Below are 456,292 nucleotides of genomic sequence, written 5' to 3'. Positions count from 1 at the left end.
TCTTCTCCTGGATCCTGGAACTGGCCAGAGGGTGCTCTAGCACCACCTTGACGAGCAAGCCTCGCGTCCTCAAGCCGGTTCTCTCGCTCCCGCGCGACATGGTAGCCGGTCGCCTGCGGTCGGCCCGTGGGGCCAAGTCCCCGCGGCTAGACTTGACGGATGCCGGAGCGCGCTGCGCGTGCCCCCGGCATCCGCGGGCTTCCGCACCCACTCGAACCGACCATTTGGAGCCACCTGTGGCCGAGCAGTCCCGTCTCGACAAAGTCATCGCCCTCGCCCGCCATCGCGGGTTCGTGTTCCAGGCCGGTGAGATCTACGGCGGTTCGCGTTCGGCCTGGGACTACGGCCCCCTCGGCACCGAGCTCAAGGAGAACATCCGGCGGCAGTGGTGGCAGACGTTCGTCCGCGGGCGCGGCGACATGGTCGGCCTCGACTCCTCCGTGATCCTCCCGAAGCGCGTCTGGGAGGCGTCGGGTCACGTCGCGACCTTCACCGATCCGCTCGTGGAGTGCCTGCACTGCCACAAGCGCTTCCGCGCGGACAACCTCATCGAGGACTTCGAAGCGCGCAAGGGCCGCACCGCCGAGAACGGCCTGGCCGACGTGCCCTGCCCGAACTGCGGCACCAAGGGCCAGTACACCGAGCCGAAGGCCTTCTCGGGTCTCGTGAAGACGTACCTCGGCGTCGTCGACGACGAGTCCGGCCTGTACTTCCTGCGCCCCGAGACCGCGCAGGGCATCTTCGTGAACTTCTCCAACGTGCTCACGGCATCCCGCAAGAAGCCGCCCTTCGGCATCGGCCAGGTCGGCAAGGCCTTCCGCAACGAGATCACGCCCGGCAACTTCATCTTCCGCACGCGCGAGTTCGAGCAGATGGAGATCGAGTTCTTCACACCGCCCGCCGAAGCGCAGCAGTGGTTCGAGCACTGGGTGCAGGCGTGCTGGGACTGGTTCATCGACCTCGGCCTCGACCCCGAGAACATGCGCCAGTTCGACGTGCCCGAGCACGAGCGCGCGCACTACTCCGCCGGCACGATCGACTTCGAGTACCGCTTCGGCTTCCCGGGCAAGGAGTGGGGCGAGCTCATGGGCGTCGCCAACCGCACCGATTTCGACCTGTCGAGCCACATCGAGGCATCCGGTCAGTCGCTGACGTACTTCGACCAGGCGTCCGGAGAGAAGTATGTGCCGTACGTCATCGAGCCGTCGTTCGGTCTCACCCGGTCGATGATGGCCTTCCTCGTCGACGCCTACGTCGAGGAGGAAGTGGCGAACGCGAAGGGCGGCACCGACACCCGCACCGTGCTGAAGCTCGACCCGCGCCTGGCCCCCGTGAAGGTCGCGGTTCTCCCGCTGAGCCGCAACGAGAAGCTGTCGCCGCTGGCGCGCGAGACGGCCGACGCCCTGCGCGCTCAGGGCTGGAACGTCGACTTCGACGACGCCGGCGCGATCGGGCGCCGCTACCGCCGGCAGGACGAGGTGGGCACGCCCTTCTGCGTCACCGTCGACTTCGACTCGCTCGACGATCACGCCGTCACCGTCCGCGACCGCGACACGATGGCGCAGGAGCGGGTGCCGCTCGACGCGCTGCACGGCTACCTCGCCGAGCGCCTCCGCGGCGCCTGACGCCGCGCGCACCGTCGCGGTGCCCGTCGTGTGCCGTCGGTAACTCCTTCGATCTTGCATCGTGCCGGGGGCCTGGCCGCGCTATCGCGCGCCGCCCGGCCACGTCGCTCACCGGATCGAAGGAGTTAGCGACGAACGGCCGCCGGGAGCGAGGCTCCACGACGGCCGTTCCTCCGCGAGAGAGCGGTCAGCGCTTGACGGTCGCCGTCTTCGCGCTCGTCTTCGCGGTGGTCGTGTACCCGCTCCTGCTCGCCGTGACGGTGACCGTGATCCGCTTCCCGGCCCGAGACGACGTGATCGTGTAGGTCTTGCCCGTCGCGCCCTTGATGACCTTGCCGTCCGCCTTCCACTGGTACGTCAGCTTCGAGGGCTTGGGCGACCAGGTGCCCGCGGATGCCGTGAGCTTCTTGCCGACCTTCGCGGTGCCGGTGATCTTCGGCGTCGGTGACGTCGTGAACGGTCGGATGACGACCGCCGTCTTCGCGCTCGTCTTCGTCGTCTTCGTGTAGCCGGCCGCCGTCGCGGTGACCGAGACCGTCAGCCGCTTGCCGACGTCCGTCGAGCTCACGACGTACGTGCTCTTGGTGGCTCCGCTGATGCTGCGATCGTTGGACTTCCACTGGTACGTGAGCGTGGTCGGCACCGGCGACCACGTACCGACGGCGGCGGTGAGCTTCTTGCCGACCTTGAGTGTGCCGGTGATCTTCGGTGCGGGAGCCGCGGCAAACGGCTTGGTGATCGTTCCGGTGTAGGCCGAGGCCACGGTGGTCGAGGTGAACGCGGGGCGTGCGCCGGTCGCGTCGACCCGGATCCGCTGGCCGTCGTCCTCGGCGGTGAGCGTGTACGTGGCGGCGGTCGCTCCGGCGATCGCGGTCTCGCCGCGGTACCACTGATAGGTCACCGTGCGAGGCTTCGGCGTCCAGGCGACGGATGCCGTCAGCGTCACGCCCACGGTCCGCGATCCGGAGATCGTGGGGGCGGGGGTGGAGCTGAACGCGGCGATCGGCAGCGACTTCATGATGAGCTCGCCGGTGCCGTAGGTGTTGTCGACACCGACTGCGCCGCGGTCGGTGGTCTGGGTGCGCAGATACTCGACCAGCTGTGCAGGGCTCTTGGTGTCGAAGCGCTCGAGTGCGACGGCGGCGGCGCCCGCGACGACGGGTGTCGCGGCGCTCGTGCCGTTGAAGCGTCCGCCGCTTTCGAGGGTGTAGGCGCGACTGGTGAAGTTCGACCCGGCGCTCAGCTTGGGGTTGATGCGCCCGTCGTTGGTCGGTCCGCGCGAGCTGTAGCCCGCGATCGTCGTCCCGGCGACGGGGTCGACGGCGCCGACAGCGGCCATACCCTTGTTCTTGCTGTCGATGAACGCCTGTCCGGCGCTGCCGGCGGAAACGGGGGCGTAGATGATGTCGGCGCTGTTGCCTGCGAGTTCGAGGATGTCGCTCGCGCTGCTGCTGCCATTGCGGGCCTTGTAGATGCCGACCTCGATGAGGGAGCCTTCGGTGCAACCCCAGTGGGCGACGCTTCCGTTGCGCATCTCCAGCGGCGCCACGCCCTTCTTCTGGGCGACGTTGTAGTAGCCCGCCGTCGAGCCGCTGGGCCGGATGCGGTAGATGTCGTAGTCGGTCGGGTCGCTCACGCCCCAGTCGCTCCAACGCAGGCGGAAGCTGTCGGAGCACACGACGGTGAGGCTTTCGTAGTACTCGTACACGGTGTTGCCGTCCGCGTCTTTGACGACGGTGCCGTCGTCGGTGCGCACGGGGTGGGCGAACTCCATCCACTTGTTCTTGTTCGTGTCGCGCCACTTGCCGCGCCAGTATCCGCCGACGGCGACCTTCGTGTCGTCGTCCGCGGTGATGAGGTAGGCGCCGGCATTGCCCGCCGCGTTGAACCAGGTCATCCCTTGGGACACGGCGTAGTCCACGAGCTTCGCCGACGTGCCGGTGCCGTCACCGGGACCGTCGTAGAAGCCGCCGAGGGAGCGGCTGATGATCTTGACCTTCTTGGCCGCCAGGTAGTCGATCGCCTTGCGGAGGTCTTCGTTGCTGGCCACCGTGACGAGGTAGAGCTTCGCACCGGGGGCCATGTCGTGGATGGCTTCGGCGACGGCGACGCCGTGCGCACCGCTATCGGCCGACGCGGGCGTGTCGAGGGCGTTGCACGATGCGCCGCCCCAGCGGCAGTAGGTGCCGGCCGCGGCGGGCACTTCGCCCTGAGCGCGGGCGTCGTTCCAAGTGCTGCTGCGGAAGTAGTCGATGATGCCCACCGAGACGCCTGCGCCGGTGAGTCCGAGTCCGTGCCACTGAGCGATCTGGGTCTTGTCGTAGACGTCGCCGCCGTTCGTGCCGACGGTCGCGGGGACCGCGATCTGCGCCGGCTGCGGAACCGCGAAGGTCGGGAGAGCGACGGCGCGAACCGCGTCGGATGCCTCGAGCCTCGCGACCCCCGACGCGGGCACCGAGACCGCGAGGAGGTCATCGGTGACGGGGGCGACGTTCTCGCCGCCGACGGCGGCGATCGCCGATCGGACGGCGGCCTCGTCGTCGAAGGAGACCTCGACGCGGATGAGGTCGCCGTCGACGGTCACCTTCGAGGCGAGACCGGAGGGAAGCCTGCGGTCGTTCTCGAGCGAGTCGACGACGGCGTCCAGCGCTCCGTCGGCGATCGTCGAGGTGTCGGGTGCGCCCGGCGCCGCGGTCGCGGTGCGAACCTTGGGCTGGTCGGTGAGCGGACCGGGAACCGGCATCCCGGTCGTGTGAAGGGTCACGCCCGGGGCGGCCGCAGCCGACACCTCGGATGCCGAGGGCTCGGCGACCAAGGGGACGGCGAGGGCGCCGCCTCCGGTCACGAGGGCGAGGGCGGTCACGACGGCCGCGGCGCGATGCTTCATGAGTGGGCTCCCAGATTCCCGAGCGCACGGAGAACCGCGCAGATGTCGACACCGCCCGCACGGCATCTTCACCACCCTCCCCTACCGCGCGCGGTGGGGCAAGTCCGAATCGACGAGAGGTCAGGAGGTCTTGGCGGCCGCCTTCATCGCGCGCTTGTGCTCGCGCACCTTGGTGAGCGACTCCGGCGAGACGATGTCGGCGACGGATCGGAACGAGCCCTCTTCGCCGTAGGGTGCGGACGCCTCTCGCCAGCCCGTGCCGGTGAAGCCGTACTGCTTCCCCAGCAGGGCGAGGAAGATCTTCGCCTTCTGCTCGCCGAATCCCGGCAGCGCCTTGAGGCGCTTCAGCACGGTGGGGCCGTCGGCATCGCGCCACAGCGCCGAGGCGTCGCCGTCCCAGTCGTCGACGAGCGCCTGGCAGAGGGCTTGCACCCGGGTGGCCATCGAGCCGGGGAAGCGGTGCACGGCGGGGGTCTCCTTGAACACCGCTGCGAGCGCGGCGGGGTCGAACCCGGCGAGCTGTGCGGCGTCGAGGCGGTCTCCGGAGCCGGTTCGCTCGACGATCTTGCGGGGGCCGGTGAAGGCGGTCTCCATCGCGATCTGCTGGTCGAGGAGCATGCCGACCAGCAGGGCGAGCGGGTCGTCGGTCAGGAGGCGGTCGGCGTCGACGTCGCCGGTGATGTGCAGGGCCATGCGTCCATGGTCGCAGGTCGCGGCCCGGTGGGGCAGGGCGGCGGGGTGGGGCAGGGCGGTGGGAGGATGGATGCCATGCCCGACGCCGCCGATCTGATCGCCCACGCGCGGGAGTCCCGTGTCGTCGTCATCGGGGCGGCGGGCGCGATAGCGGCGCTCGAGTGCGCGCGTGTGGGGCTTTCGGTCACGCTGGTCGACGACGAGAGCGGGCCGACGTGGGCCGACCTCGCGGGGGTGGTCGTCGGCGCCGATCTCGACGGCTTCCGCTCCGATGACCCGGCGCTCGCGGCGTTGCACGAGGAGATCGGTGTCACCGGCTCCCGAGAATCGGTCCTGCCGGTCGCGACCTGGATCGGCCGCGTCGACGGCGACGACCCCGCGGTCGCACCGCTGCCCGAGGGAGCGCTCTTCGGCATCCCGGGGAATCCGTGGGACCCTGCGGCCCGGCGCGTGATCGGCTGGGCGGGCACGTGGCGCGCCTATCTCGACCGGCTGCGCCCGCCGCTGACGATCGGGCGCGAGCGCAACCTGGGCGCACTCGTGCGCTCGCGCATGGGCGATCGCGTGTGCGACCGGCTCGTCGCTCCGGTCACCCGTGCCCGACTCGACCTGAGCCCGGACGAGATCGATGTCGACCTGCTCCTCCCCGGACTGAACACGGCGCTGACCCGCACCGGCTCGCTCGCGGGTGCCGTCTCTTCGGAGGGCGAGCCCGCCCCGGCGCGCTCGGTGCTCCGCGACGCGCGGGAGAGGGATGCCGCGCTGGCGGCTCGACTGGAGGAGTTCGCCGTCGTCCGGCGCGCCGACGTGCGCGTGACGGGACTCGCCCGTGCGGAGGGGCGCTGGAGCGTCGCGTTCGACGACGGCACGACCCTCCCCGCCGATGCGGTCATCGTCGCCACGGGGCACGCGCGCGCCCTCGCCCTGCTGGCGGACGTCGCGCCGCTGCCCGAGGTGCCCCTCACCGCGCCCACCGACATCGCGCTGCTCCGGCTCCGCGGTGTGGCGGCCGGTGGCGGGGGCGCGCCGGAGGTCGCGTGCGTGTCCGGCGACGTGCGTCGGATCGTCGACCTGACGGCCGCGCGGCCCGATCTGCGGGCGCGCCTCGCGCCGGATGAGCGCATCGTCGCGGTCGTTCAGCGGGCCACGGATGCCGCGGACGCCCCGGTCGTCGCGGACGCTCTGACGGCCTCGATCGCGGTGTGGGGGACCTCGGTGCGCGCCGCCGAGGTGGTCGCCGCTGCGCGTCTCACCGTCGACGGGACGCTACCTCCGGTCCGCCTCGGGGCCGCCGACGACCTCGACGCGATCCGGGCAGCAGTGCGCGATGTCGAAGGGTTGGGTCTCACGGGTGGGTGGTTGACGGGCGGTGACGAGGCGGCCGTCGCCGCCGATGCGGTCGCGGAGGGCGATCGCATCCGTCGACGCCTCCTGTGGGGCGCCGGGGAACAGCCGCTCTAGCACTCCCGCCACCCTGTGGAAAGGGGGCATGCCGGATTCGGCATACAGGGTTACGCTGGAGGGACGTACGCACCATCGCCACCAGTGTGAGGAGACCCCATGAGGGGCAAGATCGGAATCGTCGTCGGACTCGCGGCGGGCTATGTGCTCGGCTCGCGGGCCGGTCGAGAGCGCTACGAGCAGATCAAGTCGAACTTTCTGAAGGTGTGGAACACCGACCCGGTGCAGCGACAGGTGGGCAAGGTCACGGATCTCGGCAAGTCCGCCGCTCTCGCGCTCCCGAGCGCCCTCTGGGACGGGGCCGTCAAGATCACGAAGGCAGCGACGAAGAACGGCACGGCCGGCCAGCGTCTCGACGCGGCGATCCGCGCCGGGAAGGACTCCGCCGACGAGGTCACGCGTGCAGCCGAGACCACCGCCGCCAGTGTCGAGAAGGCCGCTGACTCCGCCGCGAAGAAGACGACGACGACGCGCAAGAGCACGACCTCTTCGGGCACGGCATCCACGCGTACGAAGAAGTCCTCGGGGAGCTGAGATGACGACGCCTCGCGGCTTCCGCGACCGTGCGGACGACAGTCTCCTCACCCTGTTGGGCGAGGTGCCCGAGCTGGTGCGCAACCTCATCGTCGCCGAGATCGACTCCGCCAAGAAGTGGGCGATGAGCGCGGGCAAGGAAGCCGGTATGGGGGGCGTGTGGTTCATCGTCGCTCTCTTCTTCCTGTTCTGGTCCCTCCCGGCCCTGGGCGCCTTCGCGATCATCGGATTGGCATCGTGGATGCCGGCGTGGCTCGCCAGCCTGATCGTGCTGGTGCTCGGGCTCGTCTTCGTGGCCGTGTTCGCACTGCTGGGCCTCCTCCGATTCCGTCGCCTCCGCCGTCTGCAGAGTCCTGCCAAGGCTGTCGCCACCGACACCCGCATCGTGAAGGACGTCGTCAATGAGTACTGAGATCCCCGCCCCCCGCACCGCCGTTCCGCTCGGCATCACCGATCCGGTCGAAAGGGCGCGCGCCGAGCTCAAGGCCGCTCTGTCGGCGATCGAGGAGAAGACCAACGTCCCCAAGCGGGTTGCGCGGGCGACCGATCGAGGCGTCACGGCGGCACGCCGCTTCCACCGGGAGAACCCGACGGGTGCCGTGGCCGCCGCCGCCGGCATCGCCGTTGCCGCGGGACTCGTGGTCTGGGGATTCGTCCGTCTGTACACGCGCTGAGGGTCGGCGGTCGCGGCGTCCGCGCTCCGGCCGGGGGTAGTATCCATCTACAGGCAGTGGCGATGAGGCGGATGCTGCCGGTGATGCACGCCCGAGTGCACGACCGCGTGTGGCGAGGGCACCGCATTGTCGGGCGCTCTTCGTGCGTCCGATCCGAGCACCACGAGAGTCGACGATGAACGCACACAGCACGGCGAACGCGCCGCAGAAGCCCCTGAAGGGCTGGCGTGTGCTCGTTCCCCGGGGCGGCCCGTGGGGAGACTCCGTCGCGGCGACCCTTCGCGCACAGGGAGCCACGCCCGTCATCGCCCCACTCATCAACTTCGCGCCCTCGACCGACCAGACGACGCTCGAGTCGGCACTTGCCGACCTGGCCGCGGGCGCGTTCGACTGGGTCACTCTGACCAGTGCGACCACCGTCGACGTGCTCTACGCCTACCGGGCGGCGATTCCGGCTTCCACGAAGGTCGCCGCCGTCGGCGAGACGACCGCGACGGCCCTCACGGCCGTCGGCTATCGCGTCGATCTCGTTCCCGACGAGGACAACTCAGCCGCAGGGATGGCCGCACAGCTCATCGCGCTGGAACCGGAGCCCCGCCGCATCCTCACGCTGCGCAGCGAGATCGCCAAGCCGGTCCTCACCCGCGAGCTGTCGGCCGCCGGCCACGACGTGCGCAGCGTCGTCGCGTATCGCACCGTCGGCGTCCCCGTGACCGACCGGATCGCCGCAGACGTGCGATCGGGCCGCATCAACGCGATCCTCGTGACGAGCGGATCGGTCGCCGAGCAGGTGCGGCTGCAGTTCCCCGACATCCCCGCCGACACGGTGATCGCCGCGATCGGACCGCGGACGGCGAAGGATGCCAAGCGCGCCGGTCTCGGCGTCAGCGTCGTGGCGCGCGAGCAGACCGTCAGTGGGCTGATCTCCGCCGTCTCCACCTTCCCGCTCCCGCACGCGACCGACGAGTTCGCCGTCTGAGCGCGGGCCGGTCGGCCCGCACCGGGGGATCGTTGCCGCTCTGTGAGGAAACGCGCAGACGAAACGCGGCAGACTGAACGCATGGTGACTCTGCTGCTCGACTCGGCGCAGCTCGAGGTCGTGCTGTCGCCGATCGAGCGAGCGCTCTCCTTCCGGTCGGCGGGTGTGCGCGTCGATCGCTCCGCCATCGTCAAGGTCCAGCTCACCGACGACGCGTGGACGTGGCTGCGCGGTGTGCCGAGCCCGGGAACGCATGTGCGCGGCATCCTCGCCATGGGCACGTGGAAGTCGTCGGGGGGCGCCGACTTCGTCGTCGTGCAGCGTCGCAAGCCCGCAGTCGTCATCGATCTTGACCCGTCGGTCGGCGGCGGCGCGGAGTTCGAGCGCCTCGTCCTCACGACGCGGCACGGCGTCGCACTCGTGCAGGCCCTCCAGTTGGAGGCCGAGACCGAAGCCGCCGACGTCGTCGACATCGTCGCACCGCATTCCGCTGCGCGGCCACGTCGGACCCGCGCCCCGAAGGTCGCTCCAGTCACGCCCTGAGGGGGCGGTCAGCTGACGTCGCGCCGCCAGCTCACCAGGTATCCGAGCACGAGCAGCACGACGGCGTAGGCCAGGAGCACGAGGCCGCCGATCCACCATTCGAGCGGCTCCGCCGTCGCCCCGCCGGTGGCTCCGCCGAGGCTCGTGTAGAGGCTCGCGCCCACGAGCGCGTCGGAGGTGGCGCCGGGGAGGAAGCGTGCTGCCTCCGAGACGCCGTCGACGAAGCCCGCGACCGTGCGGAGGATCGGCTCGAGGAACTGGGTGAACACGATGACGCCCACGACGGCGGCGACCTGATTGCGCACGAGCGTGCCGATGCCGATGCCGATCAGCACCCACAGCACGAATGCGAGCACGATCCGCCCGAGCATCGCCCAGATGTCGGGGTCACCCAGTCGGGTGTCGATGTCGAACAGCGCCAGGATGCCGGCTCCCGGCCCCACCGTGGAGACCACCGCGACGGCGGCGTAGAGGAGACCCATCAGGATGCCGGAGAGCGCCTTGCCGGTGAGGGCGACCCCCCGCCGCGGCGTTGCGAGGAATGTGGGGGTGAGGGTCTTGTGGCGGAACTCGCCCGTAACCACGAGCGTCCCGATCAGCAGGGGGAAGATGTAGCCGACGGCGGTCGCCAGGCTGTAGATGATCGGCGGCAGGATGTCGGCGGGGATGCTCGGCGTGTTCGCGCCGCTGTCGGGCATCGCGCCCGAAGAGACGGCGCCGAAGACGGCGGCGAGCCCGCCCGCAGTGCTGCCGACGTAGACGATCAGCACGAGCGCCAGCACCCACCACTGGGAGGTGGTGAACTGCTTCGTCAGTTCCGAGCGGGTTGCGCGCGCGAGGCTCATCGCTGCTCACCGCCTTCGTGGTGGTCGTCGGTATGGTCGGCGTCCGGGGTGGCGGCTTCGGCATCCGTTGCAGGTTCGGGTTCGGGCTCCGGTTCGGCGAGCGGCTCCGGTTCCACCTCCGGCTCCGCCTCGGGCTGCGGCTCCGGTTCGACCTGCGGTTCGGCCTCGGGCTGCGGCTCCGGTTCCACCTGCGGTTCGGCCTCGGGCTGCGGCTCCACGCCGACCGCAGGAGGCGCTGCACCTTCGGCGGAGGCGTGCACGCGGACGCCGTTCACGAGGTCGAGGAACACCTCCTCGAGCGCGGGGCCGCGGCGCTGCAGCGTCGACAGGGCGACACCGGCGGCCGCAGCGATCGCGCCGACCGCCGCCGTGTCCGCGCCGCGCACCGTGAAGCCGGTGCGCAGCACCTCGAAGTCCTGACCGGCATCCGTGAGGGCCGCCGCGAGCGCCGCACGATCGGGGGCGTCGACGACGGCGGCGTATTCGTCGCTGGCCGTGAGCTCGTCGATGCGCCCCTGGAAGACGAGCCGTCCGCGCGCGATGATCAGCAGCGCCTCGGCGGTCTGCTGGATCTCGGCGAGCAGGTGCGACGACACGAGCACCGTGCGTCCCTGGCGAGCGAGCTCGCGCAGGAAGCCGCGCATCCATCGGATGCCTTCGGGGTCGAGCCCGTTCGACGGCTCGTCGAGCACGAGCACGCCCGGGTCGCCCAGCAGCGTGTAGGCGAGCCCGAGGCGCTGGCGCATGCCGAGCGAGAAGCCGCCGACCTTGCGCCCCGCGACGTCGGCCAGACCCACCGTGCCGAGCGCCTCATCGACGCGGGATGTCGGAAGCCCGGCGGCGTGGGCGTACACGCGGAGGTGGTTCGCGGCGGAGCGGCCCGGGTGGAAGCTCGACGCCTCGAGCGCCGCGCCGACGGTCTGGAGCGGCTGGGCGAGCTGCGCGTAGCGCTTGCCGCCGATCGTGGCGGTGCCGCTCGACGGGGAGATGAGCCCCAGGAGGATGCGAAGGGACGTGGTCTTGCCCGCACCGTTGGGGCCGAGGAAGCCCGTGACGACTCCCGGCTCGACGCGCGCGCTGAAACCGTCCACGGCGGTCACGGTGCCGAAGCGCTTCGTGACGCCGGTGAACTCGAGGACCTGTCCGTCGGGCATGGAAAACGTCTCCTCTTCGCGGGCTTTCCTCCATCCTGGCGGAAAGCCGCCAGGGGCGAGGGATCTGCGCACACCGGGAGTGGCGCCTGTGGACAAACCGCATGCGCGGCGCCGCGAACGCGCGTCCTCACGGTCCGTGCCGCCGTCCGCGCCCGACGGGCTCGGGTAGCGTGAGCGGCGTGAGTGAACCCGCCACGCCGCCCGCCGCGATCCCCGGCACCGATCCCGCTCCCGACTCCGACGCCGCGTCCGACGCCGACACACCGCGCCGCGTGCGAGCGCACGCCGACAGCAGCGTCGGCCATCTGACGCTCGACCGGCCCGAGGCGATCAATGCGCTCGACCTCGGCATGATCGAAGACCTCGCCGCCGCGCTCGACCGCTGGGAGAGCGACACCGACATCCAGGTGATCCTTCTCGACGGTGCCGGCGAGCGGGGGCTGTGCGCGGGAGGCGACGTGCGCGGGCTGCACGCGCAGATCGTCGCGGGCAACGGCGACGAGGCGGCGGTCTTCTTCCGCGCCGAGTACGCCCTCAACGCCCGCATCGCCGAATACCCCAAGCCGATCGTCGCCCTCGCAGACGGCATCACGATGGGCGGCGGCGTCGGACTCGCGTGCCATGCCGCGGTGCGGGTGGTCACCGAGCGGTCGAAGCTCGCGATGCCCGAGACCCGCATCGGGTTCACGCCCGACGTCGGCGGCAGCTGGCTGCTCGGGCGCGCACCGGGGCGCGTGGGCGAGTACCTCGCGCTCACCGGTGCGACGATGGATGCCGCGGATGCCATCTACGCAGGATTCGCCGACCATCTGGTGCCCTCCGAACGGCTCGGCGACCTGCACGACGCACTCGTGACGCGCGCCGACCCGCACACCCCCACCGAACTCGTGCTGCTCTTCGACGAGACGGCCGGGCCGTCGCGACTCGAGGCCGCCCGCCCCTGGATCGACGACGCGTTCTCGGCCGATACGGTCGTCGAGATCATCGCGCGTCTCCGGGAACGCTCGGAGCCCGAGGCCGCCGCGACGGCGGACACGCTCGAGGAGCTGTCGCCGACGGGCCTGGTCGTCACCCTGGCAGCGGTCCGGGCTGCGCGCGAGCTCCCCGACCTGCGCGCCGCACTCGCACAGGAGTACGGACTCGTGATGTGGTTCGCGACGACGCAGCCCGACCTGCCCGAAGGCATCCGTGCGCAGCTCGTCGACAGGGACCGGACGCCCGCGTGGACACCCGCGACGCTCCACGAGGTCGATCCGCACATCGGAGCGCGCGCCCTGGCATCCGTCCCCGACCGCGGATTGTGGGACTGACCCGTGTTCGACAGCCCCCTCTCCGCGTCCGCATACGAGATCCTGGCGGTCGCACCCGACGTCGACGACGACGCACTGCGCCGTGCATACCGCCTGCGCCTCCGCCAGACCCACCCCGACACGGGAGGCGACGCCGCGGTCTTCGTCCAGGTGCAGCGGGCGTGGGAGCTCGTCGGCACCCCCGAGGCGCGTGCCGCCTACGACCGCGGCCACGGATTCGGCGACGACGCGCCCTCGTTCGCGCCCGACGCGCCCGGCTGGCGGCCGCCGTCCGCACCGGCCGACACGCGTCCCCGCGCGCGTTCGTTCGGCCACCCGGGTGGCTGGCGTCGCGAGCGCTACCTCACCCTCATGCGCGAGTGGGTCGGGCGAGGGGCGCCGCTGGAGAACCCGTACGACCCCGCCCTCGTGCGCACCGCGCCCCGGGAGGTGCGTCGCCTGCTGGCCGACGCGCTCGCCGAGGAGGCGACCGCGCGGATCGTGGGCGACCTCGGGATGGGGTACACCGTGTGGCACGACGTCGCCGCCGACGCCCGCGAACCCGATGCGAAGGTCGACCACATCGTCCTCGGGCCGAGCGGCCTGTACGCGGTGCTGTCGGAGGACTTCGGCGGCCCGGTGCGCGTGCGCCGCGGCGAACTCATCGGCGACAGCGTCGGACGCGGAGCGCCCGTGGCATCCCTCGTCGCGCGCACGCGCGCCGTCGCCCGCTCGGCACGCGTGAAGTTCAGTGGCGCACTCGTCGTGCTCCCCGACGACGACATCGAGGCCGCCATCGTCGAACTCGGCAAGGTGCGCGGGCTGGCGGTGGCCGTCGTGTCGCGTTCGGCGCTGTCGACCGTGCTGCGTCGCGGCGTCACCGGTGCCCGGGAGATCGGCGGCAATGAGCTGTTCGACGTGCGCACGCGCCTGCAGCAGACCGTGCGCTTCGTCTGAGGCACCCGCCGCGACGACCCGCCGCGACGACCCGGCTCGGACTAGCCGATCCCGAGCAGCTGCAGCGGGTGGGTGAACCGCCACCACGCGTCGGGTTCGCCCAGATCGCCCGTGAGCGTCACGTCGGTCGTTGCGTCGTCGAGCGGGCCGGCGAGGGCGACCGTGCCGACGGTGTCGCCGTCGTCACGCGCGTCGCCCAGCTCGAGCTGTGGCTCCGCGGTCGCCGAGGCACCGTTCCACAGCAGCACGGAGAGATCGGATGCCGTCACGAGCTCGCCCGACGCCCCCCACGCCGTCGTGACCTCGCCGACGACCGTGCCGGCGGCGACGGTCTGACGCACCGCCGCTTCTTCGGCGACCCGGTCGAGGAGTTCGGCGGTCTCGTCGGCGCGGAGGGTCTCGGTGGGCTGGCCGACCACCACCGCGTAGACGCGGACGGTCGTGTCGTCGACGGCCACGTCGCGCGCCGCGAGCAGGTTGTAGTGTCCGAACAGTCCGCCCGTCTTGATCCCCACGACGGTGTCGTCGGACAGGAGCGGGTTGGTGTTGTCGATCTCGCCGACACCGTCGATCTGCGCCGTCCTCGTCGCGACGATCTCGGCAACGACGGGGTCGGCCATCGCCAGCTTGCCGAGCGCGATGAGCGAGGCGGCGTCGGCGGAGTTCCCCTCGTCGATGCCGGTGGGCTCGACGACCGTGATGCCCTGCAGTCCGTTCGCGTCGAGCCAGCCCCGCGCGGCCGACGCGAACGCCTCGTCGGTGGGCCATAGGTCCTGGATGAGCATGTCGACGTAGTTGCCGGCCGAGGCGATGAGGGCGCCCTGCATCAGCTGGTACTGCGTGAGGGTGCCGCCCACCGGCACGTCGAGCGCCGATTCGCCGCGGCCGAGGAAGCTCCAGTAGTCCGCGCGGTCGGCGTAGACGATGTCGCGCACGGGCCCGTCTTCTCCGACGGCGATCGGCTTCTCGTCTTGCACCATGAGCACCGCGATGAGCTTGGTGATGCTCGCCATCGCGTCGGCATCCGTCGACGAGGCCGCGACGGTCTCGACCCCGTCGATCCCCACGGCGCCCTCGCCGTCGGCGGGCCAGGACACGGCGGATGCCGGGGCCGTCACCGTCGGCGCCTCGGCGGCGTCGACGACGGGGGTCACATTGTCGAGAGTCCAGAGCTGGGTCGCCGCGGTGTACCCGCCGACGAGTGCCAGCAGGACCACGACGGTGACGATGAAGCCGGCGGGGGAGCGGCGCCGACGGCGGGGAACCAGTTCGGGCAGCACGGGGACGTATGCGCTCGCCGCCGCGGAGAGGTCGTCGGGGGCCCGGCGGACGCCGACGGCATCCACGTCGATCCACGACAGCGCCACCGGTCGGCGCGGCGTCACGAGCGGGATGTCGCCAGACGCAGCAGCCACGGGCGCGGCGGCGACGGGGGCGGCGGCGGCGACGGGGGCGGCGGCAGCGACGGGCGCTGCGGAGTGGCCGGCTGTCGTGGGGATCTCGGCGGAGTCGGCGCGCGAGCGCTCTTCGGCTTGAGCGCGCAGCTCGCGCCGCGACGTGGGGGGTGCGTCGGGCGAAGTCACGCCCTCCAACGTACCCGCCCCGACCTCTGCGCCGGCTGACTATACTCGTCGCAGAACCACGGGAGTCCGGTGAGCCGGGCTGAGAGGAAGCGATCCACGCTTCGACCGTCGAACCTGATCCGGATCATGCCGGCGCAGGGAGGAGAACACATGCACGCGTCCGCGTCGCCGACCACCGTTCGCACCGCCCCGACGGGCCGCTTCCGCTGGCGCATCGTCGACATCGTCACCGCCAGCGTCATCGGCGTGGCGTCAGGGCTGATCTTCCTGGCCTGGAACATCGGCTACCTGGGTCCGAAGGCTCTTCTCGAGCCACTGCTGCCCGGGCTCCAGGGCCTCCTCGACGGCCCGTGGCTGTTCGCGGGCGTGCTGGGAGCGCTCATCATCCGCAAGCCGGGGGCCGCGCTCTACACCGAGACCCTCGCCGCCGTGGTGTCCGCACTCATCGGCAACCAGTGGGGCGGCTTCCTCACGATCGAGGCGGGCCTCGTGCAGGGCCTCGGCGCGGAGCTGATCTTCCTGCTCTTCCTCTACCGCGCGTGGTCGCTGCCGGTCGCGCTCCTCGCGGGAGCGGGGGCGGGACTGGCGGGTGCCGTCAACAACCTCATCCTCTGGTACGCGGGGGCGGATGCCACGTTCACCCTCGTCTACGTCGTGAGCGCCGTGGTCTCGGGAGCGCTGATCGCCGGCGGACTGTCGTGGTTCCTCGCTCGCGGCATCGCGGCCACGGGCGCCCTCGACGGCTTCGCATCGGGTCGCGACCGCCGCGAACGCGTCTGACCGGCGTGACCTCGCGGTCCGGAGGGGCGCCGACGCCCTCGGTGGTCGAGGCGCGCGGCTGGGGCTGGCGTCACGCCTCTCGCCGTGCGTGGGCCCTCGAGGGCGTCGACCTTCGGATCGAGCCGGGGGAGCGGGTGCTGCTCCTGGGGGCGTCGGGCGCGGGCAAGTCCACCCTTCTGCACGGCCTCGCGGGCGTGCTCGGGGGCGAGGAGGAGGGCGAGTCGCGTGGAGAGCTGCGCATCGACGGCGCGCCCGCGGCCGCCACGCGCGGGCGAGCGGGCCTCGTGCTGCAAGACCCCGACGCGCAGGTGATCCTCGCCCGGGTCGGCGACGACGTCGCCTTCGGGTGCGAGAACCTCGGCGTCCCGCGCGACGAGATCTGGCCGCGAGTACGGCACGCCCTGGATGCCGTCGGCCTCGACGTCGAGCTCGACCGCCCGACCAAAGCACTGTCCGGCGGACAGAAGCAGCGCCTCGCGCTCGCCGGTGCGCTCGCGATGCGGCCGGGCCTGCTCCTGCTCGACGAGCCCACGGCCAACCTCGACCCGGACGGCGTCGCGGAGGTCCGGGATGCCGTGGGCCGCGTCCTCGACGCGACGGGGGCGACGTTCGTCGTCGTCGAGCACCGTGTGGACGTGTGGCTGCCGCTCGTGCACCGGGTGGTGGTCCTGGGGGAGGGCGGCGTCGTCGCCGACGGGCCGCCCGACCGGGTGCTGCGCGACCGCGGACCCGAGCTCGCCGACGCGGGTGTCTGGGTTCCCGGCATCCCTCCCGCTGTGCCCCCTGCACCGGCGCGCACGCCCGGTGCTCCCGTGCTCACGGCGGAACGCCTCGCGGTGGCGCGGGTACGCGGTACGGCGGTGGCGATGGGCGTCGACCTGCAGGTCCGCGCCGGGGAGGCCCTCGCCGTCGTCGGCCCCAACGGCGCCGGAAAGTCCACCCTCGGGCTCACCCTCGCCGGCCTGCTTCCCCCGCATGCCGGGGAGGTCACGGCATCCCGCGACCTCGCCGAGGGTGTCGGGCCGTCGCCCATCGGCTGGCGGTCCCGCGAGCTGCTGACCCGCATCGGCATGGTGTTCCAAGACCCCGAACACCAGCTGCTGGCCCGCACGGTGAGGGACGAGCTCGAAATCGGTCCGCGCGCTCTGGGGCTCGCGCCGGATGCCATGACGGCACGAGTCGACGAGCTCCTCGACCGCCTGCGGCTCGCCGCCCTCGCCCGCGCGAACCCGTACACACTGTCGGGCGGAGAGAAGCGCCGGCTGACCGTCGCCGCGGCGCTCGCCACCGCACCGCGCGTGCTCGTGCTCGACGAGCCCACCTTCGGCCAGGACGCCCGCACGTGGGCGGAGCTCGTGAGCATGCTCGCCGGGCTGCGCGACGAGGGGCGCGCGATCGTCACCATCACGCACGACGAGGCCGTCGTCGCCGCCCTGCACGCCCGACGGTTCGCTCTGACGAGGCGGGAGCGCGCGTGACGCTGTTCGACTCCCGGGCCCGCACCGGCCCCGTCGCCTCGATCAACCCGGTCGCCAAGCTGGCGGCCAGTGCGCTCATCGCGGTGCCGCTCGTCCTCACGCTCGACGTCGTGTCGGCATCCGTCGCCCTCGCCCTGGAGTGCGTGCTGTTCCTGTTCGCGGGACTCGGGTGGCGGGAGTTCTGGCTGCGCACCTGGCCGGTCTGGCTCGCCGCGCCGTTGACGGCCCTCACGATCGCGCTCTACGGCGAGGCGTCCGGCCAGGTGTACGTCGAATGGTTCGTGGTGCGCGTGAGCGACGGATCACTCGCACTCGCGGCGGCCACGTTCGTCCGCGTGCTCGCGGTCGCGCTGCCGTCGGTCGTCCTCTTCGTCACCGTCGACCCCACCGACCTCGCCGACGGGCTCGCGCAGATCGTGCGACTGCCGGCGCGATTCGTCCTCGGCGCGCTCGCCGGGCTGCGCATGGTGGGGCTGTTCGTCGACGACTGGCGCGCGCTCGAACTCGCCCGTCGTGCGCGGGGCGTCGCCGATCGGGGTCGCATCCGACGGTTCGTCGGCATGGCGTTCGCGCTGCTCGTGCTGTCGATCCGCCGCGGCACGAAGCTCGCCACGGCCATGGAGGCTCGCGGGTTCGGTGCCCCCGGCATCCGCACGTGGGCGCGTCCGTCACGGTTCGGGTGGCGCGAGTGGGTGCTCGTCGCGATCGGCGCCGCCATCTCGGCGATCGCGGTCACGGCCGCCGTCGTCGCCGGCACGTGGAACTTCATCCTCGGCCCGCCCTGAGCCGGCATCGCCGAGCGGTTGCTCGGATGCCGCGCGTCAGTGGTCGGTGCGCTCGTCGAGGAGGCGCACCTGACGGCGCAGCGCGGTCACCCGGTACGACGCGTCGAGGAGCTCGGTGACCTCCGTCCAGTCGGTGTCCTCGTCCAGGTCGATCGCGATCCACCCGTAGGGGGCGAGGTAAGCGGGCTCCCAGAACCGCGGATCCTGGCGCAGCGCCGGCTCATCGGTGGGATCGGCCCGGATGAGGAGGGCGTGATCGTGGCGCACCCACTCGCCATCGATGCGCTGCGATCCTCCGTAGTGAGCGAAGACCCGCCTCGTGAAGAATGTGGGCCGGCCGTGGCTGACCTTCTCCTCCGCCTCGGGCAGCGCGAGCGCGAGCGCGCGCACACGGACCAGAAGAGCGTCGTCGTCGTCGAACATCTGCGGGTGGCTCATGAAGATCCTCCGTCGGGGCGCGCTCAGCTGGCGTTCCACAGGTTGCGGTAGTAGGCCAGGCGCAGCTCGTCGGGCTCGACACCGTACGAAGCGAGCAGGGCGCCGTCCCACCCGGGGCCGTAGTTCCACTCCGTGCTCATCGCCGCCACGGCGATGTCGGCCCAGCGGTCGGCGACGCCGAGAGCGCCGAGGTCGACGTGCGCGACGGGCGCGCCGAGATCGTCGAGCAGAGTGTTCGGGCAGCAGGCGTCGCCGTGACACACGACGAGCCGGTCAACCGGGGGCGGATCGTGCAACGCCGCGGGCACCACGATGCCGCGGCGCGCCGCGCGCTCCAGGCGGCTCGCCACCTGCCAGTCGAAGGGGCAGTCCGCCACAGGGAGGGCGTCGTGCAGCAGCCGCAAGCCGGCCCCGACTGCCGCGACGGCGACAGCGGGCTCGGCCACCCACCGCGCGTCGACGGCCGAACGCCCGGGGATCGCGCGGGTGACGAGCCACTCCTCACCGGCATCCTCGCCCGACTCGAGCACCTCCGGCACGCGGATGAACCGCGCCGCCCAGCGCAAGCGCTCGACCTCCTCCGCCATCGTGGTCTCGTCGGTGAGCGGGCCGTGCTTCACGAACCTGCCGTCGGAGGTGCGGAAGGTGACTCCGCCGTGCCCGTTGCGCCACACTGCCGTCAGCCCCGCCCCGGCGGCCAGCCGGCGCACTCGATCGGGGACGGTGACCTCGCCGACGGGGACGGACATGGCGTCCATCTTGCCGCTCCCGTCCGACGTCCGTCGCGGACCCCATCGCGATCTCGCCGAGACGGAACGCAGTCCCGGCTACACTGGGATGCGGTTTCACCCGTTCGAAGGAGAGCGCATGGACATCGCCGGCACATCGGCCCTCGTGACGGGCGGCGCGAGCGGGCTGGGCCTCGCAACCGCCCGACGCCTTGCCGCCGCGGGCGCGCACGTGGTCCTCATCGACCTCCCCACCTCGGCGGGAGCCGCCGTCGCGGACGATCTCGGCGGCACGTTCGCGCCGGCCGACGTGACGGATGCCGAACAGGTCGCCGCCGCCGTCGCCACGGCATCCGCCGCCGCGCCCCTGCGCGTGGTCGTGAACTGCGCCGGCATCGCACCCCCCGCGAAGGTCCTCGACCGCGAGGGTGCACCCACGCCGCTCGCCGATTTCGAACGCATCGTCCGCGTCAACCTCATCGGCACCTACAACGTCGTCGCCCAGGCATCGGCGGCGATGGCGGCGACCGAGCCGTCGGCCTCCGGCGATCGAGGCGTCATCGTCAACACGGCCTCGGTCGCCGCGTTCGACGGGCAGATCGGCCAGCCGGCCTATGCCGCGAGCAAGGGCGGGGTGCACGCGATGACGCTGCCGATCGCCCGCGAGCTCGCGCGCTACGGCATCCGGGTGTGCACGATCGCGCCGGGGATCATGGAGACGCCCATGCTCGCGGGGCTGCCGCAGGCGGCGCAGGACTCGCTCGGTCAGCAGGTGCCCTACCCCCAGCGTCTCGGGCGACCCGACGAGTACGCGGCGCTCGTGATGTCGATCGTCGACAACGGCTACCTCAACGGCGAGACCATCCGCCTCGACGGCGCGATCCGGATGGCCCCCAAATGACCCGCCACTCCTCGTCGCCCCGCGGGAAGGACCGCTCATGACCGACTCGATCCTGTACACGCGAGACGGCGCGCTGGCCCGTCTCACGTTCAACCGGCCCGCCTCCCTGAACGCGATGGGGTTCGAGATGGGCGCCCGCTGGCGCGACCTGGCGCACGAGATCACGGCGGACGAGACCGTGGGGGCCGTGCTGCTCGACGCGAACGGTCCCGCGTTCTGCGCGGGCGGCGATGTCGTCGAGATGGCCACGTCGGGGGCGACCGGCGCGCAGGTGACCGATGCCGCGCGAACGATCCACGACGGCATCCGCACGTTCGCGGAGTCCGCCCTGCCGATCGTCGCGGCCGTGCAGGGCGCGGTCGCCGGGGGCGGACTGGGGCTCATGCTCACCGCGGACTACATCGTCGCCTCGCCCACCGCGAAGTTCGTCAGCAAGTACGCGAACATCGGTCTCACGCCCGACCTCGGCGTCTCCACGCTCCTGACGGCCGCCGTCGGCCCGCGGCGCGCACTGCAGCTCCTTCTCCAGGACGTCACGATCGACGCCGCGACCGCCTGCGACTGGGGCCTCGTCACCGAGGTCGCCGACGACCCGGGCGCGCGAGCGGCCGACGTCGCCCGGTTCTGGCTCGACAATGCGACCGGGGCGTTCGGCCAGGCCAAGCGCCTGGTCCGGGCGGGTGCCGGACGCTCCTTCGCCGACAACCTCGACGACGAGGCCCGCACGATCGGCGCCGCCTTCGAGACCGACGCGTCGAAGCGGCGCGTGGCCGCGTTCGCCGCGGCATCCCGCACCCCCAAGGAGACCCGATGACCCCCACCGGCTCCGGCGCCCTCGCCGGCAAGACCATTCTGATGTCGGGCGGCAGCCGCGGCATCGGGCTCGCGATCGCCCTGCGCGCCGCGCGCGACGGCGCGAACATCGCCCTGATGGCGAAGACCGACACGCCGCACCCCAAACTGGAGGGCACGGTCCACACGGCCGCCGAACAGATCCGCGCCGCGGGCGGACAGGCGCTGCCGATCGTGGGTGACGTACGCAACGACGACGACATCACCGCCGCCGTGCTGACGACCCAGGGCGAGTTCGGCGGCATCGACATCGTCGTCAACAACGCGTCGGTGATCGACCTGTCGGGGTCGCTGGAGCTGTCGGCGAAGAAGTACGACCTCATGCAGGACGTCAATGTCCGCGGCACGTTCCTGCTGTCGCGTGCGGCGGTGCCGATCCTGAAGGATGCCGAGAACCCGCACATCCTGTCGCTGTCTCCGCCGCTGAACACGACGCCCCGCTGGCTCGGCGCCCACACCGGGTACTCGCTCGCGAAGTTCGGCATGACGATGGCCACCCTCGGGATGGCGGCCGAGTTCGCCCCGGACGGCATCGCCGCCAACACGCTGTGGCCGGAGACGACCATCGCGACGGCGGCCGTGCAGTTCGCGCTCGGGGGCGAACGCATGATGAAGGTCAGCCGCACGCCGGAGATCTACGCCGATGCCGCCTACGAGGTGCTCACGCGTCCGGCCCGCGAGTACACGGGTCAGACGCTCATCGTCGAGGACGTGCTACGCGAGGCCGGGGTGACCGACTTTTCCGGGTATGCGGCGACTCCCGGCACTCCCGACTCGGAGCTGTTCCCCGACATCTTCCTCTGAGCGGTCTGCGCTGAGCGGTCTGCCCGGTTCGGTCCTCCCTGCGTTCAGATGAGGTCGAGGGCGACGAGGGCGTTGTGCACGCCGTCGTCGAGGACGCCCGTCGTCACCCGATCGGCGAGCGCCTGGAGCTGCGGGTCGGCGCCGGCCATAGCCACAGACGTGCCGCAGACCTCGAACATCTCGACATCGTTCCAGCTGTCGCCGATGCCGACGGCCAGTGCGGGGTCGAGGCCCAGCATGTCGAGGATCTCGACGATCGCGGCGCCCTTCGTCGTGCCTCGCATCGAGATCTCGCCGTTCGAGCCGCCGGGAAGCGGGATGCTCCCGGGGATCACGTGGAATCGATCTCCCAGATCGGCCTGCATGCGGTCGACACCGTCGGAGCGGTCGCTGACGAACGTCGCCTTCGCGATCTCGTCGAGGGGCGCCTCCGAGACGTCGCCGTACCGCTCGGCGGCCTCCTGCAGCACCGATCCGAGCAGGTCGTCGCCGCTGCGCGCGTCACCGTGGGCGCCGTGGGCCGCGCCGAGGTGCGCGAGGTCCTCCGCGCGGCGCTCGGCGCGCTGGCGGAGGAAGTCGCCCATCAGGTCGACGATTCCGGCGCTGGCGTACACGCGCTCGTGCGACTGCAGGAAGTACTGGATGCCGCCGTCCTCGAAGTAGCGGATCAGACGCTCGACGTCGCCGCGCGGCATCGTGTGCCGGACGACCAGCTCGCCGTCCCGCGTCGCGAAGGCGCCACCGTTGGTGATCGCGCCGTCGAATCCGATGGCGCGCACGTCGGGGTGGATGTCGCCGTCGGCGCGGCCCGTGCACAGGTACACGAGATGCCCGCGGGCCCGCGCCGTGCGGATCGCGGTGACCGTCGACGGGGCGATGACCGAGCCGTGCTCGAGGATCGTCCCGTCGATGTCGATGAACACGATGCGTTGCGAGGATGCCGGGGAAGTCACGGCATCCATCCTCTCAGTGCCGGATGAACGGCTCCTGCACGTCAGTGCTTCTGGCCGGTGACCAGCAGCACTCCGCCGAGCCCGATCATCATCGTGCCGCCCGTCGCGGTGAGCGTCTCGATGCGTCGCGGTGAACGCGCGAACCAGGTCCGCGCGGCGGCGGCGGCGAACACCCACACGCTGTCGGAGACGAGGGCGATGACCGCGAAGACGAGCCCGAGCTCCATCATCTGCCAGGCGACGGCCCCGGCGTGCACGTCGACGAACTGCGGCAGCACGGCGACGAAGAAGGCGATGGTCTTCGGGTTGGTGACGCCGACGAGGAACCCCTGCCACAGCTGACGCGCGTGCGAGCGGGGGAGGCGGGCGACCTCGACCTCTCGGGCGGCGTCCTTGCGGTGACGGATCGCCTGCACGCCGAGGTACATGAGGTACAGCGCGCCGACGATCTTCAGCGCCGTGAACAGCTCGACCGACCGCGCGATGATGCCGCCGACGCCGAGGGCCACCAGCGCGACGATCGGCACGAGAGCGAGGGTGACGCCGGCGACGCTGAGCAGTCCGCCCGCCCGGCCGAGCGCCAGCGTGCGACCGACCGAGAAGAGCACGGCCGGTCCGGGGATGACGATCAGCACGAGCGCAGCCACCGTGAAGGCGAGGAGATTGTCGAGAGGCACCACAGCGAAGAGCGTAGACCGTCGTCAGGTTCTCGGTGTTCGCGCGTCGTCTATGGATGTGACAGAAGACACGAGAATGCGACGGCAGGCGGCGATGCAGGAAGCGGCCGCGCGGGCGATCCGCCGCACGCGCCAGCATCTGGGGATCAGTCAGGAGCTCCTGTCGGAGCGCGCGGGGGTCAGCGTCCGCACGCTCCGGTCCCTCGAGCGGGCGAACACCGTGCGGCCCCGACCGGAGACGCTCGCCCGCATCACGGCCGCGCTCGACCTCGACCCGGTGAGCAGCGGGCGCGTGCTGGCGGCGTGGGCGACACCTCCTCGGGAGACGGGCGGTGAGATCACCTTCGGCCCGGTGCCGTATGCCGACGAGATGCGTGAGTTCGCGGCATCCGCGACTCTCCTCCACGTCGATGAGACGGTGCAGGTGAGCACGGCGCGGCTGCGGGTGCGGGAGACGACGCGCGTCGCGCTCAAGTCCCGCAGCGGCACGCTCACCCACGTGTACGTCGTGAGCGTTCCGGATCCCGCGCTCCGAGATCCGGAGATCGTCGACCTGGAGGGATGCTCGGTGGCCGACGACGTGACGGCCGGCGACGGCGTGCGCGTCGTGCAACTCGCGCTCCACCGACCCGTGCGGGAACACGAGATCGGCACACTGCGCTTCTCGCGCCTGCGGCGCCCCGTGTTCGACACGGCGCCGCCCGTGGACTACGCGGGCACCGGGTTCCAGACGCCGACCGATCTGTACACGCTGCGGGTCAACTTCGACCCGCGCGTGCGGCCGGTGCGCGTGCTGCGGTGCGTGCAGGATCGACCGTTCGGCTCGCGTCGAGCGCTCCGATCGCTCGAGGTCGGCCCCGACGGGAGCGCCGCGCTCGCGATCCAGAAGCCGCGGCCCGCGGCCCATCTCATCCGATGGGACTGGTGAGGCGGCGCGCCCGCTAGCGTGTCGTCATGAGGGATCTGTCCAGCGCGCTGCGGCGTGGCCCGCTCGTGCTCGACGGCGGACTCGGCACGCTCCTGGAGGCGCGCGGCAACGACCTGAGCTCCGATCTGTGGTCTGCGCGACTGCTGCGCGACGATCCCGACGAGGTGCGGGGTGCGCACGCCGAGTTCGCCGCGGCGGGCGCCGACGTGCTCATCACCTGCTCCTATCAGCTCGCGTACGGCGGGCGCATCGACGACGACGAGGTCACCGCGCTGCTCGCGCGCAGCGTCGCCCTCGCCCGTGACGCCGGCGAGGGGTTTGTTGCGGCATCCGTCGGACCCTTCGGTGCCGCGCGCGCCGACGGCAGCGAGTACCGCGGCGACTACGGGGTGAGCGTCGATCATCTCGCGCAGTGGCACCGCCGTCGCCTCCACACCCTCGCCGACGCGGCGCCCGACGTGCTGGCGGTTGAGACGATCCCGTGCATCGAAGAGGTCGAGGCGCTCGTCTCCGAGATCGACGGCCTCGGCATCCCCGCCTGGATCAGTCTCTCCGCCGCCAGCGACGCGTTCACCGACGCTCTGCTGGAAGAGGCGCTGCGCATCGCCGCGTCGGCGCGAGGGGTCGTCGCGGTCGGGGTCAACTGCTGTCCGCCCGAGCGCGTGCCCGCGGCGCTGGCGCTGGCCCCCGCGGGGACCCCGCTCGTCGCCTACCCGAACAGCGGAGAGACGTGGGATGCCGAGGCGCGACGGTGGCGCGGTGCCCCCGGCATCCCGGCTCGCGACGCCCGCGCGTGGATCTCCGCGGGTGCGCGCTTCGTCGGCGGCTGCTGCCGCACGACCCCAGCGCACATCGCCGCCCTCGCCGACGCCGTCCACGGGTGAACCGACGCGAAGAAGGTGGCGCAATCTGTCGCTTCGCCGGGAGCGGAGGCGACCGATTGCGCCACCTTCAGGTGGCCTGCCCGAGGAGGGGAGAGGGGGATCAGGCGGAGAGGCTGGCGCCGTTGGTGCGGATGACCTCGGCGTACCAGTCGAAGGACTTCTTCTTGAAACGGTCCAGCGTGCCCGAGCCGTCGTCGTTGCGGTCGACGTAGATGAACCCGTAGCGCTTGCTGAGCTGCGCGGTGGAGGCCGACACGAGATCGATGCAGCCCCACGTCGTGTAGCCGAGCAGGTCGACGCCGTCTTCGATCGCCTCGCCGACGGCATCCAGGTGCGCCTGGAGGTAGGCGATGCGGTAGTCGTCCACGACCGTCTTCACGCCGTCGATCTCGACGAGCTCGTCCTTCGCGCCGAGACCGTTCTCCACGATGAACAGCGGCTTCTGCCAGCGGTCCCAGAACTGGTTCAGCACGAGGCGCAGCCCGACCGGGTCGATCTGCCAGCCCCACTCCGACTCCTTCAGCGTCGGGTTCTTCACGCCGCCGAAGAGGTTGCCCTCGCCCATGACGCGCTTGTCGTCGTCGGCGGTCTCGCAGATCGAGGAGTAGTAGCTGAACGACACGAAGTCGACGGTGTGCTCCTTCAGCAGCGCCCGGTCCTCGTCGCTGATGACGAGCTCGACGCCCTGCTCCCGCAGGCTCCGCAGGTAGTACCCCGGGTACTCGCCGCGCACGTGGATGTCGCCGAACGCGAGGTTCACGCGCTCGGTGGTGAGCGCGGCGAAGACGTCGTCGGGGTCGGGCGTGAGCGGGTAGACCGGCATCGACAGCACCATGCAGCCGATCTGCGCGTCGGGTGCGAGCTCGCGCGCGATCTTGGTCGCCAGGGCGGATGCCACGAGCTCATGGTGGACGGCCTGGTACAGGTCGGTCTTCGACAGCTGCTCCTTGGGCGTGTTGATGCCGCCCGACATGAACGGCGCGTGGACCACCGAGTTGATCTCGTTGAAGGTCAGCCAGTACTTGACGCGCGCGCCGTAGCGGCTGAACAGCACGCGGACGTAGCGCTCGTAGAAGCCGATCAGGTCGCGGTTGACCCAGCCGTCGTACTTCTCGGCGAGGTGGAGGGGGGTCTCGTAGTGCGAGATGGTCACGAGCGGCTCGATGCCGTGCTTCTCGAGCTCGTCGAGCACGCGGTCGTAGAACGCCAGACCGGCCTCGTTGGGCTCGGTCTCGTCGCCCTGGGGGAAGATGCGGCTCCACGCGATGGAGAACCGGAACGTCGTGAAGCCCATCTCGGCGAAGAGGGCGATGTCCTCCGCGTAGCGGTGGTAGAAGTCGATGCCGACCTGCTTCAGGTTGTCATCGGTGGGGCCGTCGGTGCGCGGCGTCATGATGCCCTTCGGCATGACGTCCTGGATCGAGAGGCCCTTGCCGTCCTCAAGGTACGCGCCCTCCACCTGGTTCGCGGCGGTCGCGCCGCCCCAGAGGAAGCCGTCGGGGAAGCGGGTGGTGCTCATGTGGGATGTCTCCTGTTCGAGGGGCGGGTGGGATGCCGGAGCAAGCGCTCTCGGCATCCCACCCGCTGATGCGGGGTACGCGGGTTACTTCGCGATGGCGAGGAAGTCGACCGATACGGCGGTGAACAGCGGCTCACCGTGGGCGATCGGACCGGCCGCCGACGCGGTGATCTCCGGGTACAGGTCGGGATTGGTGACGATGACCGGCGTCGTCAGGTCGTAGCCGGCCTTCTCGATCGCGTCGCCGTCGAACTCGACGAGGAGGTCGCCGGCCTTCACCTGCTGGCCCGCGGTCACCTTGGTGGAGAAGTGCTCCCCACCGAGCTTGACCGTGTCGATGCCGATGTGGATCAGCAGCTCGGCGCCGTCGGCGTGACGGAGGCCGAACGCGTGGCCCGTGGGGAACGCGGCGACGACGATGCCGTCGAACGGCGCGTACACGGCACCCGAGCGGGGCTGCACGGCCACGCCGCGACCCAGCGAGCCGTCGGCGAAGGCCGCGTCGGGCACCTCGCTGAGCGGCACGACGGTGCCGTCGACGGGGCTCAGGATCGCGACGTCGTTGGCGGCGACGGGCGCGGGAGCGGCTGCCTCCTCGGGCTCCTTGAAGCCCACGATCGCGGTGAGGAGGAACGGCACGGCGATCGCCACGAGCAGGCCGATGGTGAGCATGATCATGTTGCCGTTGCCGAACAGGGCAGGAAGCGCCAGGCCGGAGGGCACGACGAACGCGGTCGAGAAGACGCCGCCGATCGAGATGATCGCGCCGCCGATCGCACCGCCGACGATGCCGAAGGCGAACGGGCGCTTGAGCGGCAGGTTGATGCCGTAGATCGCGGGCTCGGTGATGCCGGCGAGGAAGCCGGACAGCGTCGCGGGCGCGGCGAGCGACTTGAGGCTCTTGTTGCGGGCGCGCACCCAGACGCCGGCGACGGCGGCGGCCTGCGCGAGCACGGCGGCGAACACGGGGCCGACGAGGAGGATCTGTCCGGTGGTCTGGAACTCGAGCGTGAACAGCGGCACGAGACCCCAGTGCAGACCGAAGATCACGAAGACCTGCCACAGGCCGCCCATGATCGCGCCACCCAGCCACGGCACGTACTCGAACACCCAGCCGATGCCGTTGCCGAGCCAGCCGCTGAGGACGGCGGAGATCGGACCGATGACGACGAAGACGATCGGCACGGCGAGCAGCACGACGATCATCGGGGTGACGAAGCGCCGCACCGCGCCGGGGAGCTTCGCGTAGAGGAAGCGCTCCGCGTGGGACTGCAGCCACACGATGACGATGATCGGGATGACGCTGGAGACGTAGGTGACCATCGTGAAGGGGATGCCGAAGAACGTCAGGTCGGGGGCGCCGACGAGCGGAGTGATCGTCGGGTAGAGGAGTGCGGCGGCGATCGCGAATGCCGTGAACTCGTTGGCCTTGAAGTAGCGCGCGGCCGTGAAGGCGAGTGCGAGCGGAAGGAAGTTGATGAACGCGTCGGAGAGGGCGTTCAGCACGACGTAGGTGCTCGTCGTGGCGTCGATCCAGCCGAACGTGACGGCGGCGGCGAGGAACGCCTTCAGGAGGCCGGTGCCGGCCAGCGCCCACAGCAGCGGCGTGAAGATCGCCGAGATCATCGCGATGAACCGGTTGAAGAGGTTGCCCTTCGGTCCGGCCGGGGTGTCGGAGCCGCCGGCCCCGCCGATCCCGGAGATCTTGCCGATCTCGGCGAACACCTCCGGCACGTCGTTGCCGATGACGACCTGGTACTGGCCACCGGCCTGCGCCGTCGTGATCACGCCGGGGGTCGCCCGCAGCGTGGTCGCGTTCGCCTTGGACTCGTCCTTGAGAACGAATCGCAGCCGTGTCGCGCAGTGTACGAGCGACTGCACGTTCTCCTCGCCGCCGACTCCGGCGAGGACGCCGGCCGCGGTCTTTGCGTAATCCGCCATTGGGATCCGCCTTCCTTTCGCCGCAGCTCTGCGGCACTCCTGTGGTTCTCGCGAGGCCGGACCGCCTGCTTTCGGGCAAAAAAATAACCTGGACTCGTTCACCTCGAGCCGATCGGAATCGGTCGTGATGTGAGTCCAGGTTTCGCCCGCTGTCGCGGTAACGATCCGGAGATCTCGGCAGGACGGGGTCCTGCGGAGGTCAAGTTACCACAGGACCCGCGCTGCCGCCAGTGGTGACCTGAGACCGCAGGCGCTCGACGTGGACGATGAGGTACAGCACCTCCTCGTCGGTGAGGGCGGCCTCCGTCGCGGCGAAGACGTACTTCTTGACCTCTTCGGCGATGGCGTGCGACTGCGGGTAGCTGTGCTTGGCGAACTCGAAGAACGAGCTGTCGTTGCCCACGAGCATCGTGCGGTTGACGAGCCGCTGCAGCAGGAACTGCACGTGCAGGATGAACCGCGCGTAGTCGGCGCTCCCGGCATCCAGGGTCACCCCCAGTCGCTGTTCGACGACGTCGACGACGTGTTGCAGGCGGCGCAGCAGCAGGGCGGCGGTGCCGTTGGGCTCGTCGCGCGTCGCGTTGAGGAGGTGCATCGTGAGGAACACCGCCTCCTCGGGGGGAAGCGGGCGACCGAGGGATGCCGCGAGGGAGGCGGCCATGCGATCCGCCGCCGCGAACTCGTGCGGGTAGAGCACGCGCAGCTCCGGCATCGAGGTGGTCGGGATGCGGAGCCCCTGGTCGAGACGTTCGAGCACGTAGTGGACGTGGTCGATCACGGCAATGGTCAGGTGGCGGTCGAGGTGTCGCCCGAGCATACGCTCCGCCTCGTCGACGGCGCGGGTGACGGCCTCGATCGTGGCGTACGGCACGTCGACGAGCAGCCGTCGCTCGCGCTCGCCCTGCGCGCCGGCGTCGAGGATGAACGTCTTCTCGACTTTCGACGGGTCGATCACGTCGTGCGGCTTCAGTTGGAATCCGAGGCCCCGGCCCATGAGCACCCGCTCGCGCCCCGATTCGTCGATCGCGATCACGACGTTGTTGTTGAGCACTCGGTGCACCGGAACGGGGTGCGCGACGGGCGGTCGCGAGGGCGCGGATGCCGGCCCCGAGGGGGCGGCATCGCCGGGGGTGCTCATGCCGAGCATTCTAGGAGGCGCCGCCGCGCAGACAGGCACTCCGCCGCATCCTGCGGCGCGTTTCCGAAATGTAAAGGTTTCATTTCGTATTGAAAGTTCGAAAAGCACAGCCCCTATGGTGAGCGTACGTACACACCCCGTACGCGCCGCCGCGGCCCGCGCAGCCCGGCCCGTGCTGACAACCCGGCACCGTGTCCCGCACCATCCCTGTCTCAGTGATTCCTTTGTGAGGAAAAATGAACAAGAGGCTCTTCGCGGTGGCAGCAGCCGCCGCCGTCACCGCCCTCGCGCTGTCCGCGTGCAGCGGCGGCACCACACCCACCGACGACGCACCCACGGAGATCCGCGTCGCCGCCACCGACCCGCAGCTCATCATCCCCGGCCGCCAGTCGGTCGCCTACGACGTCAACATGGCGGTCTGGGCACCCTTGGCGTTCCTCGAGTCGGACGGCACGCTCGAGTACGTCCAGGCCGAGTCCATCGAGTCCGACGACGCGATCACCTGGACTGTCACGCTCCGCGACGGCTGGACCTTCCAAGACGGCACGCCGGTGACGGCGCAGGCCTACGTGGACAGCTGGAACGCGGTCGCCTACGGACCGAACGCGTTCGAGAACTCCGGTCAGCTCGCCAACATCGCCGGCTACGCCGACCTCAACCCCGCCGAGGGCGAGCCGTCGACCACCGAGATGTCGGGCCTCGCCGTCGTCGACGAGCAGACCTTCACGGTCGAGCTCACCGGCGCCGACAGCCAGTTCCCGCTGCAGGTCACGCAGGCCCAGACGGCGATGTTCCCGATGCCCGCCTCGGCGCTCGAGGACTTCGACGCGTACAACACCCACCCGATCGGCAACGGTCCGTTCGCGTTCGCGGAGGACTACGTCGAGAACGAGCCGATCGTGCTCGAGGCGTACGACGACTACCAGGGTGAGAAGCCCACCGTCGACCGCATCACGTTCGTGCCCTACACCGACAGCGAGACGGCCTACACCGACGTGCTGGCAGGCAACCTCGACGTCGCCGGTGTTCCCGCGTCCAAGCTGACGCAGGCCGGCAGCGACTTCGGCGACCGCCTCTACTCGTTCGAAGCGCCCGGCATCTCCTTCCTCGGCCTCCCGCTGTGGAACGACGCGTACAGCGACATCCGCGTGCGTCAGGCGATCTCGATGGCCATCGACCGCGAGGCGATCATCGACGTCATCTACGGTGGCACCTACGACCCGGCCACCGCCTGGACCCCGGCGATCGAGCCCGGCACCCCGACCGGCATCTGCGGAGAGTACTGCGAGTACGACCCGGATGCCGCGAAGGCCCTGCTCGACGAGGCCGGCGGCTTCGACGGCCCGCTCGAGATCTACTACCCCGGCGGCAGCGGACTCGACCCGCTCTACGAGGCCATCGCCAACCAGCTGCGCCAGAACCTCGGCATCGAGGCGACCGCCAAGCCGAGCGCCGACTGGGCCGAGTTCCTGCAGAACCGGAACGACGAGAACATCGACGGTCCGTTCTTCTCGCGCTGGGGTGCGCTCTACCCGAGCCAGCAGGCGACGCTCCGGGTCTTCTTCATCGAAGGCGGCGGGTGCACGAACTGCATCCCCTGGTACAGCGACGACGTCGCGGCGGCGATCGCGACCGCCGACGCAGACCTGTCGACCGACGGCTCGGCGTACGCCAAGGTGCAGGAGCTGATCCAGGCCGAGTTCCCGGCCGTGCCGCTCTTCTTCGAGAAGTACTCCTACGTCACCTCGGAGCGGGTCGCCGACCTGGTGACATCGCCGGTGGGCAACCCCACCTACCGGTCGATCGTCCTCGGCGACTGACGCGGCGGTGCGGAGCGCCCACCCCCCGGGGCGCTCCGCACCCCCTTCCCCCTACCCCCTTCCCCCTTCCCCCTTCCCCCGCTACACCCCGTCACGAGAGCTCTCCATGACGCACGATCCGCTCCTCGCACTCGCCCGGCGACTGCCGCCGATCGACGGCTTCCCGACGATCGACGAACTGCGTGCCGACCTGCTGGCACGACGCGACGAGAACCCCGACCGCATCCGCCACGCCGTCATCGGCCAGTCGCGTCTCGGCTCGCCGATCGATCACTTCGCCCTCGGCGACGGGCCGCTGCAAGTCGTCATCGCCGGCGGCGTCCACCCGAACGAGCCCATCGGGTTCCGCACGGTGCAGCACCTCGTACGACTCCTCCTGGAAGCGCCCGAACTGGCCGCGCTCGATGCCACGTGGCACATCATGCCCTGCGCCGACCCCGACGGCGCGCGTCTGAACGAGTCGTGGTTCGGCTCGGCCGATCGTCTCTCGTACTTCACCGGGTTCTACCGCCCCGCCCCCGCCGAGCAGGTGGAGTGGTCGTTCCCCTTCGACTACAAGCAGGCGTGGTTCGACCACCCGATCCCCGAGACCCGCGCTCTCATGGCGCTGTTCGACCGCGTCCGCCCCGACGTCTTCGTCGGCCTGCACAACGCCGAGTTCGGCGGGGTGTACTTCTACCTGAACGAGCACGACACCACCCTCGCCCGCGAGCTCCGCGACCTCCCCGCGGCGTTCGACCTGCCGCTGGACGTCGGCGAGCCCGAGATGGACGGGCTGGCCCGGCTCGACGACGCGGTCTTCCGCGCCCCCCTCGCCCGCGAACGCTACGACCACCGCGAGGCGCTCGGACTTCCCCCGGAGACACGCTCGGGCGGGGCCGGCACCGCCGACTACCTGGAGCGCTACGGCACGACGACGATGATCGCCGAGCTTCCGTACTGGACGCATCCCGACGCCGCCGACACGACGCCCACGTCGCGCGTGTACCGCGACGTCATCGCCGAGAAGGCCGACGGGCTCGAGGAGCTGCACGTTCTCCTTCGGCGGATCCTGGATGCCGTGCGCCCGGCGCTGGTGATCGATTCGCCCTTCCGCCGCGCCAGCGAGGCGTTCGTGCCCGGCATGGGCGAAGCGGCGCGTGCCGAGCGTGCCCGCCTCGCGGACCCCGCCCTGAACCGCGCCGCGACCGTCGCGGAGGTCTTCGGCAACCGCGAAGTGGTGCGCACCTTCCGGCTCCGCTTCGGCGGCATCCTTCGTCGTGCGCTCGCCGTCGAGGTCGAGGCCGGCGTGGCCGGGGAGGCGGTGCGGTCGGCCTCGATCGAACTGGAGGGCATCTTCCGGGAGTGGCTCGCCGCAGAGACCGACACCGACCTGGTGCCGGCTCCCGTGTCGGCGCTCGTGGGTGTGCAGCTGGCTGCCGTGCTGGCGACGGTGAGACGGAGGCACGGATGATCCTCGCGCGCCGCATAGGCGCACGCATCGCGGAGTTCGCCCTCGTCTTCGTCGGCGTGACGTTCATCATCTACGCGACCGTGTGGGCACTCCCGGGTGACCCGATCGCCGCGCTGGGCGGCGACCGTCCGCTGCCCGACAACGTCGTGGCGCAGCTGCGGGAGCAGTTCCACCTCGACGATCCGCTCTGGCAGCAGTACCTGCGCTACCTCGGAGGTCTGTTCACCGGCGACCTCGGCACGACCTTCTCGGGCGTTCCCGTCGCCGACCGGATGGCCTCGCGCTGGCCCGTGACGATCACGCTCGCCCTGACGGCCTGGGTCATCGAGGTCGTCATCGGGGTGGCGCTCGGCCTGATCGCGGGGCTGCGCCGCGACAGCGCGATCGACCGCACCGTGCTGTTCGGCACGATCCTCGCCACCTCGATCCCCATCTTCGTCGTGGCCGTCTCCGCCCAGCTCGTGTTCGGACTCCACCTGGGCTGGTTGCCCATCGCGGGCACGGATGCCGGGTGGCCCGTCGCCTACATCCTCCCGGCCACGGTCATCGCTCTGTTCGGCCTCGCCTCGATCGCCCGCCTGATGCGCGGCAGCGTCATCGACTCGATGGAGTCCGACTTCGTCCGCACCCTGCGGGCCAAGGGGATGCCGGGGCGGCGCATCGTCGGGCTGCACGTCATGCGCAACTCGGTGGCCCCCGTGCTCACCTTCGTCGCGATCGACCTCGGTTTCCTGCTGGGGGGAGCGGTGGTGGTGGAGGGCATCTTCAACCTCCCCGGCATCGGTCAGCTGCTCTTCAGCGCCATCCGGACGCACGAAGGTCCGACCGTCGTGGGGGTGGGGACGACGCTGATCCTCATCTTCCTCATCCTCAACGTGGTGGTCGACCTCCTCAACTCATTGCTGGACCCTCGGAGCCGTCATGACTGAGACCGCCGCGGCCGCCCTCGAACACGTCACCGTCAGCCGGGGCGTGTGGACGAGCCTGCGCCGCCGACCGCTGTTCTGGATCAGCGCGGCCATCCTCGCCGTGCTTGCCGTGATCTCGCTCTTCCCGGATGCCGTGGGCGGTCTGTTCGGTCAGCCCGATCCGCGCGCGTGCGAACTGCGCGACAGCAAGCTGCCCCCGAACGCCGCGCACGTCTTCGGCACCGATCTGCAGGGCTGCGACATCTACGCGAACGTCATCCACGGGGCGCGCACGTCGCTGTTCATCGGTGTGACGGCCACGGTCATCGCCCTGGCGATCGCGATCGTCGTGGGTACCCTCGCCGCCTACTTCGGCGGCTTCGCCGACATCCTCATCTCGCGCCTGACCGACGTCTTCCTCGGGTTCCCGTTCATCCTCGGCGCGATCATCGTGCTCAACAGCGTGGGGGAGCGCACGCCGCTCGTCGTGGCGGTCGTGCTGGCGGCGTTCAGCTGGCCGACGCTGGCGCGGCTCGTGCGCACCTCGGTGCGGACCGTGCGGAACATGGACTACATCAGCGCCGCGCGGGCCATGGGCATTTCCCACACGCGCACCCTCGTCACGCACGTCGTGCCCAACGCGATCGGACCCGTGCTGGCGATCACCGCGACCATGGTCGGCAGCATCATCGTGGCCGAGTCGACTCTGACCTTCCTCGGCGTCGGCCTGCGATCGCCCTCGATCTCGTGGGGGCTGCAGATGGCGAACGCCCAGTCGTACTTCGGGAGCTCCCCGCACATGCTCGTCTTCCCCGCCCTCTTCCTCAGCGTGACGGTGTTCGCGCTCATCACCCTTGGCGACATCCTGCGGGATGCGCTCGACCCGAAAGGACGCCGACTGTGACCGTGACCCCTCCCGATGTGGATGCCCGTCGACGGGATGCCGTACGCAGCGCGGCCGAGTACGCGGCGCGGTGGTTCGCGTTCGCCGGCGAGCACCGCGAGGTGCCCGGCATCCAGGCCGCGATCCGCTACCGGGGCGAGCTCGTCCTGGAGTTCGCCTGGGGCTCGGCCGACCTCGAGACCGGCGAGCAGCTGACCACCGAGAGCCTCTTCCGCATCGCGTCGCACTCGAAGACGTTCACCGCGACCGCCGTCTTCCAGTTGGCCGAGCGCGGCGCGCTCCGACTCGACGACACGGTCTCCCAGTGGGTGCCCGAACTGGCCGATTCCGACCTGGCATCCATCACGGTGCGCGAGCTGCTCGCCCACCAGGGCGGCGTCGTGCGCGACGGCCGCGACGCCGATTACTGGCAGCGCGGGGCGGCCTTCCCCGACCGGGAGCGCATCGTCGACATCTGCCGGGCCGAGGGGCGCATCTTCGCCCGCAACGAGCACTTCAAGTACTCCAACGTCGCCTACTCGGTCCTGGGACTCATCATCGAGGCGGCCTCCGGCACCGACTACGACACTTTCACCCGCGAGAACATCTGCCGGCCGCTGGGCCTCGAGCGGTCTGGCTCGGAGTGGCAGTCGGCGCGGGCAGACGAGTACGCCGCCGGTCACACCGCGCGCTTCGCGCTCAAGGGCACCCGGCGCGTGATCCCGCACGTCGACACGCGGGCGATGGCTGCGGCGACCGGGTGGTTCTCGACGGCCACCGAGACGACCGCCTACCTGGCCGCCCACGCGCTGGGCGATGACCGCCTCCTCGGCGACGACAGCAAGCGTCAGGCGCAGTACCGCGTCTCCCGCATCGACATCGGCGGCGCCCACCGGCACTACGGTCTCGGCTTCGAGCTGTTCGAGCTCGACGGCGACCTGCTGGTCGGGCACAGCGGCGGCTACCCCGGTCACATCACCCGCACGTGGCTCGACCCGGAGAACGACCTCGTCGTGAGCGTCTTCACGAACGCGATCGACGGGCCCGCCGACACGCTGGCGACCGGCGCCGTCGCGCTGCTGCGGTTGGCGCTGTCGCACGCCGACGACGACGACCGCGTCGACGGGGTCGAGGGACGCTACGCGAGCCTGTGGTCGGTGCTGGACCTGGCCCACCTGGGCGGTGCGACCTTCGCGCTCCACCCGCAGCTCGACGATCCCGCCCGCTTCGCCGAGAAGGTGGAGACGGATGCCGACGGCACACTCCGCATGCCCGCGCGCGCCAGCTTCGGCGCTGCAGGCGAGCCGGTGGAGGTGGCGCGAAGCGGCTCGGGTGCGGTGGAATCGATCACGTGGAGCGGCATGACGATGTGGCCGTTCGACGTCTTCACCGACGCGATGGCTCAGCCCGAGCCCGGTCGGCTCCTGGAGGGGATGGCACTGTGATGGACCCAGGCACGGACGACGTGGCGACCCTCGATCTTCCCGAGGAGCTGCGCACCTTCGTCGAGGACTTCGCCTTCGCGTGGGGAGCTGCCGGCAACCCCCGCATGGACGGCCGCGTCCTGGGGCTGCTCCTCATCGTCGATCGCCCGTTCCTCTCGTCGGCCCAGATCGCCGACATGCTCGGCGCGAGCGCCGGTGCCGTCTCGATGTCCACGCGGGCGCTGGTGAGCCTCGGCTTCCTCAAGCCGCACTCCCTGCCGGGCGACCGCAGTCGCTACTTCCGCGTGGAGGAGGACGTCTGGGGCAGCTTCCTCGCCGGAGAGCGCGACTACGCCCGTCGCATCACCTCCACGATCGAGTACGGACTGGATGCCGTGGCGCCCGACGCCGTGGGCCCGCGCACGCGGCTCAACAACGCGCGGCGCTACATGGTGTGGCTCGTCGGCTATCACCGCAAGATGCTCAGCGACTGGGAGGCCTACCGGGACTCCGGCGCCGACGAGGACGACGCCTCGTGAGCGGCGCGCTGCTGGAGGTGGCCGGTCTGTCGGTCGACTTCGTCGTGGGAGCCGAGACGGTCCACGCGGTGCGCGACGTGTCGTTCACGCTGGATCGCGGCGAGGTGGTGGCGCTCGTGGGGGAGTCGGGCTCGGGCAAGAGCGTGACCGCCCTCTCGCTCGTCGGCCTCCTTCCGCGCGGGGCGCGTGTGCGCGGCACCGCACTGCTCGACGGCGACGACCTCCTGGCCATGAATCCCGCTCAGCGCGAGGCCGTGCGCGGCACCCGCATCGGCGTCGTCTTCCAGGACCCGGGGAGCGCCCTCGATCCCGTCTTCACGATCGGTTCGCAGATCGAGGAGATGCTGATCGTCCACCGACCCGGGATGACCCGGTCGGAGCGCCGCGCGCGAGTGATCGAGCTGCTGGAGCAGGTGGAGATCGCCGATCCTGCGTCTCGGCTCGGGAGCTACCCTCATCAGCTGTCCGGGGGCCAGGCCCAGCGCGTCATGATCGCGATCGCGCTCGCGTGCGACCCCGAGATCCTCATCGCAGACGAGCCGACGACCGCGCTCGACGTCACCGTGCAGCGTGAAGTGCTCGACGTGCTCCGGCGGCTGCGTGACCGCATCGGCACCTCGATCATCATGATCACCCACGACATGGGGGTCGTCGCCGACATCGCCGACCGGGTCGTGGTCATGCGCGACGGACGCGTGGAGGAGTCGGCGGGGGTTCGTGAGCTCTTCGCCGCGCCGCAGGCCGACTACACGCGGCGGCTGCTGGCCGCCGTCCCGCGGCTCGGTGCCCCCGAGCGCGCCGTACCCGCCGGCGAGACGGCCGTCCTCGAGGTCGACGCCCTCTCGGTCGTGTACGGGCGTGGAGCCCGCGCGGTCGCCGCCGTCGACGACGTGAGCCTTCGCGTCGGGGAGGGGGAGATCGTCGCCCTCGCCGGCGAGTCCGGCTCGGGGAAGTCGACCATCGGTCGGTGCGCGCTCGGGCTCGCGCCCATCTCGTCGGGCGCGGTCCGCATCGACGGCGTCGACCTCGCCCGCGTGCGCGGGCGCCGCGCCGTGGCCGTCAAGCGCCGCGTCGGTGTCGTGTTCCAGAACTCCACCGCCGCGCTCGACCCGCGCCACACGATCGGCGACTCCATCGAGGAGCCGCTCCGCGTGCACGGGGGGCTGCGTGGCGCGGTGCTCCGGTCGCGCACGGCCGAGCTGCTCGACGCGGTCGGACTCCCGTCGGCGTGGCACCGTCGGTACCCGCACGAACTCTCCGGGGGCCAGCGCCAGCGCGTCGCCATCGCGCGTGCCATCTCGCTGCGGCCGCGTCTGCTGATCGCCGACGAGCCGACCAGCGCGCTCGATGTCTCGGTGCAGGCGACCGTCCTCGACCTCCTGCGCGACCTGCAGCGCGAACTCCGCTTCGCCTGTCTGTTCATCAGTCACGATCTGGCTGTGGTCGACGAGCTCTGCGACCGGATCGTGGTGCTCCAGCGCGGACGGGTGGTCGAAGAGGGCTCGCGTGTCGACGTGCTGCGGCGGCCGCAGCATCCGTACACGCGAGCGCTCATTGCCTCGTCGCCCGTGCCCGATCCCGTGGAGCAGGCCCGCCGACGCGAAGCGGTCCCGACAGGCTGACGCCCAGGCGCCTCGTCTACCCTGGATCCCATGGAAGACTCCACCCCCGTGCGCGCGACCGGCCCCCGTCAGGTGCGCCCGCGCACCGAGGGCTGGACGCAGCGCACCGACGCCGAGGGCAAGCCGCTGCTGCAGTTCGCGGCACCCAAGCGCGGTATGCCTCCCGCACACCTGGCCGATCTGACGCCCGAGCAGCGTGTCGAGCGCGTGAAGGAGCTCGGGATGCCGGGCTTCCGCGCGAAGCAGCTCGAGAAGCACTACTTCCAGCACTACACGTCCGATCCGGCGGCCATGACCGACCTGCCGGCGGCGGGGCGTGAGGAGTTCGTCGCCGCGATGCTGCCCCCGCTGCTCACCGAGGTGCGGCGGCTGGAGACCGACAAGGGCGACACGATCAAGTTCCTGTGGAAGCTCCACGACGGCGCCCTCGTCGAGTCGGTGCTCATGCGCTACCCGGGCCGCATCACGCTGTGCGTGTCGAGTCAGGCCGGCTGCGGCATGAACTGCCCCTTCTGTGCCACGGGCCAGGCGGGTCTGACCCGCAACATGTCGGCGGCAGAGATCGTGGAGCAGATCGTCCGCGCCAATCGCCTCATCGCCGACGGCGGGTTCGGGCGCGCGCACCACGAGGGCGAGCGGGTCACGAACATCGTCTTCATGGGCATGGGAGAGCCGCTCGCGAACTACAACCGGGTGCTCACCGCGGTGCGGGCCATGGTCGATCCGGCGCACGGACTCGGTATGAGCGCGCGCGGCATCACCGTCTCCACGGTCGGCCTCGTTCCCGCGATCAACAAGCTCGCCGCCGAGGACATCCCCGTGACGTTCGCGCTGTCGCTCCACGCGCCCGACGACGGCCTGCGCGACGAGATGATCCCCATCAACTCGCGCTGGAAGGTCGACGAGGCGCTGGATGCCGCGCGCAACTACTTCGAGAAGACCGGTCGCCGCGTCTCGATCGAGTACGCACTCATCAAGGACATGAACGACCACGCGTGGCGCGCCGACCTGTTGGCCGACAAGCTGAACGCCCGCGGGCGGGGATGGGTGCACGTCAACCCCATTCCGCTGAACCCCACGCCGGGGTCGGTGTGGACGGCATCCGACGTCCCCGTGCAGAACGAGTTCGTCCGCCGCCTGAACGACGCCGGCATCCCGACGACGCTCCGCGACACCCGCGGCAAGGAGATCGACGGCGCGTGCGGTCAGCTCGTCGCCACCGAAGAGGACAAGGCCGCCGCGACCCGCGCCTAGGTCGGTCGGCGAGCGACTCGTCGGCGTCATCGTGCGGGTCGGCGAACGCGCGATCCGCAGAACGACGCCGATGAACGTCGCGCCCACCCCTCCGCTGCACGACTAGCGTGGACACATGGTCAACTATCGCTATCTCGGCAACAGCGGCTTCAAGGTCTCGGAGATCACCTACGGCAACTGGGTGACGCACGCGTCTCAGGTCGGCGACGACGCCGCCATCGCGACCGTCCACAAGGCGCTCGATCTCGGGATCACCTCCTTCGACACCGCCGACACCTACGCCAACACGGCGGCGGAGGTCGTGCTCGGCAAAGCGCTGAAGGGGCTCGAGCGTGCAGAGTACGAACTCTTCACGAAGGTCTACTGGCCGATCGGCAAGAAGGGCCCGAACGATCAGGGCCTCTCCCGGAAGCATATCTTCGACGGCATACACGGCTCGCTGCGCCGTCTGGGCGTCGACTACGTCGATCTGTACCAGGCGCACCGCTACGACTACGAGACCCCGCTCGAGGAGACGATGCAGGCGTTCGCCGACATCGTCCGTCAGGGCAAGGCCCTGTACATCGGCGTGAGCGAGTGGACCGCCGAACAGCTCCGCGACGGCCACGCCCTCGCAAAGGAGCTGGGCTTCCAACTGGTGTCGAACCAGCCGCAGTACTCCGCGCTGTGGCGCGTCATCGAGGGCAAGGTCGTCCCGACGTCGGAGGAGCTGGGCATCTCGCAGATCGTCTGGTCGCCGATGGCGCAGGGCGTGCTGTCCGGCAAGTACCTTCCCGGACAACCGGTGCCCGAGGGGTCACGCGCGACCGACGAGAAGAGCGGGGCGAACTTCATCCAGCGCTTCCTGCAGGACGACGTGCTCGAGGCGGTGCAGCGGCTGAAGCCCATCGCGGCTGAGGCGGGACTGACGATGCCGCAGCTCGCGATCGCCTGGGTCCTGCACAACCCGAACGTAGCCGCCGCCCTCGTCGGCGCCTCGCGCCCCGAGCAGCTCGAGGACTCCGTCAAGGCCTCCGGTGTCGTCCTCGACGACGACACGAAGGCCGCGATCGACGCGGCGCTCGCTCCGGCTGCAGTGACCGACGTGGAACTGACGTACACGGTGTCGCCGAAGAGCCGTCCGGCCTGATCGGACGGCTGCTGCATGCCCGCGACGAGCGCCGGCATCCTGCTGTATCGCCTCGACGAGGCGGGCGGGGTGACGGTGCTCGTCGCGCATATGGGCGGCCCGTACTGGGCGTCGAAGGACGAGGGGGCGTGGTCGATCCCGAAGGGCGAGGTGGAGGACGGCGAGGGGATGCTCGATGCGGCCCGCCGCGAGTTCCGTGAGGAGCTGGGCGTCGAGCCGCCGTCGGCATCCGAGGGCGCATATGCCGAACTCGGCACATTCGCCTACTCGTCGGGGAAGCGGGTGACGGTGTTCGTCGCCGATGGCGCGTCCTTCAGCACGACGGAGTTCGCATTCGGCACGTTCGAGATCGAGTGGCCGCCGCGCTCGGGTCAGCGTGCGACCTTTCCCGAGGTCGATCGAGCGGAGTGGATGCCGGTGGCCGCCGCGCGCGAACACCTCGTCGTGGGACAGCGGCCCGCGCTGGATCGGTTGACCGACCTGCTGCGCGAGCTTCCCTGAACCGCCCGCCGTCGGCCGATTCGAGGGCCGCGGCAGCGCACCCCTATTGATGGGGGTTGCCCGGTGCCCGTGTCGGCGCCGTGGCCCATTAGTAGTGCGGGCTTTCGCGCGTTCGGCTTGATCGCGGTGCCTCCGGCCGTGTTGGCTGTGGATGCTCACGCACGTCGACGCACGGACGCTCCCCAATCCGATCGGGCGTCGACTTCGCTGCGGGCACGCGAGCGCCGATCGGGGGATCGGCGGCCCTGCCGAGCGACTGGGCATGCCGGGGCGGGCTTCCCCAGCCCCGCCCCGGCTCCCCCCCCTGCGCGCGACGCGGGCGAAGACTAATGTGTGCGCTGAACGCACCCGCGACGAGGCGGTGGGAGGGCGGATGAACATTCGCATCGGCATCATCGACGACCATCCCGCGATGGTCCTCGGCACCACCGCGCTGTTCGCCGCCGAGCCGGGCGTCCAGGTCGCCGCCAGCGGCGCCACGGTGACCGAGCTGTTGACGTGGCGGCTGAAGCTCGACGTCGTCCTGCTCGACCTCGTCCTCGCTGACGGCAGCTCTCCGGCCGAGAACATCCGCCGACTCCACCCCGTCGGCGCGCGCGTGCTCGCGTACACCTCGGGAGACCGGGCTCACCTGGTGCGCGAGGCGGCGCGAGCGGGGGCGATCGGCATGATCCGGAAGACCGAGGACCCCGCGGCCATCGTCGCCGCCGTCCGCCGTGCCGCTGCCGGCGAACCCGTCGCCACGGTGGACTGGGCGGCGGCACTGGACTCCGACGTGCCCTTCGTGAGTTCCAAGCTCACACCGAGAGAGGCCGAGGTCCTCACCCTGTACGCCTCGGGGGAGACCGCCGATCAGGTCGCGGCGGCCCTGTTCGTCTCGACCGCGACCATCCACGACCACATTCGCCGCATCCGAGCGAAGTACGCGGCATCCGATCGCGCCGCCCCGACGAAGGTCGATCTGTTCCGTCGAGCGGTCGAGGACGGTCTCGTCCCCCCGCAGTAGGACGGCACCGCGACCGATACCCCCACCACTGTGGGTGCCGTCGCGTGAGCACTCCGGGAGTAGACCCTGAGCGCTGAGGGATTCCCTGACCTCCGCTGGGTCGTGCTCGTCGGTGCTCCCTATGGTCGTGCAGGCAACGCGAGCCGGTCGGCGACTCGCGCGCACCCCCTCATCTGATTCACCGGAGGGAAAGAGCGTGAGATTCGGGAACCTCGCTCGTCTTCATCAATAGGCACTCGTTCACGCGCGCTGCGCGGCATGGGTGCTCGACGTGTCGGCACCGCCGCGTCCTGGCCTCCGGAACCCGAACCCGAATGCGAACCGACCCGAACTCCGCGTCGCAGCGCCACCCCAGACCCCCACCAACCCGTCATCACATAGAAAGAGCAGTGTCTTCATGAACCACTCGATCCGAAACCGCCGCGCCGGCCGCTGGGCCGCCGCTGCGGGGGCAGCAGCCCTCGCGCTCGTCGGAGCGGTCGCCGCTGCGGCGCCCGCGATGGCCGCGACGCCGTACGACCTCCCGGACGGCCCGGGCTCGCTCACCATCCACAAGTTCGAGCAGCCGTCGCCCGCCGGCGCTGCCAACGACAGTGGCGAGCCGATCGACACGACCGGACTCGTGGCCCTCGGCAACGTCGAGTTCACCGTGTACCCGATCACCGACATCGACCTCACGACCGAGGCGGGCTGGGACCTGGCGAACGACTACGCGGCAGACCCGTCGCTGGCCACCGCGCTCGGCACGCCGATCGTCCTCACGACGGCGGCCGACGGCTCGACGCCGACGCAGAGCCTCCCCAACGGGGCCTACCTGGTCGTCGAGACCGACTCCTCGGGCGCGACGCTGCCCGACGGCTCGCCCGCCAACGTCATCCTCGAGGCAGCGCCGTTCGTCGTCACCGTTCCCGTCCCGCTCGGCAACGGCGAGTGGAACTCCGACGTCAACGTCTACCCGAAGAACTCGCTCACGCAGGTCGCCAAGACCGTCGACGACCCCGACGGTTCGGGTCTCGGCTCCACGGTCACCTGGTCGATCGAGGCCACCGTCCCGGCTCTCCCGGACGGCGAGTCCTTCACCGAGTTCCACTTCGTCGACACGCTCGACGGTCGCCTGGAGTACACCGCTCCCGCTCGCCTCACCCTCGACGGCACGCCGCTGACGTTCACCGAGACGCACGTCGGCGCGGATGCCGAGGGCCTCGGCGGCACGGTCACGGTCACCCTCGACGCCGCGAGCCTCGCCGCGCTGGAGGCCGCCCCGGGCGGCTCCCTCGTGCTCGAGCTCGACACGATCGTGCGCGGCACGGGCGACATTCCCAACACCGGCACCGTCTTCATCAACGAGCCGACCACCGGCAACGGCACCGACACCAACACCGTGAACACCTACTGGGGCGCGGTCGAGATCCTGAAGCACGCCGAGGGCGACGTGAACGCGGTCCTCACGGGCGCGGTCTTCAGCGTGTACCCGACGGAGGCCGACGCCAACGCCGGCACCAACGCCATCGTGGTCGACGGTGAGACCACCTTCACCACCGCTGCCGACGGAACCGTCGTGATCCCCGGCCTGTGGGCCGGAGCCGACGCTGCCGGTTCGGTGACGTACTACCTCAAGGAGCTCGAGGCACCGGACGGCTACATCACCTCGGGTACGCCGATCGCGGTCGTCGTCTCCGCGGCATCCCTCGCCACCCCGGTCGAGGTCGCCGTTCCCAACCCGCAGGAGCCGGCCATCAGCCTGCCCCTCACCGGTGGCAACGGCACCCTCGTGCTGATGTCGGCAGGTGTCGGCCTCGTGGCTCTGGCCGTCGGTCTGGCGGTCCTCGCCGCTCGTCGCCGCCGCCACGCGGACGCAACGCTGAGCTGATCGGCTCGAGCACAGTTCGATGAACACCGGCGGCGGGGACGAGTTCCCCGCCGCCGGGTTCCGACAGGACCACGTCATGACCTCCTCCGTCTCCACGGGACGTCGCGCTCGGCGCGAACGGCACAGGCCGAGCCGCCTGGTGCCGTTCCTCGTCGCGGCGATCTTCGTCGCCGGCGCGGTCACGCTCCTCTACCCCACGGCGGCCGCGTGGATCACGCAGTATCAGCAGTCGCAGATCATCGCCGCCCTGTCGGACGAGGTCGATCAACTGCCGGCGGATGGACTCGGTGCGGCACTCGAGGCCGCCCACGCATACAACGCACGGCTCACGGGCGAAGCGGTCGTGGGAGCGAACTCGCACGTTCCGACCGCCGAGGCCGAAGAAGACGCGGAGACGCCGTATGGCGAGCAGCTCCTGGCCAACAGCGGCGGACTGATGGGGCGGTTGAAGATCCCCTCCATCTCCGTGGACCTCCCGATCTACCACGGCACGAGCGACCTCACGCTGCTTCGCGGCGTCGGGCACCTCGAGGGCACCTCGCTCCCCGTCGGCGGCGCCTCGACGCACTCCGTCCTCACGGCGCATCGCGGTCTCGCCAGCGCCGAGCTCTTCACGAACCTCGACCGTGTCGAGGTCGGCGACACCCTGACGATCGAGATCTTCGGCGAGACGCTCACGTACCGGGTGCGCGAGACGCAGGTGGTCGAGCCGACGGAGACCGAGACGCTGCGTCCCGTCCGCGGCGACGACCTCGTCACCCTCGTCACCTGTACTCCGCTCGGGATCAACACCCAGCGCATCCTGGTCACCGGGGAGCGCATCACGCCCACGCCCATCGAAGACGTGAAGGCGGCGGGCCAGGTGCCCGACATCCCCGGCTTCCCGTGGTGGGCCGTGCTCCTCGGCGCGGTCGTCCTCGCCGCCGCACTGTATGTGTGGCTCGCCGGCCGCCCACGACGGCGAACGGCGGATGCCGCGAAGCCCGCCGATCCGAAGCCCACCGAGCCGAAGCCCACCGAGCCGACGTCCCCCGCGGAGACGCGCACCGACGCCCACACCGGCGGAGGTGGCGAAGCCGACAGCGACAACGACGGCGGTCCCACCACTGCTGCCGCCACCGACACGGAGGTGCTCGCCCTCCTCCGTCCTTGACTCTCCGCACCGGCGCCTCCCCAGCCGACGGTGCGGAGCCGGAGCGTCCTTTTCGGGAAGGCGCTCCCGAGGGGCCGGTCTCCCTGCGATACCGGCCCCTCACTTTCCCCACCCCCATCCGGCCCCGACCCCCACTCGACCCCTACCCGCCGGATCCCCACTCGACGAGCCGCGAGATACCTGGCGGATGTCGGCGGCGGGGAGCACACTGGCCGCACACACCCGCACATACCCGCACAGAGAAGGGCGACCGACATGGCGCACGGAGACATCACCCACATCGACATCCCGGTCTCAGACCTCGCGAAAGGCGCCGCGTTCTACTCGACGCTCTTCGGATGGCAGCTCGCGGAGATGCCCGGCTTCGAGGGCTACCCGATGTGGCAGGCGCCGAACGGCATCAGCGGCGGAGGACTCGCGCCGCGCTCGGAGGGCTTCACCCAGCCGCGCTCGTACGTCGAAGTCGACTCCATCGACGAGACGATCGCCCAGGCCGAGGCGGCCGGAGGCTCCGTCGCGCTCCCCAAGGGCAACATCACCGAGACCAGCTGGTGGGCTGTAATCGTCGATCCCGACGGCAACCACATCGGCCTCTTCGAGGGCACGACCGGCCTGTAACCCGCCTCGCACCGCTCCGCGGGCGGCCGCGCTACGTCTCGCTCCCCGGTGGCCGCACCCCGCGCCCGCCGTGCGGACTCAGCGCTTGCGCGACGGTGCCGCCGACACGTCGAGCACCTCGTGATGGCCGCTGAGCGAGGACCAGGCACTCGCCGTCCCGGATGCCGCGTGCTCCGCCGCGCGTACCGCCCGCTCGTCCGCCCACTCGTTGAGCACGTGCCCGCGGTGGCCGCGCACGTGCTCGAGAACGACGTCGGGGAGCCCTGCCGCCCGGCGTGCGTCGCGCGCGACGATCAGTTGCTCGAGCAGGTCGCGGTTCTTCGTGGGCGCGCCGGTAGAGGTCTTCCACCCGCGCCGACGGTGCGCATCCATCCACGACGAGTAGGTGTCGATCGCGTACTTCGAATCGGCCTGCACGACGAGCTCGCGTACGTCGGGATGGTCCTCGATGGCCTTCAGGAGACCGAGGAGTTCGCCGATGTTGTTCGTTCCCTCGGGGAGCGATCCGGCAGCCCAGTGGCCGTCCTCACCGACCCAGGCCCAGCCCGTCGGTCCGGGGTTGCCCTTGCAGGCGCCGTCGGTGGCCACGACGTATCGGGAGGTCTCGCTCACTCGGACAAGGCTACCGGCGGCGCGACTGCCGTTCGGCCTGCCACTCGTCGGCGAGGAGAGGCATCCGCTCGGCGAGGTAACGCAGGAAGTCGGCGACGTCGCGCGCACGGGCCACCGACAGGGGAGCGTCGACGTTCTCGTCGGCGATGTCGTCCATCGCCGCGGCGAGCGTCGCATACATCGGCGCGTTCGCCGTGATCATCCCCGCCCACGCGTCGTCGACGAGGTCGTAGCGGTCGCGGCGCTCACCCGGCTTCGACACACGCTGGATGAGCCTCATCGAGACGAGGTACCGCACGGCGCCCGAGACCGCGGCGGGGGACACGCCCAGTCGTTCGCCGAGTTCGGCGGCGGTGTACCCCGCGTCGGGGGAGCCGACGAGCGCCATCATCACGCGGGCCGGCATGCGCGACATCCCGGCGGCCGCCAGCAGAGCTGCCGCCTGCTCGGCCGGTGCGGTGCCGGGATGATCCCCCATGCTCCGACCCTAACCCGCCGGGGCGAGCTCACGCCGACGCATGAGGGCGAGGGATGCCGTGGCGCCGGCCGCCGTCGCGACGAGGAGCGACCACAGACCTCGGAGATCCACGTCCTCCCCGTCGACCAGCGGGGTGACCGCGATCGGGGAGACGTGGACGAGCCACTCGGGGAACTGGAACAGCGGCCCGAACAGGCCGAGGACCATCGCGACGAGCACGAGCGTCCACCCCGCCGGGATCGTGAGCCTGGGCGCGACGACGAACAGGAGTGCCGTGACGACGAGGAACACGGATGCCGCAGCGACCTGCCCCGCACCGGTGATCAGGACCGTCCGCATCAGCGACGCGTCGCCGTCTCTGCCGGCGATACCCGCGGCCGCACCGAGGACCCCCGCTCCGATGACGGCCGCGATGCCGAGCAGCGCGACCACCAGGTAGCCGGCGAGCCAGCGCACACGGTGGACGGGCGCGGACAGAAGCGGCTCCGCCGTGCCGTGCGCCTCCTCCTGTCGTGCTCGGCAGACGGTCTGCACCGCGACACACGCGGCGAACACTCCGAGCATCGTGAAGAACGTCGTGACCGTTCCCTGGGCGATGCTGCCTTGGCCCGCGATCTGTCGGAGGATGTCCTCGACGGCGGGGTTCGTCGCGCCGACGTCGGCGACGATCGAGGCGAGCGACGTCGACAGCATGCCGACGAGGAAGCCGCCGATGGCCCAGCCCAGCAGCGCGCCTCGGGTGAGTCGCCACACCAGCCCGATCGGGTGGGAGAGCAGCGCGGACGCTTCGGCGCGACCCCGGCGCTCCCCGAGGAGGCTGCTGCCGAGGTCGCGGACCGACGCGATAGCGACGGCGATCGCCGCGAGCGCGAGGCCCACGACGAGGCACAGGTACACCGGGCCCCATTGGTCGGCGTCGAACGCGCGGGTGTTCTCGCCCCACCCGAACGGTGACAGCCACGTCACCCATGAGCTCTCCATGCGCGTCAGGTCGTCGCTCGGCGTGCCGATGGCGTTCCCCGTCCCCGCGAGGACGAACGAGACCAGCACCGTCCAGACGGAGACGCTGTTGGCGGCCCGCGACGAGCGGACGAGCGGTGCGGCGAGCAGTCCGACACCGAGGAACACCACGCCGACGGCGCCGACCGCGAGGCCGGTGAGCACCGCTCCGGACGCATCGAGACCGACGGCGATCAAAGCCCCCGCGACCAGCGCGGCGGCCAGAGCGTTGGCGAGGATGCCGTGAACGACGGTGGCGACGATCGGAAGCGTTCGGCCGGCGGGCGTCGCGGCGACGAGCTCGGCGCGGCCGGCCTCCTCGTCACCGCGCGTGTGCCGTACCGCGAGGAACGTGCTCATGAAGGCGGCCAGCAGCGCAAGCCACGGGAAGATCAGGAACACGATGAACGCGCCCGGCGCCGTGCCCGACGGCAGCCCGCGGAACAGCAGGATGACAGGGTTCGCGAGGGCGGCCGCCAGGAGCGATGTCCGATCGTCCGCGCTGCCGTACGTCCCGTCCACCCCCGCATAGGCGGCGAACGCCAACAAGCCCGTCCCCCCGGCCCACAGCGCGATCTGCGCACCGTCCCGACGTGCGCGCTGCCCGAGAAGGACGCGAAGACGGTTCATCGCGCGTCGCCCTCGAGTACCGCGAGGTCATCGCCGTAGTGACGCAGAAAGAGCTCCTCCATCGAGGGTGGAGCGACTCGGAGCCCCGTCACACGACGCCTCGCGAGCTCAGGAAGCGTGTCGGCGACGGCGTCGCTGTCGACGGTGAAGTTCACCCGCCCGTCGGCTGCGACGACGTCGTGCGCGCCGGGGATGGCGGCGGCGGCCGTGGCATCCGGGGCCTCGAAGGAGATCTGGGTGCGCGTGAGGTGACGCAGTTCGGCGAGCGTGCCGGTCTCGACGACCTGACCCGACCGGATGATGGAGACCCGATCGCACAGCTGCTCGACCTCCGAGAGGATGTGGCTCGACAACAGCACCGTCGCGCCGGCCTGCCGCACGCGCTGGATCTCCTGCCGGAACATCACCTCCATGAGCGGGTCCAGACCGCTGGTCGGCTCATCGAGGATGTACAGATCGGCGGGCACGGCGAGGGCGGCGATGAGTGCGACCTTCTGCCGATTTCCTTTGGAATAGGTGCGGCCCTTCTTGCGCGGATCGAAGTCGAACACCTCCGAGAGGCGTTCCTTCTCGGCGCGGTACGCGGCATCGTGACGCCGAGCGCCGCGGAGGCGTGACAGGAGATCGATCGCCTCACCACCGGTGAGGTTCGGCCACACGCTCACGTCTCCGGGGACGGAGGCGATGCGCCGGTGCAGGTCGACGGCGTCGCGCCAGGGATCGCGACCGAAGACGGTGACCTCGCCGGCGGTCTTTCGCGCGAGCCCCAGGAGGATGCGGATCGTCGTCGACTTCCCGGCTCCGTTGGGTCCGAGGAATCCGTGGATCTGGCCCTCGTCGACACGGAGGTCGAGGCCGTCCAGAGCGCGGGTACGCGTGTAGATCTTGGTGAGCCCGCTCGTGCGGACGACAGTGGTCATGGTCCGGAGGCTACACCGATTTCACAAATTTGTGAATATACGGATGCCGAAGCGGCGGCGCTCCGAGCGCAGGATGCGGCGGAGTCTTGCCGGGGGTTTTTCTCTGCTTTGTATACTCCAGGCGGACAGTCCACCGCCCCAGTGCCACAATCGCCGCCTTTTGTATACAGTAGAGAGTCGACGGTGGAAGGAGCCAGCGATGCGAGCGAGCGACCGGGCGTACGCGACCCTCCTCGACGAGATCCAGTCGGGCGCTCTCCCCGCCGGCGCCGTGCTCGCCGAAGTGGAGCAGGCCACGCGACTCGGCGTCAGCCGCACCCCGCTGCGCGAAGCCCTCAGCAGGCTCGCCGCCGACGGACTGGTCGCCCAGGCCTCACCGCGCGTCACCGTCGTCACGGCGATCGACGCCGACGACATCCGCGAGCTGTTCGAACTCCGCCGGGCCCTCGAAGAGAGCTCCGCCCGGCTGGCGGCCCACCGGGGTGACCCCGCGGTGTTCGCGTCGCTCGCCGCGGAGTTCTCGGCGGTCGATCCGGGCGCCGCGCCCGACGACTACTACGCCCTCATCGCGCGCTTCGACGCGGCCGTGGACGCCGCCGTCGCCAACGACTACCTGACCGCCGCACTCCGCACCGTGCGCACCCATCTCGTGCGCGTGCGCCGCCTGGCACGTGACCGACCGACGCGGCTGACGGCATCCGTCGCCGAGCACCGAGTCATCGCCGACGCGATCGCCGCAGGAGACGGGGATCTCGCCGCGCACGCCACGCACGTCCATCTGCACAACGCCCTGACCGGCATCCTCGACTCCCTGGAGGCAACCCCATGACCGTCGCTCACACCGTCCGCGTCCACCGCAGCGACGAGAACCTCGCCCGGGAGGACCAGCTCGCCCACAAGATCGCGGAGGTCGCCGTCGACCCCGTCGCCGTCGATCCCGACGTCGTCAACATGATCATCAACCGGATCATCGACAACGCGGCCGTCGCGGCCGCCTCGCTCACGCGCGCCCCCGTGAGCGCCGCGCGTGCGCAGGCCCTCGACCACCCCGTCTCCCGAGGCGGGGCGGGCGCGAGCATCTTCGGAGTGCCGAGCGACACGGCCGAGACGCGCACGAGCCCGGAGTGGGCGGCGTGGGCCAACGGCGTCGCGGTGCGGGAGCTCGACTACCACGACACCTTCCTCGCCGCCGACTACTCCCACCCCGGCGACAACATTCCCCCGATCCTCGCTGTCGCCCAGCACGTCGGCGCCGACGGCGCAGCGCTCGTGCGCGGCATCGCGACGGGGTACGAGATCCAGATCGACCTCGTGCGCGCGATCTGCCTCCACCGCCACAAGATCGACCACGTCGCCCACCTGGGCCCTTCGGCGGCGGCCGGCATCGGCACCCTGCTCGGGCTCGACGTCGACACGATCGAACAGGCCGTCGCCCAGGCCCTCCACACGACCACCGCGACCCGGCAGTCCCGCAAGGGCGAGATCTCCACGTGGAAGGCCCACGCTCCGGCCTTCGCGGGCAAGATGGCCGTCGAGGCGGTCGATCGTGCGATGCGCGGCGAGACATCGCCCAACCCGATCTACGAAGGCGAGGACGGCGTGATCGCGTGGCTCCTCGACGGGCCCGACGCGTCGTACGAGGTTCCGCTCCCCGCGCCGGGCGAGCCCAAGCGCGGCATCCTCGACTCGTACACGAAGGAGCACTCGGCCGAGTATCAGGCCCAGGCGTGGATCGACCTCGCCCGGAAGCTCCACGGCGAACACCCGGACCTCCTCGACCCGGCGAACGTCGCCTCGATCGTGCTCCACACGAGCCATCACACGCACTACGTGATCGGTTCGGGCGCGGGCGACCCGCAGAAGTACGACCCGACGGCGTCGCGCGAGACGCTCGACCACTCGATCCCGTACATCTTCGCGGTGGCGCTGCAGGACGGCGGTTGGCATCACGTCGACTCGTACACGCCGGAGCGCGCCTCGCGGCCCGACACCGTCGCGCTGTGGCAGAAGATCACGACGGCCGAGGATGCCGAGTGGACGCGCCGCTACCACTCCGAAGATCCTGCCGAGAAGGCGTTCGGCGGGCGCGTGGAGATCACGCTCACCGACGGCTCGACCATCGTCGACGAGATCGCCGTCGCCGACGCCCACCCGCTCGGAGCGAGGCCGTTCGCGCGCGCCGACTACGTCCGCAAGTTCCGCCTCCTCGCCGAGCCCGTGCTGGAGCCGGCCGAGATCGACCGGTTCCTCGCGCTCGCCGAGCGCCTGCCCGACCTCACGGCTGCCGAGGTGCGGGAGCTCGGATTCGTCGCCCGCCCGGGTGTGCTCGACGCGGCTCCGCGGCCGACGGGACTCTTCTGATGCTGCGTTTCGTCTCGCTGCGCTCGCTCAACGACCGGAACTCGACCCCGATCGTTGAGCGAGGAGCGCAGCGACGAGACGAAACGCCCGGGGACCGGAACTCGACCCCGGTCGTTGAGCGAGGAGCGCAGCGACGAGACGAAACGCCCGGGGACCGGAACTCGACCCCGGTCGTTGAGCGAGGAGCGCAGCGACGAGACGAAACGCCCGGGGACCGGACCCCGACCCCGGTCGTTGAGCGAGGAGCGCAGCGACGAGACGAAACGCCCGAACCTGCGAGGAGCGTCTGATGCTGTACTCCACCGTCCCGGCTTCCGAGAAGCGCCGCCGACTCCGTGAGCGGCTCGCCGCGGGCGAGCTGCTGCAGTTCCCCGGCGCGTTCAACCCCCTCTCCGCGCGCCTCATCGAGCGGAAGGGCTTCGACGGGGTCTACATCTCGGGGGCGGTGCTGTCGGCCGACCTCGGCCTCCCGGACATCGGCCTCACGACGCTCACCGAGGTCGCCACCCGCGGCCAGCAGATCGCGCGGATGACCGACCTCCCCGCGATCATCGACGCCGACACCGGCTTCGGCGAGCCGATGAACGTCGCCCGCACGATCCAGACCCTCGAGGATGCCGGGGTCGCCGGCGCGCACATCGAAGACCAGGTGAATCCCAAACGGTGCGGCCATCTCGACGGCAAGGCGGTGGTCGACGCCGACACCGCGATCAAACGCATCCGCGCGGCCGTCGACGCCCGACGCGACCCGGACTTCCTCATCATGGCGCGCACCGACATCCGCGCCGTCGACGGACTGGATGCCGCGATCGATCGGGCGAAAGCGCTCGTGGATGCCGGAGCCGACGCGATCTTCCCCGAGGCGATGCGCGATCTGGGTGAGTTCGAGGCGATGGCGTCGGCGCTGGGGGTGCCGGTTCTCGCGAACATGACCGAGTTCGGCAAGTCCGAGCTCTTCTCCTCCGCGCAGCTGCGGGACGCCGGTGTCGCCATCGTCATCTGGCCGGTGTCCCTCCTGCGCATCGCGATGGGCGCGGCCGGCCGTGCACTGGATACGCTGACCGAAGACGGACACCTCACGTCGAAGCTGGGAGAGATGCAGCATCGCGCCGACCTGTACGACCTCATCGACTACGAGCAGTACAACCACTTCGACCAGGACATCTTCAACTTCCAGATCGACACTCCCGGTCGTTGAGCGGGCACACCGAGACGAAACGCGTTCCGTCTCGTCGCTTCGCTCAACGACAGGAACGACAGAAGGGCAACGCCATGACCGACATCAAGAAGGGGCTGGCGGGCGTCGTCGCCGACGTCACCGCCATCAGCAAGGTCAACCCCGACACGAACTCGCTGCTGTACCGCGGCTACCCCGTGCACGAGCTGGCGGCGACGCAGTCGGCCGAGGCGGTCGCGTACCTGCTCTGGCACGGCGAACTGCCTGACGACGTGCAGCTGGCCGAGCTCCGCCGCGTGGAGCGCTCGCACCGCGCGCTGGCCGACGATGTGCGTGCCGCGATCGAACTCACCCCGCTCGACGCGCACCCCATGGACGAGGTGCGCACGGCCGTCAGCGTGCTCGGCGCCCGTGACCTCGCCGGCACCGGGTCGGTACTCGACGCGAGCGGCACCCGCGAGGACAACCTCGCCCGCAGCATCCGCCTCTTCGCCGCCCTGCCGGCCATCGTCGCCTATGGGCAGCGCCGCCGACGCGGGCAGGAGCCGATCGCGCCGCGCGACGACCTCGACTACGCCGCCAACTTCCTCTGGATGACCTTCGGCGAGGAGAGCGACCCCGTCGTCGTCGACGCGTTCAACCGGTCGATGATCCTCTATGCAGAGCACTCCTTCAACGCGTCGACGTTCACGGCCCGCGTCATCAGCTCGACGCTCAGCGACCTCTACTCCGCCGTCGTCGGCGCGATCGGCGCACTCAAGGGGCCGCTCCACGGCGGTGCGAACGAGGCGGTGCTCCACGTGTTCGACGAGATCGGCGACGCGGATGCCGTCGTGCCCTGGCTCGAGAAGGCGCTCGCCGAGAAGCGCAAGATCATGGGCTTCGGGCACCGCGTGTACAAGCGCGGCGACTCGCGGGTGCCGACGATGAAGGCTGCCCTCGACACGCTGATCGCCCACTACGACCGCCCCGACGTGGAAGCGCTCTACGCGACGCTGGAGGCGGAGTTCGTCGCGCGCAAGGGCATCTACCCGAACCTCGACTACCCGTCGGGTCCGGCGTACAACCTCATGGGCTTCGACACCCTGACCTTCACCCCGCTGTTCGTCGCGGCGCGCGTCGTCGGCTGGACGGCCCACATCATGGAGCAGACCGCCGCCAACGCGCTCATCCGGCCGCTGTCGGAGTACGTCGGTCCCGATGAGCGTCACATCCCGGGCTTCGTCGACGACGTCGGCACCGCCGCCATCTCGCTGCGCGAGGCCGAAGCCGAGGGCTGACATGGGCCGCAACGCCGTCATCGTCGACGCCGTCCGCACCCCGTCGGGGAGGGGCAAGCCGGGAGGAGCGCTGTCCGGCATCCATCCCGTCGACCTCGCCGCGTTCGTGCTGCGGGCCGTCCTCGAACGCAACGGACTGGAGTCGGCTCAGGTCGACGACGTGCTCCTCGGGTGCGTCAGTCAGGTCGGCGAGCAGTCGTCGAACGTGGCGCGGCAGGCGGCGCTCGCCGCGGGCTTCGACGAGACGGTTCCGGCGGCGACGATCGACCGCCAGTGCGGGTCGAGCCAGCAGGCCGCGCATTTCGCGGCGCAGGGCGTCATGAGCGGACAGTACGACATCGTCATCGCGGGCGGGGCCGAGTCGATGAGCCGGGTGCCGCTGGGGACGTCGTCCGCGGTCGGTGGGTCTCCGGTGTCGCCGCTCCTGCGCGCGCGGTATCCCGAGGGCCTCGTCAATCAGGGGGTGTCGGCCGAGCTGATCGCGCAGCGATGGGGCTTCACGCGCGACGACCTCGACGCGTTCGCGGCGGAATCGCACGAGCGAGCGACCGAGGCGACGGATGCCGGGCTGTTCGCGAGTCAGCTGCTCGAGGTCGACGGGGTCGCCGCCGACGAGACGGTCCGGCGCGGCACGACGACCGCGGGGCTCGCGGGGCTTCCGCCGGCCTTCCGCACGTCGGAGACGTCGGCACGGTTCCCCGAGGTGGACTGGCGGATCACGGCGGGCAACTCCTCCCCCTTCACCGACGGGGCATCGGCGGTGCTCATCATGGCCGAGGACACGGCCCTCGCGCTGGGCCTCACGCCGCGCGCGCGGTTCCACGCGTTCGCGGTCACGGGCTCCGATCCGCTCCTCATGCTGACCGGTCCGATCCCCGCGACGCGGCGCATCCTGTCGCGGGCCGGGCTGTCGATCGACGACCTGGATGCCTACGAGGTCAACGAGGCGTTCGCGTCGGTGCCGCTCGCCTGGGCGGCGGAGCTGGGCGCTGATCCGGCGCGGATGAACCCGTGGGGCGGCGCGATCGCGCTGGGCCACGCGCTCGGGTCGAGCGGCACGCGACTCCTCGGCACGCTGCTGGCCCACCTCGAGCACACGGGCGGCCGTTGGGGATTGCAGACCATGTGCGAGGGCGGCGGCATGGCGAACGCGACGATCATCGAGCGCCTCTAGCCGCGCCGCTAGCGGCGGATGCCGTCGGCCCCGCGCGCATGAGGGCTTTCTCACGCGCGACTGTGACCGGTCTGAGTATCGTCGGTCGGACAGCACCAGGCACGACGACGTGTCTGCGAACGCTCGGGAGCATCACCGTGTCGACATCCTTCACCGCCAGCCGTCTGCGTCGTTTCACCGCCGTTCTGAGCGCGACCGCCCTCCTCGCAGGGGGTCTCTCGCTCGTCGCCCCGCCCCCCGCCGTCGCGGCCGACCCGCGCACGTTCGCCCTCGTCGGCGACCTGCAGAGCGAGCTCGGCTGCTCCGGCGACTGGCAGCCCGACTGCGCCGAGACCGAGCTGCAGCCCACCGACGATCCCGACGTGTACGCCGCGGAGTTCGAGGTGCCGGCGGGCTCGTGGAGCTACAAGGTCGCGGTGAACGACGCGTGGGACGAGTCGTACGGTCTGAACGGCGGCGGCGACGACATCCCGCTGACGGTGGCCGGTCCGTCGACGCTGCGCTTCCTCTTCGACGATTCGACGCACCGCGTCGGCCTCGAAGCCGCGTCGCTGCGCGCCGGGTACTCCGCCGACGACGACGCCCTCGTGGCCGAGCCGGTGCGGCAGGCCGGTGCCGGCGAGCAGTTCTACTTCGTCATGACCGACCGCTTCGCCAACGGCGACACCGCCAACGACGAGGGCGGACTCACGGGCGACCGGCTGAGCACGGGGTTCGACCCCACGTCGTCGGGCTTCTACAACGGCGGTGACATCGCCGGTCTCCGCGCGCAGCTCGACTACATCAAGGGCCTCGGGACGACCGCCATCTGGCTCACCCCGAGCTTCCGCAACAAGCCGGTGCAGGGCGAGGGTGACAACGCCAGCGCGGGCTACCACGGGTACTGGATCACCGACTTCACCCAGATCGACCCGCACCTGGGCACGAACGCCGAGCTTGAGGCGTTCATCGACGACGCCCACGCCGAGGGCATCGACGTCTACTTCGACATCATCACGAACCACACCGCCGATGTGATCTCGTACGAGGAGGGCCAGTACTCCTACATCGATCAGGAGACCTCGCCCTACCGCGACGCATCCGGCACGGCCTTCGATCCCGCCGACTATGCGGGCACGGGAGACTTCCCCGACCTGGATGCCGCGACGAGCTTCCCCTACACGCCCGTCGTCTCCGCGGCCGAAGCCGACGTGAAGGTCCCCGCGTGGCTGAACGACGTGACGCTGTACCACAACCGCGGCGACTCGACGTATTCGGGGGAGTCGACGACGTTCGGCGACTTCGCGGGCCTGGACGACCTGATGACCGAGCATCCCGACGTGGTCAGCGGCTTCGTCGACGTGTATCAGGACTGGATCGACCTCGGCATCGACGGCTTCCGCATCGACACCGCCAAGCACGTCGACTTCGCCTTCTGGAAGCAGTGGACGACCGAGGTGCTCGACTACGCGCACGCGCAGGGCAAGGACGACTTCTTCATGTTCGGCGAGGTGTACGACGCCGACCCGGCGGCGCTGTCACCCTACGTGCGCGGCACCGACATGAACTCGGTGCTCGACTTCGGCTTCCAGTCGGCGGCGACGAGCTTCGCCAAGGGAGGCAACGTCTCGACGCTCGCCAAGCTGTTCGCGGGCGACGATCGCTACACGACGACCGACTCCTCCGCCACGGCGCTGCCGACGTTCCTCGGCAATCACGACATGGGGCGCATCGGCTACTTCCTGAAGGACTCCGACGACGCCGTGCGTCGCGACCTCCTCGCGCACGACCTGCTGTTCCTCAGCCGCGGCCAGCCGGTCGTCTACTACGGCGACGAGCAGGGCTTCGCGGGCGCGGGCGCGGGCAACGACAAGAGCGCGCGCCAGTCGCTCTTCGCGAGCGAGGTGGCCGAGTACCGGGACCAGACGCTCCTTACAGGCGAGACGGTGGGTTCGGCCGACCGCTACGACACCGACGCGCCGCTGTACACGCACATCGCGGCCCTCGCCGACCTGCGCGAGGCCCACCCGGCGCTGGTCGACGGCGCGCAGATCGAGCGGTACGCCGCCGACGGTGTGTACGCGTTCTCCCGCGTCGATCCGACCGACCGCGTCGAGTACCTCGTCGCCCTCAACAACACGGACTCCGCCGCGACCGTCGACGTGCCGACCCTCACCGCGGATGCCGCCTTCACCGGCCTCTACGGCGAGACGGCCGACACCGCCTCCGACGCGGCGGCCGTGGCATCCGTCACGGTCCCGGCCCTGTCGGCCGTCGTGCTCCGCGCCGATGGCTCCGTCACGGCACCCGCCGAGGCGGCGCCCCTGACGGTGTCGGTGCCCGAACCCGGGGCGGCGCTCACCGGGTCGGCACCGGTCGCCGCGTCCACCGACCAATCGTGGCGGCAGACGAGCTTCGCCTGGCGGGTCGTCGGGTCCGACGAGTGGCATCCCCTCGGCACGGCCGAGTCCACGTCGCCGCGCGTCTTCCACGACGTCGGCGGCCTCGCCGACGGCACGCTCGTCGAGTACCGCGCGGTGTCGACGGATGCCGCGGGGCAGCGGTCGGCGGCATCCACCTACGCGTCGGCGGGCAACCGCATCGCGCTCGCGGCCGTGGAGGAGCCGGAGGAGCCGACCGAGCCGACCGCGTACGACTTCGTCAGCATCCCCGGCAACCTCAACTCCGAGATGGGGTGCGCGGGCGACTGGGCGCCCGACTGCGACGAAGCGCAGATGGAGCTCGTCGACGGGATCTGGCGACTGACCGTCGATCTTCCGGCGGGTGACTACGAGTACAAGGTCGCCACCGAGAAGAGCTGGGACGAGAACTACGGCGCCGATGGGGTGGCGGGGGGCGCGAACATCGCCATCTCCCACGACGGCGGGTCGATCACGTTCTACTTCGACCCGCTCACCAAGCGCGCACAGTCGACGGCGGAAGGCCCCGTCGTCACCCTGCCGGGATCGTTCCAGAGCGAGATCGGGTGCGCCGCCGATTGGTCGCCCGACTGCCTGCGCAGCCTCATGCTCGACGGCGATCGCGACGGGGTCTACGAGTTCGCGACCGACCGCATCCCGACCGGCTCCTACGAGCTCAAGGTGGCGCACGGGCTGAGCTGGGACGAGAACTACGGGGCGAACGGCGTCCGCGACGGCGGGAACATCTCGTTCTCGGCCACCGAGGGCAAGCGCGTCGTGTTCCGCTACGACGTATCGACGCACGTGCTCGAGATCGAGGTCGCCGACCCGCCCCTCGCGGGCACCGGCGAGTCGCGAGCCCACTGGATCGACGCGACGACCATCGCCTGGCCGCAGGCGCTCGGCGCAGCCGCAGCGGATGCCACGTGGGCGCTCTACGGATCGCGCGACGCGGGCCTCGCCGTCGAGGAAGGCGAGGTCGTGGGCGGCGACGCACCGCTCGCGCTCGAACCAGTCGAGGGCGGGCTCACCGACGACCAGAAGGAGCGCTTCCCCGCGCTCGCATCGTTCACGGCCCTCCGCGTTCCCGCCGACCGTGCCGCCGTGGCCGAACTGCTGCGCGGTCAGCTGCGGGTCGCGCAGCGGGATGCCGACGGCGCGCTCGCCGCGTTCACCGGCGTGCAGATCCCCGGCGTGCTCGACGACCTGTACGCCGACGCCGTCGACGACGACGTGCTCGGCGTCACGTTCCCGCGCAAGGGGGCTAAGGCGAGCCCGGCGTTCCGGCTGTGGGCGCCGACCGCGCAGGCGGCGACGCTCCTCACGTGGCCGGCGGGAAGCGACGGCGATCCCGTCCGGCATCCCGCGTCCTTCGACGCAGCGGCCGGAACATGGACGGTCGCCGCGGGGGCGCGCAAGGGCGACGAGTACCTGTGGGAGGTCGTGGTCTACGCGCCGACGACCGACGCCATCGAGACGAACACCGTGACCGATCCGTACTCGGTCGGGCTGACGCTGAACTCGACGAGGTCGGTCGCCGTCGACCTCCGCGACAAGAACTGGATGCCGAAGGTGTGGCAGAAGGCGAAGGCGCCGCGCATCGAGCGTGCCGTCGACCGGGCGATCTACGAACTGCACATCCGCGACTTCTCCATCACCGACGAGACGGTTCCGGAGCAGGAGCGGGGCACCTACCTCGCGTTCGCCCGCGACAGCGCGGGCACGACCCAGCTGCGTCAGCTCGCCGACGCGGGCATCAACACGGTGCACCTGCTCCCCTCCTTCGACATCGCGACGATCGAGGAGGACAGGGCGGCGCAGGAGACGCCCGACTGCGACCTGGCGTCGTTCGGACCGGCATCCACCGAGCAGCAGGCCTGTGTCGAAGCCGTCGCCGACACCGACGGCTTCAACTGGGGCTACGACCCCTTCCACTTCTCCACGCCGGAAGGCTCCTACGCGGTGGAGGCCGACGGCGGGTCGCGGGTGGCCGAGTTCCGCACGATGGTCGGCTCGCTCCACGGCATGGGGCTCCAGGTCGTGCTCGACGAGGTGTTCAACCACACCGCGGCATCCGGGCAGGCGGACCGCTCCGTGCTCGACCGCGTCGTGCCGGGCTACTACCACCGGCTGAACGCCGCCGGCGGGGTCGAGACCTCGACGTGCTGCCAGAACGTCGCGACCGAGCACGAGGTGGCGCAGAAGCTCATGGTCGACTCCGTCGTCACCTGGGCTCGTGACTACAAGGTCGACGGCTTCCGCTTCGACCTCATGGGCCACCACTCGAAGGAGAACATGCTCGCGATCCGCGACGCCCTCGACGGTCTCACCCTCAAGAAGGACGGGGTCGACGGCAAGGCGATCTACCTCTACGGCGAGGGCTGGAACTTCGGGGAGGTCGCCGACAACGCCCTCTTCGAGCAGGCGACGCAGGGGCAGTTGGGCGGCACGGGCATCGGCACGTTCTCCGACCGGCTGCGGGATGCCGTGCACGGCGGCAGTCCCGTCGACAGCGGCTCCACGTTCCGGCAGGGATACGGCACGGGCCTCGGCACCGACCCCAACGGCGACGGCATCAACGGCACGACGGAGCAGGCGCTCGCCGACCTCGCCCGGCAGACGGATCTCGTGAAGCTCGGCCTCGCGGGCAACCTCCGCGACTTCGTGCTGACGACCGCCGACGGCAGCGTCAAGACGGGCGCGGAGCTCGACTACAACGGCCAGTCGGCGGGGTACGCCGACCAGCCCGACGAGATCATCAGCTACGTCGACGCGCACGACAACGAGACGCTGTACGACCTGTCGGTGCTGAAGCTGCCGCGGGACACGTCGATGTCCGACCGGGTGCGGATGAACACGCTGTCGCTCGCGACCGCCACGCTGTCGCAGACGCCGTCCTTCTGGCACGCGGGCACGGAGCTGCTGCGGTCGAAGTCGCTCGATCGCAACAGCTACAACTCGGGCGACTGGTTCAACCGCATCGACTGGACGGGGCAGGAGTCCACCTTCGGGTCGGGCCTGCCGCGAGCGGCCGACAACGGCGAGAAGTGGTCGATCATGGCGCCGCTGCTGGCCGATCCCGCCCTCAAACCGGGCGCCGACGACATCGCGACGGCGGAGGCCGCGGCGCTCGACCTGCTGCGGGTGCGCTCGGAGGTGGGCCTGCTGCGGCTGGGCTCGGCCGAGCGGATCGAGCAGAAGGTGTCGTTCCCCGCGAGCGGCCCGGATGCCACGCCCGGCGTCATCGTCATGCAGATCGACGACCTCGTGGGCGCCGACGCCGATCCGGCGCTCGACGGCGCGCTCGTCGTCTTCAACGCCTCGCCGGAGGAGACGACGCAGGTGCTCCCGGAGCTGGCGGGTCGCGGGTTCGCGCTCACGCCGGCGCAGGCGAAGGGCGCCGACCCCGTCGTGAAGACGACGTCGTGGACGGCTGCGTCGGGCACGGTCACGGTCCCGGCACGCACGGTGGCCGTCCTCGTCGACGCGGCGCCCGCGAAGACGGTGACGAAGGCGGCTCCGACGCGGCTGATCGCGAAGAAGGGAACGCCGGTGCGCGTCGTCGGCACGGTCGTGGCCGCGGACCGCAGCGCGCCGGTGGGGGCGATTACCGTGACCGACGGTGCGAAGACGATCGCGTCGGTGGCGCTGCCGGCATCCGCGAAGGGGAAGATCGACATCGCGCTGCCGACACTGTCGCGCGGGGTGCACCTGCTGCGAGTGGCCTTCACGGGCGGGAGCGACCACCGCGACTCCCGCTCCTCGGTGCGGCCGCTGATCGTGTACTAGCTCGGCTGCGCCGTACCCCGCCGCCGCCCGCCATCGCATGTTGCGTGGAAGGTGAGGTGAGGACGACGGGCGAAAATACTAGGACGTCCATGTAAACTGATCACAGTGCCCTTACCGGGGCCGACCTTGCTGTCGTTTTGTCTCACAAGGATGTGAACACATGAGCATGACCGCCACCGCTTCGCTGTCTCGGGAAGAACGAGACGCGATACTGGATGCCGTCCGCGACTTCGCCCGAACCCGCCTCGCTCCGCATGCGCTGGAGTGGGACCAGCAGAAGCACTTCCCGCGCGACGTGCTCGCGGTGGCGGGAGAGCTGGGCCTCGGCGGCCTCTACGTCCGCGAAGACGTCGGCGGCACCGGACTCACGCGCAGCGACGCGGTCACGATCGTCGAGGAGCTCGCCCAGGGCGACCCGACCATCGCCGCCTACATCACGATCCACAACATGGTCGCGTGGATGATCGATCGCTACGGGAGCGAGGAGCAGCGGCAGGAGTGGCTGCCCGGGCTCACGGCCATGACCGAGCTGGGGGCGTACTGCCTCACCGAGCCGGGAGCCGGATCGGATGCCGCTGCGATCACGACGTCGGCCATCGCCGAGGGCGACACGTACGTGCTCACCGGGGTGAAGCAGTTCATCTCCGGCGCCGGCGAGGCGGGGGTGTACGTCGTGATGGCGCGCACCGACCCGGGCACCGGCTCCGGCGCGGGGGGAGCGCGCGGCATCACCGCCTTCCTCGTCCCGGGGGATGCCGAGGGGCTCTCCTTCGGGCCGAACGAGAAGAAGATGGGGTGGAACGCGCAGCCCACGCGCCAGGTGATCCTCGACCGGGTGCGGGTGCCGGCATCCGCGGTTCTCGGTTCGGTCGGCGGCGGCTTCGCGATCGCGATGAGCGGACTCAACGGCGGGCGCATCAACATCGCCGCCTGCTCGCTGGGCGGGGCGCAGTGGGCCCTCGACCGGGCCGTGCGCTACGTGCACGAGCGCTTCACGTTCGGGGAGCCACTCGCCGAGAAGCAGGCGATCGTCTTCCGCCTCGCCGACATGGCCACCGAGCTGCGCGCCGCGCGCGCTCTCGTGCGCGACGCCGCTCACGCGCTCGACGCGTTGACGACGGGCGACCCGGACGCGCCGTCGCGCGAGGAGGTCACCGTGCAGTGCGCGATGGCCAAGCGCTTCGCGACGGATGCCGGGTTCACCGTCGCCAACGAAGCCCTCCAACTGCACGGCGGATACGGGTATCTGCAGGACTACGGGATCGAGAAGGTCGTGCGCGATCTGCGCGTGCATCAGATCCTCGAGGGGACGAACGAGATCATGCGCGTCATCATCGGCCGTCACGTCCTGTCTGACACGTCGCGATGACGGCGCACGCGTCGGCGGGCGGTGACACGATGGGGGACATGACCGAGTACGCGACCATCCGGACCGAGACGCGCGGACGCGTCGGCTGGATCACCCTCGACCGCCCCGAGGCGCTCAACGCGCTGAATTCCACGCTCGTCACCGAGCTCGCGCACGCGGCCGCGGCGTTCGACGCCGACGAGGGCATCGGCTGCATCGTGCTCACGGGTTCCGACCGTGCCTTCGCCGCGGGAGCCGACATCAAGGAGATGGAGGCGAAGACGCCGCGCGACATGACCATGGACAACCCCTTCGTCGGGTTGGAGGTGTTCAGCCGCGTGCGCACGCCCGTCGTCGCCGCCGTCGCCGGATACGCCCTCGGCGGCGGATGCGAACTCGCCATGACGTGCGACATCATCCTCGCCGCCGACACCGCGAAGTTCGGGCAGCCCGAGATCACCCTCGGGGTCATCCCGGGTCTCGGTGGCACGCAGCGCCTGCCGCGCGCCATCGGCTACTACAAGGCCGCCGAACTCGTCCTCACGGGTCGGATGATGGATGCCGGCGAAGCCGAACGAGCGGGCCTCGTCTCGCGCGTCGTGCCCGCCGCCGATCTACTCGAGGAAGCCGGCAAGGTCGCCGACGCGATCGCCGGCAAGTCGCTCCCGGTCGTGTACGCCGCGAAGGAGGCGCTGCGGGCGTCGCTGGAGACCACGGCATCCGAAGGTCTTCGCTTCGAGAAGCAGGTGTTCTCCTCGCTGTTCGCCCTCGACGACCAGAAGGAGGGCATGGCCGCCTTCCGAGAGAAGCGCGCCCCCGACTTCCGGCACCGGTGAGTCAGGCCGTCGTGTCTCCCGAGGCCGCCCGCAGGCGCGAGATCGTGCCGATGAGCGCCTCGAGGTCGGCGTCGCCGAGGCCCGTACGGGAGAACACCTCTTCGTTGAGGGCCGCCGTCGCCCGTTCCGCCGTCGCGCGACCGGCATCCGTGAGCGCGACGAGTGTCGCCCGGCCGTCGGTCGGGTGCGCCTCGCGACGCACGAGCCCCGCGGCCTCCAGGCGGTCGACCGTGTTCGTCACGCTCGTCGGGTGCACCTGCAGCCGGCGAGCGGCCGAGGTCAACGGCATCCGTCCCTCTCGCGAGAAGCTCAGCAGGGTGAGGAGCTCGTACCGCGCGAAGCTGAGGTCGAACGGCTTCAGAGCGTCGCCGACTCGCGCGAGCAGCAACTGGTGGGCGCGCATGACCGACGTGACGGCGGTCATGCCGGCGGCGGCATCCGCCCAGCCGTGGGCGACCCACTGGCGCCGCGCCTCGTCGATGGGGTCGAGACCCGGGGGTGTCACGCGAGCCACAAATCGCCTCCTGCCGTCGGGCATCACGCTAGTCGGTTTCCCTGCACGCGCTGGTCGGCGTGCGGAGCCGGTCAATAGACTCGAAGGTCGGAGGACGTCATGAAAATCGTGGTGCTGGTCAAGGAAGTCCCGGACACATACGGCGACCGCAAACTCGATCTCGAGACCGGGCTCGCCGACCGCAGTGCGTCGGAGCGCGTGCTCGACGAGATCGGCGAGCGGGCGCTCGAAGTCGCGCTGTCCTACGCTGACGCGCACGACGACGTCGAGGTCGCCGTCGTGTCGATGGCCGCGGAGGCCTCTGCGGCGACGATCCGCAAGGGACTCGCGATGGGAGCCGCGACCGCGCTGCAGGTGACCGACGACGCCCTCGCCGGCGCAGACCTGGGCGTCACCGCGAAGGTGCTCGCGGCGGCGGTCCGCCGCGTCGGCTTCGACCTCGTCATCACGGGCAACCTCTCTACCGACGGCACGGCGGGCGTCCTCCCCGCGATGCTCGCCGAGCACCTCGGGGTGCCGCAGGCCACGGCCCTCTCGTCCGTCGAGATCACCGACACCGCCGTCTCGGGCACGCGCGCGACGGATGCCGGCACAGCCCGCGTCACGGCACCGCTCCCGGCCGTCATCTCGATCACCGAAGCGCTCCCCGACGCGCGCTTCCCCAACTTCAAGGGCATCATGGCCGCGAAGAAGAAGCCGTTCGAGACGGTGTCGCTGGTCGACCTCGGCGTGGACATCGACGTCTCGGCCGCGCCGCAGACGATCCTCACAACGGTGTCGGAGCGTCCGCCGCGCGGTGCGGGCGTCAAGGTCGTCGACGAGGGCGATGCGGGCGAGAAGCTCGCCGCCTACCTCATCGAGAACCGCCTGGTGTGAAGGGAACGACGATGACAGATTTCGCCTCCGACGCCGTCCTGACGGTGCTCGACGTCACTCCCGCCGGTGAGCTCGCCGCCTCCGCGGCCGGGCTCCTCGGCGCAGCCGCCGCCGTCGGCACGCCCGTCGTCCTCCTGCCTTCCGACGATGCCGCGCTGGTTGCGCGGGCAGGCGAGCTCGGGGCGCACGTGGTGCTGACGGCCGTCGTCGACGGCGCGGCCCTCACCGTGCCGGTCGTGGATGCCGTGGCATCCGCCTTCGCCCTCGTGCAGCCCGATGCGGTGCTCGTGTCGAACTCGATCGAGGGCCGCGACATCGCCGGCCGCTTCGCCGCCCGCCAGAGCCTCGCGCTCTCCGTCGACGCCGTCGGCGTGGAGCGCGACGACCAGGGCGTGCTCGCTCGGCACTCCGTCTACGGCGGCGCCTACGACACCACGAGCGCGCCGACCTTCGGCGCCCCCGTCATCACGGTGCGCCAGGGTGCGGTCGACGCACGCGCCGAGGCGCAGTCGCCGCAGGTCGTCGCCCTCGACGTCACGCCCTCGGGAGCCGCTGCCGCCACCGTCGAGTCGTTCGATCCCGCCGTCGCCACGTCGAGCCGGCCGGAACTGCGCGGCGCCGCGAAGGTCGTCGCGGGCGGTCGGGGCCTCGGATCGCCCGAGAAGTTCGCGCTCGTCGAGCAGCTCGCCGACACCCTCGGTGCGGCGGTGGGCGCCTCGCGTGCCGCGGTCGACGCCGGTTACATCCCGTACGCGCACCAGGTCGGCCAGACCGGCGTGTCGGTGTCGCCGCAGCTGTATGTCGCTCTCGGCATCTCGGGCGCGATCCAGCACAAGGCGGGCATGCAGACGGCGAAGACGATCGTCGCGATCAATAAAGACGGCGACGCCCCCATCTTCGACATCGCCGACTTCGGCATCGTGGGCGACGTGTTCACCGTCGTCCCGCAGCTGATCGCGGCCCTCGAAGCCAAGAAGTCCTGATGGCGACGTCCCGCCCGGATGCCACGGCGCTCCGCCGCGGTCTGCCGCGCCGGCCCGGCGGCGACCCGTGGCCGCCCGCGGATGCCGCGCCGACCGCGGTGGCGGCGGTCGAGGTGCCGGTGGGTGCGGACGCGGTCGAGGTTGCGGCGGGTGCCGCGACAGTGGCGGTGGAATCCGGTGGCTCTGCTGTCGACGCGAGCGGGGCTGTCGACACGAGTGCGTCGGCGGGCGCGGGTGCGGCGGGTGCGGCCGAGGCGACGACTGCCGCTGGCGTGACCGCGGCAGCGACGCCTCTGCGGCGAGGGCTTCCGCGTGTCGCCGGCGGCGACCCGTGGCCACCGGCATCCGCCTCGGCATCCGTCGCGGACCCGGGCGACCGCGCCGATGGCGTCACTTCTCCGGAAGGGCGCCAGAACGTTGCGGTGCCATCACGCGAAAGTGGCGCGGCGAGCGTCGGCGCGACGGCGGGGACCGCGACCGTGAGCGTCTCACCGACAGCGCCCACGAGGGAGGATGCCGCGGCGACGACGGCTGCTGGACCCGCACACGAAGGGGCTCACGGGGCCGAGGATGCCGGAGCCGCGGATGCCGGAGCCTCCGCCGTGCGCCGAGGACTGCCTCGCGTTGCCGGCGGCGAGGCGTGGCCCCCCGCCGGCACGACTCCGGCCGCCGTCACCACCCCCGCGCCCACCGAGGCCGCCACCACCCCCGCGCCCACCGAGCCTCCCGCCGCGCCCGCGCCCACCGATGGCGCCAGTTCGTCGTCGGGGCGCCAGGAAGCTCCGGCGCCATCGCCGCACACAAGCGCCATCGCACCAACACCCGCACCAGCCACGGCACCCGCACCCGCACCCGCGCCGGCGGACCGGGCGCCGCTCACGGTGCCGCGCACCGTGTGGCCGGGCCGCGCGGCGTACCACCGGCCCGCACCGCGGCCCGAGCCCGTCCGCATCGGACCGTTCACGCGCCGTCAGTGGATCGGCGCGCTCCTCGTCGGCGGTGCGGGCCTGCTCCTCGCGGCGGGAATGGCTGTCGCACTCGTGCGTGTCGTCCTGTCGCTTCCCGCCATGCAGGACTTCCTCGTCGCGTACCCCGGCGAGTATCACCTGCCGGATGCCGCACCCGTCGGCATCCCTGCGTGGATCGGCTGGCAGCACTTCTTCAACGCCTTCTTCATGCTGCTGATCATCCGCACCGGGCTGCAGATCCGCACCGAGAAGCGCCCCGCCGTGTTCTGGACCCCGCGTCGCGACAAGAAGGGCAAGACGAGCCTCACGATCTGGTTCCACCAAGCGCTCGACCTGCTGTGGCTCGTCAACGGCGTGATCTTCGTCGTTCTCCTGTTCGCCACGGGACAGTGGATGCGGATCGTGCCGACGAGCTGGGAGGTGTTCCCGAACGCGCTGTCGGCGGCGCTGCAGTACGTGTCGCTGGACTGGCCGACCGAGAACGGCTGGGTCAACTACAACTCGCTGCAGCAGCTCGCGTACTTCACGACGGTGTTCGTCGCCGCGCCGCTCGCCGCTGTCACCGGCTTCCGGATGGGCGGCCTCTGGCCCAAGAAGAACGCCCGCCTCAACGCTGCCTATCCCATCGAGTGGGCACGGAAGGTGCACTTCCCCGTGATGCTCTACTTCGTGGCATTCATCGTGGTGCACGTCGCGCTCGTGTTCGCCACCGGTGCGCTCCGCAACCTCAACCACATGTACGCGGCCCAGGGGTCGGTGGACGGCGTCGCCTACGCCGACAACTGGGCCGGGTTCTGGATCTTCGTCGCCTCGGTCGCGGTGATGGCCGGCGGGTGGATCGCCGCGCGACCGCTCGTCATCGCGCCGATCGCGAAGCTCTTCGGCACCGTCAGCGGCCGCTGATCATCGGACCGACTAGCGATCCGCGGCACACGGATGCCGTCAGCCGACACGGCCCGCCAGCACCGCCGGCCGCGCTCAGCGGACGAAGCGGACTTCGGTGAGCGTCTCGCCGAGGAACGGCTCGGTGTGCGTCGCACCGTCGAGCGCGAACCCGTTGCGCGTGTAGAAGCGGTGCGCGCGGGGGTTGTCCTCCGCGACCCACAGGTAGAGGTCTTCGTCGGCGCCGACCGCGTCGAACAGCTTCTGTCCGATGCCGGTGCCGTGGAAGCGGTCGAGCAGGTAGATGAAGTACAGCTCGCGGTTGCGGGGGGCGTCGCGGTCGCGCGCGGGACCCGAGCCGGCGAAGCCGACGATCTCGCCCTCGACGAGCGCGGCGACCATGCGGAAGTCCTCGCCCTGCTGGGCCCAGTGGGTCCACAGTTCGGCGAGCCGCTTGGGCGAGACGTTCTCGAGCGCGGCCTTGCTGATCAGGTGATCGTAGGTCTCGTGCCAGCAGGTCGCGTGCACGCGGCCGAGGGCCTCGGCATCCACGTCGCGAACGGGACGGACGACGGTGTCGGTCAGCGGTTCGGCTTCCATGGGGCGACTCTACGTCCGGCCCGGGCAATCGCGAAATCGGGCCGGGCCGTATCAATCGGTCCCGCGCGGACTGTCGGAATCCCACAACGGATTTCGCGCCCGGCTGGGGTGCATCGCTAGCATCACGCTTCGTGAATGTGTGGTGGCGGACCCTCCTGACGATCTGGCGCGCGAAGGTGCTGCTGCGTCGCCGCGGCCCGATCGCGCCGACCTCCGTCGGCCGGGTGCGACTGCGCACGCTCCCGACCGACATCGACCTGCTCGGGCACATGAACAACGGTCGCTACGCCTCGCTGTTCGACCTCGGTCGGTTCGATCTGCTCATCCGCACCGGCATCTGGGATGCCATGAACGCGCAGGGCTGGTACGCGGTCGTCGCCAGCGAGACCGTGACGTTCCGCAAGTCGCTGCAGCTCTGGCAGCGCTTCACCGTGGAGTCGCGGCTCTACGGGCACGACGACAAGGCGGTCTACCAGATCCACCGCGCTGTCGTGGGTGGCGAGGTGTACGCGGAGATGATCGTGCGGGCGCGGTTCCTGCGCAGGACGGGCGGCGTCGTGAACACCGAGGAGCTGTTCGAGGCCCTGCACCGTCCCGACGACCTGCCGCCCCTGCCGCAGTGGGTGACGGACTGGGCGGCCGGTGCGGCGCTGCCGTCGACGAAGGCTCCCGCCCCGAGCGTCTGGGAGTAGGCCGGAGTCGCGCCACACCCGCTAGCGTGTGAGCGTGATCGCGATCGTCGTGCGCAGTGCGCGCCTGCTGGCCGCGCACTGGCCCGCGCTCCTGGCGTGGATCCTCGCCGGCACCCTCGGTCACTACCTCGTGCTCGAGCTCGCGTCGCTCGTGGGCGCTCGGACGGCGCTCGGCGGCATCCTGCTCCTCCCGCTCGCAGCGCTCTGCCTGGTCGTCGCCTACGTCGGGATGTTCCTGGTGCTGCGGCGCGGGATGCCGACGCTTCGCGCGCTCGCACCGCTGCCCGACGGTCCACGCGAGCGGCGCCGCGCGTTCCTCGACGGTGTGCTCGGCGGCATCCTTCCGTTCGTCGCGTTCTACGCGGCGTGGGGGTTCATTCGCGACGATGTCGCCGACTATCTCAACGGGGTTCACACCTGGCTCGCCGCGTGGGGCCAGAACGCTGCCGTGAACGGTCTCGAGTTCGACACGACCGGTACTGGCGATCAGATCGGCTTCGACATCGTCACCGCCACGATCCTCGTCGCGGCGTTCGTGGGGCGTTGGGCTCACAAGCGCTGGAAGAGTCAGCTTCCCCTGTGGACGGGTGTCCCCGCGACCTACCTCGAGGTGCTGTGGGTGTACCTCGCGGCTTACATCCTCACCGATCTCGCCCGGGCGGTCACCGACTGGATCGCGTCGCGCCAGGCGATGGTGTGGCTCGCCGATGTGCGGGAATCGATGGTCGGCGTGCTCGCCCCCGTCGGATTCGTGTGGGATGCCGTGGAGTGGTTGCTCGGCGAGGCCGGAGGCCTCATCCTCTTGCCCGTCGCCTGGCTCACGATCGCCGGTGTGATCTATGGTCAGGCGGTGCGGGCGACCGCTCCCAGATTGCGCGGGCGTGTGGTGGAGCACGTGCGCACCCGCTACGACACCGTCCCGCAACGGGTGCGACGCCGGTTGCGGGACATCTGGTTGGAGGTCACGGGGCGCTTCCGGCCTATCGGTCAGGCGATAGCGCTGATGTGGCGGGCGGGGCCGGTCCTCATTGCGGGCTACGTGCTGCTCTACACGATCGTGACCCTCGGTGAGAACTGGCTGATCATCGGGCTGTCGCGCGCGATCGGACCGCATCCCACGAACACGGTCTGGCAGCCGCTCTCGGTCGCGCTGGTGATGATCGTTGCCGCTGTCGTCGCACCCCTGCGCGTGGTGGTCATCGCCGGCACATACGACCGCGCCATCAGGGCGATCGCGTCAGCGGGAGACGACGAATCTGAGGTCGAGGATCTGGTCGTCGCCGCTGACCGGGACGACGACATCGAGATGCTCGCCGAGCCCGCCGGACAGAAGGATCGCGTGGGCGATGTCGTACGGGACGACCGTGTCTGACGCGCAGTAGGTCAGCTGGTCATCGGCGGGCGCCCACGCGAGGTCCGTCCTCGATCGCCACGTGCGGCCGCTTGAAGCGTCGACGATAGTGGGGGACTGGCAGATGAAGTCATCGTGCCCAGGGTCGATACGGATCGTCACGACCACAGGGTCGGTACCGGGCGGAGCGTCCACGGCATCCGCGTCGAGTGATTCGATCGTCACCGGCCCGACTATCCAGTCGCCGACACGATATGACTCGCCCTCAGCGATCCGGACGGGCGTGTTGCGCACGTAGCCGAATTCGATGGTGTCGACGGCGTAGGCCCCCACCGGCAAGATGACTGCGATCGCGACGAGCGCCGGCGCGTTTCGCTTCCACCACCCCGTCATCGCGCTGCCCATTCCGTCGCGGGGAGTTCCATAACGTCGATCCGGGGAATCGTGTCGAGATTCACCGGCAGTTCGATGACCGCATCCGTCAGAAGGAGCGCGTGCGCGGATTGCTCGCTCACCGCCCCGTTGCCGAACGCGAGCTGGAGCATCGCGGTCTCGGCGGATCGTCCGGTGACGGCGTCGTCAGGCAACTCGAAGGCGATTGCGCCGGAGCGAGGAAGGTCGAGCGAAAGGCCCGTGCGAAACAGCGAAGCCGACTCCGAGTAGTTCCCGGGTCGCTCGCTGGCGCGGAAAGTGCGGCCACCGACGGTGAGAAACGCCTCGCGAATCTGCGCCTCCGTCTCGTTCTGCACCACCCACGCGTCGAGCGTCACGACGAGCCACGTGCCGTCGGCGCCCCAACCGCCACTCTGCACCCGGTCGGCCAGCGCCAGATCGCGAATGGTCACGCCGAGGTTCCGCGCGACAGCCGGCTCGCCGATGGTTGCGGGTACTGCGAACGGTTCGCGGTAGCCGCCGTCGCCATCCGGTGTGATCCAGGCCACCAGCCACGCGCCCGCGAGAAGCGCGACGGCGGACAGCCATGCGGTCCAGCGACTCATCCGTCCCCCTCCGCGCCTACGTCCTCGATCGCGATCCGCACGGTGGCAGCGAGGGCAGGTGCTCCCCACCGTTCGCCCGTGAAGAGCAACTCACCCACCTCAAGGGGGGAGTCGCTCAGTTCGACGATCAACTCCTCGCCATCTGTGTAGTCGGCGCCACCCACGGTCCACGAGAATGCCAGCAGTGTAGGGATGCCCGGCTGCAGCCACGGGTCTGGTGTCTGGTCGTCCTCGCGGACGATGCCGTCGGCGGCGCGGTCGTCGCCGGACAGTCGCACCACACGTCCCGTGCTGAATGAGCTGAACGGCGACAACTGCAGCGCCTCATCCCAGCGGTTCTCGACCTCCACGAGGAGCACCAGCAGGCGCTCGCCCTTCTCCTCGTCGGGAAAAGCGCCGGTACCGCTGAGCTCGTCGATCAAGACGGCCCTCTCGACACGGATCGACAACTGGGCGCTCGTGTGGACCTCACCCGCCGTGAGTTCGGGGAGGGCGGGAGTGGGCGCGGCGGCGACCTCGTTCAGCCCACCGAACGCCGCCGTCACGGCGAGGAACAGCACCGTGCCGATCGTGGCGAACCACTTCGTGGGCACCCGGTCGGTCGCCGCCTGCAGGCGCGCGAACCTGTTCGCGCGTGCGGGCTGAGCGGGTTCGGTCACGGCGCCAGCCTAAAGGAGCACGCGCCGGCCGGCCCGGCTACGCGCGCGCGGCGAACGCGTCGGCGAGGGCGTCGCGGACGAGTCGGATGCCGGAGCGTTCCCTGTCGGAACGCCGCACCGCTGTAAAAACCTCGCGGGCCGCGGCGCCCGGCAGGTCGGTGAGCTGCACGGGCGGGCGCTCTCCGGCCCACAGGAGGTCGGGGAGGAGCCCCACGGCGTGACCGGCGGCGATGAGGCGCACATGGGCGGTGAGGTCGGCCAGTTCGAACCGCACGTCGGGTTCGAACCCGGCGGCGCGGCACTGCTGCACCGCCCAGTCGCGGGCCGCGGTGCCGCGCGGTTCCAGCACCCACGGTCGGTCCCGGAGGGATGCCAGGTCGGGCGCGCCCGCGGCTGTGGCGATCCGGACGGGGTCGCTGCCGAGCACTTCCCGTTCGAGCCCGGAGCGGTGCTCGCGGGTGTGGCCGGGGTACTGCTCGGCGATGACCAGGTCGAAGCCGCGGGCGGCGAGCTCGAACAGGCCCTCCTCGGGCGGGCGCTCGGAGACCTCGACGCGCAGCTCCGGCGCACGCTCGGCCAGCAAGGTCAGCGCGGCGGGGACGAGGGCGCGCGCGGCGGTCTGCAACACGGCGATGCGCACGGGCGCGACGCCGGGGCGCAGGGTCTCCAGTTCGCCGCGGATCTGTTCGTCGAGGGCGAGCGCGCGCGCTGCGTGGGCGGCGAGGGCTGCTCCCTGCTCGGTGAGGCGCACGCGCCGACCGTCGGGGACCAACAGGGTGACGCCCGCGTCGCGCTCCAACTGGCTGAGCTGCTGCGAGACGGTGGACGGACTGTAGGCGAGCGCCTCGGCGACGGCGGCGAGGGTGCCGCGCAGCGCGAGTTCGTGGAGGAGCCGCAGGCGTCGAAGCTCGAAGATCGCTCGCCCCTTTCATCGGCCTCATCGATGGGTAATGATCATAGATCGTCGCTATTCCTGAACGAAAGGATGCCGCACAGTAGAGCAATGCGCCCGTGAGCGACGATTCGGGGGCACGCTGGACACATGGCGGAAGGAACGGGAATGCCGCACGACTCGACGCACGATGCGATGGCTGACACGACGGACGCGGTGGCTGGCGATCTCGTCGAGCGATCCATCGCCCTCGCCCAGCGGTGGGTGACCGAATCGGCCGCCGCCGATGTCGATCCCGCGGCCGAACGCCTTGCCGGTGTGCTGAAAGACCCGAACGGGCTGCCGTTCACGATCGGCTTCGTCGACGGCGTCATGCGACCCGAGAGCCTGACCGCCGCCGCCGCGAACCTCAGCCGCGTCGCCCCCCTCGTGCCGGGGTTCCTGCCGTGGTACCTGCGCGGTGCGGTGCGCACGGGCGGGGCTGTGGCCCCCGTGCTGCCGACTCCCACCGTCCCGCTCGCGCGGAAGGCGCTGCGCGAGATGGTCGGGCACCTCGTGGTCGACGCACGTCCGGAGAAGCTCGGCCCGGCGATCGCGCGCCTCCGCGCATCCGGTGCCCGCCTCAATCTGAACCTCCTGGGCGAAGCCGTGCTCGGCGAGGACGAGGCACGTCGGCGGCTCAACGGCATCCACGAGCTCATCCGCCGCGACGACGTGGACTACGTGTCGGTCAAGGTGTCCGCTATCGCGAGTCACATCTCGATGTGGGCGTTCGACGAGGTGGTCGACGCCGTCGTCGACCGTCTCCTCCCGCTCTACCTCACGGCAGCCGAGCAGCCCACCTTCATCAACCTCGACATGGAGGAGTACCGCGATCTCGACCTCACGATCGCCGTCTTCACCCGCATCCTCGACGACCCCCGGCTGACCGGGCTCGAGGCGGGCATCGTGCTGCAGGCGTACCTGCCCGACGCTCTCCCCGCACTCGACCGGCTCACCGAATGGGCCCAGCGACGGGTCGCAGCGGGCGGTGCGCGCATCAAGGTGCGCCTCGTCAAGGGCGCCAACCTGGCGATGGAGCGGGTGGATGCCGTCATGCACGGCTGGCCCCTCGCGACCCACGCGTCGAAGCTCGACTCCGACGCGAGCTACCTCCGCTGCCTCGATGCGGCGTTGCGTCCCGAACGCACGGATGCCGTCCGCCTCGGCGTCGCCGGCCACAACCTCTTCGACATCGCCTACGCGTGGCTGCTCGCGGGCGAGCGGGGTGTGCGCGACGACATCGAGATGGAGATGCTCCTCGGGATGGCGCAGGGCCAGGTGCAGGCCGTGTCGCGCGAGGTGGGCCACGTCCTCCTCTACGTGCCGGTCGTGCGGCCCGACGAGTTCGACGTCGCCATCAGCTATCTCGTGCGTCGCCTGGAGGAGAACGCGTCGAGCGACAACTTCCTCTCGGCGGCGTTCGACCTCGCCGACGACCCCGAGATGTTCGCCCGCGAGCGCGATCGCTTCGTCGCCTCGGTGGAGCGCGCCTCTGATCGGGCGCTGCCCGTCGGCCCGAATCGCACGCAGGACCGCGGCGCGGCGGATCGCGCGCACGGGTCGGGTCTCGACGCTCCGGATGCCGCGAGCGTCGACGCGGCGACCGTGCCTCTCTCCCGCCCCGCCGCCGATCCGGCCCTGACGCGCGCCGTGCTGTCGCTCGGCACCGACGACGACGCGTTCGTCGAGACCGCCGTGTTCTCGTCGCACGAGTCCGAGGCGCGCATCGCCGGAGCACCCGGGTTCCGGAACACCCCCGACAGCGACCCGGCGCTTCCCGCCAACCGCGAGTGGGCGCGGGCGATCGTGGGCCGCGTCGCGGCGTCGACCGCCGGTGAGGCGACCGTCGGCGCGGCCCGAATCGACGACGAGGGCGCCCTGGAGGCGGCTGTCGCGCGCGTGCGGGAGGTCGCCGCCGCGTGGGGTTCGACTCCTGCCGCCGAGCGCGGCGCCGTGCTGCAAGCGGCCGCCCGGGCGCTGGAGGCGCGACGGGGCGAGCTCATCGAGGTCGCCGCCGCCGAGACCGGCAAGGTCTTCGCCGAAGCCGACGTCGAGGTGAGCGAAGCGGTCGACTTCGCCGCGTACTACGCCGCGACGGCCCGCGAGCTCGACCGCGTCGCGGGAGCCGTCTTCGTGCCCGCCCGGCTGACCGTCGTCACTCCGCCGTGGAACTTCCCCGTGGCGATCCCCGCCGGGGGAGTGCTCGCCGCGCTCGCCGCCGGGTCGGGCGTCGTCTTCAAGCCGGCCCCGCAAGCGCGCCGGTGCGCGGCGGTCGTCGCGGAGGCCCTGTGGGAGGCGCTGGAGGAATCCGGGATGCCGCGTGAGCTCGTGACGCTCGTCGACATCGACGAGGGCGCGCTCGGTCAGCGTCTCGTGTCGCACCCGGACGTCGACCGCGTCATCCTCACGGGGTCGTGGGACACCGCGGCGCTCTTCCGTTCGTGGCGGCCGGACCTCCCGCTCCTGGCGGAGACGAGCGGCAAGAACGCGATGATCGTGATGCCCTCGGCCGATCTCGACCTCGCCGCCGCCGACCTCGTCAAGAGCGCCTTCGGGCACGCGGGGCAGAAGTGTTCGGCGGCCTCGCTCGCGATCCTCGTCGGACCCGTCGCGCGCTCGCGCCGGTTCGCGCGTCAGCTGGTGGACGCGACGCGATCGCTGCGGGTCGGGATGCCGACAGATCCGCTCAGCGAGGTGGGCCCCGTCGTGGAGAAGCCGCAGGGCAAGCTCGCCTGGGCGCTCACGGAACTGGAGGAGGGCGAGCGGTGGCTCGTCGCACCCGAGCAGGTCGATGAGCCGTCGGCCGACGGTCGGCTGTGGCGCCCCGGCATCCGCGTGGGCGTGCAGCCGGGATCGCGCACGCACCTCGAGGAGTTCTTCGGGCCGATGCTGGGGGTCATGCACGCGCGGTCGCTCACGGAGGCGATCGAACTGCAGAACGCCGTCGCCTACGGCCTCACCGCAGGCCTTTACACGCAGGACCCCGACGACCTCGCGCTGTGGCTCGACGAGGTCGAGGCCGGCAATCTCTACGTCAATCGCGGCATCACGGGAGCGATCGTGCAGCGGCAACCGTTCGGCGGCTGGAAGCGGTCGTCGGTGGGCGCAGGCGCCAAGGCCGGCGGGCCGAACTACCTCGTTGGCCTCGGCTCGTGGCGGGCATCGGCGGGGGCGGCACAGTCGTCGACCCTGCACCTGCGGGGGCTCGACAGCCGCATCACGGCCGTCATCGAGGCCGCGCAGCCGACGCTCGACTACGACGCGTTCGAGTGGCTGCGGCGCGGCGCGCTGTCCGATGCCGTCGCGTGGGATCGCGAGTTCGGCCGCGTGAAAGACGTGTCGGGGCTGAAGGTGGAGCGCAACCTCTTCCGGTACCGGCCGGTGCCGGTGTCGATCCGCGCGACCGGCGATGCCGCCTGGCAGGCGGTGCTGCGGGTCGTGGTCGCCGGTGTCCGCGCGGGCGCCGCCTTCACGCTGAGCGCCCCCGTCGGCATCCCGGCCTCCGTGCGCCGTGCGCTCGGCGAGGTCGACGTGCCGGTGTTCGTCGAGACGGATGCCGAATGGATCGCGCGGCTGCGTGCCGGCGACGCGCAGCGCGTGCGGATCGTCGGCGGCGAGGACGCGGTCGCCGCGGCGCGCGCAGCCCTGGCGGCGGCGACCGAGGGCGATCCCGACGTGGCCGTCTACGGCGACGAGGTGACCACCGCGGGCCGCATCGAACTGCTGCCGTTCCTGCACGAGCAGGCGATCGCGATCACGGCGCACCGCTTCGGCAACCCCGACCGGTGGAGCGAAGCGGTGATCTGACGCGGGGAATTCGGGTGCACCTCGACGGCACAACGTTGTAATGTGAGGGCCAGCGCTCCACGACGGAGCTCGGCACGCGAGGAAGAGGTGTGATGGCGGCGACCCTGCACGACGTCGCCCGCCTGGCGGGCGTGTCGATCAAGACCGTATCCAACGTCGTCAACGAGCTTCCCAACGTGCGGCCCCAAACGCGGCAGCGCGTGCAGGAGGCCATCGAGCAGCTCGACTATCAGCCCAACCTCTCGGCGCGGAACCTCCGCTCCGGTCGGAGCGGCGTCATCGGCCTCGTCGTTCCCGAGCTCAGTCTCAGCTACTTCGCCCAGCTCGCCGACGCCGTCATCGCGCGCGCCGAGCATCACGGCGTCATCGTCCAGATCGAGCAGACCGGCGGCGATCGCGACCGCGAGCTCGCCGTGCTCACGAGCCCTCGCACCCGCAACGCCGACGGGCTCATCTTCAGTCCCCTCGGCATGGGGCAGGACGATGCCGAGCGGCTGGCCGTCCCGTACCCGCTCGTCCTCCTCGGCGAGCGGATCTTCGGTGGGCCCGTCGATCACGTGACGATGCGCAACGTCGAGGCCGCGCACGCCGCCACCCGCACGCTCCTGGAGGCGGGCCGCCGGCGCATCGCGCTCGTCGGTGCGCACCCGGGTGAGGTCATGGGTTCCGCCGCGCTCCGCCTCGACGGATACCGCACGGCGCTCGAGGAGGCCGGCGTCGCCTACGATCCGTCGCTGGTCGAGACCGCGGGGCTCTGGCACCAGGCCGAAGGCGCGGAAGCCGTGCGGCGGCTCCTGGCATCGGGCGCCGACTTCGACGCGGTGTTCGCCATGAACGACGCCCTCGCCCTCGGCGTGCTGCGGGTGCTCCAGCAGGAGCGGGTCCGCATCCCCGAGGAGGTCGCCGTCGTCGGCTTCGACAACATCGACGAGGGGCAGTACGCGATGCCCAGCCTGACGACCGTCGACCCGGGGCGGAAGGAGATCGCCCGTCAGGCGGTCGACCTGCTCGTCGAGCGGATCGCGCGGCGCGGCGACGCGATCCCGCCCCGCGAGGTGCTGGTCGACTTCGAGGTGCTCCGCCGCGAGTCCGCCTAGCGCGCGTCGCCTAGCCCGCGTCCGGTGCGGCGAGCCGACGGAAGGCGTCGGCGACGGGGGTGTGCACACGGTGCAGGATGCCGTCGGCATCCTCTTCCAGTGCCCACAGCCCCATGCGGAGCAGGTGATCGCGGCGCGGGCCGTCCGAGTGGCGGTAGGTCCACTCGTACATGTCGGTGATGCACCACCACGTGTAGCCCACCACGTCGACGCCCTCGCGGCGGAGGTCCTCGACGGCGTCGACCGAGTCGTGGAGCCAGTCGATGCGCTCCTGCACGGTGCCGGTGTAGCCCGTCTCGGTGAGGAAGACCGGGCGGCCATAGCGCGCCGCGAAGGTGGACAGCACCTCCTTCAGCCCCTCGGTGCCGGCGTTGCGCCTCGGACGAAGCTCGCCCGGTCCGCCGCCGAGCACGACGCCGTCCTCGAACAGCTCCGTCGAGTGCTGCGGGTAGTAGTTGACGCCGACGACGTCGGGTTGGGCGGTATGCGTGCGCGCCCACTCCAGGTCGTCGTCGGAGAACCCGTGCGCCCGCAGGTAGGGGGTGAGCGGGTGCGCGTCGTCGACGCGTCCCATCACGAGGTCCTGCACGATGTACGCGCGGTGGCGGAGGTGCTCGACGGTCTCGGGGTGCGCGGACAGTGCGCCATCGAATCGGAAGGATGCCTCGACGTGCACGAAGTCGGCATCCGGGTCGGCCTCGGCGATGGCGTGCTGCGTGAGCACGATGCCGCGGCTGATCGCCTTCAGCACGGTCACGAACCCGTCGTCGCCCGACAGGTACGGGGGCCAGTGGGCGAACTCGCCGCAGTACATGACGTTCAGCAGCGGCTCATTGGCCGGCGTGTAGTGGCGGATGCGGCCGCGGTAGCGCTCCGCGACGGCGCGCGCGTACTCGGCCACCCGCTCCGGGTAATCGGCGGCGGCGAACTCGCCCTCCAGCCAGAGAGGCGTGCCGTAGTGGATGAGGTCGGCGACCAGATCGATGCGGTGCGCGTCGAACCAGTCGATGACCTGGTCCAGCCACTCCCAGTCCCACTCGCCGGGTGCGGGATTGACCCGGTACCACGGGATGCCCCAGCGCAGCAGGGTGGCACCCGACTCCTCGCACAGCTCGAGGTCGCGCTCCCAGAAGGTGTAGTGCTGCATGAGCTCGTACTCGTCGAGCGCTCGGCGTCCCGGCTCCTGCTGGGGCACGAACGTGTCCTCGACACCGAGGGCGAAGTGCAGGCGACCGTCGCGGTACCAGGGCTGTGCGGGCATGGTGGTCCTTCTTCTCATGCGACGTGGCGGCCCCCGTGCGGGCGCCGCCACGTCGTTTCGGATGATGCTATTCGGCGAGGGTGGCCGTCATCGCCGTCTGCGCGGCGGTGAGCAGCTCCGAGGGGTCGCCGCCCGCGAGCGCCTTCTGCGTCGCGGTGTCGAGCTCGGTGAGCACGTCGGTGGAGGGGATGACGCCCGGGAGGAGCGCGACGCCCAGCGACGACTGCTCGGTGAGCGCCGAGACGACGGCGTTCTCGGACACGTCGGATGCCGCGACGTCGGTGGTGAGCGGAGGCCACCCCGACCCGAGCGACCACGTGACCATGTTCTCCTTCTGGTAGAACCACGTGAGGAACGTGCCGATGGCCGCCTTCTCGGCATCCGATGCCTGCGACGTGACGGTGAGGTCGACCGCGAGGGCGGAGGCCTTCGCGCCGGCCGGTCCGGCGGGGATCGGAGCGATCCCGTACTCGATGCCGGCGCCCTCCGAGACGCTCGCCATCCAGGGACCGGCGAGGGTCATCGCCGCCTTGCCCGAGCTGAACAGGCCGTCGGTGTCGACGCCCGAGAGCCCGGCGGGGGAGATCTTGTCTTTGCGGACCGCGTCGGCCCAGTACGACAGGGTCGCGACGTTCTCGGGGGAGTCGACCACGACCTCGCCGTCGGCGGTGACGACATCGCCGCCGCCGCTCTTGAACAGCGACATCCAGACGCCGTTTCCGACGGTGGCGTGATCGGCGAGGGCGAGTCCGTACTGCTCGGGCGTGCCGTCGCCGTCGTCGTCGACCGTCAGCTCCTTGGCTGCGGCGACCCATTCGTCCCATGTCGTCGGCACCGCGACGCCGGCGGCGTCGAACAGCGCCTTGTTGTAGAACATCGCGAGGGGCGTGAAGCTCAGCGGGGCGCCGTAGCGCTCGCCGTCGACGATGCCGGTGGCGACGGCCTGCTCGTTGAGGCTGGAGGCGCCGCTGTCGGCGGCGTCGTACCAGTCGTCGAGGGGGAGCAGTGCACCCTGCGAGGCGTAGACCGGGATGTTCTCGGGGGGAAGGGCGAGCAGCTGCGGCCCCGTCTTCGACGTGAGCGCCGGGAGGACGGTGTCGAGGATCGTCGCCCACGGCTTGGTCGAGGGGGTGATGACGACGCCGTCCTGCGACGCGTTGAACTCGGCGACCAGGTCGTCGAGCACTTTGCCGTCGGCCTCGGTATACCCGTGCCAGAAGTCGATCTCGACGGGCTGTCCGTCGGCGGGGGCAGGGTCGGACGTGCCGCTGCACCCGGCGAGTGCGACGACGGACGCCACGCCCAGTGCGGTGATTGCGAGGAACTTTCTCATCAGCGGGAGCTTCCTTTCGACATCGATGTCGACTGTAGGTTCGGGTCTCGATACAACGATGTAGGTAAACGTTGCAATCACATGGTGCGCGAGGACCGCGCTGGTGTCAAGTACCGACTTGACAGCCGCGGGTCCGCCTTCCTACCTTGTGACTACAACGTTGTATTTTGGAGGATTGATGGCAACGAGCGCCACGCCGGCCGTCGCACGATACGTGCCCCCTTCGCCGCTCGGCGGTCGAGGCCCGCTGTCGGCTCGCCTGCGCCGACGGCTCACGATCCTGGTGTTCCTGATCCCGGCCGTGACGATCCTGTCCGCGTTCGTGTTCTGGCCCATGATCAGCGCGCTGCTGATGTCGTTCACCAACGCCAACGGGTTCCGGACGCCGGAGTTCATCGGGCTGGAGAACTACCTCGCCGTCTTCACCGACGAACAGGTGCTCCGCTCCATGGGGAACACCGTGCTCTACGCCGCGCTGTTCACGCCGACCGTCGTCATCACCGCGCTGCTCCTCGCGCTCGCCCTCAACCACCCGCGGCTGCCGCTGCGAGGGATGTTCCGCACGCTGCTGTTCGTCCCGTTCATCGTCTCGCTCGCCGTCGCCGCCTTCGCGTGGCAGTACCTGCTCGACCCGCAGATCGGCCTCGCCAACTACTGGCTGCGCGGTCTCGGGCTGCAGATCGGCAACGTGTTCCAGGACCCCGCGCTCGCGATGCCCGCCGTCGCCCTCATCGCGGTGTGGAAGACCTTCCCCTTCTACATGATCGTCTTCCTCGCCGGCCTCCAGGACATCCCGCCGTCGCTCTACGAGGCGGCACGCGTCGACGGGGCGACCGCCTGGGCGCGCTTCCGGCACATCACCGTGCCGCTCCTGGGCAACACGACGGGGTTCGTCGTCGTGATCGCGACGATCGCGGCCCTCCAGGCGTTCGACCAGATCTACGTGCTCACCGGCGGCGGGCCGTACCGCAGCACGCAGACGGTCGTGATGCAGATCTACCAGTCCGGCTTCAAGGACCTCGACCTCGGCTTCGCCGCCGCGCTGTCCTACGTGCTGCTGGTGGCGACACTCATTCTCGGCCTCGTGCAGTTCTGGCTGAGCAGCCGCCGCGCGGAGGCCGCCGTATGAGCGCCCTGTCGCCCGTGCTGAGCCGACGCGTCGGCCCCGCCGTCCTGTTCGTCATCGTCGTCGTCGCGACCCTCGTCACGCTCCTGCCGATCGCGATCGTGGTCTTCACCGCGTTCAAGCCCGTGGCCGAGGTGAACGCGTTCCCGCCGACGCTCCTGCCCGACGCGTGGACGTTCGACAACTTCACCCGGATCTTCCGCGACCTCCCGTTCGCTCAGCTGATCGTCAACAGTTTCGTGTTCGCCGGCGGGGTGACGCTGTTCTCCCTGACCTTCGATGCGCTCGCGGCGTACGTCCTGGCCCGCATGGACTTCCGCGGCAGTCGGGTGCTCCTGTTCGCGCTGATCGGGAGCCTGATGATCCCGTTCCAGGCGACGCTCATCCCCGTTTACCAGCTCGTCGCCGATCTCGGCTGGATCAACTCCTACGCCGGCCTCATCGCCCCGCGCGCGGCCGACGCGTTCGGCATCTTCTTCCTGCGCCAGTTCTTCCTTTCGCTGCCGCGGGATCTCGACAGCGCGGCACGCGTGGACGGGGCGTCGGAACTGCGGATCTTCCGCAGCATCGTCCTTCCCAACGCCGTGCCCGCGCTCGTGACCCTCGGCGTCTACAACTTCGTCAACAACTGGAACGACCTGCTGTGGCCGCTCGTGATGACCACCGACCCCGCGATGGGGACGATCACCTCGGGACTGACGGCTCTGACCGGACCCGGCGGCATCATCCCGTTCGGCGTCATGATGGCCGGCTCCCTCATCGCGCTGCTGCCGCTGGCGATCCTCTTCCTCTTCCTCCAGCGCCGGTTCGTCGCGAGCGTCGCGACCTCCGGACTGAAGTAGCACCGACCCCCTCGATCAGAAAGTCCGCCATGCCCTCCGCACGACTCCTCCTCGACCCGCGGTTCACCGTCGGGCCCGTCCGCCGCAAGCTGTTCGGCGGGTTCGTCGAGCACCTCGGACGCCACATCTACGACGGCATCTACGAACCGGGTCACCCGGCAGCGGATGCCGAGGGGTTCCGCACCGACGTCATCGCACTCGTGCGCGAACTCGGGGTCGACACCATCCGCTATCCGGGCGGCAACTTCGTGTCGGGCTTCCGATGGGAGGACTCGGTCGGGCCGCGGGAGGAGCGGCCGCGTCGCGTCGACCTGGCGTGGCACTCGACGGAGACGAACGAGATCGGGCTGCACGAGTTCGCGTCGTGGCTCGACAAGGTGGGGAGCGACCTCATGCTCGCCGTCAATCTCGGCACGCGCGGCACGCAGGAGGCGATCGATCTGCTCGAGTACGCGAACCTGCGCGCCGGGACGGCGCTCAGCGACCAGCGGGCCGCGCACGGTCGTGCGGAGCCGTTCGACGTGCGCATGTGGTGTCTGGGCAACGAGATGGACGGTCCGTGGCAGATCGGCCACCGGTCGGCCGACGACTACGGAAAGCTGGCGTCTCGCACGGCGAAGGCCATGCGTCAGCTCGATCCCGGCATCCAGCTCGTCGTGTGCGGCTCATCGAGCGCCCACATGCCGACCTTCGGGGAGTGGGAGCGGGTCGTGCTCACGCACACGTACGACGACGTCGACCTCATCTCCTGCCACGCGTACTACGAGGAGCGCGGCGGCGACCTGGCGAGCTTCCTCGCGTCGTCGGTCGACATGGATGCCTTCATCGACGCTGTCGTCGCGACCGCCGACCACGTGGGCGCCGTCCGCGGGTCGAAGAAGCGCATCGACCTCTCGTTCGACGAGTGGAACGTCTGGTACATCGACCGGTTCGAGGGCGTCGACAAGATCGAGGGCATCGACAACTGGCCGGTCGCGCCGCGGCTCCTCGAGGACGTCTACTCGGTCGCGGATGCCGTCGTCTTCGGCAGCCTGCTCATCTCGCTCCTCAAGCACGCCGATCGCGTCGCATCCGCGTCGCTCGCGCAGCTCGTCAACGTGATCGCCCCGATCATGACGGAGCCGGGCGGTCCTGCGTGGCGCCAGACGACCTTCTTCCCGTTCTCCCTCACGTCCCGTCTCGCCCGCGGCAACGCGCTGCGGGTCGGCGTGGAGGCTCCGACGTACGAGACGACGGCGTACGGCGAGGTGCCCCTCGTCGATGCCGTCGCCACCCACGACGCCGACAGCGGCCGTAGCGCCGTGTTCCTCGTGAATCGGAGCCAGACGGAGGAGGTCACCGTGACGGTCGACGTGTCGGCGCTCGGCGACGTGAGCGTGCTCGAATCGCACACGCTCCACGACGACGACACCGGTGCGGCGAACACGCTGAACGATCCCGAGCGGGTGCGACCGCGGGAGAACGCGTCGGCATCCGTCGCGGCCGGCACGCTCACGGTGACCCTTCCTCCCGTATCGTGGACGGCGCTCGCCCTGGGATGATCCGGGGGCCGGGCCCGAGGAGGACACGGTGAGCGATCCGGGAACGAACTGGGCGGGCAACGTCGCCTATCGCGCACAGCGCCTCGTGCGGCCGACGACCGTCGAGGAGATCGCCGCGATCGTCACGGCCAGCACGAGCGTGCGGGTCGTCGGGAGTCGTCACTCCTTCTCGGACATCGCCGACACGACGGGCACGATGATCTCGCTCGCCGACCTCGGCGGCGAACCGGAGCTCGACGCGGCGCGCGGCGTCGTGCGCGTGCCGGGAGGCTGGCGCTACGGCGACCTCGCGCCCTGGCTGCAGGAGCGGGGGCGGGCGCTGTCCAACCTCGCGTCGCTGCCGCACATCTCCATCGCGGGCGCCGTCGCGACAGGCACGCACGGCAGCGGCGAGCGGCTCGGATCGCTGGCCACCCAGGTGCGGGCGGTCGAGTCGATCGACGGCACCGGAGCCCCCGTGCGTGTCGAGCGCGGCGACCCCGACTTCGCCGGGTCGGTCGTCTCCCTCGGCGCCCACGGCGTCGTGACCGCCGTCGAGCTCGACACGGAGCCGGCGTACGAGCTGTCGCAGACGGTCTACGAGGGGGCGCGCTGGGACGACGTGCTGCACAGGTTCGACGAGGTGCAGCGCAGCGGCGACAGCGTCAGCCTGTTCACGACGTGGCGCGACCCCGACCTCGTCGATCAGATCTGGGTGAAGAGCCGCCACGATGCTCCCGACCTCTCGGCCATCGGCGCGCGCCCGGCCGACGGCCCGCGGCATCCGCTGCCGGGTATCGACCCCGCCCCGTGCACCCCGCAGCAGGGGAGCCGCGGCCCGTGGTTCGAGCGCCTGCCGCACTTCCGCATGGCGTTCACGCCGTCGGCCGGCGAGGAGCTGCAGACGGAGTACCTCGTTCCCCGTTCGGACGCGGTCGAGGCGATCGACGCGGTGCGCGCGCTGACGCCTGTGATCGCCCCGCTCCTGCAGGTGTGCGAGATGCGGACGATGGCCGCCGACGACCAGTGGCTGAGCCCCGCCTCGGAGACGGATGCCGTCGGCATCCACTTCACGTGGCGGCTCGACGTCGCGGGGGTCTCCGCGCTCCTCCCGACGATCGAGGCGGCGCTGCCCGCCACGATGCGACCGCACTGGGGCAAGCTCTTCGCGCTGTCGGGGGCCGACCTCGCGGCCCGCTACCCGCGCCGGCAGGATGCCGTCGCGCTCCGCGAGCGCCGCGACCCCGACCGCCGCTTCCACAACGCGGCGATGGCGCGGTTCGGGCTCTGAGGGAGGAGAAACAACTTTTCTTTCTGGTGTGTCTCGGACGTGCCGCGTCACGATGAAAAGGACGCTTCTGGGGAGCGTCCAGCGGAGGCCTGTTCCAGCTCGGCGGAGCCGAAGGCCGACGTGACACCCACGGGGGGAGTGTCGCTCTGGGGTCGAGCCCGTCGACCCCAGAGCTCTCACATCACGGGATCGCGCGGTCGCGGCCGTCCGGCTCGACAGGCACCATGAACTCGTTCACGAGCGCCCGCACCGACAGGGCGAACAGCGTCCAGCGGCCGTCACCGACCTGCGGCATCTCGTCGTCCACGGTCGGCGCATAGGTCCGATGAGGGATGCCTTCCAGCGATCGCACCGCGAAGCCCTCGCCGAGTGCGGCCACCGCCTCGGTGAAGTCCTCGATCGTGAGCGGCGACTTCATCCGGAGGCCATAGGCGGCCATGACCGACGAGTAGAACTCCCCGAAGGCGGCGATCGACTCCCGGTGCCGCTCGCGACTGGCATCCGTCAGTTCCGGCCAGCTCTGCGCCGTCGTGCGCAAGGCGAGCGCGATGAGGAACGACTGGGCGTCACGGGCGTCGTCGGGGTCGTTCGCGTCGCGGGAGATGCTCTGCAGGTGCGCCTCGGCGGCGGCGCGGATGACGTCGTCGCCCGGAGCGCCCGAGGCCACGAGTGCCTCGACGGCTCCGCTCGCGTAGTCGGCGGGCGAGCTCAGCCGCAGCCGCACCATCGCCACCGCCAGATCGCGCTGATAGTCGGTCTGGTCGGCCCACAGCCGGTAAGCGGCGCCGGTCGTCAGGCCCGCGCGACGCAGCACGTCCTGAACGCGGATGTGCTGCACGCCCGCGGTGACGCCGCGCTCGAGCAGCATCTGCATCCCCACACGCAGCAATAGCGCACGGGTCTCCTCACCGGTACGACGCCCCATGGGCCCAGCATCCCAGATCGCGTGCGAACTGCGGAGGAAGTAAAGAATTCTTGACATCACTTCGCCGCCGTGCCTACACTCCGTGTAAAGAATCTTTGACAAGCCGGAGGGCATCATGGGCTACGGAGAACGCAACGTCTGGAGCGGGCTGGTGCTCAGCGTCGTCGTCGTCTCGATCTATCTCGCGCTCGTCCTCCCGCAGCTGGCGGAGCGGCCCGTCGACGACGTCGCCTGGCAGTGGCCGATGGTGTGGTGCATCGTCGGCGGGATCGTGGCGACGATCGCCGCCAGCATCCTGTGGGGCATCGTCGCAGGCATCCGCGATCCGGGCGAGGAGCACCGCTCCGACGTGCGCGACCGCGACATCGAGCGCATGGGCGACCGCGTCGGTCAGGCGTTCGGCGCGATCGGCGGCATCGCCGGGATCGTGCTCGCGATGGTCGACGCGGAACCCTTCTGGATCGGCAACGCGATCTTCGTCGGCTTCTTCCTCTCCGCCACGCTCGGCAGCGTCGCCCGACTCGTCGCCTACCGTCGGGGGCTCGTCTGATGGTCCGCCCCACGCGCGTCACCAACGTCATCCGACCGCTGCGCGAGGGTGCCGGGCTCACGCAGGCCGACCTCGCCGGGCGCATCGGCGTCACCCGGCAGACCCTCATCGCGATCGAACAGGGCCGCTACTCGCCCACCCTCGAACTCGCCTTCCAGATCGCGCGCGTGCTCGGCGTGCGCCTCGACGACGTCTTCCATTACCCCGACTCCACGGAGGAATCATGAACACGGATGCCGTGCGCTCCGCACCCACCCCGCCCACCCCGTCGCCGACGATGACGGTCTGGCGTCAGTCCCGCTACGGCGGTCCCGATGTGCTCGCGGAGACGCTCGTCGACCGGCCCGTGCCCTCGCCCGACGAGGTGGTGGTCGAGGTGGTGGCGAGCTCGCTCAACTCCGCCGACATCCGCATCCTCCGCGGCGACCCCCTCCTCGTGCGGCTCGCGTTCGGCCTGCGTCGCCCGCGCACACCGGTTCCCGGTCGCGATGTCGCCGGCACGATCGTCGCGATCGGTGACGCCGTCACCTCCCGGCGCGTCGGCGACCGCGTCGTCGGGGAGATCTCCGGCGGCGGACTGGGGGAGTGCGTCGCGGCATCCGCCGACCGGTTCGCGCCCGTGCCCGACGGGCTCGACCTCGAGACCGCGGCGACACTGCCGCTCGCCGGCGGCACCGCCTGGCAGGCGCTCGACCTCGGCGGCGTCGGCGAGGGGTCGCGGGTGCTCGTGGTCGGCGCCGGCGGCGGTGTCGGCACCTTCGCCGTCCGGCTCGCGGTGCTCCGCGGCGCCGACGTCGACGCCCTGTGCAGCGCCGCCGCTCTCGACGTCGTCGCCGAGCTCGGTGCCACGCGCGTGCGTGACCGTCGGGCCACCGACCTCGCCGGCGAGGCGCCCGATTCCTACGACGCCGTCATCGACATCGCCGGCTCCGCGCCGCTGCGGGTGCTCCGGCGGCTCGTGCGTCCGGGCGGCGCCGTCGTGCTCGTCTCCGGGGGCGCGAACCGGGTGTTCGGTCCGCTCGGCCGCATCCTCCGCGCCGCCGTGCTCTCGATCGGTGCGCGACGGCGGCTCCGACCGCTCGCGGCGGTGGCCAAGCCCGAGATCACGGCGCAGCTCGTCGCACTCGCCGCGAGCGGCGACCTGCAGCCTCCCGTCGAGCGCACCTTCCGCCGCGCCGACGCGCGGGCCGCGCTGGCGCACGTCGACACGGGCCGGACCGTCGGGAAGATCGTCGTCACCGCCTGACGCGGAGGGCCGTCTGGCAGAATGGGCCACGGCGTGCCCGCCACGACCTTTCCCCGCGCTCCGGGTGCTCGATCCGGAGGTGCGGGTCGAAGGGCCGCCGGGCCTCTGGACAGCGTCCGCCGCGATCGTCCCGAGGAGAGAGATGTCCCCGACGCCCCCGCTGCCTGAGACGGCCACGGAAGCCCCCGCGCGCATCGCCCAGCACCGCCGCTACCTCATGTGCCGGCCCGAGTACTTCACCGTCAGCTACCGGATCAATCCGTGGATGGAGCCGGCGAACCCCACCGACACGGCGAAGGCCGTCGAGCAGTGGCAGGCGCTGTACGACACGTACGTCTCGCTCGGGCACGAGGTCGAACTCATCGACCCCGTGCCGGGCCTGCCCGACATGGTCTACACCGCCAACGGCGGCTTCCTCATCGACGGCCGCGCGCTCGGCGTGAAGTTCCGCGTCGACGAGCGCCGTGGCGAGGAACGCCCCTTCATGGACTGGTTCGCCGCGCACGGCTTCGAGGTGATCGAGCCCGTCGAGGTGCAGGAGGGCGAGGGGGACTTCCTCCTCGTCGGCGACACGATCCTCGCCGGCACCGGCTTCCGCTCCGTCGGCGACAGCCACCGCGAGCTCGGAGAGGTCTTCGGGCGCGAGGTCGTCTCGCTCCGCCTCACCGACCCGCGCTTCTACCACCTCGACACGGCGATCACGGTGCTCGACCCCGTCGAAGGCCCCGGGGGCGTCGAGCGCGCCAACATCGCCTACCTGCCGTCGGCGTTCGACGAGGCATCCCGTGCCGTGCTGGAAGAGCGCTACCCGGATGCCATCCGCGTCTCGGAAGCGGACGGCGCGGTCTTCGGGCTCAACGCGGCGTCCGACGGGCTTCACGTGTTCGTGTCGCCGCGCGCCACGGGCTTCGCCGAACAGCTGCGCGAACGCGGCTACGTCCCGGTCGCCGTCGACCTGTCCGAGCTGCTGCTCGGCGGCGGCGGTATCAAGTGCTGCACGCTCGAACTGCGAGGAAACCGATGACCAGCCCCCTGCTCGACGCGACCACCGCTCACCTCATCGAGTCGGAGGAGCAGCACGTCGCCCACAACTACCACCCGCTCCCCGTCGTCGTCGCCCGCGGGGAAGGCGCGTGGGTCACCGACGTCGAGGGCAAGCGCTACCTCGACCTCCTCTCGGCGTACTCGGCCTTGAACTTCGGCCACCGGCATCCGGCGCTCGTCGCTGCGGCGACCGAGCAGCTCGGCCGGATCACCCTCACCAGTCGCGCGTTCCACAACGACCAGCTCGCCGGGTTCGCCGACGCCCTGGCGTCATTGTGCGGCAAAGACCTCGTGCTCCCGATGAACACCGGCGCCGAGGCCGTCGAGACCGGAATCAAGGTGGCGCGGGCGTGGGCGTACCGAGTGAAGGGCGTGCCCGCGGATGCCGCGACCGTCGTCGTCGCCGACGGCAACTTCCACGGACGCACGACCACGATCGTCGGCTTCAGCGACGACCCGCAGGCCCGGACCGACTTCGGCCCGTTCGCTCCCGGATTCGTCTCGGTGGCCTACGGCGACGCCGCCGCGATCGAAGCCGCCATCACGCCGCACACCGCGGCCGTGCTCATCGAGCCCATCCAGGGCGAGGGCGGCGTCATCATCCCGCCCGACGGGTACCTCCGGGCGGTGCGCGAGATCTGCGACCGGCACAACGTGCTGTTCGTCGCCGACGAGATCCAGTCCGGCCTCGCCCGCGTCGGTACGACGTTCGCGTGCGACCGGGAGGGTGTCGTCCCCGACATGTACCTTCTCGGCAAAGCGCTCGGCGGCGGCATCGTGCCGCTGTCGGCGGTGGTCGCCGACGCCGACGTGCTCGGCGTCATCCGGCCGGGCGAGCACGGTTCCACGTTCGGCGGCAACCCGCTCGCGTGCGCCGTGGGCCGTCAGGTCGTCGACATGCTGGCATCCGGCGAGTTCCAGACCCGCGCGCAGGCGCTCGGTGAGCACCTCGAGCAGAAGCTCGCGGGCCTCGTCGGACACGGTGTGACCGCCGTCCGCGTCGCGGGGCTGTGGGCCGGCGTCGACATCGACCCGGCGGTGGGCACGGGGCGCGAAATCGCCGAACGGCTTCTCGCGCGCGGCGTGCTCGTGAAGGACACCCACGGTCAGACGGTGCGCATCGCGCCGCCGCTGGTCATCCGTGCCACCGAGATCGACTGGGCCGTCGAGCAGCTGAGGTTCGTCCTCGCCGCCTGACGGCATCCTGTCGTTTTGGGGCGGGCTCCGGTGAGCATGTCCCACTTTCGGTCGGTTCATGTGCCGGGACAGCCGAGTTTGGGACATGCGCCGCCCAAAATGGGACATGGCCGACCCAAACTGGGACAGAGTCGCCACATCCGCCGGTTTGGGTGAGCATGTCCCACTTTCGGTCGGTTCAAGGATGCCGGGACAGCCGAGTTTGGGACATGCGCCGCCCGGACTGGGACATGGCGCGACCGAAACTGGGACATGGCCCGGACACACACTGGGACATGGCCCGGACACAAACTGGGACATGGCTCACGCCCTCACTCGCCGTGACATACCTCCGAAACACGGGCCGGGCTAGGCTCGTGACATGGGTGACCTGTTCGACGGATACGGCTCCACGCTGGCGCCGCGAAAGACCGCGTCGGGGGTGCCCGCGTTCGACGAGATGTTCGGGCAGCCGACGCATCCCGGCGCCGCCGCGGAATCACGCACGGCCTATCGGGAGCTCTATCAGGCGCTCGCGCAGATGACCCAGGAGGAGTTGCGCGGGCGCACCGATTCGCTCGCCAGCTCCTATCTCGCACAGGGCGTTACGTTCGACTTCGCCGGTGAAGAGCGTCCCTTCCCGTTGGATGCCGTGCCCCGCGTCATCGAGTTCGACGAGTGGTCGCGCATCGAGAAGGGCGTCCAGCAGCGGGTGCGGGCGCTCGAAGCGTTCCTCGACGACGCCTACGGCCACCAGCACTGTGTGCGCGACGGGGTGCTCCCCGCTGCCCTCATCGCGTCGTCGCAGTACTTCTACCGCCAGGCCGCCGGCATCCATTCCGCCAACGGCGTGCGCATCCAGGTGTCGGGCATCGACCTCATCCGCGACGAGCACGGCGAGATGCGCGTGCTCGAGGACAACGTGCGGGTGCCCTCCGGCGTCAGCTACGTCATCTCCAACCGTCGCGTCATGGCGCAGACGCTCCCGGAGCTGTTCGTGTCGATGCGCGTGCGCCCCGTCGGGGAGTACCCCAACAAGCTGCTCCAGGCGCTGCAGGCATCGGCGCCTCCCGGCATCGACGACCCCAACGTCGTCGTGCTGACACCGGGCGTCTACAACTCCGCCTACTTCGAGCACACGCTCCTCGCACGGCTCATGGGTGTCGAACTGGTCGAGGGCCGAGACCTCCAGTGCATGGGCGGCAAAGTGTTCATGCGTACGACGCGCGGACCCAAGCGCGTCGACGTCATCTACCGCCGCGTCGACGACGACTTCCTCGACCCGCTGCAGTTCCGTGCCGACTCCATGCTCGGCGCTCCGGGGCTCATGCTCGCCGCACGGCTCGGGAACGTTACGATCGCCAACGCCGTCGGCAACGGCGTCGCCGACGACAAGCTGCTCTACACCTACGTCCCCGACCTCATCCGGTACTACCTCGCCGAGGAGCCCATCCTCAAGAACGTCGACACGTGGCGACTGGAGGACAAGGGTGCGCTCGAGGAGGTGCTCGACCGGCTCGACGAACTCGTCGTGAAGCCCGTCGACGGCTCCGGCGGCAAGGGGCTCGTCGTCGGACCCGACGCGAGCCCGGCGGAGCTCGAGAAGCTGCGCAAGAAGCTCCTGAAAGACCCGCGCGGCTGGATCGCGCAGCCGGTCGTCATGCTCTCGACCATCCCGACGCTCGTCGAAGACGGGATGCGCCCCCGGCACGCCGACCTCCGCCCCTTCGCGGTCAACAACGGCGACGAGGTGTGGGTGCTGCCGGGTGGCCTCACCCGCGTCGCGCTCCCCGAGGGTCAGCTGGTGGTCAACTCGAGCCAGGGCGGCGGCTCCAAGGACACGTGGATCGTCGGCGGCGACGCCCCGCGCAGCTCGGAGTACGGCGCCGGCCAGAACCTCGCCGGTCTCGTCGCCGAGCAGGCATCCGTGACCGAGGCGATCTCGATCATCTACGACCCGCAGGTCGAGCCCGACCACTCGCCGCAGGACCGCCCCGCCACCACCGGCGAGCAGCAGGAACAACAGCAGCAGCAACAGCAAGGCCGGGACGCCGGCGTTTCGTCTCCTCGCTCCGCTCGTCGCTCAACGACCGAGGCGACCGAACGAGCGGATCCCCCGGTCGTTGAGCGAGCGCAGCGAGACGAAACGGAGGTGACCCCGTGCTGAGCCGCATCGCCGAGTCACTGTTCTGGATCGGCCGCTACATCGAACGCTCCGACGGCACCGCCCGCATTCTGGACGTGCACCTGCAGCTGCTCCTCGAGGACCCGTGGATCGACGAGGACATCGCCTGCCGTTCCCTCATGGGCGTCATGGGCTCCGTCCCGCCCGTCGATCTCGACCGGGTCACCCGCAGCGACGTGCTCACCCGCCTCGCCGTCGACCGGCAGAACCCGTCGAGCATCGCCTACGCGCTCCAGGCCGCCCGCGAGAACGCACGGCGGGCGCGCGAGATCGTCTCGACCGAACTGTGGGAGACCCTCAACACCACCTACTCGCGGATGCCGCGACGCCTCAACGACGAGAAGGTGCACGAGTTCTTCCAGTGGGTGCGTGAACGCGCGGCGCTCGCCGTCGGCATCTCCGATTCCTCGACGAGCCGTGACGAGGCGTGGCAGTTCTTCACGCTGGGCCGTTCCATCGAGCGCACGGACATGACCGCACGGCTGCTCGCCACGCGGTCGCTCACCGAGGCATCCGGTCCGTCGTGGACGACGATCCTGCGCTCCTGCGGGGCGTACGAGGCGTACCTGCGCACGTACCGGGGGATGCCGAGCGCCCGCAACGCCGCCGAGTTCCTCCTCCTCGACCGCCTGTTCCCGCGCTCGATCATCCACTCGATCCAGCGTGCGGAGGACTGCATGCGCGCGATCGACCCGGTCGCCGATCGGGTCGGCCACTCCAACACGGTGCTCCGCGCGCTCGGGCGCATCCGCAACGACCTGGAGTACCGGCCGATCGGCGAGATCATCGACGAGCTGCCGGCGCACATGGAGCAGGTGCAGAAGGTGACGCGCGAGGCATCCGAAGCCATCCGCGGCCGGTTCTTCCCGACGCACGCCGAGCCGAGCTGGATCGGAGAGACCTCATGAAGCGCCTGCGGATCGAGCACGCCACCGGATTCACCTATCAAGGTGACGTCGGCGCGTCGTACAACGAGGCCCGGATGCTGCCGAGCTCCACCGACAGCCAGTTCGTGCTGAGTTCGCAGCTCGACATCGAGCCGTCGACGAGCATCAACCAGTACGTCGACTACTTCGGAACGCGCGTGGCGGCGTTCGATGTGCTCGCCGGTCACGCCGCGCTCGGCATCACGGCGCGCTCGCTCGTCGAGGTGCGTCCACGGCCCCTGGAGCCCAGCGACATGACCTGGGACCAGCTGGGTCGAGAGGCCGAGCGCCAGATCGCGACGGTCGAGATGCTGGGCCAGACGGCACGCACGACGCCGCATCCCGAAGTGGCCGACATCGCCCGTTCGATCGCCGACCAGCACGAGCGCCCCGCGGAGGCGGCGCTCGCGATCGCGCACGCCATCGGCGACGCCGTGGAATACATGCAGGGGATCACGGGCGTCCACTCGACGGCCGCCGACGCCTGGGTGGAACGCAAGGGCGTCTGTCAGGACATCACCCACATCACCCTCGGCGCGCTGCGGCACGTCGGCATCCCGGCTCGGTATGTGTCGGGCTACCTGCACCCGCAGGCCAACCCCGAGATCGGTGTGCCGGTCGCGGGCGAGTCGCACGCGTGGGTGGAGTGGTTCGCCGGCGAATGGCAGGGCTTCGACCCGACGAACAGCGTCGAGATCGGCGACCGGCATGTGCTGGTCGGCCGAGGCCGCGACTACAACGACGTTCCGCCGTTGCGGGGCGTGTACGCGGGGCCGTTCAAGAGCGACCTCCATGTGAAGGTCACGATCACCCGCGAGGCCTGACGCGTCGGCGTTTCGTCTCGCTGCGCTCGCTCAACGACCGGTGGGTGCGGTTTCCCCGGTCGTTGAGCGAGGGAGCGGAGCGACCGAGACGAAACGGCGTTCTCTTCCGGTCCGGGTCGGCGTTTCGTCTCGCTGCGCTCGCTCAACGACCGGTGGGTGCGGTTTCCCCGGTCGTTGAGCGAGGGAGCGGAGCGACCGAGACGAAACGGCGTTCTCTTCCGGTTCGCGTCGGCGTTTCGTCTCGCTGCGCTCGCTCAACGACCGGTGGGTGCGGTTTCCCCGGTCGTTGAGCGAGGGAGCGGAGCGACCGAGACGAAACGGCGTTCTCTTCCGGTTCGGGTCGGCGTTTCGTCTCGCTGCGCTCGCTCAACGACCGGCGGGCGTTTCGTCTCGCTGCGCTCGCTCAACGACCGGTAGGGGCGGTCAGGCGGGCGCGTCGTTGGGGTCGAGGGCTTTGAGGGTGTCCTGCTCGACGGGGTTGTCGGCCTCCAGCTCGTCCTCGGTCGTCTCGTCGCCGCCCACAGGGGCGTCCGGCTCGAGCGGCTCGTTGTCGGTGGGGGTGTCGTGCGTGTCGTTGCTCATCCCGCCACGGTAGGCGCGGCGCGGCGGGGCGGCACGGCCCTTGACAGGGATGCCGGGGGCGGCTCAGGCGGTGGGTGACATTCGCATGAGTGTCGACCGGGTCGCTTCGGCGACGATCTCGCCGCGCTGGTTGCGGGCCGTGTGGGCGAACTCCACGATCCCCTGTCCGGGACGCGACGACGACGCCCGGCGCGACAGCACCCGCGTCTCCGCGTAGAGCGTGTCGCCCACGCGGACGGGCGCGGGGAAGCGGACGTCGCGGACCCCGAGGTTCGCGACGATCGTCCCCTGCGTGAGCTGTGCGACCGACAGGCCGACGAGCGTCGAGAGCGTGAACATGCTGTTGACGAGCCGCTCTCCGAACTCCGTGCCCTCCGACCAGGCGGCGTCGAGGTGCAGCGCCTGGGTGTTCATCGTCAGCGTCGTGAACAGCACGTTGTCGGCCTCGGTGACGGTGCGGCCGGGCCGGTGCGCATAGACGACGCCCTCCTCGAGCTCGTCGAAGTACAGCCCGCGCTGCTCGACTCGCCGTTCCTCGTGGTGTTCTTCGTGCGTCTCGCCGGTGTCGGTCATGCGTCGCCTCCTGTGGACTCGTCCGCGTCGACCGTCGCCACGATCGCCCCGCGGGTCACCTGGTCGCCGACGGCGACCGCGATCCTCACGACGCCGGCGACGGTGGAACGGAGCACGTGCTCCATCTTCATCGCCTCGATCGAGACGACGGGGTCGCCGGGTTCCACCCGGTCGCCGTCGGCGGCGCTCACGAGCACGACCGTGCCCGGCATGGGCGACACGAGCTGGGGGGAGCGGCTCTCGTCGGAGCCCCCGCGCGCCACGGTCGCCTCCGCGACGCGGAAGGTCGCACCGTCGACGTGCAGCCATCCCGGGGCCGATCGCACGCGCCGCCCCGCGTCGTCGATCACGACGGATGCCGTCCCGTCGGCATGTGCGGACACCGACGCCGACCGCACGTCGCCGCCGTCGACCTGCACCCGGGCTGCGGACAGCTCGCCCCACACGGCGATGTCGGCCGTGCGCGGTCCGACGGTGAGCCGGTAGCGGCGGGGAGCGGGTGCACCCAGACGCCAGCCGTCGCGTCGCTGCCACGGGGTGCCGTCGGCGTCGCCGGCCTCTGCCACCGCCTCCACGAGCGCCGCCTCGGCGCACACCCGGTCGTCGGCCGCGGCGAACGGCATCCCCTCGAACGTCCGGGCGATGAGGTCGGTGTCGAGGTCGCCCGCGACCACCCGCGGCTCCTCCAACAGCAGACGCAGATACTCCAGGTTCGTCTCGAAACCGAGCACGGCGGTGTCGGCGAGGGCGCGCACGAGCCGCCGCCGCGCGGTCTCGCGGTCGGGTGCCCACGCGATGACCTTCGCGATCATGGGGTCGTAGTCGACGGCGACGTCCAGGCCGTCGGCGAGTCCGGAGTCCACACGGATGCCGTCGCCCTCGGGGTGGATGACCCGCTCCACCCGACCGCCCGTGGGGAGGAAGCCCTCGCGCGGGTCTTCCGCGTAGACGCGGGCCTCGATGCTGTGCCCCGTCAGGGCGATGTCGTCCTGGTGGAGCGGCAGCGGCATCCCCGCCGCGATGCGCACCTGCAGTTCGACCAGATCGAGTCCTGTGACCTCTTCCGTGACGGGGTGCTCCACCTGGAGTCGCGTGTTCATCTCCATGAAGAAGAACTCGTCGGGGGCGTCGGCCGAGACGATGAACTCGACGGTGCCCGCCCCGACGTAATCCACGCTGCGGGCCGTCTCGCATGCCGCTTCGCCGAGCCGCCGTCGCAGCTCCTCCCCGTCGGGAAGTCCCGACAGGAGTGGGGAGGGCGCCTCCTCGATCACCTTCTGGTGGCGCCGCTGCAGCGAGCACTCGCGTTCGCCGAGGTGCACCACCGAGCCGAAGGTATCGGCGAGCACCTGCACCTCGATGTGGCGAGGGGAGGACACGTACCGCTCCAGGAAGAGCGTGTCGTCGCCGAAACCCGCCGCCGCCTCCCGCCGCGCCGCCGCCAGCGCGGGCCGGAGGCCGTCGGCATCCGTCAAGACGTGCATGCCCTTCCCGCCGCCGCCGGCCGAGGGCTTCACGAGCACGGGGAATCCGATGTCGGCCGCCGCCGCGACGAGGTCGTCGTCGCTGAGGCCCGGGCGTGCGATCCCCGGGACGACGGGCACCCCTCGCGCCGCGACCGTCTGTTTCGCGGAGATCTTGTCCCCCATGACCGCGATCGCGTCGGCGCCCGGGCCGATGAAGACGATGCCGGCCGCGGCGCACGCCCGCGCGAAAGCGGCGTTCTCGGCGAGGAAGCCGAAGCCCGGATGGATCGCCTGTGCGCCGGTACGCCGGGCCGCTTCCAGCACGCGGTCGATGCTGAGGTAGCTCTCCGCCGCAGCAGCCGGTCCGAGACGCACGGCCCCGTCGGCGAGCCGCACGTGGAGGGCACCGGCATCCGCGTCGCTGTAGACCGCGACCGAGCGCAGGCCGAGCCGGCGGAGCGTGCGAATGACGCGCACGGCGATCTCGCCGCGATTGGCGACGAGGACGGTGTCGAAGGGGAAGGTCATGCGATCACATCCGGAAGACGCCGTAGCCGGGTTCGGGGAGCGGGGTGCGGGTGACGACGTCGAGGGCGAGCCCGAGCACGTCGCGGGTCTGCGCGGGCTCGATGACCCCGTCGTCCCACAGGCGCGAGGTGGAGTAGTAGGGGTTGCCCTGATGCTCGTACTGCTCGCGGAGCGGCGCTTCGAAGGCGGCCTGCTCTTCGGCCGACCAGGTGCCGCCGGAGGCTTCGATCTGGTCGCGACGCACGGTCGACAGTACGGACGCGGCCTGTGGTCCGCCCATCACCGACACGCGCGCGCCGGGCCACAGCCACAGGAACCGCGGCGAGTACGCGCGCCCGCACATCGAGTATGTGCCCGCGCCGAACGAGCCGCCGACGACGACCGTCAACTTCGGCACCCGGGCGCACGCGACCGCGTTCACCATCTTCGCGCCATGCTTCGCGATGCCGCCGGCCTCGTACTCCCGGCCGACCATGAACCCGGTGATGTTCTGGAGGAACAGCAACGGGATGCCGCGCTGGTCGCACAGCTGGATGAAGTGCGCACCCTTCATCGCCGACTCCGAGAAGAGCACGCCGTTGTTGGCGAGGATGCCGACGAGGTGGCCGTGGAGGCGGGCGAACCCGGTCACGAGCGTCTCGCCGTACTCGCGCTTGAACTCGTCGAAACGCCCGCCGTCGACCAGCCGGACGATGATCTCGCGCGCGTCGTAGGGCGTCGTGAGGTCGACGGGGACGACGTCGTAGAGCGATTCGGAGGGCAGAGCGGGCGGTTCGGTGGGGACGGGCGCGGAGACGGGGGGCGCAGGTGCGGGCAGGGTCGCGACGATGCCGCGGACGATCTCGAGCGCGTGCGCGTCGTCGTCGGCGAGATGGTCGGTGACGCCGGAGATCCGCGAGTGGGTGTCGCCGCCACCGAGGTCCTCCGCCGAGACGATCTCGCCCGTGGCGGCCTTCACGAGGGGCGGGCCGCCGAGGAAGATCGTGCCCTGGGAGCGCACGATGACCGTCTGGTCGCTCATGGCGGGGACGTAGGCGCCGCCGGCGGTGGACGAGCCGAGCACGGCCGCGATCTGCGCGATGCCGTCACGCGACATCCGCGCCTGGTTGTAGAAGATGCGCCCGAAGTGGTCGCGGTCGGGGAACACCTCGTCCTGGAGGGGCAGGAAGGCGCCGCCCGAGTCGACCAGCATGATGCAGGGCAGCCGGTTCTCCGCGGCGATCTCCTGCGCACGCAGGTGCTTCTTGACCGTCAGCGGGTGGTAGGTGCCGCCTTTGACGGTGGCGTCGTTGGCGATGACCATGACGTGGCGGCCGTGCACGAGGCCGATCCCCGCCACGACGCCGGCGGCGGGCCACCCGTCGATGTCGGAGGCGGCGAGCGGCGCGACCTCCAGGAAGGGGCTGCCGCGGTCGAGCAGGGCGTCGATGCGGTCGCGGACGAGGAGCTTGCCCCGCTCGACGTGCCGGGTGCGGGAGCTCTCGGGCCCGCCCCGTGCGGCGCGATCCAGACGGCCACGCAGGTCGTCGACCAGCGCACGGTACCCGGAGGGGGTCGTCGTCGACACGGCATCCTCGCTTCGGTTATCGACGGATAACTCAAATCAGGTTAGCGGCCATTAACCGATGTTGTCGAGGGTGCCGGTCGTGCGCTGGCCGGGCGGACCGCCCACAGGCAAAGCGCACCGGCAGATCGATCACGTGCGCACAAGTGATTCGTGACGACCGCGACGCTGCGGTCGGTGGAGTCCGAGGCCAGGAAACTCGCCGCCGCGGCGGCCCCTCGCGGGTGCGCCCACGTCTCGAGACCCGGTCCGCGTCAACCCGTCCCAGCGAGATCGCGGCGAACATCGCCGCGGTTCACCGGGCTCGTCCCGATAGCGTGCGACGATCTGCCTCCTCGTGAGGGGCATGGCATGGACGGAGGGGAACGTGAAACGACGGCTACGCATAGTTGCGATCGGGTCATCACTGGCGATGATCCCGGTCACGGGAGGAGTGGCCCTCGCCGGACCGGCTTCAGCGCTGGGATCCGACAACAATCAGTGCATCGTGCTGGAGTCGGTGTACGGCACCAGCGCCACTGACAGAGCGAAGACGACCACGCCCGGGGTGCGTTACTGCGGGAACGCTCGAGTTCGTGCTTCGTACGCCGCCTACTCGAGTGGGCCGATCTACTGGACGTCGTGGGTCTCGTCGTCTACCACTGCCATCGCCAACCCGACGCAGAGCGTGCGCAACGCGGAGCATGATGACGTCGATCCCGCACCGTTCTTTGCGGGCTTGTTCCCCTTCCGCACGTGACGTCGACGCGGAGAAGAAGGTCGCGTCTTCTGTCCGTGCTGCTGCTCGCGACCTTGGGGATCGCGGGATGTGCGGGAGATCCTGCGCCGAAGCCGTCCGAGACGCCTCGGTTCGAGCTGTCCGTCGAGCAGGCGGCCGCCGTGGAGGACGGGACGGTGACACGCGACGAATACGATGCCGCTTTTCGTCGGTATGAGAGCTGCCTCACGGAAGCGGGATTCGCCCTCGTGGAGGTTCTCGAGGAATATCAGGTGATTCGGTACTCAGTGCCGAACGAGGCGGTAGTGAGCGGCGTGGATGACGACTGCTACAACGGCGAGTTCGTCCTGGTCGACAGTCAATGGCAGGTCAGTGTCGAGGATGTCGGCGAGGTCGCGTCGCTTCTCTCAGGGTGCCTAACAGAGGCCGGCCTGGATTCGAGCGGCACCAAGGCGGAGAAGGAACAGCGCTTAGAGTCTGCGGGGATCTCCATCGACGCCTGCCTCGACTCGCAGCGATGAAGACGGATAGCACTCCATCGGACGGCGGACGAGTTCGGTCCCTGTTGCCTCTGCTGATTTGGCTCGTCCCCTTCGTAGCGCTCGCAGCCTGGGCATATGTGCCGGGCTGGGTCGAGCAGCAGTCACTCGAATCCCTCACACCCCGCACCGTGGTCGCCGGAGAGCGCTCGAGCGACTACCGCACGAGTGTCGTGGCGACAGTGAGGTCCTCCCCGGAGATGGACGTCCGCTCGAGCACCGCAGGGGTAGTGACACGAGTCTTCGTCGCGGTAGGTGATACGCCCTCGTCGGGTGACCGGCTGATCGCGGTGAACGGCCACGTCGTCCTCGCCCAGGTGGGCGGTGAGCCCTTCTTCCGTGAGCTGCGACTGGGCGACACGGGGCGAGACGTCGCGCAGCTCAACGCCTTCTTGGCGCGCACGGACTTCGACACGAACGCACGTTCGGAGACCTTCTCTTCCGAGACCGAGGCGGCCGTTCGATCCCTTCAGGGGAAGATCGGTGTGCCCAGAGACGGGATCTTTCGCATCGATTACGTCGCCTACGTCCCGGCGGACATGGTGGGCGTTAGTCGAGTTCTGATGAGTGTCGGAGCCACGGTGTCTTCCGGCGAGTCGATCGTTCGAGGCTCGTCGCCGCTCGTCTCGGTGAGCATCGCACCTAGCGAGTCGTCGCAGTCGCTTGCTCCGCTCGATGACCTGCCGCGGGAGCTGTTGGTCGGTGCCGCCACCGTGCCGGTGGCGGGGACGGAACTGGATGCCTCGGAAGTGCGCGCGTTTCAGTCAGCCCTGCGCGACAGTGGTCTTCCCCTGGAGCCATCTGACGACCCGCAGGTGAGTGTGGCGCGAGGTCTCTATCTGCGCGCGGCGTCTCCCGTGACCTCCGCAACGGTCCCGGGGTCCGCGCTGCTGGTCGGCGGCGATCTCGCATGTCTTGTGCTCGTCGATGGCGATGCACTCGATGTGGTGCCGCTCGAAGAGGCACCGCGCGCGTCGACGGAGATCGGTCAGGTGCTCGTGGAGTCGGAGTTCGTCGGGGCGGATGTCGTGAGCGACGCTTCGGCGCTCGCCGACGACGTGAAGGCGCAATGCGAGTAACTGCTCACGGGATCACCAAGTCCTTCTCCCGCACCCTCGTGCTGGACGACGTCTCTATCGAGTTCGAGAGCGGATGCATAAACGTGCTCGTCGCGCCGTCCGGTTCCGGCAAGACAACGCTCCTGTCGATTCTGGCGGGTCTCGAACGCCCCGACGGCGGCTCTGTCGCCCACGAAGTCGGTGGCCACCCGATGCTCGTCGATCCGGGCAATGTCGCCTGGGTGACCCAGGGGAACAACGTCCTCGCGGGACGCTCCGTGCTCGACAACGTCCTTCTCGGACCTCTCGCGAGCGGCGTTCCCTTCGACGTGGCGGCGAAGCGCGCGCTCGATGTGCTCGATCACGTCGGACTGCGCCGTCGCGCCACCGAGCGAGCGCGGGCGCTTTCGGGCGGTGAGCTGCAGCGCTTGTGCTTGGCCAGAGCTCTCGCGTCTCCGCGCCGAGCGATCTTTGCGGACGAACCGACCGCTCATTTGGACGAAGGGAATACGTCGGCGTTCGCTGCGGCGCTTCGCGGGGTGGACTCCTCGACGACGATCCTCATCGCGACTCATGATCCCGTGCTGGTCGACGTCGCCGATAGGGTTTTCGACCTCCGAGCGAAGAGGTGGGTCCGGCAGTGACGGGTTGGCGCCCGAGGTATCTGGTGCGAGAAGCCGTCTCGAACGTGCTTCTCCCCGGGCGTGGGGTGTGGTTCATCGCCGCGACTCTCCTTGCCGGTACCCTCGTCGCCGGGCACGGTGCCGGTACGTGGCTGGATCTGCAAGGCGACCTGGAGACGCAGATCTCGGAGGGAAGAAGCACCGTCGACATGGTGCTGCCCGACGGTGGCCAGATCCACCGCCCATCTTGTGATGCGCTTGCGTCGATGAAAGGGGTCGCTCGCGCTGGCGCGATCGTCGAGCTCGGGCGGCGGCCGTACCCCCAACTCGGCGAGAGCATTCGCACCGTCGCGGTGAGCCGCAGTCTCCTGCCCGAGTTGACGACAGCGCGCGCTGCGGTCGGGAGTGCGCTATGGACCGGAGTCGGCTCCCTTCACCTGCTGGTGCCGCAGGGCGAGCCCCTGCACGCCGCATCGGGACCAACCTATGAGAGCGCTCTCGGGCTCTCGTCGGCGGTGGCCATTCCTTTGGAGCCTCCCGTTTCGACGGTCACCTCATGCACCGTGCAACTGGAGCGCTACGCGGATGTGAAGCTGATGATTCCCCGGTTGATCGCTGCCGTCTCCGTCACCGGCGGAGACGTTGCGGCCAGCGCGCGGCTCACCGCGCCCTTTGATCTGATCGGTCAGTATCTGGGCCGACTGGACAGATACTTGTTCGTCGTGGGCGGCATCCTGGGCGGTCTCGTGGCGGCCGGTCGTTACGCCCTCAGGGGGAGTGAGCTCGCCGCGTACCGTTTCGCGGGTGCGACTCGCGCGGATCTCGCCGTGATCCTGTCCCTCGAGCAGGCCCTCATGGCGGGATTCTTCGTGATCGGAGGGCTTGGCGTCTGCGCCATCCTTCCCATCGGTGACGCACGACTCGTCATAGGCGCCTGGGCGGTCCTGGGTGGGCTGGCGTGGTGGAGCTCCGCGAACGTGGGAGCCCTCCGGGTGGTCTTCGCCAATCCGATGATTCTGGCCAAGGACCGTTGACCGATGTTGTCGAGGTGCCGGTCACCGCGAGGGAATGCCGGCGGCCAGCTCCCTGAAGAGCACCGCCGCCTCGTCGCTCCCCGCGAGCGCGGCGGACTGACCCGACCACAACGACTGCAGGTCTCCGAGGCCGCGACGGTTCGCCTCCGCGCGCAACGGACCCACGACCCAGCTCTGCGCGGGGAACGGGGCGATCACCCCGCTCTCGACCGTGTCGATCAGGCGATTGCGCACCCCGCGGGCCCACCGCCCGGTCGCCGCGCGCGTGAGAACGGTCCCGTCGGCGCCGACGTTCGCCAGTGACCCCCGGTGTGCAGGGCTGGCCGCCGACTCGCGCGTGCGCAGGAACGCCGTCCCCACCTGCACGCCCGCCGCACCCAACGCCCACGCCGCCGCAACGCCACGCCGGTCGGCGATGCCGCCCGCGGCGATCACGGGGATGCCCACGGCATCCGCGACCTGGGGAACGAGCGCCATCGTCCCGACGAGAGAATCCTCCGCAGGCCGGAGGAAGCTCACGCGATGCCCACCCGCCTCGAATCCGCTCGCCACGACCGCGTCGGCGCCGGCCTGCTCGACGGCCACCGCTTCGGCCACGGTCGTCGCCGCACCGATGACACGGACGCCACGCTCGCGGAACGCCACGATCCACGCCGACGACGGCACCCCGAACACGAAGCTGACGGCTGCCGGACGCGCGGCGAGCACCGCCTCGAGCTGCTCGTCGACGTCGACGAGGAAGCGCTCGGGCTCCTCCGTCGGCAGCGGGATGCCGAGCTCCGCGTACAACGGCGCCACCGTGGCGATGGCCGCGGTCGTGTCGATCTCGCCGGGCCGCACCTCGGTGCCCACCGGCATCCACAGGTTCAGGGCGAACGGTCGGTCGGTCGCGGCCCGCAGCTGCGTCGCCGTGTCGGCGATCCGCTCGGCGCTGCAACCGTAGAGGCCGTACGACCCGAGGCCGCCGGCCTCGCTGACCGCCGCCGTCAGAGCGACCGACGACATGCCGCCGAAAGGGCCGAGGACGATCGGAGTGTCGATGCCCAGCAGAGCGGGGAGGGAAGTCATACCTCCAGCCTGGCCCACGGCAGCCGCCCGCGGGGCGCACCGGAGCACCGGACACCGGGGCACCGGGGCGCGGGGTTCCGCGTACAGGCAGAAGACGCCTACTGGGGCGTCTGAGGCGGCCGCGGTGCGGATTTTGCCTGTAAGCGGGACGAGACGACGCCGGGTCGGTACTCCCGGCCCCGTCGGGTCAGGCGCCGCGCGCGCCTCGTCCGCCCTCGCCCGGCAGGGCGATCGGCGTCGTGGCGGCCACCTCGTCGCTGAACTCCTCGGGAGTGACGATCCGGATGGGGCGCGTCTCGTCGAGCGTGAGGGCGAACCGGCGGGAGCCGTGGCGGTGGAGGCGTCCCGACAGCAGCAACCAGCCGAAGCCGATGCCGAACGCCACGAACGCGGCGACGGCACCGAGCAGGATGGCCGCCCGCGGACCGAACTGCGCCGCCACCCAGCCGACGATGGGTGCCCCGACCGGCGTGCCACCCATCAAGATCGCCATGTAGAGCGCGAGCACCCGGCCGCGCAGCGTGGGGTCGGTCGTCGTCTGCACGTAGCCGTTGGCGGTGGTGAGCGTGGTCACCACCGCGAAGCCCGTGAACATCAGCGTGGCCGCGTAGAGCCAGTAGGTCGGCATGAAGGCGGACACGAGCGCGGCGACGGCGAACAGACCGGTGCCGACGATCACGTAGCGGATCTGCGCGCGATCCCGACGGGCGGCCAGCAGGGCGCCGGCGAGCGAACCGATCGCGAGGATCGAGCTGAGGAGGCCGTAGCCGTCGGCCTCCTGGCCGAACTCCAGTGCCATCGTGGAGGCGAAGATGGGGAAGTTCATCCCGAACGCGCCCAGCAGGAACACCATCGAGAACGCGACCATGAGGTCGGGCCGGCGTGCGACGTACCGGAAGCCGTCGGCCAGGCGCGCAGCCCTCGACGCCTTCGCACGCGGGATGAGTTCGTCGACCCGGATCATCCCGAGGGCGACGATCATCGCGAGGAAGGTCACCGCGTTGACGAGGAACACCCAGCCGGTGCCGACCGCGACGATGACGATCCCGGCGACCGCGGGTCCGATCATGCGCGCGCCGTTGAAGGATGCCGCGTTGAGCGCGACGGCGTTCGACGCGTTCTCGCGGGCGACGAGGTCGGAGACGAACGCCTGGCGTGCGGGGTTGTCGAAGGCGGCGACGACGCCGAGGGCCAGCGCGAACGCGTACATGAGGGGGAGCGTCATCACTCCGAGGAGGATGAGCACACCGATCGCCGCGCCGAGGAGGAGCAGGACGCTCTGTGTGACCACCAGCAGGCGGCGGCGGTCGAAGCGGTCGGCGACGAGGCCGGTCACGCCGACGAGCAGCAGGGGCGGCGCGAACTGCAACGCCATGGTGACGCCCATCGCGCCGGCGTCGTTGTCGGTGAGCTCGGTGAGCACCACCCAGCTGAGCGCGGTGGCCTGCATCCACGCGCCCACGTTGGAGACGAGCGCGCCGATGAACCAGACGCGGTAGTTGAAGACCGAGAAGGAGCGGAACATCGCAGAGCTCATCGCGACGCCACCTCCCGCATGATCGCCGCTGCACGGGCGAGGACGTCGCGCTCGGCGGGGTCGAGGGCCTCGAGGGCGTGCTCCAGCCAGGAGTCGCGGCGGCGCACCGTCTCCTCGACGACGGCGAGTCCGGCATCCGTCAGGCTGATGTTCACCTTGCGGCGGTCGTCCTCATCGGCCGTGCGGGTGAGGTAGCCCGACTCCTCGAGGAAGTTGACGGTGCGGTTCATCGACGGTGCGGAGACGCGCTCGCGGTCGGCGAGCTCGCTGAGCGTGTGCGGCCCGTGGACCTTGAGGGCGGCGAGGACGGCGAACTGGCCGTCGCTCATCGTGTCGACGGCGCGCTCCGAGCGCAGACGCCGGGCCAACCGGAAGGTGGCCATACGGAAATCGGAGGCGAGAGGGGTATCGGGGGTGGGGTCTGTGGTGCTCATTCAATTACTTAGCATAGCTCATTAGTCTTGCTAAGTAAATCGACCGCGACCGGTCCCGCGACCAGGCGGCGGTCCCCGCCGACGCAGGTCAGGCGTCGGCGGTCTCGCGCTCCCGACGCCGACCGAGACCCGCCGTCGCGACCAGGCCGACCGCCACGAAGCCCGCCGCCGTGAAGGCGGCCCACCGGGTGCCCTCCGAGAACGCCTCCCGGGCCGCGTCCGCCGCGGGAGCCGTCGACGGGTCGGCATCCAGTCCGGCGATCGCCCCGCCCGCGCTGTCGACGACCGCCGCCACGACGCGATCCCGCTCCGCCGCGGGAAGGCCTTGGTCGTCCAGCGCCGACCCGAGCACACCCGCCGTCGTCGTGAACAGCACGGTGCCGAGGATCGCGATGCCCAGCGCCGAACCCACCTGTCGCGCCGTCGACTGCGTTCCCGACCCCTGGCCGGACTGCGTCACCGGCACGTCCTGCAGGATCACGCCCGTCAGCTGCGCCGTGGCGAGACCCACCCCGATGCCGTAGACGAACAGCCCCGGAAGCAGCAGGCCCCATGGGGTGTCGGGCCCGATGACGGCCGCGACGGCGGCGATGCCGACGATCTCGGCGAGGAGCCCGGCCCGCACGACGAGCACGGGCGAGACCCGACCGCTGAGACCGCCCGCGATGCCGCTCGCGACGAACGATCCGCCGGCGAGTGCGAGGAGGACGAGGCCCGTCTGGAGCGCATCGAAGCCGAGCACGAACTGCAGCCACAGGGGCAGGGCGAGGATGAGGCCGAACTCGCCGAGGGCCACCACGAGGGCGGCGAGGTTGCCGGTGCGGAAGGTGCCGATGCGGAACAGCGAGAGGTCCAGCAGCGCCGACCGGCCGCGCCGTCGTCGCGACACCGTCCACGCGAGGAAGCCCGCGAGGGCGAGCGCCGAGACGGCGAAGGCGATCGGCACGGGGGACAGCGCCCACGGCCAGGTCCACTCGCCCACGGTCGGGGCGGTGTCGGTGAGCCACCACCCGTAGGTGCGGCCCTCGATGAGCCCGAAGACCAGGGTGCCGAACAGCACGACGGACAGCGCCGAACCGACGAGGTCGACGCGGCCGTACCCCGGCTCGCGCGACTCCGCGACCGCCCACAGCACGCCCGCGATGATCAGGATGCCGAGGGGCACGTTGATGCCGAACGCCCAGCGCCACGAGAACGCCGTCGTGAGCCAGCCGCCCAGCAGCGGCCCCACCGCGGCCATGCCGCCGATCGTCGAGCCCCACACCGCGAACGCGATGCCGCGCTCGCGGCCCCGGAAGGTCGCGTTGAGGAGCGAGAGCGTCGTGGGCAGCATCATGGCGCCGCCGACGCCCTGTACGAGACGTGCGGCGATGAGGAGCCCGCCGGTCGGTGCGAGCGCGGCGAACACCGAGGATGCCGCGAAGATCACGACGCCGATGAGCAGCATGCGGCGCCGGCCGAACCGGTCGCCCAGGCTTCCGAAGAGGAGGAGGAGCGACGCGAAGACGAGGGTGTACGCCTCCTGCACCCACTGGACTTCGGTGGACGAGATCCCGAGGTCGTCGACCACGGCCGGGATAGCGACGTTGACGATGGTCGAGTCGACGATGATGAGCGCCACGGCGAGGCTGATGAAGACGAGTCCGAACCAGCGCCGAGAGGAGATGTCCGCCATGGGTCGCTAGCTTATCTAGCGAAATTCCGAAACGGAAGCGGTGCGCGCAGGGTCGTAGACTCGGCCGCATGCCCGAACTCGCCGAAGAGCGGACCTACACCGACGCCCACGGCATCCGGATCGTCTACGACGTCCGACCCGCCGACGGCACGCCGCGCGGGGTCGTGCAGCTGCTGCACGGCGTGGGGGAGCACGCCGGGCGTTACGCCGCGCTGATCGCCGCGCTCGCCGGCGCCGGATTCACCGTCTACGCAGACGACCATCGCGGCCACGGTCGCACGGGACTCGCGCAGCACGGCGGCGACCACACCAGACTCGGACGTCTCGGCAAGGGTGGGATGCCGGCGACCCTCGCGGCCTGCCGACAGCTCACCGACATCATCCGCGACGAGAACCCCGGGCTGCCGCTCATCCTGCTCGGCCATTCGTGGGGATCGTTCCTCGCCCAGATGCTCGTGAACGACCGGCCCGAGGCCTACGACGCGCTCGTGCTGTCGGGGTCGGCGCTGCGCTGGCCGGGCACCCTCAACTCGGGCGACCTCAACGCGCCGTGGAAGGACCGCGAAGCCACCGGCACCGAGTGGCTCTCCAGCGACCTCACCGTCGGCGCAGCCTTCCTGGCAGACCCGCTCACCACCTCCGAACCGCTCCTGAAACTCTTCGGCGTGGTCGACGCCGCGCGCCTGTTCGGCCGGCCCCGCCGCGACCTCGGCCACGACCTGCCCGTGCTGCTCATGGTCGGGCAGGACGACACGGTCGGCGGTCCGCGCAGCGTCCACAAACTCGCCGACGCCTACCGCACCCGCTCGGGCCTCACCGATGTGACGACCCTCGTCTACCCGGGCGCCCGGCACGAGATCTTCAACGAGACGATGCAGGCCGACGTGCGCGCCGACCTGCTCGCCTGGCTCGACGCCCGCTTCGCGCGGCGCTGACTCGTAGGCTGGGACCATGCACGGTGAGTACAAGGTTCCGGGCGGCAAGCTCGTCGTCGTCGACCTCGAGGTCGAGAACGGTCGCATCGCCGACTTCCACCTCGCCGGGGACTTCTTCCTGGAGCCCGACGACGCGCTCCTCGACATCGACGCCGCCGTCACCGGACTCCCCGTCGAAGCCGACGTCGCGACGATCGCGGCCGCTGTGCGCGCCGCGCTCCCCGACGGTGCGCAGCTCCTCGGCTTCACGCCCGAGTCGGTCGGCACGGCCGTGCGCCGCGCGCTCGTCACGGCGGCGGGATGGCGCGACTTCGAGTGGGAGGTCGTGCACGAGAAGGCCGTCTCGCCCCGCATGAACCTCGCCCTCGACGAGGTGCTCACGACCCGCGTCGGCGACGGCCGCCGCCGGCCCACGCTCCGCATCTGGGAGTGGGACGAATCCGCCGTCGTCATCGGCTCGTTCCAGTCGCTGCGCAACGAGGTCGACCCCGAGGGGGCCGCCCGTCACGGCTTCGACGTCGTCCGACGCATCTCCGGCGGAGGCGCGATGCTCATGGCCGCCGGGTCGATCGTCACCTATTCGCTGTACGTACCGGCATCCCTCGTGTCGGGGATGACCTTCGCCGACTCGTACGCGTTCCTCGACGACTGGGTGTTGCAGGCGCTGCGTTCGCTGGGCATCGACGCCGTCTACCAGCCGCTCAACGACATCGCCTCGCCGCAGGGCAAGATCGGCGGCGCCGCGCAGAAGCGTCTCGCCAACGGCGGCGTGCTGCACCACGCGACGCTCTCGTACGACATGGACGGCCAGGTGCTCACCGAGGTGCTGCGCATCGGCCGCGAGAAGCTCAGCGACAAGGGCACCGTGTCGGCGGCCAAGCGCGTCGACCCGCTCCGCAGCCAGACGGGCCTGCCGCGAGAGGCGATCATCGAGCGGTTCATCGAGACCTTCACGAAGCTGTACGCCGCCGAGCCCGGCACGATCTCGGCCGAGGAGTACGCCGAGGCCGAAGCGCTCGTGGCATCCAAGTTCGCCACCGACGCGTGGCTGCGTCGCGTTCCGTGAGCGCCGCGGAGCCGCTTCCCGTCTCTCCGGTCGCTGCCGGGACGGTGGAGATCCACCACGGCGACAACCTGGCCGTCGCGCGGGGCCTGCCGGACGGCTCCTTCACCCTCGTGTACCTCGATCCGCCGTTCAATACGGGCCGCACGCAGGGCAAGGCGGTCGAAAGTGCCGTCCGTGGCGCGCGCGAGGCGTCGGCAACTCCTTCAGATCGGGAGGCCGAGTCGGCGGCGCCCGCGGAAATCGGGGCCGCTGCGGCGGACGACCCCGCGGATCGAAGGAGTTCGCCACCGTCCGCCGCGACGCGAGCCCCGGTGAAGGCCGGATTCCGCGGTGCGAGCTACGCGCGGCTGCGCGGCGACCTGCGGGCCTACGACGACCGGTTCGACGACTACTGGGACTTCCTCGAGCCGCGGCTGCGCGAAGCGTGGCGGCTCCTCGCCGACGACGGAACCCTGTACCTCCACCTCGACTACCGCGAGGCGCACTACGCGAAGGTGCTGCTGGACGCGCTCTTCGGCCGGGAGTGCTTCCTCAACGAGCTCATCTGGGCGTACGACTACGGCGCGAAGAGCCGCCGCCGCTGGCCCACCAAGCACGACACGATCCTCGTCTACGTGAAAGACCCGGCGCGGTACTGGTTCGACTCGGATGCCGTCGACCGCGAGCCCTACATGGCCCCCGGTCTCGTGACCCCCGAGAAGGCCGCGCGCGGCAAGCTCCCCACCGACGTGTGGTGGCACACGATCGTTCCCACGGGCGGACGCGAGAAGACGGGCTATCCCACGCAGAAGCCCGAAGGCATCCTGCGCCGGATCGTGCAGGCGTCGAGCCGTCCGGGCGATCGCGTGCTGGACCTCTTCGCCGGGAGCGGCACCACCGGTGCCGTCGCCGCCGCGCTCGGACGCGACGCGGTGCTCGTCGACAGCAACCCCGAGGCGATCGCCGTCATGCGTCGCCGCCTCCCCGCGGCCACCGTCCGCTGACGGGAGTCGGTGACCGCACCGTCGCCGCCTCAGTCGTCGAGGAACTCCAGGAGCGCCGCGTTGACCTCGGCGCCGTGCGTCCACAGCAGCCCGTGCGGGGCGCCCTCGATCTCGACGTAGGTCGCCTCGGGGAGGAGCTCGCGGAACTTCCGCGCCGTCTTGTCGATCGGCAGGATGTTGTCGGCCGTGCCGTGGAGGATGAGGGTCGGCACGGTGACGGCGGGGATGTCGGTGCGGAAGTCCGTCGGCCACGTGAGGGGCGCCGCGGCGATCGCCGTGTTGCCCGCGCGGCGCGCGGTGGCGACCGACGCGTCGAGAGCTTCCTGCGAGATGCGGTCGCCGAGGGTGTCGTCGAGGTTGTAGAAGTCGCGGAAGAAGCCCGTGAGGAACGCGTGGCGGTCGTCGCGCACCGACTGCGCGATGCCGTCGAAGAACTCCTGAGGGCCGGCGCCGTCGGGGTTGTCGTCCGTGATGAGCAGGAACGGCTCGAGCGACCCGAGGAACGCGGCCTTCGCGATGCGTCCTGCCCCGTAGCGCGACAGGTAGCGCGCGATCTCACCGGTGCCCATCGAGAAGCCGACGAGGATGGCGTCGGTCAGGTCGAGGTCTTCGATCAGCGCGTGGAGGTCGGCGGCGAACGTGTCGTAGTCGTATCCGGAACCGGCCTTCGACGACGCACCGAATCCGCGCCGGTCGTACGCGATGACGCGGTATCCGGCATCCAGGAGTGCCGCCTGCTGCTTGCCCCACGACTCCCCGTCCAGCGGGAAGCCGTGGATCAGGACGACCGGCTGCCCCTCGCCCTGGTCGGTGTAGAAGATCTCGACGTCGGTCGAGTTCTCGGTGCCCACGGTGATGTACGCCACGATGGCTCCTTCCGGCCGCGGACGGATGCCGCCGCCTGCGGTCGACGTTACGGCGCGGTCGCCGTGGCATCCACCCCTTGACGCACGCGACACCGGATGTTCAGGCGCACGTCCCGCGAAGGTGGCGCAAGCGGCGGCCTCGCGCCCGCGAAGGTGGCGCAAGAGGCGGCCTTCGGCCCGCGGAAGCAGCCGATTGCGCCACCTTCACGCGGCCGGCACCCCGCCGACGCCCGCCCAGCGGTGGTCAGGCGTCGCGGCGGGCGCCCTCGGACGGACGCACCGTGAAGATGTGCGGGGCGGTGAAGCCGGCCGCGGCGAAAGCCCGCTCCACGGCGACACCGACCTCGGCGACGCGCGCCTGGTCGACGAGCGCGATCGCCGCGCCCCCGAAGCCTCCGCCGGTCATGCGCGCCCCGACGGCGCCGGCAGCCCGGGCGGTGTCGACGGCGAGGTCGAGCTCGGGCACCGAGATCTCGAAGTCGTCGCGCATCGAGGCGTGCGACGCGTCGAGCAGGTGGCCGATCGCCCGCGGTCCTTCACGGCGGAGCGTCTCGACCGTGTCGAGCACGCGCTGGTCCTCGGTGACGACGTGGCGCACCCGTCGGAACGTCACGTCGTCCATGAGCTCCTCCGCACGGGCCAGGTCGGCCGGCGACAGGTCGCGCAGCGCCGCGACGCCCATGATCTCGGCCCCGCGCTCGCACGCGGCGCGGCGCTCGCCGTAGCCGCCGGTCGAGTGCGCGTGCTTCACGCCGGTGTCGATCACGACGAGCTCCAGCTCGGCCGCGGCGAAGCCCAGGTCGACGACGTCGGCCTCGAGGGAGCGGCAGTCGAGGAAGATCGCCGCATCGGCGCGACCCAGCATGGATGCCATCTGGTCCATGATCCCGGTGGGCGCCCCGACCGCCTCGTTCTCGGCGAGGCGACCGGCCTGCGCGAGCGCGACCCGGTCGCGCCCCAGCTGCCACACGTCGTTGAGCGCGGATGCCGTGGCGCCTTCGATCGCGGCGGACGACGACAGTCCTGCGCCGACGGGGACGTCGGAGGCGAAGACGAGGTCGACCCCGGAGACCGCGTCGACATCGGCATCCCGCAGCAGCGCCCAGGCGACCCCCAGGGGGTACCGTGCCCACTCGACGATCTCGTCACGCCGGGCGGGGAAGAGGGTGTCGAGGTCGGCGAGGGCCACTTCGACGGGCACCGGGTCGAACGTCGACACGACACGGATGCGGGCGTCGTCGCGCAGCCCGAGGGCGACCGAGGTACGGTGGTCGATCGCGAAGGGGAAGACGAAGCCGTCGTTGTAGTCGGTGTGCTCGCCGATGAGGTTGACCCGACCGGGCGAGGACCAGACGCCGTGCGGGGCGGCGCCGGTGAGGTCGTGGAACAGGGCGGTGGCGGTGGTCACAGGACGACTCCTTCGATGGCGGCGCGGAGGCGCTCGGCGGCGGTCTCGGGCGGGACGTCGCCGATCCAGGCGCCCATGGCCGACTCCGAGCCGGCGAGGAACTTGAGCTTGTCGGCGGCGCGACGCGGGCTCGTCAACTGCAGGTGGAGGCGCACGGTGTCGCGTCCGACGTGCACAGGTGCCTGGTGCCACGCCGCGATGTACGGCGTGGGGGAGTCGTAGAGCGCATCGACACCGCGGAGGAGACGCAGGTAGAGCGGGGCGAGCTCGTCGCGTTCGTCGTCGTCGAGGGCGGCGAAGTCGGGCACCTGACGGTGGGGGAGCAGGTGCACCTCGATCGGCCAGCGTGCGGCGAACGGGACGAACGCGGTCCAGTGCTCGCCCTGCAGCACCACCCGCGGACCCTCCTGCTCGAACTCGAGGATGCGCTGGAACAGGTCGGGAGCGGTGCGGTCGATCGAGTCGAGCAGTCGCGTCGTGCGGGGCGTGATGTACGGGTAGGAGTAGATCTGTCCGTGCGGGTGGTGGAGCGTGACCCCGATCGCCTCGCCGCGGTTCTCGAACGGGAACACCTGCTGCACGCCGGGAAGGGCGGACAGGGCGGCGGTGCGGTCGGCCCACGCCTCGATGACGGTGCGCGCGCGGGTGACGGTCTGCGTGCCGAACGAGCCGGCGTGGTCGGGCGAGAAGCACACGACCTCGCACCGGCCGACGCTCGTGCGGGTGCGGCCGAGGCCGAGGTGGCTGAGGTCGTCGAGGTCGCGGGGGGCGTCGGCGGCGACGGGGAGATCGCCGACGGCATCCGCGAGGGCGGGCCCGAACGACGGCGACTTGTTCTCGAACACGGCGACGTCGTAGCGCGAGGGGATCTCGGACGGGTTCGTCGGCGTCTGCGGCGCGAGCGGGTCGAGCTCGGCCGGGGGAAGGAAGGCGCGGTTCTGGCGCGCGGCCGCGACCGAGACCCAGTCGCCGGTGAGCACGTCCTGCCGCATGGTGGCGGTCTCGGGGCGGGGGCCGAGGTCGCGGGTGTCGACGCCGCGCTCGTCGCCGAGCGTCGTGTCGGGGTCGTCGAAGTAGATCAGCTCGCGACCGTCGGCGAGGCGCGTGGACCGCTTCACGACGCCCGCGCCGAGGGGTTCGGGGCGGACGGGCACGGTCGGGAACTCAGGCATGTTCACGATAACACGGTAGCGCGGGGGCGTGTTATCGTCAACACGGCGCGGATCGAAGGAGTTACCCACGGTCCACGACGGACACCGCGGAGGCGCGACTGACGCGAACCGCGTGCGCGGCGAGCCGGCACGGCGAGTAACAGGGGCGAAGAACGGGGGCGACATGGAGCGACGAGTGTCGATGGGCGACGTCGCGGCGGCGGCCGGCGTCTCCGCCCAGACCGTGTCCCGCGTCGTCAACGCCAGTCCACGCGTCGACCCCGCCACGCGAGCCCGGGTGGAGGATGCCATGGCGCTTCTCGGCTACCAGGTCAACCGCGCCGCGCGGGCTCTGCGCACGGGGCGCTCTCACACGATCGGCGTGGTCGTGGCGACCCTCGCTTCCGTCGGCAACTCCCGCATGCTCGAGGCGGTCGCGGCATCCGCTGCCCGCCGAGGCTTCGCGCTCACCGTCGTCACCCTCGCCGGGTCCGACGGTGTGGCCGACGCGTTCGCGCAGCTCCACGAGCAGGGCGTCGACGGGGCGATCGTGCTCAACGAGGCGACGGCCATCGCGGGCGACGCGCCCGTGCCTGCGGGGCTGCGGATCGTCGCCGTCGACGCGCCGCGCCCGCGCGAGTCCGACGACGCCGCCACGCCGTTCCCGACGGTGCAGTCCGACCACGCCGGCGGCGCTGCTGCCGCCACGGCGCACCTCCTCGGCCGAGGGCACGCGACCGTGTTCCACCTCGCGGGGCCGACGACGTCGTTCGCTGCCGGCGAGCGCGAGCGCGGCTGGCGGGAGACGCTCGCCGCCGCCGGAGCACCGGCTCCCGATCCGCTCCGGGGCGACTGGACGGCGGCCTCCGGCTTCGCCGCCGGCGCGCGGCTGGCGGCTCTCCCCGGTGTGACGGCGGTCTTCGCCGCCAACGATCAGATGGCGCTGGGACTCGTGCGGGCGCTGTCCGAGGCGGGTCGCACGGTGGGTGACGACGTGCTCGTGGTCGGGTTCGACGACGTCGCGGATGCCGCGGACTTCCGCCCGCCGCTGACCACCGTCCGTCAGGACTTCGACGCGCTGGGCGAAGCGGCCGTCACGTCGCTCGTCGCGGCGATCGGCGGCGCCGCGCCCGCGCACGTGACGCTCCCGGCCACGCTCGTGCGGCGCGCGTCGGCCTGACCGGGAGCGCGCGACGGTCCGAACCGATCGGAACCGCGTGCGACGTGCAGCGGGCTCAGCCGGCGGCGCGGCGAGCTTCCCAGCCCGAACGCACCATCTCGTCGACCGTGTACCGGTTCTTCCAGTCCAGGTCGCGTGCGGCGAGCTCGCCGGTCGCGACGATGCGGTCGGGGTCGCCGGCCCGGCGCGGTCCGATCTCTGGCGTGAAGTCGATGCCGGTCACGCGGGCCATGGCATCCATGATCTCTCGCACGGACAGGCCGTTCTTGGAGCCGAGGTTGTAGGCGGGCTCGACCGGCTGCCCCGCGGCGAGGCGCTGTGCGGCGACGACGTGGGCGGCGGCGATGTCGCCGATGTGCACGTAGTCGCGGACGTTGGTGCCGTCGGGGGTGTCGTAGTCGTCGCCGAAGATCTTCGGCGTGCGCCCCTCGATGAGCGCCTCGTAGACGAGCGGGAACAGGTTGTGGGGGCTGACGTCGTAGACCGAGGGGTCGCTCGATCCGACGACGTTGAAGTACCGCAGCGACGTGTGGCGCAGCGGCGCGTCGGAGGATGCCGTGGCGACCGCCTGGTCGCGGATGAGCCACTCGCCGATGAGCTTGGACTCGCCGTACGGGGATGCCGGACGCTTCGGCAGGTCTTCCGTCACGAGCGGCACATCGGGGGTGCCGTAGACGGCGGCGCTGGAGGAGAAGACGAGGCGGCTCACGCCGGCCTCCTCCATCGCGGCGAGCACGACGCGGGTGCCCTCGACGTTCTGCTCGTAGGTGTGGAGCGGGCGCTGCACCGAGACGCCCGCGTACTTGTAGGCCGCGACGTGGATGACACCGACCACCTCGTGGGCGCGCATCGTGTCGACCAGGAGCTGCTTGTCGAGGATCGAGCCGCGCACGTACGGCACGCCCTCCGGGACGAAGGTCGCCCGCCCGCTCGACTCGTTGTCGAGGACGACGGGCGACATGTCCGCCGCCGTCAGCGCGCGGACGATGTGGGCGCCGATGTATCCGGCACCTCCGGTGACGAGCCAGCTCATGGGTTCTCCTGGGGAATCGGGGGCGGTACGGGACGCGGACCGGTGTAGGGACCGGTGGACTGGCGGACGACGAGTTCGGTGGCGACGGTGCGCACGCCGGGGGCCAGGTCGCGGCCCTGGATCTCGTCGATGATGAGAGAGACGGCCAGCGACCCGGCGTCTTCGAAGAACTGGTGGACGGTCGTCAGCGGCGGCCAGAAGTGCGCGGCTTCGTCCATGTCGTCGAAGCCGACGACGCTGACGTCGTCGGGAACGCGCACGCCGCGCTCATGGAGGGCGCGCAGCACGCCGAGCGCCATCTGGTCGTTGGAGGCGAACACGGCGGTCGCTTCGGCGAGATCGGCGAGCGCGAGCCCTGCGCGGTAGCCGGAGGCGGCCGACCAGTCGCCGAGGAACGGCTCGGGGACGGCGCGCTGCTCGTCCTCGAGGATCTCGCGCCACGTCTCGGTGCGCTCTCGTGCGGAGTTCGACTCCGACGGCCCGGCGACGTGCCACACCGTCGGGTGGCCGAGGTCGAGGAGATGGCGGACGGCGAGGCGCGCGCCGTTGATCTGGTCGGCGTTGATCGAGGGGCGGTCGGGGCGCGCGCCGGCTTCGACGATGATGCTCGGGATGCCGTCGGGGAACACGAGCGCGGACTTCGAGATGAGGTGCGATTCGATGATCACGATGATGCCGTCGACGGCATCCTGTCCGAGGCGCGACAGCGCCGACGAGACCTGGCCCTCTCGCTCGCCCTCCTCGGTGCCGGGCTGCACCTGGATGAGCTCGACCGCGTAGTCGCGTCGCGCGGCTTCGGCGACGATGCCCGCGATCGTGCGGATGTTGCCGAGGGTGCCGAGGGTGAACACGACGACGCCGATCGAGCCGAACGATCCGCGGCGGAGGGCGCGGGCGGCGACGTTCGGGCGGTAGCCGAGGTCTGCCATGGCCGCGAGCACCTTCTGTCGCGTGGGCTCGGCGACGTTGGTCGCGTTGTTGGCGACCCGCGACACGGTCTGTCCCGAAACGCCCGCCGCCTGCGCGACTTCGCGCAGGGAGACGGATCTCGGGTGATCGTTCGCGAGGGTCATCAAGGTCACTCTATGCCTTAGGTCGGACTCGGGGTTGACAGATGTTGACGTAAACATGCTACTCTCGCCCCGTCCGATGTTGACGTAAACATTTCGTCGCCGCACGGATGCCACGACCACCCCGATGAAGAGGACGGAGACGCCGATGTCGACCATCGCTCCCGCCGCGCCCCCGCCGGCGCCCGCACGGAGTCGCGCCGCGCGCCCCTCGCGACGGCCCTCGACGACCCGGCAGTGGGCGGGCCTCGGCTTCGTCGCCCCGTTCCTCGTCGTCTTCGCGCTCACCTTCCTCGCGCCGGTCGTCTACTCGATCTTCCTGAGCCTGTTCCGCGACAAGCTCGTCGGCGGCAACGTGTTCGTCGGCTTCGACAACTACGTGCAGGCCTTCACCGACCCGAAGTTCCTCGAGGGTGCGCTGCGGGTCTCGCTGTTCCTGGCCGTGCAGGTGCCGATCATGCTCGTGCTGGCGCTCGTCGCCGCCCTCGCGATCGACTCCCGGCGGCTCGCCGGTTCGTCGCTGTTCCGCATCGGCCTCTTCCTCCCCTACGCGGTGCCCGGCGTCGTCGCGGTGCTCATGTGGGGGTTCATGTACTCGGAGCGGATGGGCCTGGCCGGCAACATCAACGACCTCCTCGGGTTCGACCTCGTCACGCCCTTCACGCAGCAGTGGATCCTCGTGGCGATCGGCAACATCGTCACCTGGGAGTTCGTCGGCTACAACATGCTGATCTTCTACTCGGCCCTGCGCGCGGTGCCCACCGACATCTACGAGGCGGCCGCGCTCGACGGCGCCGGCCAGTTCCGCATCGTCTGGAGCATCAAGCTCCCGGCCCTGCGCGGCGCGATCGTCATCGCGACGATCTTCTCCATCATCGGCAGCTTCCAGCTCTTCAACGAGCCGAACATCCTGCGTCCGCTCGCCCAGAGCATCATCACGACCTACTTCACCCCGAACATGTACGCGTACAACCTGAGCTTCTTCGGCCAGCAGGTCAACTACGCGGCGACGGTGGCCATCGTCATGGGCGTCGTCACCGCCGTGATCGCCTACGTCGTGCAGCTGCGCGGCAACCGTCAGGAGCTGCGATGAGCGCCACGACCCCCACCGCCGACCTCGCGGCATCCCGGGATGCCGACAGCACCGGTCGTCCGCCGCGCCCTCCCCGCCGCGCGTCGCGCCGGGCGTTCGACCGCTCCGCGAACACGATCGAGCGCCCGCGTCGGTCGCTCCTGCTGACGATCCTGATGAGCGTCTTCCTGCTCTACTCGTTCCTGCCGCTCGCGTGGCTCATCATCAGCTCGACGAAGACGCAGGAATCGCTCATCGGCTCCTTCGGCCTCTGGTTCTCCGGACCGTTCGCGTTCTTCGACAACATCGTCCAGACCGTCACGTACGACGACGGCATCTTCGTGCGGTGGTTCGGCAACACGTTGCTCTACGTGATCGCCGGCGCGGGCGGCGCGACCATCCTCGCGACCCTCGCCGGCTACGGCCTGGCGAAGTTCACGTTCCCGGGCAAGAAGGCCATCTTCGCCGTCGTCCTGGGGGCCATCGCCGTCCCCGGTACCGCTCTGGCCGTTCCCACGTTCCTCATGTTCAGCCAGATGGGACTCACGAACACGATCTGGGCGATCATCATCCCCTCGCTCATCTCGCCGTTCGGGCTCTACCTCATCTGGGTGTACGCGGTCGACTCCGTGCCCACCGAGCTGCTGGAGGCCGCCCGTGTCGACGGTGCCGGTGAAATCCGCACCTTCTTCACGATCTCGATCAAGCTCCTCGCCCCCGGGATCGTCACCGTCGCGATGTTCGCCATCGTCGCGACGTGGAACAACTACTTCCTCCCGCTGATCATGCTCAACGACCCTGACCTGTTCCCGCTGACCATCGGTCTGCAGCTGTGGAACCAGCAGGCGACGGGCGTCGGATCCGATCCGATCTTCAACCTGGTGATCACCGGTGCTCTTCTCACGATCGTCCCGATCGTGATCGCGTTCCTCCTGCTGCAGCGGTTCTGGCAGTCGGGGCTGAGCGCGGGAAGCGTCAAGCAGTAGGGGACTGCCGACCTTCGAAATCCATCCTCCCCACGATCCGACTCCGAAGAAGCGGAAGGACACAGCAATGAGAAAGCGCACCCTGGTCCGCGGCATCGCCACCGGCGCCGCCGCCCTCCTGATCGGTGCGGGCCTCGCGGCCTGCGCCGGTGACACCGACACCGGCGACAACGCCGCCGATCCCGGCAGCGCCGACGCCATCGAAAAGGCCCTCGAAGAGGGCGGCGAGCTCACCTACTGGACGTGGACGCCCTCGGCCGAAGCCCAGGTCGCCGCGTTCGAGGACGCGTACCCGAACGTCAAGGTGACCGTCGTCAACACCGGCGGCGCGAACGACAACAACCTCAAGCTGCAGAACGCGATCGCCGCCGGCTCCGGCGCGCCCGACGTCGTGCAGGTCGAGTACCAGTCGCTCCCGCAGTTCATCCTCTCCGACTCGCTGCTGGACCTCTCCGCGTACGGCTTCGGCGACCTCGAAGACCTCTACACGCCGGGCCCGTGGGGCGCCGTCGCGCAGCAGGGCGGCATCTGGGGTCTCCCGCAGGACTCCGGTCCGATGGCGCTGTTCTACAACAAGCGCGTGTTCGACGAGTTCGGCCTCGAGGTTCCGACCACGTGGGACGAGTACATCGAGGCGGGCCGCAAGCTGCACGCCGCCGACTCCGACTACTACATCACCAACGACGCCGGCGCCGACGCGGGCTTCGGCACGTCGATGATCTGGCAGGCCGGCGGTCGCCCCTTCCAGGCCGACGGCGAGAAGGTCACCGTCAACCTCGCCGACGAGGGCACGCAGAAGTGGGCCACCAAGTGGGACACCCTCGTGCAGGAGGGTCTCATGAGCCAGATCCCCGGCTGGACCGACGAGTGGTTCGCCGGTCTCGCCAACGGCACGATCGCGACGCTCCCCATCGGCGCCTGGATGCCGGGTGTGCTCGAGTCCGGTGCCGCCGACGGCGCCGGTGACTGGCGGGTCGCCCCCATGCCCACCTACGACGGCGGCGCCGCTGTCACGGCGGAGAACGGCGGCAGCTCGGAGGCGGTCACGAAGCAGTCGAAGAACCCGGCGCTGGCAGCCGGCTTCCTCAAGTGGCTGAACTCCTCGGAGGACTCCATCGACGTCTTCCTCGAGAGCGGCGGCTTCCCCGCGACGGTCGCCGACCTCACGTCGGACGAGTTCCTGAACTACGAGTCCGACTACTTCGGCGGTCAGAAGATCAACGAGGTGCTCGTGGACGCCGCCAACTCGGTGAGCACCGGATGGCAGTACCTCCCGTGGCAGTCGTACGCGAACAGCATCTACGCCGACACCGTGGGCAAGGCCTACCTGGACAAGACGTCGATCGCCGACGGCCTCGCGGCCTGGCAGCAGCAGAACGTCGCCTACGGCAACGAGCAGGGCTTCACCGTTTCGGAGTGATCCACCGGTGATCTCGGGGCGGTCGGGTTCGACCCGGCCGCCCCTCCTTTGTCCGTGCCCTCCCATCCCACCTGGAGACCACACCCATGACCGGCCGAACCTTCGAGATCGGCGAGCGCGACTTCCTGCTCGACGGCGCCCCGCACCGCGTGCTCTCGGGGGCCCTGCACTACTTCCGCGTGCACCCCGACCAGTGGCGTGACCGCATCCGCCTCGGACGCATGATGGGCCTCAACACGATCGAGACCTACGTCGCGTGGAACGAGCACTCGCCGGAGCCCGGCGTGTTCGATACCGACGGGCGACTCGATCTCGCCCGGTTCCTGCGCGAGGTGCACGAGGAGGGGATGCACGCGGTCGTGCGCCCCGGTCCGTACATCTGCGCCGAGTTCGACGGCGGCGGACTGCCCGCGTGGCTGTTCGCCGGCGATGGCGTCGGCATCCGGAGCCTCGAACCGCAGTACCTGGCGGCGGTGTCCGAGTACCTGCGGCGCGTCATGGAGATCGTCGCCCCGCTGCAGATCGACCGCGGCGGCCCGGTCGTGATGCTCCAGGTCGAGAACGAGTACGGCGCCTACGGCTCCGACCACGCGTATCTCCAGGCCCTCACCGATCTCTTCCGCGCGTGCGGTGCGACCGTGCCGCTGACGACGGTCGACCAGCCCGTCGCCGAGATGCTCGCCGCCGGCACGCTCCCCGAACTCCACGCCACCGGTTCGTTCGGTTCCCGCGTGCCCGAGCGGCTGGCGGCGCTGCGGGCGCAGCAGCCCACCGGACCGCTCATGTGCAGCGAGTTCTGGTGCGGCTGGTTCGACCACTGGGGCTCCCACCACCACGTCACCGACCCCTCGGCATCCGCAGGCGCGCTCGACGAACTGCTGTCGGCGGGTGCCTCGGTGAACATCTACATGCTCCACGGGGGGACCAACGCGGGCCTCACCAACGGCGCGAACGACAAGGGCGTCTACCAGCCCACCGTCACGAGTTACGACTACGACGCCCCCGTCGACGAGGCGGGACGGCCGACCGAGAAGTTCTGGGCCTTCCGCGACGTGATCGCCCGCCACTTCCCGGTGCCCGAGTTCCCCCGGACCGAGCGCCGCGCGCTTCACGTTCCCGCTCCGGCCCCCCTGCGTCGTGTCGGGACGCTCGCCGAGGTCGCCCCCGGGGCCTGGTCGTCGCACGACGAGGTCCCCACGATGGATGCCGTCGGCATCTGGCGCGGCTTCGCCCGCTACCGGATCGACCTCGACGGCACCGACGCGCCCGCCGTCCTCTCGTTCGCAGAGGTGCGCGATCGTGCGTGGCTCTCGCTCGACGGGGAGCCGGTCGGCATCCTCGCGCGGGAGGCGCACGAGCGGTCGGTGACGCTCCCCTCGGGGCGCGGCCTGCTCGAGATCCTCGTCGAGGACGAGGGACGCGTGAACTACGGCCCTCGGATCGGCGAGCCGAAGGGACTGATCGGCCCCGCGACGCTCGACGGGGTGCCGCTGCACGGCTGGGAGATCTCCGCCGTCCCGCTCGACGCGATCCCCGCCGCTCGCGGCAGCGTCGGCGACGGCGCCCCGGCTGCAGCCTCGGTCGGGGCGACGGTCTGGCAGGCGACCCTCTCCCTCGACGCGCCCGCCGACCTCTCCCTCTCGACCGACGGTCTCGGGAAGGGGCTCGTGTGGATCGGTGACACGTGCCTCGGCCGTTACTGGCGCAAGGGCCCGCAGGCATCCCTCTACATCCCGGAGCCCCTCACCCGGGCCGGGGACAATACGCTGACGGTGCTGGAACTGGAGACGCTCGACGTCGACGCCCTCCGCTTCCTCGACGACCTCGCCCTCGGACACACGGAGCACTGACGTGACCACCCCCGCGACCGCCACCGGCGCCGTCGACCCCGCGCCGCTCGCCCTCGACCGCCGCGTCTTCGGCGGCTTCGTGGAGCACCTCGGACGGCACGTGTACGACGGCATCCACGAACCCGGGCATCCGTCGGCCGACGAGGAGGGCTTCCGCGGCGACGTCATCGACCTCGTGCGTGAGCTGGGGGTGTCCACAATCCGCTACCCCGGGGGCAACTTCGTCTCCGGCTACCGGTGGGAGGACGGCGTCGGCCCGCGCGAGGAGCGGCCCCGTCGCCTCGACCTCGCCTGGCACGTCACCGAGACCAATCAGGTGGGCCTCCACGAGTTCGCCTCCTGGCTCGACAAGGTCGGGTCGGAGCTCATGCTGGCCGTCAACCTCGGCACGCGGGGCACGGCGGAGGCCCTCGACCTGCTCGAGTACGCCAACGCCGAGGTCGATACGGCGTGGACCCGCGCCCGCGCCCGCAACGGCCGGTCCGAGCCGTTCGGCGTGCGGATGTGGTGCCTCGGCAACGAGATGGACGGCTGGTGGCAACTGGGCGCCCGCAGCGCCGACCAGTACGGTGCGCTCGCGGTGCAGACGGCGCGCGCGATGCGCCGCTTCGATCCGACGCTCGAGCTCGTCGTCTGCGGCTCCTCCGGGCGCACGATGCCGACCTTCGGTGCGTGGGAGCGGGAAGTGCTCGCCCACACGTTCGACGAGGTCGAGTTCATCTCCTGCCACGCGTACTACGAAGAGCGGGACGGCGACGCGCAGGAGTTCCTGGCATCCGCCGTCGACATGCACCTCTTCATCGAGGAGGTCGTGCGCATCGCCGACGACATCGCCTCCGAACGGGGCAGCGACAAGCGGATCATGATCTCGTTCGACGAGTGGAACGTCTGGTACCAGTCGCGCTGGAACGCCGTCGAGGGCACGCAGCCGAGGGACGAGTGGCCGGTCGCACCCCGCCTGCTCGAAGACGTGTACACGGTTCAGGATGCCGTCGTCGTCGGAGACCTCCTCATCACCCTGTTGCAGCACGCCGACCGCGTGAAGTCGGCGTCGCTCGCGCAGCTCGTGAACGTGATCGCGCCGATCATGACCGAGCCGGGCGGTCCCGCCTGGCGGCAGACGACGTTCTTCCCCTTCGCGCTCACGTCGCGCCTCGCGGGGGACCGGGTGCACCGCCTCGATGTGTCGGCGCCGACGTTCGCGAGCTCTCGCTTCGGCGACGTCTCGACGGTCAACGCGGTCGCCACCGTCGGCGACGACGGCGTCACCGTGTTCGCCGTCAACCGGTCGCTGGACGGCGCCGTCGAGGTGCAGCTCGATCTCCGCGGGCTCGGGCCGGTCGGAGCGGGTTCTGCAGGAGCGGGTTCCGCAGGCGCGGCCGGGTGGACGGTGCGCGAGGCACACCTCCTCCACGACGACGACCGCTACGCCGCCAACACGCTCGGCGATCCGGAGCGGATCGCGCCGCGCGACCTCGACGGCGCACGGCTCGACGACGGCGTGCTCACGCTCACCCTGCCCGCGGTGTCGTGGGCGGCGGTCCGGCTCGGCTGAACCGGGCTCAGCCGCCGAGGGCGGCCGCCACGACGGCGCGCGCCTCCTCCTGCACCTGCGCGAGATGCTCCGGACCCCGCAGCGACTCCGCGTAGAGCTTGTAGACGTCTTCCGTGCCCGACGGGCGTGCGGCGAACCAGGCGTGCTCGGTCTGCACCTTCAGCCCGCCGATCGCCGCCCCGTTGCCGGGCGCGTGCGACAGCTTCGCCACGATCTCCTCGCCCGCCAGCGTCGTCGCCGACACCGACTCCGGCGCGAGCTTGCCGAGGGCCGCCTTCTGCGCCGGCGTCGCCGGTGCGTCGACCCGCTGATACGCCGACGCGCCGTACTCCGCCTCCAGCTCGGCGTACCGCTGCGACGGGGTCTTGCCGGTCACCGCGAGGATCTCGGATGCCAGCAGGCACAGCAGGATGCCGTCCTTGTCGGTGGTCCAGACCGACCCGTCGGTGCGCAGGAACGACGCACCGGCCGACTCCTCTCCGCCGAACGCCACCGAGCCGTCGATGAGCCCCGGGACGAACCACTTGAAGCCGACGGGCACCTCCACGAGCTTTCGCCCCAGAGCGGCGACGACCTTGTCGATGATCATCGACGACACGAGCGTCTTGCCGACCGCGGCGTCGGCGCGCCACCCCGGGCGGTGCGCATACAGGTAGTCGATCGCGACCGCGAGGTAGTGGTTCGGGTTCATGAGCCCCGCGTCGGGGGTCACGATGCCGTGGCGATCGGCATCCGCGTCGTTTCCCGTGAGGATGTCGTACTCGTGGCGGCGGGCCACGAGCGAGGCCATCGCCGACGGCGACGACGGGTCCATGCGGATCTTCTCGTCCCAGTCGAGCGTCATGAACCGCCACGTCGGGTCGACCTCGGGGTTCACGACCGTGAGGTCGAGACCGTACCGCTCCCCGATGAGCGCCCAGTACTCGACCGACGCGCCGCCGAGGGGGTCGGCGCCGATGCGCACACCCGCGCGCCGGATCGCCTCGACGTCGATGATGTTCGCGAGATCGGCGACGTAGCCCTCGCGGAAGTCGTACGAGCCGACGTGCTCGGCGGCGATGTCGGCGAACCGCACACGCTGCACGCCCTCGAGCCCCGCGGCGATCAGCTCGTTCGCCCGGTCGGCGATCCACCCGGTCGCGTCGGTGTCGGCCGGGCCGCCGTGGGGCGGGTTGTACTTGAAGCCGCCGTCGCGGGGCGGGTTGTGCGACGGGGTGACGACGATGCCGTCGGCGCGGGAGGAGTCACCGGCATCCCGGCCCCGGTTGAACGCGAGGATCGCGTGGCTGAGGGCGGGCGTAGGCACCCAGGAGTCCCGGGAGTCGACGCGGACGTCGACGCCGTTCGCCACGAGCACCTCGATCGCGGTGCGCTCGGCGGGGCGTGAGAGGCCGTGCGTGTCGCGGCCGAGGAACAGCGGACCCGCGATGCCCTGGCTCGCGCGATACTCGACGATCGCCTGCGTGGTGGCGAGGATGTGGTCCTCGTTGAAACTCGTCGACAGCGACGACCCGCGATGGCCGCTCGTGCCGAACGCGACCCGCTGCTCGGGCACCGCGGCATCCGGCTTTCGGTCGTAGTAGGCGGCGATCAGTTCGTCGATGTCGATGAGGTCGGATGCTTCGGCGGGATGTCCTGCGCGGCTCATGGTCCCAGTCTGCCCCTCCGGAGCCGCCGATGCGACGGCGAAGGGGCAGGTTGATGGCGGGGCGACCGTGAGCCCGGGCCGGGGGTGGCCGGCGTTCGCCGTTGCTAACTCCTCCAATCCGGGCGCCGAAGGGCGGATTTCGCCCCATTCCGGGCCCGAGGTACCGATTCGCCGGAGTTAGCGACGGGAGAGGTCGGCGCCGCGCCGTGCGACCTCGTCGAGCACGGCACGCAGCGCGGGCGAATCGGCCTGTGTGCGGCGATGCACGGCGAGCACGTCGCGTGTCGACGCCGGGCCGGCCGTCGGGATCGCGACGACGTCGTCTCCCAGGTCGCCGCGTCCGAGCCGCGGCACGAGCGCGACCGCGAGCCCCGCCCGGGCCAGCGCGAGGTGGTTCTCGAACTCCATCGACTCGTGCACGATGCGGGGGGCCCCGCTCACGCCGTCGAACAGGCGCCGCAGCCATTGCCGGCAGATGGTCGAATCGAACGTCGCGACCCAGGGCTCCTCCGCGAGATCTTCCGGTCGGAGCACTTCGCGGTCGGCCAGTCGGTGTCCCCGGGGGAGGATCACATCGGCGACATCGGTGAACAGCGGCGTCTCGACCAGGTGGTCGGGCATCGCGAGCGCGACCCCGCCCCATCGGTGCACGATGCCGAGGTCGCGCTGGCCCGACGCGACGAGCGCGATCGTCTCCCAGGGTTCGCTCTCGCGCAGCGGCAGGCGGAGCTCGGGATGCCGCTGCCGCAGCTCCGACAGCACCGGGATCATCAGCCCGCGCACGACCGTGGAGAACGCGGCCAGCCGGATCTCGCCGACAAGCGCGTCGGGCCCGTCGGACAACGACTGGATGTCGGCGCGAATGCGCTCGAGGTCGGCGAGGACAGGGGTCGAGGCGACGACGAGCCGCGTGGCGGCGGCGGTGAGCACCACGCCCCGTCCGGCGCGTTCGAGCAGGTCGACGCCCGTCTCGCGTTCGAGACGCTTGACCTGTTGCGACACCGCCGAGGGGGTGTAGCCGAGGAGGGCGGCCGCGCGAGCGACGCTCCCCTCGGTCGCGATCGCCCGAAGGGAGACGACGGCATCCAGATCCATCATGAAGCGATGCTACCGAATCCGGGCGACGAACGTTCGCTTGTCCTTCACGGATCAACCGGGTCGAATGGATGCCGTGCCCCGCCGTGACATGCTCCTCGCCGCCCTCGTCGCCTCGCTGTGGGGCTTCAACTTCGTCGTCATCGCCTGGGGCATGACCGGCATCCCGCCGCTGCTGTTCGTCGCGATCAGGTTCACCGTCGTCGCGGCGGTGGCACTCGTGATCCCCCGCCCGCAGACCGGCTGGAAGGTCGTCGTCGGTGTCGGCCTGTTCATGTGCCTCGGACAGTTCGGACTGCTCTACACCTCCATGGCCCTCGGGCTCCAGCCCGGGCTTGCGGCCCTGCTGCTGCAGGCGCAGGTCGTCTTCACGATCGTCATCGCCGCCGTCGCGCTGCGCGAGCGCCCCACCCCGATGCAGGTGATCGGGGTCGTGCTGGGCTGCCTCGGACTGGCGATCGTCGCGCTCGGCCGCGGGGGAGAAGCGCCGGCCGTGGCGGTGCTCCTCGCGCTGGCGGCGGCCCTGTCGTGGGGGATCGGCAACGTCATCTCCCGGCGGGCCGGTGACGTCCGGGGTATCGGCCGGGGCGGCGCGCTGTCACTGACGGTGTGGTCGGCGCTCGTGGTGCCGGTCCCCGCACTCGCGCTGTCGCTCCTGGTCGAGGGACCGGCGGCGGTCGGAGCGGGGCTGGCATCCTTCGGCTGGACCGCGACCCTCTCCACCCTCTACACGGCGGTGCTCTGCACGGTCGTCGGCTACGCGATCTTCAACGGCCTGCTCGCGCGCAATCCGTCGGCGGCGGTCGTGCCGTGGGTGCTCCTCGCGCCGGTGGTCGCGATGGCGTCGGCGGCGGTGCTGCTGGGCCAGGTGCCGACGCCCGGCGAGGCGGTCGGCGGGGCGATCCTCGTCGTCGGCGTGCTCGTGACCGGCATCCGGAGGCGGCGCGTGCGGGCGCCGAGGCCTGCTCGGCGGCCTCGCCGGCGCGAGGTCTCCGCCGCGGTCGGTGGCTAACTCCTCCAGAATCGAGCGTCGCAGGCGTAAGCCGCGCTCTCGCGCCGCGGATGCGACGGATCGAAGGAGTTGGCCACACGACGGCGCGCACCCCCGCCCCCACTAGGCTTGCCCCCGTGACCGTCGACTCCGCCCCGCGCCGCACCTACAGCTACCTGGGCCCCGCGGGAACCTTCACGGAGGCGGCGCTGGCGCAGGTCGCCGAGGCGCGCGACCAGATCTGGCGGCCCGTCCGCAACGTCGGCGAGGCGCTCGCCGATGTCGTCGAAGGCCGATCGGATGCCGCGATGATCGCGATCGAGAACTCCATCGACGGCGGGGTCTCGACCGCGCAGGACGCGCTGGCCACGACGCCCGGGCTCCGCATCGTCGGGGAGTACCTCGTGCGGGTCAACTTCGTGCTCGTCGCGCGTCCGGGCACGCGGCTCGAGGACGTCTCGCTTGTCGCCGCCCACCCCGTCGCGTACGCGCAGTGCCTCCGGTGGCTCACGGCGCATCTGCCCGAGCACGCGCACCTCCCCGCGGCGAGCAACGTCGCCTCGGCCGTCGGGATCATCGACGGTGTGAGCGAGGCGCAGGCCGCGATCGCTCCCCCCGGCATCCTGGGGCACTACGACCTCGAGCTGCTCGCAGAGGAGATCGGCGACAACACCAACGCGGTCACGCGCTTCGTGCTCGTGAGCCGCACGGTGGCGCCGCCGGCACCCACGGGGGCCGACAAGACGTCGCTCATCGCCGAGCTCCCCGACGACCACCCCGGCGCGCTCCTGGAGCTCCTCGAACAGTTCTCCACCCGCGGCATCAACCTGTCGCTCATCGAGTCGCGGCCGATCGGCGACGAGCTCGGACGCTACCGCTTCGTCATCGACGCCGACGGCCACATCGAGGACGAGCGGATGGCCGACGCCCTTCTCGGGCTGCGCCGCTTCAGCCCGAAGGTGACCTACCTGGGGTCGTACCCGCGGGCGGATCGCGCGATCGTCCGCTACCCCGACCGCTACTCCGACGATGTGTTCGTCGAGGCGCGCGACTGGCTGCGCGCCCTCATCTCGGGCGAGCCCGAGGCCTGACGCCGCCGAGCGAGCTCCGGCGTGCGGATCAGCCGACGAGGAGTTCGAGCGTCTGCACCCGGCCAGGCGCGGCGTCGAGGGGCTCCGCGTCGTACGGAGCCGCCACGGGCGAGACCATGACCTCGTCGACGCCGTGCTGCCCGGCGAAGGATGCCAGTCGGCCCCGCACGTCGTCGCCGGCACCGACGAACCACCGCGCGCGCAGGCCGTCGAGCATCGCCGTCGCGAGCCGGTCGTGGGCCTCGGCCTCCGCCGCCTGCTCGACCGTCTCGAGGGCGACGAGCGGGCGGCCGCCGCGCAGCCGCGCCATCATGCGCGCCTGCGGCAGCATCCGGGCTTCGGCCTCTGCCTCGCTCGGCGCCGCCACGACGTTCGCGGTGACGAAGGTGCGGGGAGCGTCCAGGTGCTCGCCGGGGGTGAACTGGGTGCGGTAGAGGTCGAGGGCGCGTTCGAGACCCTCGCCGGAGAAGTGGTTCGCGAACACGTAGGGGAGCCCGAAGGCCGCGGCGAGGGCGGCGGAGTAGTCGCTCGATCCCAGCAGCCACACGTCGGGGGTGGAGGTCGCCGCGGGCGTCGCGTGCACCGCGTACGGTTCGCCGGTCGCCGCGCCCGGACGGCTCACGAGACGCACCTGGGAGCCCTCGGGCGACACGAGCCCGAGGATGTCGCGGATGTGGTCGGGGAAACGGTCGACGTCGCTCGTGGTTCCCGTCATCCGCAGCAGCTGGGTGATGACGGGGTCGCTGCCGGGGGCGCGGCCGATGCCGAGGTCGATGCGTCCGGGAGCGATGGCTTCGAGGGCGGCGAACTGTTCGGCGACGACGAGCGGCGCGTGGTTGGGAAGCATGACGCCGCCGCTGCCGACGCGGATGCGCGACGTGCGGGCCGCGGCTGCCGCCGCCAGTACGGGCGGGGTCGTCGAGGCGACGGCGGGCATGTTGTGGTGCTCCGCGAACCAGTACCGCCGGAAACCGAGGTCGTCGGCGCGGGCAGCGAGGTCGAGGGATGCCGCGACGGCCTGTGCGCTGCTCTGACCGGCTCGCACGGGCACGAGGTCGAGGACGGACAGGGCGGGGGAGGCGGTCGTGTTCATCAGGAACCGCAACGATCTCGTCGGCATCCGCATTCCCCGCTACCAGGCCGGGGCACCACCCCGGGTCAGCGGGCGCGCTTGACGTGCTCGTATGCGTCGAGGGCCCGGCGTCGCGTCTCCGCGAGGTCGACGAGCGGCTCGCGCTCCGCACTGTCGGGGGCCCACTGTCCGATGTAGAGGCCTTGCGGGTCGAACTTCTCCGCCTGTCGCTCCGGATTGAAGATGCGGAAGTACGGCGACGCGTCGGCGCCGGAACCGGCCACCCACTGCCAGTTGAAGGGGTTGCTGGCACCGTCGGCGTCGACGAGGGTGTCCCAGAACCACTCCTCGCCGCGCCGCCAGTCGATCGCGAGGTTCTTCGTGAGGTACGACGCGACGACCATTCGAACCCGGTTGTGCATGTAGCCGGTCGTCCACAGCTCGCGCATGCCCGCGTCGACGAGCGGGACTCCCGTCTCGCCTTTCTGCCACGCCCGCAGGTGCCCCCGGCGAAGCGGCGGCCAGGGGAACGCGTCGAACGCCGCCCGCCAGTTGCGGGTGGCGAGGTCGGGGAAGTGGAACAGCGTGTGCCAGGCGAATTCGCGCCACCCCAGCTCGGAGAGGAAGCGGTGAGCGGATGCCGCGTGCGCGCCGGTGCCCGCGGCATCCACGGTCTCGTGCCATACGGTGTAGGGGCTCAGCTCACCCCAGCGCAGGCGCGGCGAGAGCAGGGAGGTGGCGCCGGCGGCGGGTTCGTCGCGGGCGCGGTCGTAGTCGCCGAGGTCGTCGCTGAGGAACGCGCGCAGTCGCGTCCGTGCGGCTGGCTCGCCGGGCTCCCACGCCTCCCGCAGCCCGCCCGCCCAGTCGGGCGCCGTAGGGAGGAGCTTCCAGTCGTCGAGGTCGTCGCTGCGGGCGCCCCGGCCGTCGACCGTGCGCGGCTCGGGCAGCGGGTCGCGGGGCGACGGCTGCGCCTGGCAGGCTTTCCAGAACGGGGTGAAGACGGCGTAGGGAGTGTCCGATCCGGTGCGGACGGTCCACGGTTCGAACAGGAGGTTCGCCGCGTACGAGGTGACCTCGCGCCCCTCGTCGCGCAGCCGCGCTTTGAGGGCCGTGTCGATGTCGCGCTCGGCTCCGCCGTAGCGGCGGTTCCACGAGACGGCCTCCGCGGAGACCTCGTCGGCCACCGCGGGCACGACGTCGGCGGCCGCCCCGCGTCGCAGCACGAGGGAGCCGTCTCGATCGGCGAGCCGCTGCCCCAGGTCGGCGAGGCTGTGGTGCAACCACCACTTCGCGGCTCCGCCGAGGGGACGGACGCCGGGCGACTCCTCGTCGAGCACGTACAGCACGGTGACCGGTTCGTCGCGGTCGACCGCGGCGCGCAGGGCGGGGTTGTCGGCGAGGCGGAGGTCGTCGCGCAGCCAGACGAGGGAGGTCATGACGACACGCCCGTCAGATTCCGGTGACGCTGTGTCCGCGGGGGACGGCGACGGTGAGTCCGCCGGGTTCGACGCGCGCGGTGACGTGGGTCGCCTCGCCGAACTCGTCGCCGTCGAGCTGCACCGGCTGGGCGGCGACGGTGGCGAGGTCGATGCCGGCGCCGCGGCTGAATCGCACGGCGTTGTCCTTGGTGCGCAGCGACAGGATCTGGCGTCCCGCCCGGAAGCGGCGGAGGAAGCTGTTGTCCCAGGCCACGCGGCGCCAGATGAGCAGCCAGCCGAAGGCGCTCTTGGGTTGGAAGATCGCGATGTCGAGGTCGCCGTCGGTGACGGATGCCTCGGGGATCAGCTCGAGTCCGGCCGGGAGCGAACCGCAGTTGGCGAAGACGACGCTCTGCACGTTGGCGCGGTGCACCTTGTGCCCGGGCACCTGGTACATGACGGGGAACGGCTTCGCGCCGATGAGGGAGCGCGCCGCGCCGTCGACGTAGGCGACCCAGCCCACCTTCTTCTTGAGATCGCCGCTCGTGTTCGCGATCATCGCGGCATCCAGACCCATTCCGCCCATGACGACGAAGGCGCGCTTCTCGCTCTCGCCGCCGGGGCGGGCGAGGGTGGCGATGCCGACGTCGATGGGGACGACGTCGCCGTCGAAGGCGGCGGCGATCATGGCGTCGGCGTCGTCGAGGGGGAGACGCAAGTTGCGGGCGAGGAGGTTGCCGGTGCCGCTGGGGACGATCGCGAGCGGGACGGCAGAACCGGTCATAGCTTCGCTGACGGCACGGACCGTACCGTCGCCGCCCGCGACGAGCACCACGTCGACCCCTTCGGCGAGTGCCTGCCGGGTGACGTCGTTGCCGAGGTCATCGACGGTGGTCTCGTAGAAGAGGGGTTCCGACCAGCCCGCCTCCTTCGCGTGGGTGGCGACCTGCGCGCGCAGCGCGTCGCCGTCGACCTTGATCGGGTTGTAGACGAGCGCGGCTTTCGGGCTCGGGCGGTCGCCGTCGGAGAAAGGCTCGGTGCGTCCGCTCTCGTCGACGCGCCGGGCCTCGCCCGTCTCACCGTCGGACGTGTCGGGGGAGACGTCGTCGGGCTGGCGGATGACGTCGTCGGGTGCGGCCGCCTCCTCCGGATCGGTCGCGTCGGAGCCCACGTTCGTGCCGGAGTCGGTCGCCATGCGTACAGAGTATTGCGCGGGGCCCGTGACCGGCCTCCGGACGCGGGGGGCTTGCGCTCACCGTCAATCGGCGGGTATCTCCGTGACGGCGATCGCCCACAGGTTGTCGACGTCTGCCGTACCCGTCACGCGGACCTCCTCTCCGACGATGTCGAGCGTGTTCCGCGTTCCGGGGTCGCCGGCGTCGAGGAGGCACCTCTGGGTGATCGTTGCGGAGTTCTCGATCTCGACCGTGATGATGTCGTCGCCGAAGCACCGGATGTAAACGGCGACGCGACCCGTCCTCGTTGGCGCGGGTTCCGTGGAGGCGGCGCCGCGAATCGACGACAGGGTCGCGATGCGAGGTTCACCCGGCGCGGGAGTGACCGTCAGTTCGCTGGGGGCGGGCGATGGCGAGACGGATGCCGAAGGACTCGGAGGGGAGGCCTGCTGCGTGGCAGGATCGAGGGCCCCCGCCACGCAGCCGGTGGTCAGCGAGGTCGCGGCCAGCACGCCGACCATCGCCCACATCGTCCGCCTCACTTGACGGTCACATCCCAGCCCACCCGGAAGGGGGCGAGCGTGCTCGTTGCGCGCGACTGGATGGTGCAATCGGGACCGAGAGTGCGGTACTCCTTGCCCCTCACCGGGAGGCTCCAGACCCCGTAGTCGCCGTATCCCGTCTTTCCGGCCGGAACGGTGAACGTGACCGAGTTCCCGACGGATGCCGTGACGCTGAGGCCCGCCGAGACGCCGAACTCCGCGGAGATCTCGGCGACCTTCACGGACCCCTTGACGTTGGTCGCCCCGGAGAACTGGGCGTTGACGGTGCCCCCGACGTCTGAGGTGAGCGTGACTCTCATGCTCTTGGCGGTGCGATTGCGATTCGCCTGGGTGGGCCCGATCTGGGTGAGCTTGCGCGCACCGCGCGAGGTGGAGTCGTACCTCCATTTGGATGTGCTGCAGCCCTTGATCGGTACGGAGAGGGCCGTGAGCGATGAGGTATCGGCGTTCGTTGCCACGAAACGCTCGGCCGGCGCGCCCGACGCCCACGAGGGGGCCGCGCTCAGGATCAGGGCGCAGGCGGCCATGGTGCCGAGGATCGCGTTCTTTCGGTTCGTCATGTGTTCGGTTCCCTTCGATGCGAAGAGGGGGAGGACTTCACGCTAGTACTCATTTATGCGTGTTCGAGAAAGCGATCTGAATCTGTGCATAACTCGTCCGTCCACCGGACCGTCCGTGCACCCGTCCACACCGCCCGCGGCCCGCGAACCGGCCGCGACTAGACTCGAACGGTGATCGATCTCGCCCTTCTCCGCGACAACCCCGACCTCGTGAAGCGCTCGCAGGAGGCACGAGGAGAGTCGGCGGAATCCGTGGATGCCGCGATCGACGCCGACCGTGCGCGTCGCGTCGCGCTGACCGCCTTCGAAGAGCTGCGTGCCGCGCAGAACGTGCACGGCAAGAAGGTCGCGCAGGCGCCCAAGGAGGAGAAGGCCGCGCTCGTCGCCGAGGCCAAGGACCTCAGTGCCCGCGTGAAGGAGGCTCAGCAGGCCGTGACGGCCGCGGAGGCCGCGGCATCCGCTGCCCTCGCGAAGATCGAGAACATCGTGATCGACGGCGTCCCGGCCGGCGGGGAGGACGACTTCGTCACCCTCCGCACGCACGGCGCACCCGTGACGTTCGACTTCGAGCCGCGCGACCACCTCGCCCTCGGCGAACTGCTGGGCGCGATCGACATGGAGCGCGGCGCGAAGGTCTCCGGCGCCCGCTTCACCTTCCTCACCGGCATCGGCGCACGCCTCGAGCTCGCCCTCATGAACCTCGGCATGGAGCGCGCGCTCGCCGCCGGGTTCGTCCCCGTCATCCCGCCGACGCTCGTGCGGTCGGAGGTCATGCGCGGCACGGGCTTCCTCGGCCAGCACGCCGACGAGGTGTACCGCCTCGATGACGACGACCTCTACCTCGTCGGCACGAGCGAGGTGCCCCTCGCGGGGTTCCACATGGACGAGATCCTCGACCTGACTGCGGGCGCGAAGCGCTACGCCGGCTGGTCCACGTGCTACCGCCGTGAGGCCGGCTCGCACGGCAAGGACACCCGCGGCATCATCCGCATGCACCAGTTCAACAAGCTGGAGATGTTCGTCTACACGACCCCCGAGGATGCCGAGGCCGAGCACCTGCGGCTCGTCGCGATGCAGGAGGCGATGCTGCAGGACCTCGGGCTGAGCTACCGGGTCATCGACGTCGCGGCGGGCGATCTCGGCTCCTCCGCGGCGCGCAAGTACGACGTCGAGGCGTGGGTGCCGACGCAGGGTGCCTACCGCGAGCTGACCTCCACCTCGAACTGCACCACGTATCAGGCGCGACGCCTCGACATCCGCCACCGCCCCGTCGTCGACGGCGCCCCGGCGGGCAAGACCGCGCACGTCGCGACGCTCAACGGCACGCTCGCGACGACGCGGTGGATCGTGGCTCTCCTGGAGACGCACCAGCGCGCCGACGGCTCGGTCGTGATCCCGGAGGTGCTGCGGCCCTACCTCGGCGGGCTCGAGGTCGCGGAGCCCATCGCGTGACGGCGAAGGGCGGCACGCCCCACCTGCCGCCGACCGGCTCGGTGAAGGTGGTGAAGCCGACGAAGGCCGCCCGTCTCGTCGAGCGGATCGCCGACGAGACCGAAGACCCGACGGTCGCCACCGAACGGCTGCTCATCGCCCTCGACGTCGACGGCACGCTCCTGCTGGAGGACGAGACGCTGAGCCCCGGGGTCGTCGACGCGATCGCGCACGCCCACCGCGCCGGTCACGAGGTCATGCTCGCGACGGGACGGTCGTGGGAGAGCACCCGTGGCATCCTGCGCGTTCTCGGGCTCGCCCCCGAGTACGCGGTGTGCTCCAACGGCGCGGTCATCATGAAGCGGGCGGGCGGCGATCTGGCCGACGAGCTCGTCTACGAGCGGTTCCACATCGAGACGTTCGACCCCACCGAAGTGCTGCACCTGTTGCGTGAGCACCTGCCCGACGCGCACTACATGGTCGAGCTCGCCGACGGGCGTCGCCTCTACACGGAGGAGATGGACGACTGGAACCTGGTCGCCGCGCACCGGGTGCCGTTCTCGGAGCTGTCCGCCCAGCCGGTGTGCCGCGTCGTGGTGGTCTCGCCCGACGAGACGGATGCCGACTTCGTCGACCTCGTGGGTCGCATCGGACTCAACAAGGTGTCGTACGCCGTCGGCTGGTCGGCGTGGCTCGACATCGCCCCCCAGGGCGTCGACAAGTCGACCGCCTTGGAGAGGGTGCGGGTGTGGCTGGGCGTCGATCCCGCACACGTGCTCGTCATGGGCGACGGACGCAACGACGTCGGCATGTTCCGCTGGGCGCGGGAGCACGGCGGCCGCGCGATCGCGATGGCGCAGGGCCCCGACGAGGTGCGCCGCGAGGCGTCCGAGACGACGACATCGGTGCGCGCGGGAGGCGTGGCGGAGATCCTGCGTCGCCTCTGAGGCAGTGCCTCAGAGAAGCATCGCGGGGCGTGCCGTCCCGGTCAGAAGCGGTTAACAGCCCGCCCACAGGCGCGCTCGGCCAGAATGGAACCGGCCCGGTCCACTACAATCGACGCCTGTCGGGCGGATTTCTTCGGAGTCTGCTCGGGAGGGTTGTCCGAGCGGCCGAAGGACCCGGTCTTGAAAACCGGTGGGCAGCAATGTCCCGTGGGTTCGAATCCCACACCCTCCGCCCCTCGGGGACCCCCGCCCCGCCTCAGAAAGGGATGCTCGTGAGCGAGACGCCTGACGCCCCGCCGACCAGCCGGCGACAGCCGCTGGCGCGCCACGGCATCCAGACCTCCCCGAAGCCCTTCCGCCAGATCATGACGGTGCTCGGCGCGGTGGTCGCGGTCGTCGTCCTGAGCGTCGGCGCCGTGGGGGCGTTCTACGTGTGGGATGCCGCGCGCACCCTCACCGACAACAGTGTCGACATCGGTGACGACGTCGACGAGCTGCCCGCCATCGGCGAGATCGACGGCGGCGTCAACATGCTCGTCGTGGGCACCGACTCCTGCGAGGGTCAAGACCTCAAGCTCTTCCCGCGCTGCGCCCACGACGCGGGGGGCGAGCGCAACGACGTGACGATGCTGGTGCACATCAGCGACAACCCGCGCCGCGTGACGGTGGTCTCCTTCCCGCGCGACATGATCGTGCCGATCCCGTCGTGCCCGACCGGCGACGGCGGCAACTACTCCGCGATGAGCGCTCAGATGATCAACTCGTCGTACATGTACGGCGGACTTCCCTGCACCGTGCTGACCGTCGAGGCGCTGACCGGCGTCGACATCCAGTACGCCGCGGCGATCCGCTGGACGGGTGTCATCAACATGTCGGATGCCATCGGCGGCGTCGACGTGTGCGTCTCCGACGACATCAGCGACAAGCACACGGGCCTGAACCTCACCAAGGGCACGCACACCCTCGTCGGTGCGGAGGCGCTGCAGTTCCTGCGCATTCGCCACGGCATCGGCGACGGCTCCGACCTCGGCCGCATCTCGAATCAGCAGCAGTTCATGAGCTCGATGGTGCGCAAGCTGCAGTCGGGCGGTGTGCTGGCGAATCCGTCGGTGCTGTTCAACCTCGCGACGACCGCGGTGGCGCAGGTGCAGTCGAAGCAGCTCGTGCTGAGCGATTCGCTGACCAACCCCCAGCGGATGGTGTCGATCGCGATGGCGGTCAAGAGCGTGCCGTACAAGGACATCGTCTTCGTGCAGTATCCGACGGTCTACGCCCCCGGCGGCGGCCGTGTGCTCCCGGTCACCTCGGCGGCCGACGTGCTGTTCCAGGCGCTTGAGGACAACCAGCCGCTGAAGCTCACGGGCGACGCGAGCCAGGGCTACGGTGTGGAGATCGTCGGCGAGGCCGAGGCCACCCCGACCCCCACTCCCACCCCCACGGGTTCGCCGAGCGGTTCGCCCGACGCCTCAGAGACCCCCGACGCGAACCAGACGCCGGAGCCCACCGAGACGGCCGTGGAGCTCCCCTCCGACATCGCCGGCTCCACCGCCGCCGACGTCACCTGCACGCAAGCCCAGCGCTGAGCCCGCGGCGGCGGCCCCGGAGAAAGTGGCGCAGTCGGCGGCTTCCCGGCATCCGAGACGGCCGTTCGCGACACCTTCTCGCGCCGATTGCGCCACATTCGCGCGTCGGAGGGCGCGCGAAGTGCGGTGCCGACCGGCATCCGACGACAGTTCGCGCACTCTCGACGGCTGTCACCTGTCCGGGAAGCGACGTTTCGTGCGCACCTCGAGGTGATCGAGGCGCCGGATCTCGATCGGTTCCGGCGGGAGCGTCATCGCGGGGTCGTAGTAGGCGACCCACGAGGTCATCTCGAGGAAGTCGCCCGAGCTCGTCTGGTCGTGGGAGCTCGCCGTGACGGCGGTGAGGTAGTAGCGGCCGTTGCGATCGATGGTGGGGTCGGGGTCGAGTGCGTCGACCGCGATGATGAAGTCGCTCCCCGCGTCGTTCTCGGGGTTGCGCTGCCCGCCCGACGAGATCGTGACGATGCTCGCGACGCTCGAATGCCGCACCTGTTCGGAGACGGGGCGCTCGGGGTCGAAACCGGGGATCGTGAGGTGGGTGGGGATGAGCCGGCGCACTCCGCGGTCGAGCTTGCCGTCGGAGATCGGGCCGTGGGAGATGAACGACCGACCGCGCACGATCGCGAGCGTGTTGAACGGGTCGGGGCCGGCGATGGGAATGCGGATGACCGGCGGGGCGGGGCCGTCGATGTCGGAGATCGGCGGCGGAGTGTGATCGAGGTACGGGTTCCAGGGATCGGGCATGACGAACGGCCCGAGCATCCACGTCTCGGTCATCGCAGCACCCGGAATCCCACCGCGAAGTCGACGCCGCGGCGATTCGTGTCGGGCGGCTGAAGGGTGAAGGTCTCGGTTCCGGGCGCGACGGGACCGTAGGTGAGGTCCGCCTCCGCAGGCACCGTGAACCCGGTGGGGAAGATCGTCACTTTGAGCGAGCGCCCGCGGGGCGGGTTGAGGATGCGGTAGCGCACCGCCCAGCGGTCGCTGTCGAGGGTGGCGTCGACGATCTCACCGGCGACGAGCGGAGTGAGGTGCTCGTTCTCGCCGCCGAACGGACCGTCGGCCGGCGTGGTCCGCCGCTCGTGGAGAGTGACGCGCACGTGGTCGGCGGCCGCGAGTGGGTCAGGGGATGCCAGGTCGAGCATCGTCCGCGGCCAACGGATCGTCCCGGTGACCTCGGCGACATCGCGCACCACCGTCGCGACGACCTGGTAGGAGAACCGGTTGAGGCTGCTGCTCTCGCCCATGACGGCGAGGTCGACGGCGAGGTCGAGCTCGCCGGTCTGACCGTTCACCGTGACCGAGGCCCGGTCGACGCCGAAGGCGTACCCGGTGTCTTCGTTGGCGATGCTGGCGAGGGCGACGTGCGTGCTCGCCTTCTCGATGCGGTCGGCGGGGATGCGGAGGTGGACGATGTCGGTGCGGCGCGTCACGTCGTCGGTGTCGACGCGCCAGTCGGGGCAGCAGATGCCCGAGGCGACGATCAGACGCCGCCCGGCGATGCCGAGGTCGACGTCGAGATGTGTGGGGCTCGACACCTGGGACGGATTTCGCACGTCGAACTCGGCCATGGTGACCCCCTTCGCCCTTCTCCGCGGTCTACGCGCCTGCGGCGTGTCCGTGCAGTGTGTCTGCAATAATGCAGTGATACTGCATGTATGGTGAGCGGTCAAGAGCCCGGAGCGACGGGACATGAGCGCAGGCGGCGTCAGACCGAGGAGCACCTCCTGGCGGCGGCCGGCCGGCTGTTCCTCCGCGACGGCTATGCGCGCACGTCGCTGGCCGCCGTGGCGCGCGAAGCGGGGGTGGCGGAACGCACCGTCTACGTACGCTTCGCCACGAAGGCCGCGCTCTTTCAACGGGTCATCGAGACCGCGATCGTGGGAGATGTCGACCCCGTTCCGCTTCCCGAGCGGGGGTGGAGCGTCGCGGCGATGTCCGCGCCCACGCTGGCGGAGCGGGTGCACGCGTTCGCCGACGGGGTGGCGACGATGAACGAGCGTCTCGGACCGCTCATGGCGGTCAACGGAGAGGTCGAGCCGGCGGAGCCGAGTGTGCAGGAGTCCGCCGCCCGGTGGCGCGAGGCCACCCGCGTCTTCCTGGAGGTCTTCTGGGGTGCTGCGGTGCGCGACGGGCTTCTGGCGAAGGATGCCGACGTCGCCTGGCTGGCGTCGGTGGGGGCGATGCTGTCGGCCGCCGAGTCGCGCCTGCTCGCCGCAAGAACGTTCGGGTGGGATCGGGACGAGTATGCCGTGTGGCTGGAGCGCACCTGGATGCGGCTGGCCGCGGCATCCGCTCTCGTCCCCGGAACCGACTGACGGCCCGGTTCGTTGCCACGGGCGGGGAGCGGTTATGATTGCCGGGTGTGTTCGCGCCGTCTCGCGTTGAACACCCTGGAGACGTCGCATAGTCAGGCCTAGTGCACCACCCTGCTAAGGTGGAGTCCTCGCAAGGGGACCGAGGGTTCAAATCCCTCCGTCTCCGCCAAAAAGCCCCGGTCTCCCGGGGCTTTCGGCGTTCTGGCGAACGATGTTCAGGCGGCCGTCACCGCCCTGGTCGAACCGTGGCCGTCACACCGCCGGCCACTGCGCGACGGTGCGGGTGGAACCCGCCCGTTCCTCGGTGATCGTGAAGCTCTTCGCCCGGAAGTCGGCGACGAGGCGGGCCGACGCGTCGCCGTCGCGCCAGGTCAGGTCGAGCACGTGCGACCCGGCGGTGTCGTCGGAGGTGAACTCGCCGTCGAAGGCCGAGTATGCCGTGCGGAAACGCAGGATGTCCAGGAGGGCTGCGGTGTGTGGACGGGCGACCGCGGCGGCGACTTCCTCGCCGGTGTAGTCGTGGCGGTTGACCGCGCGTGCCTCGCCGGTGTCGCGGAGCGCGTCGACGTCGTTCGCGCCGAAGAGTGCACCGACGTAGTACACCTGGGGGATGCCGGGAACCCACAGCTGAACGGTGCGCGCGAGGAGCATGGCATCCTCGTCCTCCTCGAGAGCCGAGAAGAACGACGTCATCAGCTGGTACTGCCGGGTCTGCTCCTTGCCGCGCGTGATCATGCCGGGCGGGAGCGCGTGGTACTGACGCAGCGGCTCGATGACGCGGTTGACGCGGTCGCTCACGGCATCGATCTCGTCGTCCGAGAGCAACCCGACAACGTCGACGACGCCGATCCCGTCGTGCGTGTCGAGCGTCGTGAACTGCTTTCGCGGGCAGATGGTCAGCCAGTGCCGCAGGCGGGTTGTGTCGTGGCTGAACACCGTGTGCAGCATGAGCATCGGGAGCGCGAAGTCGTAGACCCAGTGCCCGCGCTCGGCCATGGCCAGCTGGATGCGATAGTTCTCGTGGATCTCGGGAAGCATCTGCGTGCCGCGCGCCCGCAGCGGCTCCATGCCGATGTCGAGCACCTGCCATACCTCGGGCTCGACGAAGAAGCAGCTCGTCCCGGGACGCTTGGAGGCGTACGCGAACGCATCGAAGCGGATGAGCGGCACGATGTCGGCGAGCCGCCCCAGGTTGCGGCGGAAGTACTCCTGCGTGACGGGCTGCCACGGGTCGATGTCGACCTGCTCGGCGAAGAACGTGTTCCACAGTCGCACGACCGTGCCGTCGTCGCGGGTGAAGTCCTTCACGGGGCCGACGGCCTTGCGCCGGTACAGCGCCGCCATCTCCTCCTCGGTCGGTTCGGCGTTCGGCCAGAACTCGTCCCAGTGGATGAACATGTCCCGGTAGGGCGAGGCATCGCCGCGCTGCATGTAATCGCGGAACTCGGCCGATCGGATGGAGACGTGATTGATCATGAAGTCGGCCATCACGTAGTACGACGACGCGATCCGCTCGATGTCCGTCCACGTGCCGAAAGCGGGGTCGACCGTGTCGTAGTCGATGACGGCGAAGCCGCGGTCACCGCTCGACGGGAAGAACGGGAGGATGTGCACGCCCCCGAAGGCCCCCGCGAACGGCCCGTCGAGCACCCCCTGCAGGGCCGGAAGGTCACCTCCCAGGCTGTCGGCGTAGGTGATCAGCATCGGGGTGTTGGAGATCGGTTTCATGCGGCATCCTTTCGGCGGGTCGTGAGCCAGTCGAGAATCCCCTCGGCGTTGCGGTAGGTCAGCTCCCATGCCGCGTGGTTCTCGATGAGCAGTTCGTCGGTGGTGAGGCCCGGCGCCGAGGGGATGCCCACGGTCGCGAGCTGTTCGGGCGTGAAGATCGAGAGGTGGACGTCGGCTGCTCCCGCGCGGAGCAGTGCCAGCACGCCGTCGACGATGTACGCGTGCCGGTCGGGGGTGTGGTCGACGTACGCGGTGGAGACCCAGATCGGCGTACGGATGCCGTGGAGGATGCCGAGCGTCTCCGGTGTCATGGTCGGGCACACGGGAGCGGCCCCGGCGAAGAGGTCCGGTGCGACGTCGAGCATGCGGAGGGTGCCCGCCCCGCCCATGGAGACCCCCGTGAGGCGGATGCAGGCGGCATCGGCCGCGCCCTCGTCGATCAGCGACGAGACGTAGCCGGCGACGCTCTGCAGCGTCTCTCGGTTCCAGCCGGAGTCCGGGTCGAGCATTCGTTCAGCGAACGGCGCGCGGGCGGGCATGAGGGGGATCGTAGACGGCGCGGCCTGCGGGGCGATGACGATGTGATCGGGATATCGACGTGCCAGTTCGACCGCCCCGAGGGTGCCGGTCAGCTGCACGCGGTTGTCGGTGCCGGCCTCGGCTCCGCCGTGGAGGAAGACGAGGACGGGCAGGCCCGAGCCCTCGGGGCGGCGAACCCGCAGCGGGACGGTCCCGGCACGCGTCGACGCGAAGCCCAGGTAATGATCGTCGGTGCGCGTCATCATCCCTCCGTGGGGTTCAGGGCGCCGGGGCTGAGATCGTCGCGGGTGCGGGGGGTCGGGCGGGCGAACAGCACGTAGACCGCCAACCCGATGGCGACGGGGATGATCATGAAACGGAACATGAGGGAGTACGCGTCGGCGTCGGCCCAGCCCGCCTCGTGGCCGGCGGACACGAGCGCGCCGGCGGCCACCGGGAGGACCAGATAGGAGAGGTCGAGGCCCATGTAGTTCGTGTTGCTGGCGATGCCGCGACGCTCTCTGCTGACCGCAAGGAGGGCGAGGGTCTGCACGGCGGGCTGGCAGATGCCGTAGCCGAAGGCGGAGACGGCCCCGGCGACGAGGAACTCGGGCAGCGACCGTGCCGTGCTGATCAGGAAGAAGGCCACCCCGTAGATAAGTGTGCCCGGGACGATCACGGCGGTGAGTCCGAAGCGGTCGGCGATCGGACCCGCGATCGGTCGCGAGACGAGCAGGGCGAGGGCGTACGCCGTGAAGAAGAGCCCGATGCTCTCGATCCCCATCGACTCCCCGTAGAGGATGACGAAGGAGTTGACGACCGAGTAGGCGCCGCCGAGGAAGAAGATCACGATGGCCGGCGCGATCGCCTCGGGCGCGATGAAGGACCGCCACAGGCGTTCGCGTGGCCGCGACTCGCGCCGCGGCGATTCGGATCGCACGAGCGGCGCGAGCACCGCCACGACGGCCATGGCCCCCGCGCTGATGGCGAAGGTGGGGCCGTAGCCCAGAAGGCGCTCGAGCCAGAGCCCGATGGCGGGGCCGATCGCCATGCCGATGGCCTGCCCCAAAGAGAACAGGCCGATGCCGGAGGCCATGCGGCGTTCCGGCAGTGCGTTGCTGGCCATCGCGAGCGTCACGGGGGCGAGGAACCCCATGCCGAAGCCCTGCAGAAGGCGTCCGATCACGACGGCCGTCACATCTCCCGCGAACGCGAAGCACGCGAAGGCGAGCAGGAGCACCACGGCAGTGGCGGCGAGGAGGTGACTGTGGCGGATGCGGGTCGTGGCGACGCCGACGAAGGGTCGCACCAGCAGCGCGGTGGCCGCGAACAACCCTGTGACGAGTCCGACGGTGGTCGCACTCGCGCCGAACCCGTCGGTGAGTTTCGGGACGAGCGCGTTGACCATGAACTGCGAGACGTTGAGGACGAAGTTCAGACCGAAGATCACCAGGAACGCGGGCGACCAGATCTCCCGCCAACCGCTCGGTGCGGTTCGGCCTGCTGACATGGTGAAGGGTCCTTCGACGAAAATGGGCGCGCTCGACCACGGGGGTGTCGAACGGGCGGGAACGGGTGGGCCGGAATCAGGCGTCGGGTGCGGGAGAACTGTCGCGGTAGGCCAAGGTCACATCGAACAGGCTCGTGGGCGTGCCGGGGAGGCCGTCGGGCTCGGTCGCCACGCTGAGTGCGCGGGCGGCGTCGCGACTCATCTCGGTGAGCGGCGTCACGACGCTGGTCACCGAGGGACGCAGCAGGGCGTTGACCGAGCCGTTTCCGTACGAGACCACCTCGACGTCGCCCGGGACCGACCAGCCCGCGTCGAGGAGTCCGTTCATCACGCCGCCGACCATTCCGTCGTTGAGGACGAAGATGCCCGTGGAGCGCTCCAGGGTGGGGAGCAGCTTCGCGATGGCGGCATGGCCGCCCGTGATGTCGTTGGTCCCGAAGGCCTGGGGGATCTCGCCCTGCTCGGCGCGGGTGAAGCGGCGGGCGTGGTCTTCGAAACCGACGATCCGCAGGCTCTGCGACCGCGCGGAGACCGTCGGAATGATCATGGCGACGTGCTTCAGGCCGCGCCGGGCGAAGTGGTCGGCGACGAGATCGCCGACGGTGTAGTCGTCGGTCATGACGGACGGCCAGTTCTTGGCGACCCGATTCACGAGCACGAGCGGGATCTCGATCCTCTCCCGCTCCAGGAAGGCCACGTCGTCCTCGCCGAGGCCGAGCATGATCGCCCCCGCCGCGAACGACGGCGACAGCCAGGACACCTTGTCGCGCAGGGCACCGCGCTCGAAGGGGAAGACGACGACCTCGATGCCGAGGTCCTGCTCGCGCAGCCAGCCGTGCACGCCCCGGTAGAACTCGCTCGTGGGACCGAGGTCGAAGTCGCTGGGGGCGAAGATCGCCCACAGTTGCGAGGAACGCGGGCGTGGCGACCGCTTGGTCGTGTAGCCGAGCTCCTGCGCGGCGGCGAGGACGGTGTCGCGCGTGGCGGGAGCGATGCGGAACTCTCGCCACCGGTTGCTCAGCACCATCGAGGCGGTCGTGGTGGAGACGCCGGAGTGCAGCGCGACCTGGGCCAGGCTCACCTTGCTCTTCCCGCTCATGTCGACCTCCTCGTCCGGCAGCGTGTCTCTTCGTCGATCACACGCCACTTTAGCGTGAGCTGGCGTTTCGTCAAGTCCGATTTAGCTAAAGTTTAGCCACGCACGTGGCGGATGGCTCTTGCTCCACCGTGCAGTCGCCCCTCAGTGAAATGTCGCGATATTCCGGGCGCAATCGCCCCTTGATCGGTTCATGCACTGTCAGCGATCGAGAAGTTTGACAAGAGCGTCGCCGCATGGCTAGCATCCCGACTCAGGGACTTTTAGCAGTTCCACTCAAACTTTTAGCGAATGACGAGGAGGTCATGGTGTCTGTCATCACCTGGACGATCGAGAGTCGGCACCTCGCCGGCAACACGACCGTCACCGTCCTCCTCCCGGATCGCCCGCGGGACGAGACGCCGCGCGAGTACTACGGCGAGGAGCGTCGTTTCAAGGTGCTGTGGCTGCTGCACGGCACCTTCGGCGACAACCTGGACTGGCTGCGTCGGACCAACATCGATCTCTACGCCGCGGAGAAGGGGCTGGCGGTCGTCATGCCGTCCGCCCTCAACAGCAACTACTCGAACTGGTCCGACTTCTCGCTCGGCTACGACATGTACGACTTCCTCACCGAAGAGCTCATGCCGCTCGTCCAGGGCTGGCTGCCCGTGTCGGACCGCCGGGAGGACAACTTCATCGCCGGGCTCTCGATGGGCGGACGCGGAACCGTGAAGTTCGCCGCCAACCACCCGGAGCTGTTCGCGGCGGCAGCGGTGCTGTCGGCATCCCCCGTCGAATACGACCGAGTGCTCACCGACGAACTGCTCGCCGAGGGCACCGGCATGTTCGCCGACCGGCTGCGCGGGATGGTCGCCAACGCCGGCGGGAGAGAGGCCTTCCTCGCGTCCGAGGAGAACGTCTGGCGCATCCTCGACGCGAAGGCCGGCAGCGGAGAGCTCCCGCGGATGCTGTTCGCCTGCGGCTCCGACGACGAGCTCATCGTCGGCGACCTCCGGACCTTCGCGGAGCACGCCGCCGACATCGGACTGGATGCCGAGTTCTGGATCGCCGACGGCTACCGCCACGAATGGCGGTTCTGGGACCTCGCCATCCAACGCGCCCTCGACTTCTTCGGGCTCGAGCACAACCCCTCGAACCCGTTCTGACCCTTACCCGATTCCTACCCGCACCCACTCGTTCAACGAAGAAGGAATGACATGAAGACCACCCGCACCGCCGCCGTCGCGCTGACCGCAGCCGCGGCGCTCGCGCTGAGTGCCTGCTCGGGCACCCCGGCCGACGACACCCAGCCCTACGAGGTCAACTTCGCCTACCTCAGCATCGCCGGCGCACCGACCGACGAGCTGAAGGAGGCGATCAACGAGCTCACGCTGGACGAGCTCAACATGACCGTCAACCTGATCCCGATCTCGTTCGCGGACTACTTCTCCAAGCTGCCGCTCATGATGAGCTCGGGTGACCCGCTGGACATCACGTTCGTGTTCCAGCAGGACTTCGGCACGTTCATCAACGCGCAGTACATCGTCAACGCGGCCGACTACGCCGAGCAGACGGGCGACATCCAGGAAGTCCTCGGCGAAGACGCGAACGTCGGAAAGCTCGGAGACTTCCAGATCGGGTTCCCGACCCGCAAGGAGCTCTCCAGCCCGTCCGCCCTCATCGTGCGCAAGGACATCTTCGACGAGCTCGGTTACAGCGTCGACGACTTCGACATCACGGCGGAGGACTCGTCCGGCTACGCCAAGGTGACCGAGATGTTCGGCAAGGTCAAGGAGGCGTACCCCGAGATGACCGCGTACGACGGCACCTTCTCGATGGGCATGCAGATCTTCTCCTACATCGACCCGCTGGGCGACTCGGGCTACGGCGTGCTCGAGGACAAGGGCCAGACCACGACGGTCACGAACTGGTTCGAGTCCGACCAGTACCGCGAGTTCGCCGAGATCAACCGCGAGTGGTTCCAGAAGGGATACACGTCGCAGGACGTCGCGACGAACACCGACGAGGGCCACATCAAGATGAAGGCGGGGAACCTCTTCTCCTACATCACGTTCTCGAACCCCACCGGCGCGGCATCCGTGAAGTCGCTGACGGGGTACGACGTCGAGCTCATCCCGATCTCCGGCTACGGCCCGAAGAGCACGAGCACCGCGACGGCCGCTCTCCTCAGCGTCGCCAACGCGGCCAAGGACAAGACCAAGGCCTTCGAGTTCCTGAACTGGGCGTACACCAGCGGCGAGTTCAACGACCTCCTCAACTGGGGCGTCGAGGGCACCGACTGGGTCGAGACCGAGCCCGGCGTCGCCGGCTACCCGGAGGGCAAGGGACCGGGAGACGTCAGCTACCACAACGGCGCCGTCTTCATCTCGCCCAACCAGTTCGCCGGCCACGTGTGGGAGGGCAACCCCGCCAACCTCGGTGAGATCTACGCGGAGGCCAACGCGGAGGCCACCCCCTCGCAGGCGTACGGCTTCCTCTTCGACCCCACCTCGGTCGCTGCGGAGATCGCGCAGATCAATGCGGTGTACGAGCAGTACAAGAAGCAGATCAGCTTCGGCGTCCTCGACCCCGAGTCGGGCATCAAGGAGTTCAACGACGCCCTGTACGCCGCCGGTCTGCAGCGCGTGATCGACGAGAAGCAGCGTCAGCTGGACGAGTGGCTCGATGGCCAGTGAGCTGGTGACCCGTGAACCGGTGAGGGCCGTGCAAGCCGCGGCCCTCACCGGGCACCACGTGGAGAAGAAGCGTCGTCCGGTCCGCTGGCGCTCTTTCCTCCCGGTCTACCTTCTGATGCTGCCGGGCTTGATCTACCTGCTGGTCAACAACTACATCCCGATGGCCGGCATCATCTCCGCCTTCAAGCGGATCAACATCAACGACGGCATCTTCTTCAGCCCGTGGGCGGGGTGGGACAACTTCCGCTTCCTCTTCGCCAGCGGCGCAGCCGGGGAGATCTTCCGGAACACGCTGCTGTACAACCTGGCGTTCATCGTGGTCACCACGACGGTGGCGATCGGGCTCGCCATCCTGATCAACGACGTCGCCAGCACGCGGCTCCGCAAGCTCTATCAGAGCTCGATCCTGCTGCCGTTCACGCTGTCGATGGTGATCCTCAGCTATGTCGTGTTCGGCTTCCTCAGCCACGAGAACGGTCTGCTCAACAACACGATCTACGCGGACGACCCGATCCAGTGGTACAGCGAGGGCCAGTACTGGCCGACGATCCTGATCGTCGTCAACCTGTGGAAGACGGTCGGCTACTCCACCCTCCTGTTCATGGCCGGACTGATCGGCATCGACCGGGCGCTGTACGAGGCCGCCTCCCTCGACGGCGCCAACCGGTGGAAGCAGGTCATCCACATCGATCTGCCGAGCCTCGTTCCCACCATCGTGACCCTGACGCTGCTGGCGATCGGTCGCATCTTCTACTCCGACTTCGGGCTGTTCTATCAGGTGCCACGGAACTCGGGCGCGATCTACGACGTGACGACCACGATCGACACCTACGTCTACCGAACGCTGATCTCGGCGGGCGGTATCGGCCAGTCCGCGGCCGCGGGCTTCTTCCAGGCCGTCATCGGATTCGTGCTGGTCGTCACCGTCAACGCCGCCGTCCGCAAGTATCAGCGCGCCAGCGCTCTGTTCTAGATCGGAATCACTGTGATCAAGCATTCGCGCGCGTACGCCATCGCGGGCCATGTCGCGCTCATCCTCGTCACGCTGTCGATGATCGCCCCGCTGCTGCTGGTGTTCATGTCGTCGATCTCGTCGGAGTCGGCGCTCGTGCAGGACGGCTACACGTTCTGGCCCGCGCAGTTCAGCCTCGACGCGTACTCCTTCATCGCGCAGAACAGCGCCACCGTCTTCCGCGCCTACGGTGTGACGATCATCGTCACCGTCGTGGGCACGGCGGTCGGCCTCTTCCTGACGTCGACCCTCGCCTACGCCCTCTCGCTCCCGGAGCTGCCGGGGCGTCGCACGCTGAGCTTCCTCGTGTTCTTCACGCTGCTGTTCAACGGCGGTCTCGTGCCGGCGTACATCATGTGGTCCTCGCTCGGTGTCCGCAACACCCTGCTCGCGTACATCCTCCCGGCACTGCTGGTGAACGCCTTCAACGTGATCCTCATGCGCAGCTACTACCAGGTGAACATCCCGCCGGAGGTCTACGAGGCGGCCAAGCTCGACGGGGCCGGCTACGCGCGCATCTACTTCCAGCTCGTGCTCCCGCTCGGAAAGCCCATCCTCGTCACCATCGGTCTGTTCATCGCGCTCGGCTACTGGAACGACTGGACCAACGGCCTCTACTACGTGAGCGATCCGAACCTCTTCAGCATCCAGACGTTCCTGAACCGCATGATCCAGGACATCCAGGCGATCTCGAACAACTCCACCGGCACGGTGGTGACCTCCAACGTCCCGACCGTGTCGGTGCGGATGGCGATCTCGTTCGTCGCGCTGCTGCCCCTGCTCATCATCTACCCCCTCCTGCAGCGCTACTTCGCTCGCGGAATCATGGTCGGCGCCGTCAAGGGCTGACCGGAAGGACATACAGGTCATGCCTCAGATCTCGCTGCGCGCGGGCACGCCCGACGACGACAACCGCGACTACCTTCCGGAGCACCTCAAAGACTCCGACATCGTCGTCAACGAGAACGGCAACAACTCCCAGCCGTACCCGCGGCGGCTGGAGGAGCACACCGGCGTCGTCATCGACGGCGAGGAGGACACGTGGTACCTCTACGTGCCCGAGAGCTACCGCGCCGACACCCCGACGCCGCTGGTCGTCTCGATGCACGGCGGCTATATGACCGGGTGGGGTCAGGCGGTCTACACGTCGTGGACGATGGTCGCCGAGCGCGAGGGCTTCCTCGTCCTCTTCCCCAATGCGCACCTGCGCCGGTTCTGGCTGATCGACGTCCCCGAGGAGCAGATCGAGCAGGCGACCGCCGTCCGCGAGGACGGAATCTACCTCAACCGACCGCCCGCCGACCCGGACGAGAACCACGACATGCGGCTGGTGCTCGCGCTGATCGATCGCCTCGTCGCGAGCCACAACGTCGATCGCGGTCGTGTCTACATGCAAGGCATGTCGATGGGGAACGCGATGACGGGACAGTTCACACGGTACTTCGGCGACCATCTGGCCGGCGCCGCGGGCTCCGGCGGTCCGACCGCCCCGAAGCTCCTGTTCGACGAGAGCGGAGCCGTGATCAACAGGGCCGGTGCCGTGCCCGTCTGGCAGACGCGCCTCGAACTCGACGACGTCCCCCCGCACTACGGGATGCCGGTCGGCGACGTAGTCGCGCTGAACCGCGACTATTGGCGCACGGTCAACGGAGCCTCGGGCACGCCTCGGATCTCGATCCGCGGCCTCGACAACCTCGCCTTCTACGAGGGTGGAGACGCACCCGTCGTCTTCCGCGACGTGAAGAACCGCGACCACGGCCAGACCCTGGACGACGCCGAGTTCGTCTGGAGCCATCTCTTCTCCGGCACCCGCCGCCGCAGCGACGGGACGGTCGAGCTCACCGAACCTCGCCGGCCGCGCCACGGCGACGACGTATCGATCGCCATCGCCGACGGGGCGACCTCCGCATGGCTGCACCAAGAGGTCGTCGACCTGGGCGCCGCGGCCTTCGTCTGGCACAAGCTGAAGTACCACGGTCTGCAGGGCGACGCGATCTCGCGCGGCGCGTACCTCTATGCGCCGCTCGACTTCGTCGCGCGCGCGCTCGACGCCCGCTCGTCGGAGAGCGACGGCCGCGGGCGGCTCGAGTGGAGCGACGGCACCGTGGTGGAGGTGGCGCGCGGCAGCGTCGTCGCCCTCGTGGACGGCGACGTCGTCGGGATGCTCGCCGAGGCCGTCGAGCGCGGCGGGCAGCTCTTCCTTCCGCTGGAGTGGGTCGCCCGCGACGTGCGAGGACTCCACACCTCCACGTGCGACGGCGTGCTCTACGTCACCGACCACCATGCGGACCTCTCCCGCAACATGGCTCGTCTCCTCGCCGACCTGCTGGCATGACGGGCGGGGAGACGTCGAGTGCGGGTGGCCTCCACCCGTACTTCGCCGACCGTCTGCCGTCGATCGCCGGCCTGTCGATGGACATGCTCTGGAACGACCCGCGGGCCCGCGAGCGTTTCGAGGCCTATCTCTCCGACGAGGAAGCGTGGACGCCTCCGCCAGGAGTGAGGATCGAGGACCACGCGGCATCCGCGGACTGTCCGGTCGCCGTGCGGGTCTACATTCCGGAGGAGCCGGCAGGCACCCCGCTCGTGTGGCTGCACGGCGGCGGCTTCGCCTTCGGTGATCTCGACATGCTCGAAGCGCATGCCGTCGCGGCGGAACTGTCCGCGCGGGCGCGGAGCGTGGTCGTATCGGTCGACTACCGACTGGCATCCGAGTCGGTGAGATATCCGCTCCCGGTCGACGACGTGGTCGCGGCCTGGCGGTGGGCGCAGGACGCGCTCGGTCTGGAGGCGCCCGCGCTCGGCGGGGCCAGCGCCGGCGCCGCCCTCGCCGTCTCGGCCGCGCTCCGCTGCGCCCGGGGAGGAGAGTCCGGCGCCGCGGAGGGAGCACCCGTGCCCGCTCTCCTCCTCGCCTACCCGTTCCTCCACTTCCCGAACCCCGCGCCCGACGCGGCGCTCGCGACCCACCTCGCCCCGTTGCCGCCCGTGCTGCGGCTGACCTCCGACACGGTGACGCAGCTCGTCCTGGGGTACGTGGGTCGCATCTCCGACGTGCCGGCCGAGGCGATGCCGGGCGCGGCCCGGCTGGACGGTCTTCCTCCCACCTGTCTCGCCATCGCCGGGGTGGACGATCTCCGTCCCTCCGCCGAGCTCTTCGCGGCGCAACTCGACGAGGTCGGCGTTCCCGTCACGGTCCATCTCGGAGAGGGGATGCCGCACGGGTTCCTCAACCGCGTCCCCGCCGTTCCCGGCGTCTCGGCTGCTCTCGATGCGCTCGCCGACGCCCTGGCGCCCCGTCCCGTCCTGACCGATTCCGACCCGACCGAGGAAGCCCCATGACCTCTCGCCCCGTCACCACCCGTCCCCCCTTCGACCCCGAGCTGGTGCCGCAACTCGAGGCGATGGCGGCCTTCGGACCCAAGGTCGGGCCGGACACTCTCGCCGCGATCCGTCAGGTGTTCATCGACGGCGTGCCGGAGTTCCCGCAGCCCGACTACACCGCCGGCGGCACCGTCGTGGTCGAGGAGCCCCACGCGCCCGGGCTGAACGGTGCGCCCGACGTACCGCTTCTCGTGCTGCGTCCCGCGGGAGCGTCGGCGCCGGTGCCGGGGATCCTCTACATCCACGGCGGCGGCATGGTGGTGGGCACCGCCCGGCAGGGTCCCGACATGCATCTGCTTCCCCGCGTCTCGGCGGGCGAGGCCGTCGCGGTCTCCGTCGACTACCGGCTCGCGCCCGAGCATCCCGACCCCGCGCCCGTGGAGGACTGCTACGCGGCACTCCTCTGGCTCGCCGCGCACGCCGAGGAGCTCGGCGTGGACCCGGAGCGGCTCATGGTCTTCGGGATGAGCGCCGGTGGCGGCCTCGCCGCCGGTACCGCGCTCATGGCCCGCGACCGAGGCGCCCCGGCGCTGTCGCACCAGATCCTGCTGTGCCCCATGCTCGACGACCGGATGACCACCCACAGTTCGCAGATGCTGCTGGACGAGGGCGGGTGGGACCGCGAGTCGAACGAGTTCGGATGGACCGCGCTCCTCGGCGATCGCCGCGGCGGTGACGAGGTCTCGGCCTACGCCGCACCGGCGCGCGCCCAGGACCTCGGGGGCCTCCCGCGCACCTACATCGACTGCGGCTCGGTCGAGACCTTCCGGGACGAGATCCTCGACTACGCGCAGCGACTGTCGGCGGCGGGGGTGAGCGTCGACCTCCACATGTGGGGCGGCGGCTTCCACGGCTTCGACGGCATGTACTCCGATGCGGCCATCAGCCGGGCCTCGCGCGCCGTGCGCGACGAGTTCCTGACCCGCGCGCTGGCTGCGCCCGCCCCCTAGCGATCCGGCACCGGCCGCGGAGACGAGCCGAGGGCCGGCGGCGGCTGTAACGGGAGGTCGACACGCACCGCCGTGCCGTGCCCGAGCTCCGACGAGATCGTGACGTCCCCGCCGTGGCCGCGGGCGATCTCGCGCGCGATGGCGAGCCCGAGGCCGCTGCCCTGCACCGCGTGCTCCTGCGCGTGGGAGCCGCGGAAGAAGCGGTCGAACACGCGCGGGAGATCGTCCGGAGAGATCCCCATCCCGGTGTCGGTGACGGTGACCGTCGCGTGCGGTGTGCCGTCCGAACCGGCGGTCGTGCGCACGTCGACGTCGACGCTGCCGTGCGCGGGGGTGAACTTCACGGCGTTGTCCACGACGTGTGCCAGCGCGAGTTCGAGCTCGCCCTCATCGCCCGACACCGTGTGCGCGCCGTCGGCGCTGACCCGAAGTTCCACCTGCCGCGACTGCGCGAGGTGGCGCGCCGACGCCTCGACACGGCGCAGCATCCGCTCGACCTTCACCGGGGTGGAGACGGCATGATCGTCGCCCGCGTCGAGGCGGGTAAGCATGAGCATGTTGGCAGCGAGATCCTGCAACCGGCGAGCGTGGCGCTCGACGACATGGAGGCGGGCCTGCGTCTCGGCGGAGAGGTCGTCGTCCAGCACGAGGTCGAGGTAGCCGAGGATCGACGTCAACGGTGTACGCATCTCGTGGCTCATCGTGTGGATCATGTCGCTCTTGGCCTTGTCCAGCGCCTGCAGCTCGGTGACCAGCCGCTCCCGGCTGCGGAGCAGGCGGGAGGTGGCCGCGTGGCGCGACATGACCGAAACGGCCGCGAGCACCACGGTGGCGGCGGCGAGAATCAGGGCGACGGGGGAGACGGGCGTCTGGGTGGCGATGAGGAGCACGGCCAGGCCCGCCAGCACGGCGAGCGCCGGCACCGGCATCACCCGCGCCTCGGGCGCCGGCGTCCGCGTGTCGGCGGGGAGCCGCATGACCCCCTCGACCCAGATCGCCAGGCACGCGACCCCCATCGTCCACAGCGCGTCGAGAGGCGTACCCGCCGCGTAGGCGCCGGCACGCGTGAGGAGCGCATAGGCGATGTCGGCCCCCGTGAAGAGGAGGAACCCGGCGACGAGGAACGGCCATCGCGTCCCGGTCCTCAGCGCGGGGGAGGCGGAGATCGCGACGACGGCGGTGATGAGGATGAGGTCGAAGAGCGGATAGAGGCCGGCGATCGCGTTGCCGAGCACGCTCGTGCCGCTCGCGGCATCCGTGAACACGGGTCCGAGGATGACGGCGAGTACCGCGGCGGCGCCCAGGGATGCCACGGCGCCGTCGAAGAGGGCCGACCTCAGCGATCCCTGCGACTGGCGGACGACGAGGACGAGGAGGGCGGCGAGGATGAGGGGGTAGTAGAGGAGGTAGCCGATGTCGGCAGGCGACGGTGAGGGCAGCTCGCCCGAGGAGTCCATCGCGAGCGCATAGAACGTGTCTGCCGCCGCGTTGCACGTCACGCCCGCCGCCGCGAGCACGACCTCCGGACGCGCGAACCGGGTGCGCACGGCGACGAGCCAGAAGACGCCGACCGGTGCCCACTGAGCCAGGATGGGGATCGCGATGTCGATGATCTCCGGTGACGGGTCGCCCGGGAGCATGAGCCCGGCGAAGAAGATCACGTTCACGACGATCGTGAGCACGAGGAGGGCGCGGATCGCGCTGCCCAGTCGATCGTGAGACCGCCGCACGATGGCACCTCCCCTCACCGCGACGTCGCGGTGCATCGCTGCGCGTTCCCGGCATCCTGAGCATACGTCTGGCGTGACTCAGCCCGTGGGATGACGCGGTAGCCGAGGCCGGAGACACAGATGCGCCCCCGCCCATGAGGAGGCGGGGGCGCACCCGGATGCGGACGGGTTACTTGAACGCGTCCTTGACGTTCTCGCCAGCCTGCTTCAGGTTGGCCTTGGTCTGATCGGCCTGACCTTCGGCTTCGAGGCTCTCGTTGTCAGTGTGCTTACCGACAGCTTCCTTCCCCTTGCCCACGAGGTCTTCTGCAGTGTTCTTGATCTTGTCGCCGAGTCCCATGAGGTTCTCCTTTCGATCAGGTACTTCCCGAAACTGGCTTCACTCTAGGCACGCGAAGCCGGACGAGGAGGGGCCTTGCCACCGCACGCGCGGTGAGGTAGGGGTACGCACGCGCCCTGTCAAGGCGGCTGGCAGCGAGCCGCCGCCGTCGTAGCCTCCCCTCATGGACGACCACACCGGGGCCCCTTCGCACGCGCGCGTCGCCGTCATCGGCGGAGGCAACGGCGGACTGTCGATCGCCGGGCGCCTGCGGCGGCGCGGCGTCACCGATGTCGTCGTGATCGAGCCGCAGGCGGAGCACTGCTACAAGCCGCTCCTCTCCCATGTCGCCGGCGGGACGGCGCGCGCGAGCGAGACGGTACGGCGTCAGGCCGACGTGACTCCGCGGGGCGTGCGGTGGGTGCAGGATGCCGTGGCGCACGTCGACCCGGAACGACGCCGTCTGGAACTGGGCAGCGGCGCCGCTCTCGGGTACGACCACCTCGTGGTGGCGGCCGGCATCCGGCAGGACTGGGATGCCGTCCCCGGCCTCGCCGCGGCGATGCTCTCGCACGCCGGTGCGTCGAACTACCTCCTCGACCTCGCCGCGAAGGCGTCGCCGCTGCTCCGCGATGTCCGAGGCGGCACCGTCGTGTTCATCCAGCCGCCGGGCCCGGCGTCCTGCGCGGGCGCCGCGCAGAAGCCGATGTACCAGGCGTGCGCCTACTGGAAGCGCATCGGGGTGCTGGCCGGCATCCGCGTGGTGCTGCTCGTGCCTGACGCGACGATCTTCGGCATCCCCGAGATCGACGCCGAACTGGAGCGGAAGGTCGCCGAGTACGGCATCGAGGTGCACACGGGGTCCCACGTCGAGGAGATCGATGCGGAACGACGGACCGTCGTCTTCACGACGCGGACGGCGACCGCCTCTCCCCGCGCGCACAGCGTCACCTACGACGTGCTCATGGCGGAGCCGCCCCAGTCTGCGCCGCCGTTCCTCGCCGAGAGCGGACTGTCGGGACCGGATGCCGAGGGCTTCGTCGACGTCGACCCGCACACGCTGCGGCATCGTCGGTACGACACCGTCTGGGCGCTCGGCGACGCGGCCGCCACGACGAACTCGAAGTCCGGGGGTGCCCTGCGGAAGCAGACGGCCGTGCTCGCGGCGAACCTCGTCGCGGTGCTCGAGGGGCGGATGCCGGTCGCCGAGTACGACGGCTACGGCGTGTGTCCGTTCACCGTTTCGCGCACGAGCGCCGTGTTCGCGGAGTTCGACGACCACGGCCGCCTCGCGCCGTCGATCCCCTTCTGGCGCCGGTCGTATCGAGAGTCGCGCCTCGCCTGGATCATCGACCGGCACGTCTTCCCGCACATCTACTGGCACCTGATCCTGCAAGGTCGGGCCTGAGCGCCCACGCGCGATCCGCTCGTCAGGCAGGCAGGAAGTTCTCGCCGGCCAGCGGTGCGATCTCCAGCGCGTCCGCGTCGGCGCGGCCGATCCACCGCAGCTCCTCGATCTCGGCGCGGGGCTCGGGCTGCTGTTCGCCGATGTCGACCGTGAACACGTCGGCGACGACCAGGAAGCCCGGTTCGTTGGCGGCCGCCGCCGTGAAGACACCGAGACTGCGCAAGGCGGGAAGGCCGACCTGGATGCCGAGCTCCTCCTCGAGCTCGCGCCGCAGCGTCTCGGCGCCCGTCTCGCCGGACTCGGGCTTGCCGCCCGGCTGCATGAACGCGGTCGTGCCCGCCTTGCGGACGAGCAGGAGGCGGCCGGCCTCGTCGTGGATCACGGCCGCGGAGACGTGGATGCGTCGCGTGGGCGTCGTGTCGGCGGAGGAGGTCACCGCCGCACCGTAACAGGTCGCCGCCCGCGCGCGACGTAGAATCGCATGTGCCCGCTGAACTCCCCGACCCTCCTGTGCCCGCGTCGGGCATCGACCCCGCCGAGCTCGAGATCGCCCTCAAGGTGCTCCGCGAGGTCGCGTCGATCGACCAGCGGCATCCCGACTTCATCACGCTCCGCCAGGCCACGTCGCACCTGTTCAAGGCCGCGAAGAAGGAACGCCGGCGTGAGATCCGCGACGCGATCGCCGAAGCCGATCGGGCCGTCGTGGCGGCCACGGCCACGGGAGCGCCCGACCGCATCGACGACGAGACGCGCGGCATCCCGATCACCTCGGCGACCACCGCTCCCATCGCGGGCACCCTCCTCAAGGCGCGCGGCTGCTACATCTGCAAGCAGCCGTACACGGTGGTCGACGCGTTCTATCACCAGCTGTGCCCCGCGTGCGCGGCGATGAGCCACGCCAAGCGCGACGCGCGCACCGACCTCACCGGCCGGCGGGCGCTGCTGACGGGAGGACGCGCGAAGATCGGCATGTACATCGCGCTGCGCCTGCTGCGCGACGGTGCCCACACGACGATCACGACTCGCTTCCCCCGGGATGCCGTCCGCCGCTTCCGCAGCCTCCCCGACGCGAACGACTGGATCGACCGCCTCAAGATCGTCGGCATCGATCTCCGCGACCCGGCGCAGGTCATCGGCCTCGCCGACGAGGTGGCCGCGGCCGGTCACCTCGACATCCTCATCAACAACGCGACGCAGACCGTGCGACGCTCGCCCGGCGCGTATCAGCCGCTCGTCGACGCCGAACTGGCGCCCCTTCCGGGCGGCCGCCTGCCCGAGCTCGTCACCTTCGGGCACACGAACGACCAGCACCCGCAGGCCCTCGAGCGGTCGGTGAGTGCGCACCCGATCCTGGCGGCGGCCGCCTCCCGCGCCGACGAGCTGACCGAGCAGGCGATGGCGGCAGGCTCGAGCTCGCTCGACCGGCTGGCGGCGGGCACGGCCATCGACGCGGGCGGCCTCATCCCCGACGTCGACGCCGTGAACTCGTGGACGCAGCGGGTGGGAGACGTCGACCCGTTGGAGATGTTGGAGGTGCAGCTGGCGAACACGACGGCGCCGTTCCTCCTCGTCTCGCGCTTGCGTCCGTCGCTCGCGGCGAGCCCCGCGCGACGCACCTACGTCGTCAACGTGAGCGCGATGGAGGGCGTCTTCGGGCGCGGCTACAAGGGCCCCGGCCACCCCCACACGAACATGGCGAAGGCCGCCGTCAACATGCTCACGCGCACGAGCGCCCGCGAGATGTTCGAGACCGACGGCATCCTCATGACGAGCGTCGACACCGGCTGGATCACCGACGAACGACCCCACCCGACGAAGGTGCGGCTCGCGGAGGAGGGATTCCACGCTCCGCTCGACCTCGTCGACGGCGCCGCCCGCGTCTACGACCCGATCGTGCGCGGCGAGGCGGGGGAAGACCTCTTCGGGGTCTTCCTGAAGGACTACGCGCCCGGCGCATGGTGAAGCTCCCGCTTCCCGGGCGCCGCGTGGTCGTCCGCTACCTCCTGCCGACGGGCCAGGCGACCGACGCGCTGGGGGAGCTGCTCAGCGCGGATGCCGAGACCGTCGTCGTCGACGGCAAACGCGGCATCGAGACGATCGCGGTGGCCGACATCGTCGCGGCCAAGGAGGTGCCCCCGCCTCCCGCGCCCCGTCCCCGCACGGCGCGCTGAGATCCGCCCTGCGGGGTGCACACTGAAGCAATGCCCATCGTCGACAACGCCGTGTACGTCGAAGGCCGCCGGATCCGCAATCCGGAGAGCCTCGAGCAGACCTTCGAGCACATGCGGGACAACAAGGGCGTGGCCTGGATCGGCCTGCTCCGCCCGACGGAGGAGGAGGTCCACGCGGTCGCCGCGGAGTTCTCGCTGCACCCGCTCGCGGTGGAGGATGCGCTCTCGGGCCACCAGCGCGCGAAGCTCGAGCGCTACGGCGACGTGCTCTTCGCGGTGCTCCGCCCGGCGCGATACATCGAGTCGGCCGAGACGGTGGAGTTCGGCGAGCTGCACCTGTTCGTCGGGCCCGACTTCGTCGTGACGATCCGCCACGCGGAGGTTCCCGACCTCGCCCACGTGCGCGCCCGCATGGAGGATCAGCCCGACCTGCTGCGTGCCGGACCCGAGGCGATCATGTACGCCATCCTCGACGAGGTCGTCGACGAGTACCTCCCCGTGACAGAGGGACTGCAGAACGACGTCGACGAGATCGAAGACGCGCTCTTCGACGCCGGCTCGCCGCAGCTGTCCCGGCGGATCTACGACCTCTCCCGCGAGCTCATCCACTTCCAACGGGCCGCCGATCCGCTCCGCGACATGCTCGAGTCGTTGCTGCGCGGAGCGGACAAGTACGGCGTCGACATCGAGGTGCAGCGGGCCCTGCGAGACGTTCTGGATCACACGCTGCGCATCACCGAGAAGCTGACGGCACTGCGCTCCATCCTCGACAACGCGCTCACGCTCAACGCGACCCTCGTGACGCAGCGACAGACCGAGACCGCGCTCGTGCAGAACGAGCAGGTCAAGAAGATCTCGGGCTGGGCGGCGATCCTGTTCGGCCCGACACTCGTCGGGACGATCTACGGCATGAACTTCACCCACATGCCCGAGCTCGACTGGACGTGGGGGTATCCGCTCGCCCTGCTCGCGATGGCCGCCACGTCGGTGGCGTTGTGGGCCACCTTCAAAGCGAAGAAGTGGCTGTAGTACCGGCATCCTGTGTATCGCGGCTTCGCGGCGACGGCGATTCCGACGCCGGCTCCGACGCCGGGGCCGACTCGGGCTCCCGACGGAAGATGATCTTGAAGACCGGGAAGAACACGAGGCACGAGATCACCGCGTTGATGAGCATCGTGGTGACATCCGCGGCCGCCTCGCCCGTCGCGCCCCAGCCCCACGTCGTGATGAAGAGCTCGTAGATCGGCGCCTTGTAGACGCTCTGCAGCGCGGCGGCGCCGAAGGTGATCACGACGTACGCGACGGCGTACCACGCTGCCGCTCGCCACGGATCGGAGTTCGACTTGAACGTCAGCGTGCGCTGGGCGAAGAAGTTGATCACCTGGGCGATCGCGAGGGTGAGTTGCACGGCGAGGAAGTAGGCGAGACCGCCGCCGCCGTCGGGGAGCGCGCCCGCCGCGTAGTCGAACACGAAGAAGGGAGCACCGTCGGGAGCGGTGCCCACGGGGAGCGCCTGGAAGTCGATGCCGACGAGCGACGTCGCCCCGAAGATCGCCTTCAGCACCGGCATCATCACGAGCTGCAGCACCGTCATCCCGACGTTGAGGACGACGAACACGACGAACTGTGCCGTCGTCGGTCGTGCGAGCTCGAACGCGAGCCAGCGGCTCCTGGCGAGGGTGATCATCCGGCCTGCTCCTCCACGGTCCGGCGTCGCTCGGGCCGAGGTCGCCGCCGTTGCAGTCAACCCGACCGCCCCCCGCCGACACGTCCCGCCCGCATGATCGGTCAATCCGGGCCGACGATCTGCGCACGGTGCGGGAGATGAGGTCAGGGGCGCGGGCCGTCGAGACGATCGCGTGCCCACAGCGCGGCGCTCGTGCGGTCGGAGACGCCGATCTCCTTGAAGATGTTGCCGAGGTGCGCCTTGACGGTCCGCTCGGAGATGCCGAGCGCCGTCGCGATCTGCTTGTTCGCGCGCCCCTCCGCGACGAGTCGCAGCACGTCCTTTTCGCGCTCGCTCAGGACGTCGGCGCCGCGCCCGGAGGGCAGCAGCACGGCGGCGACGCGGGGATCGAGGGGAGCATGCCCCGCGTGCACCGCGCGGACGGCGGCCCGCAACTGGTCGGGCTCGGCATCCTTCAGCTGATAGCCCGTCGCGCCCGCCTCCAGCGCCCGTTGCACGCTCTCGCGTTCGGCGAACGACGTGAGCACGAGCACGCGGGTGTCGGGGGACGCCTCGCGCACGGCGCGCGTGGCCCGGATGCCGTCCATCACCGGCATCGACAGGTCCATCACCACGACATCCGGACGCTCGGCCGCGGCGCGATCCCGAGCTTCCTCGCCGTTGGCGGCGGTCCCGATGACGGCGATGTCGCCGTCGGCGGCGAGGACGACGGCGAGGCCCTCGCGGACCATGGCGTGGTCATCGACGACGAGCGCACGGATCACGAGGCATCCTCTCTTCCGGCATCCTGCTTCGGCAGTTCCAGTCGCCAGGTCGTGCCCGCGCCGGGAGCGGTGGCCAGGCGGAGGGCGGCGCCCTCGTGGGCGGCCAGGTCGATCAGCACGCGGGTGCCCAAGTGTCCCTCGCGCGGCGGCTCGTCGAGGATCGACGGTTCGAACCCGCGTCCGTCGTCGCTGACCTCGAGCACGGTGATCCCGTCGTCGTCGAAGACGCGCACCGTCGCGGTGCAGGGGGCCGCGTGGGCGACGGTGTTGCGGAGGGCCTCCTGCGCGATGCGGTAGACGAGCCTCTCCTGGGCGTCGTCGAGCCTGCCCGCCGCCACCTCGACCTCCACGCGGACCTCGACCCCGCGCGCGTGAGCGGTCGCCGCGAGATCGTGGAGCGCACCGGCGAGCCCGCCCGTCTGCAGGCTCTCGGGGTAGATGTCGACGAGCAGGGACCGCAGGACGCGGATGTTGCCGCGCACCGCCCCGGCGATCCGCCTCAGGTCGGCGGCCTCCTCCGCGCTGCCGCGAGCGGCGGCCGCGCCGGCCGCGGCCTCCGCGGCGAACGTGGTGGCCACGAGCTCCTGCACAGGGCCGTCGTGGAGCGTCCCGGCGATGCGGCGGCGTTCGGCATCCGACGCGTCGACGGCGTGCTCGAGCAGTGCGATCCGCCGCTGCTCCTGGGTGCGAAGGCGGCGCAGCAGTCCCCACACGATCGGCGCGGTGAGGGCGGCGAGCAGGAGGAGGCTGCTCGTCGTGACGCCCGCGAACCCTCGCCACAGATCGGCGGAGCGGGCGGCGACCGGCTCGTACGGCAGGTACACCTCGAACAGGAGCGTGCGGCCGTCGGGCGTCCACACCGGGCGGTACACCTCCAGCAGCCGCGGCCCCGACTCGAACTCGTTCTCCTCCTCGGAGAGGTCGGACACCTCCGCACGCGTCGCGGGGCTCGACAGCGCGAGGCGCTGGGCGTCGTCGAGTTCGAACGTGCGGCCGACGAGCTGCGGCTCGTCCGCGTAGATCACGACGCCGTCGGGGCTCCAGATCTTCACCCTCACGACGTCGGCACTCAACACCTGCTGGCGCACGATCCGGTCGAAGGTCGCGAGCGCCGCGGGGTCGCCATCGGCGAGCTCATCGGTCAGGGAGGGTTGGATGACGGCATCCGCGAGCACATCGGTCACGTTCGCGGCGTCGTTCACCGCCTCGCGCTCCGCGAGCCACTGCGCGGCGAACCCCGCCAGCACCCCCACGATCAGGAGCACGGCGAGCAGCCCGAGCCCCAGACGCACGAACGTGCGACGGGCCTGAGGAGCCTCGGTGCGGGATGCCGTCGGCGAGGAGGCCGCCACGAGCGTGCGCCACGCGGGCGCACCATCGACGCCGGGCGCGGGGGCGGCGCTCGGCGTCGATGAGGCGGGGGGTCGAGAGGTCACTCAGTCGTCGTCCCCGCCGTGCCGGCTGTCGTCGTCGCCGTGGTGGCTGTCGTCGTCGCCGTCGTCGTCCCCGCCGTGGTGGCTGTCGTCGTCGTCGCCGTCGCCTCCGCCGTGACGGCCGCTGCGGTCGTCGTCTGCGTCGTCGTCTCCACCGTGACGGCCGCTGTCGTCGTCTGCGTCGTCGTCGCCGCTGTGACGTCCGCTGTTGTCGTCGTCTGCGTCGTCCGAGCTCGAGCCCGAGCCGCCGCGGGTGTCGCGGTCGTCGCCGTCGTCTGTGCGCTGGTCGCGGTCGCGGTCGCCGCCGTGGTCGTCCCCGGCCTCCGAGGCGCGGGGCGAGGGCGTCGGCGACGGTGTGCCGTTCACGTCGCGGTCGTCGCCGTCCTCGTGCCGGTCGTCACGGTCGCGGTCGCCCCCGTGGTCGTCGGGCGTCGCCGACGGGGTGGGGAGCACGACCGACGTCGGAACGCGCACCGGCACCGACTGCGCGAACGACGCGTTGCCCCACAGGCCGACAGCGGCGGGGGCGGCGACCAGGATCAGGGCCCCGGTACCCAGCAGGATCTTGTTCTTCATGGTGTGGCCTTTCGCTCATTCTGTCCTGCGCGGCGGCTTCGATGAAGTGATCGGGTCCGGCAGGTACTTCCAGCGTCAGGGAGAGGGCCGCCCCGCCGCCATCGGACGATGGTCGTACGACCATGGGGCGCGGGGGCCTGCTGCTAGCCTTCGGTCACCCCCGTGATTCGACCCGAAGGATGCCATGAGCGACGCTCTGCCACCCGTCCCTCCCGCCGCGCCCGTCCCTCCCGCGGCGCCCGTCTCTCCCACCGGCGCGCCGTATCCGGGCGCATCGCCGTACCCCGGCGCTGCACCGCATCCGGGCTACGCGCCGCCTGCGGGCTACGCGCCGCATCCGGGCTATCCGCCGGCGACGCCCCCGACCGGCGCGCCCGGCGCGCCCCTGCCTCCGATGCAGCCGCTGCGCCTCGTGCGTCCGGTGCGCGGGATCGCGGCGGCCGTCCGCTGGCTCGTGGCTGCGGCCGGCGCGCTCGCGCTCGCGGCCGCGGGTGTCGAGATCTTCGGGCTCGTAAGCATCGACGCGTTCGCCAACGGGACGGGCGACATCGAGGCCCTGTACCTCTACGACGGTGTATCCGTCGTGGTGGCTGTGCTGTGGGCGGCCGTCCTCCTCGCGGCGGGTGTCTGCTGGTTCGTGTGGCAGTACCGTGCCGCCGCCCTCGCGTCGGCGGTCGGGGTTCCGCCCCGGCGCGCACCGGTGTGGCACGTCGTCTCGTGGTTCATCCCCGTCGTGCTCCTGTGGTTCCCGTTCCAGAACGTGAAGGACCTCGCGCGCAGCTCCCGTGCGGCGCTGAGCGGGGCGCTCCTGGGCACGTGGTGGGCGCTGTGGCTCGTGGGGACGACGGTCTCACGCGTCTCGGCGCAGTTCGTGAGCTTCGCCGACACGCTCCCGCAGCTGTCTGCCGTGATCGGGGCATCGCTCTTCTCCCACGTGCTCCTCGCCGCCGCCGCCGCGCTCGCGTGGCTCATCGTCGCGCGCATCACCGACGGGCTGCAGCCGGCTCGGAGCTAGAGCGAGGCCTCGGAGCTAGAGCGAGGCTTCCGTGCGCTTCTGTAGCCACGTGCACAGCGTGGCGAGGTCGGTGAGGTCGTGGGCGAGCGAGGCGATGCCCGCCGAGTCGAGAGCGATCGGGAGGTCGCGCGGCTCGAACACGGTCTGCCACACCGGCCGGCCGGCGATGATGGCGGGTTGGAGCGACGTGACCGTCGAGGCGCCTCGAGGGACACGACCACGACACTGGACTCGCTGCCCTCCGCGAAGTTCTCCGGCAGCACCGAGATCCGGCCGGAGAGGCCGGGCAACGCGTGGAGGAACTCGCCCACCCAGGCTTCGACGTGTCGGGGGTCTCGATACGGCACGATCACTCCTTCTCGCTGCACGCGGCGGCGCGCGCCCCCTCACGATACGCGCCGCCCTCGACAGCCGGTCCGGAGGGTGTGCGCGTGCGGGACGTCCGATGCGCCGAGCGGATGGTCGCCGCAGCCGCCGCAGCCGCCGCAGCCGCCGCAGCCCCGCCCGCCGGCGGGGATGTCGCGGCATGACGGGGCGGGGGATGCCGCCGCCGACCGGTGACAGGATGGGACGGTGCCCGACCTCTCCGTCCTCGCCTGGGCGCTGCTGGCGGTGGGCGCCGTGATCGTCGGGCTGTCCAAGACGGCGATCCCGGGTGCCGGGTCTCTCGCCGTCGCGGTGTTCGCCGCCGTCCTCCCCGCCCGCACCTCGACGGCCACGCTGCTCGTGCTGCTGATCGTGGGAGACGTGCTCGCCCTCGCGCTGTACCGGCGCCATGCCGACTGGGCCACCCTGCTGCGCCTCGCGCCCGCGGTCGTGCTCGGGATCGTCGTCGGGGCCGTGTTCCTCGCCGTCGCCGACGACACGGGCGTGCGTCGCGTGATCGGGGTCATCCTCCTCGCGCTCGTCGTGACGACGCTGTGGCTCCGCCGCCGCGCCGCACCGGCCTCACCCGGTCGCGGCGCGGTCGCCCTCGTCGGCTACGGCACGCTCGGCGGCTTCACGACGATGGTCGCCAATGCGGGCGGGCCCGTGATGGCGATGTACTTCCTCGCCGCACGCTTCGATGTGAAGGCGTTCCTGGGCACCGCGGCCTGGTTCTTCGCCATCGTGAACGTGTCGAAGGTGCCCATCGCGGCGGGCCTCGGGCTGCTCACGCCGCAGAGCCTTCTCGTCGACCTCGTGCTCGTCCCGGCGGTGCTGGTGGGCGGGGCGATCGGCTGGCGGATCGCCGGGCGCCTCAGTCAGCGTGCGTTCGACCGCATCGTGCTCGTCCTGACGACGCTGACAGCGATCTACCTCATCGTCGCGCCGTGACCCTGCGGGCGGTCGCGCGGAGTGTGCCGCGTGGGCAGTGGCTTTGCGGGCAGGTGCCGTGTGCGGGTCAATCCGCGTCGCGGTCGAACCGCTCCCAGGCACCCTCCGAGACGACGGTGACGCTGTCGCCGTCGACCGAGATCGCCGTCTGGTCGTCGATCGCGTAGGCGGGACCGTCGATGCCCGCGGCCCAGCGGTGCGCGGCATCCGTCGTATTGCCGTCCCATCCGGGGTAGTCCAAGTGGGGGAAGATCGAGAAGTCGACGAGCCCCAGCGTGTGGTCGTCGCCGGAGCGCCAATCCACGAACTGGTCGCCGATCCGCGGAGTCATGACCATGCTGCCGGCGCTCACGCCCACCCACACGAGGTCGAGGGCGGGGAGCATCGCGGCGAGGCCCGACTCCTTCATCCAGTGCGCGAGGTAGACCGCCTCCCCGCCGTCGACGAGGAGCACATCGGCATCCTGCACCCAGGGGGTCCAGCGCTCCGTGCCGATCGAGGGCAGCGCCGTCAGCTCCAGGATGCCCACGGATGCCCAGCCGTGCTCCGTGAGGGTCGTCTGATCCGACCAACGACCGGATGCCGAACGCCACACCGACTGCGGACCGCACATCGGATGGCCCCACTGCGCGGTGGGGACGAACAGTGCATGCGCCTCTTCGATGGGCTTGCCGAGCAGGCGCTCCAACTCGGCGCGGATGCTCGCGTTGGTGATCCCCCCGGACGTCAACAGCAGCTTCACGGCACAACTCCCCTTCGCGCGATGCCGGGGCGCTATGCGATCCCGGTGCCGAACAGCGTACCCACGAGGAACGTCGCACCGAGCGCGATCGCGCCGCCGGTGACCGTGCGGACGACCGCGCGGGCGCGGCGGGCGCCGCCGATCCACGCGGCCACGTAGCCGGTGACGGCGAGGGCGAACAGCACCGCGATGAAGGTGGCGACGATCCTTGCCGGCGACGGCAGCAGGAGGATCGTCGCCATCGGCAGCAGGGCGCCGACCGTGAAGGCGACGGCGGATGCCAAGGCCGCATGCCACGGGCTGACCACGTCGTCCTGGTCGATGTTGAGCTCCACCGACAGGTGCGCCCGCAGCGCGTCCTTCTCGGTGAGCTCGGTCGCCACCGCGGTGGCGGTCTGCTCGCTGAGCCCCTGCTGGCGGTACAGGCCCACGAGTTCGACGAACTCGGCATCCGGGTCGTCGCGCAGTTCGCGACGCTCCTTCTCGATGAGTGCCCGTTCGGTGTCGCGCTGGCTCGACACCGACACGTACTCGCCGAGTGCCATCGAGATCGCGCCGCCGACGAGGGCCGCCGTTCCCGCCAGGAACACGGGAAGCGTCTCGCCCGTCGCGCCCGCCACACCGACGACGACCGCCGCGGTCGAGACGATGCCGTCGTTGGCGCCCAGCACCCCGGCGCGGAGCCAGTTGAGGCGCTGCGCCATGCCCGCGCTGTGCGGCTCGGCCGGGTGGGTGGAGTCGGGGTGGGCGGTGCTGGGGTGCGGCTCGTCGGGGTGCGGCTCGCCGGGGTGTGGCTCGCCGGGGTGCGTCGAATCCGTCGTGCTCATGGCCTCACCGTACGCCCGGCGGCGACGGTCCGCCACGAAGGTGAGGCGTCCCTGATCCGCAGCCGCTTTCGAGGCCGAGAAAGTGGCGCAACGCGTGGCTTCGCGCCCGAGAAAGTGGCGCGACGCGCGGCCTCGCGACGGGTTTGGCCGCCGATTGCGCCACCTTCGCCGGCATCCCCGCCTTCGCCCCGCGCCCGCCCTCGGCGAAGAAGGTGGCGCAAGCCGCGGCTTCGCCGCCCGAGAAAGTGGCGCAACGCGCGGCTTCGTGGCGGGGTTAGCCGCCGATTGCGCCACCTTCACCGGCATCCGCACCGTCGGTGGCATCCGCGTCCGCACCCGCACCCTCGGAGTCGGCGGCGGGGATCTCCAGCAGGTGCAGGAAGTCCTCGAAGAGGCCCACCATGTCGACCTGGTCGGGATCGAGGAGCCACTGCAGCTGAAGGCCGTCCATCATCGCGGTCACGAGCTGCCCGATGCGGCGCGGGTCGAGGTCGGCGCGCAGCTCTCCCTCCTCCTGCAGTCGGGCGAACGCGACGTCGTCCTGATGGCGGAGGTTGCGGTAGCGGTCGCGGAACGACGCGTGCGCGGGATGCTGGGGGTCGGTCGCCTCGGCTGACAGCACGACGTGGAGGGCCACGAGCCCGGGGGAGTGCGCGTTGCGCGCGACCTGGTCGCGCATGGTGTCGACGAACGCGACGCCGTGGGACTCCGCCTCCTCGCGACGCACCCGGTCGATCTCGTCGCGCTCGGCGATCGTCGCCGCCAGCAGGCCCGTCTTCGAGCCGAAGTGGTGGAGGAGACCGGCATCCGAAATGCCCACTCGTCTGGCAATTTCCCGCAACGATGTGCCGCGGTAGCCCTGCTCGCCGAAGAGGTCGACGGCGATGCCGAGGATGCGTTTGCGTCGCACGTCTCCCCGCACGCGGCGCTGGTCGGCGCGGGCGATGGGGGGTGTCTCCGCGTCAGCCTGTGCCGCGCGGACGTCGTCGTCGGTCATTCGCTACTCCCTTGCGAGCGATTGCGTCACAGTCTATGGTGAACAAACTAAGCAAGCAGTTGCTAGGTTTGTTTGGAGGGCAACGATACGCCCTCGACGACTCGATGAGGAGACACCATGAAGATGGGACGGAAGATGATCGCGCTGGGCGCGATCGGCGTCGTCGGGATGCTGGCGCTGTCCGGCTGCGGCCGCACGGACGACACCCCGACCGGCGAAGGTCCGTCGGCCGAGGCGATCGACGACTCGCCCGCCACCGGCGAGATCACGATCTGGGCGATGGGTGAAGAGGGCGAGAACCTCGGCGACTTCGCCGACGCGTTCGTCGAGGAGAACCCCGACGCGACCGTCACCGTGACCTCGATCCCGTGGGCCGACGTCATGACCAAGTACCAGACCGCCGTGGCGGCCGGCACAGTCCCGGATGCCATCATGATCGGCTCTTCGCTGCTGCCGTCCATGGTTGCCGCCGGCGGCCTCGCACCCGTTCCCGACGGTGTCGTCGACGCCTCCACGCTCAACGAGACCGCCGAGGAGTCCACCCAGGTCGAGGGCGTCTCGTACGCCGTGCCGTGGTACGTCGAGACGCGCGTGCTCTACTACCGCAGCGACCTCGCCGAGGCTGCGGGCATGTCCGCCCCGACCACGTGGGACGAGTTCACCTCGTTCGCCGAGGGCTTCCGCAGCGAGGGTGCGCAGTACGGCATCCAGCTGCCGATGGGTGACGCCGAGGACTCGACGCAGGTCATCCTGCCGTTCTACGCGCAGGCCGGCGGCGAGGTGCTCAACGAGACGGGCGACGGCTACGCCTGGAACCACGACGCGCTCGTGGCCGCCCTGGAGTACTACGGCTCGTTCTTCACCGACGGGCTCGCCCCCACCTCGGGCTACGGCGACTCGCAGACGTCGTCGTTCGTCGACGGCTCCAACCCCGCGTTCATCTCCGGACCGTGGATGGTCTCGGTGCTGGCCGACATGGAGGATGCCGACTGGGTCGCCGACAACGTCGCCACCGTGCCCGTCCCCGCCGGTTCCGCCAACAACGACTCCTACCTGGGCGGCGGTCACCTCGGCGTCTTCGCGGATGCCAAGAACGCCGACGGCGCGTGGAAGCTGATCCGCTGGCTCGCGCAGGCCGACACGCAGGAAGCGTGGTTCGAGCGGACCAGCGGCCTTCCGGCTGTCACGTCGGCGCTCGAGGGCTTCACGTCCGACCCGCGCGTGTCCGTGCTGAACGACCAGCTGCAGAACACCGTCGCCCCGCCGTCGGTGCCGAGCTGGGACGAGATGTCGGCGTTCATCGAGACCGAGGCCGAGAAGGTCGCCAACGGGTCGAGCGCCGAGGACGCGGCCACCGCCATCGAGGCGAAGGCCGAGTCGCTCGGGACGGGCTGGTAAACCACCATGTCGCTCACCGCGACGGGAGGGGCGCCCCGCACGGCGGCGCCCCTCCGCGGAGGGATGGCGGGCCAGCGGCGCCGCACGGCGCTCGTCGCCTGGCTGTTCGCGCTGCCGTTCCTCGTGATCTTCGCGGTCTTCATGCTGGGGCCGGTGATCGGATCGTTCGCGATGTCGTTCACCGACCTCGGCGTGAAAGACCTCCGCTCGCCGTTCGCCGTCAACTTCATCGCGTTCGACAACTTCGTCGCGCTGTTCCAGGACGAGCTGTTCGTCAAGTCGATCGTCAACACCTTCTACTTCGTGCTCGTCGGCATCCCGCTGACGATGGCGCTGGGACTGCTGCTGGCCGTCGCCCTGAACTCCGGCATCGAGCGGTTCCGCGGTGTCTTCCGCGTGGGCTTCTACACGCCCGTCGTGACCTCGATCGTCGCGGTGGCGGTCGTGTGGCGGTTCATCCTGCAGGACACGGGGCTCATGAACACCGTCCTGTCGTGGGTCGGCATCAACGGCCCCGACTGGCTCAACGACCCCGTGTGGGCGATGCCGTCGATCATCGTGATGGGTGCCTGGCGCAACATGGGCACGCTCATGATCATCTTCCTCGCCGGTCTCCAGGCGATCCCGCGCGACGTCTACGAAGCCGCCGAGGTCGACGGCGCCGGAGCCTGGCGCCGCTTCACGGGGATGACGCTGCCGCTCATGCGACCGACGCTCCTGCTGGGCGCCGTGCTCCTGTCGGTCGGCTTCCTGCAGGTGTTCGAGGAGCCGTTCGTCATGACCCAGGGCGGACCGCTGAACTCGACGCTCACCATCAGCTACTACGTCTACAGCCAGTTCGGCTACGGCGACTACTCGCTGGCATCCGCTGCCGCCTACGTGCTGTTCGCGTTCATCGCGGCGCTGTCGGCGGTGCAGTTCCGACTGCTGCGTTCGAAGGACAACTGACATGGCCACTCTCGTCACCGACACCGTCCGCCCGGCCGTCGACACGACCCCGCGTCGCCGCCGTCGACCGGTCGGCGCGCAGTGGTCGCGCGCCGCGACCTACATCGCGCTCACGGTGGGGCTCATCCTCACCCTCATGCCGTTCCTGTGGATGCTGCTGGGCAGCTTCAAGACGCAGGGCGAGCTGCTGCAGCGCCCCATCACCTGGTGGCCGGAGCAGGCCACCCTCGACAACTACTCGCGCTGGCTCACCCAGCTGGACTATGGACAGTTCTTCTTCAACTCCGTCGTCGTCGCGCTCGTCGTCGTCGTGGGCAACATCGTGTTCTGCTCGATGGTCGCCTATGCGCTCGCGAAGCTCGACTTCCCCGGGAAGAAGGTGCTCTTCGCGCTCGTCCTCCTGATGCTCATGGTGCCCGGCGTCGTCACCCTCGTGCCGATGTTCGTGCTCGTGGCCAACATGGGGCTCGTCAACACCTACCCGGCGCTGATCCTCCCGTTCCTCGCCGGCCCGCTGGGCGTCTTCCTCATGCGGCAGTTCATCATGGGCGTCCCCGACGCCCTGCTGGAGGCGGCGCGGATCGACGGTGCGGGGGAGTTCCGTATCTTCCTGCGCGTCGTCATGCCGCAGTGCGGCCCGGCCGTCGCGACCCTCGCGATCCTCACGTTCCTCGGGTCGTGGAACAACTTCCTGTGGCCGCTCGTGGTCGCCCAGACCGAGAAGATGTACACCCTCCCGGTGGCGCTGTCGCTCTACTCGGTCGGGTCCAACGGCACCTACTACGGCCTGCTCATGGCCGGATCGGTGCTCGTGGTGACCCCCATCCTCGTCCTGTTCCTCTTCCTCCAGCGGTACTTCGTTCAGGGCATCACCATGACCGGGCTCAAGTAAGCCCAGACAAGGACGTCATCCATGACTTCGCTCGAGTTCCCCGACGGCTTCATCTGGGGTGCCGCGACCGCCGGCCACCAGATCGAGGGGGGCAACGTCAACAGCGACTGGTGGCCCCGCGAGGTGGCCCCGGACACCGACATCCCCGAACCCTCGGGAGATGCGGCCGACAGCTACCACCGGTTCCGCGAAGACATCGAACTCCTCGCCCGCGCAGGGCTCGACACCTACCGGTTCTCCCTGGAGTGGTCGCGCATCGAGCCGGCCGAAGGCATGGTGTCACGGGCGGCGCTGGACCACTACCGTCGCGTGATCGACTGCTGCCACGAGTTCGGCGTCGCGCCCGCCGTGACGATCTACCACTTCACGACGCCCCAGTGGTTCGCCGCCGACGGCGGCTGGCGCAACCCGGCATCCGTCGATCGGTTCGCCCGGTTCGTGGAGATCGTCCTGCCGCTGCTGACGACGGCATCCCACGTCTTCACGATCAACGAGCCGAACATCCTCGCCATGATCTTCGCCGGCAAGGAGGGGAACCAGCAGATCCAGGCCGGGTCGCTTCCCGAGCCGGATGCCGTGGTCACCGAGCACATCATCGCCGCGCATCGCCGCGCCGTCGAGCTCGTCCGCACGACCGGGCGTCCCGTCGGGTGGCCCGTCGCGCCGCAGCAGTTCTACGCCGACCCCGGCGCGGAAGAGGTGCTGCGGGACTACGCGTACCCGCGCGAGACGATCTTCCTGGAGGCGTCGCGCGGCGACGACTTCATCGGCGTGCAGGCCTACACCCGCACCCGCATCACGAAGGACGGACCGCTGCCGGCCCCCGACGACGCCGAGCAGACCCTCACCGGCTGGGAGTACTACCCGCCGGCGATCGCCGAAGCGGCGCGCCTCGCCCACGACGTCACCGGCCTCCCGGTGTTCGTGTCGGAGAACGGCATCGCGACCGCCGACGACAGCCGGCGCATCGACTACACGCGGGGTGCGCTGCGGGCCCTCCACGCGGAGGTCGAGGCCGGGCTCCCGCTGATCGGATATCTGCATTGGTCGCTGCTCGACAACTACGAGTGGGGGTCGTACCGGCCGACGTTCGGGCTCATCGCCTGGGACCGGGAGACGTTCGAACGGCATCCCAAGCCGAGCCTCGCCTGGCTGGGCTCCGTCGCCCGCGCCAACGCCGTCGACTGAGGTCGCTGGGCCGCTGGGCCGCTGGGGCGCTGGGGCGGGGTATGTCCCAGTTCCGGTGGGGTGTGTCCCAGATTCGGTTGGGGATGTCCCACTTTCGGTTGGGCATGTCCCAGTTTCGGTTGCTTTGAGGGGCCCAAATCGACCGAAAGTGGGACATGCAGTCCGGTGCGGGCGCTGATGCCGGTGCAGGATGCCGGTGCCGGCGCGTCGGCTTCCGGCGGGGTATGTCCCAGTTCCGGTGGGGTGTGTCCCAGTTTCGGTTGGGGATGTCCCACTTCCGGTTGCTTTGAGGGCCCCAAATCGACCGAAAGTGGGACATGCAGTCCGGTGCAGGCGCTGATGCCGGTGGCCGGGTGCCGGTGGCCGGGTGCCGGTGGCCGGATGCCAGGCGCGGATGCCGGTGGCCGGGTGCCGGTGGCCGGGTGCCGGTGGCCGGATGCCGGTGCCGGATGCCGGTGCAGGCGCTGCTCCGCCCCAGCCCGCCCCAGCCCGCCCCGGCCTGGATCAGGCCCCGGCGGTCGGGTGCAGGAGTGTCTCCAGGAGGGCGCGCATGGCGGCGACGGGGTCGGTGTCGTCGGCGAGCCACCGGATCTGAATGCCCTCCCACCCGGTCACGACCAGGCCGGCGAGCACGAGCGCGTCGCCGGCGCCCGCGAGGCGGCCCGCGCGCCGGTCGTGCTCGATGAGGTCCGCGTACTCCGTGACGACCGCGGCGTAGCGGGCCCGCAGCCAGTCGTGCGCCTCGTGGCCCGGGTGGGTGGCCTCGGCGGAGACGATCGAGAACATGCGCACGAGCTCGCGGCGCTGCAGATTGCGTTCCACGATCGCGAGCACGCTCGGGACGAAACCGTCGCGGCGGGAGCGGACCGGGAAGTCGGTGTCGGCGGCATCCTCCTGGTCCAGGACGGCCGACAGCAGCGCCGCTTTCGTCGGGAAGTGGTGCATGAGCGTCGTGAGGCTGAGGTCGAGCTGCTTCGCGATCTGGCGGAGGGATCCGCCGCGGTAGCCGTGCTCGCTGAAGACGGCGGTGGCCGTCTCGATGATGCCGTTGCGGCGTTCCGCGGTCTTCGCGTAGGGGCCGCGACGGGCGGGCGGGGCATCGCTCATGCGACGAGCGTAACCGGTTCCCGCAGAAACCGTGCAACTGCACGGGTTTTGCTCTACGCTGGACGCGTGACTTCCCCCGCATCGACCGACACCCGCCCCCGCTGGGTGAAAGACGGCGCCCTCGGCGCCGGCCGCTTCCGCTACGGCGCCGACTACAACCCCGAGCAGTGGCCGCGCGACGTGTGGCAGGAGGACATGCGCCTCATGCGCGAAGCGGGGGTCAACATCGTCTCCCTCGGCATCTTCTCCTGGGCGCTGCTGGAGCCCCGGCCGGGCGAATGGGACTTCTCGTGGCTCGACGAGGTCATGGACCTCCTCCACGAGAACGGCATCGACGTCGACCTCGCCACGGCCACCGCCTCCCCGCCGCCGTGGCTGACGCGCCTCCACCCCGAGGTGCTGCCGCAGACCGCCGACGGCACGGTGCTCTCGCCGGGCGCGCGCCAGCACTGGCGGCCCACCTCGCCCGTGTTCCGCGAATACGCGCTGCGCCTGACGCGCGCGATCGCCGAGCGCTACGTCGGCCATCCCGCCCTCGTCGCGTGGCACATCTCCAACGAACTCGGATGCCACAACATCTACGACTACTCCGACGACGCGGCACGGGCGTTCCGGGTGTGGCTGCAGGAGCACTACGGCACGCTCGACGCCCTCAACGACGCGTGGGGCACCGCCTTCTGGTCGCAGCACTACGGCGCGTGGGACGAGATCCTGCCGCCGCGCGTCGCCCCCACGCAGCGCAACCCCGGCCAGCAGCTCGACTTCGAGCGGTTCTCCTCCGACGCCGTGCGCGACCACCTCCGCGCCGAAGCGGCGGTGCTGCGCGAAGTGACCCCCGACGTCGCCTACACGACGAACTTCATGGTCGCCCAGAACGTGCGCGACATCGACTACGCCACCTGGGTGGACGACGTCGACTTCGTCTCCAACGACCACTACCTGCGCCCCGGAGAGCTCGGCCGCGACGACCTCTCCTTCTGGGCCAACCTCACCGGCAATCTCGCCGGGGGGCGCCCCTGGTTCCTCATGGAGCACGCGACGAGCGCCATCAACTGGCGCGAGGTCAACCCGCCCAAGCGCGCCGGCGAACTCGTGCGCGACGCGCTCACCCACGTCGGTCACGGCGCCGATGCGGTCTGCTACTTCCAGTGGCGTCAGTCGCGCGCCGGTGGCGAGCGCTACCACTCCGGGATGGTGCCGCACGCGGGGCGCGACAGCCGGGTCTTCCGCGACGTCGTCGCCCTCGGTGCAGAACTCGACGCGCTAGCTGCCGTCACCGGTTCCCACCGCGAGAAGGCCCGCGTCGCCGTGCTGTTCGACTACGAGTCGTGGTGGGTGAGCGGCCGCGACTCCCACCCGACCGAGGCGCTCCAGTACGACGTGGAACAGCTCACCTGGTACCGGGCGCTGCTCGACCTCGGCATCCGAGCCGACGTGCTGCCGCTCGCGGCATCCCTCGACGAGTACGACGTCGTCATCGCGCCCATGCTCCACGTCGTCACCGACGAGGTGCGCAGGCGCCTCGAGCACGTCGTCCGCGACGGCCGCCACGTCGTCGTCAGCTACTTCTCGGGCATCGTCGACGGCCACGACCGGGTGTGGCTCGGGGGCTACCCCGGCGCGCTGCGCGACCTGCTCGGCATCACGGTCGAGGAGTTCGTGCCGCTGCTGCCGGGCGAGCCGGTGACCCTCGGGTCCGGTTCTGTCGCCACCACCTGGACCGAGCGGATCGTCCGCCTCGCCGACGGCGTCGAGGTGCTCGACACCTACGCCGACGGCGACCTCGCCGGCGCCCCCGCCGTCACCCGCCGCCGTGCCGGAGCGGGCTCGGCCACCTACGTCTCGGCCGACATCGGCCGTGACGGCGTCGCCGGCGTGCTCCGCGGTCTCGCCGTCGACATCGACGCGCTCGCCGGAGACCCCCTCGCCGCCGACGGCCGCGTCGAGGTGCTGTCCCGCACGAACGGCGCCGAGCGGTTCGTGTTCCTCGCCAACCGCACCGACGAGTCCGTGCTCCTGCAGCTCGACGGCGACGCGATGGGGACGACGGAAGCGGATGCCGACGGCACACTCGCCCTCGCTCCGCGTGCCGTGGCCGTCGTCCGCCAGGATGCCGCCGTCCTCGCCGCCGCGGCGGCCGACGGCATCCGCTCGTCGTCCACCGCCCGCGCCTGAAAGGCTGACCGCATGACCCACCACCCCGACGCGATCGAGACCGTCGCCTGGTCCGACGGTACGTGGACGACCCCGCCGGCCGCCGTCCGCGCCGACGGCGACGCCCTGCGCGTGACCGCCGCCGAGGGCAGCGATGCCTGGCGCCACACCGCCTATGGCTTCGTGCATGACACCGAGCACGCGCTCCTGGCGCCGCTGCCGGTCGGGCAGGCGATGGAGGTCGTGTTCGTCGCCGACTTCACCGAGCAGTTCGACCAGGCCGGACTGTTCGTCCGCGCCGACGAGGAGCATTGGATGAAGGCCGGCGTCGAGTTCGCCGACGGCATCCTGCAGGCGGGCGCCGTCGTCACCGACGTGCGCTCCGACTGGTCTGTCGGTCCCGTGCCGGAGTGGTCCGGGCGCCGCGTGCGCGTGCGCGTGAGCCGCGGCGACGACGCCCTCACCGTCCGGGCGGGCGTCGACGACGAGCCACTCCGGCTCGTGCGGGTCGCGCCGTTCCGCGGCGACGTCGACGCCTCCGCCGGTCCGCTCGTGTGCGGACCCATGCGGCCGGGCCTCGAGGTCGCCTTCCTCTCGTGGCATCGGACGCCCGCCGACGGCTCGCTGCACTGACGCGTGCGCGTTCCGCCTGAGGCGCACGGTGGCCCCGGCCGGAATCGACCGGGGCCACCGCGCGACCGGGTCAGGCGGGCGGGGATCAGGCGGCCGGGACGAGCACCCGGTCGATCGTGTGGATCACGCCGTTGGATGCCTGGATGTTCAGACCCCAGAGCACGAGGCGCGGGTCCTTCAGTGACGGGGTCTCGTCACGCAGGGTGAGACCGCGCGGCTTCACGATGCCCCCGTTGGCCATCGTCAGCGACTTCGACGTGAGCACCTTGATCGGGCCGAGCTTCTTCCCCGCGACCACGTGGTACAGCAGGATGTCGGTGATCTGCTCGGGCGTGAAGGCGCCCACGATGGTCTCGAGCGCTGCCGCCTCCGACTTCGGACGCGTGCCGGTCAGGTCGGTCACCAGCCGCAGGAACGCCCGGTCGTTCGGGGCGAAGACGGTGTACTTCGTGCTGGTGTCGGCCAGGGCGGAGTCGAGCCCGGTCGCGACGACGGCCTGCACGAGGATGTCGTAGTCCCACGGGTTGTGGTCGGGCGTTCCGCCGCCCGACGCCGCCACCGCGACGTCGACGATCGTGCCCTTCGGGGCGGTCGATCCGCCGCTCCCACCCCACGCCTGAGCGGGTGCGGCGGTCAGGGCCAGCGCAGCCGCGGCGATCACGGCGACGGTGAGGCGCACTCGGTTCTTCATCGGTCACTCCTTCGTTCAGATGAGGCGTCCGGGCTCCACGGCCGGGGCGTCAACCGTATGTACGCCGCGGAGCGCCTCGGCGGATGCACATCCCACGATCGAATCTGATTCATTCGTGTGCATCCACCGCGGGCCCCGGCGACGAACAACGGAAGAGAGCGGTCGCCGACACGTCCACTCGGGCCGGCCCGGAGGAAGGGGTTCCCATGAAACGGCACGACGAGAACAGGGTCGTGGAGTACGACCGCCCCGGTGATGCAGACGTGCTCGAGCTTCGCGCCCGGCCCCTCCCGGCGCCCGGTCCGGGTGAAGTGACGGTCGAGGTGATCACGTCGGGCATCAGTCACATCGACGGCTTCATCCGCTCCGGCCGGGAGGATGCCTGGGACGACGACCGGTGGCCGCGCCGATCCGGGAGCGACTTCGCGGGCATCGTCGTCGCGGCCGGCGACGGCGTGACCCGGTGGCGGCGCGGCGACGACGTCGTCGGACACGTGCGCGCGGGGGCCCACGCCGCGTACGTCACGGTGCCGCAGGCCACCCTGGTCGCCAAGCCCCGCGGTGTCACGTGGGAGACGGCGGGCGGCCTCTACCTCGCCGGGGCCACGGCGCTGGACACGCTCGACGACGTCCGCGTCGGCGCCGACGACGTCGTCGTCATCTCGGCCGCCGCCGGCGGCGTCGGCAGCATCGAGGCCCAGATCGCCCGCCACCGCGGCGCGACCGTCATCGGCACCTGCGGCGACCGCAATTTCGACTACCTGCGCCAGGTCGGCATCACACCGGTGCGGTACGGCGAGGGCATCGCCGACCGCATCCGCGCTGCTGCGGGGAAACCGGTCACGGTCATGATCGACAACTTCGGACAGGACGGTCGCGCGCTGGCCGACGAGCTGGGCGTGCCCGAGATGCGCTACCGGTCCAGCGAAGACCGCCGCCGCACCGAGCTCGCCCTCCTCGCCGACGACGCCGAGGCGCTCTCGCGCGGGACCCGGCTGCTCGAGGAGGTCGTGCGCCTCGCCGAGCGGCGCGCCTTCACCGTGCTCGTGTCGGGCTTCTACCCTCTCGCCGAGATCGCTGAGGCGTACCTCGACCTCTCGCGCCTGCACGCGCGGGGCAAGGTGATCCTCGGCACGCGCCCCGTGACCACCGTGCGGTCGCTGAAGGCGCGCGACGTGTTCGAAGCCGCCCGCTGAGGGTCTGCCCCGCCGGCCCCCTGCCCCCCCCCCCGGCCGTCAGCGACGCCCGCCCGTCAGCGACGCCTGCCCGCTTACAGGCAGAACGGGCTTCGGCGGGGCGCGGTGGCGTCGGTCGGGCCGATTCTGCCTGTAAGCGGGCGGGCCCGGCGGCGCCACGCGAGCGGTTCAGGCGCGCGGCAGGTACCGGCGGGGCGCGTGGGTGCGGGCGACGAGGTCGCGGAGAGATTCGAGCGAGCCCGACACGAGCCCCACGGCGCGGGCCTGCACGAGCACGTTGCCGAGCGCCGTCGCCTCGACGGGACCGGCGAGCACGGGGGTGCCGGAGCGGTCGGCGGTCCGCTGGCACAGCAGTTCGTTGAGGGCGCCGCCGCCGACGATGTGGATCGTCCGCACGTCGACGTGGCCGAGGCGCCCGGCCGTCGCCACGGTGTCGGCGAACGCCTGCGCGAGCGACTCGACGATCGACCGCGTGTACTCGGCGCGGCTGCGCGGGGTGGCGACCCCGTTTTCGGCGCACCAGGCGTCGATCCGCGCCGGCATATCGCCCGGCGGCAGGAAGCGCGGGTCGTCGACGTCGAAGACGGGAGCCGCGGATGCCGGAACCTCGGCGGCCGCCGCCAGCAGCTCCCCGAGGTCGATCGTGGCGCCGCCGTCGGCGCGTTCCCATCCGCGGACGGTCTCACTCAGCACCCACAGCCCCATGACGTTGTGCAGCAGTCGCACGCGTCCGTCGACGCCGCCCTCGTTGGTGAAGTTCGCGGCGAGGGCCTCGGGGGTGAGCACGAGGCGGTCGACCTCGACCCCGACGAGCCCCCACGTGCCGCAGGAGATGTACGCGGCGGCGTCGGCCCGCATCGGCACCGCGACCACGGCCGAGGCGGTGTCGTGCGATCCGACGGCCGTGACATCCACGCCGGCGGGGGCGCCGAGGGCGGCGGCGACGTTGTGCCGCAGCGCGCCCATGCGTTCGCCCGGCGCGATGAGCGGGGGCAGCAGCCGGGCCGGGATGCCGAGGGCGTCGGCCAGCGCGGTGTCCCAGCGGCCGTCCGACCAGCGGAGGAGTCCCGTCGTGGACGCGTTGGTGAGTTCTGCGCGCGCGATGCCGGTGAGCCAGTAGGCGACGAGGTCGGGGATGAGCAGCGCCGTGTCGGCGAGGTCGCGCACGGCCGGGTCTTCGGCGGCGAACTGGTAGAGCGTGTTGAACGGCAGGAACTGCAGTCCGTTCCGTTCGTACAGTTCGGCGTGCGGCACCGCCGCGTGCACGGCTGCGACGCCGCGCGCGGTGCGCTCGTCGCGGTAGTGGAACGGCTCGCCGAGGAGGCGGCCCTCCGCCCCGTCGCGCGCTCCGCGCAGCAGTCCGTAGTCGACGGCCCAGGAGTCGACGCCGATCGAGCGGATGCCGTCGGCATCCGCCTGGGCGAACGCCTCGCGGAGGCCGGCGAGGACCGCGCCGTACATGCCCAGGAGGTTCCAGTGGAGGCCGTCGCCGGCGACGACGGGCTCATTGGGGAACCGCGCCACGGTCACGGTCTCGAGGGTGTCGGGGCCGACGTGCCCCGCGATGACGCGACCGCTCGTGGCCCCGAGGTCGACTGCGGCGACGGTCCCGCCCGTCATCGTGCCCCCTCGCGGGGTCGCGTCGTCTCCCGGTCGTTGAGCGAGGAGCGCAGCGACGAGTCGAAACGCACCGCCCCCTCCCGGTCGCCGGACCGCACCGTCCCTTCCCGGTCGTTGAGCGAGGAGCGCAGCGGCGAGTCGAAGCGTGTCGCCTTCCACCGCGCCCCCTCGCGGGGTCGCGTCGTTTCGTCTCGCTCCGCTCGCTCAACGCCCGGCGTGTCCCGGTCGCCGGACCGCACCGTCCCTTCCCGGTCGTTGAGCGAGGAGCGCAGCGACGAGTCGAAGCGTGTCGCCTTCCACCGTTTCCCGTCGCGGGGTCGCGTCGTTTCGTCTCGCTCCGCTCGCTCAACGCCCGGCGTGTCCCGGTCGCCGGAACGCACCGTCCCTTCCCGGTCGTTGAGCGAGGAGCGCAGCGACGAGACGAAACGTGTCGCCCCCGTCATCGGAGGAAGGCGGCCGCGACGCCGGAGTCGACGGGGATGTGGAGGCCCGTGGTCCGGGACAGCTCCGGGCCGGTCAGGACGTAGACGGCATCCGCGACGTTCTCGGGAACGACCTCGCGCTTGAGGATCGTGCGGTTGGCGTAGTACTGGCCGAGCTCCTCTTCCTTGACGCCGTAGGTGGCGGCGCGGTTGGCGCCCCAGCCGGCGGCGAAGATGCCGGAGCCGCGCACGACGCCGTCGGGGTTGATGCCGTTCACGCGCACGCCGTGCTCGCCGAGCTCGACGGCCAGGAGGCGCACCTGGTGGGCCTGGTCGGCCTTGGTGGCCGAGTAGGCGATGTTGTTGGGGCCGGCGAACACCGAGTTCTTCGACGAGATGTAGATGACGTCACCGCCCATGCCCTGCGCGATGAGCGCCTTCGCGGCGGCCTTCGCGACGAGGAACGAGCCCTTGGCCATGACGTCGTGCTGCAGGTCCCAGTCCTTCTCGGTCGTCTCCAGCAGCGGCTTGGACAGTGAAAGGCCCGCGTTGTTGACGACGAGGTCGATGCCGCCGAAGGCGAGGACCGTCGCGTCGATCGCGGCCTGCACGCCGTCGGCGTCGGCGACGTTCGCGGCGACGCCGATCGCGACGTCGGTGCCGCCCAGCTCGGCGGCGGCGGCCTGCGCCTTCTCGAGGTCGAGGTCGGCCACCACGACGCACGCGCCCTCGGCGGCGAGGCGGGTGGCGATGGCCTTGCCGATGCCGGATGCCGCGCCGGTGACGAAGGCGATGCGGCCCTGATGGGTCTTCGGCTTCGGCATCCGTTGCAGCTTCGCCTCTTCGAGCGCCCAGTACTCGATGCGGAACTTCTCGGCATCCGAGATTGGCGCGTACGTCGACACCGCTTCGGCGCCTCGCATCACGTTGATCGCGTTGACGTAGAACTCGCCGGCGACGCGGGCCGTCTGCTTGTTGGCGCCGTAGGAGAACATGCCCACACCCGGCACGAGCACGATGAGCGGGTCGGCGCCGCGGATGGCGGGGCTCTCGGCCGTCGCGTGCGCGTCGTAGTAGGCCTGGTAGTCGGCGCGGTACGCGGTGTGGAGCTCACGCAGGCGGGCGATCGTGTCGTCGACCGACGCGGATGCCGGCAGGTCGACGATGAGCGGCTTGACCTTCGTGCGCAGGAAGTGGTCGGGGCAGCTCGTGCCGAGGGCGGCGAGAGCGGGCGCCTTCTCGGAGGCGAGGAAGTCGAGGACGACGTCGGCGTCGGTGTAGTGGCCGACGACGGGCTTGTCGGTGGACGCGAGTCCTCGGATCGTGGGGGCGAGGGCGGCGGCCTTCGCACGACGCTCGGGCTCGGGGAGCGCGGTGTAGCCGTCGCGAACTCCTCCGAACGGGTCGGCCTTGCCGTGCTTTTCGAGGTATTCGGCGGCCTTCGCGATGATTTCAGAGGAGTTCGCCTCGGCCTCCGCCGACGTGTCGCCCCACGCGGTGATGCCGTGGCCGCCGAGGATCGTGCCGATCGCCTGCGGGTTGGCGGCCTTGATCGCGGCGATGTCGAGGCCCAGCTGGAAGCCGGGGCGGCGCCACGGCACCCACACGACGCGGTCGCCGAAGATCCGCCGGGTGAGTTCTTCGCCGTCGGCGGCTGTGGCGATCGCGATGCCCGAGTCGGGGTGCAGGTGGTCGACGTGTGCGGCATCCACGAGGCCGTGCATCGCGGTGTCGATCGAGGGGGCTGCGCCGCCCTTGCCGTGCAGGCAGTAGTCGAACGCGGCGACCATCTCGTCTTCCCGGTCGAGCCCGGGGTACACGTCGACGAGGGCGCGCATGCGGTCGAGGCGGAGGACGGCGAGCCCTTCCGGCTTCAGCGTGCCGAGGTCGCCGCCGGAGCCCTTCACCCACAGCAGCTCGACGGGCTCGCCGGTCACCGGGTCGGTCTCGGTGCCCTTCGCGGAGGTGTTGCCTCCCGCGTAGTTCGTGTTCTTCGGGTCGGAGCCCAGCCGGTTGCTGCGGGCGATGAGGTCGGCGACGGCGTAGTTCGTCATGGGGTGCTTTCAGGATCGAGATGAGGCGGGGATGAGGGCGAGGAGGCGGTCGGCGAACCGGCCGATCGAGACGGATGCCGCGGCCTCCTCGGGACGGTTCAGGTGGCCGTGCTGCGTGCCTGGCTCGGTCACGACGGTGACGTCGACGCCGGCGTCGTGGAGGGCGGCGGCGAAGGCCTCGCCGGAGACGCGCAGTTCGTCGGTGTCGCTGTTGACCATGAGCACGGGCGGGAAGCCGGCGAGCTCGTCGCTCGTGGCGCGTCCCGGGACGGCGTAGACGTCGGCGTCGTCGACCGGGCCGCCGAGGAGGTTCTCGTACATCGCGCGGACGACGTGGGGGCCGAACCGGTCGGCGACGGGGTCGGCATCCAGCGCGGCGCGCAGAGCGGCATCGGGCGCGGGCTGCACGGCGAGCAGGGTCGGGTACGCGAGCGCGACGAGCGCGGGAAGGCCTGTGGGATCGCCGGTGTGGAGCAGCCGGAGGGTGGCGCCGGTCGCGAGGTTCGCTCCCGCGCTGGCGCCGCCGATCGCCCACGGCCCGGGGGCGAGGTCGGCGCCGCGCGCCCACGCGAACGCGAAGCCCACCTCTTCGGAGGCGACGGGATGCCGCACCCCGTCGGTGCCGGGGGTGAGCGGCGCGAGCCGGTAATCGACCGACACGACCGTGATGCCGCGCTCGGCGAGGCCGCGCGCGACCCCGTCGGCTTCGGGCATGTCGAGGTCGCCCGCCGCGAAGCCGCCGCCGTGCGCCCACACGAGCCCGACACCGGCAGCGGATGCCGGACGGTAGAGGCGCACGCGGAGCGGTCCGTGCGGACCGTCGAGGGTGTCGTCGGTGACCGTCGTCATCGGCTCACGCGCCCCAGCCCGCCTGCGTACCGCCGACGCGCTCGTCGGCGATCCGCTGCTGGTAGCCGCTCGCGGCGTACGCGGCCATCGGGTCGGCGGGCAGGCCGCGGGAAGCGCGCCACTCGGCGAGGGCAGGGCGGACGTCGGTGTAGAAGGCATCCATCAGCACCGCGTTCGCCCCCAGCACGTCGTTGGCCTCCTGCGCGGCCGTGAGCGCGGCGCGGTCGACGAGCAGCGCGCGCGCCGTCATCTCCTGCACGTTGAGCACGGAGCGCATCTGCCCGGGGATCTTGTCCTCGATGTTGTGGCACTGGTCGAGCATGAACGCGACGTCGGGGTTGTTGAGGCCGCCGCCGCGGACGACCTCGACGAGGATCCGGAACAGCTGGAACGGATCGGCGGAGCCGACGATGAGGTCGTCGTCGGCGTAGAAGCGCGAGTTGAAGTCGAACGAGCCGAGCTTCCCGAGGCGCAGGAGCTGCATGACGATGAACTCGATGTTCGTGCCGGGGGCGTGGTGGCCGGTGTCGAGGCACACCATCGCGCGCTCGCCGAGCGAGGCCACCTGCGCGTAGGAGGTGCCCCAGTCCGGAACGTCGGTGTGGTAGAACGCCGGCTCGAAGAACTTGTACTCCAGCACGAGGCGCTGCTCGCCCGACAGACGCGCGTAGATCTGCTGCAGCGAGTCCTGCAGGCGGTCCTGGCGGCCCCGCATGTCGTTCTGGCCCGGGTAGTTCGAGCCCTCGGCGAGCCAGATCTTCAGGTCGCGGGAGCCTGTGGCATCCATCACGTCGATGCATGCGAAGTGGTGGTCGATCGCCTTCCGGCGGATCGTCTCGTCGTGGTGGGTGAGGGCGCCGAACTTGTAGTCCTCGTCCTGGAACGTGTTGGAGTTGATCGTCCCGAGGGCCACGCCCAGGTCTTCCGCGTGACGGCGGAGGGCGCCGAAGTCGTCGACCCGGTCCCACGGGATGTGGAGGGCGACGCTCGGGGCGAGGCCGGTGTACCGGTGAACCTGGGCGGCGTCGGCGATCTTCTCGAACGGGTCGCGCGGGGTGCCCGCCGTGGGGAACACGCGGAAGCGCGTGCCCGAGTTGCCGAACGCCCAGCTGGGCAGCTCGATGCCCTGCTGGGCGAGGGCGGACTGGACGTCGGGGGAGAGCGTGCTCACGATGCGTCGCTTTCGTGGTCGGTGACGGATGCCGTCAGCTGGTCGTGCAGGTTGAAGACTTCGGCGAGGGGGGTCGCGGCCTGGTCGGGGCGACCGTCGAGGCCCACGAAGAAGGGCGCCATCGATGCCTCCCATTCCGCGGCGACCGGCGAGGCGGCGAGGTAGGCCTGGGCGGAGACGTCGTCGTCGGTCTCGTAGTAGCCGAAGAGGCGCGCGTTGTCGCGATCGAGGAAGAGCGAGTAGTTGCGGCGACCGGCGGCGGCGATCTCGGCGAGCATCTCGGGCCAGACGGGGCTGTGGCGGGCGACGTATTCGTCGATCCGGTCGGGTGCGATCTGCAGCTGGAACGCGACGCGGACGGTCATGGCACTCCTTCGTGGCGGTTCGCGGGTGGATCGCTGGTGGATCGCGGGTGGTCGGGCTGTAGGCGGTCGGAGGTCGGGTCGGACCGCGGTGTGAAACGATTCAAACTGTAATGTGGGGACCACGATCCGTCAAGACAGGCAGGCCATGGCAGTCAGCGTGAAGGACGTCGCGGCAGCGGCATCCGTGTCGGTGGGCACCGTGTCCAACGTGCTCAACCGTCCGGAGAAGGTCGCGCCCGAGACCGTCGCCCGCGTGCAGGCGGCGATCGGACGCCTCGGGTTCGTGCGCAACGACGCCGCGCGACAGCTGCGCGCCGGTCGGAGCCGCAGCATCGGGCTCATCGTGCTCGACAGCGCCAACCCGTTCTTCGCCGAGGTCGCCCGCGGCGCACAGGAGCGCGCGGCGGACCAGGGCATCTCCGTGCTCCTGGGCAGCAGCGACCAGAGCGCCGACCGCGAGAACGCCTACCTCGACCTCTTCCGCGAGCAGCGCGTCAACGGTGTGCTGCTGACACCCCAGCTCCTCGACGAGGCGCGGGCCGAGACGCTCATCGACGCGGGCCTGCCCATCGTGCTCCTGGATGCCGAGCTCGACGGCGGCGGGCTGCCCTCCGTCGCCGTCGACGATGTCGAGGGCGGACACCTGGCCGTCGCCCACCTCCTCGCGCAGGGGCGCCGGCGGATCGCTTTCGTCGGACCGACGTCCATCCGCCAGGTCGCCGATCGCCTCGCGGGCGCCCGCCGCGCCCTCGCCGAGGTCGCCGGCGCGACGCTCGAGGTGATCGAGACCGACGCCCTCACGGTGCTCGACGGCCGGAAGATCGGCGAAGCGATCGCCGGCCGTGCACGGGACGACAGGCCGGACGCCGTGTTCTGCGCGAACGACCTCCTCGCCGTCGGCGTGCTGCAGGGGGCGGCGATCCTGGGGGCGATCCGCGTTCCGGAAGAGGTCGCGCTCGTCGGCTACGACGACATCGAGTTCGCGCAGTCGACCGTCGTCCCCCTGAGCTCGGTGCGTCAACCCGCGCGGGCGATCGGCGCCGCCGCGGTCGACGTGCTCTTCGAGCGGCTGGACGACCCGGCATCCGCCCCGCGCCACGTGCGCTTCCGCCCCGAACTGGTCGTCCGCGCCTCCAGCCGCTGAGCGCCGGCGGTCGGGTCAGCGTGCGGCGGTGGAGCGGCGCACCACGAGCTCGGGCTGGAACACGGTCTGGCGGGGGATGAGCTCGGGATCGTCGCACTCTTCGAGGAGGATGCGCAGCGCTGTACGTCCGATCATGCCGCTCGGCTGACGGATCGAGGTGATCGGCACCGCCGCCGCCGAGGCGAAGGAGATGTCGTCGAAGCCGATGAGGGCGATTTCGTCGGGCACGAGCATGCGGCCGCCCACCACGAGCGACTGCAGCAGGCCGAGGGCGATGAGGTCGTTGGCGGCGAACATCGCGTCGGGCCACTCGCGGCGCGGCCGGCTCAGCACCTTCGCGCCGACGGCGACGCCCTGTTCGACGGTCATGGCATCCGTCACGAGCACTTCGAGCTCGATCGGGTCGAGGGCGTTGTCGGCGGCGACGCGTGCGCCGGCCAGGCGGTCGGTGACCTGCCGCATCTCCAGCGGCCCGCCCACGAAGGCGATGCGTCGGCGGCCGGTCTCGATGAGGTGCTCCACGGCCATGCGTCCGCCGGCGACGGAGTCGACCGACACGGAGCTGAACCGGCTCGTCCCGCCGAAGCGGTCGACGAGCACGGCACGGATGCCGCGAGACCGCAGCCGTTCGAGCCGCGGGAGGATGTCGCCGTAGGGGGAGATGAGCACGCCGCGCACCTGCTGCTCCTCGAACAGGTCGAGGTACATGCGCTCGCGGTTGGTGTCCTCGTCGGTGTTGCCGTAGAGCACGGCGATGCTGTGGCGGGAGGCCTCGTCCTCCGCGCCGCGCACGACGTCGGCGAAGAACGGGTTCTGTCCGTTGAGCACGACGAACCCGACGGTCGTGCTGACGCCGGCGCGCAGCTTGCGGGCGGCGTCGTTTCGGACGTAGCCGAGATCCTCGATCGCGCGGAGCACGCGCTCGGCCGATTCGGACGACACGGTCTCGGGGCGGTTGAGCACGTTGGAGACCGTGCCGACAGAGACGCCCGCGGACAGCGCGACGTCTCTGATGCTCACCACCATGGGGCGCTCCTTCGCAGCCGGGGAAGATCCGAGGTCGTATCCGGACCGTGACTTGACCGGTGCGGATGTGATGCCTACAGTATCCATGAATCCGACCTGAATCGATTCAGATAGTTTCAGAATCCTTCAGATCGCTTCCGTCCCATCCACCCTCAATGAGGAGGCGCACGTGCCCGTCGCTGACGCACCCGTCGTGCTCGAGCTGTCGAAGGTCGTGAAATCCTTCGGCGCCGTCGTGGCCCTGCGCTCGGGCAGCCTGCGCCTGCAGGCGGGCTCCATCCACGCCCTCATCGGCGAGAACGGCGCCGGAAAGTCGACGCTCGTCAAGATCGTCGCGGGCCTCTATCGCCGCGACGGAGGCGCGTTCCAGCTCGACGGCGAAGACGTCGACTTCACCTCCACTGCGCAGTCCAAGGCCGCCGGCATCGCCGTCATCTACCAGGAGCCGACGCTCTTCCCCGACCTCTCGGTCACCGAGAACATCTTCATGGGTCGCCAGCCCATCGGACGCCTGGGGCGCATCGACCGCAAGGCCATGCGCCACGAGGTCGAGCGCCTCTTCACGCGCCTCGGGGTCACGATCGACCCCGACCGCCCGGCCGAGGGCCTGTCGATCGCCGACCAGCAGGTCATCGAGATCGCGAAGGCCGTCTCGCTGGATGCCAGGGTGCTCATCATGGACGAGCCCACCGCGGCGCTGTCCGGCGTCGAGGTCGAGCGCCTGTTCGCGATCGCGCGGAGCCTGCGCGACGAGGGGCGCGGGCTCATTTTCATCTCCCACCGCTTCGACGAGGTGTTCGCCCTGTGCGACACCGTCACCGTCATGCGCGACGGCGCCTACATCGCCACGACCCCCATCGCCGAGACGACCCCCGCCGAACTGGTCCGCCAGATGGTCGGTCGCGACGTCACGGAACTGTTCCCCAAGCAGGAGACGGCGATCGGCGAGCCGCTCCTGCAGGTCGAGAACCTCACGAGCCCCGGTGTCTTCCACGACATCTCCTTCACGGTGCGCGCGGGCGAGATCGTCGGGCTCGCCGGGCTCGTCGGCGCCGGGCGCAGCGAGGTCGCCCGCGCGGTGTTCGGCGTCGACGGCTACCGCGAGGGCACGGTCACGATGAAAGGCAAGCGCATCGCGCGGTCGCGTCCGACCGACGCGATGCGGGCGGGTATCGCGCTCGTCCCCGAGGACCGTCGCAAGCAGGGGCTGGTCATCGAGTCGGGCGTCGGGCGCAACATCACGACCGCGATCCGCCGGCAGCTGTCGAAGTTCGGGCTGCTCACGACCGGCATGGAGAACCGCGCGGCGCGCGAATGGGCGAGCCGTCTCGAAGTGAAGGCGCACGCCCTCGACACCGTCGCCTCCACCCTCTCCGGCGGCAACCAGCAGAAGGTCGTGCTCGCCAAATGGCTCGCGACCCAGCCCGATGTCCTCATCATCGACGAGCCCACCCGCGGCATCGATGTCGGCACCAAGTCAGAGGTGCACCGACTCCTCTCCCAGCTCGCGGGAGAGGGCATGGGCATCCTCATGATCTCCTCGGAGCTCCCCGAGGTGCTCGGCATGGCCGATCGCGTACTCGTCATGCGCGAGGGGCGCATCACGGCCGAGATCGACCGAGCGGATGCCACGTCCGAGAACGTCATGTTCGCCGCCACCCACGCCGCCTCCAACGCTTCCACGACCGACGCTGCCACGACCGACGCGGGAGAGAACTCGTGACCTTCACGTCCACCACCCGCATCCCCGTCTCGGGCCTCACCCGGCGCATCGGCGCCCTCGGCAAGGCGCGCGAGTTCGGCATCCTCGTCGCCCTCGCGCTCGTCGTGATCGCCGCGACGGCGAAGAACCCGGCGTTCCTCTTCAGCCCCGACGGCTGGCGAGACCTGCTGCTGACCCCGTCGATCCTCGTGCTCGTGGCCGTGGGCCAGGCCTTCGTCATCATCACCCGCAACGTCGACCTCTCGGTCGGGTCGGTGATGGGGCTGTCGGCCTATCTCACGGGCCGACTGTTCATCGACGTGCCCGGCATCCCGATTCCTGTCGTCGTGCTCCTGGCGGTGGTGTTCGGCGGCGCGCTGGGCCTCATCAACGGCGCGCTCGTCGCGATCGCGCGGGTGCCGGCGATGGTCATCACCCTCGGCACGCTGTATGCCTACCGCGGCATCAACGTCATGTGGGCCGGTTCCAGCCGCGTGAACGCGTCCGACATGCCGCGCGAGTTCCTCGCGCTCGGCACGGGACAGCTGCTGTGGATCCCGGTGCTGTCGATCGTCGCCTTCGTCGTGCTCGCCATCGCCGCCTGGTACATGCGCAACACGCGCGGCGGCCGTGAGTTCTACGCGATCGGTTCCGATCCGGCCGCCGCGGAGCTCTACGGGCTGAAGGTGACCCGCCGCGTGCTGACCGCTTTCGTCCTCTCCGGTGCGCTCGCCGGCCTCGCGGGCGTCTTCTACGCCGCCCGGTACGGCTCGGTGAGCTCGCAGGCCGGTGCCGGGTGGGAGCTGGATGCCGTCGGGGCCGCCGTCATCGGCGGCGTCGCGATCACCGGCGGGGTCGGCACCGTGTGGGGCGCGGCGATCGGCGCCGTCCTGCTCATGACGATCAACCGGGCGCTGCCGATCCTCGGCATCCCGGACTTCTGGCAGCGCGCCGTCGTCGGTGTGCTCATCATCGGGGCGATCGTGCTGGACCGCTGGCTGGCCGTGCGACAGAGACAGCGCCTCATCGAAGCGAGGGACGAGTCATGACCACCCAGACCTCTCCCGCGACCGCCTCGGTGCGGGTCGCGCGCGACTTCGAGAAGCCGCTGTGGCGCCGTGTGCTGCTGTCGCGAGAGACGGCGATCGTCGCCCTCCTCGTGCTGGTCGTCGTCGTGTCGGCGGCCACCGTCCGCGGCTTCGCGCAGCCGATCACCGCGAACTACCTCCTGCTCGACATCGCGCCCATTCTGCTGATCGCCCTCCCCATGACGCTCGTCATGATCACCGGTGAGATCGATCTGTCCGTGGGCAGCATGGTCGGGCTCGCGAGCGTCGTCACGGGCGTGGCCGTCGAAGCGGGAGTCCCGTTCGAGGCGGCGGCGCTGCTGGCGCTGCTCGTCGGTGTGATCGGCGGCGCCGTCAACGGCTTCCTCGTGACCGTCGTGGGACTGCCGTCGCTCGCGGTCACGATCGGCACGCTCGCCCTCTTCCGCGGGCTCGCGGTGGGGCTCCTCGGCACGACCGCGGTCACCGACTTCCCGGAGGCGTGGACGGCGCTCGCGAAGGCGAAGATCGCCGGCACGACGATCCCGTACATCATGGTGCCGTTCCTGGTCCTGCTCGTGATCTTCGTGGTCGTCCTGCACTTCACCCCGTTCGGCCGCGGCATCTTCGCGATCGGACTGTCGAAGGATGCCGCCCGGTTCTCCGGCGTGCACGTGGAGCGCACGAAGTTCATCCTGTTCGTCGTCGCCGGGCTCGTCTCGGCCTTCGCCGGGATCTACTACACGCTGCGCTTCGGCAGCGCCCGCGGCGACAACGCGACGGGACTCGAGCTCCAGGTGATCGCCGCCGTCGTGCTCGGCGGGGTGTCCGTCTTCGGCGGGCGGGGACAGCTGTACGGGGTGGTCGCGGCGGCACTTCTCATCGGCACGCTCTCCAGCGCGCTGCGCCTGGCCAACGTCACCTCCGACGTCATCAACATCATCACCGGCGTGCTGCTGGTGCTCTCCGTCGTGGCCGCGAGCGTGCTCGCGTGGCTGCAGCGCGTGCGCACCCGCCCCGCTCGCCCCTCGCACTCCGCAGCGCGAACCGCACCATGATCTGCTGCGCGACCCCGGCCGACGACATCCGTCGCGGCGCACCCACGAAAGGAAAACAATGATGTTTGCACGCACACGCGTCGCGGCCGTCGCGGCCGTCGCCGTCGTCGCCGCGCTCGCGCTCGCCGGCTGCGCCGACACCGGCACGACGCCCGCGCCGGGTTCGACGGGCGACGGCGGCGACACCGCCAACCTGGCGATCACGTTCCTGCCGAAGAACCTGGGCAACCCCTACTTCGACACCTCCAGCAAGGGTGGCAAGGCCGCCGTCGACGAGCTCGGCGGGACCTTCGCCGAGGTGGGACCGGCCGAGGCCACCCCGGACGCTCAGGTCAGCTACATCAACACGGCAACCCAGCAGGGCGTCGGCGCGCTCGTCGTGTCGGCCAACGACCCGCAGGCGATCTGCGACGCCCTCAACGAGGCACGCGACGCCGGCGTCAAGGTCGTCACGTTCGACTCCGACACGAACCCCGACTGCCGCGACCTGTTCATCAACCAGGCGACGGCCGACGGGATCGCCAAGATCCAGGTCGACCTCATCGCGGAGCAGATCGGCGACGAGGGCGAGATCGCGATCCTCTCGGCATCCGCCAACGCGACCAACCAGAACGCGTGGATCGAGACGATGAAGGAGATCCTCGCGGCCGACCACCCGAACATCACCCTCGTCGAGACGGTCTACGGCGACGACGACGACCAGACGTCGTTCGACAAGACCGCGGCGCTGCTGCAGTCGCACCCGAACCTGAAGGGCATCATCTCGCCCACCACGGTCGGTGTCGCCGCCGCGGCCCGCTACCTGTCGACGTCGGACTACAAGGGCAAGGTCGCGCTGACCGGCCTCGGCACCCCGAACCAGATGCGCGAGTACGTCGAGGACGGCACCGTCACCGCGTTCGCGCTGTGGAACCCGGAAGAGCTCGGCTACCTCGCCGCCTACGCCGCGGCCGCCCTCATCAAGGGCGACATCACCGGTGCGGAGGGCGACAGCTTCGAGGCGGGCGACCTCGGCTCCTACGAAGTCGGCGCGGACTCCACCGTGCTGCTCGGCGACCCGTACGTCTTCGACAAGGAGAACATCGGGAACTTCGACTTCTGAGTCACCCCGCAGCGCCCCCGGATGCCGATCTCGCGTCGGCTCCGGGGGCGCTGCCGCGTGGGCACGGGAATCCGCTCACCCCGCCGGATGCCACGGGGTGCGGATGCGCAGGGCGACGGCGTCGACGGCCACCAGCGACCCCGCGGCGGCGGCGCGGCAGGCGGCCGCTTCCGGCGGAAGCCACACGGTCGATCTCGTCGACAGGGGGAGCACGCGGAGCGTCAGCACGCTGTCCGGGGTCGCCCTCACGTCGGGGAGCGAGACCGACCAGCGCTCGCCGTCCCAGAACCTGTCGTCGACGACCTCGCCGTCCACGCAGAGCTGGGCGACGTCGCCGGCCCAGTCGATGTCGAGCACGGCATCCCCGTCCCACGTGCCGACCTCGAGTGCGAACACCGCGGCGCGCTCCTCGAGCACCTCGGCGGACGGGGCGCTGTGCCGCCGACCGCCGAAGCCGTAGTCGTCGGGGACGTCCCCCGCGGCACGCACCGCGGTCACCCCCACGGCGCGCGGCGGAACGGGCTCCAGCGACGGTGCGACGGCGGCATCGACCCACCCTCCCGCGGCGCGGTCGTACCGGCGGAGCCACGTGGCATCCCTCACCGCGACTCCGGCGTCGCCGGTCGCGAGCTCGCCGTCGGTCTCGAACACCTCGTGGCCGTGGACCCACACCCGGTGCGCGTCGGCGACCACGAGCAGCCGCCCGTCGCCCACGCGATGCACCCCGACCGGCACGTCCCGCGGCTCCTCGCCCTCGACGCAGACTTCGACGGGGATGCCGGGGGTCGCGGCCACGACGAGCGTCGCCTCCGTGGCATCCGTCGCCGCGTGCGGCTCAGGCGGAAGCAGCGTCAGGGCGGATGCCGTCACCCACCGCAGCCGTGTCGCGCCCGGGGCTGCGCCGAGCCGCAGCCCCACGGGCCAGCGCGCGAGGGTGCCCGCGGGGATGTCGATAGGGCGCGAGGGGATCGTGAGCACCTCGGCATCGAGCGCGAGCGTGAGCTGCACGCCGCGCACCTCCTCGACCTGCTCGTACGGCTGATGGTGGCTCACGACCACGAACGCCTCGTCGCCGTCGGAGCGCAGTGCCCACCGGAGCGTCGTGCGATCCGTGAACCCGCCGGGGCCCGCGTCCGGAAGCGACGACGTCATGCCGCCCAGGCGATCTCCGAAGGCCGCGAGGAACGCGTGCTGAGCGCGCAGCTCGTGCCCCGACGGGTGCAGGTCGCCGGACTGACCGATCGGGGCGTGGAAGTCGTAGCTCCACTCCGGCAGGTCGTTCGGGTAGCCGGTCGCCTGACTCTCCTGCAGTCCGGCGCGCGGATTCCGCCCGCCCACGTACATGTAGTACCCCTGCCAGGCGGAGCCGTTGCCGATCTTCACGTGCGCCAGCGCCGCGATGTCGCGTGCCGCGAGCACCGGGCGACGGTGGTAGGCGGTCGCCATCCCGGAACCCAGTTCGCACGTCGCGGGCGGGAAGCCGTGCAGGTCGGCGCGACGGCTCGCGGCCTCGGCAGCGGCCCCGGCGTCGGCATCGGCAGCGGCTTCGGCCCCGGCATCGGCGACGGCTTCGGCGACGGCTTCGGCGAAGCCCTGTGTCGCGCGCACGTCCTCACCGACGCCGGGGTCGTCCCAGTCGTGCGAGGGGAAGAAGTGCGCGCGGAAGTTCGGCTGCCACCCGCCCTCCGGATCGACCCAGAAGCCGTCGGCGTATCCGCCGAACAGCGGCACCACCTCGCCGGCCGGGAGCTGCGCGCCGCCCCACGCCGTCGCCGTCCACAGCGGCGCCGACATGCCGGCCTCGCGGGCCAGGCCGATGAGGGTCGAGATGTGCTCCGGCCGGTCGTAGAGCTCGTTCTCGATCTGGATCGCCACGATCGGACCGCCCGCACGCGCACGTCCGTCCAGGGCCGCCGCGAGCTGGGCGAACCACTCCCGGACGAGGTCCAGATAGGCGGGGTCGTCCGTGCGATGTGCGACATCGGCATCCTGCACCCAGTCCGGGAACCCGCCGTTTCGCGCCTCGCCGTGCGCCCACGGCCCGATCCGCAGCACGAGCTCGAGCCCGGTCGCTGCCACCTCGTCGACGAAGGCGGCGACGTCGAGATCGCCGTCGAACCGCGGGCGTCCGCGCTCGGCGACATGGTGGTTCCAGAAGACGTAGGTCGACGCGAGCGTCACGCCGCCGGCGCGGAGCTGCCGCAGACGTTCGCCCCATCGCGCCCGGGGGAGTCGGCTGTAGTGCAGCTCGCCCGAGACCGGGACGAACGCCGTGCCGCCCCGCAGCACGGCGCGGTCGGTGACGGACAGGCCGCGAGCAGCCTCGGATGCGATCGGCAGTGCCGCCGGCGATGCGGGCCCCGGCCAGGGGCGGTGCCGCACGGTGTGAGCGGGGAGGGTCATCGCGCCGACACCACCGCGTTGTCGAGCAGGTCGATATCGACGCCGGGGCGCTCCGCCTGATTGGTGAGGAACACCCACGCGACGCCCGCGGACGGGTGCACCCACAGCTCCGTGCCCGACCACCCGCCGTGGCCGTACACGTCGCGGTCGATGAGCCCCGGCGCCCGCGTGCGGAGGTTCCACGTGAAGCCCCAGTCCTGACCGCGCTCGGCGGTGTACGGCTCGAGGCGCGGGAGGTCGCCCGTGAGGGGGCGCCGCATCATCTCGAGGGTCGCGGGGCGCAGGATGCCGTCGCCGGCTCCCGCGTGGATGCGCAGGAGCTCCGACCCGACACGGAGCAGATCGTCCGCGCGCCCCGAGAGGCCGGCGCCCGGCGCACGGGTCGCGAGGAAGCGGGGCATGTCCAGCCCCGCGGCCGCGGCGTCGGGCACGGCCACCGCGTCGTCGGGGTCGAGCGTCATCCCCGTCGCACCGATCTCGTCCGCCCACTGTGCGACACCGGCATCCCACGTCGTTCCCGTCGCGTGCTCGTGCAGCGCCGCGATGCCCTCGAAGGCGATCGTCGAGTAGCGGGATGCCGTGCCCGCCGCGAAGTCGCGCCCCCGGTGCAGGAGCTCGTGGCGGAGCGGAAGGGCCGTGTCGAGGGCGGGTTCGGAGATCCCGGACGTGTGGCTCACGAGGTGCGACAGGCGCACCGTGTCCCCGCGTTCGGCACCGAACGCGGGGAGCGCCTCGGCGAGCGGCGTCTGGAGCGAGAGGAGGCCCCGTTCGACGGCGCGCGCGGCGGCGATGCCCAGGAGGGGTTTGGTCACCGAGAAGAGGCGGAAGGTGTCGTCGACGGTGACGGCGCGCGTGGTGCCGGAGTCGAGTGCGGCCGTGCCGAACGCGTCGAGGGCGACCGTGCCGTCGGCGGTGGCGATGCCGAGCACCGCGGTGGGCAGACGACCAGATGCAACGTGGCCGCGCGCGATGTCGAAGGCCGCGGCGTAGGGGGTGCTCATACGCTCAGCCTAGGACTTTCGCGGCGTGGGCGGATAGCGCTTTCCCGGAGGAGCATCTATCGTGGACGCGACGACAGCGGCTCGACGACGAGGGCTCGACGGGGGCTCGATGAGGGCTCGACGGGGGCTCGACGAGGGCTCGACGAGGGCCTGACAGCGGCTCGACGAGGGCTCGACAGCGGCTCGACGAGGGCTCGACGAGGAAACTTCGGAGAAAACGCAAAAGAGCGGATGCCTCGGCAACCTCGCTCCGCATTTCGTGCGAATCTCCGAAATCCTGCCACGCTGGCCGCCACCGCCACCGCCACCGTCACCGTCACCGCCACCGCCACCGCCACCGCCGCCGCCGCCCCGACCCGCCCCCGCCCCGCCCCCGCACTCCCGAGGAGATCCGCGCATGACCACCGAACTCCGCTGCGCGATCGTCGGAACCGGTGCCGTCGCGCACCTCCACGCCCGCGCCGTGCTCGACCACCCGCACGCCGTGCTGGTGGCCGTGACCGATCAGGCGCGGGCCACCGCCGAGGCCTTCGCAGCCGAATGGGCGCGCGACGTCGCGCCGACGGTCTACGACTCGCTGGACGTGCTGCTCGCGACCGAGCGGCCGGATGTCGTGCTCGTGTGCACGCCGCCCGCCGCGCACCGCGAGCAGACGCTCGCCGCGTTCGCCGCCGGATCTCACGTCATCGTGGAGAAGCCTCCGGCGCCTTCGCTCGACGAGCTGGACGAGATGCGCGCCGCCGCCGACGCGGCTGATCGGCGTCTCGCCGTGGTGTTCCAGCAGCGCACGGGCACGGCCGCCGCGCACGTCCGCAGCCTTCTGCAGTCGGGAGCGTTGGGGCGTCCGCTCCTCGCGGTCTGCCAGACGCTCTGGTACCGCGACGAGGACTACTTCGCCGTCCCGTGGCGAGGGACGTGGGAGACCGAGGGGGGCGGGACGACGCTCGGCCACGGCATCCATCAGCTCGATCTTCTGGGCTTCCTGCTGGGCGACTGGGCGAGCGTGCAGGGGCGGTTGTGGCGGCTCGATCGCGAGACGCAGACCGAGGACACCTCGACCGCGACGATCACCTTTGCCAACGGGGTCGTCGCGCAGGTGGTGACGAGCGCCGTATCGCCGCGACAGACGAGTTCGGTGCGGATCGACACGCAACGCGCGACCGTGACGGTCGACCATCTCTACGGTCATGGCCACGAGAACTGGGTCATCACGCCCGCGCCGGGTTTCGAGGACGATGCCGACGACTGGGACCTTCCGGCGATCGAGGAACGCAGTGACCACGCGCCGCTGCTGCGGGACGTCTTCGACGCCCTCTTGTCGGGGGCTCCCCTTCCCCCGACGGCGGAGGAGCCCGCCCGCGCGCTGGAACTCGTCGCGGCCATCTACGCCTCCGCCGCGGGCGACGGCGCGGTGGTGACGCCCGCCGACCTGGCCGCGCACCCGACCCACCGGTCCGGTTTCGCGAGCCCCGTCACCGACATGCGCTGACCGCCGCCGCCGCGCCGTCGGCGGGCGGGGCGTGGTTCGGGGGCGTGGGTTCGTCGGTGGGGGGTTCGCCGGCGTCGTTGTGCGGGTGTGAGGCGGTGGCATCCGCGATTCGCCGCGGGCGAAGCGGCGGGCCGAGTGGTGGGTGGGGGCGTGGTGGGCGCGGTGGCGGGCAGGGGCGTGGTGGTTCGGGGGCGTTGTTGTGTGGGTGGGTGGTGGTGGCATCCGCGATTTGCCGCGGGCGAAGACGCGAAGATGCGACGCGACGGGGTGGCGGCCCGCGGCCGAAAGGGCGCGGATGCCACGGCGCGGCGGCCCTGCGGGTCGATACGATGGCGAAGGCTGTGACCGGTACCAGCGGCGCGGAGATCACAGGCGGAAAGCGATTTCCGGAATCTGTTGCAAAACGTTTCAACGCGTAGTACGGTAACCGGCAAGCGCTTTCCCGACATGGAAACACCTGCACGAGGACTCCTGGAGCACTCGACCCGCACGGGCGGCGCGCACCGCACACAAGGACAACGGACGTCCGCGGCACACGGAACACGGGCGTTCGAAGAGAGGACAAGGATGTTCAGCACCAAGCGGGCCCTGGCCGCCGTCGCCGTCGTGACCGGCGCCGCCCTCGCTCTGGCCGGCTGCGCCGGCACCAGCGAGCCGGCGTCGTCGTTCGACCCCAACGAGAAGGTCACCCTGAACTTCACGTGGTGGGGCAACGACGACCGCGCCGCACGGTACGACGCGCTCATCGCGGCGTTCAACGAGGAATACCCCAACATCACGATCAACGGTCAGTTCACCGACTTCCCGAGCTACTGGGAGAAGCGTCAGACCGAGGCTGCCGGCGGCGGGCTCCCCGACGTGTGGCAGTTCTCCGACAGCTACCTGCGCCAGTACGGCGAGCCCGGCTACGTGCTCGACCTCGCCACGGTGTCCGATTACATCGACTTCGACACCTTCGACGAGGCGCTGCTGGGCACCGGTCAGCTGAACGGCACGCAGTACTCGCTGCCGACCGGCTACAGCGCCTGGGCCAACTTCGTCAACGACGACCTCATCGCCGCCAACGACCTGACCGCCCCCGAGGGCGGGACGTCCTTCGAGGACTTCACGGCGTGGATGAAGAGCGTGACGGATGCCACGGGCGGCAAGGTCTACGGCGGCACCGACGTGACGCAGCGCATCCAGACCTTCGAGCTCGTGCTGCGCGCCGACGGCAAGAACCTGTACACGGAGGACGGCAAGCTCGGCTTCACCGAGGACGAGCTGAAGGCGTTCTGGGAATCGGGAGCCGCCGCGCGCGACGGCATCACGGTTCCCCAGAACAAGCTCGAGGAGATCACCCCGAAGTCGGGCTTCGGCGGCAACCTCACCGCGAGCGAGACGAGCTGGAGCAACTTCCTCGGCGGCTACCTCGCCGACTCGGGCGCATCGTCCATCTCGCTCATCGCACCGCCGACGGCCAAGCAGGGCTCCAAGGACCTCTACCGCCAGGCCGGTCTGCAGATGGCGATCTCCGCCGACACGGAGCACCCGGAGGCGGCGGCCATCTTCCTCGACTACGTCGTCAACAGCGAGAAGGCCGGGGAGATCTTCGGCACGACGTTGGGCTTCCCGGCATCCTCCTCGAAGCTCGCCGGCGCCGCGCTGGAAGGCGCCGACAAGCAGGTCGCCGACTACCTCGACTCGGTCGCCGACCGCATCGGTGACGCCCCGCCCGTGCCGGTCGTCGGCTACGGTGCGCTCGAGCAGAAGTTCTGGGACCTCGGCAAGGCGCTGGGCCTCGGTGCCATCACCGTCGACGACGCCGTCAAGCAGTTCTTCGACGAGGCGAACGTCGTCCTGCAGGGCTGAGCCCCGCCGTCGAGCACGTAGTCGAGCAAGGAGAGATCATGGCAACGGATTCGGTCGCGACCGCGACGCGACAGCCGCAGGCCGAACCGGCCTCCCGTCCGGCGGGCAACCGTCGGACGGGAGGTGCCCACCGCCGCGGCAGCAGCCTGCGACGGCGCGAGAACGCGGCGGGGTATCTCTTCCTCTCGCCGTGGCTCATCGGGTTCTTCCTCCTCACGGCGGGACCCATGCTCTTCTCGCTCTACCTCGCGTTCACGAACTACAACATCTTCGCCCCGCCCAAGTGGATCGGCCTCGGCAACTTCGAGCGGATGCTGCAGGACGACGTGTGGTGGGACTCGGTGCGCATCACCCTGCTCTACGTCGTGGTGGGCACCCCGATCAAGCTCGCCGCGGCCCTCGGGGTCGCGATGTTGCTGAACTTCCGCAGCAGGGGCACCGGGTTCTTCCGCTCGGCCTTCTATGCACCCTCGCTCATCGGCGCGAGCGTCAGCATCGCGATCGTGTGGCGGGCGATGTTCTCCACCGGCGGCCCCGTCGACAGCTCGCTGAGCCTGTTCGGCATCGACATCGGCGGCTGGGTGGGCGTTCCCGCGCTGATCCTCCCGATGATGATCCTGCTGGCGGTCTGGCAGTTCGGCGCCCCGATGGTCATCTTCCTCGCCGGCCTCAAGCAGGTGCCGCAGGAGCTCTACGAGGCCGCGTCGGTCGACGGCGCGGGCCCGTTCCGCAAGTTCCGCAGCGTCACGCTGCCCATGCTCTCGCCGGTGATCTTCTTCAACCTCCTGCTGGAGATGATCCACGCGTTCCAGATCTTCGCGTCGGCCTACATCATCGGCTCGGGCACGGGCGGACCCGCCGGGGCGACCAACTTCTACACCGTGTACCTCTACACGCGCGCCTTCACGAACAGCCAGATGGGCTACGCGTCGGCCATGGCGTGGGCGCTGCTCCTCGTGGTCGCCGCCATCGCCTTCATCATGTTCCGCACCTCCAACTCGTGGGTGCACTACGCGGGAGACAACCGATGAGCGCCTCCGTCCAGCCCGCGACGGGCCTCGAGACCATCACGGCCGTGCTGCCCAAGGGCGTCACGCCCCCGCGTCGGCGGTTCGGCAAGCGCAAGACGTGGCAGACGGTCGTCTGGGTGATCGCGATGATCGCGCTGACGGCGATCATCCTCTACCCGCTCGCGTGGATGTTCTCGGCGTCGTTCAAGCCCACCGCCGAGTTCGGCGCGAACCAGGGCTTTCTCCCGAACAACCCCACGATCGACAACTACTTCAAGGTGCTCGCGGGCGTCGGCGGGGTGCCGCTGTGGCAGTTCTTCGTGAACTCGTTCGTGCTCGCGATCGGGTCGGTGATCGGCACGGTCATCTCGGCATCCCTCGCGGCGTATGCCTTCGCCCGCGTGAAGTTCGCCGGCAGCGGCGTGTGGTTCGCCGTGATGATCGGGACGCTCCTGCTCCCGTTCCACGTGCTGATCATCCCGCAGTACATGCTGTACCGGAACCTCGACCTCGTCGACACGTTCGTGCCGCTGCTGCTGGGCAAGTTCCTCGCCACCGAGGCGTTCTTCGTCTTCCTCATCGTGCAGTTCATCCGCGCGCTCCCGCGCGACATGGACGAGGCGGCGCGCATCGACGGCTGCGGCCACTGGCGGATCTACTGGTCGATCATCCTGCCGCTGGTCAAGCCCGCGCTCGTGACGGCATCCATCTTCGCGTTCATCTGGAGCTGGAACGACTTCCTCGGGCCGCTGCTGTACCTGAACTCGACGGACATGTACCCGCTGCCGCTCGCTCTCCGGGTGTTCAACGACCAGACCTCCACCTCGGACTACGGGGCGACGGTCGCTGTCTCGGTGCTCGCGCTCCTGCCGATCCTTCTCTTCTTCATCGTCTTCCAGCGGTTCCTCGTGGAGGGCGTGTCGACACAGGGGCTGAAGGGATGAGCCCGCGTCGCGGCCGCGCCTCCCGACCGGGACGCGTCGAGGCCGACGGGAGCGTCCTGCGCTGGCCCGGTGCGGCGCAGCGGTTCGCGCTGTTCGGCGAGGTGCTGTGGATCGGCGCGCTCATGGCGGTCGTGTGCCTCCCGGTGGTGACGTGGCCCGCCGCGATCGCGGCCGGTTCCGCGCACCTGCGCCGCTTCCTCGCGGCCGAGGCCACCCCGGCATCCGGGTTCTTCCGCGATGCCGTGCGCGCTCTCCCGGGCGGCATCGGGGTGGGGGTCGTGACGACGGCGCTCGGGGCGATCATCGCCGTCGACGTCGCACTGACGGCCGAGGGCACGGTGCCGGGTGGGATGCCGGTGGCCGTCGTGGTCGCGACGATCGGCCTCGCGGCGCTCGTGGGAGCGACGATCGCGTCGTCGCTGTGGACCCCGGGCGCGTCGTGGCGCGACCTCGTGAGGATCACCCCTCGCGTCGCCCGGGCGGATCTGTCGGGGACGGCGTATACCGTCGTCGCGCTCGGCCTCGCCGCGACGATCGTGTGGCAGTTCCTGCCCCTCGTCATCCCCGTGCTGGGGCTCCTCGCCTTCGCGCTCGTGTCGATCGGGGAGCGTCGCCTGGTGCGTCTGACGGACGCCGCCGCACGGCGTGACGCCCGCGGCGCCGTGGAGGGCCTGACGTAGCCCGGATTGCACGCCACGGGTTGCGGAAAGCGCATTCCCGATGCCATCATGTGTGAAGCGGAAAGCGCTTACCGACCTTAAGGAACGACCGTGTCAGAGACGACGACCCGACCCACCACCACCTCGGCCCCCGCCGCCGTCGACGCTCCCGCCGTGCGCGAGGTCGGCATCATCATGAACGGCGTCTCGGGACGCATGGGCTACCGTCAGCACCTCGTGCGCTCGATCCTCGCCATTCGCGACCAGGGCGGCATCGAACTGCCCGACGGCACGCGGCTGACGGTCAAGCCTCTCCTCGTCGGGCGCAGCGCCGCCAAGCTCTCCGAGCTCGCCGCTCGCCACGGCATCGAGGACTACACCACCGACCTCGACGCCGCCCTCGCCGACCCGCGCTGGGAGATCTACGCCGACTTCCTCGTCACGAAGGCCCGCTCCTCGGCGCTGCGCAAGGCCATCGCCGCCGGCAAGACCATCTACACCGAGAAGCCCACGGCCGAGACGGTCGCCGAAGCGCTCGAACTCGCCAGGCTCGCGGATGCCGCGGGTGTGAAGACCGGTGTCGTGCACGACAAGCTCTACCTCCCGGGCCTGCAGAAGCTCAAGCGACTCATCGATTCCGGCTTCTTCGGTCGCATCCTCTCGGTGCGCGGCGAGTTCGGCTACTGGGTGTTCGAGGGCGACTGGCAGCCGGCGCAGCGTCCGTCGTGGAACTACCGTGCCGAAGACGGCGGCGGGATCATCGTCGACATGTTCCCGCACTGGAACTACGTGCTGGAGAACCTCTTCGGCGAGGTGAAGAGCGTCTACGCGCAGGCGGCGGTCCACATCGCCGACCGGTGGGATGAGAACGGCGCGCACTACACCGCGACCGCCGAGGACGCCGCCTACGGCGTGTTCGAGCTCGACGGGGGAGTGATCGCGCAGATCAACTCCTCGTGGACCGTGCGCGTCAACCGCGACGAGCTCGTCGAGTTCCACGTCGACGGCACGCACGGCTCGGCCGTCGTCGGCCTGTTCGGGGCGAAGATCCAGCACCGCAACCAGACTCCCAAGCCCGTGTGGAACCCCGACCTCGCTGACGATCACGACTACGACGCCGACTGGGCAGAGGTTCCCACCAACGAGGTGTTCCAGAACGGGTTCCGGCAGCAGTGGGAGGAGTTCCTCCTCTCCTACGCCCTCGGCACCGACTACCCGTTCGACCTGCTGTCCGGCGCGCGCGGCGTGCTGCTGGCCGAGGCCGGTCTGCGTTCGTCGGCCGAGGGTCGCAAGGTCGAGCTGCCCACGCTCAGCCTGGACTGAGCGCGGCCCGAGGACAGCACCATGACCGACCTCCCCCTCCTCTCGCCCGAAGGCGTCATGTCTTCGACCCCGCTCGCCGAGGCGCCCGCGTTCGCCCGGCCGACCGCCGCGCTGCGCACCCGGGTGGCGTACGCCGCGGCGCACGTCGTCCCGAAGCCGCACGCGGACAACACCCCCGGCCGACCGGCCGAGATCGACTGGGATGCCACGCTCGCCTTCCGCCGGCACGTCTACGGGTGGGGGCTCGGCGTGGCCGATGCGATGGACACCGCCCAGCGCAACATGGGGCTGGATGCCGAGGCCACGCGCGAACTGATCGCGCGCTCGGCCGAGGTCGCCCGCGAAGAGGGCGGTTCGGTGGTCGTCGGCGTCAACACCGACCACGTCGACGCGGAACGGCTCACTCGCGCCGAGGTGATCGACGCGTACGTCGCGCAGCTGCACTTCACCGAGGAGCAGGGCGCCGGACCGGTGCTCATGGCATCCCGGCATCTCGCGCGGGTCGCCGAGACCGCCGACGACTACCGCCGCGTCTACCGTGCGGTGCTGCGGGAGGCGACGACCCCCGTCGTGCTGCACTGGCTGGGCACCGCGTTCGACCCGCAGCTGGAGGGCTACTTCGGATCGACCGATTGGCGCGCCGCCGCCGACGTGCTCCTGGAGATCATCGGCGAGAACCCCGACCGGATCGCGGGCGTGAAGATGAGCCTCCTCAACGCCGAATCGGAGGTGTCGGTGCGCGAGCGCCTTCCCGAGAGCGTGCGGATGTTCACGGGTGACGACTTCAACTACGTCGGACTCATCGGGGGTGATGCGCTTCCGCCGGCGGATGCCGCGGGGTCGACGCCGGATGCCGCGGGGTCGGCGTCGGGTGCCGCCCGGGGTCACTCGGATGCGCTGCTGGGCGCGTTCGCGGCGATCACGCCGGTCGCCTCCGCGGCGATCCAGGCGCTCGATGCGGGCGACCCGGAGGGCTACCTGCGCATCCTCGGTCCGACCGAGGACCTCAGCCGTCAGGTGTTCGCCGCGCCGACCTTCTACTACAAGACGGGCGTCGCGTTCCTGTCGTGGCTGAACGGTCACCAGTCCGCCTTTCAGATGGTCGGCGGGTTGCACTCGGCGCGCAGCCTGCCGCACCTGTCGCGCATCGTCGAGCTCGCGAACGCGTCGCAGGCGCTGGAGCGCCCCGAACTCGCCGCGGCGCGCTGGTCGGACCTCCTCCGCCTGAACGGACTCCTGCCGTGACCATGTCCCACATCCGGCGGCCTATGTCCCAGTTTCGGTTGAGCATGTCCCGAATTGGGTCGACCATGTCCCACATTCGGCTGTTCGACCACCCTCAAAGCGACCGAAAGTGGGACATGTCCCCCGGGCACCGGCCCCGAACCGACCGGAAGTGGGACATGCCGCAGCTCCGGCGGCCCGTGTCCCCGTTTCGGCGGCCCATGTCCCGAACTGGGTCGACCATGTCCCACATTCGACTGTTCGACCACCCCCGAAGCGACCGAAAGTGGGACATGTCCCCCGGGCACCGGCCCCGAAGCAACCGGAAGTGGGACATGCGATGACGGCCCCGGATCCGCGCCTGTCGATCAACCAGGCCACCATCAAGTACGCCGACCTCGCGACCGCCCTCGCGGTGACTGCCGAGGCCGGGATCGAGGCCATCGGCCTCTGGCGTGAGCCCGTACAGGAGGTCGGCCTCACCACCGCCGCACGCCTGCTGGCCGCGTCGGGACTGCGCTTCACGACGCACTGCCGCGCCGGCTTCTTCACGATGCCCGAGGGCACGGCGCGCCGCGCGGCTATCGACGACAACCGCCGCGCGATCGAGGAGGCGGCCACTCTCGCCGCGGCGGGGGCGCCCGGATCGACGGCGGTGCTCGTGCTCGTCGCGGGCGGACTCCCCGACGGCTCGCGCGACCTCGTTGCGGCGCGCGGACGAGTGCGAGATGCGTTGGAAGAGCTGGTCCCGGATGCCGAGGCCGCCGGTGTCACGCTGGCGATCGAGCCGCTGCATCCGATGTTCGCGTCCGACCGCTGCGTCGTCTCGACCCTCGGTCAGGCCCTCGATCTCGCGGCGGGGCTGCCCGCGCACGCGGTCGGGGCGGCGGTGGACACGTTCCACATCTGGTGGGACCCCGACGTGCTGGCGGCGATCGACCGTGCGGGCCGCGAGGGCCGTATCGCGACCTATCAGGTGTGCGACTGGAAGACGCCGCTCCCGGCCGATGTGCTGCTCAGCCGCCACTACCCCGGCGACGGGATCATCGACTTCGCCTCGCTCACGCGCGCGGTCGTCGCTACCGGCTATGACCGCGACATCGAGGTGGAGATCTTCAACGAGGACATCTGGGCGACCGATCCGGCCGAGGCGGTCCGCCGCACCGCAGAGGGCTTCGCGGCGGCCGTGTCGCCGCACCTAGAATCACGAGCATGACCGACGACGCTCCCGTGACCCTGCGCAGCGGCGCCGTCACCCTCGATGACGTCGCGCGCGAGGCGGGGGTGTCACTGGCGACCGCGTCGCGGGCGCTGAACGGCTCGACGCGCAAGGTCGCGGACTCCTACCGCCTCCGCGTGGAGGCGGCGGCCACGCGCCTCGGTTACACGGCCAACCTCTCGGCGCAGGCGACCGCGCGCGGCACGTCGGCGATCATCGCGCTGCTCGTGGCCGACATCGCCGACCCTTACTTCGGACAGATCGCGTCGGGGGTCGCACGCGGCGCTGACGAGGCAGGTCTCGTCGTCACCGTCGCCATCACGGAACGCGATCCCGAACGCGAGGTGCGGCTCGTGAGGGCCCTTCGCGGCCAGCGCCCGCGTGGGCTGATCCTCGCGGCATCCCGCACGTCGTCGGAGCTCTCGACGGAGCTGGCTGCCGAAGTCGAGCATCTCGCCGCCAGCGGCGGGCGTGTCGTCGCCCTCGGGGCCGGGGTGCCGGGGGTGCGCTCGGTGACGGTGGACAACCGCGGCGGTGCCCGCGAACTGGGCGCAGCGCTCGCGGCCCGCGGCTACCGACAGGCGGTGGTCCTGGCCGCCGCGGAGGGCACCGTGACGAGCGACGAGCGCGTCGGCGGTTTCGTCGCGGGATTCACGGGGGGCGGCGGCGCGGAGCCTCGCGTACTGCGCGGCACGTTCAGTCGCGAGTCGGGGCACGCTCTCATGCGCGACGCGCTCGCCGACGGCGTCGCGCCGGGCACGGTGGTCTTCGGCATCAGCGATGTCGTCGCGATCGGGGCGCTCGCCGCTCTCCGCGAGGCGGGGCGCGCTGTCGGCGACGACGTGGCGCTGGCCGGCTTCGACGACATCCCGACCGGGCGCGACGTGACTCCGGCGCTCACGACGGTGCGCATCCCGCTCGACGAGGTCGGGTATCAGGCTTTCCACGCCGCGACGGATGCCGAGTGGCAGCCGGCCGACGAGACGCTGCGTCTCGAGGTGCTGCTGCGCGAGAGCACGCCGCCCCGGTCATGACCCGCGTCGTCGTCGCCCTCGACAGCTTCAAGGGCTCGATCGGCGCCGCCGCGGCGGTCGATGCCGTCGCGCGCGGCTGGCGAGAGGTGGACCCGGACGCGGTGGTGCGTAGCCGCCCGATGGCCGACGGCGGCGAGGGCACGCTCGACGCGTTCGCCGCCGCCGTTCCCGACGCGACGCGGATGCCCGTGACGGTGCGCGGTCCGCACGGCCGCGATGTCGCGGCATCCTGGCTGCTGCTTCCGGATCGCGAGGGTGCCGGCGCGAGCGAAGGCACCGGCGCGACGGGGGTCGTCGAGCTGGCGTCGACGAGCGGCATCGAGCTGCTCGGTGTCGAGCGCCGCCCGTGGGATGCCGACACGTTCGGCTTCGGGCAGGCGATCGCGGCGGCGCTGGATCACGATGTCGACCGGCTCGTGCTCGGGATCGGCTCGTCGGCCTCCACCGACGGCGGGGTGGGACTGCTCGTCGCGCTCGGCGCCGCGTTCGTCGACGCCGACGGGCGTCCGGTCGCACCCGGCGCGCGCGGGATGGCCGAGGTCGTCGCCGTGGATCTGACCGGGCTGCGCCCGCTGCCGCCGGGCGGCGCGACCGTGCTCACCGACGTCACGAATCCTCTTGTCGGGCCGCAGGGCGCGGCGGCGGTGTTCGGTCCGCAGAAGGGGGTGACCGGCGACGAAGTGCCGGTCGTCGATGCCGCTCTCGCCCGGCTCGCGGGTGCACTGGGTGGTGACCCTGCGGCACCGGGCGCGGGCGCCGCCGGCGGCACGGGGTTCGCGCTCGCCCGGTGGGGGGCGCAGCTGCGGCCCGGCGCCGACGATGTCGCCGCGCTCATCGGGTTGGACGAGGCGCTCGCGGATGCCGACCTCGTCGTCACCGGTGAGGGGTCGTTCGACGGGCAGTCGGCCGCGGGCAAAGTGCCCTCGCTCGTGGCGGCGCGCGCCCGCGCCGCAGGGGTCCCGGTCGCGCTCGTCGCGGGACGGGTCGCCCCCGATGCCGACACGTCCGCCTTCGTCGCCGTCGTGGCGCTGGCCGAGCTCGCGGGGAGCGCCGAGGCATCCTTCGCCGATCCCGCACCCTGGTTGCGCGCCGCCGGCAGGTACCTCGCGTCCCGGTGACTCGCCGCGCCGGGTGGTACGGAGCCGCCGGAGCACTGATCCGCGAGACCGACCTCAGATCGGCAAACGTGGGCGGCAAGGTGCGAGAGATCTGGGGGCTCAGCGCCAGACGTGGGCGCGGAGCAGAGGGATCGAGAGCAGGCGCTCCGCGAGGCTCTCCGGGCCGGCGACGACCGTGACGGCGGTATCAGCGGTCGACGCGAGGACGATAGATCGGTCGGCGGTCCAGAGGTCGCTCAGTTCTACGAACGGGCGTCGTCGACCCGGGACGAACGGCACGCCGCTGCCCCAACGCTGGTCGACGCCGGCAAAACCCGCCTCGGAGAGACGCCCAGAGAAGAGAACGTAGTTCAGCCGGCCGATGTGCCAGGTGCCCGCAGGCTCATCGAACCCGTCGCGGCGGCCGTGGTCATCCTCATGCAGATAGCCGGCGTAGAGGGCGAAGACACAGCTGGCATCGGGCCCCGCCGCTTCCTGCAATGCCACGTCGATCGCCTGCTTCTGGTCTTCAGACGCCTCCGGATCGGTCGGGCCGTCGACGTTCGGCATCTGGAACGGAATGCGCCCATCGGATATCCAACGGGTGCCGGATGGAGGATGACAACCGTCCGTTCGAAGGTGTCTTCCGGGAACGAGATGTCGTTCTCGATCCAAGAAGCGAACCATTCGACCTGCGATCGCGTCGCCTTTTCCACCATGCACGTCCCTCATTTCTCGCCTGCCGTCCGACCAAGATATGCGAGCCACTCACCGCCACCGCTGGACCCTCCAGAGCCCGAGGGGCAGGATGGGCGCATGCCGGAGTCGCCCGAGGTCGAGGTGCTCGCGCGGTTCGTGCGCGAGCGGGCCGTGGGACGCCTCATCGATGCGGTCGAGCTCGACGAGTTCCGTGCCCTGAAGACCCGCGCGCGGCCGCTCGGCGAGCTCGCGGGGCGTGCCGTGACCGACGTCACCCGTCACGGCAAGCACCTCGCGGTCGCCACGGACGGGGCCGTGCTCGTCGTGAGCTTCGGCCGTGCCGGGTGGCTGCGGTGGGAGCCGGCCGGGGAGGCCGCGGCATCCGCGGGTCTGTCGGACACCGTCACCACCGCGCCCGCTCCCACCGAAACCGCTCCCGCTGCCGCGCCGATCGGCCGGCTGACCCTCGATGACGGCGAGGCGTTCGTCCTGACGGATGCCGGAACGTGGCTGTCGTTCGGGCTCTCGGTCGTCGATGACGCGGCCGAGGTGGCGGCGATCGCGAAGCTCGGTCCCGACCCCCTCGACGACGCCTTCGCCCTCACCGACCTGGAGCGGGTCGTGGCGGGTCGCCGCAAGCAGCTGAAGGCGGTGCTGCAGGAGCAGGAGTCGCTCGCCGGCATCGGGAACGCGTACTCCGACGAGATCCTCCACGTCGCGCGGCTGTACCCGCTGCGGCATGCGGGGGATTTGGACGAGGGGGAGCGCGCCCGGCTGTTCGCCGCGATCCGAGAGGTGCTGACGGGGGCGCTCGCCGACCGTTCGGGCGCGCCGATCGCCGAACTGAAGGCGCGGAAGGTCGCGTCGATGCGGGTGCACGGGCGCACGGGCGAGCACTGCCCCGTGTGCGGAGGGCTCGTGGCCGACGTTCCGGGATCGAAGGGCGCGGCGCAGTACTGCCCCGTCTGTCAGCTCGACGGGGAGCACCCGCCCGCCCCCTGACAATGCGGCGCGCCTCAGCGACGCAGGATGACCAGTTCCCGCGTCGACCGTGTCAGCGCGACGTAGCGGTCGACGCCGGCGGTGAGCCCTTCGCCGAATCCGTCGGGATCGAGCAGCACCACCAGATCGAACTCCAATCCCTTCGCGAGCTCGGGTGTCATCGCGCGTACGCGGGACGGCAGTCCTGCGGGCACGGTCGGGCGCAGTCCGATGACGGCGGCGGTGCCGTCGGCTTGCGCGGCGATCCACGCGCGGAGCACCTCATCGAGATCGCTCAGTGCGCCCTCTTTCACCGGGATGCCGGAGCGCCGCACCGACGTGGGGACGTTCGCATCGGGGAGCACCGCGCGGATCGCCGGTTCGGCGACCGTCATGACCTCCTCGGGGGTGCGGTAGTTGACGGTGAGCGCGCACCGCGCGACGCGGTCGAAGCCGACGCGGGCCAGCCGCTCCTCCCAGGTCTCCGCGAACCCCTCGCGCGCCTGGGCGCGGTCGCCGACGACGGTGACGCTCCTGCTCGGGCAGCGGCGCAGCAGCATCCGCCACTGCGCGTCGGTGAGCTCCTGCGCCTCGTCGACGACGATGTGCGCGAAGGGGCCTGCGAGCTCGTCGGGGTGAACCGTCGGGAGCGCCGCCTCGTCGGCGAGGGAGTTCTGCGCGTCCTGACCGCGCAGGAGCGACATGAGCATGAGGTCGCTGTCGTCGGCCGCAATCAGCTCCGCCACGACCCGCTCCCGCACTTCGCGCTCCTCCTCGCGCGCCGCTTCGCGCCGCCGCTGCACGCGCAGCTCCTCCGGGTCTCCGACGCGTCGCCGGGCGGCGTCGAGCACCGGCAGGTCGGCGGTGGTCCACGCGCCGGGCGGATGCCGGTGCACCGCGGCGATCTCTTCGTCGCTCAACCACGGCGCGCAGGCGCGCAGGTAGTCGGGCAAGCGGTAGAGGTCGGACACGACCCGCACGGGATCGAGGATCGGCCACGCGCGGGAGAACGCGCGGCCGAGGTCTTCGTCACGGGCTAGGGCGCGGCGCACCTGCTCGGCGGAGATCTCGTCGTCGTCTGATCCGTGGAGATCGACGAGGAGGTCGAGGAGTTCACCCCACACCTGATCGCGCGCCGTGTTGTGGGGGAGGCTCGCGTCGGCGGCGTCGAACGCCTCTGCCCATTCGGACGCCGTCACCCACACCTCGCCCCACGGTGTCTCCACCACGAGATCGTCGACGGGCGGCCGCTCGTACCCGCGGACCGCCGGCTCGACGGCATCCTCGAACCGTCCCGAGGCCTTCACCCGTGCGGCGACGGGGTCGGTCTCGGCGACCGCCGTCGCACCCTCGGCGACGAGGTCGCGGAGGGTGCACAGGTGCACGCCCTCCTCGCCGAGGCTCGGGAGCACGTCCTCCACGTACGACAGGTAGGCCGCGTGGGGGCCGACGACGAGCACCCCGCCGCGGCCGGCGCCGAGGCGCGGGTCGGCGTACTGCAGATACGCCGCGCGGTGGAGAGCGACGACCGTCTTGCCGGTGCCCGGACCGCCGTCGACGACGAGGGCGCCCCGGGAGGGTGCGCGGATCGCGGCATCCTGGTCGGATTGGATCGTGCCGAGCACATCGCGCATCCGGGGCGACCGCGCGGCGCCGAGGCTCGCGAGGAATGCCGACTGATCGTCGGGGGAGAGGGCGTCGTCGTCGGTGCCGTCGAGGATCTCGTCCCAATAGTCGACGACACGCCCGTGCGCCCAGCGGTAGCGGCGGCGGCTGCGGAGCCGTCGCGGCTGAGCGAGCGTCGCGGCGAAGAAGGGCTCGGCGGCCGGTGTGCGCCAGTCGATCAGGAGCGGCTCGCCGTCGGACGCCGTCACGCCGAAGCGGCCGATGTAGAGCACCGCCCCGTCGACGTCGACGATGCGGCCGAGGCACGCGTCGACGCCGAACCGGTCGAGCACGCGCAGTCGAGCCGTAAGGCGGTGCACCTCGAGGTCGCGTTCGAGCGCCGCCTCCCCGTGGCGGGTCGCGAGGGCGCGCAGTTCGTCGCGGCGCGCCGTGGCGGCCGCACGCTCGGATGCGAGGGCGCCGGCGATGGCGGCGAAGCGGCGGGCGTCGGCGCCGATCCGTTCGGGTGATGATTTGGCGGCGAGGGTGTCGGGCAGGGCGAAGATGTCGGTCAAGGAGGTGGGCTCCGTTCGGCGGCGGCCGACCAGTATGCGCCCCCGACGGGGCCTTGCCGCAAGCCCCCACCCCCGCGATATCCTGGACATGGCAGGCGGCGACGCCTGCCTTTCGTTTTGCCGCCGTACTGCCGCTCCTGCGACTTCCGCTCAGGCGATGTGCGACGTCACGCGAGCAATGCCCCGCAACTGACGGCGCACGTCTCGCGCCAGGCGTCGTCCTCGGCGCCGCCACTCACGAGGACTTCGAGCGTCGACGTGGCCGGCCTCCGAGGGAGAACGTTCGTCGTACTCCCTCGCCCACTCGAGCAGTGCGGTCCGCAGCGCGGGGGTGAGGGGAAGCGTCGCCGGGTCCACGTCTCCTGGGGGTCTGTCGGCGGATCGTTCCCACAGGGGGAAGGCGCCGTAGTCCGCCATGACGTGCACATGCCGCGTCGGTCGCATCGCCTCTCCTCCCTCCCGGTGCGTGGGCATCCGAAGAATTGTATGCCGCACCATTGACGCCAGGCACGCCATGAATGCTGCCCGTCAGTATCTCGTCCGCCTGTCGTCTTTAGTTCAGACGATTGGAGTATTGACGATGGCTAGGGCTCTGTCCTTGAAGGTGCTCGCTTCGGCCCTACTGTGGGTCTCATTGACGCAAGCTCCGCCGGATCACCAGGAGAGTGACGGACACGACTTGCCGGTGGTTCTCTTGGGAGCTTCGGGTGAGCGCCTCGTGCTTGCCCCGGCTCCGCTCACACCGGGAGAGGCGCGCAAAGTCGCATATCTGGACGTCGGCCAGGTGGCCAAACCCGCACAGGTAGACACACTGGCCGGAGGAAACACTTTCCCTCCGCTCGCTCCCACCCCGACGAACTGGAGGGGCTGCGGGCTCTTCGATGACGAAAGCCAGTTCGTCGCTTCGTACACGCGTCTTCGCGTCTCAACAAAGATCCCGCGCGGTTCTGTCGCAACACTCAGCTGCGGCAACGCCAAATACGGTTACCGGCACATCCTGGCGAACCACATGGATGACTGGACCCGGATGGGCAGCCGGGCAGGGGGCGTCCCTTGGAGGGGCATCGCCGGATGGTCTATGGCATGGACTCTCAGAGATCCTGATCAGGCTAGCTCGAGCGGCACACGCTTCTGTTACTCGCGCAAGGTGTTCCTGTATCGAAAATCGGACGGCAAGCTCGTCTTCAGCCAGGATGTTCGTGTGGCGCTCGGGGAGACTGGTCGAATGCTCATCACGGCATACCCATCTACCCGATGCGGTGGCACGAATCTGGTCGACTGACCGATCGCTCCGCTCACCGGCGGTAGGCGTCGGCGACCCAGCGAGCGTAGGCGTCCCACGGAGGGATGCCGCCGGCCACCGCGGCGATGTGAGCCAGCAGTCGAGGGTCGGCGGTGAACCACTCGCCGCCCTCACGGAGGTCGGCGAACTCCCGGTGCCGTTGCTGTTCGAGTGCGCGGTCGCCCGGTTCGAACGCGAGGAGCTCCTCGTGGAGGATCGCCGCGAGACGCTGACGCGGCCGGTGCGACGTGCCGATCTTGATCCGCTCCCGCCAGCGCAGGTAGTAGACGACGTCGACGCGGGGCGGCGGCAGGTCGGGGTCGGGCGCGTCGCCCACCCGCCAGTCGCAGACGGCGCAGTGCCACTGTCCGTCGCGGCGAACGCCCGCGGTCGCGCCGCACAGGAGGCAGCGCTGCGGCAGGGGGTCATCCACTCGGCGAGGTTAGCGCCGGGCGCCGACACGGCATCCGCGGGTCAGCGTCCGTCAGCATCCGTCCGCGTCCGTCGCCGTGCGTGTAGCAGTTCGGTGCCCACGGAGTCAACGGGTGCGCTGACTCTCCTCCGCGCGCCTAGCCTGGACATGCAACATCGGGTGGGATGCGGTAGAGGCGATGTCGTTCGGGTCGCTGTCGACTCCCGCATCTTCCGGAGAGGGCTCCGCCGTACGGGCTTCGGCGGGGCCCTCTCCTGCATTCGGTCCCAGGCCTGCATTCGTCCCTACAGCCTCACGCCATCGTGTCGAGGATCCTCGTCAGGTGCGCGAAGGTCGTGCGGGGGTTCACGAGCGCGAAGCGGGCGTTGGTGCGCCCGCGGTGCCCGCTCGGCGTGACGAACGCGTGCTGGTCGTCGAGGAGCCGCGCCGACCAGGCCTCGTAGTCGGCCTTGTCCCACCCGTCGCGCTCGAACACCACGACCGACAGCTGCGGATGCCGCACGAGGCGGAGACCCGGGCGCCGTTCGATCTCGTCGGCGATCTGCTGTGCGAGGTCGAGGGATGCCGTCACCGCCTCGCGGTACACGCCGGCGCCGTAGGTGGCCAGCGAGAACCACAGCGGGAGGCCCCGGGGGCGCCGCGTGAGGTGAGCGGCGTAGTCGGACGGGCTCCAGTCGCTCTTCTCGGTGAGGGTGTCGAGGTACTCCGCGTGCTGCGTGTGGGCGCGTCGCCCGAGCTCGGGGTCGCGGTAGAGCAGGGCGCACGCGTCGAAGGGCGCGAAGAGCCACTTGTGCGGGTCGACGACGAGCGAGTCCGCGTGCTCGACGCCGGCGAACAGCGGTCGCGCCCGCGGCGACAGCATGGCCGCCAGGCCGTAAGCGCCGTCGACGTGCAGCCAGAAGTCGTACCGCTCCTTGAGCGCCGCTATGCCGGCGAGGTCGTCGACGATCCCGAAGTTGGTCGAACCGGCGGTCGCGACCACCGCGAACACGCTCGCGCCGTACTCCTCCAGGGCCGCGGCCACGGCATCCGCGCGCAGCACCCCGTCGTCGGTGGGAGCCACGGCGACGACCTCGATGTCCATCACGCGTGCCGCTGAGGCGATCGAGGAGTGCGCCTCCGCGCTGCACACGACGCGCCACCGGTCGGGGCGCGGGCGCGTGTCGATCGCGTGGGCGCGCGCGGCGACGAGGGCCGAGAGGTTGCCGAGGGTGCCGCCCTGCACGAACACGCCGCCGGCGCCGTCGGGGAGCCCGAATTCGGAGCCGAGCCAGCGCAGCACTTCGTTCTCGGCGTGCACGGCCCCCGCACCCTCCAACCAGGAGCCGCCGTAGAGGGCGCTCGCCGAGACGACGAGGTCGAACGCCGCGGCGGCTTTCGACGGCGCCGACGGGATGAACGACAGGTACTGCGGGTCGTCGGTCGTGATGCACGCCGGAGCCAGCACGTGCTCGAAGACCGACAGCGCCTTGCGCGCGCCGATCCCGTCCTCGTCGATCGTGCGGCCGGCCAGCCGCGACAGCTCCGGCGCCGACAGCGGCTTGTCCAGCGGCGTCTCACGCGACAGGAGGCGGCGCCGGGAGTAGTCCAGAACGAGGTCGACGATGGTCGCGGCCTCTTCGCTGACCTCGTGCATGCGAGCGGCGTCGGCGGTCATGATGTCTCCGTCTTCAGGGTCGAGAGGGGCAGAGCGGGAGTGCGCGGGGGCGCCACGCGGCGACTCCCGGTCGCCTCGAAGGCGATCGCGAACCGCAGGAGCGCGGTGTCATCGTAGGCGCGCCCGGCGAACGTGAGGCCCACCGGCATCCCGATATCGGGCAGGAGAGCCATCGGGACGGTGACCGTCGGGATGCCGAGGTGACGGATGGCGAGATTGCCGTTCGCGATCCACGTGCCGTTGCGCCAGCCCAGGTCGGCGGAGTCGGGGTTCACGTCCATGTCGGCAGGCGCGACGTCGGCGACGGCGGGGAAGACGACGGCGTCGAGCCCGTGCGTGTCGAGCCACTCCTCGAGGTCGATGCGGCGGGTCTCTTCGAGGCCGCGGAGTCCGTCGGCCAGTTCCGGCATGTCGTCGAGCGTGGCACCGGGGTGCGCCCGCACCCACTCGGGGTACTCGGCGATGTCGTCGTCGAATCCCGTGTAGCGGTCGGGGAGGGCGCCCTCGGGGTGCGGGAAGATCGCCCCGCCGTCGACGACGGCGAGCGACGAGAGGGTCGGGTCGCGGTTGGCGGCGAGGAAGTCCTCCCACGCCCACGCCGACAGGTCGACGATCTCCCGACGCAGGTAGGCGGGGGAGACGAGTCCGCGCGTGAGGATCGTGGGGGCACCCGCGCGGTCGCCCTCGTAGTTGCTCACGACCGGGAAGTCGACCTCGACGACCTCGGCGCCGGCCGCCTCCAACGCGGCGCGTGCCGCCCGCCAGAGGGCGAGTACCGTCGGGCGGGTGACGATCGGCTCGCCCGTCGGACCGCCGACGCCGCGCGAACCGGTTCCGGCATCCGGGTCTGCGCCGATGTACATCCGGGGGATGCCGAGGCGCACCCCCCGCAGGTCGGCGTCCGCCGCGAGGGCCGGGTATGACGCGGGCCGCACGGCGGAGGCGGCCGGCAGGGGCACCCACGGCTGCACACGCCAGAAGTCCCCCCGGGTGCGGGGGTCGTCGGCGACGATGACGTCGAGCACCTCCAGGAGGTCGGCCATCGTGCGCGTGTGGGGCACGACGACGTCCATCGTGGGGACGAGCGGCCAGTTGCCCCGCACCGAGATCACGCCGCGGGACGGCGTGTAGGCGCACAGGGCGTTGTGGGATGCCGGTCCCCGCCCGCTCGACCAGGTCTCCTCGCCGAGCCCGAACGCCGCGAAGCTCGCCGCCGTGGCCGTACCCGAGCCGTTGGAGGAGCCCGACGCGAACGGCGCCGCGAGGTACGCCGCGTTGTACGGGCTCTCGGCCCGGCCGTAGAGGCCGCGCTGCATGCCGCCGTTGGCCATCGGGGGCATGTTGGTGAGCCCCAGGCAGATCGCCCCCGCCGCGCGGAGTCGTTCGATCGTGAAGGCGTCGCGCTGGGCGACAAGGTCGGCGAACGCGGGAGACCCGGCCGCCGCCGTCAGCCCGGTGACGAGGTAGCTGTCCTTCGCGGTGTACGGGATGCCGTCGAGCGGGCCGCGGGAGGCGCCGTGCGCCCGGCGGGTGTCGCTGGCGGCGGCTTCCTCCCGTGCTGCGGGGTTGCGCACGACGACGGCTCGCAGCGCGGTGGGCGTGTCGGGGCCGTCGTAGGCGTCGATGCGGGCGAGGTAGGCGTCGACGAGTTCGACGGCCGTGGTCCGCCCGGTCTTCAGCGCGGCCCGGAGGTCGGCGATCGACGCTTCGACGACGTCGATCACGGGGCGACCGCCGGCTGCTGCTGTGTGATGCAGTGGATGCCGCCGCCGCGGGCGAAGAGGGGGCGCGCATCGACCGTGACGACCTCGCGACCGGGGTAGGCGGCGGCGAGGATCTCGACGGCCCGCGCGTCGGCGCGCGGCTCGCCGAACCCGCACGCGATCACCCCGCCGTTGACGACGAGGTGGTTCACGTAGCTCCAGTCGACGAAGCCCTCGCCGTCGCGCAGGGTCTCCGGCGCGGGGAGGTCGATGATCTCGAGACGCCGGCCCGCGGCATCCGTCTGCTCGGCGAGCAGGGCGCGCAGCTCGGACGTCACGACGTGGTCGGGGTGGTCCGGGTCGCGCTGGTCGTGGAGGAGGAGCCGTCCGGGCGAGGCGAGCGTCGCGACGATGTCGACGTGACCGTTGGTGCCGAAGTCGTCGTAGTCGCGGGTGAGGCCGCGGGGCAGCCAGATCGCGGTCGTGGCGCCGATGGTGCGGGCCATCTCGGCCTCGACCCGCGCCCTGTCGGCGAAGGGGTTCCGGCGGGGGTCGAGCTGCACCGTCTCGGTGAGGAGCACGGTGCCCTCGCCGTCGACGTGGATGCCGCCGCCCTCGTTCACGAGGGTCGAGCTCACGAGCTCGGCGCCGGTCGCGGCGGCGACGAGGCGCGCGTGCTCGGCGGACTTCCGCCACGACGCCCACGCCGGGGCGCCCCAGCCGTTGAAGATCCAGTCGACGGCGCCGAGCACGCCGGTCTCGTCCACGACGAACGTGGGTCCGGAGTCGCGCATCCAGAATTCGTCGACTGGCGCGTCCAGGAGTTCGACCTCGCCCGGGAGCATGCGCCGCGCCCGCGCGTGCTCGGCGGGATCGACGACCATCGTCACGGGCTCGAACCGGGCCACGGCGGCGGCGACCTCCGCCCACGTCGCGTAGCCCTCGCTGCGCAGCGCATCGGTGTCGCCGAGGGTCTCGCCCTCGGCGGGGAAGGTCATCCAGGTGCGCTCGTGGGGCGCCGTCTCGGCGGGCATGCGCCAGGCCATGGCATCTCCTCGCGGTTCGGACTACAGTATTGATCAAGCGATCAACAAGGGGAGCGTACCGACCACATGACCGGCCCGTCAACTACACGCCCCCGCGCTGCACGCACGTCTCCCGACGAGCGCCGCACTCAGGTCGCCGAGGCGGCGCGAGCGATCGCGATCGAGGCGGGCCTGGATGCCGTCACGCTCCGCGCCGTCGCCGCCCGCATGGCGGTCGCCCCCGCCCTCGTCGCCCACTACACGCCGCGCATGGACGACCTCGTCGCCGACACCTTCGGCGCGCTCGTGGCGGCCGAGCGGCACGACGTCGCGGCGCTCCTGGACACCGCCGACGAGCCCGCGCGACGCCTCGGCATCCTGCTGGAGACCCTCCTCGACGGCACGCGCGACGACATCACGCTCGTCTGGGTGCAGGCGTGGGCGATGGGAGCGCGCTCGGAGGCGCTGGCCTCACGCGTGCGCGACGAGATGGACGCCTGGCAGACCGCGATCGCGCGCGAGGTGCGCCAGGGCATGGATGCCGGCGTGTTCGATCCGGGCGACGAGGCGGCGATCGCGTGGCACCTGCTCGCGATGATCGACGGGTTGAACGCCCACTCGCTCGTGCGGTGGAACGCGCATCCCGACCGTCGCGCTCTCACGGCACGTGCGGTCGCCGGGCTCCTCGGAGTGAGCCCGGACGACCTCGCGCCGCGTCGTTAGGGCGAGACCTGCAGCTGGAACGAGATGCGGGTACCGCCGTCGATCATGACGGGCGCCGGCAGCGGGATGGTGCGCGAGGACCGGATGCCGTTGGTCTTCACGTAGGAGGCGGTCCTCTCCACGACGTCGCCGCGTGCGTTGGCGTTGAGCGCGGCGATCAGCTCGTCGAAGGACTCGGCCTCCATCACCGGGTCGTCCCACTGCTCGGCCGGCGGCGACACCGTCAGGGTCATCGTCCGCTTCACCGTCGAGGGGACCGTGACCGAGAACGGCACGTACTGCGTGCCGCCGGCGGCGCCAGGAGCGGCCTTCAGCACGGTGCGGAAGTCGTACGTCTTGCCACGGGTCGCCTTCATGACGCTGCCCGGCGAGACGTTCTTCCACGTCCCGGACTGTCGGATCTGCAGCGCCGACACCCGGCCGGCACGATACCCCTCGGCGAAGCGCGTCGTCGCCTTGATGCTCACGATCGTGACGTCGTCGAAGGGGTTGGCCTGCAACTGTGCGATGTCCTCGGAGACGTCCCACCCGACGAGTTCGGACAGCATCTCTCGGCTGGCGTACGTGTTGACGTTGTGGAGCGTGGACACGCGGCCGTTGCGCTCGTACTCGATCCGCCACGACACCTTCGCGGTGCCTTCCCAGGCGTTGTCGAGGGTGCGCAGCACGTCGGATCCGAGCTGGGCTGCGACGGCCGGCGCGAGCACGAGCTCCTCCGAGATGTGGCTGACGGCCGTGCTCGTGTTGCTCCCCGCGATGCTGACCGTGGTGATCGGCACGGTCGGCGCGCCGGCGCCGAGGACCCCGCGGATGCCGGCGAGGCGGTCCTGCACGAGGTGGCCCTTCACCTTGCCGATCGCGCTGACCATCTTGTACGACTGGCCGAGGTCGGGGACGATCCGCGCGGCGGAGGCACCGTGGATGTTCACCGACAGCGCGGAGTTCTGCTCGTTGGGGTGGCCGAAGGCGTAGACGTCGTCGCCGCACACGGCGGTGACCGTGCCGATGCTGGCCGACGCGACCGCGCCGAAGCCGTAGGAGACGGCGATGTTGCCGCCCGTGACGATGGGGTAGTCGGCTCCGTCGTCGGCTCCGCCGCCGATCGCGAGACCGCGCGAGACGACCGGGCGGTACCCGTCGACCTCCTTCGAGAGGCGGCTGGCGACGGCGTCGAGCGTCGCGGCCGTCGTGCCGACGGTCACCCGCACGGGGCGGAGCTGCCGGATCGACGCCGTCGAGGATGCCGTGGGGGCGGGCTCGCCCGCGAGCGTCGCGATCTTCTTCTGCGCCGACAGCGTGAGGCTGCGCGACAGCGGCAGGTCGCCGATCGCCTTCATGTAGGCGGCGGGCGTGACACCGGCGACATTGTCGGCGAGCGAGCTGAAGCCGTACGACACGGCGCCGATGAGGGCGCCGTCGGCGTCGTAGACGGGCGATCCCGACGCGCCGGCCCACACGCCCGCCGCGGGGGTGCCCGCTGCGCCGTCGACCTCCGGGCCGGAGAGTCGCACGAGCAGGAGGTCGCGCGGGTTGCCGTACGCGTCATACCCGAGACCGTTGTCGAGCTTGCCGATGTACTCCCCGGTGAAGGTGGTGGGGGCGGTGCCCTTCACGGTCGACAGCCACGTGACCGCCTGCCCGTCGCTGAGCCCCGAGACGGGCGAGATGGCCAGCTCCTGCCCCGGCACCTCGCAGAACATGTCCGCCGGATCGTCCGCCTGAGCGGGCGCCGCCGTGAGCGCTCCGAGCAGCGCAGCGATGGCCGCGACGGTGGTGGCGGCGCGCAGTCTCGCGCGCGTGGTGCCGATGGTGGTCATGGTGTCTCCTCGATCGTCACTGACAGGAGTATCAGTGGCCTCGCCCCGATACGACGTCGGCGATGCGAGCCAACGGCGATGTCAGCGTACCGCCCCGGCGCTCCTGTCGATCGGCGACACCGTAGGCGGCGTAGAGACCGCGCACGGCGAGCCATCTCACGGGCTCCACCTCCCATCGGCGTGCACGGCGACCGACCCACGGGAGGGCGGCGATGTCGGTCTCGCGGCCGAGGACGAGGTCGGCCAGCGTCCGGCCGGCGAGGTTGGTCGTCGCCACGCCGGTGCCGACATAGCCGCCGGCCCAGCCGAGACCCGTCGCGGGGTCGAGGCCCACGGTCGCCGACCAGTCCCGCGGCACGCCGAGCACTCCCGACCAGGCGTGGTCGATCGGGGCTTCCGCCGCGCGGGGGAAGAACTCGCGCAGGAGCGACGTCAAGGCGCGCACCGTCCGCTCCTGTGTGCCGCCGTCGGTGTCGACGCGCGACCCGTAGCGATAGGGGATGCCGCGGCCGCCGAACGCGATCCGATCGTCGGCGGTGCGCTGGGCGTACATGTACACGTGGGCGAAGTCGCCGAGGGTCGCGGCATCCGCCCACCCGATCTCGTCCCACACCGCCGCGGGAAGCGGGGCGGTGACGATCATCGACGAGTTCATCGGGAGCCACGTGCGGTGCTGGCCGGCGAGCCCTGCCGTGAAGCCCTCGGTCGCGCGGAGCACGTGCGTCGCGCGCACCGTGCCGCGGTCGGTGACGGCCCGTCCCGGCTCGATGCGCGAGACGGTCGTCTCCTCGTGGATCGTCACGCCGAGCCGCTCGACGGCCGCCGCGAGCCCGACGACGAGCTTCGCCGGGTGCACCCGGGCGCAGTGCGGATGCCAGAGTCCACCGAGTGCGCCGTCGACACGCACGTGCGCCGCCGTGCGCCGCGGACCCCAGAGCTCGACATCGGTGTGAGGCCAGGACGCGTCGTCGGCGTGGGCGGCGGTGAGCCGGGCGAGCTGCGCGGGGGTACGGGCGACGTTGAGCTCGCCGCCTTTGCGGATGTCGGCGCCGATGCCCTCCGCGGCGGCGACGCGGATCACCTCGTCGACGGTGTCGTTCATCGCCGCCTGCTGGCGCGCGCCGCCCTGACGGCCGTACTGCGCGCGGCCGCCGGTCACGCTGTTGGTGAGCCAGCCGCCGTTGCGACCCGATGCACCGAACCCGGCGAACCGCTGCTCGAGCACGACGACACGCAGATCGGGCTGGAGCTTCTTCAGGTAGTAGGCCGCCCAGAGGCCGGTGTATCCCGCGCCGACGATGGCGACGTCGGCGTCGCGGTCGCCGGGCAGGGGCGTCCGCGGCGACGGAAGACCGAGCTGCTGCCACCAGAAAGAGACGCCGCCGTTGCCCATCATGCCGCGGGCGTCCTCGCCTTCATCGCCTCGTCGGCGACGTCGAGCGCGCGGTCGATGATGTCGAGCCCGCGGACGAGGTCGTCCTCGGAGATCACGAGCGGCGGAGCGACGTGCACCCGGTTGAAGTGGGTGAAGGGCCAGAGGCCCGCCTTCTTGCACGCGGCGGCGAACGCCGCCATTGGCGCGGCATCCGCTCCGCTCGCGTTGAACGGCACGAGCGGCTCCCGCGTCTCGAGGTCGGCGACGAGCTCGATCGCCCAGAACAGTCCGCGACCGCGCACCTCGCCGACGGACGGATGCCGGGCGGCGATCTCGGCCAGACGCGGAGCGACGACGCGCTCGCCGAGGTCGCGCACCCGCTCCAGGATGCCGTCGCGCGCGAAGACCTCGAACGTGGCGACGCCGGGGGCGCACGCGAGCGGGTGCCCCGAGTAGGTGAGTCCGCCGGGGAAGGCGACGGTGTCGAAGTGCGCCGCGATGGCATCGGAGATGACGACGCCGCCGAGCGGCACGTACCCCGAGTTGACGCCCTTCGCGAAGGCGATGAGGTCGGGGGTCACGTCGAACGCCTGGAAGGCGAACCACTCGCCGATGCGTCCGAAGCCGACCATGACCTCGTCGGCGATGTAGACGATGCCGTACTTGTCGCACAGCGCGCGCACGCCGGGCAGGTATCCCGGCGGGGGGACGAGCACCCCGTTCGTGCCGACCACCGATTCGATGATGATCGCGCCGATCGTGGAGGCGCCCTCCAGGACGATGGTCTGCTCGAGGTGGGCGAGAGCGCGTTCGGCCTCTTCCTCGGGCGAGGTCGAGTGGAACGGCGAACGGTACGCGTACGGCCCGAAGAACTTCGCGACCGAACCGTCGCCCGGCTCGTTCGGCCACCGCCGCGGGTCGCCCGTCAGCGAGATGGCGGTGCTCGTGTTGCCGTGGTAGCTGCGGTACATCGACAGCACCTTGCGCTTGCCCGTGTACAGGCGGGCCATCCGCACGGCGTTCTCGACGGCATCCGCCCCGCCGTTGGTGAAGAACACCTTGTTCATGCCTTCGGGGGCGACCTCGGCGATGCGCCGGGCGAGGTCGCCGCGCACGTCGTTGGCCATCGAGGGCTGGATCGTCGCGAGCCTGCCCGCCTGCCGCTGGATCGCCTCGACGAGGTCAGGGTGCTGGTGCCCGAGGTTGAGGTTCACGAGCTGCGACGAGAAGTCGAGGTACGTGTTGCCCTGGTAGTCCCAGAAGCTCGCCCCCTCGCCGCCCGCCACGGGGAGCGGGTCGATGAGCGCCTGCGCGCTCCACGAGTGGAAGACGTGGCCGCGGTCGTCGGCGCGTACCAGCGCGTCGGCCTCGGGGTCGGTGACGGTCATGATGAGGTCCTCTCCGGGGTGAGCGGGCGAGCGCCGTCGCCGGTCGTTCAGCGAGCGCGACGAGTCGACGCGGCGCGGGTCAGTGGTTGCTCGGGAACCCGAGGCTGATCTGGCTCTCGCTGGGGTCGGGCCAGCGGGTGGTGACCACCTTGCTGCGGGTGTAGAAGTGGATCGACTCGGGGCCGTAGATGTGCGAATCGCCGAACAGCGAGTTGCGCCAGCCGCCGAACGAGAACGCGCCGACGGGCACGGGGATCGGCACGTTGACGCCGACCATGCCCACCTCGATGTCGAACTCGAACTGGCGTGCCGTTCCGCCGTCGCGGGTGAAGACGGCGGTGCCGTTGGCGAAGGGGCTGTCGTTGACGAGCGTCACCGCCTCGTCGTAGCTCTCGACCCGCACGACCGACAGCACCGGCCCGAAGATCTCCTCGTCGTACACCTTCATCCCGGGGCGCACGTGGTCGACGAGCGAGACGCCGAGGAAGAAGCCGTCGCCGTCGAAGCTCTGAGTCGTGCCGTCGACGACGACCGTGGCGCCTTCGCCCGGCGCGCCCGCGACGTACGAGGCGACCTTGTCGCGGTGCTCCCGCGTGATGAGCGGCCCCATCTCGCTTTCGGGGTCGGTGCCGGGCCCGATCTTCAGCGCCGCGACACGCTCGGCGACCTTGGCCACGAGCGCGTCGGCGACGCCGTCGCCGACCGCGACCAGCACCGAGACGGCCATGCAGCGCTCGCCGGCCGAACCGTAGGCGGCCGACACGGCGGCGTCCGCCGCGGCATCCAGGTCGGCGTCGGGCATGACCACCATGTGGTTCTTCGCGCCGCCGAGGGCCTGCACGCGCTTGCCGTTCTCGGCGGCGCGGGCGTAGATCGAGCGGGCGATGGGCGTCGAGCCGACGAAGCTCACCGCGCGCACGGCGGGGGCGTCGAGCAGCGTGTCGACGGCGACCTTGTCGCCCTGGACGACGTTCAGCACACCCGCGGGCAGGCCCGCCTCTTCGTAGAGGCGCGCGAGGAAGAGGGCCGCCGACGGGTCCTTCTCGCTCGGCTTCAGCACGACCGTGTTGCCGCACGCGATGGCGGATGCCGTCATCCACAGCGGCACCATCACGGGGAAGTTGAAGGGGGTGATGCAGGCGACGACGCCGACGGGCTGCTTCACGGAGTGCACGTCGACACCGCGGGAGACCTGCTCGGCGTGCTCGCCCTTGAGCAGGTGAACCAGGCCCGCGGCGAACTCGACGTTCTCGATCCCGCGGCTGATCTCGCCCTTGGCGTCGGAGAGAACTTTGCCGTGCTCGCTCGTGATGATCGCGGCGAGCTCGTCGGTGCGTTCGACGAGGAGGTGGCGCAGGCGGAAGAACACGTCGGCGCGTTTGATCAGGCTCGTCGCCCGCCAGGCGGGGAGGGCGGCGGCGGCCGCGGCGACGGCCGCCTCGGTCTCGGCGACCGAAGCGAAGGCGACCTCGTGCTGCGGACGACCCGTCGCGGGGTCGAACACCGTCCCGGTGCGGGCGCCGTCACCGGTTTCGGTGCCGGCGATGTGGTGGCGGATGAGGGTCATGAGGGGCCTCCCGGACAGAACGACCGACGTCGTCTAGGCTGTGACGAGTCCCAGTGTTGCAGAGGCAGAGGGGTCGCTACGGTGGCTGAACGTCGCGAAGAACGAGCGATCCAGACGGATCGTCCGACCGCCCATGAGAGTCTCCCGACGGTACGGGAGGTGCTCACTCTCGACGCGGTCGAGGCGGGGATGCCGGACATCCTCGTCGGCGGCGACCGCCTCGACGCCCGCGTGCGATGGGTGCACGTCTCCGACAGCGCCGGCGTCGCGCGCCTCCTCGACGGCGGGGAGCTGCTGCTGTCGACCGGTTCGTCGTGGCCCGACGATCCCGCCGAGCTCGCCGCGTTCGTCCGAGGGCTCGTCGAGGTGGGACTGTCGGCCCTCCTGCTGGAGCTCGGCACCCACTACCGCTATGCCCCGGCCGTCGTGGTCGAGACGGCCCGTGCGCACGGTCTGCCGCTCGTGGTGCTGCGCCGCGAAGTCAAGTTCGTGACCGTCACCGAAGCGGTGCACCGGCGCATCATCGCCGAGCAGACCGCCGCCCTCCGCGCCCGCGACGACGTGCGGGCGCGTTTCACGGCGCTCGCGCTGCGCGGATCGCCCGCCGACTTCATCGTCCATCAGCTGGCACAGACGCTGGGTGCGCCCGTGATCCTCGAGTCGCTCGCGCACGACGTCGTGGTCGCCGACGTGCCGCCCTCCCGCGAGGAAGAGGTCCTGGCGCGCTGGGAGGTGCGCTCGCGCATGGCGCACCGCGACGCGCACACCGAGTGGCTCATCGTGCCGGTGGAGGCCCGCGGCATCCGTTGGGGGTATCTGATCGCCCTCCCGGGTCCGGTCCATCCCGCCGGGCGGGCGGCGGTGCTGGAGCAAGGTGCCATCGCGCTCGCGCTCGGCCGGCTCACCGACGGCCAGGCCGACGAGTGGGCGCGCATCGGGCAGCGCCGCCTCGTGGACGGTCTGCTCGCGGGCCGGTTCGCGAGCCACGGCGGCGCGCTGGCCCGGCTGGAGGCGGCGGGGCTCCCGGTGGAGGGTGCTCGCCTGCTGGGCGTGGTCGCCGCAGGGGTCGACGTCGACCCGGATGCGGCGGCGGCGGCCCTGTCGGGCGTCGGCGGTCGCGTGCTCCTCGGCGGCGCCGTCGACGGCGCGGGGGTCACGATGCTCGTCTCGCTGCCGGCGCGTGCCGTGTTCGACGAGGCCGCCGCTCTGCGGTTCGCGGAGGCGCTGTCTCCGCTGTCGTCTCGCCTCGTGGTGTCGATCGGGTCTCCCGAGCAGGGGGTGGAGGGGGCGCTGGCCTCGTTGCAGGAGGCGATCGATCTCGCGCGGACGCCGCTGCAGCGCGCGGGTCGCGGCCCGCACGTGCGCCGCGCCGAGGATCGGCCGTTGGCGCGGCTCGTGACGGCGTTGCGCGACGACCACCGCGTGCTGGACCACGGGGAGCGGATGCTCGCGCCGCTCATCGAATACGACCTGTCGCGCGGCGGCGATCTGCTCGACGTGCTCGCGGCGATGCTCGCTCACCCGGGCAACCGCACGGCGGCGGCCACGGCATCCCACCTGTCGCGCTCGGTGTTCTACCAGCGGATCGCGCTCATCCAGGACCTGCTGGGCGTCGACCTCGACGACGGCGAGATCCAGACGGCGCTGCACCTGGCGCTGCTCGTGCGGCGCTCCGCGAGCCGCTGACGCCCGTCAGGCCCCGTCAGGCGAGATAGACCTTGCGGAGCGTCTCGCGCACCGTCCACACGGTCTGCATCCCGGCCTCGAGGCGCACGATCGCGCCCGGCCGGAGTTCGATCGAGGGCTGGGCGGGCTTCACGAACTCGACGGTCGCCGACCCCGCCACGACGACGAACACCTCGTCGATCTCGACGTCGCGCATCGCGCCCGGGGTCATCTCCCAGATGCCGAGCCCCATGTCCTCGTCGAGATCGATCGACCCCGTCGCAGGAGCGCCGGCGACGACCTGCGCCGCGGCGACGGGCGTCAGGGGCACGGGAACCGCGGATGCCGTGTACACGACGCCGGGGTCGAGCTCCCCGCCCAGGTCTCCGACACCGCCGACACCGTCCGCGTCGCCTCGGCCACCCAGCGAGATCACGTCATTCATGCGTCCAGCCTGTCACGAGTCGAAGCCGAGGCCGAGCGCGTCCAGGGTCTTCAGCAGCAGGTTGCGGCGGCCCCCGTTGTGGTCGGCGCGGTCCATCGACCATCGCGTCGCCTGGATGCCGAGAGCGGCGGCCGGTTCGGGCGGGAACGGCAGCGGCCGCGTGCGCACCATCTTGAGCGACGTGCGCTCCGAGTCGACGTCGTCGAGGAGATCGAGCATGACGTCGCCGGCGAACCGGGTCGAGCCGACGCCCAGCCCTGTGAACCCCGCCGCGTAGGCGACGCGGCCGCCGCGGGCCGTGCCGAAGAACGCCGTGAACTGCGTCGAGCTGTCGATCGCTCCCGCCCACTGGTGGCTGAAGCGCAGTCCCTCCAGCTGGGGGAACGTCGTGAAGAAGTGGCTCGCGAGCTTCTCCCACACGTCGGGACGGTCCTCGTAGCGGGGGTCGACGCGCCGCCCGTAGTGGTAGAGCGCGTCGTAGCCGCCGAAGAGGATGCGACCGTCCTGCGACGGCCGGTAGTAGTGGAACTGGTTGGCCATGTCGCCGATGCCCTGACGATCGCGCCAGCCGATGGCATCCCACTGCTCGGGCGACAGCGGCTCCGTCATGAGGGCGTAGTCGTAGACGGGCACCGTCATGAGGCGGTTGCGGCGCAGCAGCGACGGGAACACGTTGGTCGCGAGCACGGCGTGGAGGGCGTCGACGCGTCCCCCGTCGGTGAGGACCGACACCCCGGTGCTCGTGGTCTCGAGCGCCTTCACGCGGGAGCGCTCGAAGATCACGACGCCGCGCTCCTCCGCGGCGCGTGCGAGCTCGGCGGCGAGCCGCGCGGGGTGCACGAGTGCGCACGTGTTCTTCTCCCACATCGCCGCGAGATACGTGGGAGAGGCGACGGAGGCGCGCACGGATGCCTCGTCGAGGTAGACGATGTCGGGGTCGCCCGCGGCCTCCTCGCGCCATTCGTCGAGCCACGCGAGCTGGTGCGGCTCGACCGCCGGAGCCAGCTGCCCGGTGCGCTCGAACTGCACGTCGAGGCCCAGCTCACCGACGGTCGACTCGATCGCGTCGAGGTTCTCGAGGCCCAGGCGTTCGAGCGTGTCGATCTCGTCGGGCCAGCGGCGCGCGCCGTTCTCGTGTCCGTGCGTGAGGCTCGCCTCGCAGAAGCCGCCGTTGCGACCCGACGCGGCCCAGCCGGTGCGGTTGGCCTCGACGACGACGACGCGACGGTCGGGGTCGCGGAGCTTCGCGAGCAGGGCGGTCCACAGGCCCGTGTAGCCCGCGCCGACGATGACGAGGTCGGCGCCGTGCTCGCCGCGCAGTGGCGGCCGGTCGGGTCGGAGGGCCGCGGGCAGGTCGTCGATCCAGAACGACCCGGTGCGGGTGCCGGTGAGGCTGTGCGAAACGACGGATGCCGGCGCCGGCATCCGTTCGAAGACGGTGGTTCCCACGAGGGTCCCTTCTCAGGCGTCGGCGGCGGCGTACACACGCGCCCCGTCGACGAAGGTCTGGAGCACGCGGGTCGCGCCGATCTGATCGGCAGGGCCCGCGAACGGGTCGCGATCGAGCACGGCGAGGTCGGCGTACTTGCCCACCTCGATCGTCCCGGTCGCCTCGTCGAGGTGATTCACCCACGCCGACCCGGCGGTGTACGCGGTGAGCGACGTGGCGAGGTCGATCGCCTGCTCCGGGAGGAACGGCTCGTAGTCCCCCTCCTCGTAGCCCGGGGCCGCCTGTCGGTTCACGGCGGTGTGGATGGCCGCGAGCGGGTTGGGCGAAGAGACCGACCAGTCGCTGCCCGCCGCGAGCACGGCGCCCGCGCGCAGCAGGTCGCCGAACGGGTACTGCCAGGCGTCGCGGGGCGCCCCGAGGAACGGCAGCGTCAGATCGACCATCTGGGGCTCCAGCGTCGCCCACAGCGACTGCATGTTCGCCGCGACGCCGAGCGCACGGAACCGGGGCACGTCGTCGGGGTGCACCACTTGGATGTGCGCGATGTGGTGGCGGCCGTCGCCGCGGCCGTTGCGGGCGATCGCGTGCTCGACGGCATCCAGGCATTCGCGCACGGCCCGGTCGCCGATCGCATGGAAGTGCACCTGGAAACCGAGGGCGTCGAGCTGCGGCACCGCCTCGTTCAGGATCTCCGGAGTGACGAACGAGATGCCCGAGTTGTCAGTGAAGTGCCCGTGGCCGTCGTGGTACGGCTCGAGCATCGCGGCGGTGAAGTTCTCGGCGACGCCGTCCTGCATGACCTTGACGCTGGTCGCCTGGAAGCGGCCGTGGCTGAAGCGCTCGCGGCGCTCCACGAGCGACGGGATCTGTTCGAGTCCCTTCGTGCGGTCCCACCACAGGGCTCCCACGACGCGGCCGGTCAGCGTGCCGTCGATCGCGGCCTGGCGGTACGTCTCGCCCTGGTCGACGAGGTCGCTGTAGTCGCCGATGATGGCGTCCTGCCAGGCGGTGATGCCGTAGGAGTGCAGGTAGCGCTGGCCCGCGACGAGCGCATCGCGCAGGAACTCGGGCGTCGGGTCGGCGATGAGCCGGTTGACGAGTGACATCGCGCCCTCGTGGAGCGTGCCGGTCGGGTTGCCGTCGGCATCCCGTTCGATGCGTCCGTCCGCGGGGTCGGGCGTGTGCCGGTCGATGCCCGCGCGCCGCAGCGCCTCGGAGTTGACCCACGCGCCGTGGCCGTCGCGGTTGGGGAGGAAGGCGGGCCGGTCGGGCAAGACGCGATCCATCGCGGATGCCGTCGGCGTGCCGCCCGGGAAGGCCGACATCGCCCAGCCCCCGCCGAGGATCCACTCGGAGCCGTCGTCCTGCCCCGTCGGCGGGTGCGCGGCGGCGTAGGCCGCGATCGTCGCCAGGTACTCGTCGGCCGTGGAGCCCTCGCCCAGGTCGCAGCGCAGCAGCTCGAGCCCTCCCGAGACGGGGTGCACGTGCGCGTCCTGGAATCCGGGGACGAGCAGGCGTCCGGCGAGATCGACGACCTCGGTGCGCGGTCCGATGAGGTCGCGGATGCCGTCGCCGCCGACGGCGACGATCCTTCCGCCGGAGACCGCGACCGCCGACGCGCGGGAGCGCACCGTGTCGGCGGTGAAGACCGGCCCACCCGTGAAGACGAGATCGGCGTGCATCAGGCGCCGCCCATCGTCCGGGCGATGTCGGTCGCGGAGTCGCCGGCGCGCCGCAGCACGAGCGCTACGAACGCGAGGGCGACGAGGGTCAGCAGCAGCATGATCGTGGAGACGGCCGCGACCTCGGGACGCAGCCCCGATCGCACGGCGGACAGCACGTACACCGGCCACGGGGTGGTGCCGGAGACCTGCACGAACGCGGCCACGATCGTGTTGTCGAGGCTCAGGGTGAACGCGAGGAGGAATCCGGCGAGGACCGCGGGCATCGCGAGGGCGAGCGTCACGCGCCGGAACGTCGTGAACGGGACGGCGTAGAGGTCGCTCGAGGCCTCCTCGAGGTTCGCCTCCTGCCCGACGAGCCGGGCGCGGACGAGGTACGACACAACAGCCGTCGCGAACAGCGAGCTGCCGATCGAGAGGCGCACGATGCCGTCGTTGAAGATCGGCATTCCCCAGTCCTGGCCGAGCGTGACGAACCAGGGGAGGAGGGCGACGGCATCCACGATCTCCGGGGTCACCGAGACGAGCAGGAGCAGTCCGAGGAACCACCAGACCCACCGACCGGGATGCCGCGCCATCGCGATGCCGGCGAGGGTGCCGAGGGTCGTCGCGATGATCGCGGAGATGAGCGCGGTGATGAGCGAGACGCGCACGGCGTTCTGCACGGCGGGTTTGTCGAGGATCGTGCGGAACGCGTCGAGTCCGAACCCGTCGAACGACACGAGGAGGCGCCCTGTGTTGAACGAGTAGATGACGATCACGATGATCGGCGCGAAGAGGAACAGGATGACGAGGACGCCCCAGACGTTGAGGGCGACATCGGTCCACGAGCGGTGGGAGCGCTTGCCGCTGCCCAGCATCGACCCGTCGCGCTGGCGGAGGATCGTCTCGGTCTTGGTGGTGCTCATCGCGCAGCCTCCTCTCCCAGCACGAGGCGATTGCGGGTGCGGAAGGGGAGCGAGACGAGCCACAGGAGTGCGGCGGCTGCGGCGATCGTCAGGGCGATCACCAGCATGAGCACGACGGCCATCGCCGATCCCAGCGCCCAGTTCTGCGCGGTCTGGAACTGGCTGGCCACGAGCTGTCCGACCATGTTGCCCTTCGCCCCGCCGAGCACTGTCGCGGTGATGTAGTCGCCCATGAGGGGGATGAACACGAGGAGCACGCCCGCCACGACACCGGGCCGCGACAGGGGGAGGGTCACGCGGAAGAACGTCGTCACCTTTCCGGCTCCGAGGTCTTTCGAGGCCTCCCGCACGGCGGGGCCCACCCGGTCGAACGCAACGAACAGCGGGAGGATCATGAGGGGCAGGTAGTTGTACACGACGCCGATCAGCACGGCCGTGCGCGTGTACAGCAGGTCGAGCGGGCCGTTCAGGAGGCCCAGGGTCTGCAGCCCCTGCGACAGCCAGCCCTCCGGTGCGAGGATCACCTGCCAGCCGATCGTGCGGATGAGGAAGTTCGTCCAGAACGGGATCAGGACGAGGGCGATCAGCAGCCCGCGGCGCTCGGGGCGCACCTTGAAGGCCATCCAGTACGCGACGGGCGCGCCGATGAGGAAGCAGAGGGCCGTGCCGAGCAGGCCCACCCACAGCGTGTTCACGAACGTCGTGAAGAACGTGGGCGAGAGGGCTTCGGCGTAGCGGTCGAGGGAGAGGATGTCGTTGGCGTGCGTACCGAAGATGCCGGGCTTGTAGCCGAAGCTGAACCAGATCACCATCCCCACGGGGGCGACGAAGAAGATCGCCAGCCACACCCAGGCGGGCACCGCGAGCAGACCGCCCAGCGACCGGCGGGCCGCGGGCGGGGCGGAGCGATCAGGCACCCGCGGCGGCCTTCATCTCGTTCCAGATCTCGACGCGCACCGTCTGGGAGTCGTTGAGCTCCTGCTCGTGCATCGCGTTCAGCTGCTCCTCCGAGAAGAAGATGAGGTCCGTCAACTCCATGCCGGACTCCTCCGCGGCCGCCTGCATGTCCTTGCCGCCGACGTTGTAGCCGATGTAGTCGAGGTTCAGCGAGAGGTTCTCGGGGGTCATCGAGAAGTTGATGAAGGCGTGGGCGGCTTCGGGGTTCGGGGCTCCGGTCGCGATGGCCCAGTTGTCCATCCACAGTTCGGTTACCGGCCCCGGGAGCACCCACTGCCAGCGGTCGGGGTCGGGCGACTCGAGCAGGCCGAGGCGTGCGTCGCCGTTCCACGCCTGCATGAGCACCTGCGTGCCCTGCGGGATGGCGTTGGTGCCGGGGTAGGAGTCGAACGCGGCGATGTGGGGGGCGATCTCCTCCACGAGGAACTTCCGGCACGCCTCCAGCTGCTCGGCATCCTGCGTGTTCCAGTCGAGGTCGTTGGCCCAGAAGTACGCGCCGATGATGCCGGCGGGGTCGTCGGACATGCTCGTCTTGCCGCTTGCCTCGTTCTTGGCCGCGTCGAAGAAGTCGGCCCACGTCGACAGCTCCCGAGTGATGACGGTCTTGTCGTAGACGAACCCGGTCGTGCCCCACGCCTTGCACACGGAGTACTCGTTGTTCGGGTCCCACGCGCGACCCAGCGCGCTCGGGTCCATGTTCGAGAGGTTGGGGAGGAGGTCCTTGTTGAACTTCGTCAGCAGGCCGTTCTCGATCATCTGCGGGATGAACACGCCCGTCGGCACGACGATGTCGAAGCCGGAGGTGCCCTTGGCGGCGATGAGCTTCGCGATGAGCTCCTCGTTGGAGCTGTAGGAGTCCAGGGTCACCTTCGGACCGAGTTCCGACGTGAAGTTCGCGACGACGTCGGGGGAGTCGTAGTCACCCCACGTGTAGACCGACAGCGAGTTCTCCAGCGCGCCGCCGGAGGCCTGCGAAGTGGGGCTCGTGCTCGTGCCACCGGGGGCGCACGCGGCCAGGAGGGCGCTGCCTCCCGCGAGCGCGGCGAGGGAGAGGAACCGCCGGCGGGACAGTTCGGCGGCGATCCTCGGGACGGCGCTCTCGTGGGCCAGGATGCGCAGCGGGGTGCGGGACTCGGTCATCGGGGGCCTCCAGCTCGGGTTCGGGTGGTGATGCGGGAACGTCTCTTCGGTGGGCTGCTATTCGGTCGGCGGCGCGATGTAGCCGCCGTCAGTGGCCGCGTCGTCGGCCGGGAAGAGCAGCACGTGCTCGGGCGACCACGTGCAGACCACGGCGTCGCCCACGCGCAGGTTCGGCGCATCCGGCGTGGGACGGCGTGCGATGAGGCTCTGGTCCTCACCGAGCCGCACGAGATACTGCATCGTCTCGCCGAGGTGCGAGACGCCGATCAGTTCGCCGCGGACGCTGTTCGTGTCGGTGGCGGCACCGGCGTCTGCGGGCGCCGCCGCGACGCGCACGTTCTCGGGGCGGACGGCCGCCTCCGCGTTGCCGCTGCCGGCGAGCGGTGTCGCGGAACGGACGACGACGTGCGGGGATGCCACGGCGTCGCCGCCGGTGAGCGTCCCGCGGAAGAAGTTCTGCTGACCCACGAAGGCGGCCACGTACGCGGAAGAGGGGCGGGCGTAGACGGTGTCGGCATCCGCGAGCTGTTCGATGCGCCCCTCGCGCATGATCGCGATCCGGTCGCTCATCGAGAGCGCCTCGCCCTGGTCGTGCGTGACGAAGACGAACGTGATGCCCAGGCGCGACTGCAGGAGCTTCAGCTCGAGCTGCATCTCCTCGCGGAGCTGGCGGTCGAGCGCGCCCAGCGGCTCGTCGAGGAGGAGCACCGACGGGCGATTGACGAGGGCGCGGGCGAGCGCGATGCGCTGCTGCTGTCCGCCGGAGAGCTGGGTGGGCTTGCGATCGGCGAACCGTCGCATCTGCACGAGGTCGAGGGCGGCGGTCACGCGCTCGCGCACCTCCGACTTCGGGGTGCGGCGCTGCTGCATGCCGTAGGCGATGTTCTCCGCGACGGACATGTGCGGGAACAGCGCGTACGCCTGGAAGACCGTGTTGACGTCGCGCTTGAAGGGCGGGCTGCCCAGGACGCTGCGGCCCGAGATGAAGATGTCTCCCGCGTCGGGATGCTCGAAGCCGGCGATCATCCGCAGCGTCGTCGTCTTGCCGCAGCCGGACGGTCCGAGGAGCGAGATGAACTCGCCGGGCTCGATCGTGAGCGACAGGTCGTCGACGGCGAGCTGCTCGCCGTAGTGCTTGGTGATGCCGTCCAGCACCACGGCTCCGGCCTTCGCCGGCTCCGCAGAGCCGGGCCGGTCGATCGTCGTTTCGGGTGCCGACGTCACGCGTGCTCCGCTCCCCGCGCCGCGGTGGCGCGTGTGTGCGGCCATTCAATACGTCTGGTGCGGAGCGCGCAATGATCGCGTGGCCCCACCGGACGAACCCTCCCGGCATCCGGGCCGCTCTGACAGATCGTCCGGACGGGCGTAACGGCGCGGTAACACCGCCGTCGATCCGGCGACCCGAGCGTGTGCGCGGATCGCCGGGTCAGGCGTTAGAGCGGGTCAGGCGTTTCGCCGGACGATGCGCATGAGCCAGGCGATCACCGCGACGATGACGATGACGAGGCCGATCCACAGGAGGATCTTGGCGGCCTCGACGAAGACGCCGACGAGCAGGAGCGCAATACCGATGACGAGCAGGATGACAGCGAGAGTGGTCATGCATCGAGGATCCGCGTGAGGGGGCCTCGGCTCAACCCCTTGACAGCCGAGCGCCGGGTGTCCTATCCCGAGGATCGCCGGTACCCCCGTGCTGGTGGCCTGTCAAGGGGTGGCGCCCGATGTTCCGCGGGAGTTGACTCGAATCATCCCGCCGACGACCGCGCACAAACGACCGCACGCTTGAGGTTCCTGACATGAAAGACATCCTGATCGACGGCCACCGGCTCCTGACGACGAACGAGATCGCGGATGCCGTGATCGACTACGCGCGGTTGCTGCACAGCACGTCGAAGACGGATGTCGTCGAGTTCCCCACGCTGCACGACGGGGAGTTGTCGCACTGCTCGCTGCTGTTGAGCGCCCATGTGGGCGTCGCGGTGCTCGACGCGGATGCCGTGCTGGCTCCCCTCATGCCGGGGGCGGAGATGGCGTGCGCGGAGATCGAGCGCCGGGCGGCGACTCTGCGTTGAGCCCGAGGTAGGTTACCGTCGCTGTAGCGCGATCATCGCGCGCGCACGGCGGAGGTCACTGTTGGGGAAGTTCATCTACGAGGGCTCGGTGACCGTCGACTTCGACGATCGCGTCCTCGCTCACGTCCAGATCGTCATCGGACAGAAGCTCCGGCGCGGCGAGGCGTTCCACTTCACCTGGCGTGAAGACCCGAGCCTCGGCGACGGCCGTACGTCGGTGTGGCTGCACCCCTCGGCATCCCTTGTCTACAAGTACTTCGGAAGCCGTCAGCCGAGCCTCAACCGTGCCTGGCTCGAGGCGCTCACCTATACGGCGAACTCGACGGGCGGCCTCCACATCGTGCCGGAGCCGCCGGAGTCCAGCGCCTCCGAGCCGACCGTCGACTAGCGAGTCCGGTACCCAGAGTCCGAGAGCCCGAGTCCGAGACCCCGAGTCCGAGACCCAGAGCCCGAGACCCAGAGGGTCTCGCCGACCCCCGTCAGTCGCGCGAGACTTCGACGGTTTGCGGCGAGGTGTCCTCGGGCTCGTTCTCCCCGTGCTCGATGTGCTCGGCGACGAGCGTCATCCCGCCCGACGAGTTGGCGGTCTGCGCGAGCTCTTCGAGCCATTCCCGGCTGAGCTCGGGGCTCTCGGGCTCGTCGAACACGAATCTCAGTGGGATCGACGGATGCAGCCAGATGGTGCTACGCCCTCGCTCCTCGTCCTCCGGATGCCTCCACGAAAGGGTGAAGCTCTCGCCGCGCCGTAGCTTGGTCGCGACCACGACCTTCAGGTGCGCGAGCGCGCGGTCGTCGATGTGGATCGGTGTCGCCGATCCGCCGTAGTAGATGGTGCCCACGGTCGCACACTCTACGCCGAACGCGGTGTCAAGGCCCTCGTGACGCGCTTTCGTGTCTCGTAGCGTGACGGAACGTCACCGACAACTCGTTTGCGGATGCCGGTGGGCGAGGAGAGACCATGCGAAGACGACGGGACTCGGTGCTGAGGATCTTGCTGGCGTCGGGCGTGATCCTGTCGGCGACGACCGGTTGTGCCGTGCACATCCCGACCGACCCTGACGGCACCCTCGACCGTGTGACGCACGGGACGTTGCGCGTCGGAGTCTCGCCGGGTGACGGACTCGTCCGGGTGGCAGGCGGCGAAGTATCGGGGTCCCTTGCCGACCTCGTCGAGGGGTTCGCGCGCGAGCGTGATGCCCAGATCGTATGGACGGTCGGCGGCGAGGAGCAGCTCGTCGACGCGTTGGAGGCGGGCGATCTGGACCTCACCGTCGGGGCGATCACGGACGCCACGCCGTGGACTGACCGCGTCTCGATGACGCGGGGGTATCCCGGCATCCCCGGCGCGGAGGGCAAGAGCATCGTCGTGCTGCTCCCGCTGGGGGAGAACGAGCTGCAGTCGACGCTCGAGTCGTACCTTGACGAGCGGGTGGGGGATGGCTCGTGAGGCCACGGCTGACATCGATGGGTCGCACCGATCTGCCGCCCGAGCAGCGGGCCGCGATCGACTCCGCCGTGCGATGGGAGTGGTTCACGATCGGCTACACGACGGTCACGATCGTCCTCATCGCCCTCGTCGTCGGCGGATCGCAGGCGATGAAGACGGCGTGGATCGAGGACATGCTGTCGCTCATTCCGCAGTTCTCGTTCCTCATCGCGCTGCTCCTCATCCGTCGTCGGCCGTCGCACCGGTACCCGTACGGTCTGCACCGGGCCATGGGCGTCGGCCACCTCGTCGCCGGCGTCGCGCTGCTGGCCATCGGAGGCAATCTCGCGGTGGAGTCGCTCATCGGCTTGTTGCGAGCCGAGCATCCGGCGATCGGAACCGTCCGCCTGTTCGGTCACACGATCTGGCTCGGCTGGCTCATGGTCGCCGTCATGAGCGTGATCGTCATCGGACCGTTCTTCTACGGACACGCGAAGGCCAAGCTGGCCCCCGCGCTGCACAACAAGGTGCTGTTCGCGGATGCCGACATGGCGAAGGCCGACTGGACGACGACGGTCGCGTCGATCGTCGGCGTGCTGGGGATCGGTGTCGGCTGGTGGTGGCTCGACGGCGCCGCGGCCCTCTTCATCTCGGCCGGGATCGTGTGGGACGGGTGGCGCAACGCGCGGAGCGCCGTGCTGGACCTCATGGACCAACGCGCCGCACGCACGACGACAAGGCGCCGCATCCTCTCGCGGAGGAGATCACGCAGGCGCTGGAGCGTCTTCCCTGGGTCGCGTCCGCGTCGGTGCGCATGCGCGACATGGGGCAGGTGTTCCATGTCGAGGCGTTCGTCGTCCCGCGTCGAGGCCGCGTGCGCCTGGATCGCGTGGAGGACGCGCGGCGTCTCGTCGCCGACCTGGACTGGAAGGTGCAGGACGTCGTGGTCGTGCCCGTGGCCGAACTCCCTGAAGAGACGGTGGGTCCTCTCGCGAGGCAGACGCGCTGAGGCCTCGCGACGGGTTCGGACGCCGGGTGACGGGCGCGCGACGATACGTCATCCGTCGACCGGCGGCAACCCCGTGCGGTCCGCTGCGGGTCGCGGCTTAGCGTGGCATCCCGACGAAAGCGGCATCCGCGACGAATGCGGCATCCCGACGAAAGGAATCCGATCATGAGCGATCCCCGGCACGCACACCACGAGGGCGGCTTCCCCGACCAGGAGCAGGACCAGCCCGGACTCACGTCGGAGACCAGGCCGACGCCCGACCACGGCGAGCACACCTACCGCGGCAGCGGACGCCTCGACGGTCGACGTGCACTCATCACGGGCGGCGACTCGGGCATCGGGCGCGCGGTGGCGATCGCGTTCGCCCGCGAGGGTGCCGACGTCGCGATCGCGCACCTGCCGGAGGAGCAGGAGGATGCCGATGCGACCCTCGCCCTGATCGAGCAGGCGGGTCGGCGCGGGCTCGCGTTCGCCGGCGACGTGCGCGACGAGCAGTTCTCCACCTCGATCGTCACCGACACGGCGGAGGCGTTCGGCGGACTCGACATCGTCGTTCTCAACGCGGCGTATCAGAAGGACCGCGACGGCATCGGCACCCTCGAGACGGCGGAGTTCGACCGCGTGTTCCAGACGAACCTGTACGCGATGCTGTACTCGGCGCGTGCGGCGGTGCCGCTCCTGAAGCCCGGCGCATCGATCATCGTCACGTCGTCTATCCAGGCGTCGAACCCGTCGGCGGGCCTCATCGACTACGCCATGACGAAGGCGGCGCAGGTCGCGTTCGTGAAGGCCGCCGCCGAGGAGCTGGGGGAGTCTGGCATCCGTGTCAACGCCGTCGCTCCGGGCCCGATCTGGACGCCGCTGATCCCTGCGACGGGGTGGGATGCCGAGCGCCTCGCGACGTTCGGCGAGGACACTCCGCTGGGTCGTGCGGGGCAGCCGGCCGAACTCGCCGGTGCGTACGTCTACCTCGCCTCGGATGACGCGAGCTTCGTCTCCGGTGCGGTGCTTCCGGTCACGGGCGGGAAGGGGCTGTAGCGGGGAGTCGGTCCGGCGCTGTCGTCAGGCGCGATGTCGTCAGGCGGCGATGTCGTCAGGCGCGGTGTCTTAGGCGCGATCGCGTCAGGCCGCGACGATGCGGCCCGGCCGGGGGCCGTGGAGTTCGCCGTGGAGCCGCTCCATCCGCGCGTCGAGTTCGGCGGCGGTCTGCGCGGCATCCTTGAGTTCGGCGAGCAGCCCGTCGGGGACGGCACCGGCGTACTTGTAGTAGATCTTGTGCTCGAGGCTCGCCCAGAAGTCCATCGCGATGGTGCGGAACTGCACTTCCACGACGACGTCGATGCGTCCACTCGACAGGAACACGGGCACCTCGACGATCGCGTGGAGGCTCTGGTAGCCGTTGTCCTTCGGCTGCGCGATGTAGTCCTTCACTTCGCGCAGCGTGATGTCGTCCTGAGCGGTGAGCAGGTCGAAGAGTCGGTAGGCGTCTTTCGCGAAGCTGGTCGTGACCCGCACGCCGGCGATATCGGTGATGCCCGCGCTGATCGACGGGAACGTCGGTTCGATTCCCTTGCGCACGACCTTCTCGATCAGGCTGTCGGCCGACTTGACGCGGCTCGACACGTGCTCGATCGGGTTGTAGTCGTGCGTGAGCTGGAACTCGTCGCGAAGGATGCCGATCTTGGTCTCGACCTCACGGAGACCGAACTGATAGCCCAGGAGGAACCGCTGGAACTCGTCGCGCATCGCGCGGAGCTCGTCGGGTGAGAAGGTCGCGACGCCCTCCTCGGTGAGGACGGAGAGGGGCTGCGGCGTCGCTTCCATGGTCTGACCGTATCGGGGCAGTTTCAGGAGTCGCTGTGAGTGGGGGCGGTGCCAGCGGTGGATCCGGTTCGCGGCTGCCCGGGGTATGGGGCGTGAGCCGAGGTCAGGACTGGCCGGGTCAGGACTGGCCGGGTGAGGACTGGCCGGGTGAGGACTGGCCGGACCGCGATTCGCCGGACCGCGATTCGCCGGGTCAGGACTCGATGCGGGAGTGCTCGCCGAGGCGGTGCCACGTGCGGTTGTGGTACACCAGGGCGTCGCCGGGCTCGCCGGGCGTGACGTCGCGCGCGACCTGCGACTGGAGCGCGTGGGCGGCGATGACGGTGGAGGATCCGGCATCCATGCGGCCGATGACAGCGCAGCGCACCCATGCTCGGACGTCGTGGTAGACGGGTTCGCCGGTGACGAGCCGTGACCACCGGTCGCTGTCGGCGAAGCGGTCCACCCCGCTCGTGGCTCCCAGGCGTGCGACGTCGAGGTCGTGCGCGTCGAGGAGGTGGACGACGATCGTCTCTGCGCGGGAGAGCACGTCGGATGCCGACGAGAGCGTCGAGATGGAGAAGATCAGCAGCGGCGGGTCGGCGCTGACCGACGAGACGGAGGTCGCCGTGAGGGCGACGGGGCCGTCGCCCGCGTCGGCGGTGATGACGGCGACGCCGCCGGGGTGTCCCCGGAAGAGCGCTTTGAACTCGTCGGCGGACAGCGACGACGCGAAGCGGTGGTCGGGGGCGTCGAAGCGTGCGGCGGGCGAGGAGGTCACCCTTCGACGGTAACCCCGCGCGGAGGGGTCGAGGGTCGCGTGTGTTGCCGTGTGACCCCGTGTGAACGAATGTGACGGCGGAGCCCGGCCGCGTGACCTCTTGTTGCGTCACACGGGGCGGAGGCCGTGGCGCCTCGGCGACCATGAGGTCATGTCGTCCCCGCTCGTCGCCGCCGCACGGCTGCACGCCGAACTGGAGAGCGCCGCCCCGCCGCGTCTCCTCGACGTGCGCTGGCGCCTCAACGAGCCCGAGGGGCGGCCCGCGTACCTGGAGGGGCACCTTCCCGGGGCGGTGTACGTCGACCTGGAGCGGGAACTGGCTCGTCCGGGCCGGCCGGAGGAGGGCAGGTACCCGCTTCCGGAACGCGCCGAACTGGAGTCGTCGGCGCGGCGCTGGGGGCTGCAGCCGGGCGAGCGGGTGGTCGCCTACGACGACAACGACGGTGTTGCCGCGGCTCGAGCGTGGTGGCTCCTGCGCGGGTACGGCGTCGACATCCGCGTGTTGGACGGGGGCTTCCGGACGTGGCTCGCCGCCGGCTACGACCTTGTGCGCGGCGACCATGCCCCGCCCCCGGGGAGCGTGCGACTCCCCGCCTCGACGCTCGCGGTCGCGACGATCCAGGATGCCGCGGTGGCTCCGCGCGAGGGTGTCCTCCTGGACGTCCGTGCGCCGCAGCACTATCGCGGTCAGGTCGCAGGTCTCGACCCCGGCGCGGGGCACATCCCCGGCGCCGTCAACGTTCCGACGGTGTCGCACATCGCACCCGATGGGCGGCTGCACGCCCCGGAGCGGCTGCGTGCCGCGCTCGCCGGACACGGCATCCGTCCGGGCGTGAGCGTCGTGCTGTACTGCAACAACGGGATCGCTTCGGCGCATTCGGCGCTCGCCCTTGCGGTCGCCGGTATCGACGCGCGCGTCTACCCGGGCGCGTGGAGCCAGTGGACCCGGTCGCCCGGTCGGCCGATCGCCCGCGGCGCGACCCCTGCCGAGGTCATCTCCGCGGTGTGAGCGCGTGACCGCTGTGCGGTGGGGAATGCCGGCGGGTGGTGCGGTGGGTGCGGCGGGTGGTGCGGTGTGCGCGATCGGCGGGAAGGTGGACTCGCCGGCGGGAGTGAGTCCCTTCGGCGGAGGGGCGACTCCGTCAAAGAGGTCAGAACGGCGTTGGCTCGGTGGGTGGCCCGGTGCCGGTCGTCGCTTGTTCCGTGGTGAACGTGAGGGTGCGGGCGGGGTGGTCGGGGTAGTGGCGTCCGGTGGGGCTGGTCCAGTGGAGGATGCCGTCGGGTGTCTGCCTGACTCGCCAGGCGGAGTGGTGTTTCAACATGTGGTGTCTGCGGCACAGGTGGGCGAGGTTGGTGAGTTCGGTGGGCCCGTCGTGTTCGCGGGCGATGGTGTGGTCGATGTCGGACCGGCCGGTGGGCATGCGGCAGCCGGGGAACCGGCAGTGTTCGTCCCTGACGCGGAGGGTGCGTTTGAGGTGGTCGTTGGGCCGGTACCGGTCGACGGCGAGGACGGTGCCGGTGGCGGGGTGGGTGAGGACCCGGTCCCACCCTGTGGCGGTTCCGGCGAGGCGGAGGGCGGTGGCGGTGTCGATGGGTCCTTTCCCGATGAGTTCGGCGGGGGTGTCGTCCGCCCCGACCGCGGTGAGCACCGGGACGGTGACCTGCACGCGGGCGATGATCGCCTCCCCGGCGGGGATGGCGTCGTTCGAGACGTCGGGTGTGGCGTGTCCGGTGAGGAGGAGGTCGGCGAACACGTCAGCACGGACCTCGCTGACCCGACGCGTGTCGGCGGCGCGTGAGTCGGTGGTGCGTGAGTCGGTGGTGTCTCGCGCATCGACGACGCGTCTCGCGTACTGGTCGAGGCGGTCGCGGATGCCGTGGGCGATCGCCGCGGGGAGGATCGCGATCAACTCCGCCATCCCGTCGTCGAGGTCGCGCACCCACACCTCCCGCTTGGTCGCGGCCGCGGTGTGCCGCTCCTGCAGGGGGACCGGGTGCAATCGTGCGGCGAGGAGCCGTGCGGCGGGTTTCAGTCGTCCCGGTGTCTCCCGCCGGGCGATCTCTAGCGTCGCGTCTTCGTAGACCGCCCGTGCGGCATCGTCGTCGAGCGCCGCCCCGGCATCCACCACCACCCGCACGTGCCCGCGAGAGATGTCGCCGCACGCCCACGCGGCGAACGTCGCGGGGAACTTCTCTACCAAGACCACAGCATCGGACATGTGCTTCTGCACGGTCCGGTCCGACATGCGCGCGGCGGCGCCGATCTGCGCCGCGAGGGACCGGATCGGGAGGTCGGCCGCAGATGCGGGCCCACCGGCATCCTGTGCCATCGCGTCGGCGATCTCGACTGCCTCGGCCAGCAGCGCGACCTCACGGGCTTGGGCTGCGGCGGCGTCGCGGCGTGCGTCGGCGAGCGCGTGCAGCAGCGTTTCGATGCGCTGTTGCCATGCGGTCGGCGTGGTCCCTGTCATGCTCCGATTCTTCTCGGGGGCACCGACATTCCCGGCGACAAAACCCAGATCACGGCTGCTTCCTGTGGACAACTTCCGACACGCCGGGGGTGTGGAGGAGGGTGTGGCGTTTCGTCTCGCTGCGCTCGCTCAACGACCGAGGGTGTGGAGGAGGGTGCGGCGTTTCGTCTCGCTGCGCTCGCTCAACGACCGAGGGTGTGGAGGAGGGTGTGGCGTTTCGTCTCGCTGCGCTCGCTCAACGACCGAGGGGTGACGGTGTGTCCGGTCGTTGAGCGAGGAGCGCAGCGACGAGGCGAAACGTCGATCCGGGGAGGGTGACGGCGTTTCGTCTCGCTGCGCTCGCTCAACGACCGGGACGGCGTTTCGGCTCGCTGCGCTCGCTCACCGACCGGGGCGGCGTTTCGTCTCGCGGCGCTCGCTCAACGACCGCGGCGGCGTTTCGTCTCGCTGCGCTCGCTCAACGACCGGGCGGCGTCACGCGAGGGCGTGACGCAGGCGCGGCCACTCGGCATCCGCCCACTCCGCGATGACCTCCGCGCGCCGGTCCACCTGCCCCGCGGGGAACGCGATGCCGCGGGTCGGCACCGACGCCCCCAACTCGACCAGGAGGGGACGCAGCGCCAGCTCGACGGCGAGCGCGTGCGCGGGTCCGCCGATCGTCAACAGCGGCACGGCGGTCACGTGCTGCAGGGACCCCGTGTCGAAACGGTCGAGGAAGGCCTTGAGCAGCCCCGTGTACGTCGCCTTGTAGGTCGGGCTCGCGACGATCGCGACGTCCGCGGCGAGCACGCGCGCGCGGGCGTCCTCGACGGCGAGGCTCGGATGCCGGAACAACTCGTCGGCGATCCCCGCCAGCTCGATCGTGGGTTCGACCGTGGCGCCGGAGCGCCGCGCGAGCTCGGCGGCGACCGTCTCGGCGACGGCACGCGTGCGCGAGTCGGGCTGCGGGTTGCCGACGACGACGATGACGGATGCCACGACTACGCCCCCTCACCCGAAGTCGGGCCCGGCGTCGCTGCGGCGTCGAAGGTGTCGGTCACGAGCGGATCAGGCGCCGACGAGTCCGCCCGAAGGGCGAAGGATGCCGATGCGTGCGAGCCCCAGGTAGATCTGGCAGCCGAGGCAGAACGCGAAGACCGCGTTGAGGAAGGCGGCGACGAACGCGGCCGCGCCGGCGACCGGCAGCGCCCACGGTACGCCGGCCAGGTGCAGCACGAGGCCGATCGTGACGACGACGAAGCCGACGCCCTGGGCGAACCGGGGCGGGCGGGGGTCTTCGAGCTCGGTCGGCGCGCTCAGCCGCGGACGCACCACCGTGCGGAACAGCACGCCCCACGGGGCGGTGGACGGCGACAGGACACCCCACACGAAGAGGGCGTCGACGAGCGCGAGCACGAGGAAGCCGGGATCGGCGACGCGTTCGGCGAGCGTCGTGCCCGTCCGGGTGGCGGCGCCCAAGAGGGAGAGGAACGTGCCCACGAGCAGCAGCACGCTCGTGATGGCGGCGGTCACGCGCGGTCCGCGCGGGTCGATGCCGGCGGGGCGGTCGGTCGGGTCGGTGGCCATGCCGGAACATTAGGCGACGCCGAGCCGGAACCGGATGCCGGGGCCCCGGCATCCGTCATACAGCGACATGCAACGCCGGCCGCGGTCGACGACTTGCCCGGGTGCGCGGTGCGGGTTACGGTGGTCGCGTGCACCTGACCTGTCGTTGTTGTCGCTGAGCGCTCGCGCGCACCTTCGACGACCCCGACAACCGCCGTGCCTCTGCGCGCACGGCTCGAACACCAGGACACCCCATGCGTTACGCATCCCACATCGCCGACCTCGTCGGCAACACGCCCCTCGTCCGGCTGAACAGCGTCACCGACGGCATCGGTGCCACGGTCCTCGCGAAGATCGAGTACTTCAACCCCGGCAGCTCCGCGAAGGACCGCATCGCGTCGCGGATCATCGACGCCGCCGAGCGCGACGGGCTGCTGCAGCCCGGTGGCACGATCGTCGAGCCGACGAGCGGCAACACCGGCGTGGGCCTCGCGCTCGTCGCCCTGCAGCGCGGCTACCGGATGGTCTTCGTCGTCCCCGACAAGTTCGCGGGTGAGAAGGTCGCCGTGCTGAAGGCGTACGGCGCCGAGGTCGTCATGACCCCGACGAGCGTGCCGCCCGAGCACCCCGACTCCTACTACTCGGTGTCCGACCGGCTGGCGCGAGAGATCCCCGGCGCGTTCAAGCCGAACCAGTTCGGCAACCTCAACGGCCCCCGCGGACACTACGAGACGACGGGCCCCGAGATCTGGCGCGACACCGACGGGCGCATCACCCACTTCGTCGCGGGGATCGGCACGGGCGGCACGATCAGCGGCACGGGACGCTTCCTGAAGGAGGCCAGCGCGGGCGAGGTCGTCGTGGTCGGGGCCGACCCCGAGGGATCGATCTACTCCGGCGGCCCGATCCACGGCTACGCCGTCGAAGGGGTCGGCGAGGACTTCTGGCCCGCGACCTTCGATCCCGCCGTCGTCGACCGCTACGAGCGCGTCGGCGACGCGGAGTCCTTCGCGATGACACGTCGTCTGGCGCGCGAGGAGGGTCTCCTGGTAGGCGGCTCGTCCGGCATGGCGGTGACGGCGGCGCTGCGCGTCGCGCGTGACCTGCCCTCCGACGCCGTGCTGGTCGTGCTCCTCCCCGACCATGGCCGCGGCTACCTCAGCAAGATCTTCGACGACCAGTGGATGACCGACCACGGTCACGACGCCCTCCTCACCGACACGACGGGAACCCTCGCATGACCGCCTCCGACGCCGCCCGCGGATTCGCCAGCCTCGCCGTCCACGCCGGCCAGGAGTTCGACCCCACGACGGGGGCCGTCATCCCGCCCGTGCACTTCTCCACGACATATGCCCAGGACGGCATCGGTGGGCTGCGGCAGGGATACGAGTACGGCCGCAGCGGCAACCCCACGCGCACGGCGCTGCAGACGCAGCTGGCGGCGATCGAGGGCGGCGCGCACGCGTTCTCGTTCGCGTCGGGCCTCGCCGCCGAGGACGCGCTCCTGCGCGCCGTGCTGCAGCCCGGCGACGAGGTGCTCCTCGGCAGCGACGTGTACGGCGGCACGCACCGCCTCATCTCCCGCATCCTCGGGCCGTGGGGTGTGCGCCTGCGGGTGGTCGACATGAGCGACGCGGATGCCGTGCGTGCGGCGGTCAGCGAGCGCGTCCCGCGCATCCTCTGGGTCGAGACCCCCTCCAATCCTCTGCTGCGCATCACCGACATCGCCGAACTCTCCGCGCTCGGCCACGATGCGGGTGCGCTCGTCGTCGTGGACAACACGTTCGCGACCCCGGCGCTGCAGCAGCCGCTCGCCCTCGGCGCCGACGTCGTCGTGCACTCCACGACGAAGTACCTCGGCGGACATTCCGACGTCGTCGGCGGCGCGCTCGTGCTCAACGACGACGCGCTGGCCGAGAGGATCGGCTTCCTCCAGTTCGCGGTCGGCGCCGTCTCGGGACCGCTGGACGCCTGGCTCACCACGCGCGGGATCAAGACGCTCGCCGTGCGCATGCAGCGCCACAGCGAGAACGCGGCCGCGATCGCCGCATTCCTCGACGGGCATGAACGCGTCGTCCGCGTGTACTACCCGGGGTTGGAAGCACACCCGGGGCACGCGATCGCGGCCCGTCAGATGCGCGGATTCGGCGGCATCGTGTCGCTCGCGCTCGAATCGGGGGAGGCTGCACGCCGCTTCGCCGAGTCGACGCGGCTCTTCCAGCTCGCGGAGTCGCTCGGCGGCGTCGAATCGCTCGTCAACTACCCGGATGCCATGACCCACGCCTCCGTGCGCGGCACCGAGGCGGCTGTGCCCGTCGAGGTCGTGCGCCTCTCGGTCGGCATCGAGGACGTCGACGATCTCCTCGCCGACATCGAGCAGGCCCTGCGGGCGTAGGCCGCGCTAGCGTGTGGGCATGACTGACCTCGCACGCTGGGCGATCCTGGGCGCGGGAGGCATCGCGCTCGACTTCCTCACGGGACTTCCGGAGTCCCGCACCGGACGGTTGCACGCCGTGGCGGCGCGCGACGCGTCGCGGGCCCGCGCGTTCGCCGACGCTCACGGGGCGCCGGTCGCGGGCACCTACGCCGACGTGCTGGCGCGCGACGATGTCGACGCCGTGTACGTCGCCACCGTCCACCCCGCGCATGCCGATCTCGTGCACGCCGCGCTGGATGCCGGGAAGGCCGTGCTGTGCGAGAAGCCCCTCACGGTGACTCCCGCCGACACCGACGCGCTGCTCGCGCACGCGGCCGCCGCGGGCCTTCCGCTCGTGGAGGCGTTCAAGTACCGGTTCGGTCCGTTCGCCGACCGCGTGCGCCAGGTCGTCGCCGAAGACCTCGGGGAGCTGCAGAGCATCGAGGCGTCGTTCGGCTTCGCGGCGGGCACCCGCACGGGACGCCTGTTCGACCCGGCCACCGCCGGCGGCGCGATCTTCGACGTGGGGTGCTACCCCGTCTCGTACGCCGTCGGCCTCGCCGCCGTCGCCGGGCGCGACCTCACGGCATCCTCCGTCGTCGAGGCGACCGGCCTGCGGGGCGACACCGGCGTGGACGAGACGGCATCCGTGACGCTCGACCTCGACGGGTCGCGCGCCGTGCTGCACACCTCGATCGTCGAGGATCAGACCTCCGCCGCGCGGGTGACGGGTGCGCGCGGGGTGCTGGAGATCCCGGATGTGTGGGGGAGCCGCTCCGAGAGCCCCGCGACGGCGACGCTTCGCCGCGCCGACGGGACGACGACGCAGATCGTCACTCCCGTCGTGCAGCCCATGGCCGCCGAAGCCGACGCCGTGATCGACGCCCTGCGTGCCGGGCGCACGGAGGCCCCCGAGATGTCCTGGGCGGAGTCGGCGGTCATCGCCCGTCTGCTCGACGATTGGCTCGCCGGCTTCTGATCCAGCCCCGGATGCCACGACGTCGCGGTGCGGGTTCGTCGGCCGGCGGTGGCGTGCGTGCGCTGCGACGCTCCCGCCACGCGGCGACCTCCTCCTCGACGTCGCGCGTCGGGGTGACGACGGGGGGTCCGCCCTGCAGTTGGCGCCGCGCCTCGATGACGCGCCGCGTGAAGTCGGCGACGTACTCCCGGACGTCCTGCTCCCGGTGCATCGCGTCGACGTGCGCCTCGAACTCGGCGTGCTCCACGCGCAGCCGGAGCGCGGGCGGACCGAGTCCCGTGAGCTGCTCCGTCTGGATCTTCCGGCGGATCCACCAGTCCGGGTCGTGGTGGTCGCCCAGACCCTCGAGGGGTTTGCCGGAGCCGGGGAGATCGTCGAAGTCGCCGCGGCGGATCGCCTGCTGGATCGCCGTCTCGACGTACAGCGCGCGCTCGTGGGCGGTGGTCGCGGCGGCGCCGGGCGAGGGCGGCGAGGAGTCCGCGACAGGCTGCTCGTCGGCATCCGCGTCCTCGCCCGCGGCGCGCGCCGCCTGACGTGCGCGGTAGCGAGCGGCATCCAGCCGCGGATCGTCGGCCATGCCTCCACCCTACGGCGACCCTGAGGCGGCGCGCCGGAGAAGGACTCGGTTGACGAGGCCATACTCGGCATGCATATACTCGGTAATCACATACCGGGTATGCCCATCGGAGGAGAAGCCGTGTCCGTACGACAGAGCCTGTTGGCGATCCTCGACCAGGGTCCCTGCTACGGCTATCAGCTCCGCGCCGAGTTCGACCGGCGCACGGGCTCGACCTGGCCCCTCAACGTCGGCCAGATCTACAACACGCTCGACCGTCTGGAGCGCGACGGACTCGTCGCGAAGGGCGACGTCGACGAGCAGGGTCACGTCTACTGGCAGATCACGGATGCCGGTTCCGCCGAAGTGCGGGCGTGGCTGACCTCGCCCGTCGAACGCAACCAGGGCACGCGCGACGAGCTCGCGATCAAGCTCGCCGTCGCCGCGACCCTCCCGGGCGTCGACGTGGGCGATGTCATCCAGACCCAGCGGCTGGCGTCGCTGTCGCAGCTCCAGGAGCTCAACCGCGCCAAGTACGCCGGCGCGAACCCCGACGGACCCGAGGAACTCGCCTGGTCGCTCGTCGTGGACTCCATGATCTTCGCCGCCGAGGCCGAAGTGCGCTGGCTCGACCACACCGAGCAGCGCCTCGCCATGCACCCGGGGCACGCGATGGCCCTCGAACTGTCGACGGAGCGTCCCAAGCGCGGACGCCCGGCCGCGGTCCGTGAGGCGCGGGCGTGAGCGGCATCCTCCAACTCGTCGGCGTCACCCAGCAGTACGGCGAGGGCGCGACGAGCGTGTCGGCGCTGTCGGGTGTCGATCTCGAGGTGGACAAGGGCGAACTCGTCGCCATCATGGGGGCGTCCGGCTCGGGCAAATCCACGCTGCTGTCGATCGCCGGAGGCCTGCAGAAGCCCACGACGGGCGAGGTCATCGTCGAGGGCACCTACCTGTCGACCGCGTCGACGCGCGAACTCGCGCAGCTGCGCCGACGCTCCCTGGGATTCGTGTTCCAGGACTTCAATCTCATCCCGACCCTCACGGCTCTCGAGAACGTGACGCTGCCGCTGGAGCTCGACGGCTTCCGAGCCCGCGCAGCACGCCGTGCGGGTCGGGATGCGCTCGCCTCCGTCGGACTCGACGCGAAGTACGACTCCTACCCCGACGATCTCTCCGGAGGTCAGCAGCAGCGCGTCGCGATCGCGCGCGCCGTCGTCGGGGGCCGCCGCCTCATCCTGGCCGATGAGCCGACGGGCGCACTGGATTCGGTGACGGGGGAGGCGGTCATGAAGATGATCCGCTCGCGCGTGGACCAGGGGGCTGCCGGCATCCTCGTCACGCACGAGGCGCGCCATGCGGCCTGGGCGGATCGCATCGTGTTCCTGCGCGACGGTCGCATCGTCGACCAGTCGCAACGGGCGGGAGCGGACTCGCTCCTGGCGGGGACGCGGTGACACGCCGACGGGAGCGTGCGGAGTCCGTGGGGACGGTTCCGCACGCCCCGACGTCGGCCGCGCGCACCCGGCGGGAGGGCTCCCGGTGGTCGCGCTGGCGCGTCGCCGGGCGGCTCGCGCGTCGCCAGGTACGCCGCACGTGGGTGTCGAGCCTGCTGATCGCGACGCTCGTGGCGCTTCCGATCGCCGGGCTCGCCGGCGCCGCGGTCTTCGTGGACAGCATGATGGGCAGCCCGGAGGAGAAGGCGGCGGTCGAACTCGGCCGGATGCAGGCGTGGGTGCAGCCGGTGGGCGTTCCCGGGGCGGGCATGTGGCAGATGCCGACCGAGCCGCAGTGGACCGGCTACGCGGCGCAAGGCGAGGCCGGGTGGGTCGAACCGGAGGGCGAGATCCCGACCGACCCGCTCGACGCGCTCCCCGCCGGCACCGAGACGGTCTACGTCGGTGAGGGGCGGGTGCGCATCGAGACGGCGGCGGGCCTGGCTCCCGTGCAGGCATGGTCCGGAGCCGTCTGGGATTCGCGATTCGCGGGACGCTACGACGTCGTCGACGGGCGCGCGCCCACCGACGAGCGCGAAGTGATGGTGACCCCGGCGACCCTCGCCCGCGCGGGGACGGCTATCGGCGGCACGATCACCGACGCCGACACGGGCGACGAATACCTCGTCACCGGCACGATCGACGCGGCCACCCTGCCGGATGCCGAGAGCGCGATCGCCTTCTACGACGCCGATCGCTTCCCCGGCCGGTGGTACCTGCCCGAGCTCCGTCTCGACTGGGCCGGCGTGCAGCAGCTCAACGAGGGCGGTGTCATCGCCTACTCCCGCGAGGTCGTCCTCGACCCGCCCGGGTTCTCGCCCGACGGCATGAACGTGAGCGACCCCGAGTACCAGGCGCAGATGAACCGGCTCGCCCTCGTGGCGACGCTCGCCGCCGCGGCCGTCGCCGCCGGTTACATGGTCGTCATGCTGGCCGGAGCCGCGTTCGCGGTGAGCGCGCGACGGCAGCAGCGGGCCCTCGCGATCGCCGCGAGCGTCGGCGCCGACGCTCGCGACCTCCGGCGCACCGTGCGGCTGCAGGGAACCGTGCTCGGTCTCCTCGGGGGCATCGTCGGCACCGCGCTCGGCGTCGGCGTCGCGGCCGTCGCGATCCGCTTCCTCGACGACGGTTCCGCCGTGCGCTTCTGGGGCTTCCACGTGCCGTGGCCGCTGCTGGCCGGCATCCTCGTGTTCGCCGTGCTCGTCGGCACCGCCTCCGCCCTCGTGCCGGCACGGGGTGTGGCCCGATCGGATGCCATGAGCGCGCTGCGCGGCGCGCGTCGCCCGCAGCGGGTGACGGCCGCCCGGCCGCTGTGGGGTTCGCTCATGCTCGTGGTCGGCGTCGGGATCACCGTCGTGTGCGGACTGCTCGCGGCGGCGCTGGCGACGAACTCCACCGTGCCGTGGGACTCGCCGCTGCGGTGGCTCCCCATCGTCGGGATCATCGGCGGCCCCATCCTCGCCCAGCTCGGCATCGTGCTGTCGGGGCGCTGGCTCCTGTGGCTCACCTCGCTCGCCCTCGCGAAGCTGGGGATCGCGGCGCGCATCGCCTCGCGCGACGCCGTGGCCAACGGCGCGCGCACGGTTCCGGCTTTCGCGGCGATCGGTGCGACCGTCTTCGCGGGCGTCTTCGCGATGGGCATGGTGAGCATGAGCACCGGCCTGTCGGAGCGCACCTGGACCTACTCGGCGCCCGTCGGCACCGCGATCGGCACGCTCTACTCCCGCGGCCCCGACGCACTCACGACCGAACAGGCCGACGAGGCGGCCGCCGCGACGATCGACATCTTCCGCGACGTCGGGGTGTCGCAGACGGCGGTGGCGCTGCGACAGTCGACCGTCTGGGCCGACTCCGAGGACGGCGTCCCCGCCGATCTCGTACGGGCGACCGCCCTCGTACCGCAGAGCGCGCTCCTCGACGCCGACGACGCTCGCGCCTTCGGCGGTTACGGCGAGCTGTCCGACCCGCAGAACAACATCACGGTCCTCGACGTCGACGACATAGAGGTGGCCACCGGCATCCGACTCGACCGCGCCCAGCGCGCCGCGTACGAGAGTGGGGCGGCGCTGGTCACCCAGCCTGCGCTCGTCACCGATGACACGATCGAGGTGGCCGCCTGGTCCGAACGGCAGTGGCAGTTCGGCAGGGCCCCCAACAACGTGTTCGTCCCGCCCGAAGGGCTCGAGACCGAGCCGCCGCTGTGGACGAAGACGGTCGACGCGTTCGTCGTGACGGCGCGCGAGCAGGCCATCGTCGTGGCGATGTCGCCCGCGACCGCCGACGCCGTCGGGCTCACGATGCAGCCGCACGTCGTGTTCGGTGCGTTCGACACGCCCCCGACGACCGACCAGCGCGACCGCCTGTTCGCCCTGGGTGAGGGCGTGCAGAACGACGCGTACGCGGCATCCGTCTGGATCGAGAGCGGACCGACGGGCGCGGAAGTGTGGATCGTGCCCCTGCTCGCCGCGATGGCGGTGCTCGTCGTCGGGGCCAGCGCCGTCGCGCTCGGGCTCGCCCGGTTCGAGCGGCGCCCCGACGACGCCACCCTCACCGCCGTCGGGGGCACGAACGCGCTCCGCCGCCGGATCGGGTTCTGGCAGGGGCTCGTCATCGTCGGGTTCGGCACGGCCGCCGGTGCCGTTGCCGGCATCCTGCCGCCGATCGGCTTCATGCTGCAGTCCCAGGGCGACATCGGCCGGGAGCTCTCGCTCGCGGACGTGCCGTGGTGGCTGCTCGCGACCCTCGCCGTCGTGCTGCCGCTCGTCGTCGCGATCGCCAACGCGATCGTGCCGCCGCGGCGCCCGGAACTCACCCGGCGTACCGCCATCGCCTGACGCGGGACGCGGCGTGCGGGATGCGGAGTAGCGTCGACGGGGTGACCCATCCCCTCGTCTCCGCCACCGAGCTCGCCGACCTGCTGCGCGCCGACCGCCCGCCGATCGTGCTCGATGTGCGGTGGCGGTTGGATGCGCCCGACGGCCGGGCCGCGTTCGAGAGCGGGCACGTGCCGTCGGCGCAGTACGTGAGCCTGGACGACGAGCTCGCCGCGCACGGGGAACCCACCGACGGCCGGCATCCGCTTCCCGAGGCCGAGACCTTCGCCGAGACGGTGCGCTCGTGGGGTGTCGACGAGGCCGACACCGTCGTCGTGTACGACGACTGGCTGTCCTACGGAGCGGCGCGCGCCTGGTGGATGCTGACGGATGCCGGGGTGCCCGCCCGAGTGCTCGACGGCGGCCTGAGCGCGTGGCGGTCCGCGGGACTGCCGCTCGAGGAGGGGCCGTCGCCGATCCGCCCCGCCGGCACGGTGCAGCCGGCGTCAGGCCTCCTGCCGCGGCTGACGATCGATGCGGCAGCCGCCCTTCCGCACCACGGTGTGCTGCTCGACGTGCGCGCGCCGGAGCGCTACCGCGGCGACACGGAGCCGCTCGACCCCCGGGCGGGCCACATCCCCGGCGCCCTCAACGCACCGACGGTCGACAGCAACGACGCCGACGGGCGCCTCCTGCCGCCCGAGGAGCTCCGCGCCCGCTTCGAGGCCGTCGGCGCCCACCGCGACGAGCCGGTCGGGGTGTACTGCGGGTCGGGGGTGTCGGCATCCCACGCCGCGCTCGCCCTCACGCTCGCCGGATTCACCCCGGCCCTCTACGCCGGGTCGTGGAGTCAGTGGTCGAACCACCCCGACCGTCCCGTGGCCGTCGGCGCCCGCCCCTGACCGCACGAAGCGGAGCGGAAGCGGCGAGGAGGCGCGAGACTAGAAGCATGCGCGCTGCCTACATGTACGGACCCGGTGACGTCCGGGTCATCGATGCCCCCGAGCCCGCGATCGAAGAGCCGACGGACGCCGTGCTCCGCACCCTCGTCGCCTGCGTCTGCGGCAGCGATCTGCACCCGTATCACTCGATGCCGCCGAGCGAGGACGGCCGCTCGATGGGGCACGAGATGATCGGCGTCGTCGAGGAGGTCGGCGCCGAGGTCGGCAGCGTCCGACCGGGCGACGTCGTCATCGTGCCGTTCGTGTGGTCGTGCGGGGTGTGCGACTTCTGCCGCGCGGGCCTGCAGACGTCGTGCCGCGTGGGCGGCATCATGAACGGCCCGCGCACCGGCGGAGCCCAGGCCGAGTATCGCCGTGCGCCGCTGGCCGACGGCACGCTCTTCCGGGTCGACGTGGCCGAAGACGACGAGCGGATGCCGGGGCTGCTCACCCTGAGTGACGTCTACGGCACGGGTTACCATGCCGCGGTCACCGGCGGTGTCGTCCCCGGGTCGACGGTGACGGTCATCGGCGACGGCGCCGTGGGGCTGCTCGCGGTGCTGTCGGCACGGCAGCTGGGCGCCGAGCGCATCGTCCTGATGGGGCGACACACCGCCCGCACCGACCTCGGACGCCGCTACGGGGCGACGGATGTCGTGTCCGCCCGCGGCGAGGAGGGTGTCGCCGAGGTGCGCGACCTCACCGACGGCGACGGGACGGAGGTCGTCATCGACGCCGTCGGTCACCTGCCCGCGTTCGAGCAGGCGCTCGGCGTCGTCCGCGACGGCGGCGTCGTCACCCGCGTGGGCGTCCCCCAGTACGAGACCGGTCCGATCGGCCGCGAGCAGTTCGCGCGCAACGTGACGATCACGGGCGGGGTCGCCCCCGTGCGCGCCTACATCGACAGGCTGCTCCCCGGCATCCTCGACGGCTCCGTCGACCCCGGCGCCGTGTTCGACCGGACGCTGCCCCTGGCCGACACCGCCGAGGGCTACCGCCTGATGGACGACCGCGAGGCGCTCAAGGTGCTCCTCCGCCCCTGAGCCCGCGCGCTTGCGCCGTCGCCCGCGAAAGTGTCACGACACGCCGCTACGCGGGCGCGGTGGTGGCGTGTTGCGACACTTTCTCAGGCGACGCGGGCGCGCGGGGCGAGAGCTCAGACCTCGTCGCGCCAGGAGTGCTGCGGGCGGTAGCCCAGGAGGCGCTGCGCCTTCGCCGTGGAGAACAGCGACTCGTTGACGCCCAGGTCGCCGCGCACCTCGACTCCCGGGAACACCTCGGCGACGAGGTCGGCGTTCGGCCGCGACATGACGGTGTCGGCGGCGGCGATGAGGAACCGGTCGAAGCCCGCCGGCGCGTTCTCCAGCGCGCGCAGGACCGCCTGGGCTCCGTCGCGGGCGTCGATGTAGCTCCACAGGTTCCACTTGCGCAAGCGCGCGTCGGCGTCGAACGACGGGAACTCGGCGTAGTCGGCGGGCACCATGACGTTCGAGAAGCGCAGCGCCGTGATCGACACATCGGGATGCCAGCGCACCAGCTCGATCGCGAGCTGCTCCTCGAGATGCTTCACGAGCGAGTACACCGACTCGGGCCGGGCCGGATAGTCCTCGTCGACGGGGATGTAGGGCGGCGGGACGTCGAACGGCAGCCCCTGCACCGTCTCACTCGACGCGTACACGATGCGCGTGAGACCGAGGCGCAGCGCCGCCCAGAACACGTGGAAGGTGGAGAGGATGTTGTTCTGGAAGGTGGCCACGTCGGGACGGATGCCGGGAGCGGGCACCGCCGCGAGGTGCACGAGAGCGTCGACACCGTCGTGCTGGTCGTTCACCGCGGTGAGAGCGTCGATCACCTGGCCGTAGTCGGTGAGGTCGACCTCGACGAAGCCGGGGCCGCGTCGCCCTGCCCGATCGAGGCCGATGACGTCGTGCCCGGCGGCCCGCAGCTCCCGGACGACGACGGTGCCGAGCTTGCCTGAGGATCCTGTGACGGCGATACGCATGGCATCCACCCTGTCACGATCCACTCCCCGCCGCGCCTGTCGCCCATCCGACCATCCACGCGACGAAAGTGGCGCAACACGCCGCTACGCGCGAGCGGATGCCGCGGAGTGCGCCACTTTCTCGGGCAGAACTGGCGCCACCGCGCCAGGACCGGCACCGCTCAGGCGACGGGGCGGGTGGAGTCGCGCACGATGAGGTGCGTGGCGATGGGCGTGTCCTCGGTGAGCTCGCCCGGCTCCTCCACAGCCAGGAGCGCCTTCTGCATGATGAGCTCGCCGAGCGCCTGGAAGTCCTGGCGGACGGTCGTCAGCGGAGGCAGGAGGTAGGGCGCTTCGGGCACGTCGTCGAACCCCACGACGCTCACGTCGTCGGGCACGCGCAGTCCGCGGGTCCGCAGCGCCGACACGAGACCGATCGCCATGTGGTCGTTCGCGGCGAACACGGCCGTGCCGCGCCCGACGTCGAGCGAGGAGCCGATCTGGAACCCGCTCGCGGCGGACCAGTCGCCGTGCGGAGGGTCGACCGCCACGAGTCCCCGCGCAGCGAGCTCGTCGCGCCACCCCCGCAGGCGCTCGAGACTGTCGGGGTTCGACGGCGGGCCTGCGAGATGGAGGATGCGCGTGTGCCCGAGCTCGGCGAGGTGCCGCACGGCGGCCCGTGCGCCGCGGTACTGGTCGATGGAGACGAGATTCGGATGCCGGCGCTGCGTCGCGGCGGCAGCCACCACCGGCACGCTGAGCTCCAGTCCCCGCACGACCTCCAGCACGCCGATGTGGTTGACGATGAGCACGATCGCGTCGACCCGCTGACGCAGGAGGCCCTCGATCACCGTCCGCACCGAGCCGGGATCGGGGTCGGGAGAGGTGACGGCATCCACGGAGTAGCGCTCCGCGCGCGCGGCGACGTTGAAGTGCATCGCGATCGACGTCGGCCCGTAGTCCGCCGTGCCCGGCGTGACGAGTCCGATCGTGCGGGTGCGGCGGGTGACGAGCGCACGCGCCGCCGGCGACGGGCTGTACCGGAGCTGCGCGATGGCCTGCTCGACGCGCGCGCGGGTGGCGGGGCGCACGTTGGGCAGGTCGTTGAGCACGCGCGACACGGTCTGGTGGGAGACGCCCGCGAGGCGCGCGACGTCGAAGATGTTCGCGGACTTCGCGCCGCGTTCCTCGCTCACGGAGTGTCCTCCGGGCGGGTGACGAGCGCGAGGAGCGAATCGACCGTGAGCTCGTCGGCCGGGAGGGTGTCCACGATCCGCCCGCCGCGGAGCACCGCGATGCGGTGGGAGACCCGCAGCACCTCCTCCAGCTCCGCCGAGATGAACACCACCGACAGGCCGTTGTCGGCGAGCTCGCCGACGAGGCGCTGGATCTCCACCTTGGCCCCCACGTCGATCCCGCGGGTCGGCTCGTCGAGCACGAGCACCCGGGGCGACAGTGCCAGGAGCCGCGCCAGCAGCACCTTCTGCTGGTTGCCGCCCGACAGGGTGCCCGCGGGCCGGTCGGGGTCGGCGGGACGGATGTCGAGCGCCTCGATCCAGCTCTGCGCGAGCTCGCGTCGGCGAGCATTGCCGAGGCGGTGCAGCATGCCGCGCTCGGCCTGCAGCGCGAGGGTGATGTTGTCCTGGACGCTGAGGCCCTCGATGATCCCCTCGGTGCGCCGGTTCTCCGACGAATAGACGACCCCGAGCGCGATGGCCTCCCGCGGCGCGCGCGGCTCGACGGTGCTCCCGGCCAGGCGGATCTCTCCGGCATCCGTCGAGTCGACCCCCGTGAGAGCGCGCGCGAGCTCCGTGCGGCCCGAGCCGAGGAGCCCCGCGAAACCGAGCACTTCGCCCTCCGCGAGGCGCACGTCGGCATCCAGGATGCCGGCCCCGGCCGTCACCCCTGTCGCCTCCAGCAGGGGGGTGCGTCCCGCGAGCGCCGCTTCGCCGCGGTCGTGGACGGCCATCTCCTCGGCCGACCGTCCGAGCATCTTCTCGACGAGGCCCACCCGCAGGAGTTCGGTGGGCACGTACTCGCCGATGAGGCGTCCGCCGCGGAGCACCGTGATCCGGTCGCAGATCTCGTACACCTGGTCGAGGAAGTGCGAGACGAAGAGGATCGCGACTCCCCGTTGGGTGAGCTCGCGCATGACGCGGAAGAGCTCCGCCACCTCGTCGAGGTCGAGGCTCGACGTCGGCTCGTCGAGCACGAGCACCTTCGCGTCGATCGACACGGCGCGTGCGATCGCGACGAGCTGCTGCACCGCGAGGGAGTGGGTGGCGAGCACCGACTGCGGGTCGATGTCGACGCCGAGGTCGGCGAGCGCCTCGCGGGCACGGGCGACCATCGCGCGCCAGTCGACGGCGCCGAACCGGCGGGGTTCGCGGCCGAGGCAGATGTTCTCGGCGACCGTGAGGTTCGGGAGGAGGTCGATCTCCTGGTAGACGGTGCTGATGCCCGCCGCGATGGCGCCCGCCGGGGTCGTGTACCCGGCGCGCTCGCCGCCGACGCGGATGACGCCCGCGTCGAGGTGGAGCACGCCGGTGAGCGCCCGGATGAGGGTCGACTTGCCGGCGCCGTTCTCGCCCATGAGCGAGTGGACCTCGCCGGGGAACAGGCGGAAGTCGACGCCGTCGAGCACGGTCTCTGCCCCGAAGCGCACGGTCGCTCCGGTGACCTCGACGACGGGGGCGACGCCGCCCGCGTGCTCGCGTGGATCCATGGTGACCATCATGCCCGGCGTGCGAGGCCGCGCGCGTTCACGGGACGCCGCCGCGCCGTCAGCGACGCTGGGCGCCGGTGCGCGCGACGATCACCCGCTGCATCACGACGAAGACGAGCAGGATCACGCCGATGATGATGCGCGTCCACGACTGCTCGGCGCCGAGGAAGGAGATGACCGTCTTGATCGTGCCGTAGACGAACACGCCGATCATCGACCCGAGGACGAAGCCGCTGCCGCCGGACAGGAGGGTGCCGCCGATGACGACCGCCGCGATCGTGTCGAGCTCGGTGCCGACGCCCGTCAGCGGGTAGGAGGCGCCCGTGTAGGCGGTGAAGACGACGCCGGCCAAACCCGCGCACACGCCGCTGATGACGTAGACGAGGAGCTTGGTGCGCACGACGGGGAGCCCCATGAGACGGGCCGACTGCTCGTTGCCGCCGATCGCGTAGACCGTGCGTCCGAAGCGCGTGTACTGGAGCACGAGGATGCCGATGAGCACCACGGTGAGGGCGAGGATGCCGGTGGGGGTGAGGTAGAAGGTGCCCGGGGCGCCCTGCAGACGCGTGGACTGCAGCCACAGGATGGCCGGGTCCTCGACCTTGATCGACGACAGGCTCACCATGAACGCGAGGCCGCGGGCGGCGAACATCGCCGCGAGCGACGCGATGAAGGGCTGCACGTCGAAGAACTGCACGAGCACGCCGACGGCGAGGCCCAGGAGTGCGCCGAGCACGATCATGACGGGCACCACGACCACCGTCGGGAACCCCTGGCTCAGCAGGCTCGCGCCCATCATGCCGGTGAAGGCCATGACGGCGCCGACGGAGAGGTCGATGCCGCCCGTGAGGATGACGAACGTCATACCGACCGCCAGGATCAGCAGGTAGGCGTTGTCCAGCAGCAGCGCCGACAGCACGCGCGGGGTGAGGAAGTTGCCGAAGTAGGCCTGCGCGCCCACGAGCATCGCGACGAAGATCACGAGCGCCGCGAAGACGGGGATCCAGGAGGCGTGGCGGCTGCGGAAGCGGCGCACGAGGTCGATCACGGGGGATGCCGTGGCGGCGGGCGCTGCGGTCAGGGTGCTCACGAGGCCACCGCCTTCGAGTCGGTGCGGACGGTTCGGACGAGGCGCAGCAGGTGGCCGCGCGTGCGGGGCGACTGGACGAGCACCACGACGACGACCACGACGGCCAGGAAGAGCGGGCTCACCGCGGGCGGGACACCGAGGAACGTGATGGTCGACTTCAGCGTCTGGATCGTGAAGACGCCGACGACGGTGCCGGCGAGGGAGAACTTCCCTCCCATGAGCGAGGTGCCGCCGAGCACCACGGCGAGGATCGCGTCGAGCTCGATGTAGAGGCCGGCGGCGTTCGCGTCGGCGGCCATGATGTTCGAGCTGTAGAGGATGCCGGCCATGCCCGCGAGGAGGCCGCTGGCGGCGTAGGCGCCCCAGATGATCCCGCGGGAGCGCACGCCGGCGAGCCGGCTCGCCTCGGGGTTGATGCCGACCGCCTCGGTCAGTACGCCCAGGGCCGTGCGGCGCTCCAGGAGGGCGACGACGGCGATCGCGATGACCGACACGTAGAAGGCGAACGGCAGGCCCAGCATGTAGCCCTGCGCCATGAACTTGTACGGCTCGCTGTTGATGGTGGTGATGAAGCCGCCCGTGATGAGGAGCGCCACGCCGCGGCCGGCGAGCATGAGCACGAGGGTCGCGATGATCGGCTGGATGCCGACCACGGCGACGAGGAACCCGTTCCACACCCCCAGCACGAGGGCGACGCCCACGCCCAGGAGCACCGCGATGATGACGGTCGGGATGCCGTTGGGGTCGTCGGAGCCGGCGATGAAGGTGAGGGCGACGGCGCCGGACACCGCCATGATCGCGCCGACCGACAGGTCGATGCCCCGGGTCGCGATGACGAGCGTCATGCCGAGCGCGACGAGCATGAGCGGCGCGCTGTTGCGGAGGATGTCGATGAGGGGACCGTAGAGCTGCCCGTTCTGCACCGTGATCGAGATGAAGGACGGCCGCGCGATCGTGTTGATCACGACGAGCGCGAGCAGGGCCGCGACCGGCCAGAACAACCGGTGCTTGAGGATAGCGTTCATGCCGCGTTCTCCGGCTTCAGCTGAGACGGCGACGTCTCAGCGGTGATCGAGGGGGCTTCTTGGGCGATGACCTCGACGAGGTCGTCGACCTGGATTCCGGACGAGTCGAGTTCGCTGATCTTACGACGATCGCGCAGCACGACGATGCGCTGCGAGATGCGTACGACCTCCTCCAACTCGGAGGAGATGAAGATGACCGACAGTCCCTGCGCCGACAGCTCGGCGACCTTGCGCTGGATGTCGGCCTTCGCGCCCACGTCGATGCCGCGGGTGGGTTCGTCGAGGATGAGCAGTTGCGGTGCGGTGGCGAGCCACCGCGCGAGGAGCACCTTCTGCTGGTTCCCGCCCGACAGGTTCTTCAGGAGCGCGTTCGGGTTGGCGGGACGGATGCCGAGGGCGGCGATGTACTCGTCGACGATGGCATCCTGTTCGGCCTTGCCGATCTTGCGGAGCGCCCCGCGCTGGGCCTGCACGCCGAGGACCATGTTCTCGGCGACGGTGAGGTCGGCGATGATCCCCTCCGCGCGGCGGTCCTCCGACGAGAACGCGATCTTGCGGTCGATGGCGTGCCGGGGGTTCGTGATGCGGGCGTTCGTCCCGCGGACGGCGACGTCGCCGGCATCCGCTCGATCGGCGCCGTACAGCAGTCGGACGAGCTCGGTGCGGCCCGAACCGAGGAGACCGGCGATGCCGACGACCTCGCCGTCGTACACGTCGACGTCGACCGGCTCCAGCACGCCCTTGCGGCCGACGCCGGCGGCGCGCAGCACCGGGATGGCCGTGCGGTCGATGTCGCGGTCGGCGGCACGGGAGATCGCGTCGAGCTCGTCGAGCTCCCGGCCGATCATCTTGGCGATGAGCTCGCCGCGAGGAAGTTCGGATGCCAGGTGCTCGCTCACGAGGCGGCCGTTGCGGAGCACCGTCAGCCGGTCGGAGATCTCGTAGACCTGGTCGAGGAAGTGGGTGACGAAGAGAATGGCCACGCCGCGGTCGCGGAGGTCGCGGACGACGGCGAAGAGCTGCTCGACCTCGCCGCGGTCGAGGCTCGAGGTGGGCTCGTCGAGGACGAGCACGCGCGCGTCGGTGACCATGGCGCGGCTGATGGCGACCAGCTGCTGCACGGCGATGGAGTGCGAGCCGAGTGCGGAGTGCGTGTCGATCGTGACACCGAGCGCGCTCAGGTGCCGTGCTGCTTCGCGGTGCGTCGCGCGCCAGTCGATGCCGCCGAGGCGTCGCACCTCGTGGCCGAGCATGACGTTCTCACCGACCGACAGGTTCGTGCAGAGGTTGACCTCTTGATACACGGTGGAGATCCCGGCGGCCTGCGCATCGGCGGTGGAGCGGAAGACGCGCTCCTCGCCGGCGACCACCATGGTCCCGGCGGCGACGGAGTAGACACCGGTCAGCGCCTTGATGAGCGTCGACTTGCCGGCCCCGTTCTCGCCCATCAGCGTGTGGACCTCGCCGGCGCGGAGGGTGACGTCGACGCTGTCGAGCGCCTTCACTCCGGGGAATTCGACGGAGATCCCGCGCATCTCGACGACGGCGGGGTGAACCTCGGTCATGGCAGCAACTTCCTGTCCGCGTGGGCGGTTCGACGTAGGGGGAGGGGAGGAGGGGGCCGGCCGGAGCCGGCCCCCTCGAGGTGGGGATCCTGCGGTGAGGACCCTCAGGTGAGGATCAGTACGGACGCGAGTCCAGGACTTCCTTCGCCTGCTCCTGCGTGAACGACTGGTCGGGCACGATCGTCTTCTTCTCGACGGTCTCACCGGCGATGACCGCCTTGACGAGGTCGGCCGCCTTCTCGCCGAGCAGCGGGTTGCACTCGACGATGAAGTTGAACTCGCCGTTGGCGAGCGCCGTCATGCCGTCCTTGACGGCGTCGATCGTGACGATCTGGATGTCCTTGCCGGGGGTGAGACCGGCGGCCTTGATGGCATCCAGGGCGCCGAGACCCATGTCGTCGTTGTGGGCGAAGAGCAAGTTGATGTCCTTGCCGTACTTCTGGAGGTAGCCCTCCATGACCTTCTTGCCGCCGTCGCGGGTGAAGTCACCCGTCTGCGAGTCGAGCACGTTGATGTCGGTGCCCTCGATCGCCTCGCCGAAGCCGGTGGCGCGGTCGAGCGCCGCGGACGAGCCCGTCGTGCCCTCGAGGATCACGAGGTTCGCGCCCTTGCCGTCGAAGTTCTCCTTGACCCACTCGCCGGCCGTGCGGCCTTCCTGCTCGAAGTCGAGGCCGACCCACGACGCGTAAAGGTCTTCGCTGGCGGAGACCGTGCGGTCTTCGAGGATCACGGGGATCTGCGCGTCCTGGGCCTCCTTGAGCACGTCGTCCCAGCCGTCGACCGTGATGGGCGCGATGACGATGGCATCCACACCCTGGTTGATGAAGCTGCGGACGGCGGCGATCTGCGCCTCCTGCTTGTTGTCGGCGGCGTTGAAGACGAGTTCGAAGCCGTTCGCCTCGGAGAACGCCTCCTTCATCGACTCGGTGTTCGCCGAGCGCCAGCCCGACTCCGAGCCGGTCTGCGCGAAGCCGACCTTGATCAGGTCGCCGTCGCCGGTGGTGCCGCCGGGCTCCTCGGTCGTGGTGGAGCACCCGCTGACAGCCAATGCCAGCGCGCCCAGCAGGGCGACGCCGGCGAGCATCTTCTTGTTCATCCCAGAAACCTCCTCGTTCGGGACCGACGGTGCGACGTCGGTGTCGTAGTACAGGTCTGCCGTGACCCTGTGCTCGGAATGTTAGCCTTCACAATCCACATCGACGCAACATGTGAGCGATAACATTCTGGTAACAGAGGGGCACCACACGGTGGTTGCGGTCGGGGTTTGTCCCGGCGGATGGCGCGTGTGAGTGAGCGATCACATTTGAGGTTGCGTGGGCCGTGGCATCCGTCCTGTGCGCGCTAGCCTGGCCCGCATGAGCGATCGAGGCGCCCGGGGTGCACGGGTGGGAGTCCGCGAGGTCGCCGCCGCGGCGGGGGTGTCGACGCAGACCGTCTCCCGCGTCCTGAACGGCCACCCCCACATCCGCCCCGAGACGCGACGCCGCGTCGAGGAGGCGATCGCCCGCCTCGACTACCGGATGAACAACGCGGCCCGGGCGCTGGGCACCGCGACGACGCGCACGCTCGGCATCGTCGCCAGCGACGCCGCCCTCTTCGGACCCGCCGCCGGCATCGCCGCGCTCGAAGCGGCCGCGCGCGCGACCGGTCGCTGGATCACGACCGCGTACGCAGACGGGGCGGAGCCGGATGCCGTGGCCGAAGCCGTCGAGCACCTCCTCGCGCAGGGCGTCGACGGGATCGTCATCGTCGCCCCCCACACGGGCTCCTTCGAGCGGCTCGCCCGCGCCGGCCTCGGCGTGCCCCTCGTGGCCCTCCACGGTGGCACCGGAGCCGAACGGCAGGCGGCCGGCGCCGCGCTCGCCGTCGACCATCTCGTCGAGCGGGGGCATCGCCGCGTTGCGGTGCTCGCGGGACCGGCGGCGTGGAGCGAGGCGACCGTGCGCGCCGACGGAGTGGCATCCGCTCTGGCCAGGCACGGCCTGACGGCGGTCGCGACGTGGGAGGGCGACTGGTCGGCCGAGAACGCGGCCGCTCGCGCGGCGGCGGTGGCGGCGGCCGTGCGGTCGCCCGAGGGTCCGACGGCGATCGCGGTCGCGAACGACCAGATGGCGCTGGGTCTCATCGCGGGGCTCCGGGAGCACGGCGTGAGGGTGCCCGACGACGTCAGCGTGACCGGCTTCGACGACAATCCGGATGCCGGCTTCTACCTGCCCGCGCTCACCACCGTGCGCCTCGACCTCGCCGGCGAGGCCCGCCGTTGCGTCGACGAGCTGCTCGGCGTCGCCGAACCCGCCGACGGACGCCCCGCCGAGCTCGTCGTCCGCGCCTCCGTCGCCGCGCCCGCCGCGTGAGCACGGCGTGAGCGGGGCCCGCGCCCTGGTTCGGGAGCCCGTTGCGCCGGCCGCACCGGGGTCCGCGGCATCTGTACTAGCGCCGCCCGTGTGTTACCGGTAACATCACCCCAGGGCCGCTCGGCGACACCGCGCGACGCGCCCGTGAGACTCATCGCACGACCCCGCACGAGACCAATGGAGGAACCGTGACCCCGCACGAGCAGGATGCCGACGGCACGCGCCCGTTGGCCGACACCGTCCGCACGGGACGCACGGCCCTCGGCATCGAGCTGGGGTCGACCCGCATCAAGGCGTGCCTCGTCGACGCCGACGATCCGTCCCGCGTGCTCGCCGTCGGCGCGCACGAGTGGGAGAACGCGTACGTCGACCGCGTGTGGACCTACGCCGTCGACGACGTGTGGTCCGGCGTGCAGGCGGCCTACGCCGCGCTCGCCGCCGATGTGCGCGAGCGCTCCGGCGAGGAGCTGCAGACGATCGGCGCGATCGGCGTGTCCGCGATGATGCACGGCTATCTGGCTTTCGACGAGGCGGGCGAGCTGCTCGTCCCGTTCCGCACGTGGCGCAACACCTCTACCGGGGTGGCCGCGGCAGAGCTCAGCGACCTGCTCGGCACGAACATCCCGCTCCGCTGGTCGATCGCCCACCTTCGTCAGGCCGAACTCGATGCCGAACCGCACGTTCCCCGCATCCGCGCCCTCAACACGCTCGCCGGCTACGTCCACGAGCGGCTCACGGGACGTCGGGTCCTGGGCGTCGGCGACGCGTCGGGCATGTTCCCGATCGACTCGGCGACAGCCGACTACGACGCCGAGCTCGTCGCGCGCTACGACGCCGTCGCGGCCACGCCGCCCCTGACCGAACTGCTCCCGCAGGTGCTCGTGGCGGGGCAGGATGCCGGTGCGCTCACCGCCGCCGGAGCCGCGCTCCTCGACCCCACCGGGGCGCTCCAGCCCGGCATCCCGTTCTGTGCGCCCGAGGGCGACGCGGGCACCGGGATGGTCGCCACCGGCGCCGTCGCCCCCCGCACCGGCAACGTGTCGGCGGGCACGAGCATCTTCGCGATGGTGGTGCTGGAGCGTCCGCTGGCCGCGCAGCACCACGAGCTCGACCTCGTCACGACCCCCGCGGGCGACCCGGTCGCGATGGTCCACTGCAACAACGGTGCGAGCGAGCTCGCCGCGTGGGCGGGACTGTTCACGCGGTTCGCCGAGGCATCCGGTGCGCCCCGCGACCCCGACGAGGTGTACGGCACGCTGTTCGCGGAGGCTCTCGACGGAGAGCCGGATGCCGGAGGCCTCCTCGCCTACAACCACTTGGCGGGGGAGCCGATCGTCGGCACCTCGGAAGGTCGTCCGCTCGTGGTGCGCACGCCCGACAGCCGTCTCACGCTCGCGAACTTCATGCGCGCGCAGCTGTACGGCGTGTTCGCGACCCTGAGCCTCGGCATGCGCGTGCTCGACGGCGAGGGCGTCGCCCTCGATCGCATGTACGCGCACGGGGGCATGTTCCGCACCGCCGGGGTCGCCCAGCGGTTCCTCGCCGGGGCGCTCGGCGCGCCGGTGGCCGTCGACGCGACCGCCTCCGAGGGCGGCGCGTGGGGGATCGCGGTGCTCGCGGCCTACCGCATCGCCGGCGGCGACGCCGCGCTCGGCGACTACCTCACCGACACGGTCTTCGCGTCCGCCGACGTGCAGGTCGTCGACCCCGACCCCGCCGATGTCGCGGGCTATGCGGCATTCCTCGACCGCTACGCCGCAGGCCTCGACGCCGAACGCGCCGCCGTCGCCGCGCTCTGACCCGGCATCCCTCTCACTTCACCCTCCACTCCACCCACGCTCGACACACTCCGACCCACCCCGGCATCCTGAAAGGACCCGCCATGCCCCTCTCCACCTCCCTCGACGCCTACACGGTGTGGTTCGTCACCGGCAGCCAGAACCTCTACGGCGAGGAGACGCTCCGTCAGGTCGCCGAGCAGTCGCAGGCGGTCGTCGCGGGCCTCGACGGCCTCCCCGTGAAGGTCGAGTGGAAGCCGGTCCTGAAGGATGCCGACTCGATCCGCCGACTGGCGCTGGACGCCAATGCCGATGATTCCGTCATCGGCGTCATCGCGTGGATGCACACGTTCAGCCCCGCGAAGATGTGGATCTCCGGCCTCGACGCGCTCGACAAGCCGCTCCTCCACCTGCACACGCAGGCCAACGTGGAGCTGCCCTGGGCCGACATCGACTTCGACTTCATGAACCTCAACCAGGCCGCCCACGGCGACCGCGAGTTCGGGTACATCCAGACGCGTCTCGGCGTCGCCCGCAAGACGGTCGTCGGTCACGTCTCCAACCCGGCCGTGCGTGGACAGATCGAGGACTGGGAGCGTGCCGCCGCCGGCTGGCAGGCCGTGCGCACGCTCAAGCTCGCCCGCTTCGGCGACAACATGCGCTACGTCGCGGTGACCGAGGGCGACAAGACCGAGGCCGAGCTGCGCTTCGGCGTGCAGGTGAACACGTGGGGCGTGAACGAGCTGGCCGAGGCGGTGGCCGCGACATCCGACGCCGACATCGACGCGCTCGTGCAGGTGTACCTCGACGAGTACGACGTGGCCGAAGAACTCCTGCCGGGAGCGGAGCGCCACCAGTCCCTCCGCGACGGCGCGGCGATCGAGATCGGCCTCCGCACGTTCCTCGAGGCGGGCGGTTTCGGCGCCTTCACCACGTCGTTCGAAGACCTCGGCGCACTCACCCAGCTGCCCGGTCTCGCCGTGCAGCGCCTCATGGCCGAGGGGTACGGCTTCGGCGCCGAGGGCGACTGGAAGACGGCGATCCTCGTGCGCGTCGCGAACGTCATGGGGGCAGGGCTCCCCGGCGGCGCGAGCCTCATGGAGGACTACACCTACGACCTCGTCGCCGGTGACGAGAAGATCCTCGGCGCGCACATGCTCGAAGTGGCGCCGTCTCTCACGACCGCCAAGCCGCGCCTGGAGATCCACCCGCTGGGCATCGGCGGCAAGGACGACCCGGTGCGTCTCGTCTTCACCGCCGACCCCGGCCCCGCCGTCGTGGTGGCGATGAGCGACATGCGCGACCGGTTCCGCCTCGTGGCGAACGTCGTCGAGAACGTCGAAGCCCCCGACCTGCCGCAGCTGCCCGTGGGCCGGGCCGTCTGGAAGCCGGCTCCCGATTTCGCGACGAGCGCGGCGTGCTGGCTGACGGCCGGCGCCGCGCACCATACAGTCATGTCGACGGCCGTCGGCATCGAGGTGTTCCGCGACTTCGCCGAGATCGCCCGTACCGAGCTCCTCGTCATCGACGAAGCGACGACGGTCCGCGACTTCCAGCGGGAGCTCCGCTGGAACCAGGCCTACTACCGACTCGCACAGGGACTCTGACGCATGGCACGCACCCCCCTCTCCGGCACGCAGCACACGCTCCGGGCGGGTGACGAGGAGGCGGTCATCGCCGCCGTCGGCGCCTCGCTGCGGTCGTACCGCCGTGACGGCCGTGACCTGGTGGTGCCCTTCGACGCCGACGAGGTGCGGCCCGGCTATCGGGGCGCCACGCTCGCGCCGTGGCCGAACCGCATCGTCGACGGGGCGTACGCGTTCGGCGGCACGTCGTACCGGACCGCGCTCACCGAGCCCGAGCGCGGGCAGGCGCTCCACGGGCTCGCGGCCTGGCTCGACTTCGTGGCCGTCGACCTCGGACCCGATCACGTGACCCTCGCCGCGACGATCGAGCCACAGCTCGGCTACCCGTGGCGGGTGCGGATCGAGACGACCTACGCGCTGTCGGCGACAGGCCTCACCCAGACCGTGACCGCCACGAACGAGGGAGTGGAGCCCGCGCCGTTCGGCACGGGTCCGCACCCGTACCTCGTGGCCGGGACGAACCCGCTCGACTCGTGGACGCTGACGCTTCCCGCCGGCGAGGTGCTGGAGACCACGCCCGACCGCCTCTCACCCACCGGCCTCGCCCCGGTGACCGTCGACGCCGAGCGCTTCGACTTCCGGGAGCCGCGCCGCATCGGCGCCGTCGAGATCGATCACGCCTTCACCGGCCTGACCAGGGATGCCGAGGGCACCGCGACCGTGCGGGTCGTCGACGAGGTCGCCGGCACCGGGGTGGAGATCGTCTTCGACGGGGCGTGCCCGTGGGTGCAGTTACACACGGCCGACCAGCCCGACGGTGCCGCCTCGCCCGCCCACCGGGCCGGGCTCGCGGTCGAGCCGATGACCTGCGCGCCCGACGCGTTCAACGACGACGCCTATCCGTTCGACACGGGACTGCTGGTTCTCGAGCCGGGGCAGTCGCGGTCGGCATCCTGGCGAATCGCGGCCCTGTAGCCACCGCTTTTTGGAGGGCGAGCGTCGGCCGCTCGGCGGGCGGTCGCCGAAAGGTCAGTGGTCGTGCGGCTCCACGACGAAAAGGTCGTGGCTGCTGTGGTCGGGGGCGAGGCGTCCGGCCTCGGTCGATGCCAGCGCGGGGGTGACGAGTCCCGCGACAGCGACGACGCCGAGGACGAACCCGATCACGGGAGGAACGCCCGCGACGACCGCGTGCGGCGACGGAGCACGCCTCGTACGCGGCCGCCGCGAGCGTCCGATCGTGACGCCGATCACCGCGTCGAGCGCGATCGCGACGGCGACCGCCGCGACACTCGTGCGGGCGGGATCGGCGAGGAGCGCCGTGCCGGTCGCGATCACGCCGATCAGCGCGACGCCCAGCCCGGTGCGGTCGAGGGTGCGGCCGGCCATGCGCAGAGCGCCCCAGCCGAGGGATGCCGCACCGACGACGACCAGGAGGATGCCGGCCGCGCGCGGCGCGGCATCCGTCCCCGTCAGGATGCCGGCGCCGAGCGCGAGCTGGATCAGCCCTGCACCCCAGGCCGCCAGTGGCGGCCAGGAGCGAGTGAGCCCGGCGGTGGACATGATGGTCAGGCCGTCGCGATGCGGCCGGTGGTGCGCTCGGCGCCGATGCCGACACCCAGGAGCACGAGAGCGCTCGCGAGGTGCAGGAAGTGGTCGAACGTGTTGAGCGCGAGGATGTTGGCCGCGGTGCCGACGAGGAAGAACCCGACGACGCCGAGCAGCAGGTAGGCGGCACCGACGATGGTGTTCACCGTCTTGGCCGCGCGCGCCGAGGCGAGGCCCGCGATCAGCAGCGCCGCGCCGATGAGGAGGTGGGCGACGTTGTGCAGCGGGTTGACCTCGAAGATGCCGAGGAGGAGGCCGCCGGAGGTCGACAGGAAGCCGACGCCGCCGGTGACGGCGAATCCGAGCAGACCGACGAGCAGGTAGACCGCTCCGAAGATGGTCGCCACGAGACGGTTGGGTGACGTGCGCATGAGGTACTCCGTTCTGGACGCGGCGGTCACCGCGTCTGCAGATGGTTCGGAGACGTCGCCGGAACGGATGGGTGCGGATCGGTTCCGCGCCCGAGGCGATCGTCTGCGTGGTGGGACGCCCCCGGTTGGGGGAAACACCACCGTAGGAGCGCGCGTCCGACGGAAGACAGGGGTTGCTCCCGCCGCCCGCGGGTGGTAACCACAGGGCATGCGCTTCGAGACGGTCATGCGGCAGCAGGGGAACAACACGGGCATCGAGGTGCCGCCGGAGGTGATCGACGCCCTCGGCGGCGGCAAGCGTCCGGCTGTGGCCGTCACGGTCAACGGCTACTCCTACCGCTCGACGGTCGGCGTCATGGGCGGGCGGTTCCTCATCCCCTTCAGCTCCGACAAGCGCGCGGCATCCGGGCTCGGGGGCGGCGATGCGCTCACGGTCGACCTCGAGCTCGACACGCTCCCGCGCACGGTCGAGCTTCCCGACGACCTCGCCGCCGCGCTCGACGCCTCCAGCGTGCGCAGTGCGTTCGACGCGCTCTCGCCGAGCGCGCGGAAGGCGCACGTCACCAACGTGGAGAACGCGAAAGCCGCCGAGACGCGGACACGACGGATCGGGGCCATCGTGTCGGCGCTCGGCGGCTGAACCGCGGGACGCTCGCGCGAGACGCTCGCGCGCCCGGGTGGACGAGGTCAGGGGCGCTGGCCGCCGGGGCCGCCCATCCCGCCGCCCATCTCCGACGAGGTCTGCTCGCCCGCCACGCCGGTCGCGACCGTCGTCGAGCCGCTGCTTCCCGCCTCGGCCAGTCCGCCGAGGATCGTGTCGCCGGCCGAACCGCCCGACACGAGGGTGTAGGTCTCGCCGTTGACGATCGTGTCCGCGGAGTAGACGACGCTCTGGGTCTGCTTCGACGTCGTGAACGACGCGACGGCGTCACCCGACGAGTCGACGACCGTGAGCACCGTCCCGGCGGCGATCGTGCCCGAGACCGTGAACTGCACGGTCGCCTGGTCGGAGTCGGCCGACGGCGCGACCGCCATGCCCGACGAGCCCGCCGCCAGCAGCACGCCGCCGGAGATCGTCATGCCGCCGTCGGCGTCGAGCGCACCGTTGTTGTTGGCGGTCGGTCCCGACACGACGACCGTCCCACCGGTCTGCGTGATGGCGCCCTGGTTGACGTCGAGGCCGTCGCCCCCGGCATCCACGAGGAGGGTGCCGCCGCTGATGAGCATCGTCATCTCGGCCGAGCCTTCGTCGGGTGCCGTCACGTTCGTGCCGTCGTCGCTCGCGGTAACCGAGGTGTCGCCGCCGGAGATCGTGATCTGGCCGCCTTCGAGGCCCTCGACCGACTCGGTGATCGTCGCGGTTCCCGCGGAGACGACGAGCTGCAGATCTGCGTGCACGCCGTCGTCGCCCGAAGCGAGGGTGAGCGCCGCGCCCGCGAGGTGCGCGTACGCGCTCGCGTTGATCGCGTCGTCGGCGGCGTCGACGTTCAGCTCACCCGCCTCGAACACGGCGATCACGCCGACGGAAACGCCCTTCGCGCCGCTGTCGGAGGCCCCGGTGGAGGCCCCGCCGCCCGCGACGATCGACACGCTCCCGCCGGTCGTGACGACGTCGGTCGCCGCGTCGATGCCGTCGTCGCCGCTGGTGAGGGAGACGGTGCCGCCGGCGATGAGCACATACCCGCGTTCGGCCGCCTCCTCGTTGTCGGACTTCAGGCCGTCGCCGCCGGCGTCGACGGTCACCTCGCCGTCGCGGATGACGAGGTAGTCCTTGCCGCGGATGCCGTCGTCCACCGCCGTCACGTCGATCGTGCCCGACTGGATGACGAGGCCGTCGGCGGAGGCGATGCCGTCGTTGCCGTTCCCGGCCACCGTGAGCGCGCCGGTCCCGGTGATGGTCAGGTCGGCCGCGCTGTACAGGGCGGCGTTGGCGGTGGCGTCGTCGGCGTACGACGAGGCGTCGCTCAACGAGTTGGCGGACCCGTCGGCGAGGATGACGACCGCTTCGTCGGCGGCCTGCACGTCGATCGCGGCCCCGGCATCCGTCGCGATGTCGACCCCGTCGAGCACGAGACGCACCTGCCCGTCGGCGTCGCTGGAGACGACGATCTGGCCCGTGTAGTCGCCGGAGAGCACGTAGGTGCCCGGCTGGGAGATCACGACGGTCGCACCGTCTACGGCCGCGCCGTCGCCGGTCACGGTCGCCGACGACCCCGAAAGTTCCACGGTCGTCGCCTCGGCGGCATCCCACTCGTCGTCGTCGGTCTTGTCGTGCGTCTCCTGGTTCGCGGCGAGCACGTCGGCGGCGGTCTGGGTCGCGTCGGTCGCACCCGTGAGGCTGGAGGTGGTCTCGGTCGTCGCCGCCTCCGCTGTCGCCGCGGACGTCGCGCCGGTGGTGGCGGTGGTGGCCGCCGAGCAGCCCGCCAGGGTGAGGGCGAGAGCGAGGGCGGGTGCCGCGACGAGCCAGAGGCGGCGAGGGTTCTTCGGAGGAGTCATGGGAGGGGTCCTTTCGGGAGGGCCGGTCGGGTCGGTCGGGGCTGAGAGACGGAGGGTTGGGTGGCACTGGGCCGTGCGGGCCGTGCGGGCCGTGCGGGTCAGGCGGCGTCGGCGGGAACGAGCGGGGATGCCGCGGCGAAGTGGCGCGTGAGGGAGCGACGCCACTTGTGCGACGGCAGAAGCGGGTGGAGCGCCGCCATGCCTGTGCCGTACTTCGACAGCGAGGCGGGGCGGTGGCCGTGCCGCCACAGGGTGCGGTCGAGGGCTCCGGCGCGCTGGCCAGACTTTGTCTCGACGATCACGGAGCGGGGGAGGGTGAGTCCGCGCCCGTCGGCGGCGATCCACGACAGGTCGAGGTCGACCGTCGCCCGCGACGCGTCGCCGCGGTCGTCGGCCGGCAGCAGCAGGGTGGCGCGGCGGTAGCGGGTGACGAGCACGGGTGCGAGGGCGGCGGCGAGGTGTCCCGCATCCGGGATGCCGGCACCGGTCAGCATGTCGGCGGCGTACGCCACGGCGTCGTCGTCGAGTTCGTCGCCGGCCACCGGCACGCGTTCCTTCACCGTGGCCGAGCGGGAGCCGCGGGTCTTGACCTCCAGGAACGAGCCGCCCGAGTCGACGTAGGTGCGGGCGCGCACCTTGAAGCGGCGGCGGCGTCCGCGTGCGGCGCCGAAGTAGCTGTCGAGGTCGGGGGTGTCGAAGTACTGCGACGCGTAGCGCAGGGCGTGCTCGCCGTCGATCTCGAGCACCTCGCTGCCCGTCGGGAGGTCGGTGAGCACGGCGGGGAGCGCCGACGCCGGCAGCAGGTACTTGCGGTCGACGCGCGTCTGGAGCTCTGCTTCGGCGTTCAGCCGGTCGAGTCCGACGGTGTCGAGTGCGTCGAGGCGGTCGAGCACGCGGGTGCGGGCGCTCATCGGGTCACCTGCGCGATCGACTCGTGCGCGGGGGATGCCGCGGCCGCGCCCCGCCGCGACCCGCTGTCGGGGCGGGCGCTGTAGCGGATGTCGACCGTCGTCGTGTCGGAGACGAAGTCGAGGTTGCGGATGGTGAGGCGGTGCACGGGCGCGTGGAGGAGCGCTTCGACGGCGATGCGGGCGTCGGCCTCGTCGGGGTAGGCGCGGTCGAGCACGAGCGTCTGCTCCCGGGAGCGCCGCAGCAGGGCGGGGCTGTCGACCACGGCGAGCACGCCGACGACGAGCAGCATGATTCCGGCCGTGGTCCACGTGATCGTCGTCGACAGGCCGGCGACGAGCCCGAGCGCGAGGGCGGCGAGGTAGTACGCCATCTCGCTCTGCTCGATCTCGCGGGAGCGGAGGCGGATGATCGAGAGGACGCCGAACAGGCCGAGGCCGAGGCCGGCGCCCACCGTCGTGTCGGCGAGCACCATCGAGACGGCGAGCACGCCCACATTGACGCCGACGAAGGCGACGGCGAGGTCGCGGCGGCGGTGGCGGGGGTAGTACACGCCGAAGGCGAGCACGACGATGGCGACGAGGTCGACGGCGATGACGGCGAACAGATTCATGGGCTTCTCCTGACGTGGGGTCCGGAGAACCATTGAGCCGCGAGGCCCTATGCGGTTCCTATGCTCCGCATCGGGTGCGTTTACGAATCCCTAAGCGGCGTCGTCGTGTCTGTCGCCTCCCGGAGGGGGCCGCGCATGACGCGCCAGTACCCGGTCGGAGCGAGCCGGGCGAGCACGTCGACGAGCCGCGCCTCCCGCCCGATCATCGTGCGCGGACGGCGGCCGACGGTGGCCGCGACGATGCGGCGCGCGGCATCCTCGGGCTCGGTGTGGTACATCCGCGCCTGCGCTTCGGCGGCCCGCCGCGCGATCGCGGGGTCGAGTGCTGTGGCGACGCGACCGTGGAGGATGATGCCGGTCTTCACGCCCGCCGGGTAGATCGCGCCGACCGTGACCGTGCTGCCCTCCAGTTCGTGGCGGAGCGCCTCGGTGAACCCGCGCACGGCGAACTTGCTCATCGCGTAGGGGATGCGCCCGGCCGGTGCGGCCAGGCCGTAGATCGAGACGAGGTGGGTGACGTGGGCGGCCGGTTCGCGGCGGAGGGCGGGCAGCAGGGCGCGGGTGATGTTGACCGTTCCCCACAGGTTCACGTCCATGAGCCAGCGCATCTCCGCCATCGTCAGCTGGTCGATGCTGCCGAGCATCGACGACCCCGCGCACGTGATGAGGGTCTGCACGCGCGGATGCCGTGCCGCGATGTCGTCGGCGAGGCGCTCGACCGCGGCGTCGTCGGCGAGGTCGACGACGTGCCGCGTGTGTCCCTCGCCGGCGAGCGTCGCGGCGACCGCGTCGAGGCCCTCCGGGTTGCGATCCACGAGCGCGATGCGCGCGCCGCGCGCGGCGAGCTGGCGGGCGACCTCCGCCCCCATGCCGCTCGCGGCGCCGGTCACGACGCTCGTCGCCCCTCTGACATCCAGTTCCGGCATCCTCGCCGCTCCTCGTCGTCCGTGTCGTCCGGTGCTCGTCCGGTTCGACGGTGTTCTTCCGCGGGTCGCCGTCCTGCCGCCGTCGCACCGCTGGTTCGGCACGATTTGTTCCGCCCCTGCGGTCGATTCTGTCCGATGAGGTTCCGTAGGATCGAGAGCGGGAGTGTCGTGGCGGAGAAGCGGAAGCGGGTGCGCACCCGCGATGTCGTCGCCGAGGGTCTGTACATCGCCTCGGCGGCCACTCGACTGAGCCTGAAGAACCGCATGCTCGTGCACATCCTGGCCGAGGGCGAGGACTTCGACGTCGAGCGCTACGAGGCCGAGGCCCGCGAGGCGCTGCTCACGCTCGCCGACGAAGCGCAGGCCGACGCCGAGCGCACCGAGCGGCAGCGCAAGCGTGCCCGCCGCCGGCACAGCGAGTCCGACGGCACGCACGACTATCGCAGCCGCGACGTGGGCAACCTGCGCCGCAGGCAGAAGCAGTCGCTCCACGTGGCCCGTGAGCTCCGCGCTCGCGCCGACGACGTCGAGGAGCTGCGCAAGCTCATCAACGACGCGCGCGACGTCGCGTGGGCCGAGGTGGCGAAGAACATCGACCGCACCCTTCGCATCGAGGCGGCGCGCCCCGACCTCGAACCCGACTACGAGCGCATGCGGATCGCGCGCATGCAGGCGCTGCGGCTCGTCGACCTCCCGAAGCTCACGTCGCGGCGCCGCAGTATCGCGAAGCAGAAGGAGCTGCGCGACAAGGGCGAGCTCCCGGAGGTGACGACGGATGCCGGCCGACCGGCATCCGTCGACTTCGACCCTGCCGAGCTGGAGTAGCGGCCGCCTCGATTCGGTCGAACCGGCCGCGTCATGTAAGCTGGTCGCTGGCCTTCGCGAGAGCGGATGTCATGCGCCCGTAGCTCAATGGATAGAGCATCTGACTACGGATCAGAAGGTTAGGGGTTCGAGTCCCTTCGGGCGCACACTGTGTTGAGACAGTACGCCGAAAGCCTGCGGATTCCGCAGGCTTTCGTGGTTTCCGGGCGCGGGTCGTGCGTCTTTCGTCCACGCCGGCGGCGTGGGAGAATCGCGACATGACCTCCGAATCAGCGAACAAGCGCCCCACCTTCTGGACCCGCGTGCGCCACGCGATCTTCGGAAAGCCCGTCACCCACGAGCAGATGCGGGGGATGACCTCCTCCGAGGTGTCCGCGCAGCGCGTCGACCCCGCCGCGCGTGCCAGCCAGACGTCGCACACGAACTCCGGCTACATGGGCGGGTTCTGAGCGGTACTCGAAAGAGGAGTCGCCGAGGAGGCCGGCCGGGCGTCAGTCCCGCCGTGGCGAGGCGAGGAGGATGCTCTTGCGCGCCTTCGTGTGTACGTAAAGTGACACGATCGGGCCCGCGATCGGCACGAAGACGATCAACAGGATGGTGCCCAGGCCACCTTGCTTCGCTCTCGAGCGCGCGAAGCCGATGAGCGCGAGCACCGCCAACACGATGTGAACTGTCGTGACGAGACTGAACACGACGTCGAGTGCGGTTGGTACCAGCGGATTCATGCGTTCTCCTGCCTTAGCGCCATCCGTACGCGGTAACCGTCCCGTATCCATTAGCCGTGACGAACTGCAACGCCGCTTTCGTGCTCCAGGTGATCACTCCCCACGAGGAGAATATTCCACGAACCACGACCACTTTGCATTCAGCGGTGGCTTTTCCCGAGCTGATCCAAGCACCTTCCCGTTCGGATGTCACGGTGGAGAAGGGATCATAGTTGACGTCGACCTTGCAAGAGGAAGACGCGATACCCGTGGCGCGGCTTCCGGAATAGTAGTAGACGACTCGGACAGTGGTCTTCGAGATGGTAATCCCGAGGAAGCTGAATGAAGACGATCTCGATACGCTCCGAGTACTCCCGGCGAGTGTGCTCACTTGGCCGCTTGGCGTGGTTGAACCGGTGGAGGCGGCTACTTTCGGGACGGCGGTGTCGCGAGTGCCAAGTGTCAGTTCGAATCCACCTGCGCTCACCGACGTGGGCGGCCCACTCGGCGTCCGGGCGACCTCCGAAGACAGCTCTGCGAACGGGTCAATCTCACCCAAGAGGTAACTGGATAGTCTCGACCGCTGGTCTCTCGTGAGCTCGTCAAAAGCAGCGATATCCGACGAAGCCGTCAGATTCTCGCGAAACTGCGCGAGCGCTCCATCACGCGGGTCGACTTCAGCGGCTGTGGCGCTTCCGCCGCCGCCGAAGATCACGCCGCACGCCACTAGGCATGCGATGAATGTGCTTTGGGTGCTGCGTCTCATGGCGGCTCCTGCTTCCTGGGCTGTCGATGCGATCGGCGAGAGCCTATTGAAGCGGCGCTCAGCGAGTGTCCGTTTCTCCACAGGCCCCAGACTGGTAGGCGTTGTCACCTCACACGGTTCCCCGCGCCACCCACCCCCGCCCGACGACAGATCAGCCGCGCAAATCGACAGGTTGCGCATCCGCGCCGAAGAGGTGAGGACAGAAGGATTCAAATGGATGCGAAGGGCGGCGTCGTGCCCGCCTTCCGCCTCCAGAGTGGGAGGCGTTGCACACAGAGGAGACAGCAGTGAGTTCTCACGCGGCTAAGGCGCCGATGTCGAATAAGAAGTTCCTGGCGATCTGGATCCCGATCGTGGCGGTCGTGGCCATTCTGGCCGTCGGCGTCAACGTCGGGATCGGGATGTTCCGAGGGGCGATCGAGTCCTACATGGGCACCGGCACCTACACGGTGAACAAGGCGGAGGGGACGGCCGACCTCGACACCGACTACTACACGGCCGACTACTCGACGGTCGACGACGCGAAGGCTGCGTCGTCGAAGCTCGTCGAGCAGATCGCCGACGAGGGCATGACCCTCGTGAAGAACAACGGCACCCTGCCGATCGCCGTCGGAGCCGTCACGCTCCTCGGGCGCGGCGCCGCCGACCCCGTCTACGGAGGCTCCGGCTCGGGCACGGCCGACACCCGCACCGCGGTGAACATCCGTCAGGGGATCGAGGCCGCCGGCTTCACCGTCAACGACACCGTGTACCAGCAGCTGGCCGACTTCGCCGCGGCGAACCCCGCTGCCGAAGGCGGACGCACCAACATCGTCATGGACGACCCGGCGAAGTCGAACTACAACATCGGCGAGATGCCGGTGGCCGACTACTCGCAGGCCTCGCTCGACAGCTTCGCCGACTTCTCCGACGCGGCCGTGATCGTCGTCGGACGCGGTGGCGGCGAGGGCGGCGACCTCGCCACCAACATGGAGAAGTGGGACGAGAACGCCGAGCCGGGTCAGCACCAGCTCGAGCTCAACAAGGACGAGAAGGACCTCCTCGCCCTCGCAAAGGCGAACTTCGACACCGTGATCGTCGTCGTGAACGCCTCGACGTCGATGGAACTCGGCATCCTCGAAGACGACGCCGACGTCGACGGCATCCTGCTCGCCGGCTCGCCCGGCGCCGCCGGCTTCAGCGCACTCGGACGCATCCTCTCGGGTGAGGTGAACCCGTCGGGTAAGACGGTCGACATCTTCTCGGCCGACTTCACCGCCGACCCGACGTTCGTCAACGTCGGCGACTTCGCCTACTCCAACATCGAGGGCGGCTACTTCGTCGACTACGAAGAGGGCATCTACTCGGGCTACCGCTACTACGAGACGGCTGCCGAGGAAGGCTTCATCGACTACGACGAGGCCGTCGTGTACCCCTTCGGCTACGGCCTGAGCTACACCGACTTCTCGTGGTCGCTGGCCGGCCAGGAGCTCGGCGGCGTCGACGGCGACATCTCGGTCGACGTCGAGGTCACCAACACGGGTGACGTCGCCGGCAAGGACGTCGTGCAGGTGTACTTCACGGCTCCCTACACCGACGGCGGCATCGAGAAGGCGCACGTCGTGCTCGCCGACTTCGCCAAGACCGGTCTGCTGGAGCCGGGCGCGTCGGAGACGGTGACCCTCACCTTCGCGGTGGAGGACATGGCCTCCTACGACAGCACGGGCGACGGCGCGTACGTCCTCGAAGAGGGCGACTACGCCATCAAGGTGCAGACCGACTCGCACACCCTCGCCGACGGCATCGACCCGATCGCCTACTCGGTGGGCTCGACGGTCACCTACACCGACGGCCGCGCGAGCGACGCCGTTCCCGCCACCAACCGGTTCGCCGACGTGACCGCGGAGTTCACCGACGGGGCGCGCACCGCGTTCTCCCGCGCCGACTTCGCCGGCACCTTCCCGACGGCCCCGACCGGTGACGACTTCGCCGCCAGCGACGCGACCGTCGCATCGTACGAGACGTACGACGCCGCCGCGGCGGCGGAGGCCTCGGATGCCGAGGAGCCGACGTGGGGTGCCGACAACGGCCTCTCGCTCATCGATCTGCGCGGCCTCGCGTGGGACCACCCGGCGTGGGAGCAGCTCCTCGACGAGCTCGACAAGGACGAGGTGCTCGCGCTCCTCACGTCCGGCGCGTACAACACGGCCGCCCTCGAGGACATCGGCAAGATCCGCACGGACGACCTGGACGGCCCGGCCGGCTTCAGCTCGTTCATCAACCCCGACCTGTGGACCGGCACCGCCTTCCCGTCGGAGTACCTCATCGCCCAGACCTGGAGCACCGAGCTCGCCCACGACATGGGCGTCGCGATCGGCAACGAGGCGCTGACGATGGGCTCCAACGGCTGGTACGCGCCGGCGGTGAACCTTCACCGGTCGCCGTTCGCGGGCCGCAACTTCGAGTACTACTCGGAAGACCCGCTGCTGTCGGGCACGCTCGGCACGTCGGTCGTCGACGGCGCGCTCACCAAGGGCGTCTACAGCTTCACGAAGCACTTCGCGATGAACGACCAGGAGACCAACCGTGTCAACGGCAAGGGCCTGTCGACGTGGGCGACCGAGCAGACCATCCGCGAGCTCTACCTGAAGCCGTTCGAGCTGATCGTGAAGGATGCCAGTGGCGAGCTGACGTACTTCGACTCCGAGGGCGAGGCGCAGACGGCCGAGATCGGCAGCACCGCCGTCATGAGCTCGTTCAACCGGATCGGGGCGACCTGGGCCGGCGGATCGGCCGCGCTCATGCACGACGTCCTGCGTGAGGAGTGGGGCTTCCGCGGCATGGTGATCACGGACTTCAACCTCTACGACTACATGTATCCCGACCAGGCGTGGGCAGCGCAGGGCACGGACCACATGCTGACGTTCGAGAACTTCAAGACCGTCGAGGATGCCGACAGCGCGTTCGCGCAGCAGAACCTGCGTTTCGCGATCCACAACATCCTGTACACGGTCGCGAACTCGAACGCGGTCAACGGCATCGCACCGGGGGCGTCGCTGACGTACAACCCGGCCGGGTGGGAGATCGGCGTGCAGATCCTCACGATCGCGCTGTGGGTGCTGGTCGCCGCTGGCGCCGCGTGGATCGTGGTGCGCGTGCTGCGTCACCGCCGCCGTGCCGAGAGCGCGCCCGTGGTCGTCGACGGCGAGTCGGCGGTCTGAGGACAGCCTGCGAGCGGGTGGCCGGGGCGACCCGGCCACCCGCGAAGGAAGTGACATGACTGACATCGAGACGCTCGTCTCCGAACTCACCCTCCTCGAGAAGGCCGCTCTTCTGAGCGGCGACAACACCTGGCAGACCCGGCCGATCCCGCGCGTGGACCTGCGCGCGGTGTGGATGTCGGACGGGCCTCACGGCATCCGCAAGCAGCTCGGCTCGGCCGACCACCTGGGCATCGCGGGCTCCGAGAAGGCGACGTGCTTCCCCACGGCGGCGACCGTCGCCTCGAGCTGGGACGAGTCGCTCGCCGGCGAGATCGGCGCGGCGCTCGGCCGCGAGGCGTCGGCTCAGGGCGTGCACGTGCTGCTCGGTCCGGGCCTCAACATCAAGCGCAGCCCCCTCGGCGGCCGCAACTTCGAGTACTTCTCCGAAGACCCGGAGCTCGCGGGTCGCCTCGCGGCGGCGTATGTGCGCGGCATCCAGTCGGAGGGCGTCGCGGCGACGCCGAAGCACTTCGCCGTCAACAGCCAGGAGCTGCGCCGCATGGTCAGCGACTCGGTGGTCGACGAGCGGACCCTACGCGAGATCTACCTGACCGCCTTCGAGATCGTGGTCCGCGAAGCGGAGCCGTGGGCGATCATGTCGGCCTACAACCTCATCAACGGCGCCTACGCGCACGAGAACCCGCACCTGCTGCGCGACATCCTGCGGGGCGAGTGGGGATTCGACGGCGCCGTGATCAGCGACTGGGGCGGCGGGAACGACGCGGTCGCCGCGGTCGCCGCCGGCGGCACCGTCGAGATGCCCTCGCCCGGATTCGACTCGGCGCGCGCGATCGTCGCGGCCGTCGAGGCGGGCGAACTGGCCGAAGCCGACGTCGACACCCGGGTCGCCGAGGTCGTCGCGCTCGTCCGCCGCGTGACGGCCCGCGCCGAGGCGGCGGTCGTCGACCTCGACGCCCACCATGCCCTGGCTCGCCGGGCCGCCGCAGAGTCCGCCGTGCTGCTCAAGAACGACGACGCGCTGCTGCCGCTCGCGGCGGGCACGCGCGTCGCGCTCGTCGGCGACTTCGTCCGGCGCCCGCGCTACCAGGGTGCGGGATCGTCGCTCGTGAACCCGACGCGCCTGTCGACGCTCGCCGAGAGCGCGATCGCCTCGCCGCTGGACGTCGTCGGGGTCGCCGACGGGTTCCGCCGCGACGGTGCCCCCGACACCCGGCTCCTCACGGAGGCCGTCGACCTGGCATCCCGAGCCGACGTCGTCGTGCTCGCGCTCGGGCTCCCCGAGATCGCCGAATCGGAGGGGCTCGACCGCTCGTCGCTCGCCCTTCCCGCCGCGCAGCTCGAGGTGCTGCGCGCCGTCCGCGCCGTCAACCGCCGCACCGTGGTGGTGCTCGCCGCGGGAGGCGTCGTGGAGACCCCATGGCTCGAGGACGCCGCGGCCCTCGTGCACGCCCACCTCGGCGGGCAGGCGGGTGCCGAGGCTCTCGTCGACGTGCTGACGGGCGCCGTCGATCCCGGCGGGCGTCTGGCCGAGACGATGCCGGTCGCCCTGTCGGACACGGCGACCGCCGCCAGCTTCCCCAGCACGCGCCGCACCGCCGAGTATCGGGAGGGCCCCTTCGTCGGCTACCGCTACACCGAGACGGCCGGCGTGCCGGTGGCGTTCCCCTTCGGCTTCGGCCTGAGCTACACCTCGTTCGCGCTGTCCGATCCCGAGATCACCGCGGAGGGCGTCACCGTGACGCTCATCAATACGGGCGCCCGCGCGGGCAGCGATGTCGTGCAGGTCTACGTCGGGCGGGTCGGCGACAGCCGCGTACCCCGCCCCGACGCCGAGCTCGCGACGTTCGCGAAGGTTCACCTGGATGCCGGAGCCTCCGCGCGCGTGCACCTGCCGTTCGGAGAGCGCGTGTTCCGGTACTTCGACGTGCCGACCGACACCTGGCAGGTCGAGAGCGGTCGCTACCGCGTCACCGTCGGCCGTCACGTGCAGGACCGAGCCCTCGCCGCCGAGCTCGACATCGCGGGCAACGTCGCGGCGGGAACACTCGATCCGATGCTCGCGCCCTACCGCGACGCGCGGCTGTCGGAGGTCACGGATGCCGTGTTCGCCCGGCTCCTCGGGCGCCCCGTGCCGCCGTCGGACTGGCCGTCCGGACCCCTCGGGATCAACGACCCCATGGACCGTCTCGCCGGTGCGCGCAGCGCCCTCGCGCGCGGCGCGTTCGGCATCCTGGATCGACGCCGACGGGCCGCTGAAGCCAAGGGCACGCCCGACCTCAACATCCTCTTCCTGTTCAACGGGCCGTTCCGCGTCATCTCGAAGATGAGCGGCGGCCTGGCCACCCGGCGCCTCACCGACGCCCTCCTCACCCTCGTGAACGGTCAGACATTCCGGGGGATCGGACGGGTCGTCGCGGCGTTCTTCGGCGGGCGGCGGGCGGAGAAGCACACCCGCGACGCGTTCCGCGTCGCCTCGGAACGGAGTAACTGATGTTCACCGCGATCACGACCTGGTGGGCCCGATTCCAGGAGAAGCACCCGGAGCTCTCCAAGTTCGGGATGTTCCTCCTCCTCTCCAACGGTGTCACGGTGCTGCAGTTGGCGCTCATGCCGCTCGCCCGCTGGTACTTCGACAGCGCGACGGGGCTCACCGACGTGGGCTTCCAGGTGCTTCCCGTCGGTACGAACATCGACGGCAGCACGTACTTCATGTTCGACTACGCGGCCGGCGCGCTGCCCGAAGGCGGCGGGGGACTGTCGTACTTCCTGGCCGTGCAGCTCACCCTGCTCATCGCCCAGGTGATCAACTTCTTCCTGCAGCGCAACATCACCTTCAAGTCGAACACGTCACCCTGGGTCGCCGCCGGCTGGTACGCGGCCGCCTACGTCGTCATCACGTTCCTCGCCGCCGCGGCGCAGGGCTTCTACAAGGCGCCGATCTACGATCTCCTCATGAACATCTGGGGCTGGGGCGCGACGGGCCAGGTCGTCGCCGACGTCGTCACGATGATCATCAACTCGGCGATCTCGTTCTGGGTGTTCTACCCGATCTTCAAGCTCATCTTCCGCCAGCAGCCGGTGAAGACGGAGGCGGAGAGCGGGGCGGTCGCCCCGTGACACTTCTCACCGTCGTCGTCCCGGCCTTCAACGCGCAGGACTACCTCCACCGCGCCCTCGATCCGCTCCGCGACGCGGACGGCGTCGAGGTCGTGGTGGTCGACGACGGGTCGACGGATGCCACGGCGGCGATCGCCGATGCCTACGCGGCGGGCATGCCCGAGCGGTATCGCGTCATCCATCAGCGCAATGCCGGTCACGGCGGCGCGATCAACGCGGGCGTCGCGGCGGCGCGCGGCACCTACCTGAAGGTGCTCGACGCCGACGACTGGCTCGACGCCGACGCCCTGGAGCGCGTGCTCGACCACCTCGCCGAGCTCGAACGCGAAGGTGGCGTGGACGCGCTCTTCACCGACTACGTCCACGAGCGGCTCGGGAAGTCGACGAAGGCGATGCGCTTCGGCTCGGTGTTCCCCGCCGGCCGGATCTTCGAGTGGGGAGAGGTGGAGCGGTTCGCGCGTCGGCAGGTGCTGATGATGCACGCGATCGTGTACCGCACCGAGGTGCTCCGCGCGTGCGGTCTGCGGCTGCCCGAGCACACGTTCTACGTCGACAACCTGTTCGTCGTGACGCCGCTCGTCCACGTCCGGCGCATGGCGTATCTGCCCGTCGAGCTGTACCGCTACTTCATCGGCCGCGTCGATCAGTCCGTCAACGCCTCGGTCATGGTGCGACGGGCCGATCAGCACCTGCGCGTGAACCGCCTCGCGCTCGCCGCCCTGCCGGGGCCGGATGCCGTGGCATCCGGTCACGTGCCGCCGGAACTGTACGCGACCCTCGTGCACTATCTGGAGGCCGTGTGCGCCGTCACGTCGGCCACGCTCGCCCGCGGCGGCACCCCCGAGCACCTCGCCGCTCGCGACGAGTTCTGGCGCGACGTTCGTGCCGAGAGCCCGTGGCTGTACACGCGCATGCGGCGCTCGCTCATGGGCGCCAGCGCCAATCTCCCGGGTCAGGCGGGCCGCCGGGTCACCTCGCTCGCCTACCATGTTGCTCGGCGCGTCGTCGGTTTCAGCTGACCCGCCGCCGCTCGCGGCGTCCGATCCGAGCGGCATCCCCCCGATCTTCGAAGGTGGTTCCGTGATCCGTGTCGGTGTGATCGAGGACGATCCGCACAGCATCGACCGGCTCCTCTCTCACCTCGACCGGTTCCAGCGCGACCAGGGCGAGCGGTTCCACGTCGGCGCGTTCTCCGACGGCGCCGACATCATCGCCGACTACCGGCCCGATTGGGACGTGCTGTTCCTCGACATCCAGATGGCTCACGTCGACGGGATGACCGCCGCCCGCCGCATCCGCGAGGTCGACTCCGAGGTCATCATCGTCTTCGTGACGAGCTCTCCCCACTACGCGGTGAGCGGCTACGAGGTCGACGCCCTGAGCTATCTCCTCAAGCCCGTCACGTATGCCGCGTTCGAGCAGGAGATGCGCCGCGTGCGGGTGCGTCTGCAGCAGCGCACGCGTCGCGAACTGCTGTTCGCGTCGGTCGACGGGGCGCACCACCGGGTCGCCGTCGCCGACATCCTCTACATCGAGAGCGTCAAGCACCGCATCGAAGTGCACACCCTCGACGCCGACTACGCGGTCGTCTCGACCCTGAAGGCCATGGAGGCTGAACTCGCCGCCGACGGGTTCATGCGCTGCCACAGCGGACTCCTCGTCAACCTGCGGCACGTCACCGGAACCGAGGGCAACGACTGCCGGGTGCGCGGCGGCACGAAGCTGCCGATCAGCCGGCCCCGCAAGAAGGAGTTCCTCTCGGCGCTCGCCGCCCACATCGGATCGCGCGGGATCACGGCGTGAACGGCGCCGAGGAGATCGTCGCCGACATCCCCCGCCACCTCACGGCGCTCGCCGAATGGGGCGCGTGTCTCGTGTACGTGCTCATCCTCGGTCGCCGCTGGCGGGCGGGGGGCACGATCCTCGTCGCCGCCGCCGGACTCGCCGCGCTCCTGCTGACCCAGTGGTGGGCCGGCACCCTGCCGCTCGCACTCTGGATCCCGGGCATGCTCGCGGCGGCGGCGGTGATGTACGGCTTCCTCTCGGCGGCGCTCGCGGTCACGCCCCTGGGCGCCGGGTACATCGCGGCGCGCGCTTTCGTGCTCGGGGAGCTCGCGGCATCCGTGTACTGGCAGCTCGACCGCTTCTACGCGGAGGAGATCCCGCCGCTCGCGCAGGCGCTCCTGTGCGTCGCCGTCTACACCGTCGTCTTCGCGCTCGCGTGGGCGGCGGAGCGGGGCACCTTCGGACGCGTCGACGTGCTGCGGGTGTCCGGGCGCGACCTCGTGGGGGCGGCGGCCATCACCGTCGCCACGTTCGCGATCTCCAACCTCAGTTTCATCAGCGCGAACACCCCGTTCAGCGGACGGTTCGGCACCGAGATCTTCTACATCCGTACCCTCGTCGACTTCGCGGGCTTCATCGCCCTCTACGTGCAGCACCGGGTGCACAACGAAGCGGTCGTGCGGCGAGACGCCGACGCCATGACGCACCTGCTGCGTAGTCAGCACGAGCAGTACGAGCTCACCCGCCGCTCGATCGACGACGTCAACCGCAAGTACCACGACATGAAGCACCACCTCGATGCGCTGCGTGCGGAGCAGGATGCCGCCGCCCGCGGCCGCATGGTCGACGAGCTCGAAGACTCGATCCGCGGATATGGCGCGGTCGTCCACACGGGCCACCACGTGCTCGACGCGGTGCTCACCGCCAAGCGGGCGTACGCCGCGGAAAACGACGTCGAGGTGTCGTACGTCGCCGACGGGGTGCTGCTGGAGTTCCTGCGGCCGCTCGACCTGACCGCGATCGTCGGCAACGCGATGGACAACGCCGTGCAGGCGGCGGCCCGGCTTCCCTCGCCCGATCAGCGACTCGTGCGTCTCGCGCTGTTCGCGCAGGACGACTTCGTCATGCTCCGCGTCGAGAACACGTACGACGGAATCGTGCGTCGGGAGGGCGAGCGCATCGTCTCGCGGCAGACCGCCGAGGGGCACGGCTACGGCCTTCGCAACATCGAGACCGCCGCGACCGCCTACGGGGGTGCCGTGTCGATCGTGCACGACGAGCGGTGGTTCTCGCTCCGCATCCTCTTCCCGAGGGGTGCCCGGCGCGAGAGCTGACCCGCGCGGTCAGCCGCCGCAGGTCTGCGAGAACCGCACGGCCGCGTCCTGGAGGTCGCCGCCGGACGCGGCGAACGCCTCCGTCGCCGCCTCCGGGTCGTCGCTGGCCGATGCCTCGGCGACCGCGTCGCGCACCGACTCGATCGACGTGCGGAGCGCGGTCATGATGGGACCGACCTCCGCGTTGGTGACCTCCCCGGCGCGCTCGCCGAGAGAGTCGGCGGCCGCGGTGAGGCTCTGGCTGAGGGCGTCGAGGTCACCGGCGGCCAGCGCGGTGTTCGCGTCGGCGATGTCCTGCTGCACGGCCTCGAGGCTCTGCGCGACGACGATGCAGGCGTCGGTGCGGCTCTGACCCGATGCGCTGCACGCGGTGACGGATGCCGTGGCGACGACGAGCGCGAGCGCGACGAGGGGGAGGCGGGAGGGGCGTGGGAGGCGGGAGAGTGCCGGCATGATGCTCCGATCAGGCGAGAGGGGTGACGCGCAACCACACGAAGCCGTGCGCGGAGAGGGAGAGGCCCTCGTCGAGGTCGAGGTCGACATCGTGCACCAGGTCGCGCGCCGTACGCGCGAAGCCCGACAGCGTGAGCGGATCGATCGCGACGGGCGCGTCGCCGACGTTGGCGAGCACGAGCACGCGCGTGCCGTGCGGCGCGGCATCCGAATCGTCTTCGAGCGGACGCTGATAGCCGACCACGCTCGTGTGCGGGGTGTGGAAGGGGAGGAGCGCGTTGCCGGCGAACTCGGGCGTCGTCTGCCGCACCGAGATGAGCTTCGTCAGGCGACGGAAGATGCGCCCCGGCGTCGTAGTGGGGTCGTCGCGATCCGCGTACCGGTCGCGGGGCCGCTGGCCCCGGTGCACCCAGCGGCTGTCGCCGCGGCGGACGGGATCGTCGGCGAACGTCGGATCGTTCAGCTGCGCCACCTCGTCGCCGAGGTACAGCAGCGGCACCCCGCCGGTGGACAGGGCGAGGGCGTGGGCGAGCACGACGCGGTCTTCGCCGCCGGGGTCGCCCGCCTCGATGCCCGCCAGCGACGCCGTCGTGCCGGCGACGCGGGCGTCGCCGGTACGGGGGTTCTCCTGGAACGGCACGCCCCGGGCGAAGGTGCCCTCGTGCCGGCCGACGTAGAAGTCGTTGAGGAAACGGCGGTGGCCGTAACCGTCGATGCCGAGCTCGGCGGCATCCTCGTCGGCGAACGTCCAGCCGATGTCGTCGTGCGAGCGCACGTAGTTCACCCATGCCGTGCCCGGCGGGAGGGCGTGGCGACGATCGAGGGCCTGCTGCAGGAGCCGCGCATCGCGGGTCGCCAGCGCCTCCCACGTGAGCGCCATCTGTAGCGGGTTGTAGGAGAGGCGGCACTCCTCGGGGGAGAGATAGCTCACGACCTCGTCGGGGTGGACGATCGCCTCCGACTTGAAGACGAGTCCGGGGGCCGCCATCGCGAGCACCGCATTGAACGCCTGCAACAGCAGGTGCGCCTCGGGCAGCGACTCGCACGCCGTGCCGAGCTGCTTCCAGATGAACGCGACGGCATCCATCCGCAGCACGTCGACGCCGAGGTTCGCGAGGAACAGCATCTCGCCCGCCATCGCGCGGAACACCCACGGGTTGGCGTAGTTGAGGTCCCACTGGAAGTGGTAGAACGTCGACCAGATCCAGCGACCGTCCTCCAACTGCACGAAGGAACCGGGGTGGTCGTCGGGGAAGATCTCGCGCGTGGTCTTCTCGTACGCGTCGGGCATCGTCCGGTCGGGGAAGATGAGGTAGAAGTCCTCGAAGTCGGGGTCGCCCGCGACGGCCTTCTGCGCCCACTCGTGCTCGTTGCTGGTGTGGTTGAAGATGAAGTCCAGCACGAGCGAGATCCCCGCGAGCCGCAGGTCGGCAGCGAGCTCGGTGAGCTGGGCGATCGTGCCGAGGCTCGGGTCGACGCGGCGGTAGCTCGAGACGGCGTACCCGCCGTCGTTGTCACCCTCGGGTCCGGCGAACAGCGGCATGAGGTGCAGGTAGGTCAGCCCCAGTTCCCGGAAGTAGGGGATCTGGTCGCGGATGCCGGCGAGATTGCCGCCATAGCGGTCGACGTAGCAGACGCCTCCCAGCATCCGCTCCGACTGGAACCAGTCCGGATCGCCCGCGCGCACGCCGTCGCGGACCTTGAGGTCGAGGGGACGGGCATTCCACGACCCGGATGCCAGAGCGATCGTCTGCGCGAGCGCGTCGCGTCCGTCGGGTCGGTCGGCGTACAGCCGCTGGAACAGGGCGTGAAGCCGCGGGAACTGCTCGTCGAACCGCGCCCGGAACCCGTCGTCGACGCGTCCCGCCGCCTCGACGGCCGCCCAGGCGGCGTCGCGGTCGTCGTCGACCGCCCCGAGCGGTGAGCTCTCCGGAACGATCATGGTGCCTCTCCGTTCCCGGCGGCGCGCCGCGTGAACCACGAGCATCCGGCACCGCCCTCCACTCAGCCTAGGCGCTGCGGGCCCCGCCCCCGAGGGTTACAGTGGCCTCACTCGCAGCGAAGGGTTCCGCGGATGCGCCTCGTCCAGATCGCCCAGCACGTCGACGACCTCGATCGGGCCGCCGACTTCTACACGGTGCTCCTCGGCGAGCCGCCGGCGGCTCGTTTCGACCCGCCCGGCCTGCTCTTCTTCGACCTCGACGGCGTGCGGCTGCTGCTCGACCGCGCCGCACCGTCGGCGCTGATCTATCTGCGGGTGGACAACGTGCACGAGGCGCTCGAACGGCTCGCGGGGCTCGCCGACGTCGTCACCGCGCCGCACGTCATCTTCACGCACGACGACGACACCCTCGGCCCGGCGGGGCACGAAGAGTGGCAGGCGTTCGTGCGCGACAGCGAGGGCAACACGGTCGGGCTCATCTCCTTCGTGCGCCCGTAGCCGACGCGTCAGCTCCCGGACGGCGACCCACCCGACACGCGCCGGACCAGCCGCTCCAGCTCCGCGAGCCGCGAGGCCCGGTCGCCACCGAGGTCGGCGACCACCACGGTCTCGCCCACGACGTCGGGGTCGTCGATGAGGTCGAGGAGCACGTCGTCCATCGCGGCACGCAGCTCGGGATCCTCGTCGTCGCCGACCGGCGGGAGATCGGGGGTCAGCGGCAGGACGACGAGGATGTCCACGTCCTCGAGCGCGCTCGCCGTCCACGAGCCCGCCCGCACGAGCAGTTCGGCGGGCAGCCGACCGCCGGAGAGCTCGGCCGCGGCGGTGAGGTACGCGAGGAAGTCGATCGGGCCGCGTTCGGCGATGACGTGGTCGCCCCCCTCGTGCGCGATGAGGCGCTGCGCCGAGAGTCGCAGCTGCGCGGTGAACATCTCGACCCCGTCGAGGTCCCAGGACTCGTCGAGGAGGTCGAAGGGGTCGCCGAGCACCGTGTATTCGGGATCCCGCAGCGCGAAATCGGAGATCAGGGTGCTCTTGCCGGAGCCATGGGTGCCGGACACGACGATGCGCATGGCGGCGAGTGTAGACGGTGCCGCGCGTAGGCTCGGGGGTGTGAGCGCATACGTCTCGGCGTTCGAGCTGTTCTCCATCGGAGTAGGACCCTCGAGCTCCCACACGGTCGGCCCGCTGCGTGCGGCCCGGTCCTTCGCCGCCCTCCTGCGGCCGCAGCACAGCGCGGTGGCCCGTCTGGAGTGTGTGCTGTTCGGCTCGCTGGGTGCCACCGGCATCGGCCACGGCACGCCCGACGCGATCGTCGCGGGGCTGCAGGGGCACGAGCCGGAGACCGTCGACCCCGCCGTCGTCCGCGGCGCGTGGACCGACTGGCGCGACGGCGACGCACTGCTCCTCGACGGCGCGCACCCCGTGCCGTTCTCCCGCGGCGACATCGCCTTCGCCCCGCGGACGCGACTGCCGGGCCACCCGAACGCGCTCACGCTGCGGGCACTCGACGCCCGGGGGGAGCTCCTGGCCGAGGAGACGTACTACTCGATCGGCGGGGGTTTCATCCGCCGCGAAGGCGAGGACACCGCGCTCGCCGCGGCATCCTTCCCCCACGCCTTCGACACGGCCGAGGCGCTGCTGGCCCTGTGCGACGAGCACGGCTGGACCATCGCCGAGGTGGCGCGGCGCAACGAGGAGTCGCGCCGGTCGGAGGCTGAGGTCGCCGCAGGGCTCGACGCCATCTGGGATGCCATGGCCGGCTGCGTCGAGGCGGGACTGCACGCCGACGGGGTGCTCCCGGGCATGCTCAAGGTGAAGCGGCGCGCCGGCGCGATCCGCGCGCAGCTCGACGAGGTCGAAAGCGACGGGAAGCGGGAACTGCCCGGCGAGTGGCTGGGCGCGTTCGCGCTCGCCGTCAACGAGGAGAACGCGTCGGGGGGTCGCGTCGTCACCGCGCCGACCAACGGCGCGGCCGGGATCGTCCCGGCCGTCGCGATGTACTGGTGGCGCTTCCTCGCCGACTCGGGTCTCGGCTCCGGTAACGCGGTGACGCCCTACGGTGAGCTCGTCGGGTCGGCGCTTCTGGGCATGCACCCCGCCGACCCCGTCGCCGACGACGACATCACTGTCGAGGCCAACCGCCGTCGCGGCATCCGGCGTTACCTGCTCACTGCGACGGCGCTCGGTTCGCTGTTCAAAGCGAACGCGTCGATCTCCGGCGCGGAAGGCGGCTGCCAGGCCGAGGTGGGATCGGCGTGCGCGATGGCGGCCGGCGGGCTCACGGCGGTGATGGGCGGCACGAACCGTCAGATCGAGAACGCCGCGGAGATCGCGATGGAGCACCACCTGGGCCTCACGTGCGACCCCGTGGGCGGACTCGTGCAGATCCCGTGCATCGAGCGCAACGCGATCGCCGCCTCCACGGCGGTGACGGCGGCGCGGCTCGCCCTCCGTGGCGACGGCAGCCACTACGTCTCCCTGGATGCCGTCGTCGAGACGATGCGGCAGACGGGCATCGACATGTCGCACAAGTACAAGGAGACGAGCGAGGGCGGCCTGGCGGTCAACGTCATCGAGTGCTGACGCGCGCGCCGTGAAAGTGGCGCACTCAGCGGTGCTCCCCCGGTGATGGTGGCGCAATCGGTGGTGTTCGCCCGGGAAAGTGGCGCAATCTGCTGCCTCGACGGCGCGGAAGCCACAGGTTGCGCCACCTTCGCGAGGCGCGGATCGCCGACCCGCGCCACCTTCGCGCGGCGCGGATCGCCGATTGCGCCACCTTCGCGCGGCGCGGACGGCGATGCGGCTCGTGCGCGAACACACCCATGCGGGTAGAGGTCACTCGTGACGAGCGAGCGCCGCGCGCACGAGGTCGACGGCGCGGCGCTGGCGCAGGTGCGTCGAGGTGATTCGCACCACCTCCCAGCCCGCGGCGGCGTACGCGGCGTACTTCTCGAGATCGCGATCCCACTGTGCGCGGCTCGTCCGGTGGTGATCGCCCTCCACCTCGACCACGACGCCATGCTCTCGGTAGACGATCTCGGAGATCCCCAGCAGCTTCCCGCGCGGGTCGCGGATCTCGACGTCGAGATCGGGGCGGGGAAGACCGGCCGCCTCGGCATCCAACCGGAACGATGATTCCAGGGGAGAGCTGCTGCCCTCCCGGATGAGCGGCAGTGCTGCGCGCAGTCGCGCGACGCCGCGCCGCGGACCGGCATCCGTTGCGGCGGCGAGCTGCGCGAGCGTGCCGATCCGCGCGTCGGGCAGGGGGATGCCGGAGCGTCCGCGCGGGATGCGCACGATCGCGTCGCCCACGATCACGAGCTCGCGCACCGAGAGTTCCCGCCCGAGTATCGCCCAGGTCGAGGCGGGGCTGCTCAGGGGGAGTCCGTCGACCGTTCGCAGACGGACGAGATGGCCCTCGATCTTCACCCCGCGGATGCCGGCGCCTCGCGGCGCGCGGGAGGGCGCGACGACCCCGAGGTCGAGCCCGTCGCCCGGATCGAGGGGCAGACCGTAGAGGATCGCCGCGGTGCGTCCCGTGAAGAACGCGGATGCCGGCATGACCGTCGCGTAGGCGACGGCGCTCCGCAGCGTGCGCTCCCGGACCGCTCGGTCACGTGCGGACGGGTCGTCGACCGACACGGCATCCGCCCCGGGCGCGCTCGGCGGCAGTGCCCTGGTGCGGACGCCGTGGAACGGCGCGACCAGGTCGCGAGATCGGAGGCGCGAGGCCGAGACTCCCGCCTGGATGCCATCGCCAACGCGGAACGCGTCGCCGAGCGAACGGGGGAGCGGGGCGGGCGGTCGCGGCATCCCTCACCCTCGCTCGCAGGCGAGCGTCCCGCCCGCCCGCGCCGTCAGCCCGGGGACACCTGCCGATTTCCCCGCTCTGTGGAGGAGCCGCGCCCCGCCTATCCCGCCTCCTTTCGCCCCTCCCGCCGGAGAAGGTGGCGCGATCGGCGGCGCCGGCCGGAGAAGGTGTCGCAATCGGCCGCCTCGACGGCGCGAAGACGGCCGCTTGCGCCACCTTCTCGCGCCGCACGCGCCCGTCCCCCGCGCGAGTCCAAGGACCCGGATGCCGCGGGCGTTCGCTGGGCGAGAACGCTTAGCACTCTCGTAGTGAGAGTGCTAATCTGGAGTCACTTGAGCCGATAGGGCTCAAGTTTTAGACCACAACATCACACGCATCTGAAGGAGAGAACCATGGCCACGTATGACCCGTTCCGTGATCTCGATCGCCTCGCGTCGAGCCTCTTCGACGCGCGTCGGGGACCGCGCCGCATGCCGATGGACCTGTACCGCGACGGCGACCACTACGTCCTGTCCGCCGACCTGCCGGGCATCGACCCGGGCTCGGTCGACATCGACGTCGACGGGCAGCTCCTCACCATCCGCGCCGAGCGCACGCTCGCTGCCGGTGAGGGCGTCAAGTGGATCACCCGCGAGCGCGAGGCGGCGAGTTTCCTGCGCCAGCTGAACCTCGGTCAGGGCATCGACAACGACGGCATCGCTGCCACGTACAGCAACGGCGTGCTCACCGTCACCATCCCGGTGAGCGAGAAGGCCAAGCCGCGCAAGGTCGAGGTCGTCGCCGACGGCGCCGCGCCCACGATCCGCACCCACGAGAGCGCCGACGAGCCGCAGCCCATCGAGCAGTAGTCGAGCAGTAACCCTCGTCTCGCGCACGACCCGAACCGCCCCGGTCATCACGACCGGGGCGGTTCGTCGTAGGCGGGCGTATGATCGGGGCACCCGAACGGACCGTCTGCAAGGATGCCGATGACCGAGACCGTCGCGATGTGCACGCCGCCGCGCCCCGCCCTCGCATGATCGAGCGCGAGCTCACGCAGGCCGTCTCCCTCACAACGGAGGACGGCTCGCTCAATCCGGCCGCCGTCGGCTTCGCGCGCAGGCCCTTCGTCACGACGGCGGGAATCGACGGTCGCCACAACTGGGGACGCAACAAGCGCTGGGAGTACTGGAACATCATCACGCCCACGCATGTCCTGGCGCTCACCGTCTCGTCGTTGGACTACGCCGCCGTCCACGAGGTGTGGGTGCTCGACCGGCGCTCGGGTCGGGAACGCGGTCGGACGGCGACCGTCGTCCCGGCGCACGACGTGGACCTGCCTCCCACCCTCGGCGGCGGTGCCGCGATCGCACGCGCCAAAGACCTGGCGGTGTCGGTGACGCCGGGTGCGGACGCGTGGCGGCTGTTCGCCGAGATCCCCGATGTCTCCTTCGACGTGACCGTCGCGCGGCCGCCCGATCACGACTGTCTCGCGGTCGTCGTCCCCTGGACGCGCCGCCGGTTCCAGTACACCGTCAAGGATGTGGCGCTCCCGGCTACGGGTGTCGTCATCGTCGACGGCGTCGAGCATGCCGTCCCCGCCGGCTCGTGGGCGGTTCTCGACCACGGACGGGGGCGGTGGCCATACGACGTCCGCTGGAACTGGGGCGCCGGATCGGGCGTGAGCGACGGCCGCACGATCGGCCTGCAGGTCGGCGGTCGCTGGACCGACGGTACGGGGTCGACGGAGAACGGCATCCTGGTCGATGGCGTGCTCCACAAGATCTCGGAGGATCTCGCGTGGGACTTCGACGCGGCCGACGCGTCGCGACCCTGGCATGTGTCGGGCGGAGGGCTGGATGCCGCGCTCGTGCCGTTCTACGCGAAGCGGTCGGCGCGCCGCCTCGGTCCACTCTCGTCGCGGACGGATCAGTGTTTCGGGGTCTGGTCGGGCACGTTCGAGGGGATGCCGTTCGAGGGTCTCGTGGGATTCGCCGAAGACGTCCACAACCGCTGGTGACTTAGGCTGACGCCATGTCCGTGTCGCCGACGTCCGAGTCTGCGCCGTCGCCGCGCCGTCGGGGCAGGCCTCGGGGCGGGTCGGACGCGCGGGCGCGCATCATGGCGGCGGCGACGGAGGAGTTCGCCCAGGGCGGCTACGACGGGGCGACGATGCGGGCGATCGCGACGCGCGCGGGGGTCGACTCCGCGCTCGTGCATCACTACTTCGGGACGAAGGCCGATCTGTTCGCGGAGATCATCGGCGCCCCGCTCCGGCCAGACCTCGATATCCCGGCCCTGCTCGAGGGTGATCGCGACCGGCTGGGCGAGGGGATCGCGGCGTACGTGCTCGGCAGGTTCGAGCATCCGGACGTCCGCCGGCGCGGCGTGCTGCTGCTGCGCAACGCGATCGGCAATCGGCTCGCGACCCCTCTGCTGGCAGGGTTCCTGTCGCGGGAGCTGCTCAGTCGCATCACGGATGCCATCGGCGGCGACGACGCCGAGCTGCGCGCGAGTCTCGCGGCATCCCAGATCGCCGGCATGCTGGTTGCCCGCTACATCCTCGCGCTGCCGGGGATCGCGACGGCTCCCGTCGACGACCTCGTGCGCTGGATCGGTCCGACGATCCAGCGCTATCTCACCGACGACGCGGCCTAACGCCCGTCATCCGAAAGGAGTTCCCATGTCGTTCCAGGCGTATCTCGACAACATCGAGGACAAGACCGGTGTGACGCCGCGGCGTTTCGTCGAGCTCGCGGCCGAGAGGGGCTTCGGTCCCGGGACGAAGGCGGGGGAGATCATCGCCTGGCTCGGCGAGGAGTACGGGTTGGGGCGCGGGCACGCGATGGCGCTCGTGCACGTCATCACGAAGGGCTCCAAGATCGATGCGAAGCACGTGGGCTCCGGCGGGGTCCACGCCGACGCGTCCGACACCCTGTGGCTCGACGGCAAGGCGTCCCGCCCGATCTCGTGACGGCACGGCGTCCCGCCTGATCTCGTGACGGCACGGCGTCCCGCCCGATCTCGTGACGGTGCGGCGGCCCGCCTGATCCCGTGACGGCCGTCTCGGTCGCCCGCTCTTGACGGTGATGCGCGCGGAGCGCATAATTCACCGCATGATGAATAAATCGGATGCCGTCCGCATCCGGAGCCTTCGCGTCCGGCGCGGGCGCACCGACGTCTTCTCAGGACTCGACGTCGACATCGCGCGCGGCGCGATCACCGGCCTGCTGGGGCCATCGGGCTGTGGCAAGACGACGCTGCTGCGCTCGATCGTCGGGGTGCAGAAGGTCTCCGGCGGCACCGTCACGGTGCTGGGCCGGCCGGCGGGCTCCGCGGACCTGCGACGCAGGGTGGCGTACGACACGCAAGCGGCGTCGGTGTACGGCGATCTCACCGTGCGCCAGAACCTCCGTTCGTTCGGACGGTTGATCGGCGCTCCGGCATCCGACGTCGACCGCGTACTGGATGCCGTCGGCCTGCGCGCGCAGGCCGATCAGCTGGTGTCGTCGCTCAGCGGCGGGCAGGGGAGCCGCGTGTCTCTCGCGGTCGCGATGCTGGGCTCGCCCGAGCTGATCGTGCTGGACGAACCGACCGTGGGACTCGACCCGGTGCTGCGCGCGGAGTTGTGGGAGGTTTTCCGAAGGCTCGCCGACGAGGGGGTGACCCTGCTGGTGTCGAGCCACGTCATGGACGAAGCGGCGCGGTGCGACCGGCTGCTGCTGTTGCGTGCTGGTCGGGTGCTCGCGGACACGACGCCCGCGGGGCTGCGGGAGGACACCGGCGAGACGGACTTCGATGCGGCGTTCCTTGCGCTGATCAGACGGGGGCAGGCGGCATGAACGGGGGTCGGCTGCTCGCGGTCGCCGGTCGGGTGCTGCGTCAGCTCAGCCATGATCCGCGGTCCATTGCGCTCATGCTGGTGGCGCCGAGCCTGCTCGTCGGACTGTTCGCCTGGCTGTTCACCGATCGCGAGGGGGTGTTCGACCGTGTCGGCGGGCCGATCCTGGCGCTGTTCCCGTTCGTGGTGATGTTCCTCATCACGTCGATCACGACGCTGCGGGAGCGTCGCAGCGGAACCCTCGAGCGGCTCATGACGACGCCGCTCGGCAAGGCGGAGTTCATCCTCGGGTACGCACTGGCGTTCGGTGCGATGGCGACGCTGCAGGCGATAGTGACCGTGGCGTTCGCGGTGGGCGTGTGCGGTCTGGATGTCGAGGGCGAGCTGTGGCTGCTGGGCCTCGTCGCGGTGGTCGACGCCCTGCTCGGCACGGCCTTAGGACTCCTGGCGAGCGCGTTCGCCCAGACCGAGTTTCAGGCGGTGCAGTTCATGCCCGTCCTCGTGTTCCCGCAGATCATCCTCGGTGGGCTGTTCATGCCCCGTGACGAGATGCCCGATGTGCTGTCGGCGATCAGCGACTGGCTGCCCCTCAGTCACGCGATCGACGCCGTGGATGCCGTGGCGTCGGGCGCGGACAGCGCCGATGTCATCCGGCCGCTCGTGATCGTCGCCGTGTTCACCGTCGCTGCGCTGGTCCTGGCATCACTCACGCTGCGTCGACGCACGCCCTGAGCGTCGGCTTTCGCCCAATGTCGAACCGGGCGCTGGGCGCTGTGCTGCCGACGTCGCCTCAGCCGCGTTCGCGCAGCTTCGTCGTGATGGTGCGCAGCTGTTCGAGTTCGCTGTCGTCGAGCACGGACATGCGCTCGGCGATCGACTGGCCGTGGCGTGTCGCGATGCGGCGGAACGCGCTCAGGCCGTCGTCGGTGGCGCGGAGAAGTGCACCGCGGCCGTCGTCGGGGTCGGGGCACTTCGTGATGAGGCCGCGGGCGACCATGCGGTCGACGAGGCGCGAGACGCTGGGCTGGCTGATGAGCATGTTGGCGGTGACGTCCCGCAGTCGCGCAGCGTTCTGGTCGCCGCGCGCAACGGTCAGCATGACGTCGTACTCGGCCTGCGTGAGGTCGTCGCCGTGGAAGTCCTCGCTGATCTGGTCGAGCACCTCGTGCTGGGCGCGGAACAGACTCTCCCATGCCGCGATGGCGAGGCGTCGGTCCGTCATGGCGTCCACTTTAGCCCGCCGCTTAGGCTGGGCGACATGAGGCGCGTATGGAGGTCGCTGGCCGTTCTGGGGCTGGTGTGGGCGGCATCCGTGGGTCTTGCGGCACCCGCCGCTGCCGACGTCGACGACTTCTCGTTCGACAGCATGACGGTCGACTACACGCTCACGCGCGACGAGGACGGCACAAGCCGTCTGCACGTCGTCGAGGTGCTGGTCGCGCGCTTCCCCGCGTTCGATCAGAACCGCGGCATCCGACGGTCGATACCCGACTCGTACAACGGGCAGCCGCTGCATCCGCGCGCGCTGTCGGTGACCGACGAGGACGGTCGGGCCCGGCCGATGGAGACCGACCAGGAGGACGGGGTCTTCCAGATCGTGTCGCGATCGGACGTGTTCTTGCAGGGCGTGCAGACGTTCGTCTTGACCTACGAGCTGGAGAACGTGACGTGGGACTTCCCCGACACGGAACTGGAGTTCTACTGGGACGTGAACGGCGTCGATTGGGCGCAGCCCTTCGGTGAAGTGACCGCCCGGCTGCACCTGGACGGAGAGCTCGCGCGCGCTCTGACCGGACGTATCGCCTGCTACGAGGGTGAGCAGGGTGCCGAGACCCCGTGCGCGGGGATCGATGCGGATGCTGGCGCGGATGCCGGGGGTGCGGATGCCGGGGGTGCGGATACCGGGGGTGCGGATACCGGTGGTGCGGATGCCGGTGGTGGGGATGCCAGGGGTGCGGATGCCGGGGGTGCCGTGGTGACGGCGCGGGCCGAGGGGCTGGCGCCGGGCGAGACGCTGACGATGGCCGTGGGGTTCGCCGCCGGGACATTCGTTCCCTTCGACACGTCGTATTCGGCGTCGCCGTGGGGGTGGCTCCAGGGGGTGGCGGCGGTCGCACTCGTTGCGCCGGTGCTGCTGGCGGTGCGCGCGCGCCGACGGGGTCTTGCCGATGAGCCGGGACGGCCGACGATCATCGCCGAGTACACGCCGCCGCCGAACGTGGATGCGCTCGAGAGCGCGGTGCTTCTCGGCAAGCAGTCGAAGGCGATTCCCGCCGAGGTGCTGGAGCAGGCCGTCGTGGGTTCGATCCGGATCGTGGAGGGTGAGAGGCGGTGGTTCGGCGGTCCGCGGCTGATCGCCGAGCTCGTCGATCCGGCGCGGGCGGACCGTGACGGACGCATGCTGCTGGAGGGGCTGTTTCCCGAGGGTGTGCCGGGGGAACAGTACGAGTTCGGACGTCAGGACACGCGGGTGTCGAAGGTCGCGCAGAAGATCCTCGCGTCGGCCGAGCGGGAGCTCACGTCGCGGCGGCTGCGTCGCCGGGTGCCGTTCGGTACACGGGCGTGGCCCGTCGTGGCATCCGTGCTCGTGTCGCTGGCGGTGTTCCTGTTCGGGGTCGGTGCGTTGACGGCGAGCGTCGCCCCGGCGGTGCCGGTGGTCGTCATGGTGGGGGCAGGGCTCGTGCTCGCGCTCGTCATCGTGCTGATCGCGAAGGTGCCGCTGACGGCGGCGGGAGCTGAGACGCGGGACCATCTCGCGGGGCTCAAGCTCTTCATCGAGTGGGCGGAAGCGGATCGCATTCGCATGCTGCAGTCGCCCGCCGGTGCGGAACGGGTGGCCATCGACGTGGGAGATCCGCGGCAGATGCTGCGCCTGTACGAGACGCTCCTCCCGTACGCCGTCGTGTTCGGACAGGAGCGGGAGTGGTCGGCGCAGCTCGCCGTGCTGTACTCCGCCACAGGCGTCGCGGGACCGTACTGGTACGCGGGCGCCGGGAGTTTCAACGCCTCCGCCTTCGCTTCCGGCATCGGGTCGTTGTCGGCCGCCGCCAGCTCGTCGTCGTCGACGTCCGGTGGATCGGGAGGCGGTGGCGGCGCCGGCGGCGGTGGAGGTGGCGGCGGAGGCGGTGGCGTGTGACCGTCGCGGGGGTGTGACCGTCGCGGGGCTGTGAGTTCTCATCAGAACGGCGGTGGGTCGCTCGCCGTCGAGGTGTTGTTGCCGTTGCCGTTGCCGTTGTCGACATCCGCCTGGATGTCGACTCCCGCCTGGTCCGTCGTGAAGGTGAGGGTGCGGGCGGGGTGGTCGGGGTAGGTGCGTCCGGTGGGGCTGGTCCAGTGGAGGATGCCGTCGGGTGTCTGCCGGACTCGCCAGGCGGAGCGGTGTTTCAACGTGTGGTGACGTCGGCAGAGGTGGGCGAGGTTCGTCAGTTCGGTCGCGCCGTCGTGTTCGCGGGCGATGGTGTGGTCGATGTCGGACCGGCCGGTGGGGGTGCGGCATCCGGGGAACCGGCAGTGTTCATCTCTGACGCGGAGGGTGCGTTTGAGGTGGTCGTTGGGCCGGTACCGGTCGATGGCGAGGACGGTGCCGGTGGCGGGGTGGGTGAGGACCCGGTCCCATCCGGTGGCGGTTCCGGCGAGGCGGAGGGCGGTGGCGGTGTCGATGGGGCCTTTCCCGATGAGTTCAGCGGGGGTGTCGTCGTGTCCGACCGCGGTGAGCACCGGGACGGTGACCTGGACCCGCGCGATGATCGCCTCGTCCACAGGAATCGCGTCGTTGGTGGTCTCCGGGGTGGCGTGTCCGGTGAGGAGGAGGTCGGCGAACACGTCAGCACGGACCTCGCTGACCCGACGCGTGTCGGGGGTGCGGGTGTCGGTGGGGTGGGTGGTGTCGGGGTGGGGAAGGAGTGCACCGTCGGCGGTCGCGTCAGGCGCAGGGGCCGCGCTTGCGCCCCCACTCCGCGCTTCGACGACCCGTCTTGCGTACTGATCGACGCGGTCGCGGATGCCGTGGGCGATCGCCGCGGGGAGGATCGCGATCAACTCCGCCATCCCGTCGTCGAGGTCGCGCACCCACACCTCGCGCTTGGTCGCGGCGACCGTGTGGCGTTCCTACAGGGGAATCGGGTGCAATCGTGCGGCGAGGATCCGTGCGGCGGGTTTCAGTCGTCCCGGTGTCTCCCGCCGGGCGATCTCTAGCGTCGCGTCTTCGTAGACCGCCCGTGCGGCATCGTCGTCGAGCGCAGCCCCGGCATCCACCACCACTCGCACGTGCCCGCGGGACACGTCACCGCACGCCCACGCCGCGAACGTCGCGGGGAACTTCTCCACCATGACCACAGCATCGGACATGTGCTTCTGCACCGTCCGGTCCGAGATCCGCGCAGCGGCGCCGATCTGCGCCGCAAGCGAGCGCATCGGGATGTCGGCGACGGACGTGGGCCCACCGGCATCTTGTGCCATCGCCTGCGCGATCTCGACTGCCTCGGCCAGCAGCGCGACCTCGCGTGCCTGGGCGGCGGTGGCGTCGCGCCGGGCGTCGGCGAGCGCGTGCAGCAGCGTTTCGATGCGCTGTTGCCATGCGGTGCCGGTGTTGCCTGTCATGCTCCGATTCTTCTCGGGGGCACCGACATTCCCGGCGACAAAACCCAGATCACGGCTGCTTCCTGTGGACAACTTCCGACACGCCGGGGGTGTGGAGGAGGGTGTGGCGTTTCGTCTCGCTGCGCTCGCTCAACGACCGGGGAGGGGACGCGGTGATCCGGTCGTTGAGCGAGGAGCGCAGCGACGAGACGAAACGTCGATCCGGGGAGGGTGACGCCGTTTCGTCTCGCTGCGCTCGCTCAACGACCGGGCGCCGTTTCGTCTCGCTGCGCTCGCTCAACGACCGGGTGGGCACCGGGCGGCGTTTCGTCTCGCGGTGCTCGCTCAACGACCGTGTCGAACGGCACCGGCGACCGGACAGAGTAAGGGCCGGTCGGAGAGGCTTCCGACCGGCCCTTGTCCCTTGCACCAAGAGTGTCCTGCAATCACATGTCGGTAGCTGCCACAGCAAAACAACTACCGTGCGAGCACTCTATAACGACGAGATAACGACGCACAAGCACTTCTCGTTATCTTTCTGTGATTCTTTTCTCATCCATAGCGATCACCCAGAATCCCGACCGCCGGCAGGGAATCCCGAGCGCTGGCGACGGGTTGACGTCGCTATGACAACCTTCGGAATCATCGGCGCAGGACACATCGGATCACAGCTCGCTCGGGCCCTCACCCGTCTCGGCGACGACGTCGTGATCGCCAACTCTCGCGGTCCGGAGACGCTCACCGCCCTCATCGACGAGCTCGGCCCGCACGCACGCGCCGTCACCGCCGAGGAGGCCGCCACGCTGGGCGACGTCGTCATCGTGACCGTTCCGCTCGCCGCCTACCGCACCCTTCCTGTCGCCCCGCTCGACGGGAAGATCGTGCTCGACACCAACAACTACTACTGGGAGCGCGACGGCCACATCGCCGAGCTCGACCGCGGCGAAGCCACCACCTCCGGCCTCCTGCAGCAGCACCTCGTCGGGGCGAAGGTCGCGAAGGCCTTCAACCACATCGCGGCGGCGGACATCACGACCACCGGCAGCCCGGCCGGCACTCCCGGTCGCCGCGCGCTGGGGACGGCATCCGACTTCCCCGACGCCGCCGCGTTCGTCACCGACCTGTACGACCGGCTCGGGTTCGACACGGTCTCGGCCGGTCCGCTCTCCGAATCGTGGCGCCTCGAGCGCGACCGTCCCGCCTACGGCGTGCGACAGGATGCCGTGCAGCTGCGCGACAACCTCGCCGCCGCCTTCCGGGTGCGCCCCGAAGACGCCGCCTGAGCGAACCCGGACCGCCCGCACGGCCGCCCGAACCGCCGTCGCTAGGGCAGGGCGGCGGTGAGGTCGAGCGGCGTGCCCGCGGCGACGGTCGACTCCGGCGGTGCGTCGGCGTCGAGGCAGGTCGCTCCGCCGAGCGCCGGCGCGCCCCACGGATCGGCATCCTCGGTCGGATAGGGCATCACCGCTACGGCGGTGACCTCTCCCGACTCTGTGCCGACGAGCAGGTCCAGCCCTGCGACGGCGCCGTCGATCGCCGCCGTCGCCGAGATCCGCACCTGCGCCGAGGCGTCCTTCGAGGCGGGAACCTCGCACACGACGGCGACCGGCGCCCACCCGTTGTCGCGCATCTCCACGACAAGTGCCTGAGCGAGCGGGAAGACGATGTCCCAGCCGTCGTCGAGCGACGGATCGGCGACGGAATCGTCGAGCGGGAACGACGTGCGGATGCCGCCCCGCGTCGCGGTGCCGGGCGTCGCCTCCGACCCCTCCTGCGACGGGAAGCTCGACCAGGCCGCGCCGTACTCCGCCGCGTCGAACGGGGGAGCGTCCTCGAGAGCTGACACGCGCCCGGCATCCACCTGCTCGGGCTCGTCTGTCGACGCCGTGCAGCCGCTGGTCAGCAGTGCGACGGCGACGGCGAGCGGGAGGAGGATGCCGGGGCGCGAGACCATGGTCCCGACCCTATCCCGGCTCCTCCCGCCGCCTGTGCTCAGTACCAGCCGACCGACTGCGAGTGGTCCCAGGCACCGCACGGCGTGCCGTAGCGGCCGTCGATGTAGCCGAGGCCCCAGCGGATCTGCGTCGCCGCACTGGTCTCCCAGTCGCTGCCGGCGCTGCCCATCTTGCTGCCGGGCAGGGCCTGCGGGATGCCGTAGGCGCCGCTGGAGGAGTTGTACGCGCGGTAGTTCCAGCCCGACTCCTTCTGCCACAGCTTGTCGAGGCAGGAGAACTGGTCGGAGCCCCAGCCGCGGTCGGCCAGGAGAGCGCGCGCGGTCGCCTTCGCGCCGGCGACGGAGTTGTCACCCGACGAGGCGGCAGAGCCACCGCTGACCGAACCCGACCCCGACGACGAGGACGACGCGGATGCCGCAGCCTCCTCGGCCGCCTTCTTCGCGGCGGCTTCGGCGGCGGCCTTCTTGGCGGCGGCCTTCTTCGCGGCGATCTCGGCGGCGCGCTTCTTCTCCGCCTTCTCGAGGCGGTCCAGCAGTGAGACGGTCGCCTTCTTCACCTTGGCGGTGTCGGCGGCGGCGTCGGCCGTGTTGTCGGGAAGCAGGAGCACCGGCGTGACGGCGATGGTCTCGAGCTGCTCGACATGCTCCTCGAGCACGGTCGTGTCGACGGTGGTCGCACCGGAGATGTCGAGCTTGGACGACTTCACCTTCTTCGCCACCTTCGTCTCGGCGGCTTCGGCGGCGGCGATAGCGGCCTCCGCGTCGTCGAGCGCGGCCTCCGCGTCGTCGACGATGTCGTCGAGGGGCTCGGTCGACAGGGCGGCCGCCTCTGCGGACACGAACGGCGCGATGCCCTCGTCGGCCGCGGCGACGTGCGCCACGGCGACGCGGGCGGTGGCCTGCGGAACCTCCGCGGCGTGGGCTGCGGTGGTCATGCCTCCCGCGATGGTCACGCCGAGCGCGAGGGCGACGGCGGTGGACAGGGTCGTACGGCGGGAGTGGTTCAAACGCATGCGTAACGATGTCTTTCAGGTGGCTTCTCGCGGCTCCGACGGGCTCCGAATCACGGGCTCCAGTGAACTGCGACGCGCCCTCGGGTGGGCACAAGTCCCCGAGTCTGCCTCTCGTTTCTGGACGAAACCTCCGTCCTTCCTGGACGAACCGTGCACGCGGGGCCCCGGGGTTTCCTCCGGTCAAGGGCCTGTCGGGGCGTCTGGGGACCGGTATAGAGTCCGAGTGCAATCCCCCCAGAGCGGGCTCGCGAGAGGAGTCTCACCATGGTATCCAGTGTGGATTCGAAGGCAGCGGCCGACATCGTCGACGCGATCGGCGGACCCGAGAACGTCGCCAGTCTCACCCACTGCGCGACCCGCCTCAGGTTCCAACTCCACGACGGCGATAAGGTCGACAAAGAGCGCATGGAGGCGATCCCGGCGGTGATGGGGGCCGTGCCCCAGGCCGGCGACCGGTTCCAGGTCGTCATCGGCGGCGCCGTGCAGAACGTCTACAACGACATCATGGCGCTGCCGCAGATGGCGAACATCGACGCCCCCTCGGATGCCGATGTGAAGGCGGCGCAGCGGGCTCGCGGCCCCCGCGGCAAGGTCGCCTGGCTCGACTCGCTCTTCGAGTTCCTCTCCGACTCGTTCCGCCCGACGCTCGGAGCGCTCCTGGGAGCCTCGCTCATCATCACCTTCATGGCGCTGATGTCGACGCTGCAGGTGATCGGCAACTGGGCCGATCCGCGCACCGAGCTCCCGCCGTCGTGGCAGTTCGTCAACCTGATGTGGCAGTGCGTGTTCGTCTTCCTGCCGCTCATGGTCGCCTACAACGCGTCCAACAAGCTCGGCGCCGACCCCTGGGTGGGCTTCTCGATCATGGCGACGGTCATGCTGCCCGGCTTCGCGTCGCTCGCGACGCAGGAGGGCGCGCAGCAGATCGTGTTCCTCGGGTCGGAGATCACGACGATCCCGATCTTCGGCATCCCGCTGACGATCTTCAACTACAGCTCGCAGGTGTTCCCACCCCTGCTCATGGCGGCCGTGCTCGGACCGCTCTACAAGGGGCTCAAGCGCATCATCCCCGACAACCTGCAGCTGATCTTCGTGCCGTTCCTGTCGATGCTGGTCATGATCCCGCTGACGGCGTTCCTCCTCGGCCCGCTCGGCGTCTATGCCGGTGCAGCGCTCGCGCAGCTGCTCAGCTCGATCAACTCCTTCTCGCCGTTCATCTTCGCGATCATCATTCCGCTGGCCTACCCGTTCATGGTGCCGCTGGGTCTCCACTGGCCGATCAACGCGATCATGCTGCTGAACATCCAGACGCTCGGCTACGACTTCATCCAGGGCCCGATGGGCGCGTGGAACTTCGCGTGCTTCGGCGCGACCGCCGGCGTCCTGCTGCTCGCGTGGCGCGAGAAGGACAAGCAGATGCGGCAGACGGCGACGGGTGCGCTCGCCGCCGGACTCCTCGGCGGCATCTCCGAACCGTCGCTGTACGGCATCCATCTCCGTTTCAAGCGCATCTACCCGCGCATGCTGGTCGGCTGCCTCACGGGCGGCATCATCATCGGCGTCGGAAGCCTCGTGCTGGGCCTGGAGAACGGCATCACGACGAAGGCGTTCGTCTTCACGTCGCTGCTGACGATCCCCGCGTTCGAGCCGATCGGTCTGTACGCGATCGCGGTGCTGTCGGCCTTCGCGGTGTCGATGTTCCTCATCGTGGTCGGCGGTTACAAGGACAAGGAGCCGGCGGTCGAAGAAGGTGCCGGCTATGTGGCCGCGACCGCGGGGTCGTCGGTCGTGGGTGCGGGCGCTGCCACGGAGGCGTCGGTCGCCGATGTCGCCGGTTCCGGCGCGCTCGCGGGCGCGCCGGCATCCGGTTCGGCTGCGGCGCCGGTCGCGACGGCGACGGCGGAGCGCGCCGACACGGCCGACCTCGCGCTCGTGCAGGTCATGTCGCCGCTGGCCGGCACGGCCGTCGCGATCTCGGAGGTTCCCGACCCCGTGTTCGCGGGCGGGGTGATGGGGCCTGGAGTGGCGATCGAACCCTCCGGCGACACGGTCGTCTCGCCCGGCGCGGGCCTCGTCGTCGCCGCGCAGCCGACCGGTCACGCGTTCGGGCTCCAGCTCGACAACGGCGCGGAGATCCTCATCCACGTCGGCATCGACACCGTGAACCTGAAGGGCGAAGGGTTCGACGTCAAGGTGAAGAACGGCGACCGGGTCGAGACCGGCACGCCGCTGGTCGTCTTCGACCGCGCCGTCATCGAGAAGGCGGGCTACCCGCTCATCACACCCGTGATCGTCCTCAACGGCGACTCGTTCGAGACGGTCGACCCGGTGGAGCTGGGCGAAGTGGCCGCCGGTGCGCCGCTGCTGGACCTCCAGAAGAAGGAGAGCTAGCCCCGGCGCCGTGCGCGCAGCGAGGCCACGGCATCCCACAGGGCGTCGGCGACGGCGCGCTTCGTTCCGGATGCCGTGGCCTCTGCGCCGTCCGCCGCGAGGAGGATGACGGCGTTGTCGTCGGCTTCGAAGCCGAGCCCGTCGCCGACACGGTTCGCCGCGAGGAGGTCGGCGCCCTTGCGCGCGAGTTTGCGGCGTCCGCGGTCGCGGAGCTCGTCGTCGTCGGCAGCGGTCTCGGCGGCGAATCCGACGATGACCTGACCCGGCCGCCGCGCGGCGACGAGTCCCGCGAGGACGTCGGGGTTCTGCTCGAGCGGAAGGGTGAGGGAGCCGTCGCCGTCCTCCTTGCGGATCTTCTCCGTCGACACCTCCGCCACCCGGAAATCGGCGACCGCGGCGACCATCACCACGACGTCGCTGCCCGCGGCGGCATCGCGCATCGCGGCCTCCAGTTCGGCGGCGGTGGAGACGTGTTCCACGTCGACGCGCGGATGCCGCAGCGCCTCCGTCAGCACGCCCTCGTCGACGTGGGCCGCGACGAGCCGCACGTGCGCGCCGCGCTCCGCCGCGGCGATCGCGACAGCCGCGCCCTGCCGCCCGGAGGAGCGGTTGCCGAGGAAGCGCACCGGGTCGATGGGCTCGCGTGTGCCGCCGGTCGAGACGGCGACCGCCACCCCGTCCAGATCGGTGCGGTGCTCGGTCGCGTCGTTGGCGGGCAGGAGGGCGAGCGCCGCGGCGAGGATCTCGTCGGGCTCGGACATGCGGCCGGGGCCGCTGTCGCCGCCCGTGAGGGGGCCGTCGGCGGGACCGATCACGTGGATGCCGCGGGCACGCAGTGCCTGGAGGTTGTCGCGCGTCGCCGCGTGCTCCCACATCGCCGTGTGCATGGCGGGCGCGACGAGCACGGGAGCCGTCGTGGCGAGGAGGGTGACGCCCAGCAGGTTGTCCGCAATACCGGCCGCCATGCGGGCGAGCGTGTTGGCGGTGGCGGGAGCGACGATCACGAGGTCGGCCTGCGTGCCGAGTGCGACGTGTCGGACCTCGGCGACATCGTCGTGTACGGAGGTCGTGACAGGATGGCGGCTGACCGCCTCCCAGGTGGCGGTACCCACGAACCGCAGCGCGTCGTCGGTGGGAATGACGTGCACCTCGTGACCGTTGGTGACGAGGGCGCGAACGAGCTGGACCGTCTTGTACGCGGCGATGCCGCCGCTGACACCCACGACAACGAACATGCCCCGATCCTCCCACGACGTTCGGAGGTCGGGCGCGGAAGGGCTGAGCCGATGTGCACCGTGATCGTCCACGTTCCGGATGCCGTGGCGCCGACGAGCCCGGTGCGCGTCCTCGCGGTGCGCGACGAAGACCCGGCGCGCGCGTGGGACCCCCTCGGCGCCTGGTGGCCCGACGCCCACCCGGGCGTGATCGGGGTGCGTGACACGCGCGCCGGCGGAGCGTGGCTCGCGGCCGACCCCGACGGCGGTCGCCTCGCCGTCGTCCTCAATCGCGCGGAGCTGTCCGGCGTCGACCCCGCCACCCTCGGTTCACGCGGCCACGTCGTGCTCGACGCCGTCGACGGCATCGCGCCGGGGGAGGCGCCCCGCGTCAACGGCTTCAACCTCGTCGAGGTCGACTCGGGCGGTGCCCGCGTGACGATGTGGGACGGAACGTCGGTGCGGACGGAGCAGCTCGCTCCCGGCATCCACATGATCGCGCACGACGATGTCGACGACCCGGCGACGGCGCGCATCGTCGCGTGGCGCGACGCGTTCCCGGCGCCCGGCGACGGTGCCGAGTGGTGGACGCCGTGGCTCGACGCGCTCGAGCACACCGCCGCGCTCGACCCCACCGACGAGCGCGCGATCGTGCGCGACAACCGGCCCTACGGCTACCCGACGCTGTCGCTGCTCGTCGTGGCCGCGTCGGTGTCGGCATCCGGTGTCGAGGCCGTGTACGGCGAGTTCGACCAGCCCGGCCAGTGGAATCGGCCCGAGCTGCACTGACCGTCCGTGTCGGGGGTGCGCAGTATCGTCGGCTCATGAGCGACGCCCTTGACGATCTCCGCGACGAACGGCAATCGGCCGCCGAGCCGACGGTCGTGTTCTTCGCGGATGCCGAGGAGTTCCGCGACTGGCTCGAAGAGCACCACGAGACGGCGACCGAGTTGTGGATGGGGCTGTACCGGAGGGGTGATCCCGACCGGGGCATCACGTGGGACGACGCCGTGCCGGTGGCCCTGTGCTACGGCTGGATCGACTCCGTCAGCCAGCGGATCGACGAGCGCCGTCGGCGCCAACGGTGGACGCCGCGCAAGCCGAGGTCGGTGTGGAGCGCCGTCAACATCGCGCACGTCGAGCGGCTCATCGCCGAAGGCCTCATGCGCCCCGCCGGCCTCGCCGCCTACGAGCGGCGTCCCGCCGGTACCGGCTACTCCTACGAGACCGCGCTCGCCGCCACGCCCGAGCAGCTCGCGGCGATCGCGGCGAATCCGGCCGCGCAGGCTTTCTGGGGTGCCGCGACGCCGTCGTATCGCCGCACCGCGTCGAACTGGGTGCACAGCGCCAAACGCGAGGAGACGCGCGCCGCCCGCCTCGCGACGCTCGTGGCCGACTGCGCCGCGGGACGCCTCATTCCGTCGCAGCGGTACGGCGACACCCCCGTCTGGGTCGCCCGGGCCGCCGAGGCCGCCGCGGCCGCCCGATGACACGGGGCGCCTGCAGGCACCGACTCCGTCGGGAGGCGCGGATCGGCAGCTCGAGGCGGCAGACGAGTCACATGTTCGGAGTGCCTCACTTGTGGTGACCGCCACCTCCATCGGCCGATTACGCGCCCGAAGCGTTGACGTCGTCCGTGCCACTTCTCTCCCCTTTGCGACGGGCAACATCAGGGGAGTCGCCTGGATCTCGCTGGATCATGTGAACGTGAGTGATCGCATCCACCTCCTGATTGACGCCCTGTCGGCCGACCTCTCGTCCGCCGGAATCGCTGTGTCCATCGGGGTCTTCGATCCACGACGTGGCTGGGTAGCCGGTGTGCAGGAAGCGACTGAGCCGGACGGGTATGCCGACGAGGATGTCGTCGTTGTCCTCCCTGGTCGCGAGATCGCCGTGGGACGTGAGGGGGACAATCCTGACGCGGGGGCGCTCGCGGAGGCAGTGTGCGATTGGGTGATGGACGAATCAGGACACGGGTGGCCGGAGCGTGCTGATGACGACGGGGCCTTCGTTGCTCTGCTGCGCCCCAAGGAGATAGCCGGAAGGCTCTTCTGGGAGGGCGGGGAGACTACAGTGCCGATCGGCCAGCTTTCTACGGTCCGAGTGGCTTCTCCGAGTTCTCCCTGAGGGGCATCGATACATCAGGACTCCGCAGTGAGGGTGGAAGTACCTGATGTGGACATACGGGGGTTGATGGGGTGCTATCACTGGTCGGGTATCGATTGAGCCGCGGAGAGTCGCTCCGGGGGATGCAGATAGACGGGCTGAGTCTGGAGGACTGCCGGACGGAGCAGGGGTTGCCGGATGATCAGCGGCCCGTGATCGAGCAGTGCTCGTTCCGGCGGGTGACGGTCAAGCGATCGCGTCTCATCGGCGCAGTGCTGCGGGATGTGACGATCGACGGCATCCGCGGAGACATGGACTCGCGGTTTCTGACGGCGAACGAGTTCGAGCGGGTGACGATCAAAGGGAAGGTCGGGGACCTCGTGATCGGCACGTTGCCGTCGTATCTTCCGTTCGAGGAGCCGTATTCGGATCGATCCTGAGACGCAGGCGGTGGTGCGTCGGGTCGATCTGCTGGACGGTCGGTGGCGGCCCCTGGTGGAGGGAACGTTGTTCACGGTGCAGATCGATCTTGCGCTGCGGATGGGGTGGCCGGATGTGGTGCTTGTCGCCGATCGTGCGACGCGTCGTTTTGGCGCGGACATGAAGGCTCTCGCCCGACTTCGCGCAGAAGGCGTCGTCTGCGTCGGGACGACGCCCAGCCCCACGAAACTGAACACCCCCTGCCTCACCCCCGTCGGAGCAGCAGCACGCCGTCGTCGAGGTGAGCCGGCGAGCCGTCGGGGGCAGCGGTCTCGCGCGGCACGATCTCCACCCGCTCCGCGCTCCACCCCTCGTCGAGCTGCAGCTGTGCGAGCTCCTCGGCGGGGCTGAGGAGTATCGGCCGCTCGTGCTCCGCGTGCGTCGACCACGGCGGCGGTGCTGCGTGCGAGACCGCGAGCATCCGCCCGCCCGGCGCGACGCGGCTGGCCGCATCCCGCAAAATGCCGATCCGCGGGAAGTCACCCTCCCACGAGTGCAGGAAGCTCGACACCACCAGGTCGAACGGCCCGTCGGGCAGGGCGTCCACGGCATCCGCCACGACGAAGCGCACGCGATCGGCGACGCCACGCTCCGCGGCGGCGGTGCGGGCCCGCTCGATCGCCGAGGCGGAGACGTCGACCGCCGTCACCTCCCACCCCTGCTCGGCGAGCCACACGGCATCCGCTCCCTCGCCGCAGCCGACCTCCAGAGCCGTGCCCCGCGCGGGGAGCCCTCCGACGACGGCCGCCGTCGTCGCGTTCACGCGGCCCGACCAGAACCGGGTGTTCTCGGCGTACCGCTCCTCCCAGTGGGCGTTGCGGGTAGCGCGTCGCTCCCGCACGGCGCGGGCGGCGTCGTCAGCCACCAGTGCCGCGTTCACGGCGGCGCCCGCCATCGACCCCGCTCCCATCGACAGCGGCACGTTGCCGAACGGCGCGGTCACGTTGCCGGCGGCCCACACCCGGGGGTGGCTCGTCGCGCCGAGCGCGTCGACGGCCAGCGGCGACCCCGGCTGGTCGGCGCGCGCCAGCGCCAGGCCGGCGACGAACTCCAGCGGAACCTCCGGCACGGGGCCGACGAACACGGCATCCGCGGGGTGCGTCACGCCGTCCGCTGTGACGAGACCCGCCAGCGCGCCGCCCCGCACTGACACCGCCGTCGCCCGCTCCGCCACGACGCGGATGCCGCGGGCCGCCAGCCGCGCGGACACCTCCGGCGCCACGGGACCGAGGTCGGCGGTGAAGGCCGTCACGTCGTCGCTCCACTGCCGCACGAGCTCGATCTGGTGGAGGCTCGCGGGCGACGTCGCGACCACCGCCAGCCGCCGATCCGCGACCTCCCAGCCGTGGCAGTACGGGCAGTGGAGCACCGAGGTTCCCCAGAAGTCCCGCAGCCCGTCGATGTCGGGGAGCACGTCGCGGATGCCGGTGGCGATCACGACCGCGCGGGTGCGTTCGACGGCGCCGTCGGCGCGGAGCACGCGCAGTCCGTCGCCGCCCTCCGCGCCCTCCGCGACCTCCGCGACTTCGCCGGTCTCGACCGCGACGCCGTAGGTCGCGAGTTCGGCGCGGCCTCGGGCGAGCAGGTCGGCGGGGTCGAGCCCGTCGTGACCCAGCACGCCGTGCATGTGGGCGGCGAAGCGGTTGCGCGGCGCGCCGCCGTCGATCACGAGCACGCGTCGGCGTGCACGCCCCAGCATGAGCGCGGCGCTCAGTCCCGCCGCCCCGCCGCCGATGACGACGGCATCCCATTCGTGGTCGTTGTTCATTCGCATGCGTCCCACCCTCCGACGCTTCGCGGCACGTTGGCAAGCTCGCTTGCGGAAATGGCAAGATGGGAGCATGCGCACCGAACTCGACCACGTCGGACCCCGCCTGCGCGCCGCGCGGCAGTCCCGCGGCTGGACGCTCAACGACCTCGCCGCCCGCGCCGGCATCTCGCCCAGCACGCTCTCACGGCTCGAGTCGGGCAAGCGGCAGGCGACGCTCGAGCTGCTGCTGCCGTTGACCAGGCGCCTCGGCATCCGCATCGACGACCTCCTGCCCGCCGAGACCGCCGATCCCCGCGTGCGGCGGGCGGTCGAACGTCGCGACGGCATGGTGATCGCGCCGCTCACCCTCGAGAACGCGCCGGTGAAGACCTACAAAGTGACGTACGCGCCGGCCACCGCGGCCCCGGCCGCCCGCGTTCACGACGGGTACGAGTGGCTCTACGTGCTGAGCGGTCGCATCCGGCTCGCCCTCGACGGCACCGAGCACCTCATCGAGCGCGGCGAGGCGGCCGAGTTCGACACGACCGTGCCGCACAGCATCAGCGCCACCGCCGACGGTCCGGCCGAGATCCTCAGCATCTTCAGCGCCGCCGGCGAACGCATCCACACCCGCGTCGGCGACTGACCGCCGCCTCCGCCGGAGGGACGGCTACGGCGTGCGGTGCTCGCGGTAGTAGGCCAGGAGAGCGCGGGTCGAGGCGTCCTGCGCGTCGATCGCGGCCGCATCGCCCTCGATCGCGGGCGCGATCTGCAGGGCGAGCTGCTTGCCGAGCTCCACACCCCACTGGTCGAAGGAGTTGATGCCCCAGATGACGCCCTGCGTGAAGGTGATGTGCTCGTACAGTGCCACGAGTTCGCCGAGCACGCGCGGGGTGAGCGCGGGCGCGAAGATCGACGTCGTCGGCCGGTTGCCGGCGAACGTGCGCGCCGCCACGAGCGGCCCCGTGGTCCCCTCGGCCTCGACCTCGGCGGCCGTCTTGCCGAAGGCGAGCGCCTTCGTCTGCGCGAGGAAGTTCGCCAGGAACAGCCCGTGCACGTCGCGTCCGTCGTCCTGGAGCGGGTAGGCCGGGTTCACGAACGCGATGAAGTCGGCCGGGATGAGCCGGGTGCCCTGGTGGATGAGCTGGTAGAAGGCGTGCTGGCCGTTGGTGCCCGGCTCGCCCCAGAAGATCTCACCCGTGTCGCTCGTGACGGGGGAGCCGTCCCAGCGCACGGACTTGCCGTTGGACTCCATCGTCAGCTGCTGCAGGTAGGCGGCGAAGCGGCTGAGCTGCTGCGCGTAGGGCAGCACGGCGTGCGACTGCGCGCCCAGGAAGTTCGTGTACCAGACGTTGAGCAGGCCCATGAGCACGGGCACGTTCTGCGCGAGGGGCGTGGATGCCACGTGCTCGTCGACCGCGTGGAATCCGGCGAGGAGTTCGCGGAAGGCGTCCGGGCCGAGGGTGATCACGAGCGACAGGCCGATCGCCGAGTCGACGGAGTAGCGGCCGCCGACCCAGTCCCAGAACCCGAACGCGTTCGCGGTGTCGATGCCGAAGGCGGCGACCTTGTCGAGCGCGGTCGACACGGCGACGAAGTGGTGGGCGACGGCATCCGTCTTCGCGTCGTCCGACCCGTCGATCGCCCCGGCCTCGGCAAGGCCCGCCCACAGCCAGTCGCGCGCGAGGCGGGCGTTGGTGAGGGTCTCGAGGGTCGTGAACGTCTTGGACGCGACGATGAAGAGGGTCGTCTCGGGGTCGAGGTCGGCCGTCTTGTGCGCCAGGTCGAACGGGTCGATGTTGGAGACGAAACGCGCGTGGATGCCGGCATCGGCATACGGTTCGAGGGCTTCGGAGATCATGACCGGTCCGAGGTCCGACCCGCCGATGCCGATGTTGACGACGTGCGTCACCTTCTTGCCCGTGACACCCACCCACTCGCCGGAGCGCACGCGATCGGCGAACGCGCCCATCGCCTCGAGCACCGCCTGGACGTCGGTGTCGATGTCCTGACCGTCGACGACGAGGGCCGGGCTGGCGCCGGCGGGACGGCGGAGCGCGGTGTGGAGGACGGCGCGGCCCTCCGTCGTGTTGATGTGCTCGCCGGCGAGCATGGCCGCGTAGCGCTCGGCGACGCCGGTCTGTTCGGCGAGGCGGACGAGGGAGGCGAGGATGCCGTCGTCGACGAGGTTCTTCGACAGGTCGACGCGCAGGTCGGCCAGGTCGAAGGTGAGGCGCTCGACGCGTCCGGCGTCGGCGGCGAACCACCCGCGCAGGTCGGGGGTGAACGAGTCGCGGGCGGTGGAGAGCTCTGCCCAGGCGGCGGTGGCGGTGGCATCGATCGGCGTGGTCACGGAGTCCACGCTAGCGCTGAACGCGCCGGGCCATGGGGCTGTGTGACGGACAAAACAGCCGCGGCCGCACGGGCTTCGGTGCACACATCGGCCGCGCGAACGCCGCAGGCCCCCGGCGGGAACACCGGGGGCCTGCGTCGAGCCTCAGTCGGCGGGGCGCAGCACGACCGACCCGGCCGACACCGTGACGTCGACGCGGTGCGGGGACGTGGGGTCGACGGTGAGGTCGTGTCGGAACCCACCGGCGGACACGTCGCTCGTGAGCGCGTAGGCGCCCTCGGGCACGGCGAGGTCGAGGCGGCCGGCGCTCACATCGACGACGATCGACGACGGGGTCGGTCCCGTCAGCGCACCGTCCACCGACCCGGCGCTGATGGCGAACCGCGCGTCGACGACACCGTCGAGGTCGAAGCGGGCCGAGCCGGCGTTGATCTCCGACGTGAGGTCGGATGCCGTGCCCGTCACCCGCAGCGAGCCCGCGTCGAGGGTCACCGCGAGGTCGCCGAAGTCGCCCTCGGCGCGCAGCGACCCGCTGTCGAGGTCGAGGTCGGCGTCGAGCCCGGCGGCGGAGGCCGGAAGCACCAGCTCGACGGTCTCGGGCTCGCGCAACCATCCCCAGCGGGCCCAGATGTCGCGATCGGATGCCACGACGAGGCGGTCGCCGTTGCGCCCGAGCGTCCAGTCGTCGGCGCCCGACCCGCCGCTCACCCGCAGGGTCGCCTCCGAGACGGCCCCGAAGCTCACGGTGACCTGCGCCGCACTGGCATCCAGGTCGAGGGTGCGCACACCGGCGACGGAGGCGGTGACCTCGCCCGTGTGGACGCTCGCCGCGCGCAGGATCGACACGCCGCCGGTGACGACGGTGCCGAGGATCAGCACGGCGCCGGCGCAGATCGCGAGGGTCGAGACGACCTTCGACGAGGTACGGCGGGGCCCTGGTGAGGACGGGGATGAGGCGGACGCGGAGGCGACGGACGCGGATGCCGTGGCGGTGGCGACGGCATCCGGCGGCGTGGTCGTGGGGGTCTCGGGGTAGGTCATCGGACTGCTCCGTTTCGGGGAGTGTGGTCGGGGTCGCCGCCGTGCTCCAGGTGCACGAGGGCGGCGAGCACGCGACGGTTGCCGTGCTCGTCCTGTTCGAGGTCGAGCTTCTGGAAGAGCGACGTGATGTGCTTCTCGACGCTGGCCTCGCTGACGAAGAGCGTCTGCGCGATGGCTTGGTTGCTCTTGCCCTCCGCGATGAGGGCCAGCACCGTCCGCTCCCGATCGGTGAGTCGTGCCATGCGCTCGTCGCGGGCGCGACGGGTGAGGAGCTGGGCGACCACTTCGGGGTCGAGCACGGTCGCCCCGGCGCCGATCTGCTCGATCGACTGGAGGAAGTCGCGCACGTCGGCGACCCGATCCTTCAAGAGGTAGCCGAGCGCGGCGCCGTGCGAGGTGATGAGGTCGCTCGCGTAGCGCTCCTCGACGTACTGGCTGAGCACCAGCACGGGCAGGTCGGGGTGGGCGGCGCGCAGCGCGAGGGCGGCGCGGATGCCCTCGTCGGTGAACGTCGGGGGGAGCCGCACGTCGAGGATGCAGAGCTCGGGGTCGGAGTCGGCGACGACGGCGGTGAGGCCGACGGCATCCGTCAGGGCCGCGACCACGACGTGGCCCGCGTCTTCCAGCACGCGGACGAGTCCCTCGCGCAGCAGAGCGGAGTCTTCGCAGATCAGGATGCGCACGGGACGCTCACCTCCAGGGCGGTCGGTCCGCCGGTCGGGCTGTCGAGGCGGGAGGTGCCTCCCGCGGCGACGATGCGGTTGACGATGCCGTCGAGGCCCCCGCCGGCGATGACGCGCGCCCCGCCCACGCCGTTGTCCTCGACGCGTGCCCACAGGGTGACGGCGCCGGACTCGGTGTCGGTGCGGCGCCGCACGGTGACCCGGCATTCGCTCGCGCGGGAGTGCTTCGCGGCGTTGGTGATCGACTCGGCGATCGCGAAGTAGAGGGCGGCTTCTGCCGTGCGGCTGCACCGTCCGTCGAGGCGCACGTCGAGCACGACCGGCACCGGGGAGCGCCCGGCGAGGGCCGACAGTGCCGCATCGAGTCCGCGGTCGTCGAGAACGGACGCGTGGATGCCGCGGGCCAGCTGCCGCAGTTCGGTGATCGCCGCTTTCGTCGACGTGTGGGCTTCGTCGATGAGCGCCTTGGCGGCGGCGGGGTCGCTGTCGATCTTCTGCTGGGCGAGGCCCAGCGTCATCCCGACGGACACGAGTCGCGGCTGGACCCCGTCGTGCAGGTCGCGTTCGAGTCTCGTGCGTTCCACTTCGCTCGCCCGCACCGCGCCGGCGCGCTGTTCGCCCGCGGCGCGGGCACGTTCGCCGGCGTCTCGGGCCTCGGCGGCGAGGGCGGCTTCCTGCGACGGGACGAGGATCGCCCGCGTGAGGGTGGCGTGGAGCACGGCGATCCCGAAGAGGAGCGCGAGGCTCGCGAGGATGCTCAGGATGCCGACGAGCACCGACCACGTCGTGTCGATCTGCAGGTCGGTCCACGGAAGCCGGGCGACGCCGGTGAGCGGGGCGAACAGGAGACCCACACCGGAGACGAGGCCCGCGAGCAGAGGGAGGACGAACCAGCCGAGGATCGTGCCGATGGCGGCGCTGGAGACCCCGCGCCACATCGTGCCGTCGACGAACTGGCGCCAGAGGGTGCGCAGCCAGCCGCCGAATCCGGGTCCGGCGCTCGGCCGAAGCCGGAGGAGCGGGAGACCGTAGCCGTAGAGGCCGTCGACCCGCTCGTACTCGACCCAGGCGGTCGCCCACAGCACGTAGACGAAGGCGACGAGGAAGAGGAGACCGATGCCGAGCACCGGGATGAGTCCCACCCCGACGCTCAGGAGGGTCAGCAGGATCGTGAAGGCGACGACGCCGGCGATGCCGAGGGTGGCGAGCTGGGCGATCGCCCCCAGGTGGGGGAGGATTCCGGGCCGTCGGCGCGGGGGTGCTGCGGTGGTCATGACTCCACGGTAGGACCGCGCCCCGCCCGCCGCCGCCGAGGTGACCGGACAACGCTCTTCGGGATAACCCGAACAGGCCATGTCCCACTTTCGGTCGGTCTTCGCACGGCGAAGCGACCGAAAGTGGGACATGGGTGCCAGGGGCCCGGCGGTCAGCAGGGCCGGAGCCTCAGTCGCCCTTCACGTTCACGAGCTGCCGCAGCGTGTGCCGCACCTCTACGAGGTCGGCCGCGTCGGCCATCACCCGGTCGATCGGCTTGTAGGCCGCCGGGATCTCGTCGATGAACGCGTCGGTGTCTCGGAACTCGATCCCCACCATCGCCTCCCGCAGCTGCTCGTGCGTGAACGTCCGCCGAGCGGCCGTCCGCGAGAACTCCCGCCCCGCGCCGTGCGGCGAGGAGTGGAGCGACAGCGGGTTGCCGAGGCCGGACACGACATAGGATGCCGTGCCCATCGACCCCGGGATGAGGCCGGGCCTGCCGGCATCCGCCTGGATCGCGCCCTTCCGCGACACCCACACCTGCTTCCCGAAGTGCTTCTCGCTCTCCGTGAAGTTGTGGTGGCAGTTGATCCGCTCGAGTTCCTGCACGTCCTCGCCCATCGTCTCCGACAGCTGCCGTGCGACCCGATCCATCATCTCCTCACGGTTGAGGAGAGCGAAGTGCTGGGCCCACCGCAGTTCCGCGATGTAGCGCCGGAACTCCTCCGTGCCCTCGACGAGGTAGGCCAGGTCGGGGTCGGGCAGGTCGATCCACCACTGCTTCGCGAGCCGCTGAGCGACGGCGATGTGGTGCGTGGCGATCTTGTTGCCGACCCCTCGCGAACCCGAGTGGAGGAACATCCACACGGCATCCGTCTCGTCGACGGACACTTCGATGAAGTGGTTGCCCGACCCGAGCGAACCGAGCTGGTTGCGCCAGTGCCCGGCGTAGCGGGCGGGGTCGAACCCCTTCTTCTCGGCGAGCTCCTCCAGCTCGGCGATCCGCGGCTCGGCGGTCGCGACGACCTTGCGGTTGTCGCGACCCGCCGACAGCGGGATGGCGCGCTCGATCTGCTCCCGCAGAGCCGAGAGGTCGCGAGCGAGGAGCTGCGCCTTCGTGAACTGCGTGCGGACGGCGATCATGCCGCACCCGATGTCGACACCGACGGCTGCGGGCATGATGGCACCGAGGGTCGGGATGACCGACCCTACGGTGGCCCCCTTGCCGAGGTGCGCGTCGGGCATGAGCGCCAGGTGCGGGTAGATGAACGGCATGCGCGACGAGGTGCGGGCCTGTTCGACGGTCTTCTCGTCGATGAGGCTCGCCCACGACAGCAGCCTGTTCGTGAGCTTCTCCATGGTTCCTTTCCTTCGTGGAGAGTCCGAGGGAGACCACGTGCGGAGAGGACACACGGAAAACGCCCCGGACCTGTGCGGTGCGGGGCGTGTGACGGTAACGGTGTCAGACGGCGCGCGCCGGAGGGTACGACTCGTAGCGGAAGCTGGGCTGTGCCAGATTCCGGTGCAAGAGATCACGCGAATGCGCGGCCATGTCGTCCTCCGATGGGATGCCGCGCCGGTCGGCGCAGCCTTGACACGTTAGCGGGGGCGCGATGTCGCGTCAAGCGAGCGTGGCGGCGACGCGACGGGCGTAGCGTGGCAGACATGGTCACGATCCCCACCCTCGCGCTCAACGACGGCACCGACTTCCCCGAGCTCGGCCTCGGCACCTACAACCTCCGCGGCGAGGAGGGTGTGGATGCCATGGTCGCCGCGATCGAGAACGGCTACCGGCTCCTCGACTCGGCGGTCAACTACGAGAACGAGGCGGAGGTGGGCGACGCGGTGCGACGCTCCGGCATCCGCGATCAGCTGATCGTCACGACGAAGGTGCCCGGCCGCGACCACGGCTTCGACGAGACCGTGCGCAGTGCGCGCGGCTCGCTGGAGAGGCTTGGACTCGAGCGGATCGATCTGTACTTGATCCACTGGCCGAACCCGCGCGTGGACAAGTACGTCGACACCTACCGCGCCATGGTCGCGCTGCGCGACGAGGGTCTCGTGGGGTCGGTCGGGGTGTCCAACTTCACGGAGAAGATGCTGACGCGGCTCATCGACGAAACGGGCGTCGTGCCCGCCGTGAACCAGGTGGAGCTGCACCCGTATTTCCCCCAGACCGCGCTGCGAGCCTTCCACGATGCTCACGGCATCCGTACCGAGAGCTGGAGCCCGCTCGCGCGCCGCAGCGAGTTGCTGACGGAGCAGACCGTCACCGACGTCGCCGCCGCCCACGGCGTCACCCCGACGCAGGCCGTGCTCCGCTGGCACACGCAACTGGGTTCGACGCCCATCCCGAAGTCGGCCGACCCCGCTCGGCAGATCGAGAACGCCGACGTCTTCGGCTTCACCCTCAGCGACGCGGAGATCGCTGCGCTCAGCGGGCTCGAGCGCGGTCGTCTCTGGGACGGCGACCCCGACACGCACGAAGAGATGTAGCCGCGCCACGCGCGGTTCTCACGGGGATGGCGCCACTTCGCTGTCATGGTGCCGCAAATCGCCGGCGCCACGGCGGGAGAGTGGCGCCCTGGCGCCCGGGGCACGTCGGGCACTACCCGGCGGGCGGTCGCGGGTCAAGGGGCGTGGCATTCGGGTGTCGCACGCGTAGCGTGACGCACCACGTCGTCGGACGGCGACGGGAAAGGTCCTCTCATGACGAGCAACCCCACCGGCGACGTGCCGGCCGACTCCGATCTCGACAGCGACGACACCGACGTCAGCGAGAAGGCGGGTGGGCTCGGCGAAGACGGCACCATCCCGCCCGATCCCGACGGTGTCGCCGCGGGGCACACGGGCGAGGCGTCGACCTTCGAACCCGAAGAGGACGAGGGCGCTCCCGCCTGATCCACCCGCCCGCTCCTCATCGGCGACGAGGCTCAGCGGTCGCGGTGGTCTTCGGGGGCGAGGCGCGGTCCACGGCGCGGCTCCCGCACGCCGCTGAGTCCGATCAGACGGATGACGCGCTGGCGCTGCCCTCGCCACGGCTCCAAAAGCTCCAGCATGCCGTCGTCGTCGACGCGGTGCCCCGTGAGCGCATAGCCCACCTCGTGAGCGACGTGATAGTCGCCGACGCTGACGGCATCCGGGTCTCCGTACGCGCGAATACGCGTCTCGGCGCTCGTCCACAGGCCGACGCCGCGCAGGCTCGTCAGTACGCGGTCGCGCGCGTCACCGGATGCCGCGGCGTCGGCCGCGCGTTCCACCGACTCCCGTCTGGTCGCGGCGGCGACGAGCGTGCGTGACTGCGGAGGCTCCAGGCCGGCGCGATGCCACGCCCAGCTGGGGATGCTGTGCCAGTGTGCGGGCGGGGCGAACATCGGTCGCGGCGTAGGCCCGGGGGCGCGCTCGCCGTAGCGAGTGAGGATCGCGCGCCACGCGCCGAATGCCTGCAGTCCCGTCACCTTCTGTTCGAACACGGCGCTCGCGAGCGCGTCGAAGACGAGGTCGGTGCGTCCGAGGCGCAAGCCGGGATGACGATGATGAGTCGCGGCGATGAGCGGATGCCGTGAGGCGTCGAAGTCGCCGGGGCCATCGTCGGCGCCGCACAGCCGGGGGAGCTGGGTGATGGCCCACTCGGCGCCGGCCCCCCACGCCGCCGCACGGATGCCGTGGCGTTCCGCCCGCACGGCGATCGTCGCGATGCCCGCGGGCGTGCGGCTGGCGCGCCAGATGACCGTTCCCGCCGTCAGCTGCGCGGGGTCGTGCGCGCCCCGCTGCTGGAACGCGATCGCCCGCTGCGTTTCGATCGGCGTCGACGGGCGGTAGACGGTCTCGACGGGCGGCCCCGCAACGGGGACGACATCGCGCGGTGGCCGCGGCATCCGTCCTCGCGCGAGCGTCGTCATGCCGTCACCCTACGTGACCACCACCGACATCGGACCCGCGGCAGCGAGCCCGACGGTGCGGGTCAGAAGCGGTCGGGCGAGGGCGTGCCGTGACCGTAGCGGATGACGACGTCGGCGTGACGGTCGAACCGGTAGCCGATGCCGCGCACCGTGCGCACGATGTCCTCGTACCGGCCGAGCTTCGACCGCAGGCGGCGCACGTGGACGTCGATCGTCCGCTCGCCGGGAGCGTCTTCGCCGTCGGAGTGGCTCCACAGCGAACCGACCAGCTCCGTCCGCTCGATCGTGCGACCCTCGCGCAGCACGAGGTACTGCAGCAGCTCGAACTCCTTGAACGTCAGCGCGGCCGCTTCGCCGTCGATGTGCACACGGCGACGGGAGATGTCGATCGTGACGCCGCCGGGAACGTGGTCGTCTTCCGGCTGGTCCTGCTTGGTGCGGGCGACGGCGCTCGGCTCGTGGAGCGCGAGGCGCACGACGTCGACGTCGCGACCGCCGGCGCCGACGGGAGCGAGGGCGACGGTCGCATAGGTCTCGGCGTGGGGTGCGAGCTCGCCCAGGGTGCGGCGCAGCGCCTCGACGAGCGTCGACAGCGAGACGCCGTCGGCGGCGGCGCGTGCCTCGTCGATGCCGACGTAGAGCGCGAAACCGCGGGGAGCGGTGCCGGCGGGAAGGGGCCGGGATGCCGGCGCCGGCGCCGGCGCGATGTCTTCGACGGCGTGGAGGTGGCGGGCGGTGGACGGACGGGTGAGAAGAGCGGTGTTCGACATGGTTGATGTCCTTCAGGTGAAACCCGGGGCGAAGGGCCCGGAGCGGGTTCGGCGTGCGGCGATTCGGCCGGAGCGGCCGGTGTGCGAGCGGACGGGACCGCGTCGTGGGCGGTCATCCGATGCTCGTGGGGTGAGGCCGCGCCCTGGAGAGAGGGCTGAGGCGGTCACACCCGGCGGGGTCACCGTGTCGGTGACGGCATCGCAGGAATCAACACATTCGGCAACACATGGCAACGCGCGGCATCATGATGCCGGCAGATCCGTTCGCCTCCCGGGCGGACAGAATGCGTGCGTTGTCAGTCATGGGGTTGATTATGACGAAACGTGTCCGGATGTGTCAAACCGCCCGCCGCATGCGCCTTCTCTATGACGCAATGTGACAGATTGCTCAATCATGACCCGGTCACACCCTCGACGGCTTCGCATCGTGGGAACATCCGGCTCCGGCAAGTCCCGTCTCGCACGCCAGGTGGCCGCCGCTCGCGGACTGCCCCATCTCGAACTCGACGCCGTGTTCTGGGCGGAAGGGTGGGAGTACCGCGATCTCGCCGAGGCGCACGCTCTCGTCCGCGCTTTCGTCGAGGCCCATCCCGACGGGTGGGTCGTCGAAGGGAACTGGACGTCGCGGCTGGGAGGACTGCTCGACCCCGGCACCCCTGACGCGGCCGACGCGTATGTCTGGCTCGACCACCCGCGCCGCGTCGTCATGCGGCGGGTGATCGGGCGCACGGTGCGGCGCGGGGTGATGCGCGAAGAGCTGTGGCACGGCAATCGCGAGCGGCCGTCGAGCTGGTTCCGGTGGCGCCCCGAGGAGAACATCGTGCGCTGGGCGTGGACGGATCATCCGGTGATGCGCGCGCGCATGATCGAGCGCATCGACGCGGGCTGGCCGGTGATCCGGTTGCGCGGGCAGAAGGAGGTGGACGCGTGGCTCGCCTCGCAATCGCCGGACGGGCGTAGCGTGGAGGGATGACCGATTTCCGCTTCGCGAACGAGCCGGACGCGTCGCGCTATACCCTCCACCGCGGCGACGACCTCGTGAGCGTGATCGACTACCGCGATGACGGGCGCACGCTCGCGATGACCCGGGTGTACACGGTGCCGACCTTCCGGGGGAAGGGCTTCGCGGCCGAAGTCGTCGACAGAGCCGTCGCCGACTTGGAGCGCCGCGGCGACCGTGTCGTGCAGCCCGTCTGCTGGTACGCGGCCGACTGGTTCGAGGCGCACCCCGAGCGCACCGGCATCCTGGCCCGCCGCGACTGAGTACCGTTCGCGCCGCACGTCGTCAATCCCCTCGACCTCCGGGGCCGTAGCCGGGAGGGTGGACTCGCCCCAGAGTCTCCGAGGAGGAGCCATGACGCGAGACATCCCCGACGACATCGTCGATGCCGAACCCGCCGGCGGCTGGACCAGCGGTGAGACCGCCGACAGCGTGACCGCGGAGTCGTCCGCGGCCGCCGCGCGCGAGATCCAGGAAGAGGGGCCCGACGTGGAGACCCCGAGCGACAGCCCTGCGCCCGATGGTGCCGCCGTCGACGCGACGGAGCGCGCATCCGATCCCTTCGTGGAGAGCGCGGAGATCCAGCAGGGGCTCGATCCCGATCTCGTCACCGACGAGCAGGCCGACCGATGAGCCACGGCGCGAACGAGTTCGAGCAGCCCGGCGCCAACTATCCGGACTCGGCACAGGCGGCCCCCGCTCCGACGGGGACCCAGGATGCGCCGGCGCTCGACCAGAACCTCCCCACCGAGATGGAACGCCTCGACGGAGTGGTCCAGCAGGTGCGCGCCGATGTCGGTGGCGAGGACGTCGCGATCGTCGAGAAGTCACTGCGTCGGCGGCTCGCCGACACCGGGATCGTCGTCGCCGACGACGAGGTGTCCGCACTCGCACGCGACATCGCGGGCTGAGGCGGATCGCCTACTCCGGGCGACCGGACGTCGTAGCGAGGAAGTGCCGGATCGCCTCGGCAGCGGGCGCGGCATCCCGGATCAGGGTCTCGTGCCCGTGGCCGGGGATCTCGACCGCGCGCGCGTCGGGCAGCCCGGCGACGACCTCGGCGCACCACCCCCGCGGTGAGACCCGGTCACCCTCGCCGCGGATCACGAGCGTCGGTGCCGACACCCGCGGGTACGCGCGCTCGGGACGGTGGGTGAGCATCGCCGTCATCTTCCGGCGCAGGTGCGGCCCGGCCCGCAGATACTCTCGGGCGCCGAGGAGGAGCACCTTCGGGCTCTCGTCGAGCAGGTCGATCCCGAGGCGGATCAGCTGCGTGAGCGCCCGGCGGTGGTGCCGGTCGACGGTCGGGGCGACGAGAATGAGGCGGTCAACCATTTCGGGATGACGCGCGGCCACTTCGGTCGCCACCTGCGTGCCCATCGAGTGGCCCAGGAGAACGACGGGACCGCGGTCGATCTTGCGCAGGTAGGCGGCGATAAGGTCGGCGTTGCGTTCGATCGTGGGGGTGCGCGGCGGCTCGGGTGCGTCGCCGTAGCCGGGGAGGTCGACGGCGATGACCCGTGCCGAGCCCACGAGCCGGAGCGCGAGGTCGGCGAACACCTTCCGGCCCATCCCGATCCCGTGGACGAGCACGAACGTCGTCTCGGACTGTTCGGGACCGCCGGCCTCGGCGACGAGCGTCATTCCGGATGCCGTGAAGCGCTCGATGTCGCCGTCGTCGGTGGGGACGCCCGTCAGCTCGTCGATCGCGTCGTCGACGGCATCCGCGGCGCGCTCGAGCGGATCGGGGTCGGCCATCCTTCGAGCGTATCCGGCCCCGGGCGGGGGCTTCCACCGACGGGGCACCGGCGATCCGGGCGGCAATCGTGAAGACCGGTTCCGCGCCAGGATGCGGTGGAGCGGGCGTTTCGGGGGCCTCGGTCGCTTTCTGCCGTTCGGATCTGTTTACGGTGGTCGCTCGCGTGATGCCATCTCATGAAGGAGCGGACAATGCCGGAAACACGACGTCGCCCTGTCGCGGATATCGCGGCATTCACGGCGCTGGCCGTGGTGGCCCTCGCCACGAACCTCAGTCTCTCGCTGTGGACGGATGTCGTTCCGCTGATGCGATGGCTCGTCACTGTCGCAGCCGGCATCGTCGCAGCAGCCACGACGTACGCGATCGTGTCGCGTCGGCGCCGCTCCGCGGACTCGTGACGGCAGCTCTCCTGCGGGCGGGTTCCGCTCCAGCGGGGGTCGGCGTACCGTAGCGGCCATGTGTCGCAACATCATTCCGCTCCACAACTTCGAACCGGCCGCGACCGATGACGAGTGCCACGACGCCGCCCTCCAGTTCGTGAGGAAGATCACCGGCACGACGAAGCCGTCGAAGGTGAACCAGGAGGTGTTCGACCGCGCCGTCGCGGAGATCGCGTACGCGACGCGTCACCTGCTCGACGATCTCGTCACCACCGCGCCGCCGAAGAACCGCGCCGAGGAGGCGAGCAAGCGCCAAGCCCGTTCCGCTGACCGGTACGAGGCGCTGCGCGCGTTCCAGGAGCAGAAGAAGGCGGCCCGCGCCGCGTCGTGAGCGGCGCGCGGCGGGCCTCGCGGCCGATGTCGGGGGCCGCTCGTACCGTGGGGGCATGCGCATCCTGCACACCTCCGACTGGCACATCGGGCGGACCTTCCACGGTCACTCCACGCTCGATGCGCTGCGCGGTGTGCTCGACGCGCTGATCGCCCAGGTGCGCGAGCACGACGTCGATGTCGTCCTCGTCGCGGGTGACGTCTTCGACTCCGCCGCGCCGGCCGCCGACTGCTACACGCTGCTCTCCGACACGCTGCGCGGCCTCCGCGACGCGGGGGCGCACGTCGTCGTCACGAGCGGCAACCACGACTCGGCGGCGCGGCTCGGATTCCAGGCGGCGCTGCTGCGCGACGGCATCCACGTCCTCACCGACCCGCTCGCCGTCGGCACGCCCGTCACGATCGCCGACGAGCACGGTCCCGTGCACATCTACGGCATCCCCTTCTTGGAGCCCGCGCTGCTGCGGCACGTGTGGCCGGGCATCCGCACCCAGGAGGCGGCGCTCACCCACGCGATGGATCTGGTGCGGGCCGATCTCGCCGCTCACGGTGCCGGGGCGCGATCGGTCGCCGTGGCGCACTGCTTCGCGGCGGGTGTCGAGCCGACGCCGCTGCTCGAACGCGACATCCAGCAGGGCGGACTCGACGTCGTTCCGATCGCCGCGTTCGACGGTGTCGACTACGCCGCGCTCGGGCACATCCACGGGCGTCAGCAGCTCGCCTCGCACATCCGCTACGCGGGCGCACCGCTGCACTACAGCTTCGGCGAGGGCGACAAGCCGCGCGGATCGTGGCTCGTCGACCTGGATGCCGACGGCCTCGCCGACGTCACGTGGCTGCCCCTTCCGGTGCCGCGTCGCGTCGTCACCCTCACGGCGCCGCTGGAAGAGCTGCTGGCCGACCCCCGCTTCGCCGACGCCGAAGATGCGTGGGTCTGCGCCGAGTACACCGACGACCTGCCGCAGCGCGACCCGCTGCGCCGGCTGCAGGCGCGCTTCGCGCACTGCGCCAAGGTCGTTCACGCACCGGCACGCGTCGGCGCTTCCGACTCGCGCACGTATGCCGAGCGCGTGCGCGCGGCTCGCTCCGACCGTGAACTGGTCGACGCGTTCCTCGTCCACGTCCGCGACGGCGCGGGCGCCACCGATCGCGAACAGGAGCTCATCGACGACGTGCTGGCCGATCGCGTTCGCGTGGAGGCCACCGCGTGAAGCTCCACCGTCTCGACCTGACCGGATTCGGTCCGTTCCGCGAGCATCAGCGGGTCGATTTCGATGCCTTCGACGGCGACGGCGTCTTCCTCATCTCGGGGCGCACGGGAGCGGGAAAGTCCTGCATTCTCGACGGGGTGAGCTTCGCGCTCTACGGCACCGTCCCACGTTACGAGGGCGGTGAGCGGCGCCTTCGTTCAGATCACAGCTTCCTCGGCGATCCCACGGAAGTCCGCCTGGAGTTCACGGCCGGCGAGCGGCGCCTCCGCGTCACCCGCGCGCCCGAGTACGACCGTCCCGCCAAGCGGGGCGGCGGCCTCACGACGGAACCGCAGCGGGCCGAGCTCGAAGAGCTCGTCGGCGACACGTGGATCGGTCGCGCGGCCAAGCCGCGCGAGGTGGCGCTGCTGCTCGACGAGATCCTGGGGCTCAACGCACAGCAGTTCCAGCAGGTGATCCTCCTCGCCCAGAACCGGTTCTCGCGCTTTCTCCTCGCGACGGCCGCCGAGCGGCAGACGCTGCTGCGCACGCTGTTCGGCTCCCGTCGATTCGAGAAGTACCGCGACGACCTCGAGCAGCGCCGGAAGGACGCGCAGCGTTCGCTCGACACCGCCGGTGAACACGCGCGCACCCTCCTCGACCTCGCCGAGAGGCTCATCGACCAGCAGGGTTTGCGGGGCGAGGGAGAGGCGGCGGGCGACCTGGCCGCCCGCCGTGCCGCCGTCACCCTCGCAGGCCAGCGCGCCTCCTACCGCCTCGACACGCGCGCGAGGGAACGCGCAGCCGCCGAGGAGGCGGCCGCGCTCGCCGAGCGTGCGCTCGCCGACGCGACCGCCCAGGCCGAGCGCCTGACACAGCTGGCCGCGGCGCGTGCGGAGCTCGCCGAGCGCGAAGCCGACGCACCGCGCATCGCGGAGGACAAGGAACGTCTCACCCACGCCCGCTCCGCCGAGGCGTTGCGCGCACCCATCGACACCGCGGCGCGGGCGCAGCGGGCCCGCGATGAGGCAGTCGAGGCCGAACGCGTTGCGCGCGACGAGTGGGAGACGGGCGGCGGTGCCGCGGGCGACGACCTCCACGCCATCATCGACGCGCTCACGGGAGACCTGGCGCTGTGGGCGGCCGCGGCCGAGCAGGAGGCCGCGCTCCCCGCCGCCGAGGCCAGACTGTCGGCCACCGAGAGCGCCGTCGCGGCCGGTACAGCACAGGTCGCGGAGCTCGACGCCCAACAGGCGCTCCTCCCCGCCGAGCGGGAGAGGATCGATCGGGAGCTCGGCGACGCGCGTCTGCGCGCGGCCCGTGCCGACGACCTCCGCGGGGAGTGCCAGGCGGTCGAGCTCCGGCGCGCTGCGGCCGAACAGGCGGCTGCCCTCGCCCCGGTCGCCTCCCGCGCCGAAGCCGACCATGCGATCGCGAGCGCCGCGTCCGCCGAGGCCGCCACGACGGTCACGGTGCTCCTGCAGCAGCGGCTGCGCGGGCACGCCGCCGAGCTGGCGGCCCGCCTGGTCGACGGGGAGCCGTGCGCCGTCTGCGGCGCCACCGCGCACCCGCACCCCGCCGAAGCAACGGACGCGCCGGTCACCGATGACGACCTGACGGCAGCGGAAGAGGCCCGCGACCGCGCCGCCGAGCACGCGCGCCGCGTCGGCGAAGAAGCTCGGGCAGCCCGCGATGCGCTCACCGAGGCTCTCGCGCGCGCCGGCGGCGACGACCTCGACAGCCTCGACGCCGCCCTCACCGACCTTCGTGGCCGTCTTGCCGCCGCGAAGGCAGCTCAGGATGCCGTGGCGACGCTCGAACGTCAGCGCACCGAGCTCGACGACCTCGCGGCCGCCGCGGTGGCCGAGCGCGACGCCCTCCGTGCCCGCGTCGAGGAGGAAGCGCGCCTCCTCGCCGCGGAGCGGGCCACGCTGCACACCCAGCGCGCGCAGGTCGAGGCAGCCCGGGGAGGTCACGCGTCCGTGGCGGATCGCGTCGCCGAGGCGACCGCCCGTCGCGACCGCGCGCGCACCTGCCTCGCCGCGCAGGAGCAGCTCGCCGAACGCACCCGCGCCGCCGATGCGGCCGTGCGCGACCGCGACGAGCGCGTGGCGGCATCCGCCTTCGCCGATGTCGACGCCGTCACCGCCGCCCTCCTCGGCGCCGCCGAGCAGGATGCCCTCGACGAGCGGATCGTCGCGCACGCGCAGGCACTCGGCGCGGTGCGCGCCCGTCTCCTCGATCTCGAGCTCGCCACCGTCGACGCGACGGAGGTCGACCTTCCGGCCGCGCAGGCCGCGCGCGATCAGGCGGCGTCGGCCTTCACCGCCGCGATCGAGGCGGAGCGCGACGCCCGGGCCGCCGCTCAGCAGCTCGACGATCTCCTGCGCCGGATCGACGACGCCTATGCGGAGGTGGCGGCCGTCGCCGACGACGCCGACGTCGTCACCCGCCTCGCCGACACCGTGGCCGGTCGCGCGCCCAACACGATGAAGATGGACCTCGAGACGTTCGTCCTCGCCGCGGAGCTCGAGGAGATCGTCGCGGCCGCCAACCTGCGTCTCACCGAGATGTCCGCCGGCCGCTACACCCTGCACCACTCCGACGCGAAGGCTTCGCACGGCCGGGCGTCAGGGCTCGGCATCGACGTCCTCGACGCGCACACCGGCCGGTTGCGCTCGCCCCAGTCGCTGTCGGGAGGGGAGACCTTCCTCGCCTCGCTCGCTCTGGCCCTGGGGCTCGCCGAAGTGGTGACGAACCGCGCCGGCGGACTGCGCCTCGACACCCTCTTCGTCGACGAGGGCTTCGGCTCACTCGATCCCGAAACCCTCGACCTCGCCATGCGCACCCTCGACGAGTTGCGCGCCGGCGGCCGCACCGTCGGGGTGATCAGCCACGTCGAGGCCATGAAGGAGCAACTGCCCGCGCAGGTCATCGTCGAGACGACGCCCGAAGGCCCGAGCATCATCCGCCAGGACGTCACCGCGGCCGTCGGCTGACGCGGACCACGTCGGCCTCACGTCGACGAGCGACCGATGCCCGCGCGACCGGCGCCTGAGACGCGTCAGACGAGGCGGTAGCCCGCGCCCCGCACCGTCTCGATCCGGTCGGCGCCGAGCTTCTGCCGCAGGTAGCCCACGTAGACGTCGGCGACGTTCGAACCGGGGTCGAAGTCGTACCCCCACACGCGGCTCAATAACTGCTCGCGGCTGAGCACCTGTCCGGCGTTGCGCACGAACTCCTCCGCCAGCGCGAACTCCCGCGACGACAACTCGACGCGGCGACCGTCGAGTCGGGCTTCGCGGGTGCGCACGTCGAGGCTCAGGTCGCGGTGCGCGAGCGCGGCCACGCTCCCCGTGTCCTCGTCCTTGCGCATCCGCAGCCGGATGCGAGCGAGCAGCTCGTCGAACCGGAACGGCTTGCCGAGATAGTCGTCGGCGCCGCCCTCGAGGCCGGCGACCGTGTCGTGCAGCTCCACCCGCGCCGTGAGGATGATCACCGGCATCCGCGAGCCGCCGCCGCGCAGATGTTCCAGCACGGCGAAGCCGTCCATGCCGGGCAGGTTCACGTCGAGGACCATCAGATCGAACTCGTCGGACTGGGCCAGTTCCAGCGCGGACGGACCCGTCGAGGCGACCCGCGTCGCGAAACCCGCCGACCGCAGCCCCTTCTCGATGAATCCCGAGATCCGCGCCTCGTCCTCCGCGATGAGAATGGATGCCATCACGCACCTCCCGCTGTCGTGACCGGCTCCCGCAGGGGCTGAGGAGGCAACGGCGGCTTCGGCGGCACGGCGGGCTCCTCCCGCGGCGACGCGCCCGCCAAGGGCACCGCGATCACGAAGAGAGCGCCACCCCCGGGAGCGTCCTCGACGCGAGCGGACCCGCCATGCGCACGCGCGATGACCTGGACGATGTTGAGCCCCAGACCGCTGCCGCCATGACGGGCATCGCCGCGGTGGAACCGCTCGAAGACGCTGAGCTTGTCGGCATCCCGCACACCCCGGCCGTGGTCGCGCACCCAGAGTTCCAGGGTGTCGCCGACGACGCGGCTGCCGACGTCGATACGACCGCCGCCGTGGGTGACGGCGTTCTGCGCGAGCTGGAGCATCGCCTGCGTGATACGACCGGGGTCGAGCTGAGCGACGACGTCGGCCACGGCACCCGTCGAGACCGTCGCACCCTCGATGCCCTGCATCTTGCGGACGATCTGGTGCATGAGCTCGCCCGCGTCCAGCCGCGCGGTGGTCACGGGCGACGGGCCGTGGAGGGCGGCTGCGGCACTGAGGTCCTGGACGAGACGGTCCATCCGCTCGAGCTCATCGATGGCCAATGCCTGAGTCTCGCGCACGTCGGCGGGGTCGTCGACATCCATGACCTCCAGGTTGCCGCGCACGATCGTGATGGGGGTCTTCAGCTCGTGACCGACATCGCTCAGCAGTTGCCGCTGGGAGTCGAGGGCGCTGTCGAGCCGGTCCAGCATCGCATTCATCGTGCTGGACAGCTCCGACACGTCGTCACGGCCCTGCACGGGCAGGCGTTCGCTGAGCGACTGCGCCGACACCCGCTCGGCCGTCTCGCGCATGCGCCGGAGGGGCCGGAGCAGGCGCGTCGAGACGATGGTCGCCACGGCGGTGATGACGAGCAGCGCGATCCCCGCGGCGACGAGGTAGGCCTGGGCGGTGCCGTTGATCTCGGCGAGCTCGGCCGAGACGTCGTACGCCATCGCGAAGATCACTTCCTCGGCCTGCGCACCGCCGGCGACCGCGATCGGTGCGGCGAGGTAGCGCCACACCACGCCGTCCTGGGCGTAGGTGCCGATCAATGGATCGGTGCTCGTGACCGCGTCGGCGATGTAGGGCACGAAGCCGGGTGCGCTCGTCAGGTCGACGTCGAGCTCGACCGCCGAGCGCCACACCGCCTTACCGTCGATGATGCCCACAGCGCCCGTGTTGTCGTCGGGGCTCATCCGCTGCACGACGGCCTTCAGGGCCGCGTCGGCTCCTGTCCATTCGCCGGTGTCGTCGGCGCCCTGCGCGACGATGACGCGCGCCGATTCGAGGTTGTCCTGCAGGCGGCCCTCGATGGCCTCCAGCGACAGGGCGCGCTCGACGAGGTAGACCGTCGCGCCCACCGAGATCAAACCGATCGCCGCGACGAGGGTGATGACGGCGACGATGCGGGTGCGCACCGACATCCGGCGGCGTCGGTCGGCGGGCGGAGGCGGGCTGGTCACCCTCCCAGTATCGCGATGCGCCGCACCCGCCCGCGCGACCCTAAGAGATGTCTCATCCCCTTCTTCGCGACGCCGTGCTGAAATCGAAGGATGGATGCCACGGCCGACGCACTCGCCGGCGACGCCCCCGCGGCGCGGGCTGACGATCCGGAAGCGGACCTCCTCGTCGAGGCGCTCGACCTGCCCGAGCCGTCGGTGCGGGCCTTCTCGCGCGAACCGCTGGGGCGGGGGACGGTGGCGGGGTTCGTCCTCGAGCCCGGTGCGGCCTCGGCATCCGGGCTCCCCTCCGACGCCGTCGCCTACGTCGACACGTCGCTGCTGCCGGTCGCACAGGAGACGGGGCTGGCCCTTCCCGGTGTCGGGCGCGTGTGGGTGCACCCCGCCGATCCGCACCTGCCCGCACTCGCTCCCGCCGCGTTCAGCGATGCGATCGCGGTGCTCTTCGCCCGCCTGGGCGTGACGGACGCCGCGCGTCCCGAGATCGTCGGTTACCGCCCCGGACGCCGGGCCGTCCTGCGCGTTGCCACGGCGGAGGGGGCGTTGTGGGTCAAGGTCGTGCGCCCGAGCCGCATCGAGCGCGTGGTCGAGGCGCACACGGTCCTGCGATCCCACGGCCTTCCCGTCCCCGTGGTGCGGGGGTGGTCGCCGACGGGCCTCCTCGTGCTGGAGAGCGCCGCGGGCATCGCTGCCACCGACACGGCCACGCTCGCGTGGAGCCCGGAGCGCCTGCTGGATGCCACGGCGACGCTGCGGGAGGCGATGGCGGCTACCGCGACCGCCTGGCCTGCGCGCACCTCGCTCGCGGAGCGCCTGCCCTGGTACGTCGACAGGCTGCGCGGGGCGCTTCCGGCGGCGGACGCGCGCGTCGCCTCGATCGCCTCGCGGATCGACGACGCGCTGCACAGCGCCCCTCCGGCATCCGTCACGATCCACGGCGACCTTCACCTCGGTCAGCTCTTCCTCGATGCGGAGGGCGCGATCACGGGACTCATCGACGTGGACACGGCAGGGCTCGGCGACCCCGCCGACGACGCGGCGGCGTTCACCGGCCACGCCGTCGCCAGTGCTCTGCTCACCCGGCACCACGGGGGAGACGCCGCGCGCGTGGCCGCGCTCGCCGATGCCGCCCACGAGCGATGGGGGCACGGGCCGCGCGTCGGCGCTCTCACGGGCGTGCACCTGCTCGGGCACGCTCTGGCCGCCGCGTCAGCGGGCGACGACGCTCGCGCCGGGCACCTTCTGACGGCCGCGGAGCGTGCGCTCGCCGACCATAAGAGCCCTCTCATGGCCGACTTCGAGGGGTCTTAGCGGCGATCGGCAAAGTGGATGCCATGCGGTCGTCCGATCGCATCCCCCGCGGACACCACGCACACCCCACCTGGAGGAACCAAATGAAGAAGAAGTGGATCGCCTACGGTGTGACCGGCGCGGTCGGGCTCGGCCTGGTCGCCGGCGGCGCGACCGCCATGGCCTCGGCGATGGACCTGCGCACCACCGACGGCACCGTCGTCCCCGGCGGCGCCATCACCGGCAAGAACGGCTCGGTCCTCGACCGTCCGGTCACCCTGAGCGTCAGCGACACGTCCGTCACGGTCGTGTCCGCCGTCACCCCGACGGTCGTCACCCCGGCCACCGCGCCGACGCCCGCCACGGCGCCGACTCCGGCCACCTCCCCGTCGCCCGTGACCCCGGCTTCGCCCGTGACCCCGGCCTCGCCGGTGACGCCCGCGTCGCCCGTGACGCCCGCGTCGCCGGTCACCCCCGCGTCGCCCGTGACGCCCGCGTCGCCCGTGAGTGTGGCGTCGGCCGCGTCGAACTGATCGCCGCGCCGCGCGACAGCGGCACCTCGAATCAGGCACACGAGAGGCCCCCGGATCGCTCCGGGGGCCTCTTCCGTGCGTGCGGGAGGGTTACTCCTGCAGGTGCGCCTGGGCGGCGTCGTAGATCGCGTCGACGAACCGGGCGGCCGTGTCGTCGTCGAAGCCGCTGTCGCCTCCGGCGATGAGCGACTCGATCATCGCGTCACGGCCCGATTCGCCGAGGAGCAGCATGCTCTTCCCGGCGGCGATGAGCGCATCGTCGGGGAACACCTGGTCGACGACCTCCTGGGATGCCGCGGGGTCGATCTCCTGGAAGACGTCGAGGATCGCGGGGCGCGCCTCGGCGAGGAACGCCGCTTCGTCGTACTCGCCCGCGGGCGTCTCGCCCTCGGTCTCCTCGCCGTCGGTGTCGCCGGGAGCGACGGAGCTGGTCTCGCTGGGCGCCGGGACCTCGCCCGCGCTCGAGGACGACGTGATCGCGGTGAGGGCGATGCTCACGAACAGTGCGACCGCCCACAGGCCGCCGCCGAGCACGGCGACGACGAGCGCGATGATGCTGAAGGGCTTGCCGCCCTGCTTGCGGCTGGCCAGCGCCACGATCGACAGGACGAACGCGACGAGCAGCAGCAGGCCGCCGACGATCACCGAGACGAGTCCGACCCAGGGCACGGGGACGAAGCCGACGCACGACAGGATGACGCCGAGCACCGCGAGACCGAGCGACACCCAGGCGAGCGTCTTGGGGCGCGTGTCGGGGGCGGACGGGCCGGGTGCTGCGGCGTAGGCGGGCTGTGCGTACTCGGGCTGACCGTACGGCGCCTGCGGTGCCGGCGCGTAGGCGGGCGCGGCCGACTGGCCGTCGACGGGAGCCGGCGGCACGGGCGGCGCGGCGGGCTCTGCGGGCGGATACGCCTGCGTGGGCGCGTCAGCGGCAACGTCGGGGTAGGCCTGCGTGGGCGCGTCGGAGGGAGGCGGCGTGGGCTGCGAGGCGTCGCCGGCGGGATCGTTGGGGGTGGACATGGCACTCCTCGTCGTCGGTGGCCGCGCGGTCGACACGGCAGATCTCCCACCCTAGGGGAACGGGTCGACCAGATCGGGGGCGGTGCCTCAGCGGGGTGAGGTCGGAGCCGCAACGCGTACCCGCATTAGTCACGACGAGGAGGGATGCCGTGGCACCTCCTCCTGGGACATGATGAGACCATCGGCCCTGCGAAGGAGTGACATGTCTCTGAACACGGTTCCGTTGGACGCCCCCTCGGGCATCTCGGCGCGTCTCGGCTGGGATCCGGGCACGACGGTTCACGACCGTCGCCGGATCATCGCGAAAGAACTCATCGCCGCCCGGCTCGGCTGCGAGACCACCGACGTGCGGATCGAGCGGGAAGCGCCACGCGGTTTCGGCTACCACACCCGCCTCATCGCGTCGCGCGACGGGCAGGAACTGCCCATCGCCATCATCACCGCCAGCTTTCGTGCCGCGACCGTCGTGGCGATCTGCGACCCCGCACTGCCGGTAGGTATCGACATCCGCGACCTCTCGCCGGAGCCGGCCGACATCAAGCGGATGCAGAAGCACTCCCGCCTCTTCGACGAGAACGACATCCCCGACCTGCTGCGGCACTGGGTGCGCGTACAGGCCGTTCTCGAAGCGGACGGGCGTGGGGTGCGCGTCGCGCCCGAGCATGTGCGACTCGACGCCGGACGTCACAAGGGCTGGATCCCCGACCGCAACATGAAGTACTCACTCGTGGACGCTTCCCGCGACGGCTGGGTGATCACGATCGCCACCGGCATCCTGCCCACGGCTTGACGGCTTGACGGCTTGACGGCTTGACGGCCTGACGGCCTGCCGTCAGCGACCGGTCGACTCCGGGAGCGCGGCGTGGAGTTCGGCGAGCCACGCCGCCGCGTTGCCGTCCGACGGGGCGCGCCAGTCCCCGCGCGGTGACAGCGACCCGGCGGCGGTGACCTTCGGACCGTTGGGGATCGCGGAGCGCTTGAACTGCGCGAAGCCGAAGAACCGCTTCAGGAACACCCTCAGCCAGCGCGCGATCGTGTCGAGGTCGTAGGCATAGCGCTCGTCGGCGGGGAATCCGGGCGGCCACGCGCCGGTCGCGGCATCCGCCCACGCCCGCTCGGCCAGGAAGGCGATCTTCGACGGGCGGTAGCCGTAGCGCAGCACGTGGAACAGGGCGAAGTCGTGAAGGGCGTACGGGCCGATGGTGTCCTCGGTCGACTGCACCTTCCCGTCCTCACCGGCCGGCACGAGCTCGGGACTGATCTCCGTGTCGAGCACCGACTGCAGCACGCGCTTGGCCTCGTCGTTGAGCGAGGTGCCGGTCTCGTCGTCGGCGGAGTGGGCGATGACCCATCGGATGAGGTGCTGGATGAGCGTCTTGGGCACGCCGGCGTTGACGGCGTAGTGACTCATGTGATCGCCGACCCCGTACGTCGCCCAGCCCAGCGCCAGCTCGGACAGGTCGGAGGTGCCGACGACGAACCCGCCGTGCTGGTTCGCGAGCCGGAAGAGGAAGTCGGTGCGCGCGCCGGCCTGGACGTTCTCGAACGTCACGTCGTAGACGGGCTCGCCCCCCGCGAACGGATGCCCGATCCCCTTGAGGATCTCCGTCGCCATCGGGCGGATGTCGATCGTCTCGATCGACGCGCCGATCGCCTCCGCGAGGGCGATCGCATTCGACTTGGTGTGGTCGCTCGTGGCGAACCCGGGCATCGTGTACGCGAGGATGTCGCTGCGAGGACGCCCCATCCGGTCCATCGCCCGGGCCACGACCAGCAGCGCGTGCGTCGAGTCGAGGCCGCCGGAGACGCCGATGACGGGCTTCGGCGCACCGATCGCGCGCATCCGCTGCTCGAGACCGGACACCTGGATGTTGAAGGCCTCGTAGCAGTCCAGGTCGAGCCGTGCCGGGTCGTCGGGCACGAACGGGAACCGGTCGAGCGTGCGGCGGATGCCGATGTCGGATGCCGGCGGGTCGACGGTGAAGGGGACGCGCTGCCCCGTACTCCACGTCGCGCGGCGGTTGTCGTCGAAGGTGCCCTGGCGGAGGCGGTCCTGACGGAGGCGATCCAGATCGACGTCGGCGATCGCGAAGCGCGGTCCGTCGGGGAAACGCTCGGTCTCCGCGAGGAGCGCACCGCCCTCGTAGATCATGGTCTGACCGTCCCACGACACGTCGTTCGTGGATTCGCCGAGGCCCGCCGCGGCGTACACGTAGGCCGCCAGGCACCGCAACGACTGCGACTGGGTGAGGATGCGCCGGTCCTCGGCGCGCGCGATCGTGATGGGGCTGCCGGAGAGGTTCAGGAGTACCGTCGCGCCCGCCAGCGCCGCGGTCGAGGAGGGCGGCACCGGCATCCAGACGTCTTCGCAGACCTCCGCGTGCACGACGAGTCCGGGCACGTCGGCCGCGTCGAACAGCAGATCGGTGCCCACCGGCACCTGAGCGCCCGCGAGCTCGACCGCGTCCGGGGCGTCCACGCCGGACGCGTACCACCGGTGCTCGTAGAACTCGCGATAGGTCGGCAGGTACGACTTCGGGGCCACCCCCAGGACGGCGCCGCGGTGGATCACGACGGCGCAGTTGTACAGCCGGGAGCCGATCCGCAGGGGAGCGCCGACCACGAGGAGCGGACGCAGCTCCGCGGATGCCGAGGCGATCCGGGCGACGGCATCCCGCACCGCGTCGAGCACGGCATCCTGCTGCACGAGGTCGTCGATCGCGTAGCCGGTCAGGCACAGCTCCGGGAAGACGGCTACCGCGACACCCTCGTCGTGGAGCTCCCGGGCCGCCGCGAGCACGGCGTCCGCATTGCGCGCGGGGTCGGCGATGGCGACGGGGATGGTGCAGGCGGCCACACGCGCGAAGCCGTGGCGGTAGACGCTCTCGAACGGCAGGTTCTGGCTCACGGCACCAGTCTGGCATCCGTCGTGGTCCGCGGCACGGCCGGCGTGCGTGGCGCCCGCGTCGGGAGGACCGACCGGGGTGTCGGTGACCGCGGTTAGGGTCGGAGACGGAAGGGTGACATGCGATACATCGAAGACGAGGGCCGGATCGTCTGGAGCGCGAGCGACCTCAAGGCCGCCGCCGAGTGCGAGTACGCGTGGCTGCGCGCGATCGACGCGAAGCTCGGACGCGTGCCGGCGGTGGACGAACCGGAAGACGCGACCCTGGAGCGGGCGGGCCGGCTCGGCACGCAGCACGAGCTGCGGGTGCTGGCCGACTATCGCGAGGCCCGGCCCGGCGCCGTCGTCGAGATCCCGGCGGCGCGTTCGTCCGACGCCGCGGCGCTCGCCGACGCCGTCGCACGCACCAACGACGCGCTGGCCGATCCCGCCGTCACGGTCGTCTACCAGGCGGCCTTCTCGACCGACGAGTTCGTGGGCTTCGCCGACTTCCTGGTGCGCGACACGACCCTGCCGGGCGCGCCGTGGCTCGTGCAGGACACGAAGCTCGCTCGTCACGCCCGCGTCACCGCGCTCATGCAGCTCGCCGCCTACGTCGACCAGCTCGACCGGCAGGGCGTGGCGCGATCCGATCGGGTCGAGCTGCTGCTCGGCGACGGGTCGACCTCCGAACATCGCGTGCGTGACCTGCTGCCCGTGTTCGCCCTTCGCCGAGAGCGGCTGCGCGCCCTCATCGCCGACCGTGACATCGCGGCCGGTGCCGCCGGGGCGCCGATCGCCTGGGGCGACGAGCGCGGCGAACTCCGCGTCGTCGCGTGCGGGCGGTGCGCCACGTGCGATCTCGACGTCGTCGGCCACCGCGACCTCCTCCTCGTCGCCGGCATGCGCCCCCTCCAGCGCGAGCGTCTGCGGGCGGCGGGCCTGCGCACGATCGACGATCTCGCCCACGCGTCCGAGGCTCCGGCCCGCATGTCGGCCGACACGTTCTCGCACCTGCGCACGCAGGCACGGCTGCAGCTGACGAGCCCGGCGGGCGGCGTCGAGACCGCGCCGCCCGCGCCGCTCGCCGCGGACGACGCGCCCGCGCTCCCGGCGCTCCCGGCGGTGCCGACGTACGAGGTCGTCTTCCCGCAGGCGCTGGGCGCCCTCCCGCGCCCCGACCACGGCGACCTGTTCTTCGACTTCGAGGGCGATCCGCTCTACACCGAGACCCCCAGCGCGGGGTCGCCGGCGCAGTGGGGGATCGACTACCTGTTCGGCTGGGTCGACACGGCGAGCCGCTACACCCCGCTGTGGGCCCACTCGTTCGCCGAGGAGAAGGCCGCCCTCGAGCGGTTCCTCGAGATCGTCGCCCTCCGGCGCCGCACACACCCGGGCATGCACATCTATCACTACGCGCCGTACGAGCCCACGCATCTGCTCGCGATGGCCGCGAGGCACGGCGTCGGCGAGGCGGCCGTCGACCGACTGCTGCGAGAGGGCGTGTTCGTCGACCTCTACCCGATCGTCCGCCGCGCCCTGCGCGTGGGATCGCGGTCGTACTCGATCAAGAAGCTCGAGCCCCTGTACATGGGTGCCGACGTGCGCACGAGCGACGTGCAGCGCGGCGACGACTCCATCGTCCGCTACGTCGAGGCGCGCGCTCTCGCCGACGCGGGTGACGCCGAGGCGGCGGGCGTCGTGCTCGACGACCTGGCCGACTACAACCGCTACGACTGCGTCTCCACCCTCAAGCTCCGCGATTGGCTCGTCGACCGCGCCCGCGAGGCGGGTCTGCGTCCGTCGATCGACGCGGAGGCCCTCGAGTTCTCGTACGAACCGTCGGTGCGGGCCGAATCGCTCGGCCGGCTCGCGGCATCCGTGCCTCCCGAGGGTCGCTCCGGCGCGAGCGACGCGTCCGACGCCGTGGCCGAAGCGCTGCGCCTCGGAGCCGCGGCGATCGACTACTACCCGCGCGAGGTCAAGACGTTCTGGGCGACCCACTTCCTGCGCCTGCGCGAGCCAGTGTCGGTGTGGGAAGACACCCGTGACGTCGTCGTGGTCGACGGCGCGCGGTGCCGGGTGATCACCGACTGGCACCTCCCCGAGGGCGCCCGCGTGCAGCGCCGTGTCGTAGAGGTGCGGGGCGACCTCGCGCCCGGCACCCGCCTCACGGTCGACAGCGCCCCCTTCGCGCTCTACGAGATCCCCGCCCCGTTCCCCGTCGAGACGAACCCGCGCTGGATCCATGCCGCACGCACCGTCAAGGTGGTCGAAGTCCTCGACGACGGCGCGGTGATCGAGGAGACGTTCCTGCAGGGCTTCACGTGGCAGGAACTGCCGGTGGCCCTCACCCCCGTCGCGCCGCCTCAGGCGGGCAGCCAGCAGGCCGCGATCGACGAGTGGGCCGACGTCGTGCTCTCCTCGGCCGATGCCGGGCCGGAGGGCGTGCCCACGTTGCCGGCGGATGCCGCGAGCGATCTGCTCCTGCGGCGCCCGCCCCGCACCCGCAGCGGTGGCCTCACCCGAGGGCGGGGCACAGACGTCGCCGACATCACTGCCACGCTGCTCGACCTCGACCGCAGCTACATCGCCGTCCAGGGTCCTCCCGGCACGGGGAAGACGTACGTCGGCTCCCACGTCGTCGCCGCGCTCGTCCGCGATCACGGCTTCCGGGTCGGGGTCGTCGCGCAATCGCACGCGGTCGTGGAGCACATGCTCGACCGCATCGTCGAGGCGGGGGTTCCGAAAGCGCAGGTGGCGAAGGCGCCGAAGGCGTCGGGCAGCAACGACGGCGCGGAGCTCTCCTTCACGCCGATCGCCAAGAACGGCATGGCCGCCTACATCGGCGAACAGCAGGGCGGCTTCGTCGTCGGCGGCACCGCGTGGGACTTCACCCACACGGGGCGGATAGCCCGTCGCGGTCTGGATCTGCTCGTGATCGACGAGGCGGGCCAGTTCTCGCTCGCCTCGACGATCGCCGTCAGCGCCGCGGCGAGCAGGCTCCTGCTGCTGGGCGACCCGCAGCAGCTCCCGCAGGTGAGTCAGGGTACGCACCCCGAGCCGGTCGACACGTCGGCCCTCGGCTGGATCATGGACGGCGCGGCCGTCATCCCCGCCGACCGCGGCTTCTTCCTCGCGCAGTCGCGGCGCATGCGTCCCGAGGTCGCCGCTCCCGTCTCCGATCTCTCCTACGAGGGGCGCCTGGAGGCGTACGCCGGCACGGCGGCCCGTCACCTCGACGGCATCCCCGCCGGGGTCGTCCCCGTGCCGCTGGGTCACACCGGCAATGCGACGCAGTCGCCCGAGGAAGCGGGCCGCGTGGTCGAGATCGTCACAGACCTCGTCGGCCGGCGCTGGACAGCCGACGACGGCATCCCCGCCCGTCCGCTTCGCGCAGACGATCTCATCGTGGTCACCCCGTACAACGCGCAGCAGCTGCTCGTGGAGGAGGCACTCGCGGCGGCAGGATTCGCCGATGTTCCCGTCGGAACCGTCGACCGCTTCCAGGGGCAGGAGGCGGCCGTCGCCATCGTGTCGCTCGCCGCCTCGTCGGGACGAGACGCCCCCCGCGGGCTCGAGTTCCTGCTCCTCCAGAACCGTCTCAACGTGGCGGTCTCCCGCGCCATGCACACCGCCTTCGTCGTGTTCGGCACGGGCCTGCTGGACGACCTGCCGCGCACCCCCGACGGCGTCGCACGCCTCAGTGCGTTCGCGCGCCTCGTCGGCGCCGACGGCGGGGTGCTGCGAAGCGACGCCGACGGCGGTGCGGCCGAGGGCGTCGCGCTCGTGCGCAGTCCGTAGACTCGCGGGACCACGACAGCGAGGAGGAGCGGACATGGCCGAAGAGGCACCGCGTCAGTTCGAGATCGAGATGCCGCCGGAGATCGTGGCGGGCAGCTTCGCCGACTTCGCGAACGTGTGGCACACGCCCGACGTGTTCGTCATGGACTTCGTCTCGCTCGTCCGTCCCCCGCACGAGGCGACGGATGCCGACGGCAACACCGTGACGGTCGTCCCCGGCCGTGTCGTGCAGCGCGTGCGCATTCCTCCGGAGCAGGTGTTCGAACTCGCGAAGGCGCTCACCCAGCAGCTGGAGTTCTGGGAACGCGAGAACGGTCGCCGCACGGGCGACGATCTCGCCGGCTGACGCACCCGCGCGACGCGGGGGTCAACGCGACGCGGACGTCGCCGTCAGCGGTGTCAGACCGTTCCGTACAGCCGGTCGCCCGCGTCACCGAGTCCGGGCACGATGTAGCCCTTCTCGTTGAGACGCTCATCGAGCGCACCGAGGACGAGCGTCACGTCGCGGTCGCCCACCTGCTTCTCGATCGCGGCGACACCCTCGGGTGCGCCGAGGATGCAGATGGCGGTGACGTCCTGAGCGCCGCGGGCGAACAGGAAGTCGATCGCCGCGCCGAGCGAACCGCCCGTCGCGAGCATGGGGTCGAGCACGAAGCACTGCCGGTCGCTGAGATCGGCGGGCAGACGCTCGGCGTAGGTGACCGGCTCGAACGTCTCCTCGTCTCGCGCCATGCCCAGGAAGCCGACTTCTGCGGTCGGCAGCAGCTTGACCATGCCGTCGAGCATGCCGAGCCCGGCGCGGAGGATGGGCACGACGAGCGGGCGGGGCTCGCTGATGCGCACGCCCACGGTCGTGGTGACGGGGGTGCGGATCTCGAGGTCTTCCACGCGCACGCTGCGGGTGGCTTCGTACGCCAGGAGCGTCACCAGCTCTTCGGTGAGCTGTCGGAACACCGGCGAGGGTGTGCGCTCGTCGCGCAGCACCGTCAGCTTGTGGGTGATGAGAGGGTGGTCGGCCACGTGCACGCGCATACCCCCAGGTTAGCGGGGCGTACGCTGGCCCCGTGAGCCTGCCCGCCAGACAGACCGACCTCGACGCCATGGTGCGGGCGAGGGAGCTCGCTGCCGAGGCGGCCGCTCACGGTGACATCCCCGTCGGAGCGGTCGTCACCGATGTGTCGGGCGCGGTGCTGGGGGAGGGGCGCAACCTCCGCGAGCTCACGCACGACCCGCTCGCGCACGCCGAAGTGGTGGCGCTGCGGGCAGCGGCCGAGACGCTCGGCTCGTGGAACCTCGAGCACTGCACTCTCGTCGTCACGCTGGAGCCGTGCCTCATGTGCGCCGGCGCGATCTCGCAGGCCCGTGTGGGCCGCGTCGTGTTCGGCGCCTGGGACGACAAGGCCGGCGCCGCGGGGTCGCTGTACGACGTGCTGCGCGACCGTCGCCTGCCCCACCGCTCGGAGGTGATCGGCGGAGTGGATGCCGAGGAGGCGGCGGCGCTGCTGCGCGCGTTCTTCCTCGCTCGCCGCGACCCCTGACCCGGTTGCTCGGGTCGCCGTCAGTCGCTCGAAGCGAGCACGATCGTCTCGGTCGCCGGTCGCGAGTCCCGGGCGGGGAGGCCGATCCGGGCTTCGACGCACACTCTTTCGGCGGCGGGTGCGAGCTCGCGGACGCGCTCGTCGATCTCCCGCAGCACCAGGGCGACCTCGCCGAAGAGGAGGTCGGGCGGGAACGATACCGTGACCATCACGACGAGGCGGTCGTCGTGCAGCCGGCGGGTCGTGACGTCGAGGATGCGGTGCGTCTCAGACTCTTCGCAGAGCACCTCGGCAACGGCCTCGCGGATCGTGGGAGCATCCAGAAGAACGGCGGTCATGCCGCCGAGCGTACGGCGCCGCGCCGGACGGAGTCCGACGTTCTCGCCGTGCAAATGGCCGGGCTTCTCAGTCCGAGGAACTGAGGATGATCGCCTCGGTCGGCGGGGCGGGGAAGGCGGGCTGCCCGAGGTAGCCCATGACTGCCAGAAGTGCCTGCCGAACCGCTCCCGGACGCTCCAGGTGAGGCGCGTGTCCGACGCCCTCGAGCTCCAGCTCGGTGACCTCGCCTCCGGCCTCGCGGTACGCGGTGAGCACGTCGCGCGTCTGCGACACCATCTGCTGCGCGGGCGCGACCTCGTCGCCGGGCCAGCCGGGGATGATCCCGAGTGCGCCGAGATGGTTGAGGTCGAAGAACGACGCGTCGGAGACGATGGCATCCGCTGTCCCGTGCACCCACAGGATCGGCGGCTTCACGTCCAGGTCGACGATCCCGGACGTGTCGAACCAGCGGGGTGCCATCGTGTTCAGCACGCCCGTCCGTCCGGCCGCGAAGCCGGGCCAGTTGTCGCTCGCGACGCCGTCGCCGGGGTAGTTGCCCTCGGCGGTCGAGGTGGTGAGCATCGACTCGACCCACAGATCTTCGTTGCGGCCGTCGTACTCGGCGGAGACGTACCCGGTGCGGAAGACGGTACGCGGCGAGGTCGGCGCCTCGTCGCTCGTGTCGTGCTCGGCGAGGCGGCGCACGAAGTCGGGGTTCGCGCCGCCACCGCCGCAGCCGGCGTCGTCGTCGGTGAGCCGGGAGCCGTCACGCCGCGTACCACCGAAACCGTACGGGGAGACGGGGGCCTGCAGCGTCAGCGAGAGGGCGGGGTGGTCGAGCGCGTATTGCAGCACGACGCCGCCGCCCATCGACCAGCCCATGAGGTGAGCCGTGGGGATGCCGAGAGTCGTCAGCGCGGCATGCACGTCGTCACTGAAGTCGCGGACCCCGCGGGTCGCGTCGACCGGGGCGTGCTCGGATGTGCCGAATCCGCGGAGATCCACGGCGATCACACGGAGGTCGCCGGGGAGGTCCTGCATGAACTCCTGCCAGAACAGGCTCGACGACACGTTGCCGTGGATGAGCACGAGCGTGCGCTCCGGCGGCGCGGCGGTGTCGTCGCCCTCGCGTTCCAGGATGCCGACCGCGATCCGGTCGGTGTCGATCACTCGGGAGATGATGCCGTCGAGGAGGGTCATGACGAGTCCTTCGCAGTCGCGACGGGGCGGCCACGCCTCCGTCGCTGTCGACTATAGCCCGGGGGCATCGGCCGTCGAGAGGCCTCTCAGCAGGCTCTTACCGAGCAGGTCGTCGTGGCTCGGTGTTCGCCCGGTGGCCACCTCCCGACCGCCCGCTCGCGGGCCGCGGATGAGAGGATGGAGGGATGGCTGACGACATGCTCCCCGCTATCGCGATCCTCGGTGCCGGCTCCATGGGAGGCGCGATCCTGCAGGGACTCGTCCGCTCCGGTGTCGCGCCGCACGTGACCGTCACCAACCGCACCGTCGCCCGGGCCGCCACCGTCGAGGGCCTCCCCGGGGTCACGAGTCTCGCTCTGGAGAGCGCGCCTGACGCGAACACGACCGCCGCTGCCTCCGCCGACATCGTCCTGATCGGAGTGAAGCCCCTCATGGTCCCCGACCTCCTCCGGGAGATCGCGCCGGTGCTCCGCCCCGGCACCGTGCTGGTGAGCCTGGCCGCCGGCGTGACGATCGCGACGTTCGAAGGGATCGTCGGCGACGGCATCCCCGTCGTCCGCTCGATGCCGAACACGCCGGCCGTCGTCGGCAAGGCCGTCACGGGACTCGCCGCGGGCCCGTCGGCATCCGACGCCGATCTCGCCGTCGTGCGACGACTGTTCGAGACGTGCGGCGCGGTCATCGACGTGGCCGAAGACCGGATCGACGCGCTGTCGACGATCTCCGGTTCGGGTCCTGCCTACGTCTTCCTGCTCATCGAGGAACTCACCGAGGCGGCGCGCGGGAAGGGCTTCTCGGAGGCCGACGCGCGGCTCATGGCGGAGCAGACCTTCATCGGTGCCGCCGCCCTCCTGGATGCCACGGGCGACGACCCCGCCGAGCTGCGCCGGCGGGTGACCAGCCCGAAGGGCACGACCGAACGCGCCATCTCGGTGCTGCAGGGCGCGAACCTCTCGGGCCTGTTCGCCGAGGCGACCGATGCCGCCCTCGCTCGCGCGCAGGAGCTGGCCGCCGGCGCGTGAGCCGACGGCGTCAGCGGTCGAGGGCCGCGAAGCGCTCGATGTCGGAGTTCGTGCCCGACACGATGATGAGGTCGTGGTTGGTGACGACCGTGTTCGCCTCGGCGTAGCGGAACGGCTTGCCGGGACTCTTCACGCCGACCACGGTCACGTTGTACTTCGTGCGCACGCCCGACTCGTTCAGTCCGACGCCCCGGATGAACTTCGGCGGGTACATCTTCGCGAGGACGAAGTCGTCGTCGAAGCGGATGAAGTCGAGCATGCGTCCGCTGACGAGGTGGGCGACGCGCTCGCCGGCCTCTCGCTCGGGGTAGATGACGTGGTTCGCGCCGACGCGGGCGAGGATCTTGCCGTGCGACTGCGAGACGGCCTTCGCCCAGATCTGCGGCACCTTCAAGTCGACGAGGTTCGCGGTGATCAGCACCGACGCCTCGATCGACGAACCGGTCGCGACGATCGCCACCTGGAAATCCTGCGCGCCGATCTGCTTCAGCGCTTCGATGTTGCGTCCGTCGGCCTGCACCGCGTGGGTGACGCGCTCCGACCACTTCTGCACGAGCTCGAGGTTCGCGTCGATCGCGAGCACCTCGCGGTCGAGGCGGTCCAGCTCGCCGGCGCACGCCGCTCCGAAGCGGCCCAGGCCGATCACGAGCACGGGGGCGTCATTGCGGATCTGCTCAACCAACGATCGGCCTTTCCACGGGCAGCGAGTAGTGCTGCGATCTGCTGGTCGCCGCCACGGCGGCGGCGAGGGTCACTGTACCAACGCGTCCCATGAACATGGTGGCGGCCAGGACGTAGACGGCGGAGTCCGGAAGCTCCGACGTCAGTCCCGTCGAGAGCCCGACGGTCGCGAATCCGGAGATCACGTCGAAGAGGACGTACTCGACGGGTGCCTTCGTCAGTTGGGCGATGGTGATGGTCGACACCGCGACGATCGTCGCGCCCCAGGCGACCACCGAGAGCGCGACGCGCTGTACGTCGCTCGGGATGCGGCGTCCGAACGCCTCGACGCTCTGACGGCCCTTCGCCTCCGAGAAGACGGCGAGCGCGAGCACCGCGAGGGTCGTCACCTTGATGCCCCCGGCGGTGGAGGCGGAGCCGCCGCCGACGAACATCAGCATCGAGCCGACCACGAGCGACGACCCGTGGAGCTCGCCGATGTCGATGATCGAGAAGCCGCCCGATCGGGTCATCGCGGAGAGGAAGAACGCCTGGAACGTCGTGTCCCACGCGTCCATCGAGCCGAAGGTCTCGGGGTTCTCGTACTCGAGGAGGAGGAAGACGCCGGCGCCGGCGAAGAAGAGCACCGTCGTCGTGATGAGGGTGAGCTTCGTGTGGAGCGACCAGCGCCGCACGTGCCACTGGTGGCGCCACAGGGTGAAGATGACGGGGAAGCCGATCGAGCCGAGGAAGACGCCCGTCATCAGGATCGTCAGCATGAAGTAGTCCTGCGCGAACGGAAGCAGACCCTCCGCGTTGGGAACGAAACCGGTGTTCGTGAACGACATCGCCGCGTAGTACGGCGCTTCCCACAGTGCCGTGAGCGGATCGATGCCGTTGATCAGCAGCGACGGGTACAGCAGGACGGCCAGGGCCGCCTCGATGATGAGGGTCGACAGCGCGACGGTCGAGAGCAGCTGGCCGACCTCGCCGAGGCGGACGGTCTGTCCCTCGTTGACGGGTCCGCCGTGCGCGCGCATGGGATTGGAGTCTCCGGCGGCGATGAGCTTGGCGCGCAGACCGAGTCGCTTGGAGATCACGAGCCCCAGGATGGATGCCAGTGTGAGCACGCCCAGCGCGCCGACGTTGACGCCGATGAACACGAACACGTGCCCGAGGGGCGACCAGTGCGTGCCCATGTCGACCGTCGACAGCCCGGTCACGCAGATGGTCGACACGGCGGTGAACAGCGCGTCGGCCAACGGCGTCGGTCGTCCGTCCGCGGCGGCCGCCGGCAGGGAGAAGAGGGCGGTGAACACCAGGATCAGCGACGAGAACACCAGCACGGCGAAGCGCGACGGCGAGGCCGTGGTGAGGTCGCGGATGCCTTTGACCGACCTCTTGAAGCGCCGGAGCGCGCGTACGACGACGGTCTCGCCCGTCATGTCGCGCCCCTCTCGCCGAAAGAATCGTTGTCATGGTACTCCGACGCGCGCGCGGGCTAACCTAAGGTCATGGCGGACATCTTCGACGTGATCGCCGACGGCACCCGTCGGGACATCCTGCAGCTGCTGCGCGAACGCGGAGCGGGCAGTCGCGGGACGAGCGTGTCGCAGATCGTCTCGGAGCTCGGCGTGAGCCAGCCGACCGTGTCGAAGCATTTGAAGGTGCTGCGCGAGGCGGAGCTCGTCTCGGTGCGGGAAGAAGGTCAGCACCGCTATTACAGCCTCTCCCCGGCACCCCTCGACGCCGTCGACGAGTGGCTCATGCCGTTCATCGTCGACGACGAGCCGTTGTCGATCGGAGCGGGTGCTCTGCCGGACTCCGCTGCCGCCGCCGCCGACCTCGTGGGTCGTGCCGCCGCGTCGACGAAGCACGCGTTTGAGAACGTGCTCAAGCGCATCCCGGGCCGCTGATCTCCGGCATCCGTTCATCACACAGACCACACAGGTTTACACGCGTCGCATACACCCTCTAGGGTTGAGGCAATCGCACGTCTGGGAATACGTGCGGCCAACTGCACAGCATTGCTGGGATGAAAACTGGGGAGATGGGATGCCGGAGTTGTCTGACGTGCGCTTTCTGACGGTCGCCGAGGTGGCCGACTTGATGCGCGTCTCGAAGATGACCGTGTACCGACTGGTGCACGCCGGCGAGCTGCCCGCGGTCCGATTCGGTCGCAGCTACCGTGTCCCCGAGACGGCCGTGACCGCTGCCCTGCAACGGCCGATCGCCGACGTCGGCTAGACTGGCCTGAGGCATTTTTCGACGTGCCTGATCCCGGACGCGAAACGATCGCGTCCAGACCCCTGACGTAGTGAGGTTTTCCGTGGGTTCTGTCATCAAGAAGCGCCGCAAGCGCATGGCGAAGAAGAAGCACCGCAAGCTGCTTCGCAAGACTCGCCACCAGCGCCGCAACAAGAAGTAAGCGGCCGAAACACCGAGCGCCCCGATCCGAACGGATCCGGGCGCTTCGTGTTTTGCGCCGGTGGGCCATGTCCGGCCGGCTCCCGGTTGCAGCCGTGGCCATGTCCCGCTTCCGGCTGCCCATGTCCCACTTTCAGTGGCCATGTCCCACTTTCGGTTGGCTATGTCCCACTTTCGGTTGTTTGAGAGGCTTCGCAACGACCGAATGTGGGCCATGCCAGCGTCGCAACGACCGAATGTGGGACATGCCGAAGCGCGGCCCGAGGGTCGTGCGATGCGCGAAGATGGGATCGTGACGACCCTCACGATCATCTCCAAGCCCGACTGTCACCTCTGCGATGTCGCGCGCGAGGTCGTGGAGACGGTCGTCGCCGACCTGCCCGACGAGACCGACGTCGAGATCGAGGAGCGATCGATCCTCGATGACCCTGCTCTCTATGCCCAGTGGTGGGAGAAGATCCCCGTGATCCTCCTCGACGGGCGACTCCACGCGCACTGGCGCGTCGCTCCCGACCGCCTGCGCCACGCGCTCACATCCCCCGAGGAGATCCGATGACCCTTCGCCACGTCGTCGCCTGGAAGCTCGCCGCCGAAGACGAGGAGGTGCGCGCCGAGCAGGCGGCCGAGGTCGCCGCGAGGCTGCGAAGCCTCGTCGGCGTGGTCCCCTCGATCCGCGAGCTGTCGGCAGGCCCGAACGCCGCCTACGCGCACGCCAACGTCGACGTGGCGGTCGTCATCGACTTCGACGACGTTCAGGGGCTCGACGACTACCAGACCCACCCCGCGCACCAGGAGGTCGCGGCGTACATCCGCAGTGTCGTGGCGGGCCGGATGGCCGTCGACTTCGAGGTGTGAGCCGCGGCTCTCACTCGCGTTCGACGACCTCCGCATCGGGAGCGTTCGTGCGGACCGACTCGATGCCGTTGAGGGCGCTCGACTTCGAGGAGTAGCCCTCGCTCGACGCGATGACCTGCCCGTTGGATGCCTTGAGGTTGAAGCGCCATTGACCGCCCTTGTCGGTGAACAGCTCGAACTTTCCCGTCATGGTGGGTTCCTTCGATGCGGAGCGGCCCCGTCGCCGCTGCTGGCCACACGTTAGCGAGCCGACTCTCGCACCGCCAGAGGCCTGACGATGCGCGGTCAGTCCTCCGGTCGTGGGCGCACCACGACGGGCACCTCGGCGAAGGTCACTCGCACAAGGTCGTCGTACGCGACGCGATCGCCGGCGGCGTGCTGAACGGTGAAGAGGGTGCCGTCGGCGGCGCGCACGAGTGTGCGGCGGAACCCGCCCAGGAAGGTGGTCTCCTGCACGGTGGCGGGCACACCGCCCTCGGATACCAGGCGCACGTTCTCGGGACGGATGAAGACGTCCACCGACCCGTCCGCGACCGGCGAGTGCGACGACAGCCGCTGGCCCCATACGTGTACGGCGCCGGCGGCGACGACGCCGGGCACGACGCTGGAAACCCCGACGAACGCCGCGACGTACGGGCTGGCGGGGCGCAGGTAGAGGTCCTCTGGGCTCCCCACCTGCTCGATCCGCCCCGCGTTCATGACGGCGATGCGATCCGACACGGCGAGGGCCTCCTCCTGGTCGTGGGTCACGAACACGGTCGTGATCCCCAGTCGCAGCTGGATGCGACGGATCTCGTCGCGCAGTTGGACGCGAACCTTGGCATCCAGGGCCGAGAGCGGCTCGTCCAGCAGGAGCACGCGGGGCTCGGTCACGAGGGCGCGTGCGAGCGCCACCCGCTGCTGCTGCCCGCCGGACAGCTGGTGGGGGAAGCGGTCGGCGAGGTGGCCGAGGCCGACGAGTTCGAGCGCGTCGGACGCACGGCGTGCCGCGACGCGCTTCGCCACCCGCCGTCGGCGCAGTCCGAACGCCACGTTGTCGATCACGCGCAGGTGCGGGAACAGCGAGTACGACTGGAACACCATGCCGATGTCCCGTCGATTCGTCGGGATGCCGGAGACATCGCGCCCGCCGAGGAGCACGGCGCCCCCCGTCGCAGACTCCAGGCCCGACAGCACGCGCAGCGCGGTCGTCTTACCGCAGCCGGAGGGTCCGAGGAGGGAGACGAACTCGCCGGGGGCGATGTCGAGGGCGAAGTCGTGCAGCACCCGGGTCGTTCCGTAGTCCTTGACGACACCGCGGAACTCGACCCTCGTCCCCTCGCCCGCATCGGCCAGGAGGGCGTTGTCGGACGTGCGCGGCAGCGCACGGGGGGTGACGGCGGCGAGGGAATCGGTGGTCACGGACGGGCCTTTCGGGAACGCGCGCGGGCGGCGCGCGAGATGACGAGCAGAAGGAGGAAGACGAAGGCGAGCGAGAGCAGGGTGAACATCGCCGACGCGTAGGGGTCGATCTTGTTCGACACGACGAGGGCCGTCTGGAGCACCTGACGATTGAGCAGCGAGGCGATCGTGAACTCGCCCAGCACGACGGCGACCGAGATGAGCGACGCGGCCAGGAGACCTTGGCGCAGATTCGGCACCAGAACGTGCACGATGACATCGAAGCCGTTGGCGCCGAGCGATCGTGCCGCTTCGGACAGGGTCTTCACGTCGATGGCGTCGATCGACGCCTTGATCGATCGGTAGGCGAAGGGCAGCACGGTCACGCCGTAGGCGAAGGCGAGGGTCCACGCTCCCGTGCCGAGCGTGCGCCCGATCTGCAGGTAGATCGGGGCGAGGCCGACGACGAGGACGATCGCGGGAATCGAGATCGGCAGGAGCGCGAGGAACTCGAAGGGCCGCGCGAGGCGGGGGAACCGCAACTCGATGAGGATGAGCGTCGGCAGCAGGAGGAGCAGGACGATCGCCACGGTCACGACGGCCAGCACGACCGAGTTGCCGAGCCCGGTCCAGATCGGACCGAGCACCTGCGTGTTGGCCGGATCGAAGACCCTCGTCCAGTTGGCGAGCGTCAGACCCCCCGACCTGCTGTCGCGGAACGTGTACAGCACCGTGGATGCCAGGGGGATCGCGAACAGGATGCCGACGACGATCCCGATCACGGCGCGCGTCGTGCGGGACGGAGCGAGGTCGGAGACGCTCATGCCTGCCACCGCGCCGCCCGGCGCTGGATCGCTGCGTAGAGGGCCATCACGACGCCGACGACCACGATCATCCCGAGGGCGAGCGCGCCCGCCAGATTCTCCCGCCCGAGCACCGTCTCGCTCGTGAGGGCGGCGCGGATCTGAAGGGGGACGATCTGCGAGCCCTGGCTGGCGAGGGCCGCTGCCGTCGCGTACGAGGAGAACGCGTTGGCGAACAGGAGCAGGAAGCTGGCCAGGAACGACGGCGCGAGCACGGGAAGACCCACCCGTGTCCAGAACGACGCGCGGGTGCCGCCCAGGACGAGGTTCGCCTCCGTCCACTGTGGTTTGAGCGCAGAGAGGGCCGGCAGGAACGTGATCACCATGAGCGGCACCTGGAAGTAGATGTAGGGGAGGATGAGGCCCGGCAGCGAGTACAGCCAGGACCCGGGCTGGAGGTCGACGCCGAAGGAGTCGCGCAGGAACACGGTCACGACGCCCTGCACGCCGATGGTGGCGATGAAGACGAACGCGAGCATCACCCCGCCGAACTGGGCGAGCACCCCGGCGGCGGCGTCGAGCATGCTGCGGACGAGCCCCGTAGAAGGCAGCCCGAGCGCGGCGTAGCAGACGAGCGCTCCCAGCACCGCTCCGACGGCCGCCGTCAGCGCGGAGAGCCACGTCGTGTTGGCGAACGTGGTCAGGATGACGGGGTCGACGAGCGCCGAGACGTTGGCCCAGGTGAAGGCGCCGTCGCGGTCGAAGAAGCCGGTCCCGATCGCGAGGGCGGTGGGGAGGGCGAGGAAGAGACCCAGGTAGACGGCGAACGGCACCAGCCCGAGCCACGCCCACGACCGCGTGCGCACCGCGCCCCGAGGAGGAGCGGCCTGCTCCTCCTCGGGGCGGGTGTCCCGCGGCGTCGCCACGAGCGCTGCGGAGGTCACTGGACCGCCGCGGCCCACTTCTCACCGAGCAGCGTGCCGGCGGCCGTGCTCTGCGCTTCGGTGGGGACGACGGTCGTCTCCGGAGCGGCCGGGAGGGCCGCCGCGAGGTCGGCGTCGATCGTGCCGGCGGCGGTCATGGCATCCATGCGGGCCGGGCGGGCACCGCCCTTCAGCCAGAGGTTCTGCACCTCGTCGCTGTAGAGGAACTCCTGCCACAGGCGCGCGGCGGCCGGGTGGGGAGCGTCCTTATTGATGGCCTGGTTGTAGTACGCGGCGTAGCCGCTGCCGTCGAAGACGCGGACCTTCCAGTTCGGGTTGGTCGACGTGTGCGTGGCGTTGAGGTAGTCCCAGTCGAAGACGACGGGGGTCTCGCCGCTGCTGATCGTGCCGGTGGTGACGTCGACCTTCAGCAGGTTGCCCGCCTTCTGGAGCTCACTGAAGAAGTCGATGCCGGGCTGGAAGTCGTCGAGCGTCCCGCCGTTCTGCACGGTCGCCAGCCCGACGGCCGCGAAGGCGGCACCGGCCTGGGTCGGGTCGCCGTTGATGGCCACGGCACCCGCGTAGTCGGCCCCCAGGAGGTCGGAGAGTTCCGCGGGCTCGTCGTAGCGGCTCGAGTCGTAGCCGACCGACATGTACCCGCCGTAGTCGCCGACGAACAGTCCCGACGACTCCTTGAGCGCGTCGGGGATGTCGTCCCACGTGGCGACCTTGTAGGGCGCGAACACGTCGGTGTTCTGCAGGGCGACCGTGAGGCCGAGGTCGAAGACATCGGGCGCCGTATCGAGGCCCTCGTTGGTCTTCGCGGCCTGGATCTCCTCGGCGCTCGAGACGTCCGGGGACTGCTCGTTGATCGCGATCTCGGGGTAGCGGTCGGCGAACAGGTCGAGGATCTCGCCGTAGTTCGCCCAGTCGCGCGGCAACGCGATGACGTTGAGCGCGCCCTCGGCCTTGGCGGCGGCCTCGAGGTCGGCGAGGGTGCCGAAGTCGGCGAGGCTCGTGGCGGTCGCCGCGTCCGCGGATGCCGCGCCGTCGGTGCCTCCGGCGCCCGGGGTTCCCGCCTCGGCGGCACAGGCGGTGAAGGCGAGGGCCGCGGCCGTCGTCAGGGCGAGAGCGACGCCCAGGCGACGCGTACGGGTGTTGCGCATGTGATTCCTCTCGGGTGTCGCACGCACGCGCCGATCGACGCGCTCGTGCGGGGACGAGAGGAAACTACGGATGCCGGATGACGACTCGGCGGGATGCCGGTGAACCTGCGGTGACGCTCACGGGTCGTGGGCGTGACGCGACCCCTGGCATCCGGATTCTGCTACGGCGCGAGACGCGTGGGACCGCGGAAGAGGTAGGTGACTTCTCGGATGGAATCCTGCCCCAGCAACAGCATGAGCACGCGCGCCAGGCCCATGCCGAAGCCGCCGTGCGGCGGGGCGCCGTACCGGAAGAAGTCGAAGTAGAACGCGAGGTGCTCCGGGTCGAGACCCTTCTCGCGCGCCTGCACCTCGAGCACGTCGACGCGGTGCTCGCGCTGCGCGCCGGTCGTGATCTCGACGCCCTTGAACAGGAGGTCGTACGACTTCGTCAGCCCGGTCTCGGGGTCGCGCATGTGGTAGAACGCGCGGATCTCGGGGTGGTAGTCGGTGATGAAGACGAACTGGTGGCCGTAGGTCTCCTCGACGTGCGCGGAGATCTGACGCTCGCCCTCGGGGTCGAGGTCGCCGTCGGTGCGGGGGATCTCGTACCCGCGCGCCTTCACGATCTCGCGCGCCTCTGCCAGCGGGATGCGCGGGAAAGGCACCGCGGGCACGACGACGTCGATGTCGAAGAGCTCCTTGATCTCGTCGCCGTGCTTGTCCTTGACCGCCTGGATCGCGGTCTGGAGCAGCTCCTCCTGCATCGTGGCGACGTCTTCGTGGGAGTCGATCCAGCTGATCTCGGCGTCGACCGACGTGAACTCGGTCGCGTGGCGGCTCGTGAACGACGGGTCGGCGCGGTACACGTCGCCGATCTCGAAGATCTTGCCGAACCCGGCCGACTGGGCCATCTGCTTGAAGAATTGCGGCGACTGCGCGAGATACGCGGTCTTGTCCTCGAAGTAGGGCACCTCGAACAGTTCGGCGTTGGACTCGGATGCCGAGGCCATGAGCTTGGGCGAGTGGATCTCGATGTAGTCGCGGTCGATCCAGTAGCCGCGCATCGCGTGCTCGAGGGTGGTCTGCACGCGGAAGATCAGGTTGTTGCGACGCTGGCGCAGGTCGAGGAAGCGCCAGTCCATGCGCTTGTCGAGTCCGCTGTCGGCCGCGATCGGGGTCTCGGGGAGAGCCGCCGCGGCGATCTCCAGCCCACCGATCTTGATCTCGACCCCGCCGAGCTTGACGCGCTCGTCGTGCTTGAGGTCGCCCGTGACGGTGAGGAACGTGCCGGTGGTCAGCTCGGAGATGAGCGCCGTGAGCGCGAGGGCGCCGGCGTCCTGGCTCTCGGCCTCCGGGTCGGGACGCGTCGCGGGGTTCACGAGCTGCACCGCGCCGGTCTCGTCGCGCAGGATGACGAACTGCACCTTCTTCTGATCGCGGACGGTCTCCACCCATCCGGACACCGAGACGGCGCCGTCTTCACGGGAATGCAGCTGGCTGACGAGAACGCGTTCACTCACGATCGACCAGTCTACGGGCCGTCGGACCCGCCGCTTGCGGGGCGTCTGCTCGGCGTCCGCACAGGTTCCGGAAACCTCCGCCCCGTACCGTCGAAGGATGGCGGTGGCAGCGGACGGTTCCTGGCTCACGACGCTCGTCGACGCCGTCGTGTCCCTGATGGAGGTCATCGGCGCTCCGGGGGCCGGCATCGCGATCGCCGCCGAGAACCTCTTCCCGCCGCTGCCGAGCGAGGTCATCCTCCCGATGGCGGGGCTCGCGGCATCCCGTGGTTCGTTCGGTCTCGTCGAGGCGCTGCTGTGGACGACGGCGGGGTCTGTCGTCGGCGCCCTGCTCCTCTACGGACTCGGCGCATGGTTGGGGCTGCGCCGGCTGCGCGCCGTCGTCGCGCGACTTCCGCTGCTGCACGTCGAAGACGTCGATCGCACGGTGGCGTGGTTCGCGCGTCACGGCGGCAAGGCCGTGTTCTTCGGCCGCATGATCCCGATCTTCCGGAGCCTCATCTCGATCCCCGCGGGAGTCGTGCGGATGCCGTTGTGGCGCTTCGTGCTGTTGACCCTCGCCGGCTCGGCGGTGTGGAACTCGGTCTTCGTGCTCGCCGGATTCTTCCTGGGGGAGTCCTGGCACGTCGTGGAGACCTACGCCGACATCCTCCAGTACGTCGTGATCGTCGGCGCCGTGGCGGGGGTGACGTGGTTCGTGGTGACCCGCGTGCGGCAGTTGCGCGACCGGCGCCCCGACCTCGACGCCGCCTGAGTCCGCGCGGAGTCGTCGTCCCGGGCGCGTCGCCTCCCAGCCCGCCCACAGATCATGCCGCCGTAGACTGGGGTCGTGCCCGCCGAACGCCTCCACCTCGTGCGCCACGGCGAGGTCCACAACCCGCAGCGCGTGCTGTACGGGCGGCTCCCGAACTTCCGGTTGAGCGACGACGGCCGGCGCATGGCGCAGACCGCCGCGGAGCACGTGCGCGACCTCGGCCGGCCGATCGCATCGATCACCGCCTCGCCGTTGCAGCGTGCGCAGGAGTCGGCCGAACCTTTCGCCGACCTGTTCGGACTGCCGGTGGGTACCGACGAGCGCATCATCGAGCCGACGAACGTCTTCGAGGGCCGCCGGATGCGGCAGGCGCTCATGAACCCGATGAACTGGCACCATCTGCGCGCGCCCGCGATCCCGAGCTGGGGCGAGCCGTACCTCGACGTCGTCGCCCGCATGCTCGCCGCGATGCGCGACGCGGCGGAGGCCGCACCGCTGGTCGACGGCGTCGCGGGCGACGTCGTGCTCGTCTCGCACCAGCTGCCGATCTGGATCACGCACCTCGCGCTGGCCGAGGCGCCGCTGCGTCACGACCCGCGTCAGCGCCGCTGCGCGCTGTCGTCGGTCACGACCTTCGAGCGCGACGGCGACGGGTGGCGCGAGATCGCCTATGTCGCGCCGGCCGCCGCCGCTGGTGCCGTCGATGTGGGAGCCGTCTGATGAACTCCACCCCCCGCCGCCTGCTGGCATCCGTCGCCGCCCTCGTGCTGGCCGTCACGCTCGCCGCGTGCACGAACACCGCCACGGGCATCGCCGGCCAATACCAGCAGGGCACGAACAAGGGCTACGTGAGCGGCGACGGCAGCGTCCAGGAGATCCCCGCCGACGAGCGTGGCGAGGCTGTGACCTTCACGGGGACGGCCGTCGACGGCTCCACGGTCTCGAGCGCCGACTTCGCGGGCGACGTGCTCGTGCTCAACTTCTGGTACGCCGGGTGCGGGCCGTGCCGCGTGGAAGCACCGATCCTCGAGTCGGTCGCGGGTGCGACCAAGGATGCCGGTGCCCACTTCCTCGGGGTCAACATCTACGACGGGCCCGAGCAGGCGACGGCGTTCGAGAAGACGTACGGCGTGACCTACCCGTCGCTGCTGGCGCGCGAGGACGCCGACCTGAAGCTCGCGTTCGCCTCGTGGACCCCGCTCAGCGCCGTGCCCATCACCCTCGTCCTCGACGCGGAGGGCCGTGTCGCCGCGCGGTTCATCGGCGCGGTGCAGAGCGAGTCGATCCTCCGCACGGTCGTCGACGACGTGCTGGCGGAGAAGGCGTGAATCCCGGCGAGGTCGTCTTCGACGGCGCCCTGTGGATCGCGATCCCGATCGCGGCGCTCGCGGGGCTCGTCTCCTTCCTCTCGCCGTGCGTCCTCCCGCTCGTACCCGGCTACCTGGGCTTCCTCGGCGGGGCCACCAGCGCCCGGCCCGCCCGCGAGGGCCGCGGGCGCCTCCTTCTCGGCGTCGCGCTGTTCATCCTCGGCTTCACTCTCGTCTTCGTCGCGATGGGGGTGCTCGCCGGCACGCTCGGCCGCTTCTTCCTGCAGTACGGCGACCTCCTCACGCGCGTGCTCGGCGTGGTCGTCATCGTCATGGGGCTCGTGTTCGTCGGGGTCTTCGGCGTCGCCCAGCGCACGCTCAAGCCGCAGGTGCGCTCGGGGCTCGGCCTCGTGGGGGCGCCGCTGCTGGGCATCGCGATGGGCATCGGCTGGGCGCCCTGTATCGGACCCACCTACACCGCGATCCTCTCCATCTCGCTGACGCAGGCAGACCCCTGGCGGGCCGTCGTGCTCGCCGTGGCGTACTCGCTGGGCCTCGGCATCCCGTTCCTGCTCATCGCGCTCGGAGTCGGCTGGGCGGCGCGCTCGACCGCCTTCTTCCGCCGGCACATCCGTGTCGTCAACATCGTCGGAGGCGTGCTGCTGATCGTGCTGGGACTTCTCATGGTCACGGGTGTGTGGACCGCCGTCATGTCGTCGCTGACGGGGGTGATCGGCAGTGTCCAGCTCCCGCTCTGACGTCAGCGACCCCCTGCGGCCCGATGATCACGCCGACAACACGGATCACGCCGACTCCGCCGACCCCCGCGAGACGATCTCGCAGCCGCGGCTCGGACCCGTCGGGTGGCTGCGCTGGGGCTGGCGGCAGCTGACGAGCATGCGCACGGCGCTCGTGCTGCTCCTGCTCCTCGCCATCGCGGCAGTGCCCGGGTCGATCGTGCCGCAGCGCACCGCCGACCCGAACGGCGTCACCCAGTGGCGCACGGACAACCCCGACCTGTACCCGGTGCTCGACAAGCTGCAGCTCTTCGACGTGTACACGTCGGCATGGTTCTCGGCGATCTACATCCTGCTGTTCATCTCGCTCATCGGCTGTGTCATCCCGCGTACGCGGCACCACTGGAACGCCATGAAGGCGCGTCCGCCGCGCACGCCCGTGCGCCTGTCGAGGCTCGACGACCACGCCGAGGCGACGGTCGCGCTCCCGCCCGGCACGGACGCCGCGGAGGCCGAGGCGGCCGCGGCCGATGCCGTGCAGCTCGCCGAGGCGCAGTTGAAGGCCTCCGGCTACCGCGTGGAACGCTACGACGGGCGCGGCACGGCATCCGTCTCCGCGGAGCGCGGGTACCTCCGCGAGACCGGCAACCTCGTCTTCCACGGGGCGCTGGTCGGGGTGCTGCTGTCGGTCGGGATCGGCGGCGGACTCACCTACACGGGACAGACCGTCATCACCGAGGGCGACAGCTTCGTCAACTCCATCGGGCTCGGGTACACGTCGTTCAACCCCGGCCGTTTCGTCGACGTCGAGAACCTGCCGCCCTACGCACTGACCCTCGACCGCTTCGACGTCACCTACACGGCGCTGGGGGAGGCCGGCCAAGGGCAGGCGGGCGACTTCGCGGCGAACCTCACCGTCACCGAGCCGGGCCAGGCGCCCCGACCGGGCGTCGTGCGCGTCAACCACCCGCTGGAGCTCGCGGGCGACCGCATCTACCTCATGGGCAACGGCTACGCGCCGACCATCACGGTGCGCGACGCGGAGGGCGAGATCGTCTTCCGCGAGGACGTCGAGTTCCTCCCGCAGGATGCCAACATGACCTCCCTCGGGGTCGTGAAGGTGCCCGACGGACTGGCCGAGCAGATGGGGCTCGTCGGATTCTTCTATCCGAGCGCCGCCGACCTCCACAGCGGGGCGATGACGTCCGCGTTCGGCGACCTGGTCAACCCCGTGCTGACCCTCGACGTCTACGTCGGCGACCTCGGCATCGACGACGGCACGCCGCGCTCCGTCTACGCGCTCGACACGGGCGACATGGAGCAGCTCACGGGACGCGCGATCGACGTGGACTCCCTCGAACTCGCCCCCGGCGACACGGTCGACCTGCCGAACGGACTGGGCACCGTCACCTTCGAGGACGCCACCGCCGACGGTGCGCCGGAAGCGGTCAAGCGCTACGTGTCGCTCTCGGTGCACCGCGACGTCGGAGCGCCGTTCGTGCTGGTGTTCGCGATCCTCGCGCTCGCCGGCCTCCTCGCGGCGCTGTTCATCCCCCGTCGCCGCATGTGGGTGAAGGCGACGCCGGTCGAGGTCGACGGCATCCGCTCCCTGCACCTCGAATACGCGGGGCTCGCCCGCGGGGAGGACCCGGCGATCGCGGCTGCCGTCGCCGAACTGTCCCGCCGTCACGGCAGCGCCGTCGACGACCTCCTCGCGTCGTCGCCCGACGAGGCCGGTCCCTCCGCCGCTTCCCCCGCGGACTCGTCCGCCGACCCGAAAGTAGACTGACCGCATGCCCGACACCGGCCTGCAACTCGAAGACGTCTCGTTCCTCCTGGTCTGGACGGCCGTCGCCATCTACGCGCTCGCGTTCATCGCCTACGCGATCGATCTGGCGCGCCGTAGCGACCTCGCCGTCAAGGCGAAGGATGCCGTGTCCGAGCGGGTGCTCGTCGGTGCGGGCGGCGGCAGCTCGATCGATCGCGTGCGCGCCGAGGAGGCCGCCGCACTGGCCGACCTGGAGGCGCCGCTGGCGTCGCGCAAGCGGTACCTGTGGGCGCGGATCGGCACGTCGCTGACGGTGCTCGGCTTCCTCTTCCACCTCGGCGGCGACGTGCTCCGCGGGATCGCCGCCGGCCGCGTGCCGTGGGCGAACAACTACGAGTTCGCCCTCACCGGCACCCTCCTCATCGTCGCCGTGTACCTCGTCGTGCTGCTGCGCTACGACCTGCGCTTCCTCGGGTCGTTCATCACGGGCCTCATCGTCGTCTTCCTGGGCGGCGCGGCGCTCGCGTTCCACGTCGACGTGACGCCGCTGGCCGACCCCCTCAAGAGCGTGTGGCTCGTGATCCACGTGTTCGTGGCATCCCTCGCCACCGCCTTCCTCGCCCTCGCGTTCGCGCTGTCGGTGCTGCAGCTGCTGCAGGACCGCCGGGAGCGGCGCGCGGTCGTCGCGGCGCGCGAGAGCGACGCCGACGACGCCCCGGCCGGTCGGATGCGCTTCCTGCGCACGATTCCCAGTGCCGACGCGCTCGAATCGCTCGCCTACCGCTTCGCGATCGTGGGCTTCATCTTCTGGACCTTCACACTCATCGCGGGCGCCATCTGGGCCAACGATGCGTGGGGCCGCTACTGGGGCTTCGACACGAAGGAAGTCTGGACCTTCGTCATCTGGGTGCTGTACGCCGGCTACATCCACGCACGCGCGACGCGCGGCTGGCGCGGCACCCGCTCGGCGTGGCTCTCGATCGTCGGATTCTCCGCCGTGCTGTTCAACTTCGTGGTGGTCAACATGTTCTTCAAGGGCCTCCACGCCTACAGCGGCCTGAGCTGAGCCGCCCCGCGGCATCCCTCGCCCGCGTGCCTGCGCTCGCGCCCGCGTGCCCGACCCCGCGCAAAACTTCGGAGATGTGCCGAATCGCGGGGGCCTGAGTCAGGTTCGCTCCGTCATCGCGCACATCTCCGAAGTTCTGCACCGCCCCGGCACCACCCCTGCACCGCAATCCGCGCAGGGGCGGTCGCGGGTCAGGCGGGGGATGCCAGGAGCGCGCGGGCGCTCGTCGTGCGACGCCGGGCCACCGCGACCACGGTCGCGACGAAGGCGAGCGCGGCCCAGACGAGCAGTCCCACGACGCCGGCCGCTACTCCGCCGGCGGGAGTGAGCGCAGCCAGCAGGGCGTTGTAGGCGGGCGCGGTCGGCATGAGCCCGGCGACGGATGCCAGGACGCCCGGCACCGTGGAGACGACGCCTGTCGCGACCGCGAGCACTCCGATGAGCGCGGCGATCCAGCGACCGGCTCCGCCGAACACGGCCACGAGCGCCTGATTCACGGCGGCGAAGGCCACCCCCGCGACGACGGCGAGGACGGCGAATACCGACCAGTCGCCCCAGTCGTATCCGGCGGCAAGCTGCACGACGCCCGCGACGAGCAGGCCCTGGAGCGCGCCGATACCCGCGGCGGGAGCGAGGTTGCGTGCCGCCAGCAGCGCCGACGGTCGGCGCGAGCTGAGCGCGTGGCGCGGGACGGCCTGCAGCGCGATGAACGAGCCGAGTGATCCGAACCAGAGGGCGAGCACCGCCAGGAGCGGCACCGCCGACGCGCCGAACAGCGACGTGCCGATGCCCTCGGCGGCGACCGGGTTCGCCACGACCGTCGCCAGGTCGGTGGCCTGCTGGTCGGTGTAGGACGGGATGCCGTCGGTCGCCTGCCCCAGTCCGTCTGCGAGCTCGTCGGTGCCGTCGGCCAGCTTTCCGACGCCGTCGGCGAGGTCGTCGGCGCCGCTGGCCGCCGCGTCGGCGCCCGATGCGAGGTCGTCGGCTCCGGAGGCGGCGGTGGCGGCGCCGTCGGCGAACGCACCCGCCCCGGCGGAGAGCTGCGCCGCGCCGGAGGACAGCTGCTGCGCCCCGTCGGCGAGGTCGCCGGCGCCGGAGGCGAGCTCGCCCGCGCCCGACGCGAGGTCGCCCGCGCCGCTGGCGGTCGCGTCGATGCCGTCACCGATCTGCCCGAGGCCCGCGCCGAGCGTGCGCACGGACTCGGCGATCGTCGTGAGCTGCGCGGCGAGCTCCTCGGGCGCCTCCGCGGCGAACTGGCCGAGACCGCCGGACGTGTACCCGGCGAGGGTCTCGGTGCCCGCTGCGGCCTGCGCCGAACCGTCGGCGGCGGTCTGGAGCTCGGCGAGCTGGTCGCAGAAGGCGGGGTCGGCGCCCGCGTCGAGGCACTGGTCCGACAGGGCGTCGAGCCCCGATGCCACACCGCTGGCTGCCGTGGCCGCGGTCGCGGCGGTGGTGGCGGTCTGGTCGGCGAGGTCGGTGAGGTCCGTGGGGACGATGCCGTCCTCCCGCAGGTCGTCGGCGCCGCCGTCGACGCCGGCCGCGATCTGCTGCGCCCCGCTCTGCGCGTCGTAGGTGGCGGACGCCAGCGCTCCCAGGCCGTCACCCAACGCGTCCGCCCCTTCGCCGAGCGCGTCGATGCCGCCCGCCACCTGGCTCGTGCCGTCGGCGATGCCCGACGCGCCCGAGGCGATGCCCCCCGCGCCGTCGCCGAGCTCCGCGGCGCCGGACGACAGGTCGCGGATGCCGGACGCGAACTGTCCGGTGCCGTCGGCGAGCTTCGTGACGCCGTCGGCGAGCGAGACGGCGCCGTCGGCGGCGCTGCCCGCGCCGTCGGCGAGGTCGCCCGCGCCGTCGGCTGCTTCGCCCAGCTTGTCGCCGAGGGTGGTGAAGCCGAGGAACACGTTCTCGAGGTACGTCTCCGACAGCTGCTGGCCGAGCACGGAGGCGGCGGTCTGCGTGACCTGCGCCGTGATGGCGTCGTCGACGATGAGGCTGTCGGGCGCCGTCGCGACCTGGATCGTCGCCTGCTCGGGAGTGCCGCCGGGGGCCGTGGAGGTCGCCGCCGCCGAGAAGTTCTCGGGAATCGTGATGACGGCGTCGTACGTGCCGTCGGCGAGGCCGTCGCGGGCGTCGTCGGTGTTGGAGATCGTCCAGTCCAGGTTGCTCTCGAGCTCGTCGGAGCCCTCGACGAGGCCGGCGCTCAGCTGGCGTCCGAGCGGCACGTACTGATCGTCGATCGTGACGGGCTCGTCGTTGTTGACGATCGCGGCCCGCATGCTGTCGAGGCGGTCGACCGGGTTGTACAGCGCTGCGACGAGGATGCCGCCGATGAGCACGGGCAGCAGCAGCACGCCCACGATCGTCACCCACGTCACGGGGCGGGCGGAGCGGGCGCGCTCCAGGGGGGTGGTCGAGCTGGTCATCACTGCATCACCTGCGTGTCGGAAGAGAGATCGGAGGGGAGGTCGGAGGAGGGGGTGCGCCGGGAGTCGGTGCCGGCATCGTTCCCGGAGAGCGCGAGCGGCGTCACCGAGGGGCGGTGCGCATCGGCGAGGAGGTCGAGGGCGGGGCCGTCGCGTCTCACGGTCGCGACGACCGTGAGCGGCGAGCCGGCGTCGCCGCGGCGCTCGCGCAGGGCGGTGGCAGCATCGCGCAGCAGGGCGGCGGCCTGGTCGCGCTCGCCGCCGGTGAGGAGGTCGAGTCCGTCGATCACGACGAGGCGCGTGCCGCCGGCCAACGCGCGCCGGAGCTCCCGCAGCGGCTCGGTCGAACCGTCGAGCAGCGCGACGCCGACGTGAGCGCGGACCCAGGCCGCACGCCCCGGCAGGAGGTGGCCTGCGACCCGCAACCGGCCTTCGTTCGGCGCCACCCGTCCGGCGACCATGAGCGCGAACGTGCGACCGACCCGGGGATCGGGGTGCGACGCGACGAGCGTGCCGCCGTGGGGCAGGCGGAAGTCGGCATCCGCAAAGACCGTGACGTCCTCGTCGGCGGTGGCGCCGTCGGCGCGCACGCCCACGCCCTCGCCCACGAGCGGTGTCGTCGCGGCATCCTCCGGCCACTCGGCCAGCGCGAGCTCGCGTTCGACCGCTTCGCCCTCGATGTCGAAGTGGGGGAGCAGACGGTCGAGCCAGCGCGGCATCCACCACGCCTTCTCGCCGAGGAGCGCCATGACGGCGGGGACGAGCGTCATGCGCACGATGAACGCGTCGACCGCGATGCCCACGGCCAGGCCCAGCGCAATGGGTTTGATCGACGAATCCCCCTCGGGGACGAACGCCGCGAAGACCGCGAACATGATGACGGCCGCGGCGGTGACGACGCGCGCGGATGCCGTGAAGCCGCTGCGGACGGCGCCGATCGCCGTCGCGCGCTCGGCGCGTCCGTCGCGGGAGCGGTTGGCGTGCACGAAGTCCTCGCGCATCCGCGAGACGAGGAAGACCTCGTAGTCCATCGCGAGGCCGAACAGCACGCCCATGAGGATGATCGGCATGAAGCTGATGACGGGCCCGGTCCGCGTCACGTGCAGCAGATCGGCGAACCAGCCCCACTCGAAGACGGCGGCGACGACGCCGAACGCGGCGGCGACCGACAGGAGGTAGCCGGCGGCGGCCTTGATCGGCACCCAGATGGAGCGGAAGACGATCATGAGGAGGACGAGGGAGAGCCCGACGACGAAGAGGCCGAACGGCAGGAGGGCGGCGCCCAGGCGGTCGGAGATGTCGATGCCGACGGCCGTGAAGCCCGTGACCTTCAGGTCGACGCCGTACTCGTCGAGCAGACGGTCGTGCTGGGCCCGGAGGTCGCGGACGAGCTGTGCCGTGGCGGGGTCGTCCGGTGCGGTCTCGGGGACGATCTGGATGAGGCCCGTGTCGGCGGTCTCGTTGGGTGTCGCGAGGGCGACCTCGCGTACGCCGGGAACCTTCTCGACCTCGGCGGCGAGGTCTTCCATGAGCCCGAGGGGATCGGTCGACGTGACGATCGTCCCGGTCATGATGAGCGGCCCGTTCGAGCCGGGGCCGAAATGCTCCGCCGTCAGGTCGTAGGCCTGGCGGGCTTCGCTGGACTTGGGCTGGACGCCCGCGTTGGGGAGGGCGAGGTGGAGGCTCGCGGCGGGGATCGCGACGATGCCGAGACCGACGATGACGGCGAGGGTGGTGACGATCGGGCGCCGGGTGACGGCGGTGACCCAGCGCTCGGCGAAGCCGCGCCGCGGTCGCGCCGTGCGGCCCCGGCTGCGACGGGCCGCGCGGGGGGCGCGGCGAGACCACCCGCGGACGCGTTCCTTGGCGAACCCGAGCAGGGCCGGCGTGAGGGTGAGGGCGACGACGACGGCGATCGCGACGGCCCCCGCCGCGGCGATGCCCATCGTGGTGAGGAAGGGGATGTTCGCGAAGCCGAGTCCGATGAGGGCGATGAGCACCGTGACGCCCGCGAAGACCACCGCCGATCCCGCGGTTCCCGTCGCGCGGGCGGCGGACTCCTCCGGCTCGATCCCCGCCCGCACCTGGTCCTGGTGGCGGGCGACGATGAACAGCGCGTAGTCGATGCCGACGGCCAGTCCCAGCATGAGGGCCAGCATGGGCGTGGTGGAGGAGATCGACGCGAAGGCGCTCGACACGTAGATGAGGGCGATCGCCAGGCCGACGCCGATGAGGGCGCTCGCGAGCGGGAACCAGGCGACGGCGATCGAGCGGAAGGTGACGATGAGGACGAACAGGGCGATGAGCACGCCCACCGCCTCGATGAGGGAGAGCGCGGGAACGGACGTGGAGAAGAGGTCGCCGCCGATCGCGACCTGCGAGCCCGCGGGCATCGCCTCCCTGGTCTGTGCGGCCACGTCGGTGAGTGCCGCCTTCGTCTCGGCGGAGACGTCGGTGGCCTGGCCGTCGAACTGCAGGCGCACGATCGCGGCCTGCCCGTCGTCGGACACGAGGCCCGTGACCATCTCGTCGAAGGGGTCGGTGACGGCCAGCACCCCGTCGAGGCCCTCGAGGTCGTCGATCGCGTCGTCGATGATCCCCGAGACCGGCGCCTCGTCGACCCGATCACCCTCGGGGGCGACGATGACGAGCTGCGCGCTCGTGCCGCTGGCCTGGGGGAAGGTGCGGTCGAGAAGGGCGATGCCCTCCTGGGCTTCGGTGCCGGGGATGGAGAAGGAGTTGTCGGTGCCCTTGATGAACCCGGTCGCGAGCCCGGCTCCCACGGCACCGCCGACGACGCCCAGCACGAGGAGCCACGACACGAGCACACGCCACGGGTGGCGGTACGACCAGCGGCCGAGGGAGTACAGGAGAGTGGACACGAGCGCTCCGGTTCAGATCAGGGACGGATCCGTGAGGACAGTTCGATACAACGCTGTATCCGATACATAGATGTATCGTATGAGGGAGCTCACTCGCAAGGCTGAGGAGTTGGTGTGAACCCGGACACGGAGAGGAAGCCGCGATGACGGATCTCGAGTCGCGCCCGGCATCCCGCCGCCGCGAGCAGACGCGGGCTCGCCTGCTCGACGCGGCGCACGAGGTGTTCGCCGAGGTCGGGATGGATGCCGCGTCGGTCGAGGCCATCTGCGAGCGGGCGGGCTTCACCCGTGGAGCGTTCTACTCCAACTTCGAGTCGAAGGACGAGCTGTTCCTCGCGCTCATCCGGCAGCTCGCGGAGGCGAAGCTGGAGGAAGTGGCGCTGCGCGTGCGCGGGCTCGACCCCACGGACCTGCGCGATCCCGCGACCGTCGTCCGGAAGGTCGTCGGCGCGAGTCTCGGCGAGCGGATGGAGCCGCAGCTCGTGAGCGAGATCCGCACCCAGGCGCTGCGCGACCCGCGGCTTGCGGGCGCCTATCTCGCGTGGCGCGACGCGCTCCGGTCGCGGGTGGAGGACATCGTCGGCCACGTCGTGGAATCGTTCGGCCTGCGCCTGCGGCTCCCGCTGGAGGAGACGGCGCAGCTGCTCGTGGACGTCTCCGACGACACGTGCGCACGCGCGACGCTGGAGGGCCGTTCCCAGGCGGAGGTGAACGAGGTGCTCAACCAGCGCCTGGAGCGGCTGGTCGGAGCGCTCGTGGAGCCCCCGGCATCCTGATCAGGTCCGTGTAGCCCGCAGCGTTCAGCCCGCTGCGCCTGCCTCTGCGTCTGCGCCGGCGCCCGCGTCGGTGTCGAGGAGCCGGCGGCAGCGGCCCAGGCGCGCGAGCCACCAGTCGCGCCGCTCGGCGGAGGCCGCGTGCCGCTCGAGGAGGGCCGGTGACGCCGTGACGCGGCGGACGGGGATGGCGCCACCTTCGGGAAGCAGGGGCTCCTCGCTGACGTCGGCGGCGAGGAGTGCCGCGGTGCCCAGTCCGCAGTCGTAGTCGAGGTCGGTCGCGGCGGCCGCCAGCAGCGCCCCCATCGACAGGCCGATGCTCGTGTCGAGCGCGCTGGAGACGACCGCGGGAAGCCCCGTGGCGGCGACGATCTCGAGGGCGCGCCGGATGCCGCCGAGCGGCTGCGCCTTGATCACGAGCAGGTCGGCCGCGCCCGCGCGCGCGACGGCGAGCGGGTCCGAGGCCTTCCGCACACTCTCGTCGGCGGCGATCGGGATGTCCCAGTCGCCGATCCGCTGTCGCAGTTCGGCCAGTTCGGCGACGCTCGCGCAGGGCTGCTCGGCGTACTCGAGGTCGAAGGGCGAGAGGTCGTGGAGCGCGTGCTCGGCCTCGTCGACGTTCCAGGCGCCGTTGGCGTCGATCCGGATGCGTCCCTCCGGGCCGAGGGCGTCGCGGACGGCGCGCACGCGTGCGACGTCGTCGGCGAGCACCTGTCCGCGTTCGGCCACCTTCACCTTGGCGGTACGGCATCCGGGGAACCGGGCCAGGACGGCGCCGACCTCGCTGGCGGACACGGCGGGAACGGTCGCGTTGACGGGGATCGCGGTGCGCTGCGCGGATGGTTGCCGGTTCCAACCGAAGTCGATCGCGGCGGCGAGCCACACCGCGGCCTCCGCGTCGTCGTACTCGACGAAGGGGGAGAACTCGCTCCAGCCTTCAGGGCCCTCCAGGAGCAGTGCCTCTCTCGTGTCGAGGCCGCGGAAGCGGGTCGCGAGGGGAAGGCTGACGACGCGCGCCGTCGCGAGGAGGTCGTCGAGAGCGGGGAGGGTCATGGCATCCATCCTGGCCCGGGATGCCGCCAGGTGATGCCGTGTGATTGACGATACTGTGTGACGCACACTATAGTGTGATGCATGAACCCAGGAAGCGACGACGGCGCGGACGGACAGGCGATCCACCTGCAGGAGCTGCGTCGTGGCACGGTGGTGCTGGCCTGCCTGCGGTTGCTGACCGAGCCCGGGTACGGCTACGGCCTCCTCGAAGATCTGCAGTCCCGCGGCTTCGATACGGACGCCAACACGCTCTACCCGCTCCTGCGACGACTGGAGAAGCAGGGCCACCTCACGAGCGAGTGGAACACCGACGAGGCGAGGCCGCGCAAGTTCTACCGCACCTCCGCCGAGGGAACGCTCCTCGCGCGGGCTCTCACCGACGAACTCCGCGCGATCGCCGACGCGATCGACGCCCTCCCGGAAGGGGACTGACATGACCGATTCCCGCACCGAGGCGACGAGCCTCAGCGACCGCTACATCCAGGCGGTCGTCCGCACGATCCCCGAGGCCCAGCGCGACGACGTCGCAGCCGAGCTCGGCGCATCCATCGCCGATCAGCTCGACGCCCGCCTCGCCGCCGGCGAGGCGCCCGAGGCCGCCGAGCGCGAGGTGCTGACGGCCCTCGGCGACCCCGACGCACTGGCGGCGGGCCTCGCCGACCGCCCCCTGCAGCTCATCGGCCCGCGGTACTACCTCGAGTGGCTGCGGCTCCTGAAGCTGCTGCTGTGGATCGTGGTGCCGCTCGCGGCTTTCGGCGTCGCCCTCGGGCAGACCCTCGCCGGCGCGACGGTCGGGGGCATCGTCGGCACGACGCTCGGCACGGCCGTGTCGGTCGTCGTCCACGTGGCCTTCTGGACGACCCTCGTGTTCGCCCTTCTCGAGCGCTCCGACGACGCGCGTCGGACGACGGCGTCCGCCCGGCGTTCCTGGTCGCCCGACGACCTGCCTCACCCCCACGCGGCAGGCACAACGTTCGCCGACATGATCGTGAGCATCGCGTTCCTCGTCGTCGGTGCCGCCGCCGTCGTCTGGGATCAGGTCGTCGGTCTCGTCTACCTCGACGGGAGCTGGATGCCGTTCCTGTCGCCCGCACTCGCGCCCTGGTGGCTCGGGGGTCTGCTGCTGCTGATGGCGGTCGAGGTCGGCTTCCAGGTCGTCCTCCACGCACGACGCCGCTGGACGCCGGCGCTCGCGGCGGTCAACGTGGTGCTGAACCTCGCGTTCCTGCTTCCGGCGCTGTGGCTGCTGTCCCAGGGGATGCTGCTCAACCCCGAGTTCTGGCAGGCCGTGATCCGGGAGCCGGATGCCGACAAGGTCTACGGCATCCTGTTGGTCCTCACGGGATTCGGCATCGCCGCGATCGCGATCTGGGACAGCATCGACGGCTACCTCAAGGCCCGCCGCTCCCGCTGACATCCCGCTGAGATCCCGCTGACATCCGGCGTCTTCCCGCGCCGGGTGCGCGCGCCCGCGTGGGAGAATCGGCCGGTGACCTCGACCACCCCGCTTCGCCACCCGCTCGACATCGGAGCAGTGGACAGGCCCGCTCGGTCGCAGGCTCTCCTCGACGCGCTCGCCGCGCGCGTCGTCATCGCCGACGGGGCGATGGGAACGATGCTCCAGCGGTACGAGCCGACCCTCGACGACTACCGGCAGCTCGAGGGATGCAACGAGATCCTCAACGTGTCGCGCCCCGACCTCATCGCGCGCATCCACGACGACTACCTTGCCGTCGGGATCGACGCGATCGAGACGAACACCTTCGGGGCGAACTGGTCGAACCTCTCCGACTACGCGATCGACGACCGCATCCACGAGCTCGCCGAAGCGGGCGCCCGCATCGCACGGGAGCGGGTCGAGGCCGCGGAGGCCCGCGACGGACGGATGCGCTGGGTGCTCGGGTCGATGGGGCCGGGGACGAAGCTCCCCTCGCTCGGGCACACGACCTACGCGCACCTGAAGGAGACGTTCGCCCTCCAGGCCGAGGGGCTCATCGACGGGGGAGCCGACGCCTTCCTCATCGAGACCTCGCAGGACCTCCTGCAGACCAAGGCGGCCGTCAACGGCTGCAAGCAGGCGATCGTCGCCCGTGGCATCCGCCTGCCGATCTTCGTCGAGGTCACGGTGGAGACCACCGGAACGATGCTCATGGGCTCCGAGATCGGCGCGGCCCTCACCGCCCTGGAGCCGCTGGACGTCGATGCGATCGGGCTCAACTGCGCGACGGGTCCGGCCGAGATGAGCGAGCACCTGCGGCACCTGTCGAAGCACTCGCGCGTCACGATCGCGTGCATGCCGAACGCGGGCCTCCCGGTGCTCACGTCCGACGGCGCGCACTACCCGCTGACGCCCGCCGAGCTCGCCACGGCGCACGAGCAGTTCGTGCGGGAGTTCGGTATCGGACTCGTCGGGGGATGCTGCGGCACGACCCCCGAGCACCTCGCCGCCGTCGTCGAGCGCCTCGCGCCGCCGCACGAGACCGGTGCCTCCGACGAGCGCGCCCCGCGAGCCGACGCGCTTCGCACGGTCACGGTCGAGCCTGGCGTGGCATCCCTGTACCAGCACGTGCCGTTCCAGCAGGACGCGTCGTACCTCGCGATCGGCGAGCGCACCAACGCGAACGGGTCGAAGGCCTTCCGTGGGGCGATGCTCGAGGGGCGCTGGGACGACTGCGTCGAGATCGCCCGCAACCAGATCCGCGTCGGCGCGCACCTCCTCGACGTGTGCGTCGACTACGTGGGCCGCGACGGCGTCGCCGACGTCCGCGAGGTCGTGTCGCGCTTCGCGTCGGCATCCACCCTGCCGCTGGTCATCGACTCGACCGAGCCGGCCGTGATCGCGGCGGGACTGGAACTCATCGGCGGCCGTCCCGTCGTCAACTCCGTCAACTACGAGGACGGCGACGATTCCTCGTCGCGCTTCGGCCGGATCATGCCGCTCGTGAAGGAGCACGGCACCGCGGTCATCGCCCTCACGATCGACGAACAGGGTCAGGCGCGGACGGCGGACGACAAGCTCCGGATCGCCTCACGCCTCGTCGACGCGCTCGTGGGCGAGTGGGGCATGCGGGTCGAGGACATCATCGTGGACTGCCTCACGTTCCCCATCGCGACGGGACAGGAGGAGACGCGCCGCGACGCGATCGAGACGATCGAGGCCATCCGGCGCCTCGTCGCGAAGTACCCCGGCATCCACACGACGCTCGGCGTCTCCAACGTGTCGTTCGGCCTGAACCCGGCGGCTCGCTCCGTGCTCAACTCGGTGTTCCTCCACGAGGCGACGCAGGCGGGCCTGGACTCGGGGATCATCGACGCCGCCAAGATCGTTCCGCTCGCCTCGATTCCCGACGACCGCCGCCAGGTGGCACTCGACCTCGTGTGGGACCGCCGTCGGTACGACGAGGAGGGCAACCTCGTCTACGACCCCCTCGCGGTCATGCTCGACATGTTCGCCGGCGTCGACACCGCGGCGCTGCGCGACCAGCGGGCTGCCGAGCTCGCCGCCCTGCCCGTGGGCGAGCGGCTGCAGCGACGCATCATCGACGGCGAGCTGAAGGGACTGGAGGCCGACCTCGACCTCGCCCGCGCCGGCAGCCCCGACACCCCCGCGCTCACGCCGCTCCAGATCATCAACGACCACCTCCTGGAGGGGATGAAGGTCGTCGGGGAGCGTTTCGGCTCGGGCCAGATGCAGCTCCCGTTCGTGCTGCAGTCCGCCGAGGTCATGAAGACGGCCGTCGCCCTGCTCGAACCCCACATGGAGAAGACGTCCGCGTCGGGGAAGGGGCGGATCGTGCTGGCGACGGTGCGCGGCGATGTGCACGACATCGGGAAGAACCTCGTCGACATCATCCTCACCAACAACGGGTACGACGTGGTCAATCTCGGCATCAAGCAGCCGATCGCCGACATCATCGCGGCGGCCGAAGAGCATGACGCCGACGTCATCGGCATGTCGGGCCTCCTCGTGAAGTCGACGGTCGTCATGAAGGAGAACCTCGAGGAACTCCAGTCCCGGGGCCTCGCGGGGCGCTGGCCTGTGCTGCTGGGCGGCGCGGCGCTCACCCGCGCGTACGTCGAGGACGACCTCGCGGGCCTCTTCGACGGCGAGGTGCGCTACGCGAAGGACGCGTTCGAGGGCCTCGCCCTCATGGAGCCGCTCGTGCGCGTGGCGCGGGGGGAGTCCCCGGATGCCGTCGGCCTCCCGCCGCTCAAGAAGCGCATCCATCGCGAAGGCTCGCTCCTCACTCTCACCGAGCCGGAGGCCATGCCGGCGCGGTCGGATGTGGCATCCGACAACGCCGTGCCCGCGCCGCCGTTCTGGGGGACGCGGATCGTGCGGGGTGTCGCCCTCGCCGACTACGCCGCGTTCCTCGACGAGCGCGCGACCTTCATGGGGCAGTGGGGGCTCAAGCCGGGCCGCGGCGACGACGGACTGTCCTACGAGCAGCTCGTGGAGACCGAGGGGCGCCCGCGGTTGCGGTACTGGCTCGACCGGATCCTCGGCGAGGGGATGCTCGACGCCTCGGTCGCCTACGGCTACTTCCCCGTGGTCTCGGAGGGCGACGACCTCGTCGTGCTCCACCACGGCGACGATCCGCGCGGGCTCGTCGGACCGGCCGGGCTCCTCGCGCCCGACGGAGGTTCGGGCGGTCCCGTCGGTACCGACCGGCTGCGGTTCTCGTTCCCGCGCCAGCGCCGCGATCGGCACCTGTGCCTGGCCGACTTCGTGCGTGCGCGCGACACCGGCGTCGTCGACGTGCTGCCGGTGCAGCTGGTCACGGCGGGTGCCCGCATCGACCAGGTCACCGCGAAGCTGTTCGCGGAGGACCGGTACCGGGACTACTACGAGCTCAACGGCCTCGTGATGCAGTTGACCGAGGCGCTCGCCGAGTTCTGGCACGCCCGCATCCGCGCCGAGCTGGGCTTCGCCGCGGAGGACCCGGCCGACACGGCGGGACTGTTCAAGCTCGACTACCGCGGCGCGCGGTTCTCCCTCGGCTACCCGGCGTGCCCCGACATGGAGGACCGCCGGAAGTTCGTCGAGCTGCTGCGTCCCGAGCGGATGGGCGTCGAGCTCAGCGAGGAGCTGCAGCTGCACCCCGAGCAGTCGACCGACGCGTTCGTCTTCCACCACCCCGAGGCGAAGTACTTCTCCGTCTAGCCTTGCGGCGTCGACGCGATGCGCGCCATCCAGGCGAGGTCGCCTGACAGCTCGTCGAAACCCCAGGGCCGGTAGACCTCCTGCGCGTCGGCCGTCGCGAGGAGGGTGCGACGGATGCCGAGGGCGTCCAACTCCGCGACGATCCCCGCCACGAGCCGGCTGCCGAGGCCGCGACCGCGCACGCTCGGCGCGACGTACACGTCGCAGAGCCACGCGAACAGGACGCCGTCGGTCACGACGCGGCCGTAGGCGACCTGCACTCCGTCTTCGTCGTAGATGCCGAAGTTGTGTGACGCGTCGATCGCGGCATCCTGCACCTCTCGCGTGCGTCCGCGCGCCCAATACGCATCGTCGCTCAGCCAGCCGTGCACCCGGTCACGGTCGATGCGTGCCGGGTCGGAGGAGAACTCGTAGCCGCTAGCGGCGGGGGCGGATGCCATACATCGAGCGTACGGTCAGCTCACGCGCTGGCCGCACATGCCGCAGACACCCGTCGCGGGCACTTCGACGAAACAGTCGGGACAGAACACCGCCGGCCGCTCGGGGATCGTCGGGGCGGCGACGCGCGTCGACGACGACGAGCTCGGCGCGCGGCGCGGGCGGGGGGCTTTGGCCGGAGCGGGCTCGGGCCGGGGCGCGACGACAGGGCGGTGCTCGAGGCAGTAGAACCGGACGAACCCCGCCGGGTTGTTGGGATGCCGGTGCTTCACGACCCACAGGTCTTCGCGCTCGTGCAGTTCCGAGCCGGGCCCGCAGGTGGCGCAGCGGGTGGGCTCGCCGGGAACGGCATCCTCGGCGCGCAGCGGTGTGTCGAACGGGAGCGCGTCGCGCCAGTCGGAGGAGGTCCTGATCTTCATGACGACTCCAGCTTCCCACGCCGCGGCGACGGACGGGGCCGCCTCAGTCGCGGCGTGACGCGGAGTGGTCGGGACGGTGGGCGGCCCAGCCCGTCCAGTCGCCCGCGTCGATGACGCAGAACCGCACGCCCTCGGGGTCTTCCATGATGATGTAGTCCGCGTCGTCGGGCCGTTTGTCCCACGGCACCACCCGCGCACCGAGGTCGATGAGCCGCTCGACCTCGGCGGCCTGGTCGTCGGCGTACAGGTCGAGGTGGACCCGTGGCGGGACGACCCGCGGCGCGGGCACGGCGTCGAGTGAGACGGAGGGACCGGTGCCGCTTCGAGGCCGCAGCAGTGCGAAGTCGGGTGCGGCGGGTTCCCGCACGGCGTAGTCGAGGGCCCGCGTCCAAAACGCGACCTGGGCGTCGAGGTCGTCCACGCGGATGACGATCGATCCGACGATCAGCATGAGGCCTCCGCCGGCAACGGTACCCGGCTCGCGCGCGTCGGTGAAGCGGGGGTGGCGACGGGCTTCGCGCGCCGCAATGACGCGAGCACGGCGCGCCCCACGAGCGCGATGCCGACGACCGTCGTCACGGCGCGCAGCGTGTCCCACGTGGCCGTCGACGTCACGAGCGTGTAGACGAGGAAGTTGCCCAGATTCTCGCCGAGCGGGCCGCCGGGCACGTACGAGATGCTCGTGTCGCCGCCGACGGCGAACGGCCAGAACCACAGGTTCATGACGAGGCCGAACAGATACGACGCCAGGATGCCGTAGACGCACAGCACGACGATCTCCGCCGCCCCGCGCAGGCGCCGAGGCAGCAGTCCCGCCCCCGCGGCCACCCAGCCGCACGCGAACATCTGGAACGGGAGCCACGGGCCGACCCCGCCCCACAGGAGCGCCGACAGCGCGATCGAGGCGGCGCCCAGCAGCAGCCCGAATCGCGGGCCCAGGGCGCGACCGGCGAGGATCAGGAGGACGAAGAGCGCCTCGACGCCGCCGACGCCCGTGCTCGCGATCCGCACCGCGGCCCCGATCGCGGCGAGCACGGCCAGGAGAGCCAGCGTGTGCGCCGAGCGCACCGAGGCGTCGAGTGCGGCGAGCACCACGACGATGGCCAACGGCGCCAGCGACAGGGCGATGACGGGAACGGCATCCTGGGCTTGCGCCGGTACGGCCGCCGCCGCGAGCGGCCACGCGAAGGCGGCGATCGCGGCCACCTGACCGACCGTGAGAGCCACCGTGCGCCACGACACACGTCGGTGGGACGCAGCTCCGGAGGCCGTCGGGGCGTCAGGGGTCGAGCGCGTGGCGGCGAGCGGTGCGGGGGCGCGCGTGGCGGCGAGCGGTGCGGGGGCGCGCGTGGCGCTGGCGGGGGACGGGGCGCGTGTGGCGAAGGGCGCGGCAGCGGACGGGGCCGGGATGCGTGTGGTGGTCTGCGTGTCGGCGGTCAGCAGCCCGTTGTGCATATGAAGGATGCGATCGGCCAGCGCAGCGGCGAACGCGGCATCGTGGGTCGCGACGAGCACCGCGGTGCCCGCGTCGGCCTGCGCCTCCAGCGCGCGCCGCACGAGGTCGCGGGCATGCGGGTCGAGGCCTCTCGTGGGCTCGTCGACCAGCAGCACCGCCGGACGGTCGGCCGTCTGCAGCGCGATCGCGAGGCAGCGCCGCTCACCCGCCGACAGATCGCGCGGATGCCGTCCGCCCCACGCGTCGAGTGCCGCCCACTCGGTCGCCTGACCGGTCGTGTGCTCGGTGGTGGCCTGGCCGGGTGACCGTTCGGCCCGCTCGAGGAGGCGGGCGAAGCGCGCGAGGGTCGTTCCGGGCGCGGCGGAGGCCCGCCGGTCCGCCCGCCGGCACTCGGCCGCGACCGTGTCTCGCACGAAGAGATCGTCCGAGGCGTCGGGGACGAGCGACACGCGGCGCCCGGGCGCGGGGGCGCCGCCGGTGCCGGTGGCGAGGGCCACGAGCAGACTGGACTTGCCCGCGCCGTTGGATCCCGTGAGCGCAACGCGCTCGCCGGCACGCAGGGCGATCGCGGCGGCGTCGACCGCGACCCGCTCGCCGTGGCGCACGGTGACGGCATCCGCCCGGAGCGCGACGGCGGGCGTCGGTGTGCCGGCTGCTCCGTCAGCGTTCCGGAGAGCCACGGGTCGCCGCTCGCCCGCGGTCGCCGTCTCGACACCCGCACTCTCGACGGCCCTCGCACTCTCGACGACACCGGCGCTCTCGACCACACCGGCACTCTCGAAGACACCGGCACCTTCCGCGGCCAGGAGACGGTCGGCGACGTCCGCCAGGGCGTCGATCCGGTGCTCGGCGACGACGACGCACATGCCCGCATCGTGCGCGAGAGCTCCCAGGAGCGCGACGATGCGTGCCCTCGTCGCGTGATCGAGGTCGGCGAGCGGCTCGTCCACGAGGAGCAGGATCGGATGCTCCACGATCGCCGCCGCGATGGCCACGAGGGTCGCCTCCCCTGCGGAGAGGTCGCGCACGCGACGGTCGAGGAGGTCGGTGATGCCGACCCGCTCGGCGACCTCGCGCACCCGCGCCGCGCGCAGAACGGGCGCCACGCCCCGCAGCTCGAGGCTGAGGCCGATCTCCTCGTCGACGCGGGCGGCGGCGAACGACTCCCTCGGCTGCTGGAGCACGACGCCGACCGTGCGCGAGGTGTCGCGCGGCGGAGTCGCCCGTCGATCGAGCCCCACCACATCGATCGTCCCGCTCGTCCAGCCGCCGTCGACGTGCGTGTGCAGTCCGCTGAGGGTGCGCAGCAGCGTCGACTTCCCGGCGCCCGTCGCCCCCGCGAGGGCGACGAGTTCGCCGGGGGACAGGGTGAGCTCGGGCATCGTGAGGACGGTGCGGTCGGCGAAGCCGGCGGCGGCATCCCGCACGACCACGGGGTGCGCGCACTCGCCGTCGAGCCCGCGCCCCGCGTAACCGCGCAGTTCGAGGGCGGCGGCGAGGGCCGTCGCTCGCTCGATGGTCCGCTCCAGTACGGGCGACAGCACGCGCAGCCCTCCTCGGTCGCCGCGCAACCGCTGCGCGAAGCGCACCGCGCGCACACCGTCGACCAGGGCCGGCAGCGTCGCCCACGCGACGGCGAGGGCGCGCGCGAGCCCGTGGAAAGGGCCGGATCGTGCCCCGCGGGCGAGCAGTCGCGGCAGGTCGACGAGAGCGTTGAGCAGCCCGAACGCGAGGATCACCGCCGCGATCGGCACGGCCGACAGGGCGGCCGATGCGAGGCCGCCGGTAGTCACGGGCCCGAGCAGCTCGACATGGGCGAGCGGGGGCGGCATCCGGTATGCGGGGAGATCCAGCAGGAGGATGCCGTCGCCGTCGACCCCGTGGAAGAGCACGCGGTAGACGACCCGGACGACGATGAAGCCGACGGCGAGCGCCGCGGCCGCACGCAGCGGTCCGGGTCGGAGAGTCACGACGTGGGTGCGGCCGGGGCGCCGTCGAGGGTGAAGAGGAGGCCGATGCTCTCGCCGGGCTGGGCGGTGAGCGTCTCGGCGCCTTCCTGCGCGTAGCCCCAGTCGCCGTCGGCAGGCTTCACCCAGAGCGCCCAGTAGCCGAACGAGGGGGACGACGTCTCGCACGTCTCGACGTAGTCCGGGTCTTCGGTCGACCCGAGGGGCGCATCGTCGGACGGGAGCCCGTTGACGCGGCAGATGAAGTCGGGGAACTCGGTGCTGCCCTGCAGGGTGACGCCGGCATCCTCGAGCAGGTCGGTGACCGCGAGGGGACCGTCGGTGCTGCGGCACCATTCCTGCGTCGATCCGCCTTCGAGGGCCGACGAGTCCACCGACAACGTGACCCCGGTGTCGTCGGCGCAGGCGCCTTCGGCGACGACGGATGCCGTGGTGGGCGAGGGCGTCGTGTCGGGGCTGTCGGTAGCGGTGCAGGCGGCGAGGGATGCCACGAGGGCGGCGGCCGAGGCGAGGGCGAAGAGGCGGGTCTTTACGGTCACCGATCCAGGCTAGGGGGTGGTGCGGGGGCGGTGTCGCCGCATGACGCTCCGCGTAGGCTGGGCGCATGGTCGAGTCCGAGCCTTCGCGGGTGTCCGAGCTGTTCGATCCGGCGCAGTGGTCGGCCGCGCCGGGGAGCGAGGCGTACACCGACATCACGGCGCACGTGTCGACCGACGGACGGATCGCCCGTATCGCGTTCGACCGGCCGGAGGTGCGCAACGCGTTCCGTCCGCACACCGTCGACGAGTTGTATCGCGCGCTCGACATCGCCCGGCAGGACCCGCGGATCGGTGTGGTGCTGCTCACGGGCAACGGCCCCAGCCCGAAGGACGGCGGATGGGCGTTCTGCTCCGGGGGCGACCAGCGCATCCGCGGTCGCGACGGCTACAAGTACAGCGAGACGGATGCCGTGACCGATCCGGCCCGGGCGGGGCGGCTGCACATCCTCGAGGTGCAGCGCCTCATCCGATTCATGCCGAAGGTCGTCATCGCGGTGATCCCGGGATGGGCGGCCGGCGGCGGTCATTCGCTGCACGTCGTGTGCGACCTGTCGGTGGCGTCGGCCGAGCACGGCCGCTTCAAGCAGACCGACGCCGATGTCGGGTCGTTCGACGCGGGCTACGGGTCGGCGTACATGGCGCGGCAGGTGGGGCAGAAGGTGGCCCGCGAGGTGTTCTTCCTCGCCGAGGAGTATTCGGCGCAGCGCGCGTACGAGATGGGCGCCGTGAACCGGGTCGTGCCGCACGCCGACCTCGAGCGGGAGGCGATCGCGATGGCGCGGACGATCCTGACCAAGTCGCCCACCGCCATTCGCATGCTCAAGTTCGCGTTCAACGCCGTCGACGACGGGCTCGTGGGACAGCAGGTGTTCGCCGGTGAGGCCACGCGCCTCGCGTACGGGACCGACGAGGCCGTCGAGGGGCGCGACGCGTTCCTCGAGAAGCGCGACCCCGACTGGTCGGCGTTCCCGTACCACTTCTAGTGAGCGCGGCACTCCTGATGAACGCGGCACTACCGATTTGTCTTCTCACCTGAGGGGGATGCCGTGAGGCTCGAGTCCGTCGACGGTACCGACGCGCGCGCCGTGCTGCGCGGGCTGCGGGGAGCCGTGCTCGGTGCGGGTCCGGCGATCGCGCTCGGCGACCGGCCCGGCGGCGCGGGCGTCTCCCCGCCGCCGCCGGGTGACCCCGACCGCGAGGTTCCCCCCGGGACGGCGGTCGTCGTGACGACGTCGGGCTCGACGGGCCATCCCAAGTCGGTCGTGCTGAGCCGGTCGGCTCTCACGTCGTCGGCCCTCGCGACGGCCGAGCGGATCGGTTCCGGCGCGTGGCTGCTCGCACTACCGCCCGGCTACATCGCGGGGGTGCAGGTGCTTGTGCGCGCGCTCGTGAGCGGGCGTGAGCCGGCGATCCTCTCCGGGGCGTTCACGCCGCAGGCGTTCGCGGCGGCTGCGGGGGCGATGGCGTCGAGCGAGGGCGGGGTCGCGGTGCCCGCGTACACCTCGCTCGTGCCGGCGCAGCTGCAGACGCTGCTGGACGCGGAGGATGCCGGCACCCGCACGGGCCTCGGACGCTTCGCCGCCGTGCTCGTCGGGGGTCAGGCGCTCGCTCCCGCGCTCGCCGAGCGCGCCGCCGCGGCGGGGGTGCGGGTCGTGCGCACGTACGGATCGAGCGAGACGAGCGGCGGCTGCGTGTACGACGGGGTGCCGCTGCGCGATGTCGCGGTGCGGATCGTCGACGGCGAGATCCACCTGTCCGGTCCGATGCTGGCCGACGGTTACGAGGGCGATCCGGAGCTCACGGCCCGGGCGTTCCCGCGCGACGGCGACGGTCGTCGCTGGTACGCGACAGGGGATGCCGGCTGGTTCGACGACGGCGTGCTCCGCGTCACGGGCCGGCGGGACAACGTCATCGTCTCCGGCGGCATCAACGTGTCGCTCGATCGTGTGGAGCGCGTCGTGCGCGGGATGCCGGGACTCGACGCGGCAGTGGTCGTCGCGGTGCCCGATGAGCGGTGGGGCGAGGCATCCGTCGTCGTCCTTCCCGATCGTGCGCTCGCCGGGCGTGGCTCGGCCACCGTTCTCGCGGAGGTGCGCGCGACCGTCGGCGACGCGGTCGGAGCGCCCGCGCGCCCCCGCGGCATCCTGTCGTTGCGGGAGCTCCCGCTCCTGCCCAGCGGCAAGCCCGACCGCCGCGCGCTCGCCGAGGCCGCACGTCGGGCCGCACCCTCCGAGGCAGCACCCTAAGAGCCGCACCCTAAGATGAGGGTTCGTGGCAGCCAGCACCCGTAAGAACACCCGCAAGAAGAAGTCCGGCAGCAAGAGCGCGGCCCGTCCCGGCGGCAACCCGCAGAAGGTCCGCGTCTCGGGCGACCCCCGCCAGGTCGCTCGGGCCACCGCCGGCGACTGGATCGCGGCGGCGCGGCTGCGCACCCTGCCGCTGGCGATCGCGCCTGTCGTGATCGGAACGGGCGCCGCGCGCATCATCGACAATCGCTTCCACTGGCTTCTCGCCCTCGCGTGCCTGCTGGTCGCGCTGGCGCTGCAGATCGGCGTGAACTTCGCCAACGACTACAGCGACGGCATCCGCGGCACCGACGATCACCGGGTGGGTCCCGCGCGACTCACGGCCTCCCGCAAGGCGTCGCCGCGGGCGGTGCTCACGGTCGCGCTCGTCTTCTTCGGGATCGCCGCAGCGGCGGGGATCGCGATCGTCGTGCGCACGGGGCACTGGTGGATGCTGGCGGTCGGTGCCGTCTGCATCGTCGGCGCCTGGTTCTACACGGGCGGCAAGCGGCCGTACGGCTACTACGGCCTCGGCGAGGTCGCCGTCTTCGTCTTCTTCGGACTCGTCGCGACGCTCGGCACGACGTTCGTGCAGGTCGGCGCGCTCCCCGACGAGGCATGGTTCGGAGCCGTCGCCGCGGGCTTCCTGGCGTGTGCGGTGCTGCTGGCCAACAACCTCCGGGATCTCGATCAGGACCGTCTCGCCGGCAAGCGCACGCTCACGGTGCTCATCGGCAAGCGTGCGACGCAGGTGCTCTTCACGCTGCTGATCCTCGCGCCGTTCGTGATCGCCGCCGTGCTCGCGGTGTTCTATCCGATCGCCTGGCTGTCGCTGCTGGGGCTGCTCCCCGCTCTCGCCGCGGTCCTCATCGTATGGACCTACCGCGACCCGCGGGAGCTCGTGGTGGCGCTGAGCGTGACCTCGCTCACAGCGCTGGCCTACGCCGGCTTCCTGTTCTGGGCGTTCGTCGGCTGAGGGCGCTGATCACTTCGCGCGGCTGATCGCTCCGGGCGGTGATCACTCCGGGCGGTGATCACTCCGGCGGCTGGTCACCCCGCGCGGCTGATCACTCCGGGCGGTCGGTGACGGCATCCTCGACGTCCTCGTCGGTCGCTTCGCGCGCCGCGCGCCGCGTCGACTGGCGCGCGGCGAGGTCGGCGGTGAGGTCGTCGAGCGGTCGGCGCAGGAAAAGCATCGACAGGCTGAGGCCGATGAGCGCCGCGAACAGGGCGGAGAGCCAGTACTGCTGGCGCATGATCGGGATGAGCATCATGAGCCCGAACGGGACGAAGAAGGCCGCCAGCCGCAGAGCCGAATAGACGAGGGCCGAGCGTGCACGCATGCGCCCAGTTTACGCGTGACCGGCGCACGCCCTTCCGGGAGCCGAGGCCGACCGGTGCGACCCGTCGCAGGCGCCGGTGACGTCCAGGGTCTTCGGAGGCCGGTGGCCGCGCCGGAGCCTAGGATGGAAGGGTGGCGCGCGTGTACCTCATCCTGGCGCTGTTGGCCATCACTTTCTGGGTCTACAGCATCGTCGATTGCGCGTTGCAGCCGCCCACCCGCCACCGTGGGGTCAGCAAGCCCATGTGGTTGCTGATCGTCGTGCTGCTGCCGGTGGTCGGCGGCATCCTGTGGTTCGCGATCGGGCGTTCGCGCCGCCGGAGCGCCGTGATGTTCCGCGCGCCCGACGACGATCCCGACTTCCTCGGTCGCATCGGCACGGTGAGCGACCAGGACGAGCGCATCCGCCGCCTGGAGGAAGAGCTCGCCGCGCTCGACTCGGAGGCGGACGACCCCCGCGACGGGCTGCGCGATCACCCGACCGACGACCTGCGTGCCGGTGACGGCGACGGCTCGGAGACTCCCGGTGCGAACCCGCCCGCCGACGGCGATGTCGACGGCACGCCCGGGCCCCGCGGCAGCCGCAGCTGACATGACCGCAGCGAGTGACGACGGGCGCTCCCCGGCGACGGACGCCGCCGCCGCTCTGCTCGGACGCCTCGTGGAGCGCGGCGTCGCGCACGTGGTCCTGAGCCCCGGTTCGCGGTCGCAGGCGCTCGCGCTCGTCGCGGCCGAGTTGGAGGCTCGCGGGCTGGTGCGTCTGCATGTGCGCATCGACGAGCGCGCGGCGGGCTTCACGGCGCTCGGAATCGGCCGGGAGACGGGGATGCCGGCCGCCGTCGTCTGCACGTCGGGTACGGCCACGGCCAATCTGCTGCCCGCCGCGCTCGAGGCGCACCATGCCGGGGTGCCACTGCTGCTGCTGACCGCCGATCGCCCCCCGGAGCTGCGCGGCGTGGGAGCGAATCAGACGACGCGCCAGCCCGGCATGTACAGTGCCGCGACCCGGTGGGAAGCCGACCTCCCCGTGCCGGAGGAGGTCGATCCCGACGGCACAGGTGAGCAGTCGACCATGCTGCGCGGTGTCGCCGACGAGGCCGTCGACGCGGCGCTCGGTGCGGGTACACGTCAGGCCGGTCCCGTGCATGTGAATCTCCCGTTCCGTGAGCCGCTGGCGGGTGCGCTTCCGCCGTGGCTGGGAACACCTCCGCTCGCGCCCCGCGTCGAGCCGCAAGACCTCGGTGAGCCGGTGGCCGCAGAGACCGACCCGTCGGGTGCGCTGTACCAGGGCGGCGGCGGGATCGGCGAGTCGGACCTTCCCACCGATCCCGACGACGACCCGTTCGTGCTCGTCCGCGGGCCGCGCACGCTCGTCATCGCGGGTGCGGATGCCGGGCCCGCCGCGGAGGACCTCGCCTACCGCGGCGGATGGCCGCTCGTGGCGGAGATCGTCAGCGGCGCGCGATTCGGCAGGCAGCTCGTGCACGGCTATCGGGAGCTGCTGCGCGAACCCGACCTCGGGGGCCGCGTGCAACGCGCGGTCGTCTTCGGGCATCCGACGCTCAGCCGCGAGGTGGTGGCGATCCTGTCGCGCGACGATGTCGAGGTGATCGCCGTTCGAGGTCCGGGCGAGCCGCTCAACCTCAACGGCGACACGGCGGCGGTCGACGGCGTCGTCGTCGCGGTCGGCGACGCGGACCGGGAGTGGCTCGGGGCGTGGATGCGCGCGTCGCGCGCGGTGGCCGTCGATCTGAGCCCGCCCGCACCCGATGCGGAGGGCCTGGCATCCGCAGAGCCGAAGCAGCGGTTGGGGGCGATCGCTGCGGAGCTGGATGCGATCCGGGCGCCTCTCGATCGCGCCGCGCTCGTCGATGCCGTGTGGCGCGCGTCGTGGCCGCACGACCGCCTGCTGTGGGCGGCGTCGCGTCTGGTGCGTGTGGCCGACCAGGTGCTGCCGGGCAAGAAGGTGCCGGTGCACGCGAACCGCGGCTTGGCGGGGATCGACGGTACCGTGGCGACCGGCATCGGGATCGCTCTCGCGAGCCAGCAGGACGGACGCCCCGGGGTCACCCGCATCGTCATCGGAGATCTGGCGTTCCTGTATGACGCGGGAGCGCTCCTGCTGCCGGCGGGTGAGATCGCGCCGCGCGTGCAGGTGATCGTCGGCAATGACGGAGGCGGCACCATCTTCGACGGGCTCGAAGTCGCGGGGGTCGCGGGCGAGGCGGCGATGGACCGCGTGCTCTACACGCCGCAGACCGTGCGGCTGGCGGCGCTCGCGGATGCCTACGGCGCGCAGTACGTGAAGGTCGACACCCGCACGGCCCTCGATCAGGCGCTCACGGGTGCCGTCACCGGCATCCAGGTCATCGAGGTCGCCCTGACTCGCTGACGCGGCCGTGACGAGGGTGGCTGTGCACGGGCTGTGACGAGGGTAGCGCTGCACGGGCTGGCTCTGCTGGACGGGCTGGCTCTGCTGGACGGGCTGGCTCTGCTGGACGGGCTGGCTCTGCACGCGATGGCGCTGCACGGGATGGCTCATGACGGAGCGACTCTGGATGGGCTGGCTCGTGACGCGGTGGCACTCCTCCGCCATGATGAGGTCATGACCGCCACCAGCCAGCACCACTGGAGCGCCGACCCATCCACGCTGCTGCGGGTGGGTGAGGGCTTCCGCCTCTCCGACGTCGACCCCGAGGCGACGCCCGGCTATGACGGCGACAAGAAGCACGCGCAAGCCGACCTCGAGACGGGGGCGGAGCAGTTCGACGAGCTGCAGGAGCGGCTGTTCGCGCAGAGTCGCGAGGACAACGATGCTCCCGCGGTGCTGCTCGTTCTGCAGGCGATGGATTCAGCGGGCAAGGGCGGCATCGTCCGCCACGTCATCGGGGCGACCGACCCTCAGGGCGTGCATCTGAAGGCGTTCAAGAAGCCGACGGAGGAAGAGCTCGCCCACGACTTCCTGTGGCGGATCGAGCGGGAGGTGCCCAAGGCCGGGTACATCGGCGTCTTCGACCGCTCGCACTACGAGGACGTGCTGATCGGGCGGGTGCGGCAGCTCGCCCCGCCGGAGGAGATCGAACGGCGATACGACGCGATCGTCGATTTCGAGAAGCGGCTGACGGATGCCGGGGTGCGCATCGTCAAGGTGATGCTGCACATCTCGCCCGACGAGCAGAAGGCGAGGCTGATGGAGCGTCTCGACCGGGCCGACAAGCACTGGAAGTACAACCCGGGCGACGTCGACGAGCGCCAGTTGTGGCCCGCGTACATGGAGGCCTATCAGACCGTGTTCGAGCGGACCTCGACCGCGAACGCGCCGTGGCACGTCGTGCCGGCCAACGCCAAGTGGTACGCCCGCGTCGCGGTGCAGGCTCTGCTGCTCGACGCGCTGGAGGAGATCGATCCGCAGTGGCCCGCGGCGAGTTTCGACGTCGCGGCGGAGAAGGCGCGGCTCGCAGCGACGTAACGCGGCGCGGTGCGGTGCGGTGCGTGCGTGGCGCGGCGCGCGGCGCGGTAGGGCGGCGAGCGGCGTGTTGCGGCAGCGTTTGCTGCGGCAGCGCGCTGCGGCAGCGGTGCGACGCGATCCGCGGCAACGATCCGTGGCGTGGGCGACGTGGCCTGCTGTGTCAGGCGAGGGCGTCGATGATGGGCCGGAACTTGACCCGAGTTTCGAGCATCTCTGCTTCGGGATCGCTTCCGGCGACGATGCCCGCGCCGGCATAGGCGGTGAAGGGGAGCGTGCCGGCGGGCGAGGAGGACGGATCGGTCGCGGCCGGTGCGGCGGGCGAGGCGTTCGGATCCGGTGAGGCCGACTGATGGCGTGAGGCGGACGGATCGGGGAGGTGGAACTGCGCGCAGCGCAGCGCGATGGCCCACTCTCCGTCGCCGTGCGCGTCGATCCAGCCGACGGGCCCGGCGTAGCGTCCGCGGTCGAACGGTTCGAGCCGGTCGATGACGTCGATCGCGGCGGCGGTGGGGGTGCCGGCGACTGCGGCGGTGGGGTGCAGGACGGCGACGAGGTCGAGGGCCGAGGCGTTGCCGGCGAGGGTGCCTTCGACGTCGGTCGCGAGGTGCCACACGTTGGGGAGCTTCAGCATGAACGGCTGCTCTTCGGAGACGAGCGCCGTCGTGTGCGGACGCAGCGCCGTGAGCACGCTCTGCACCGCGAACTGATGCTCGTCGAGGTCTTTCGTGCTGGTGGCGAGGGCGACCGATGCGGTCGTGTCGGCATCGGCATCCGCCCCTCGCGCGGCCGTGCCGGCGAGCACGCGCGCCGTGACCGTGCCGCCGGAGACGGTGACGAGGGTCTCCGGGCTGGCGCCGATGAGGCCGTCCATCGCGTATGTCCACGTGTCGGGGTAGGCGGATGCCAGTGCGCGCACGAGGCGGCGTAGGTCGGCGTCGGCGGGCACCGAGCCGGCGAGGTCGCGCGCGAGGACCACCTTGGCGACATCGCCCGCGGCGATCGCGGCGAGACCCTTGCGGACGGCGCCCTGATACCCCTCGGGTGTCAGCGCGCCGGGGCCGAGTGTGGCGGACCAGTGCGGTCCGTAGCCGACGGGACGCGGCGAGGCGGCGGGAGTGTGGTCGTCCGGACCGATGCGGGTGATCCAGGAGCGGCCGCCGCGGCGTCCGAGCACGATCGACGGGACGGTGAGGATCGCCTCGGCCTCTGACCGTCGGTCGAACGGGAACGCGCCGAAGGCGACGAGGCCTGTTCCCGGGATTCCGATCGGATCGTCGATGGTGGCGGATGCCACGATGCCCTGCCACCAGGCGCTGGGGTCGGAGTCTTCGGCCCGCACGCGGTACTGCGCGGCAGCGCCGCCCGTGCCGACGAGGATGTCACCGCGCCGGCTCCACACGATGGGGTCGGCGGCGTCGGCGTATTCGAGCGTGTCGTCGATCGCATCGGTCGCATCGATCTCGCGGGTGACCGCCCGCAGCCGGGGGCTCCTGTCGGGCACGGAACTCACACCGCCAGCCTAATCCGGCTGGCCGCCCCCTGGATCGCGTCGGGGCGGGCGGTTCGCGCCAGCGTGGACGGCTCGCATCGGCGTGGGTGGCTCGCGTCGGCGTGGGTGGCGGGCGTCGGCGCGGGTCGTCCGCGTCGGACGTCAACGAGTTCGCACGGGATGAGGCGGTCTGCTTTGGGGAAGGTGCATCGGCGGGTCAGAACGGCGGCGGCTCGGCGGGCGGACCCGTGTCGGCCGTCTCTGTCGCTTTCGCTTTCGCCGTCGCCTGTGCCGTGGTGAACGTGAGGGTGCGTGCGGGGTGGTCGGGGTAGGTGCGTCCGGTGGGGCTGGTCCAGTGGAGGATGCCGTCGGGTGTCTGCCTGACTCTCCAGGCGGAGTGGTGTTTCAACGTGTGGTGGCGGCGGCAGAGGTGGGCGAGGTTGGTGAGTTCGGTGGGCCCGTCGTGTTCGCGGGCGGTGGTGTGGTCGATGTCGGACCGGCCGGTGGGCATGCGACAGCCAGGGAACCGGCAGTGTTCGTCCCTGACGCGGAGGGTGCGTTTGAGGTGGTCGTTGGGCCGGTACCGGTCGGTGGCGAGGACGGTGCCGGTGGCGGGGTGGGTGAGGACCCGGTCCCAGCCGGTCGCGGTTCCGGCGAGGCGGAGGGCGGTGGCCGTGTCGATGGGTCCTTTCCCGATGAGTTCGGCGGGCGCGTCGTCTGCTCCGACCGCGGTGAGCACCGGGACGGTGACCTGCACGCGGGCGATGATCGCCTCCCCGGCCGGGATCGCGTCGTTCGTGATGTCCGGTGACGCGTGTCCGGTGAGGAGGAGGTCGGCGAACACGTCAGCACGGACCTCGCTGACCCGACGCGTGTCGGCCGGGCGCGTGTTGGTGCGAGTGCCGATGGCGTCTATGGCGTCGGTGGCGGCGGTCGTCTCGGGGTGGGGGAGGAGCGCAGCTTCGAAGGCCGCGTCAGGCGCGGCGCCCGCGTTCGCGCTGCCGGCGATACCACTCGTGTTCGCTCCACCGCCCGTGACCGCGCCTCGCGCATCGATGACGCGTCTCGCGTATTGGTCGAGACGGTCGCGGATGCCGTGGGCGATCGCCGCCGGGAGGATCGCGATCAACTCCGCCATCCCGTCGTCGAGGTCGCGCACCCACACCTCCCGCTTGGTCGCGGCAGCCGCGTGGCGTTCCTGCAAGGGAATCGGGTGCAACCGTGCGGCGAGGATTCGTGCGGCGGGCTTCAGCCGTCCTGGTGTCTCTCGCCGGGCGACCTCTAGCGCCGCGTCCTCGAATACGGCCCGCGGGGCATCGTCCTCGATCGCGACCCCGGCGTCGACCACCACGCGCACGTGCCCGCGGGACACGTCTCCGGCAGCCCACGCCGCATAGGTCGCCGGGAACCGCTCGACGAGCACCACGGCATCCGACATGTGCTTCTGGACTGTTCGGTCCGAGATCCGCGCAGCGGCCCCGATCTGCGCGGCAAGAGACCGGATCGGGATATCCGCCGCAGATGCGGGCCCACCGGCATCCTGTGCCATCGCGTCGGCGATCTCGACTGCCTCGGCCAGCAGCGCGACCTCGCGTGCCTGGGCGGCGGCGGCGTCGCGCCGGGCGTCGGCGAGCGCGTGCAGCAGCGTTTCGATGCGCTGTTGCCATGCGGTCGGCGTGGTCCCTGTCATGCTCCGATTCTTCTCGGGGGCACCGACATCGTGGTCGACAAAACCCAGATCACGGCTGCTTCCTGTGGACAACTTCCGACACGCCGGGGGTGTGGAGGAGGGGGCGGCGTTTCGTCTCGCTGCGCTCGCTCAACGACCGAGGAGAAGGGTGTGGCGTTTCGTCTCGCTGCGCTCGCTCAACGACCGGGGTGTGGAGGAGGGTGCGGCGTTTCGTCTCGCTGCGCTCGCTCAACGACCGAGGGGGTGGAGGAGGGGGCGGCGTTTCGTCTCGCTGCGCTCGCTCAACGACCGAGGAGAAGGGTGTGGCGTTTCGTCTCGCTGCGCTCGCTCAACGACCGAGGGGGTGGCGCGGGTCCGGTCGTTGAGCGAGGAGCGCAGCGACGAGACGAAACGTCGATCCGGAACCGGGGCGGCGTTTCGTCTCGCTGCGCTCGCTCAACGACCGGGGCGCCGTTGCCGTGCACGCTCCTCGCGGGCACCCGCGCGTAGGATCGAACGGTGAGCGAACAGCCGAACCGCGCCGATCTCGGCAAAGATCCCGCCCGCGTGAGCGGCATGTTCGACGACGTGGCGCCCGCGTACGATCGCACCAACACGGTGCTCAGCCTGGGCAACGACCGGTTGTGGCGGGTGGCGACGACGCGGGCGATCGCGCCGAAGCCCGGCCAGCGCATCCTCGACCTCGCCGCCGGCACCGGTGCGAGCTCGGTGCCGCTCGCGCGCAGCGGCGCCGACGTCGTGGCCGCCGACTTCTCGCCCGGCATGCTCGCTGAGGGCCGTCGCCGGCATGGCGGCAACCCGCGGCTGTCGTTCGTGCAGGCGGATGCCATGGCGTTGCCCTTCGCCGACGGCGAGTTCGATACCGTGACGATCTCGTTCGGGCTGCGCAACGTCAACGAACCGAGGGTCGCCCTCGCCGAGATGCTGCGGGTCACCGCGCCCGGCGGACGCCTCGTCATCTGCGAGTTCTCCCACCCGCAGTCCAAGGCCTTCGCCGCGCTGTACGGCTTCTACAACGACCGCGTGCTGCCCACGGTGGCTCGCGCCGTCAGCTCGAACGCGGAAGCGTACGACTACCTCAACGAGTCGATCCAGGACTGGCCGGACCAGCGCACGCTCGCCACCTGGATCCGCGACGCGGGATGGACGGATGTCGCCTACCGCGACCTCTCGTTCGGGATCGCCGCCCTCCACCGCGCCACGAAGCCCCGCGTCGCGTAGCTCTGCCCACAGCGCCGCGTCGCCCAGCTCCACGCCACCAAACCCCGCAGGTACTTCACGGGCTCGGGCTGAACCGGTCCCTCACCGTCCCGGTAGGCTGGAAGGGTGACTCCGAGCCCCACTGCGCCCGGCTCGCAGCTGGCGAGCCACCTCGGCATGACCGAGCGGATCTTCGCCGGACCCAAGATGCGGCGACTGGCTACCGTGGTCGAAGACGGCCTGGCGCGGGTCGAGCAGAACCTCGCCGATGAACTCCACGTGGGCGACGCGCTGGCCGACGTCACGAGCCGTTACCTCTATGAGGCGGGCGGCAAGCGGCTGCGTCCGATGTTGTCGCTCCTGACCTCGCAGCTCGGCAGTGGCGTGACCGACGACGTCATCGCCGGTGCCACCGCGCTCGAGATGACGCATCTCGGATCGCTGTACCACGACGACGTGATGGACGGTGCGGACGTGCGTCGCGGCGTGCCCAGCGCGCACGCGGTGTGGGGCAACAACGTCGCGATCCTCACGGGTGACCTTCTCTTCTCGCGAGCCAGCCAGCTCATGGCCCAGATCGGCGAGCGCGCCATCCGCCTCCAGGCCGACACGTTCGAGCGCCTGGTGCTCGGCCAGATGCACGAGACCGTCGGCGCGCAGGCCGGCGATGACCCCGTGGACTTCTACCTCCAGGTGCTCGCCGACAAGACCGGTTCGCTCATCGCCGCCGCCGGCCAGGTCGGCATCCTCTTCTCCGATGCGCCGGCCGAGTACGAGAAGCCGGTGCTGGAGTTCGGCGAGCGGGTCGGAATCGCCTTCCAGCTTCTCGACGACGTCATCGACCTCTCCGCGGATGCCGACGAGACCGGCAAGGTGCCCGGCACCGATCTGCGCGCCGGCGTCCCGACCATGCCGTACCTCCTGCTCGGGCGCGCGGCCGACCCGGCCTCGAAGACGCTGAAGTCGGCCATCGACGACGGCGTCGCACGTATCGCCGACGGGGCCGACCCCGCGCTGCTCGACGACGATCTGGCTCGCCTGCGGGAGCATCCCGCCACCGAGGCGACGCGCCGACTGGCGAACGAGTGGTCGCGCAACGCCGTCGCGGCGATCGACCCGCTGCCCGTCGGACCGGTGCGCGAGGCGCTCACCCGGTTCGCGCACGTCGTCGTCGACCGCTCCAGCTGACGCCGCGGCGGGCCGAACGGGTGCCGCCGCGACCTGCTCTACGACCGGATCCTCCGGAAAGGAAACACATGACCAAGCTCAGGCTGGCCATCGTCGGCGCAGGACCCGCCGGCATCTACGCGGCGGACATCCTCTTGAAGGCCGAGCGCAAGTTCGACGTCTCGATCGATCTCTTCGACCAGCTCCCCGCGCCCTACGGTCTCGTCCGCTACGGCGTGGCGCCCGACCACCCGCGGATCAAGGGCATCATCACGGCCCTGCGCGACGTGCTCGACCGCGGTGACATCCGCATCTTCGGCAACGTCCGCTTCGGCGAGGACCTCCACCTCGAAGACCTCAAGAAGCACTACAACGCGGTGATCTTCGCGACGGGGGCCATCCGCGACGCGGCGCTCGACATCCCCGGCATCGACGCCGTCGGTTCCTACGGTGCCGCCGACTTCGTGAGCTGGTACGACGGCCACCCCGACTTCCCGAGGGAGTGGCCGCTGGATGCCTCGTCGGTCGCCGTGCTCGGAAACGGCAACGTGGCGCTCGATGTGGCGCGCGTCCTCGCCAAGCACGTCGAAGACCTGCTGGTCACCGAGATCCCGGCGAACGTGCAGCACGGGCTGGAGGCGTCGCAGGTCACCGACGTGCATGTGTTCGGTCGTCGCGGCCCCGCGCAGGTGAAGTTCACGCCTCTCGAACTCCGCGAGCTCGGCGAGCTGCGCGACGTCGACATGGTCGTCTACGACGAGGACTTCGACTACGACGACGCGAGCCGGGCCGCGATCGCGAGCAACAAACAGGTCATGGTGATCGACCGGGTGCTGCAGTCGTGGCGCCAGCGTCCGAGCGTCAACAACGCGGGCGGAGAGGCGAGCCGCCGGCTGCACCTGCACTTCTACGCGAAACCCGTCGAGGTCAAGACCGACGACTCCGGCCGCGCGGCGGCCATCGTGTACGAGCGCACCCGGCCCGACGGCCAGGGCGGTGTGGTCGGCACGGGGGAGCTGCGGGAGATCGCCGTCCAGCAGGTGTACCGCGCGGTGGGCTACTTCGGCTCCCCGCTCAGCGGCGTCCCCTTCGACAAGCGCCACGGCGTCATCCCCAACCACGAGGGCCAGGTGCTCCACAAGGACTCCAACGAGCGCGTGCCGGGCGTGTACGCGACGGGATGGATCAAGCGCGGTCCCGTCGGGCTCATCGGACACACCAAGTCGGATGCCATGGAGACGATCCGTCACCTCATCAACGACCAGGGCTCGTGGTGGACTCCTGAAGACCCGTCCGATGAGGCGATCCCGGCGCTGCTCGCCGAGCGGGGTGTCGCGTGGACGGATCTGGACGGCTGGCACCGCCTCGACGAGCACGAGGTCGGCCTCGGGGCCGCGCAGGAGCGTGCGCGGATCAAGGTCGTCGATCGCGACGAGATGGTCCGGGTCTCCCGCGGGGAGTGATCCTCCCGGGCGAGGCGGTCGGCATGGCGGGCTCCTGGCATCCGGACGTCCTCGGAGAGCCGTACGAGCAGCAGACCCTGCCCCTCGGGCGTGACCGTGAGGGCGAGCTGGTCGCCACCCTCGTGAGACGGATGCCGAGCGCGCTCCGGCGACTGTTCGGACCGTTGCGCGACGTCGACGTGCTCTACGTGCACGGCTGGTCGGACTACTTCTTCCAGACCGCACTCGCCGAGTTCTGGACGTCGAGGGGTGCGAGGTTCCACGCGCTCGACCTCCGCAAGTACGGCCGGAGCCTCCGCGACGGGCAGACCCCCGGATACACGACGTCGCTGGCCGACTACGACGCCGACATCGACGCGGCCCTCAGCGCCATGAGCGACGGTCGCCCTCGCCGCCTCGTGCTCGTCGGGCACTCGACAGGCGGGCTCATCCTGTCGCTGTGGGCCGCGCGTCACTCGGGCAGGGCGGCGGCGCTCGTGCTCAACAGTCCGTGGCTGGAGCTGCAGGTGGGCGCCTTCGGACGCCAGGCGATCGCCCCGCTCGTGCGTGCGGCCGCGTGGGTCGATCCGTTGGGGCGGCATCCGGAGGTCGATCTCGGCTTCTACACGCGCGCGCAGCGAGAGCTCGGCACGCTCCCCGAGGGGCACGAGAACTGGCGGCCCGCGCGCGGGTTCCCGACGCATCCCGGCTGGCTGTCCGCCATCCTCGCCGGTCACGCCACGATCGCCGCGGGCATCGACGTGGGGTGTCCGACCCTCGTCCTCCTCTCCACGGGATGGACGTCACCGGTGCAGTGGTCGGCGGCGATGACGTCGACCGACTCCGTCCTCGACGTCGACGAGATCGCTCGCGCCGCGACCCGGATCGGCAAGACGGTCACGCTCGTCCGCATCCCGCACGCCATCCACGACGTCTTCCTCTCGGCGCCCGACGTGCGCGACCGAGCCTATGACTCCCTCGACAACTGGCTCACCGGGGGTGCCCTCGGCTGAGGTCCACGGCGTCGCCAAGGAGGCTCAGCCGGCGCTGAGCCCGCGCGGTTTGGTACGCACCTTCCAGTTGCCCGTCGACTTGCCCCACCCGAAGTCCGCGTTCCAGTGAGCGGCGGCGTCGAAGCGGCTCCCCGAACTCAGTGCCACGTGCACACCATGCCGGGCGAAACCGACGATGTCGGCACGACCGTCGCCATTCACGTCGGCGACGGCGCGGGGCATGACCCCGAGGGTCCACTCCGTCGAGCCGAAGTCCGTCGTCCATCGCGCCGCCGAGGTGAACGCCGATCCCGTGTTGCGCGCCACCCACACCCCGCCGGTGCGGAAGCCGACGATGTCGGGTCGGCCATCGCCGTTGACGTCCGCGATCACGCGTGAGTCTCGCGTGGTGCGCCATCCGCGCGACCCGGAGTCCTGACCGAAGCTGGAACTCCACCGACGCGCCGTGGCGAACGATGACCCCGTGTTCAGGGCGACGTAGACGCCGTCGCGGCCGAAACCGACCACGTCGAGCCGTCCGTCGGCATTCATGTCGACGAGTTGCCGCGGGGTGACGTCGGCGCGCCACCCGCGATCGAGGCCGAAGGCGGCCGTCCAGCGCGTGGGTGCGGCGAAACCGCTTCCTGTGCTGAGCGCCACCTGCACTCCCGCCGCGCCGAAGCCGATGACGTCGGCGCGGCCGTCGCCGTTGACGTCGGTGACGAACCGCTGATGGCGGGTGGTGTCCCACGACCCCGCCTCCGAGCCGCCCATCGCACTCAGCCAGCGCCGGGATGCCGCGAACGAGCTGCCCTGGTTGAGCGCGACCGACACGCCGTACTTGCCGAAGGCGACGATGTCGAGGCGGTCGTCGCCGTTGACATCGGCCAGGGTGCGCACGTGGCCGGACAGCGTCCATCCGTCGTTCGCGCCGAACTCGGTCGTCCACCGACTGGCGGATCCGAAGCCGCCGCTGCCGTTGCCGCGCGCGACGAACACCCCCGACCCGGTGAAGCCGACGATGTCGGGTGCTCCGTCCCCGTCGACGTCCATCACCATGCGAAGCGTCTTGGAGGTGGTCCAACCCGTCTCGGACCCGAAGCTCGACAGCGCCCGGGTCGACGTCGTGAACACCGAGCCGGTGCTCCGACTGACCATGACGCCCTTCGAGCCGAATCCGATGATGTCGGCACGGCCGTCGCTGTTGAGGTCGGTGTCCCAGGCGTTGATCTCGGCGCGGTCGTCGATGCCGTTGCCGTTGACGTCGGGGAGCACCGCTTTCGGGCTGGACGGCCCGATGCGTGTCGACGCGGTGAGGCAACAGGTCACGCGGCGCGAGGTGAGCACCGTCGCGCCGGACATGTCGCGCCACACGCCGTTGTACGAACCGCTCGTGTCGTAGAGCTCGAACCGATCGAACTGCACGCCGCTGACCGGGATGTACTGACGCTTGCCGCTCGGAACATCGACCACCTCGTTCAGGATCGACAGGTGCACGTGCTTGCTGTCACCCGGCGTCCCGCCGCACGGCAGCGTCTGACCGGCCAGCCCGAGCGCCGTGCCCGCCTCCACCCAGGAGCCGACGAGGCCCGACTTCGCCTCGCGTAAGTGGTAGTACTCCGACATCCACCCGCCGCCGTGGTCGATTCCGAGGAACCAGCCTCCCGCGCAGCTCACGCGGTAGACGCGACCGGCAGCGATCGCCCGGACCACTGTGGTGCTCGAGCCCAGCGGCGCGAAGTCGATCGCGCCCTGGTAGATGCCGTCGCTGTCGGCGTGCGGTCCGCTCGCACCCCAGCGCTTGCCCGGCGCCCAGGGGAAGTGGAACACGGGCTGCGGACCGTACTTCGCCGCGAGGCGTGCCGTCGGGGCGATCGAAAGCGAAGACGACCACGGGATCTCACGCGTCAGCGGCATCGTGGGACCGTCCGTGTGGTGCTCGGCTTCGTCCTCGGGCTCGGTCGGCGTCGGCGTCGACGTCGGAAGCGGCTTCGGCAGGGCCGTCGGCGACGGAGAAACGGATGCCGACGGGGTCGGAGTCGGCGTCGCGTCAGCGGTGGACGTGGGCTCCGGAGACGGTTCGGCCGTGGGCGAGGCGGTGGCCGACGGAGATGCGGTGACCTCCGGCGCGGGGCTCGCGGCATCCGCGACTGCCGCCTCCAGGGGCACGAGAGACAGCACGAGGCCGACGACGGCCGACACCCTCACGACGTTGAAACCTGCTCTGACCATCCACCCTCTCCGGGATCTCCCCAGATCGAGTCTTCAGCCTAGGTGGTCAAAACTCCCCCGAGTTCAGGGTTGACGCCGGATCGCGCGGCGCGCTAGCGGTAGTTGACGAATTGGAGGTCGACGTCGAGGTCGGCCGCCTTCAACAGTCGCTGCACCTCCTGCAGGTCGTCGCGCGACTTCGACTGGACGCGCAGTTCGTCGCCCTGGATCTGCGACTTCACCGACTTCGGGCCCTCGTCGCGGATGAGCTTGCCGATCTTCTTCGCGTTCTCCTGCGAGATGCCCTCTTTCAGCGTCGACGTCAGGCGGTACTCCTTGCCGCTGACGACCGCCTCGCCCGACTCGAGCGACTTCAGCGAGATGCCGCGCTTGATGAGCTTGGACTGGAAGACGTCGAGCACGGCCTTGGCGCGGTCCTCGCTGTTGGCCTTGATGAGGATGGCCTCGCCGCTCCACTCGATGGACGCGCCGGTGCCCTTGAAGTCGTAGCGCTGCTCGACCTCCTTGCGGGCCTGGTTGAGCGCGTTGTCCGCCTCCTGGCGGTCGATCTTGGAGACGATGTCGAACGAAGAGTCAGCCATGAGGGAAGTCTATCCGGGGGGCTCCCGCCCGTCAGGGTGGGCTCGGCGGCCTCGGAGAGAGGAGCGCCTCGGCCGATGGGAGGCACGCGCCTCGGCCGATGGGAGGAGATCGGCGGATCGGAGGGTCGACGCGCGCGATGCGCCCTCCGCAGCGCCGATCTCCTCCGCTGTGCCGCCCCGGTGAGCCGCCTGCTGCCGCGGCGAACTCGCGGAGAGGTGTTGACGATCGCGATGTTCGTGTTCTACTATCCGATAAAACGTTTTATCAACGCAGTGAAACGACCGATCAGCACAGGGATGTGAGGTGGGGCATGGGCAGGGCACGCATCTTCGACGTCGCCGCCGCCGCCGGCGTCTCGGTCACCACCGTCTCTCTCGTGCTCAACAACGCGCAGTCGCGCATCTCCGAAGACACCCGGCAGCGCGTGCGAGAGGCCGCCGACGCGGTGGGATACTCCGCGAGCGCCGTCGCGCGCGGCCTGCGCACCCAGCGCACCCGGATCGTCGGGCTTATCTCCGACCAGATCGCCACGACGCCGTTCGCGGGGCGCATGCTCGCCGGAGCCCAGGATGCCGCCCGCGAGAACGGCCACATGGTCATGCTCGTCGACACCGGCGGCGACGCCGACGTCGAGAGCGAGGCGGTGCGCGCGATGACGGCGCAGCAGGTGGATGCCGTGCTGTACGCGGCCATGTGGCACCGGGCCGCGACCGCGCCGGTGGGTCTGCCGCACGGCACCGTCATGCTCGACTGCTATCCGGCCGCGGGCGGCTTCCGCAGCGTCGTGCCCGACGACCGCGCCGGGGGAGAAGCCGCCGTCCGCGAGCTCCTCGCCGCCGGCCACACCCGGATCGCCTACCTCGACACGATCGACCCGGAACCGATCGCCTCCCGCTTGCGTCACGACGGCTACCTCGCCGCGCTCGCCGAGGCCGGCATCGAGGCCGATCCCGCCCTCCACGTGCAGGGCGAGACGTCGGCGCAGGGCGGGCGGGAGGCGGCCGATCGGCTGCTCGATCTCCCCGAGGACCAGCGCCCGACCGCGATCTTCTGCTTCAACGACCGCATGGCGATCGGCGTGTACACCGCCGCCCATCGCCGCGGCCTCGGCATCCCGCGAGACCTCTCCGTCGTCGGCTACGACGACCAGCAGCTGGTCGCCGCGGAACTCGATCCCCCTCTCACCACCATCGCTCTGCCCCATTACGAGATGGGTCGCTGGGCGATGGAGGTCGCGCTCGGCGTCCGCGCGGAAGGGGATGAGGATGCCGCGCACCGAATGGAGTGTCCCGTCGTCCGACGAGACTCTGTGGGCCCGCCGCCGGCGCAAGTCGCCAAACGAGACCGACGACGGGCTTCACACGCAACCGAAGGGCCGCGCTCGGCGGCCCCCGATCAGGTACCCGACGTGGGCGTCGGGCACCAGGAATAGGAAACCACAATGACGCGCAGAACGTCGCCCCTCTTCGTCGCGGCGGGACTGGTCACCGTCCTCGCCCTGACGGGATGCGGCCAGGCCGGCCAGGGAACCACGACCGGCGAGGACGGCCGCACCCAGCTCACGATGTGGACGCACTCGGCGGGCAACGCCGCCGAGCTCGAGGTGTACGAGCGGATCATCTCCGACTACAACGCCTCGCAGGACGAGTACGAGGTCGTGCACGAGTCCTTCCCGCAGGGCGCCTACAACGACGCGATCGTGGCGGCCGCCGCCTCCGGCGACCTCCCGTGCCTCCTCGACCTCGACGGGCCGATCATGCCCAACTGGGCGTGGGCGCAGTACCTGCAGCCCCTCGGCATCTCCAGCGAGATCACCGACTCGCTGCTGCCGACCGCCGTCGGAAAGTGGGACGGTGAGATCTACTCCGCGGGCTACTGGGATGCCGCACTGTCGATCTTCGCGCGCAAGTCCGTGCTGGAAGGCAACGGCATCCGCATTCCGAGCACCGACCAGCCGTGGACCAAGGACGAGTTCGACTCGGCCCTCGCCACGCTGAAGGATGCCGGTTACGACACGCCCATCGACATCGGCGCCGAGGACACCGGTGAGTGGTGGCCGTACGCCTACTCGCCCCTCCTCCAGAGCTTCGGCGGCGACCTGATCGACCGCGACACGATGCTCAGCGCCGACGGGTCGCTCAACGGCGACGCCGCCGTGGCCTGGGGCACCTGGTTCCAGGAGCTGTTCGACAAGGGATACGCGAGCAACGCGGGCACCGTCGGCAACCAGGAGTTCGTCGACGACGAGGTCGCCCTCAGCTACACGGGCGTGTGGAACGCCCTGGCATCCGTCGAAGCGATCGGCGACGACCTGCTCATCCTCCCGCCGCCGGACTTCGGCAACGGCCCGAAGATCGGTGGCGGCTCGTGGCAGTGGGCGATCTCGTCGAGCTGCAACGACGCCGAGGGCGCACGCGACTACCTCGAGTTCAGCTTCAACGACGAGTACATCACCGAGTTCGCGGACAAGCAGATCGTGATCCCCGCGACCGAGGCGGCCGCTCAGGCGTCGAAGTACTTCGGTGACGACGGTGTGCTCCGTCCGTTCGTGGAGCTCTCGCAGAAGTACGCGGTGCTGCGTCCGGAGACCCCGGCCTACGCGGTGATCTCGACCACGTTCGAGACGGCGGCGAAGAACATCATGAGCGGTGCCGATGTGAAGAGCACGCTCGATCAGGCCGTCACCGACATCGACGCGAACATCGCGTCGAACGACGGGTACGGCTTCCAGTGATCGGTGCGGAGGGGGCCCGCGACCGGGCCCCCTCCCCTCCGTGGACCTGCTGCTGAAAGGCACGACTCCCCATGACTGTCACACCTCCCACGGTGGCAGCCGAGACTCCTCGGCGCGCACTCCACCGTCTTCGCACGAGCCGCGGCCGCCAGGCGTGGGCCGGGTGGGGGATGATCGCCCCCGCGGCGATCCTCCTGCTCCTGTTCCTCGTGATCCCCGTGATCCTCGCCTTCACGCTGTCGTTCACGAACGCGCGACTGATCTCGCCGAACCCGCCGCGCTTCGTCGGCGTGGACAACTTCATCCGCGCCTTCACCGCCGACCCCGTCTTCGTGCAGTCGATCGGCAATACGGCGCTCTTCGCGCTCGTCGTCGTTCCGGTGCAGGCGGGACTGGGACTCGCCCTCGCTGTGCTCGTCAACCGCAGGCTGCGGGGAACCACGTTCTTCCGGGTCGTGTTCTTCATCCCGGTCGTGACCTCCATCGTCGTCGTCTCGATCCTCTGGAAGTTCCTCTACCGCGAGGACGGGCTCGTCAACTCGATGATCGACGCGGTGACCTTCGGGCTGTGGAGCGGTACGGACTGGCTCAACGATCCGTCCACCGCACTCGGGGCGATCATCGTCATGTCGATCTGGCAGGCCGTCGGATTCCACATGATCATCTGGCTGTCGGGCCTTCAGACCATCCCGGAGGAGCTGTACGAAGCCGCGCGGATGGACGGTGCGAGCCCGTGGCGCCAGTTCACCAACGTCACCTGGCCGGGGCTGCGACCCACGATGGTGTTCGTGCTCGTCACGATCACGATCGCCGCGCTCGGCCTCTTCGTGCAGATCGACGTCATGACCCAGGGAGGTCCGCAAGGCGCCACCTCCACGATCGTCTTCCACGCCGTGCGCAAGGGATACGAGCAGCAGGAGATCGGCTATGCGGCGGCCATCTCGCTCATCTTCTTCGTCGCCGTGCTCATCATCGCGCTCATCCAGCGCCGCCTCACCCGGGAGAAGGACTGATGACCGACACCCTCGCCCCGCCCGCCCGCTCGCGCCAGAACGCGCGGCGCGCGCCCCGGTCCGCCGCGACCTCCCGCCGATGGGGCGTCGTCGCGACCTACGTCGCGATGTCGCTGCTGGCCGTGGTCTTCCTGTTCCCGCTCGTGTTCATGTTCGTCTCCAGCCTCAAGCCCGACGCGCAGATCCTGCAGGACATCGACTCTCCGATGGCGTTCCTGCCGGTCGGCGACATCAGCCTCGACAACTACTTCGGTGTCTTCGACCGCGTGCCGGTCGCGCAGTTCATGTTCAACTCGGTGCTGGTCACCGTGCTGACCGTGGGGCTCGGGCTCGTGGTCAACTCGATGGCGGGTTTCGCGCTGTCGCGCCTCGCGTGGCGCGGCCGCATCGTCGTGCTCGCCGTCATCATCGCGACGCTGATCGTGCCCTTCGAGACGATCGCGGTGCCGATGGTCTACTGGGTGGCGCAGCTGCCGACGCTCGTGTTCGAGGGCGGTGTGCTGAAGTACGACTTCGGATGGCTCAACACCTACGAAGTGCAGATCGTGCCGTTCATCGCCAACGCGTTCTCTATCTTCCTGTTCACGCAGTACTTCTCCACCATTCCGAAGTCGCTCGACGAGGCCGCCCGCATCGATGGGGCGAGCTGGTTCGGGATCTACCGCCGCATCATCGTGCCCCTGTCCGGGCCGGCGTTCGCCACGGTCGCGATCCTCACCTTCCTGCCCGCCTGGAACCAGTACCTCTGGCCGCTCATGGTCGTGCAGAAGGAGAACCTGCGGCCCGTCATGGTCGGCATGCAGTACTTCTTCCAGCTCAACACCGCCTGGGGCGAGGTGATGGCCTACACCTCGATGATCACGATCCCGGTGCTCGTCGTCTTCCTCGTCTTCCAGCGGGCGTTCGTCAGCTCCATCGCGGCCAGCGGCGTCAAGGGATGACCGTCCTCGTCGTCCCTTCCGCCCGCCCCCACGACCTCCAGTAAGGAACCTCTCTCTTGTTCGACCTCCCCGACTCCTGGGTGTGGGACTTCTGGTTCGCCGACGACGGCGACCGGTACCACCTCTTCTTCCTCTACGCCTCCCGCGCCCTGCACGATCCGGAAGCGCGTCATTACCGTGCGTCCGTCGGTCACGCCGTGTCCGACGACCTCGTCGAGTGGACGCGCATCGAGGACGCTCTCGTCCGCGGCGATGCGCCCGCGTTCGACGACCTCGCCACCTGGACGGGGTCGACGGTGCGGCATCCCGACGGCACCTGGTACCTCTTCTACACGGGCTCCTCACTGGCATCCGGCGGGAAGAACATCCAGCGCATCGGATACGCCACCTCCCGCGACCTCCTCACCTGGCAGAAGGCACCGGGACCGGTGCTGGAGGCGGCCGGCCCTTGGTACGAGACGATCGACAGCGGAGCGTGGCACGACGAGGCGTTCCGCGACCCGTGGGTGTTCCCCGATCCGGACGGCGACGGCTGGCACATGTACGTGACGGCGCGCGCGCCGCACGGGCCCGTCGAGGGTCGAGGCGTGATCGGTCACGCCTGGTCGGCCGACCTGCGCGCGTGGGAGCTGCGCGAGCCGGTGAGCGTGCCGAGCGAGGCGGGGTTCGGGCAGCTCGAGGTCACCCAGGTGGAAGTCGTCGACGGCCGCCCGGTGCTGCTGTTCTCGTGTCTGGCCGAGCACTCGATGCCGTCGCGTCGAGGAGAGCGGGGCGGCACGTGGGCGATCCCCGCCGACAGCATGCTCGGGCCGTTCGACGTCGACCGCGCCGAGCGGCTCACCGGCGAGGACCTCTACGTCGGGCGCCTCCTGCGCCGGCGGGACGACGGGCGCTGGCTGCTGTTCGCGTTCCGCAATGTCGGCGAGGACGGCCGGTTCGTGGGGGGCGTCACCGATCCGATGCCCGTCGCGTGGGAGGGCGATGTGCTCACCGTCGTCGAGCCGGCGACGGTGACGGGTTCGTAGACTGGGGGGATGCAGCCGCTCACCGAGGATGAGGTGCGCGCGGTCCTCGTGAACGCCGCACCCGACGAACTCGACCGGGTCGCTTTGCCCCCGGATTTCCTGCTCGTCGACTGGGACCACCTCGACTTCCTGGCTTGGCGCGATCCCCGCACCCGCAGCCGTGCCTACGTCGTGGCCGAGATCGACGGTTCGCCCACGGGTGTCGTGCTCCGCGCCACCGACGGTTCGGGTCGTGGCCGCCCCGCCATGTGCAATCTGTGTCACACGATGCAGCCCGGCGACCAGGTGGCCCTGTTCACCGCACGGCGGGCGGGGGATGCCGGTGCCCGCGGTGACAGCGTCGGCACCTACGTCTGCGCCGACCTGGGCTGCCACGAGAACGTGCGGCTGGCCGCGCCGCTTGCTCCCAGTGAGGTGCGCGCGAGCGTCGACAGGCGCATCGACGGTACCCGGCATCGCGTGGAGTCCTTCGTGGAGCGGGTCGTCGTCGCGGCATGAGCATGGTTTTTCGCACGCGCTTCGTGCAGGTAAGATAAGTGATCGCGCCTCCGGTCGACTGCACAAGCCGGGCGGGTGCGCACCTGGCGAGTTACCCAAGCGGCCAAAGGGATCTGACTGTAAATCAGACTGCATTGCATTCGGGGGTTCGAATCCCTCACTCGCCACCACGACCGCACAACGGCGGACGGCCCCGATCGGACAGTAGTCCGGAGGGGCCTCTTCTTTTTCACGTGGCAGACGAGCGCGCGCTGGCGTCGAGGTGACAGGATGAGCGCATGCCCCCGCGTCGCACCTCTCGCAGCCTCGTCGCCATCGCCGCCGCTGCCGTTTTCGCCCTCACCGTCGGACTCGTGGGGGTGAGCCCTGCGCTGAGCGCCACGGCCGCCCCGATCGAGGAGCCGATCACCCCCGCCGTCGCGCGTATCGTGACGGTCGACACGACCGTGCGAGCCGAGCCGTCGCACAGTGCGGCCGCGGTCGAGACGTTGGCGGCCGGCGACGAGGTGTCGGTGTCGGCGCAGGTGCCCGCGTGGCGGAAGATCAGCGTCGACGGCGTCGAGGGGTGGGTTCCCTACTCGGTCACGCAGGTGGTGCCGACGGAGTTCGAAGGGGGGCGGGGTTTCCCCCGCGAACTGACCGCCGATGTGACGCTTCGCGCTCAGCCCGGCGAGAAGGCAGTCGCGGTGGCCACCGTGCTGAAGCACTCCTACGTCAAGGCGTACGCCACGGCCGGCACGTGGCGCAAGATCGAAACGGCGAACGGCACCGGATGGGTGATGTCGTCGAAGATCATCAAACCCACCTACACGTCGTACGCCGCGACGAAGGACCTGAATGTCCGCGCCAGCGCCTCGGGTTCGACGGAGATCGTGCTCACCCTAAAGAAGGGCCAGAAGGTCGTCGTGCTCGGCACGCGTGACGGCTGGAGCAGCGTGCGGGCCGGCTCCTACGGGGCACCGGCCGCGACCTACAGCGGGTGGACGACCACCAAGTACTTGGTGCCCACCAATATCCGCGTCACCGAGACCGCGCTGAACCTGCGGACGAAAGCCTGGACGGGCTCGGTCGTCACGGTGATCCCCAAGGGGGCGAAGGTCACGCTGACAGGCTCGTCCGTGAGCAACTGGTCGCGCTCCCCGAAGACGTGGCGCGAGGTCAGGTACGGGTCGTACCGCGGCTGGGTGGCAGCGGCCTACTTGGCGTTGCCCTACTGAGCCGACTCGCCGTCCTCACGGCTCGCGCGGGTAGCATCGGCCGCGAGGACCTATGCATTCGCCCCTGACGAGATTCCGCCGCGCGACTGCGGCGATCCTCGCGGCGGCGAGCGTGATCATCGGATCGATGGTCGCCGCACCCCCGGCGGTCGCGGCGACCGCTCCGCTTCCGAGCACGATCGTCGACGGCGGCACCCTCATCAGCGACGCCGAGTTCTACCGTTCCGGTTCGATGAGCGCATCGGCAGTGCAGTCGTTCCTGGCATCCAAGGTCCCGACGTGCAAGGCGAAGACCGGCTCGCCGACGTGTCTGAAGAGCTTCACGGTCGACGTGCCCGCCAAGGCCGCGGATGCCTATTGCGCGGCGCTGCCGAAGGCGACGAAAGCGCGGGCGTCGGCGGTGATCGTGGCTGTCGCGAAGGCCTGCGGGATCAACCCGAAGGTGATCCTCGTCATGCTCCAGAAGGAGCAGGGCCTCGTCACCTCGACCGCGCCGACGGAGTGGTCGTATCGCGCCGCGATGGGCCAGTCGTGTCCCGACACCGCTCCGTGCTCGGCAGCGGCGGCGGGCTTCGTCAATCAGGTGTATCTCGGGGCGCGGCAGATGCAGATCTACACGAAGAAGCCTGAGGCGTTCCGCTACCGCGCGGGGCAGACCAACACGATCCTCTGGCACCCGGATGCCGGTTGCGGCACCTCCCGGGTGTTCATCACCAACCAGGCGACGGCGAACCTCTACAACTACACGCCGTACCGCCCGAACCTCTCGGCGCTCGCGGCCGGCTACGGCTCGGGCGACCCCTGCTCCACGTACGGGAACCGGAACTTCTACAACTACTACGTGGACTGGTTCGCCCCGGACGTGAAGACGACCGCGGGGGCGCCGTCGACGGTCTCCTCGTGCCGGAAGCCGGTCGCCGACGACCTGCTGATCCCGCGCGCGGGCGTCGCCCGCATCAAGGCGGATGCCACGACGGTGCGCACGGCGCCGTCCACCGCGTGCGCGGCGGGGCGGATCTCGGCGAGGAAGGGCACGCTCTACGTCATCACGGGGACGTACGCGGGATGGCTGCGGCTGGAGACGGGCGACGGCGCGACGCTCTGGACGTTCCGCACGAACGCGACGGTGATCGCTCTCACGCCGCCGCCGCTTCCGGGGCCGGTGCCCGAGCCGGCGCCCGTCCCCGCGCCGAAGCCCACGGCGAAGCCGGTGCCTACGGGCGCACCCGCGGCATCCGAAGGCTGAGCGTCGTCACGCGGGAATACTCCGCACGTCAAGATGTTGTACCTACAACTGAATGATGCCCGAGCGGAGACGACCATGACCGACACCACCCCCGCACCTGCGGTGGCGCCTGACCGCGTGCTGAACCCCGACACGGGAATGGATGCCGTCACCCTCCGCGTCGGCGACCTCGATCTCATGTCGTCGTACTACTCCGCGGCGCTCGCGATGGAACCGCTGGAGGAGCGGTCGCGTGGCAGCGAAGTGCACCGCGTGCTCGGGCGGGGAGCGACTCCGCTCGTGCGGCTCATCGCCACGCCGGGACTGCCGGCGGTCGACCCCCGTCAGGCGGGCCTCTTCCACACGGCCTTCCTCTTCGACGACGCGCCGTCGCTTGCGGCGACCGTGCTCCGTGCCGCGCAGGACCCTCGGAGCAGGTTCGCCGGGTCGAGCGACCACCTCGTCAGCGAGGCCTTCTACTTCACCGATCCCGAGGGGAACGGGATCGAGCTGTACACCGACCGCGCGCGCGACCAGTGGCGTTACGCGGCCGGCGAGCTCCAGATGTCGACGCTCTACCTCGACCCGAACGCCTACCTCCAGAAGCACCTGACCGACGCGGCGGTGGCGGGGGCGGCTGCCGCGCACGGGAAGGTCGGCCACGTGCACCTGCAAGTCGGTGACATTCCGACCGCGCGCGCCTTCTACATCGACGCGCTCGGGTTCGAGACGACGGTCGGGTCGCTCCCGGGAGCCCTGTTCGCGTCGGCCGGCGGCTACCATCACCACGTGGCGATGAACACCTGGAACAGCGCGGGCGCAGGTCCTCGGGCGGCGAGCCTCGGCCTCGGCGACGTGGCGCTCACCGTGCCCGCGCGCGACGACCTCGATGCGCTGGCGGCGCGGTTGCGGCGCCACCGCCTGCCCTTCGCCGATCGGGGCAACGAGATCGTGGTGAGCGATCCCTGGGACACACAGGTCACCGTCGCGCTACCGGCGGCGGGCGTCGACGACGTCCTGTCGCGCTGATCGGGCGCGAGCGGACCGACGTCAGCGTCCGAGGCGCCCGCGCGGACCGAGGTGATCGACGAGCGGCTCCAGAGCGTCCGTCAGCGCGTCGAGCTCCGCGGGGGAGAGCCGATCGATGACGAGGTCGCGCACCAGCGCGAGGTGAGACGGCACCGCGCGGACGAGGTCCCGCCGACCGGCCGTCGTCAGCCGGACGTTCACGACGCGGGCGTCGCCCGTGCCGCCCACGCGCTCCACGAGCTCGCGCTCGGCGAGCTTTCCCACCACGCGGGAGAGCCGCGGCATCGTGGCGCTCACCGCCGCGGCGAGCTCCTTCGTCTGCAGGGTGGAGCCCGGGGCCTGCTGCAGCGTGGACAGCACCATGAACTCGAAGTGCGTCATACCGGCATCCGCCTGCAGCTGCGCGTCGAGGGCGGCGGGGAGGAGCTCGGTCGTCCACACGAGGGCGAGCCATGCGCGCGACTGCTGCTCGTCCATCCGGGGAACCTGGTAGGTCATCTCGAGGGCGAGTCTAACGACCGCTGTGGATGCGTCATCACGTCGCCGGAGTCATCGTGCAAGGATGAGGGGAGGTACGGCCCCGACCGGAGGAGCAACGGTGAGCGAACCCATCACGCATCCCAGTTCGAGCAGGATTCTGCGCGCGTCCATCTGGGTGGCGATCGGCGCCCTCATCGCCGCCGCCGTCGTGTGCGTCGTGTGGGTGCTGATCGGCGACGCGAACGGCATGATCGCGAAGGCCTTCCTCACGATCCTGCTGCTCGCCGCTTTCGCCGGCGTCGCGATCCTCGAAGCGAACCTGGCGGCGCGTCGACCCGCGTGGTTCGCGCTGGCGAGCATGGTCACGTGGGTGCTGATCCTGCTGGTGGGCGCTTTTCTCATCTGGATGCCGGAGGCCACCGGCGCCTTCGGCAGCGGCATCGAACGCTTCATGAAGTTCCTGCTGATCGTCCTCATCCTGCAGGGCGCACTGCTGCACATCCGTCTCTTCTCGAAGGCGCACGAACGTCACCGCACGACGTTCACGGCGATCGTCACGTACGTCACGATCGGGCTCGTCGTCATCCTCGCCGTCATGCTGATCCTGCCGCTGATGATCGAGGAGTACGTCGACTTCCGCCCCTTCTACTGGCGCGTGGTCGTCGCCCTCGCGATCCTCGCCGCCGTCGGTACGGCGCTCGTGCCCCTCGTGAACGCGCTGTTCGCGCCGAAGCGCCCCCGCCCGGAGGCGGCCGCGCCGTCGCCGTACTACGCGCCGGCCGCTCCCGCGGTGCCGCAGTGGCCGACCTACGCCGACGCCCGCACGCCGCTGCCGGCCCTGCCCGACGGCTCTCCCGATTGGAACGCGTACTACACGGGTCAGCCCACCTACCCGGCCGCTGGCGCTCCGGCTGCCGCCGCTCCGGCCGCTCCGGCTGCGGCGCCCGTCGAGCCCGCTCCGCCGACGGCACCCGCCGCCGGTCAGGGTTACCAGGGCTACCCGCCGCCCCCGCCGCCGCCGCAGCAGTGACGCGACCCGCGGTCAGCCGCGGAGGATCTCGAGGGCGGCCATGGCGGCGTTGTGTCCGCCGATGCCGCTGACGGCCCCGCCGCGACGGGCGCCCGAGCCGCACACGAGCACGCGCTCGTGGCCGGTTGCGACGCCCCAACGCTGAGCCGGGGTGTCGAGAGGTTCATCGTCATCCGCCCACGGCCAGGACAGGTCCCCGTGGAAGATGTCGCCGCCGATCATGCCCAGATCGGCTTCCAGGTCGGCGGTCGTGCGCGCCTCGATGCAGGGGCGCCCGTCGGGGGCCTCGGCGACGCAGTCCGCGATCGGCTCCGCCAGCACGGAGTCCAGCGACACCTGAGCGGCGGCGAGGAGCTCTCCCCGCACCGCGTCGCCGTCGGCATCCGCGACGAGGCGGTGCGGCACCTGCAACCCGAACAGCGTCAGGGTCTGCGCCCCGCTGCGCTGCAGATCCTCGCCCAGGATCGACGGGTCGGTGAGGGAGTGGCAGTAGATCTCCGCCGGAAGAGGTGAGGGGATGCCGCCCGCCTCGGCCGTCGCGTGAGCGGCATCCAGTTGGGTCATCGTCTCGTTGATGTGGAAGGTGCCGGCGAACGCGGCCTCGGGGGCGACGTCTTCGTCGCGGAGGCGGGGGAGACGGCGCAACAGCATGTTGACCTTCACCTGCGCGCCCTCTGGCCGGGGACCGTCGGGTCGGTAGCCGTCGGAGTGTGCGTCGTCGGTGGGCGCCGCGCCGGGGGCTGCCGCGGGCGCTGCCGCTCCGGGATCGGCGCCGGCTGCACGCAGCAGCCCACGGAGCACCGACGGGCCGACACCGCTCAGCACGAGGCGCCCGTGGAACGTCGCGCCGTCGGCGAGCACGACCTCGCCGTCGGGGGAGACGGAGACGACCTCGGCGTCGGTGCGCAGGTCGGCGCCCGCCGCGCGGGCCGCGTGCTCGAGCGCCGCGCTGACGGTGCCCATGCCGCCGGCGGGCACGTCCCAATCGCCCGTCCCGCCGCCGATCACGTGGTACAGGAAGCACCGATTCTGCCGCAGCGACGGATCGTCCGACGACGAGAACGTGCCGATGAGGCCGTCGGTGAGGGCGATGCCACGAGCGAGGTCGGTCGACAGACTCTCGCGGAGCAGTTCGCCCAGCGGGCGCGCGGTCAGCGCATCCCACAGCTGCGCATCGGCGACCGTGTCACGCACCTCGTTCGCTCGCCGCAGCGGCTCGGTGACCGTGGGGAACAGCGTCGCCGCCATCGGCAGCAGCCGGTCGGAGAACGCCGCGAACCGCTCCGCCTCGCGCGCGTCGCCGGTGGTCCGCGCGAAGCTCATCGCCGTCGCGAGCGCGTCGCCGTTGTCGACGAGGATGCCGCGGCGCGGGTCGGCGGGATCGGGCGTGTAAGAGGAGTAGCGGCGACGCCGGAGGTCGATGCGGAGGTCCAGGTCGTCGATGACGCTGCCGGGAAGCAGGCTCACGAGGTAGGAGTAGCGCGACAGTCGCGCATCCACGCCCTCCCACGGGCGCTCCGACACCGCGGCGCCGCCCAGATGGTCCTGCCGTTCGAGGACGACGACGCGGTACCCCGCACGCGCGAGGTAGGCGGCGGCGACGAGCGCGTTGTGACCACCGCCCACGACGACGACATCGTGACGATCGGAGTGACTCGACGAGGAGCGGCTCATGGCATCCACGGTATCGGCGTAGCGTGGAATGCATGGAGGAATCTTCGCCCCGTGTCGACACGACCGGACTGCTCGCGCTCGCCGTCGACATCGCGCAGGAGGCCGGTGCCCTCGCCCGGCGTCGTCGGGCCGAGGGGGTCGCGGTCGCCGCGACGAAGTCGACCCTGGCCGACGTGGTCACCGAGGCCGACCGCGAGGTGGAAGACCTCGTCCGCGCGCGGCTGGCTGCCGCACGCCCGGGCGATGCGATCCTCGGTGAGGAGGGCGGCGCCACCGGAGCGCCCGCGGGAGACCCCACCGGCATCACGTGGGTGGTCGATCCGATCGACGGCACGGTGAACTACCTCTACGGCATCCCGCACTACGCCGTCAGCATCGCCGCCGTGACGGGGGAGCCGACAGCCGCGCGCTGGCAGCAGCAGGTCGGGGTCGTCTATCAGCCCGTCACCGACGAGCTGTTCCACGCCACGCGCGGCGGCGGAGCGTGGCTCGGCGACCAGCGGCTGCACGTCGGCGCGCCCACCGCGGCGGGTGCCCTCGTCGCGACCGGCTTCGGATACGACCCCGCCACCCACGAGGGCGACTTCGCGCGGCTGCGACGCGTCATGCCCTTCGCACGCGACATCCGGCGGGCCGGCGCGGCCTCGCTCGACCTGGCGTACGTCGCCGCGGGGCGCCTCGACGGCTACTTCGAGCGCGGGCTGCACCCGTGGGACCACGCTGCGGGCGGACTCCTCGTCGTCGAAGCGGGCGGCCGGGTCGGCGGGATGCCGGACGGCGCTCCCGGGCGCGAGATGACGATCGCCGCGGGGCCCGAGCTGTTCGAGCGGATCAGCACCGCGGTATATCAGTGAGCATCCATGGCATTCTCAGGCCGAGCGAGGTAGTGTTTACCCGATCGTTACCTTTCCCGCCCGATTCGTGACGCTCGACGGAAGCCCCCCCCGAAGCCCGCGCAACCCGATGCGCCCGACCGAGAGCCTGCACTTTTGACCCTCGACGCCTCCTTGGCCGACGCCGCTCCCACGCGCCGGTCCAGCCGTGCCGCTGCGCCCGCCGTCCAGGCGGAGCTGACGCGCGCGCAGTGGCGTCGTCTGCAGGCGCAGGCCGTCGAGGCGCAGGTCGAGGTACCGCAGGTCGAGGCCGTGCAGGTGTCCTCCCAGCACACCGAGCCCACGAACGGTCCGATCACTGCGATCGCCGAGACCCGGGATGCCGCACCGGCATCCGTCTCCGCCCCCACCCTCCGACGCCGGGACCGCGCACACGCGAAGCCCGGCGTCTCTGCGTTCGCGCTCGCTGACACGCTGCCCGCCGAAGAGGTCGTCGCGACCGCGGAGGATGCCGCCGCGGAGTCCGTCCTCATCGACGCGCACGCCGCCGACGCCATCCCCCTCGCGTTCGTGGCCGCTGCCGCCGAGCCGTGCCTCGCCGACGAGTTCGAGCAAGCGGCGCGCCTCCTCTCCTTCACGGGGCAGACGCCGATCCAGACCGTTCCGATCGTCGCCGCGCCCGTTCCCGCCGCGCACGTCGTGCGTCGACACCGTCGCGTGTCGTTCAAGCGCGTCGCCACCACCTCGTTCTCACTGGGCGTCATGTCGCTCGTCGGGCTGCTCGCCATCGGCACGACGCTCCCGGCATCCGCCATCTCGGCGACGCCGCCGAGCGCCGACATCGCCGTGGCCGCGCCCGAGCCGAAGGCCACCGAGAACATCCAGGCGTACGTGTCGTCCACCGACGGCGACAGCACGCTGGAGCGCTCATCGAGCTTCGACGTCGAGTCGATGGAAGACATCGCTGCCGACTCCGGCGTCACCCAGTTCGCCGGCACGTGGGTGAGCGACCCGAGCGCCGCGATCCAGTGGCCGTTCCCGGTCGGTGTGCCGATCTCGGCCGCCTACGGCTCGCAGACCTACCTGTCGAAGTTCTCGTCGCCCCACCGTGGCGTCGACCTCACCCCCGGCACGGGCGCCGAGGTGCACGTGATCGCCGACGGCACCGTGCGCATCGCCACCGAGGCCGGCGGCGACTACGGCGTCACCGTCGTGGTCGACCACGTGATCGACGGTCGCCTCGTCTCCACCCGTTACGCGCACATGCAGTACGGGTCGCTCCAGGTGTCGCAGGGCGACACCGTCTCGGTGGGCGACGTGATCGGCCGCGTCGGCCAGACCGGCAAGGCGACCGGACCCCACCTGCACTTCGAAGTGCTCCTCGACGGCACTACCCACACCGACCCGATCGCGTGGATGGAGCAGCACACCGACGGTTGACGCCGGTTCGGACGGATGCCGGTGCTCTGGTATTCTGTTCTGGTTGCCCGCACGCGGGTAACACGCCCCGATAGCTCAGTGGCAGAGCACTTCCATGGTAAGGAAGGGGTCGTCAGTTCAATCCTGACTCGGGGCTCGCACGCCACCTTCGGGTGCATCGCGGCAGGGTAGCTCAGCTGGTCAGAGCGCACGACTCATAATCGTGAGGTCGCGGGTTCAAGCCCCGCTCCTGCTACAGGAACAGCCCTTGAGACCCCGGAAATCTGCGGGTTTTGAGGGCTTCGCTGTTGCTCCTGTGCCGGCTGGTTCGCATGAATGGCCACTTATGGCCAGAAATAGGCGTTTCGATCGTGTGCGGCGCCGTGTTGGCGCGGTGCCAGCGGGACAGTACTGGTTGTTACCGACGGCGAACTCCGATCAGGGGAGCCGGTGGTTGAGCCGTGGAGTCGCTCTCATAGCCGTGCACCTCCGTCGACTTCGGGACGCGAGGAATCGGTGCGGGCCTTGTGGTCACCGCGGACATCACCGACGCGAACCGCATCCGACTCACCTCGTCCGGCAACGGCAACACAGTCCGCGGCCTCGCCGTCTTCGGCAACGCACAGGTCTACTGCTCCACCGCACCCTGACCCGACGCCTGACACTACTCGGTGGCCCCTCTCGTCTCGGAGGGGCCGCTGGCGTTTGAGCGCACCGGCATCTGACGCACGCACCGGAGCCCCGCCGCGCATGGAGGTCAGTGACGGAACCTCGCCGCCCCTGACCGGACGGAACGCCATGACGCTTCTCGCCGCGTTCACTCCCGCCGAGTTCGACGAGCCAGCCCTCGTGCCTGACCAAGTCGTCCGTGACACCAGCGCGGGCTGGGGCGTCTGGCGGGACTACCATCCGTACCTGGAGTTCGTCGCGAAACGCGCGGACATCGAGTGGACCGTCCCGCCGTCCGTCCTCGGCTGTATCTTCGCGACCTCGTGGACGGCTCCATGCTGTGGCGGCTCGCGGACGGCGACCTCGACGGCGCGCACGCCACGCTGGAGGCGTTCGCGGAGATGCTCATCTTCTCGACGCGGCCCCGCTGAGGCTCACGCGTCAGCGCGCGGCGGCGCGCGCGGAGACGAGTGAGTACTCGAGGGTGTCCAGCTCCGCGGCCAGCCTCGTCTCCGCGATCATGCGCGGAGGCGCATCCTGAAGACGCCGCCCATCCCGGTCAGCTGCACGATGTTCAGATGCAGGCCGCGAGTCAGGCACTCGCGCGCGACTGCCGCAACCAGGGCATCCGCGGGCTGCTTGCTCGTCCGGTCGGTGGCCAGATCCAGGCCCTGTAGCGGTCCACGGCCGCGGAAGCCGCCCACAACGTCGTCGAGCTCCTGCGTCCCGAGCAGGCGTTCGCGCATGATGCCGCCCAGGTGCGCCACGCGATCCACGAGTGCGTCGCGGCGGATGGGCGCGACGCTGGCCGTGAGAAGTCATCTGGCTGATCGGGGATCTTCACGAGGCGGCGCTCAGGAGTGATGACTTTGGTGAAGCGTCCCGTCGCTTGAGCGAGCACCTGCACTCATTCGTACACACCCACCCAGCCCCGCCACGAGTCGTCGGCTGAGCGAGTGCTCGCCGCATCGTCCGGTCCTAGCAGCGGTCCAGCGAGCCTGAGCAGCGGCGAACTGCCACGTCGGCGACGCAGGCTGACAGTCTGAGCGCGGTGCTTCCTGTGAGGTAACGTCGACGTCGTCGCGGGAGTGGAACACGAACGCGGCTTCCGGCCGCCGGCGAAGCAGCCCGCGCACCCGAGGCTCACCGCCACCACCTACGGCGATGCGATATGCGCCTGCCTAAGCGCCCACGCTGCAGCGACTACGACCACCAAGAGTTCAGCGGCGGTGCTGCAACCCAAACCGAGCGCTGGTCGCCCCCACCAGGCCCGCCGGCCCACTCGGCGAGGTGCGTGACGTGAGCGTGCAGTGATGGATAGCTTCCTTCCCAGCATGAGAATGTCCTCATCTCATGGCAGGATCAGGGCGTGCGCCTATCGGCGCTGCAGCTTTCTGGGGAGGCACCTGCATGAAACGTCTGACCACGGTCGTCGCGACCATCGCCCTTACCGTCGCTCTGGCCGGCGGTGTCACCACGGCAGCGAGCGCAACCACACCGACCGCGACCCCTGCCCCGGTCGCCGCGGCCACCAAGGCGCCGGTGACGATCGCGAAGCTGCCGACGAAGAAGGTCGCGAAGGGCAAGACGGTTACCGTCAAGCCGTCGGTGAAGACGTCCGGCTCCGACGTGAAGGTCATCTCCAAGCGGATCACTGCCACCAAGAAGGGCGTCAACCTCAAAAACAAGACGTCCGTCAAGCTCAAGGCCGGCACGTACAAGGTCACCCAGACCGTCAAGTACCAGGTGAAGCAGACCAAGAAGATCACCTTCGAGCAGTACGAGGTGACGATCCCGGACTGCCAGATCCTGGACGTCATCAGCGAAGACTCGGTGGAGGCCCGACTGCGAATCGCATGCAAGGCGTACGACCTGCCCGGCACACAGAAGTTCACCGTCGACGTCGAGTGGATGTACTGCAGCTGGTCCGCCTACCTCGACTCCGAGTGCACCGCCAGCGAGTACCTCGATGACGCCGAATGGTGGGAAGGCCAGACCACCGACGGAGCATGGACTTTCGAGTCGTTCTCCACCACCTACGACGACGATGAGGACTACATCACCCCGAAGAAGGGCGAGAAGTTCGGCGCGATGATGCAGTACATGGGGGAGGAGCCGGTCACCCTCACCGGCAAGGTCTGGAGCAAGACGAGAACCGAGACCCGCACCCAGACGCTGAAGGTCATCACCAGGAAGTAGTCCCGCCTAGCCGTGGTACGGCCGTTATTCCCGTCATCGTCGCCGCCCCAGTGACTCCTTCGGGTAGTTTGCGTCCCGCAACCCTGTCTTCCACGTGCGACAGCCTGGCCGTCTAGCGGGTCATCCTCGGGAACATGTCATTGAACCGGCTCGACCCTGTTCGAGGCGGCCGACAGATGCCGAGTTGAGCGCGTTGCCGCCTGACCCGCATCGACGCTGACAGGTGTCGCGCTTCAGGATTCAACCCATCGACGCGATCCGCGACGACCTCAAGCGCGACGTTGGTGAGTTCGATAGTGCGCGCGAGGTAAGCCGTGAAAGCATGCGGAGTCCTGCCCACCGGTGACGGACTCCCGGACCTCGTTTGCCATCTTTGGCTGCCACAGGTACGCCGGCTTGTCGTCGCGCGAATCCGCTTCGCTGAGCATGTAGAGGCAGAAGTCGTGTTGGTTGAGGGTCGCCCCGCCGGAGGCGGATTTGGTGCCGACGATCAGGTCGCCCACCTGCGCTGACCCGAGTGATCAGCTGCCACGCCTGAACCATCGGATTCGCGCGAACTCCAGAATCGGCGGTACCCGCCAAGGCGTGTACGGTCACTTTTCGCGGCCAAGGTGCGAGCGCCTGCTTCTCTGGCGATCCGACCCGCAGTGCTTTGCCAGCATGCGACTGCGCACTCGAAAGGGACGAAGCGAGGATCCCGTACAGCCCCGCGTTCGAGAGGGACAGCGTCGCCACTGCGCCGGAGGCGACGAGGAGTCCCATCATCCCTGCGATCGCCTTCCCGGTGTCAGTCATGACAGCCATGTACGCGGCGGGCTCTGTTGGCGGATGCCTGGTGGCCTGGATAGTGTCTTGGTACCGCTCCCGCGCGCTGGGGAAAGCGCACTCGTTGGGAGCCATACTCTGGGGAGTTGCTCATGCGTGTGTTCGTGAAGGCTGCGACAGTGGCCCTGCTGGTCGCGGGCTTGACCGTCGGAGGGGGAGCTGCCTACGCGGTAGGTCCGGCAACGCCGGCGGTCGCGGTCGAGCAGGCCGTCTACCACCCCACCGCCAAGAACCTCACCGCGGGGACACCGAAGATCACTGGCACCGCGAAGGTCGGCAGCAAGCTCACCGCGTCACCGGGGAAGTGGACGAAGGGTACTTCGCTGACATACCAGTGGTATGCGTCCGGTGCGAAGATCGTCGGTGCGACCAAGTCGACTCACACCATCAAGGCTGCCCAGCACGGCGAGCGGATCGTGGTGAAGGTAACCGGGACGAAGACGGGCTTCAAGTCCGTCACTCGGACCTCAGCCAAGACCTCCACCGTCGCTGCGTCGTGGGCGTTGAAGGAATACGGCAAGTTCACGTCGTTCACGCGTTCCGGCACCGGCGACGACGTCATCAAGCTGCCAAAGGGGACGAAGGCGGCGATCATCAAGGCCACCCACTCCGGCGACAGCAACTTCATCATTCAAGGGCTGGACGCGGACGGTGATTTTGCCGGGCTGCCGGTGAACGAAATCGGCACGTACAGCGGGACCACCGCAGTCGGGCTGTCGAAGTACGAACGCGGAGAGACCAAGTACCTGGAGATCATCGCCGACGGCCGTTGGAAGCTCGTTGTCTCACCCGTTGCAGACGCGCCAACGATGAAGTCCAGCAGCTCTGGCGATGGGGTGTTCCTCTACTCCACCACGTCGCTCAAAAAGGCGAAGATCACCCACAAGGGCTCCTCGAACTTCGCGGTCATGTACCACCGGGCCGGCACCTGGGATCTGCTCGTGAACGAGATCGGTCGCTACTCCGGCACCAAGACCATCAAGGCTGGCCCCGGCGTCATGGAGGTCGTCGCGGACGGAAAGTGGACGTTCAAGCGCTGACTGACTGTGAGGGCGGGGGAGAAATCCTCCGCCCTCCGTTTTAGGTAGACGAGCCGGAGGCTAGAACTCCGTCGTGGTAGGGACGAGCACCCACAGCACGATGTAGACCGGGATGGCCACCGATGCGATCAGCACAGCCGATACGCGCACAGCGAGTGGCGGAATGCCGAGCTGTCGCGCAAGCCCGCCACAAACGCCAGCGATGAACTTGTCCTTCGTTGCTCTGCGCACGGCAATGCCTCTCGACTACGCGATGGGGCCACGTTAGCGCGTCTTCACGACTAGCGAGAGACCTGCGCCTCAGGCGTACTGCAGCCGGTCGTGGGCGGTGTTCTCGTCCATGCTGCGGAACGGTACGAACTCCAGTTCGTCACGGTACGAACTCCAGTTCGTCGGAGTAGCCGTCCACGTCGCCGCGGAACACTCCGGCGACGGTGAGGTAGTCGCGGGGGTCACCAGCGTCCTCGTCCTCGTCCTCGTCGTCCGAGTCGTACCGGTCGGCGAACTGGTCAGCGGCGAGGTCGATCGCTTCGTCCTCGGTGGCCGCTTCGACCTTGACGTATTCGTGGGTGTCGCTCTCGAGGAGCCGCACGACCACTTCGCCCGGCAGCTGTGGCTGAGGGAACTTCTCGATGTCCGTCCCGAACCCTGATCGCTGACGGGGTGTTTCCGTTCACGCGACCCGGGCCGGATGAGTGGGGTCAGAGCCAGAACTGCTGGTTGCGCTCGGCGACCTAGCCGGCGTCTCCAGCCTGGCGATATGGTCCCCACAATTGAGAGTGGCTACCTCGAATGTGTGCCTAAATGTCGGGCGAGGCGGGTCGGTGCGGTCCTCACTCGCTTTCTAACATTTGAGTCTGACTCGCGCGCCGATTCACTCGCACCGCCACCTACGCCAAGTTCCACACGGCGGAGAACCGCTTCCCGGGCCACATTTCTGAGAGTGACACCGCCAGCCGCGGTTGACGGCACAGGCGGCAAGACGTTACCTTCAGGCAACGGGGCATCTGGGGTGCGCCGCGAGCCTTTCTTGGGGGAGAAATGCTGGGGATTCTCGACAGCCGTCGCGCTCGCGCGCTCGCGGCGCTCACTATCGCTGCGCTGCTGATGTTCGGCATGGGAGCTGCTACCGAGGCCGCGTCGGCCGCGTCGAGGTTCACGTCCGCGCCGACGCCGACCGTCTCGGGCACAGCCAAGGTCGGCCTCACGCTGACCGCGAAGCCCGGCACCTGGAAGCCGAAGGCCACGCTGAAGTACCAGTGGTACCGAGGCTCGGTGGCCATCTCCGGCGCAACAAAGTCCACCTACGTTCTCCGCGGCGCCGATGCCGGAAAGACCCTCAAGGTCAAGGTCACCGGCTCGAAGACGGGCTACACGTCCGTCGCCAAGGTGTCGAAGAGCACGCGCACCGTCGCGAAAGGCACGTTCTCGCAGACCCCTACCCCCACGGTGTCGGGAACATTGAAAGTCGGCGGGACGGTGACCGCAACCACGGGCACGTGGAAGCCCGCACCGACCTTGAAGTACCAGTGGTACCGAGACGGTGTGGCCATCACCGGGGCGAAGAGCAGCTCCTACAAGCTCAGCGCCGATGACTATGGCAGCGCTATCAAAGTGCGCGTCGCCGGCACGAAGACCGGGTACACCACCGTGGCACAGACGTCGAAGGCGACGACGTCAGTCGGCAAGGGCTCGTTCGACTCGGCCGCGACGCCCTCCATCACCGGCGCCGCCAAGGTTGGCGAGACGCTCACCGCGCAGGCTGGAAACTGGGCCCCGGCAGGGGCGACCTTCACCTATCAGTGGGCCGCCAACGGTTCCCCGGTTGCCGGAGCGACCTCCTCGACTTTCACCCCTGGGTTCGCTCAGCAGGATGCTGCGGTCACTGTGACCGTCACCGGGTCGCTCCCGTACCTCACCGCCCTATCGCGCACGTCCGCCCCGGTCACCGTTGCGGCACCGTCGATACTGCGGGCGAACCAGACGCTCACGGCAAACAAGAGCCTCCGCTCGCCGAACGGCACCTACCGGCTCACGATGCAGACTGACGGAAACCTGGTCGCGTATGGGCCGTCCGGTGCCATCTGGGCCACCGGTGGCGGTGACGCGACCCGCGCTGTCATGCAAAGCGATGGCAACCTCGTCACCTACAACTCTGGGGGCTCAGCGCGGTGGGAGTCCGGCTCTTGGGGCACTGGGGGCAACCGTCTCCTCCTCCAAGACGACGGGAACCTCGTGATCTACGACAGCAACGGGAAGGCAGTCTGGGCGCGCAACGTCGTCGGCTGGATCAAGGTCTACCCCGGCTCCACAGCCGGCAACCAGTCCGGTACACAAAGCCAGTCCGCCGCCAACCTGAGCAGCACCCTCTTCCGTGTCTACCCGGTCGGTACGCGGCTGCCGGTCGTCTGTGGTGTGACGAACGGACAGGGTGTCGACGGCAGTGCGACGCCAGGAACCACAAAGTCCTCCACATGGCATCGACTGCTGTGGGGAGACTGGGTCGCCGACGCCGACTTCAACACCACGGTCAACGGCCTCGTCCCGAAGGGCACCATCGGATTTGTCGCTAGCGAACCGAACTGCGGCGGGGGAGGCGGGGGAAGTTCGACGACGCTGCCCGGGATGAACGGGTGGGTCTACCCGATCCAGCCTCACGGGAAGCTCACCACCTACGCCGGCCACAACGGTGACGACTTCCCCGTGCCGATCGGAACGCCCGTCTACGCCATGTACGGCGGCACAGTCAGTATCCCCGCGCCCTACAAGGTGGAGTCGTCGTGGTGCCCCGTTCCGGAGGCTATCGGTCGGACTCAGCAGGACCTGATCGTCAACTCCAGCCGCGATGGCCGTTCGTACCGGTTCGATTACGCCCACCTGAACTCGTTCACCGTCAGCAATGGTCAGACCGTGAAGGCAGGAGACCTCATCGGCTACTCCGGCAACAAGGGATGCGTCACCGGGCCACACCTCCACATCGACATTAAGGTGGATGGAGTCGCTAAGAAGGTGTTCCCGCACGACCTCATCGGATGGAGCTACTGATCGCTCCTCGCGGCGAGGTACGCTTTGGATGCTCGCGCGTGGGTGGTCGGACGCGGTACTGATTCTCGATAGCTCAGCTAGTCGATCGCGTGGATTCTTGGCGGGGAGTGAGATTGACAGACCGTTCGAGCGCCACGCCCGAGCAGCGCCCTCGTCCTGTACTTAAGTGATGCCGACAGCATCGCGTCGAGCTGGTTGGGCGATCTCCCAGCGTTCATCGCCCCGGTCTCTTTTGTGATGATCGGGCGGCCTCGACGGCACCAATCCTGGCACGGCGAGATCTAGGGCCGTAGGTGCCCCTAATCACTCCGTCAGAGTCGGCAGCAAGGGCGGCCATCGTCGGTTCATTGCACCCCTACTTATGCTTCGAGTCGGCAGGCGAACTCGTCAACCAGGTTCGCGCACCGCTCGCTGATCAAGAGGTGGATGTGGCAACGCGCGGAGAGAGCACCGACTTCTCTATCGCTCTTTGTGTCGCAGCTTCGTGCGACAGTTCTCGCGTGTCTGAAGCGGGTCAGCATCCTGTGTCGGTGTGGTGCATGTTCTGCTGTCGCCACGTGACGAGGATGTTGAGTGCGCTTGATCACGCACGGTATTGCTCGTCCTCGTGTGCACGCGCCGCTGAGGTCGACCGCCGCACGCGTCGCCGGATCGCCGAGGGCATCATCACACCCACGCATGTTTCGATCGGAGCGTCGGTCGCCCCGGCGCATTGGCGGGTTGCGGTTGGCGAGAGATACATGACGGGCAGTGTCGTCTCCTCGCGGCCGAGGTGCGGGTCAACCGGCAAGGTCGGCTATGCAGCCGTCACTGAGGCGTGGGTAGCTGCCTTCATCGACTTCGGTGACACCCCGGGGCTGAACGCGTACCCCTGCGACGCATGCGGCGACTTCCACCTCGGACGAACTCGGCGTCCGCAGGGGCACGCGAGCATCCGATGGGCGCGCAAATGCTTCGACGTCGCGTTGGGCGAGATGCTGGACACGGTGAATGAGATGCGCTCTCGACGTCCAACGATGCCGGCGATCACCGTCGATGGATGAAGCGGCTGGGCGAGTATGGGCGTTAATGGCCGGTTTGTGGCCTGTTTGCAACCCGTAGCGCTCAGTGGAGACCCCTCGCGATATGCATCCTGATCTCGCTAATCTTTGCGAGTGCAATGTGCTTCCGCAATCGTGAGGTCGCGGGTTCAAGCCCCGCTCCTGCTACTGAAACAGCCCTCAAAACCTCGGGAATCTGCGGGTTTCGAGGGCTTTGCTGTTGCTGTCGTCCGTGTCGGAATCGCATCGATGGCTACTCACGGCCTCTACCGGAGCCTTCCGATGGCGTGAAGCGGCTGTTCAACGGAAAGCCGCGCGCCGCGCTCAGTGAGCGTCAGCGAACCTTGGCGGTGGGCTCGGACGTCTTCGTCACCGACACCCAGCCGGGCTTGCGGATCGTGACCTTGCAGGTGATGGCCTTGCCACGATCTCCCGTGCGCGGCACGAAGATCTCCCGCGTCGCGCCGGCCACCGCCTTTCCGCCGACGTACCACTGGTAGCGGATCTCCGGCACCCACACGGTGGTGCTGACGAGCAGCTGCCGTCCGACCTTGGGTGTGCCCGTGATATCAGGCGTCTTCAGGCGGAACACCGACTTCTCCGCGACCGGCTTCGTCGCTGCAGAGGTCGTGGTGACCGCGGTGTAGCCCGCTCTTCGGCCGGTGACCTTCACCTTGACGATCTGTCCGATGTGAGCCTTGGTCGGGGTGAAGCTCGCGCTCGTCGCGCCGGCGACCCTCGAGCCGCCGACGTACCACGCGTAGCTGAGCGTCGTACCCGCCGACCAGGCGCCCGGCTTCGCGGTGAGTATCACACCGTGCTTCGCGGTGCCGCGGATCGTCGGGACGGCGGTGACGAGCGTGCCCGGCGACACGGCGGCGGTCTCCGCCGAGACGACATGCGTCGTCTTGTGACCCGCGAGCGACCCGGTCACGGCGAAGCTGATCCGCTTGCCGAGGTCGGACGGCTGAAGCGCGAGCGTCGTGCCGGTGGCGCCTTGGCGCGGCTGTCCGCCGACGAACCACTGGTAGGAGAGCGTCGAGCCGGCAGTCCAGCTGCCGACCTTGACTTTCAGCGTCACGCCGACCCGCGCCGCGCCGCTGATGATCGGTTTCGGAGCGTGGAGGATGCCGTATCCCACCGGCGATGTCGGGGCCGATGTCGCGGTGACGGGCGCATACCCGTACTTCGTGCCCGAGACGGCTACCGTGATCGTCTTGTCGGCGTCGGCGTGGCGCACGGTGTAGGAGGTGCCCGTGGCCCCCTCGATGGGCGCCCCGTCGACCGACCACTGGTAGCGCAGCGACGTTCCCGCCGTCCACTCCCCGGCCTGTACGGTCAGAACCTCATCGATCCGCACCGAGCCGGTGATCGTCGGAATGGGCGCGGTGAGCTCGGCGTATGCCACGGTCACGGGCACGGATCCCACCGACGTGGCGCGGTATCCCGATGCGAAGCCGCTGACGCGAACAGTCAGTTCCTTGCCGGCATCCGCGGGTCGGATGAAGTACGTGCGCTGAGCGCCGCCCGCCCATTCGCCGTCGATGTACCAGGAGTACGACGTCAGGGCGGACGGCGTCCACCAGACGGCGCTCGCCGTCACGACCTTGCCGACCTGGACGGTGCCGGAGATGACGGGCAGTGACGACGCGGAGAGAACGCCATAGTCGACGGCTTCCGTCGGCTCCGACGTGACCGATATCGTCTCCGAACCCGGGACGGCTCCCGTCACGGTGACCTGAACGGTCTTGCCGACGTCGGCGGCCCGCGGGGTGAAGGCCGCAGCGGTCGCGTCGTCGACAGCGACACCCCCGACGAGCCACTGGTAGTCGAACGAGGCTCCTTCGGGCCACGAGCCCGGATCCGCCGTGAGCTCGACACCTACCCGCGCGCTCCCGACGATGGTCACCAGCGGAAGTGCGGGCGCCTCCGTGAGTTCCCCGAGACCGGCAGACGCCGGCGATGCCGTTTGAGTCGTCGATGCGGTCGATGCCACCGCGCCCCCGTTCGGCAGGAGCACGGATGCCAGCAGGACCGCCGTCGACAGGACGACCCCCGTGTGCACGGAAGTGCGTCGCGCGGCGCGGCGGATGAGCGTCATCGGGTGACCCAGCTGTCGGAGGGGCAGGAGGCGCGCGTGGCGACGAGCGACTCTTGCGCGTCACCGTCGGGTCGGCGGCGCTCTCGAACTCTAGCCGCAGGCCCACCCGAATGCCTACGGCGGCAGCGTCACGCAGCCGCGCGACAGGCGCGTGGTTCACACCGCTGCGGAACGAGCTCTCGTGCGGTAGCCGGTAGCCCAGCGAGCGATGAACGCCCCCGATCGCCCGAGGACGCCGCATGCTGCGCACACGGCGCCGGTGGCGATCGAGGCCTCCTCGCTGGAGGTGTGCGCGAAAGAGGATGCCAGCGTGCCGAGGATCAACCCCACGATGAACGCGGACGCCCCGAACACCACCAGGTGCAGGAAAGCGGGTTGCACGCGCCGCAGGCTCCGACCCAGCAGCCACGCGAGAGGCGCCGTTGCCCAGGTGACGAGGAGCGATACGACCGCAATGGCGGTGACGAGGAAGCCTTCGAGGCCCGGGGCGATGGACGTTCCGGGGCTGTTCGTCAGGACGAGAACCGCGCCGAGGAGCGCCAGCCACGCGATGGTGACGAACCAGAAGACGTCCGGTGCGCGGAAGGGGTGCGCTTCGTCAGCGAAATCTCCGCGGTACGGCTCTCCCGTCATGTCGGCCCACTTTACGCCGCTGTGTCGCTGAGTCGATGACTTTTCCGTGACGCCCTCGTCCGCCCCCTCGCGACCCGCTACGCTCGCGCACATGGCGGATGACGAGGACGAGTTCGGTCCCGTCGGATCCTTGATCGCGGGAGTCATCGTCTTCGTCGTCAGCGTCGTGGCGTTCGCGGCAGCGGAGGTCGGCGTGCGGTGGGCATCCAGCCCGTTCACGGGCGAGGGCGGCCAGCCGGAGTGGGAGCGCGCATTCGGCAGCGCGATCGCGGCGGTGACCGCAGCGACGGTGGCCAAGATCTGGCTCAACAGACGCCGAAAGAGCTGAGTCCTCGCCGGCCCTCAGGCCGCCCATCGATAGAGTCCAGCCATGGACCTTCTCAACATCGTTCTCGCCATCGCTGGCTACGCGATCGGCATGGTGATCCTCTTCTTCGTCATCAAGGAGGCGGTACTCGCCGCGCTCCGGGAGCACACGCTCAACAGCACGACCGCCGTCATGATCCGGCAGTCGGTGCCGCTCGAAGTCACACGCTCGAACGCGGAGTGACCCGCGGGTGTGAGTGAGGCCGCGCCGGCCCGCTGACTCACCTCGAACCCTTGAGCCCACGAACGACGAGCGCGACGTCTTCGGGCAGCACCGTCATCTCCACCCGCACGCCTTCGACGTCCAGCGAGATGATTGACTGCTCCGGGAGCGGGTTGGCGATGAGCTGACCCATCGTCGGCTCACCCGTTTGTGGGACGACGTCGCGCACCCGCCACGCATGCTCGTCATCCGACATCTCACCGGGCAAGACGGTCACTTCTCGCAGCGACCAGTGCGCCGAAAGCCCTTCGACCGAGCCGGCGGGCACGCGCAGGGCGGCCAGCACTCGCCCCGCGCGTCGAGCTCGACGCGCGGCACGGCGCAGACCCCACCCCGCTCCCCACTCGCCGCCCCAGGCGCTCAACACCTCGCCGATGAGCTCGCCGATCATCGGCCCGCCTGCCACGGATCGAGGATGCCGTCGGCATCCGTCTCGGGAAGAGCCCACTCCACCACCGCGTCACCGGAGCGGATCTCGACGAGCACCGGATCGGGGACCATGAGGCCGAACGCATCGCGAGCCCGGGGTCGCGCCATCCGACGCAGGTCGTCGAGGGGGAGACGTTGCCGCTCGAACGCGAGTCGGTGACCGTTGAGTCGAGCTTCGACCTCGCGCCAGTGACGTCCGAGTCCGGACACCGTGCCCTGCCGCACACGGAACGCGCCGAGCACCTGGCCGGACTCCGCCGCAACCGCCGCCCGCTGCCGCCAGGCCATCGGGTCGACGGCGGCCTGGGCGACGCCGCCGGTGATCCAGGCGATGAGGTCGGCGAGCACTCGTCCTCCAGGCGCTTCGGTGGGTGCGGCCCGGGCGGCGCCGCAGGGTCAGCCTAGAGCCGCGGTCGTCAAGCCCCTGGTGCCGCTGCTCCGACGACGTGAGCATGGGAACGAGCGAAGAGGGAGACCCATGGCCACGGAACTGTCGGTCGGCGACCGCGTCAGCTGGAACACGACACAAGGACGGACGAAGGGGAAGGTCGTGGAGGAGCGTCGCTCCGACTTCACGTTCGCCGATCAGCACTTCACGGCATCCGACGACGACCCCGCGTACATCGTCGAGTCCGAGAAGACCGGCGCGCGGGCCGCCCACCAGCGCTCCGCCCTGCGCCGGCTGCCATGAGCGCGATCACGGAGGCCCGCACCGCCCTCGATGTCGTCGACTGGCGGCGGCGCGTGTACGCGCTGTATGGCGAGGTGCGCGCGACGACGGATGCCGAGGCCGCGCACGACGTGTGGCGACGCGGACGCGACCACCTCATGGCGGAGCATCCCGCGTCGCCGCTGCTGCCCCCCGATCGCGAGGCGTTCGCCGGCCTGCCCGTCGCGCTTTACGATCCGGCGTGGCGGTTCGAGGTGCCGCTGCTCCCCGCCGAACCCGAACGGTTCACGTTCACGACCGGCACCGACGGTGACGTGGAGTTCGCCCGCGTCGCGCGCGTCGATATCCCCCACGTCGGGAGCCTCGACGTCTGGCGCCTGACCTCGTACGGCGGGGGACTGTTCATCCCGCTGCGCGATGCGCTCGCCGGGACGCCGGGGGGCACTTACGGCGGCGGTCGCTACCTCATCGACACGATCAAGGGCGCCGACCTCGGTGCGAGCATCACGGCGGATGCCGCCTCGATCGTGCTCGACTTCAACTTCGCCTACAACCCCTCGTGCGCCTACGACCCCGCGTGGGCGTGCCCGCTCGCGCCGCCGGGCAACGTGCTGACGGTCCCGGTCCCTGTCGGCGAGCTCTACGGCTGAGCCTCCCCGCGTCGTCCCGAAGTCGTAGGCATCCTCCCCCTCAGGGAGGATGTGGCCGAGCCTGGTGCTGCGTAGCGTGGATGCCACGGGGTACGGCTTCACCTCGCCGGGCCGGGTGCGGGATCACCCGGCCCTTTCTCATTCCGGCTCGAGCGCACCTCACCACCGACGAGCATGCCGGGGACCCGGCGGACCGATGGCCCCGACGAAGTCCCCCAACCCGTCGGGGCCACCGCATGAGCGAGGCGGATGCAGTGGCCTACCGCATCCTTTCACGCCCGGGCCGTGGCTCGCGGGAGCCGGCCCCAGGCCCGCCCACGCTACGCGCGAGAAATTACGTCGCTGGGGGGAGCGTCGCCCAGGGCGTTGACGGAGGTGGCGGCCCTTGATATGCGCCGAAGGGAACATAACGCGGAGGCGGGGGAGATTCCGGGCCACGACGCTCACCGCCGACACGCCCGGTATCGGCGCAGACGAGGGCGCCAGGGGCTGGGGGCATAGCCTGGCGACGCGGGTTTCATCACATCGCATATGACACTCCCCCCGTGTCCCAGGAGTCCCCAGCTCCGCGCGACGTACCCGCCGGAGCCCTCTCGGCCTCACGGCCTCGAGAGGGCTCTGTCGCACCGCGCGCGCCGAGAATTCAGTGAGAGAGTCCTCATCTCGCGTAATGAAACCGGTCTTCGCGCGTCTGCTTTTTCGAGTGCCTTCTTGTTCGGCGGGCACTCCCGGCCTGGGGCCGACCGCGATCCGGGGGGAGGCGGAGCGGCCCCGGGCCACCACGACACGCGACCCACGAGCGCGCCGGGGATGACAGGCTGGGAACATGACGATTCCCGACATCACCCTCAACGACGGCCACACGATCCCCCAGCTCGGGTTCGGCGTCTTCAAGGTCGACCCCGCGGAGACCGAGCGCATCGTCTCCGACGCGCTCGAAGCGGGCTACCGCCACATCGACACGGCCGCCGTCTACCGCAACGAGGAGGGCGTGGGTCGCGCCATCGCCGCGAGCGGCATCCCGCGCGAGGACCTGTTCGTGACCACGAAGCTCTGGAACTCGGAGCAGGGCACCGACACTGCGCGCGCGGCGCTCGCGACGAGCCTCGAAGCCCTCGGTCTCGACTACGTCGACCTCTACCTCATCCACTGGCCGCGCCCCGACCTCGACCGCTACGTCGCGTCGTGGCAGACGCTCGAGGGTCTGCGCGACCAGGGCCTGACGCGATCGATCGGCGTCTCGAACTTCCACCGCCCGCACCTGGAGCGACTGCTGGCAGAGACCGACACCGTGCCGGCGGTGAACCAGATCGAACTGCACCCCGCGTTCGCCCAGCGAGAGCTGCGCGCCTTCGGCGACGCGCACGGCATCCGCACCGAGGCATGGGGCCCGCTCGGCCAGGGCAAGTACGACCTGTTCGCCGAGAAGGCCGTACAGGATGCCGCCGCCGCCCACGGCGCGACGCCCGCGCAGGTCGTCATCCGCTGGCACCTGCAGAACGGCATCATCGTCTTCCCCAAGTCGTCCACGCGCGAGCGCATCGTCGAGAACGTCGACGTCTTCGGCTTCGAGCTGACGGCCGACGAGATCGCCGCGATCGACGCACTGGACCGCGGGCAGCGGGTGGGCGCCGACCCCGACACGGCGACGTTCTGACACGACGCCCTCCCTCTCACCCGTTCCCGGGGTGACCGGCACTTGATCCGGCACCCCGGGAACTGGTATTTGTGGAGTGACGGGATGGGGGTCCCGTGCATCGATCACTGGGGGGATTCGATGAGCGACGTCATTTTGGTGCCGGCAGTCTTCCGCTGCCCCGACCACGACAATCACGAACTGCTGACCGCGCGCGTGCGCGAACAGGTCGACCGCGAGGCCGAATGGTTCAGCGAGCGCAGCTCGGAGGTGTTCCGCGTCTCCGTAGTCTGCCCGGGGGGCGCCTCCGACGCGATGCCGCACCGCCGCATCTACGACGGCACGTGGAGTCGCGCCGTCTCGGCATCCCGCGTCGCCTGACCTCGGTGAGCGTGGGCGCGCTCTCGCGCTGACAGCGAACAGCACGCCGGACGCCTACAGCGGTGTCGCCGGGCGGCGTTAGCATGGACCGTTCGCCGTCAGACCCGGAGGTTTCGCATGCTCGGCAAGCTCCTCATCCGTTACCTCTCGACGTATCGGTGGTGGCTCGCCGGGGTGCTGGTGTTCCAGTTCGCGTCGGCGATGGCGTCGTTGTATTTGCCGCGCCTGAACGCCGACATCATCGACAACGGGGTCTCCACGGGCGACACCGGCTACATCTGGTCCCACGGCGTTCTCATGCTCGGCGTCGCGCTCGGACAGATCGTCGCGTCGGTCATCGCCACCTACTTCGCCGCGCGCGCGGCGATGAGCGCCGGCCGCGACATCCGCCGCGACGTGTTCCAGAAGGTGAGCGGCTTCTCCGAGCGCGAGGTCTCGCGCTTCGGCGCAGGCACCCTCATCACCCGCAACACGAACGACGTGCAGCAGGTGCAGATGCTCGCGATGATGGGCGCGACGATGCTCGTCACCGCGCCGCTCCTGGCCATCGGCGGCATCATCATGGCGCTGCAGCAGGACGTCGGCCTCAGCTGGCTGATCGGCGTCGCGGTCCCGGTGCTGCTGGTCGTGGCCGGCCTCATCATCAGCCGCATGGTGCCGCTGTTCCGCGCTTACCAGCAGAAGCTCGACGGCGTGAACCGCATCATGCGCGAGCAGCTCACCGGTGTGCGCGTCGTGCGGGCCTTCGTGCGCGAGAGCATCGAGGAAGCACGGTTCCGCGTCGCGAACACCGACATCATGATCGTCGGCCGCAAGGTGGGTTCGCTGTTCGTGCTGATGTTCCCGCTGGCGATGCTCGTCCTCAACGTCACCGTCGTCGGGGTCATCTGGTTCGGCGGCATCCAGGTCGATCAGGGCAACGTGCAGATCGGCACGCTTTTCGCCTTCATGCAGTACGTCGGCCAGATCCTCATGGGCGTGCTCATGGCCACCTTCATGACGATCATGATCCCGCGCGCCGCCGTGTCGGCAGACCGCATCGGCGAGGTGCTCGCCTCCGACGACCAGCTGACGCGCCCCGCCCAGCCCGTCCGGTCGTTCCCGGACCGCGGCACCGTCGAGTTCGACGACGTGTCGTTCACGTACCCGGGTGCGGAGTCGCCCGTGCTCGAGGGTCTCTCGTTCCGAGCCGAGCGCGGCGAGACCCTCGCGATCGTGGGTTCGACCGGTTCCGGCAAGACCACGCTGGTCTCGCTGATCCCGCGCCTGTTCGACGTCACCGGAGGCGTCGTGCGCGTGGCGGGGGTCGACGTCCGCGACGCCGATCTCGACCTGCTGTGGCAGGGGATCGGCTACGTCCCGCAACGTGCGTTCCTCTTCACGGGCACGGTCGCCTCCAACCTCCGGTTCGGACGTGAAGACGCGACCGACGAAGAGCTGTGGCAGGCGCTCGAGATCGCGCAGGGCCGCGACTTCGTCGAGGAGATGGAGGGTGGTCTCGACGCCCGCATCTCCCAGGGCGGAACGAACGTGTCGGGTGGTCAGCGTCAACGCTTGGCGATCGCGCGGGCGATCGTGCACCGGCCGGAGATCCTCGTGTTCGACGACTCGTTCTCGGCGCTCGACGTCGCGACCGACGCCCGGCTGCGCCAGGCGCTGTGGCGCGCGCTCCCGTCGGTGACGAAGGTCGTCGTCGCCCAGCGCATCTCCACCATCACCGACGCCGACCGCATCGTCGTCCTCGACGACGGAAAGGTGGTGGGGCTCGGCACGCACGACGAACTGCTGGCGGGCAACGAGACCTACCGCGAGATCGTCGAGTCGCAGCTGGGGGTGGACGCATGAGCACGGATGCCGGTGAGAAGACGCTGACCGAGGAGGAGCGTCTCGACCTCGAGCGCGCGGAGCAGGCGCGCCTGACCTCGGGTGACTGGGACTCGGTCGCGCCGGGCAAGGCCGCGAACTTCGGGAAGAGTTTCGCCCGGATGATCGGTCTCCTCGGACCGCACAAGTGGGCGTTCGTGTTCGTGTCCCTCATGGGCGCGATCGGCGTCGTGCTCGCCGTCTGGGCGCCCAAGGTGCTCGGTCAGGCGACCGACATCATCTTCCAGGGCTTCCTCTCGCGCACGCTGCTCGAGTTCTTCCCCGCCGGCACCGGTCAGGAGCAGGTCGTCGATGCGCTGCGGGCCGGTGGCCAGGACGACCAGGCCAACCTCATCGCGGGCATGTCCGGCTTCGAGGTCGGCGCGGGGATCGACTTCGATCGGTTGCGCTGGGTCGTCGTGTCCGTGCTCGTCATCTACGTCGTCTCGGCGGTGCTGACGTGGCTGCAGGGCTACGTCATCAACGTCATCATGGTGCGTTCCATGTGGCGCCTGCGCGAGGAGGTGGAGGCGAAGATCAACCGCCTTCCGCTGGCGTACTTCGACCGCGTGCAGCGCGGTGAGCTCATCTCGCGGGTGACGAACGACATCGACAACATCACCCAGACGATGCAGCAGGCGCTGTCGACCGCGATCACGAACATCCTGACCGTCGTCGGTGTGCTCGTGATGATGTTCTCGATCTCCTGGCAGCTGGCCATCGTCGCCCTCATCGCACTGCCGCTCATGGCCGTGATCTTCGGCGTCATCGGGCCGCGGTCGCAGAAGGCGTTCGCGACGCAGTGGCAGAAGGTCGGTCGACTGAACGCGCGCGTCGAGGAGTCCTTCTCGGGTCACGCCCTGGTCCGCGTCTACGGCCGCGAGGAAGACTCTCGCGACAAGTTCCAGGAGGAGAACGAGGAGCTCTACCAGGCGGCGTTCACGGCGCAGTTCCTCTCCGGCCTCATGATGCCGTCGATGATGTTCATCGGCAGCCTCACGTACGTCGGCATCGCGGTGCTCGGCGGTCTCATGGTCGCCTCGGGACAGCTCACGCTCGGCAGCGTGCAGGCGTTCATCCAGTACTCCCAGCAGTTCACGCAGCCGCTGTCGGAGCTCGGCGGCATGGCCGCCGTCGTGCAGTCGGGCACGGCATCCGCGGAGCGCGTCTTCGCGCTTCTCGACGAGCCGGAGCAAGAGGCGGATGCCGACGACGCGCCGGAGCTCGTCGACGGGCGCGGTGTCATCGAGTTCGAGCACGTCGCGTTCTCCTACTCGCCCGACAAGCCGCTCATCACCGATCTGTCGTTCCGGGTCGAGCCGGGCCAGACGGTCGCGATCGTGGGTCCGACGGGCGCGGGCAAGACGACGCTCGTCAACCTGCTCATGCGGTTCTACGAGCTCGACGGAGGCCGCATCCTGCTCGACGGCCAGGACGTCGCGACCCTCACCCGTGACGACGTCCGCTCGCGCACCGGCATGGTGCTGCAGGACCCGTGGCTGTTCGCCGGGACCATCCGCGAGAACATCCGCTACGGCAACGAAGACGCCACCGACGAGGAGATCGTCGATGCGGCCGTCGCGACGCGCGTCGATCGCTTCGTGCACTCGCTGCCCGACGGCTACGACACGGTGCTCGACGAGGATGCCGCGAACGTCTCCGCCGGCGAGAAGCAGCTCATCACGATCGCCCGCGCCTTCGTCGCGCAGCCCGCCGTGCTCATCCTCGACGAGGCGACCAGCTCCGTCGACACCCGCACGGAGCTGCTGCTCCAGCACGCCATGTCCGCGCTGCGCGAGGGGCGGACCTCGTTCGTCATCGCACACCGTCTCTCGACGATCCGCGACGCCGATCTCATCCTCGTGATGGAGCACGGCGACATCGTCGAGAAGGGCAGCCACGACGAGCTCATCGCCGCGCAGGGTGCGTACTGGCGGCTCTACCGTTCGCAGTTCGAGAAGGCCGCGACCGAGCCGGAGCCGTCGGAGAACGGGGCGTGACGGCGCGTACCGACGCGCGCACGCCGCGCTACGTCCTCTCGTGCCTGGGCATCGGCCTCGCCGCCGGGCTCCTGTCGGGCCTGTTCGGCGTGGGCGGCGGCACGGTCATCGTGCCGATGCTGCTCCTCCTGCTGCACATGGACCAGCGGCTCGCCGCGGGCACGTCGCTCGCCGCGATCGTGCCCACCGCGACGGTGGGCGTCGTCTCGTACGCGATCCACGGTTCGGTCGCCTGGGTGCCCGCCGTGATCCTGGCCGCGGGTGCTGTGATCGGCGCGCAGGTGGGCACGTGGCTGCTCGCCCGACTTCCGCAGAACGCGCTGCGCTGGGGGTTCGTCGGCTTCCTCGTCGTCGTCATCGTCATGCTCTTCGTCGTCGTCCCCTCCCGGGATGCCGAGCTCACGCTCACGTGGGGGGTCGGCTTCGGCCTTGCCGCACTCGGCGTGTTCACGGGCATCATGGCGGGCCTGCTCGGCGTCGGCGGCGGCGTGATCGTCGTCCCCGCGCTGATGTTCCTCTTCGGCACAAGCGACCTCATCGCGAAGGGCACATCGCTCCTCATGATGATCCCGACCGCGCTTTCCGGCACGATCGGCAATCTGCGACGCGGAAACGTCGACCTGGTCGCGGCGGCGCTCGTCGGCGTCGCGGCGTGCACCACGACGGCACTGGGCGCCTGGGTGGCGACGCTCCTCGACCCGTTCGTCTCGAACGTGCTCTTCGCGGTGTTCCTCACCTTCATCGCCATCCAGCTCGGCATCCGCGGTTGGCGCGCGCGCCGCACGCGGTAGTCCGCGCACCCACGGGCTTTCCCGGTCGGCGCCGAGGCGGGTGCGCGCCCCGCTCGGTAGGATTGCCGGGTGTCCGTGAACCCTGAGCTCGTCGGTCGAGACTTCCCGCCGACCGCGCCGTACCTCGTCGGGCGGGAGAAGGTGCGCGAGTTCGCGCGCGCCGTCTTCGCGACCGACCCCCAGCACGTCGATCCGTCCGCCGCGCAGGCCCTCGGGTACCCCGATGTCGTCGCGCCGCCGACCTTCGCGATGGTCATCCAGGACCTCACCCTCCAGCAGCTGCTGAGCGAGCCCGACTCCGGCATCGCGCTGGAGCGCACGGTGCACGCCGAGCAGCGCTTCCGCTTCACGCGGCCGATCGTCGCCGGCGATGAACTGTCGGCCCGGCTGCAAGTGACGGGTGTCCGCCCGTTCGGCAAGGGAGCCATGGTCACGAGCGAAGCGGAGATCACGGATGCCGGCGGCGCCCACGTCGTGACGGCCATCTCGGTCCTGCTGATCGGAGGCGAGGAATGAGCGAGGCACTCGAAGTCGGCACCGTCGTCGCCGAACGCACCGTCGCCCTCACGCGCGAGTCGCTCGTGCGTTACGCGGGAGCGTCGGGCGACTTCAACCCGATCCACTACCGCGACGACGTTGCGGAGCGCGTGGGCCTTCCCGGAGTGCTCGCCCACGGCATGCTGACCATGGGGCTCGCCGTCGAGACGATCGTCGAGTGGCTCGGCGACAGCGGCCGCATCGCCGAATACGGCGTGCGCTTCACCCGCCCGGTCGTCGTCGACGCCGAAGCCGGCGCCGAGCTGACCGTGGTCGCAAAGATCGGTGCGATCGACGACGAGACCCTGCGGGTCGATCTCACGGTGTCTCACGGTGAGACGGTCGTCCTCGGAAAGGCGCAGGTGCGGGTGCGGCGAGACGCGACCGTCGAGGCCTGATGACCGAGATCGCCCCCCTGCCGCTGGCCCGGCTCACGACGCTGCGCACCGGCGCGACCCCGCGCCGCATGGTCGAAGCGGTCACGCGTGACGACCTCGTCGCGGAGTTGCGCGACGTGTGGTCGCGCGATGAGCCGTGGCTCGTCGTCGGCGGCGGATCGAACTTGCTCGTCGGCGACGAGCCGTTCGACGGGACTGTCGTGCTCGTGCGCACGGAGGGTCTCGAGACGCTCCCGTCGCCTCGCCCGGGGTACGTGCGCGTGCGGGCGGAGGCCGGGCACAACTGGGACGAGCTGGTCGCTTACACGGTGGCCGAAGGGCTCCAAGGAATCGAGGCGATGTCCGGCATCCCCGGAACGTCGGGTGCCGCACCCGTGCAGAACATCGGCGCGTACGGGCAGGAGTTGGTGCAGACGCTCGTGGAGGTCGAGCTCCTCGACTACGAGACCGGCGAGACGTCCGTCGTCCCGGCAGCGGAGCTCGAACTGGGCTTCCGCACGTCGGTGCTCAAGGCGCACTACGGGTCGGTCGCCCGCCGGGATGCCGTCGTCCTGTCGATCACGCTGGAGCTCGCCGACGTCGGCCACGGAGAGATCCCCGTGCGCGGCGCGCAACTCCGGCAGTCGCTGGGGCTGGAGGCCACGGCATCCGTCTCCCTCGCCTGGGTGCGCGAGACGGTACTGGCCACGCGCGCCCGGAAGGGAATGGTGCTCGACGACGCCGACCCCGACACGTACAGCGCGGGGTCGTTCTTCCAGAACGCGATCGTGTCGGCGGCCTTCGCGCGGACGCTGCCGCCCGAGTGCCCGCGCTGGCCGGTCTCGGTCGATCTCGACCCCGTCACCGTCATCCCGCTCGACCGATTCGACGGCGTGGTGCCCCCGCCCGTCGAGCACACCCCCGACGTGAAGGTGAGCGCCGCGTGGCTCATCGAGCATGCGGGCCTGCGGAAGGGCTTCTCGCTGGCGCGGTCGCGCGCCGGGCTGTCGAACAAGCACGCTCTCGCGCTGACCAACCGCGGCAACGCGACGGCGGGAGAGATCGCCGAGCTCGCGCGCTTCATCCGCGGACGCGTGCAGTCGGAGTTCGGTCTGCTGCTGCAGCCCGAGCCCGTGCTCGTGGGCGTGCAGATCTGAACCGGGCCCAGATCTGAACCGCGTCCAGATCTGAACCGGGCCCCCGGCCTCGGCGTCAGCCGAAGAGTCGCTGCAGGCGCTGCACGCCTTCGAGGAGGGCGTCGTCGCCGAGCGCGTACGACAGGCGCAGGTATCCGCTCGGGCCGAACGCCTCGCCCGGCACGACGGCGACCTCGGCCTCGTCGAGGATGAGGTCGGCGAGCTCGAGCGTCGTCGACACCGTCTTGCCGGGCCACTCGCGGCCGAGGAGGCCGCGCACGTCGGGGTAGGCGTAGAAGGCGCCCAGGGGGTTGGGCACCTCGACGCCGGGGATCTTCGACAGCTCCGAGACGATCAGGCGGCGACGGCGGTCGAACGCCTGCCGCATGTCCTCGGCCTCGGTCTGCGGGCCGGTCAGCGCGGCCAGCGCGGCACGCTGCGCGATGTTGTTGACGTTCGAGCTCAAGTGCGACTGCAGGTTCCCGGCAACCTTGATGGCATCCGCCGGTCCGACCATCCAGCCCACGCGCCACCCGGTCATGGCGTACGTCTTGGCCACGCCGTTGACGAGGATGGTCTGCCCGGCCAGGGCGGGCACCGCCTCGACGATCGACACGGCGCGCACGCCTTCGTAGACGAGGTTCTGGTAGATCTCGTCGCTCACGACCCAGATGCCGTGCTCCAGCGCCCACTCGCCGATCGCGCGCGTCTCCTCGGGCGTGTAGACCGAGCCGGTGGGGTTCGACGGCGACACGAAGACGAGCACCGTCGTCTTCTCGGTGCGAGCGGCTTCGAGCTGGTCGACGGTGACCTTGTAGTCCTGGTCGGCGCCGGCGAAGACCTCGACCGGGATGCCGTCGGCCAACGCGATCGCCTCCGGGTAGGTGGTCCAGTACGGCGCGGGCAGGAGCACCTCGTCGCCGGGGTTCACGACCGCCTGGAAGGCCTGGTACACGGCCTGCTTGCCGCCGTTGGTGACGATGATCTGGGCGGGCGAGACCTCCAGGCCCGAGTCGCGGAGGGTCTTCGCCGCGATCGCCTCCCTCAGCACGGGGAGGCCGGCGGCCGGTGTGTAGCGGAAGTTCGCGGGGTCGCGGAGCGCTTCGGCGGCGGCGTCGACGATGAACTGCGGCGTCGCGAAGTCCGGCTCGCCGGCGGCGTAGGAGATCACGGGGCGGCCTGCGGCCTGCAGCGCCTTCGCCTTCGCGTCGACCTTGAGGGTCGCCGACTCGGCGATGGCGGAGAGCTTGCGGGACAGGGGAGCGCGTTCGGTCACGCCTACGAGCGTAGTCGGCACGCGCCCCCCGTGGTCACTTCCCACCGCGGGTCGCGACGGCCTCGATCTCAGAGATCGAGCGGCCACGCCGGGTGCAGCTGGATGACCCCGCCGGAGGCCATCGGATGCCGAGACGCGAGCTCGATCGCCTCGTCGAGGCTCTCGCATTCGAGCACGTCGAACCCCCCGATGAGCTCGTATGCCTCCGCGAACGGGCCATCGCTGACGATGACCTCGCCGCGGCGGCGTCGCACCACCTTCGCCTCCTCGGCGGGGCGGAGGCGATCGCCTTCGACGGCGCGACCGGTGTCGTAGGTTTCGGCCGCCCACTCCTCGATCGTGATCGGCGGGGCGTCGGGATCGGTGAGGGCGGGGTCGGTGAGGACCAGCATGAGGTAGCGCATCGTCGTGTTCCTTTCGTTGCGAGCGACGTTACGTGAACACGTCGAACGGCCCGTGGCGGAATCGACATTCCGTCACGGGCCGTTTCTGGCGGCGCCGTCAGTCCAGGTAGCGGGCGTAGGCGACGCTCGTGAGGAAGGCGGGGAACTCCTCCTGCAGCGCCACCTCGCGGAAGACCGCCGCCGCATCGTCGAACCGGTCGCCGTCGCCGCGTTCGACGCTCCCCAGCACGTCGGCGATGAGCGACTCCACGTACTCCCGGCTGATCGGGATGCCGTCGTCGGTGACGCGGTCCTGGTGAATCCACTGCCAGACCTGGCTGCGACTGATCTCGGCGGTCGCGGCATCCTCCATCAGGTTGTCCAGTGCCACGGCGCCGAGCCCGCGCAGCCACGCCTCCAGGTACCGGATCGCGACCGACACGTTGCCGGCGACGCCCGCCGCCGTGACGGGGAGACCGATGTGCACGTCGAGCAGCTGCTGCGCCGTGACGTTCACGTCGGGCCGCTGGCGGTCGACCTGGTTCGGACGTTCGCCGAGCACGGCGTCGAACTCCGCCATCGCCACGGGGATGAGGTCGGGATGGGCGACCCAGGTGCCGTCGAATCCGTCGCCGGCCTCGCGCTTCTTGTCGGCCGACACCTTCTCGAACGCCTGCGCGGTCACCTCGGGGTCGCGCCGGTTCGGGATGAACGCACTCATGCCGCCGATTGCGAACGCCCCCCGCTTGTGGCAGGTCTGGACGAGGAGTTCGGTGTAGGCCCGCATGAACGGCACCGTCATGGTCACCTGACTGCGGTCGGGCAGGACGAAGCGCGCGCCGCGTCCGCGATAGTTCTTGATCATCGAGAAGATGTAGTCCCACCGGCCGGCGTTGAGGCCCGCGGCGTGGTCGCGCAGCGCGAACAGGATCTCCTCCATCTCGAAGGCGGCCGGCAGCGTCTCGATGAGCACGGTCGCGCGGATCGTGCCGTGCGGGATGCCGACGTAGTCCTCGCTGAAGGTGAACACGTCGTCCCAGAGCTTCGCCTCCTCGGCCGACTCCAGCTTCGGGAGGTAGAAGTAGGGCCCGACGCCCCGCGCGATCAGCGCCGCGGCGTTGTGGAAGAAGTACAGCCCGTAGTCCACGAGCGACGCGGAGGCGGCCATGGTGCGCCCCGTGCGGTCGGTGAAGCTCAGGTGCTTCTCCGTGAGGTGCCATCCGCGCGGGCGCATCACGATCGTCGGCGTGCGCTCGGCGGTGACGGCGTACTCCTTCCCCTCCGGCGACGTGTAGGAGAGCTGTCCGCGGATCGCGTCGAACAGCGACAGCTGCCCTTCGATGACGTTCCGCCAGGTGGGGCTCGTGGCATCCTCCTGGTCGGCGAGCCACACCCGCGCACCCGAGTTCAGCGCGTTGATGGTCATCTTGGGGTCGGTGGGTCCGGTGATCTCCACCCGCCGGTCCTCCAGCCCCGGACCCGGCCCGGCGACCCGCCACGACGGATCGTGGCGGATGTGCACCGTGTCGTCGCGGAACTGCGGGTCGTGGCCGTTGCCGATCTCGAAGCGGCGACGCATCCGATCGGCGAGCCGGTCGTGGCGACGGCCGGAGAAGCGGTGGTGCAGTTCGGTGAGGAAGGCGAGAGCCTCGGTGGTGAGGATCTCGTCGTAGCGCTCGCCGAGCGGTCCCGTGACGTCGATCGACGGTCCGGTGTGAGTGGTGGGCGCGGTGCCCGTGGCGGTGGGAGTCATGGCCCTGACTTTCTGTGTGGGATGGAGGTACGGCGTTTCGTCTCGCTGCGCTCGCTCAACGACCGGGGGTGTTGCCCCTCGGTCGTTGAGCGACGAGCGGAGCGAGGAGACGAAACGGGGGTGTGGGGTGGATCGGCGTTTCGTCTCGCTGCGCTCGCTCAACGACCGGGGGTGTTGCCCCTCGGTCGTTTCGTCTCGCTGCGCTCGCTCAACGACCGGGGTGTGGCCCCTCGGTCGTTGAGCGACGAGCGGAGCGAGGAGACGAAACGGGAAGAGAACGTGTCAGTGGAACTGAGCGGTCTCGGTGGACCCGACGAGGGCGAGCGTGGCGCTGTCGGGGTTGAGGGCGGTGGACACGGCGTCGAAGTAGCCCGTGCCCGCCTCCCGCTGGTGCCTGGTGGCGGTGTAGCCGCGGGCTTCGGCGGCGAACTCCGCCTCCTGGAGCTCGACGTAGGCGCTCATGGCGCGCTCGGCGTAGCCGGAGGCCAGGTCGAACATCGAGTGGTTGAGGGCATGGAAGCCCGCCAGCGTGATGAACTGGAACTTGTAGCCCAACTCCGCGAGCTCGCGCTGGAACGACGCGATCTGCGCATCGTCGAGGTGCCGCTTCCAGTTGAAGCTGGGGGAGCAGTTGTAGGCGAGCATCTTCCCGGGGAACCGCTCGTGCACGGCCGCGGCGAACGCCCGCGCCAGCTCGATGTCCGGCTCTCCGGTCTCGACCCACAGCAGGTCGGCGTAGGGCGCGAAGGCGAGCCCGCGGCTGATGACGGATGCCAGTCCCGGCCGCACCCGGTAGAAGCCCTCGCTCGTGCGCTCACCGGTGGTGAACTCCTGATCGCGCGGGTCGACGTCGCTCGTGAGCAGGTCGGCGGCGAGGGCGTCGGTGCGGGCGATGACGACGGTCGGCACCCCGGCGACGTCAGCGGCGAGGCGAGCCGCGTTCAGGGTGCGGATGTGCTGTTGGGTGGGCACCAGCACCTTCCCACCGAGGTGACCGCACTTCTTCTCCGACGCCAGTTGGTCTTCCCAGTGGATGCCGGCGGCACCGGCCTGGATGAGCGACTGCGCGAGCTCGTACGCGTTGAGGGGGCCGCCGAAGCCCGCCTCGGCGTCGGCGACGATGGGTGCGAGCCAGTCGCGGGAGATCTCGCCGTCGCCGCCGAACGTCTCCGCGTGCTCGATCTGGTCCTGCCGCAGGAGGGCGTTGTTGATCCGACGCACGACGGCGGGCACGGAGTTGGCGGGGTAGAGGCTCTGGTCGGGGTAGGTCTGGCCGGCGAGGTTGCCGTCGGCGGCCACCTGCCATCCCGAGAGGTAGATGGCCTTCAGGCCGGCGCGCACCTGCTGCACGGCCTGACCGCCGGTGTACGCGCCCAGCGCCCGGATGTACTCCTCGGTGTGCAGGAGGTTCCAGAGGTTCTCGGCGCCCCGACGCGCAAGGGTGTTCTCCTCGCGGACCGACCCGCGGATGCGGATGACGTCTTCGGCGGTGTACGTGCGCTCGATGCCGTCCCACCGGGGATCGGTGTCCCAGATCTCCTGGAGCTCGGCGGCCGTCTCGACCTGGTCGCCGGCGCGCAGTGCGGGTCGTCCGGGGGTGGAGTGGATCGTCATGGTGTCTCCTTCATCGGATGCCGGGCGGCGATGCCCGGGTGGTCGTGGCATCCACTCTGAGTGAAGAAGATCACCTCACCTCGCCAGATTGGCTGTGAAGTTCTACCGATCTTCTGTGTTTGTGATGACTGCGCGGCGTGGGTGTGGCACACTCGCGGGATGACGAGCATCGAGGACGTCGACGGAGCAGGGGGCGACGAGGCCGACGCGCTCACAATCGGACGCCGCGTGCGCCAGTTGCGCACCGCGCGCGGCATGACTCTCGACGACCTCGCGGCCGCCGTCGACCGGGCGCCGAGCCAGTTGTCGATGATCGAGACGGGCAAGCGCGAACCGCGGCTCACGCTCCTGCAGGCCATCGCCCGCGCCCTGGGGACGACGATCGACGCGCTCCTGGAGGCGGAGACGCTCGACGAGCGCTCGACGATGGAGATCGCGCTCGAACGGGCGATGAAGGGTCAGACGTTCCAGGCGCTCGGCATCCGGCCGTTTCGCATCGGCAAGTCCGTCCCCGACGACGCACTGCGCGCCCTGCTCGCGCTGCAGGGCGAGATCGAGCGGCTCCACGACGAACGCTCGGCGACGCCCGAGGAGGCGCGGCGCGCGAACGTGGAGCTGCGTCACCTCATGCGACGACAGGACAACTACTTCGCCGACCTGGAGGAGCAGGCCCGCGGCATCCTGCGCTCCGTCGACCATCCCGGCGGCCCGCTCACGCAGCGCACCGCGTCGGACATCGCCGCCCACCTCGGCTTCTCGCTGCACTACGTGCCCGACCTGCCGCCGTCGGTGCGCAGCGTCGCCGACCTGAAGCACGGGCGGCTGTACCTGTCGAGCACGGTGCCCGCGAAGGGCGATTCGCGCACGGCGGTGCTGCAAGCGCTCTCGAGTCGCATCCTCGGCCACAGCGAGCCGCGCTCCTATGCGGAGTTCCTGCGGCAGCGGGTGGAGACCAACTACCTCACGGGGGCGCTCCTCATCCCCGAAGACCACGCCGTGCCGTTCCTGCAGGATGCCAAGGCGCGCCGCGCGATCTCGATCGAAGACCTTCGCGACGCCTACTCCGTGTCGTACGAGACGGCGGCGCACCGCTTCACCAACCTCGCGACGCCGCACCTCGGCATCCCCGTGCACTTCCTGAAGGTGCACGAATCGGGGACGATCACGAAGGCGTACGAGAACGACGACGTCAACTTCCCCGCCGACCGGCTCGGCGCGATCGAGGGGCAGCTGTGCTGTCGCCGCTGGACGAGCCGCGTCGTCTTCGACATCCCCGACAAGTTCAACCCGTACTACCAGTACACCGACACCGGCAACGGCACCTACTGGTGCACGGCGCGCGTCGAGGCCTCCAGCGAGGGCGCGCACTCGGTGAGCGTCGGCGTGCGCTTCGACGACACGAAGTGGTTCATCGGCCGCGAGACCACCAACCGGGGCGTATCCCGTCACGCGGTGGAGGTGTGCTGCCGTCGCGCGCCCGCCGACCTCGAGGGTGCCTGGCGCGACCAGGCCTGGCCGAACGTCCGCACCCCGCGCACCCTCCTGGCGACGCTCCCCACGGGAGCGTTCCCCGGCGTCGACACCACCGACCTCTACGAGTTCCTGGCCGGGCACGCCCCGGCATCCTGAACCGGCAGGCTTCACGCCGCGCCGCGGCGGTGGGTGCGGGGTGACTGAGGGGTGCGATGGCGCCGGTTTCCCGTCGCGGCGCCGGTTCTTCGCGGCGCCGCGACCGCGACCTGGCCATCGCGCGAGAGCGGGGTCCGAGGCGGGAACGCTTGCATGCATAAGCTCCTGTGCGGATGCCGGTGACGGCGCCGAGCGTAGGGGAGCGGATGCCGTGAGCGGGGATTCCACAGACGTCGAGTCGAGCGGCTCGAGCGGCGGACGTCGGGCACGCGCACGGGCGGACGCGTGTGCGGTGGCATCCCTCGTCGTGATCGGTGTGGTCGCCGGGTGTGCGGCGACCGTCTCGACGCCGCTCGACGCGTCCCCGAGCACGCCCGCGGTCCCGGTCTCGTCGCCCCCCGCGACGCTGGAGGTTCCCGCGCCCCTCGACGGGGAGGTCGCCCGCGTGCTCGCCGAGGGGGATCCGCTGCAGGTGTCATCTACGTCGTCGGGATCGACCGAGGCCGGTATGGACCACGTTGTCGATGCCATGTGTGTGGCGCGCGATGCGACGACCCAGGCGACGTATGAGCTCTTCGTGGGCGCGGATGCCGTGAGCGGCGGCACCCTCGCGTGCGACGGAAGCATCCATCGGAACACCGGCATGACCGGAACGGGTCAAGCGGTACGCCTCGTGTTCGATCCGCCGGCCGAGGCGACGCAGGCGTACGCGCTCGTGGTGCCGAGCGCTCCCTGACGCGACCGCGAGCATCCCCGGTCGGCGTGCTCTGGCCGGGTCGGCGCCGTCGCGGGAACCGGGAAGCCGGGCGAGCACCGCGCGAGCCTGTGTGAAGGCTATGCGTCGCCACAGAAGGCGCCACGCATCGCGGCTCCTCGATCGATTCTTGGCGTCGCCTGAGAGCGGGCGCGCCACCGTGGGCGCATGACCACCTACGCCGAGCCCGGCCTCGCTCCCTCCGTCTCGCCCGCGCCGACCGCGCCGCTCAGCGCGACGGCCGACCGGCGTCGGGCTCAGCGTGCGCGGTGGCGGCTGCTCGCCGTGTCGGTGATCTGGGGCACGAGCCTGTTCGTCGTCGCGTTGTGGGTGAGCGGCGGTGGCATCCAGTCGCTGCTGTCGTGGGATGCCGAGGCCCTCAACAGCCTGGGACGCATCACGGGTCTCGTCTCGGCCAACCTGCTGCTCTACCAGGTGCTCCTGATGGCGCGCGTGCCCCTGTTCGAGCGCGGCCTCGGCCGGGACACCATCACGCGCATGCACCGGTGGACCGGTTTCTGGTCGTTCTGGCTGCTGATGGCGCACATCGCGCTGCTTGCCATCGGGTACGCGGCGCAGGCGGGACTGTCCCCGCTCGTCCAGCTGTGGACGTTCGTCTGGGACTACCCCGGGATGCTGCTGGCCACCGCGGGGACTCTGCTGCTGGTGCTGGTCGTCGTCACGAGCATCCGGCGTGCCCGGCGGCGCCTGCGCTACGAGTCGTGGCACCTCCTCCACCTCTACGGGTATCTCGGGGTGGGCCTGGCCGTCCCGCACATGCTCTGGACCGGTGCGGACTTCCTCGCGAACCCTGCCGCCACCGTCTACTGGTGGGGCGTGTGGGCGCTGACGGCAGCCGCCGTGATCGTCTTCCGCGTCATCGCGCCGCTGTACCGGTCGATGCGGCACGGCATCCGCGTGGTGTCGGTCGAGCGCGACGGGCGTCGCGGCGTCGTCGTGCGGATGCGCGGCCGCAACCTCGAGCGTCTCGGCGCGGAGGGGGGTCAGTTCTTCGTCTGGCGCTTCCTCGACGGGCCGGGCTGGACGCGGGGGAACCCGCTGTCGCTGGCCGCGACGCCGCACGGCGGCGAACTGGTGATCGCCGCCCGCATGGTCGGCGAAGGAACCCGGCGCCTCGCGCGACTCGCCCCCGGCACCCGCGTGCTCGTCGAAGGACCCTACGGCCACCTCACGGGTGCTGCGCGCCACGGGCGCAAGCTCCTCATGATCGGTGCCGGGGCCGGCGTCGCGCCCCTGCTGTCGGTTCTCGAGTCGGAGACGTTCGCCCCGGGTGAGGCGGTGCTCCTCACCCGTGACCACGACGCCGACGACCGCACCCGTGCGGATGCCGTGCGCGCGATCGTCGCCTCGCGGGGCGTGCGTCACATCTCTCTCGACGGACCCCGCCGCACCGACTCCTCGACCTGGATGCCGGCCAGCCACCGCGCGTGGCGCGGCTCCGACCTGCTGCGCCACGCGGTGCCCGGGATCGAGGACTTCGACGTCTTCCTCTGCGGACCCGACGCCTGGATGGCGTCGCTGCGGGCCGACCTCCGCGGCGCGGGCGTGCCCCGCGAGCGCATCCACACCGAGTCGTTCGCGATCTGACCGCGACACCCCTGACCGCGACAGCCGCTGACCGCGACACCCGCTGACCGCGACACCCCGAAGAACGGACCGACCATGAAGAAGATCGTCTACGGCATCCTGGCCACCCTGAGCGGCCTCGTGCTGCTGTTCAGCTATCGCACGTCTCTCGGCGATGAGATCGTGCCCGATGCCGCGGCCGTCGACGCCCCCACCTCGACGGCCGCGGGCTCCACCCCCTCGCCCTCGGCGTCGACCGGCTCGGCCGACAGCTCGAGCACGAATGCGGGCTCGACGGGCGGCTCCGACACGGGCTCGACCTCGGCGTCGGCGTCCGCGTCGGCGAGCGATCTGGCCGACGGCTCCTACACGGGGGATGCCGTGAACACGCGCTACGGCCCGGTGCAGGTGGCCATCAAGGTGTCCGGGGGTGCGGTGTCCGACGTGCAGGTCGTGGACTACCCCTCCAGCAACCCGCGCGACCGCCAGATCAACGAGCGTGCGATCCCCGAGCTCGTGTCCGAGACGATCTCGGCTCAGAGCGCCGAGATCGACATGGTCTCGGGCGCCACGTACACGAGCGACGGCTACATCCGCTCGCTGCAGTCCGCGCTCGACGAGGCCGCGGCGTGAGCGCCCCGACCCGGCGCGTGCGGACGGCGCACCTGATGGGTACGGTCGTGAGCGTGCACGTCTTCGGCGACCTGCCCGCGGTCCGTGTGGACGCGGCGATCGACGCGTTCGTGATCGGACTCGAGGAGATCGAGCGCGTGTTCTCGACCTTCATCGACGACTCGGACATCTCCCGACTCCGTCGGGGCGAGGTGGGTCTCGACGAGATCGACCCGCGGGTGCGCGACGTGCTCACCGCCTGCCGGGAGGTGGAGAAGGCCACCGGGGGACGCTTCAGCGCACACTGGCGCGGCGCCCCCGACCCCACCGGCTACGTCAAGGGGTGGGCCGTCGACACGGCGGGGGAGGAGTTCCTCGCCCCGCTCCTGCGCGAGCGCGGAGGCGTCGCCGTCGGAGTGAACGCGGGCGGCGACCTGCGACTGTGGACGGCCGCCGACCAGACGTGGGCGTGGCGCGTCGGGATCGCCGACCCCACGGCATCCGGAGCGGTCCTCGCCACGCTCGACGTGCGCAACGGCGCAGTCGCCACCTCGGGCACGGTGGAGCGCGGCGCCCACATCATCGACCCCCGTACGGGCCTGCCGGCGACGTCGGTCCGCAGCGCGACGGTGATCGCCGACACGTTGACCACCGCCGACGTCTGGGCGACCGCGGGCGTTGTCGCCGGCTTCGACGACCTTTCGTGGATCGCCGACGCGCCCGCGCGCTCCGGGATCGTCGTCGCGGCAGACGGGCGCATCCGCCGGTGGGTCGGTGGGGTGGAGGTGCAGCGCGAGGCGGCGGGCGTCGACGCGCTCTCGGCTGTCGCGGGGTCTGCGGGGTTCCCCTCCGCCGCGTGAGGGATGCCGTCAGGCCCGCGGGACGGTGAGTGCGAACGTCGTCCCGCGCGGCGAGGTCTCCTCGATGCGCACGCTTCCGCCGGCCGCGGTCGCGGCTTCGCGCACGAGCGCGAGTCCGAGTCCGAAGCCCCGCCGGCGACCGACCTCCCCGGAGCGGGCGAAGCGCTCGAAGATCCTCTCGCGGTCTTCGTCGGCAACGCCCGACCCGGTATCCCGCACCCGGAAGGTCACGTCGCGCGTGCCCTCCTCGACGTCGAGCGTGACGGACGAGCCGCGCGGGGCGTGCTGCACGGCGTTGTCCAGGAGCGCCACCAGTAGCCGGGTGAGGGTCACGGGCGCGAGCGTCACGCGGGCCGCCGCCGGGGTGGCGACAGCGAGGTGCACGTCGGCGTCGTCGGCCAACGGTCGCACGGTCGAGACTGCGGCCTCGACGGCGGCACCCACCTCGGCGGGCTCTCCCGTGTGCTGCCCTTCCGCGGCCAACAGCATGTCGGTGAGAACCTCGTCGAGCACGGCCGCGTCGCGACGCAGCTCGGCCACGGCGGGCCGAGCGTCCTCACCGCGGTCGAGGCGACGCTGCACGATCTGGATGCGGCTCGTAAGGGCGGTCAGCGGCGTGCGGATCTCGTGACTGGCATCCGCCACGAACGTCCGCTGCGTCTGCAGCGCGTCGGCGAGGGGACGTACGGCTCGGCGCGCCGCGAACCAGGCGACGAAGGCCAGGAGCAGCACCCCGACGACGCCGAGGACGACCACCCATGGCAGCACGTGGTCGACGTCCACGACGAACCGGTCGCCGTCGGGATCGGCGTCGGGCCGGGCGTCGCCGTGGTGACCCTCGGGCCGGCCGGACGTGAGGAGCAGCAGCACGAGCGTCACGACCCCGCCCGCGATGATGAGCGCCGACGCGAGGCCGACGAGTACCCCGATGCGCATCGCCGCGCGCTGCACCCGCGCGCGGTCGGCCGACGCGCTCACGCGCTCGCCCCCGCCCGGTAGCCGCGCCCGCGGACGGTCTCGATGAGCTCCGGGGCGCCCTTGCGGCGGATGTAGTGCACGTACGTGTCGACCGAACTGAGGGCGTCGTCGGAGGCGAACACCGAGTCGAGGATCTCCTCCCGCGAGAACACGTGCTCGGGGCTCTCCGACAAGAGGGCGAGCAGCCGCGCCTCTGTCGCCGTCAGCGAGACGCGCTCGCCGCCCGGCCCGTACAGCGCGAGGGAGTCGGGCACGAAGGTCCAGTCCGCGACGGTGCGACGGCGGCCTTCGGCGCGGTGGCCGCGCACCAGAGCGCGCAGCCGCGCGAGCAGCTCGTCGAAGTCGAAGGGCTTCACGAGGTAGTCGTTGGCCCCGGCATCCAGCCCTTCGACGCGGTCGGCGATCGCCCCGAGAGCCGTCAGCAGGAGCACCGGCGTGGTGATGCGCGCCGTGCGCAGCGCCTCGATGAGGGCGATCCCGTCGAGGCCGGGGAGGCGCCGATCGACGACCATCACGTCGTACCGGCGCGACAGCGCGGTGCGCAGGGCGAGGGCACCGTCGGCCACGTGATCGACCTCGTAGACCTCGCCGAGCACGTCGACGGTCATCGCCGCGATCGTCGCGTCGTCTTCGACGTAGAGCAGCCGCGGACGTGCCGGTGTCGCCGATGCGCTCATCCTGGCTCCCTCCTTGCCGAGTCCATTCACCCACACCGCCGCCAAGAAGGCACCAAGGCGTCGCCAAGACGTCGCCGGGGCGCCGGTTTCCTTCGGATGCCGGCGGTTTCCGACAGCGAGCATGGCCCGGATGGGCGGGACCGCGTGCCGTATTCAGTCTCTCCGGGAACGAGGTGGACGCTGGCGCCCGCGAAAGCGTGGGTCGGTCGGGGTGTGGGCTCCGCGCAGCCTGAATACGGTCCGGACCGCGCGCACCACGGCGGCGGCGGCAGGCGCCTCAGTCGGCGGCGACGAGCGCGGCCCACAGCTCGGCCCGCGCGGGGAACGAGGACAGGTCGACCCCCAGCAGCGACTGCGCCTGCGCCACGCGCGCGCGAACCGTGTGCCGATGGATGCCGAGGGCCGACGCGGCGGCGTCGATGCGCGCGTCGTGCTCGAGCCACGTCCGCACCGTCGTCAGCAGCTGACCGCCCGCCGCGTCGTGTTCGCGCAGCGGAGCGAGGCGGGCGGCCGCCAGCGCACGCGCCTCGTCGGTGTCGAGCTGGCTCAGGATGCCGCGCGCGGCGACGTCGCCGAACGTGCCCGGCATCCCGCGCTCGCTGTGCCGCCGGGCGGTGACGGCCTGCGCGTGCGCGGCGGCGAAGGCGGTGTACGGGGCGGGGAGCGAGATGCCGACGGCGGCGTCGAACAGGTCGGCGAACGTGCGCAGCGTGGCGGTGTCGTCGGCGCCGACGACGAGCACGAGCCCGTCGGGGCCGCGCCCGTGGAACAGCGTGCCGCGGTGCTCGGTGACGGCGAGCTCGAGCCAGTCGACGGCGGCGTCGAGGCGGGCCGAGGCGACGTCGGCGACCGCCACGACGACAGGCGGGGTCGGCAGAGCCCCCCACAGCTCCCGGGAGACGCGACGGGCGAGCGAGGGGTCGTCGGAGAGGAGGCTGTGCACGAGGCCGGCGCGCAGCGCTCCCCGCGCTCTCCCGAGTCCGACGTTCTGCTCGAGGGCGAGCCCGGCCATCGCGATGACGGACGTGACGACGCCGCGGCCCTCGAGGTCGAGGTCGCCTCCCGCGATGACGATCGCCCCGCGAAGGTGGCCACCCCGGCCGAGCGTCTGCAGCGTGAACCGCGTGCCGGCGACGTCGAGGGTCGACCCGGCGCGCACGCCCCGGCGCAGCACGCTCCCCACCTCGTCGGTGAGCGACGCCAGCACGTCGGGGGAGATCGCCTCGACGGGATGCCGTTGGGTCAGCACTCCGGCGGCGTCGAACATGCCGACCCACGTGTCGAGCTGACGGGCCAGTTCGGCGACGGTCGCACCGAGCCCGTCGGGGCGGAGGGCGGCGAGGGAGATGGCGCGCTGCGCGTCGAGGGCCCACGTGCGCCGGGCGTAGGACTGCGCGGCGATCGCCTCCGCGTTCGCGCGTGCGACGGCGATGAACGGGGTGCGGTAGGGCACTTCGAACAGGGGGATGCCGTGCGCGGCGCACGCTTCGATCAGGTGCGCCGGGATGCCGTCGCGCACCACTTCGGTGCCGAAGCCGAGGCCGCGTACGCCGCGGGTGCGCAGCCGCGAGACGTAGGCAGTGACGGTGTCGCGGGGCGCGTCGGGGGCGAACTGGGTGCCGGTCGTGAGGAGGAGGAGGTCGTCGGCGAGGAAGGGGGTGGGGTCGAGGAGGTCGGAGCTGTGCACCCATCGCAGCGGCGCGTCGAGCGCGTCGGCGGGGAGGTCGTCGGCGTCGGACTCGAGCCGGAGGTGGAGTTCGCGGCGGGAGAGGAGGGCGCGCAGGGTGGGGTCGGTCATGGCATCCTCGCCGTCGTGGCATCCGGTTCCGCAGGTGCGGGAGTGTACGTCGCGTACGTGCGACTCGTCAGAATGTACACCGCGGCGGCTGTGGGGGGTGTGGTGTCCGCCGTACGCTCGCCGGCATGACCCTCGCCGAAATCGACGCCCTTCCCCTCGGCGGCCCCTCGCTCCCGCAGGAGCGCCGCCTGGTCACCACGATCCCCGGACCGCGCTCGCAGGAACTGCTGGCGCGCAAGGCCGCAGCGGTCGCTGCCGGCGTCGGGCACACCGTTCCCATCGAGGCGGTCGCCGCCGGTGGCGGTGTCGTCGTCGACGCCGACGGCAACTCCCTCATCGACCTCGGGTCGGGCATCGCGGTGACGACCGTGGGCAACGCGCACCCGAAGGTCGCCGAGGCGATCGCCGCGCAGGCCGCGCAGTTCACCCACACGTGCTTCATGGTCTCGCCCTACGAGTCGTACGTCGCCGTCGCCGAGGCGCTCAACCGCTTGACGCCCGGTGACCACGAGAAGAAGTCGGCCCTGTTCAACTCGGGAGCCGAAGCCGTCGAGAACGCCGTCAAGATCGCCCGCAAGTTCACGGGACGGCAGGCCGTCGTCGCGTTCGATCACGGCTATCACGGCCGCACGAACCTGACGATGGGGCTCACCGCGAAGTCGATGCCCTACAAGAGCGGCTTCGGACCGTTCGCGTCGGAGATCTATCGCGCCCCGATGTCGTACCCGTACCGCGACGGCCTCACGGGCTCCGAGGCGGCGGCCAAGGCGATCTCGATCATGGAGAAGCAGATCGGCGCCGACAACCTCGCCGCCGTCATCATCGAGCCGATCCAGGGCGAGGGAGGGTTCATCGTCCCCGCGGACGGGTTCCTGCCGGCGCTCGTGGACTGGTGCCGTGCCAACGGCGTCGTCTTCATCGCCGACGAGGTGCAGTCGGGCTTCGCCCGCACCGGCGCCATGTTCGCCAGCGAGATCTTCGGCATCGTGCCCGACCTGGTCACGACGGCCAAGGGCATCGCGGGCGGGATGCCGCTCGCGGCCGTCACGGGACGCGCGGAGATCATGGATGCCGCGCACGCCGGCGGCCTGGGCGGCACCTACGGCGGAAACCCCGTCGCGTGTGCCGCCGCTCTCGCGGCGATCGACGCCTTCGAGAACGACGGACTGCTCGAGCGGGCGCGTGAGATCGGGGGGATCCTCCGCGCCCGCCTCGAGTCGCTGCAGCAGGACGACCCGCGCGTCGGCGAGGTGCGGGGTCACGGGGCGATGATCGCCGCCGAGTTCGTCGACCCGGCGACCAAGGCTCCCGATGCCGCGCTGACGGCGGCCGTGGCGAAGGCGGCGATCGCCGAGGGCGTGATCGTCCTGACCTGCGGCACGTACGGCAACGTCATCCGCTTCCTCCCGCCGCTGAGCATGCCCGACGCTCTGCTGGGGGAGGGACTCGACGTGGTCGCCGCCGCCCTCGCCGCGAACTGACGAGTCACGACGACTTTCGAGCGAGACCAGGACGACGCGCAACACGACCTAGGGGGAGAGGCGGAGGATTCGTCCCGGGAGGGCAATCGGGGGTCGGGGGGTCCCCGCTCTTGTCCTCCCGGGACGAATCCGGAGCCGGGCGCACACCCGGAGCCGGTCCCGATGAAGCACCAAGGAAGATACGAAGGAGTACCCGATGAGTGAGATCACTCGAGACGTCGTGATCGTCGGCGCCGGCGCTGCCGGGCTGACCGCGGCGAACCAACTCAAGAAGGCGGGGTTCTCCGTCGCCGTGCTGGAGGCCCGTGAGCGCGTCGGTGGGCGCCTGTGGACCGACGTGATCGACGGCGCGATGCTCGAGATCGGCGGACAGTGGGTGTCGCCCGATCAGGACGCGCTCATCGAGACGGTCGCGGAGCTCGGGCTGGAGACGTACTCCCGGTACCGCGAGGGCGACAGTGTCTATGTCGGTCCCGACGGGCAGGCCCGCCGCTTCACGGGCGAGATGTTCCCGGTGTCCGCCGAGACGGAGAAGACGATCGCGGAGATCACCGAGCGACTCGACGCGATGGTCGCCGAGATCGACCCCGACCGGCCGTGGGCGCACGAGAAGGCCGCCGAGTGGGACCACGTCTCGTGGGACGCGTGGCTGCGCGCCCAGACCGACGACGACGAAGCGGTCCGCAACCTCGCTTTCGCGACGGGCTCGGCGATGCTGACGAAGCCGACGCACACCTTCTCCCTGCTGCAGTCGCTGCTCATGGCGGCATCCGCGGGTTCGTACTCGCACCTCGTCGACGCGGACTTCATCCTCGACAAGCGGGTCGTCGGCGGCCTGCAGCAGGTGCCCCTGCTGCTCGCGGAGCGTCTCGGCGCCGACGTGTTCCTGAACGAGCCCGTCCGCACGCTGGCGTGGTCGGAGGATGGAGTGACGGTGACGTCCGACGGGATGACCGTCCACGCCCGCCAGGCGATCCTCGCGCTGGCTCCCGTGCTCTACAACCGGATCTCGTTCGTGCCGGCGCTGCCGCGGCGCCAGCACCAGATGCACCAGCACATCTCGATGGGGTTCGTGATCAAGGTGCACGCCGTCTACGACACCCCGTTCTGGCGTGAGAAGGGACTGTCGGGAACCGCCTTCAGCCCCTACGAACTGTCGCACGAGGCGTACGACAACACGAACCACGGCGATGAGCGCGGCACCCTCGTCGGCTTCGTCTCCGACCAGAACGCCGACGACCTGTTCACGCTGACCGCCGAGGAGCGCAAGGAGCGCATCCTCGAGTCGCTCTCGCACTACTACGGTCCCGAGGCCAAGAACCCCGTCGTCTACTACGAGAGCGACTGGGGCTCGGAGGAGTGGACGCGCGGCGCGTACGCGGCGAGCTTCGACATGGGTGGGCTCCACCGCTACGGCGCCGACCTGCGCAGCGCCGTCGGCCCCATCCGGTTCGCGTGCAGCGACCTCGCGGGCGCCGGCTACCAGCACGTCGACGGCGCGATCCGCATGGGTCGCCTCGCCGCCGACCAGATCATCGAGGAGCTACGCGCATGAGCCGTTTCGTCTCGCTGCGCTCGCTCAACGACCGGATGGGAGACCGCGCATGAGCGGCCACATCGTGGTGGGCTACACCGCCACCAAGACGGGACGGGATGCCGTCGCCTTCGCCGCCCGGCTGGCATCCGCCGTCGACGCCGTCCTCGACGTCGTCGTCGTGCTGCCGGGTGAGGGTCGCAGCGTCATCACGCCGCCCGACGCCTCGTACGACCGGCTGCTGCGCGAACAGGCGGCGCGCTGGATCGCGGAGGCGATCGACCGCATCCCCGCGGAGGTCGTCGCCCACGCCCACGTGCGCACGGCGGAGTCGTTCGCGGAGGGGCTCATCGCCGTGGCCGACGAGCTCGACGCGGCCTACATCGTCGTCGGCGCCGCCGACGGCGCCACCCGAGGCCGTCACCGCCTGGGCACGACGACGACCGAGCTGCTCCATTCGTCCGACGTGCCGGTGGTGCTCGTGCCGCGCGGGGCCCGCAAGATCGCCCCCGAGACGGGCATCACGCGCCTCACCGTCGCCGTCGGCACACGACCCGGCGCCGACGCACTCATGGACGATGCCGCTGCTCTCGTCGCCGCGACCGGGGTGCCGGTGCGGCTCCTGTCCCTGCTGACGGTCGACCTGCCGCCGACGGCCGACACGGGCGCTATCCGCATCGCCGGATCCACCCAGGTCGACGAGGTGCTCACCGCCGCTCAGACGCGCCTCCCCGACGGCCTCGACGCCGAGGTCGTCGTCGCCGAGGGCGAGAGCATCGAGGATGCCGTCGCCCACCTCGACTGGCAGCCGGGGGAGTTGCTCCTCGCCGGCTCCAGCCGTCTCGCCCAGCCGCGTCGCCTGTTCCTCGGGTCGACGGCGGCGAAGATGCTCCACGAAGTCCCCGTGCCGGTCGTCGTCGTCCCGCGCACGCGCCACAAGGAAGAGGCCGGATCATGACTCAGGACGCCCCCGCCGTGACCGGCGAGCCCGTGGACGGCGGCCTCTCGAAGAAGGGGCTGAGCGCCGGGACGATCGGGCTCCTCGGCGCCGTCGTCATCGGCATCTCCTGCATCGCGCCCGCGTACACGTTCACGGCGGCCGTCGGTCCGACGGCATCCGTCGTCGGCGCGCAGATCCCCGCCATCATCCTCGTGGGCTTCATCCCCATGCTGCTGGTGGCGTTCGGCTACCGGGAACTCAACAACCGGATGCCGGATGCCGGTACGTCGTTCACGTGGGCGGCGCGCGCCTTCGGCCCGTGGGTGGGGTGGATGGCCGGATGGGGACTCGTCGTCGCGACGATCCTCGTGCTGTCGAACCTCGCGGGGGTCGCGGTGGAATTCCTCTTCCTGCTGATCTCACAGATCACGGGCAACCCGGGGATCGCCGACCTCGCGTTCGAACTGTGGATCAACATCGGCGTATGTCTGCTGTTCATGCTGGGGGCGACCTACATCTCCTACCGCGACATGCAGACGACGCAGAAGCTGCAATACGTCCTCGTGACCTTCCAGGTCGCCGTGCTCGTGATCTTCGCCGTCACGGCGATCGTCTCCGCGGTCGGCGGCGGAGGATTCGACTACACGCCGTTCTCGCTCGAGTGGTTCAACCCGTTCGCCGTCTCGTCGTTCGGGGCGTTCGCGGCGGGGCTGTCGCTGTCGATCTTCATCTTCTGGGGGTGGGATGTCACCCTCACCATGAACGAGGAGACGAAAGACCCGGAGAAGACCCCGGGCCGGGCGGCGACCGTCACGGTGATCACCATCGTCTCGCTGTACCTCCTGCTCGCCGTCGCGATGATCATGTTCGCGGGCGTCGGCACGGGCGAACTGGGCCTCGGCAACGAGGACATCCAGGCGAACGTCTTCTTCTTCCTCTCCGACCCGGTGCTCGGCCCGCTCGCCTTCCTGGTGTCGCTCGCGGTGCTGACAAGCTCCGCGTCGTCGCTGCAGTCGACCTTCGTCGGCCCCGCCCGCACCCTGTTGGCGATGGGGCACTACGGCGCGCTGCCGCCCGCGTTCGCGAAGGTGAGCCCGCGGTTCTTCACGCCCGGGTACGCGACGATCGTGTCGGCCGTCGTGGCATCCGTCTTCTACGCCGTCATGCGGGTCGTGAGCGAGGACACCCTCTGGGACACGATCCTCACGCTCGGCATGATGATCTGCTTCTACTACGGCATCACGGCGTTCGCGTGCGTGTGGTACTTCCGCAAGCAGTGGTTCGATTCGGTGCGGAACGTCTTCTTCACGTTCCTGTTCCCGCTCATCGGCGGCGCGATTCTCGGTGTGCTCTTCTTCACGACGCTCATCGACTCGATGGACCCCGCCTACGGCTCGGGCTCGAACATCGCCGGCATCGGGATCGTGTTCATCCTCGGAATGCTCATCATCGTCGTCGGCATCGGCGTGATGATCTGGCAGGCGTTCACACGCCCCGCCTTCTTCCGCGGCGAGACCCTGTCGATCGATGCCCCGCCGAGCGCGCGGGCGATGAGGAAGGCGGCCCGATGAGCCGGGAGACGGAGCGGGCACTGCTCGCACAGGTGCCGACGGGACTGTTCATCGGTGGGGAGTGGACCCACACCGGGGCCACCTTCCCCGTGAAGGACCCGGCAACGGGAGACACCCTCCTCGAGATCGCCGACGCGTCGCCCGAGGATGCCGTGCGCGCCCTCGACGCCGCCGTCGCCGCGCAGGACGCGTGGGCGGCGACCCCGCCCCGCACCCGCAGCGACATCCTCCGCCGGGCGTTCGACCTCGTCCAGGAGCACAAGGAAGACCTCGCGCTCCTCATGACCCTCGAGATGGGAAAGCCGCTCGCCGAAGCGCGTGGCGAGGTCGTCTACGGCGGCGAATTCCTGCGGTGGTTCAGCGAGGAGGCCGTGCGCATCGCCGGCCGCTACGGCCTGAACCCCGAGGGCACGGGCCGCATGGTCGTCTCGCAGCGTCCGGTCGGACCGTCGTTCTTCATCACGCCGTGGAACTTCCCGTTCGCGATGGCGACGCGGAAGATCGCGCCGGCGCTCGCCGCGGGGTGCACGGTCGTCATCAAGCCGCCGGAGCTGACGCCTCTGACGACGCTGTACTTCGTGAAGCTCCTCGTCGAGGCGGGCCTGCCCGAGGGCGTCGTCAACGTCTTCACGACGACGCGCTCGAGTTCGACCTCCGCGCCCGTGATCTCCGACCCCCGGCTGCGGAAGCTGTCGTTCACCGGCTCGACCGAAGTGGGGCGCAAGCTCATCGCACAGGCCGCCGAGGGCGTGCTGCGCGTGTCGATGGAGCTCGGCGGCAACGCGCCGTTCGTCGTGTTCGACGACGCCGACCTCGACAAGGCGGTCGACGGCGCGATGGCGGCGAAGTTCCGCAACATCGGCCAGGCCTGCACCGCCGCGAACCGCTTCATCGTGCACGAAGCGGTCGCCGACGAGTTCGCCCGCCGTGTCACCGAGCGCGTCTCGGCGATGCGCATCGGGCGCGGCACGGAAGACGGGGTGCAGATCGGTCCGCTCATCGACGACAAGGCGGTCGCGAAGGCCGAAGAGCTCGTCGCCGACGCCGTCTCGCGCGGGGCCACCGTCCTCGCCGGCGGGCGGGCACCCGACGAGGGGGCCCTCGCTGCGGGCACGTTCTACGAGCCGACCGTGGTCGCCGGTGTCGTGCCGGGAAGCGCCATCCTGCGCGAGGAGATCTTCGGGCCGGTGCTCGCGATCTCGACCTTCGCCGACGAGGACGACGCCGTGCGCCTCGCCAACGACACCGAGTACGGGCTCGTGTCCTATGTCTTCACGCAGGACCTCGCGCGCGGCCACCGGATGATCGATCGCCTCGAGACCGGCATGATGGGGCTGAACGTCGGTGTCGTCTCCAACGCGGCGGCGCCCTTCGGCGGCGTCAAGCAGTCCGGTGTCGGCCGCGAGGGGGGCCTCGAAGGCATCCACGAGTACCTGTCCACGAAGTACACGCTGATCCCCGTCGACTGACGGGAGTGAGGGAGCACCATGAGTGACTATGCGGTCGTGAACCCGGCCACGGGAGAGACCCTGGCCACGTACCCGACGGCCACCGATGCCGAGGTGGAGGCCGCCGTCGCGGCCGCCGACGCCGCGTTCCGCGGGTGGGGGCGCACCTCCACGCCGGCCGAGCGCGCCGAGCTGCTGCGCGCCGCCGCGCGGCTTCACCGCGAGCGTCGCGACGAGCTCTCGGCGATCATCGTCCGCGAGATGGGCAAGCCGCTCGCCGCCGCCGAGGGTGAGGTCGACTTCGCCGCCGACATCACGGAGTACTACGCCGACCACATCGACAAGATCACCGCCGACGCTCCGCTCGAGATCGACGGCGACGGTACGGCGGTCATCCGCAAGGCTCCGTTGGGGGTGCTGCTCGGCATCATGCCGTGGAACTTCCCCTACTACCAGGTGGCCCGTTTCGCGGCGCCGAACCTGGCGCTGGGCAACACGATCCTCCTCAAGCACGCGCCGCAGTGCCCGGAGTCCGCCGCGGCGATCGCGAAGATCTACGCGGATGCCGGGTTCCCCGCCGGCGCCTACGCCGACGTCCGACTGACGAACGACCAGGCCGCATCCGTCATCGCCGACCGGCGCGTGCAGGGCGTCTCGGTGACGGGTTCGGAGCGCGCGGGCGCGGCCGTCGCCGAGATCGCCGGCCGCAACCTGAAGAAGGTGGCCCTGGAACTGGGCGGGTCCGACCCGTTCATCCTCCTGTCGACCGACGACCTGGACGGGGCCGTGCAGGCCGCGGTGGACGCCCGCCTCGACAACACCGGGCAGTCCTGCAACGCGGCCAAGCGGTTCATCGTCGCCGACGACCTCTACGACGCGTTCCTGGAGAAGTTCACCGCCGCGATGTCGGCGGCGACCGTGGGCGACCCGTTCGCCGAGGACACCGTCCTCGGCCCGCTGTCGTCGCTCGCCGCGGCCGAGCGCCTCGCCGCACAGGTCGACGCGGCCGTGGCGGCGGGCGCGACGCTCGTGACTGGCGGCTCCCGCGACGGGGCGTTCTACCCCGGCACGGTGCTCACCGACGTCACGCCCGACATGGACGCCTACCGCGAGGAGTTCTTCGGCCCTGTGGGTGTCGTCTACCGCGTGTCCGGCGAGGACGAGGCCGTCGAGGTCGCCAACGCCACGCCCTTCGGCCTCGGGTCGTACGTCTTCACGACCGACCCGGAGCAGGCCGAGCGGATCGCCGACAAGATCGACGCCGGCATGGTCTACGTGAACCTCGTGCTCGCCGACGAACCGGCGCTGCCGTTCGGCGGCGTGAAGCGCAGCGGCACGGGCCGCGAGATGGGTCTGCTGGCCGCTGACGAGTTCGTGAACAAGAAGCTCATCCGCATCGGCTGAGGCCCCTCGGGCCTTCGCGATCGCGCACGCCGGACGGGCCGGGATTATTCCGGCCCGTCCGGGTGCGCAGCGGGCCTCGGAGGAGGACCATGGTGTCATGGACGACAAGAGTGCGGTCATCACCTACCTGACCGACGAGGAGTGCTTCGCGCGCCTCGGCGAGCACCAGCTCGGGCGCCTGGTCACCCACGCGGGCGACATCCTCGACATCTTTCCGGTGAACTACACGGTCGATGCCGGGACCATCGTGTTCCGTACCGCGGAGGGCAGCAAGCTCACGGAACTGTCGATCAACGACGAGGTCCTGTTCGAAGTCGACGACTACACGGCGACGGATGCCTGGAGCGTCATCGTGCGCGGCCACGCGCAGCGCCTGGAGACATCGGACGAGGTCCGAGCGGCCGACGAGCTGCCGCTGACTCCGTGGATCCCGACGCTGAAGTACAACTACGTCCGGATCGTTCCGACCTCGCTGTCGGGCCGGCAGTTCCGGCGGGGCGAAGAGCCCGATCGCTACGGCATCCAGCAGTACTGAGCCCGGCGTCCGGTTCGCGCGCCGTCGCGGATGCCGTACACTTGTGGACGCAGTTGTCTGCATTCTTTCGTCATGCCCGCGGGTCGCCACACGGCCCGTTCCGGTTACGGTGGAGGGGTGCAGGAGACTGTGCAGCATCCGGAGCGGATCTCGCACGAGGTCCCTTAGGGCGGTAGCTCAATTGGCAGAGCAGCGGTCTCCAAAACCGCAGGTTGCAGGTTCGATTCCTGTCCGCCCTGCGCGTCAGCGTTCGCGTTGACACACGTCCCAGCACCGAGCTGGAACGACGCATTCATACAGGTGGGTACATGGTCCAGGACGAGGCGAACAGCGAGATCGTCGCGGTCGGCGGCGCTTCCCGTGAGAAGAAGCTCAACTTCTTCCAGCGCATCGCCCTGTTCATCCGTCAGGTCTTCGCCGAACTCCGCAAGGTCGTCACCCCGACCCGGCAGGAGCTGGGGAAGTTCACGGCGGTCGTGCTGGGCTTCGTCGTCGTCATGATGGCGCTCGTCTACGGCCTCGACCTGCTGTTCACCTGGGTCGTGAACGTCGTCTTCGGCGTGCCGAGCTGAGCGGAACCCTCGCTC

General features: G+C 70.7%; 414 protein-coding genes, 7 tRNA genes, 2 pseudogenes and 1 riboswitch. Of the genes and pseudogenes, 249 read left to right on the top strand and 174 right to left on the bottom strand.

Going from position 1 to position 456,292, the window contains the following annotated elements; genetic code table 11:
• Positions 1 to 236: 236 nt before the first annotated feature.
• Complete coding sequence (locus P0Y48_10555; protein ID WEK12902.1) at positions 237 to 1,625, top strand: glycine--tRNA ligase; 1,389 nt, start codon at positions 237 to 239, stop codon at positions 1,623 to 1,625.
• A 187-nt stretch (positions 1,626 to 1,812) separates the two neighbouring features.
• Here P0Y48_10555 and P0Y48_10550 read toward each other — a convergent pair whose 3' ends face one another.
• Both P0Y48_10550 and P0Y48_10545 read right to left on the bottom strand, forming a co-directional pair.
• A complete protein-coding gene (locus P0Y48_10550) occupies positions 1,813 to 4,512 on the bottom strand; it encodes a S8 family serine peptidase (protein ID WEK12901.1) in 2,700 nt (899 codons plus the stop codon).
• Between the two features lie 120 nt (positions 4,513 to 4,632).
• Entirely contained in the window at positions 4,633 to 5,205 is a 573-nt protein-coding gene (locus P0Y48_10545; protein ID WEK12900.1) for a Fe-S cluster assembly protein HesB, read from the bottom strand.
• Between the two features lie 75 nt (positions 5,206 to 5,280).
• Here P0Y48_10545 and P0Y48_10540 point away from each other — a divergent pair, with 75 nt between their 5' ends.
• The 6 genes from P0Y48_10540 (at position 5,281) to P0Y48_10515 (ending at position 9,396) form a co-directional block, all read left to right on the top strand.
• Positions 5,281 to 6,666, top strand: a complete 1,386-nt coding sequence (locus P0Y48_10540; GenBank protein WEK12899.1) for an FAD/NAD(P)-binding protein — start codon at positions 5,281 to 5,283, stop codon at positions 6,664 to 6,666.
• Positions 6,667 to 6,765: 99 nt separating this feature from the next.
• Positions 6,766 to 7,200 carry a hypothetical protein gene (locus P0Y48_10535; protein WEK12898.1) on the top strand — a complete coding sequence of 145 codons (435 nt, stop codon included), beginning with the start codon at positions 6,766 to 6,768 and terminating at the stop codon, positions 7,198 to 7,200.
• A gap of 1 nt (position 7,201) precedes the next feature.
• The gene (locus tag P0Y48_10530; GenBank protein WEK12897.1) at positions 7,202 to 7,612 is read left to right on the top strand and encodes a phage holin family protein; all 411 of its coding nucleotides are present in this window, start codon (positions 7,202 to 7,204) and stop codon (positions 7,610 to 7,612) included.
• Positions 7,602 to 7,874: a hypothetical protein gene (locus tag P0Y48_10525; GenBank protein WEK12896.1), complete on the top strand. Its 273-nt coding sequence runs from the start codon at positions 7,602 to 7,604 to the stop codon at positions 7,872 to 7,874. The genes P0Y48_10530 and P0Y48_10525 overlap by 11 nt, the downstream gene beginning before the upstream one ends.
• Positions 7,875 to 8,049: 175 nt before the next feature.
• Positions 8,050 to 8,853, top strand: coding sequence for a uroporphyrinogen-III synthase (locus P0Y48_10520; GenBank protein ID WEK12895.1), 804 nt, complete (start codon positions 8,050 to 8,052; stop codon positions 8,851 to 8,853).
• An 81-nt stretch (positions 8,854 to 8,934) separates the two neighbouring features.
• On the top strand, positions 8,935 to 9,396 hold the full coding sequence (locus tag P0Y48_10515; protein ID WEK12894.1) for a hypothetical protein: 462 nt from the start codon (positions 8,935 to 8,937) through the stop codon (positions 9,394 to 9,396).
• A gap of 8 nt (positions 9,397 to 9,404) precedes the next feature.
• Here the strand turns inward: P0Y48_10515 and P0Y48_10510 are convergent, their stop codons facing one another.
• Together P0Y48_10510 and P0Y48_10505 are read right to left on the bottom strand one after the other, a co-directional pair.
• A complete protein-coding gene (locus tag P0Y48_10510) occupies positions 9,405 to 10,241 on the bottom strand; it encodes an ABC transporter permease subunit (protein WEK12893.1) in 837 nt (278 codons plus the stop codon).
• On the bottom strand, positions 10,238 to 11,395 hold the full coding sequence (locus tag P0Y48_10505; GenBank protein ID WEK12892.1) for an ATP-binding cassette domain-containing protein: 1,158 nt from the start codon (positions 11,393 to 11,395) through the stop codon (positions 10,238 to 10,240). Before P0Y48_10505 ends, P0Y48_10510 begins: the two co-directional genes overlap by 4 nt.
• A gap of 272 nt (positions 11,396 to 11,667) precedes the next feature.
• Here P0Y48_10505 and P0Y48_10500 point away from each other — a divergent pair, with 272 nt between their 5' ends.
• On the top strand, positions 11,668 to 12,705 hold the full coding sequence (locus tag P0Y48_10500; protein WEK15058.1) for an enoyl-CoA hydratase/isomerase family protein: 1,038 nt from the start codon (positions 11,668 to 11,670) through the stop codon (positions 12,703 to 12,705).
• A gap of 3 nt (positions 12,706 to 12,708) precedes the next feature.
• Positions 12,709 to 13,641 carry a DnaJ domain-containing protein gene (locus P0Y48_10495; protein ID WEK12891.1) on the top strand — a complete coding sequence of 311 codons (933 nt, stop codon included), beginning with the start codon at positions 12,709 to 12,711 and terminating at the stop codon, positions 13,639 to 13,641.
• Between the two features lie 41 nt (positions 13,642 to 13,682).
• Here P0Y48_10495 and P0Y48_10490 read toward each other — a convergent pair whose 3' ends face one another.
• Complete coding sequence (locus P0Y48_10490; protein ID WEK12890.1) at positions 13,683 to 15,224, bottom strand: D-alanyl-D-alanine carboxypeptidase; 1,542 nt, start codon at positions 15,222 to 15,224, stop codon at positions 13,683 to 13,685.
• Positions 15,225 to 15,272: 48 nt separating this feature from the next.
• Positions 15,273 to 15,382: riboswitch (TPP riboswitch) on the top strand.
• Between P0Y48_10490 and P0Y48_10485 the strand changes: the two genes are divergently transcribed.
• The 3 genes from P0Y48_10485 (at position 15,375) to P0Y48_10475 (ending at position 18,267) form a co-directional block, all read left to right on the top strand.
• Entirely contained in the window at positions 15,375 to 16,004 is a 630-nt protein-coding gene (locus P0Y48_10485) for an ECF transporter S component (GenBank protein WEK12889.1), read from the top strand. (Overlaps the previous riboswitch by 8 nt.)
• 5 nt (positions 16,005 to 16,009) lie before the next feature.
• Positions 16,010 to 17,482 (top strand): ABC transporter ATP-binding protein, encoded by a 1,473-nt coding sequence (locus tag P0Y48_10480; GenBank protein ID WEK12888.1) that lies wholly within the window; start codon positions 16,010 to 16,012, stop codon positions 17,480 to 17,482.
• Positions 17,479 to 18,267, top strand: a complete 789-nt coding sequence (locus tag P0Y48_10475) for an energy-coupling factor transporter transmembrane component T (GenBank protein ID WEK12887.1) — start codon at positions 17,479 to 17,481, stop codon at positions 18,265 to 18,267. Before P0Y48_10480 ends, P0Y48_10475 begins: the two co-directional genes overlap by 4 nt.
• 36 nt (positions 18,268 to 18,303) lie before the next feature.
• Here P0Y48_10475 and P0Y48_10470 read toward each other — a convergent pair whose 3' ends face one another.
• Complete coding sequence (locus P0Y48_10470; GenBank protein ID WEK12886.1) at positions 18,304 to 18,705, bottom strand: MmcQ/YjbR family DNA-binding protein; 402 nt, start codon at positions 18,703 to 18,705, stop codon at positions 18,304 to 18,306.
• Positions 18,706 to 18,728: 23 nt separating this feature from the next.
• Entirely contained in the window at positions 18,729 to 19,454 is a 726-nt protein-coding gene (locus P0Y48_10465; protein ID WEK12885.1) for an aminoglycoside 3'-phosphotransferase, read from the bottom strand.
• 118 nt (positions 19,455 to 19,572) lie between these two features.
• Between P0Y48_10465 and P0Y48_10460 the strand changes: the two genes are divergently transcribed.
• Genes P0Y48_10460 through P0Y48_10450 form a run of 3 tightly spaced genes read left to right on the top strand, consistent with a single transcriptional unit; the run spans position 19,573 to position 21,990 of the window.
• Positions 19,573 to 20,334 (top strand): SDR family NAD(P)-dependent oxidoreductase, encoded by a 762-nt coding sequence (locus P0Y48_10460; GenBank protein WEK12884.1) that lies wholly within the window; start codon positions 19,573 to 19,575, stop codon positions 20,332 to 20,334.
• A 37-nt stretch (positions 20,335 to 20,371) separates the two neighbouring features.
• On the top strand, positions 20,372 to 21,148 hold the full coding sequence (locus P0Y48_10455; GenBank protein WEK12883.1) for an enoyl-CoA hydratase/isomerase family protein: 777 nt from the start codon (positions 20,372 to 20,374) through the stop codon (positions 21,146 to 21,148).
• Complete coding sequence (locus P0Y48_10450; GenBank protein ID WEK12882.1) at positions 21,145 to 21,990, top strand: NAD(P)-dependent oxidoreductase; 846 nt, start codon at positions 21,145 to 21,147, stop codon at positions 21,988 to 21,990. Before P0Y48_10455 ends, P0Y48_10450 begins: the two co-directional genes overlap by 4 nt.
• Before the next feature lie 44 nt (positions 21,991 to 22,034).
• Here the strand turns inward: P0Y48_10450 and P0Y48_10445 are convergent, their stop codons facing one another.
• Both P0Y48_10445 and P0Y48_10440 read right to left on the bottom strand, forming a co-directional pair.
• Positions 22,035 to 22,943 (bottom strand): Cof-type HAD-IIB family hydrolase, encoded by a 909-nt coding sequence (locus tag P0Y48_10445; protein ID WEK12881.1) that lies wholly within the window; start codon positions 22,941 to 22,943, stop codon positions 22,035 to 22,037.
• Between the two features lie 41 nt (positions 22,944 to 22,984).
• Positions 22,985 to 23,623 carry a LysE family translocator gene (locus P0Y48_10440; GenBank protein WEK12880.1) on the bottom strand — a complete coding sequence of 213 codons (639 nt, stop codon included), beginning with the start codon at positions 23,621 to 23,623 and terminating at the stop codon, positions 22,985 to 22,987.
• A 73-nt stretch (positions 23,624 to 23,696) separates the two neighbouring features.
• Here P0Y48_10440 and P0Y48_10435 point away from each other — a divergent pair, with 73 nt between their 5' ends.
• Together P0Y48_10435 and mmuM are read left to right on the top strand one after the other, a co-directional pair.
• Positions 23,697 to 24,548 carry a helix-turn-helix transcriptional regulator gene (locus tag P0Y48_10435; protein WEK12879.1) on the top strand — a complete coding sequence of 284 codons (852 nt, stop codon included), beginning with the start codon at positions 23,697 to 23,699 and terminating at the stop codon, positions 24,546 to 24,548.
• Between the two features lie 26 nt (positions 24,549 to 24,574).
• Positions 24,575 to 25,432 (top strand): homocysteine S-methyltransferase, encoded by an 858-nt coding sequence (mmuM, locus tag P0Y48_10430; protein WEK12878.1) that lies wholly within the window; start codon positions 24,575 to 24,577, stop codon positions 25,430 to 25,432.
• A 100-nt stretch (positions 25,433 to 25,532) separates the two neighbouring features.
• On the opposite strand, the gene P0Y48_10425 is transcribed toward mmuM, so the two are convergent.
• The 3 genes from P0Y48_10425 to P0Y48_10415 form a co-directional block, all read right to left on the bottom strand.
• Entirely contained in the window at positions 25,533 to 26,951 is a 1,419-nt protein-coding gene (locus P0Y48_10425; GenBank protein WEK12877.1) for a glycoside hydrolase family 1 protein, read from the bottom strand.
• A gap of 84 nt (positions 26,952 to 27,035) precedes the next feature.
• On the bottom strand, positions 27,036 to 28,892 hold the full coding sequence (locus P0Y48_10420) for a beta-glucoside-specific PTS transporter subunit IIABC (GenBank protein WEK12876.1): 1,857 nt from the start codon (positions 28,890 to 28,892) through the stop codon (positions 27,036 to 27,038).
• Between the two features lie 199 nt (positions 28,893 to 29,091).
• Positions 29,092 to 30,030: a PRD domain-containing protein gene (locus P0Y48_10415; GenBank protein WEK12875.1), complete on the bottom strand. Its 939-nt coding sequence runs from the start codon at positions 30,028 to 30,030 to the stop codon at positions 29,092 to 29,094.
• 236 nt (positions 30,031 to 30,266) lie between these two features.
• Here P0Y48_10415 and P0Y48_10410 point away from each other — a divergent pair, with 236 nt between their 5' ends.
• The 14 genes from P0Y48_10410 to P0Y48_10345 all read left to right on the top strand — a co-directional run bounded on the left by P0Y48_10410 (position 30,267) and on the right by P0Y48_10345 (position 46,210).
• Complete coding sequence (locus tag P0Y48_10410; GenBank protein WEK12874.1) at positions 30,267 to 31,850, top strand: ABC transporter substrate-binding protein; 1,584 nt, start codon at positions 30,267 to 30,269, stop codon at positions 31,848 to 31,850.
• Positions 31,851 to 31,956: 106 nt separating this feature from the next.
• Positions 31,957 to 33,303, top strand: coding sequence for a M14 family zinc carboxypeptidase (locus P0Y48_10405; GenBank protein WEK12873.1), 1,347 nt, complete (start codon positions 31,957 to 31,959; stop codon positions 33,301 to 33,303).
• Positions 33,300 to 34,232, top strand: a complete 933-nt coding sequence (locus tag P0Y48_10400; protein ID WEK12872.1) for an ABC transporter permease — start codon at positions 33,300 to 33,302, stop codon at positions 34,230 to 34,232. Before P0Y48_10405 ends, P0Y48_10400 begins: the two co-directional genes overlap by 4 nt.
• A complete protein-coding gene (locus P0Y48_10395) occupies positions 34,225 to 35,115 on the top strand; it encodes an ABC transporter permease (protein WEK12871.1) in 891 nt (296 codons plus the stop codon). Before P0Y48_10400 ends, P0Y48_10395 begins: the two co-directional genes overlap by 8 nt.
• Entirely contained in the window at positions 35,112 to 36,539 is a 1,428-nt protein-coding gene (locus P0Y48_10390) for a serine hydrolase (GenBank protein ID WEK12870.1), read from the top strand. Before P0Y48_10395 ends, P0Y48_10390 begins: the two co-directional genes overlap by 4 nt.
• Positions 36,539 to 37,057, top strand: coding sequence for a transcriptional regulator (locus tag P0Y48_10385; GenBank protein ID WEK12869.1), 519 nt, complete (start codon positions 36,539 to 36,541; stop codon positions 37,055 to 37,057). The genes P0Y48_10390 and P0Y48_10385 overlap by 1 nt, the downstream gene beginning before the upstream one ends.
• Positions 37,054 to 38,679 (top strand): ABC transporter ATP-binding protein, encoded by a 1,626-nt coding sequence (locus P0Y48_10380; protein WEK12868.1) that lies wholly within the window; start codon positions 37,054 to 37,056, stop codon positions 38,677 to 38,679. Before P0Y48_10385 ends, P0Y48_10380 begins: the two co-directional genes overlap by 4 nt.
• Before the next feature lie 30 nt (positions 38,680 to 38,709).
• Positions 38,710 to 39,933: a 23S rRNA (adenine(2503)-C(2))-methyltransferase RlmN gene (gene rlmN / locus P0Y48_10375; GenBank protein WEK12867.1), complete on the top strand. Its 1,224-nt coding sequence runs from the start codon at positions 38,710 to 38,712 to the stop codon at positions 39,931 to 39,933.
• Between the two features lie 115 nt (positions 39,934 to 40,048).
• On the top strand, positions 40,049 to 41,062 hold the full coding sequence (locus tag P0Y48_10370; GenBank protein WEK12866.1) for an aldo/keto reductase family protein: 1,014 nt from the start codon (positions 40,049 to 40,051) through the stop codon (positions 41,060 to 41,062).
• A gap of 15 nt (positions 41,063 to 41,077) precedes the next feature.
• Positions 41,078 to 41,563, top strand: coding sequence for an NUDIX domain-containing protein (locus P0Y48_10365; GenBank protein ID WEK12865.1), 486 nt, complete (start codon positions 41,078 to 41,080; stop codon positions 41,561 to 41,563).
• A 373-nt stretch (positions 41,564 to 41,936) separates the two neighbouring features.
• The gene (locus tag P0Y48_10360) at positions 41,937 to 42,569 is read left to right on the top strand and encodes a response regulator transcription factor (GenBank protein ID WEK12864.1); all 633 of its coding nucleotides are present in this window, start codon (positions 41,937 to 41,939) and stop codon (positions 42,567 to 42,569) included.
• 397 nt (positions 42,570 to 42,966) lie between these two features.
• Entirely contained in the window at positions 42,967 to 44,439 is a 1,473-nt protein-coding gene (locus P0Y48_10355) for a SpaH/EbpB family LPXTG-anchored major pilin (protein WEK12863.1), read from the top strand.
• A gap of 76 nt (positions 44,440 to 44,515) precedes the next feature.
• The gene (locus tag P0Y48_10350; protein ID WEK12862.1) at positions 44,516 to 45,592 is read left to right on the top strand and encodes a class C sortase; all 1,077 of its coding nucleotides are present in this window, start codon (positions 44,516 to 44,518) and stop codon (positions 45,590 to 45,592) included.
• A gap of 255 nt (positions 45,593 to 45,847) precedes the next feature.
• Positions 45,848 to 46,210, top strand: a complete 363-nt coding sequence (locus P0Y48_10345) for a VOC family protein (GenBank protein WEK12861.1) — start codon at positions 45,848 to 45,850, stop codon at positions 46,208 to 46,210.
• 78 nt (positions 46,211 to 46,288) lie between these two features.
• Here the strand turns inward: P0Y48_10345 and P0Y48_10340 are convergent, their stop codons facing one another.
• Genes P0Y48_10340 through P0Y48_10325 form a run of 4 tightly spaced genes read right to left on the bottom strand, consistent with a single transcriptional unit; the run spans position 46,289 to position 49,849 of the window.
• On the bottom strand, positions 46,289 to 46,822 hold the full coding sequence (locus P0Y48_10340; protein ID WEK12860.1) for a ribonuclease HI: 534 nt from the start codon (positions 46,820 to 46,822) through the stop codon (positions 46,289 to 46,291).
• Between the two features lie 10 nt (positions 46,823 to 46,832).
• The gene (locus tag P0Y48_10335) at positions 46,833 to 47,300 is read right to left on the bottom strand and encodes a helix-turn-helix domain-containing protein (GenBank protein ID WEK12859.1); all 468 of its coding nucleotides are present in this window, start codon (positions 47,298 to 47,300) and stop codon (positions 46,833 to 46,835) included.
• A 9-nt stretch (positions 47,301 to 47,309) separates the two neighbouring features.
• Positions 47,310 to 48,929, bottom strand: coding sequence for a polyketide antibiotic transporter (locus tag P0Y48_10330; GenBank protein ID WEK12858.1), 1,620 nt, complete (start codon positions 48,927 to 48,929; stop codon positions 47,310 to 47,312).
• On the bottom strand, positions 48,926 to 49,849 hold the full coding sequence (locus P0Y48_10325; protein WEK12857.1) for an ABC transporter ATP-binding protein: 924 nt from the start codon (positions 49,847 to 49,849) through the stop codon (positions 48,926 to 48,928). The genes P0Y48_10330 and P0Y48_10325 overlap by 4 nt, the downstream gene beginning before the upstream one ends.
• 199 nt (positions 49,850 to 50,048) lie before the next feature.
• On the opposite strand from P0Y48_10325, the gene P0Y48_10320 reads away from it, so the two are divergent.
• The 8 genes from P0Y48_10320 to P0Y48_10285 all read left to right on the top strand — a co-directional run bounded on the left by P0Y48_10320 (position 50,049) and on the right by P0Y48_10285 (position 64,213).
• A complete protein-coding gene (locus tag P0Y48_10320) occupies positions 50,049 to 50,678 on the top strand; it encodes a GntR family transcriptional regulator (GenBank protein ID WEK12856.1) in 630 nt (209 codons plus the stop codon).
• Complete coding sequence (locus P0Y48_10315; protein ID WEK12855.1) at positions 50,675 to 52,210, top strand: MmgE/PrpD family protein; 1,536 nt, start codon at positions 50,675 to 50,677, stop codon at positions 52,208 to 52,210. Before P0Y48_10320 ends, P0Y48_10315 begins: the two co-directional genes overlap by 4 nt.
• A gap of 289 nt (positions 52,211 to 52,499) precedes the next feature.
• Complete coding sequence (gene prpB, locus P0Y48_10310; protein ID WEK12854.1) at positions 52,500 to 53,408, top strand: methylisocitrate lyase; 909 nt, start codon at positions 52,500 to 52,502, stop codon at positions 53,406 to 53,408.
• A 74-nt stretch (positions 53,409 to 53,482) separates the two neighbouring features.
• On the top strand, positions 53,483 to 54,667 hold the full coding sequence (locus tag P0Y48_10305) for a bifunctional 2-methylcitrate synthase/citrate synthase (protein WEK12853.1): 1,185 nt from the start codon (positions 53,483 to 53,485) through the stop codon (positions 54,665 to 54,667).
• Between the two features lies 1 nt (position 54,668).
• Positions 54,669 to 55,841 carry a thiolase family protein gene (locus P0Y48_10300; protein WEK12852.1) on the top strand — a complete coding sequence of 391 codons (1,173 nt, stop codon included), beginning with the start codon at positions 54,669 to 54,671 and terminating at the stop codon, positions 55,839 to 55,841.
• 137 nt (positions 55,842 to 55,978) lie between these two features.
• Positions 55,979 to 62,029: a pullulanase-type alpha-1,6-glucosidase gene (gene pulA / locus P0Y48_10295; protein ID WEK12851.1), complete on the top strand. Its 6,051-nt coding sequence runs from the start codon at positions 55,979 to 55,981 to the stop codon at positions 62,027 to 62,029.
• A gap of 160 nt (positions 62,030 to 62,189) precedes the next feature.
• Entirely contained in the window at positions 62,190 to 63,398 is a 1,209-nt protein-coding gene (locus P0Y48_10290) for an acyl-CoA dehydrogenase family protein (protein ID WEK12850.1), read from the top strand.
• Between the two features lie 38 nt (positions 63,399 to 63,436).
• Positions 63,437 to 64,213 (top strand): enoyl-CoA hydratase-related protein, encoded by a 777-nt coding sequence (locus P0Y48_10285; protein ID WEK12849.1) that lies wholly within the window; start codon positions 63,437 to 63,439, stop codon positions 64,211 to 64,213.
• A 1-nt stretch (position 64,214) separates the two neighbouring features.
• Here the strand turns inward: P0Y48_10285 and P0Y48_10280 are convergent, their stop codons facing one another.
• A complete protein-coding gene (locus tag P0Y48_10280) occupies positions 64,215 to 64,727 on the bottom strand; it encodes a MarR family transcriptional regulator (protein WEK12848.1) in 513 nt (170 codons plus the stop codon).
• 99 nt (positions 64,728 to 64,826) lie between these two features.
• Here P0Y48_10280 and P0Y48_10275 point away from each other — a divergent pair, with 99 nt between their 5' ends.
• From P0Y48_10275 to P0Y48_10265, 3 genes are read left to right on the top strand one after another with little or no spacing between them, the layout of a single operon-like run.
• A complete protein-coding gene (locus P0Y48_10275) occupies positions 64,827 to 65,603 on the top strand; it encodes an electron transfer flavoprotein subunit beta/FixA family protein (protein ID WEK12847.1) in 777 nt (258 codons plus the stop codon).
• A gap of 11 nt (positions 65,604 to 65,614) precedes the next feature.
• Positions 65,615 to 66,586 (top strand): electron transfer flavoprotein subunit alpha/FixB family protein, encoded by a 972-nt coding sequence (locus tag P0Y48_10270; protein WEK12846.1) that lies wholly within the window; start codon positions 65,615 to 65,617, stop codon positions 66,584 to 66,586.
• Positions 66,586 to 68,457, top strand: coding sequence for a cytochrome b/b6 domain-containing protein (locus tag P0Y48_10265; protein WEK12845.1), 1,872 nt, complete (start codon positions 66,586 to 66,588; stop codon positions 68,455 to 68,457). The genes P0Y48_10270 and P0Y48_10265 overlap by 1 nt, the downstream gene beginning before the upstream one ends.
• A gap of 75 nt (positions 68,458 to 68,532) precedes the next feature.
• Here the strand turns inward: P0Y48_10265 and P0Y48_10260 are convergent, their stop codons facing one another.
• Complete coding sequence (locus tag P0Y48_10260) at positions 68,533 to 69,036, bottom strand: GNAT family N-acetyltransferase (protein ID WEK12844.1); 504 nt, start codon at positions 69,034 to 69,036, stop codon at positions 68,533 to 68,535.
• A 131-nt stretch (positions 69,037 to 69,167) separates the two neighbouring features.
• Here P0Y48_10260 and P0Y48_10255 point away from each other — a divergent pair, with 131 nt between their 5' ends.
• Both P0Y48_10255 and P0Y48_10250 read left to right on the top strand, forming a co-directional pair.
• Positions 69,168 to 69,728 carry an acyl-CoA thioesterase gene (locus P0Y48_10255; protein WEK12843.1) on the top strand — a complete coding sequence of 187 codons (561 nt, stop codon included), beginning with the start codon at positions 69,168 to 69,170 and terminating at the stop codon, positions 69,726 to 69,728.
• Between the two features lie 34 nt (positions 69,729 to 69,762).
• Complete coding sequence (locus tag P0Y48_10250) at positions 69,763 to 71,100, top strand: hypothetical protein (protein ID WEK12842.1); 1,338 nt, start codon at positions 69,763 to 69,765, stop codon at positions 71,098 to 71,100.
• 368 nt (positions 71,101 to 71,468) lie between these two features.
• Here P0Y48_10250 and P0Y48_10245 read toward each other — a convergent pair whose 3' ends face one another.
• The 3 genes from P0Y48_10245 to P0Y48_10235 are packed head-to-tail and all read right to left on the bottom strand — an operon-like array spanning position 71,469 to position 73,652.
• Positions 71,469 to 72,077, bottom strand: coding sequence for a hypothetical protein (locus P0Y48_10245; GenBank protein ID WEK12841.1), 609 nt, complete (start codon positions 72,075 to 72,077; stop codon positions 71,469 to 71,471).
• On the bottom strand, positions 72,074 to 72,736 hold the full coding sequence (locus P0Y48_10240; protein WEK12840.1) for a hypothetical protein: 663 nt from the start codon (positions 72,734 to 72,736) through the stop codon (positions 72,074 to 72,076). Before P0Y48_10240 ends, P0Y48_10245 begins: the two co-directional genes overlap by 4 nt.
• A 37-nt stretch (positions 72,737 to 72,773) precedes the next feature.
• Complete coding sequence (locus tag P0Y48_10235) at positions 72,774 to 73,652, bottom strand: LysR family transcriptional regulator (GenBank protein ID WEK15057.1); 879 nt, start codon at positions 73,650 to 73,652, stop codon at positions 72,774 to 72,776.
• 171 nt (positions 73,653 to 73,823) lie between these two features.
• Here P0Y48_10235 and P0Y48_10230 point away from each other — a divergent pair, with 171 nt between their 5' ends.
• Both P0Y48_10230 and P0Y48_10225 read left to right on the top strand, forming a co-directional pair.
• The gene (locus tag P0Y48_10230) at positions 73,824 to 77,477 is read left to right on the top strand and encodes a bifunctional proline dehydrogenase/L-glutamate gamma-semialdehyde dehydrogenase (GenBank protein WEK12839.1); all 3,654 of its coding nucleotides are present in this window, start codon (positions 73,824 to 73,826) and stop codon (positions 77,475 to 77,477) included.
• Positions 77,478 to 77,569: 92 nt separating this feature from the next.
• On the top strand, positions 77,570 to 78,574 hold the full coding sequence (locus P0Y48_10225; protein ID WEK12838.1) for a LacI family DNA-binding transcriptional regulator: 1,005 nt from the start codon (positions 77,570 to 77,572) through the stop codon (positions 78,572 to 78,574).
• Between the two features lie 10 nt (positions 78,575 to 78,584).
• Here the strand turns inward: P0Y48_10225 and P0Y48_10220 are convergent, their stop codons facing one another.
• Both P0Y48_10220 and P0Y48_10215 read right to left on the bottom strand, forming a co-directional pair.
• Complete coding sequence (locus tag P0Y48_10220) at positions 78,585 to 79,835, bottom strand: family 1 glycosylhydrolase (GenBank protein ID WEK12837.1); 1,251 nt, start codon at positions 79,833 to 79,835, stop codon at positions 78,585 to 78,587.
• 67 nt (positions 79,836 to 79,902) lie between these two features.
• Entirely contained in the window at positions 79,903 to 81,168 is a 1,266-nt protein-coding gene (locus P0Y48_10215) for an ABC transporter substrate-binding protein (protein WEK12836.1), read from the bottom strand.
• A gap of 178 nt (positions 81,169 to 81,346) precedes the next feature.
• On the opposite strand from P0Y48_10215, the gene P0Y48_10210 reads away from it, so the two are divergent.
• The 4 genes from P0Y48_10210 to P0Y48_10195 are packed head-to-tail and all read left to right on the top strand — an operon-like array spanning position 81,347 to position 85,947.
• The gene (locus P0Y48_10210) at positions 81,347 to 82,297 is read left to right on the top strand and encodes a sugar ABC transporter permease (protein ID WEK12835.1); all 951 of its coding nucleotides are present in this window, start codon (positions 81,347 to 81,349) and stop codon (positions 82,295 to 82,297) included.
• A complete protein-coding gene (locus tag P0Y48_10205; protein ID WEK12834.1) occupies positions 82,294 to 83,136 on the top strand; it encodes a carbohydrate ABC transporter permease in 843 nt (280 codons plus the stop codon). The genes P0Y48_10210 and P0Y48_10205 overlap by 4 nt, the downstream gene beginning before the upstream one ends.
• 29 nt (positions 83,137 to 83,165) lie before the next feature.
• Positions 83,166 to 84,677, top strand: coding sequence for an alpha-N-arabinofuranosidase (locus P0Y48_10200; GenBank protein ID WEK12833.1), 1,512 nt, complete (start codon positions 83,166 to 83,168; stop codon positions 84,675 to 84,677).
• 28 nt (positions 84,678 to 84,705) lie between these two features.
• Positions 84,706 to 85,947 (top strand): FAD-binding protein, encoded by a 1,242-nt coding sequence (locus P0Y48_10195; protein ID WEK12832.1) that lies wholly within the window; start codon positions 84,706 to 84,708, stop codon positions 85,945 to 85,947.
• A 181-nt stretch (positions 85,948 to 86,128) separates the two neighbouring features.
• Here P0Y48_10195 and P0Y48_10190 read toward each other — a convergent pair whose 3' ends face one another.
• Positions 86,129 to 86,872, bottom strand: a complete 744-nt coding sequence (locus P0Y48_10190; GenBank protein ID WEK12831.1) for a hypothetical protein — start codon at positions 86,870 to 86,872, stop codon at positions 86,129 to 86,131.
• A gap of 115 nt (positions 86,873 to 86,987) precedes the next feature.
• Between P0Y48_10190 and P0Y48_10185 the strand changes: the two genes are divergently transcribed.
• The 8 genes from P0Y48_10185 (at position 86,988) to P0Y48_10150 (ending at position 94,823) form a co-directional block, all read left to right on the top strand.
• Entirely contained in the window at positions 86,988 to 87,422 is a 435-nt protein-coding gene (locus P0Y48_10185) for a hypothetical protein (GenBank protein ID WEK12830.1), read from the top strand.
• Positions 87,422 to 87,649: a helix-turn-helix transcriptional regulator gene (locus tag P0Y48_10180; GenBank protein ID WEK12829.1), complete on the top strand. Its 228-nt coding sequence runs from the start codon at positions 87,422 to 87,424 to the stop codon at positions 87,647 to 87,649. The genes P0Y48_10185 and P0Y48_10180 overlap by 1 nt, the downstream gene beginning before the upstream one ends.
• On the top strand, positions 87,646 to 88,668 hold the full coding sequence (locus P0Y48_10175; GenBank protein WEK12828.1) for an NAD(P)-dependent alcohol dehydrogenase: 1,023 nt from the start codon (positions 87,646 to 87,648) through the stop codon (positions 88,666 to 88,668). The genes P0Y48_10180 and P0Y48_10175 overlap by 4 nt, the downstream gene beginning before the upstream one ends.
• A 142-nt stretch (positions 88,669 to 88,810) precedes the next feature.
• On the top strand, positions 88,811 to 89,692 hold the full coding sequence (locus P0Y48_10170; GenBank protein ID WEK12827.1) for an N-dimethylarginine dimethylaminohydrolase: 882 nt from the start codon (positions 88,811 to 88,813) through the stop codon (positions 89,690 to 89,692).
• Positions 89,689 to 90,909, top strand: a complete 1,221-nt coding sequence (rocD, locus tag P0Y48_10165; protein WEK12826.1) for an ornithine--oxo-acid transaminase — start codon at positions 89,689 to 89,691, stop codon at positions 90,907 to 90,909. The genes P0Y48_10170 and rocD overlap by 4 nt, the downstream gene beginning before the upstream one ends.
• A 361-nt stretch (positions 90,910 to 91,270) precedes the next feature.
• On the top strand, positions 91,271 to 93,055 hold the full coding sequence (locus P0Y48_10160; GenBank protein ID WEK12825.1) for a circularly permuted type 2 ATP-grasp protein: 1,785 nt from the start codon (positions 91,271 to 91,273) through the stop codon (positions 93,053 to 93,055).
• On the top strand, positions 93,049 to 93,981 hold the full coding sequence (locus P0Y48_10155) for an alpha-E domain-containing protein (GenBank protein ID WEK12824.1): 933 nt from the start codon (positions 93,049 to 93,051) through the stop codon (positions 93,979 to 93,981). The genes P0Y48_10160 and P0Y48_10155 overlap by 7 nt, the downstream gene beginning before the upstream one ends.
• A complete protein-coding gene (locus P0Y48_10150; protein ID WEK12823.1) occupies positions 93,978 to 94,823 on the top strand; it encodes a transglutaminase family protein in 846 nt (281 codons plus the stop codon). Before P0Y48_10155 ends, P0Y48_10150 begins: the two co-directional genes overlap by 4 nt.
• 423 nt (positions 94,824 to 95,246) lie before the next feature.
• Here the strand turns inward: P0Y48_10150 and P0Y48_10145 are convergent, their stop codons facing one another.
• The 4 genes from P0Y48_10145 to P0Y48_10130 all read right to left on the bottom strand — a co-directional run bounded on the left by P0Y48_10145 (position 95,247) and on the right by P0Y48_10130 (position 99,539).
• The gene (locus P0Y48_10145; protein ID WEK12822.1) at positions 95,247 to 95,405 is read right to left on the bottom strand and encodes a hypothetical protein; all 159 of its coding nucleotides are present in this window, start codon (positions 95,403 to 95,405) and stop codon (positions 95,247 to 95,249) included.
• Positions 95,406 to 95,468: 63 nt separating this feature from the next.
• Positions 95,469 to 95,978, bottom strand: coding sequence for a MaoC family dehydratase (locus P0Y48_10140; GenBank protein WEK12821.1), 510 nt, complete (start codon positions 95,976 to 95,978; stop codon positions 95,469 to 95,471).
• Positions 95,975 to 97,972: a biotin carboxylase N-terminal domain-containing protein gene (locus P0Y48_10135; protein WEK12820.1), complete on the bottom strand. Its 1,998-nt coding sequence runs from the start codon at positions 97,970 to 97,972 to the stop codon at positions 95,975 to 95,977. Before P0Y48_10135 ends, P0Y48_10140 begins: the two co-directional genes overlap by 4 nt.
• A gap of 4 nt (positions 97,973 to 97,976) precedes the next feature.
• Positions 97,977 to 99,539 (bottom strand): carboxyl transferase domain-containing protein, encoded by a 1,563-nt coding sequence (locus tag P0Y48_10130; GenBank protein WEK12819.1) that lies wholly within the window; start codon positions 99,537 to 99,539, stop codon positions 97,977 to 97,979.
• A 771-nt stretch (positions 99,540 to 100,310) separates the two neighbouring features.
• Here P0Y48_10130 and P0Y48_10125 point away from each other — a divergent pair.
• The 4 genes from P0Y48_10125 to P0Y48_10110 all read left to right on the top strand — a co-directional run bounded on the left by P0Y48_10125 (position 100,311) and on the right by P0Y48_10110 (position 103,508).
• Positions 100,311 to 100,775: a hypothetical protein gene (locus tag P0Y48_10125; protein WEK12818.1), complete on the top strand. Its 465-nt coding sequence runs from the start codon at positions 100,311 to 100,313 to the stop codon at positions 100,773 to 100,775.
• Between the two features lie 248 nt (positions 100,776 to 101,023).
• Positions 101,024 to 101,872 (top strand): hypothetical protein, encoded by an 849-nt coding sequence (locus P0Y48_10120; protein ID WEK12817.1) that lies wholly within the window; start codon positions 101,024 to 101,026, stop codon positions 101,870 to 101,872.
• Positions 101,863 to 102,495, top strand: a complete 633-nt coding sequence (locus P0Y48_10115) for an ATP-binding cassette domain-containing protein (protein WEK12816.1) — start codon at positions 101,863 to 101,865, stop codon at positions 102,493 to 102,495. The genes P0Y48_10120 and P0Y48_10115 overlap by 10 nt, the downstream gene beginning before the upstream one ends.
• A gap of 23 nt (positions 102,496 to 102,518) precedes the next feature.
• The gene (locus P0Y48_10110) at positions 102,519 to 103,508 is read left to right on the top strand and encodes a hypothetical protein (protein ID WEK12815.1); all 990 of its coding nucleotides are present in this window, start codon (positions 102,519 to 102,521) and stop codon (positions 103,506 to 103,508) included.
• Positions 103,509 to 103,529: 21 nt separating this feature from the next.
• Here P0Y48_10110 and P0Y48_10105 read toward each other — a convergent pair whose 3' ends face one another.
• The 4 genes from P0Y48_10105 to P0Y48_10090 form a co-directional block, all read right to left on the bottom strand.
• Positions 103,530 to 104,576, bottom strand: a complete 1,047-nt coding sequence (locus tag P0Y48_10105) for a nitronate monooxygenase (protein WEK12814.1) — start codon at positions 104,574 to 104,576, stop codon at positions 103,530 to 103,532.
• A 187-nt stretch (positions 104,577 to 104,763) separates the two neighbouring features.
• Complete coding sequence (locus P0Y48_10100; protein WEK12813.1) at positions 104,764 to 106,113, bottom strand: MFS transporter; 1,350 nt, start codon at positions 106,111 to 106,113, stop codon at positions 104,764 to 104,766.
• Positions 106,110 to 106,547: a MarR family transcriptional regulator gene (locus P0Y48_10095; GenBank protein WEK12812.1), complete on the bottom strand. Its 438-nt coding sequence runs from the start codon at positions 106,545 to 106,547 to the stop codon at positions 106,110 to 106,112. The genes P0Y48_10100 and P0Y48_10095 overlap by 4 nt, the downstream gene beginning before the upstream one ends.
• An 88-nt stretch (positions 106,548 to 106,635) precedes the next feature.
• Positions 106,636 to 108,222 carry a DHA2 family efflux MFS transporter permease subunit gene (locus tag P0Y48_10090; protein WEK12811.1) on the bottom strand — a complete coding sequence of 529 codons (1,587 nt, stop codon included), beginning with the start codon at positions 108,220 to 108,222 and terminating at the stop codon, positions 106,636 to 106,638.
• Positions 108,223 to 108,290: 68 nt separating this feature from the next.
• Here P0Y48_10090 and P0Y48_10085 point away from each other — a divergent pair, with 68 nt between their 5' ends.
• The 3 genes from P0Y48_10085 to P0Y48_10075 are packed head-to-tail and all read left to right on the top strand — an operon-like array spanning position 108,291 to position 111,206.
• Entirely contained in the window at positions 108,291 to 109,157 is an 867-nt protein-coding gene (locus P0Y48_10085) for an alpha/beta hydrolase (GenBank protein WEK12810.1), read from the top strand.
• A 16-nt stretch (positions 109,158 to 109,173) separates the two neighbouring features.
• Positions 109,174 to 110,223: a lipoate--protein ligase family protein gene (locus tag P0Y48_10080; protein WEK12809.1), complete on the top strand. Its 1,050-nt coding sequence runs from the start codon at positions 109,174 to 109,176 to the stop codon at positions 110,221 to 110,223.
• 44 nt (positions 110,224 to 110,267) lie between these two features.
• Positions 110,268 to 111,206 (top strand): site-specific DNA-methyltransferase, encoded by a 939-nt coding sequence (locus P0Y48_10075; protein WEK15056.1) that lies wholly within the window; start codon positions 110,268 to 110,270, stop codon positions 111,204 to 111,206.
• A gap of 29 nt (positions 111,207 to 111,235) precedes the next feature.
• Here P0Y48_10075 and P0Y48_10070 read toward each other — a convergent pair whose 3' ends face one another.
• From P0Y48_10070 to galT, 3 genes are all read right to left on the bottom strand, one after another.
• Entirely contained in the window at positions 111,236 to 112,072 is an 837-nt protein-coding gene (locus P0Y48_10070; GenBank protein WEK12808.1) for an alpha/beta hydrolase, read from the bottom strand.
• A 244-nt stretch (positions 112,073 to 112,316) separates the two neighbouring features.
• Complete coding sequence (galK, locus tag P0Y48_10065; GenBank protein WEK12807.1) at positions 112,317 to 113,480, bottom strand: galactokinase; 1,164 nt, start codon at positions 113,478 to 113,480, stop codon at positions 112,317 to 112,319.
• Positions 113,477 to 114,652, bottom strand: coding sequence for a galactose-1-phosphate uridylyltransferase (galT, locus tag P0Y48_10060; protein WEK15055.1), 1,176 nt, complete (start codon positions 114,650 to 114,652; stop codon positions 113,477 to 113,479). Before galT ends, galK begins: the two co-directional genes overlap by 4 nt.
• 181 nt (positions 114,653 to 114,833) lie before the next feature.
• Between galT and P0Y48_10055 the strand changes: the two genes are divergently transcribed.
• Complete coding sequence (locus P0Y48_10055; protein WEK15054.1) at positions 114,834 to 115,811, top strand: LacI family DNA-binding transcriptional regulator; 978 nt, start codon at positions 114,834 to 114,836, stop codon at positions 115,809 to 115,811.
• Between the two features lie 55 nt (positions 115,812 to 115,866).
• Here P0Y48_10055 and galE read toward each other — a convergent pair whose 3' ends face one another.
• Together galE and P0Y48_10045 are read right to left on the bottom strand one after the other, a co-directional pair.
• On the bottom strand, positions 115,867 to 116,844 hold the full coding sequence (gene galE, locus P0Y48_10050; GenBank protein WEK12806.1) for a UDP-glucose 4-epimerase GalE: 978 nt from the start codon (positions 116,842 to 116,844) through the stop codon (positions 115,867 to 115,869).
• Positions 116,841 to 117,917, bottom strand: coding sequence for a LacI family DNA-binding transcriptional regulator (locus tag P0Y48_10045; GenBank protein ID WEK12805.1), 1,077 nt, complete (start codon positions 117,915 to 117,917; stop codon positions 116,841 to 116,843). Before P0Y48_10045 ends, galE begins: the two co-directional genes overlap by 4 nt.
• A 145-nt stretch (positions 117,918 to 118,062) precedes the next feature.
• Here P0Y48_10045 and P0Y48_10040 point away from each other — a divergent pair, with 145 nt between their 5' ends.
• The 5 genes from P0Y48_10040 (at position 118,063) to P0Y48_10020 (ending at position 124,797) form a co-directional block, all read left to right on the top strand.
• Positions 118,063 to 119,007, top strand: coding sequence for a sugar ABC transporter permease (locus P0Y48_10040; GenBank protein ID WEK12804.1), 945 nt, complete (start codon positions 118,063 to 118,065; stop codon positions 119,005 to 119,007).
• Between the two features lie 155 nt (positions 119,008 to 119,162).
• The gene (locus P0Y48_10035) at positions 119,163 to 119,972 is read left to right on the top strand and encodes a carbohydrate ABC transporter permease (GenBank protein ID WEK15053.1); all 810 of its coding nucleotides are present in this window, start codon (positions 119,163 to 119,165) and stop codon (positions 119,970 to 119,972) included.
• 67 nt (positions 119,973 to 120,039) lie between these two features.
• The gene (locus P0Y48_10030) at positions 120,040 to 121,392 is read left to right on the top strand and encodes a sugar ABC transporter substrate-binding protein (protein ID WEK12803.1); all 1,353 of its coding nucleotides are present in this window, start codon (positions 120,040 to 120,042) and stop codon (positions 121,390 to 121,392) included.
• 86 nt (positions 121,393 to 121,478) lie between these two features.
• Positions 121,479 to 123,242 carry a beta-galactosidase gene (locus P0Y48_10025; GenBank protein WEK12802.1) on the top strand — a complete coding sequence of 588 codons (1,764 nt, stop codon included), beginning with the start codon at positions 121,479 to 121,481 and terminating at the stop codon, positions 123,240 to 123,242.
• A 1-nt stretch (position 123,243) separates the two neighbouring features.
• The gene (locus P0Y48_10020; protein ID WEK12801.1) at positions 123,244 to 124,797 is read left to right on the top strand and encodes an alpha-L-arabinofuranosidase C-terminal domain-containing protein; all 1,554 of its coding nucleotides are present in this window, start codon (positions 123,244 to 123,246) and stop codon (positions 124,795 to 124,797) included.
• 7 nt (positions 124,798 to 124,804) lie between these two features.
• On the opposite strand, the gene pgm is transcribed toward P0Y48_10020, so the two are convergent.
• Both pgm and P0Y48_10010 read right to left on the bottom strand, forming a co-directional pair.
• Positions 124,805 to 126,445, bottom strand: a complete 1,641-nt coding sequence (pgm, locus tag P0Y48_10015; protein ID WEK12800.1) for a phosphoglucomutase (alpha-D-glucose-1,6-bisphosphate-dependent) — start codon at positions 126,443 to 126,445, stop codon at positions 124,805 to 124,807.
• Positions 126,446 to 126,622: 177 nt separating this feature from the next.
• Positions 126,623 to 127,543, bottom strand: a complete 921-nt coding sequence (locus P0Y48_10010; protein ID WEK12799.1) for a LysR family transcriptional regulator — start codon at positions 127,541 to 127,543, stop codon at positions 126,623 to 126,625.
• Between the two features lie 73 nt (positions 127,544 to 127,616).
• On the opposite strand from P0Y48_10010, the gene P0Y48_10005 reads away from it, so the two are divergent.
• Both P0Y48_10005 and pheA read left to right on the top strand, forming a co-directional pair.
• Entirely contained in the window at positions 127,617 to 128,552 is a 936-nt protein-coding gene (locus P0Y48_10005; GenBank protein WEK12798.1) for an EamA family transporter, read from the top strand.
• Positions 128,553 to 128,668: 116 nt separating this feature from the next.
• The gene (pheA, locus tag P0Y48_10000) at positions 128,669 to 129,622 is read left to right on the top strand and encodes a prephenate dehydratase (protein ID WEK12797.1); all 954 of its coding nucleotides are present in this window, start codon (positions 128,669 to 128,671) and stop codon (positions 129,620 to 129,622) included.
• A gap of 28 nt (positions 129,623 to 129,650) precedes the next feature.
• Here pheA and P0Y48_09995 read toward each other — a convergent pair whose 3' ends face one another.
• The 5 genes from P0Y48_09995 to P0Y48_09975 form a co-directional block, all read right to left on the bottom strand.
• A complete protein-coding gene (locus tag P0Y48_09995; protein ID WEK12796.1) occupies positions 129,651 to 130,715 on the bottom strand; it encodes an LLM class flavin-dependent oxidoreductase in 1,065 nt (354 codons plus the stop codon).
• Between the two features lie 65 nt (positions 130,716 to 130,780).
• Positions 130,781 to 132,130, bottom strand: a complete 1,350-nt coding sequence (locus P0Y48_09990) for a deoxyribodipyrimidine photo-lyase (protein WEK12795.1) — start codon at positions 132,128 to 132,130, stop codon at positions 130,781 to 130,783.
• Between the two features lie 13 nt (positions 132,131 to 132,143).
• A complete protein-coding gene (locus tag P0Y48_09985; GenBank protein ID WEK12794.1) occupies positions 132,144 to 133,307 on the bottom strand; it encodes a diacylglycerol kinase family protein in 1,164 nt (387 codons plus the stop codon).
• A 63-nt stretch (positions 133,308 to 133,370) separates the two neighbouring features.
• Entirely contained in the window at positions 133,371 to 133,808 is a 438-nt protein-coding gene (locus P0Y48_09980; GenBank protein ID WEK12793.1) for a hypothetical protein, read from the bottom strand.
• 17 nt (positions 133,809 to 133,825) lie between these two features.
• A complete protein-coding gene (locus P0Y48_09975) occupies positions 133,826 to 134,410 on the bottom strand; it encodes a hypothetical protein (protein ID WEK12792.1) in 585 nt (194 codons plus the stop codon).
• A 171-nt stretch (positions 134,411 to 134,581) separates the two neighbouring features.
• On the opposite strand from P0Y48_09975, the gene serS reads away from it, so the two are divergent.
• The 4 genes from serS (at position 134,582) to P0Y48_09955 (ending at position 138,371) form a co-directional block, all read left to right on the top strand.
• Complete coding sequence (gene serS, locus P0Y48_09970) at positions 134,582 to 135,862, top strand: serine--tRNA ligase (GenBank protein ID WEK12791.1); 1,281 nt, start codon at positions 134,582 to 134,584, stop codon at positions 135,860 to 135,862.
• Complete coding sequence (locus P0Y48_09965; GenBank protein WEK12790.1) at positions 135,859 to 136,788, top strand: HAD family hydrolase; 930 nt, start codon at positions 135,859 to 135,861, stop codon at positions 136,786 to 136,788. Before serS ends, P0Y48_09965 begins: the two co-directional genes overlap by 4 nt.
• Positions 136,789 to 136,935: 147 nt before the next feature.
• Positions 136,936 to 137,020: transfer RNA gene (locus tag P0Y48_09960), tRNA-Ser, on the top strand.
• 40 nt (positions 137,021 to 137,060) lie between these two features.
• The gene (locus P0Y48_09955) at positions 137,061 to 138,371 is read left to right on the top strand and encodes an LCP family protein (protein ID WEK12789.1); all 1,311 of its coding nucleotides are present in this window, start codon (positions 137,061 to 137,063) and stop codon (positions 138,369 to 138,371) included.
• 171 nt (positions 138,372 to 138,542) lie between these two features.
• Here P0Y48_09955 and P0Y48_09950 read toward each other — a convergent pair whose 3' ends face one another.
• Both P0Y48_09950 and P0Y48_09945 read right to left on the bottom strand, forming a co-directional pair.
• Complete coding sequence (locus P0Y48_09950; GenBank protein ID WEK12788.1) at positions 138,543 to 139,148, bottom strand: hypothetical protein; 606 nt, start codon at positions 139,146 to 139,148, stop codon at positions 138,543 to 138,545.
• Entirely contained in the window at positions 139,145 to 139,942 is a 798-nt protein-coding gene (locus P0Y48_09945) for a hypothetical protein (protein WEK12787.1), read from the bottom strand. Before P0Y48_09945 ends, P0Y48_09950 begins: the two co-directional genes overlap by 4 nt.
• Before the next feature lie 87 nt (positions 139,943 to 140,029).
• Here P0Y48_09945 and P0Y48_09940 point away from each other — a divergent pair, with 87 nt between their 5' ends.
• Both P0Y48_09940 and P0Y48_09935 read left to right on the top strand, forming a co-directional pair.
• Complete coding sequence (locus P0Y48_09940) at positions 140,030 to 140,689, top strand: helix-turn-helix domain containing protein (protein WEK12786.1); 660 nt, start codon at positions 140,030 to 140,032, stop codon at positions 140,687 to 140,689.
• Between the two features lie 77 nt (positions 140,690 to 140,766).
• Positions 140,767 to 140,858, top strand: a tRNA-Ser gene (locus tag P0Y48_09935).
• Positions 140,859 to 140,941: 83 nt separating this feature from the next.
• Here the strand turns inward: P0Y48_09935 and gtfA are convergent.
• From gtfA to P0Y48_09915, 4 genes are all read right to left on the bottom strand, one after another.
• Positions 140,942 to 142,417: a sucrose phosphorylase gene (gtfA, locus tag P0Y48_09930; protein ID WEK12785.1), complete on the bottom strand. Its 1,476-nt coding sequence runs from the start codon at positions 142,415 to 142,417 to the stop codon at positions 140,942 to 140,944.
• Positions 142,414 to 143,199, bottom strand: a complete 786-nt coding sequence (locus P0Y48_09925; GenBank protein ID WEK12784.1) for a hypothetical protein — start codon at positions 143,197 to 143,199, stop codon at positions 142,414 to 142,416. Before P0Y48_09925 ends, gtfA begins: the two co-directional genes overlap by 4 nt.
• The gene (locus P0Y48_09920; GenBank protein WEK12783.1) at positions 143,199 to 144,446 is read right to left on the bottom strand and encodes an MFS transporter; all 1,248 of its coding nucleotides are present in this window, start codon (positions 144,444 to 144,446) and stop codon (positions 143,199 to 143,201) included. The genes P0Y48_09925 and P0Y48_09920 overlap by 1 nt, the downstream gene beginning before the upstream one ends.
• 76 nt (positions 144,447 to 144,522) lie before the next feature.
• On the bottom strand, positions 144,523 to 145,545 hold the full coding sequence (locus P0Y48_09915) for a LacI family DNA-binding transcriptional regulator (protein ID WEK12782.1): 1,023 nt from the start codon (positions 145,543 to 145,545) through the stop codon (positions 144,523 to 144,525).
• A gap of 302 nt (positions 145,546 to 145,847) precedes the next feature.
• On the opposite strand from P0Y48_09915, the gene P0Y48_09910 reads away from it, so the two are divergent.
• The 7 genes from P0Y48_09910 to P0Y48_09880 are packed head-to-tail and all read left to right on the top strand — an operon-like array spanning position 145,848 to position 153,563.
• Entirely contained in the window at positions 145,848 to 146,690 is an 843-nt protein-coding gene (locus P0Y48_09910) for an alpha/beta hydrolase family protein (protein WEK12781.1), read from the top strand.
• A 51-nt stretch (positions 146,691 to 146,741) separates the two neighbouring features.
• A complete protein-coding gene (locus P0Y48_09905) occupies positions 146,742 to 148,220 on the top strand; it encodes an ABC transporter substrate-binding protein (protein WEK12780.1) in 1,479 nt (492 codons plus the stop codon).
• Positions 148,210 to 149,193 carry an ABC transporter permease subunit gene (locus P0Y48_09900; protein WEK12779.1) on the top strand — a complete coding sequence of 328 codons (984 nt, stop codon included), beginning with the start codon at positions 148,210 to 148,212 and terminating at the stop codon, positions 149,191 to 149,193. Before P0Y48_09905 ends, P0Y48_09900 begins: the two co-directional genes overlap by 11 nt.
• A 12-nt stretch (positions 149,194 to 149,205) precedes the next feature.
• Complete coding sequence (locus tag P0Y48_09895) at positions 149,206 to 150,081, top strand: carbohydrate ABC transporter permease (GenBank protein ID WEK12778.1); 876 nt, start codon at positions 149,206 to 149,208, stop codon at positions 150,079 to 150,081.
• 19 nt (positions 150,082 to 150,100) lie between these two features.
• Entirely contained in the window at positions 150,101 to 151,567 is a 1,467-nt protein-coding gene (locus tag P0Y48_09890) for a PHB depolymerase family esterase (GenBank protein WEK12777.1), read from the top strand.
• The gene (locus tag P0Y48_09885) at positions 151,564 to 152,571 is read left to right on the top strand and encodes an alpha/beta hydrolase fold domain-containing protein (GenBank protein WEK12776.1); all 1,008 of its coding nucleotides are present in this window, start codon (positions 151,564 to 151,566) and stop codon (positions 152,569 to 152,571) included. The genes P0Y48_09890 and P0Y48_09885 overlap by 4 nt, the downstream gene beginning before the upstream one ends.
• The gene (locus P0Y48_09880; protein ID WEK12775.1) at positions 152,568 to 153,563 is read left to right on the top strand and encodes an alpha/beta hydrolase; all 996 of its coding nucleotides are present in this window, start codon (positions 152,568 to 152,570) and stop codon (positions 153,561 to 153,563) included. The genes P0Y48_09885 and P0Y48_09880 overlap by 4 nt, the downstream gene beginning before the upstream one ends.
• Here the strand turns inward: P0Y48_09880 and P0Y48_09875 are convergent.
• A complete protein-coding gene (locus P0Y48_09875) occupies positions 153,560 to 155,329 on the bottom strand; it encodes a HAMP domain-containing sensor histidine kinase (protein ID WEK12774.1) in 1,770 nt (589 codons plus the stop codon). The two genes, P0Y48_09880 and P0Y48_09875, sit on opposite strands and share 4 nt — an antisense overlap.
• 133 nt (positions 155,330 to 155,462) lie before the next feature.
• Positions 155,463 to 155,633 carry a CsbD family protein gene (locus tag P0Y48_09870; protein WEK12773.1) on the bottom strand — a complete coding sequence of 57 codons (171 nt, stop codon included), beginning with the start codon at positions 155,631 to 155,633 and terminating at the stop codon, positions 155,463 to 155,465.
• A 163-nt stretch (positions 155,634 to 155,796) separates the two neighbouring features.
• Here P0Y48_09870 and P0Y48_09865 point away from each other — a divergent pair, with 163 nt between their 5' ends.
• A complete protein-coding gene (locus P0Y48_09865; protein ID WEK12772.1) occupies positions 155,797 to 157,020 on the top strand; it encodes an FAD-dependent oxidoreductase in 1,224 nt (407 codons plus the stop codon).
• A 22-nt stretch (positions 157,021 to 157,042) separates the two neighbouring features.
• Here the strand turns inward: P0Y48_09865 and P0Y48_09860 are convergent, their stop codons facing one another.
• Positions 157,043 to 157,456, bottom strand: a complete 414-nt coding sequence (locus tag P0Y48_09860) for an NUDIX domain-containing protein (GenBank protein WEK12771.1) — start codon at positions 157,454 to 157,456, stop codon at positions 157,043 to 157,045.
• Between the two features lie 47 nt (positions 157,457 to 157,503).
• On the opposite strand from P0Y48_09860, the gene P0Y48_09855 reads away from it, so the two are divergent.
• From P0Y48_09855 to corA, 3 genes are read left to right on the top strand one after another with little or no spacing between them, the layout of a single operon-like run.
• Positions 157,504 to 158,982: an SDR family NAD(P)-dependent oxidoreductase gene (locus P0Y48_09855; protein ID WEK12770.1), complete on the top strand. Its 1,479-nt coding sequence runs from the start codon at positions 157,504 to 157,506 to the stop codon at positions 158,980 to 158,982.
• Entirely contained in the window at positions 158,976 to 159,191 is a 216-nt protein-coding gene (locus tag P0Y48_09850; protein WEK12769.1) for a hypothetical protein, read from the top strand. Before P0Y48_09855 ends, P0Y48_09850 begins: the two co-directional genes overlap by 7 nt.
• A gap of 30 nt (positions 159,192 to 159,221) precedes the next feature.
• Positions 159,222 to 160,220: a magnesium/cobalt transporter CorA gene (gene corA / locus P0Y48_09845; GenBank protein ID WEK12768.1), complete on the top strand. Its 999-nt coding sequence runs from the start codon at positions 159,222 to 159,224 to the stop codon at positions 160,218 to 160,220.
• Here the strand turns inward: corA and P0Y48_09840 are convergent.
• The 4 genes from P0Y48_09840 to P0Y48_09825 form a co-directional block, all read right to left on the bottom strand.
• Complete coding sequence (locus P0Y48_09840) at positions 160,198 to 160,878, bottom strand: hypothetical protein (protein ID WEK12767.1); 681 nt, start codon at positions 160,876 to 160,878, stop codon at positions 160,198 to 160,200. The two genes, corA and P0Y48_09840, sit on opposite strands and share 23 nt — an antisense overlap.
• 143 nt (positions 160,879 to 161,021) lie before the next feature.
• Positions 161,022 to 161,642 (bottom strand): response regulator transcription factor, encoded by a 621-nt coding sequence (locus P0Y48_09835; GenBank protein ID WEK12766.1) that lies wholly within the window; start codon positions 161,640 to 161,642, stop codon positions 161,022 to 161,024.
• The gene (locus P0Y48_09830) at positions 161,639 to 163,078 is read right to left on the bottom strand and encodes a histidine kinase (GenBank protein WEK12765.1); all 1,440 of its coding nucleotides are present in this window, start codon (positions 163,076 to 163,078) and stop codon (positions 161,639 to 161,641) included. The genes P0Y48_09835 and P0Y48_09830 overlap by 4 nt, the downstream gene beginning before the upstream one ends.
• Entirely contained in the window at positions 163,079 to 163,651 is a 573-nt protein-coding gene (locus P0Y48_09825) for a hypothetical protein (protein ID WEK12764.1), read from the bottom strand.
• A 184-nt stretch (positions 163,652 to 163,835) separates the two neighbouring features.
• Here P0Y48_09825 and P0Y48_09820 point away from each other — a divergent pair, with 184 nt between their 5' ends.
• Positions 163,836 to 164,666 carry a DUF4328 domain-containing protein gene (locus P0Y48_09820; protein ID WEK12763.1) on the top strand — a complete coding sequence of 277 codons (831 nt, stop codon included), beginning with the start codon at positions 163,836 to 163,838 and terminating at the stop codon, positions 164,664 to 164,666.
• A gap of 15 nt (positions 164,667 to 164,681) precedes the next feature.
• On the opposite strand, the gene P0Y48_09815 is transcribed toward P0Y48_09820, so the two are convergent.
• A complete protein-coding gene (locus P0Y48_09815; protein WEK12762.1) occupies positions 164,682 to 164,819 on the bottom strand; it encodes a hypothetical protein in 138 nt (45 codons plus the stop codon).
• A 420-nt stretch (positions 164,820 to 165,239) separates the two neighbouring features.
• Here P0Y48_09815 and P0Y48_09810 point away from each other — a divergent pair, with 420 nt between their 5' ends.
• Positions 165,240 to 165,983 (top strand): sulfite exporter TauE/SafE family protein, encoded by a 744-nt coding sequence (locus tag P0Y48_09810; GenBank protein WEK12761.1) that lies wholly within the window; start codon positions 165,240 to 165,242, stop codon positions 165,981 to 165,983.
• A 67-nt stretch (positions 165,984 to 166,050) separates the two neighbouring features.
• Here P0Y48_09810 and P0Y48_09805 read toward each other — a convergent pair whose 3' ends face one another.
• The 3 genes from P0Y48_09805 to P0Y48_09795 form a co-directional block, all read right to left on the bottom strand.
• Complete coding sequence (locus tag P0Y48_09805) at positions 166,051 to 166,725, bottom strand: Type 1 glutamine amidotransferase-like domain-containing protein (protein ID WEK12760.1); 675 nt, start codon at positions 166,723 to 166,725, stop codon at positions 166,051 to 166,053.
• A 32-nt stretch (positions 166,726 to 166,757) separates the two neighbouring features.
• Entirely contained in the window at positions 166,758 to 167,429 is a 672-nt protein-coding gene (locus tag P0Y48_09800) for a VIT family protein (GenBank protein WEK15052.1), read from the bottom strand.
• Between the two features lie 397 nt (positions 167,430 to 167,826).
• The gene (locus P0Y48_09795; protein ID WEK12759.1) at positions 167,827 to 168,549 is read right to left on the bottom strand and encodes a TetR/AcrR family transcriptional regulator; all 723 of its coding nucleotides are present in this window, start codon (positions 168,547 to 168,549) and stop codon (positions 167,827 to 167,829) included.
• A 117-nt stretch (positions 168,550 to 168,666) separates the two neighbouring features.
• Here P0Y48_09795 and P0Y48_09790 point away from each other — a divergent pair, with 117 nt between their 5' ends.
• Genes P0Y48_09790 through P0Y48_09775 form a run of 4 tightly spaced genes read left to right on the top strand, consistent with a single transcriptional unit; the run spans position 168,667 to position 172,975 of the window.
• A complete protein-coding gene (locus tag P0Y48_09790; GenBank protein WEK12758.1) occupies positions 168,667 to 169,947 on the top strand; it encodes an extracellular solute-binding protein in 1,281 nt (426 codons plus the stop codon).
• 6 nt (positions 169,948 to 169,953) lie between these two features.
• Positions 169,954 to 170,895: a sugar ABC transporter permease gene (locus tag P0Y48_09785; GenBank protein ID WEK12757.1), complete on the top strand. Its 942-nt coding sequence runs from the start codon at positions 169,954 to 169,956 to the stop codon at positions 170,893 to 170,895.
• 1 nt (position 170,896) lies between these two features.
• Positions 170,897 to 171,787: a carbohydrate ABC transporter permease gene (locus P0Y48_09780; protein WEK12756.1), complete on the top strand. Its 891-nt coding sequence runs from the start codon at positions 170,897 to 170,899 to the stop codon at positions 171,785 to 171,787.
• Between the two features lie 21 nt (positions 171,788 to 171,808).
• Positions 171,809 to 172,975, top strand: a complete 1,167-nt coding sequence (locus P0Y48_09775) for a family 1 glycosylhydrolase (GenBank protein WEK12755.1) — start codon at positions 171,809 to 171,811, stop codon at positions 172,973 to 172,975.
• A gap of 504 nt (positions 172,976 to 173,479) precedes the next feature.
• Here the strand turns inward: P0Y48_09775 and P0Y48_09770 are convergent.
• Positions 173,480 to 174,082 (bottom strand): TetR/AcrR family transcriptional regulator, encoded by a 603-nt coding sequence (locus P0Y48_09770; protein WEK12754.1) that lies wholly within the window; start codon positions 174,080 to 174,082, stop codon positions 173,480 to 173,482.
• A gap of 66 nt (positions 174,083 to 174,148) precedes the next feature.
• Between P0Y48_09770 and P0Y48_09765 the strand changes: the two genes are divergently transcribed.
• On the top strand, positions 174,149 to 176,257 hold the full coding sequence (locus tag P0Y48_09765) for a beta-galactosidase (GenBank protein WEK12753.1): 2,109 nt from the start codon (positions 174,149 to 174,151) through the stop codon (positions 176,255 to 176,257).
• A gap of 12 nt (positions 176,258 to 176,269) precedes the next feature.
• Positions 176,270 to 176,869 carry a DUF1349 domain-containing protein gene (locus P0Y48_09760; protein WEK12752.1) on the top strand — a complete coding sequence of 200 codons (600 nt, stop codon included), beginning with the start codon at positions 176,270 to 176,272 and terminating at the stop codon, positions 176,867 to 176,869.
• A gap of 85 nt (positions 176,870 to 176,954) precedes the next feature.
• On the opposite strand, the gene P0Y48_09755 is transcribed toward P0Y48_09760, so the two are convergent.
• On the bottom strand, positions 176,955 to 177,560 hold the full coding sequence (locus P0Y48_09755; GenBank protein ID WEK12751.1) for a fasciclin domain-containing protein: 606 nt from the start codon (positions 177,558 to 177,560) through the stop codon (positions 176,955 to 176,957).
• A 206-nt stretch (positions 177,561 to 177,766) separates the two neighbouring features.
• On the opposite strand from P0Y48_09755, the gene P0Y48_09750 reads away from it, so the two are divergent.
• Positions 177,767 to 178,756 carry an NADP-dependent oxidoreductase gene (locus P0Y48_09750; GenBank protein WEK12750.1) on the top strand — a complete coding sequence of 330 codons (990 nt, stop codon included), beginning with the start codon at positions 177,767 to 177,769 and terminating at the stop codon, positions 178,754 to 178,756.
• Positions 178,757 to 178,924: 168 nt separating this feature from the next.
• Here the strand turns inward: P0Y48_09750 and P0Y48_09745 are convergent, their stop codons facing one another.
• The 5 genes from P0Y48_09745 to P0Y48_09725 form a co-directional block, all read right to left on the bottom strand.
• On the bottom strand, positions 178,925 to 180,376 hold the full coding sequence (locus tag P0Y48_09745; protein ID WEK12749.1) for a rhamnulokinase: 1,452 nt from the start codon (positions 180,374 to 180,376) through the stop codon (positions 178,925 to 178,927).
• Positions 180,377 to 180,815: 439 nt separating this feature from the next.
• Positions 180,816 to 182,852, bottom strand: a complete 2,037-nt coding sequence (locus P0Y48_09740) for a bifunctional aldolase/short-chain dehydrogenase (protein WEK12748.1) — start codon at positions 182,850 to 182,852, stop codon at positions 180,816 to 180,818.
• Between the two features lie 9 nt (positions 182,853 to 182,861).
• A complete protein-coding gene (locus P0Y48_09735) occupies positions 182,862 to 183,701 on the bottom strand; it encodes an alpha/beta hydrolase (GenBank protein ID WEK12747.1) in 840 nt (279 codons plus the stop codon).
• Between the two features lie 4 nt (positions 183,702 to 183,705).
• On the bottom strand, positions 183,706 to 184,872 hold the full coding sequence (gene rhaI, locus P0Y48_09730; GenBank protein ID WEK12746.1) for an L-rhamnose isomerase: 1,167 nt from the start codon (positions 184,870 to 184,872) through the stop codon (positions 183,706 to 183,708).
• Complete coding sequence (locus P0Y48_09725) at positions 184,869 to 185,237, bottom strand: L-rhamnose mutarotase (protein ID WEK12745.1); 369 nt, start codon at positions 185,235 to 185,237, stop codon at positions 184,869 to 184,871. Before P0Y48_09725 ends, rhaI begins: the two co-directional genes overlap by 4 nt.
• 145 nt (positions 185,238 to 185,382) lie before the next feature.
• Here P0Y48_09725 and P0Y48_09720 point away from each other — a divergent pair, with 145 nt between their 5' ends.
• The gene (locus tag P0Y48_09720) at positions 185,383 to 186,381 is read left to right on the top strand and encodes a LacI family DNA-binding transcriptional regulator (GenBank protein WEK12744.1); all 999 of its coding nucleotides are present in this window, start codon (positions 185,383 to 185,385) and stop codon (positions 186,379 to 186,381) included.
• A gap of 15 nt (positions 186,382 to 186,396) precedes the next feature.
• Here P0Y48_09720 and P0Y48_09715 read toward each other — a convergent pair whose 3' ends face one another.
• Positions 186,397 to 187,407: a LacI family DNA-binding transcriptional regulator gene (locus tag P0Y48_09715; GenBank protein ID WEK12743.1), complete on the bottom strand. Its 1,011-nt coding sequence runs from the start codon at positions 187,405 to 187,407 to the stop codon at positions 186,397 to 186,399.
• Positions 187,408 to 187,576: 169 nt separating this feature from the next.
• Between P0Y48_09715 and P0Y48_09710 the strand changes: the two genes are divergently transcribed.
• From P0Y48_09710 to rhaS, 4 genes are read left to right on the top strand one after another with little or no spacing between them, the layout of a single operon-like run.
• On the top strand, positions 187,577 to 189,130 hold the full coding sequence (locus P0Y48_09710) for a sugar ABC transporter ATP-binding protein (GenBank protein WEK12742.1): 1,554 nt from the start codon (positions 187,577 to 187,579) through the stop codon (positions 189,128 to 189,130).
• Positions 189,127 to 190,158, top strand: coding sequence for an ABC transporter permease (locus tag P0Y48_09705; GenBank protein WEK12741.1), 1,032 nt, complete (start codon positions 189,127 to 189,129; stop codon positions 190,156 to 190,158). The genes P0Y48_09710 and P0Y48_09705 overlap by 4 nt, the downstream gene beginning before the upstream one ends.
• Positions 190,155 to 191,213 carry an ABC transporter permease gene (locus P0Y48_09700; GenBank protein WEK12740.1) on the top strand — a complete coding sequence of 353 codons (1,059 nt, stop codon included), beginning with the start codon at positions 190,155 to 190,157 and terminating at the stop codon, positions 191,211 to 191,213. Before P0Y48_09705 ends, P0Y48_09700 begins: the two co-directional genes overlap by 4 nt.
• Positions 191,214 to 191,271: 58 nt before the next feature.
• Positions 191,272 to 192,315, top strand: coding sequence for a rhamnose ABC transporter substrate-binding protein (rhaS, locus tag P0Y48_09695; protein WEK12739.1), 1,044 nt, complete (start codon positions 191,272 to 191,274; stop codon positions 192,313 to 192,315).
• Between the two features lie 75 nt (positions 192,316 to 192,390).
• Here the strand turns inward: rhaS and P0Y48_09690 are convergent, their stop codons facing one another.
• Entirely contained in the window at positions 192,391 to 194,718 is a 2,328-nt protein-coding gene (locus P0Y48_09690) for a beta-galactosidase (GenBank protein ID WEK12738.1), read from the bottom strand.
• Positions 194,715 to 195,719, bottom strand: coding sequence for a serine hydrolase (locus P0Y48_09685; protein WEK12737.1), 1,005 nt, complete (start codon positions 195,717 to 195,719; stop codon positions 194,715 to 194,717). The genes P0Y48_09690 and P0Y48_09685 overlap by 4 nt, the downstream gene beginning before the upstream one ends.
• Before the next feature lie 397 nt (positions 195,720 to 196,116).
• Between P0Y48_09685 and P0Y48_09680 the strand changes: the two genes are divergently transcribed.
• The 10 genes from P0Y48_09680 to P0Y48_09635 all read left to right on the top strand — a co-directional run bounded on the left by P0Y48_09680 (position 196,117) and on the right by P0Y48_09635 (position 207,590).
• Entirely contained in the window at positions 196,117 to 197,208 is a 1,092-nt protein-coding gene (locus P0Y48_09680) for a Gfo/Idh/MocA family oxidoreductase (protein WEK12736.1), read from the top strand.
• A 567-nt stretch (positions 197,209 to 197,775) separates the two neighbouring features.
• Positions 197,776 to 199,059: an extracellular solute-binding protein gene (locus tag P0Y48_09675; protein WEK12735.1), complete on the top strand. Its 1,284-nt coding sequence runs from the start codon at positions 197,776 to 197,778 to the stop codon at positions 199,057 to 199,059.
• Between the two features lie 38 nt (positions 199,060 to 199,097).
• The gene (locus P0Y48_09670) at positions 199,098 to 200,090 is read left to right on the top strand and encodes a sugar ABC transporter permease (protein WEK12734.1); all 993 of its coding nucleotides are present in this window, start codon (positions 199,098 to 199,100) and stop codon (positions 200,088 to 200,090) included.
• Complete coding sequence (locus tag P0Y48_09665) at positions 200,087 to 201,013, top strand: carbohydrate ABC transporter permease (GenBank protein WEK12733.1); 927 nt, start codon at positions 200,087 to 200,089, stop codon at positions 201,011 to 201,013. Before P0Y48_09670 ends, P0Y48_09665 begins: the two co-directional genes overlap by 4 nt.
• A complete protein-coding gene (locus P0Y48_09660) occupies positions 201,010 to 201,693 on the top strand; it encodes a hypothetical protein (GenBank protein ID WEK12732.1) in 684 nt (227 codons plus the stop codon). Before P0Y48_09665 ends, P0Y48_09660 begins: the two co-directional genes overlap by 4 nt.
• A 174-nt stretch (positions 201,694 to 201,867) precedes the next feature.
• Positions 201,868 to 202,995: a Gfo/Idh/MocA family oxidoreductase gene (locus tag P0Y48_09655; GenBank protein WEK15051.1), complete on the top strand. Its 1,128-nt coding sequence runs from the start codon at positions 201,868 to 201,870 to the stop codon at positions 202,993 to 202,995.
• Between the two features lie 21 nt (positions 202,996 to 203,016).
• Entirely contained in the window at positions 203,017 to 204,240 is a 1,224-nt protein-coding gene (locus P0Y48_09650; GenBank protein ID WEK12731.1) for a dihydrodipicolinate synthase family protein, read from the top strand.
• Positions 204,241 to 204,559: 319 nt separating this feature from the next.
• Positions 204,560 to 205,435: a sugar phosphate isomerase/epimerase gene (locus P0Y48_09645; GenBank protein ID WEK12730.1), complete on the top strand. Its 876-nt coding sequence runs from the start codon at positions 204,560 to 204,562 to the stop codon at positions 205,433 to 205,435.
• A complete protein-coding gene (locus P0Y48_09640) occupies positions 205,432 to 206,472 on the top strand; it encodes a LacI family DNA-binding transcriptional regulator (GenBank protein WEK12729.1) in 1,041 nt (346 codons plus the stop codon). The genes P0Y48_09645 and P0Y48_09640 overlap by 4 nt, the downstream gene beginning before the upstream one ends.
• The gene (locus tag P0Y48_09635; protein ID WEK12728.1) at positions 206,469 to 207,590 is read left to right on the top strand and encodes a glycerate kinase; all 1,122 of its coding nucleotides are present in this window, start codon (positions 206,469 to 206,471) and stop codon (positions 207,588 to 207,590) included. The genes P0Y48_09640 and P0Y48_09635 overlap by 4 nt, the downstream gene beginning before the upstream one ends.
• A 99-nt stretch (positions 207,591 to 207,689) precedes the next feature.
• Here the strand turns inward: P0Y48_09635 and P0Y48_09630 are convergent, their stop codons facing one another.
• Entirely contained in the window at positions 207,690 to 208,139 is a 450-nt protein-coding gene (locus P0Y48_09630) for a hypothetical protein (protein WEK12727.1), read from the bottom strand.
• A 246-nt stretch (positions 208,140 to 208,385) separates the two neighbouring features.
• On the opposite strand from P0Y48_09630, the gene P0Y48_09625 reads away from it, so the two are divergent.
• On the top strand, positions 208,386 to 209,270 hold the full coding sequence (locus tag P0Y48_09625; GenBank protein WEK12726.1) for an Fpg/Nei family DNA glycosylase: 885 nt from the start codon (positions 208,386 to 208,388) through the stop codon (positions 209,268 to 209,270).
• Positions 209,271 to 209,284: 14 nt separating this feature from the next.
• On the opposite strand, the gene helR is transcribed toward P0Y48_09625, so the two are convergent.
• The 5 genes from helR to P0Y48_09600 all read right to left on the bottom strand — a co-directional run bounded on the left by helR (position 209,285) and on the right by P0Y48_09600 (position 217,550).
• The gene (gene helR / locus P0Y48_09620) at positions 209,285 to 211,429 is read right to left on the bottom strand and encodes an RNA polymerase recycling motor ATPase HelR (protein ID WEK12725.1); all 2,145 of its coding nucleotides are present in this window, start codon (positions 211,427 to 211,429) and stop codon (positions 209,285 to 209,287) included.
• Positions 211,430 to 212,724: 1,295 nt separating this feature from the next.
• A complete protein-coding gene (locus P0Y48_09615; GenBank protein ID WEK12724.1) occupies positions 212,725 to 213,144 on the bottom strand; it encodes a GIY-YIG nuclease family protein in 420 nt (139 codons plus the stop codon).
• Positions 213,145 to 213,436: 292 nt separating this feature from the next.
• On the bottom strand, positions 213,437 to 214,801 hold the full coding sequence (locus tag P0Y48_09610) for an aminotransferase class V-fold PLP-dependent enzyme (GenBank protein ID WEK12723.1): 1,365 nt from the start codon (positions 214,799 to 214,801) through the stop codon (positions 213,437 to 213,439).
• Entirely contained in the window at positions 214,798 to 216,525 is a 1,728-nt protein-coding gene (locus tag P0Y48_09605; protein WEK12722.1) for an amidase, read from the bottom strand. The genes P0Y48_09610 and P0Y48_09605 overlap by 4 nt, the downstream gene beginning before the upstream one ends.
• Positions 216,522 to 217,550: an agmatine deiminase family protein gene (locus P0Y48_09600; protein ID WEK12721.1), complete on the bottom strand. Its 1,029-nt coding sequence runs from the start codon at positions 217,548 to 217,550 to the stop codon at positions 216,522 to 216,524. The genes P0Y48_09605 and P0Y48_09600 overlap by 4 nt, the downstream gene beginning before the upstream one ends.
• A 66-nt stretch (positions 217,551 to 217,616) precedes the next feature.
• Between P0Y48_09600 and P0Y48_09595 the strand changes: the two genes are divergently transcribed.
• On the top strand, positions 217,617 to 218,252 hold the full coding sequence (locus P0Y48_09595) for a TetR family transcriptional regulator C-terminal domain-containing protein (GenBank protein ID WEK12720.1): 636 nt from the start codon (positions 217,617 to 217,619) through the stop codon (positions 218,250 to 218,252).
• On the opposite strand, the gene P0Y48_09590 is transcribed toward P0Y48_09595, so the two are convergent.
• The 4 genes from P0Y48_09590 to P0Y48_09575 all read right to left on the bottom strand — a co-directional run bounded on the left by P0Y48_09590 (position 218,249) and on the right by P0Y48_09575 (position 224,399).
• Positions 218,249 to 220,069, bottom strand: coding sequence for a hypothetical protein (locus P0Y48_09590; GenBank protein ID WEK12719.1), 1,821 nt, complete (start codon positions 220,067 to 220,069; stop codon positions 218,249 to 218,251). The two genes, P0Y48_09595 and P0Y48_09590, sit on opposite strands and share 4 nt — an antisense overlap.
• 31 nt (positions 220,070 to 220,100) lie before the next feature.
• Positions 220,101 to 221,462, bottom strand: a complete 1,362-nt coding sequence (locus P0Y48_09585; GenBank protein WEK15050.1) for an FAD-binding oxidoreductase — start codon at positions 221,460 to 221,462, stop codon at positions 220,101 to 220,103.
• Positions 221,462 to 222,832, bottom strand: coding sequence for an aspartate aminotransferase family protein (locus P0Y48_09580; GenBank protein ID WEK12718.1), 1,371 nt, complete (start codon positions 222,830 to 222,832; stop codon positions 221,462 to 221,464). The genes P0Y48_09585 and P0Y48_09580 overlap by 1 nt, the downstream gene beginning before the upstream one ends.
• A 79-nt stretch (positions 222,833 to 222,911) precedes the next feature.
• Complete coding sequence (locus P0Y48_09575) at positions 222,912 to 224,399, bottom strand: CoA-acylating methylmalonate-semialdehyde dehydrogenase (protein WEK12717.1); 1,488 nt, start codon at positions 224,397 to 224,399, stop codon at positions 222,912 to 222,914.
• Between the two features lie 189 nt (positions 224,400 to 224,588).
• Between P0Y48_09575 and P0Y48_09570 the strand changes: the two genes are divergently transcribed.
• The gene (locus P0Y48_09570; GenBank protein WEK15049.1) at positions 224,589 to 226,085 is read left to right on the top strand and encodes a PucR family transcriptional regulator; all 1,497 of its coding nucleotides are present in this window, start codon (positions 224,589 to 224,591) and stop codon (positions 226,083 to 226,085) included.
• A gap of 16 nt (positions 226,086 to 226,101) precedes the next feature.
• Here P0Y48_09570 and P0Y48_09565 read toward each other — a convergent pair whose 3' ends face one another.
• The 8 genes from P0Y48_09565 to P0Y48_09530 form a co-directional block, all read right to left on the bottom strand.
• A complete protein-coding gene (locus P0Y48_09565) occupies positions 226,102 to 226,509 on the bottom strand; it encodes a cupin domain-containing protein (protein ID WEK12716.1) in 408 nt (135 codons plus the stop codon).
• Between the two features lie 12 nt (positions 226,510 to 226,521).
• A complete protein-coding gene (locus P0Y48_09560; GenBank protein ID WEK12715.1) occupies positions 226,522 to 227,958 on the bottom strand; it encodes an FAD-dependent oxidoreductase in 1,437 nt (478 codons plus the stop codon).
• A 12-nt stretch (positions 227,959 to 227,970) separates the two neighbouring features.
• Positions 227,971 to 229,641 carry an amidohydrolase gene (locus P0Y48_09555; protein WEK12714.1) on the bottom strand — a complete coding sequence of 557 codons (1,671 nt, stop codon included), beginning with the start codon at positions 229,639 to 229,641 and terminating at the stop codon, positions 227,971 to 227,973.
• Entirely contained in the window at positions 229,641 to 230,501 is an 861-nt protein-coding gene (locus tag P0Y48_09550; GenBank protein ID WEK15048.1) for an ABC transporter permease, read from the bottom strand. The genes P0Y48_09555 and P0Y48_09550 overlap by 1 nt, the downstream gene beginning before the upstream one ends.
• A 44-nt stretch (positions 230,502 to 230,545) precedes the next feature.
• A complete protein-coding gene (locus tag P0Y48_09545) occupies positions 230,546 to 231,466 on the bottom strand; it encodes an ABC transporter permease (protein ID WEK12713.1) in 921 nt (306 codons plus the stop codon).
• Complete coding sequence (locus tag P0Y48_09540) at positions 231,459 to 232,646, bottom strand: extracellular solute-binding protein (protein ID WEK12712.1); 1,188 nt, start codon at positions 232,644 to 232,646, stop codon at positions 231,459 to 231,461. Before P0Y48_09540 ends, P0Y48_09545 begins: the two co-directional genes overlap by 8 nt.
• A 57-nt stretch (positions 232,647 to 232,703) precedes the next feature.
• Positions 232,704 to 233,915: an ABC transporter ATP-binding protein gene (locus tag P0Y48_09535; protein ID WEK12711.1), complete on the bottom strand. Its 1,212-nt coding sequence runs from the start codon at positions 233,913 to 233,915 to the stop codon at positions 232,704 to 232,706.
• Positions 233,916 to 234,089: 174 nt separating this feature from the next.
• Positions 234,090 to 234,248, bottom strand: a complete 159-nt coding sequence (locus P0Y48_09530) for a hypothetical protein (protein WEK12710.1) — start codon at positions 234,246 to 234,248, stop codon at positions 234,090 to 234,092.
• Positions 234,249 to 234,442: 194 nt separating this feature from the next.
• On the opposite strand from P0Y48_09530, the gene P0Y48_09525 reads away from it, so the two are divergent.
• Together P0Y48_09525 and P0Y48_09520 are read left to right on the top strand one after the other, a co-directional pair.
• Positions 234,443 to 234,718, top strand: coding sequence for a hypothetical protein (locus P0Y48_09525; protein WEK12709.1), 276 nt, complete (start codon positions 234,443 to 234,445; stop codon positions 234,716 to 234,718).
• Positions 234,719 to 234,779: 61 nt separating this feature from the next.
• Positions 234,780 to 235,106, top strand: a complete 327-nt coding sequence (locus P0Y48_09520) for an ATP-dependent DNA ligase (GenBank protein ID WEK12708.1) — start codon at positions 234,780 to 234,782, stop codon at positions 235,104 to 235,106.
• Between the two features lie 91 nt (positions 235,107 to 235,197).
• On the opposite strand, the gene P0Y48_09515 is transcribed toward P0Y48_09520, so the two are convergent.
• Positions 235,198 to 235,557 carry a hypothetical protein gene (locus P0Y48_09515; GenBank protein ID WEK12707.1) on the bottom strand — a complete coding sequence of 120 codons (360 nt, stop codon included), beginning with the start codon at positions 235,555 to 235,557 and terminating at the stop codon, positions 235,198 to 235,200.
• 119 nt (positions 235,558 to 235,676) lie between these two features.
• On the opposite strand from P0Y48_09515, the gene P0Y48_09510 reads away from it, so the two are divergent.
• The 3 genes and pseudogenes from P0Y48_09510 (at position 235,677) to P0Y48_09500 (ending at position 238,191) form a co-directional block, all read left to right on the top strand.
• The gene (locus P0Y48_09510; protein ID WEK12706.1) at positions 235,677 to 236,165 is read left to right on the top strand and encodes a hypothetical protein; all 489 of its coding nucleotides are present in this window, start codon (positions 235,677 to 235,679) and stop codon (positions 236,163 to 236,165) included.
• 17 nt (positions 236,166 to 236,182) lie between these two features.
• Positions 236,183 to 237,153: pseudogene (locus tag P0Y48_09505) on the top strand (cation transporter).
• Between the two features lie 165 nt (positions 237,154 to 237,318).
• A complete protein-coding gene (locus P0Y48_09500; GenBank protein WEK12705.1) occupies positions 237,319 to 238,191 on the top strand; it encodes an SDR family oxidoreductase in 873 nt (290 codons plus the stop codon).
• An 84-nt stretch (positions 238,192 to 238,275) separates the two neighbouring features.
• Here the strand turns inward: P0Y48_09500 and P0Y48_09495 are convergent, their stop codons facing one another.
• A complete protein-coding gene (locus P0Y48_09495; protein WEK12704.1) occupies positions 238,276 to 238,977 on the bottom strand; it encodes a GTP pyrophosphokinase family protein in 702 nt (233 codons plus the stop codon).
• Between the two features lie 193 nt (positions 238,978 to 239,170).
• Entirely contained in the window at positions 239,171 to 239,737 is a 567-nt protein-coding gene (locus P0Y48_09490) for a flavin reductase family protein (GenBank protein ID WEK12703.1), read from the bottom strand.
• 151 nt (positions 239,738 to 239,888) lie between these two features.
• On the opposite strand from P0Y48_09490, the gene P0Y48_09485 reads away from it, so the two are divergent.
• On the top strand, positions 239,889 to 240,746 hold the full coding sequence (locus tag P0Y48_09485; protein WEK12702.1) for a sulfurtransferase: 858 nt from the start codon (positions 239,889 to 239,891) through the stop codon (positions 240,744 to 240,746).
• 142 nt (positions 240,747 to 240,888) lie between these two features.
• Here P0Y48_09485 and P0Y48_09480 read toward each other — a convergent pair whose 3' ends face one another.
• The 3 genes from P0Y48_09480 to P0Y48_09470 all read right to left on the bottom strand — a co-directional run bounded on the left by P0Y48_09480 (position 240,889) and on the right by P0Y48_09470 (position 243,774).
• Positions 240,889 to 242,208: a DUF222 domain-containing protein gene (locus P0Y48_09480; GenBank protein ID WEK12701.1), complete on the bottom strand. Its 1,320-nt coding sequence runs from the start codon at positions 242,206 to 242,208 to the stop codon at positions 240,889 to 240,891.
• A 474-nt stretch (positions 242,209 to 242,682) separates the two neighbouring features.
• Complete coding sequence (locus P0Y48_09475) at positions 242,683 to 243,186, bottom strand: NAD(P)H-dependent oxidoreductase (GenBank protein ID WEK12700.1); 504 nt, start codon at positions 243,184 to 243,186, stop codon at positions 242,683 to 242,685.
• Positions 243,187 to 243,255: 69 nt separating this feature from the next.
• A complete protein-coding gene (locus tag P0Y48_09470) occupies positions 243,256 to 243,774 on the bottom strand; it encodes a DUF4395 domain-containing protein (protein WEK12699.1) in 519 nt (172 codons plus the stop codon).
• Positions 243,775 to 244,007: 233 nt separating this feature from the next.
• On the opposite strand from P0Y48_09470, the gene P0Y48_09465 reads away from it, so the two are divergent.
• From P0Y48_09465 to P0Y48_09455, 3 genes are read left to right on the top strand one after another with little or no spacing between them, the layout of a single operon-like run.
• On the top strand, positions 244,008 to 244,994 hold the full coding sequence (locus P0Y48_09465; protein ID WEK12698.1) for a pyridoxal-phosphate dependent enzyme: 987 nt from the start codon (positions 244,008 to 244,010) through the stop codon (positions 244,992 to 244,994).
• A complete protein-coding gene (locus tag P0Y48_09460) occupies positions 244,991 to 246,148 on the top strand; it encodes a cystathionine gamma-synthase (protein ID WEK12697.1) in 1,158 nt (385 codons plus the stop codon). The genes P0Y48_09465 and P0Y48_09460 overlap by 4 nt, the downstream gene beginning before the upstream one ends.
• 19 nt (positions 246,149 to 246,167) lie before the next feature.
• Positions 246,168 to 247,148 (top strand): Gfo/Idh/MocA family oxidoreductase, encoded by a 981-nt coding sequence (locus P0Y48_09455; GenBank protein WEK12696.1) that lies wholly within the window; start codon positions 246,168 to 246,170, stop codon positions 247,146 to 247,148.
• On the opposite strand, the gene P0Y48_09450 is transcribed toward P0Y48_09455, so the two are convergent.
• Positions 247,108 to 247,725 carry a DUF1992 domain-containing protein gene (locus P0Y48_09450; GenBank protein ID WEK12695.1) on the bottom strand — a complete coding sequence of 206 codons (618 nt, stop codon included), beginning with the start codon at positions 247,723 to 247,725 and terminating at the stop codon, positions 247,108 to 247,110. The two genes, P0Y48_09455 and P0Y48_09450, sit on opposite strands and share 41 nt — an antisense overlap.
• A 120-nt stretch (positions 247,726 to 247,845) precedes the next feature.
• On the opposite strand from P0Y48_09450, the gene P0Y48_09445 reads away from it, so the two are divergent.
• Genes P0Y48_09445 through P0Y48_09425 form a run of 5 tightly spaced genes read left to right on the top strand, consistent with a single transcriptional unit; the run spans position 247,846 to position 253,997 of the window.
• Complete coding sequence (locus tag P0Y48_09445) at positions 247,846 to 248,448, top strand: PadR family transcriptional regulator (protein ID WEK12694.1); 603 nt, start codon at positions 247,846 to 247,848, stop codon at positions 248,446 to 248,448.
• Positions 248,445 to 249,161, top strand: coding sequence for an ABC transporter ATP-binding protein (locus P0Y48_09440; GenBank protein WEK12693.1), 717 nt, complete (start codon positions 248,445 to 248,447; stop codon positions 249,159 to 249,161). Before P0Y48_09445 ends, P0Y48_09440 begins: the two co-directional genes overlap by 4 nt.
• 26 nt (positions 249,162 to 249,187) lie before the next feature.
• Complete coding sequence (locus tag P0Y48_09435) at positions 249,188 to 252,034, top strand: ABC transporter permease (GenBank protein ID WEK12692.1); 2,847 nt, start codon at positions 249,188 to 249,190, stop codon at positions 252,032 to 252,034.
• Positions 252,035 to 252,075: 41 nt separating this feature from the next.
• Positions 252,076 to 252,915 (top strand): sulfurtransferase, encoded by an 840-nt coding sequence (locus P0Y48_09430; GenBank protein WEK12691.1) that lies wholly within the window; start codon positions 252,076 to 252,078, stop codon positions 252,913 to 252,915.
• A gap of 47 nt (positions 252,916 to 252,962) precedes the next feature.
• On the top strand, positions 252,963 to 253,997 hold the full coding sequence (locus P0Y48_09425) for an alcohol dehydrogenase catalytic domain-containing protein (protein ID WEK12690.1): 1,035 nt from the start codon (positions 252,963 to 252,965) through the stop codon (positions 253,995 to 253,997).
• Positions 253,998 to 254,110: 113 nt separating this feature from the next.
• Here P0Y48_09425 and P0Y48_09420 read toward each other — a convergent pair whose 3' ends face one another.
• The 7 genes from P0Y48_09420 to P0Y48_09390 form a co-directional block, all read right to left on the bottom strand.
• Positions 254,111 to 254,956, bottom strand: a complete 846-nt coding sequence (locus P0Y48_09420) for an NAD(P)-dependent oxidoreductase (GenBank protein WEK15047.1) — start codon at positions 254,954 to 254,956, stop codon at positions 254,111 to 254,113.
• Between the two features lie 161 nt (positions 254,957 to 255,117).
• The gene (locus P0Y48_09415) at positions 255,118 to 256,131 is read right to left on the bottom strand and encodes a LacI family DNA-binding transcriptional regulator (protein ID WEK12689.1); all 1,014 of its coding nucleotides are present in this window, start codon (positions 256,129 to 256,131) and stop codon (positions 255,118 to 255,120) included.
• The gene (locus tag P0Y48_09410) at positions 256,128 to 257,660 is read right to left on the bottom strand and encodes a sugar ABC transporter ATP-binding protein (GenBank protein WEK12688.1); all 1,533 of its coding nucleotides are present in this window, start codon (positions 257,658 to 257,660) and stop codon (positions 256,128 to 256,130) included. The genes P0Y48_09415 and P0Y48_09410 overlap by 4 nt, the downstream gene beginning before the upstream one ends.
• A gap of 58 nt (positions 257,661 to 257,718) precedes the next feature.
• Positions 257,719 to 258,750, bottom strand: coding sequence for a sugar ABC transporter permease YjfF (locus P0Y48_09405; protein WEK12687.1), 1,032 nt, complete (start codon positions 258,748 to 258,750; stop codon positions 257,719 to 257,721).
• On the bottom strand, positions 258,747 to 259,775 hold the full coding sequence (locus tag P0Y48_09400; protein ID WEK12686.1) for an ABC transporter permease: 1,029 nt from the start codon (positions 259,773 to 259,775) through the stop codon (positions 258,747 to 258,749). Before P0Y48_09400 ends, P0Y48_09405 begins: the two co-directional genes overlap by 4 nt.
• A complete protein-coding gene (locus tag P0Y48_09395; GenBank protein ID WEK12685.1) occupies positions 259,772 to 261,340 on the bottom strand; it encodes a sugar ABC transporter ATP-binding protein in 1,569 nt (522 codons plus the stop codon). The genes P0Y48_09400 and P0Y48_09395 overlap by 4 nt, the downstream gene beginning before the upstream one ends.
• 115 nt (positions 261,341 to 261,455) lie before the next feature.
• Complete coding sequence (locus tag P0Y48_09390; GenBank protein WEK12684.1) at positions 261,456 to 262,436, bottom strand: ABC transporter substrate-binding protein; 981 nt, start codon at positions 262,434 to 262,436, stop codon at positions 261,456 to 261,458.
• A 259-nt stretch (positions 262,437 to 262,695) separates the two neighbouring features.
• Between P0Y48_09390 and P0Y48_09385 the strand changes: the two genes are divergently transcribed.
• The 4 genes from P0Y48_09385 to P0Y48_09370 all read left to right on the top strand — a co-directional run bounded on the left by P0Y48_09385 (position 262,696) and on the right by P0Y48_09370 (position 268,033).
• Entirely contained in the window at positions 262,696 to 263,694 is a 999-nt protein-coding gene (locus P0Y48_09385; protein WEK12683.1) for a substrate-binding domain-containing protein, read from the top strand.
• 188 nt (positions 263,695 to 263,882) lie between these two features.
• Positions 263,883 to 265,493: an FGGY-family carbohydrate kinase gene (locus P0Y48_09380; protein WEK12682.1), complete on the top strand. Its 1,611-nt coding sequence runs from the start codon at positions 263,883 to 263,885 to the stop codon at positions 265,491 to 265,493.
• Between the two features lie 83 nt (positions 265,494 to 265,576).
• Entirely contained in the window at positions 265,577 to 267,079 is a 1,503-nt protein-coding gene (gene araA, locus P0Y48_09375; protein ID WEK12681.1) for an L-arabinose isomerase, read from the top strand.
• Positions 267,080 to 267,082: 3 nt separating this feature from the next.
• Entirely contained in the window at positions 267,083 to 268,033 is a 951-nt protein-coding gene (locus tag P0Y48_09370) for an aldose 1-epimerase family protein (protein ID WEK12680.1), read from the top strand.
• Positions 268,034 to 268,087: 54 nt separating this feature from the next.
• On the opposite strand, the gene P0Y48_09365 is transcribed toward P0Y48_09370, so the two are convergent.
• Entirely contained in the window at positions 268,088 to 268,618 is a 531-nt protein-coding gene (locus tag P0Y48_09365; GenBank protein WEK12679.1) for a hypothetical protein, read from the bottom strand.
• 5 nt (positions 268,619 to 268,623) lie between these two features.
• Positions 268,624 to 269,034 carry a DUF4383 domain-containing protein gene (locus P0Y48_09360; protein ID WEK12678.1) on the bottom strand — a complete coding sequence of 137 codons (411 nt, stop codon included), beginning with the start codon at positions 269,032 to 269,034 and terminating at the stop codon, positions 268,624 to 268,626.
• Between the two features lie 208 nt (positions 269,035 to 269,242).
• Here P0Y48_09360 and P0Y48_09355 point away from each other — a divergent pair, with 208 nt between their 5' ends.
• Entirely contained in the window at positions 269,243 to 269,674 is a 432-nt protein-coding gene (locus P0Y48_09355; GenBank protein ID WEK12677.1) for a YdeI/OmpD-associated family protein, read from the top strand.
• Positions 269,675 to 269,721: 47 nt separating this feature from the next.
• Here P0Y48_09355 and P0Y48_09350 read toward each other — a convergent pair whose 3' ends face one another.
• The 4 genes from P0Y48_09350 to P0Y48_09335 all read right to left on the bottom strand — a co-directional run bounded on the left by P0Y48_09350 (position 269,722) and on the right by P0Y48_09335 (position 273,978).
• Positions 269,722 to 271,530: a carbohydrate-binding domain-containing protein gene (locus P0Y48_09350; GenBank protein ID WEK12676.1), complete on the bottom strand. Its 1,809-nt coding sequence runs from the start codon at positions 271,528 to 271,530 to the stop codon at positions 269,722 to 269,724.
• A 98-nt stretch (positions 271,531 to 271,628) separates the two neighbouring features.
• Positions 271,629 to 272,441 carry a polyphosphate polymerase domain-containing protein gene (locus P0Y48_09345; GenBank protein WEK12675.1) on the bottom strand — a complete coding sequence of 271 codons (813 nt, stop codon included), beginning with the start codon at positions 272,439 to 272,441 and terminating at the stop codon, positions 271,629 to 271,631.
• Positions 272,438 to 273,052, bottom strand: coding sequence for a DUF4956 domain-containing protein (locus tag P0Y48_09340; GenBank protein ID WEK12674.1), 615 nt, complete (start codon positions 273,050 to 273,052; stop codon positions 272,438 to 272,440). Before P0Y48_09340 ends, P0Y48_09345 begins: the two co-directional genes overlap by 4 nt.
• Before the next feature lie 80 nt (positions 273,053 to 273,132).
• Positions 273,133 to 273,978, bottom strand: coding sequence for an SDR family NAD(P)-dependent oxidoreductase (locus P0Y48_09335; protein WEK12673.1), 846 nt, complete (start codon positions 273,976 to 273,978; stop codon positions 273,133 to 273,135).
• 168 nt (positions 273,979 to 274,146) lie between these two features.
• Here P0Y48_09335 and P0Y48_09330 point away from each other — a divergent pair, with 168 nt between their 5' ends.
• From P0Y48_09330 to P0Y48_09320, 3 genes are all read left to right on the top strand, one after another.
• The gene (locus tag P0Y48_09330; GenBank protein WEK12672.1) at positions 274,147 to 274,803 is read left to right on the top strand and encodes an asparagine synthase; all 657 of its coding nucleotides are present in this window, start codon (positions 274,147 to 274,149) and stop codon (positions 274,801 to 274,803) included.
• Between the two features lie 73 nt (positions 274,804 to 274,876).
• Positions 274,877 to 274,949, top strand: a tRNA-Arg gene (locus tag P0Y48_09325).
• A gap of 111 nt (positions 274,950 to 275,060) precedes the next feature.
• Positions 275,061 to 275,252 carry a hypothetical protein gene (locus P0Y48_09320; protein ID WEK12671.1) on the top strand — a complete coding sequence of 64 codons (192 nt, stop codon included), beginning with the start codon at positions 275,061 to 275,063 and terminating at the stop codon, positions 275,250 to 275,252.
• A gap of 42 nt (positions 275,253 to 275,294) precedes the next feature.
• Here the strand turns inward: P0Y48_09320 and P0Y48_09315 are convergent, their stop codons facing one another.
• On the bottom strand, positions 275,295 to 275,528 hold the full coding sequence (locus P0Y48_09315) for a hypothetical protein (protein WEK12670.1): 234 nt from the start codon (positions 275,526 to 275,528) through the stop codon (positions 275,295 to 275,297).
• A 13-nt stretch (positions 275,529 to 275,541) separates the two neighbouring features.
• On the bottom strand, positions 275,542 to 276,273 hold the full coding sequence (locus P0Y48_09310; GenBank protein WEK12669.1) for a hypothetical protein: 732 nt from the start codon (positions 276,271 to 276,273) through the stop codon (positions 275,542 to 275,544).
• Between the two features lie 314 nt (positions 276,274 to 276,587).
• Between P0Y48_09310 and P0Y48_09305 the strand changes: the two genes are divergently transcribed.
• The 6 genes from P0Y48_09305 (at position 276,588) to P0Y48_09280 (ending at position 285,712) form a co-directional block, all read left to right on the top strand.
• Positions 276,588 to 279,473 (top strand): glycoside hydrolase family 3 N-terminal domain-containing protein, encoded by a 2,886-nt coding sequence (locus P0Y48_09305; GenBank protein ID WEK12668.1) that lies wholly within the window; start codon positions 276,588 to 276,590, stop codon positions 279,471 to 279,473.
• Positions 279,474 to 279,528: 55 nt separating this feature from the next.
• On the top strand, positions 279,529 to 281,967 hold the full coding sequence (locus tag P0Y48_09300; protein ID WEK12667.1) for a glycoside hydrolase family 3 C-terminal domain-containing protein: 2,439 nt from the start codon (positions 279,529 to 279,531) through the stop codon (positions 281,965 to 281,967).
• Entirely contained in the window at positions 281,967 to 282,593 is a 627-nt protein-coding gene (locus P0Y48_09295) for a hypothetical protein (GenBank protein ID WEK12666.1), read from the top strand. Before P0Y48_09300 ends, P0Y48_09295 begins: the two co-directional genes overlap by 1 nt.
• Positions 282,590 to 283,612, top strand: a complete 1,023-nt coding sequence (locus P0Y48_09290) for a glycosyltransferase (GenBank protein ID WEK12665.1) — start codon at positions 282,590 to 282,592, stop codon at positions 283,610 to 283,612. Before P0Y48_09295 ends, P0Y48_09290 begins: the two co-directional genes overlap by 4 nt.
• A gap of 61 nt (positions 283,613 to 283,673) precedes the next feature.
• Positions 283,674 to 284,396, top strand: coding sequence for a LytTR family DNA-binding domain-containing protein (locus P0Y48_09285; GenBank protein ID WEK12664.1), 723 nt, complete (start codon positions 283,674 to 283,676; stop codon positions 284,394 to 284,396).
• Entirely contained in the window at positions 284,393 to 285,712 is a 1,320-nt protein-coding gene (locus tag P0Y48_09280; protein WEK12663.1) for a GHKL domain-containing protein, read from the top strand. Before P0Y48_09285 ends, P0Y48_09280 begins: the two co-directional genes overlap by 4 nt.
• Positions 285,713 to 285,721: 9 nt before the next feature.
• On the opposite strand, the gene P0Y48_09275 is transcribed toward P0Y48_09280, so the two are convergent.
• The gene (locus P0Y48_09275; GenBank protein WEK12662.1) at positions 285,722 to 286,165 is read right to left on the bottom strand and encodes a hypothetical protein; all 444 of its coding nucleotides are present in this window, start codon (positions 286,163 to 286,165) and stop codon (positions 285,722 to 285,724) included.
• A gap of 10 nt (positions 286,166 to 286,175) precedes the next feature.
• The gene (locus P0Y48_09270) at positions 286,176 to 288,107 is read right to left on the bottom strand and encodes an alpha-amylase family protein (GenBank protein ID WEK12661.1); all 1,932 of its coding nucleotides are present in this window, start codon (positions 288,105 to 288,107) and stop codon (positions 286,176 to 286,178) included.
• 132 nt (positions 288,108 to 288,239) lie between these two features.
• On the opposite strand from P0Y48_09270, the gene P0Y48_09265 reads away from it, so the two are divergent.
• On the top strand, positions 288,240 to 288,605 hold the full coding sequence (locus tag P0Y48_09265; protein WEK12660.1) for a methylmalonyl-CoA epimerase: 366 nt from the start codon (positions 288,240 to 288,242) through the stop codon (positions 288,603 to 288,605).
• Positions 288,606 to 288,613: 8 nt separating this feature from the next.
• Here the strand turns inward: P0Y48_09265 and P0Y48_09260 are convergent, their stop codons facing one another.
• Positions 288,614 to 289,180: an AAA family ATPase gene (locus P0Y48_09260; GenBank protein WEK12659.1), complete on the bottom strand. Its 567-nt coding sequence runs from the start codon at positions 289,178 to 289,180 to the stop codon at positions 288,614 to 288,616.
• Positions 289,181 to 289,220: 40 nt separating this feature from the next.
• On the opposite strand from P0Y48_09260, the gene P0Y48_09255 reads away from it, so the two are divergent.
• Positions 289,221 to 290,693: an L-serine ammonia-lyase, iron-sulfur-dependent, subunit alpha gene (locus P0Y48_09255; protein ID WEK12658.1), complete on the top strand. Its 1,473-nt coding sequence runs from the start codon at positions 289,221 to 289,223 to the stop codon at positions 290,691 to 290,693.
• 252 nt (positions 290,694 to 290,945) lie between these two features.
• Here P0Y48_09255 and P0Y48_09250 read toward each other — a convergent pair whose 3' ends face one another.
• Positions 290,946 to 291,923, bottom strand: coding sequence for a hypothetical protein (locus P0Y48_09250; GenBank protein WEK12657.1), 978 nt, complete (start codon positions 291,921 to 291,923; stop codon positions 290,946 to 290,948).
• A 390-nt stretch (positions 291,924 to 292,313) separates the two neighbouring features.
• Between P0Y48_09250 and P0Y48_09245 the strand changes: the two genes are divergently transcribed.
• From P0Y48_09245 to P0Y48_09220, 6 genes are all read left to right on the top strand, one after another.
• Positions 292,314 to 292,769, top strand: a complete 456-nt coding sequence (locus P0Y48_09245; GenBank protein ID WEK12656.1) for an Hsp20/alpha crystallin family protein — start codon at positions 292,314 to 292,316, stop codon at positions 292,767 to 292,769.
• 80 nt (positions 292,770 to 292,849) lie between these two features.
• Positions 292,850 to 293,920, top strand: coding sequence for a DUF2804 domain-containing protein (locus tag P0Y48_09240; protein WEK12655.1), 1,071 nt, complete (start codon positions 292,850 to 292,852; stop codon positions 293,918 to 293,920).
• Between the two features lie 14 nt (positions 293,921 to 293,934).
• Positions 293,935 to 294,558, top strand: a complete 624-nt coding sequence (locus P0Y48_09235; protein WEK12654.1) for a TetR family transcriptional regulator — start codon at positions 293,935 to 293,937, stop codon at positions 294,556 to 294,558.
• Positions 294,559 to 294,583: 25 nt separating this feature from the next.
• Positions 294,584 to 294,874, top strand: coding sequence for a DUF4287 domain-containing protein (locus P0Y48_09230; protein WEK12653.1), 291 nt, complete (start codon positions 294,584 to 294,586; stop codon positions 294,872 to 294,874).
• A gap of 142 nt (positions 294,875 to 295,016) precedes the next feature.
• Positions 295,017 to 295,742, top strand: a complete 726-nt coding sequence (locus P0Y48_09225) for an ABC transporter ATP-binding protein (protein ID WEK12652.1) — start codon at positions 295,017 to 295,019, stop codon at positions 295,740 to 295,742.
• The gene (locus P0Y48_09220; protein ID WEK12651.1) at positions 295,739 to 296,473 is read left to right on the top strand and encodes an ABC transporter permease; all 735 of its coding nucleotides are present in this window, start codon (positions 295,739 to 295,741) and stop codon (positions 296,471 to 296,473) included. Before P0Y48_09225 ends, P0Y48_09220 begins: the two co-directional genes overlap by 4 nt.
• A 58-nt stretch (positions 296,474 to 296,531) precedes the next feature.
• On the opposite strand, the gene P0Y48_09215 is transcribed toward P0Y48_09220, so the two are convergent.
• Positions 296,532 to 296,963 carry a MarR family transcriptional regulator gene (locus P0Y48_09215; GenBank protein ID WEK12650.1) on the bottom strand — a complete coding sequence of 144 codons (432 nt, stop codon included), beginning with the start codon at positions 296,961 to 296,963 and terminating at the stop codon, positions 296,532 to 296,534.
• 36 nt (positions 296,964 to 296,999) lie between these two features.
• Between P0Y48_09215 and P0Y48_09210 the strand changes: the two genes are divergently transcribed.
• Positions 297,000 to 298,877, top strand: coding sequence for a DUF2207 domain-containing protein (locus P0Y48_09210; GenBank protein WEK12649.1), 1,878 nt, complete (start codon positions 297,000 to 297,002; stop codon positions 298,875 to 298,877).
• A gap of 41 nt (positions 298,878 to 298,918) precedes the next feature.
• On the opposite strand, the pseudogene P0Y48_09205 reads toward P0Y48_09210, so the two are convergent.
• Positions 298,919 to 300,340, bottom strand: a pseudogene (locus P0Y48_09205) (DUF222 domain-containing protein).
• Positions 300,341 to 300,945: 605 nt separating this feature from the next.
• Here P0Y48_09205 and P0Y48_09200 point away from each other — a divergent pair.
• A complete protein-coding gene (locus tag P0Y48_09200) occupies positions 300,946 to 301,602 on the top strand; it encodes an NAD(P)-binding domain-containing protein (GenBank protein ID WEK12648.1) in 657 nt (218 codons plus the stop codon).
• A 41-nt stretch (positions 301,603 to 301,643) separates the two neighbouring features.
• On the opposite strand, the gene P0Y48_09195 is transcribed toward P0Y48_09200, so the two are convergent.
• Positions 301,644 to 302,273, bottom strand: coding sequence for a hypothetical protein (locus tag P0Y48_09195; GenBank protein WEK12647.1), 630 nt, complete (start codon positions 302,271 to 302,273; stop codon positions 301,644 to 301,646).
• Between the two features lie 38 nt (positions 302,274 to 302,311).
• Positions 302,312 to 303,286: a lytic transglycosylase domain-containing protein gene (locus tag P0Y48_09190; GenBank protein ID WEK12646.1), complete on the bottom strand. Its 975-nt coding sequence runs from the start codon at positions 303,284 to 303,286 to the stop codon at positions 302,312 to 302,314.
• A 276-nt stretch (positions 303,287 to 303,562) separates the two neighbouring features.
• On the opposite strand from P0Y48_09190, the gene P0Y48_09185 reads away from it, so the two are divergent.
• Positions 303,563 to 305,677 (top strand): glucose PTS transporter subunit IIA, encoded by a 2,115-nt coding sequence (locus P0Y48_09185; GenBank protein ID WEK12645.1) that lies wholly within the window; start codon positions 303,563 to 303,565, stop codon positions 305,675 to 305,677.
• Here the strand turns inward: P0Y48_09185 and coaBC are convergent.
• The gene (gene coaBC / locus P0Y48_09180; GenBank protein WEK12644.1) at positions 305,674 to 306,912 is read right to left on the bottom strand and encodes a bifunctional phosphopantothenoylcysteine decarboxylase/phosphopantothenate--cysteine ligase CoaBC; all 1,239 of its coding nucleotides are present in this window, start codon (positions 306,910 to 306,912) and stop codon (positions 305,674 to 305,676) included. The genes P0Y48_09185 and coaBC overlap by 4 nt on opposite strands.
• 51 nt (positions 306,913 to 306,963) lie before the next feature.
• Here coaBC and P0Y48_09175 point away from each other — a divergent pair, with 51 nt between their 5' ends.
• From P0Y48_09175 to P0Y48_09160, 4 genes are all read left to right on the top strand, one after another.
• On the top strand, positions 306,964 to 307,680 hold the full coding sequence (locus P0Y48_09175; GenBank protein WEK12643.1) for an NRDE family protein: 717 nt from the start codon (positions 306,964 to 306,966) through the stop codon (positions 307,678 to 307,680).
• A gap of 35 nt (positions 307,681 to 307,715) precedes the next feature.
• Positions 307,716 to 308,381 (top strand): YdeI/OmpD-associated family protein, encoded by a 666-nt coding sequence (locus P0Y48_09170; GenBank protein ID WEK12642.1) that lies wholly within the window; start codon positions 307,716 to 307,718, stop codon positions 308,379 to 308,381.
• 217 nt (positions 308,382 to 308,598) lie between these two features.
• Positions 308,599 to 309,018: a hypothetical protein gene (locus P0Y48_09165; GenBank protein WEK12641.1), complete on the top strand. Its 420-nt coding sequence runs from the start codon at positions 308,599 to 308,601 to the stop codon at positions 309,016 to 309,018.
• A gap of 170 nt (positions 309,019 to 309,188) precedes the next feature.
• Positions 309,189 to 309,437: a hypothetical protein gene (locus P0Y48_09160; GenBank protein ID WEK12640.1), complete on the top strand. Its 249-nt coding sequence runs from the start codon at positions 309,189 to 309,191 to the stop codon at positions 309,435 to 309,437.
• Between the two features lie 245 nt (positions 309,438 to 309,682).
• Here the strand turns inward: P0Y48_09160 and P0Y48_09155 are convergent, their stop codons facing one another.
• Positions 309,683 to 311,251, bottom strand: a complete 1,569-nt coding sequence (locus tag P0Y48_09155) for an NAD(P)/FAD-dependent oxidoreductase (protein WEK15046.1) — start codon at positions 311,249 to 311,251, stop codon at positions 309,683 to 309,685.
• 67 nt (positions 311,252 to 311,318) lie between these two features.
• On the opposite strand from P0Y48_09155, the gene P0Y48_09150 reads away from it, so the two are divergent.
• On the top strand, positions 311,319 to 311,873 hold the full coding sequence (locus tag P0Y48_09150) for an XRE family transcriptional regulator (GenBank protein WEK12639.1): 555 nt from the start codon (positions 311,319 to 311,321) through the stop codon (positions 311,871 to 311,873).
• Positions 311,874 to 311,897: 24 nt separating this feature from the next.
• Here P0Y48_09150 and pgi read toward each other — a convergent pair whose 3' ends face one another.
• From pgi to P0Y48_09125, 5 genes are all read right to left on the bottom strand, one after another.
• A complete protein-coding gene (pgi, locus tag P0Y48_09145) occupies positions 311,898 to 313,580 on the bottom strand; it encodes a glucose-6-phosphate isomerase (protein ID WEK12638.1) in 1,683 nt (560 codons plus the stop codon).
• 144 nt (positions 313,581 to 313,724) lie between these two features.
• Positions 313,725 to 314,621, bottom strand: a complete 897-nt coding sequence (locus tag P0Y48_09140) for a hypothetical protein (GenBank protein ID WEK12637.1) — start codon at positions 314,619 to 314,621, stop codon at positions 313,725 to 313,727.
• Positions 314,618 to 315,304, bottom strand: a complete 687-nt coding sequence (locus tag P0Y48_09135; protein WEK12636.1) for a response regulator transcription factor — start codon at positions 315,302 to 315,304, stop codon at positions 314,618 to 314,620. The genes P0Y48_09140 and P0Y48_09135 overlap by 4 nt, the downstream gene beginning before the upstream one ends.
• Positions 315,292 to 316,578, bottom strand: coding sequence for a histidine kinase (locus tag P0Y48_09130; GenBank protein WEK12635.1), 1,287 nt, complete (start codon positions 316,576 to 316,578; stop codon positions 315,292 to 315,294). Before P0Y48_09130 ends, P0Y48_09135 begins: the two co-directional genes overlap by 13 nt.
• 169 nt (positions 316,579 to 316,747) lie before the next feature.
• On the bottom strand, positions 316,748 to 317,917 hold the full coding sequence (locus tag P0Y48_09125; GenBank protein ID WEK12634.1) for an RtcB family protein: 1,170 nt from the start codon (positions 317,915 to 317,917) through the stop codon (positions 316,748 to 316,750).
• Between the two features lie 306 nt (positions 317,918 to 318,223).
• Here P0Y48_09125 and P0Y48_09120 point away from each other — a divergent pair, with 306 nt between their 5' ends.
• Together P0Y48_09120 and P0Y48_09115 are read left to right on the top strand one after the other, a co-directional pair.
• Positions 318,224 to 319,054: an aldo/keto reductase gene (locus P0Y48_09120; protein WEK12633.1), complete on the top strand. Its 831-nt coding sequence runs from the start codon at positions 318,224 to 318,226 to the stop codon at positions 319,052 to 319,054.
• A gap of 213 nt (positions 319,055 to 319,267) precedes the next feature.
• Positions 319,268 to 319,459, top strand: coding sequence for a hypothetical protein (locus tag P0Y48_09115; GenBank protein ID WEK12632.1), 192 nt, complete (start codon positions 319,268 to 319,270; stop codon positions 319,457 to 319,459).
• Between the two features lie 32 nt (positions 319,460 to 319,491).
• Here the strand turns inward: P0Y48_09115 and P0Y48_09110 are convergent, their stop codons facing one another.
• On the bottom strand, positions 319,492 to 320,460 hold the full coding sequence (locus P0Y48_09110; protein ID WEK12631.1) for a DNA-3-methyladenine glycosylase 2 family protein: 969 nt from the start codon (positions 320,458 to 320,460) through the stop codon (positions 319,492 to 319,494).
• 62 nt (positions 320,461 to 320,522) lie between these two features.
• Positions 320,523 to 321,230 carry a winged helix-turn-helix domain-containing protein gene (locus P0Y48_09105; protein ID WEK12630.1) on the bottom strand — a complete coding sequence of 236 codons (708 nt, stop codon included), beginning with the start codon at positions 321,228 to 321,230 and terminating at the stop codon, positions 320,523 to 320,525.
• Positions 321,231 to 321,624: 394 nt separating this feature from the next.
• On the opposite strand from P0Y48_09105, the gene P0Y48_09100 reads away from it, so the two are divergent.
• The 4 genes from P0Y48_09100 (at position 321,625) to P0Y48_09085 (ending at position 323,141) form a co-directional block, all read left to right on the top strand.
• A complete protein-coding gene (locus tag P0Y48_09100) occupies positions 321,625 to 322,203 on the top strand; it encodes a toxin (GenBank protein WEK12629.1) in 579 nt (192 codons plus the stop codon).
• On the top strand, positions 322,200 to 322,493 hold the full coding sequence (locus P0Y48_09095) for a GNAT family N-acetyltransferase (protein ID WEK12628.1): 294 nt from the start codon (positions 322,200 to 322,202) through the stop codon (positions 322,491 to 322,493). The genes P0Y48_09100 and P0Y48_09095 overlap by 4 nt, the downstream gene beginning before the upstream one ends.
• A 91-nt stretch (positions 322,494 to 322,584) precedes the next feature.
• Positions 322,585 to 322,863, top strand: a complete 279-nt coding sequence (locus P0Y48_09090; protein WEK12627.1) for a hypothetical protein — start codon at positions 322,585 to 322,587, stop codon at positions 322,861 to 322,863.
• Positions 322,860 to 323,141, top strand: a complete 282-nt coding sequence (locus tag P0Y48_09085; GenBank protein ID WEK12626.1) for a hypothetical protein — start codon at positions 322,860 to 322,862, stop codon at positions 323,139 to 323,141. The genes P0Y48_09090 and P0Y48_09085 overlap by 4 nt, the downstream gene beginning before the upstream one ends.
• Positions 323,142 to 323,151: 10 nt before the next feature.
• Here P0Y48_09085 and P0Y48_09080 read toward each other — a convergent pair whose 3' ends face one another.
• The gene (locus P0Y48_09080; GenBank protein ID WEK12625.1) at positions 323,152 to 323,988 is read right to left on the bottom strand and encodes an alpha/beta hydrolase; all 837 of its coding nucleotides are present in this window, start codon (positions 323,986 to 323,988) and stop codon (positions 323,152 to 323,154) included.
• 192 nt (positions 323,989 to 324,180) lie between these two features.
• On the opposite strand from P0Y48_09080, the gene P0Y48_09075 reads away from it, so the two are divergent.
• Genes P0Y48_09075 through P0Y48_09060 form a run of 4 tightly spaced genes read left to right on the top strand, consistent with a single transcriptional unit; the run spans position 324,181 to position 328,948 of the window.
• On the top strand, positions 324,181 to 324,387 hold the full coding sequence (locus P0Y48_09075) for a hypothetical protein (GenBank protein ID WEK12624.1): 207 nt from the start codon (positions 324,181 to 324,183) through the stop codon (positions 324,385 to 324,387).
• Between the two features lie 58 nt (positions 324,388 to 324,445).
• Positions 324,446 to 324,760: a DUF2277 domain-containing protein gene (locus P0Y48_09070; GenBank protein WEK12623.1), complete on the top strand. Its 315-nt coding sequence runs from the start codon at positions 324,446 to 324,448 to the stop codon at positions 324,758 to 324,760.
• A 55-nt stretch (positions 324,761 to 324,815) separates the two neighbouring features.
• Positions 324,816 to 325,970 (top strand): exonuclease SbcCD subunit D, encoded by a 1,155-nt coding sequence (locus P0Y48_09065; GenBank protein ID WEK12622.1) that lies wholly within the window; start codon positions 324,816 to 324,818, stop codon positions 325,968 to 325,970.
• Positions 325,967 to 328,948, top strand: coding sequence for an SMC family ATPase (locus tag P0Y48_09060; protein ID WEK12621.1), 2,982 nt, complete (start codon positions 325,967 to 325,969; stop codon positions 328,946 to 328,948). Before P0Y48_09065 ends, P0Y48_09060 begins: the two co-directional genes overlap by 4 nt.
• A gap of 65 nt (positions 328,949 to 329,013) precedes the next feature.
• Here P0Y48_09060 and P0Y48_09055 read toward each other — a convergent pair whose 3' ends face one another.
• On the bottom strand, positions 329,014 to 329,673 hold the full coding sequence (locus tag P0Y48_09055) for a response regulator transcription factor (protein WEK12620.1): 660 nt from the start codon (positions 329,671 to 329,673) through the stop codon (positions 329,014 to 329,016).
• Entirely contained in the window at positions 329,673 to 331,184 is a 1,512-nt protein-coding gene (locus tag P0Y48_09050; GenBank protein WEK12619.1) for a HAMP domain-containing sensor histidine kinase, read from the bottom strand. Before P0Y48_09050 ends, P0Y48_09055 begins: the two co-directional genes overlap by 1 nt.
• 90 nt (positions 331,185 to 331,274) lie before the next feature.
• Here P0Y48_09050 and P0Y48_09045 point away from each other — a divergent pair, with 90 nt between their 5' ends.
• Together P0Y48_09045 and P0Y48_09040 are read left to right on the top strand one after the other, a co-directional pair.
• The gene (locus P0Y48_09045) at positions 331,275 to 332,492 is read left to right on the top strand and encodes an aminoglycoside phosphotransferase family protein (GenBank protein ID WEK12618.1); all 1,218 of its coding nucleotides are present in this window, start codon (positions 331,275 to 331,277) and stop codon (positions 332,490 to 332,492) included.
• 83 nt (positions 332,493 to 332,575) lie between these two features.
• A complete protein-coding gene (locus P0Y48_09040) occupies positions 332,576 to 333,004 on the top strand; it encodes a hypothetical protein (protein WEK12617.1) in 429 nt (142 codons plus the stop codon).
• Between the two features lie 90 nt (positions 333,005 to 333,094).
• Here the strand turns inward: P0Y48_09040 and P0Y48_09035 are convergent, their stop codons facing one another.
• Complete coding sequence (locus P0Y48_09035) at positions 333,095 to 334,024, bottom strand: hypothetical protein (GenBank protein WEK12616.1); 930 nt, start codon at positions 334,022 to 334,024, stop codon at positions 333,095 to 333,097.
• A gap of 202 nt (positions 334,025 to 334,226) precedes the next feature.
• Between P0Y48_09035 and P0Y48_09030 the strand changes: the two genes are divergently transcribed.
• Positions 334,227 to 334,814, top strand: a complete 588-nt coding sequence (locus tag P0Y48_09030; protein WEK12615.1) for a hypothetical protein — start codon at positions 334,227 to 334,229, stop codon at positions 334,812 to 334,814.
• 42 nt (positions 334,815 to 334,856) lie between these two features.
• Here P0Y48_09030 and P0Y48_09025 read toward each other — a convergent pair whose 3' ends face one another.
• A complete protein-coding gene (locus P0Y48_09025; protein WEK12614.1) occupies positions 334,857 to 336,932 on the bottom strand; it encodes an NAD(+) synthase in 2,076 nt (691 codons plus the stop codon).
• Between the two features lie 117 nt (positions 336,933 to 337,049).
• Between P0Y48_09025 and P0Y48_09020 the strand changes: the two genes are divergently transcribed.
• Both P0Y48_09020 and P0Y48_09015 read left to right on the top strand, forming a co-directional pair.
• The gene (locus P0Y48_09020) at positions 337,050 to 340,712 is read left to right on the top strand and encodes a TM0106 family RecB-like putative nuclease (protein WEK12613.1); all 3,663 of its coding nucleotides are present in this window, start codon (positions 337,050 to 337,052) and stop codon (positions 340,710 to 340,712) included.
• Positions 340,713 to 340,746: 34 nt separating this feature from the next.
• A complete protein-coding gene (locus P0Y48_09015; protein ID WEK12612.1) occupies positions 340,747 to 341,058 on the top strand; it encodes a DUF3467 domain-containing protein in 312 nt (103 codons plus the stop codon).
• A 53-nt stretch (positions 341,059 to 341,111) separates the two neighbouring features.
• On the opposite strand, the gene upp is transcribed toward P0Y48_09015, so the two are convergent.
• Complete coding sequence (gene upp, locus P0Y48_09010) at positions 341,112 to 341,744, bottom strand: uracil phosphoribosyltransferase (GenBank protein WEK12611.1); 633 nt, start codon at positions 341,742 to 341,744, stop codon at positions 341,112 to 341,114.
• 68 nt (positions 341,745 to 341,812) lie between these two features.
• Here upp and P0Y48_09005 point away from each other — a divergent pair, with 68 nt between their 5' ends.
• Positions 341,813 to 342,250 carry a nucleoside deaminase gene (locus P0Y48_09005; protein ID WEK15045.1) on the top strand — a complete coding sequence of 146 codons (438 nt, stop codon included), beginning with the start codon at positions 341,813 to 341,815 and terminating at the stop codon, positions 342,248 to 342,250.
• Between the two features lie 20 nt (positions 342,251 to 342,270).
• On the opposite strand, the gene P0Y48_09000 is transcribed toward P0Y48_09005, so the two are convergent.
• Both P0Y48_09000 and P0Y48_08995 read right to left on the bottom strand, forming a co-directional pair.
• Complete coding sequence (locus P0Y48_09000; GenBank protein ID WEK12610.1) at positions 342,271 to 342,588, bottom strand: hypothetical protein; 318 nt, start codon at positions 342,586 to 342,588, stop codon at positions 342,271 to 342,273.
• Positions 342,589 to 342,655: 67 nt separating this feature from the next.
• Complete coding sequence (locus P0Y48_08995; GenBank protein WEK12609.1) at positions 342,656 to 343,768, bottom strand: alpha/beta hydrolase; 1,113 nt, start codon at positions 343,766 to 343,768, stop codon at positions 342,656 to 342,658.
• Between the two features lie 185 nt (positions 343,769 to 343,953).
• Here P0Y48_08995 and proC point away from each other — a divergent pair, with 185 nt between their 5' ends.
• Positions 343,954 to 344,790, top strand: coding sequence for a pyrroline-5-carboxylate reductase (gene proC, locus P0Y48_08990; protein ID WEK12608.1), 837 nt, complete (start codon positions 343,954 to 343,956; stop codon positions 344,788 to 344,790).
• A gap of 10 nt (positions 344,791 to 344,800) precedes the next feature.
• On the opposite strand, the gene P0Y48_08985 is transcribed toward proC, so the two are convergent.
• Positions 344,801 to 345,472 (bottom strand): TrkA family potassium uptake protein, encoded by a 672-nt coding sequence (locus P0Y48_08985; protein ID WEK12607.1) that lies wholly within the window; start codon positions 345,470 to 345,472, stop codon positions 344,801 to 344,803.
• Positions 345,465 to 346,895, bottom strand: coding sequence for a potassium transporter TrkG (locus P0Y48_08980; protein WEK12606.1), 1,431 nt, complete (start codon positions 346,893 to 346,895; stop codon positions 345,465 to 345,467). Before P0Y48_08980 ends, P0Y48_08985 begins: the two co-directional genes overlap by 8 nt.
• A gap of 69 nt (positions 346,896 to 346,964) precedes the next feature.
• Here P0Y48_08980 and P0Y48_08975 point away from each other — a divergent pair, with 69 nt between their 5' ends.
• The 5 genes from P0Y48_08975 to P0Y48_08955 all read left to right on the top strand — a co-directional run bounded on the left by P0Y48_08975 (position 346,965) and on the right by P0Y48_08955 (position 348,732).
• Entirely contained in the window at positions 346,965 to 347,366 is a 402-nt protein-coding gene (locus P0Y48_08975; GenBank protein WEK12605.1) for a metalloregulator ArsR/SmtB family transcription factor, read from the top strand.
• A gap of 139 nt (positions 347,367 to 347,505) precedes the next feature.
• Entirely contained in the window at positions 347,506 to 347,697 is a 192-nt protein-coding gene (locus P0Y48_08970) for a helix-turn-helix domain-containing protein (protein ID WEK12604.1), read from the top strand.
• A gap of 82 nt (positions 347,698 to 347,779) precedes the next feature.
• Positions 347,780 to 347,878, top strand: coding sequence for an AURKAIP1/COX24 domain-containing protein (locus P0Y48_08965; GenBank protein WEK12603.1), 99 nt, complete (start codon positions 347,780 to 347,782; stop codon positions 347,876 to 347,878).
• Positions 347,879 to 348,169: 291 nt separating this feature from the next.
• A complete protein-coding gene (locus P0Y48_08960) occupies positions 348,170 to 348,433 on the top strand; it encodes a glutaredoxin family protein (GenBank protein WEK15044.1) in 264 nt (87 codons plus the stop codon).
• A complete protein-coding gene (locus P0Y48_08955; GenBank protein WEK12602.1) occupies positions 348,430 to 348,732 on the top strand; it encodes a Dabb family protein in 303 nt (100 codons plus the stop codon). Before P0Y48_08960 ends, P0Y48_08955 begins: the two co-directional genes overlap by 4 nt.
• Before the next feature lie 10 nt (positions 348,733 to 348,742).
• On the opposite strand, the gene P0Y48_08950 is transcribed toward P0Y48_08955, so the two are convergent.
• The 6 genes from P0Y48_08950 to aspS all read right to left on the bottom strand — a co-directional run bounded on the left by P0Y48_08950 (position 348,743) and on the right by aspS (position 354,506).
• Positions 348,743 to 348,922, bottom strand: a complete 180-nt coding sequence (locus P0Y48_08950; GenBank protein WEK12601.1) for a DUF1508 domain-containing protein — start codon at positions 348,920 to 348,922, stop codon at positions 348,743 to 348,745.
• 95 nt (positions 348,923 to 349,017) lie between these two features.
• A complete protein-coding gene (locus P0Y48_08945; protein WEK12600.1) occupies positions 349,018 to 350,133 on the bottom strand; it encodes an ABC transporter ATP-binding protein in 1,116 nt (371 codons plus the stop codon).
• Positions 350,130 to 350,936: an ABC transporter permease subunit gene (locus tag P0Y48_08940; protein ID WEK12599.1), complete on the bottom strand. Its 807-nt coding sequence runs from the start codon at positions 350,934 to 350,936 to the stop codon at positions 350,130 to 350,132. The genes P0Y48_08945 and P0Y48_08940 overlap by 4 nt, the downstream gene beginning before the upstream one ends.
• Positions 350,933 to 351,781: an ABC transporter permease gene (locus tag P0Y48_08935; protein ID WEK15043.1), complete on the bottom strand. Its 849-nt coding sequence runs from the start codon at positions 351,779 to 351,781 to the stop codon at positions 350,933 to 350,935. The genes P0Y48_08940 and P0Y48_08935 overlap by 4 nt, the downstream gene beginning before the upstream one ends.
• Positions 351,782 to 351,855: 74 nt before the next feature.
• The gene (locus P0Y48_08930; GenBank protein WEK12598.1) at positions 351,856 to 353,004 is read right to left on the bottom strand and encodes an ABC transporter substrate-binding protein; all 1,149 of its coding nucleotides are present in this window, start codon (positions 353,002 to 353,004) and stop codon (positions 351,856 to 351,858) included.
• 161 nt (positions 353,005 to 353,165) lie between these two features.
• Positions 353,166 to 354,506 (bottom strand): aspartate--tRNA(Asn) ligase, encoded by a 1,341-nt coding sequence (aspS, locus tag P0Y48_08925; protein WEK12597.1) that lies wholly within the window; start codon positions 354,504 to 354,506, stop codon positions 353,166 to 353,168.
• 97 nt (positions 354,507 to 354,603) lie between these two features.
• Between aspS and P0Y48_08920 the strand changes: the two genes are divergently transcribed.
• From P0Y48_08920 to ccsB, 6 genes are all read left to right on the top strand, one after another.
• Entirely contained in the window at positions 354,604 to 355,260 is a 657-nt protein-coding gene (locus P0Y48_08920; protein ID WEK12596.1) for a DedA family protein, read from the top strand.
• Positions 355,261 to 355,335: 75 nt separating this feature from the next.
• Complete coding sequence (locus tag P0Y48_08915; protein ID WEK12595.1) at positions 355,336 to 355,980, top strand: histidine phosphatase family protein; 645 nt, start codon at positions 355,336 to 355,338, stop codon at positions 355,978 to 355,980.
• Entirely contained in the window at positions 355,980 to 356,588 is a 609-nt protein-coding gene (locus tag P0Y48_08910; protein ID WEK12594.1) for a TlpA disulfide reductase family protein, read from the top strand. Before P0Y48_08915 ends, P0Y48_08910 begins: the two co-directional genes overlap by 1 nt.
• A complete protein-coding gene (locus tag P0Y48_08905) occupies positions 356,585 to 357,325 on the top strand; it encodes a cytochrome c biogenesis protein CcdA (protein WEK12593.1) in 741 nt (246 codons plus the stop codon). The genes P0Y48_08910 and P0Y48_08905 overlap by 4 nt, the downstream gene beginning before the upstream one ends.
• Positions 357,306 to 359,093: a cytochrome c biogenesis protein ResB gene (locus P0Y48_08900; protein WEK12592.1), complete on the top strand. Its 1,788-nt coding sequence runs from the start codon at positions 357,306 to 357,308 to the stop codon at positions 359,091 to 359,093. The genes P0Y48_08905 and P0Y48_08900 overlap by 20 nt, the downstream gene beginning before the upstream one ends.
• Positions 359,094 to 359,097: 4 nt before the next feature.
• Positions 359,098 to 360,138 carry a c-type cytochrome biogenesis protein CcsB gene (ccsB, locus tag P0Y48_08895; protein WEK12591.1) on the top strand — a complete coding sequence of 347 codons (1,041 nt, stop codon included), beginning with the start codon at positions 359,098 to 359,100 and terminating at the stop codon, positions 360,136 to 360,138.
• A gap of 191 nt (positions 360,139 to 360,329) precedes the next feature.
• On the opposite strand, the gene P0Y48_08890 is transcribed toward ccsB, so the two are convergent.
• Positions 360,330 to 362,561 carry a YhgE/Pip domain-containing protein gene (locus P0Y48_08890; GenBank protein WEK12590.1) on the bottom strand — a complete coding sequence of 744 codons (2,232 nt, stop codon included), beginning with the start codon at positions 362,559 to 362,561 and terminating at the stop codon, positions 360,330 to 360,332.
• Positions 362,561 to 365,443 carry an MMPL family transporter gene (locus P0Y48_08885; protein ID WEK12589.1) on the bottom strand — a complete coding sequence of 961 codons (2,883 nt, stop codon included), beginning with the start codon at positions 365,441 to 365,443 and terminating at the stop codon, positions 362,561 to 362,563. The genes P0Y48_08890 and P0Y48_08885 overlap by 1 nt, the downstream gene beginning before the upstream one ends.
• A gap of 143 nt (positions 365,444 to 365,586) precedes the next feature.
• Between P0Y48_08885 and P0Y48_08880 the strand changes: the two genes are divergently transcribed.
• Positions 365,587 to 366,219 (top strand): helix-turn-helix domain containing protein, encoded by a 633-nt coding sequence (locus P0Y48_08880; GenBank protein ID WEK12588.1) that lies wholly within the window; start codon positions 365,587 to 365,589, stop codon positions 366,217 to 366,219.
• A gap of 24 nt (positions 366,220 to 366,243) precedes the next feature.
• Here the strand turns inward: P0Y48_08880 and P0Y48_08875 are convergent, their stop codons facing one another.
• Positions 366,244 to 367,269: an o-succinylbenzoate synthase gene (locus tag P0Y48_08875; protein ID WEK12587.1), complete on the bottom strand. Its 1,026-nt coding sequence runs from the start codon at positions 367,267 to 367,269 to the stop codon at positions 366,244 to 366,246.
• Between the two features lie 81 nt (positions 367,270 to 367,350).
• On the opposite strand from P0Y48_08875, the gene P0Y48_08870 reads away from it, so the two are divergent.
• From P0Y48_08870 to metH, 3 genes are all read left to right on the top strand, one after another.
• Complete coding sequence (locus tag P0Y48_08870) at positions 367,351 to 367,701, top strand: helix-turn-helix transcriptional regulator (GenBank protein WEK12586.1); 351 nt, start codon at positions 367,351 to 367,353, stop codon at positions 367,699 to 367,701.
• A 1-nt stretch (position 367,702) separates the two neighbouring features.
• A complete protein-coding gene (locus tag P0Y48_08865) occupies positions 367,703 to 368,683 on the top strand; it encodes a permease prefix domain 1-containing protein (protein ID WEK12585.1) in 981 nt (326 codons plus the stop codon).
• A 75-nt stretch (positions 368,684 to 368,758) separates the two neighbouring features.
• Positions 368,759 to 372,433 (top strand): methionine synthase, encoded by a 3,675-nt coding sequence (gene metH, locus P0Y48_08860; protein WEK12584.1) that lies wholly within the window; start codon positions 368,759 to 368,761, stop codon positions 372,431 to 372,433.
• On the opposite strand, the gene P0Y48_08855 is transcribed toward metH, so the two are convergent.
• Genes P0Y48_08855 through P0Y48_08835 form a run of 5 tightly spaced genes read right to left on the bottom strand, consistent with a single transcriptional unit; the run spans position 372,430 to position 377,252 of the window.
• Positions 372,430 to 372,873 (bottom strand): GNAT family N-acetyltransferase, encoded by a 444-nt coding sequence (locus tag P0Y48_08855; protein ID WEK12583.1) that lies wholly within the window; start codon positions 372,871 to 372,873, stop codon positions 372,430 to 372,432. The two genes, metH and P0Y48_08855, sit on opposite strands and share 4 nt — an antisense overlap.
• 15 nt (positions 372,874 to 372,888) lie before the next feature.
• Positions 372,889 to 373,290, bottom strand: a complete 402-nt coding sequence (locus tag P0Y48_08850) for a glucose-6-phosphate dehydrogenase (GenBank protein WEK12582.1) — start codon at positions 373,288 to 373,290, stop codon at positions 372,889 to 372,891.
• 43 nt (positions 373,291 to 373,333) lie between these two features.
• Positions 373,334 to 373,741, bottom strand: a complete 408-nt coding sequence (locus P0Y48_08845) for a VOC family protein (GenBank protein WEK12581.1) — start codon at positions 373,739 to 373,741, stop codon at positions 373,334 to 373,336.
• Entirely contained in the window at positions 373,735 to 376,716 is a 2,982-nt protein-coding gene (locus tag P0Y48_08840; GenBank protein ID WEK12580.1) for an ECF transporter S component, read from the bottom strand. Before P0Y48_08840 ends, P0Y48_08845 begins: the two co-directional genes overlap by 7 nt.
• Positions 376,713 to 377,252 (bottom strand): hypothetical protein, encoded by a 540-nt coding sequence (locus P0Y48_08835; GenBank protein WEK12579.1) that lies wholly within the window; start codon positions 377,250 to 377,252, stop codon positions 376,713 to 376,715. The genes P0Y48_08840 and P0Y48_08835 overlap by 4 nt, the downstream gene beginning before the upstream one ends.
• A gap of 65 nt (positions 377,253 to 377,317) precedes the next feature.
• On the opposite strand from P0Y48_08835, the gene P0Y48_08830 reads away from it, so the two are divergent.
• From P0Y48_08830 to P0Y48_08820, 3 genes are all read left to right on the top strand, one after another.
• Entirely contained in the window at positions 377,318 to 378,235 is a 918-nt protein-coding gene (locus P0Y48_08830; GenBank protein ID WEK12578.1) for a 1,4-dihydroxy-2-naphthoyl-CoA synthase, read from the top strand.
• Positions 378,236 to 378,298: 63 nt separating this feature from the next.
• Positions 378,299 to 379,498 carry an AMP-binding protein gene (locus P0Y48_08825; GenBank protein WEK12577.1) on the top strand — a complete coding sequence of 400 codons (1,200 nt, stop codon included), beginning with the start codon at positions 378,299 to 378,301 and terminating at the stop codon, positions 379,496 to 379,498.
• A 25-nt stretch (positions 379,499 to 379,523) separates the two neighbouring features.
• Positions 379,524 to 380,513 carry a 1,4-dihydroxy-2-naphthoate polyprenyltransferase gene (locus P0Y48_08820; GenBank protein ID WEK12576.1) on the top strand — a complete coding sequence of 330 codons (990 nt, stop codon included), beginning with the start codon at positions 379,524 to 379,526 and terminating at the stop codon, positions 380,511 to 380,513.
• Positions 380,514 to 380,604: 91 nt separating this feature from the next.
• Here P0Y48_08820 and P0Y48_08815 read toward each other — a convergent pair whose 3' ends face one another.
• Positions 380,605 to 380,880 (bottom strand): DUF4229 domain-containing protein, encoded by a 276-nt coding sequence (locus P0Y48_08815; protein ID WEK12575.1) that lies wholly within the window; start codon positions 380,878 to 380,880, stop codon positions 380,605 to 380,607.
• Positions 380,881 to 381,011: 131 nt separating this feature from the next.
• Here P0Y48_08815 and P0Y48_08810 point away from each other — a divergent pair, with 131 nt between their 5' ends.
• The 3 genes from P0Y48_08810 (at position 381,012) to P0Y48_08800 (ending at position 384,348) form a co-directional block, all read left to right on the top strand.
• Positions 381,012 to 381,470, top strand: coding sequence for a PLDc N-terminal domain-containing protein (locus P0Y48_08810; GenBank protein WEK12574.1), 459 nt, complete (start codon positions 381,012 to 381,014; stop codon positions 381,468 to 381,470).
• Position 381,471: 1 nt separating this feature from the next.
• Complete coding sequence (menD, locus tag P0Y48_08805; protein ID WEK12573.1) at positions 381,472 to 383,271, top strand: 2-succinyl-5-enolpyruvyl-6-hydroxy-3-cyclohexene-1-carboxylic-acid synthase; 1,800 nt, start codon at positions 381,472 to 381,474, stop codon at positions 383,269 to 383,271.
• Positions 383,272 to 383,484: 213 nt separating this feature from the next.
• Positions 383,485 to 384,348, top strand: coding sequence for a polyphosphate kinase 2 family protein (locus tag P0Y48_08800; GenBank protein WEK15042.1), 864 nt, complete (start codon positions 383,485 to 383,487; stop codon positions 384,346 to 384,348).
• Between the two features lie 160 nt (positions 384,349 to 384,508).
• On the opposite strand, the gene P0Y48_08795 is transcribed toward P0Y48_08800, so the two are convergent.
• Together P0Y48_08795 and P0Y48_08790 are read right to left on the bottom strand one after the other, a co-directional pair.
• Positions 384,509 to 385,858, bottom strand: coding sequence for a chorismate-binding protein (locus tag P0Y48_08795; GenBank protein ID WEK12572.1), 1,350 nt, complete (start codon positions 385,856 to 385,858; stop codon positions 384,509 to 384,511).
• A 196-nt stretch (positions 385,859 to 386,054) separates the two neighbouring features.
• Positions 386,055 to 387,527 carry a DUF222 domain-containing protein gene (locus P0Y48_08790; protein ID WEK12571.1) on the bottom strand — a complete coding sequence of 491 codons (1,473 nt, stop codon included), beginning with the start codon at positions 387,525 to 387,527 and terminating at the stop codon, positions 386,055 to 386,057.
• A gap of 498 nt (positions 387,528 to 388,025) precedes the next feature.
• On the opposite strand from P0Y48_08790, the gene P0Y48_08785 reads away from it, so the two are divergent.
• From P0Y48_08785 to P0Y48_08770, 4 genes are all read left to right on the top strand, one after another.
• Positions 388,026 to 388,748 carry a demethylmenaquinone methyltransferase gene (locus P0Y48_08785; protein ID WEK12570.1) on the top strand — a complete coding sequence of 241 codons (723 nt, stop codon included), beginning with the start codon at positions 388,026 to 388,028 and terminating at the stop codon, positions 388,746 to 388,748.
• A gap of 105 nt (positions 388,749 to 388,853) precedes the next feature.
• Positions 388,854 to 389,915: a polyprenyl synthetase family protein gene (locus tag P0Y48_08780; protein WEK12569.1), complete on the top strand. Its 1,062-nt coding sequence runs from the start codon at positions 388,854 to 388,856 to the stop codon at positions 389,913 to 389,915.
• Between the two features lie 68 nt (positions 389,916 to 389,983).
• Positions 389,984 to 391,357 (top strand): FAD-dependent oxidoreductase, encoded by a 1,374-nt coding sequence (locus tag P0Y48_08775; protein WEK12568.1) that lies wholly within the window; start codon positions 389,984 to 389,986, stop codon positions 391,355 to 391,357.
• 23 nt (positions 391,358 to 391,380) lie between these two features.
• On the top strand, positions 391,381 to 392,349 hold the full coding sequence (locus P0Y48_08770; GenBank protein WEK12567.1) for an alpha/beta hydrolase: 969 nt from the start codon (positions 391,381 to 391,383) through the stop codon (positions 392,347 to 392,349).
• A 24-nt stretch (positions 392,350 to 392,373) separates the two neighbouring features.
• On the opposite strand, the gene P0Y48_08765 is transcribed toward P0Y48_08770, so the two are convergent.
• Positions 392,374 to 394,560, bottom strand: a complete 2,187-nt coding sequence (locus tag P0Y48_08765; protein WEK12566.1) for an FG-GAP-like repeat-containing protein — start codon at positions 394,558 to 394,560, stop codon at positions 392,374 to 392,376.
• Positions 394,561 to 394,652: 92 nt separating this feature from the next.
• On the bottom strand, positions 394,653 to 395,141 hold the full coding sequence (locus P0Y48_08760) for a YajQ family cyclic di-GMP-binding protein (protein WEK12565.1): 489 nt from the start codon (positions 395,139 to 395,141) through the stop codon (positions 394,653 to 394,655).
• Positions 395,142 to 395,452: 311 nt separating this feature from the next.
• Here P0Y48_08760 and P0Y48_08755 point away from each other — a divergent pair, with 311 nt between their 5' ends.
• The 10 genes from P0Y48_08755 to P0Y48_08710 all read left to right on the top strand — a co-directional run bounded on the left by P0Y48_08755 (position 395,453) and on the right by P0Y48_08710 (position 404,824).
• Positions 395,453 to 396,574 (top strand): LacI family DNA-binding transcriptional regulator, encoded by a 1,122-nt coding sequence (locus P0Y48_08755; GenBank protein ID WEK12564.1) that lies wholly within the window; start codon positions 395,453 to 395,455, stop codon positions 396,572 to 396,574.
• A gap of 9 nt (positions 396,575 to 396,583) precedes the next feature.
• A complete protein-coding gene (locus tag P0Y48_08750) occupies positions 396,584 to 397,876 on the top strand; it encodes an extracellular solute-binding protein (GenBank protein ID WEK12563.1) in 1,293 nt (430 codons plus the stop codon).
• A 71-nt stretch (positions 397,877 to 397,947) separates the two neighbouring features.
• Positions 397,948 to 398,889 (top strand): sugar ABC transporter permease, encoded by a 942-nt coding sequence (locus P0Y48_08745; protein ID WEK12562.1) that lies wholly within the window; start codon positions 397,948 to 397,950, stop codon positions 398,887 to 398,889.
• The gene (locus P0Y48_08740) at positions 398,889 to 399,830 is read left to right on the top strand and encodes a carbohydrate ABC transporter permease (GenBank protein WEK12561.1); all 942 of its coding nucleotides are present in this window, start codon (positions 398,889 to 398,891) and stop codon (positions 399,828 to 399,830) included. The genes P0Y48_08745 and P0Y48_08740 overlap by 1 nt, the downstream gene beginning before the upstream one ends.
• Positions 399,831 to 399,886: 56 nt before the next feature.
• Entirely contained in the window at positions 399,887 to 400,855 is a 969-nt protein-coding gene (locus P0Y48_08735) for a family 43 glycosylhydrolase (protein ID WEK12560.1), read from the top strand.
• Between the two features lie 9 nt (positions 400,856 to 400,864).
• Entirely contained in the window at positions 400,865 to 401,353 is a 489-nt protein-coding gene (locus P0Y48_08730) for an FBP domain-containing protein (protein WEK12559.1), read from the top strand.
• Positions 401,354 to 401,438: 85 nt separating this feature from the next.
• Positions 401,439 to 401,523: transfer RNA gene (locus tag P0Y48_08725), tRNA-Tyr, on the top strand.
• Between the two features lie 108 nt (positions 401,524 to 401,631).
• Positions 401,632 to 402,570 carry an SH3 domain-containing protein gene (locus tag P0Y48_08720; protein WEK12558.1) on the top strand — a complete coding sequence of 313 codons (939 nt, stop codon included), beginning with the start codon at positions 401,632 to 401,634 and terminating at the stop codon, positions 402,568 to 402,570.
• Between the two features lie 52 nt (positions 402,571 to 402,622).
• A complete protein-coding gene (locus P0Y48_08715; protein WEK12557.1) occupies positions 402,623 to 403,816 on the top strand; it encodes a hypothetical protein in 1,194 nt (397 codons plus the stop codon).
• 75 nt (positions 403,817 to 403,891) lie between these two features.
• On the top strand, positions 403,892 to 404,824 hold the full coding sequence (locus tag P0Y48_08710; protein ID WEK12556.1) for a VOC family protein: 933 nt from the start codon (positions 403,892 to 403,894) through the stop codon (positions 404,822 to 404,824).
• Between the two features lie 21 nt (positions 404,825 to 404,845).
• Here the strand turns inward: P0Y48_08710 and P0Y48_08705 are convergent, their stop codons facing one another.
• Positions 404,846 to 405,322 carry a MarR family winged helix-turn-helix transcriptional regulator gene (locus tag P0Y48_08705; protein ID WEK12555.1) on the bottom strand — a complete coding sequence of 159 codons (477 nt, stop codon included), beginning with the start codon at positions 405,320 to 405,322 and terminating at the stop codon, positions 404,846 to 404,848.
• Between the two features lie 100 nt (positions 405,323 to 405,422).
• Between P0Y48_08705 and P0Y48_08700 the strand changes: the two genes are divergently transcribed.
• Positions 405,423 to 406,334 carry a hypothetical protein gene (locus P0Y48_08700; GenBank protein ID WEK12554.1) on the top strand — a complete coding sequence of 304 codons (912 nt, stop codon included), beginning with the start codon at positions 405,423 to 405,425 and terminating at the stop codon, positions 406,332 to 406,334.
• 12 nt (positions 406,335 to 406,346) lie between these two features.
• Here the strand turns inward: P0Y48_08700 and P0Y48_08695 are convergent, their stop codons facing one another.
• Positions 406,347 to 408,008 carry an NAD(P)/FAD-dependent oxidoreductase gene (locus tag P0Y48_08695; GenBank protein ID WEK12553.1) on the bottom strand — a complete coding sequence of 554 codons (1,662 nt, stop codon included), beginning with the start codon at positions 408,006 to 408,008 and terminating at the stop codon, positions 406,347 to 406,349.
• Between the two features lie 32 nt (positions 408,009 to 408,040).
• Here P0Y48_08695 and P0Y48_08690 point away from each other — a divergent pair, with 32 nt between their 5' ends.
• The 6 genes from P0Y48_08690 (at position 408,041) to P0Y48_08665 (ending at position 411,360) form a co-directional block, all read left to right on the top strand.
• Positions 408,041 to 408,862 carry an inositol monophosphatase family protein gene (locus tag P0Y48_08690; GenBank protein ID WEK12552.1) on the top strand — a complete coding sequence of 274 codons (822 nt, stop codon included), beginning with the start codon at positions 408,041 to 408,043 and terminating at the stop codon, positions 408,860 to 408,862.
• Between the two features lie 135 nt (positions 408,863 to 408,997).
• The gene (locus tag P0Y48_08685; protein ID WEK12551.1) at positions 408,998 to 410,281 is read left to right on the top strand and encodes a peptidoglycan DD-metalloendopeptidase family protein; all 1,284 of its coding nucleotides are present in this window, start codon (positions 408,998 to 409,000) and stop codon (positions 410,279 to 410,281) included.
• A gap of 64 nt (positions 410,282 to 410,345) precedes the next feature.
• Positions 410,346 to 410,417, top strand: a tRNA-Thr gene (locus P0Y48_08680).
• A 25-nt stretch (positions 410,418 to 410,442) separates the two neighbouring features.
• A tRNA-Met gene (locus P0Y48_08675) sits at positions 410,443 to 410,516 on the top strand.
• A 271-nt stretch (positions 410,517 to 410,787) separates the two neighbouring features.
• A complete protein-coding gene (locus P0Y48_08670; protein ID WEK12550.1) occupies positions 410,788 to 410,910 on the top strand; it encodes a hypothetical protein in 123 nt (40 codons plus the stop codon).
• A 297-nt stretch (positions 410,911 to 411,207) separates the two neighbouring features.
• Complete coding sequence (locus P0Y48_08665) at positions 411,208 to 411,360, top strand: hypothetical protein (protein ID WEK12549.1); 153 nt, start codon at positions 411,208 to 411,210, stop codon at positions 411,358 to 411,360.
• Positions 411,361 to 411,447: 87 nt separating this feature from the next.
• On the opposite strand, the gene P0Y48_08660 is transcribed toward P0Y48_08665, so the two are convergent.
• The gene (locus tag P0Y48_08660; GenBank protein ID WEK12548.1) at positions 411,448 to 411,696 is read right to left on the bottom strand and encodes a hypothetical protein; all 249 of its coding nucleotides are present in this window, start codon (positions 411,694 to 411,696) and stop codon (positions 411,448 to 411,450) included.
• A gap of 643 nt (positions 411,697 to 412,339) precedes the next feature.
• Here P0Y48_08660 and P0Y48_08655 point away from each other — a divergent pair.
• Positions 412,340 to 413,128 (top strand): hypothetical protein, encoded by a 789-nt coding sequence (locus P0Y48_08655; protein WEK12547.1) that lies wholly within the window; start codon positions 412,340 to 412,342, stop codon positions 413,126 to 413,128.
• Positions 413,129 to 413,397: 269 nt separating this feature from the next.
• Here the strand turns inward: P0Y48_08655 and P0Y48_08650 are convergent, their stop codons facing one another.
• Positions 413,398 to 413,631 carry a hypothetical protein gene (locus P0Y48_08650; protein WEK12546.1) on the bottom strand — a complete coding sequence of 78 codons (234 nt, stop codon included), beginning with the start codon at positions 413,629 to 413,631 and terminating at the stop codon, positions 413,398 to 413,400.
• 441 nt (positions 413,632 to 414,072) lie between these two features.
• Between P0Y48_08650 and P0Y48_08645 the strand changes: the two genes are divergently transcribed.
• Positions 414,073 to 414,993, top strand: a complete 921-nt coding sequence (locus P0Y48_08645; GenBank protein WEK12545.1) for a hypothetical protein — start codon at positions 414,073 to 414,075, stop codon at positions 414,991 to 414,993.
• A 60-nt stretch (positions 414,994 to 415,053) separates the two neighbouring features.
• Here the strand turns inward: P0Y48_08645 and P0Y48_08640 are convergent, their stop codons facing one another.
• Together P0Y48_08640 and P0Y48_08635 are read right to left on the bottom strand one after the other, a co-directional pair.
• The gene (locus tag P0Y48_08640) at positions 415,054 to 415,224 is read right to left on the bottom strand and encodes a PspC domain-containing protein (protein ID WEK12544.1); all 171 of its coding nucleotides are present in this window, start codon (positions 415,222 to 415,224) and stop codon (positions 415,054 to 415,056) included.
• 139 nt (positions 415,225 to 415,363) lie between these two features.
• Entirely contained in the window at positions 415,364 to 415,585 is a 222-nt protein-coding gene (locus P0Y48_08635) for a hypothetical protein (protein WEK12543.1), read from the bottom strand.
• A gap of 449 nt (positions 415,586 to 416,034) precedes the next feature.
• Here P0Y48_08635 and P0Y48_08630 point away from each other — a divergent pair, with 449 nt between their 5' ends.
• Positions 416,035 to 418,038, top strand: coding sequence for a peptidoglycan DD-metalloendopeptidase family protein (locus tag P0Y48_08630; protein WEK12542.1), 2,004 nt, complete (start codon positions 416,035 to 416,037; stop codon positions 418,036 to 418,038).
• 1,374 nt (positions 418,039 to 419,412) lie between these two features.
• Here P0Y48_08630 and P0Y48_08625 read toward each other — a convergent pair.
• Complete coding sequence (locus tag P0Y48_08625; GenBank protein ID WEK12541.1) at positions 419,413 to 421,179, bottom strand: hypothetical protein; 1,767 nt, start codon at positions 421,177 to 421,179, stop codon at positions 419,413 to 419,415.
• 156 nt (positions 421,180 to 421,335) lie between these two features.
• Complete coding sequence (locus tag P0Y48_08620; protein WEK12540.1) at positions 421,336 to 421,812, bottom strand: hypothetical protein; 477 nt, start codon at positions 421,810 to 421,812, stop codon at positions 421,336 to 421,338.
• A gap of 91 nt (positions 421,813 to 421,903) precedes the next feature.
• Between P0Y48_08620 and P0Y48_08615 the strand changes: the two genes are divergently transcribed.
• A complete protein-coding gene (locus tag P0Y48_08615; GenBank protein ID WEK12539.1) occupies positions 421,904 to 422,140 on the top strand; it encodes a hypothetical protein in 237 nt (78 codons plus the stop codon).
• A 42-nt stretch (positions 422,141 to 422,182) separates the two neighbouring features.
• The gene (locus tag P0Y48_08610; protein ID WEK12538.1) at positions 422,183 to 422,362 is read left to right on the top strand and encodes a hypothetical protein; all 180 of its coding nucleotides are present in this window, start codon (positions 422,183 to 422,185) and stop codon (positions 422,360 to 422,362) included.
• A 37-nt stretch (positions 422,363 to 422,399) separates the two neighbouring features.
• On the opposite strand, the gene P0Y48_08605 is transcribed toward P0Y48_08610, so the two are convergent.
• Both P0Y48_08605 and P0Y48_08600 read right to left on the bottom strand, forming a co-directional pair.
• Positions 422,400 to 422,807, bottom strand: a complete 408-nt coding sequence (locus P0Y48_08605; GenBank protein WEK12537.1) for a hypothetical protein — start codon at positions 422,805 to 422,807, stop codon at positions 422,400 to 422,402.
• The gene (locus P0Y48_08600) at positions 422,789 to 423,178 is read right to left on the bottom strand and encodes a hypothetical protein (protein ID WEK12536.1); all 390 of its coding nucleotides are present in this window, start codon (positions 423,176 to 423,178) and stop codon (positions 422,789 to 422,791) included. The genes P0Y48_08605 and P0Y48_08600 overlap by 19 nt, the downstream gene beginning before the upstream one ends.
• A 130-nt stretch (positions 423,179 to 423,308) precedes the next feature.
• On the opposite strand from P0Y48_08600, the gene P0Y48_08595 reads away from it, so the two are divergent.
• The 10 genes from P0Y48_08595 (at position 423,309) to P0Y48_08550 (ending at position 432,892) form a co-directional block, all read left to right on the top strand.
• Entirely contained in the window at positions 423,309 to 423,521 is a 213-nt protein-coding gene (locus tag P0Y48_08595) for a DUF2945 domain-containing protein (GenBank protein WEK12535.1), read from the top strand.
• On the top strand, positions 423,518 to 424,150 hold the full coding sequence (locus P0Y48_08590; protein WEK12534.1) for a DUF1684 domain-containing protein: 633 nt from the start codon (positions 423,518 to 423,520) through the stop codon (positions 424,148 to 424,150). The genes P0Y48_08595 and P0Y48_08590 overlap by 4 nt, the downstream gene beginning before the upstream one ends.
• 826 nt (positions 424,151 to 424,976) lie before the next feature.
• Positions 424,977 to 425,807, top strand: coding sequence for an aldo/keto reductase (locus P0Y48_08585; protein ID WEK12533.1), 831 nt, complete (start codon positions 424,977 to 424,979; stop codon positions 425,805 to 425,807).
• 120 nt (positions 425,808 to 425,927) lie between these two features.
• Positions 425,928 to 426,167 carry a hypothetical protein gene (locus tag P0Y48_08580; GenBank protein ID WEK12532.1) on the top strand — a complete coding sequence of 80 codons (240 nt, stop codon included), beginning with the start codon at positions 425,928 to 425,930 and terminating at the stop codon, positions 426,165 to 426,167.
• A 117-nt stretch (positions 426,168 to 426,284) separates the two neighbouring features.
• Entirely contained in the window at positions 426,285 to 428,012 is a 1,728-nt protein-coding gene (locus P0Y48_08575; protein ID WEK12531.1) for an ABC transporter ATP-binding protein, read from the top strand.
• Positions 428,009 to 430,030 carry an ABC transporter ATP-binding protein gene (locus P0Y48_08570; protein ID WEK12530.1) on the top strand — a complete coding sequence of 674 codons (2,022 nt, stop codon included), beginning with the start codon at positions 428,009 to 428,011 and terminating at the stop codon, positions 430,028 to 430,030. Before P0Y48_08575 ends, P0Y48_08570 begins: the two co-directional genes overlap by 4 nt.
• Positions 430,027 to 430,821 (top strand): sulfite exporter TauE/SafE family protein, encoded by a 795-nt coding sequence (locus P0Y48_08565; GenBank protein WEK12529.1) that lies wholly within the window; start codon positions 430,027 to 430,029, stop codon positions 430,819 to 430,821. Before P0Y48_08570 ends, P0Y48_08565 begins: the two co-directional genes overlap by 4 nt.
• A 69-nt stretch (positions 430,822 to 430,890) precedes the next feature.
• Positions 430,891 to 431,337, top strand: coding sequence for a MaoC family dehydratase N-terminal domain-containing protein (locus P0Y48_08560; GenBank protein WEK12528.1), 447 nt, complete (start codon positions 430,891 to 430,893; stop codon positions 431,335 to 431,337).
• Positions 431,334 to 431,756, top strand: a complete 423-nt coding sequence (locus P0Y48_08555) for a MaoC/PaaZ C-terminal domain-containing protein (GenBank protein ID WEK12527.1) — start codon at positions 431,334 to 431,336, stop codon at positions 431,754 to 431,756. Before P0Y48_08560 ends, P0Y48_08555 begins: the two co-directional genes overlap by 4 nt.
• A complete protein-coding gene (locus P0Y48_08550; protein WEK12526.1) occupies positions 431,756 to 432,892 on the top strand; it encodes a UDP-N-acetylmuramate dehydrogenase in 1,137 nt (378 codons plus the stop codon). The genes P0Y48_08555 and P0Y48_08550 overlap by 1 nt, the downstream gene beginning before the upstream one ends.
• Before the next feature lie 55 nt (positions 432,893 to 432,947).
• Here the strand turns inward: P0Y48_08550 and P0Y48_08545 are convergent, their stop codons facing one another.
• The 4 genes from P0Y48_08545 to aceA all read right to left on the bottom strand — a co-directional run bounded on the left by P0Y48_08545 (position 432,948) and on the right by aceA (position 437,897).
• Positions 432,948 to 434,147: a pyridoxal phosphate-dependent aminotransferase gene (locus P0Y48_08545; protein WEK12525.1), complete on the bottom strand. Its 1,200-nt coding sequence runs from the start codon at positions 434,145 to 434,147 to the stop codon at positions 432,948 to 432,950.
• 68 nt (positions 434,148 to 434,215) lie between these two features.
• A complete protein-coding gene (locus P0Y48_08540; protein ID WEK12524.1) occupies positions 434,216 to 434,551 on the bottom strand; it encodes a YciI family protein in 336 nt (111 codons plus the stop codon).
• Positions 434,552 to 434,648: 97 nt separating this feature from the next.
• Positions 434,649 to 436,283, bottom strand: coding sequence for a malate synthase A (gene aceB, locus P0Y48_08535; protein WEK12523.1), 1,635 nt, complete (start codon positions 436,281 to 436,283; stop codon positions 434,649 to 434,651).
• A 282-nt stretch (positions 436,284 to 436,565) separates the two neighbouring features.
• Complete coding sequence (gene aceA, locus P0Y48_08530; protein ID WEK12522.1) at positions 436,566 to 437,897, bottom strand: isocitrate lyase; 1,332 nt, start codon at positions 437,895 to 437,897, stop codon at positions 436,566 to 436,568.
• A gap of 159 nt (positions 437,898 to 438,056) precedes the next feature.
• Here aceA and P0Y48_08525 point away from each other — a divergent pair, with 159 nt between their 5' ends.
• The 5 genes from P0Y48_08525 to P0Y48_08505 all read left to right on the top strand — a co-directional run bounded on the left by P0Y48_08525 (position 438,057) and on the right by P0Y48_08505 (position 443,339).
• Entirely contained in the window at positions 438,057 to 439,526 is a 1,470-nt protein-coding gene (locus tag P0Y48_08525) for a helix-turn-helix domain-containing protein (GenBank protein WEK12521.1), read from the top strand.
• A 211-nt stretch (positions 439,527 to 439,737) separates the two neighbouring features.
• Complete coding sequence (locus P0Y48_08520) at positions 439,738 to 440,262, top strand: hypothetical protein (GenBank protein WEK12520.1); 525 nt, start codon at positions 439,738 to 439,740, stop codon at positions 440,260 to 440,262.
• Positions 440,263 to 440,448: 186 nt separating this feature from the next.
• On the top strand, positions 440,449 to 441,888 hold the full coding sequence (locus P0Y48_08515) for a ferric reductase-like transmembrane domain-containing protein (protein WEK12519.1): 1,440 nt from the start codon (positions 440,449 to 440,451) through the stop codon (positions 441,886 to 441,888).
• A gap of 75 nt (positions 441,889 to 441,963) precedes the next feature.
• The gene (locus tag P0Y48_08510; GenBank protein WEK12518.1) at positions 441,964 to 442,500 is read left to right on the top strand and encodes an FMN-binding protein; all 537 of its coding nucleotides are present in this window, start codon (positions 441,964 to 441,966) and stop codon (positions 442,498 to 442,500) included.
• The gene (locus P0Y48_08505; protein WEK12517.1) at positions 442,497 to 443,339 is read left to right on the top strand and encodes an FAD:protein FMN transferase; all 843 of its coding nucleotides are present in this window, start codon (positions 442,497 to 442,499) and stop codon (positions 443,337 to 443,339) included. The genes P0Y48_08510 and P0Y48_08505 overlap by 4 nt, the downstream gene beginning before the upstream one ends.
• Positions 443,340 to 443,348: 9 nt before the next feature.
• Here the strand turns inward: P0Y48_08505 and P0Y48_08500 are convergent, their stop codons facing one another.
• From P0Y48_08500 to P0Y48_08490, 3 genes are all read right to left on the bottom strand, one after another.
• Entirely contained in the window at positions 443,349 to 444,317 is a 969-nt protein-coding gene (locus P0Y48_08500; protein WEK12516.1) for a HAMP domain-containing sensor histidine kinase, read from the bottom strand.
• Positions 444,314 to 444,994, bottom strand: a complete 681-nt coding sequence (locus tag P0Y48_08495) for a response regulator transcription factor (protein ID WEK12515.1) — start codon at positions 444,992 to 444,994, stop codon at positions 444,314 to 444,316. The genes P0Y48_08500 and P0Y48_08495 overlap by 4 nt, the downstream gene beginning before the upstream one ends.
• A 277-nt stretch (positions 444,995 to 445,271) precedes the next feature.
• Complete coding sequence (locus P0Y48_08490; GenBank protein WEK12514.1) at positions 445,272 to 446,792, bottom strand: PucR family transcriptional regulator ligand-binding domain-containing protein; 1,521 nt, start codon at positions 446,790 to 446,792, stop codon at positions 445,272 to 445,274.
• Between the two features lie 125 nt (positions 446,793 to 446,917).
• Between P0Y48_08490 and gabT the strand changes: the two genes are divergently transcribed.
• From gabT to secE, 9 genes are all read left to right on the top strand, one after another.
• Positions 446,918 to 448,273 (top strand): 4-aminobutyrate--2-oxoglutarate transaminase, encoded by a 1,356-nt coding sequence (gene gabT, locus P0Y48_08485; protein WEK12513.1) that lies wholly within the window; start codon positions 446,918 to 446,920, stop codon positions 448,271 to 448,273.
• Positions 448,274 to 448,469: 196 nt separating this feature from the next.
• Entirely contained in the window at positions 448,470 to 449,828 is a 1,359-nt protein-coding gene (locus P0Y48_08480; GenBank protein WEK12512.1) for an NAD(P)/FAD-dependent oxidoreductase, read from the top strand.
• 49 nt (positions 449,829 to 449,877) lie between these two features.
• Complete coding sequence (locus P0Y48_08475; GenBank protein ID WEK12511.1) at positions 449,878 to 450,765, top strand: universal stress protein; 888 nt, start codon at positions 449,878 to 449,880, stop codon at positions 450,763 to 450,765.
• Positions 450,762 to 452,318: an APC family permease gene (locus P0Y48_08470; protein ID WEK12510.1), complete on the top strand. Its 1,557-nt coding sequence runs from the start codon at positions 450,762 to 450,764 to the stop codon at positions 452,316 to 452,318. The genes P0Y48_08475 and P0Y48_08470 overlap by 4 nt, the downstream gene beginning before the upstream one ends.
• A complete protein-coding gene (locus tag P0Y48_08465; GenBank protein ID WEK12509.1) occupies positions 452,315 to 453,787 on the top strand; it encodes an NAD-dependent succinate-semialdehyde dehydrogenase in 1,473 nt (490 codons plus the stop codon). Before P0Y48_08470 ends, P0Y48_08465 begins: the two co-directional genes overlap by 4 nt.
• An 18-nt stretch (positions 453,788 to 453,805) precedes the next feature.
• The gene (locus P0Y48_08460) at positions 453,806 to 455,170 is read left to right on the top strand and encodes an NAD-dependent succinate-semialdehyde dehydrogenase (GenBank protein WEK12508.1); all 1,365 of its coding nucleotides are present in this window, start codon (positions 453,806 to 453,808) and stop codon (positions 455,168 to 455,170) included.
• A 97-nt stretch (positions 455,171 to 455,267) separates the two neighbouring features.
• On the top strand, positions 455,268 to 455,705 hold the full coding sequence (locus P0Y48_08455) for a pyridoxamine 5'-phosphate oxidase family protein (protein ID WEK12507.1): 438 nt from the start codon (positions 455,268 to 455,270) through the stop codon (positions 455,703 to 455,705).
• 166 nt (positions 455,706 to 455,871) lie between these two features.
• A tRNA-Trp gene (locus P0Y48_08450) sits at positions 455,872 to 455,944 on the top strand.
• Between the two features lie 69 nt (positions 455,945 to 456,013).
• Positions 456,014 to 456,277, top strand: a complete 264-nt coding sequence (secE, locus tag P0Y48_08445) for a preprotein translocase subunit SecE (GenBank protein ID WEK12506.1) — start codon at positions 456,014 to 456,016, stop codon at positions 456,275 to 456,277.
• The last annotated feature ends 15 nt before the right edge of the window (positions 456,278 to 456,292 follow it).

The organism is Candidatus Microbacterium phytovorans, assembly GCA_029202445.1.
In the GTDB taxonomy this organism is placed as follows: Bacteria; Actinomycetota; Actinomycetes; order Actinomycetales; family Microbacteriaceae; genus Microbacterium; species Microbacterium phytovorans.
The sequence above is the reverse complement of the archived record's forward strand: the minus strand, read 5'-3'. Positions and strand labels throughout refer to the sequence as shown.

Coding starts and splice junctions, on each gene's coding strand:
- P0Y48_10270 (WEK12846.1), top strand. CDS start 65,615: ATGACAGATTTCGCCTCCGACGCCGTCCTGACGGTGCTCGACGTCACT.
- P0Y48_10355 (WEK12863.1), top strand. CDS start 42,967: ATGAACCACTCGATCCGAAACCGCCGCGCCGGCCGCTGGGCCGCCGCT.
- P0Y48_10535 (WEK12898.1), top strand. CDS start 6,766: ATGAGGGGCAAGATCGGAATCGTCGTCGGACTCGCGGCGGGCTATGTG.
- P0Y48_08615 (WEK12539.1), top strand. CDS start 421,904: ATGGCGGATGACGAGGACGAGTTCGGTCCCGTCGGATCCTTGATCGCG.
- P0Y48_08690 (WEK12552.1), top strand. CDS start 408,041: ATGGAGGAATCTTCGCCCCGTGTCGACACGACCGGACTGCTCGCGCTC.
- P0Y48_09975 (WEK12792.1), bottom strand. CDS start 134,410: ATGACGAACCGAAAGAACGCGATCCTCGGCACCATGGCCGCCTGCGCC.
- P0Y48_09085 (WEK12626.1), top strand. CDS start 322,860: ATGAGCCACGGCGCGAACGAGTTCGAGCAGCCCGGCGCCAACTATCCG.
- P0Y48_09925 (WEK12784.1), bottom strand. CDS start 143,199: ATGACGCGCACCGACGATCATTACCTGGGCTTCGCGTCGACGCGTGCC.
- P0Y48_08620 (WEK12540.1), bottom strand. CDS start 421,812: ATGACGGGAGAGCCGTACCGCGGAGATTTCGCTGACGAAGCGCACCCC.
- P0Y48_10365 (WEK12865.1), top strand. CDS start 41,078: ATGCCCGCGACGAGCGCCGGCATCCTGCTGTATCGCCTCGACGAGGCG.
- P0Y48_09875 (WEK12774.1), bottom strand. CDS start 155,329: ATGCACCGCGACGTCGCGGTGAGGGGAGGTGCCATCGTGCGGCGGTCT.
- P0Y48_10470 (WEK12886.1), bottom strand. CDS start 18,705: ATGAGCCACCCGCAGATGTTCGACGACGACGACGCTCTTCTGGTCCGT.
- P0Y48_08830 (WEK12578.1), top strand. CDS start 377,318: ATGGTCGAGTCCGAGCCTTCGCGGGTGTCCGAGCTGTTCGATCCGGCG.
- P0Y48_08515 (WEK12519.1), top strand. CDS start 440,449: ATGACCACCTACGCCGAGCCCGGCCTCGCTCCCTCCGTCTCGCCCGCG.
- P0Y48_10185 (WEK12830.1), top strand. CDS start 86,988: ATGGGCTACGGAGAACGCAACGTCTGGAGCGGGCTGGTGCTCAGCGTC.
- P0Y48_10515 (WEK12894.1), top strand. CDS start 8,935: ATGGTGACTCTGCTGCTCGACTCGGCGCAGCTCGAGGTCGTGCTGTCG.
- P0Y48_08890 (WEK12590.1), bottom strand. CDS start 362,561: ATGACCAGCTCGACCACCCCCCTGGAGCGCGCCCGCTCCGCCCGCCCC.
- ccsB (WEK12591.1), top strand. CDS start 359,098: ATGCCCGACACCGGCCTGCAACTCGAAGACGTCTCGTTCCTCCTGGTC.
- P0Y48_09365 (WEK12679.1), bottom strand. CDS start 268,618: ATGTCCACCGCCGGGCTCACTCGCTCCTGGCCGCCACTGGCGGCCTGG.
- aceA (WEK12522.1), bottom strand. CDS start 437,897: ATGACGATCCACTCCACCCCCGGACGACCCGCACTGCGCGCCGGCGAC.
- P0Y48_09250 (WEK12657.1), bottom strand. CDS start 291,923: ATGCCGCGACCGCCCGCCCCGCTCCCCCGTTCGCTCGGCGACGCGTTC.
- P0Y48_09980 (WEK12793.1), bottom strand. CDS start 133,808: ATGGTCGGCGTGCTGGCCGCGACCTCGCTGACCACCGGCTGCGTGGCG.
- coaBC (WEK12644.1), bottom strand. CDS start 306,912: ATGTTCGTTGTCGTGGGTGTCAGCGGCGGCATCGCCGCGTACAAGACG.
- P0Y48_10425 (WEK12877.1), bottom strand. CDS start 26,951: ATGAGCACCACCCGCTTCCCCGACGGCTTCCTCTGGGGCGGCGCGACC.
- P0Y48_09355 (WEK12677.1), top strand. CDS start 269,243: ATGCGCTTCGAGACGGTCATGCGGCAGCAGGGGAACAACACGGGCATC.
- P0Y48_09360 (WEK12678.1), bottom strand. CDS start 269,034: ATGCGCACGTCACCCAACCGTCTCGTGGCGACCATCTTCGGAGCGGTC.
- P0Y48_09005 (WEK15045.1), top strand. CDS start 341,813: ATGGTGCGGGCGAGGGAGCTCGCTGCCGAGGCGGCCGCTCACGGTGAC.
- P0Y48_08950 (WEK12601.1), bottom strand. CDS start 348,922: ATGACGGGAAAGTTCGAGCTGTTCACCGACAAGGGCGGTCAATGGCGC.
- P0Y48_09240 (WEK12655.1), top strand. CDS start 292,850: ATGATCGGGGCACCCGAACGGACCGTCTGCAAGGATGCCGATGACCGA.
- P0Y48_08730 (WEK12559.1), top strand. CDS start 400,865: ATGCAGCCGCTCACCGAGGATGAGGTGCGCGCGGTCCTCGTGAACGCC.
- P0Y48_09320 (WEK12671.1), top strand. CDS start 275,061: ATGACCTCCGAATCAGCGAACAAGCGCCCCACCTTCTGGACCCGCGTG.
- P0Y48_08550 (WEK12526.1), top strand. CDS start 431,756: ATGACCGAGATCGCCCCCCTGCCGCTGGCCCGGCTCACGACGCTGCGC.
- P0Y48_08695 (WEK12553.1), bottom strand. CDS start 408,008: ATGAGCCGCTCCTCGTCGAGTCACTCCGATCGTCACGATGTCGTCGTC.
- P0Y48_08470 (WEK12510.1), top strand. CDS start 450,762: ATGACTCAGGACGCCCCCGCCGTGACCGGCGAGCCCGTGGACGGCGGC.
- P0Y48_10140 (WEK12821.1), bottom strand. CDS start 95,978: ATGACCGACACCGGCGAGACGCACGAAGAACACCACGAGGAACGGCGA.
- P0Y48_10420 (WEK12876.1), bottom strand. CDS start 28,892: ATGGCGGATTACGCAAAGACCGCGGCCGGCGTCCTCGCCGGAGTCGGC.
- P0Y48_09530 (WEK12710.1), bottom strand. CDS start 234,248: ATGACCACTCTCGCTGTCATCCTGCTCGTCATCGGTATTGCGCTCCTG.
- P0Y48_10400 (WEK12872.1), top strand. CDS start 33,300: ATGATCCTCGCGCGCCGCATAGGCGCACGCATCGCGGAGTTCGCCCTC.
- P0Y48_09645 (WEK12730.1), top strand. CDS start 204,560: ATGACGGCCCCGGATCCGCGCCTGTCGATCAACCAGGCCACCATCAAG.
- P0Y48_08705 (WEK12555.1), bottom strand. CDS start 405,322: ATGACCTACCAGGTTCCCCGGATGGACGAGCAGCAGTCGCGCGCATGG.
- P0Y48_09795 (WEK12759.1), bottom strand. CDS start 168,549: ATGACCGACGACGACGTCCGCGCGGCACAGGCTGACGCGGAGACACCC.
- P0Y48_10530 (WEK12897.1), top strand. CDS start 7,202: ATGACGACGCCTCGCGGCTTCCGCGACCGTGCGGACGACAGTCTCCTC.
- P0Y48_09655 (WEK15051.1), top strand. CDS start 201,868: ATGAACGGCGTCTCGGGACGCATGGGCTACCGTCAGCACCTCGTGCGC.
- P0Y48_10415 (WEK12875.1), bottom strand. CDS start 30,030: ATGAGCACCCCCGGCGATGCCGCCCCCTCGGGGCCGGCATCCGCGCCC.
- P0Y48_08870 (WEK12586.1), top strand. CDS start 367,351: ATGAACCCAGGAAGCGACGACGGCGCGGACGGACAGGCGATCCACCTG.
- gtfA (WEK12785.1), bottom strand. CDS start 142,417: ATGAAACCGATCTCCAACACCCCGATGCTGATCACCTACGCCGACAGC.
- P0Y48_08845 (WEK12581.1), bottom strand. CDS start 373,741: ATGCTGATCGTCGGATCGATCGTCATCCGCGTGGACGACCTCGACGCC.
- P0Y48_09525 (WEK12709.1), top strand. CDS start 234,443: ATGAAAGACATCCTGATCGACGGCCACCGGCTCCTGACGACGAACGAG.
- P0Y48_09870 (WEK12773.1), bottom strand. CDS start 155,633: ATGGGACTCGGCGACAAGATCAAGAACACTGCAGAAGACCTCGTGGGC.
- P0Y48_09600 (WEK12721.1), bottom strand. CDS start 217,550: ATGGCCTGGCGCATGCCCGCCGAGACGGCGCCCCACGAGCGCACCTGG.
- P0Y48_09275 (WEK12662.1), bottom strand. CDS start 286,165: ATGCCGGCACTCTCCCGCCTCCCACGCCCCTCCCGCCTCCCCCTCGTC.
- P0Y48_09410 (WEK12688.1), bottom strand. CDS start 257,660: ATGGATCCACGCGAGCACGCGGGCGGCGTCGCCCCCGTCGTCGAGGTC.
- P0Y48_08995 (WEK12609.1), bottom strand. CDS start 343,768: ATGACCCTCCTCGACGGCATCATCTCCCGAGTGATCGACACCGACCGG.
- P0Y48_08930 (WEK12598.1), bottom strand. CDS start 353,004: ATGCGCAACACCCGTACGCGTCGCCTGGGCGTCGCTCTCGCCCTGACG.
- P0Y48_09300 (WEK12667.1), top strand. CDS start 279,529: ATGACTGACATCGAGACGCTCGTCTCCGAACTCACCCTCCTCGAGAAG.
- P0Y48_10010 (WEK12799.1), bottom strand. CDS start 127,543: ATGATGGATCTGGATGCCGTCGTCTCCCTTCGGGCGATCGCGACCGAG.
- P0Y48_08740 (WEK12561.1), top strand. CDS start 398,889: ATGACCGACACCCTCGCCCCGCCCGCCCGCTCGCGCCAGAACGCGCGG.
- P0Y48_09390 (WEK12684.1), bottom strand. CDS start 262,436: ATGAACAAGAAGATGCTCGCCGGCGTCGCCCTGCTGGGCGCGCTGGCA.
- P0Y48_09700 (WEK12740.1), top strand. CDS start 190,155: ATGACCACCCAGACCTCTCCCGCGACCGCCTCGGTGCGGGTCGCGCGC.
- P0Y48_10540 (WEK12899.1), top strand. CDS start 5,281: ATGCCCGACGCCGCCGATCTGATCGCCCACGCGCGGGAGTCCCGTGTC.
- P0Y48_08495 (WEK12515.1), bottom strand. CDS start 444,994: ATGAGCGCATCGGCGACACCGGCACGTCCGCGGCTGCTCTACGTCGAA.
- P0Y48_08745 (WEK12562.1), top strand. CDS start 397,948: ATGACTGTCACACCTCCCACGGTGGCAGCCGAGACTCCTCGGCGCGCA.
- P0Y48_09465 (WEK12698.1), top strand. CDS start 244,008: ATGCGTTACGCATCCCACATCGCCGACCTCGTCGGCAACACGCCCCTC.
- P0Y48_10275 (WEK12847.1), top strand. CDS start 64,827: ATGAAAATCGTGGTGCTGGTCAAGGAAGTCCCGGACACATACGGCGAC.
- aceB (WEK12523.1), bottom strand. CDS start 436,283: ATGACTCCCACCGCCACGGGCACCGCGCCCACCACTCACACCGGACCG.
- P0Y48_09570 (WEK15049.1), top strand. CDS start 224,589: ATGCCGGACATCCTCGTCGGCGGCGACCGCCTCGACGCCCGCGTGCGA.
- P0Y48_09690 (WEK12738.1), bottom strand. CDS start 194,718: ATGACCCTCCCCGCTCACACCGTGCGGCACCGCCCCTGGCCGGGGCCC.
- P0Y48_08625 (WEK12541.1), bottom strand. CDS start 421,179: ATGACGCTCATCCGCCGCGCCGCGCGACGCACTTCCGTGCACACGGGG.
- P0Y48_08875 (WEK12587.1), bottom strand. CDS start 367,269: ATGACCCTCCCCGCTCTCGACGACCTCCTCGCGACGGCGCGCGTCGTC.
- P0Y48_08720 (WEK12558.1), top strand. CDS start 401,632: ATGCCCCCGCGTCGCACCTCTCGCAGCCTCGTCGCCATCGCCGCCGCT.
- P0Y48_09495 (WEK12704.1), bottom strand. CDS start 238,977: ATGGAAGCGACGCCGCAGCCCCTCTCCGTCCTCACCGAGGAGGGCGTC.
- P0Y48_09920 (WEK12783.1), bottom strand. CDS start 144,446: ATGTCAGCAGGCCGAACCGCACCGAGCGGTTGGCGGGAGATCTGGTCG.
- P0Y48_08790 (WEK12571.1), bottom strand. CDS start 387,527: ATGACAGGGACCACGCCGACCGCATGGCAACAGCGCATCGAAACGCTG.
- P0Y48_09030 (WEK12615.1), top strand. CDS start 334,227: ATGTCTCTGAACACGGTTCCGTTGGACGCCCCCTCGGGCATCTCGGCG.
- P0Y48_09790 (WEK12758.1), top strand. CDS start 168,667: ATGAAGATGGGACGGAAGATGATCGCGCTGGGCGCGATCGGCGTCGTC.
- P0Y48_09685 (WEK12737.1), bottom strand. CDS start 195,719: ATGAGCACCCCCTACGCCGCGGCCTTCGACATCGCGCGCGGCCACGTT.
- P0Y48_09880 (WEK12775.1), top strand. CDS start 152,568: ATGACCTCTCGCCCCGTCACCACCCGTCCCCCCTTCGACCCCGAGCTG.
- P0Y48_09195 (WEK12647.1), bottom strand. CDS start 302,273: ATGGTCTCGCGCCCCGGCATCCTCCTCCCGCTCGCCGTCGCCGTCGCA.
- P0Y48_09125 (WEK12634.1), bottom strand. CDS start 317,917: ATGGAGAAGCTCACGAACAGGCTGCTGTCGTGGGCGAGCCTCATCGAC.
- P0Y48_09210 (WEK12649.1), top strand. CDS start 297,000: ATGAGGCGCGTATGGAGGTCGCTGGCCGTTCTGGGGCTGGTGTGGGCG.
- P0Y48_09150 (WEK12639.1), top strand. CDS start 311,319: ATGCGCACCGAACTCGACCACGTCGGACCCCGCCTGCGCGCCGCGCGG.
- P0Y48_08585 (WEK12533.1), top strand. CDS start 424,977: ATGACGATTCCCGACATCACCCTCAACGACGGCCACACGATCCCCCAG.
- prpB (WEK12854.1), top strand. CDS start 52,500: ATGCTGTACTCCACCGTCCCGGCTTCCGAGAAGCGCCGCCGACTCCGT.
- P0Y48_09075 (WEK12624.1), top strand. CDS start 324,181: ATGCCGGAAACACGACGTCGCCCTGTCGCGGATATCGCGGCATTCACG.
- P0Y48_10520 (WEK12895.1), top strand. CDS start 8,050: ATGAACGCACACAGCACGGCGAACGCGCCGCAGAAGCCCCTGAAGGGC.
- P0Y48_10395 (WEK12871.1), top strand. CDS start 34,225: ATGACTGAGACCGCCGCGGCCGCCCTCGAACACGTCACCGTCAGCCGG.
- P0Y48_09820 (WEK12763.1), top strand. CDS start 163,836: ATGAGCGACGCTCTGCCACCCGTCCCTCCCGCCGCGCCCGTCCCTCCC.
- P0Y48_10230 (WEK12839.1), top strand. CDS start 73,824: ATGGCTGACACGACGGACGCGGTGGCTGGCGATCTCGTCGAGCGATCC.
- P0Y48_10085 (WEK12810.1), top strand. CDS start 108,291: ATGCCCGAACTCGCCGAAGAGCGGACCTACACCGACGCCCACGGCATC.
- P0Y48_09770 (WEK12754.1), bottom strand. CDS start 174,082: ATGAGCGATGCCCCGCCCGCCCGTCGCGGCCCCTACGCGAAGACCGCG.
- P0Y48_10090 (WEK12811.1), bottom strand. CDS start 108,222: ATGGCGGACATCTCCTCTCGGCGCTGGTTCGGACTCGTCTTCATCAGC.
- P0Y48_09220 (WEK12651.1), top strand. CDS start 295,739: ATGAACGGGGGTCGGCTGCTCGCGGTCGCCGGTCGGGTGCTGCGTCAG.
- P0Y48_09090 (WEK12627.1), top strand. CDS start 322,585: ATGACGCGAGACATCCCCGACGACATCGTCGATGCCGAACCCGCCGGC.
- P0Y48_09120 (WEK12633.1), top strand. CDS start 318,224: ATGGTCACGATCCCCACCCTCGCGCTCAACGACGGCACCGACTTCCCC.
- P0Y48_09985 (WEK12794.1), bottom strand. CDS start 133,307: ATGGCGACCGACTCCGGCACGAACGTGGGCTCCGACGCGACCGATCCG.
- P0Y48_08570 (WEK12530.1), top strand. CDS start 428,009: ATGAGCACGGATGCCGGTGAGAAGACGCTGACCGAGGAGGAGCGTCTC.
- P0Y48_09585 (WEK15050.1), bottom strand. CDS start 221,462: ATGGGCAACGGCGGCGTCTCTTTCTGGTGGCAGCAGCTCGGTCTTCCG.
- P0Y48_09565 (WEK12716.1), bottom strand. CDS start 226,509: ATGAATGACGTGATCTCGCTGGGTGGCCGAGGCGACGCGGACGGTGTC.
- P0Y48_08850 (WEK12582.1), bottom strand. CDS start 373,290: ATGAAGATCAGGACCTCCTCCGACTGGCGCGACGCGCTCCCGTTCGAC.
- P0Y48_08920 (WEK12596.1), top strand. CDS start 354,604: ATGGCGGTGGCAGCGGACGGTTCCTGGCTCACGACGCTCGTCGACGCC.
- P0Y48_08655 (WEK12547.1), top strand. CDS start 412,340: ATGAAACGTCTGACCACGGTCGTCGCGACCATCGCCCTTACCGTCGCT.
- araA (WEK12681.1), top strand. CDS start 265,577: ATGCCCCTCTCCACCTCCCTCGACGCCTACACGGTGTGGTTCGTCACC.
- P0Y48_09580 (WEK12718.1), bottom strand. CDS start 222,832: ATGACCGTCACCGACCCCGAGGCCGACGCGCTGGTACGCGCCGACGAC.
- P0Y48_09725 (WEK12745.1), bottom strand. CDS start 185,237: ATGACCGTCCGCGTCGCGTTCCAGCTGCAGATCGCACCCGACCGGATC.
- galT (WEK15055.1), bottom strand. CDS start 114,652: ATGCCTGAGTTCCCGACCGTGCCCGTCCGCCCCGAACCCCTCGGCGCG.
- P0Y48_09550 (WEK15048.1), bottom strand. CDS start 230,501: ATGCTGGGCAGCGGCAAGCGCTCCCACCGCTCGTGGACCGATGTCGCC.
- P0Y48_09750 (WEK12750.1), top strand. CDS start 177,767: ATGAAACGGCACGACGAGAACAGGGTCGTGGAGTACGACCGCCCCGGT.
- P0Y48_08630 (WEK12542.1), top strand. CDS start 416,035: ATGCTGGGGATTCTCGACAGCCGTCGCGCTCGCGCGCTCGCGGCGCTC.
- P0Y48_08595 (WEK12535.1), top strand. CDS start 423,309: ATGGCCACGGAACTGTCGGTCGGCGACCGCGTCAGCTGGAACACGACA.
- P0Y48_09840 (WEK12767.1), bottom strand. CDS start 160,878: ATGATCACCCTCGCCAGGAGCCGCTGGCTCGCGTTCGAGCTCGCACGA.
- P0Y48_09190 (WEK12646.1), bottom strand. CDS start 303,286: ATGCGTTTGAACCACTCCCGCCGTACGACCCTGTCCACCGCCGTCGCC.
- menD (WEK12573.1), top strand. CDS start 381,472: ATGACCGCAGCGAGTGACGACGGGCGCTCCCCGGCGACGGACGCCGCC.
- gabT (WEK12513.1), top strand. CDS start 446,918: ATGACCCTCGCCGAAATCGACGCCCTTCCCCTCGGCGGCCCCTCGCTC.
- P0Y48_10135 (WEK12820.1), bottom strand. CDS start 97,972: ATGACCTTCCCCTTCGACACCGTCCTCGTCGCCAATCGCGGCGAGATC.
- P0Y48_10105 (WEK12814.1), bottom strand. CDS start 104,576: ATGACTTCCCTCCCCGCTCTGCTGGGCATCGACACTCCGATCGTCCTC.
- P0Y48_09950 (WEK12788.1), bottom strand. CDS start 139,148: ATGACCGAGACGTGGATGCTCGGGCCGTTCGTCATGCCCGATCCCTGG.
- P0Y48_10180 (WEK12829.1), top strand. CDS start 87,422: ATGGTCCGCCCCACGCGCGTCACCAACGTCATCCGACCGCTGCGCGAG.
- P0Y48_09420 (WEK15047.1), bottom strand. CDS start 254,956: ATGCGTATCGCCGTCACAGGATCCTCAGGCAAGCTCGGCACCGTCGTC.
- corA (WEK12768.1), top strand. CDS start 159,222: ATGCCCATCGTCGACAACGCCGTGTACGTCGAAGGCCGCCGGATCCGC.
- P0Y48_10370 (WEK12866.1), top strand. CDS start 40,049: ATGGTCAACTATCGCTATCTCGGCAACAGCGGCTTCAAGGTCTCGGAG.
- P0Y48_09635 (WEK12728.1), top strand. CDS start 206,469: ATGACCCGCGTCGTCGTCGCCCTCGACAGCTTCAAGGGCTCGATCGGC.
- P0Y48_10290 (WEK12850.1), top strand. CDS start 62,190: ATGAGCATGACCGCCACCGCTTCGCTGTCTCGGGAAGAACGAGACGCG.
- P0Y48_10335 (WEK12859.1), bottom strand. CDS start 47,300: ATGGGGGATCATCCCGGCACCGCACCGGCCGAGCAGGCGGCAGCTCTG.
- P0Y48_09245 (WEK12656.1), top strand. CDS start 292,314: ATGGCCACGTATGACCCGTTCCGTGATCTCGATCGCCTCGCGTCGAGC.
- P0Y48_08715 (WEK12557.1), top strand. CDS start 402,623: ATGCATTCGCCCCTGACGAGATTCCGCCGCGCGACTGCGGCGATCCTC.
- P0Y48_08510 (WEK12518.1), top strand. CDS start 441,964: ATGAAGAAGATCGTCTACGGCATCCTGGCCACCCTGAGCGGCCTCGTG.
- P0Y48_10205 (WEK12834.1), top strand. CDS start 82,294: ATGAGCGCCCTGTCGCCCGTGCTGAGCCGACGCGTCGGCCCCGCCGTC.
- P0Y48_08800 (WEK15042.1), top strand. CDS start 383,485: ATGACCGCCACCAGCCAGCACCACTGGAGCGCCGACCCATCCACGCTG.
- P0Y48_09910 (WEK12781.1), top strand. CDS start 145,848: ATGGTGTCTGTCATCACCTGGACGATCGAGAGTCGGCACCTCGCCGGC.
- P0Y48_08490 (WEK12514.1), bottom strand. CDS start 446,792: ATGACCGACCCCACCCTGCGCGCCCTCCTCTCCCGCCGCGAACTCCAC.
- rocD (WEK12826.1), top strand. CDS start 89,689: ATGACCAGCCCCCTGCTCGACGCGACCACCGCTCACCTCATCGAGTCG.
- P0Y48_10260 (WEK12844.1), bottom strand. CDS start 69,036: ATGGAAGCCGAACCGCTGACCGACACCGTCGTCCGTCCCGTTCGCGAC.
- P0Y48_09510 (WEK12706.1), top strand. CDS start 235,677: ATGCGAAGACGACGGGACTCGGTGCTGAGGATCTTGCTGGCGTCGGGC.
- P0Y48_09640 (WEK12729.1), top strand. CDS start 205,432: ATGACCGACGACGCTCCCGTGACCCTGCGCAGCGGCGCCGTCACCCTC.
- P0Y48_08460 (WEK12508.1), top strand. CDS start 453,806: ATGAGTGACTATGCGGTCGTGAACCCGGCCACGGGAGAGACCCTGGCC.
- P0Y48_10145 (WEK12822.1), bottom strand. CDS start 95,405: ATGAGCAACGACACGCACGACACCCCCACCGACAACGAGCCGCTCGAG.
- P0Y48_09865 (WEK12772.1), top strand. CDS start 155,797: ATGGACGACCACACCGGGGCCCCTTCGCACGCGCGCGTCGCCGTCATC.
- P0Y48_09945 (WEK12787.1), bottom strand. CDS start 139,942: ATGGCCGAGTTCGACGTGCGAAATCCGTCCCAGGTGTCGAGCCCCACA.
- P0Y48_09940 (WEK12786.1), top strand. CDS start 140,030: ATGGTGAGCGGTCAAGAGCCCGGAGCGACGGGACATGAGCGCAGGCGG.
- upp (WEK12611.1), bottom strand. CDS start 341,744: ATGCGCGTGCACGTGGCCGACCACCCTCTCATCACCCACAAGCTGACG.
- P0Y48_10225 (WEK12838.1), top strand. CDS start 77,570: ATGGCGGCGACCCTGCACGACGTCGCCCGCCTGGCGGGCGTGTCGATC.
- P0Y48_10200 (WEK12833.1), top strand. CDS start 83,166: ATGCCCTCCGCACGACTCCTCCTCGACCCGCGGTTCACCGTCGGGCCC.
- P0Y48_09745 (WEK12749.1), bottom strand. CDS start 180,376: ATGACGGGCGGGACCGTCGCCGCAGTCGACCTCGGGGCCACGAGCGGT.
- mmuM (WEK12878.1), top strand. CDS start 24,575: ATGAGGGATCTGTCCAGCGCGCTGCGGCGTGGCCCGCTCGTGCTCGAC.
- P0Y48_10405 (WEK12873.1), top strand. CDS start 31,957: ATGACGCACGATCCGCTCCTCGCACTCGCCCGGCGACTGCCGCCGATC.
- P0Y48_08770 (WEK12567.1), top strand. CDS start 391,381: ATGGCGGGCTCCTGGCATCCGGACGTCCTCGGAGAGCCGTACGAGCAG.
- P0Y48_10345 (WEK12861.1), top strand. CDS start 45,848: ATGGCGCACGGAGACATCACCCACATCGACATCCCGGTCTCAGACCTC.
- P0Y48_09235 (WEK12654.1), top strand. CDS start 293,935: ATGTCCGTGTCGCCGACGTCCGAGTCTGCGCCGTCGCCGCGCCGTCGG.
- secE (WEK12506.1), top strand. CDS start 456,014: ATGGTCCAGGACGAGGCGAACAGCGAGATCGTCGCGGTCGGCGGCGCT.
- P0Y48_10325 (WEK12857.1), bottom strand. CDS start 49,849: ATGACCACTGTCGTCCGCACGAGCGGGCTCACCAAGATCTACACGCGT.
- P0Y48_09485 (WEK12702.1), top strand. CDS start 239,889: ATGTCGTCCCCGCTCGTCGCCGCCGCACGGCTGCACGCCGAACTGGAG.
- P0Y48_08760 (WEK12565.1), bottom strand. CDS start 395,141: ATGGCTGACTCTTCGTTCGACATCGTCTCCAAGATCGACCGCCAGGAG.
- P0Y48_09340 (WEK12674.1), bottom strand. CDS start 273,052: ATGAATCTGTTCGCCGTCATCGCCGTCGACCTCGTCGCCATCGTCGTG.
- P0Y48_09315 (WEK12670.1), bottom strand. CDS start 275,528: ATGAATCCGCTGGTACCAACCGCACTCGACGTCGTGTTCAGTCTCGTC.
- P0Y48_10150 (WEK12823.1), top strand. CDS start 93,978: ATGAAGCGCCTGCGGATCGAGCACGCCACCGGATTCACCTATCAAGGT.
- P0Y48_09215 (WEK12650.1), bottom strand. CDS start 296,963: ATGACGGACCGACGCCTCGCCATCGCGGCATGGGAGAGTCTGTTCCGC.
- P0Y48_09000 (WEK12610.1), bottom strand. CDS start 342,588: ATGACCGCCGTTCTTCTGGATGCTCCCACGATCCGCGAGGCCGTTGCC.
- P0Y48_10220 (WEK12837.1), bottom strand. CDS start 79,835: ATGCCCGCACAGCCCTGGTACCGCGACGGTCGCCTGCACTTCGCCCTC.
- P0Y48_08480 (WEK12512.1), top strand. CDS start 448,470: ATGAGTGAGATCACTCGAGACGTCGTGATCGTCGGCGCCGGCGCTGCC.
- P0Y48_09175 (WEK12643.1), top strand. CDS start 306,964: ATGTGCACCGTGATCGTCCACGTTCCGGATGCCGTGGCGCCGACGAGC.
- P0Y48_10455 (WEK12883.1), top strand. CDS start 20,372: ATGACCGACTCGATCCTGTACACGCGAGACGGCGCGCTGGCCCGTCTC.
- P0Y48_09105 (WEK12630.1), bottom strand. CDS start 321,230: ATGTCGAACACCGCTCTTCTCACCCGTCCGTCCACCGCCCGCCACCTC.
- P0Y48_09915 (WEK12782.1), bottom strand. CDS start 145,545: ATGAGCGGGAAGAGCAAGGTGAGCCTGGCCCAGGTCGCGCTGCACTCC.
- P0Y48_09345 (WEK12675.1), bottom strand. CDS start 272,441: ATGAGCGCCCGCACCCGCGTGCTCGACCGCCTCGACGCACTCGACACC.
- P0Y48_08970 (WEK12604.1), top strand. CDS start 347,506: ATGCCGGAGTTGTCTGACGTGCGCTTTCTGACGGTCGCCGAGGTGGCC.
- P0Y48_09990 (WEK12795.1), bottom strand. CDS start 132,130: ATGACCTCCCTCGTCTGGCTGCGCGACGACCTCCGCCTCGCCGACAAC.
- P0Y48_10315 (WEK12855.1), top strand. CDS start 50,675: ATGACCGTCGCTCACACCGTCCGCGTCCACCGCAGCGACGAGAACCTC.
- P0Y48_10175 (WEK12828.1), top strand. CDS start 87,646: ATGAACACGGATGCCGTGCGCTCCGCACCCACCCCGCCCACCCCGTCG.
- P0Y48_09385 (WEK12683.1), top strand. CDS start 262,696: ATGAGCGATCGAGGCGCCCGGGGTGCACGGGTGGGAGTCCGCGAGGTC.
- P0Y48_10040 (WEK12804.1), top strand. CDS start 118,063: ATGTCGACCATCGCTCCCGCCGCGCCCCCGCCGGCGCCCGCACGGAGT.
- P0Y48_10450 (WEK12882.1), top strand. CDS start 21,145: ATGACCCCCACCGGCTCCGGCGCCCTCGCCGGCAAGACCATTCTGATG.
- P0Y48_10320 (WEK12856.1), top strand. CDS start 50,049: ATGCGAGCGAGCGACCGGGCGTACGCGACCCTCCTCGACGAGATCCAG.
- P0Y48_09200 (WEK12648.1), top strand. CDS start 300,946: ATGACAACCTTCGGAATCATCGGCGCAGGACACATCGGATCACAGCTC.
- P0Y48_09740 (WEK12748.1), bottom strand. CDS start 182,852: ATGACGAACTACGCCGTCGCCGACCTCATCGCCCGCAGCAACCGGCTG.
- P0Y48_09100 (WEK12629.1), top strand. CDS start 321,625: ATGACCCGGTCACACCCTCGACGGCTTCGCATCGTGGGAACATCCGGC.
- P0Y48_09260 (WEK12659.1), bottom strand. CDS start 289,180: ATGCGCATCGTCGTGTCCGGCACCCATGGCTCCGGCAAGAGCACCCTG.
- P0Y48_09015 (WEK12612.1), top strand. CDS start 340,747: ATGGCCGAAGAGGCACCGCGTCAGTTCGAGATCGAGATGCCGCCGGAG.
- P0Y48_10035 (WEK15053.1), top strand. CDS start 119,163: ATGAGCGTCTTCCTGCTCTACTCGTTCCTGCCGCTCGCGTGGCTCATC.
- P0Y48_10285 (WEK12849.1), top strand. CDS start 63,437: ATGACCGAGTACGCGACCATCCGGACCGAGACGCGCGGACGCGTCGGC.
- P0Y48_08710 (WEK12556.1), top strand. CDS start 403,892: ATGACCGACACCACCCCCGCACCTGCGGTGGCGCCTGACCGCGTGCTG.
- P0Y48_08540 (WEK12524.1), bottom strand. CDS start 434,551: ATGCGCTACCTCATGCTGGTCCTCACCGACCCCGCCCTCACCGATCCC.
- P0Y48_09040 (WEK12617.1), top strand. CDS start 332,576: ATGAAGAAGAAGTGGATCGCCTACGGTGTGACCGGCGCGGTCGGGCTC.
- P0Y48_08555 (WEK12527.1), top strand. CDS start 431,334: ATGAGCGAGGCACTCGAAGTCGGCACCGTCGTCGCCGAACGCACCGTC.
- P0Y48_09370 (WEK12680.1), top strand. CDS start 267,083: ATGGCACGCACCCCCCTCTCCGGCACGCAGCACACGCTCCGGGCGGGT.
- P0Y48_09670 (WEK12734.1), top strand. CDS start 199,098: ATGGCAACGGATTCGGTCGCGACCGCGACGCGACAGCCGCAGGCCGAA.
- P0Y48_09610 (WEK12723.1), bottom strand. CDS start 214,801: ATGACCGCCGACGCCGCTCGCATGCACGAGGTCAGCGAAGAGGCCGCG.
- P0Y48_08955 (WEK12602.1), top strand. CDS start 348,430: ATGACCCTTCGCCACGTCGTCGCCTGGAAGCTCGCCGCCGAAGACGAG.
- P0Y48_10265 (WEK12845.1), top strand. CDS start 66,586: ATGGCGACGTCCCGCCCGGATGCCACGGCGCTCCGCCGCGGTCTGCCG.
- P0Y48_09660 (WEK12732.1), top strand. CDS start 201,010: ATGAGCCCGCGTCGCGGCCGCGCCTCCCGACCGGGACGCGTCGAGGCC.
- P0Y48_09170 (WEK12642.1), top strand. CDS start 307,716: ATGAGCGACGCCCTTGACGATCTCCGCGACGAACGGCAATCGGCCGCC.
- P0Y48_09155 (WEK15046.1), bottom strand. CDS start 311,251: ATGCGAATGAACAACGACCACGAATGGGATGCCGTCGTCATCGGCGGC.
- P0Y48_10460 (WEK12884.1), top strand. CDS start 19,573: ATGGACATCGCCGGCACATCGGCCCTCGTGACGGGCGGCGCGAGCGGG.
- P0Y48_09310 (WEK12669.1), bottom strand. CDS start 276,273: ATGAGACGCAGCACCCAAAGCACATTCATCGCATGCCTAGTGGCGTGC.
- galE (WEK12806.1), bottom strand. CDS start 116,844: ATGAGCTGGCTCGTCACCGGAGGTGCCGGATACATCGGCGCCCACATC.
- P0Y48_10170 (WEK12827.1), top strand. CDS start 88,811: ATGTCCCCGACGCCCCCGCTGCCTGAGACGGCCACGGAAGCCCCCGCG.
- P0Y48_09350 (WEK12676.1), bottom strand. CDS start 271,530: ATGACTCCTCCGAAGAACCCTCGCCGCCTCTGGCTCGTCGCGGCACCC.
- P0Y48_08910 (WEK12594.1), top strand. CDS start 355,980: ATGAACTCCACCCCCCGCCGCCTGCTGGCATCCGTCGCCGCCCTCGTG.
- P0Y48_09900 (WEK12779.1), top strand. CDS start 148,210: ATGGCCAGTGAGCTGGTGACCCGTGAACCGGTGAGGGCCGTGCAAGCC.
- P0Y48_09595 (WEK12720.1), top strand. CDS start 217,617: ATGACCGGCCCGTCAACTACACGCCCCCGCGCTGCACGCACGTCTCCC.
- P0Y48_08590 (WEK12534.1), top strand. CDS start 423,518: ATGAGCGCGATCACGGAGGCCCGCACCGCCCTCGATGTCGTCGACTGG.
- P0Y48_10190 (WEK12831.1), bottom strand. CDS start 86,872: ATGGGGCGTCGTACCGGTGAGGAGACCCGTGCGCTATTGCTGCGTGTG.
- P0Y48_08455 (WEK12507.1), top strand. CDS start 455,268: ATGGACGACAAGAGTGCGGTCATCACCTACCTGACCGACGAGGAGTGC.
- P0Y48_10245 (WEK12841.1), bottom strand. CDS start 72,077: ATGAGTCGCTGGACCGCATGGCTGTCCGCCGTCGCGCTTCTCGCGGGC.
- P0Y48_09130 (WEK12635.1), bottom strand. CDS start 316,578: ATGACCACCGCAGCACCCCCGCGCCGACGGCCCGGAATCCTCCCCCAC.
- P0Y48_09395 (WEK12685.1), bottom strand. CDS start 261,340: ATGACCGAGGTTCACCCCGCCGTCGTCGAGATGCGCGGGATCTCCGTC.
- P0Y48_09305 (WEK12668.1), top strand. CDS start 276,588: ATGTCGAATAAGAAGTTCCTGGCGATCTGGATCCCGATCGTGGCGGTC.
- P0Y48_09755 (WEK12751.1), bottom strand. CDS start 177,560: ATGAAGAACCGAGTGCGCCTCACCGTCGCCGTGATCGCCGCGGCTGCG.
- pgm (WEK12800.1), bottom strand. CDS start 126,445: ATGAGCCGCGCAGGACATCCCGCCGAAGCATCCGACCTCATCGACATC.
- P0Y48_09780 (WEK12756.1), top strand. CDS start 170,897: ATGGCCACTCTCGTCACCGACACCGTCCGCCCGGCCGTCGACACGACC.
- P0Y48_09720 (WEK12744.1), top strand. CDS start 185,383: ATGGCAGTCAGCGTGAAGGACGTCGCGGCAGCGGCATCCGTGTCGGTG.
- P0Y48_09460 (WEK12697.1), top strand. CDS start 244,991: ATGACCGCCTCCGACGCCGCCCGCGGATTCGCCAGCCTCGCCGTCCAC.
- P0Y48_09110 (WEK12631.1), bottom strand. CDS start 320,460: ATGACGACGCTCGCGCGAGGACGGATGCCGCGGCCACCGCGCGATGTC.
- P0Y48_09885 (WEK12776.1), top strand. CDS start 151,564: ATGACGGGCGGGGAGACGTCGAGTGCGGGTGGCCTCCACCCGTACTTC.
- P0Y48_09500 (WEK12705.1), top strand. CDS start 237,319: ATGAGCGATCCCCGGCACGCACACCACGAGGGCGGCTTCCCCGACCAG.
- P0Y48_08465 (WEK12509.1), top strand. CDS start 452,315: ATGAGCCGGGAGACGGAGCGGGCACTGCTCGCACAGGTGCCGACGGGA.
- P0Y48_10360 (WEK12864.1), top strand. CDS start 41,937: ATGAACATTCGCATCGGCATCATCGACGACCATCCCGCGATGGTCCTC.
- P0Y48_08975 (WEK12605.1), top strand. CDS start 346,965: ATGGCGGACATCTTCGACGTGATCGCCGACGGCACCCGTCGGGACATC.
- P0Y48_10045 (WEK12805.1), bottom strand. CDS start 117,917: ATGACCCTCGCGAACGATCACCCGAGATCCGTCTCCCTGCGCGAAGTC.
- P0Y48_08580 (WEK12532.1), top strand. CDS start 425,928: ATGAGCGACGTCATTTTGGTGCCGGCAGTCTTCCGCTGCCCCGACCAC.
- P0Y48_09045 (WEK12618.1), top strand. CDS start 331,275: ATGGATGCCACGGCCGACGCACTCGCCGGCGACGCCCCCGCGGCGCGG.
- P0Y48_08475 (WEK12511.1), top strand. CDS start 449,878: ATGAGCGGCCACATCGTGGTGGGCTACACCGCCACCAAGACGGGACGG.
- P0Y48_09265 (WEK12660.1), top strand. CDS start 288,240: ATGCGCCTCGTCCAGATCGCCCAGCACGTCGACGACCTCGATCGGGCC.
- P0Y48_08610 (WEK12538.1), top strand. CDS start 422,183: ATGGACCTTCTCAACATCGTTCTCGCCATCGCTGGCTACGCGATCGGC.
- P0Y48_10305 (WEK12853.1), top strand. CDS start 53,483: ATGACCGACATCAAGAAGGGGCTGGCGGGCGTCGTCGCCGACGTCACC.
- P0Y48_08575 (WEK12531.1), top strand. CDS start 426,285: ATGCTCGGCAAGCTCCTCATCCGTTACCTCTCGACGTATCGGTGGTGG.
- P0Y48_09480 (WEK12701.1), bottom strand. CDS start 242,208: ATGACAGGGACCACGCCGACCGCATGGCAACAGCGCATCGAAACGCTG.
- P0Y48_09400 (WEK12686.1), bottom strand. CDS start 259,775: ATGAACGCTATCCTCAAGCACCGGTTGTTCTGGCCGGTCGCGGCCCTG.
- P0Y48_09590 (WEK12719.1), bottom strand. CDS start 220,069: ATGACCACCATCGGCACCACGCGCGCGAGACTGCGCGCCGCCACCACC.
- P0Y48_09095 (WEK12628.1), top strand. CDS start 322,200: ATGACCGATTTCCGCTTCGCGAACGAGCCGGACGCGTCGCGCTATACC.
- P0Y48_09625 (WEK12726.1), top strand. CDS start 208,386: ATGCCGGAGTCGCCCGAGGTCGAGGTGCTCGCGCGGTTCGTGCGCGAG.
- P0Y48_09140 (WEK12637.1), bottom strand. CDS start 314,621: ATGACCTACCCCGAGACCCCCACGACCACGCCGCCGGATGCCGTCGCC.
- P0Y48_08525 (WEK12521.1), top strand. CDS start 438,057: ATGACGAGCATCGAGGACGTCGACGGAGCAGGGGGCGACGAGGCCGAC.
- P0Y48_09680 (WEK12736.1), top strand. CDS start 196,117: ATGACCACCGAACTCCGCTGCGCGATCGTCGGAACCGGTGCCGTCGCG.
- P0Y48_10080 (WEK12809.1), top strand. CDS start 109,174: ATGCACGGTGAGTACAAGGTTCCGGGCGGCAAGCTCGTCGTCGTCGAC.
- P0Y48_09535 (WEK12711.1), bottom strand. CDS start 233,915: ATGGCCGCACACACGCGCCACCGCGGCGCGGGGAGCGGAGCACGCGTG.
- P0Y48_09630 (WEK12727.1), bottom strand. CDS start 208,139: ATGCCGAACGTCGACGGCCCGACCGATCCGGAGGCGTCTGAAGACCAG.
- P0Y48_10160 (WEK12825.1), top strand. CDS start 91,271: ATGGGTGACCTGTTCGACGGATACGGCTCCACGCTGGCGCCGCGAAAG.
- P0Y48_09425 (WEK12690.1), top strand. CDS start 252,963: ATGCGCGCTGCCTACATGTACGGACCCGGTGACGTCCGGGTCATCGAT.
- P0Y48_09065 (WEK12622.1), top strand. CDS start 324,816: ATGCGCATCCTGCACACCTCCGACTGGCACATCGGGCGGACCTTCCAC.
- P0Y48_09650 (WEK12731.1), top strand. CDS start 203,017: ATGACCGACCTCCCCCTCCTCTCGCCCGAAGGCGTCATGTCTTCGACC.
- P0Y48_09035 (WEK12616.1), bottom strand. CDS start 334,024: ATGTCCACCCCCAACGATCCCGCCGGCGACGCCTCGCAGCCCACGCCG.
- P0Y48_09665 (WEK12733.1), top strand. CDS start 200,087: ATGAGCGCCTCCGTCCAGCCCGCGACGGGCCTCGAGACCATCACGGCC.
- P0Y48_10300 (WEK12852.1), top strand. CDS start 54,669: ATGGGCCGCAACGCCGTCATCGTCGACGCCGTCCGCACCCCGTCGGGG.
- P0Y48_08755 (WEK12564.1), top strand. CDS start 395,453: ATGGGCAGGGCACGCATCTTCGACGTCGCCGCCGCCGCCGGCGTCTCG.
- P0Y48_08940 (WEK12599.1), bottom strand. CDS start 350,936: ATGAGCGTCTCCGACCTCGCTCCGTCCCGCACGACGCGCGCCGTGATC.
- P0Y48_09055 (WEK12620.1), bottom strand. CDS start 329,673: ATGGCATCCATTCTCATCGCGGAGGACGAGGCGCGGATCTCGGGATTC.
- P0Y48_10525 (WEK12896.1), top strand. CDS start 7,602: ATGAGTACTGAGATCCCCGCCCCCCGCACCGCCGTTCCGCTCGGCATC.
- P0Y48_08765 (WEK12566.1), bottom strand. CDS start 394,560: ATGGTCAGAGCAGGTTTCAACGTCGTGAGGGTGTCGGCCGTCGTCGGC.
- P0Y48_08750 (WEK12563.1), top strand. CDS start 396,584: ATGACGCGCAGAACGTCGCCCCTCTTCGTCGCGGCGGGACTGGTCACC.
- P0Y48_08880 (WEK12588.1), top strand. CDS start 365,587: ATGACGGATCTCGAGTCGCGCCCGGCATCCCGCCGCCGCGAGCAGACG.
- P0Y48_09890 (WEK12777.1), top strand. CDS start 150,101: ATGCCTCAGATCTCGCTGCGCGCGGGCACGCCCGACGACGACAACCGC.
- P0Y48_09115 (WEK12632.1), top strand. CDS start 319,268: ATGACGAGCAACCCCACCGGCGACGTGCCGGCCGACTCCGATCTCGAC.
- P0Y48_09450 (WEK12695.1), bottom strand. CDS start 247,725: ATGGCCGACGATCCGCGGCTGGATGCCGCTCGCTACCGCGCACGTCAG.
- P0Y48_10025 (WEK12802.1), top strand. CDS start 121,479: ATGACCGGCCGAACCTTCGAGATCGGCGAGCGCGACTTCCTGCTCGAC.
- rlmN (WEK12867.1), top strand. CDS start 38,710: ATGGAAGACTCCACCCCCGTGCGCGCGACCGGCCCCCGTCAGGTGCGC.
- P0Y48_10385 (WEK12869.1), top strand. CDS start 36,539: ATGGACCCAGGCACGGACGACGTGGCGACCCTCGATCTTCCCGAGGAG.
- P0Y48_10505 (WEK12892.1), bottom strand. CDS start 11,395: ATGCCCGACGGACAGGTCCTCGAGTTCACCGGCGTCACGAAGCGCTTC.
- P0Y48_09715 (WEK12743.1), bottom strand. CDS start 187,407: ATGGTGGTGAGCATCAGAGACGTCGCGCTGTCCGCGGGCGTCTCTGTC.
- P0Y48_10115 (WEK12816.1), top strand. CDS start 101,863: ATGCGAGTAACTGCTCACGGGATCACCAAGTCCTTCTCCCGCACCCTC.
- P0Y48_10030 (WEK12803.1), top strand. CDS start 120,040: ATGAGAAAGCGCACCCTGGTCCGCGGCATCGCCACCGGCGCCGCCGCC.
- P0Y48_10055 (WEK15054.1), top strand. CDS start 114,834: ATGGGCGACGTCGCGGCGGCGGCCGGCGTCTCCGCCCAGACCGTGTCC.
- P0Y48_09850 (WEK12769.1), top strand. CDS start 158,976: ATGGTGAAGCTCCCGCTTCCCGGGCGCCGCGTGGTCGTCCGCTACCTC.
- P0Y48_09270 (WEK12661.1), bottom strand. CDS start 288,107: ATGATCGTTCCGGAGAGCTCACCGCTCGGGGCGGTCGACGACGACCGC.
- P0Y48_10510 (WEK12893.1), bottom strand. CDS start 10,241: ATGAGCCTCGCGCGCGCAACCCGCTCGGAACTGACGAAGCAGTTCACC.
- P0Y48_10100 (WEK12813.1), bottom strand. CDS start 106,113: ATGAGCTCTGCGATGTTCCGCTCCTTCTCGGTCTTCAACTACCGCGTC.
- P0Y48_09825 (WEK12764.1), bottom strand. CDS start 163,651: ATGAAGAACAAGATCCTGCTGGGTACCGGGGCCCTGATCCTGGTCGCC.
- P0Y48_10485 (WEK12889.1), top strand. CDS start 15,375: ATGCACGCGTCCGCGTCGCCGACCACCGTTCGCACCGCCCCGACGGGC.
- P0Y48_10095 (WEK12812.1), bottom strand. CDS start 106,547: ATGAGCACCACAGACCCCACCCCCGATACCCCTCTCGCCTCCGATTTC.
- P0Y48_09470 (WEK12699.1), bottom strand. CDS start 243,774: ATGGCCACCGACCCGACCGACCGCCCCGCCGGCATCGACCCGCGCGGA.
- P0Y48_10410 (WEK12874.1), top strand. CDS start 30,267: ATGAACAAGAGGCTCTTCGCGGTGGCAGCAGCCGCCGCCGTCACCGCC.
- P0Y48_09785 (WEK12757.1), top strand. CDS start 169,954: ATGTCGCTCACCGCGACGGGAGGGGCGCCCCGCACGGCGGCGCCCCTC.
- rhaS (WEK12739.1), top strand. CDS start 191,272: ATGATGTTTGCACGCACACGCGTCGCGGCCGTCGCGGCCGTCGCCGTC.
- P0Y48_09335 (WEK12673.1), bottom strand. CDS start 273,978: ATGCCGGAACTGGATGTCAGAGGGGCGACGAGCGTCGTGACCGGCGCC.
- P0Y48_08855 (WEK12583.1), bottom strand. CDS start 372,873: ATGGCATCCGCCCCCGCCGCTAGCGGCTACGAGTTCTCCTCCGACCCG.
- P0Y48_10210 (WEK12835.1), top strand. CDS start 81,347: ATGGCAACGAGCGCCACGCCGGCCGTCGCACGATACGTGCCCCCTTCG.
- P0Y48_09905 (WEK12780.1), top strand. CDS start 146,742: ATGAAGACCACCCGCACCGCCGCCGTCGCGCTGACCGCAGCCGCGGCG.
- P0Y48_09020 (WEK12613.1), top strand. CDS start 337,050: ATGCGATACATCGAAGACGAGGGCCGGATCGTCTGGAGCGCGAGCGAC.
- P0Y48_10350 (WEK12862.1), top strand. CDS start 44,516: ATGACCTCCTCCGTCTCCACGGGACGTCGCGCTCGGCGCGAACGGCAC.
- P0Y48_09735 (WEK12747.1), bottom strand. CDS start 183,701: ATGACGACGGTCACCGACGACACCCTCGACGGTCCGCACGGACCGCTC.
- P0Y48_09575 (WEK12717.1), bottom strand. CDS start 224,399: ATGACCCTCATCCGCCACCACATCGCCGGCACCGAAACCGGTGACGGC.
- P0Y48_10215 (WEK12836.1), bottom strand. CDS start 81,168: ATGAGAAAGTTCCTCGCAATCACCGCACTGGGCGTGGCGTCCGTCGTC.
- P0Y48_09995 (WEK12796.1), bottom strand. CDS start 130,715: ATGAACACGACCGCCTCCCCCGCCCTGTCCGTCCTCGACCTCGTGCCC.
- P0Y48_09080 (WEK12625.1), bottom strand. CDS start 323,988: ATGGCCGACCCCGATCCGCTCGAGCGCGCCGCGGATGCCGTCGACGAC.
- P0Y48_08775 (WEK12568.1), top strand. CDS start 389,984: ATGACCAAGCTCAGGCTGGCCATCGTCGGCGCAGGACCCGCCGGCATC.
- P0Y48_09555 (WEK12714.1), bottom strand. CDS start 229,641: ATGCACGCCGATCTCGTCTTCACGGGTGGGCCGGTCTTCACCGCCGAC.
- P0Y48_10545 (WEK12900.1), bottom strand. CDS start 5,205: ATGGCCCTGCACATCACCGGCGACGTCGACGCCGACCGCCTCCTGACC.
- P0Y48_08865 (WEK12585.1), top strand. CDS start 367,703: ATGACCGATTCCCGCACCGAGGCGACGAGCCTCAGCGACCGCTACATC.
- P0Y48_09225 (WEK12652.1), top strand. CDS start 295,017: ATGATGAATAAATCGGATGCCGTCCGCATCCGGAGCCTTCGCGTCCGG.
- P0Y48_10435 (WEK12879.1), top strand. CDS start 23,697: ATGCGACGGCAGGCGGCGATGCAGGAAGCGGCCGCGCGGGCGATCCGC.
- P0Y48_09455 (WEK12696.1), top strand. CDS start 246,168: ATGACTGACCTCGCACGCTGGGCGATCCTGGGCGCGGGAGGCATCGCG.
- P0Y48_08815 (WEK12575.1), bottom strand. CDS start 380,880: ATGCGTGCACGCTCGGCCCTCGTCTATTCGGCTCTGCGGCTGGCGGCC.
- P0Y48_09540 (WEK12712.1), bottom strand. CDS start 232,646: ATGACCGAGTCCCGCACCCCGCTGCGCATCCTGGCCCACGAGAGCGCC.
- P0Y48_09295 (WEK12666.1), top strand. CDS start 281,967: ATGTTCACCGCGATCACGACCTGGTGGGCCCGATTCCAGGAGAAGCAC.
- P0Y48_10550 (WEK12901.1), bottom strand. CDS start 4,512: ATGAAGCATCGCGCCGCGGCCGTCGTGACCGCCCTCGCCCTCGTGACC.
- P0Y48_09760 (WEK12752.1), top strand. CDS start 176,270: ATGACCCACCACCCCGACGCGATCGAGACCGTCGCCTGGTCCGACGGT.
- P0Y48_09070 (WEK12623.1), top strand. CDS start 324,446: ATGTGTCGCAACATCATTCCGCTCCACAACTTCGAACCGGCCGCGACC.
- P0Y48_08980 (WEK12606.1), bottom strand. CDS start 346,895: ATGACGGGCGAGACCGTCGTCGTACGCGCGCTCCGGCGCTTCAAGAGG.
- P0Y48_09775 (WEK12755.1), top strand. CDS start 171,809: ATGACTTCGCTCGAGTTCCCCGACGGCTTCATCTGGGGTGCCGCGACC.
- P0Y48_09230 (WEK12653.1), top strand. CDS start 294,584: ATGTCGTTCCAGGCGTATCTCGACAACATCGAGGACAAGACCGGTGTG.
- proC (WEK12608.1), top strand. CDS start 343,954: ATGGCTGACGACATGCTCCCCGCTATCGCGATCCTCGGTGCCGGCTCC.
- P0Y48_09675 (WEK12735.1), top strand. CDS start 197,776: ATGTTCAGCACCAAGCGGGCCCTGGCCGCCGTCGCCGTCGTGACCGGC.
- P0Y48_09800 (WEK15052.1), bottom strand. CDS start 167,429: ATGGCGCAGCGCCTCAACTGGCTCCGCGCCGGGGTGCTGGGCGCCAAC.
- P0Y48_10330 (WEK12858.1), bottom strand. CDS start 48,929: ATGAACCGTCTTCGCGTCCTTCTCGGGCAGCGCGCACGTCGGGACGGT.
- P0Y48_10465 (WEK12885.1), bottom strand. CDS start 19,454: ATGTCCGTCCCCGTCGGCGAGGTCACCGTCCCCGATCGAGTGCGCCGG.